The organism is Sphaerisporangium album (assembly GCF_003323745.1).
In the GTDB taxonomy this organism is placed as follows: Bacteria; Actinomycetota; Actinomycetes; order Streptosporangiales; family Streptosporangiaceae; genus Sphaerisporangium; species Sphaerisporangium album.
In genome coordinates this window covers 57,672-514,883 of sequence record NZ_QOIL01000001.1, presented here as the reverse complement: position 1 = coordinate 514,883, position 457,212 = coordinate 57,672, and the positions used below count along the sequence as shown (strand labels likewise).

The 457,212-nt window shown below is 71.9% G+C and carries 407 protein-coding genes, 2 tRNA genes, 2 pseudogenes and 2 riboswitches (2 of these 413 running past the window's edge); of the genes and pseudogenes, 195 read left to right on the top strand and 216 right to left on the bottom strand.

The window, feature by feature from the left end:
• Together DQ384_RS02210 and DQ384_RS02205 are read right to left on the bottom strand one after the other, a co-directional pair.
• A protein-coding gene (locus DQ384_RS02210; RefSeq protein ID WP_114026928.1) for a carbohydrate ABC transporter permease crosses the window boundary here: on the bottom strand, positions 1-455 show its 5' end (the start). It extends 541 nt beyond the left edge of the window; only the first 455 of its 996 coding nucleotides appear in the window; its start codon is at positions 453-455; its stop codon lies off the left edge, out of view.
• Positions 456-458: 3 nt separating this feature from the next.
• Positions 459-1,754 (bottom strand): extracellular solute-binding protein, encoded by a 1,296-nt coding sequence (locus DQ384_RS02205; protein WP_114027052.1) that lies wholly within the window; start codon positions 1,752-1,754, stop codon positions 459-461.
• 473 nt (positions 1,755-2,227) lie between these two features.
• On the opposite strand from DQ384_RS02205, the gene DQ384_RS02200 reads away from it, so the two are divergent.
• Positions 2,228-3,448: an ABC transporter ATP-binding protein gene (locus DQ384_RS02200; protein ID WP_245966190.1), complete on the top strand. Its 1,221-nt coding sequence runs from the start codon at positions 2,228-2,230 to the stop codon at positions 3,446-3,448.
• A 20-nt stretch (positions 3,449-3,468) separates the two neighbouring features.
• On the opposite strand, the gene DQ384_RS02195 is transcribed toward DQ384_RS02200, so the two are convergent.
• Positions 3,469-4,098, bottom strand: a complete 630-nt coding sequence (locus DQ384_RS02195; RefSeq protein WP_114027051.1) for an ACT domain-containing protein — start codon at positions 4,096-4,098, stop codon at positions 3,469-3,471.
• Positions 4,099-4,248: 150 nt separating this feature from the next.
• Positions 4,249-5,625: a right-handed parallel beta-helix repeat-containing protein gene (locus DQ384_RS02190; protein ID WP_114026926.1), complete on the bottom strand. Its 1,377-nt coding sequence runs from the start codon at positions 5,623-5,625 to the stop codon at positions 4,249-4,251.
• A 276-nt stretch (positions 5,626-5,901) separates the two neighbouring features.
• Here DQ384_RS02190 and DQ384_RS02185 point away from each other — a divergent pair, with 276 nt between their 5' ends.
• From DQ384_RS02185 to DQ384_RS02170, 4 genes are all read left to right on the top strand, one after another.
• On the top strand, positions 5,902-7,257 hold the full coding sequence (locus DQ384_RS02185) for a sensor histidine kinase (protein ID WP_114026925.1): 1,356 nt from the start codon (positions 5,902-5,904) through the stop codon (positions 7,255-7,257).
• A gap of 151 nt (positions 7,258-7,408) precedes the next feature.
• Positions 7,409-9,469, top strand: coding sequence for an N-acetylneuraminate synthase family protein (locus tag DQ384_RS02180; protein WP_114026924.1), 2,061 nt, complete (start codon positions 7,409-7,411; stop codon positions 9,467-9,469).
• A 77-nt stretch (positions 9,470-9,546) separates the two neighbouring features.
• A complete protein-coding gene (locus DQ384_RS02175) occupies positions 9,547-10,485 on the top strand; it encodes a glycosyltransferase family 2 protein (RefSeq protein WP_114026923.1) in 939 nt (312 codons plus the stop codon).
• Between the two features lie 17 nt (positions 10,486-10,502).
• The gene (locus tag DQ384_RS02170) at positions 10,503-11,774 is read left to right on the top strand and encodes a polysialyltransferase family glycosyltransferase (protein ID WP_114026922.1); all 1,272 of its coding nucleotides are present in this window, start codon (positions 10,503-10,505) and stop codon (positions 11,772-11,774) included.
• A gap of 106 nt (positions 11,775-11,880) precedes the next feature.
• On the opposite strand, the gene DQ384_RS02165 is transcribed toward DQ384_RS02170, so the two are convergent.
• Positions 11,881-13,116, bottom strand: coding sequence for a DUF6716 putative glycosyltransferase (locus DQ384_RS02165; RefSeq protein ID WP_245966189.1), 1,236 nt, complete (start codon positions 13,114-13,116; stop codon positions 11,881-11,883).
• 14 nt (positions 13,117-13,130) lie between these two features.
• Entirely contained in the window at positions 13,131-14,120 is a 990-nt protein-coding gene (locus DQ384_RS02160; protein WP_245966188.1) for a hypothetical protein, read from the bottom strand.
• Positions 14,121-14,644: 524 nt separating this feature from the next.
• Between DQ384_RS02160 and DQ384_RS42015 the strand changes: the two genes are divergently transcribed.
• From DQ384_RS42015 to DQ384_RS02120, 8 genes are all read left to right on the top strand, one after another.
• Entirely contained in the window at positions 14,645-14,905 is a 261-nt protein-coding gene (locus tag DQ384_RS42015; protein WP_220182727.1) for a hypothetical protein, read from the top strand.
• A gap of 126 nt (positions 14,906-15,031) precedes the next feature.
• Positions 15,032-18,541 carry a ThuA domain-containing protein gene (locus DQ384_RS02150; RefSeq protein ID WP_220182726.1) on the top strand — a complete coding sequence of 1,170 codons (3,510 nt, stop codon included), beginning with the start codon at positions 15,032-15,034 and terminating at the stop codon, positions 18,539-18,541.
• Between the two features lie 437 nt (positions 18,542-18,978).
• A riboswitch (cyclic di-AMP (ydaO/yuaA leader) is annotated at positions 18,979-19,130 on the top strand.
• A gap of 14 nt (positions 19,131-19,144) precedes the next feature.
• The gene (locus DQ384_RS02145; protein WP_114026918.1) at positions 19,145-19,846 is read left to right on the top strand and encodes a CHAP domain-containing protein; all 702 of its coding nucleotides are present in this window, start codon (positions 19,145-19,147) and stop codon (positions 19,844-19,846) included.
• Between the two features lie 532 nt (positions 19,847-20,378).
• Positions 20,379-21,728 carry an ABC transporter substrate-binding protein gene (locus tag DQ384_RS02140; RefSeq protein ID WP_114026917.1) on the top strand — a complete coding sequence of 450 codons (1,350 nt, stop codon included), beginning with the start codon at positions 20,379-20,381 and terminating at the stop codon, positions 21,726-21,728.
• Positions 21,729-21,869: 141 nt separating this feature from the next.
• Positions 21,870-22,850, top strand: a complete 981-nt coding sequence (locus DQ384_RS02135) for a carbohydrate ABC transporter permease (RefSeq protein WP_114026916.1) — start codon at positions 21,870-21,872, stop codon at positions 22,848-22,850.
• A gap of 32 nt (positions 22,851-22,882) precedes the next feature.
• Complete coding sequence (locus tag DQ384_RS02130) at positions 22,883-23,731, top strand: carbohydrate ABC transporter permease (protein ID WP_245966212.1); 849 nt, start codon at positions 22,883-22,885, stop codon at positions 23,729-23,731.
• Positions 23,728-25,161, top strand: coding sequence for a GH1 family beta-glucosidase (locus tag DQ384_RS02125; RefSeq protein ID WP_114026915.1), 1,434 nt, complete (start codon positions 23,728-23,730; stop codon positions 25,159-25,161). Before DQ384_RS02130 ends, DQ384_RS02125 begins: the two co-directional genes overlap by 4 nt.
• A gap of 28 nt (positions 25,162-25,189) precedes the next feature.
• A complete protein-coding gene (locus tag DQ384_RS02120) occupies positions 25,190-26,209 on the top strand; it encodes a LacI family DNA-binding transcriptional regulator (RefSeq protein ID WP_114026914.1) in 1,020 nt (339 codons plus the stop codon).
• Positions 26,210-26,265: 56 nt separating this feature from the next.
• On the opposite strand, the gene DQ384_RS02115 is transcribed toward DQ384_RS02120, so the two are convergent.
• Both DQ384_RS02115 and DQ384_RS02110 read right to left on the bottom strand, forming a co-directional pair.
• Entirely contained in the window at positions 26,266-32,151 is a 5,886-nt protein-coding gene (locus DQ384_RS02115; RefSeq protein ID WP_114026913.1) for a non-ribosomal peptide synthetase/MFS transporter, read from the bottom strand.
• A complete protein-coding gene (locus tag DQ384_RS02110; RefSeq protein WP_114026912.1) occupies positions 32,148-38,741 on the bottom strand; it encodes a non-ribosomal peptide synthetase in 6,594 nt (2,197 codons plus the stop codon). The genes DQ384_RS02115 and DQ384_RS02110 overlap by 4 nt, the downstream gene beginning before the upstream one ends.
• Before the next feature lie 385 nt (positions 38,742-39,126).
• On the opposite strand from DQ384_RS02110, the gene DQ384_RS02105 reads away from it, so the two are divergent.
• From DQ384_RS02105 to DQ384_RS02055, 10 genes are all read left to right on the top strand, one after another.
• Complete coding sequence (locus DQ384_RS02105; protein ID WP_147268605.1) at positions 39,127-39,450, top strand: phosphopantetheine-binding protein; 324 nt, start codon at positions 39,127-39,129, stop codon at positions 39,448-39,450.
• A gap of 6 nt (positions 39,451-39,456) precedes the next feature.
• The gene (locus DQ384_RS02100; RefSeq protein ID WP_114026910.1) at positions 39,457-40,749 is read left to right on the top strand and encodes a glycosyltransferase; all 1,293 of its coding nucleotides are present in this window, start codon (positions 39,457-39,459) and stop codon (positions 40,747-40,749) included.
• The gene (locus DQ384_RS02095; protein ID WP_147268604.1) at positions 40,749-42,056 is read left to right on the top strand and encodes a glycosyltransferase family 4 protein; all 1,308 of its coding nucleotides are present in this window, start codon (positions 40,749-40,751) and stop codon (positions 42,054-42,056) included. The genes DQ384_RS02100 and DQ384_RS02095 overlap by 1 nt, the downstream gene beginning before the upstream one ends.
• The gene (locus DQ384_RS02090) at positions 42,053-42,979 is read left to right on the top strand and encodes a thiamine pyrophosphate-dependent dehydrogenase E1 component subunit alpha (RefSeq protein WP_114026908.1); all 927 of its coding nucleotides are present in this window, start codon (positions 42,053-42,055) and stop codon (positions 42,977-42,979) included. Before DQ384_RS02095 ends, DQ384_RS02090 begins: the two co-directional genes overlap by 4 nt.
• On the top strand, positions 42,976-43,989 hold the full coding sequence (locus tag DQ384_RS02085) for an alpha-ketoacid dehydrogenase subunit beta (protein WP_114026907.1): 1,014 nt from the start codon (positions 42,976-42,978) through the stop codon (positions 43,987-43,989). The genes DQ384_RS02090 and DQ384_RS02085 overlap by 4 nt, the downstream gene beginning before the upstream one ends.
• A complete protein-coding gene (locus tag DQ384_RS02080; RefSeq protein ID WP_114026906.1) occupies positions 43,986-45,512 on the top strand; it encodes a 2-oxo acid dehydrogenase subunit E2 in 1,527 nt (508 codons plus the stop codon). Before DQ384_RS02085 ends, DQ384_RS02080 begins: the two co-directional genes overlap by 4 nt.
• Complete coding sequence (locus DQ384_RS02075) at positions 45,509-47,488, top strand: condensation domain-containing protein (protein ID WP_114026905.1); 1,980 nt, start codon at positions 45,509-45,511, stop codon at positions 47,486-47,488. The genes DQ384_RS02080 and DQ384_RS02075 overlap by 4 nt, the downstream gene beginning before the upstream one ends.
• 313 nt (positions 47,489-47,801) lie before the next feature.
• Positions 47,802-48,998, top strand: a complete 1,197-nt coding sequence (locus DQ384_RS02065; RefSeq protein WP_245966187.1) for a cytochrome P450 — start codon at positions 47,802-47,804, stop codon at positions 48,996-48,998.
• Between the two features lie 487 nt (positions 48,999-49,485).
• A complete protein-coding gene (locus DQ384_RS02060) occupies positions 49,486-50,385 on the top strand; it encodes an aldose 1-epimerase family protein (protein WP_245966186.1) in 900 nt (299 codons plus the stop codon).
• Between the two features lie 130 nt (positions 50,386-50,515).
• A complete protein-coding gene (locus DQ384_RS02055; protein ID WP_114026903.1) occupies positions 50,516-51,514 on the top strand; it encodes a phosphotransferase family protein in 999 nt (332 codons plus the stop codon).
• A gap of 144 nt (positions 51,515-51,658) precedes the next feature.
• Here the strand turns inward: DQ384_RS02055 and DQ384_RS02050 are convergent, their stop codons facing one another.
• Positions 51,659-52,201, bottom strand: coding sequence for a hypothetical protein (locus tag DQ384_RS02050; RefSeq protein WP_147268603.1), 543 nt, complete (start codon positions 52,199-52,201; stop codon positions 51,659-51,661).
• A 192-nt stretch (positions 52,202-52,393) separates the two neighbouring features.
• Here DQ384_RS02050 and DQ384_RS02045 point away from each other — a divergent pair, with 192 nt between their 5' ends.
• Together DQ384_RS02045 and DQ384_RS02040 are read left to right on the top strand one after the other, a co-directional pair.
• Positions 52,394-53,644: an FAD-dependent oxidoreductase gene (locus tag DQ384_RS02045; protein ID WP_425451411.1), complete on the top strand. Its 1,251-nt coding sequence runs from the start codon at positions 52,394-52,396 to the stop codon at positions 53,642-53,644.
• A 62-nt stretch (positions 53,645-53,706) separates the two neighbouring features.
• Complete coding sequence (locus DQ384_RS02040; RefSeq protein WP_114026900.1) at positions 53,707-55,047, top strand: class II 3-deoxy-7-phosphoheptulonate synthase; 1,341 nt, start codon at positions 53,707-53,709, stop codon at positions 55,045-55,047.
• A gap of 280 nt (positions 55,048-55,327) precedes the next feature.
• Here the strand turns inward: DQ384_RS02040 and DQ384_RS02035 are convergent, their stop codons facing one another.
• From DQ384_RS02035 to DQ384_RS02025, 3 genes are all read right to left on the bottom strand, one after another.
• Entirely contained in the window at positions 55,328-55,726 is a 399-nt protein-coding gene (locus DQ384_RS02035; protein ID WP_114026899.1) for a thioredoxin family protein, read from the bottom strand.
• A 244-nt stretch (positions 55,727-55,970) separates the two neighbouring features.
• Complete coding sequence (locus DQ384_RS02030; protein ID WP_114027048.1) at positions 55,971-56,774, bottom strand: SAM-dependent methyltransferase; 804 nt, start codon at positions 56,772-56,774, stop codon at positions 55,971-55,973.
• A 638-nt stretch (positions 56,775-57,412) separates the two neighbouring features.
• Positions 57,413-57,832, bottom strand: a complete 420-nt coding sequence (locus DQ384_RS02025) for a hypothetical protein (RefSeq protein ID WP_114026898.1) — start codon at positions 57,830-57,832, stop codon at positions 57,413-57,415.
• 1,036 nt (positions 57,833-58,868) lie between these two features.
• Between DQ384_RS02025 and DQ384_RS02020 the strand changes: the two genes are divergently transcribed.
• Positions 58,869-61,031, top strand: coding sequence for a vWA domain-containing protein (locus tag DQ384_RS02020; RefSeq protein ID WP_114026897.1), 2,163 nt, complete (start codon positions 58,869-58,871; stop codon positions 61,029-61,031).
• 266 nt (positions 61,032-61,297) lie between these two features.
• Here the strand turns inward: DQ384_RS02020 and DQ384_RS02015 are convergent, their stop codons facing one another.
• On the bottom strand, positions 61,298-63,727 hold the full coding sequence (locus DQ384_RS02015; protein WP_114026896.1) for an ExeM/NucH family extracellular endonuclease: 2,430 nt from the start codon (positions 63,725-63,727) through the stop codon (positions 61,298-61,300).
• A gap of 218 nt (positions 63,728-63,945) precedes the next feature.
• Here DQ384_RS02015 and DQ384_RS02010 point away from each other — a divergent pair, with 218 nt between their 5' ends.
• A complete protein-coding gene (locus tag DQ384_RS02010; protein ID WP_114026895.1) occupies positions 63,946-65,436 on the top strand; it encodes a pentapeptide repeat-containing protein in 1,491 nt (496 codons plus the stop codon).
• A 135-nt stretch (positions 65,437-65,571) separates the two neighbouring features.
• Positions 65,572-66,273 (top strand): permease prefix domain 1-containing protein, encoded by a 702-nt coding sequence (locus DQ384_RS40885; protein ID WP_181870971.1) that lies wholly within the window; start codon positions 65,572-65,574, stop codon positions 66,271-66,273.
• A 15-nt stretch (positions 66,274-66,288) separates the two neighbouring features.
• Here DQ384_RS40885 and DQ384_RS02000 read toward each other — a convergent pair whose 3' ends face one another.
• Positions 66,289-66,630, bottom strand: coding sequence for a PadR family transcriptional regulator (locus tag DQ384_RS02000; RefSeq protein WP_114026894.1), 342 nt, complete (start codon positions 66,628-66,630; stop codon positions 66,289-66,291).
• An 86-nt stretch (positions 66,631-66,716) separates the two neighbouring features.
• Here DQ384_RS02000 and DQ384_RS01995 point away from each other — a divergent pair, with 86 nt between their 5' ends.
• The 7 genes from DQ384_RS01995 (at position 66,717) to DQ384_RS01965 (ending at position 76,106) form a co-directional block, all read left to right on the top strand.
• The gene (locus tag DQ384_RS01995; RefSeq protein WP_114026893.1) at positions 66,717-67,901 is read left to right on the top strand and encodes a cytochrome ubiquinol oxidase subunit I; all 1,185 of its coding nucleotides are present in this window, start codon (positions 66,717-66,719) and stop codon (positions 67,899-67,901) included.
• Positions 67,902-67,940: 39 nt separating this feature from the next.
• Positions 67,941-68,744 carry a cytochrome d ubiquinol oxidase subunit II gene (locus DQ384_RS01990; protein WP_114026892.1) on the top strand — a complete coding sequence of 268 codons (804 nt, stop codon included), beginning with the start codon at positions 67,941-67,943 and terminating at the stop codon, positions 68,742-68,744.
• Between the two features lie 7 nt (positions 68,745-68,751).
• Positions 68,752-70,431 carry a thiol reductant ABC exporter subunit CydD gene (cydD, locus tag DQ384_RS01985; RefSeq protein WP_114026891.1) on the top strand — a complete coding sequence of 560 codons (1,680 nt, stop codon included), beginning with the start codon at positions 68,752-68,754 and terminating at the stop codon, positions 70,429-70,431.
• An 8-nt stretch (positions 70,432-70,439) separates the two neighbouring features.
• A complete protein-coding gene (cydC, locus tag DQ384_RS01980; RefSeq protein WP_114026890.1) occupies positions 70,440-72,170 on the top strand; it encodes a thiol reductant ABC exporter subunit CydC in 1,731 nt (576 codons plus the stop codon).
• Between the two features lie 300 nt (positions 72,171-72,470).
• Positions 72,471-73,013, top strand: a complete 543-nt coding sequence (locus DQ384_RS01975) for a (2Fe-2S)-binding protein (RefSeq protein WP_114026889.1) — start codon at positions 72,471-72,473, stop codon at positions 73,011-73,013.
• Positions 73,010-73,993 (top strand): FAD binding domain-containing protein, encoded by a 984-nt coding sequence (locus DQ384_RS01970; protein WP_114026888.1) that lies wholly within the window; start codon positions 73,010-73,012, stop codon positions 73,991-73,993. Before DQ384_RS01975 ends, DQ384_RS01970 begins: the two co-directional genes overlap by 4 nt.
• Positions 73,994-74,006: 13 nt before the next feature.
• The gene (locus DQ384_RS01965; protein WP_114026887.1) at positions 74,007-76,106 is read left to right on the top strand and encodes a xanthine dehydrogenase family protein molybdopterin-binding subunit; all 2,100 of its coding nucleotides are present in this window, start codon (positions 74,007-74,009) and stop codon (positions 76,104-76,106) included.
• Between the two features lie 281 nt (positions 76,107-76,387).
• On the opposite strand, the gene DQ384_RS01960 is transcribed toward DQ384_RS01965, so the two are convergent.
• The gene (locus tag DQ384_RS01960) at positions 76,388-77,647 is read right to left on the bottom strand and encodes a S1C family serine protease (RefSeq protein WP_245966185.1); all 1,260 of its coding nucleotides are present in this window, start codon (positions 77,645-77,647) and stop codon (positions 76,388-76,390) included.
• A 487-nt stretch (positions 77,648-78,134) separates the two neighbouring features.
• Between DQ384_RS01960 and DQ384_RS01955 the strand changes: the two genes are divergently transcribed.
• Positions 78,135-79,082 (top strand): M12 family metallopeptidase, encoded by a 948-nt coding sequence (locus DQ384_RS01955; protein WP_114026885.1) that lies wholly within the window; start codon positions 78,135-78,137, stop codon positions 79,080-79,082.
• Between the two features lie 104 nt (positions 79,083-79,186).
• On the opposite strand, the gene lon is transcribed toward DQ384_RS01955, so the two are convergent.
• Positions 79,187-81,565 carry an endopeptidase La gene (gene lon, locus DQ384_RS01950; protein ID WP_114026884.1) on the bottom strand — a complete coding sequence of 793 codons (2,379 nt, stop codon included), beginning with the start codon at positions 81,563-81,565 and terminating at the stop codon, positions 79,187-79,189.
• A gap of 458 nt (positions 81,566-82,023) precedes the next feature.
• Here lon and DQ384_RS01945 point away from each other — a divergent pair, with 458 nt between their 5' ends.
• The 3 genes from DQ384_RS01945 (at position 82,024) to DQ384_RS01935 (ending at position 87,237) form a co-directional block, all read left to right on the top strand.
• Positions 82,024-83,526: an MFS transporter gene (locus DQ384_RS01945; protein ID WP_245966184.1), complete on the top strand. Its 1,503-nt coding sequence runs from the start codon at positions 82,024-82,026 to the stop codon at positions 83,524-83,526.
• A gap of 144 nt (positions 83,527-83,670) precedes the next feature.
• A complete protein-coding gene (locus tag DQ384_RS01940; RefSeq protein WP_114026882.1) occupies positions 83,671-85,026 on the top strand; it encodes a transaminase in 1,356 nt (451 codons plus the stop codon).
• A gap of 228 nt (positions 85,027-85,254) precedes the next feature.
• Complete coding sequence (locus tag DQ384_RS01935; RefSeq protein ID WP_114026881.1) at positions 85,255-87,237, top strand: glycoside hydrolase family 44 protein; 1,983 nt, start codon at positions 85,255-85,257, stop codon at positions 87,235-87,237.
• 92 nt (positions 87,238-87,329) lie between these two features.
• On the opposite strand, the gene DQ384_RS01930 is transcribed toward DQ384_RS01935, so the two are convergent.
• The 5 genes from DQ384_RS01930 to DQ384_RS01910 all read right to left on the bottom strand — a co-directional run bounded on the left by DQ384_RS01930 (position 87,330) and on the right by DQ384_RS01910 (position 92,456).
• Positions 87,330-87,905: a MarR family winged helix-turn-helix transcriptional regulator gene (locus DQ384_RS01930; RefSeq protein WP_220182725.1), complete on the bottom strand. Its 576-nt coding sequence runs from the start codon at positions 87,903-87,905 to the stop codon at positions 87,330-87,332.
• Between the two features lie 276 nt (positions 87,906-88,181).
• Positions 88,182-89,501: an aminotransferase class V-fold PLP-dependent enzyme gene (locus DQ384_RS01925; RefSeq protein WP_245966183.1), complete on the bottom strand. Its 1,320-nt coding sequence runs from the start codon at positions 89,499-89,501 to the stop codon at positions 88,182-88,184.
• Positions 89,502-89,672: 171 nt separating this feature from the next.
• On the bottom strand, positions 89,673-90,938 hold the full coding sequence (locus tag DQ384_RS01920; protein ID WP_245966182.1) for an MDR family MFS transporter: 1,266 nt from the start codon (positions 90,936-90,938) through the stop codon (positions 89,673-89,675).
• Positions 90,914-91,969, bottom strand: a complete 1,056-nt coding sequence (locus tag DQ384_RS01915) for a PLP-dependent cysteine synthase family protein (RefSeq protein WP_114026879.1) — start codon at positions 91,967-91,969, stop codon at positions 90,914-90,916. The genes DQ384_RS01920 and DQ384_RS01915 overlap by 25 nt, the downstream gene beginning before the upstream one ends.
• A gap of 103 nt (positions 91,970-92,072) precedes the next feature.
• A complete protein-coding gene (locus DQ384_RS01910) occupies positions 92,073-92,456 on the bottom strand; it encodes a hypothetical protein (protein WP_114026878.1) in 384 nt (127 codons plus the stop codon).
• 316 nt (positions 92,457-92,772) lie between these two features.
• On the opposite strand from DQ384_RS01910, the gene DQ384_RS42010 reads away from it, so the two are divergent.
• The 3 genes from DQ384_RS42010 (at position 92,773) to DQ384_RS01900 (ending at position 94,206) form a co-directional block, all read left to right on the top strand.
• Entirely contained in the window at positions 92,773-93,177 is a 405-nt protein-coding gene (locus tag DQ384_RS42010; protein ID WP_220182724.1) for a maleylpyruvate isomerase N-terminal domain-containing protein, read from the top strand.
• A gap of 42 nt (positions 93,178-93,219) precedes the next feature.
• The gene (locus tag DQ384_RS42005) at positions 93,220-93,414 is read left to right on the top strand and encodes a hypothetical protein (protein WP_220182723.1); all 195 of its coding nucleotides are present in this window, start codon (positions 93,220-93,222) and stop codon (positions 93,412-93,414) included.
• A 90-nt stretch (positions 93,415-93,504) separates the two neighbouring features.
• Positions 93,505-94,206: an RraA family protein gene (locus DQ384_RS01900; protein ID WP_114026877.1), complete on the top strand. Its 702-nt coding sequence runs from the start codon at positions 93,505-93,507 to the stop codon at positions 94,204-94,206.
• Between the two features lie 81 nt (positions 94,207-94,287).
• Here the strand turns inward: DQ384_RS01900 and DQ384_RS01895 are convergent, their stop codons facing one another.
• From DQ384_RS01895 to DQ384_RS01880, 4 genes are all read right to left on the bottom strand, one after another.
• Positions 94,288-95,424 carry an aminotransferase class V-fold PLP-dependent enzyme gene (locus DQ384_RS01895; RefSeq protein ID WP_114026876.1) on the bottom strand — a complete coding sequence of 379 codons (1,137 nt, stop codon included), beginning with the start codon at positions 95,422-95,424 and terminating at the stop codon, positions 94,288-94,290.
• A gap of 73 nt (positions 95,425-95,497) precedes the next feature.
• Positions 95,498-96,733, bottom strand: coding sequence for a cytochrome P450 (locus tag DQ384_RS01890; protein ID WP_114026875.1), 1,236 nt, complete (start codon positions 96,731-96,733; stop codon positions 95,498-95,500).
• A gap of 94 nt (positions 96,734-96,827) precedes the next feature.
• Positions 96,828-97,739 (bottom strand): phosphotransferase, encoded by a 912-nt coding sequence (locus DQ384_RS01885; RefSeq protein WP_114026874.1) that lies wholly within the window; start codon positions 97,737-97,739, stop codon positions 96,828-96,830.
• Positions 97,736-99,103, bottom strand: a complete 1,368-nt coding sequence (locus DQ384_RS01880; RefSeq protein ID WP_114026873.1) for a helix-turn-helix domain-containing protein — start codon at positions 99,101-99,103, stop codon at positions 97,736-97,738. Before DQ384_RS01880 ends, DQ384_RS01885 begins: the two co-directional genes overlap by 4 nt.
• 256 nt (positions 99,104-99,359) lie before the next feature.
• On the opposite strand from DQ384_RS01880, the gene DQ384_RS01875 reads away from it, so the two are divergent.
• Together DQ384_RS01875 and DQ384_RS01870 are read left to right on the top strand one after the other, a co-directional pair.
• Entirely contained in the window at positions 99,360-99,905 is a 546-nt protein-coding gene (locus DQ384_RS01875) for an ATP-binding protein (protein WP_181870970.1), read from the top strand.
• Positions 99,906-100,063: 158 nt separating this feature from the next.
• Complete coding sequence (locus DQ384_RS01870; protein WP_245966181.1) at positions 100,064-101,584, top strand: FG-GAP repeat protein; 1,521 nt, start codon at positions 100,064-100,066, stop codon at positions 101,582-101,584.
• 69 nt (positions 101,585-101,653) lie between these two features.
• On the opposite strand, the gene DQ384_RS01865 is transcribed toward DQ384_RS01870, so the two are convergent.
• From DQ384_RS01865 to DQ384_RS01850, 4 genes are all read right to left on the bottom strand, one after another.
• Positions 101,654-103,210, bottom strand: a complete 1,557-nt coding sequence (locus DQ384_RS01865; RefSeq protein ID WP_114026870.1) for an alkaline phosphatase D family protein — start codon at positions 103,208-103,210, stop codon at positions 101,654-101,656.
• Between the two features lie 208 nt (positions 103,211-103,418).
• Positions 103,419-103,697, bottom strand: a complete 279-nt coding sequence (locus DQ384_RS01860; protein ID WP_114026869.1) for a GlsB/YeaQ/YmgE family stress response membrane protein — start codon at positions 103,695-103,697, stop codon at positions 103,419-103,421.
• Positions 103,698-103,812: 115 nt separating this feature from the next.
• Complete coding sequence (locus tag DQ384_RS01855; protein WP_114026868.1) at positions 103,813-104,418, bottom strand: HAD family hydrolase; 606 nt, start codon at positions 104,416-104,418, stop codon at positions 103,813-103,815.
• A 20-nt stretch (positions 104,419-104,438) separates the two neighbouring features.
• Positions 104,439-105,290 (bottom strand): hypothetical protein, encoded by an 852-nt coding sequence (locus DQ384_RS01850; RefSeq protein WP_114026867.1) that lies wholly within the window; start codon positions 105,288-105,290, stop codon positions 104,439-104,441.
• A gap of 246 nt (positions 105,291-105,536) precedes the next feature.
• Here DQ384_RS01850 and arfB point away from each other — a divergent pair, with 246 nt between their 5' ends.
• A complete protein-coding gene (gene arfB / locus DQ384_RS01845) occupies positions 105,537-105,962 on the top strand; it encodes an alternative ribosome rescue aminoacyl-tRNA hydrolase ArfB (RefSeq protein WP_114026866.1) in 426 nt (141 codons plus the stop codon).
• A 181-nt stretch (positions 105,963-106,143) separates the two neighbouring features.
• Here the strand turns inward: arfB and DQ384_RS01840 are convergent, their stop codons facing one another.
• Both DQ384_RS01840 and DQ384_RS01835 read right to left on the bottom strand, forming a co-directional pair.
• Positions 106,144-106,779 carry a DinB family protein gene (locus DQ384_RS01840; protein WP_114026865.1) on the bottom strand — a complete coding sequence of 212 codons (636 nt, stop codon included), beginning with the start codon at positions 106,777-106,779 and terminating at the stop codon, positions 106,144-106,146.
• 39 nt (positions 106,780-106,818) lie between these two features.
• Positions 106,819-107,601: an HAD-IIA family hydrolase gene (locus tag DQ384_RS01835; protein WP_114026864.1), complete on the bottom strand. Its 783-nt coding sequence runs from the start codon at positions 107,599-107,601 to the stop codon at positions 106,819-106,821.
• Between the two features lie 158 nt (positions 107,602-107,759).
• On the opposite strand from DQ384_RS01835, the gene DQ384_RS01830 reads away from it, so the two are divergent.
• Positions 107,760-108,545, top strand: a complete 786-nt coding sequence (locus tag DQ384_RS01830) for an aminotransferase class IV family protein (protein WP_220182722.1) — start codon at positions 107,760-107,762, stop codon at positions 108,543-108,545.
• A gap of 60 nt (positions 108,546-108,605) precedes the next feature.
• Here DQ384_RS01830 and DQ384_RS01825 read toward each other — a convergent pair whose 3' ends face one another.
• Positions 108,606-109,508 (bottom strand): TIGR03619 family F420-dependent LLM class oxidoreductase, encoded by a 903-nt coding sequence (locus tag DQ384_RS01825; RefSeq protein WP_114026862.1) that lies wholly within the window; start codon positions 109,506-109,508, stop codon positions 108,606-108,608.
• A 41-nt stretch (positions 109,509-109,549) separates the two neighbouring features.
• Here DQ384_RS01825 and DQ384_RS01820 point away from each other — a divergent pair, with 41 nt between their 5' ends.
• Positions 109,550-110,551: an aminoglycoside phosphotransferase family protein gene (locus DQ384_RS01820; RefSeq protein ID WP_220182721.1), complete on the top strand. Its 1,002-nt coding sequence runs from the start codon at positions 109,550-109,552 to the stop codon at positions 110,549-110,551.
• 64 nt (positions 110,552-110,615) lie between these two features.
• A complete protein-coding gene (locus DQ384_RS01815) occupies positions 110,616-110,849 on the top strand; it encodes a TFIIB-type zinc ribbon-containing protein (protein WP_245966180.1) in 234 nt (77 codons plus the stop codon).
• A gap of 193 nt (positions 110,850-111,042) precedes the next feature.
• Here DQ384_RS01815 and DQ384_RS01810 read toward each other — a convergent pair whose 3' ends face one another.
• From DQ384_RS01810 to DQ384_RS01770, 9 genes are all read right to left on the bottom strand, one after another.
• Positions 111,043-112,017: a DUF3597 domain-containing protein gene (locus tag DQ384_RS01810; protein ID WP_147268600.1), complete on the bottom strand. Its 975-nt coding sequence runs from the start codon at positions 112,015-112,017 to the stop codon at positions 111,043-111,045.
• Between the two features lie 75 nt (positions 112,018-112,092).
• Positions 112,093-113,805 carry a bifunctional phosphatase PAP2/diacylglycerol kinase family protein gene (locus tag DQ384_RS01805; protein ID WP_114026859.1) on the bottom strand — a complete coding sequence of 571 codons (1,713 nt, stop codon included), beginning with the start codon at positions 113,803-113,805 and terminating at the stop codon, positions 112,093-112,095.
• Between the two features lie 226 nt (positions 113,806-114,031).
• Positions 114,032-114,394, bottom strand: coding sequence for a DUF2203 domain-containing protein (locus tag DQ384_RS01800; RefSeq protein WP_114027044.1), 363 nt, complete (start codon positions 114,392-114,394; stop codon positions 114,032-114,034).
• Positions 114,391-114,846, bottom strand: coding sequence for a MarR family winged helix-turn-helix transcriptional regulator (locus DQ384_RS01795; RefSeq protein WP_220182720.1), 456 nt, complete (start codon positions 114,844-114,846; stop codon positions 114,391-114,393). The genes DQ384_RS01800 and DQ384_RS01795 overlap by 4 nt, the downstream gene beginning before the upstream one ends.
• A 144-nt stretch (positions 114,847-114,990) precedes the next feature.
• The gene (locus DQ384_RS01790) at positions 114,991-115,410 is read right to left on the bottom strand and encodes a hypothetical protein (protein WP_147268599.1); all 420 of its coding nucleotides are present in this window, start codon (positions 115,408-115,410) and stop codon (positions 114,991-114,993) included.
• Between the two features lie 227 nt (positions 115,411-115,637).
• A complete protein-coding gene (gene meaB / locus DQ384_RS01785) occupies positions 115,638-116,621 on the bottom strand; it encodes a methylmalonyl Co-A mutase-associated GTPase MeaB (protein WP_114026857.1) in 984 nt (327 codons plus the stop codon).
• Positions 116,608-118,791 carry a methylmalonyl-CoA mutase gene (gene scpA / locus DQ384_RS01780; RefSeq protein ID WP_114026856.1) on the bottom strand — a complete coding sequence of 728 codons (2,184 nt, stop codon included), beginning with the start codon at positions 118,789-118,791 and terminating at the stop codon, positions 116,608-116,610. The genes meaB and scpA overlap by 14 nt, the downstream gene beginning before the upstream one ends.
• Positions 118,788-120,632, bottom strand: coding sequence for a methylmalonyl-CoA mutase family protein (locus DQ384_RS01775; protein ID WP_114026855.1), 1,845 nt, complete (start codon positions 120,630-120,632; stop codon positions 118,788-118,790). The genes scpA and DQ384_RS01775 overlap by 4 nt, the downstream gene beginning before the upstream one ends.
• A 155-nt stretch (positions 120,633-120,787) precedes the next feature.
• The gene (locus tag DQ384_RS01770) at positions 120,788-121,567 is read right to left on the bottom strand and encodes a peptidoglycan recognition protein family protein (RefSeq protein WP_114027042.1); all 780 of its coding nucleotides are present in this window, start codon (positions 121,565-121,567) and stop codon (positions 120,788-120,790) included.
• Between the two features lie 240 nt (positions 121,568-121,807).
• On the opposite strand from DQ384_RS01770, the gene DQ384_RS01765 reads away from it, so the two are divergent.
• Positions 121,808-122,917: a DUF5925 domain-containing protein gene (locus DQ384_RS01765; RefSeq protein ID WP_220182719.1), complete on the top strand. Its 1,110-nt coding sequence runs from the start codon at positions 121,808-121,810 to the stop codon at positions 122,915-122,917.
• Between the two features lie 15 nt (positions 122,918-122,932).
• On the opposite strand, the gene merB is transcribed toward DQ384_RS01765, so the two are convergent.
• The gene (merB, locus tag DQ384_RS01760) at positions 122,933-123,718 is read right to left on the bottom strand and encodes an organomercurial lyase (RefSeq protein ID WP_114026854.1); all 786 of its coding nucleotides are present in this window, start codon (positions 123,716-123,718) and stop codon (positions 122,933-122,935) included.
• A 143-nt stretch (positions 123,719-123,861) separates the two neighbouring features.
• Here merB and DQ384_RS01755 point away from each other — a divergent pair, with 143 nt between their 5' ends.
• The 3 genes from DQ384_RS01755 to DQ384_RS01745 are packed head-to-tail and all read left to right on the top strand — an operon-like array spanning position 123,862 to position 128,143.
• On the top strand, positions 123,862-124,992 hold the full coding sequence (locus DQ384_RS01755; protein ID WP_245966179.1) for a C39 family peptidase: 1,131 nt from the start codon (positions 123,862-123,864) through the stop codon (positions 124,990-124,992).
• Entirely contained in the window at positions 124,989-126,860 is a 1,872-nt protein-coding gene (locus tag DQ384_RS01750) for a dipeptidyl-peptidase 5 (protein ID WP_245966178.1), read from the top strand. Before DQ384_RS01755 ends, DQ384_RS01750 begins: the two co-directional genes overlap by 4 nt.
• Positions 126,857-128,143 (top strand): M20/M25/M40 family metallo-hydrolase, encoded by a 1,287-nt coding sequence (locus tag DQ384_RS01745; RefSeq protein ID WP_114026852.1) that lies wholly within the window; start codon positions 126,857-126,859, stop codon positions 128,141-128,143. Before DQ384_RS01750 ends, DQ384_RS01745 begins: the two co-directional genes overlap by 4 nt.
• A 63-nt stretch (positions 128,144-128,206) precedes the next feature.
• Here DQ384_RS01745 and DQ384_RS01740 read toward each other — a convergent pair whose 3' ends face one another.
• Both DQ384_RS01740 and DQ384_RS01735 read right to left on the bottom strand, forming a co-directional pair.
• Positions 128,207-128,776 carry a fasciclin domain-containing protein gene (locus DQ384_RS01740; protein WP_114026851.1) on the bottom strand — a complete coding sequence of 190 codons (570 nt, stop codon included), beginning with the start codon at positions 128,774-128,776 and terminating at the stop codon, positions 128,207-128,209.
• A 154-nt stretch (positions 128,777-128,930) separates the two neighbouring features.
• Complete coding sequence (locus DQ384_RS01735; RefSeq protein WP_114026850.1) at positions 128,931-129,668, bottom strand: DUF899 domain-containing protein; 738 nt, start codon at positions 129,666-129,668, stop codon at positions 128,931-128,933.
• Between the two features lie 433 nt (positions 129,669-130,101).
• Between DQ384_RS01735 and DQ384_RS01730 the strand changes: the two genes are divergently transcribed.
• On the top strand, positions 130,102-131,718 hold the full coding sequence (locus DQ384_RS01730) for a hypothetical protein (protein ID WP_114026849.1): 1,617 nt from the start codon (positions 130,102-130,104) through the stop codon (positions 131,716-131,718).
• 88 nt (positions 131,719-131,806) lie between these two features.
• On the opposite strand, the gene DQ384_RS01725 is transcribed toward DQ384_RS01730, so the two are convergent.
• The gene (locus tag DQ384_RS01725) at positions 131,807-132,529 is read right to left on the bottom strand and encodes a fasciclin domain-containing protein (RefSeq protein WP_181870967.1); all 723 of its coding nucleotides are present in this window, start codon (positions 132,527-132,529) and stop codon (positions 131,807-131,809) included.
• Positions 132,530-132,994: 465 nt separating this feature from the next.
• Here DQ384_RS01725 and DQ384_RS01720 point away from each other — a divergent pair, with 465 nt between their 5' ends.
• Together DQ384_RS01720 and DQ384_RS01715 are read left to right on the top strand one after the other, a co-directional pair.
• Positions 132,995-133,552 (top strand): DUF4166 domain-containing protein, encoded by a 558-nt coding sequence (locus DQ384_RS01720; RefSeq protein ID WP_181870966.1) that lies wholly within the window; start codon positions 132,995-132,997, stop codon positions 133,550-133,552.
• A 204-nt stretch (positions 133,553-133,756) separates the two neighbouring features.
• Positions 133,757-134,311, top strand: coding sequence for a hypothetical protein (locus tag DQ384_RS01715; RefSeq protein WP_147268598.1), 555 nt, complete (start codon positions 133,757-133,759; stop codon positions 134,309-134,311).
• A gap of 220 nt (positions 134,312-134,531) precedes the next feature.
• On the opposite strand, the gene DQ384_RS01710 is transcribed toward DQ384_RS01715, so the two are convergent.
• On the bottom strand, positions 134,532-136,313 hold the full coding sequence (locus tag DQ384_RS01710; RefSeq protein ID WP_114026845.1) for a helix-turn-helix domain-containing protein: 1,782 nt from the start codon (positions 136,311-136,313) through the stop codon (positions 134,532-134,534).
• A gap of 306 nt (positions 136,314-136,619) precedes the next feature.
• On the opposite strand from DQ384_RS01710, the gene DQ384_RS01705 reads away from it, so the two are divergent.
• Complete coding sequence (locus DQ384_RS01705) at positions 136,620-138,083, top strand: acyltransferase family protein (protein ID WP_114026844.1); 1,464 nt, start codon at positions 136,620-136,622, stop codon at positions 138,081-138,083.
• Between the two features lie 118 nt (positions 138,084-138,201).
• Here the strand turns inward: DQ384_RS01705 and DQ384_RS01700 are convergent, their stop codons facing one another.
• The gene (locus DQ384_RS01700) at positions 138,202-139,119 is read right to left on the bottom strand and encodes a class I SAM-dependent methyltransferase (protein ID WP_114026843.1); all 918 of its coding nucleotides are present in this window, start codon (positions 139,117-139,119) and stop codon (positions 138,202-138,204) included.
• 47 nt (positions 139,120-139,166) lie between these two features.
• On the opposite strand from DQ384_RS01700, the gene DQ384_RS01695 reads away from it, so the two are divergent.
• Complete coding sequence (locus tag DQ384_RS01695) at positions 139,167-139,736, top strand: helix-turn-helix domain-containing protein (RefSeq protein ID WP_114026842.1); 570 nt, start codon at positions 139,167-139,169, stop codon at positions 139,734-139,736.
• Positions 139,737-139,788: 52 nt separating this feature from the next.
• On the opposite strand, the gene DQ384_RS01690 is transcribed toward DQ384_RS01695, so the two are convergent.
• The gene (locus tag DQ384_RS01690) at positions 139,789-140,136 is read right to left on the bottom strand and encodes a DUF397 domain-containing protein (protein ID WP_114027039.1); all 348 of its coding nucleotides are present in this window, start codon (positions 140,134-140,136) and stop codon (positions 139,789-139,791) included.
• Positions 140,133-141,032, bottom strand: coding sequence for a helix-turn-helix domain-containing protein (locus DQ384_RS01685; RefSeq protein ID WP_114026841.1), 900 nt, complete (start codon positions 141,030-141,032; stop codon positions 140,133-140,135). Before DQ384_RS01685 ends, DQ384_RS01690 begins: the two co-directional genes overlap by 4 nt.
• On the opposite strand from DQ384_RS01685, the gene istA reads away from it, so the two are divergent.
• From istA to DQ384_RS01665, 4 genes are all read left to right on the top strand, one after another.
• Positions 140,991-142,214, top strand: a complete 1,224-nt coding sequence (gene istA, locus DQ384_RS01680; RefSeq protein ID WP_114026840.1) for an IS21 family transposase — start codon at positions 140,991-140,993, stop codon at positions 142,212-142,214. The two genes, DQ384_RS01685 and istA, sit on opposite strands and share 42 nt — an antisense overlap.
• Entirely contained in the window at positions 142,214-143,020 is an 807-nt protein-coding gene (istB, locus tag DQ384_RS01675; protein ID WP_114026839.1) for an IS21-like element helper ATPase IstB, read from the top strand. Before istA ends, istB begins: the two co-directional genes overlap by 1 nt.
• Before the next feature lie 306 nt (positions 143,021-143,326).
• A complete protein-coding gene (locus DQ384_RS01670) occupies positions 143,327-143,659 on the top strand; it encodes a hypothetical protein (RefSeq protein ID WP_114026838.1) in 333 nt (110 codons plus the stop codon).
• Positions 143,656-144,114 carry a hypothetical protein gene (locus tag DQ384_RS01665; protein ID WP_114026837.1) on the top strand — a complete coding sequence of 153 codons (459 nt, stop codon included), beginning with the start codon at positions 143,656-143,658 and terminating at the stop codon, positions 144,112-144,114. The genes DQ384_RS01670 and DQ384_RS01665 overlap by 4 nt, the downstream gene beginning before the upstream one ends.
• On the opposite strand, the gene DQ384_RS01660 is transcribed toward DQ384_RS01665, so the two are convergent.
• Positions 144,115-144,930: a class I SAM-dependent methyltransferase gene (locus tag DQ384_RS01660; RefSeq protein ID WP_114026836.1), complete on the bottom strand. Its 816-nt coding sequence runs from the start codon at positions 144,928-144,930 to the stop codon at positions 144,115-144,117. It abuts the gene before it with no gap.
• Positions 144,931-145,041: 111 nt separating this feature from the next.
• Here DQ384_RS01660 and DQ384_RS01655 point away from each other — a divergent pair, with 111 nt between their 5' ends.
• Positions 145,042-145,377 (top strand): ArsR/SmtB family transcription factor, encoded by a 336-nt coding sequence (locus DQ384_RS01655; protein WP_114026835.1) that lies wholly within the window; start codon positions 145,042-145,044, stop codon positions 145,375-145,377.
• The gene (locus DQ384_RS01650; RefSeq protein ID WP_114026834.1) at positions 145,377-146,105 is read left to right on the top strand and encodes a cation efflux transmembrane domain-containing protein; all 729 of its coding nucleotides are present in this window, start codon (positions 145,377-145,379) and stop codon (positions 146,103-146,105) included. The genes DQ384_RS01655 and DQ384_RS01650 overlap by 1 nt, the downstream gene beginning before the upstream one ends.
• A gap of 54 nt (positions 146,106-146,159) precedes the next feature.
• Here DQ384_RS01650 and DQ384_RS01645 read toward each other — a convergent pair whose 3' ends face one another.
• On the bottom strand, positions 146,160-147,038 hold the full coding sequence (locus tag DQ384_RS01645; protein ID WP_181870964.1) for an SDR family NAD(P)-dependent oxidoreductase: 879 nt from the start codon (positions 147,036-147,038) through the stop codon (positions 146,160-146,162).
• A gap of 105 nt (positions 147,039-147,143) precedes the next feature.
• Here DQ384_RS01645 and DQ384_RS01640 point away from each other — a divergent pair, with 105 nt between their 5' ends.
• The gene (locus DQ384_RS01640) at positions 147,144-147,602 is read left to right on the top strand and encodes a MarR family winged helix-turn-helix transcriptional regulator (protein ID WP_114026833.1); all 459 of its coding nucleotides are present in this window, start codon (positions 147,144-147,146) and stop codon (positions 147,600-147,602) included.
• A 27-nt stretch (positions 147,603-147,629) separates the two neighbouring features.
• Here DQ384_RS01640 and DQ384_RS01635 read toward each other — a convergent pair whose 3' ends face one another.
• From DQ384_RS01635 to DQ384_RS01625, 3 genes are all read right to left on the bottom strand, one after another.
• Complete coding sequence (locus DQ384_RS01635) at positions 147,630-148,538, bottom strand: ABC transporter permease (protein WP_245966177.1); 909 nt, start codon at positions 148,536-148,538, stop codon at positions 147,630-147,632.
• Positions 148,531-149,457, bottom strand: a complete 927-nt coding sequence (locus DQ384_RS01630; RefSeq protein WP_114026832.1) for an ABC transporter permease — start codon at positions 149,455-149,457, stop codon at positions 148,531-148,533. Before DQ384_RS01630 ends, DQ384_RS01635 begins: the two co-directional genes overlap by 8 nt.
• A 196-nt stretch (positions 149,458-149,653) precedes the next feature.
• On the bottom strand, positions 149,654-151,270 hold the full coding sequence (locus DQ384_RS01625; protein ID WP_114026831.1) for a peptide ABC transporter substrate-binding protein: 1,617 nt from the start codon (positions 151,268-151,270) through the stop codon (positions 149,654-149,656).
• Between the two features lie 128 nt (positions 151,271-151,398).
• Here DQ384_RS01625 and DQ384_RS01620 point away from each other — a divergent pair, with 128 nt between their 5' ends.
• Positions 151,399-152,382 carry a helix-turn-helix transcriptional regulator gene (locus DQ384_RS01620; RefSeq protein WP_114026830.1) on the top strand — a complete coding sequence of 328 codons (984 nt, stop codon included), beginning with the start codon at positions 151,399-151,401 and terminating at the stop codon, positions 152,380-152,382.
• 26 nt (positions 152,383-152,408) lie between these two features.
• On the opposite strand, the gene DQ384_RS01615 is transcribed toward DQ384_RS01620, so the two are convergent.
• The 4 genes from DQ384_RS01615 to DQ384_RS01600 form a co-directional block, all read right to left on the bottom strand.
• Positions 152,409-152,885 carry an ATP-binding protein gene (locus DQ384_RS01615; protein ID WP_114026829.1) on the bottom strand — a complete coding sequence of 159 codons (477 nt, stop codon included), beginning with the start codon at positions 152,883-152,885 and terminating at the stop codon, positions 152,409-152,411.
• Positions 152,886-153,067: 182 nt separating this feature from the next.
• On the bottom strand, positions 153,068-154,015 hold the full coding sequence (ppk2, locus tag DQ384_RS01610; protein ID WP_220182718.1) for a polyphosphate kinase 2: 948 nt from the start codon (positions 154,013-154,015) through the stop codon (positions 153,068-153,070).
• 137 nt (positions 154,016-154,152) lie between these two features.
• Positions 154,153-155,394 carry a YncE family protein gene (locus DQ384_RS01605; protein WP_114026827.1) on the bottom strand — a complete coding sequence of 414 codons (1,242 nt, stop codon included), beginning with the start codon at positions 155,392-155,394 and terminating at the stop codon, positions 154,153-154,155.
• Between the two features lie 296 nt (positions 155,395-155,690).
• Positions 155,691-156,395: a YqjF family protein gene (locus tag DQ384_RS01600; protein ID WP_114026826.1), complete on the bottom strand. Its 705-nt coding sequence runs from the start codon at positions 156,393-156,395 to the stop codon at positions 155,691-155,693.
• Between the two features lie 445 nt (positions 156,396-156,840).
• Here DQ384_RS01600 and DQ384_RS01595 point away from each other — a divergent pair, with 445 nt between their 5' ends.
• Positions 156,841-157,908, top strand: a complete 1,068-nt coding sequence (locus DQ384_RS01595) for a lytic transglycosylase domain-containing protein (protein WP_114026825.1) — start codon at positions 156,841-156,843, stop codon at positions 157,906-157,908.
• Here the strand turns inward: DQ384_RS01595 and DQ384_RS01590 are convergent.
• From DQ384_RS01590 to DQ384_RS01560, 7 genes are all read right to left on the bottom strand, one after another.
• On the bottom strand, positions 157,889-159,190 hold the full coding sequence (locus DQ384_RS01590) for an MDR family MFS transporter (protein ID WP_114026824.1): 1,302 nt from the start codon (positions 159,188-159,190) through the stop codon (positions 157,889-157,891). The genes DQ384_RS01595 and DQ384_RS01590 overlap by 20 nt on opposite strands.
• Complete coding sequence (locus tag DQ384_RS01585; RefSeq protein ID WP_220182717.1) at positions 159,187-160,491, bottom strand: ATP-grasp domain-containing protein; 1,305 nt, start codon at positions 160,489-160,491, stop codon at positions 159,187-159,189. The genes DQ384_RS01590 and DQ384_RS01585 overlap by 4 nt, the downstream gene beginning before the upstream one ends.
• Positions 160,492-160,579: 88 nt before the next feature.
• Entirely contained in the window at positions 160,580-161,848 is a 1,269-nt protein-coding gene (locus tag DQ384_RS01580; RefSeq protein WP_114026823.1) for an ATP-grasp domain-containing protein, read from the bottom strand.
• Positions 161,841-162,791, bottom strand: coding sequence for an alpha/beta hydrolase (locus DQ384_RS01575; protein WP_114026822.1), 951 nt, complete (start codon positions 162,789-162,791; stop codon positions 161,841-161,843). Before DQ384_RS01575 ends, DQ384_RS01580 begins: the two co-directional genes overlap by 8 nt.
• Before the next feature lie 121 nt (positions 162,792-162,912).
• Positions 162,913-163,257 carry a Rieske (2Fe-2S) protein gene (locus DQ384_RS01570; protein WP_147268597.1) on the bottom strand — a complete coding sequence of 115 codons (345 nt, stop codon included), beginning with the start codon at positions 163,255-163,257 and terminating at the stop codon, positions 162,913-162,915.
• Positions 163,245-164,660, bottom strand: coding sequence for an iron-containing redox enzyme family protein (locus tag DQ384_RS01565; RefSeq protein ID WP_114026820.1), 1,416 nt, complete (start codon positions 164,658-164,660; stop codon positions 163,245-163,247). Before DQ384_RS01565 ends, DQ384_RS01570 begins: the two co-directional genes overlap by 13 nt.
• Positions 164,657-165,715 carry a class I SAM-dependent methyltransferase gene (locus DQ384_RS01560; RefSeq protein ID WP_114026819.1) on the bottom strand — a complete coding sequence of 353 codons (1,059 nt, stop codon included), beginning with the start codon at positions 165,713-165,715 and terminating at the stop codon, positions 164,657-164,659. The genes DQ384_RS01565 and DQ384_RS01560 overlap by 4 nt, the downstream gene beginning before the upstream one ends.
• 1,127 nt (positions 165,716-166,842) lie before the next feature.
• On the opposite strand from DQ384_RS01560, the gene DQ384_RS01555 reads away from it, so the two are divergent.
• The 8 genes from DQ384_RS01555 to ptsP are packed head-to-tail and all read left to right on the top strand — an operon-like array spanning position 166,843 to position 173,377.
• The gene (locus DQ384_RS01555; protein WP_114026818.1) at positions 166,843-167,604 is read left to right on the top strand and encodes a DeoR/GlpR family DNA-binding transcription regulator; all 762 of its coding nucleotides are present in this window, start codon (positions 166,843-166,845) and stop codon (positions 167,602-167,604) included.
• Positions 167,601-168,542, top strand: coding sequence for a 1-phosphofructokinase (pfkB, locus tag DQ384_RS01550; RefSeq protein ID WP_114026817.1), 942 nt, complete (start codon positions 167,601-167,603; stop codon positions 168,540-168,542). The genes DQ384_RS01555 and pfkB overlap by 4 nt, the downstream gene beginning before the upstream one ends.
• A 37-nt stretch (positions 168,543-168,579) precedes the next feature.
• Positions 168,580-169,749 carry a mannitol-specific PTS transporter subunit IIC gene (gene mtlA, locus DQ384_RS01545; protein ID WP_114026816.1) on the top strand — a complete coding sequence of 390 codons (1,170 nt, stop codon included), beginning with the start codon at positions 168,580-168,582 and terminating at the stop codon, positions 169,747-169,749.
• A gap of 2 nt (positions 169,750-169,751) precedes the next feature.
• On the top strand, positions 169,752-170,060 hold the full coding sequence (locus DQ384_RS01540; protein ID WP_114026815.1) for a PTS sugar transporter subunit IIBC family protein: 309 nt from the start codon (positions 169,752-169,754) through the stop codon (positions 170,058-170,060).
• The gene (locus DQ384_RS01535) at positions 170,053-170,487 is read left to right on the top strand and encodes a PTS mannitol transporter subunit IIA (protein WP_114026814.1); all 435 of its coding nucleotides are present in this window, start codon (positions 170,053-170,055) and stop codon (positions 170,485-170,487) included. The genes DQ384_RS01540 and DQ384_RS01535 overlap by 8 nt, the downstream gene beginning before the upstream one ends.
• Complete coding sequence (locus DQ384_RS01530; protein WP_114026813.1) at positions 170,484-171,488, top strand: zinc-dependent dehydrogenase; 1,005 nt, start codon at positions 170,484-170,486, stop codon at positions 171,486-171,488. Before DQ384_RS01535 ends, DQ384_RS01530 begins: the two co-directional genes overlap by 4 nt.
• A 16-nt stretch (positions 171,489-171,504) precedes the next feature.
• Positions 171,505-171,789, top strand: coding sequence for an HPr family phosphocarrier protein (locus tag DQ384_RS01525; RefSeq protein WP_114026812.1), 285 nt, complete (start codon positions 171,505-171,507; stop codon positions 171,787-171,789).
• Positions 171,782-173,377, top strand: coding sequence for a phosphoenolpyruvate--protein phosphotransferase (ptsP, locus tag DQ384_RS01520; RefSeq protein WP_114026811.1), 1,596 nt, complete (start codon positions 171,782-171,784; stop codon positions 173,375-173,377). Before DQ384_RS01525 ends, ptsP begins: the two co-directional genes overlap by 8 nt.
• 228 nt (positions 173,378-173,605) lie before the next feature.
• Here ptsP and DQ384_RS01515 read toward each other — a convergent pair whose 3' ends face one another.
• From DQ384_RS01515 to DQ384_RS01495, 5 genes are all read right to left on the bottom strand, one after another.
• Positions 173,606-174,331: a hypothetical protein gene (locus DQ384_RS01515; RefSeq protein ID WP_114026810.1), complete on the bottom strand. Its 726-nt coding sequence runs from the start codon at positions 174,329-174,331 to the stop codon at positions 173,606-173,608.
• 114 nt (positions 174,332-174,445) lie between these two features.
• Entirely contained in the window at positions 174,446-175,624 is a 1,179-nt protein-coding gene (locus DQ384_RS01510; protein WP_147268596.1) for a hypothetical protein, read from the bottom strand.
• Positions 175,625-175,633: 9 nt separating this feature from the next.
• Positions 175,634-177,613 carry a hypothetical protein gene (locus tag DQ384_RS01505; protein ID WP_114026808.1) on the bottom strand — a complete coding sequence of 660 codons (1,980 nt, stop codon included), beginning with the start codon at positions 177,611-177,613 and terminating at the stop codon, positions 175,634-175,636.
• A gap of 6 nt (positions 177,614-177,619) precedes the next feature.
• Positions 177,620-178,405, bottom strand: coding sequence for a toll/interleukin-1 receptor domain-containing protein (locus DQ384_RS01500; RefSeq protein WP_114026807.1), 786 nt, complete (start codon positions 178,403-178,405; stop codon positions 177,620-177,622).
• 43 nt (positions 178,406-178,448) lie between these two features.
• Positions 178,449-179,744 (bottom strand): helix-turn-helix domain-containing protein, encoded by a 1,296-nt coding sequence (locus DQ384_RS01495; RefSeq protein ID WP_114026806.1) that lies wholly within the window; start codon positions 179,742-179,744, stop codon positions 178,449-178,451.
• Positions 179,745-179,969: 225 nt separating this feature from the next.
• Here DQ384_RS01495 and DQ384_RS01490 point away from each other — a divergent pair, with 225 nt between their 5' ends.
• The 3 genes from DQ384_RS01490 (at position 179,970) to DQ384_RS01480 (ending at position 182,159) form a co-directional block, all read left to right on the top strand.
• The gene (locus DQ384_RS01490) at positions 179,970-180,470 is read left to right on the top strand and encodes a MarR family winged helix-turn-helix transcriptional regulator (RefSeq protein ID WP_114026805.1); all 501 of its coding nucleotides are present in this window, start codon (positions 179,970-179,972) and stop codon (positions 180,468-180,470) included.
• Entirely contained in the window at positions 180,449-180,883 is a 435-nt protein-coding gene (locus DQ384_RS01485) for a MarR family winged helix-turn-helix transcriptional regulator (RefSeq protein ID WP_147268595.1), read from the top strand. Before DQ384_RS01490 ends, DQ384_RS01485 begins: the two co-directional genes overlap by 22 nt.
• 265 nt (positions 180,884-181,148) lie before the next feature.
• A complete protein-coding gene (locus DQ384_RS01480; RefSeq protein ID WP_220182716.1) occupies positions 181,149-182,159 on the top strand; it encodes an endonuclease/exonuclease/phosphatase family protein in 1,011 nt (336 codons plus the stop codon).
• Between the two features lie 132 nt (positions 182,160-182,291).
• Here DQ384_RS01480 and DQ384_RS01475 read toward each other — a convergent pair whose 3' ends face one another.
• Positions 182,292-182,705 carry a DUF3147 family protein gene (locus DQ384_RS01475; protein WP_114026803.1) on the bottom strand — a complete coding sequence of 138 codons (414 nt, stop codon included), beginning with the start codon at positions 182,703-182,705 and terminating at the stop codon, positions 182,292-182,294.
• On the bottom strand, positions 182,702-183,043 hold the full coding sequence (locus tag DQ384_RS01470; RefSeq protein ID WP_114026802.1) for a DUF3147 family protein: 342 nt from the start codon (positions 183,041-183,043) through the stop codon (positions 182,702-182,704). Before DQ384_RS01470 ends, DQ384_RS01475 begins: the two co-directional genes overlap by 4 nt.
• A gap of 328 nt (positions 183,044-183,371) precedes the next feature.
• On the opposite strand from DQ384_RS01470, the gene DQ384_RS01465 reads away from it, so the two are divergent.
• The 3 genes from DQ384_RS01465 to DQ384_RS40880 all read left to right on the top strand — a co-directional run bounded on the left by DQ384_RS01465 (position 183,372) and on the right by DQ384_RS40880 (position 185,695).
• On the top strand, positions 183,372-184,592 hold the full coding sequence (locus DQ384_RS01465; RefSeq protein ID WP_114026801.1) for a cytochrome P450: 1,221 nt from the start codon (positions 183,372-183,374) through the stop codon (positions 184,590-184,592).
• A 277-nt stretch (positions 184,593-184,869) separates the two neighbouring features.
• Positions 184,870-185,541 (top strand): TetR/AcrR family transcriptional regulator, encoded by a 672-nt coding sequence (locus tag DQ384_RS01460; protein WP_114026800.1) that lies wholly within the window; start codon positions 184,870-184,872, stop codon positions 185,539-185,541.
• On the top strand, positions 185,531-185,695 hold the full coding sequence (locus DQ384_RS40880; protein WP_181870962.1) for a hypothetical protein: 165 nt from the start codon (positions 185,531-185,533) through the stop codon (positions 185,693-185,695). Before DQ384_RS01460 ends, DQ384_RS40880 begins: the two co-directional genes overlap by 11 nt.
• A gap of 18 nt (positions 185,696-185,713) precedes the next feature.
• Here DQ384_RS40880 and DQ384_RS01455 read toward each other — a convergent pair whose 3' ends face one another.
• From DQ384_RS01455 to DQ384_RS01430, 6 genes are all read right to left on the bottom strand, one after another.
• Positions 185,714-186,418 carry a class I SAM-dependent methyltransferase gene (locus tag DQ384_RS01455; RefSeq protein ID WP_114026799.1) on the bottom strand — a complete coding sequence of 235 codons (705 nt, stop codon included), beginning with the start codon at positions 186,416-186,418 and terminating at the stop codon, positions 185,714-185,716.
• Between the two features lie 121 nt (positions 186,419-186,539).
• Positions 186,540-186,908: a DUF4186 domain-containing protein gene (locus DQ384_RS01450; protein WP_114026798.1), complete on the bottom strand. Its 369-nt coding sequence runs from the start codon at positions 186,906-186,908 to the stop codon at positions 186,540-186,542.
• A 376-nt stretch (positions 186,909-187,284) separates the two neighbouring features.
• Positions 187,285-187,689, bottom strand: coding sequence for a hypothetical protein (locus tag DQ384_RS01445; RefSeq protein ID WP_114026797.1), 405 nt, complete (start codon positions 187,687-187,689; stop codon positions 187,285-187,287).
• Between the two features lie 282 nt (positions 187,690-187,971).
• On the bottom strand, positions 187,972-189,522 hold the full coding sequence (locus tag DQ384_RS01440) for a HEAT repeat domain-containing protein (RefSeq protein WP_114026796.1): 1,551 nt from the start codon (positions 189,520-189,522) through the stop codon (positions 187,972-187,974).
• A gap of 400 nt (positions 189,523-189,922) precedes the next feature.
• Positions 189,923-190,546 (bottom strand): NADPH-dependent F420 reductase, encoded by a 624-nt coding sequence (locus DQ384_RS01435; RefSeq protein WP_114026795.1) that lies wholly within the window; start codon positions 190,544-190,546, stop codon positions 189,923-189,925.
• Positions 190,547-190,730: 184 nt separating this feature from the next.
• Entirely contained in the window at positions 190,731-191,465 is a 735-nt protein-coding gene (locus DQ384_RS01430; protein ID WP_114026794.1) for an SDR family NAD(P)-dependent oxidoreductase, read from the bottom strand.
• Between the two features lie 144 nt (positions 191,466-191,609).
• On the opposite strand from DQ384_RS01430, the gene DQ384_RS01425 reads away from it, so the two are divergent.
• From DQ384_RS01425 to DQ384_RS01395, 7 genes and pseudogenes are all read left to right on the top strand, one after another.
• Positions 191,610-192,251 (top strand): TetR/AcrR family transcriptional regulator, encoded by a 642-nt coding sequence (locus tag DQ384_RS01425; protein ID WP_114026793.1) that lies wholly within the window; start codon positions 191,610-191,612, stop codon positions 192,249-192,251.
• A 374-nt stretch (positions 192,252-192,625) separates the two neighbouring features.
• Positions 192,626-192,793, top strand: a pseudogene (locus tag DQ384_RS01415) (IS5/IS1182 family transposase); the annotation flags it as partial.
• Positions 192,794-193,216: a TetR/AcrR family transcriptional regulator gene (locus DQ384_RS40875; protein ID WP_342769353.1), complete on the top strand. Its 423-nt coding sequence runs from the start codon at positions 192,794-192,796 to the stop codon at positions 193,214-193,216.
• Positions 193,217-193,762: 546 nt separating this feature from the next.
• Positions 193,763-195,532, top strand: a complete 1,770-nt coding sequence (locus DQ384_RS01410; RefSeq protein WP_114026791.1) for an ABC transporter ATP-binding protein — start codon at positions 193,763-193,765, stop codon at positions 195,530-195,532.
• 397 nt (positions 195,533-195,929) lie between these two features.
• A complete protein-coding gene (locus DQ384_RS01405) occupies positions 195,930-196,592 on the top strand; it encodes a class I SAM-dependent methyltransferase (RefSeq protein WP_181870960.1) in 663 nt (220 codons plus the stop codon).
• 226 nt (positions 196,593-196,818) lie between these two features.
• Entirely contained in the window at positions 196,819-197,001 is a 183-nt protein-coding gene (locus DQ384_RS40870; RefSeq protein ID WP_181870959.1) for a hypothetical protein, read from the top strand.
• Between the two features lie 3 nt (positions 197,002-197,004).
• A pseudogene (locus DQ384_RS01395) lies at positions 197,005-197,316 on the top strand (ATP-binding protein); the annotation flags it as partial.
• A gap of 152 nt (positions 197,317-197,468) precedes the next feature.
• Here DQ384_RS01395 and DQ384_RS01390 read toward each other — a convergent pair.
• A complete protein-coding gene (locus DQ384_RS01390) occupies positions 197,469-198,161 on the bottom strand; it encodes a hypothetical protein (protein WP_114026789.1) in 693 nt (230 codons plus the stop codon).
• A gap of 175 nt (positions 198,162-198,336) precedes the next feature.
• Positions 198,337-198,413, bottom strand: a tRNA-Pro gene (locus DQ384_RS01385).
• A 216-nt stretch (positions 198,414-198,629) separates the two neighbouring features.
• Between DQ384_RS01385 and DQ384_RS01380 the strand changes: the two genes are divergently transcribed.
• The 5 genes from DQ384_RS01380 (at position 198,630) to DQ384_RS01360 (ending at position 201,822) form a co-directional block, all read left to right on the top strand.
• Positions 198,630-199,055: a hypothetical protein gene (locus tag DQ384_RS01380; RefSeq protein ID WP_245966176.1), complete on the top strand. Its 426-nt coding sequence runs from the start codon at positions 198,630-198,632 to the stop codon at positions 199,053-199,055.
• 267 nt (positions 199,056-199,322) lie between these two features.
• Positions 199,323-200,141, top strand: a complete 819-nt coding sequence (locus tag DQ384_RS42620; protein ID WP_245966175.1) for a hypothetical protein — start codon at positions 199,323-199,325, stop codon at positions 200,139-200,141.
• A gap of 6 nt (positions 200,142-200,147) precedes the next feature.
• Positions 200,148-201,086, top strand: a complete 939-nt coding sequence (locus tag DQ384_RS01370) for a hypothetical protein (protein ID WP_114026787.1) — start codon at positions 200,148-200,150, stop codon at positions 201,084-201,086.
• 3 nt (positions 201,087-201,089) lie between these two features.
• Positions 201,090-201,278 carry a hypothetical protein gene (locus DQ384_RS01365; RefSeq protein ID WP_114026786.1) on the top strand — a complete coding sequence of 63 codons (189 nt, stop codon included), beginning with the start codon at positions 201,090-201,092 and terminating at the stop codon, positions 201,276-201,278.
• Between the two features lie 124 nt (positions 201,279-201,402).
• On the top strand, positions 201,403-201,822 hold the full coding sequence (locus DQ384_RS01360; RefSeq protein WP_114026785.1) for a CBS domain-containing protein: 420 nt from the start codon (positions 201,403-201,405) through the stop codon (positions 201,820-201,822).
• A gap of 218 nt (positions 201,823-202,040) precedes the next feature.
• Here DQ384_RS01360 and DQ384_RS01355 read toward each other — a convergent pair whose 3' ends face one another.
• The 3 genes from DQ384_RS01355 to DQ384_RS01345 all read right to left on the bottom strand — a co-directional run bounded on the left by DQ384_RS01355 (position 202,041) and on the right by DQ384_RS01345 (position 204,837).
• Positions 202,041-203,399 carry an NAD(P)/FAD-dependent oxidoreductase gene (locus DQ384_RS01355; RefSeq protein WP_114026784.1) on the bottom strand — a complete coding sequence of 453 codons (1,359 nt, stop codon included), beginning with the start codon at positions 203,397-203,399 and terminating at the stop codon, positions 202,041-202,043.
• Positions 203,400-203,442: 43 nt separating this feature from the next.
• On the bottom strand, positions 203,443-203,892 hold the full coding sequence (locus DQ384_RS01350) for an ATP-binding protein (RefSeq protein ID WP_114026783.1): 450 nt from the start codon (positions 203,890-203,892) through the stop codon (positions 203,443-203,445).
• A 162-nt stretch (positions 203,893-204,054) separates the two neighbouring features.
• A complete protein-coding gene (locus DQ384_RS01345; RefSeq protein ID WP_114026782.1) occupies positions 204,055-204,837 on the bottom strand; it encodes a SigB/SigF/SigG family RNA polymerase sigma factor in 783 nt (260 codons plus the stop codon).
• Positions 204,838-205,061: 224 nt separating this feature from the next.
• On the opposite strand from DQ384_RS01345, the gene DQ384_RS01340 reads away from it, so the two are divergent.
• Positions 205,062-205,430: an STAS domain-containing protein gene (locus tag DQ384_RS01340; protein ID WP_245966174.1), complete on the top strand. Its 369-nt coding sequence runs from the start codon at positions 205,062-205,064 to the stop codon at positions 205,428-205,430.
• Positions 205,431-205,451: 21 nt separating this feature from the next.
• Here DQ384_RS01340 and DQ384_RS01335 read toward each other — a convergent pair whose 3' ends face one another.
• Entirely contained in the window at positions 205,452-206,180 is a 729-nt protein-coding gene (locus DQ384_RS01335; RefSeq protein ID WP_245966173.1) for an ANTAR domain-containing response regulator, read from the bottom strand.
• A 128-nt stretch (positions 206,181-206,308) separates the two neighbouring features.
• Here DQ384_RS01335 and DQ384_RS01330 point away from each other — a divergent pair, with 128 nt between their 5' ends.
• On the top strand, positions 206,309-208,207 hold the full coding sequence (locus DQ384_RS01330) for a SpoIIE family protein phosphatase (protein WP_114026780.1): 1,899 nt from the start codon (positions 206,309-206,311) through the stop codon (positions 208,205-208,207).
• A gap of 234 nt (positions 208,208-208,441) precedes the next feature.
• A complete protein-coding gene (locus DQ384_RS01325; protein ID WP_114026779.1) occupies positions 208,442-209,611 on the top strand; it encodes a glycosyltransferase in 1,170 nt (389 codons plus the stop codon).
• 84 nt (positions 209,612-209,695) lie between these two features.
• On the opposite strand, the gene DQ384_RS01320 is transcribed toward DQ384_RS01325, so the two are convergent.
• Positions 209,696-210,196, bottom strand: coding sequence for an SRPBCC family protein (locus DQ384_RS01320; protein WP_114026778.1), 501 nt, complete (start codon positions 210,194-210,196; stop codon positions 209,696-209,698).
• Positions 210,193-210,555, bottom strand: coding sequence for a metalloregulator ArsR/SmtB family transcription factor (locus DQ384_RS01315; protein ID WP_114026777.1), 363 nt, complete (start codon positions 210,553-210,555; stop codon positions 210,193-210,195). Before DQ384_RS01315 ends, DQ384_RS01320 begins: the two co-directional genes overlap by 4 nt.
• 258 nt (positions 210,556-210,813) lie before the next feature.
• Here DQ384_RS01315 and DQ384_RS01310 point away from each other — a divergent pair, with 258 nt between their 5' ends.
• A complete protein-coding gene (locus tag DQ384_RS01310; protein WP_114026776.1) occupies positions 210,814-211,284 on the top strand; it encodes a hypothetical protein in 471 nt (156 codons plus the stop codon).
• 182 nt (positions 211,285-211,466) lie between these two features.
• Here DQ384_RS01310 and DQ384_RS01305 read toward each other — a convergent pair whose 3' ends face one another.
• Both DQ384_RS01305 and sthA read right to left on the bottom strand, forming a co-directional pair.
• Entirely contained in the window at positions 211,467-212,351 is an 885-nt protein-coding gene (locus DQ384_RS01305; RefSeq protein ID WP_114026775.1) for a neutral zinc metallopeptidase, read from the bottom strand.
• A 95-nt stretch (positions 212,352-212,446) separates the two neighbouring features.
• Positions 212,447-213,850 (bottom strand): Si-specific NAD(P)(+) transhydrogenase, encoded by a 1,404-nt coding sequence (sthA, locus tag DQ384_RS01300; protein WP_114026774.1) that lies wholly within the window; start codon positions 213,848-213,850, stop codon positions 212,447-212,449.
• A 110-nt stretch (positions 213,851-213,960) separates the two neighbouring features.
• Between sthA and DQ384_RS01295 the strand changes: the two genes are divergently transcribed.
• Positions 213,961-215,052, top strand: a complete 1,092-nt coding sequence (locus DQ384_RS01295) for a glycoside hydrolase family 16 protein (RefSeq protein WP_114026773.1) — start codon at positions 213,961-213,963, stop codon at positions 215,050-215,052.
• Here DQ384_RS01295 and DQ384_RS01290 read toward each other — a convergent pair.
• Entirely contained in the window at positions 215,030-216,115 is a 1,086-nt protein-coding gene (locus DQ384_RS01290; protein ID WP_245966172.1) for a PucR family transcriptional regulator, read from the bottom strand. The genes DQ384_RS01295 and DQ384_RS01290 overlap by 23 nt on opposite strands.
• 94 nt (positions 216,116-216,209) lie before the next feature.
• Here DQ384_RS01290 and DQ384_RS01285 point away from each other — a divergent pair, with 94 nt between their 5' ends.
• The 3 genes from DQ384_RS01285 (at position 216,210) to DQ384_RS01275 (ending at position 220,672) form a co-directional block, all read left to right on the top strand.
• Positions 216,210-217,127: a proline dehydrogenase family protein gene (locus DQ384_RS01285; RefSeq protein WP_114026771.1), complete on the top strand. Its 918-nt coding sequence runs from the start codon at positions 216,210-216,212 to the stop codon at positions 217,125-217,127.
• An 8-nt stretch (positions 217,128-217,135) separates the two neighbouring features.
• Positions 217,136-218,815, top strand: coding sequence for an L-glutamate gamma-semialdehyde dehydrogenase (pruA, locus tag DQ384_RS01280; protein WP_114026770.1), 1,680 nt, complete (start codon positions 217,136-217,138; stop codon positions 218,813-218,815).
• A 174-nt stretch (positions 218,816-218,989) separates the two neighbouring features.
• A complete protein-coding gene (locus DQ384_RS01275; RefSeq protein WP_114026769.1) occupies positions 218,990-220,672 on the top strand; it encodes an alkaline phosphatase D family protein in 1,683 nt (560 codons plus the stop codon).
• Positions 220,673-220,952: 280 nt separating this feature from the next.
• Here the strand turns inward: DQ384_RS01275 and DQ384_RS01270 are convergent, their stop codons facing one another.
• The 3 genes from DQ384_RS01270 to DQ384_RS01260 all read right to left on the bottom strand — a co-directional run bounded on the left by DQ384_RS01270 (position 220,953) and on the right by DQ384_RS01260 (position 223,950).
• Entirely contained in the window at positions 220,953-221,369 is a 417-nt protein-coding gene (locus DQ384_RS01270; protein WP_342769350.1) for a PPOX class F420-dependent oxidoreductase, read from the bottom strand.
• A 146-nt stretch (positions 221,370-221,515) separates the two neighbouring features.
• Entirely contained in the window at positions 221,516-223,180 is a 1,665-nt protein-coding gene (locus tag DQ384_RS01265) for a thiamine pyrophosphate-binding protein (RefSeq protein ID WP_114026767.1), read from the bottom strand.
• Positions 223,177-223,950 (bottom strand): cyclase family protein, encoded by a 774-nt coding sequence (locus DQ384_RS01260; protein WP_114026766.1) that lies wholly within the window; start codon positions 223,948-223,950, stop codon positions 223,177-223,179. Before DQ384_RS01260 ends, DQ384_RS01265 begins: the two co-directional genes overlap by 4 nt.
• Before the next feature lie 173 nt (positions 223,951-224,123).
• Between DQ384_RS01260 and dhaK the strand changes: the two genes are divergently transcribed.
• The 6 genes from dhaK to DQ384_RS01230 all read left to right on the top strand — a co-directional run bounded on the left by dhaK (position 224,124) and on the right by DQ384_RS01230 (position 230,002).
• Positions 224,124-225,116: a dihydroxyacetone kinase subunit DhaK gene (dhaK, locus tag DQ384_RS01255; RefSeq protein WP_114026765.1), complete on the top strand. Its 993-nt coding sequence runs from the start codon at positions 224,124-224,126 to the stop codon at positions 225,114-225,116.
• Between the two features lie 113 nt (positions 225,117-225,229).
• Complete coding sequence (gene dhaL / locus DQ384_RS01250) at positions 225,230-225,856, top strand: dihydroxyacetone kinase subunit DhaL (RefSeq protein ID WP_114026764.1); 627 nt, start codon at positions 225,230-225,232, stop codon at positions 225,854-225,856.
• Between the two features lie 273 nt (positions 225,857-226,129).
• Positions 226,130-226,525 carry a dihydroxyacetone kinase phosphoryl donor subunit DhaM gene (dhaM, locus tag DQ384_RS01245; RefSeq protein WP_114026763.1) on the top strand — a complete coding sequence of 132 codons (396 nt, stop codon included), beginning with the start codon at positions 226,130-226,132 and terminating at the stop codon, positions 226,523-226,525.
• A 154-nt stretch (positions 226,526-226,679) separates the two neighbouring features.
• A complete protein-coding gene (locus DQ384_RS01240) occupies positions 226,680-228,104 on the top strand; it encodes a dihydrolipoyl dehydrogenase family protein (RefSeq protein WP_114026762.1) in 1,425 nt (474 codons plus the stop codon).
• A gap of 267 nt (positions 228,105-228,371) precedes the next feature.
• Positions 228,372-228,932, top strand: coding sequence for an RNA polymerase sigma factor (locus tag DQ384_RS01235; protein ID WP_114026761.1), 561 nt, complete (start codon positions 228,372-228,374; stop codon positions 228,930-228,932).
• Entirely contained in the window at positions 228,929-230,002 is a 1,074-nt protein-coding gene (locus DQ384_RS01230; protein WP_114026760.1) for a hypothetical protein, read from the top strand. Before DQ384_RS01235 ends, DQ384_RS01230 begins: the two co-directional genes overlap by 4 nt.
• A gap of 19 nt (positions 230,003-230,021) precedes the next feature.
• Here DQ384_RS01230 and DQ384_RS01225 read toward each other — a convergent pair whose 3' ends face one another.
• Together DQ384_RS01225 and DQ384_RS01220 are read right to left on the bottom strand one after the other, a co-directional pair.
• A complete protein-coding gene (locus DQ384_RS01225) occupies positions 230,022-230,288 on the bottom strand; it encodes a DUF6343 family protein (protein ID WP_114027032.1) in 267 nt (88 codons plus the stop codon).
• A gap of 57 nt (positions 230,289-230,345) precedes the next feature.
• A complete protein-coding gene (locus tag DQ384_RS01220; RefSeq protein ID WP_114026759.1) occupies positions 230,346-231,548 on the bottom strand; it encodes an MFS transporter in 1,203 nt (400 codons plus the stop codon).
• 364 nt (positions 231,549-231,912) lie between these two features.
• Here DQ384_RS01220 and DQ384_RS01215 point away from each other — a divergent pair, with 364 nt between their 5' ends.
• Positions 231,913-232,278 (top strand): ArsR/SmtB family transcription factor, encoded by a 366-nt coding sequence (locus tag DQ384_RS01215; protein ID WP_114026758.1) that lies wholly within the window; start codon positions 231,913-231,915, stop codon positions 232,276-232,278.
• Between the two features lie 243 nt (positions 232,279-232,521).
• Here DQ384_RS01215 and DQ384_RS01210 read toward each other — a convergent pair whose 3' ends face one another.
• Complete coding sequence (locus DQ384_RS01210; RefSeq protein WP_114027031.1) at positions 232,522-233,157, bottom strand: pyridoxamine 5'-phosphate oxidase family protein; 636 nt, start codon at positions 233,155-233,157, stop codon at positions 232,522-232,524.
• A 142-nt stretch (positions 233,158-233,299) separates the two neighbouring features.
• Positions 233,300-233,554 (bottom strand): Smr/MutS family protein, encoded by a 255-nt coding sequence (locus tag DQ384_RS01205; RefSeq protein ID WP_114026757.1) that lies wholly within the window; start codon positions 233,552-233,554, stop codon positions 233,300-233,302.
• A 344-nt stretch (positions 233,555-233,898) separates the two neighbouring features.
• Between DQ384_RS01205 and DQ384_RS01200 the strand changes: the two genes are divergently transcribed.
• The 4 genes from DQ384_RS01200 to DQ384_RS01185 all read left to right on the top strand — a co-directional run bounded on the left by DQ384_RS01200 (position 233,899) and on the right by DQ384_RS01185 (position 240,497).
• Positions 233,899-237,216, top strand: a complete 3,318-nt coding sequence (locus DQ384_RS01200) for a S8 family serine peptidase (RefSeq protein ID WP_245966170.1) — start codon at positions 233,899-233,901, stop codon at positions 237,214-237,216.
• A gap of 176 nt (positions 237,217-237,392) precedes the next feature.
• Positions 237,393-238,886, top strand: coding sequence for an FAD-dependent oxidoreductase (locus tag DQ384_RS01195; protein ID WP_220182714.1), 1,494 nt, complete (start codon positions 237,393-237,395; stop codon positions 238,884-238,886).
• A 154-nt stretch (positions 238,887-239,040) separates the two neighbouring features.
• Positions 239,041-239,763, top strand: a complete 723-nt coding sequence (locus tag DQ384_RS01190) for an ABC transporter ATP-binding protein (RefSeq protein WP_114026755.1) — start codon at positions 239,041-239,043, stop codon at positions 239,761-239,763.
• A complete protein-coding gene (locus DQ384_RS01185; protein WP_114026754.1) occupies positions 239,760-240,497 on the top strand; it encodes an ABC transporter permease in 738 nt (245 codons plus the stop codon). Before DQ384_RS01190 ends, DQ384_RS01185 begins: the two co-directional genes overlap by 4 nt.
• A 124-nt stretch (positions 240,498-240,621) precedes the next feature.
• Here the strand turns inward: DQ384_RS01185 and sigJ are convergent, their stop codons facing one another.
• Positions 240,622-241,719, bottom strand: coding sequence for an RNA polymerase sigma factor SigJ (sigJ, locus tag DQ384_RS01180; RefSeq protein ID WP_245966169.1), 1,098 nt, complete (start codon positions 241,717-241,719; stop codon positions 240,622-240,624).
• Positions 241,720-241,840: 121 nt separating this feature from the next.
• Here sigJ and DQ384_RS01175 point away from each other — a divergent pair, with 121 nt between their 5' ends.
• On the top strand, positions 241,841-242,347 hold the full coding sequence (locus DQ384_RS01175; RefSeq protein WP_181870958.1) for a carboxymuconolactone decarboxylase family protein: 507 nt from the start codon (positions 241,841-241,843) through the stop codon (positions 242,345-242,347).
• An 84-nt stretch (positions 242,348-242,431) separates the two neighbouring features.
• Here DQ384_RS01175 and DQ384_RS01170 read toward each other — a convergent pair whose 3' ends face one another.
• Together DQ384_RS01170 and DQ384_RS01165 are read right to left on the bottom strand one after the other, a co-directional pair.
• A complete protein-coding gene (locus tag DQ384_RS01170; protein WP_114026752.1) occupies positions 242,432-242,662 on the bottom strand; it encodes a hypothetical protein in 231 nt (76 codons plus the stop codon).
• A 13-nt stretch (positions 242,663-242,675) separates the two neighbouring features.
• A complete protein-coding gene (locus DQ384_RS01165; RefSeq protein WP_114027030.1) occupies positions 242,676-243,104 on the bottom strand; it encodes a CBS domain-containing protein in 429 nt (142 codons plus the stop codon).
• Between the two features lie 169 nt (positions 243,105-243,273).
• On the opposite strand from DQ384_RS01165, the gene DQ384_RS01160 reads away from it, so the two are divergent.
• A complete protein-coding gene (locus DQ384_RS01160; RefSeq protein WP_114026751.1) occupies positions 243,274-244,674 on the top strand; it encodes an aminopeptidase P family protein in 1,401 nt (466 codons plus the stop codon).
• 17 nt (positions 244,675-244,691) lie between these two features.
• Here DQ384_RS01160 and DQ384_RS01155 read toward each other — a convergent pair whose 3' ends face one another.
• Positions 244,692-245,681, bottom strand: coding sequence for a cation diffusion facilitator family transporter (locus DQ384_RS01155; protein ID WP_114026750.1), 990 nt, complete (start codon positions 245,679-245,681; stop codon positions 244,692-244,694).
• A 140-nt stretch (positions 245,682-245,821) separates the two neighbouring features.
• Here DQ384_RS01155 and DQ384_RS01150 point away from each other — a divergent pair, with 140 nt between their 5' ends.
• The 3 genes from DQ384_RS01150 to DQ384_RS01140 all read left to right on the top strand — a co-directional run bounded on the left by DQ384_RS01150 (position 245,822) and on the right by DQ384_RS01140 (position 248,791).
• The gene (locus DQ384_RS01150) at positions 245,822-246,316 is read left to right on the top strand and encodes a MarR family winged helix-turn-helix transcriptional regulator (RefSeq protein ID WP_114026749.1); all 495 of its coding nucleotides are present in this window, start codon (positions 245,822-245,824) and stop codon (positions 246,314-246,316) included.
• 81 nt (positions 246,317-246,397) lie between these two features.
• Complete coding sequence (locus tag DQ384_RS01145; protein ID WP_245966168.1) at positions 246,398-247,144, top strand: LppX_LprAFG lipoprotein; 747 nt, start codon at positions 246,398-246,400, stop codon at positions 247,142-247,144.
• A 6-nt stretch (positions 247,145-247,150) separates the two neighbouring features.
• Positions 247,151-248,791, top strand: a complete 1,641-nt coding sequence (locus tag DQ384_RS01140; protein WP_114026747.1) for an MFS transporter — start codon at positions 247,151-247,153, stop codon at positions 248,789-248,791.
• Positions 248,792-248,904: 113 nt separating this feature from the next.
• Here the strand turns inward: DQ384_RS01140 and der are convergent, their stop codons facing one another.
• The 12 genes from der to DQ384_RS01085 all read right to left on the bottom strand — a co-directional run bounded on the left by der (position 248,905) and on the right by DQ384_RS01085 (position 260,959).
• Positions 248,905-250,329, bottom strand: a complete 1,425-nt coding sequence (gene der / locus DQ384_RS01135; RefSeq protein WP_114026746.1) for a ribosome biogenesis GTPase Der — start codon at positions 250,327-250,329, stop codon at positions 248,905-248,907.
• An 85-nt stretch (positions 250,330-250,414) separates the two neighbouring features.
• Complete coding sequence (gene cmk / locus DQ384_RS01130) at positions 250,415-251,050, bottom strand: (d)CMP kinase (RefSeq protein ID WP_245966210.1); 636 nt, start codon at positions 251,048-251,050, stop codon at positions 250,415-250,417.
• A gap of 100 nt (positions 251,051-251,150) precedes the next feature.
• Positions 251,151-252,272 (bottom strand): prephenate dehydrogenase, encoded by a 1,122-nt coding sequence (locus tag DQ384_RS01125; protein WP_245966167.1) that lies wholly within the window; start codon positions 252,270-252,272, stop codon positions 251,151-251,153.
• Entirely contained in the window at positions 252,269-252,628 is a 360-nt protein-coding gene (gene aroH / locus DQ384_RS01120; protein ID WP_114026744.1) for a chorismate mutase, read from the bottom strand. Before aroH ends, DQ384_RS01125 begins: the two co-directional genes overlap by 4 nt.
• A 166-nt stretch (positions 252,629-252,794) precedes the next feature.
• The gene (locus DQ384_RS01115) at positions 252,795-254,897 is read right to left on the bottom strand and encodes a pseudouridine synthase (RefSeq protein WP_114026743.1); all 2,103 of its coding nucleotides are present in this window, start codon (positions 254,895-254,897) and stop codon (positions 252,795-252,797) included.
• Positions 254,894-255,508: an SMC-Scp complex subunit ScpB gene (gene scpB / locus DQ384_RS01110; protein ID WP_245966166.1), complete on the bottom strand. Its 615-nt coding sequence runs from the start codon at positions 255,506-255,508 to the stop codon at positions 254,894-254,896. Before scpB ends, DQ384_RS01115 begins: the two co-directional genes overlap by 4 nt.
• Positions 255,498-256,400, bottom strand: a complete 903-nt coding sequence (locus DQ384_RS01105; protein ID WP_114026741.1) for a segregation and condensation protein A — start codon at positions 256,398-256,400, stop codon at positions 255,498-255,500. Before DQ384_RS01105 ends, scpB begins: the two co-directional genes overlap by 11 nt.
• 98 nt (positions 256,401-256,498) lie before the next feature.
• Positions 256,499-257,434 carry a ParA family protein gene (locus tag DQ384_RS01100; protein ID WP_114027028.1) on the bottom strand — a complete coding sequence of 312 codons (936 nt, stop codon included), beginning with the start codon at positions 257,432-257,434 and terminating at the stop codon, positions 256,499-256,501.
• 87 nt (positions 257,435-257,521) lie between these two features.
• Positions 257,522-258,427 carry a site-specific tyrosine recombinase XerD gene (locus tag DQ384_RS01095; RefSeq protein WP_342769349.1) on the bottom strand — a complete coding sequence of 302 codons (906 nt, stop codon included), beginning with the start codon at positions 258,425-258,427 and terminating at the stop codon, positions 257,522-257,524.
• Between the two features lie 41 nt (positions 258,428-258,468).
• A complete protein-coding gene (locus DQ384_RS01090) occupies positions 258,469-259,074 on the bottom strand; it encodes an NUDIX domain-containing protein (RefSeq protein WP_245966208.1) in 606 nt (201 codons plus the stop codon).
• Positions 259,075-259,145: 71 nt separating this feature from the next.
• Positions 259,146-259,292, bottom strand: coding sequence for a hypothetical protein (locus tag DQ384_RS40865; protein ID WP_181870957.1), 147 nt, complete (start codon positions 259,290-259,292; stop codon positions 259,146-259,148).
• The gene (locus tag DQ384_RS01085; protein WP_114027026.1) at positions 259,289-260,959 is read right to left on the bottom strand and encodes a CTP synthase; all 1,671 of its coding nucleotides are present in this window, start codon (positions 260,957-260,959) and stop codon (positions 259,289-259,291) included. Before DQ384_RS01085 ends, DQ384_RS40865 begins: the two co-directional genes overlap by 4 nt.
• A 155-nt stretch (positions 260,960-261,114) precedes the next feature.
• Between DQ384_RS01085 and DQ384_RS01080 the strand changes: the two genes are divergently transcribed.
• The 3 genes from DQ384_RS01080 (at position 261,115) to DQ384_RS43515 (ending at position 262,750) form a co-directional block, all read left to right on the top strand.
• Entirely contained in the window at positions 261,115-261,792 is a 678-nt protein-coding gene (locus DQ384_RS01080; RefSeq protein ID WP_114026739.1) for an acyltransferase, read from the top strand.
• 98 nt (positions 261,793-261,890) lie between these two features.
• Complete coding sequence (locus DQ384_RS01075; protein WP_114026738.1) at positions 261,891-262,502, top strand: DUF4126 domain-containing protein; 612 nt, start codon at positions 261,891-261,893, stop codon at positions 262,500-262,502.
• A 116-nt stretch (positions 262,503-262,618) separates the two neighbouring features.
• A complete protein-coding gene (locus tag DQ384_RS43515; RefSeq protein WP_281273985.1) occupies positions 262,619-262,750 on the top strand; it encodes a hypothetical protein in 132 nt (43 codons plus the stop codon).
• Positions 262,751-262,841: 91 nt separating this feature from the next.
• Here DQ384_RS43515 and uvrB read toward each other — a convergent pair whose 3' ends face one another.
• Positions 262,842-264,953 carry an excinuclease ABC subunit UvrB gene (gene uvrB / locus DQ384_RS01070; RefSeq protein WP_114026737.1) on the bottom strand — a complete coding sequence of 704 codons (2,112 nt, stop codon included), beginning with the start codon at positions 264,951-264,953 and terminating at the stop codon, positions 262,842-262,844.
• Positions 264,954-265,160: 207 nt separating this feature from the next.
• On the opposite strand from uvrB, the gene DQ384_RS01065 reads away from it, so the two are divergent.
• Genes DQ384_RS01065 through DQ384_RS01055 form a run of 3 tightly spaced genes read left to right on the top strand, consistent with a single transcriptional unit; the run spans position 265,161 to position 267,698 of the window.
• Positions 265,161-266,189 (top strand): hypothetical protein, encoded by a 1,029-nt coding sequence (locus DQ384_RS01065; protein WP_114026736.1) that lies wholly within the window; start codon positions 265,161-265,163, stop codon positions 266,187-266,189.
• On the top strand, positions 266,186-266,836 hold the full coding sequence (locus tag DQ384_RS01060) for a hypothetical protein (RefSeq protein ID WP_114026735.1): 651 nt from the start codon (positions 266,186-266,188) through the stop codon (positions 266,834-266,836). Before DQ384_RS01065 ends, DQ384_RS01060 begins: the two co-directional genes overlap by 4 nt.
• 52 nt (positions 266,837-266,888) lie before the next feature.
• Positions 266,889-267,698, top strand: a complete 810-nt coding sequence (locus DQ384_RS01055) for an inositol monophosphatase family protein (RefSeq protein WP_114026734.1) — start codon at positions 266,889-266,891, stop codon at positions 267,696-267,698.
• A gap of 21 nt (positions 267,699-267,719) precedes the next feature.
• Here DQ384_RS01055 and DQ384_RS01050 read toward each other — a convergent pair whose 3' ends face one another.
• The gene (locus DQ384_RS01050) at positions 267,720-268,910 is read right to left on the bottom strand and encodes an ArsB/NhaD family transporter (protein WP_114026733.1); all 1,191 of its coding nucleotides are present in this window, start codon (positions 268,908-268,910) and stop codon (positions 267,720-267,722) included.
• 358 nt (positions 268,911-269,268) lie between these two features.
• On the opposite strand from DQ384_RS01050, the gene DQ384_RS01045 reads away from it, so the two are divergent.
• Complete coding sequence (locus DQ384_RS01045; protein ID WP_245966165.1) at positions 269,269-275,016, top strand: WD40 domain-containing protein; 5,748 nt, start codon at positions 269,269-269,271, stop codon at positions 275,014-275,016.
• A 16-nt stretch (positions 275,017-275,032) separates the two neighbouring features.
• Here the strand turns inward: DQ384_RS01045 and coaE are convergent, their stop codons facing one another.
• From coaE to DQ384_RS01025, 4 genes are all read right to left on the bottom strand, one after another.
• Positions 275,033-275,638: a dephospho-CoA kinase gene (coaE, locus tag DQ384_RS01040; protein WP_114026731.1), complete on the bottom strand. Its 606-nt coding sequence runs from the start codon at positions 275,636-275,638 to the stop codon at positions 275,033-275,035.
• Positions 275,639-275,687: 49 nt separating this feature from the next.
• Entirely contained in the window at positions 275,688-276,146 is a 459-nt protein-coding gene (locus DQ384_RS01035) for a GNAT family N-acetyltransferase (protein WP_114026730.1), read from the bottom strand.
• Positions 276,147-276,220: 74 nt separating this feature from the next.
• Positions 276,221-277,699 (bottom strand): 30S ribosomal protein S1, encoded by a 1,479-nt coding sequence (gene rpsA / locus DQ384_RS01030; protein ID WP_114026729.1) that lies wholly within the window; start codon positions 277,697-277,699, stop codon positions 276,221-276,223.
• A 218-nt stretch (positions 277,700-277,917) separates the two neighbouring features.
• Positions 277,918-279,003: a polysaccharide deacetylase family protein gene (locus DQ384_RS01025; RefSeq protein ID WP_245966164.1), complete on the bottom strand. Its 1,086-nt coding sequence runs from the start codon at positions 279,001-279,003 to the stop codon at positions 277,918-277,920.
• Between the two features lie 100 nt (positions 279,004-279,103).
• Here DQ384_RS01025 and DQ384_RS01020 point away from each other — a divergent pair, with 100 nt between their 5' ends.
• Positions 279,104-279,904, top strand: coding sequence for a DUF2127 domain-containing protein (locus DQ384_RS01020; RefSeq protein WP_181870956.1), 801 nt, complete (start codon positions 279,104-279,106; stop codon positions 279,902-279,904).
• A 14-nt stretch (positions 279,905-279,918) separates the two neighbouring features.
• Here DQ384_RS01020 and polA read toward each other — a convergent pair whose 3' ends face one another.
• Complete coding sequence (polA, locus tag DQ384_RS01015) at positions 279,919-282,621, bottom strand: DNA polymerase I (RefSeq protein ID WP_114026728.1); 2,703 nt, start codon at positions 282,619-282,621, stop codon at positions 279,919-279,921.
• Positions 282,622-282,712: 91 nt separating this feature from the next.
• On the opposite strand from polA, the gene DQ384_RS01010 reads away from it, so the two are divergent.
• Positions 282,713-283,135, top strand: coding sequence for a PaaI family thioesterase (locus DQ384_RS01010; protein WP_114027023.1), 423 nt, complete (start codon positions 282,713-282,715; stop codon positions 283,133-283,135).
• 279 nt (positions 283,136-283,414) lie between these two features.
• Here the strand turns inward: DQ384_RS01010 and DQ384_RS01005 are convergent, their stop codons facing one another.
• From DQ384_RS01005 to DQ384_RS00995, 3 genes are read right to left on the bottom strand one after another with little or no spacing between them, the layout of a single operon-like run.
• Positions 283,415-284,233 carry an amino acid ABC transporter ATP-binding protein gene (locus DQ384_RS01005; protein WP_114026727.1) on the bottom strand — a complete coding sequence of 273 codons (819 nt, stop codon included), beginning with the start codon at positions 284,231-284,233 and terminating at the stop codon, positions 283,415-283,417.
• A 5-nt stretch (positions 284,234-284,238) separates the two neighbouring features.
• On the bottom strand, positions 284,239-285,090 hold the full coding sequence (locus tag DQ384_RS01000) for an amino acid ABC transporter permease (protein ID WP_114026726.1): 852 nt from the start codon (positions 285,088-285,090) through the stop codon (positions 284,239-284,241).
• A gap of 4 nt (positions 285,091-285,094) precedes the next feature.
• Positions 285,095-285,913 (bottom strand): ABC transporter substrate-binding protein, encoded by an 819-nt coding sequence (locus DQ384_RS00995; protein ID WP_245966163.1) that lies wholly within the window; start codon positions 285,911-285,913, stop codon positions 285,095-285,097.
• Positions 285,914-286,126: 213 nt separating this feature from the next.
• Here DQ384_RS00995 and DQ384_RS00990 point away from each other — a divergent pair, with 213 nt between their 5' ends.
• Complete coding sequence (locus tag DQ384_RS00990) at positions 286,127-286,675, top strand: DUF4352 domain-containing protein (RefSeq protein WP_147268594.1); 549 nt, start codon at positions 286,127-286,129, stop codon at positions 286,673-286,675.
• Between the two features lie 131 nt (positions 286,676-286,806).
• On the opposite strand, the gene DQ384_RS00985 is transcribed toward DQ384_RS00990, so the two are convergent.
• The 5 genes from DQ384_RS00985 to DQ384_RS00965 form a co-directional block, all read right to left on the bottom strand.
• A complete protein-coding gene (locus tag DQ384_RS00985; RefSeq protein WP_114026723.1) occupies positions 286,807-287,538 on the bottom strand; it encodes an ABC transporter ATP-binding protein in 732 nt (243 codons plus the stop codon).
• A complete protein-coding gene (locus DQ384_RS00980; protein WP_114026722.1) occupies positions 287,528-288,310 on the bottom strand; it encodes an ABC transporter ATP-binding protein in 783 nt (260 codons plus the stop codon). Before DQ384_RS00980 ends, DQ384_RS00985 begins: the two co-directional genes overlap by 11 nt.
• Positions 288,307-289,455 (bottom strand): branched-chain amino acid ABC transporter permease, encoded by a 1,149-nt coding sequence (locus tag DQ384_RS00975; RefSeq protein WP_114026721.1) that lies wholly within the window; start codon positions 289,453-289,455, stop codon positions 288,307-288,309. Before DQ384_RS00975 ends, DQ384_RS00980 begins: the two co-directional genes overlap by 4 nt.
• Positions 289,452-290,420 carry a branched-chain amino acid ABC transporter permease gene (locus DQ384_RS00970; protein ID WP_114026720.1) on the bottom strand — a complete coding sequence of 323 codons (969 nt, stop codon included), beginning with the start codon at positions 290,418-290,420 and terminating at the stop codon, positions 289,452-289,454. Before DQ384_RS00970 ends, DQ384_RS00975 begins: the two co-directional genes overlap by 4 nt.
• A 100-nt stretch (positions 290,421-290,520) precedes the next feature.
• A complete protein-coding gene (locus DQ384_RS00965) occupies positions 290,521-291,669 on the bottom strand; it encodes a branched-chain amino acid ABC transporter substrate-binding protein (RefSeq protein ID WP_281273990.1) in 1,149 nt (382 codons plus the stop codon).
• 424 nt (positions 291,670-292,093) lie between these two features.
• Between DQ384_RS00965 and DQ384_RS00960 the strand changes: the two genes are divergently transcribed.
• Positions 292,094-293,023, top strand: a complete 930-nt coding sequence (locus tag DQ384_RS00960; RefSeq protein WP_147268593.1) for a permease-like cell division protein FtsX — start codon at positions 292,094-292,096, stop codon at positions 293,021-293,023.
• Positions 293,024-293,073: 50 nt separating this feature from the next.
• Here DQ384_RS00960 and DQ384_RS00955 read toward each other — a convergent pair whose 3' ends face one another.
• A complete protein-coding gene (locus DQ384_RS00955) occupies positions 293,074-293,667 on the bottom strand; it encodes an ANTAR domain-containing response regulator (RefSeq protein ID WP_281273980.1) in 594 nt (197 codons plus the stop codon).
• Positions 293,668-293,717: 50 nt separating this feature from the next.
• On the opposite strand from DQ384_RS00955, the gene DQ384_RS00950 reads away from it, so the two are divergent.
• A tRNA-Leu gene (locus tag DQ384_RS00950) sits at positions 293,718-293,790 on the top strand.
• Between the two features lie 171 nt (positions 293,791-293,961).
• Here the strand turns inward: DQ384_RS00950 and pyk are convergent.
• From pyk to DQ384_RS00860, 18 genes are all read right to left on the bottom strand, one after another.
• The gene (pyk, locus tag DQ384_RS00945; RefSeq protein ID WP_114026716.1) at positions 293,962-295,395 is read right to left on the bottom strand and encodes a pyruvate kinase; all 1,434 of its coding nucleotides are present in this window, start codon (positions 295,393-295,395) and stop codon (positions 293,962-293,964) included.
• 360 nt (positions 295,396-295,755) lie between these two features.
• Entirely contained in the window at positions 295,756-297,459 is a 1,704-nt protein-coding gene (locus DQ384_RS00940; protein WP_114026715.1) for a S8 family peptidase, read from the bottom strand.
• Positions 297,460-297,651: 192 nt separating this feature from the next.
• On the bottom strand, positions 297,652-299,136 hold the full coding sequence (locus DQ384_RS00935; RefSeq protein WP_114026714.1) for a glutamate synthase subunit beta: 1,485 nt from the start codon (positions 299,134-299,136) through the stop codon (positions 297,652-297,654).
• Between the two features lie 16 nt (positions 299,137-299,152).
• Positions 299,153-303,667 (bottom strand): glutamate synthase large subunit, encoded by a 4,515-nt coding sequence (gltB, locus tag DQ384_RS00930; protein WP_114026713.1) that lies wholly within the window; start codon positions 303,665-303,667, stop codon positions 299,153-299,155.
• 297 nt (positions 303,668-303,964) lie between these two features.
• Positions 303,965-304,630, bottom strand: coding sequence for a hypothetical protein (locus tag DQ384_RS00925; protein WP_114026712.1), 666 nt, complete (start codon positions 304,628-304,630; stop codon positions 303,965-303,967).
• 11 nt (positions 304,631-304,641) lie between these two features.
• Positions 304,642-305,448 (bottom strand): hypothetical protein, encoded by an 807-nt coding sequence (locus tag DQ384_RS00920; RefSeq protein WP_114026711.1) that lies wholly within the window; start codon positions 305,446-305,448, stop codon positions 304,642-304,644.
• Between the two features lie 34 nt (positions 305,449-305,482).
• Complete coding sequence (gene lgt, locus DQ384_RS00915; protein WP_114026710.1) at positions 305,483-306,613, bottom strand: prolipoprotein diacylglyceryl transferase; 1,131 nt, start codon at positions 306,611-306,613, stop codon at positions 305,483-305,485.
• A 26-nt stretch (positions 306,614-306,639) separates the two neighbouring features.
• A complete protein-coding gene (locus DQ384_RS00910; protein ID WP_114026709.1) occupies positions 306,640-307,392 on the bottom strand; it encodes a DsbA family protein in 753 nt (250 codons plus the stop codon).
• A 24-nt stretch (positions 307,393-307,416) separates the two neighbouring features.
• The gene (locus DQ384_RS00905) at positions 307,417-307,914 is read right to left on the bottom strand and encodes a MauE/DoxX family redox-associated membrane protein (RefSeq protein ID WP_245966161.1); all 498 of its coding nucleotides are present in this window, start codon (positions 307,912-307,914) and stop codon (positions 307,417-307,419) included.
• 271 nt (positions 307,915-308,185) lie between these two features.
• Positions 308,186-308,980 (bottom strand): tryptophan synthase subunit alpha, encoded by a 795-nt coding sequence (trpA, locus tag DQ384_RS00900; RefSeq protein ID WP_114026707.1) that lies wholly within the window; start codon positions 308,978-308,980, stop codon positions 308,186-308,188.
• Positions 308,981-309,012: 32 nt separating this feature from the next.
• Entirely contained in the window at positions 309,013-310,203 is a 1,191-nt protein-coding gene (gene trpB / locus DQ384_RS00895) for a tryptophan synthase subunit beta (protein ID WP_245966206.1), read from the bottom strand.
• Between the two features lie 47 nt (positions 310,204-310,250).
• Positions 310,251-311,075 (bottom strand): indole-3-glycerol phosphate synthase TrpC, encoded by an 825-nt coding sequence (trpC, locus tag DQ384_RS00890; protein ID WP_114026705.1) that lies wholly within the window; start codon positions 311,073-311,075, stop codon positions 310,251-310,253.
• Between the two features lie 220 nt (positions 311,076-311,295).
• Positions 311,296-311,733, bottom strand: a complete 438-nt coding sequence (locus tag DQ384_RS00885; RefSeq protein ID WP_114026704.1) for a DUF2752 domain-containing protein — start codon at positions 311,731-311,733, stop codon at positions 311,296-311,298.
• Entirely contained in the window at positions 311,730-312,146 is a 417-nt protein-coding gene (locus DQ384_RS00880; protein WP_114026703.1) for a CD225/dispanin family protein, read from the bottom strand. The genes DQ384_RS00885 and DQ384_RS00880 overlap by 4 nt, the downstream gene beginning before the upstream one ends.
• 315 nt (positions 312,147-312,461) lie before the next feature.
• Positions 312,462-313,142, bottom strand: coding sequence for a TIGR02234 family membrane protein (locus tag DQ384_RS00875; RefSeq protein WP_114026702.1), 681 nt, complete (start codon positions 313,140-313,142; stop codon positions 312,462-312,464).
• A gap of 73 nt (positions 313,143-313,215) precedes the next feature.
• Positions 313,216-313,560, bottom strand: a complete 345-nt coding sequence (gene hisI / locus DQ384_RS00870) for a phosphoribosyl-AMP cyclohydrolase (RefSeq protein WP_114026701.1) — start codon at positions 313,558-313,560, stop codon at positions 313,216-313,218.
• Positions 313,550-314,323 carry a cache domain-containing protein gene (locus DQ384_RS00865; protein ID WP_114026700.1) on the bottom strand — a complete coding sequence of 258 codons (774 nt, stop codon included), beginning with the start codon at positions 314,321-314,323 and terminating at the stop codon, positions 313,550-313,552. Before DQ384_RS00865 ends, hisI begins: the two co-directional genes overlap by 11 nt.
• Positions 314,320-315,042 carry a FadR/GntR family transcriptional regulator gene (locus DQ384_RS00860; RefSeq protein ID WP_114026699.1) on the bottom strand — a complete coding sequence of 241 codons (723 nt, stop codon included), beginning with the start codon at positions 315,040-315,042 and terminating at the stop codon, positions 314,320-314,322. The genes DQ384_RS00865 and DQ384_RS00860 overlap by 4 nt, the downstream gene beginning before the upstream one ends.
• 108 nt (positions 315,043-315,150) lie before the next feature.
• Here DQ384_RS00860 and DQ384_RS00855 point away from each other — a divergent pair, with 108 nt between their 5' ends.
• The 11 genes from DQ384_RS00855 to DQ384_RS00805 all read left to right on the top strand — a co-directional run bounded on the left by DQ384_RS00855 (position 315,151) and on the right by DQ384_RS00805 (position 324,715).
• The gene (locus DQ384_RS00855) at positions 315,151-316,188 is read left to right on the top strand and encodes an ABC transporter ATP-binding protein (RefSeq protein WP_147268592.1); all 1,038 of its coding nucleotides are present in this window, start codon (positions 315,151-315,153) and stop codon (positions 316,186-316,188) included.
• A gap of 74 nt (positions 316,189-316,262) precedes the next feature.
• Complete coding sequence (locus DQ384_RS00850) at positions 316,263-317,474, top strand: ABC transporter substrate-binding protein (RefSeq protein ID WP_114027022.1); 1,212 nt, start codon at positions 316,263-316,265, stop codon at positions 317,472-317,474.
• Positions 317,471-318,352: an ABC transporter permease gene (locus DQ384_RS00845; protein WP_220182713.1), complete on the top strand. Its 882-nt coding sequence runs from the start codon at positions 317,471-317,473 to the stop codon at positions 318,350-318,352. The genes DQ384_RS00850 and DQ384_RS00845 overlap by 4 nt, the downstream gene beginning before the upstream one ends.
• 37 nt (positions 318,353-318,389) lie before the next feature.
• Complete coding sequence (locus DQ384_RS00840) at positions 318,390-319,196, top strand: ABC transporter permease (RefSeq protein ID WP_114026697.1); 807 nt, start codon at positions 318,390-318,392, stop codon at positions 319,194-319,196.
• Positions 319,197-319,302: 106 nt separating this feature from the next.
• Positions 319,303-320,151 (top strand): helix-turn-helix domain-containing protein, encoded by an 849-nt coding sequence (locus DQ384_RS00835; protein ID WP_114026696.1) that lies wholly within the window; start codon positions 319,303-319,305, stop codon positions 320,149-320,151.
• A 159-nt stretch (positions 320,152-320,310) separates the two neighbouring features.
• Positions 320,311-320,652, top strand: a complete 342-nt coding sequence (locus DQ384_RS00830) for a hypothetical protein (RefSeq protein WP_114026695.1) — start codon at positions 320,311-320,313, stop codon at positions 320,650-320,652.
• Positions 320,653-320,666: 14 nt separating this feature from the next.
• Positions 320,667-320,975, top strand: a complete 309-nt coding sequence (locus DQ384_RS00825) for a hypothetical protein (RefSeq protein WP_114026694.1) — start codon at positions 320,667-320,669, stop codon at positions 320,973-320,975.
• A 304-nt stretch (positions 320,976-321,279) separates the two neighbouring features.
• On the top strand, positions 321,280-322,338 hold the full coding sequence (locus DQ384_RS00820) for an amino acid ABC transporter permease (RefSeq protein WP_245966160.1): 1,059 nt from the start codon (positions 321,280-321,282) through the stop codon (positions 322,336-322,338).
• Complete coding sequence (locus DQ384_RS00815; RefSeq protein ID WP_114026692.1) at positions 322,335-323,099, top strand: amino acid ABC transporter ATP-binding protein; 765 nt, start codon at positions 322,335-322,337, stop codon at positions 323,097-323,099. Before DQ384_RS00820 ends, DQ384_RS00815 begins: the two co-directional genes overlap by 4 nt.
• A gap of 24 nt (positions 323,100-323,123) precedes the next feature.
• A complete protein-coding gene (locus tag DQ384_RS00810; protein WP_114026691.1) occupies positions 323,124-324,137 on the top strand; it encodes an ABC transporter substrate-binding protein in 1,014 nt (337 codons plus the stop codon).
• An 11-nt stretch (positions 324,138-324,148) separates the two neighbouring features.
• Positions 324,149-324,715, top strand: coding sequence for a GNAT family N-acetyltransferase (locus DQ384_RS00805; protein ID WP_114026690.1), 567 nt, complete (start codon positions 324,149-324,151; stop codon positions 324,713-324,715).
• Here DQ384_RS00805 and DQ384_RS00800 read toward each other — a convergent pair.
• Together DQ384_RS00800 and DQ384_RS00795 are read right to left on the bottom strand one after the other, a co-directional pair.
• Positions 324,679-326,451, bottom strand: a complete 1,773-nt coding sequence (locus DQ384_RS00800; protein WP_114026689.1) for an ABC transporter ATP-binding protein — start codon at positions 326,449-326,451, stop codon at positions 324,679-324,681. The two genes, DQ384_RS00805 and DQ384_RS00800, sit on opposite strands and share 37 nt — an antisense overlap.
• Complete coding sequence (locus tag DQ384_RS00795) at positions 326,448-328,238, bottom strand: ABC transporter ATP-binding protein (RefSeq protein ID WP_114027020.1); 1,791 nt, start codon at positions 328,236-328,238, stop codon at positions 326,448-326,450. Before DQ384_RS00795 ends, DQ384_RS00800 begins: the two co-directional genes overlap by 4 nt.
• A 197-nt stretch (positions 328,239-328,435) precedes the next feature.
• Here DQ384_RS00795 and DQ384_RS00790 point away from each other — a divergent pair, with 197 nt between their 5' ends.
• Positions 328,436-329,071 carry a TIGR03085 family metal-binding protein gene (locus DQ384_RS00790; RefSeq protein ID WP_220182712.1) on the top strand — a complete coding sequence of 212 codons (636 nt, stop codon included), beginning with the start codon at positions 328,436-328,438 and terminating at the stop codon, positions 329,069-329,071.
• Between the two features lie 229 nt (positions 329,072-329,300).
• Positions 329,301-329,462, top strand: coding sequence for a hypothetical protein (locus tag DQ384_RS40860; protein ID WP_181870955.1), 162 nt, complete (start codon positions 329,301-329,303; stop codon positions 329,460-329,462).
• Between the two features lie 86 nt (positions 329,463-329,548).
• Here DQ384_RS40860 and hisF read toward each other — a convergent pair whose 3' ends face one another.
• The 8 genes from hisF to hisD form a co-directional block, all read right to left on the bottom strand.
• Positions 329,549-330,319: an imidazole glycerol phosphate synthase subunit HisF gene (gene hisF / locus DQ384_RS00785; protein WP_114026687.1), complete on the bottom strand. Its 771-nt coding sequence runs from the start codon at positions 330,317-330,319 to the stop codon at positions 329,549-329,551.
• A gap of 37 nt (positions 330,320-330,356) precedes the next feature.
• On the bottom strand, positions 330,357-331,079 hold the full coding sequence (priA, locus tag DQ384_RS00780; protein WP_114026686.1) for a bifunctional 1-(5-phosphoribosyl)-5-((5-phosphoribosylamino)methylideneamino)imidazole-4-carboxamide isomerase/phosphoribosylanthranilate isomerase PriA: 723 nt from the start codon (positions 331,077-331,079) through the stop codon (positions 330,357-330,359).
• Between the two features lie 3 nt (positions 331,080-331,082).
• The gene (locus DQ384_RS00775; protein WP_114026685.1) at positions 331,083-331,421 is read right to left on the bottom strand and encodes a hypothetical protein; all 339 of its coding nucleotides are present in this window, start codon (positions 331,419-331,421) and stop codon (positions 331,083-331,085) included.
• A 73-nt stretch (positions 331,422-331,494) separates the two neighbouring features.
• Positions 331,495-332,127 (bottom strand): imidazole glycerol phosphate synthase subunit HisH, encoded by a 633-nt coding sequence (hisH, locus tag DQ384_RS00770; RefSeq protein ID WP_114026684.1) that lies wholly within the window; start codon positions 332,125-332,127, stop codon positions 331,495-331,497.
• Positions 332,118-332,273 carry a hypothetical protein gene (locus DQ384_RS40855; protein ID WP_181870988.1) on the bottom strand — a complete coding sequence of 52 codons (156 nt, stop codon included), beginning with the start codon at positions 332,271-332,273 and terminating at the stop codon, positions 332,118-332,120. Before DQ384_RS40855 ends, hisH begins: the two co-directional genes overlap by 10 nt.
• Positions 332,270-332,890: an imidazoleglycerol-phosphate dehydratase HisB gene (gene hisB / locus DQ384_RS00765; RefSeq protein WP_114026683.1), complete on the bottom strand. Its 621-nt coding sequence runs from the start codon at positions 332,888-332,890 to the stop codon at positions 332,270-332,272. Before hisB ends, DQ384_RS40855 begins: the two co-directional genes overlap by 4 nt.
• On the bottom strand, positions 332,887-334,107 hold the full coding sequence (locus DQ384_RS00760; RefSeq protein ID WP_114026682.1) for a histidinol-phosphate transaminase: 1,221 nt from the start codon (positions 334,105-334,107) through the stop codon (positions 332,887-332,889). Before DQ384_RS00760 ends, hisB begins: the two co-directional genes overlap by 4 nt.
• The gene (hisD, locus tag DQ384_RS00755; protein WP_114026681.1) at positions 334,104-335,408 is read right to left on the bottom strand and encodes a histidinol dehydrogenase; all 1,305 of its coding nucleotides are present in this window, start codon (positions 335,406-335,408) and stop codon (positions 334,104-334,106) included. The genes DQ384_RS00760 and hisD overlap by 4 nt, the downstream gene beginning before the upstream one ends.
• 101 nt (positions 335,409-335,509) lie before the next feature.
• On the opposite strand from hisD, the gene ybaK reads away from it, so the two are divergent.
• On the top strand, positions 335,510-336,010 hold the full coding sequence (ybaK, locus tag DQ384_RS00750) for a Cys-tRNA(Pro) deacylase (RefSeq protein ID WP_114026680.1): 501 nt from the start codon (positions 335,510-335,512) through the stop codon (positions 336,008-336,010).
• A 105-nt stretch (positions 336,011-336,115) separates the two neighbouring features.
• Positions 336,116-337,522 (top strand): amidase, encoded by a 1,407-nt coding sequence (locus tag DQ384_RS00745; RefSeq protein ID WP_114026679.1) that lies wholly within the window; start codon positions 336,116-336,118, stop codon positions 337,520-337,522.
• 58 nt (positions 337,523-337,580) lie between these two features.
• On the opposite strand, the gene DQ384_RS00740 is transcribed toward DQ384_RS00745, so the two are convergent.
• On the bottom strand, positions 337,581-338,141 hold the full coding sequence (locus DQ384_RS00740) for a Chromate resistance protein ChrB (RefSeq protein WP_114026678.1): 561 nt from the start codon (positions 338,139-338,141) through the stop codon (positions 337,581-337,583).
• A gap of 90 nt (positions 338,142-338,231) precedes the next feature.
• Here DQ384_RS00740 and DQ384_RS00735 point away from each other — a divergent pair, with 90 nt between their 5' ends.
• From DQ384_RS00735 to DQ384_RS00725, 3 genes are read left to right on the top strand one after another with little or no spacing between them, the layout of a single operon-like run.
• Positions 338,232-339,029, top strand: a complete 798-nt coding sequence (locus DQ384_RS00735) for a COG4280 domain-containing protein (protein WP_220182711.1) — start codon at positions 338,232-338,234, stop codon at positions 339,027-339,029.
• The gene (locus tag DQ384_RS00730; protein WP_114026676.1) at positions 339,026-339,235 is read left to right on the top strand and encodes a hypothetical protein; all 210 of its coding nucleotides are present in this window, start codon (positions 339,026-339,028) and stop codon (positions 339,233-339,235) included. Before DQ384_RS00735 ends, DQ384_RS00730 begins: the two co-directional genes overlap by 4 nt.
• A gap of 29 nt (positions 339,236-339,264) precedes the next feature.
• On the top strand, positions 339,265-340,356 hold the full coding sequence (locus DQ384_RS00725) for a pyridoxal-phosphate dependent enzyme (protein ID WP_114026675.1): 1,092 nt from the start codon (positions 339,265-339,267) through the stop codon (positions 340,354-340,356).
• A 25-nt stretch (positions 340,357-340,381) separates the two neighbouring features.
• Here DQ384_RS00725 and DQ384_RS00720 read toward each other — a convergent pair whose 3' ends face one another.
• The gene (locus DQ384_RS00720) at positions 340,382-340,900 is read right to left on the bottom strand and encodes a hypothetical protein (protein ID WP_245966159.1); all 519 of its coding nucleotides are present in this window, start codon (positions 340,898-340,900) and stop codon (positions 340,382-340,384) included.
• 125 nt (positions 340,901-341,025) lie between these two features.
• Here DQ384_RS00720 and murA point away from each other — a divergent pair, with 125 nt between their 5' ends.
• Positions 341,026-342,330, top strand: coding sequence for a UDP-N-acetylglucosamine 1-carboxyvinyltransferase (gene murA, locus DQ384_RS00715; protein ID WP_114026673.1), 1,305 nt, complete (start codon positions 341,026-341,028; stop codon positions 342,328-342,330).
• A 53-nt stretch (positions 342,331-342,383) separates the two neighbouring features.
• Positions 342,384-344,816: a transglycosylase domain-containing protein gene (locus DQ384_RS00710; RefSeq protein WP_245966158.1), complete on the top strand. Its 2,433-nt coding sequence runs from the start codon at positions 342,384-342,386 to the stop codon at positions 344,814-344,816.
• Between the two features lie 130 nt (positions 344,817-344,946).
• On the opposite strand, the gene DQ384_RS00705 is transcribed toward DQ384_RS00710, so the two are convergent.
• Both DQ384_RS00705 and DQ384_RS00700 read right to left on the bottom strand, forming a co-directional pair.
• Positions 344,947-345,162, bottom strand: coding sequence for a DUF397 domain-containing protein (locus DQ384_RS00705; protein ID WP_220182710.1), 216 nt, complete (start codon positions 345,160-345,162; stop codon positions 344,947-344,949).
• A complete protein-coding gene (locus DQ384_RS00700) occupies positions 345,144-345,983 on the bottom strand; it encodes a helix-turn-helix domain-containing protein (protein WP_114026671.1) in 840 nt (279 codons plus the stop codon). The genes DQ384_RS00705 and DQ384_RS00700 overlap by 19 nt, the downstream gene beginning before the upstream one ends.
• 367 nt (positions 345,984-346,350) lie before the next feature.
• On the opposite strand from DQ384_RS00700, the gene DQ384_RS40850 reads away from it, so the two are divergent.
• Together DQ384_RS40850 and DQ384_RS40845 are read left to right on the top strand one after the other, a co-directional pair.
• On the top strand, positions 346,351-346,602 hold the full coding sequence (locus DQ384_RS40850) for a hypothetical protein (protein ID WP_181870954.1): 252 nt from the start codon (positions 346,351-346,353) through the stop codon (positions 346,600-346,602).
• Positions 346,599-347,087 carry an ATP-binding protein gene (locus DQ384_RS40845; RefSeq protein WP_181870953.1) on the top strand — a complete coding sequence of 163 codons (489 nt, stop codon included), beginning with the start codon at positions 346,599-346,601 and terminating at the stop codon, positions 347,085-347,087. The genes DQ384_RS40850 and DQ384_RS40845 overlap by 4 nt, the downstream gene beginning before the upstream one ends.
• 61 nt (positions 347,088-347,148) lie before the next feature.
• Here the strand turns inward: DQ384_RS40845 and DQ384_RS00690 are convergent, their stop codons facing one another.
• Positions 347,149-347,475 (bottom strand): hypothetical protein, encoded by a 327-nt coding sequence (locus tag DQ384_RS00690; protein WP_181870952.1) that lies wholly within the window; start codon positions 347,473-347,475, stop codon positions 347,149-347,151.
• 12 nt (positions 347,476-347,487) lie between these two features.
• Here DQ384_RS00690 and DQ384_RS00685 point away from each other — a divergent pair, with 12 nt between their 5' ends.
• The gene (locus DQ384_RS00685) at positions 347,488-347,706 is read left to right on the top strand and encodes a hypothetical protein (RefSeq protein ID WP_181870951.1); all 219 of its coding nucleotides are present in this window, start codon (positions 347,488-347,490) and stop codon (positions 347,704-347,706) included.
• A gap of 74 nt (positions 347,707-347,780) precedes the next feature.
• Here the strand turns inward: DQ384_RS00685 and DQ384_RS00680 are convergent, their stop codons facing one another.
• The 3 genes from DQ384_RS00680 to DQ384_RS00670 all read right to left on the bottom strand — a co-directional run bounded on the left by DQ384_RS00680 (position 347,781) and on the right by DQ384_RS00670 (position 350,220).
• A complete protein-coding gene (locus DQ384_RS00680; protein ID WP_114026669.1) occupies positions 347,781-348,539 on the bottom strand; it encodes an SDR family NAD(P)-dependent oxidoreductase in 759 nt (252 codons plus the stop codon).
• Between the two features lie 320 nt (positions 348,540-348,859).
• Positions 348,860-349,882: an alpha/beta hydrolase gene (locus DQ384_RS00675; RefSeq protein WP_114026668.1), complete on the bottom strand. Its 1,023-nt coding sequence runs from the start codon at positions 349,880-349,882 to the stop codon at positions 348,860-348,862.
• Positions 349,883-349,914: 32 nt separating this feature from the next.
• On the bottom strand, positions 349,915-350,220 hold the full coding sequence (locus DQ384_RS00670; protein WP_114026667.1) for a putative quinol monooxygenase: 306 nt from the start codon (positions 350,218-350,220) through the stop codon (positions 349,915-349,917).
• 157 nt (positions 350,221-350,377) lie between these two features.
• On the opposite strand from DQ384_RS00670, the gene DQ384_RS00665 reads away from it, so the two are divergent.
• Complete coding sequence (locus DQ384_RS00665; protein ID WP_114026666.1) at positions 350,378-351,283, top strand: AraC family transcriptional regulator; 906 nt, start codon at positions 350,378-350,380, stop codon at positions 351,281-351,283.
• Positions 351,284-351,481: 198 nt separating this feature from the next.
• On the opposite strand, the gene DQ384_RS00660 is transcribed toward DQ384_RS00665, so the two are convergent.
• The gene (locus DQ384_RS00660; RefSeq protein ID WP_181870950.1) at positions 351,482-352,663 is read right to left on the bottom strand and encodes a glycosyltransferase 87 family protein; all 1,182 of its coding nucleotides are present in this window, start codon (positions 352,661-352,663) and stop codon (positions 351,482-351,484) included.
• 377 nt (positions 352,664-353,040) lie between these two features.
• Complete coding sequence (locus DQ384_RS00655; RefSeq protein ID WP_114026664.1) at positions 353,041-354,285, bottom strand: hypothetical protein; 1,245 nt, start codon at positions 354,283-354,285, stop codon at positions 353,041-353,043.
• A gap of 558 nt (positions 354,286-354,843) precedes the next feature.
• Here DQ384_RS00655 and DQ384_RS00650 point away from each other — a divergent pair.
• Positions 354,844-355,374: a hypothetical protein gene (locus DQ384_RS00650; protein ID WP_114026663.1), complete on the top strand. Its 531-nt coding sequence runs from the start codon at positions 354,844-354,846 to the stop codon at positions 355,372-355,374.
• Positions 355,375-355,607: 233 nt separating this feature from the next.
• The gene (locus DQ384_RS00645; RefSeq protein ID WP_114026662.1) at positions 355,608-356,357 is read left to right on the top strand and encodes a VOC family protein; all 750 of its coding nucleotides are present in this window, start codon (positions 355,608-355,610) and stop codon (positions 356,355-356,357) included.
• Between the two features lie 70 nt (positions 356,358-356,427).
• Here the strand turns inward: DQ384_RS00645 and DQ384_RS00640 are convergent, their stop codons facing one another.
• From DQ384_RS00640 to DQ384_RS44060, 3 genes are all read right to left on the bottom strand, one after another.
• The gene (locus tag DQ384_RS00640) at positions 356,428-356,988 is read right to left on the bottom strand and encodes an isochorismatase family protein (RefSeq protein ID WP_114026661.1); all 561 of its coding nucleotides are present in this window, start codon (positions 356,986-356,988) and stop codon (positions 356,428-356,430) included.
• A 90-nt stretch (positions 356,989-357,078) separates the two neighbouring features.
• Positions 357,079-360,600 carry a DNA polymerase III subunit alpha gene (gene dnaE, locus DQ384_RS00635; protein ID WP_114026660.1) on the bottom strand — a complete coding sequence of 1,174 codons (3,522 nt, stop codon included), beginning with the start codon at positions 360,598-360,600 and terminating at the stop codon, positions 357,079-357,081.
• A 90-nt stretch (positions 360,601-360,690) separates the two neighbouring features.
• Positions 360,691-361,755, bottom strand: coding sequence for a chorismate mutase (locus DQ384_RS44060; protein WP_114026659.1), 1,065 nt, complete (start codon positions 361,753-361,755; stop codon positions 360,691-360,693).
• 314 nt (positions 361,756-362,069) lie between these two features.
• On the opposite strand from DQ384_RS44060, the gene DQ384_RS00625 reads away from it, so the two are divergent.
• From DQ384_RS00625 to DQ384_RS00615, 3 genes are all read left to right on the top strand, one after another.
• The gene (locus DQ384_RS00625) at positions 362,070-364,454 is read left to right on the top strand and encodes a serine/threonine-protein kinase (RefSeq protein ID WP_114026658.1); all 2,385 of its coding nucleotides are present in this window, start codon (positions 362,070-362,072) and stop codon (positions 364,452-364,454) included.
• Between the two features lie 231 nt (positions 364,455-364,685).
• On the top strand, positions 364,686-366,305 hold the full coding sequence (locus DQ384_RS00620) for a serine/threonine-protein kinase (protein ID WP_114026657.1): 1,620 nt from the start codon (positions 364,686-364,688) through the stop codon (positions 366,303-366,305).
• A gap of 76 nt (positions 366,306-366,381) precedes the next feature.
• On the top strand, positions 366,382-367,893 hold the full coding sequence (locus tag DQ384_RS00615) for a serine/threonine-protein kinase (RefSeq protein WP_245966157.1): 1,512 nt from the start codon (positions 366,382-366,384) through the stop codon (positions 367,891-367,893).
• A gap of 36 nt (positions 367,894-367,929) precedes the next feature.
• Here DQ384_RS00615 and DQ384_RS00610 read toward each other — a convergent pair whose 3' ends face one another.
• Genes DQ384_RS00610 through DQ384_RS00600 form a run of 3 tightly spaced genes read right to left on the bottom strand, consistent with a single transcriptional unit; the run spans position 367,930 to position 369,873 of the window.
• The gene (locus tag DQ384_RS00610) at positions 367,930-368,859 is read right to left on the bottom strand and encodes an RluA family pseudouridine synthase (protein WP_114026655.1); all 930 of its coding nucleotides are present in this window, start codon (positions 368,857-368,859) and stop codon (positions 367,930-367,932) included.
• Positions 368,852-369,499, bottom strand: coding sequence for a signal peptidase II (lspA, locus tag DQ384_RS00605; protein WP_342769347.1), 648 nt, complete (start codon positions 369,497-369,499; stop codon positions 368,852-368,854). The genes DQ384_RS00610 and lspA overlap by 8 nt, the downstream gene beginning before the upstream one ends.
• Positions 369,472-369,873 (bottom strand): TraR/DksA family transcriptional regulator, encoded by a 402-nt coding sequence (locus DQ384_RS00600; protein ID WP_114027018.1) that lies wholly within the window; start codon positions 369,871-369,873, stop codon positions 369,472-369,474. Before DQ384_RS00600 ends, lspA begins: the two co-directional genes overlap by 28 nt.
• Positions 369,874-370,309: 436 nt before the next feature.
• Here DQ384_RS00600 and DQ384_RS00595 point away from each other — a divergent pair, with 436 nt between their 5' ends.
• Positions 370,310-370,537, top strand: a complete 228-nt coding sequence (locus DQ384_RS00595) for a winged helix-turn-helix domain-containing protein (protein WP_114026653.1) — start codon at positions 370,310-370,312, stop codon at positions 370,535-370,537.
• Complete coding sequence (locus DQ384_RS00590) at positions 370,534-371,553, top strand: NAD-dependent epimerase/dehydratase family protein (protein WP_114026652.1); 1,020 nt, start codon at positions 370,534-370,536, stop codon at positions 371,551-371,553. Before DQ384_RS00595 ends, DQ384_RS00590 begins: the two co-directional genes overlap by 4 nt.
• Here DQ384_RS00590 and DQ384_RS00585 read toward each other — a convergent pair.
• Positions 371,546-372,889, bottom strand: coding sequence for a helix-turn-helix domain-containing protein (locus DQ384_RS00585; RefSeq protein ID WP_484378253.1), 1,344 nt, complete (start codon positions 372,887-372,889; stop codon positions 371,546-371,548). The two genes, DQ384_RS00590 and DQ384_RS00585, sit on opposite strands and share 8 nt — an antisense overlap.
• Positions 372,890-373,162: 273 nt before the next feature.
• Here DQ384_RS00585 and DQ384_RS40840 point away from each other — a divergent pair, with 273 nt between their 5' ends.
• The 19 genes from DQ384_RS40840 (at position 373,163) to DQ384_RS00515 (ending at position 388,509) form a co-directional block, all read left to right on the top strand.
• Positions 373,163-373,327: a hypothetical protein gene (locus tag DQ384_RS40840; RefSeq protein ID WP_181870949.1), complete on the top strand. Its 165-nt coding sequence runs from the start codon at positions 373,163-373,165 to the stop codon at positions 373,325-373,327.
• Positions 373,324-373,482 carry a hypothetical protein gene (locus DQ384_RS40835; protein ID WP_181870948.1) on the top strand — a complete coding sequence of 53 codons (159 nt, stop codon included), beginning with the start codon at positions 373,324-373,326 and terminating at the stop codon, positions 373,480-373,482. Before DQ384_RS40840 ends, DQ384_RS40835 begins: the two co-directional genes overlap by 4 nt.
• Complete coding sequence (locus tag DQ384_RS40830) at positions 373,479-373,628, top strand: hypothetical protein (RefSeq protein ID WP_181870947.1); 150 nt, start codon at positions 373,479-373,481, stop codon at positions 373,626-373,628. The genes DQ384_RS40835 and DQ384_RS40830 overlap by 4 nt, the downstream gene beginning before the upstream one ends.
• Positions 373,629-373,774: 146 nt before the next feature.
• Positions 373,775-374,257: a hypothetical protein gene (locus DQ384_RS00580; RefSeq protein WP_147268591.1), complete on the top strand. Its 483-nt coding sequence runs from the start codon at positions 373,775-373,777 to the stop codon at positions 374,255-374,257.
• 1 nt (position 374,258) lies between these two features.
• Positions 374,259-374,429: a hypothetical protein gene (locus DQ384_RS40825; RefSeq protein ID WP_181870946.1), complete on the top strand. Its 171-nt coding sequence runs from the start codon at positions 374,259-374,261 to the stop codon at positions 374,427-374,429.
• A gap of 155 nt (positions 374,430-374,584) precedes the next feature.
• Positions 374,585-374,809 (top strand): helix-turn-helix domain-containing protein, encoded by a 225-nt coding sequence (locus DQ384_RS00575; RefSeq protein ID WP_114026650.1) that lies wholly within the window; start codon positions 374,585-374,587, stop codon positions 374,807-374,809.
• The gene (locus DQ384_RS00570; protein ID WP_114026649.1) at positions 374,809-375,066 is read left to right on the top strand and encodes a hypothetical protein; all 258 of its coding nucleotides are present in this window, start codon (positions 374,809-374,811) and stop codon (positions 375,064-375,066) included. The genes DQ384_RS00575 and DQ384_RS00570 overlap by 1 nt, the downstream gene beginning before the upstream one ends.
• 8 nt (positions 375,067-375,074) lie before the next feature.
• On the top strand, positions 375,075-376,184 hold the full coding sequence (locus DQ384_RS00565) for a DUF2637 domain-containing protein (RefSeq protein WP_181870945.1): 1,110 nt from the start codon (positions 375,075-375,077) through the stop codon (positions 376,182-376,184).
• Positions 376,181-376,462: a hypothetical protein gene (locus DQ384_RS00560; RefSeq protein WP_114026647.1), complete on the top strand. Its 282-nt coding sequence runs from the start codon at positions 376,181-376,183 to the stop codon at positions 376,460-376,462. Before DQ384_RS00565 ends, DQ384_RS00560 begins: the two co-directional genes overlap by 4 nt.
• Positions 376,459-378,213: a hypothetical protein gene (locus DQ384_RS40820; RefSeq protein WP_114026646.1), complete on the top strand. Its 1,755-nt coding sequence runs from the start codon at positions 376,459-376,461 to the stop codon at positions 378,211-378,213. The genes DQ384_RS00560 and DQ384_RS40820 overlap by 4 nt, the downstream gene beginning before the upstream one ends.
• Positions 378,214-378,268: 55 nt before the next feature.
• Entirely contained in the window at positions 378,269-380,599 is a 2,331-nt protein-coding gene (locus DQ384_RS00550) for a serine/threonine-protein kinase (protein ID WP_114026645.1), read from the top strand.
• A 269-nt stretch (positions 380,600-380,868) separates the two neighbouring features.
• On the top strand, positions 380,869-381,261 hold the full coding sequence (locus DQ384_RS00545; protein ID WP_114026644.1) for a hypothetical protein: 393 nt from the start codon (positions 380,869-380,871) through the stop codon (positions 381,259-381,261).
• Between the two features lie 125 nt (positions 381,262-381,386).
• On the top strand, positions 381,387-382,511 hold the full coding sequence (locus DQ384_RS00540; RefSeq protein WP_114026643.1) for a RapZ C-terminal domain-containing protein: 1,125 nt from the start codon (positions 381,387-381,389) through the stop codon (positions 382,509-382,511).
• Between the two features lie 112 nt (positions 382,512-382,623).
• A complete protein-coding gene (locus DQ384_RS00535; protein ID WP_114026642.1) occupies positions 382,624-383,571 on the top strand; it encodes a HEAT repeat domain-containing protein in 948 nt (315 codons plus the stop codon).
• Positions 383,572-383,739: 168 nt separating this feature from the next.
• On the top strand, positions 383,740-384,243 hold the full coding sequence (locus DQ384_RS00530; protein ID WP_114026641.1) for a Pycsar system effector family protein: 504 nt from the start codon (positions 383,740-383,742) through the stop codon (positions 384,241-384,243).
• A gap of 52 nt (positions 384,244-384,295) precedes the next feature.
• Positions 384,296-385,195, top strand: a complete 900-nt coding sequence (locus DQ384_RS00525; protein ID WP_114026640.1) for a bifunctional DNA primase/polymerase — start codon at positions 384,296-384,298, stop codon at positions 385,193-385,195.
• Positions 385,192-386,772, top strand: a complete 1,581-nt coding sequence (locus DQ384_RS00520) for a hypothetical protein (protein WP_114026639.1) — start codon at positions 385,192-385,194, stop codon at positions 386,770-386,772. Before DQ384_RS00525 ends, DQ384_RS00520 begins: the two co-directional genes overlap by 4 nt.
• 331 nt (positions 386,773-387,103) lie before the next feature.
• On the top strand, positions 387,104-387,256 hold the full coding sequence (locus DQ384_RS40815; RefSeq protein ID WP_181870944.1) for a hypothetical protein: 153 nt from the start codon (positions 387,104-387,106) through the stop codon (positions 387,254-387,256).
• A gap of 86 nt (positions 387,257-387,342) precedes the next feature.
• Entirely contained in the window at positions 387,343-388,509 is a 1,167-nt protein-coding gene (locus DQ384_RS00515) for a site-specific integrase (protein WP_114026638.1), read from the top strand.
• A 97-nt stretch (positions 388,510-388,606) separates the two neighbouring features.
• Here the strand turns inward: DQ384_RS00515 and DQ384_RS00510 are convergent, their stop codons facing one another.
• Entirely contained in the window at positions 388,607-388,876 is a 270-nt protein-coding gene (locus tag DQ384_RS00510) for a DUF167 domain-containing protein (RefSeq protein ID WP_114026637.1), read from the bottom strand.
• Between the two features lie 332 nt (positions 388,877-389,208).
• Here DQ384_RS00510 and ileS point away from each other — a divergent pair, with 332 nt between their 5' ends.
• The gene (gene ileS / locus DQ384_RS00505; RefSeq protein WP_114026636.1) at positions 389,209-392,376 is read left to right on the top strand and encodes an isoleucine--tRNA ligase; all 3,168 of its coding nucleotides are present in this window, start codon (positions 389,209-389,211) and stop codon (positions 392,374-392,376) included.
• A 211-nt stretch (positions 392,377-392,587) separates the two neighbouring features.
• On the opposite strand, the gene DQ384_RS00500 is transcribed toward ileS, so the two are convergent.
• The 20 genes from DQ384_RS00500 to mraZ all read right to left on the bottom strand — a co-directional run bounded on the left by DQ384_RS00500 (position 392,588) and on the right by mraZ (position 417,688).
• The gene (locus DQ384_RS00500; protein ID WP_114027016.1) at positions 392,588-394,627 is read right to left on the bottom strand and encodes a cellulose binding domain-containing protein; all 2,040 of its coding nucleotides are present in this window, start codon (positions 394,625-394,627) and stop codon (positions 392,588-392,590) included.
• Positions 394,628-394,770: 143 nt separating this feature from the next.
• Complete coding sequence (locus DQ384_RS00495; RefSeq protein WP_147268588.1) at positions 394,771-396,378, bottom strand: alpha/beta fold hydrolase; 1,608 nt, start codon at positions 396,376-396,378, stop codon at positions 394,771-394,773.
• A gap of 250 nt (positions 396,379-396,628) precedes the next feature.
• Positions 396,629-398,533: a hypothetical protein gene (locus DQ384_RS43510; protein ID WP_114026634.1), complete on the bottom strand. Its 1,905-nt coding sequence runs from the start codon at positions 398,531-398,533 to the stop codon at positions 396,629-396,631.
• A gap of 42 nt (positions 398,534-398,575) precedes the next feature.
• Complete coding sequence (locus tag DQ384_RS00485) at positions 398,576-399,448, bottom strand: DivIVA domain-containing protein (protein WP_114026633.1); 873 nt, start codon at positions 399,446-399,448, stop codon at positions 398,576-398,578.
• A gap of 48 nt (positions 399,449-399,496) precedes the next feature.
• Positions 399,497-399,781, bottom strand: coding sequence for a YggT family protein (locus DQ384_RS00480; protein ID WP_114026632.1), 285 nt, complete (start codon positions 399,779-399,781; stop codon positions 399,497-399,499).
• 109 nt (positions 399,782-399,890) lie between these two features.
• Complete coding sequence (locus DQ384_RS00475) at positions 399,891-400,400, bottom strand: cell division protein SepF (protein ID WP_114026631.1); 510 nt, start codon at positions 400,398-400,400, stop codon at positions 399,891-399,893.
• A gap of 104 nt (positions 400,401-400,504) precedes the next feature.
• Positions 400,505-401,215: a YggS family pyridoxal phosphate-dependent enzyme gene (locus DQ384_RS00470; RefSeq protein WP_220182708.1), complete on the bottom strand. Its 711-nt coding sequence runs from the start codon at positions 401,213-401,215 to the stop codon at positions 400,505-400,507.
• Positions 401,216-401,382: 167 nt separating this feature from the next.
• On the bottom strand, positions 401,383-402,834 hold the full coding sequence (ftsZ, locus tag DQ384_RS00465; protein ID WP_114026630.1) for a cell division protein FtsZ: 1,452 nt from the start codon (positions 402,832-402,834) through the stop codon (positions 401,383-401,385).
• A 235-nt stretch (positions 402,835-403,069) separates the two neighbouring features.
• The gene (locus DQ384_RS00460; protein WP_114026629.1) at positions 403,070-403,741 is read right to left on the bottom strand and encodes a cell division protein FtsQ/DivIB; all 672 of its coding nucleotides are present in this window, start codon (positions 403,739-403,741) and stop codon (positions 403,070-403,072) included.
• The gene (gene murC, locus DQ384_RS00455; protein WP_114026628.1) at positions 403,738-405,147 is read right to left on the bottom strand and encodes a UDP-N-acetylmuramate--L-alanine ligase; all 1,410 of its coding nucleotides are present in this window, start codon (positions 405,145-405,147) and stop codon (positions 403,738-403,740) included. Before murC ends, DQ384_RS00460 begins: the two co-directional genes overlap by 4 nt.
• Positions 405,144-406,235 carry an undecaprenyldiphospho-muramoylpentapeptide beta-N-acetylglucosaminyltransferase gene (murG, locus tag DQ384_RS00450; RefSeq protein ID WP_114026627.1) on the bottom strand — a complete coding sequence of 364 codons (1,092 nt, stop codon included), beginning with the start codon at positions 406,233-406,235 and terminating at the stop codon, positions 405,144-405,146. The genes murC and murG overlap by 4 nt, the downstream gene beginning before the upstream one ends.
• Before the next feature lie 10 nt (positions 406,236-406,245).
• Entirely contained in the window at positions 406,246-407,595 is a 1,350-nt protein-coding gene (ftsW, locus tag DQ384_RS00445; RefSeq protein ID WP_342769346.1) for a putative lipid II flippase FtsW, read from the bottom strand.
• Positions 407,592-408,947 carry a UDP-N-acetylmuramoyl-L-alanine--D-glutamate ligase gene (gene murD / locus DQ384_RS00440; RefSeq protein WP_114026626.1) on the bottom strand — a complete coding sequence of 452 codons (1,356 nt, stop codon included), beginning with the start codon at positions 408,945-408,947 and terminating at the stop codon, positions 407,592-407,594. Before murD ends, ftsW begins: the two co-directional genes overlap by 4 nt.
• Before the next feature lie 19 nt (positions 408,948-408,966).
• Entirely contained in the window at positions 408,967-410,025 is a 1,059-nt protein-coding gene (mraY, locus tag DQ384_RS00435) for a phospho-N-acetylmuramoyl-pentapeptide-transferase (RefSeq protein ID WP_114026625.1), read from the bottom strand.
• Positions 410,022-411,434, bottom strand: coding sequence for a UDP-N-acetylmuramoyl-tripeptide--D-alanyl-D-alanine ligase (locus DQ384_RS00430; protein ID WP_114026624.1), 1,413 nt, complete (start codon positions 411,432-411,434; stop codon positions 410,022-410,024). The genes mraY and DQ384_RS00430 overlap by 4 nt, the downstream gene beginning before the upstream one ends.
• Positions 411,435-411,548: 114 nt before the next feature.
• Entirely contained in the window at positions 411,549-413,066 is a 1,518-nt protein-coding gene (locus DQ384_RS00425) for a UDP-N-acetylmuramoyl-L-alanyl-D-glutamate--2,6-diaminopimelate ligase (protein ID WP_114026623.1), read from the bottom strand.
• 37 nt (positions 413,067-413,103) lie between these two features.
• On the bottom strand, positions 413,104-414,858 hold the full coding sequence (locus DQ384_RS00420; protein WP_114026622.1) for a peptidoglycan D,D-transpeptidase FtsI family protein: 1,755 nt from the start codon (positions 414,856-414,858) through the stop codon (positions 413,104-413,106).
• Between the two features lie 605 nt (positions 414,859-415,463).
• The gene (gene ftsL / locus DQ384_RS00410; protein WP_114026620.1) at positions 415,464-416,003 is read right to left on the bottom strand and encodes a cell division protein FtsL; all 540 of its coding nucleotides are present in this window, start codon (positions 416,001-416,003) and stop codon (positions 415,464-415,466) included.
• Positions 416,000-416,971, bottom strand: a complete 972-nt coding sequence (gene rsmH / locus DQ384_RS00405; RefSeq protein WP_114027013.1) for a 16S rRNA (cytosine(1402)-N(4))-methyltransferase RsmH — start codon at positions 416,969-416,971, stop codon at positions 416,000-416,002. Before rsmH ends, ftsL begins: the two co-directional genes overlap by 4 nt.
• Positions 416,972-417,256: 285 nt before the next feature.
• A complete protein-coding gene (gene mraZ, locus DQ384_RS00400) occupies positions 417,257-417,688 on the bottom strand; it encodes a division/cell wall cluster transcriptional repressor MraZ (protein WP_114027012.1) in 432 nt (143 codons plus the stop codon).
• Positions 417,689-418,132: 444 nt separating this feature from the next.
• Between mraZ and DQ384_RS00395 the strand changes: the two genes are divergently transcribed.
• The 3 genes from DQ384_RS00395 to DQ384_RS00385 are packed head-to-tail and all read left to right on the top strand — an operon-like array spanning position 418,133 to position 422,957.
• On the top strand, positions 418,133-419,206 hold the full coding sequence (locus DQ384_RS00395) for an AAA family ATPase (protein ID WP_425451408.1): 1,074 nt from the start codon (positions 418,133-418,135) through the stop codon (positions 419,204-419,206).
• A complete protein-coding gene (locus DQ384_RS00390) occupies positions 419,203-420,486 on the top strand; it encodes a DUF58 domain-containing protein (RefSeq protein ID WP_114026619.1) in 1,284 nt (427 codons plus the stop codon). Before DQ384_RS00395 ends, DQ384_RS00390 begins: the two co-directional genes overlap by 4 nt.
• Positions 420,483-422,957, top strand: coding sequence for a transglutaminase TgpA family protein (locus DQ384_RS00385; protein WP_114026618.1), 2,475 nt, complete (start codon positions 420,483-420,485; stop codon positions 422,955-422,957). The genes DQ384_RS00390 and DQ384_RS00385 overlap by 4 nt, the downstream gene beginning before the upstream one ends.
• Before the next feature lie 303 nt (positions 422,958-423,260).
• Here DQ384_RS00385 and DQ384_RS00380 read toward each other — a convergent pair whose 3' ends face one another.
• The 7 genes from DQ384_RS00380 to DQ384_RS00350 all read right to left on the bottom strand — a co-directional run bounded on the left by DQ384_RS00380 (position 423,261) and on the right by DQ384_RS00350 (position 429,236).
• Positions 423,261-423,653 carry a DUF3040 domain-containing protein gene (locus DQ384_RS00380; protein WP_114027010.1) on the bottom strand — a complete coding sequence of 131 codons (393 nt, stop codon included), beginning with the start codon at positions 423,651-423,653 and terminating at the stop codon, positions 423,261-423,263.
• 147 nt (positions 423,654-423,800) lie between these two features.
• Positions 423,801-425,069: a DNA polymerase IV gene (locus DQ384_RS00375; protein WP_114026617.1), complete on the bottom strand. Its 1,269-nt coding sequence runs from the start codon at positions 425,067-425,069 to the stop codon at positions 423,801-423,803.
• A 58-nt stretch (positions 425,070-425,127) separates the two neighbouring features.
• Positions 425,128-425,889 carry a methyltransferase domain-containing protein gene (locus DQ384_RS00370; RefSeq protein WP_114026616.1) on the bottom strand — a complete coding sequence of 254 codons (762 nt, stop codon included), beginning with the start codon at positions 425,887-425,889 and terminating at the stop codon, positions 425,128-425,130.
• Positions 425,890-426,042: 153 nt separating this feature from the next.
• Complete coding sequence (gene nusB / locus DQ384_RS00365; protein ID WP_114026615.1) at positions 426,043-426,453, bottom strand: transcription antitermination factor NusB; 411 nt, start codon at positions 426,451-426,453, stop codon at positions 426,043-426,045.
• Position 426,454: 1 nt separating this feature from the next.
• Complete coding sequence (gene efp / locus DQ384_RS00360; protein WP_114026614.1) at positions 426,455-427,015, bottom strand: elongation factor P; 561 nt, start codon at positions 427,013-427,015, stop codon at positions 426,455-426,457.
• Positions 427,016-427,070: 55 nt separating this feature from the next.
• Positions 427,071-428,120, bottom strand: coding sequence for a M24 family metallopeptidase (locus tag DQ384_RS00355; protein ID WP_114026613.1), 1,050 nt, complete (start codon positions 428,118-428,120; stop codon positions 427,071-427,073).
• Between the two features lie 72 nt (positions 428,121-428,192).
• A complete protein-coding gene (locus tag DQ384_RS00350) occupies positions 428,193-429,236 on the bottom strand; it encodes an LLM class F420-dependent oxidoreductase (RefSeq protein ID WP_114026612.1) in 1,044 nt (347 codons plus the stop codon).
• Between the two features lie 182 nt (positions 429,237-429,418).
• Here DQ384_RS00350 and DQ384_RS00345 point away from each other — a divergent pair, with 182 nt between their 5' ends.
• Positions 429,419-430,063: a TetR/AcrR family transcriptional regulator gene (locus DQ384_RS00345; protein ID WP_114026611.1), complete on the top strand. Its 645-nt coding sequence runs from the start codon at positions 429,419-429,421 to the stop codon at positions 430,061-430,063.
• A 42-nt stretch (positions 430,064-430,105) separates the two neighbouring features.
• Here DQ384_RS00345 and pcaF read toward each other — a convergent pair whose 3' ends face one another.
• The 4 genes from pcaF to DQ384_RS00325 all read right to left on the bottom strand — a co-directional run bounded on the left by pcaF (position 430,106) and on the right by DQ384_RS00325 (position 434,911).
• The gene (pcaF, locus tag DQ384_RS00340) at positions 430,106-431,308 is read right to left on the bottom strand and encodes a 3-oxoadipyl-CoA thiolase (protein WP_114026610.1); all 1,203 of its coding nucleotides are present in this window, start codon (positions 431,306-431,308) and stop codon (positions 430,106-430,108) included.
• Positions 431,309-431,455: 147 nt separating this feature from the next.
• The gene (locus DQ384_RS00335) at positions 431,456-432,817 is read right to left on the bottom strand and encodes a dihydrolipoamide acetyltransferase family protein (protein WP_114026609.1); all 1,362 of its coding nucleotides are present in this window, start codon (positions 432,815-432,817) and stop codon (positions 431,456-431,458) included.
• Positions 432,814-433,779, bottom strand: coding sequence for an alpha-ketoacid dehydrogenase subunit beta (locus DQ384_RS00330; protein WP_114027009.1), 966 nt, complete (start codon positions 433,777-433,779; stop codon positions 432,814-432,816). Before DQ384_RS00330 ends, DQ384_RS00335 begins: the two co-directional genes overlap by 4 nt.
• A 40-nt stretch (positions 433,780-433,819) precedes the next feature.
• Positions 433,820-434,911, bottom strand: a complete 1,092-nt coding sequence (locus tag DQ384_RS00325) for a thiamine pyrophosphate-dependent dehydrogenase E1 component subunit alpha (protein ID WP_114026608.1) — start codon at positions 434,909-434,911, stop codon at positions 433,820-433,822.
• A gap of 131 nt (positions 434,912-435,042) precedes the next feature.
• Between DQ384_RS00325 and DQ384_RS00320 the strand changes: the two genes are divergently transcribed.
• Positions 435,043-435,522: an Lrp/AsnC family transcriptional regulator gene (locus DQ384_RS00320; protein ID WP_114026607.1), complete on the top strand. Its 480-nt coding sequence runs from the start codon at positions 435,043-435,045 to the stop codon at positions 435,520-435,522.
• A 163-nt stretch (positions 435,523-435,685) separates the two neighbouring features.
• Here DQ384_RS00320 and DQ384_RS00315 read toward each other — a convergent pair whose 3' ends face one another.
• The 4 genes from DQ384_RS00315 to DQ384_RS00300 are packed head-to-tail and all read right to left on the bottom strand — an operon-like array spanning position 435,686 to position 439,502.
• Complete coding sequence (locus DQ384_RS00315; protein ID WP_114026606.1) at positions 435,686-436,318, bottom strand: nucleotidyltransferase family protein; 633 nt, start codon at positions 436,316-436,318, stop codon at positions 435,686-435,688.
• Positions 436,315-437,502 carry an XdhC family protein gene (locus DQ384_RS00310; RefSeq protein WP_114026605.1) on the bottom strand — a complete coding sequence of 396 codons (1,188 nt, stop codon included), beginning with the start codon at positions 437,500-437,502 and terminating at the stop codon, positions 436,315-436,317. The genes DQ384_RS00315 and DQ384_RS00310 overlap by 4 nt, the downstream gene beginning before the upstream one ends.
• Entirely contained in the window at positions 437,495-438,613 is a 1,119-nt protein-coding gene (locus DQ384_RS00305) for a vWA domain-containing protein (RefSeq protein WP_114026604.1), read from the bottom strand. Before DQ384_RS00305 ends, DQ384_RS00310 begins: the two co-directional genes overlap by 8 nt.
• On the bottom strand, positions 438,606-439,502 hold the full coding sequence (locus tag DQ384_RS00300; protein WP_425451407.1) for an AAA family ATPase: 897 nt from the start codon (positions 439,500-439,502) through the stop codon (positions 438,606-438,608). Before DQ384_RS00300 ends, DQ384_RS00305 begins: the two co-directional genes overlap by 8 nt.
• Before the next feature lie 151 nt (positions 439,503-439,653).
• Between DQ384_RS00300 and DQ384_RS40210 the strand changes: the two genes are divergently transcribed.
• The 3 genes from DQ384_RS40210 (at position 439,654) to DQ384_RS00290 (ending at position 441,624) form a co-directional block, all read left to right on the top strand.
• Positions 439,654-439,848 (top strand): hypothetical protein, encoded by a 195-nt coding sequence (locus DQ384_RS40210; protein WP_147268587.1) that lies wholly within the window; start codon positions 439,654-439,656, stop codon positions 439,846-439,848.
• The gene (locus tag DQ384_RS00295) at positions 439,845-440,999 is read left to right on the top strand and encodes an LLM class flavin-dependent oxidoreductase (protein WP_114026602.1); all 1,155 of its coding nucleotides are present in this window, start codon (positions 439,845-439,847) and stop codon (positions 440,997-440,999) included. Before DQ384_RS40210 ends, DQ384_RS00295 begins: the two co-directional genes overlap by 4 nt.
• Before the next feature lie 379 nt (positions 441,000-441,378).
• Positions 441,379-441,624: a hypothetical protein gene (locus tag DQ384_RS00290; protein ID WP_147268586.1), complete on the top strand. Its 246-nt coding sequence runs from the start codon at positions 441,379-441,381 to the stop codon at positions 441,622-441,624.
• 53 nt (positions 441,625-441,677) lie between these two features.
• Here DQ384_RS00290 and DQ384_RS00285 read toward each other — a convergent pair whose 3' ends face one another.
• Genes DQ384_RS00285 through DQ384_RS00265 form a run of 5 tightly spaced genes read right to left on the bottom strand, consistent with a single transcriptional unit; the run spans position 441,678 to position 445,120 of the window.
• Positions 441,678-442,139, bottom strand: a complete 462-nt coding sequence (locus DQ384_RS00285; protein ID WP_245966156.1) for a PH domain-containing protein — start codon at positions 442,137-442,139, stop codon at positions 441,678-441,680.
• A gap of 35 nt (positions 442,140-442,174) precedes the next feature.
• On the bottom strand, positions 442,175-442,645 hold the full coding sequence (gene ribH, locus DQ384_RS00280; RefSeq protein ID WP_114026599.1) for a 6,7-dimethyl-8-ribityllumazine synthase: 471 nt from the start codon (positions 442,643-442,645) through the stop codon (positions 442,175-442,177).
• A complete protein-coding gene (locus tag DQ384_RS00275) occupies positions 442,642-443,895 on the bottom strand; it encodes a bifunctional 3,4-dihydroxy-2-butanone-4-phosphate synthase/GTP cyclohydrolase II (protein ID WP_245966155.1) in 1,254 nt (417 codons plus the stop codon). Before DQ384_RS00275 ends, ribH begins: the two co-directional genes overlap by 4 nt.
• Positions 443,892-444,515, bottom strand: coding sequence for a nicotinamide mononucleotide transporter family protein (locus DQ384_RS00270; protein WP_114026598.1), 624 nt, complete (start codon positions 444,513-444,515; stop codon positions 443,892-443,894). Before DQ384_RS00270 ends, DQ384_RS00275 begins: the two co-directional genes overlap by 4 nt.
• Positions 444,512-445,120, bottom strand: a complete 609-nt coding sequence (locus DQ384_RS00265) for a riboflavin synthase (protein ID WP_114026597.1) — start codon at positions 445,118-445,120, stop codon at positions 444,512-444,514. Before DQ384_RS00265 ends, DQ384_RS00270 begins: the two co-directional genes overlap by 4 nt.
• A gap of 317 nt (positions 445,121-445,437) precedes the next feature.
• Positions 445,438-445,566, bottom strand: a riboswitch (FMN riboswitch).
• Positions 445,567-445,979: 413 nt separating this feature from the next.
• On the opposite strand from DQ384_RS00265, the gene DQ384_RS00260 reads away from it, so the two are divergent.
• From DQ384_RS00260 to DQ384_RS00235, 6 genes are all read left to right on the top strand, one after another.
• Positions 445,980-447,017 carry an ABC transporter permease gene (locus DQ384_RS00260; protein ID WP_114026596.1) on the top strand — a complete coding sequence of 346 codons (1,038 nt, stop codon included), beginning with the start codon at positions 445,980-445,982 and terminating at the stop codon, positions 447,015-447,017.
• A gap of 67 nt (positions 447,018-447,084) precedes the next feature.
• A complete protein-coding gene (locus tag DQ384_RS00255; protein WP_114026595.1) occupies positions 447,085-448,875 on the top strand; it encodes an ABC transporter substrate-binding protein in 1,791 nt (596 codons plus the stop codon).
• A gap of 90 nt (positions 448,876-448,965) precedes the next feature.
• Positions 448,966-449,946 carry an ABC transporter permease gene (locus DQ384_RS00250; RefSeq protein ID WP_114026594.1) on the top strand — a complete coding sequence of 327 codons (981 nt, stop codon included), beginning with the start codon at positions 448,966-448,968 and terminating at the stop codon, positions 449,944-449,946.
• Positions 449,947-449,986: 40 nt separating this feature from the next.
• On the top strand, positions 449,987-451,051 hold the full coding sequence (locus DQ384_RS00245; protein ID WP_114026593.1) for an ABC transporter ATP-binding protein: 1,065 nt from the start codon (positions 449,987-449,989) through the stop codon (positions 451,049-451,051).
• Positions 451,048-452,088 (top strand): ABC transporter ATP-binding protein, encoded by a 1,041-nt coding sequence (locus DQ384_RS00240; RefSeq protein ID WP_245966154.1) that lies wholly within the window; start codon positions 451,048-451,050, stop codon positions 452,086-452,088. The genes DQ384_RS00245 and DQ384_RS00240 overlap by 4 nt, the downstream gene beginning before the upstream one ends.
• 122 nt (positions 452,089-452,210) lie before the next feature.
• A complete protein-coding gene (locus DQ384_RS00235) occupies positions 452,211-452,960 on the top strand; it encodes a glucose 1-dehydrogenase (RefSeq protein WP_114026592.1) in 750 nt (249 codons plus the stop codon).
• A gap of 236 nt (positions 452,961-453,196) precedes the next feature.
• Here the strand turns inward: DQ384_RS00235 and DQ384_RS00230 are convergent, their stop codons facing one another.
• Positions 453,197-453,712 carry a DUF2247 family protein gene (locus DQ384_RS00230; protein ID WP_181870943.1) on the bottom strand — a complete coding sequence of 172 codons (516 nt, stop codon included), beginning with the start codon at positions 453,710-453,712 and terminating at the stop codon, positions 453,197-453,199.
• On the bottom strand, positions 453,709-453,933 hold the full coding sequence (locus DQ384_RS40205; protein ID WP_147268585.1) for a hypothetical protein: 225 nt from the start codon (positions 453,931-453,933) through the stop codon (positions 453,709-453,711). The genes DQ384_RS00230 and DQ384_RS40205 overlap by 4 nt, the downstream gene beginning before the upstream one ends.
• Before the next feature lie 893 nt (positions 453,934-454,826).
• On the opposite strand from DQ384_RS40205, the gene DQ384_RS00225 reads away from it, so the two are divergent.
• Entirely contained in the window at positions 454,827-455,966 is a 1,140-nt protein-coding gene (locus DQ384_RS00225; RefSeq protein WP_114026590.1) for a sugar phosphate isomerase/epimerase family protein, read from the top strand.
• Positions 455,967-456,062: 96 nt separating this feature from the next.
• Positions 456,063-457,212: the beginning of a PQQ-dependent sugar dehydrogenase gene (locus DQ384_RS00220; protein ID WP_114026589.1), read on the top strand. It continues 2,162 nt past the right edge of the window; only the first 1,150 of its 3,312 coding nucleotides appear in the window; it begins with the start codon at positions 456,063-456,065; its stop codon lies off the right edge, out of view.

The window sequence follows — 457,212 nt, the reverse complement described above, 5'->3', positions numbered from 1 at the left end:
ACGGCCCAGGGCAGCACGAGCAGCATGCGGTACAGCGAGCGCAGGCGCAGGGGCCGGTTGAGCAGCAGCGCGAGGCCGAGCCCGATGCCGTAGTGCAGCGCGACGCAGACGACGGTCCAGGTGATCGTCCAGGCGAGCCGGGACAGGAACTCGCCGCTGGTGACGATCGCGGTGTAGTTGGAGAGCCCGACGAACTCGTACGTCGAGGGGATGGTGTTCATCCCGATCGTCCGGCCCATGTTGGCCTCGGTCGCGTCGGTGAGCGACAGGTAGACGCCGCGCACCAGGGGGTAGCCGATCAGCACGAGCGTGACGATGACCACCGGCGCGCACATGGCCCACGCGTACCAGTGCCGGGAGAGGAACCCGCCGGCCCTTCCCCGGGACCTCGGGCCGCGGGCACGGCCGCGGGCGGTCGCGCCCGCGGCCGTTCCGTCAACGACCTGCGTCGTCATCGGTCACAGGCTCCAGCCCTTGAGCAGGCCCTGGTAGGCCTTGGCCACGTCCTGGGCCATGGCGTCGCTGGTGGTCCCCCCGGTGGCGAGCTTCTGGTAGCCCTCGACGAGCGGCTGGAACAGCTGGCCGGCCTCGGGGATCCAGGGACGCTCGACGGCGGCGGTCATGGGCTCCTTCCAACGGCCGATCATCGCGTTGCCCTGGGCCTCGGGCATGTCGTAGGCGGACTTGCGGGTGGGCAGCAGGCCGAGCTTGCCGGCGATCTTGGCCTGGCTCTCGGCGGAGTCCATGAACCGCACGAACAGGTACGAGGCGTCCAGGTTCTTGGAGCCGGCGTAGACGGTGTAGTCGTGGCCGCCGGTCGGGGCGCCCGCCTTGACCGAGCCGGCCGGCACGGGGGCGATGCCGAAGTTGTCGGGGTTGTCCTTGAAGACCTTGCCGCCGAGGTTGTCGGTGTTCGACCACGGGCCGTTGAAGATCATCGCGACCTTGCCTTCCTTGAAGGCGGTCTCCGCGTTGGTGTAGCTGTCCTGGATCGCGGGCTTGGCCGCGGCGCCCGACTTGATGAGGTCCTCGACGACCTTGAGGCCGGCCACCGACTGCGGCGAGGCGACGGTGATCTTCTTCGTGGTGACGTCGAGAAGGTCGCCGCCCTCGCCGTAGATGAACGGCAGCAGGAAGTAGGCGTCGACGTTGAGGGCGAGGCCATCGGCTCCGGCCTTGGACTTCACGTCCTGGGCGACCGTCTTGAGCTCCTCGAAGGTCTTCGGCGGGGCGTCGTGGCCGGCCTTCTTCAGCAGCTCCTTGTTGTACAGCAGGCCGAGGGTGTCGGTGACCTGCGGGACGCCGTACGTCTTGTCGTTGTACCTGCCGCTGCCGGCGGGGCTCGGCAGGAAGTCCTCGGGCTGGTCCAGAGCCGGGGTGCCGTCGAGGGGCGCGAGGTAGCCGAGGGAGGCGAACTCGGCCACCCAGCCGACGTCGGCGCGCAGCACGTCCGGTGCGCCCGACCCGCTCTGCGCGGCGGTCTTGAACTTGTTCTGCGCGTCGGCGAAGGGGACGTTGACGTGGTTGACCTTGATCTTCGGGTACTTGGCCTCGAAGTCGGCCTTGAGCTCTTTGAAGACGGGACCCTCGTTGGTCGCGTCGGAGGTGTCCCACCACGTCACCTCTCCGGAGACGGCGGCGGGGTCGGAGGGGGCGGGAGCGGCCGACTGTTGGGGGGTGTCCTCGCCACCGCAGGCGGATACCGCCAGCGCCAGCGCCGCGGCTGCCGCCGCGACCGAGATGCCTCGCCGCATGTTGTGCACTCCTTGCTCAGCTTCATTGCCAGAGGGACGGCGGACGCCGCCCGCGTCCCCGAAGGCGAGCGGCATCACCGGGTACGCGGAACGTAACAGCGATGTGAACCGAGATGAAAGACCTTTCGGAAACTTTCTGCAATTTGTGACATCGCCGTCACGGCGATGCCGTTAACTGCTTCGATCCCCCGCCCCGCGACCCGCTTCGCGCATGGCCGTCCTCATGCCGTGACACGCCGCGTTTGCGTCTGTCCTGACGTCAAAGAACAGCCAACGGTCAAGTAACCAGCAGATGAGCGATTTCTCACCCCACGTATGGACACGGTGGCCCGGGACGCGATGTACTACCTCATCAATCACATTGACGGCTGGATCCGGGTTTCGATGCCCGGGAGGAACGAGTGACGATGAGTACCGTCGTTCTCGACAGCGTGACAAAGGTGTACCCCGGGGGGCATCTCGCGGTCGATCGCATGAGTCTGCGAGCGGAAGAGGGAGAACTTCTCGTCCTGCTCGGGCCTTCCGGCTGTGGTAAGTCCACGCTGCTCCGCATGATCGCCGGCCTGGAGGAGATCACCTCCGGCGACCTCTACCTCGACGGGCGCATCGCCAACGACCTCGCCCCGCGCGACCGCGACGTCGCGATGGTGTTCCAGAACGGCGCTCTGTACCCCCACCGCACCGTCCGCGGCAACCTGTCCTTCCCGCTGGAGATCGCCAAGGCGGACCCGGCCATGGTCAGGGAGCGGGTCGTCGAGCTCTCCCGGGCCCTGCACATCGACGAGACGCTCGACCGCCGCCCTGGAACGCTCTCGGGCGGCCAGCGCCAGCGGGTCGCGATGGGACGGGCCATCGTCCGCCAGCCGTCCCTGTTCCTCATGGACGAGCCGCTGTCCAACCTGGACGCGGGCATGCGCACCGAGTTACGGATGGAGATCTCGTCCCTGGTGCGCGCCCTGGGCGTCACGACGATCTACGTGACGCACGACCAGGTGGAGGCCCTGACGCTGGCCGACCGCATCGCCATCATGAACCGCGGCGTCCTGCAGGACGTCGGCACCCCCGGACAGATCTACAACGACCCCGCGACCGCGTTCGTGGCGGCGTTCCTGAGCTCCCAGCAGCTCAACCTGCTGTCGGCGACCGTGCGGACCCCGCAGAACCAGTACATCCTGCTGGACTTCGGCCTCCACCAGATCACGATGCCGTGGACCGATCCGCGCGCCTACGCCGTCTCCCAGCACACCGGCAGCCAGATCATCGTCGGCATCCGCCCGGACGGGCTGACGCCGGTCGGCGAGGGCACCGACGGGCCCTTCTTCAGCGGCCGGGTCAGGACGCTGGAGTACCACGGCCACGAGTGGCTCGCCTATCTGGAGGTCGGCATCCCCGCGGTGCCCGCCCCCGAGCCCGACCTGATCAAGCCTCAGGGGACCGGCGACGGCAACGGCAACGGGGCCGGCGGCGGCCTGATCCGCTCGATGATGCGCCGCCTGATGTCGACCGGCGACGAGCCCGTCGAACGGCAGGACGCGCCGTCCGGCAGCGGTCACCACCGCAGGGCGGATCTGGTCGTGCGGCTCGGCTCGCGGCCGGTCTGGCGGGCCGGGGAGCACGGCCGGGTCGCCGTGGACCTCAGCCGGCTCATGCTGTTCACCCTGGAGGGCAACCGGATCGACCCGCCCCGCCGCTGACGCTCCCCGCGCACCGAAGCTCACGCGACGGTGCGGTCCGCCGTCGAGGCGGCGAGCCGGGTGACGATGTCCACCAGCCGTACGACCTTGTCCAGCTCCACCTGGTGGAACGCGGGGCCCTCCGAGCGCGCGACGACCAGGTGCAGGCCCGCGTCCTTCACGGGCAGGCTCAGCAGGTGCAGCGGCCCCTCGCTGAACGCCGCCGGCCGCAGCGGCGTGAGGTCGGGCATCTCGTCCACGCCGGGCGCCTGCCAGCTTCCGTGGACCACCGCGCCCGTCCGGGAGTCGACCGCGACCGCCCACTGGGCGCTCACCAGGTCGGGGACCGCGTCGACCAGGGTGACGTACGCCCGCTCGGCGTCGGAGGCGACGTGGCCCAGCAGGTCGTAGTCGGGGCTCACTCCGGGAACCTCGCGGGTCGGCCACACCCCTTCGATGCGCACCCCGGGCACGATCGCCAGGCGCTCGCGCAGTTCGGCGGCGGCGAACCCGCCCGGCCAGGAGAGGGTGAAGTCGTCCATCGCCCGGCCGCCCTCCCGTTCGAGCACCGTGACCTGGAGAATGTCCGCCCCGAGGACACCGAAGGCCCGGGCCACCTGCCCGAGGACACCCGGACGGTCGGGCAGCGAGACTCGAACCCGCAGCACCATCGTCACCACCTCTGTTCGCGCACGTGCATCCACGGCCGGTCCCCTATACGGGCCGACCTGGTATTTCTTTCATCTACGAGACCACGCCACACAGCGTGCTGGACGTAGGTTTCGCGGACGTTCCGAAGTTATGTCCGAAATAATTCCAAATCAGTATTGATACGCGCCTGCGTCCGGGTTCTTGGACCGTGGGATGGGCCGTCCCACCGCGTCCACGGCCAGCGCCGCGCCGCCGTACCACGAGGGCCCGAGCGGAACCCCCTGGCCGATCGCCGGGGAGCCGGCGCGCAGCCGCAGGTCGTGGCGCGTCCTGAACCTCGGGTCCGCCCGGACCGACCGATCGCCCGGCGAGAACCTCCCCCGCCGGCCGTCGTAGACGCCGCCCGCGTCGTCGACGCCCTTGCCGTCCTCGAAACCGACCGGCCCCCCGACCTTGATGACGTTGTTGCGCAGCGTCAGGATGCCGCCCGAGCAGCCGTCGGCGCAGGAGACGCCGATCGTGTGCCGGCCGCTGAGGTACACCGAGTTGCCGACGGCCACCGTCCCCTCGACCGGCCCCACCCCGTGCCCCGGGCCGCGGGTGATGAGGAACGACCCACGCCTGTGCGAGGAGGTCACCACGTTGGTCGCGAACAGGTTGTCCTCGGCGGTGCCGCCCGGCCCGTGGCCGAGCTCGGTGAAGGTCTCGTTGTCGCGCGCGACGTTGCGGGCGATGACGTTGCGATCCCCGTCGTACACCTCCACGGCCGCGCCGTCGTACACGTAGTCGTGACTCGGCGCGTAGCTGCCGGCGATCAGGTTGCCGATCACGTGGTTGTCGTCGCCGTTCAGCAGCACGCCGAACGCGCCGGAGTCGTTGTCGGCCACGTCGTCGTCCACGCTCATCCGGTCGTTGCCGACGATCCGGCTGTTGCGGATCACGTTGTGCGCGCCGCGCTCGGTCACCCACACGCCCGCCACGTTGCCGTCGGCGTACACGTCCCGCAGGTCGTTGCGACGGCCGTCGACGCGGAAGCCGGCCCAGCCGCAGTCGTGGGCCCGCAGGTCGGAGACGCGCAGCCGTGAGCCCTCGACGAGCACGCAGTCGCCCTTCCGCCCGCTGATCACCGGCCGCGCCCCCTCGCCGTAGCCGCCGACGATGATGGGCCGCGCCTCGGTGCCCGCGCCCCTGAGCGTCAGCGTGCCCTTCCACGCGCCGCCCCGCCTGAACAGCAGCGCGTCGCCCGGACGCAGGCGGGCGCGGCTCGCCTTGGCGAGCGAGCGCCAGGCCTTGCCCGGGGCGGCGCCGGACGCGTCGTCGTCGCCCTCGCGGGCGTCCACGTAGTACACCCTGCCCGCCCGCGTGACCGCCCCACCGGCCGGCTCCCGTCCGGCGCGCGGCCCGGCGTCCGGAGCCGCCTGGACGCGCGTGCGCGCCCGCCCGGCGGTCTCCGCGGCGGACGCGTCCAAGACGGCCACCGCGGGGACGGCGAACAGCACAAGGGCCAACGGCGACGACAGGCCCGCCCGCCAGGAGAACGGCGTCATGTATCCACACCCGGTAATCGAATGATCGCTGCCGCTCACCGTATAGGCCGGGACGCCCCGGCTGGGAGGCCCAGCGTGTGGCCGCGCCTCCCGCACGGCGGCCCGGGGGCGAACACCCCGCTGCGGCCGGCGGCCGGATCCGGTGATCCGGCACGCGGGACGGTAGGCCGCCCGGCACGCCCCGCACGCGCGCGGCCGCGGGAGTTTGCCATCACATGGCGACCTCTTTCCCTCCTCGGGGATCTTGACGGAGATCCACGCGGATAGCCTTTGCCAATGTCCCTCCGCCGGGCCGTCGTATGGCCTCGATCGATCCGGGGGCGGGTCACCCTCCTCGCCCTCGTGCTGGCGGCCGTGTTCCTGATCCCCCTCGCGGTCGCGGCCGACACCGTCATCAGGAACGCGGTCGCCGCGTCCCTGTCGCGGGAGACCAGGGAGGCCGCCTCCCACACCGCCGTCGCCTACCGGGAGGGCACGCTCCGCGACCCGATCCCTCCCTACTCCCCCGACGTCGACGTGATCCAGCTGGTCGGGCCGGGCGGCCACGTCCTGGCGTCCACCGAGGCCGCCCGCGGCATGCCGCCGGTCGGCGACGCGCTTCCCGCCTCGCCGCAGCGCATGACGGACTTCAGCACCTGCCGGGGCGTCTCCGCGCGCTGCCACCAGGTGACGGCCTTCTCGGCCGGGACGGGCCCCGGCGCCGTCGTGGTGTACGCCGCCGCGCGGATGCCGGTGCTGATCTCCACGCGCGTGCTGGAGGCGGCCATCGCCCTGCAGACGGCGGCCCTGGCCGCGCTGATCGGGTGGATCACCTGGAAGGGGGCCGACCGGGGGCTGCGCACGATCGAGAACATCCAGGCCGAGCTGGCCGACATCACCGTGAGCGACCTGTCGCGCCGGGTGCAGGAGCCGCCCGGGGAGGACGAGATCGCCGGCCTCGCCCGCACCGTCAACGCCACGCTGGCGCGCCTGGAGCACTCGGTGGAGCAGCAGCGGCGGTTCGCCGCGGACGCCTCCCACGAGCTGCGCACGCCCATCGCCGGCCTGCGCGCCCAGCTGGAGGAGGCGCGGCTGCACCCCGAGCACGCCGACCTCGGCGTGCTGGTGAACGGCGCCCTGCGCGACACCGACCGGCTGCAGACCATCATCACCGACCTGCTGTTCATGGCCCGGCTGGGCTCGGGCGGCCCGTCGGCGCAGGAGCGCGTCGACCTGGGCCGCCTGGCCGCCGAGGAGATCGAACGGCGCCGCGGGCGCGTGCCGGTGAACACCGGCATCCAGGACGACGTGGTCGTGCTCGGCGTGAGCACGCAGCTCTTCCGGGTGATCGGAAACCTGCTGGACAACGCCCAGCGGCACGCCTCCACCATGATCAGGCTGGAGGTCCGCGCGGCGCGCGGCGCCGCCGTGCTCACCGTCACCAACGACGGCGACCGCATCCCCGAGGCCGACCGCGAGCGCGTGTTCCAGCGGTTCGCCCGGGTCGACCAGTCCCGCAGCAGGGACAGGGGCGGCACGGGCCTCGGCCTGGCCATCGCCCGTGACGTCGCGATCGCCCACGGTGGGACACTGCACGTCGAGGACGTCCCCGAGGGGACACGGTTCGTGCTCAAGCTGCCCGCGGCCGAGTAGATCCGGTTTCCAAGAGTTAACACGAGCGACGCCACGCGTTCAGCTCAGGCACCCCTTTCGGGGCAGTGGTGGTGGCTAGCGTGCCTGAGCATCCCCCGTGTGCGCCCCGCCGGCCGGCGGGCGTCGTCTCGTCCTTCATCAGGGAGTCATCTTGCGAGTCCTGGCCGTCGTCCCCGCCCGTGGAGGTTCTGTGGGCGTCCCGCTCAAGAACCTGGCCAAGGTGGGCGGCACGCCCCTGGTCACCCGCGCGGTGGCCTCCTGCGCGGAAGCCGGGCTCATCGACGAGGTCATCGTCAGCACCGACCACGAGGGCATCGCCGCCGCGGCCGAGGCCGCCGGCGCCCGGGTCGTGCACCGCCCCGCCGAGCTGAGCGGCTCCACCGCCTCCAGCGAGTCGGCCCTGCTGCACACGCTCGACCAGCTCGACGCCGACCCCGAGGTCGTCCTCCTGGTCCAGTGCACCAGCGCGTTCATCGACCCGGCCGACCTGGACGCCGCGGTCGCCAAGGTGCTGGACGGCACCGCCGACGTGGTGTTCTCGGGCCTTCCGACCCACGAGTTCGTGTGGGCGGTCCGCGACGGCGGCGCGCAGGGCGTCAACCACGACCCGGCCCACCGCCCCCGCCGCCAGGACCGCGAGCCCGACTTCCGCGAGACCGGAGCGTTCTACGCGATCCGCACCGCCGGGCTGCGCGAGCACGGCCACCGCTTCTTCGGCACCGTCGCCGTCCAGCCCGTGCCCTCCCGCACCGCCGTCGAGATCGACACCCCCGAGGACCTGGAGATCGTGCGGGCGCTCGCGCCGATCGTCGACCGTCCCGGGCCGATCGACGTGGACGCCGTGGTGACCGACTTCGACGGCGTGCACACCGACGACAGCGTGTACGTCGACCAGGACGGCCGCGAGATGGTCACCGTCAGCCGCTCCGACGGCCTCGGCGTCTCCCTGCTCAAGCGGGCCGGGGTCAAGGTGCTGATCCTGTCCACCGAGCGCAACCCTGTGGTGGCCGCCCGCGCCCGCAAGCTCGGCGTCCCGGTCGTGCAGGGCCTGGCCTCCAAGCAGACCGCGCTCAGCGAGTGGCTGAGCGTCGAGGGCCTGGACGCCTCCCGCGTCGCCTACATCGGCAACGACCTCAACGACCTCGGCTGCATGGAGCTGGTCGGCTGGCCGGTGACCGTGGAGAACGTCGACCCGCGCGTACGGGCCGCCGCCCGCGTCGTGCTGGCCCGCAAGGGCGGCGCGGGCGCCGTCCGGGAGCTGTGCGACCGCGTGCTCGACGCCCGGCCCGCCCCCGAGGAGGCCCCCGTCTCCGGGCCGCGTGCCACCCTGCGCGTCAAGGGCACGCCGGTGCGCGTCGGCGAGTCGCTGGTGGGCCCCGGGCAGCCGGTGTACGTGATCGGCGAGATCGGCATCAACCACAACGGCGACCTGGACATCGCGCGCCGCCTCATCGACGTCGCCGCCGACGCCGGCTGCCAGGCCGTGAAGTTCCAGAAGCGCACCCCCGAGATCGCCGTGCCGGTCCACCAGCGCGACCAGATCCGCCAGACGCCGTGGGGCGAGATGACCTACCTGGAGTACAAGTACCGGGTGGAGTTCGGCCTCGACGAGTACACGCAGATCGCCAAGTACTGCGCCGAGCGCGGCATCGACTGGTTCGCCTCGCCGTGGGACGTCCCGTCGGTGGACTTCCTGGAGGAGATGAACGTCGTCACGCACAAGGTGGCGTCGGCGAGCGTCACCGACCACGAGCTGCTGCGCCGGCTCGCCGCCACCGGCAAGCCGATCTTCCTGTCGACCGGCATGTCGACGCTGGAGGAGATCGACGCGGCCGTGGAGATCCTCGGCACGTCCAAGCTCGTGATGATGCACGCCACCTCGACCTACCCGCTGCCGCCGGAGGAGGCCAACCTGCGCACGATCATCACCCTCCAGGACAGGTACGGCGTCCCGGTCGGATATTCCGGGCACGAGCGCGGACTGCAGATCTCGCTCGCGGCCGTTACACTCGGCGCGGTGACCGTGGAGCGGCACATCACGCTCGACCGCACGATGTGGGGGTCCGACCACGCCGCATCGCTGGAGCCGAGCGGCCTGGAGCACCTCGTCCGCGACATCCGCATCATCGAGTCCGCCCTCGGTGACGGTGTCAAGCGGGTGTTCCCCGGCGAGGAGGCCCCCAAGGCCCGTCTCCGCCGCGTCACCGCCTGACCGCACGTCCGTCCGGTCGCCCGCGCCCGCCTGAGGACCAGGAGAAGCCCAGCAGTGTCGCACGCCGAGGACCGCCCGTGATCACGCTGTCCGTCGTGGTGCCCGTACGGGACGCCGAACCGTTCATCGCCGACGCGCTGACCTCGCTGCGGCTCAACGCGCGGGCGGACTTCGAGTTCATCGTCGTCGACGACGGCTCGGTGGACGCGACCCCGCGGATCATCGACGACTTCCGCGCCGACCTGCCGGGGCTCACCGTCCTGCGCAACTCCACCGCCGTGGGGCTCGCCGACGCCCGCAACAACGGCCTGTCCCTCGCCTCCGGCCGGTACGTCACCTTCCTCGACGGTGACGACTGGCTGGGGCGGGGGTACCTCGCCGACCTGGTGGCCGCGATCGACGGCCTGGGCTGCGACTTCGTCCGGGTGGACCACATCCAGGTGGAGGGGCGCAAGCGGGTGATCCACCGGGCGCCCGAGGCGCGGCGCGGGGTGGTGCTCAAGCCCAGGGACCGCATCCTCCCGGCCGGGTCCAAGACCATGGTGGACTACCCGTACGCCTGGGCGGGCATCTACCGCCGCGAGCTCGGCGACCTGCTGGCCTTCCCCGGCAGCCTGCACACCGCCGAGGACCGCCCGTGGATCTGGCGGCTGCACCGCGAGGCGCGGTCCTTCGCGGTGGTCTCGCTCGCCGGGGTGTTCTACCGCAGGCTGGTGTCCAACTCGCTCACCCAGATCGGCGACGAGCGCCAGCTCCACTTCTTCAACGCCTTCGAGCTGGTCTTCGAGCAGGTCGAGAACGAGCCCGACCTGCTTCCGAAGGCCGTGCGCACCTTCTGCGCCCTGCTGGCGCACCACCTGGAGCTGAGCGAGCGCTTCTCGCCCCCGCTGCTGGCCCGCTTCCACGCCCGCGCCCGCGAGGTCCTCGCGTCGCTGCCGCCGGGCCTGGTGGACGAGGCGGGGCTCGAACCCGAGCGCGCCGCCCTCCTGCGCCCGCTGCTCCCCCACCGCGGATGACCCGAAGGAGCGCCTCCGTGACCCAGGTGTTCTACAGCTCCACGCTCTTCGGCGCGATGACGCTCGCCGCCGCGATGGACGCCGGGAGGTTCGGCGCCCACGACGGCCGCAGGATCCTTCTGGTGTCCAACAACGCCGCGATCCCCGAGATCACCCCGTCCCTGGACGAGACGCCGGGCTTCGCCGCGCTGCGGTCGCGCTTCGACGAGATCCGCTCCTGGAACGAGCTGATCGCGCCCCTGCACCCGTCGGACTGGAAGGCGCGCGTCATCGAGGTGCCGATGCTGTCGCGCATGATCGCCACGCGGCTCGGCCTCGAGGGCGGCGTCTCCGAGCTGGTCGTGGAGTCGGTCGCGGTCCCGCCCGCGCGCACGATCGCCGGGCTGATCCGCGACTGCCCGATCACGGTCTACTCCGACGGGCTGATGAGCTACGGGCCCACGCGGGACCCGCTGCCCCTGGAGATCTCCGGCCGCATCACCCGCCTGCTGCACCTGGCGCTGGTTCCCGAGCTCACGCCGCTGCTGCTCCGGGAGGTCGGCGTCGAGCCCGACCCGCTGCCGGACGCCGCGTTCACCGGCGTGCTCGACACGCTTCCCGCGCCGGAGGGCCTGTCCGGCCGGGCCGTCATCCTCGGCCAGTACCTCTCGGCCCTGGACATCGTCACCGCCGAGGAGGAGGCCGAGCTGCACGCCTCGATGCTGCGCGCCCTCGCCGCGCGCGGCTTCACCGACGTGCTGTTCAAGCCCCACCCGGCCGCGGGCCGCCGCCACGCCCAGCAGTTGCGCGACGTCGCCGACGGGCTCGGCGTGAACCTGAGCGTCGCCGGCGAGACCGTCCCCGCCGAGCTGTGCTTCCGCGCGCTGCGGCCGGAGCTCGTGGTGGGCTGCTTCTCGACCGCGCTGATGACCGCGCACCGGTACTTCGGCATCCCGGTGGCCAGCATGGGCTGCGAGCTGGTCCTGCAGCGGCTCGCGCCGTACGAGAACAGCAACCGGATCCCGCTCACCATCGTGGACGCGATCGTGCCCCGGCTGGCCGAGGATGGGTCGATCACCGACCCGCCGCCGGTGGACCTGCCCGCGCTGGTCCAGGCGGTCGGCTTCTGCATGCAGAGCGATCACTACCCCGCGCTGCGCGAGGCGGCCGCGAACTACATCGAGACGCACGGCGCCGAGGCGAGGTACTTCAAGAACCGCCGGCTCAGCTCGGTCGGCCTTCTGCCCGGCGGCGCCAAGTCCCAGAAGCCGAGCCCTCTCGGGCGTCTGCGCCGGGCTCTGTCCCGCTGATCTGTCTCGGGCGTCCGCGCCGAGGCCCCGTCCCGCTGATCTCGTCCCGCCCCGGCCCGAGCGGCCCCGGAAGAACCGGGGGCCGTTCGGGTCCGGTCGCGGGCGGCTAGCCGATGGCCTTCAGGTAGCGGCGGACGCGCCTGCTGGCGCGGTAGCCGGCGCGCAGCACGTTCGGGGGAAGCTCGACGCGCAGGCGGGCGCGGCGGCGGGCGGCGGCGTGGGCCGGGCCGTCCAGCAGGGGCCGCACCGGGGGCAGGCCGGTCGTCCGGGCCTGCTCGACCAGGGCGGTGAGCCGGACGATCCAGTCGCTGCTCGCCCGGTCGTGGAAGTAGTTGGCGTCGCACCAGGCCGCCGTCGGCCGCCGGAAGTCGCCCTGCGCGAGGTCGTCCAGGGTGCCCAGGCATCCGCTGTCCTCGAACACCAGGTTGATCATCTCGGCGCTCACCCCGAAGTCGGAGAGCACCAGCAGCGGCACCTCGCCCGCGATGGCCTCCAGCGCCGCCGTCGAGCTGACCGTGACGAACCCGGCCGCCTCGGCGAGGTGCTCGTGCATGGCGCCCACGGCGAACCGCACGCCGCCCGGCCGCACCGCTCCGGCCGTCTCCAGCGACGCCCAGAGGCTCTCGTAGTGGTAGCGCTCGTTGTGGGTCTGACGCTCGGTGGTGAGCGCCCGCAGCTTGACCACGACGTCCAGGTCCGGGCGCCGGGCGGCCAGCCTGTCCAGGGCCAGCAGGATGCTCTCGCGGTCCTCCCTGCGCTTGGGCACCTTGGCCTGCGTCGCGAACACGACCCGCCGGCCGGCGGGCTCGTGCGGCGGGACCTCGGTCGAGACGATGTGCGCGGGGGCCGCGGACTTCAGGAGGCCGTCGAGGTACGGCAGCCGGGCCAGGGCGGTCGAGCCGGCGGCCCCGAGCTCCTTGCCGATGCGGCCGAACTCCTCGACCTCCCTGCCGCTGTGCACGACGAACAGGTCGCAGCCGCCCCGGAACAGCCACGCCTTCTCGGTGGCCGGGATCGAGATGCCGGGCAGTCCCGACACGAGGACCGGGCGCGGCTTCAGCCCGTCCAGCACATCGCTGACCAGCACGTCCACGACAGGCCCCGTGCAGGCGACGAGCAGGACGTCCGGCCTGAGACGCTCGGCCAGGCGGCGCAGCGCCCGCGCGGAGATCACCTCCGGGGCCTCTGCCTGGGCCGCCCTGGTGCCGCTGACCGCCGCGGAGATCTGCGCCGGGGAGGGCGCGATGGGGGTGCGCACGACGGCGAGCGTCGAGGTCCATTCCGCCGGCAACTGGTCGAGCAGGCCCGCCGCCCACTTGAGGTAGGAGTCGGAATCGGCCACAGCGAGAACCCGGCTCAAGGAGAAGCCCTTTCGTGCGCGAACATCTGGAGGTGCGATCGGAGGGAGATCGAGGCGGAGGGCGTCCACCAGTCGTCGGGGACGTCCACCGTCTCCACGGGGACGCCACGCGCCGACAGCAGGACGCGCAGAGAGGTGACCGCCGTGGACGGCAGGCTGAGCACGCGCTGCCCGGGGCGCAGGTCCCGCAGGGTCATCTCGACCGGAACGCCGCCATCGTACACGGTTACGCCGGGATGATCGCGTACGGCGGCGAGGTCGCCCGGGTCCTCGCGGCGGTGCGGGAAGTAGGCCAGCGGCCCCTTCAGGGCGAACAGCCAGGACAGGTACCGGTCACGGTGGATCAGCCCGTTGCGCACCAGCGAGGTGCCCAGCACCACCGTGTTCTCTGCGGGCCGGGGGTGCCGGACGGCGGGCTGGGAGCGCAGCCAGGCGAAGTCGTGGGTCACCAGCTCGGCGCCGAGGCCGCGTACGGCCGCCGCGAGGTCGGCGGGTACGGGCAGAGCGGTGAACACCGTGAGGCGTCCGGCCCGGGCGGCGGCGCGCAGGCGTATGGCGGCGGCGGTGCCGAGGACGCGGCGCGAGGGCGTGGACCGGGCGCGGGCGCGCAGCAGCGCGGTGCCCGGGCGGGAGGTGAGCAGCTCCAGCAGGCGGATCGTGGCGAGGCCGTCGTCCACCAGCACCATGCGGGCGGGGGCGGCGGTCAGCGAGGTGAGCTGCATACGACCCGAGAAGGCGTCGCCGAGCACCCACGCGGTGCCGCGTCCCGGACGGGGCATGCGTCCGCCCTCGGCGGTCTCGATCCGCAGGCCGGGCGGCAGGTCGAGCGCGGCGAGCTCCCTGCGCGTGACCTTGAGCGCGGGTAGCTTCGCGCGGGTGACCACGCGCATCTCCGGCCCCGCGACCCCGGCGTACCGTGCCTCGACCGCACAGAGCAACTGGAGAGGCGACTCCACCCAGGCGACGGCCGACCCCTGCTCCCGCACGCGGCTTCGACCGTTCCTCTCCACGCCGGGGATTGACGCTTTCACGACGCAAGCACGGTAGCCGCATGACGCGACGCATGAGGTAACAAACGGTGAACAGAGCCTGACAAGCACCCGGCCATGCCCGTTCACCCGCCGCGCGAACGGTCTTCCGCCTCACACCGGCCTTCGGTGGCAGGAAACGCCTCGGCGCCCGGAGGGCGGGATCGGCGCTCAGCCGCCACCCGCCGGCCGGACGCATCGGACCTCCGAGCCCACAGAGATCAACAGATCACAACCGAGAGTGAGCGGGGCTGTCGGGACGGCCGCACACCCGCTCGTTTTGGATCGCCCGAAATATGCACAAAATACCGGTTGAATTCCACCACCCCCTATGGATCGACCGATGGGCAGTCCGCCCCTGGGAAACCAGGTCTCGCATTCCCGCAGATCAGCGCCACTATCGCCTACTCGGGACTTAGTTTTGCTAGAAATGCGCGACTTATGCTTGTGCTCGGCATAAGTGGCTTTTACGATCCCGCAATATGGAGGAAACCGAACACGAACGAACACAGGTCACCTCACTCCGCGTCGGCATCATCGGTACCAGCGGCCAGCCGTCCACCTCCGCGGATCCGGCCGCCTCCGCGAGCGCCACCGGCGCGGGCACCGGCGAGCACGCCGACGACGAGCTCGCGCGGCCGGCACCGCGGACCATCGCCACCGCCGCCTCGATCCGGCCTCCGCTCGCCCCGACCCAGGACGCCCTGGCCACCGAAGGGCTCGCCTTCCCGCGGACCCTGTGAACCCGTCCCTTCTCCTCCTGTCCCTCTGACCCCACCGGCCCACTCCCACCCCCGTCCGCCGGCCGGAAGCCCCGCACGGGACCCCCAGGCCTTCTCCGCATGCCTCCACCCCCCAAGGAGAGATACGTGCGACGTCTGATCACCCTCCTGCTCCCGATCCTTCTCCTGTTGTCCCTCCCCGTCACCACGACGGCCGCCGGCGCCCAGGCGGCCCCCGCGTTCCGCGCCCTGCTGTTCTCCAAGACCGCCGGCTACCGCCACGACTCGATCCCGGCGGGCGTCAGCATGATCCAGAGCCTGGCCGCCGCCAACAACTTCGAGGTCGTCGCGTCGGAGGACTCCGGCGTGTTCACCGACGCCAACCTCGCCACGTTCAACGTCGTGATCATGTTCCAGACCTCAGGCATGGTCTGGGACAACGACGCCCAGCGACAGGCGATGCAGAAGTACGTCAACAACGGTGGCGGCATCGTCGCCGTCCACAACGCCACCGACATGAACATCGACAGCACCTTCCCGTGGTGGGACCAGCTGATCATGGGCGGCGCGCACATGACCGCGCACTCCTCGATCCTGCAGGGCACCGCCAAGGTGGCCGACCGCGTGCACCCCTCGACCACCGGCCTTCCCGAGCGCTGGACCCGCACCGAGGAGTGGTACAACTTCGACCGGAACATGCGCGGCGACGTGCACGTCCTGGTCACCGCCGACGAGACCACCTACGACGCGGGCGGCAGCAAGATGGGCGCCGACCACCCGATCTCCTGGTGCCGCAACGCCGAAGGCGGCCGCGTCTGGGCGACCGCGATGGGCCACGAGAGCGCGGCCTACTCGGAGGCGGGGATCCGCTCGCACATACTCGGCGGCATCAAGTGGGCCGCGGGCAACGTCCAGGGCGACTGCGGCGGGACCGTGTGGAACCGCTTCCAGAAGGTGACCCTCGACAGCGCGCCCGACCAGCCGATGCAGCTGGACATCGCCGCCGACGGAACCGTGTACTACATCACCCGCTCCGGCAAGCTGATGTCCATCGCCAAGAGCGGCACGATCACCACGACCGGCTCGCTCAACGTCTACACCGGCGGTGAGGACGGTCTCATCGGCCTGGTCCTCGACCCCGGCTTCGCGACCAACCGGTGGGTCTACCTCAACTACTCCCCCGCCGGGTCCCAGGCGGTCAACCAGGTGTCCCGGTTCACCCTCAACGGCCAGACGCTCGACCTGGCCAGCGAGAAGAAGCTGCTGAGCATCCCGGCCACCCGGGTGGACGAGCCGGGGCACACCGGCGGCGCCCTGGCCTTCGGCCCCGGCGGCAACCTGTACATCGGGGTCGGCGACGACACCAACCCCTTCGCCTCCGACGGCTACACGCCGATCGACGAGCGGGCCGGGCGGGCGAACTTCGACGCCCAGAAGACCAGCGCCAACACCAACGACCTGCGCGGCAAGATCCTGCGGATCCACCCCGAGAGCAACGGCACCTACACCGTTCCCCCGGGCAACCTGTTCGCCCCGGGCACCGCGCAGACCCGGCCGGAGATCTACGCGATGGGCTTCCGCAACCCGTTCAGGTTCGCCGTCGACCCCGTGACCGGCTGGATCTCGATGGCCGACTACGGTCCCGACGCCGGCGGGCCCAACGCCGGTCGCGGGCCCGAGGGCACGGTCGAATGGAACCTCGTCAAGTCGCCGGGCAACTACGGGTGGCCCTACTGCGTCGGCAACAACACCCCGTTCAACGACTACGACTTCGCGACCTCCACCTCCGGCGCGAAGTTCAACTGCGCCGCCCCGGTGAACAACTCCCCCAACAACACCGGCCTCACCAACCTGCCCGCCGCCAGGGCCGCCACCGTCTGGTACACCTACCACGGCGCGCCCGAGTGGCCGGAGATGGGCAACAGCGGCGGCGCGGCTCCCATGGGCGGCCCGTTCTACCACTACGACCCGGCCAACCCGTCGGAGACCAAGTTCCCCGCCTACTTCGACAACACCCCGTTCTTCTTCGAGTGGGCCCGCAACTACCTGGCCGAGATGCGCCTGGACGCCGGCGGGAACGTGCTGAAGATCAACAGGTTCCTGTCCAGCGTCGGGTTCGTCTCGCCGATGCACATGAAGTTCGGCCCCGACGGCGCGATGTACCTGATCGAGTGGGGCAACGGGTACGGCGGCTCCAACCCCGACGACGGCGTCTACCGCATCGAGTACGTCAACGGCTCGCGGTCGCCCGTCGCCAAGGCCGCCGCCACGCCCACCTCGGGCCGGGCCCCGCTGGCCGTGCAGTTCTCCTCGGCCGGCTCCTTCGACCCCGACGGGGACCCGATCACCTACGCGTGGGACTTCACCTCGGACGGCACGACGGACTCCACCGCCGCCAACCCGTCCTTCACGTACACGGCCAACGGGAACTTCACCGCCAGGCTCACCGTGAGGGACGCGGGCGGCAAGACGGGCTCGGCGACCGTGCCGATCGTGGTCGGCAACACCGCCCCGGTGGTGCGGTTCGGCTCGCCGCCGAACGGCGGGGCGATCCAGTTCGGCGACGCCGTCGGCTACACCGTCCAGGTGACCGACCCCGAGGACGGCACCATCGACTGCTCGAAGGTGCAGGTGGTCTCGGCACTCGGGCACGACACCCACAGCCATGACACCGGGCAGTTCACCGGCTGCAGCGGCACGGTGACCACCACCGCGTCCGGCCACGACGCGGACGCCAACACCTACTACGTCCTCACCGCGACCTACACCGACAAGGGCGGGCTCACCGGCAGCGCCAACCTGGTCCTCCAGCCGAAGCAGAAGCAGGCGGAGTACTTCACCGGCTCCTCGGGGGTGCGCGTCATCGACCAGGCCGGAGCGCAGAACGGCAAGCGCATCGGCGACATCTCCAACAACGACTGGATCTCGTTCACGCCGGGCAGCCTCCAGGGGATCACCTCGATCTCCTACCGCCTCTCCTCCCCCTACGGCGGCGGGACGATCGAGTTGCACGCCGACTCCCCGACCGGGCAGCTGCTGGCCACCACCAGCGTGCCCAACACCGGAGGATGGGACAACTACCAGCAGACCGCCCCGACCACCATCACGGGCCTGTCCGGCAGCCATCCGCTGGTCCTGGTGTTCAAGCACCCGGCGGACAACCAGTTCGACGTCGACTCGTTCACGCTGAACGGCCAGGGCGTGGGCACTCCGGGTGGCGGCGTGCAGCCGAACGGCGTCTACACCCTCGCCGCGGTCCACAGCGGCAAGCTGGCGGACGTGTTCGGGCAGTCCACCGCCGACAACGCCTCCATCGTCCAGTGGGCCGCCAACAACGGCGCCAACCAGAAATGGAGGGCGGTCGACAAGGGCAACGGCGCCTTCGCCCTGGTGTCGGTGCTGAGCGGCAAGTGCCTGGACGTCCCGGGCGCCTCGACGGCAGACGGCGCGCTGCTCGTCCAGTGGACCTGCAACGAGGGCGCCAACCAGCAGTGGCGGTTCACCCAGGCCACGGGCGGGGCCTGGCGGATCACCGCCGCGCACAGCGGGCTGTGCCTGACGGTACCGGGCTCCTCGACCGCGGACGGGGCTCAGCTGGCCCAGTCCGCCTGCGGATCGGGCGCCAACCAGCAGTGGCGGCTCACTCTCGCGCCGTGACGCCCTGAGGGGCGTGTGAGCGGGGCCGGCCGCTCACACGCCCCGCCGCCGGGCCGGTCCGTGGACGTCTCCCCGGACCGGCCCGTGCAGGTGTGCGTCGTGCCGGCCGTCGGCGTGCGGCACCGCGCGGCGCAGCACCCCCCTCGGCGGCGAACGCGGCCCTGCCCGCCGCCCGGCAGGAGGCCGGCGGCCGGCGAATGCCGCAGTTCCAGCCGGTGCGGGCCCAGGCGCGTGTGCCCTCCGGCGGGGCGCCCGGTGCGGGCTTGCCGTTCACGACCCCCGATGCAGACCGGAGATTTGTCCTGTTTGCATCTGTTTGTCCGGTGTATTACTCTGTGTGCACTCCTGGCAGAGGAACGCGCTTTCCGGGCGACTTCCCAGTGCCATGGAGATTGCATAGCGCGGCCGGTCGTCTGGGAGATCCCTTCTCCCCCCGGGGCGCGCAACCGCCGAGTCCGCGTCCACGCGGAGCCGGGGACCCAATCTCTCCCCGGGGTGAATCGGGAGCGCCCGCCCACGGACGCGCCCGTAGGGCGACTTCCACGCCCGAACCCGTCAGCTAACCCGGTAGGCGGCCGTGGAAGAAGGAGTTTCCCCTTGTCCATGTTGATACATCGGCTTCTGGATGCCCCGAAGAACCACTTGAAGGCCTTCGCCTTCAGCGGCCTTGTGGCCGCGCAGCTCGTGACGGGCGCCACCATGGCCGCCCACGCCCACGCCGACACCGGCCGGGACGGCGGCGTCGTGAAGGTCGCCGGCGCCGAGGCCGCCGGCCTGTCGAAGGCGCTCGGCGTCCCGGAGGGCGCGCGGCACGTGTCCGCGCAGCAGCTTCTGAAGCTGGCGGAGAGCCAGGTCGGCGTCTCCGAGAACAGCTTGGGCGGTGGCACGAAGTTCCACCGCTGGTACATGGAGAGCCCGCGCGCGGAGGAGACCGTGGCCCGCGACGGCGGCAAGATCTCCGACTACGCCAACGCCGCCTGGTGCGACATGTTCGTCTCCTGGGTCGGCAGCCAGCTCGGCATGGAGCACGCCGTGGGCGTCGACGCCTGGACGGTCGCGCACGCCAAGTGGTTCGAGTCCCAGGGCCGCTGGGGCGACACGGCCAAGCCCGGCGCGGTCGTCTTCTTCGACTGGAACGGCGGCAAGGACGTGGACGCGATCGACCACGTGGGCTTCGTGATCCACGACAACGGCGACGGCACCATCAAGACCGTCGAGGGCAACACCAACAACGGCAAGGTCGAGATCCGCACCCGGCCGACCTACCAGGTCGCCGGCTACGGGTACCCCGCCTACGCCGCCTGACGCGGGGTCCTTCCCGGGGCGCCCCTCCCACGCGGGGCGCCCCTCTCCCGGGCCGCCGGCGGCCCCACAGCCGCCTCCCGGCCTCACGGGCGCCCTCGCCTCCCCGCGGGCGCCCTTCCCCGGCCGTACGGCCGGCGGTCCCGCTCCGCCGGCCGTACGGCCTCCTCCTCTCGGCACTTCCACGTCCCCGGGGCGGCCCCCGGAGGGCCTGCCGCGCGCCGCGCGCCGCGCCGATTTTCGCCGGACTGTGCCAGCTTGATGTGGGAGCGCTCCCAGAATGCCGAACGGCCCTTATCAGGCTTGAAGTCTGATTCCAAGCGTCCAGAGGCCCCAGGAGTAACAGTTAGGTTTCGGCATATTGACGTCGGCGTTGCCTATCGGAGACCCTTCGTGGGAGCGCTCCCAAATATCGCCCACGAAAACGCTCGTGGGATCACGACCGAGGGATCCAGCACATCGTGGGGCCCGACTGTCGGGGCCGGCCCTCGATGCACCTCCCGTATACGGGCAACCACCTGAGAGGGGTCCGGAAATGACGAACAAGGCGCGCCGCGGCAAGATGCTCGCGGTCGCATCGGTGATGACGGCCGCGCTCGGCGTCACCGCAGCGTGCTCGTCCGGCGACAGTGGGGACACCGCCGGGTCGGCCGGCACGTCCTCCGCCGCCGCGGAGAAGATCACGCTCACGCTGCAGACCTTCGGCGGCGGCACCAACTTCGGCTACAAGGCCGCCGTGGAGAAGTGGAACGCCGACCACCCGAACGTCCAGGTCAAGTACAACAACCTGACCGACAGCTTCGAGAACGTCTACTGGCCGCAGATGCTGCAGTGGCTGCAGTCGGGCACCGGCGCCGGCGACGTCGTGGGCATCGACGAGGGCGGCATGGGCCTCGCCAAGGCGCGCCCGCAGTTCTTCACCGACCTCGGCCAGTACGGCCTGCAGAGCCGCCAGGCCGACTTCCCGGCGTGGAAGTGGGAGAACGGCATCAACTCGGAGGGCAAGCTGTTCGCCCTCGGCACCGACGTCGGCGGCATGAGCATCTGCTACCGCACGGACCTGTTCAAGAAGGCCGGCCTGCCCACCGACCGCGACGAGGTCTCCAAGCTGTGGAGCGGCGGCTGGGACGACTTCATCAAGGCCGGGCAGGACTTCCAGGCCAAGGTCAAGGACGCCAAGTTCGTGGACAGCGTCAACACCATCTACAACGTGGTCCTGTCGCAGGAGTCCGCCAAGAACGGCAATGTGACCTACTTCGACAAGGACCAGCAGCTCATCGTGGACAAGAACCCGGCCGTCAAGACCGCGTTCGACTTCACCCAGAAGATCAGCCAGGCGGGGCTGACGGCCAAGCTGCAGAACTTCACCGACCCGTGGAACACCGGCTTCGTGAAGTCGCAGTTCGCGACCCTGGGCTGCCCGGGGTGGATGCTCGGCGTCGTGTCCGGCACGGCGGGCGACGAGTTCAAGGGCAAGTGGGACGTCGCGACCGTGCCCGGCGGCGGCGGCAACTGGGGCGGCTCCTGGCTCGCGGTGCCCAAGCAGTCCAAGCACCCGAAGGAGGCCGCCGAGCTGGCGAGCTACCTGACCAGCCCCGAGGCCCAGCTCATGGCCTTCAAGGAGGGCGGCAACCTGCCGAGCACGATCCCGGCGCAGGACAACCCCGAACTGCAGAGCGCGACCAACGAGTACTTCAACAACGCGCCGATCGGCAAGATCTTCGGGCCGTCCATCAAGTCGCTCCAGCCGACCTTCCTCGGTGAGAAGCACGCCCAGGTGAAGCGCGAGGTGGAGCAGGTCGTCACCGGCATGGACCAGGGCTCGGTGCCCTACGCCGACGCGTGGCAGAAGTTCGTCGAGGCGGGCCAGAAGGCGGCGGGCTGACCGCCCCCTGATCGTCACCGGCCCGCCGCACGATCCCCGGCGGGCCGGTGACCCTCCCATCGACCGCTATCGACGAACGAAGGAGCAGAGGGATTCCCTCCCCGCGGCCTCCCCCGGCCGCGGGGAGGCCCCGCACTATCGATGAGCGTCAACCTCCACACCCAGCGGGCGGATCCGGCGCCACCCCCCTCGCGGACGGGCCGCCGCCACACGCGCCCCCCCAATTCCTTCTGGTCCCGGCTGGACCTCAAGGCGATGCCGTACTTCCTGATCTCCCCGTACTTCCTGCTGTTCGCGATCTTCGGCCTGTTCCCCCTGGTGTTCACCCTGTGGGTGTCGATGCAGGACTACGGCCTGGCCGGCGGCGAGGCGTCCTTCACCGGGCTCGACAACTACACCAAGCTCCTGGCCGACACGGACTTCTGGAACGCCGTGGTCAACACGGTGGGCATCTTCGTCCTGGCCACGGTCCCGCAGCTCGTGCTGGCCCTGCTGCTGGCCAACGCGCTCAACAAGCGGCTGCGCGGGCGGCTGTTCATCCGCCTCGGCGTCCTGCTGCCGCTGGTCACCTCGGTGGTGGCCGTGGCCATCGTCTTCACCCAGCTCTACGGCCGCGACTTCGGCCTGTTCAACTGGCTGCTCGACGCGCTCGGCGTCGACAAGCACATCGACTGGCAGAGCGCGAAGTGGTCGTCCTGGACCGCCATCGCCACCATGGTGGACTGGCGGTGGACCGGCTACAACGCGATCATCTACCTCGCCGGCATGCAGACCATCCCCCGGGAGCTGTACGAGGCGGCGTCGATCGACGGGGCCACCCCCCGCAGGCAGTTCTGGAGCATCACGCTGCCGATGATCCGGCCCACGATCATGTTCACGGTCTTCGTGTCCACGATCGGCGGCCTCACCCTGTTCGCCGAGCCGGTCATGTTCGCCAGCAACCGCATGGACGGCGGCACCACCGGCCAGTTCCAGACCATCGCGATGTACATCGTCGAACAGGGCTTCAGGAACTTCGACTACGGCTACGCGGCGGCGGCCGCCTGGCTGCTGTTCGTCCTGATCCTCCTCGGCGTCGCGATCAACTACACGTTCGTCCGCCGGATCGGAGGCGCCAAGTGACCGCGCTCACGCAGGCCGGGCCTGCGCACGCGGTGAGGGGGCGCGACCGGCGCGACCCCTTCCGCGCCACGCCCCTCACCAAGGTCGCCCTCGGCTTCACGCTCATCCTGTCGATCTTCCCGATCTACTGGATGATCATCATCGCCTCACGGACCAACTCCGACGCCGTGGACGTGCCGCCGCCGCTGCTGCCGGGCGGCAATCTCGGCGAGAACATCCAGCGGGTGCTGGCCACCGAGGACGCGCACTTCCTCACCGGCCTGCTCAACTCGCTGATCGTCACCTCCACGGTGACCGTCTCCGTCGTGATCATCTCGACGTTCGCCGGCTTCGCCTTCGCGCGGCTGCACTTCCGCGGGCGCAACCTGTTGCTCGGGTCGATCCTGCTCACCATGATGGTGCCGCTCCAGCAGATGGGCATCGTGCCGCTCTACCAGCTGATGGTGAACCTCGGCTGGGTCGGCTCGCTCAAGGCGGTGATCCTGCCGTACCTGCTCAACGGCTTCGGCGTGTTCATGATGACGCAGTACACCCAGCAGGCCGTGCCCGAGGAGCTGGTCGAGGCGGCCCGGGTGGACGGCGCGTCCACGCTGCGGATCTGGTGGAACGTGATCCTGCCCGCCGTACGGCCGGGCATGGCGGTCCTGGCGCTGCAGACGTTCATGCTCAACTGGAACGAGTTCATGTGGCCCCTGATCGTCCTGACGCCGGAGAACCCCACCGTGCAGGTCTCGATCAGCTTCCTCACCGCGGCCCATACCACCGACTACGTGCTCATCTTCACCGGCACGGCCCTGTCAGTACTCCCGCTCATCGTCGTTTTCGTCGCGTTCGGCCGACAGATCGTCGGCGGACTCATGGAAGGTGCGGTCAAGGCGTGACCACGCAGGAGACTCAACCCGGCACCGAGGCCCCCACCCTGGCGTTCCCCCCCGGCTTCGTCTGGGGGGCGGCCACCTCCGCCTACCAGATCGAGGGGGCGACCACCACCGACGGGCGCGGCACCTCCATCTGGGACACGTTCGTCCGGCGCCCCGGGCGCGTGCTCAACGGCGAGAACGCCGACGTCGCCATCGACCACTACCACCGCTACCGCGACGACGTGGCGATGATGGCCGAGCTCGGCCTCACCGCCTACCGGTTCTCGGTGTCCTGGCCGAGGATCATGCCCGACGGCGCGGGCGAGGTGAACCAGGCCGGGCTCGACTTCTACCGGCGGCTGGCCGACGAGCTGCTCGCGCACGGCATCGACCCGTACCTGACCCTGTACCACTGGGACCTGCCGCAGGCCCTGGAGGACGCCGGCGGCTGGCCGGCCCGGGACACCGCCAAGCGCTTCGCCGACTTCGCCGCGTGCGTCCACCAGGCCCTCGGCGACCGCGTGCGCAACTGGAGCACGGTGAACGAGCCGTGGTGCGCCGCCTTCCTCGGCTACGCGTCCGGCGAGCACGCCCCCGGGCGGCGCGACCCGGCCGCGTCCATCAGGGCCGCCCACCACCTCAACCTGGCCCACGGCCTGGCGGTGCAGGCCCTGCGCGCCCAGGACGCGGGGGCGCGCATCGGCGGCTCGGTCAACCTGTACGCGGTGACCCCCGCCACCGACGACCCCGCCGACGTGGAGGCCGCCCGGCGCATCGACGGCCTGCAGAACCGCTTCTTCCTCGACGCGCTGCTGAAGGGCTCCTACCCCGAGGACGTCCTGGCCGACCTGTCCGCCGTCACCGAGATCGACTTCATCCGGGACGGCGACATGGAGACCATCTCCACCCCGTTCGACACGCTGATGGTGAACTACTACAGCAGGTTCACCGTGTCGGGCGCCCCGGGCGGCTCCTCGTCCGCCGCCGCCGCGCCGACCGGCGCCGGGTCGCCGTGGCCGGGCAGCGAGCACGTGTCCTTCGTCAACGGCGGCCGCCCGGTCACCTCGATGGGCTGGGAGATCGACGACCTCGGCCTGTACGAGGTGCTCCAGCGGGTCGCCACCGACTACCCGGGCATCCCGCTGATCATCTCGGAGAACGGCGCGGCGTTCGACGACGTCGTCGACGGCGGCGAGATCGACGACCAGGAGCGGCTGGCCTACATCGACGCCCACCTGCGCGCGTGCCACGCCGCGATCGAGGCCGGAGTGCCATTGAGGGGGTACTTCGCCTGGTCTCTGATGGACAACTTCGAGTGGGCCTGGGGGTACGGCAAGCGCTTCGGCCTCGTGTACGTCGACTACGCGACCCAGCGCAGGACACCGAAGGCGAGCGCGCACTGGTACGCCGGCACGATCCGCCGAGGCGGTCTTCGCGGTCCGGCAGAATAGGCCCTAACGTCAGGAGGGGGCACTTTCCATGAACGGGGACCGCCGCTCGGGAGCGCGACCGACCCTAGAGGCCGTCGCCGCTCGCGCCGGGGTCGGCCGCGGCACGGTCTCGCGCGTCATCAACGGCTCGCCGAAGGTCAGCGAGAAGGCGCGCGAAGCCGTGCAACAGGCCATCGACGAACTCGGCTACGTGCCCAACCGGGCGGCGCGCACCCTGGTCACCAGGCGCACCGACACGATCGCCCTGGTCGTGTCGGAGTCGGAGCACCGCATCTTCGACGAGCCCTTCTTCGCGGGCATCATCCGCGGCATCGGCTCGGCGCTGTCGGAGACCGGGCTCCAGCTCATCCTCACCATGGCCCAGTCGCGCAACCAGCACGACCGGCTGGAGCTGTATCTGACCGGCCAGCACGTCGACGGCGTGCTGCTGATCTCGCTGCACGGGGCGGACCCGCTGCCGGGCCGGCTGGAGGAGATGGGCGTGCCCACCGTCCTCGGCGGCCGGCCGGTCGGGTTCACCCCGTACAGCTACGTCGACGTGGACAACCGGGCGGGCGCCCGGCAGGCGGTCAAGTACCTGCTCGGCAAGGGACGGCGGCGCATCGCCACCATCGCCGGCACGCAGGACATGGGCGTGGGCGTCGACCGCCTCGCGGGCTACCGCGACGCGCTGCTGGCCACGGGCATGCCCGAGCTGGTCGCCTACGGTGACTTCCTGGAGCCCAGCGGCGTGAACGCGATGGAGCGGCTGCTGGAGCAGCACCCCACGCTGGACGCTGTGTTCGCCGCCTCCGACGCCATGGCGATCGGCGCGATGCGGGTGCTGAAGGAGCACGGCAGGGCGATCCCGGACGACGTCGCGGTGATCGGCTTCGACGACTCGGCCATCGCGGCGCAGACCGTCCCGCCGCTGACCAGCGTGCACCAGCCCACCGAGGACATGGGGCGGCAGATGGCGCAGTTGCTGGTCGCGCGCATCAACGGCGAGCGGCTGGAGCAGCCGGTCGTGATCCTCGACACGCATCTGGTCGAGCGCGGCTCGGCCTGAGAGCCGCGCCGCGGCCCGAACGCCCTGAGGCCCGTTCCCCGGCGAGGGGGCGGGCCTCACGTCATACCGGCGTGGCCTCCCGTGGCGGCGGCGGTAATGCCCGTTCCCGCGCGGTCGCGCAGGGCCTGCACGCCGACCAGGTCGTCCGGCAGCGCGTCCGGGACGGTGTCGTCGAAGCGGGCCAGGGTCTTCACGCGCATCGCCACCAGCGCCGTCACGGCCATGGCGAGGGCGAAGCAGACGTACATGAAGCCGATGCCGCGCCCCGGCCCCGTGCCGATCAGCGTGCCCACGGTGCCGGCGAGCGGGCCGTCGTGGGCCAGCAGCGGCTCGAACACCGCCGTGCCGTACGGGGCCACGAGGCCGAAGCCGATGGGCAGCGTGGACCAGGCGACCAGCGTGTTCAGGGCGATCACCCGCCCGTGGAAGCGCTGCGGCACCTTGACCTGGATGATCGTGGCGTAGACGCCGTTGAGGAGGGTCAGCCACAACGACATCCCGAACGCCCCGATCCCGATCACGACGAGATCGTCGCGCAGGCCCGTGACCAGGCAGAACACCGCCAGGGCGAGGGTCGCGAGCAGCACGCCGCGCAGGCGCCTCCCTCGCGGCCCGCCCCAGACGGTCATGGCCAGGCCCCCGAGGAACACCCCGAGCCCGCCCGCGAAGGCCACCCGCCCGACGTCGGCCAGCGTGCCGGACGACAGCACCAGCGGCGAGATCATCAGGAACAGCGGGGACAGGAAGATGTTCAGCACGGCGAAGAACAGCAGCATGGAGCGGAACGACCGGTCGCCCCACGAGTGGCGGAAGCCGTTCACCATCTCGGTCACCACGGACTCGCGCCGCTTCCACGCCATCGAGGACGGGAACCTGACCAGCGCCACGCTGAGGATCGCGGCCGCGTAGCTCGCCACGTCGATCACCAGGATGCCGGAGAGGCCGATCGTGGCCATCAGCCCGGCGGCGACCAGCGGGACGACGAGCTGGGCGGTGCCGACGGCCATCTGCACCACGCCGTTCGCGTGGCCGAGGTAGCGCTTGGGCACGAGCTGCGGGATCGCGGAGCCGAACGCCACCCGCTGGAAGGTGAGCGAGACGGACAGGAGCACCAGCAGCGGGTAGATGTGCCAGATCTGGAGGTTGCCGGTCCACAGGAGCGCGCCGAGGACCAGCTGGGTGCAGCCCGCGCCGACGTCTCCGGCCAGCATCACGCGGCGGCGGTCCGACCTGTCCACGATGGCGCCGGCCAGCGGGGAGACCAGCATGCCGGGGACCAGGCCGAGCACGGCGAACAGGGCGAAGCTGACCAGCGACCCGGTGGTGACGTAGATCCAGATCGGGATCGCGAACTCCGTCAGCGCCGACCCGGTGATCGACAGGAGCTGCCCGGCGGCCACGACCCCGAACCGCCGCATGCTGGGCCGGGGCCCGCCGCCGGTCTCCGGGGTGCCCCACACGGTGCCCGCCGCTTCGGTGGCGGCCGGATGGAGGGGGGCTTTGTCGGGAGTCGCCGTGTCGAGGCCGGCCTTGTCGGGGGTGGCTTCGTCGTGGACGGCCTCAGCGGAGGCGGCCGGGGAGGTGTCGTGGAGCCACCAGGTGGAGTCCTCGCGGCGGAGGTACGGCCCGGTACGGCCGGTCGCGACGGCCGGGTGGACCTCGGTGAGGATCCTCGCCAGCTCCCGCGCCCGATATTTCATGAAGAAGTGGCCCGCCTCGTCCAGCACCACCAGGGCCGCCGCGTCCGACACGCAGTGCCATTCGCGGAAGCGCTCCTGGTAGAACTCGGTGGCGGGATCCCGCTCGCCCACGACGGCGACCACGGGAGCCCGGAACGGCGGCGTGCGCTCCTCGAAGAGCCGGCCGAAGTACCTCTCCGCCTCGCGCGTCCCCTGCCGCCGGTTGCGGATGATGAGCCTCAGCTGCTCCGGGTCGACCCGCTCGACGTCCATGCCCGCCGCCGTGAGCGCGTTGGCCATGACCTGGTCGCTGCGCAGGCGCTCCAGCGCGTCCGACACGCGGGACATGAACCCCTTCGGGCGGGCGAACGGGAAGATGCCCCCGAGGTACACCGCGTCGACCGTGCGCCCCGCGGCCTCCAGGCGGCGCACGATCTCCACCGCCAGCATCACGCCGAGCCCGCAGTGCCCGTACACGACCAGCGGGCCGTCCGTCACCGTGGCGAGGACCTCCTCGACGCATCCGGCCGCCACCTCGTCGACCGGACGCGACGACTCCCCCAGCTCGTGCCCGGGGACCGCGATCGAGTACAGCGCCCACTCCTTCGGCAGGGCGTCCGCGAGGTCCTTGTAGATGACCGCGCTCCCCCCGCCGTACGGCGCACAGACCAGGCTCGCGGTCGTGCGCCGTACGGGGGTGAGCCGGTGCAGCAGCTTGCGGGGACCGTCGTCGCCGAGCTCCATGAGGCGGGCGAGCGCGCGCACCGTGGAATGCTTGAACAGGTCCATGATCGTGACGGGGTGGCCGTCCGTGCCGGTCATGGAGCGGAGCCGCGCGATCACCTGCATCGCGAGCAGCGAGTGTCCCCCGAGGTCGAAGAAGTCGTCCAGCGCGCCGACGCGGCCCAGCCCGAGCACCTTCGCCCAGACCTCCGCGACCGCCTCCTCCAAGGGGGTCTCCGGCGGGACGTACCCCGCCCCCTCGCCGGGCCGCTCGTCGTCCGGCTCGGGAAGGGCCGCGCGGTCGACCTTGCCGTGGGACTTGAGCGGCACCGCGTCCAGCCAGACGTAGCGGGCCGGGACCATGTAGTCGGGCAGCCGCTCGCGGATCCACGCCCGCAGCTCGCCCGCGCCCGGCCGGGCGTCCGCTGCCTGGTCCGTCTCCGCCTCCACGTCCTCGGCCGCGTCACGTCCCGCGTCCGGAGTCTCACCCGCTCGCGCGCCGGACGCGGGCTCGGCGGCGACCAGGTAGCCGACCAGGCCCCGGTCGCGCAGGTCGACAACGGCGTGGGCGACGGCCGGGTGCTCCTGGAGCAGGGTCTCGATCTCGCCCAGCTCGACCCGGTAGCCGCGCACCTTGACCTGGAGGTCGCGGCGGCCGAGGAACTGGAGGTCGCCGTCCGGCAGCCACCGGCCGAGGTCGCCGGTGCGGTACATGCGCGCGCCGGGTCCGCCGTAGGGGTCGGGCAGGAAGCGTTCGGCGGTCAGCGCGGGCCGGCCGAGGTACCCGCGGGCGAGCCGCTCGCCGCCGAGGTAGATCTCCCCCGGCACGCCCACCGGGGCCGGACGCAGGTTCTCGTCCAGCACGTACGCGCGGGCGCCGGGCAGCGGCCTGCCGATCGGCAGGGCGGGCGCCACGTCCGGGGCCGCCGGGTCCACGCGCAGGGTGGTGACGCCGACCGTGGCCTCGGTGGGGCCGTAGTGGTTGACCACGGCGCACCTGCCCAGGGCCGCCAGTTCCTTGGCCCACGCCCACGGGGAGGCCTCGCCGCCGAGCACCAGTAGCCGCCGGGGCAGCAGTTCCTCCGGGGTCGCCTCGGCCAGCAGCGCGGCGAGGTGGGACGGGGTGATCTTCAGGTAGTCGATGCCGGTCCGGGCGAAGTGGCGGGCGAGGTCCGGCGCGGCCGTGCGGGACGGGATGAGGTGCAGGGTGCCGCCCGTCATCAGCGACAGGTAGAAGACGGTCACGCCGAAGTCGAAGGCCAGCGACTGGAGGAGCGCGAACGACCCGCCGGGCTCGAACCCGGCGTCGGCCGGCCCGCCGTTCCGGGGGCCGGCGGACGCGGCGTGGCGCATGTCCGCGGCGAAGCGGTCGCGCACGCCGGACAGGTAGAGCAGCACCTCCCGGTGCTGGACGGCGACGCCCTTGGGCTTGCCGGTGGTGCCGGAGGTGTAGATGACGTAGGCCAGGTCGCGGCCCGTCACGGCGGTCTCCACGGGACCGGGGTCCACACCGTCGAGCACCCCCGTGTCCAGGCACACGGTGGTGAGCCGGCCCTCGGCCGGAGCGCTCGGCCCCGCAGCGGAACGGGTGAAGGGTCTGGGCAGGACGGGCACAGATCCGCTGGACGCCGCGGACGTCGTGGAGGCAGTGTCGGCGGAATCGAGGGAGGGTGGGGGCGCCGTGAGGGGGGTGGAGTGGATGGGTGGGTTCGCGGGGGTGGTTCTGGGGGAGGTGGGGATGGGTTGTAGGTGGTCGGTCAGGTTCGTGGTGGTGATGGCGACGCGTACGCCCGCGTCGGCCAGGGCGTACGCCAGGCGCTCCTCGGGGTGCTCCGGGTCGAGAGGGACGTAGGCGCCGCCCGCCTTGAGCACGCCGACGACGGCGACGGCCAGCTCGGTGGACTGCTCCAGGCAGAGGGCGACCCGCTCACCGGGGCCCACGCCGAGGCCCACCAGGTGCCGGGCCAGCCGGTTGGAGCGCGCGTCCAGCTCGGCGTAGGTGAGCGAGGTCTCGCCGTGCACGACGGCGGTGGCGGCGGGGGTGCGCCCCGCCTGGCCGGTGACGAGCTCGTGCAGGAGCTCGCACGGAGGAGGTGCGGGGGCCGGGGAGGCGGCGAACTCCAGGGCCTGGCCGTAGGGAAGCTCGACGCGCGAGACGCGGGCGCCGGGGTCGGCGACGACCGCGCGGAGCAGGCTCTCGAAGTGGCCGGCCATCCGGGCGACGGTCTCCGGCAGGAACAAGGCCGTATTAAAGGTGAAATTTCCCCACAAGCCGCCATCGGGGGTCTCGTTCACGTACAGCGCCAGGTCGAAGCGCGTCACGTTCGTCTCGAACGGGAAACCCGTCATCGTGAAGCCCGGCGGCTCCGGCGCCCTGCCGTCCTTCCCCCGGTAGTTCTGCAGCGCGAAGAGCACCTGGAAGACCGGCGAGCGGCTGACGTCCCGCTCGACCGCCAGCTCGTTCACGAGCTGGTCGAAGGGCAGTTCCTGGTGGGCGTAGGCGTCCAGTGCCGTCTCACGGCAGCGGCCCAGCAGCTCCGCGAACGTCGGGTCGCCCGAGAGGTCGGCGCGCAGCGGCAGCGTGTTCACGAACACGCCCACCACCGGCTCCAGCTCCGGCAGCCCGCGCCCGCTGATCGGCGACCCGACCGCGAAGTCCGTCGCTCCCGAGTAGCGCGCGAGCAGCACCTGGAAGGCGGCCATCAGGGTCATGTACGGCGTGGCCCCGTGCGCGTCCCCGAGCCGGACGATCGACGACGCCAGCCCGGCGTCCAGCGGGAAACCGTGCGCGGCGCCGTCGAACACCTGGGTCGCCGGTCGCGGCAGGTCCGCGGGCAGCTCCAGCGGGGACAGGCCGGCGAGCCGCCCCTTCCAGTAGGCGACGTCGCGCGCGTAGGCGGGGGTGCCCATGCGCGCGCGCTGCCAGATCGCGTAGTCGCCGTACTGGACCGCGAGCGGGGGCAGCGCGGGCGCGCGCCCGGACCTGTGGTCGTCGTGCAGCGTGAGGATCTCGCGGATCAGGATGTCGCAGGACGAGCCGTCGGTCACGGCGTGGTGCATGGTCAGCAGCAGCACGTGGTCGCGCGGGCCGAGCCGTACGACAAGCGCCCGCAGCAGGGGGCCTTCCGCGAGGTCGAACGGGCGGACGATCTCCTCGTGGACCAGCGCGCGGGCGCCGTCCTCGCCGTCGGCCTCCGTGACGCGAAGGGAGATCCGGGGCTCGGCGTCCACGACCACCTCCGGCCGCCCGTCGCCGGTGGTGACGAACCTGGTACGCAGGCTCTCGTGGCGGGCCGTGACGCCGGTGAGGGCAAGGCGCAGGCAGTCCTCGTCCAGCTCGCCGGTGAGCCGCACGGAGAAGGGCACGACGTACGCCGCCGTGCCGGGCACGTACTGCTCCAGGAACCAGAACCGCTCCTGGGCGTGCGAGAGCGGCGGGGCGGTGCCCTCGGGGCGCGCGGCGATCGTCGTCACCGCCGCACGCCTGCGAAGCCGCTGGGCCAGCAGAGCCTGCTTGGCCGACGACAGATCCGCGGTCACAGCCCCTCCATCGAGTCGGGCGCGGTTTCGAGCAGGCGGAGGGCCTCCTCGTCGGAGAGGCCCTCCAGTTCCTCCAGGAGGAGCTCCTCCAGCGCGGCGGCCAGCTCGGCCACCGTGCGGCGGGCGAAGATCGTGCGGATCGGCATGTCGACCTCGACGTCGGCCCGCAGGCGGGCCGTCACCCGCACGGCGAGCAGCGAGTGCCCGCCGAGGTGGAAGAAGTCGTCCAGCGCGCCGACCCGCTCCAGGTCGAGCACCTCGGCCCAGATGTCGGCGACCAGCCGCTCGGCGTCGGTCCTGGGCTCCACGAACCGCGTCTCGCGCTCGCGCTCGACGTCGGGCAGGGCCCTGCGGTCCACCTTGCCGCCGGTCGTCAGCGGCAGGCGGTCGAGGCGCGTCCAGAGGCCGGGCACCATGTGCGGCGGCAGGGTCTCGGCCGCGTGCCGCCGCAGGTCGTCGAACGACGCGGAGCCGGTGACGAAGGCCACGAGCGTGTCGTCGCGGACCACGACGGCGGCCTCGCCCACGCCGGGATGGGCCAGCAGCCGCGCCTCGACCTCGCCCGGCTCGACGCGGTAGCCGCGCACCTTGACCTGGGCGTCCAGGCGGCCGAGGAACTCCAGCCGCCCGTCGGCCCGTACGCGGGCGCGGTCGCCCGTGCGGTACAACCGCGATCCGGGCGGCCCGAACGGGTCCGGGACGAACCGCTCGGCGGTCAGGCCGGGCCGGGCCAGGTATCCCCGGGCGACGCCCGCGCCGCCGACGCACAGCTCGCCGGGCACGCCGGGCGGGACGATCGCGCCCCGTGGGTCCAGGACGTGGACGCTCGTCTCGGCGATCGGCCACCCGAGCGGAGGCCGCGCGCCGCCGTCGTCGTCCAGGTCCGTGGCGGTGGCGATGATCGTCGTCTCGGTCGGGCCGTAGGTGTTGACCAGCCGGACCCGGTCGCCGAACCGGGCGCGCCACCGCGCCACGGCGGCCCCGTGGACCTGCTCGCCGCCGAGGATCACCAGGCGGAGCGACTCGGGCCACCGGATCTCGTCGATCAGGTCCACGAGCCGGTGCCAGTAGGCGGTGGGCAGGTCGAGCACGGTGACACCGGACGACACGGGCGGCGCGGACGACCCGGACGACCCGGGCGGCGCGGGCGGCGCGGAGGACGCGGCCAGGTGGTCGGGCAGGGACGCGCCGCCGTCGGGCAGCATGACCACGGTCGCCCCGGCGGCCAGGGCCGGGAAGATCTCCTCGGCGTGGGTGTCGAAGCTGAGCGAGGCGAACTGGACGACCCGGTCGCCGGGGCCGAGCTCGTAGGCGTCCCGCATCCACCGGACCCGCGCCGCGAGCCCGCCGTGCTCCACCACCACGCCCTTCGGCGCCCCGGTCGACCCGGAGGTGTAGATGACGTACGCGGCCGAGCCCCCGAGGGTCCCGCCCGCGCCCGGCGCGCCGGTCAGGGCCGGATCGCCGTCGCGGACGGCCGCGCCGCCGTCGCCCGCCGCTCCGGTCCGTCCCGCGCCCGCCGGCTCCCCCGCCACGCCTCCAACGGCCGGCCCGCCGGTGCCGATGGCCCGTCCGGCGGCGTCCACCTCGACGGTCGCCACGGCGGGGAGCCGCGTCCGGTGCGCCTGGTCGGTGACGACCAGCGTGACGCCCGCGTCACGGACCAGGGCCGCGAGCCGCTCGGCGGGGTACTCGGGGTCGAGGGGAAGATAGGCCGCGCCCGCGTGCCAGGCCGCCAGCAGGGCGACCACGGTGCCGGGCGAGCGTCCGAGGCACACGCCGACGAGGTCGTGGCCGCGCAGCGGCGAAGCCAGGCGGCGGGCGCGTTCGACCAGTTCGGCGTAGGTGGTCCTCTCGCCGCCGCACTCCACCGCGACCGCGCCGGGGGTGCGGCGGGCCGCGTCGGCGATCAGCTCGGGAACGGCGGGGGACGCGCTCGCGAGGCCGGCCACCGGCGCGCCCGTGTGGCCGGCCACCGGCGCGTCCCCGAGGCCGGTCGCCCGTGCGTCCGCGCGGCCGGTCACCGGCGCGTCGCCGAGGCGGGGACCGCCGCCGAGCCGGGTCAGCAGGGCGTCGTCGGCGGCGGTGCGCATCGGAAGGGCCGAGACGGGCAGTCCCGGGCCGGTCACGACGCCCGCGAGCAGGACGGCCAGCCGCCCGGCGAGGTTCTCGATCGTCGCGGCGTCGAACAGGTCCGCGTCGTAGCCGAACAGCAGCGTCAGGTCGCCCTCGCCCCGCCAGGCCTCCAGCATGACGTCGTACTTGGCGTGGTCGCCGCCCGCGTCGAAGGGCTCGGACGGCAGGCCGTCGAACGGCCGGGAGGCGAGGGTCTCCTGGCTGTGCAGGATCAGCATGGTCTGGAAGAGCGGCGTCCTGCCGGTGTCGCGCTCCACGCCGAGGGCGGCCAGCAGCCGCTCGAACGGGATCTCCTGGTGGGTGTGGGCGTCCAGGACGGTCCGCCGCACCCGGCCGAGCAACTCGGCGAAGGTGACGTCCCCCGCGAGGTCGGCCCGCAGGACCAGCGTGTTGGTCAGGTAGCCGACGACCCGCTCCAGCTCGACGCGGTCGCGTCCCGCCGTGGGCGACCCGACGGCGAAGTCGTCCTGGCCGCTGTGGCGCGACAGCAGTACCTGGTAGGCGGCCAGCAGCACCATGAACAGCGTGGCGCCGTGTTCCCTGCCGGTCCGCTCCAGCGCGGCGGCGAGGTCGCCCGGCAGCACCAGGCGGTGGGAGCCGCTACGGCGCGCGCCGGTCGCGGGGCGCGGCCGGTCGGCGGGCAGGTCGAGCGCGGGCAGCGTGCGCAGCCGCTCGCGCCAGTACGCCAGGGCGGCGTCGTGCTCGTCGTGCCCGTCGCTGTGGTCGTCGCGCAGGCGCCGCCAGTAGGCCACGTCGCCCGGCTGGAGGGTCTGCGGGGGCAGGTCCGGGGGCAGCCCGCGCCGCGCCGCGCCGTACAGGGCCGCCAGGTCGTCGAGAAGGATGGTGAGCGACCAGCCGTCGGCGGCGATGTGGTGGGAGACGACGCAGACGACGTGGTCCACCGGCGACAGGCTCACGAGCGTGGCGCGGAACGGGGGCGCGGCGGCGAGGTCGAAGGGGGCGTTGACGCGGTCGGCCACCAGCCGCCGCGCCTCGTCCTCGTCGGCGGCGACGGCCCGCTCGAACCGCGTCGGCGAGGCGGGCTCGACGACGGCCAGCGGCGTGCCCTCGTCGTGCGGGTAGCGGGTCCGCAGTCCTTCGTGGCGCGCGGTGAGCCCCGCGAGGGCGTCGTCCAGCGCTCCGGCGTCGAGCGGGCCGTGGACGCGGCGGACCAGGTAGACGTTGAACGACGTGTCCGCCGGGTCGAAGCGGTGCAGGAACCACAGCCGTTCCTGGGCGGCCGACAGCGGGACCGCCGCCCCCTCGGGTCTCGGCCCGTACGGCGCGGCGCTCGCGTCGGCCCGTTCGGCGACGGCGGCGAGCCCGGCCACGGTCGGGTGCGTGAACAGCTCGCGCACGGGGACGCGCACGCCCAGCGTGCCGGCCAGGCGCGCGACGACCTTGGTGGCCAGCAGCGAGTGACCGCCGAGGGCGAAGAAGTCGTCGTCGGCCCCGATCCCCCGCTCATGCCCGAGCACCTCGGCGAAGACGGCCGCGACGCGGCGCTCGGCCGGGCTCTCGGGCGGGCGGCCCGCGGCGCGGGCGCGGGGCTCGGGGGCGGGCAGCGCCTTGCGGTCCAGCTTGCCGTTGGGGGTCAGCGGGAAGGCGTCCATGGGGACGTAGACCGAGGGCAGCATGTAGGCGGGGAGGCGGTCGGCCAGCGCGGCGGCGTCCGCCCGCCCGATCACGTAGGCGACGAGCGTCTCGCGGTGCACCGCCACCACGGCCTGGCGGACGCCGGGCTGGGCGGCCAGGGCCGTCTCGATCTCGCCGAGCTCGATGCGGTGCCCGCGCAGCTTGACCTGGTCGTCGGAGCGTCCGAGGAACTCCAGCGTGCCGTCGTGGCGCCGGCGCACGGTGTCGCCGGTGCGGTACAGGCGGCCGCCCGGCGGGCCGTACGGGTCGGGGACGAATTTCCTCGCGGTCAGCTCCGGCCGGCCCAGGTATCCCTCCGCCACCCCGATGCCGCCGATGGCCAGCTCGCCCGGCACGCCGGCGGGCAGGCGCCGCAGGCCGGCGTCCACCACATGGACCCGGGTGCCGGCGATCGGGCGGCCGATGGAGACGTGGCCGGGCCGTTCGGGCACCTCCCAGGCGGTGGACCAGATGGTGGTCTCGGTGGGGCCGTACATGTTCCACAGCCGCCGGACCCGGGACCGCAGCTCCTGTGCGAGCGGCAGGGGAAGTGCCTCCCCGCCCGCCAGGGCGGTCACGTCCGGGCCGGTGAAGCCGGCGTCCAGCAGGACGCGCCATCCCGACGGGGTGAGCTGCGCGTGGGTCACCCCGCTCGCCTCGATCATCCCGGCGAGGGCCGCGCCGTCCAGGGCGATGGCGGGGGGCGCGACGGCCACCCGGCCCCCGGTGGTCAGCGGCAGGTACATCTCCAGGCCGCTGATGTCGAAGGACGGCGAGGTCACGGCCAGCCAGACGTCCGAGGGGCCCGGGGCGAGCAGCTCGGACATCGCCGCCAGGAAACCGGACAGGGCCCGGTGCGACACCACCACGCCCTTGGGCCGGCCGGTCGAGCCGGAGGTGTAGAGCACGTACGCGGGGTCCTCCGGTCGCGCGGGCTCTGCCGGGGGCGCGTCCTCCGCCGCCTTGCGGGGTTCCTCCTGGACGGTGGCCCGGACCTCGGGCGGCGGGTCCCCGCGGTGCGGACCGCCGAGCGGGTCCGGCGAGCCGGCGCGGTCCAGCGGCTCCAGAGAGACGATCTTCGCCTGGACCGGCGGGAGGCGGTCCAGCAGGCCCGCCTGGGCCAGGACGATCGTGGCGCCGGAGTCCCGGAGCACCATGGCGATCCGCTCGGCGGGGTGGTCCGGGTCCAGGGGAACATAGGCGGCTCCGGCCGTCAGCGTGCCGAGGAAGCCGGCGATCGTCTCCACGGACCGCTCCGCGAACACCGCGACCAGCGTGCCGCGCCCCGCGCCCTCCGCGCGCAACCGCCCGGCCACGCGGGACGCGGCCGCCCGCAGCCCGGCGTAGGTCACCTCCACCGGCCCCTGCGTCACGGCGACCGCGTCCGGCGTGCGCGCGGCGGCGGTCGCGAACGTCTCGACCAGCGTCGGCAGGGCCCGTGCCCGCGTGCCGGCCGGGTCACCGTGGCCCGGCGGAAGGTCCCCGCCCACGTCGGCGGCCACGTCGTTCCCGACTGCGGCGAACAGCGCCGACAGCCTCGCGCCGGGGTCGGCGACGGCGCCGGCGAGGAGGGACAGCAGGGCGGAGGCGTAGCCGGCGACGGTGCCCCGCTCGAACAGGTCGGTGTTGTAGGTGAAGACCAGCCGCCGCTCGTCCCCCTCGCCGAAGACGTCCACCACCAGGTCGTGGTGGACCTGGTGGTATCCGGCGTCGAGGACCTCGGCCCGCACGCCGGGCAGGTCCAGACGCGTCTCCCCCATGTCGTGGAGGACGAGCATCGTCTGGAACAGCGGCGCGCGGCTGAGGTCGCGCTCGACGCCCAGCTCGGTCAGCAGCAGCTCGAACGGGACGTCCTGGTGCCGGTGGACGCCGACCGCGGCGGCCCGGGTGCGCTGGAGCAGCTCGCCGAACGCGGGGTCGCCGGACAGGTCACCGCGGAAGACCAGGGTTCCGGCGAAGTAGCCGACGAGGGTCTCGTACTCCAGCCGGTCGCGCCCGCCGATCGCCGAGCCCACGCACAGGTCGTCCTGCCCGCTGTACCGGGCGAGGAGCGCCTGGTAGGCGGCCATGAGCACCATGAAGCTCGTGCAGCGCTCGGACGCGGCGAGCCTCCGCACGCCGTCCATCAGGCCGGGCGGGAGCGGGACGACCAGGGTGGCGCCGTTGGTGGTGGCGACCGCCGGGCGGGGACGGTCGGTGGGCAGGTCGAGCGGCGGCGCGCCCGCGAGCCGGTCCCTCCAGTAGCCCGACGACGCGCCGCGCGTGCCGCCGTCGTCGCGCGCGCGCTGGGAGCGGGCGAAGTCGGCGAAGCGCGCGGGCAGGGGCGGCAGCGGCGACGGCTTCCCCTCCGTGAACGCCGCGTACAGCCGGGAGACCTCGGCGAGGAGCAGCTTCAGCGACCACCCGTCGCAGACGATGTGGTGGACGACCAGGCACAGGACGTGCTCGCCGGGGCCGAGCCGGGCGACGTGCGCGCGGATCAACGGCCCGGCCGCCAGGTCGAACGGGCGGTTCGTCCGCTCGGCGAGGTATCCGGGCACCTCCGCGGCGTCCAGCTCGCGGAACTCCAGCGCGAACGGCGCGGGAGCGGCGATTTCCTGGACGGGCCCGCCGTCGCGCGCGGGGAAGCGCGCGCGCAGCGGTTCGTGCCGCGCGACCACCTCCGTGAGGGCGCTTTCGAGCACGCGCGCGTCGAGCGGCCCGCTCAGGCGCACCGCCGTGAAGAGGTGATGTGAGGAGTCCCCCGGGCGGAGCTGGTCGAGGAACCACAGGCGTTCCTGGCCGAACGAGAGGGGGATGATTTCGGTCGGCTCACGCATGATTACCTCTGCCGGACTAGGCGGATAAAAGGGCTCTTGTCCGTCTTGTCCACTTTGACAAGCGTGCGTTCAAAGCGAGCAGCAGATAAGGCATGGCGGGAACGCTCCGACGGACCGTCAGGCTAGGGATTGCCGCCTCGCGGCGTCAAGATGTCCTGAATGTTTCACAAGACTCGGCGTTTCCGCCCACCATATTCCGTGGTCAACCATATGTCCGTTATATCTGTAAAGATAATAGTTCTTGACACTGTTTCGCTCACGTCCCTAAGGTTCGGGAGCGCTCCAGCAGCGCTCCCTCACGACCCCCTGTGCCGGACGCGCCGACGACGCATGCGCTCCTGCCGGGCAGGTCCGGAACAAGCCGAGGCATCATGTGGAGGGCCGGGTGACACTCACGGAGACCGCGGTCGCCGCGATGTGGGCCGAGCTGCTGGGCGTCACGCCCGGCTCGGTGGACGACGACTTCTTCGAGCTGGGCGGTCAGTCGCTGACGATGGTGAGGTTCCTCGCCCGCGTGCAGGAGACCTACGGGGTCGAGCTTCCGATCGACCGGCTGTTCGGGGGCGACTTCACCGTCGCCGAGGCCGCCAAGGCCATCGACCACGGACGCCTGGAGGCCGCCGACGACACCGAGATCGCCGCGCTCATGGCCGAGCTGGACGGCATGTCGGACGAGGACGTGCTCGCCCTCTTCGCCGAGGAAGACTGACGCCGCATGGCCACCGCCCCGGCTTCCACGATGCTGCTGGTGACCCACGGCACCGACGGCGACGTGCTGCCGTTCGTCCGGCTCGGACAAGAGCTGCGCGCCGGCGGCCACCCGGTGACGCTCCTCACGCACGCCCACTACCGCGAGCGGGCCGCGCGCGCCGGTCTGGACTTCGTCGCCATCGACTCCCAGGCGCAGTTCGAGCGGACGCTGAGCGACACCCCCGACCTGCTGGACGGCCTCGGCTGGCCGGAGTTCTACGAGCGCAACGGCCTGTACGAGCAGATGGTCCTGGAGTTCCGTGCCCTGGCCGAGCGGCACCGGCCGGGCGAGACGGTGCTCGTCGGGCGGCACACCTCGGCGCTGTCGGTGCTCTTCGCCGCCGAGGCGCTCGGCGCCCCCGCGGCGTGGGTCGCCGTGGCGCCGATCCAGGTCATGGCGACCCGGGCCGCGATGCACGCCTACCGGCACCTGCTCGCGGACGGCCTGACCCGCGTGCGGGCGGAGGTCGGCCTCGGCCCGGTCTCCGGCTGGGACGACCGGTCCGCCGCGCCCCGGCTCGAACTCGGCCTGTGGCCCGGGTGGTTCGACCGGGCGGGCGCGCGTTCCCCCGCGCACGTGCGGCTCACCGGCTTCCCCCTCCCCGACGACGAGGACCAGGCGCTCCCCCCGGAGGCGGCCGCCGTCCTGGACGGCCCGGTGCGGCCGGTGCTGGTCACGGGCGGGACCGGGCGGATGCTGCACCGCGAGTTCTACGACGCCGCCGTCGAGGGCGCCCGGCTGTCGGGGCGTCCCGTGCTGCTCGTCGTCCGCCACCACGACCTGGTACCCGACCCGCTGCCCCCGGGCGTGAGCTGGCACCCCCGCCTTTCCTTCCGTGCCGTCATGCCCCGGGTCGCGGCCATCGTGCACCACGGCGGCATCGGCACGCTGAGCCGCGCGCTGCTGGCCGGAACGCCGCAGGTCATCCTCGCCCACGGGGTCGACCGGCCGGACAACGCCGAACGTCTCGAACGCCACGGGCTGGCGTCCTGGCTGCCCGCGCGGCGCTGGACGCCCGAGGAGGTCCGCGCGCTGCTCGCCAGGGCGCTCGAACGGGGCACGGTCCTCCCGCCGCAGGACAGGACCCCGGCCGGCGGGCTCGGCGCGGCGGCCTCGCTGATCGCCGCGCTGCCGGACGAGCCCGCCGCCGAGTCCCCGGCCGACGGGATACGCCGCCGGCTCGACCACCTGTCCGCCGAACAGCGGCGGATGATCGCCGACCGGCTGCGCGGGCGGCTCGCGCGGCAGGGGCCGTGATGCGGATCCTGCTCGCCCAGAACATGTTCCACCTGCCGTCCCACGGCGGGGCCAACAAGTCCAACCGCATCCTGATGGAGCAGCTCGCCGCCCGGGGTCACGACTGCCACGTCGTCGCCCCGCTCTCCGGCGCGCTGCGCCGCACGTCGCCGGAGCGGCACCTGTCCTACCTGAGGGATCTCGGCGCGGAGGTCCGCTCGGCGACCGGCGACACGGTGGTCTACGAGTACCGGGGCGTGGTGGCGCACGCCGTCGTCGAGCCCTCGCGGCTGGCGAGGACGGTCGGCGAGGTGGCCGCGGCCCTCGGCCCCACCTGGACGCTCGTGCCGTCCGACGACCCGGGCCTGATCATGCTCGGGGCGGCCTCGCGGGCGACGCCCGGCCGGGTGGTCTACCTGGCGCACACCTTGCAGCAGCTTCCGTTCGGCCCCGGGGCCTTCTACCCGAGCGCCGCCGGGACCCGCCTGGTCGGGGCCGCGGCGGGGGTCGTCTCGGTCAGCCGCGCGGCCCAGGAGCACCTGCGCAGGTGGGGGCCGGTGGAGTCGGAGGTGATCCACCCTCAGGTCTACGGCGAGGGCCCGTTCACGCCCTCAGGCGGGGGCGCGGTCACCATGGTCAACCCGTGCGCGTACAAGGGCCTGCCCGTCTTCCTGGCGCTGGCCGACGCCCGTCCCGGCGTCCCGTTCCTCGCCGTGCCCACCTGGGGCGCCACCGAGGACGACCTGGCCGCGCTGCGCGCCCGGCCCAACGTCACGCTGGTCGAGCCCTCCGACGACATCGGCACGATCCTCGCCAGGACGGGCGTGCTCGTCATGCCGTCCCTGTGGGACGAGACGTTCGGGTACACGTGCGTGGAGGCGATGCTGCGCGGCATCCCCGTGCTGGCCTCGGACGTCGGCGGGCTGTCGGAGGCCAAGCTCGGGGTGCCGTACCTGCTGCCGGTGCGGCGCATCACGGCGTACGAGGCCGGGGCGCACGCGCGCCCGGTGCCGGTCGTCCCCCAGCAGGACGCAGGGCCGTGGCTGGCGGCGCTCGACCGCCTGCTCGCCGACCCCGCCCATCGTCACGAGCTCGGCGAACGGTCGCGGGACGCCGCCGCGTCCTTCGTCGCCTCGCTGGACGAGCGGGCGTTCGAGCGCTACCTGAGCGGCCTGGCGCCCGCCGGGCCGCCCCCCGTCACCGCCCGGCCCCAGGCCAAGGCGCTCACCCCCGAGCGGCGGGCGGCGGTGGCCGCCCTGCTCGCGGCCCGCGCCGCCGCCCGGCCGACGTCCGGAACCGTCCCCGACCAAGGAGCCCCCTCACCGTGATCGACACCGCGCGGGCACACCGGCCGCCTGTGGCCAAGATCGGCGACGAGGACCTCGAACGGCTGCTGCTCATCCGCCACTTCGAGCTGACGCTGCTGAAGCTGTTCGAGCAGGGCGCCCTCAACGGGACCACGCACACCTGCCTCGGCCAGGAGCACATCCCCGTGGCGCTGAGCGCGCTGCTGCGCGAGGAGGACTTCGTCTTCAGCAACCACCGGGGCCACGGGCACTTCCTGGCCCGGTACGCGGACCCGCACGGGCTGCTCGCGGAGATCATGGGCCGCGAGGGGGCGCTGTGCGGCGGCGTCGGCGGCAGCCAGCACATCTACCACGAGCGGTTCCTGTCCACCGGCGTGCAGGGAGAGAGCCTTCCCGTCGCGGTGGGGGTCGCCCTGCGGCTGAAACGGACCACTCCCGGCGCCCTGGCCTGCGCCTACATCGGAGACGGCACCTTCGGCGAGGGCGCCGTGTACGAGGCGCTGAACATGGCGCAGCTCTGGCGGGCGCCGCTGCTCGTCGTCGTGGAGAACAACGGCATCGCCCAGTCCACCCCGACATCGGCGCAGATGTCCGGCACGATCGCCGCGCGCGCGGAGGCGTTCGGCGTACGGCACCACCGGATCGCCACCGTCGACCTCGCGCACATCCGCGACGAGATGGGCCCGCTGGTCGCCGCCGTCCGGCAGACCTCCGCGCCGCTGGTCGCCGAGTTCGTCACCCGCAGGATCGGCCCGCACAGCAAGGGGGACGACGCCCGCCCCGAGCAGGAGCGACTCCAGGCCGAGCTCAACGGCTGGCACCGCGCGTACGGCGAGGCGTTCCCCGAGCGGTTCGCCCGGATCGACGCCCGCCAGCGCGAGCTGGTCGCGCGGGTCGCCGCCGAGGTCGCGGCCCGTCCCGCCGTCACCCGGGGGCGCGCGTGAGCCGGGCGGAGCGGATCTCCGACAACCTCAACCGGGCGCTGCACCAGGTGATGGAGGACGACCCGAGCGTCCACGTGCTCGGCGAGGACATCGTCGACCCGTACGGCGGGGCCTTCAAGATCACCAAGGGCCTCTCGACGCGGTACGGCTCGCGCGTGAGGTCCACGCCGCTGAGCGAGGGCGGCATCGTCGGCGTCGGCGCGGGCCTCGCCCTGGCCGGCGACAAGGCGATCGTCGAGATCATGTTCGGCGACTTCGCGGGGCTGGCGTTCGACCAGCTCCTCAACTTCGCGAGCAAGTCCACCATGATGTACGGCAGGCGCGTCGAGATCCCCCTGGTGGTGCGCTGCCCCACGGGCGGCGGCCGGGGGTACGGCCCGACGCACAGCCAGAGCCTGCAGAAGCACTTCATCGGCATCCCCGGGCTGTCGGTGTTCGAGATGAGCCCGTTCCACGACGCCCGCGAGCTGCTCCCCCACCTGCTGTCCCTCGGCGAGCCGTGCCTGCTGTTCGAGGACAAGGTCCTCTACACGCGGCGGACGTACCGCGGCGGAGAGGTGGACGACCTGTTCGTCTTCGACCTCGTCGGCCCGCCGCCGTACACCGCCCGCGTCCGGCTGGACGACGGGAGCCCGCCGGACTGCACCCTGATCGCGCCGGGCGGGGTGGCGCACCGCGCGCTGTCCGCGATGCGCGCCCTGCTGCTGGAGGACGAGATCACCTGCCAGCTTCTCGTGCCCGCCCGGCTGTACCCGTTCGACCCGGGGCCGCTGCTCCCGCTGCTCGGCGGGACGCGGCACGTCTGCGTCGCCGAGGAGAGCACCGCCGGGGGCACCTGGGGAGGCGAGGTGGCCCACCACCTGCACCGCCACCTATGGGACTCCCTTCCCCGGCCGGTGAGCGTGGTCTGCTCCGCGCCGGACGTGGTGCCGACGGCGCTCCACCTCGAACGCGACGTCCTGGTCCAGGACACCGCCATCCGCCAGGCCGTCCTGGAGGCCCTCGCATGATCGACGTACACGTCCCCAAGCTCAACAACAACGACGCCCGGTACGTGCTGGTGGAGTGGGTCGCCGAGGACGGCGCGCACGTGCGCGCCGGCGATCCGCTGGCCGTGCTGGAGACCTCCAAGGCCACCGAGGAGCTCGTCTCCGAGGGCGAGGGCCTGCTCAGCCACCAGCTCCTCGTGGGCGGCGAGTGCGAGCCCGGCCAGGTGATCGCCCGGCTGTTCGGCACCGAGCGGGAACGGAACCTGTTCGCCGGCGGCGGGCACGAGCCGTCCGGCCCGGGAGAGCCCGGCCCCGCGCGTGCCGGGGAGCCCGGCGGGGCCGGGACGGGCGCCTCCCCGCACGACGCGCGCCCCGGGTCCGGCGGGCACGACGAGCCGGTGATCACCGGACCCGCACGGGCGCTGATGGAACGGCTGGGCATCGGCCCCGAGCGGGTGCGCGGCCTCGGCAAGAAGATCATCCGGCAGTCCGACGTCGAGGCGCTCGCCGGCGCCCCGGCCCCCGCGGCGGAGTCCGACGCGTACCGGTCGTCCGAGTGGTCCGACGCGTACCGGCCGTCAGAGCCCTCCAAGGGGTACGGCTCGTCGGAGCCGTACGAGGCCGGCGAGGCGGGGGAGATCATCACGCTGTCCCGCGCGCAGCAGCGCGCCGCCGCCGTGGTCGAGCTGTCGCACCGGACCATCCCCCCCGCGTTCACCGTCATGAAGGTCGACGTCGGCGCGGCGCTGGCGGCCGGACGCGCGCTGACCAAGAGGCTGCGCACGCTCGTCGGCCTGCCCGAGCTGCTCGTCAAGGCGGTCGGGTCGGTCCACGCGCGCTTCCCCCTGTTCTTCGCCGCTCCCCTCGACGGCCGGGCCGTACGCGGGTCGCTGGCGCCGCACGTCGGGGTGACGTTCGACGTGGGCAGGGGCCTGGTCATCCCCGTCGTGAGGGACGCCGCGACGCGCTCGCTGGGGGACGTCTCCCGCGCGCTCATGGGCTTCCGGCTGAGCGCGATGCGCGGCGGCCTGCGCGAGCAGGATCTGCTCGGGGCGAACATCGTCGTGACCCTGCACAACGAGCCCGGCGTCGTGCTGGCGATCCCGATCGTCTTCCCCGGGCACGCCTGCGCGCTGTCGCTGGCCGCGCCGCAACGGGAGGTCGTGCCGGACGACGCGGGCGGCTTCACGGTCAAGGACGTGGTGTACCTGGGCGTGGCCTTCGACCACCGGGTCGTCAACGGCCGCGACGCCGTGATGTTCCTCGACGCCCTGCGCGCGGCCCTGGCCTCCCCCGAGACCCTGGCCACGCAAGAAACGGACATGTCCCCCAACGCCATCGCCCCGGAGGCGGCCCCCGATTCCCCCGAGGCCCTGTCCCCGCAGGAAGCCCTGCCCTCTCCCGGGATCCCCGCACCGCCTCAGGTCGCCGCCGTGTCGCAGGCCGTCGCCTCCCCCGGGGTGCCCGTCGACGCCGACGTCGCCGTCTCTCACGAGGCGTCCGCCTCCCGGGCGGCGCACGCCGAGGACGGCGGGACGGTGTGAGCGACGAGCCGCGCGGCGCCGCGAGCCTCCCGTCCCACCGCCAGGAGCTGGTCGCCCGGCTGCTCGCGGCCCGCAGGCGAGCGGGCGGCGACGCCATCCCCGCCGTCTCTCGCGAGGCGGGCCTGCTCGAATGCTCGCCCGAGCAGCGGCGGCTCTGGCTGGCCGCCCAGACCGACCGCCAGGTCGCCGCGCCGAACGTCACCCTCGGGCTCGGCCTGTCCGGGCCGCTCGACGTCGGCGCCCTGGCCAAGGCCCTGACCGGCCTGGCCGAGCGGCACGAGACGCTGCGCACGGTGTTCGTGAACTCCGGCGGCGAGCCCCGTCAGATGATCCTGGGCTCGCCGGACGCGCCGCTCACGCTGGTCGACCTCACCGGCGACCCGCGCGCCGAGCAGACGGCGCTGCGGCTCGCGACGGCCGCCGCGGGCGAGCGGTTCGACCTCGCGTCCGGCCCGATGCTGCGCCTGACCGTCTACCGGACGGCTCCTGACGAGCATCGGCTGCTGCTCGTGGTCAACCACCTCGTGTGCGACGGCGGTTCCCTCGGCGTCGTGGCCCGAGACCTCGCCGCCCTCTACAGCGGCCGGGAGCTGCCCCCGCCGCCGGCCGTGACGTACGCCGACTACGCGGCGTGGGCGCGGACGCGGGCCCGTGCCCACGCGGGCGAGCGGCTGGGCCACTGGCGTGAGCGCCTCGCCGACGCACCGCCCCTGCTCGGCGGCGAGGCGGGCCGCGCCTCCCGGGAGGCCGGGGCCGCCCCGGGCCCGCTCCGTGACGCGCCGTCCCGGGACTCGGGCGGCCGGATGAGTTCCACCTCGGCCTTCCCGGTCGAGGCGGGCACGATGGACGCGCTGCGCGGCGGGCCGGCGACACCGTTCGTGGCCGTGCTGGCGGCCTTCTCGGTCCTGCTGCACCGCGCCACGGGCGCGTCCGGCGTGACCGTCGGCACGGTGACCGGTACGCGGGCGCGCCGGGAGCTGGAGCCCCTGGTGGGGTGCTTCATCAACATGGTCCCGATCCCTCTGTGTCTCGACGGGACCGAGGGCTTCCGCGCGATCGTGGCGCGGACGCGGGCGGAGGTCGGGGCGGCGCTCGCGCACGAGGTCCCGTTCGACACGCTGACGTCCGCCGTCGGCGGGAGGCGGCGGCCGGGCGTGCATCCGATCTTCCAGGTGGCGCTCATCCAGCAGGACGCGCCCGAGCCGCCGGGCGGATGGGACGGGCTGCGCGCCTTCGCCTGGAGCCCCGAGGTCGACGAGACGGCCTACGACCTCACCTTGACCATGACCCCGACGGACACGGGTCACCGGCTGGCCCTCACCCACCGGCGCGACCGGGTGCCCGAGGAGGGGGCGGGCGCGCTCGCCACCGGTTTCGCGGAGCTGCTCGGCGGGCTCGCGGCCGCGCCCGACGCGCCCGTCGGCGGCCTGGCGCTGCCCTCCCTGGACGCGCTCGCGCGCCCACGGCCCGCGTCCGAGTCCCCGTCCCCGTCGCGCCGGCCCCACGCGGACGCCTCGCCGTCCGCCCGCCCGGTGGACGAGCTGCTCGGCGCGGGCCCCACTGCGGCGCCCGTCACGGGTTCCGTGGCCGCGCCCGTCGCGGGATCCACGGCCGCGCCCGTCGCGGGATCCACGGCCGCGTCCGTCGCGGGATCCACGGCCGCGTCCGTTACCGGATCCATGGCCGCGACCGTCACGGGACCCGCCGCCGCGCCGGGCGCCGGTCCCGTGGACGAGAAGGTCGCGGCGGAGGTCAGGCGCATCTGGTCCGAGGTGCTGGGCGTGCCCGAGATCGACGGCGACGCGGACCTGTTCGACCTCGGCGGCGACTCGCTGGCGATCACGCGCATCGCGGCCCGCGTCCAGGAGAGCCTCGGCGTCGAGGTCCCGGCGTGGATGTTCTTCGAGGCGCCGACGATCGGCGGATTCGTCGAGGCCCTGACGACGTTCGGGAAAACCCCTCCGGGCCGGGCCTGACGCCACGGACCGTCGGCCCGCACACCTGCGGCTCGCAGCCCGCAACAGGCGGTTCGCGGCTCGGGACGCGCGGCTCGCGGCTCATGGCTCATGGCTCATAGCCGCCGGCCGGCATCTCATGGCGGATGCGTCGTGACGGTGGCTCGTGGTCGGTGGCTCGCGGTCGGCGTGGCGCGGAAGTGACGGCCGGACGTCCGGCATTCGCGCGCGCCATGGCCGTGAAGTGCGCAAACTTTGCGAGTTCCGATAACTCCTTTCATTCAGCGATATTTCCTGGCTTGTACGGTCTTACCAGGAATGGAAGGAGCACCTCGTGACTCATGCCATGTCGAGCCCCGTCACCCTTCCCCTCACCCGTACGAACCCGTTCGACCCGCCCGGCGACCTGCGCCGGTGGCGCGAGGAAGGACCGATCCGCCCGATGCTCTACGCCGACGGGCACGTCGGCTGGCTGGTGACCGGATACTCCACCGCGCGGGCCGTGCTGGCCGACCCGCGCTTCACCACCGACCCCGCGCAGCTGCACCCGCCGATCGGCCAGCGCGCGACCCAGCGGCTCCTGGAGGACCTCCCGGGGTTCTTCCTGCAGGAGGACCCGCCCGAGCACACCCGCCTCCGGCGCCGGCTCACGGGCCACTTCACCGTCCACCGCATGCAGGCGCTGGAGCCCAGGATCGAGGCGATCACCTCCGGCCATCTGGACGCCATGGAGCGCACCGGCCCGCCCGCCGATCTCGTGCGGGAGTTCGCGCTGCCGATCCCCTCCCTGGTCATCTGCGAGCTCCTCGGCGTGCCGTACGCCGACCACGAGATGTTCCAGCGGCGCTCGGCGGTGATGCTGAACCTCGACTCCACGCCCGAGCAGGTGCGTGAGGCGCTGGACGACCTGATGGACTACCTGCGCGGGCTCGTGACGCGCAGGCGCGCCGACCCGGGCGACGGCCTGATCAGCGAGCTGGCCGCCGATCGGGGGCTCACGATCGACGAGGTCTCCGGCGTGGCCACGCTGCTGCTCGTGGCCGGGCACGAGACGACGGCGAACATGCTCGCGCTCGGCACCTTCACGCTGCTGCGCAACCCCGCCCAGCTCGCCGCGTTGCGCGAGGACCCGTCCCTGGCGGCGACCGCGGTGGAGGAGCTGCTGCGCTACCTGACGATCGTCCACCTGGGCCCGGTGCGCGCGGCCCGCGAGGACGTCGAGATCGAGGGCCACCGCATCAGGGCGGGCGACTCGGTGACGCTGTCGCTGCCCGCCGCCAACCGCGACCCGGCCCGGTTCGAGGAGCCCGACACGCTGGACATCACCCGGCACGCCGCCGGGCACCTGTCGTTCGGGCACGGCATCCACCAGTGCCTGGGCCAGCAGCTCGCCCGCATGGAGATGCGCGTCGCCTATCCGGCGCTGCTGCGGCGGTTCCCCGGCCTGCGCCTCGCCGCGCCGGACGAGCGGGTGCCGACGCGGACGCACATGGCGATCTACGGGGTGCACACGCTGCCCGTCGCCTGGTAGCCCCGGGCGCGGTGGCCGGGTGGCCACCGCGCCCGAACCCCCTGCGCGGGCCCCAGTCTATGGGAGCGCTCCCATTACATGGTGTGATTTCGCGCCCGACTTGACGACATCTGACAAGGATGCCCCCCGCCTGCGGAGGCTCCAAAACCCCTAGCGCGGCGTCCGAAACCCGCCGTCTCAGTCAGAATAGGATGAATCGATGGTCGGATGACCGGTTTGTCGCGACAGGTGGGAGACTCGTCCACCTGCGATTTCCCCCCCAGGGGCCTCGGACTCCGCAGACAGGGGCACACCCCCAGACAGGACCGGAATCGGTTGACCGTCTCCTGGATACCGTTTAGCTTGTGGCGTTATGGGAGCGCTCCCAATCACTCCGCTCACAGCATGGCAAAATTTTGATCACCGCCCGGCAACGGGGATGATGGGACCTACCCGCCTCGGTTTCGCCCGCTTCAGGGCCTTCGCCCGTCGACGAGAGGATTTCCCCGTGCCTCAGTACGTTCTTCAGGGTGGTGGATACCACGCCGAGATAACCCGCATGGGCGCTGCCCTGCGGGTGCTCAGGTACGGCGGCCGCGATCTCGTGGCGAGCTGGCCGATAGAAGGGCCGGTCCCCTTCTACAGCGGCACCCTGCTCGCGCCGTGGCCCAACCGCCTCGGTCACGGCCGCTACACCTTCGCCGGCGAGCGCCTCGAGGTGCCCGTCAACGAGCCCGAGCGGGGCCACGCGCTGCACGGCCTGGTCTCCTTCGCCGACTGGGAGCCCGCCGGGCCGCCGCACACCGAGGACGGCCACGCGTCGCTGCGGCTGACGCACACCATCGAGTCCTCCCCCGGCTATCCCTTCCTCCTGGCGTTGCAGGTGACCCACACCCTCGGCCACGACGGCCTGACGACGACGCTCACCGCCGAGAACGTCGGCGACCGCCCCGCCCCGTACGGCTGCGGCCCGCATCCCTGGCTGGTCGCCGGCGAGGGCCCCGAGACGGGCTGGGAGCTCGGCGTGCCCGCCGGGCACGTGCTGCTCACCGACGAGACCATGCTTCCCACCACGCTGGAGCGGGTCGAGGGCACGCCGCTCGACTTCCGCGTCCCCCGCCCGATCGGCGCCACCGTCGCCGATCACGCCTTCACCGGGCTGGACGCCGGCCCCGACGGCGTCACCCGGGTCCGGCTGCGCGGCGCGGACGGCGCCGGCGTGCAGATCGCCTGGGAGGCGGCGGCCATGCCATGGGTGCAGGTCTGCACCGGCACCGGGTTCGGCTACCAGGGCATCGCCGTCGAGCCGATGACCTGCCCGCCCGACGCCTTCAACTCGGGCACCGACCTGATCGTGCTCGATCCCGGGACCAAGCACGAAGCCGGTTGGACGATCTCCGCCCTCTGACTCGCCCTTCCCGGCTTCCACCGGCCGGGAATCGGCCGGCCGCCGGCCGTTCCGCCATGCCCGCGCGGGCCGTGGACCGGACGTCGCGGCCCTCCCCTCATCCTCCCGACGACCCTAAGTGAAGTGACCGATGGAGAGCAGGACCAAGCGCAGGCTGTCACCCGACGAACTCGACGCCCTCACCGCCAGGGCGCTGGGGACGGGGGTGCGGTCGGCCGAGGAGCTCCTGGACGGGTTCGCCAACGCCGTGTGGCGCCTCACCCTCGCGGACGGCCGCCAGGTGGTCCTGAAGGTCGGCCCGCCACCCGGGCTGGAGATGCTGCGCTACGAACGCGACCTGCTGCGCACCGAGGCGCTGGTGTACCACCTGGCCACGCCCACGGGCCTTCCGCTGCCCCGCCTGCTGCACTCGGGGTTCGACGACCCCGAGCTGGGCGGCGACTATCTGATCATGTCGGCGCTGGACGGGGTGCCGTGGAACCAGGCGACCTCGCTGGGCGACGCCGACCAGCGGGCCCTGCGCCAGGAGCTCGGACGCCACCTCGCCACGCTGCACACGATCCCCGGCGACGGCGTCTACGGCTATCCGTACGCCGGGCTGACCGGCGCCACCTGGCGTGACGCGTTCCTGATCATGCACGGCGCCCTGCTGGACGACGCCGTGCGGTACGGAACCCCGCTGCCCCGCACGCTGGTGGAGATCGCGGGCGCGGTCTACTCGAACGCCCACGCGCTGGACGAGGTCACGGCGCCCGCGCTGGTGCACTTCGACATGTGGCCCGGCAACGTGTTCCTGACGCCGCCCGCGGACGGGCCGCCGCGCATCCAGGCGCTCATCGACCACGAGAGGGCGTTCTGGGGCGACCCGCTGGCCGACTTCGTCACCCCGACGATCTTCGGCGAGCTGGCCGACGACGATCCGCTGCTGGCCGGTTACCGGGAGGCGGGCGGGAAGCTCCGGCTCACCCCGGCGGCGCGGACGCGCGAAGCGCTGTACCGCGTGTACCTGTACCTCATCCTGCTGGTCGAGGACGGCCCCCGGCAGTACCCCGAGGAGTCCTACGCGCGCATCCGCGACCTGGCCACCACGGGGCTGACCAGGAGCCTGGACTTCCTCAGGCAGCGCTGATACCCGTGCCCCGGGCGGCGCGGGCGCAGGTGCCGCCCGCAGCGGTGGCCCAGCGGCCGTGACAGGCGGCGGCGCGCCGGCAGGGCCGCCCAGGGACCTGGTCCCCGGACGGCCGGCCGGTTGGTGCTCGTCTCCACGACGACCTCAGCGGGCGTCACGCGGGCGATCGCCCGCGACGAGCCGGTCGGTCGGGTAGGGCTCGGACGCGTCTGTCGCGGCGCGCGCCGGCCGGGTGCTCGCGCCGACGCGGTCGGCTGCGCCGATCTCGTCGCGGTCGTCCACGCCGTCGTGGTCGCGGTCGACGTGCGCGTGCCGCCCGGCAGGGCTGGACTCGGGCGCGGGCGCCTGAGCCGGGACGGTGACGGGGGCGACGGGCGCCGGCGTGGCCGACTCCGCCTCCAGCTTCTGCTCGAGCCGCCGCTTCTCCTCCTCCAGGCGGGAGACCCGGGCGCTCTCGGCGCGGGCCTCGCGCAGCCGCCGGCGCCGGACGCCGGAGCGGCGCATGCCGCCGGTGAGGACCATCAGGCCGATGAGGAAGACTGCCGCGGCCGCCGCGCCGGCCAGGAAGAGCTCCAGCTTGCTCAGTTCGAGCGTCCGGTCGAACACGGTGACCGACATCGCGACACCGCCGGTCCCGTCGGTCGCCACCGCCACCAAGGCCGCGCCGGCGAGCACGATCAACAACATGCCCAGCACAATCATGTGACCTCAACTCCACGTCGCTCGGTGCCGGCCCCTGTGGGGGGCCGCCCTCCGACTGCCCCGCGAACGGCCCCTTATTCCTGCCACCCCATACCGCCGCGGCATTCCCGTGGCCCCTGCCGGACGGCCGGCCCCGCTTCACCGCGGCAGGGCCGTGTGGCATAATTTCAACGGGTGATGAAAATGTCGACGACATGTGCGATCGCCGGAGGCGGCCCCGCCGGGGCCGTGCTGGCGCTACTGCTCGCCCGCGCCGGAGTCGAGGTCACGCTGCTGGAGAAGCACGCCGACTTCCTGCGCGACTTCCGCGGGGACACGATCCACCCCTCCACCATGGAGGTCCTCGACGAGCTCGGGCTGTCGGAGCGGTTCCACGCGATGGTCCCCCGCAGGATGTCCGGCCTGGAGATGTGGCTGGACGACCGCGTGATCGAGCTGGTCTCCCTCAAGGGGCTCGACTCCCGCTATCCGTACATCGCCTTCGTGCCGCAGTGGGACTTCCTCACCATGATCACCGAGGCGGCCCGCCGCTACCCCACGTTCCGGCTGATCATGGAGGCCGAGGTGGTGGGGCTGATCCGCGAGGGCGGCTCCGTCCGGGGGCTGCGCTACCGCGACCGCGACGGCGAGCACGAGCTGCGCGCCGCCCTGACCGTCGGCGCCGACGGGCGGCACTCCGACGTGCGCAGGGCCGCCGGGCTCGTCCCGGTCGAGCACGGCGCCCCCATGGACGTGGTGTGGTTCCGGCTGCCCCGCGAGGAGACCGACCCGGTCACGACGTTCGGCCGCATCTCCTCGGGCCGCATGATGGTGGCGATCAACCGCTCGGCGTACTGGCAGCTCGCCTATCTCATCCCCAAGGGCGGCTTCGATCGCCTGCGGGCCCAGGGCATCGGGGCGCTGCGCTCCTCGATCGGCGAGCTGCTGCCCTTCCTCGCGGGCCGCACCGGCGAGCTGGCCTCGTTCGACCAGGTCAGCGAGCTGCGGGTCGCGATCAACCGCCTACGCCGGTGGCACCGCCCCGGGCTGCTCCTAATCGGCGACGCCGCCCACGCGATGTCGCCGGTGTTCGGCGTCGGCATCAACCTCGCCGTCCAGGACGCCGTGGCCGCCGCCAACCTGCTCGCCGGTCCCCTGCGCGCCGGGCACGTACCGGAGTCGCTGCTGCGCAGGCTCCAGCGCCGCCGCACGCCGCCGACGGCGATCACGCAGTTCGCCCAGCGGATCGTGCAGAACCGGCTGATCCGGCCGGCACTGAAGGGCGTGCCCAGACCGGTGACGCTCCCCCGCGACCTCCCGAGCGTGCCGATTGTGGGGCCTCTCATGCGCCGGTTCATCGGCCTCGGCGTCCTGCCCGAGCACGTGCGAACCCCAGACGCACCCCCTAATGCCGGGGCCCGCCCGGCGCCCGCCAGGCCGGGCGCTTGAGACTTTCTCACCCTGTGGACACCTCCTCGGTTCAACCCCGCACGGTGCAATAGCCTTCTAGGGTGAACGCCGATCCGATCAACCTCGACAGCTGGCGGGACCTCCCCGCCGCTCAGCAGCCCGACTGGCCCGACCCCTCCGCGCTGGAGGCCGTCGTCGCCGAGCTGCAGGGCTTGCCGCCTCTGGTGTTCGCCGGAGAGTGCGACGAGCTCAAGGACCGCCTGGCCGCCGTCGCGCGGGGTGAGGCATTCGTCCTGCAGGGCGGTGACTGCGCCGAGACCTTCGCCGGCGCCACCGCCGACAACGTCCGCAACAAGCTGAAGACGTTGTTGCAGATGGCGATCGTGCTCACCTACGCGGGCCGGGTACCCGTCGTCAAGATCGGCCGCGTGGCCGGGCAGTTCGCCAAGCCGCGCTCCAAGCCGACCGAGACGCGCGGCGGGGTGGAGCTCCCCGCCTACCGCGGCGACATGGTCAACGGCTTCGACTTCACCCCCGAGTCCCGCAGGCCCGATCCCGGCCGGCTGCTGCGCGCGTACCACTCCTCGGCGGTGACGCTCAACCTCGCCCGCGCCTTCACCAAGGGCGGGTACGCCGACCTGCGCCAGGTGCACGCCTGGAACCAGGACTTCGTCGCCGAGTCCCCCGCGGGCCGCCGCTACGAGCAGCTCGCGCGCGAGATCGACCAGGCCCTGGCGTTCATGCACGCCTGCCGCGCCGATCCCGAGGAGTTCCACACGGTCGAGTTCTACTCGTCCCACGAGGCGCTGATCCTGGACTACGACCGCGCCCTGACCCGCGTCGACTCGCGCACCGGCCTGCCGTACGACGTGTCGGCGCACATGGTCTGGATCGGCGAGCGCACGCGCCAGCTCGACGGCGCCCACGTCGAGTTCTTCAGCCGTATCCGCAACCCGATCGGCGTCAAGCTGGGCCCGTCCACGACCCCCGAGGACGCGCTGGCGCTCATCGAGCGGCTCAACCCGGCCAACGAGCCCGGCCGGCTCACCTTCATCGCGCGCATGGGCGCCTCCCGGGTGCGCGACGCGCTGCCGCCGCTGGTCGAGAAGGTCCAGGCCAACGGCGCCCAGATCGCGTGGATCTGCGACCCGATGCACGGCAACACCTTCGAGGCTCCGAGCGGCCACAAGACCCGCAGGCTCGACGACGTGCTGGACGAGGTGGCGGGGTTCTTCGAGGTGCACCACGCGCTCGGCACCCACCCGGGCGGCATCCACATCGAGTTCACCGGCGACGACGTCACCGAGTGCGTCGGCGGGGGGCACCCCATCGTCGAGGAGGACCTCGCGCTGCGGTACGAGACGGCGTGCGACCCGCGCCTCAACCGCGGCCAGTCGCTCGACCTCGCCTTCCGCGTGGCCGAGCTCTACCGCTCAAGCTGACACGCCCGGCCCTGCCGACCACACGGCCCTGCCGACCGCACAGCGCAGCCGACCGCACAGCGCAGCCGGACGCACGGCCCGGAAACCGGTTGGCGGGCCCTGCGGGTGAGCCCGGTCACCGGGCTCGTGACGCGCAAGAGCCGGCTCCCGCTCGCCACGGGGCCGGCTCTCCTTCTTCTCACCTGATGACCCGGCTGTCCGGGTCATCATCCGGTGGCCCGGACGCCCGGGCCCTCAGGTCCTCGCCGGGACTCCCCGGACGGCCCGGGGTCCCTCGGGGTCACGGACGACGGCCGTCTTCGGGGCCATCGGCCCGCCCGGAGTCGATGTCGTTGGCGATCTCCTTGCGGATGGCCTCCATGTCGAGCCCGCGCACCTGGCTGATCAGGTCTTCCAGGGCGGGCGCCGGCAACGCGCCCGGCTGGGCGAAGACCACGATGCCGTCGCGGATCGCCATCACGGTCGGGATCGAGCTGATCTCGAAACCCTCCGCGAGGCCGCGCTCGACGTCGGTGTCAATCTTGCCGAAGGTGATGTCCTCGTGCTTCTGGGATGCCTTTTCGAAGATCGGCCCGAAGGTCCGGCAGGGCCCGCACCAGGCGGCCCAGAAGTCGAGGAGGACGATCCCCTCGTCGGCGATCTCGTTGAAGTTGGCCTCGGTCACCGCGATGGTCGCCACAGATGCTTCCTCGTCTCGTCTCTCGTCGTGTCGATCGGCATAACCACCTACCCAGTCCGCTCATTCCTCACGCTCCGCCGCTACGGGTGCGCCCGGCGGTCCCTGGGGTGCGTTAAGGGGCCCGCGAGAAGAGGGCTTACCGGACGACGACCGCCGCCGGGCCCTGGACGCCGGCCGCGCCCGCCGAGAGGCCGGGGGCGGCGCTTCGGAGCGGGCTCGGTGACCGGACCGTGCCCGCCGGAGGTCAGCGGAGGATGCCGACGCCGCTGAAGCCGTCGACGCCGGGGAGCTTCGGGAGGGTGGGCTCGTCCGGCCCGGGGCGCCAGTCGTCCGTGGAGACCAGGCCGGGCTCGACGAGTTCGAAGTCGTCGAAGAAACGGCGGATCTGCGCGCGCGACCGCGGGGTCGCCGAGCCGGCGGAGGTGCGGGCGTAGAGCTCGCGGCCCTCCCGGACCTGGTCCTCGTCGAGGTCGCCGAAGGAAAGGTGGCTGATCGCCATCGCGCTGCCGGGGGCCAGCCGGTCGCGCAGCGTCCTGACGATCCGCTCGGCGACGTCGTCCTCGGGAACGAAGTGGAGCACGGCGAGCAGCAGCAGGCCGACCGGCCGGTCGAAGTCGATGTGCCCGGTGACCCGCGGGTCGCCGAGGATCGCCCCGGGGTCTCGCAGATCGCCGTCGAGCACGATGGTCTGCTTGTTGTCCGCCAGCAGGGCCCGTCCGTGGGTGAGCACGATGGGGTCGTTGTCGATGTAGACGACCCGGGATTCCGGGGCCAGGCTCAGCGCCACCTGGTGGACGTTCTCCTGGGTGGGCAGGCCCGCGCCGATGTCGAGGAACTGGCGGACCCCGGTCTCGGCCATGAAGCGGACGGCGCGGCGCAGGAAGCGCCGGTTGGCCCGGACGCCCTCCCGGGCGTTGGGCGTCAGCTCGAAGATCTTTTCGGCGGCCGCGCGGTCGGCGGCGAAGTTGTCCTTGCCGCCGAGAAGGTAGTCGTAGATCCGTGCAACGCTCGGAACCGTAGGGTCGATGCCCAGCGGCGCCTGCTCCATGTCCATCCCCGCTCGCGGTCAGGTGGTGCCCGTTTGTTGATCTTAACCTATCAGCCGTTACCGGCATAAATACCGCACATCGCCCCGCTGTCGCCCCCAAAAGAGAACCTGACGAGAAGGTGCGAGCGGGCAGCGCTCAGCGGGCGGCCGGGGTACGCCCCCAGGCGAGATCGCCCAGGTCCTCAGAGCACGCCGTGGTCGCCGTCGGCGACGCACGGCCGGCTGGAAACCAACAGGCCTTCCGCCCTCTCCGGTACTCGATCAAGAGCCGTCCGGATCGCTATGAAAGGGAGCTCCGGGGTGCGGGGGCCGCGCCGCCCGCATGTTGCTGCCGGTGACGTCGCCCGCCTCGTCGACGGCGATCTTCATGCCATTCCTCTCCGTATTGACAGGGATCGGCGACACCATAAGCGGCGAGGAACGGCCGGCCGCATTTCCATCGAACTCATGGCATTCTCGAAAAGAGCCACGACGCCGGGGAACCCGGCACGCCGACGCCTCGAAAGCGCGGAGACGCTCTCCGTGACAACGGCTTTCGAAAATGCCGGTCGAAATGATGGACGCCGCGCGGCCGGGGACGGCGAAGGCCCCGCCGGTCGACCGGCGGGGCCTTCGGGGGCCGACGTGCAAGAGAACCCTCAGTTGAACGGGTTGTCGTAGACAGCGGAATTGGTGTGGTACGTGCTGGAGGGGGGGTTGTAACGCACCCCGTCCACAGTGAGCGTCACGTTGCCGACGGTGCCGCCGGGCGTCACCTCGGCGGTGACGAGGGAGGCCGTGTACAGGCACTGGGGGATCGTCACCGGGGTGCCACTGGTGGACAACGTGGTTCGCGGGCCGCCGTTGACGGAGGCGTACAGATTGGGCCGGGTGTAGCTGGCCTGCCAGCACACCGCGATCGAGTAGCGGTACTTGGCGTTGCCGTCGTCGAACGCGATCGTCCCGTACGCCCCGGACAGCTTGACGCCTTGCCCCCAGACCTCGATGCTCACCGTCTTGTCGGACCCGTACGTGGCGTGCGCCGGGGCGCCCGGCACCACGAGCGCGGCGACCGCCATCACAGCGATCGTGAGGACCCGCGATAAACGTGCCACCAATTTCTCACCCTCTCTTCGACGGATGTCGCTTTGAGGCGATTATTTTGGCGGGCTTTCGAGCTGTCCAGTGGCCGGATATGGACAAAAGTGTAACTGTCATGAATTCAGGATGTTCAGGCAGAAACAGGTTTCGCCATCAACTCGGTGACGTCGTTCAGCTCTGCCGTGTGGTCTTCACCTGGAAGGTGTACCGAGGAACCGCTCACCCTCCCTCGCCGAGCGGTCCCCCGGGCGGCCAGGTCCCGGCAGACGGGGTTGGGGAAGTCACCCGCTTGCCGGGAGGTCTCTAAGAGCCTGCTGATAAAGGGTTTGGTCGCTGGAGCCGGGGCCGGGGATGCTCTGGTTGAGGTCGTCTTTGAGTGATCACCCACGGACGGGAGCGGGCTCCTGGTAGCTGAGGTGTTGTCTACGCAACTCGTCAGCCAGGAGCCCGTGGTGCCTGTTCACACGCCCGCGGCTTTGGAGGCCAGCGGTTGTGCCCGGTGCCGGTGCCATGGCCGGAAGCCGTCGTATTCGTCGGATCTGACCGATGCCGAATGGGCGTGGGAGGCCGTCGGTCGACTCTGCGGCGATGCTCATAACCGCAATTCAGACGGTCCGGAGGACTGGAAATGGCCACCCTTTTTGAAGCGGCAAACCGCGGATCACTCATTTCATCGGGCATACCTAAAGATCTCGGCAAGGATCGCTTGTCGCGGGCGCCTCTCATCGGCAAGGAGTGGCCGACTGCGGCCAGTCGGGAACTTGCAGTAAGTGTCCTATTTACATCTATTCGCCGACCAGTCACCATGTGACCGTGGCCACACCCCGCCTCGTTGGTCAGCGGCTGTCGCTGAAAAGGTCATCGAGGTTGTCAAGCAATGCGATTTGGTATCCACTCGCGCCAACACGTGAGGAGAGGGCGTCCTGGGTGGCGCAATCGTAGAAATTCTGCACGGCCAGCGATCTCGAATTCGTTGTGGCATAACGCCACACCAGAAGGAATGACACCGTGAGAATGACGCGAAGATTACGAGCCGCCGTGTGCGTGGTGGTGGCCGGTGCAATGCTGGTGGCCGGGGTAGGGACGGCTTCCGCCGCGCCCGGGGTCACCCCGGCGGACGTGACGCTGAACCTGGCCCCGGGCGGATCGACGACGATCGCCAAGACCGTGTCCACTCCGGCGATCCCGCCCAAGCCGGATATCACCTTCCTGATCGACACAACAGGGAGCATGGGCGGGGTCATCTCGAACGTGCGGACCAATGCGAACACCATCTTGTCCAACATCGCTTCGGCGCAGCCGGACGCGCAGTTCGCGGTTGCCGAGTACAGGGACGTGTCTGCGGACGCGACGTCGTTCCGGGTGGCGCAGAACCTCACCGCCAACCAGACCGACGTCACCAACGGTCTCAACTCGCTGGTCGCGACGGGCGGCGGCGACATCCCCGAGGACGGCATCAACGGTCTGTTCCAGGTCGCGTCCGGGGCGGTCAACTTTCGGCCGAACAGCTCTCGGATCGTGTTGCTGATCGGGGACGCCGTCAGCCATGACCCCAGCAACGGCCATACGCTGGCCGATGCGATCAGCGCCCTGCGGGCAGCCGACATCACCGTGCTCGCGTTCGACCTGGGCGGGCTGGACGTGACCGGGCAAGCGACCGCGATCACCAACGCCACGGGTGGACGGCTGTTCTCCGGCGTCAACCCCTCGGAGGTCAGCGACACCATCCTGGCGGCTCTGCACAACCTGCCGGTCACGGTCACCCCCCAGCTGCGCGACTGCGACCCGAACCTGTCGGTGTCCTTGACCCCGGGCAGCCGGACGGTGACCAGCGGCGATGCTGCCACCTTCACTGAGACCGTCTCCGTCGGTGCCGGGGCCGTACCGGCGAGCACCATTACCTGCAAGGTGGACTTCCTGCTCAACGGCGTCCTGTCACCAGGCTTCACTGAAACGATCACCGAACACGTCCCGAAGGCGACCCCATCGATCGCCACGACGCCATCGGGCACGGTGCCCGCGGGCGGGAACGTCTCTGATACAGCGACCCTGTCCGGCGGGTACCACCCGACGGGCACCGTCACGTTCCAGCTGTTCGGGCCCGGTGACACCGGCTGTGCGAACCCCATCGCGACTCGTACCGGGACGGTGTCGGGCAGCGGCACCGCCGCGTCCGGGAATATCGCCGCGGGCGGGGTGGGTACCTACCGGTGGGTGGCCTCCTACAGCGGCGATGACCGCAACAACCCGGTCACCTCCGCGTGCGGCGATGAAGAGGTCGTGGTCATCAAGGCCACCCCGGGCATCGCCACCACCCCATCGGGGTCCGAGCCGGCCGGCGGCGAAGTGTCCGACACCGCCACCATCTCCGGCGGGTTCCACCCCACCGGTACCGTCACATTCAAGCTGTACGGCCCCGGCGACACCACCTGCGCGACGCCGATCGCCACCCGCACCGACACGCTGTCCGGCAGCGGCACCGCCGCATCCGGCAACGTGACCATCGGCGCGGCCGGCACCTACCGGTGGGCCGCCACCTACAGCGGCGACGCCAACAACAACTCCGTCACCTCACCGTGCAGCGCCGAACAAGTCACCGTCACGCCGCAGCGGCTGACCGGACGGGCCTACGGCCTGACCGCCGACGCCCGCCTGGCCGGCATCCAACTGGTCAACATCGCACCCACCCCCGACACCGGCCACATCTCCACCACCTCGACCACTACCACCTCGGTGCCCTGCACCGCCACCCTCAGCGGACTGATCAGCGCGCACGCCCTGTGCGCCCAGGTCGCCACCACCGAATTCCCCGGCAAATCCGTGGCCACCGCCTCCATCGACGACACCACCATCGGGATCACCGGCATCCCGGTGATCAGCGTCAAGACCATCAACTCCAGCTCCACCACCACCTGCGCTGGATCCACCGGAACCACCACGATCGCCTTCCTCAAGGTCGGCAACACGGTGGTCATCGCAGAACCCACCAATATCCAACCCAACACCACGGTCAACGTCGGCGTCGTCAAGCTCGTCCTCAACGAGCAGACCCCATTCACCACCCCCGACAATGGCCTGACCGTCAACGCCGTTCATATCACCGTCGACGCCCTCGGCCTGGCCAAGACCAACGTCGTCCTGGCCTCCTCGGAAAGCGATATCGGCAACTGCCCATAGCCCGACCCAACTGAACCAATCAACCCCAAGGTCGGGCGGAACACCGTAGCTCCGCCCGGCCTCGGCCGGGCTTCAGGCGCCCCCCGGGGTCGCTTTGCTCCGCATAGCGGTCTCGCCACTGCCGGTCCCGCCGGCCGGGCCGAAGACCGTGTCCAGGACACTGCGTGGGCGCAGAGAGCCCGTAACGCAACGAGCCTCTGCGGGCCGGTCAGCCCGCAGAGGCTCGCATCAAGATCTCAGCGTCCATGAACAGGACGGCTTAGGTCCTACAGGCTGAGCCCGAACAGCAGCGGGTCGTGGTCGGAGGAGCGGAAGGCCTCGGGCGAGTAGAGGCCGGGCGGGTTGAACTCGGTGTTGTAGTCCATGAACCGGCCCTCGTCGGCGTTGATGTGCCAGATCGTGGCGCCGGTGACCATCTTGGCGAGCTGCCTGCCGACCATCACGTGGTCGAGCTCACCCGAAAGGCCGCTGAAGACGTAGCTGTAGCGGTCGTTCTTGGGGATGAACTTCTTGCTGACGCTGACCAGCTTGCCGGCCTCCAGAGTGTGGATCGGGTCCTCCTCGCCGTAGGCGTTGAGGTCTCCGAGCACGACCGGGTTGGGCAGGTTGTAGGTGTCGATGAGGCCGAGCGTGGCCTCCGCCTGGCGCACGCGCTCGGCGTTGAAGCAGCTCTGGCCGTCGCCCTGGTCCGCGTCCGGCCCGGTGGCGCCGTCACAGCCCTTGGACTTGTAGTGGTTGACGATCATCGTGAAGGACGTGGGGTCGTTGCCCTTGGCCCGCTTGAACTGCTGGATCAGCGGCGGACGGCGGAACACCGGGTCGTTGGAGGAGGCCGGGAAGCCCACCGGCTTGACGACCGCGGGCTTGTAGATCAGCGCGACCTGGATCTCGTCGGTGCCCGTGTAGGGGGCGATGATGCCCTTGTAGGTGCCGGCGCCGACCTCGGCGTTGAGGGCGTCGATCAGCGTGTTCAGCGCGGTGTAGCCGTTGTTCTCGACCTCCATGAGGCCGGCGACGTCCGGGTTCAGGCCCCTGAGCGTGGAGACCAGCTTGGCGAGCTGGCGGTCGCGCTCCTCGGTGGTGTTCGCGCCGCGCTTGTTCAGCGTGGTGAACCAGTTGAGGGTGTTCAGGCTCGCCACCTTGACGTTGCCCGTGATCTTCTCGGGCTTGGCCGGGCGGGGGTTGTCCGCCTGGAAGGCGACCGGCTGGGTCGGCTCGACGCGGTAGACGTTGAAGCCGTAGGTCAGGATGCCGGTGAGCGCCGTGGTCGTGTCACCCACGCGGACGGTGTTGGAGCCCGCGGTGTGGTACGGCAGCGCCGGCGGGTTCTGCACGTTGGAGCCGTCGTCCAGCAGGATCGAGCGGCGGGTGTTCAGGGCCGCGTCGACGCCGGGACGGTCGGTCGCCTGGAACAGGCGCCCCTCGGAGGACAGCGTGATCTCGCCGAAGCGGCCGAGGTTGTAGACCTCGGAGACGGTGAGCTTCTCGGGGATCGTGACGAGCACGCCCTCCAGCGGCTCGTAGGTGGCGCCCTCGGCGATCGGGAGCTTCACCTTCGCGGGCTTGATCGTGCCGGTGCCGCAGACGTCCACGGCCGAGACCGTGGTCAGCTCGGTGAGGCCGTTGAACTCGGCGACGGTGCCGCTGACCAGGACGCGGTCGCCGACCTTGGCCGGCTTGGTGGTGAGCACGAACACCGCGTCCGAGGTCGCGGGGTCGGCGTCGGGGGTCGGGTCTTGGATGTAGAGGCCGCCGAGCCTGCCGGTGCCCTGGAAACCGCCGGTGACGATGCCCTCGACGCGCACGGCGGTGCCCGTGATCGGGCTGGCGGCGCCGCTCCCCTGGACCTCGGCGATCTGGTGGGTCGCCGGGAGCTCGCACGGGTCACCCGTGGGAGTCGGCGTCGGGGTCGGGGTCGGCGTGGGCGTCGGGGTCGGGGTCGGGGTCGGGGTGACGGTGGGCGTCACGGTCGGGGTCGGCGTCGGGGACACCGTGGGGGTGGGGCTGTCGGAAGGCGTCGGCGTGGGGTCCCCGCCGCAGGGGGCCGGCGTGGTCGCCGAGTTGCGGGGCGCGGGCGCGCCGGTGGTGAAGTCGGCGGAGTTCACGTCGGTGTCGGCGCAGCCGTGGTCGCCGCGCAGGCCCGCGGTGGCGTTGGTCAGCGCCGGGGCGGGCGTGCCCTCGGAGAAGTTGGCGGTGCCGTATCCGACAAGGTCGGCGATGAGCGCGAGCTGGTCGGCGGTGCAGACCGCCGAGCCGCCGTTGCAGGCCAGGCCGTCGGGCGAGCGGACCAGCGCGACCTTGCCGGCCGTGCCGCTCAGGTTGAGGGTGCCCGTGGTGTCGGGCGTGGGCAGGGGGCCGGACGGCGTCGTGCCGGCGGCGAGCTGCACCAGGTGGTACTGGCCGGGCGCCAGCGAGCCCGCGAGGTTGAGCTTGTTGGACGCGAAGTTGCCGGTCCCGGTGGCACTGGCGTATTGCAGCGACCAGCCGTCGAGGGAGACGGCCGAGCCACTGCGGTTGAACAGTTCCACGAAGTCGTTGGTGAGCGGGGCGCCGGAGTTGCCGCCCCCTCCGTAGACCTGGCTGATCACAACGGTCCCCGGCTCCGCGGAGGCCGGGGACGAGGCGAGGGTGGCGACACCGGCGATGGCCACGCCGGCGGCGGCTAGGGCGGCGATCGCCCGGGATAGAGCACGCATAGTCCCGGAGCGTAAAGGTGCCAAGCCCCCTCATCTTGTACTAGAGCTATATAGAAGGTGAAAAGGGTGAATCTTGACACTAGATGTCGAGTGACCGGCAGTAGCCTTGGCGTGGTCTGACCTTGGCGGACCTGCCGTAACAATCACCGCCGCAACACTGTGTCACCTTTCCATCACGATTTAGCTACCCGTTGCCCGACATTGGGTATGACTTTGCCATGACATCCCCGCTGAAGATCGTCCCGCTCGACGTCGGCTGGCGGACGTGCGACACCTCGCCCGAATGCGTGGGAGTCGCCCGCGAGCCGTACGGGCGGTGCCTGGCCCACCTCGCCCCGGCCGAGGTGGAGGACGTCCTGCGCGGGCTCGTCCCCGGCCAGGGCCTCGACCTGCGCGGCACGACCCTCGACGAGGATCTGCTGACGCGCGTCCTCGACGGCGTCGACCGCCGCCTCGGCCGGGCGCGCTTCGACCGCGCCCTCTTCACCGGCCCCGCGCGCTTCGGCGAGGTCGTCTTCGCGGGCGACGCGACGTTCGACCACGCGCGCTTCGACCGGCTCGCCTCGTTCTTCGACACCCGCTTCACGCGCAACGTCTCCTTCCGCGAGGTCCGCTTCTCCCGGGAGTTCTCGATGCACGGCGCGCGGGTGCGCGGGCACGGCGCGTTCGACCAGGTCCGCGTCGGCAGCGACGCCCTGTTCGGCGACGCGCGGTTCGGCAGGGACGCCTCGTTCCGCGGCGCGGAGTTCCACGGCTTCGCCGCCTTCGACGGGGTCACCTTCGACGGGGACGCCATCTTCCGCGGGACGCGCTTCCGCCGGGCCCTGTCGTTCCGCGCCGCCACGTGCGCGGGCACCGCCGGGTTCGAGGGGGCGCGCTTCCACAGCACCGCCTACCTCGGGCCGATGCGGGTCGGGCGCCGGCTGTCCTTACCGGAGATCCGCGCCTCGGCGGCGCTCCACCTCGACGCCGGAGGCTGCCGCGTCGACATGCGCGCCGCCGGCCTCGCGGGGCGGTTCACCGCGCGCCTGTCCGACGCCGACGTCGACCTGCGGGACGCGACGCTGGCGGGCCCCTCGGCCCTGACCCGGCACGCCGGGCGGATGCGGGTGGTCTCCCTGGACCGCCTGGACGCGGGCGCGCTCACCCTGACCGGCGCGGACCTGCGCGCGTGCGCCCTCGGCCGGCTGCGCAACCCGGAGGGCCTGCACCTGTCGGACTGCCTGTTCGCCCGCACCCCGGCCGGCGTGCGCCTGGAGCTCCGCTGGCCGCCCGTCCGCTGGTGGACGCGCCGCCGCGTCCTCGCCGACGAGCAGGCGTGGCGCGGCTGGTCGCTGCGCGGCGAGCAGCCGCTGGACCCCGGCCGCCTCGCCACGCTCTACGAGCGGCTGCGCCCCGCCGTGGACGACGAGCGGACGTCGGCCGACTTCGCGTTCGGCGCCATGGAGATGCGCCGGCTGGCGAGCCCCCCGGGCCGCGTGAAGATGCTGCTGTCGCTGTACTGGCTGGCCTGCGGGTACGGGTTGCGCCTCGGCCGCACGCTCGGATGGATGGCGCTGGTGGCCGCGGTGACCGCCGTGGTCCTGTTCTGGACGGCGGCCGCGCACTCCTCGCGCCGCCCGGCCGGACACCCGCAGCCGACCCCCGCCGCCCACCGCTCCACCACCCCGCTGCCGGTCGTCCACCCCCTCACGAGGGGCGCCGGCTGACCGTCCCCGCGGACGGGCGTCCCCGGTACCACGAGCGGTCACCAGGGATGTGTCAGGGATTCCCCGGATTCCGGACCGGACCGGCTTCGGGCCACAATGGGGGCGCATTTCATCACGGCCGTCCCTGGGGAGCACATGGCGAGCGCGAGTGTCATCGACGACTACGTGACGACGCTCGCCCGCACGCTGCGCGGGCCGCTTCGAGTCCGGCGGGACATGGTCGCCGAGGCGCGCGACAGCCTGGCCGACACCGCCGACGCCTACCGCGCCGAGGGCATGGACCGGGGCGAGGCGGAGCGCCTGGCGGTCGCCGAGTTCGGCACGATCACCGAGATCGCCCCCGGCTACCAGGAGGAGCTGGCCGCCTGCCAGGGCCGCAGGACGGCCGCCGTGCTGTTCGTGAGCGTCCCGCTGTCCACGATCGTCTGGAGCGTGATCTGGCGGGTCTACCCGCAGAACCCGTGGACGCCGGTCAGGCCCGTGTGGTTCTCCCCGCTCGCCCACTTCCTCGACTGGTTCCAGTTCGGCATGGGCGTCCTCGGCGCGCTGGCGCTGCTGACGCTGGTGCGCGGCCCGCTCCGGCACCGCGACCCCAAGATCGTCACCAGGGCCCTGGGCGTCCTGCTGTGGATCCAGGTCCCGATGGTGATCGGCATGTCGGCCGCGCTGACGCTGGGACGCGGGACCATGCTGCTGGACGCGGACCTCTTCCCCGCGGGCCTGTTCGCCTGCCTCTTCAGCTACGCCGTCGCAGGCTCGCTGCTGTTCAGCGCGACGCGCTGCCTGATCGTCTCCCGCCGGACGACGCCGGCGAGGGGGCCGGAGACGGCGAACTGATCGCGGCGGGGCCCGTCAGCGGGCGGGCCCCTCTGTGGACCGCGGGGCGAGGACGCCGCCGATGGCGTCGGTGAACTGGCGCCAGGCCGAGCGCTCCCCCGCCAGCGCGGTGTGGCCGGCCCCCGTGAGGCGGTAGGTGCGGCGTTTGCGGCCGCCGACGGTCGCCCACTCGCTGGTGAGGTAGCCCAGGCGCTCCAGCCGGCGCAGCGCGGGATAGACGGTGCCGGTGGGCACGCTGAGCGCGCCCCCGCTGCGGACCTGCAACGCCTCGATGATCGCGTACCCGTGCAGCGGCTCGTGTTCCAGGACGGACAGGAGCAAGGCGTCCATGTGACCGCGCAGCGCGTCGGTGTTCATCCGGAAACCCTATCCACGTGCTTCATGTAGGCAGTCTACATGTAGGCTCTCTATATGTAGACAGGCACAACTAGAAGAGGGTGACCATGAACGTGCTCGACCTGGCACGGACGCAGTTCGCGGTGACGGGAAGCCTGCACTTCCTGTTCGTCGTGCTGACGCTCGGCCTGGCCCCCCTCGTGGCGATCATGCAGACGCGCCACGTCATCACCGGCAGGCCGGTGTTCGAGCGCATGACGCGGTTCTGGGGCCAGATCTACGTGATCAACTACGCGCTGGGCGTGTTCACCGGCCTGGTGATGGAGTTCCAGTTCGGCCTCACCTGGAGCGGGCTGTCCCACTACGCCGGGGACGTGTTCGGCGCCCCGCTGGCGATCGAGACGCTGGTGGCCTTCTTCCTGGAATCCACCTTCCTCGGGCTGTGGATCTTCGGCTGGAACCGCCTGCCGAAGAAGCTCCACCTGGCGTGCATCTGGCTGGTGACGCTCACCGCCTACGCGAGCGCCTTCTGGATCATGGTGGCCAACTCCTTCCTCCAGCACCCGGCCGGCACCGTCCAGCGGGGCGACCACCTGGCCCTGACCGACTTCGGCGCGCTGCTCACCAACCCCAGCCTCGTCATGGCGTTCCCGCACGTCATCGGCGCCGGGCTCTTCACGGGCAGCTTCGTGATCATCGGGGCCAGCGCCTACCACCTCTTCCGGCGCACCGCCGACCAGGAGTTCTTCCGCCGCTCACTGCGCACCGGCGTGGTGTGGGGGTTCGTCGGCGCCACGCTCGCGGTCGGGTTCGGGTACGCCCAGTTCGGCTTCGTCAACGACATCCAGCCGAACAAGTTCGAGACCCCCGTCACCGACACCGCCCTCGTCACCATGATGACCATCGGCCAGCTCGTCCACTTCGTCGTGATGTTCGGCATGCTGCCGCTGCTGATCCGGGACGTGCTCGCCCGCTCCCGCTGGCTGCACCCGCTGCTCATGCTCATGACGCCGCTGCCCTTCGTCGCCGCGATCATGGGCTGGCTCGCCCGCGAGATCGGCCGCCAGCCATGGGTGGTGTTCGGCCGCCTGCGCGTGGCCGACGCGATCTCCCCCGGCCTGACCACGGGCATGGTGACGTTCTCGTTCATCGCCTTCGCCGGCGTGCTCGGGCTGCTCGCCCTGGTCGACTACCTGCTGATCGCGCGGGCCGTGCGCCGCGGCCCGGAGCGGGTCGCCCTCGGCGCGGCCGAACCCGCCGACCCCGCCCCCGCGCCGGCGCTCGCCCTGTGACCGCCGCCTCCCCCTGACCCCCTTCGAGGAGCTCCCCCCATGGAGATCATCTGGCTCGCGGTCCTGGCCGTGCTGCTGGTCGGCTATTTCGCGCTGGAAGGCTTCGACATCGGCGTCGGCATGACGCTTCCCTGGCTGGCCCGCGCGGGCGAGCGCGCCGGCGAGCCGGGCACCCGGGCCCGGCACCGCGACCGCCTCGTGGCGGCGATCGCCCCGTACGTGCTCGCCAACGAGGTCTGGCTGGTGGCGCTGGCCGGGACGCTGTTCGGCGCCTTCCCCGCCCTGGAGGGCACGGTCCTCAGTGGCATGTACCCGGTCGTGGTCGCGCTGCTGGTGTCCTGGATCCTGCGGGACGCGGGCCTGTGGTTCCGCCGCAGGCTCGACGGCGACACCTGGCGGGGCTTCTGGGACGCGGTGCTCTGCGCGGGCTCCTGGGGCCTCGCGCTGTCGTGGGGCGTCGCCCTGGCCTCGCTGGTCAGGGGCCTGCCCGCTCAGCCGTTCGACCTGGTGGGCCTGCTGTACGGGGCCGTGGTCGCCGCCGCCTTCGCCTTCCACGCCCGCTCGTTCGTGGCCTGGCGCCTGTCCGGCAGGGCCGAGGCGGCCCGCACGGGACGGCGGCTGCTGCTCACGGCCGTCGTGGCCGCCCTGCCCGCCGCGGTCCCGATGGCCGCCCTCGCATCGTCACTGCTCGACCACACGGCGTCACCGGCGACGCTGAATGTGCTCAGTGTCATGGCCCTTCCGGTCACACCCATCCTCGTGGGAGCGCAAGTATGGGTATGGAGGACGTTCGGCCCCCTCGGGTCCACCGGCGTCGCCGCCCGTATCCCGTCGTTCTTCTAGGGAACCGATGCACCGAGACCTTCTGCGCCTGGCGCGGACCGAGCAGGCGGTCCGCGTCCACCTGTTCGCGTGCGTGGCGGCGGCCGTGCTCGCCGGGCTGCTGGTGCTGGCGCAGGCCGAGCTGCTGTCCGGCGTGCTGTCGGGGGCGCTCACGACCGCGGCGCTGATCCCGCTGGCCTTGGTCGTCGCGGCGCGGGCGCTGTTCGGCCTGGTCCAGGGCGCCGCCGCCGGGCGCACCGCCACGGCGCTGAAATCGGTGCTGCGGCACCGGCTGCTGGCACGGCTCGGCGGGCTCGGTCCCGCCCGGCTCACCGCGCGCCGCTCGGGTGAGCTCGTCACGCTCGCCGGGCGCGGCCTGGACGCCCTGGACCCGTACGTCACCGGCTACCTGCCCGCGGTCGCCGTCGCGGGCGTGGTGCCCGTCGCCGTGCTGGTCCGGCTGTTCGCCGCCGACCTCGGCACCGCGGTCATCGTCCTGCTGACGCTGCCGCTGATCCCCGTCTTCGGCGCGCTGGTCGGGTGGCGCACCAAGGAGGTCACCGACCGGCAGTGGAGGGCGCTGTCCCAGCTCGGGGGCCACTTCCTGGACGTGGTGCGCGGCCTTCCGACGCTGCGCGCCTTCGGGCGGGCGCGCTACCAGGCGACGGTGATCCGGCAGGTCGCCGACGCCCACCGGTCCGCCACGATGCGGACGCTGCGCGTCGCCTTCCTGTCCTCGCTGGTCCTGGAGCTGGTGGCGTCCCTGTCGCTCGCGCTGGTGGCCGTGCCCGTCGGGCTGCGGCTGCTGTCCGGCTCGCTGGACCTGCGCGTCGCCCTGCTGGTCCTGCTGCTCGCGCCAGAGGCGTACCTCCCGCTGCGCGCGATGGGCACGAAGTTCCATGCCGCCATGGAGGGGGTCGCCGCCGCCGACGACGCCTTCGCCGTCCTGTCCGGCACCGAGGCCGGGGCCGTGACCGCCGCCGCGCGGTCCGTCGTGCCGCCCGGGGTGCCGGAGATCCGGCTGGAAGGGGTCACCGTCCGGTACCCCGGCCGCGAGGACGCCGCGCTCGCGGACGTCTCGCTGGTGATCGCGCCGGGCGAGCGGGTGGCGCTGGCCGGGGAGAGCGGTGCGGGCAAGAGCACGCTCCTTCACCTGCTGCTCGGCTTCGTGACGCCGTCCGAGGGCCGGGTGCTCGTCGGAGGCGTCGACCTCGCCGGCGTCGACCCGGACCTGTGGCGCGCGCGGCTGGCGTTCGTGCCGCAGCGCCCCCACCTGTTCGCCGGCACCGTGGCCGCCAACATCGCGCTGGGCTCGGCGGCGTCCCCCGAGGAGGTCCGCGCGGCCGCCGTCGCGGCGCGGGCCGGGGAGTTCGTGGACGCCCTTCCGGAGGGGTACGCGACCGTGATCGGCGAGCGCGGGGCGGACCTGTCGGCGGGCCAGCGGCAGCGCCTGGCGCTCGCCCGCGCGTTCTGCCGCCCCGAGGCCGAGGTCCTGCTGCTGGACGAGCCCACCGCGCGCCTGGACGGCCGCAGCGAGGCCGCGATCGTCGAGGCCACCCGGACGCTCGCCGAGGGCCGCACCGCGATCATCGTCGCGCACCGCCCGGCGATGCTCGACCTGGCGGACCGCGTCGTCCGCGTCGAGGGCGGCCGGATCGTCTCCGACCGGGCCGTCACCCGCGTACCCGCCGCCCTGGCAGGAGAGTGACGAGGCAGATGTATTCGACTCCGACGGGCCCGGACGCCGCTCCCACCGCTCCTGCGGCGAGCAAGGGGCGCGGGCGGCTGGTGGCCGCCGCGGCGGCCGGGGCCGCGGCCGAGCTGGCGGCGCTCGGGCTCATCGCGTCGGCCGCGTGGCTGATCACGCGGGCCGCGCAGCAGCCGGAACTCGCGGCCCTGAGCGTGGCGATCGTCGCCGTGCGCGCGTTCGCGACCACCCGGGGCCTGTTCCGCTACGGCGAGCGTCTGGCCGGCCACGACGTCGCGCTGCGCGCCCAGGCGGCCACCCGCGAGCGCCTGTACGAGTCCCTGGCGCCCTCGGGGCCGCTCGGGCACCGGGGCGCCGACCTGCTGAGCCGCATGGTGGACGACACCGACGCCGTCCAGGACCTGCTCGTCCGCTGCCTGCTGCCCGCGATCGCGGGGGCGGTCACCGCGGCCGCCGCCGTGACGCTGGCCGCCTTCCTGCTGCCCGCCGCCGCGCTCCTGCTGCTGGCGGGCCTGGCCGTGGCGGGGGTGGCGCTGCCCGCCGGGACGAACGCCGCCGCGCGGCGCTGGTCGGCGCGGCTGGCGCCGGCGCGGGCCGAGCTCGCCGCCCGGGTGGCCGACCTGGTGCACGGCGCCGCCGACCTCGCCGCCTACGGCGCGGGCGAGCGCGCGCTGGCCGCCTCGGCGCGGGCCGACGAGCGGCTCGCGGCGCTCGAACGCCGCCGGTCGCTGGCGAACGCGGCGGCGCTCGCCGCCGGCACGCTGGTGCAGGGCCTGACCGTCGCGGCGATCGTCCTGACCGCCTCGCGCGCCGGCCTCGGCCAGGTGCCGACGGCCGTCCTCGCGCTCACCGCCCTGGTGTCGTTCGAGCCGGTCCTGCCGCTGGCCGCGGCGGGCGAGCGGCTGGCCGAGGTCACGGCGGCGCTGCGCCGGCTGCGGGAGATCCGCGCCACGCCGCCCGCCGTCACCGAGCCCGCCACCCCGGCCGCCCCGCCCGAGGGTCCGCTGACGGTCCAGGTCGAGGACCTGGTCGTCCGGCACACCGCGGACCGGGCTCCGGCGCTCGACGGCGTGTCGCTGACGCTGACGCCGGGCCGGCGGGTGGCCGTGGTGGGCCCGAGCGGCGCGGGCAAGAGCACGCTGCTGGCGGCGCTGATGCGGGTCACCGACTTCTCCTCGGGGAGCATCGCCCTGAACGGCGTGGACGTCCGCGACCTGTCCCCCGACGACGTCCGGGCGAGGATCACCGGCCTCACCCAGGACCCGTACGTCTTCCGCGCCTCGCTGCGCGACAACCTGCGCCTGGCCGGGCCGGAGGCGGGCGAGGAGGAGCTGGCGGCGGCCGTGCGCCGCGCCCGCCTGGACGCGTTCGTCGAGCGGACCGGCTGGGACGTGACGCTCGGCGAGGACGGCCGCACCGTTTCGGGCGGCCAGCTCCAGCGGCTGGCGCTCGCCCGGGCGCTGCTGCGCGACCCCGAGGTGCTGCTGCTGGACGAGCCCGCCGAGTCCCTGGACGAGACCACGGCCGACGCGCTGATGGCCGACCTGCTGGACGTGACCCACGGGCGCACGACGGTGCTGGTGACCCACCGCCTGCGCGGCCTGGAGGACGTGGACGAGATCGTCGTCCTGGCGGAGGGACGGGTGGCGCAGCGCGGGCGCCACGAGGAGCTGGTGTCCGTCCCCGGCTACTACCGCGACCTGTGGGAGTCGGAGGCCCTGACCTCCGGCCGCCACTGAGTCGCCACAGCGCCTCAGGCCTCCTTGGGTGGTCCGCTTGCGCGTCGTGGCGAAGGTACGCGTCTGCTCATGAGGATCATGTACATGGCAACCCTGGACCTTGGTTCCAGGTGGAGCGGGGGCGTGTCGTATCACATCTCTGTAATTCGCCGACGGGCCAAGATCATGACGACGACACCGCCCCGCACATCCGGGGTGAAGAGGATCGGGCAGTGATCCGCGACCTTTGTGCAAGCCCCGCCGGTGATCGAACTGGTTGCATGAACCTGCCCTCAGTCAGCTGGCGGGAAGGGGAAGGCGATGAACGACGACGGACGCTCTGACATTTCGTTGCGCGTCAATGACGTGACCCACGGGTTGAACGTCGACAATCGCACGACGTTGCTCGACGCACTACGGGACGCGCTCGACCTCACGGGGTCGAAGAAGGGGTGCGATCGCGGCCAGTGCGGGGCCTGCACCGTGCTGCTCGACGGCCGACGAGTGGTCTCCTGCCTGACGCTCGCCGTAGCCGCCGAGGGCACGGAGATCACCACCGTCGAAGGCCTCGCGCCCGACGGCGAACTGCGGCCGCTGCAACGGGCGTTCATCCAGCTCGACGGTTTCCAGTGCGGCTACTGCACTTCCGGGCAGCTCTGCTCGGCCGTCGGGATGCTGGCCGAACACGCGGCGGGCTGGCCGAGCGCCGCCACCGTCGACGTGTCGGCCGATGCCTCGGCGCAGGAGCTGGACGCCGTCGAGGTGCGCGAGCGGATGAGCGGCAACCTCTGCCGCTGCGGCGCGTATCCGTCGATCGTGCGCGCGGTGCTCGAAACGGCCGACCAACAGGCGGTGACACGATGAAGGAATTCGGCTATCGGCGCGTGAAACACGTCCAGGAGGCCCTGGCGCTCACCGCGAACGACACCGGAGCGCGGTACCTGGGCGGCGGCACCAACCTGGTCGACCTCATGAAGGACGAGATCGAGGCGCCCTCGCAACTGGTGGACGTGCGGTTCCTGCCGCTCTCCGGCGTGCGTGAGGCGCCGGACGGCGGGTTGGCCATCGGCGCGACGACGAGCAACAGCGACGCCGCAGCCCATCCCGAGGTGCGACGCCGGTATCCGGCGTTGAGCCAGGCGGTGCTGGCCGGTGCGTCCGGCCAGCTGCGGAACATGGCCACGGTCGGCGGAAACCTCTTGCAGCGCACCCGTTGCGCCTACTTCGCCGATCCGTCCGAGCCGTGCAACAAGCGCCTGCCCGGCAGCGGTTGTCCCGCGCTCCCGGGGGAACACCACAACCACGCCATTTTCGACTGGTCTCGGCACTGTGTGGCCACCCATCCCTCGGACATGGCCGTCGCGCTGGCGGCGTTCGACGCCGTCGTGCACTACGAAACCCTCGACGGCCCAGCGGAAATTCCGTTGTCGGAGTTCTACCTGCCGGTGGGCGACACACCCCACCGGGAGACCGCACTGCCGCCCGGCGCATTGATCACCGCGGTGAGCCTGCCGAAGTCGGCGGCCTGCCCGCGGTCGCGGTACCGCAAGGTCCGCGAGCGCGCGTCCTACGCCTTCGCCACCGTGTCCGTCGCGGCCGCCCTGGAGTTGCACGACGGTCTGGTCGGGCGCGTGGGGATCGCCCTGGGCGGTGTCGCCTCGAGGCCGTGGCGGGCGCGGGTCGCCGAGGCCGCCCTTCATGGCGAGCCGTTCACCGGCGCCGGGCTCCGGGACGCCGCGGAGGCAGAGTTGGCCGCCGCGAAACCGTTGCGTGACAACGGGTACAAGGTGACGCTGGCACGGAACCTCATCGTCGCCGTGCTGACCGAACTCGCCGAACGATGATGGAGAGCACCGCATGAACGCGCCGGCCGATGTGATCACGGACGCCGTCGGGACGTCGCGGCCACGGCTGGAGGGACCGGAAAAGGTCTCCGGTCGCGCCCGCTACGCCGCCGACCACCCGATGCACGACCTTGCCTTCGGCGTGGTCGTCACGTCCCCGGTGGCCCGTGGGCGCATCCGCGACATCGACGCCTCGGCGGTCCTGACCATGCCGGGCGTGCTGGGGGTGCTCGACCACCGGAACGCGCCCCGGCTCGATCCGCAGGCATCCGGGTTCTTCGGCCCGGACGGCAGCATGCAACTGTTGCAGTCCGACTCGATTCCGCACGCGGGTCGGGCCGTGGCGCTCGTGGTGGCGCAGACGCCGCACGAGGCGCAGGCGGCCGCCGACGCGCTGGCGGTCACCTGTGACGCGCACCCGCACGACACGACGTTCACCGCCGACCATCCGGCCGGCCGTGCGGCCCTCACGGTTCTGGGTGAGGACGCCAACGTCGGCGATGTGGACGCGGAACTCGCGTCGTCCCCAGTGGTCGTCGACGAACGCTACTTCACGCCCGAGGAGCACTGCAGCGCCATGGAACCGCACGCCGCCACCGCGTGGTGGGACGGCGGGCGCCTGCAGGCCTTCGACTCCAACCAGGGCGCGTTCGACGTGGCGCGCACGCTGGCGAGCCTGTTCTCCCTGGAACTGGACCAGGTCCGGGTCCGATCCGAGCACGTCGGCGGCGGGTTCGGCTCTAAGGGCCTCCTCGGTCCCCAGCTGATCCTTGCCACGATGGGCAGCATGGCCTTCGGCCGGCCAGTGCGCGTCACCTTGACCCGACGGCAGGTGTTCCTGATGATCGGCATGCGGCCGGCCACCGAGCAGCGGGTTCGGCTCGGCGCCGACACCGACGGGTCGCTGCGGGCGATCGACCATCAGGCGGCGTTCGAGATCTCGCCGCTGGCCGAATGGGTCGAGAACTGTCCCGAGGGAAGCAAGGTGCTCTACGCCACGCGCGCGATCCGCACCCGAATCACCGCGGTGCCCCTCGACCTCACGCCGCCCGGCCCCATGCGCGGCCCCGGCCTCACACCCGGCTCGTTCGCACTTGAATCCGCCATGGACGAACTGGCCGAGCGGCTCGGCATCGACCCACTGGAACTGCGACTACGCAACGAACCAGCCGTCGGCCCGGTGTCCGGACTGCCGTACGGCAGCCGCAACCTCGCCGCCTGCCTGCGTGAAGGCGCTCGCCGTTTCGGCTGGCACAGCCGTGATCCCCGACCGCGGAGGCGGCGGGAGGGCCACCTGCTCGTCGGCACGGGCCTTGCCGCCACGGCCTTCGGCTCCAGTGCCTTTCCCTCAACGGCCTCGATCACCGCGGAAACGGACGGGTCCTACACCGTGCGGATCGCCGCCTCCGACATCGGCACGGGCTCGCGAACCGCGCTGGTCGCGATCGCCGCCGAGGCGCTGCGTGTCGGCACCGAGAGGATCCGGATCCGGATCGCCGACAGCGACCTCGGTCCCGCGTGGTCGGCCAGCGGCTCGCGGGGAACCCCGTCCTGGGCCTGGGCGATCAACGAAGCCGCGACCCGACTGCGTGAGCAGCCGCATGACCCGACGCGACCCGTGACCGTCACCGTCGACACCGCGGAGCTCTTCACCGGCCGGTTCGTCAGGGAAGTGCACGCCTACAGCGCGATCTTCGCGGAGGTCACCGTGGATCCGGCCACTGGTGAGGTGCGGACCCGGCGGCTGCTCGGGATGTTCGCCATCGGCCGGGTCGTCAATCCGCTGCTGGCCCGCAGCCAGGTCATCGGCGGCATGATCATGGGGTTGGGCATGGCACTGCACGAGGAGGGTGTCCGGGACCCGGTCTCCGGCCGGCAGGTGAACGCGGACTTCGCCGGCTACCACATCCCCGCGCACGCCGACGTGCCCGACATCGAGGCGGACTTCGTGCCGGAGTACGAGCCGGACGAGCCGTCGGGCGTCAAGGGCGCCGGCGAGATCGGCACCGTCGGCACCGCGGCCGCGATTGCCAACGCCGTGTGGCACGCCACCGGACTTCGCCACCGGGTGCTGCCGATCCGCCTCGACCGGGTGGTGGAGGAGATGGCCTGAGGATCGTGCCCGGACGCGGGAGTTCTCGTTCACGGCAGTGGACGTCGTAGGCCGCGTCGAGCGGAACCGGACCAAGGCGGCGTTGCGGGCCGGGGAAAGGCGATGCGCCGGAACGCCCCGCGGATGCCGGCACCGTCCGATCGTCGCGGCCTCGGAGATGCGGCACCCAGAGCCGCCGCGTCGTTGTCGCGCGGTGGCCGCCCGGACGCGGCGGCGCCGCCGGAACCGTGGTGGTCCCGGCGGCGCGTTCCCCGCCCCTACCCCCTCCGAGGGGCCGGTGGTCAGCTCGCGACGGTCTTCTCGGTGAGCGTCACCGTCACGGTGCCGGTGGATCCGTTGCGCACGTAGGTCAGCGTCACCTTGGTGCCCGGCCGGTAGCCGCGGATGGCGCCGACCACGGTCTCGGCCCCGGCGACCGGCTTGCCGTCCAGCTTGGTGATCAGGTCGCCGGCCTTGAGGCCCGCCTGCTCGGCGGGGCTGCCGGGCTGCACCGAGCCGATGACCGCACCCTGGGCGTCGCCGGTCGCGTCGGCGAGGTTGACGCCGAGGAAGGCGTGGGTCGCCTTGCCGGTCTTGATGATCTGGTCGGCGACCTGGGAGGCGGTGTTGATCGGGATCGCGAAGCCGACGCCGATGTTGCCGTCGCCGCCGTTGGTCGCGATGGCGCTGTTGATGCCGACCACCTGGCCGGTGGCGTTGACCAGCGCGCCGCCGGAGTTGCCCGGGTTGATGGCCGCGTCGGTCTGGATGGCGCCGCCGATGGTCGTGCCGGTGTCCTGCGACTGCTGCTGCGTCCCGCCGCCGGGTCCCCAGCCGGGGGGAAGCTGCGGCCGCTGCTGGGACTGGCCGCCGACGGACAGCGTGCGGTCGAGCGCGCTGACGATGCCCGCCGTCACCGACCCCTCCAGTCCGAGGGGGCTGCCGATGGCGAGGACGGCGTCGCCGACGCGCAGCTTGTCGCTGTCCCCGAGGGTGGCCTTGGTCAGCCCGGAGACGCCCTGCGCCCGCACGACGGCGAGGTCGGTCGCCGGGTCGGTGCCCACGATGGTGGCGGCGGCGCTCTTGCCGTCGCTGAACTTCACCTGGACCTGGCTTCCCTGCCCGACGCCCGCCACCACGTGGTTGTTGGTGAGGATCAGGCCGTCCTCCGAGAGGATCACGCCCGAGCCCTCCGCCTGCCCGGCCTGGCCGCTCACCATGATGGACACGACCGACGGCTGCACGGCCTTGGCGACGTCGGCCACGGTGGTCACGGTGGAGTCGGAGGCGGGCCGGGTGATCGGGCTGGTGATCACGGACTGGCCGCCCGACGCGGACGCGGTGGCGACGAAGGCCCCCGCGGCCCCGCCCCCGACGGCCACGGCGGCCAGGGCGAGGCCGGCGATCGCCTTGCGCCCGGTGGTCCACCAGGCGGCGTCGCCGGTCCGAACGGGGGCGGCGGGCGTCACGGGCGGGGTCTCCCCGCCGATCCAGGTCCGCCGGTAGCCGCCCGCCTCGGGCGGCGTGCTGCCGAACTGGCTCCACCCCCGCGAACCCGGCATCTCAACCGGAGTGGTGTTTTCGGTTGTCTGCTCACGCGGGTCTTCGGTGCTCATCTCTCCCCCACAGTCATCCGCACTCGCCGCCATTCGGCGACGGCCGGCTTCGGACCGGTAAATCAAGGATGACAAACGGGCGATAAGAGCTGCCTAAGCCCTGACTGGACGTTCCCTGAAGGCCACCGGAGCGCGCGCCGAGGGGTGCGCGGGCCCCGGTGTATCGGCCGGGCGGGCCCGCGGCGCGGCGGCCCCGCACGCGTGCCCCCCGCCGGGCTCGTGAAATCCGGCCGGGGATTCACGGCCGGCTCCATGCCGGGGAAATGTCGAAAAATCGTATCGCGCCGGTCGCCCGTGCGAGGGAAACGAGACGACCGGCTCCCGTCACGGAGCGGTCATCGCGCAACGGGCTCGTGGAATTCGGGATGGCCGCCGGGTAGGTTCACGCGCGACCGCCCGTTAACCCTTACGGGCGCCTTTCGGGGGGAATTTCATGCGAATATTCGTGATATTGGCGATCGCGCTGTCCGGCCTGGCGACGGGCGTCCCCACCGCGTCCGCCGAGGACGACCCGTTCGACGCGGTGTGGCAGCAGCAGACCGAACATCCGCCACTTTCAATCACCATTCCCGATGTGTCCGGCCAGCCGTACACGGTCGGGTACGTCGACATCGACGGGTACGCCGTGACCGAGGGCGACATCGTCATCGGGACGCCCGGTGACGCCGCGTCCGGGAAGATCCGCCTCCCCGGGATGTTCCCCAAGGTCACGGACGTGCCCCCGCCCACGCCCGACGGAGTTCCCGTCCCCTTCGCCGAGGTCCCGGCGAGGTCGCGCGACTGCCGCGTGGCGGACGCCGGGACGGCCACCACGCAGGCGGGCGCGCTGTGGCCGGACCGCAAGGTGCCCTTCGTGCTGTCCCCGCAACTCCCGGCCGCGGCCCGTACCGCGGTCGAGGAGGCGATGAAGGACTTCCACACCCGGACCTGCGTGCGTTTCGTCCCGCGCACGACCGAGGAGAGCTATCTGAACATCGTCCAGGGCAACGGCTGCTATTCCTACGTGGGCCGGGCGGGAGCCGTCGGGCAGGAGCTTTCGATAGGCCCGGGATGCGAGCACAAGGGCATCGCCATTCACGAGCTCATGCACGCGCTGGGCTTCTATCACGAGCATTCGCGATCCGATCGCGACGGCGCGGTGACCGTTCACCTGGAGAACGTCATCTCCGGGTACGAGTCGCAGTTCCGGAAACTCGACCTTCCGCAGAACCGGCTCTTCGGAACGCTGGACTACGATTCCGTGATGCTCTACGGGAGGAAATTCTTCAGCAGGAACGGGCAGGACACGCTGGTGCCGGCGCTCCCCGTCGCGATCGGCCAGAGAAAGGGTTTCAGCCAGGCGGACCTGGCCGCCGTCCGCGGCCTTTACGGCTGCCCCTGACGCCCGCTCGCCGTCCCTGGGCCGGGAAAACGCGTGGGGGCGGACCCCCTTCCGGGTGGTCCGCCCCACGATGAGCCGTACCGGGCCGCCGGCCGGCGGCTGGATCAGACGCCGGCGCGCTCGGCCACCGTGGCCGGGGTCAGCGCGATCTCCAGCACCTCGCGCACGTCGCTGACCGCGTGGACGGTCAGCTCGTCGCGCACCGCCTCGGGCACGTCGTCGAGGTCGGGCTCGTTGCGGGCCGGGATGAGCACCGTGGTGATGCCCGCCCGGTGGGCGGCGAGCAGCTTCTGCTTGACCCCGCCGATCGGGAGCACCCGGCCGGTGAGCGAGACCTCGCCGGTCATCGCGACGTCGGACCGCACGGGGCGGCCGGACAGCAGCGAGGCCAGGGCGGTGGTCATCGTGACGCCCGCGGACGGCCCGTCCTTGGGGATCGCGCCCGCCGGGACGTGGATGTGCACGGAGCGGTCCTTCAGCGACCCGACCGGCAGCTCCAGCTCGGCGCCGCGCGAGCGCAGGTAGGACAGGGCGATCTGGGCCGACTCCTTCATCACGTCGCCGAGCTGGCCGGTGAGCGTGACGGCCGTGGAGCCGGTCTCCGGGTCGGCCAGCGACGCCTCGACGTACAGGACGTCGCCGCCCGCGCCGGTCACCGCGAGCCCGGTCGCGACGCCCGCGACGGCGGTGCGCTGCGAGGACTCCGGCAGCGACGACTCCGGCACGTGGCGCGGCCTGCCGAGGTAGCCCACGAGGTCGTCGGCACCGACGTTGACCGGCAGCGCGGACTCCTCCAGGGCGGCCTTCGCCGTGACCTTGCGCAGCACCCGGGCGATCGCCCGCTCCAGCGAGCGCACGCCGGCCTCGCGGGTGTACTCGCCGGCGAGCCTGCGCAGGGCGTCCTCGTCCACCGTGACCTCGGAGGAGGTCAGGCCGGCCTTGTCGAGCTGGCGCGGCAGCAGGTGGTCGCGGGCGATGGCGACCTTCTCGTCCTCGGTGTAGCCGTCGAGCGTCACGATCTCCATGCGGTCGAGCAGCGGGCCGGGGATCGCCTCCAGCACGTTGGCGGTCGCGAGGAAGAGCACGTCCGACAGGTCGAGCTCGACCTCCAGGTAGTGGTCGCGGAAGGTGTGGTTCTGCGCCGGGTCCAGGACCTCCAGCAGCGCGGCCGTCGGGTCGCCGCGGTAGTCGGCGCCGACCTTGTCGACCTCGTCCAGCAGGACGACCGGGTTCATGCTGCCGGCCTCGCGGATGGCCCGCACGACGCGGCCGGGCAGCGCGCCGACGTAGGTGCGCCGGTGGCCGCGGATCTCGGCCTCGTCGCGGACGCCGCCGAGGGCGACGCGGACGAACTTCCTGCCCATGGCGCGGGCCACGGACTCGCCGAGCGAGGTCTTGCCGACTCCGGGAGGACCGGCCAGCGCCAGGACGGCGCCGCTGCGGCGGCCCCCGACGACGCCGAGGCCCTGGTCGGCGCGGCGCTTGCGCACGGCGAGGTACTCGATGATGCGGTCCTTGACGTCGTCCAGCCCGGTGTGGTCGGCGTCGAGCACGGCGCGGGCGGCGGCGATGTCGTAGGAGTCCTCGGTGCGGGTGTTCCAGGGGATGTCGAGGACGGTGTCCAGCCAGGTGCGGATCCAGCCGCTCTCGGGCGACTGGTCGGAGGTCCGCTCCAGCTTGTCGACCTCCTTGAGGGCGGCCTCGCGGACCTTCTCGGGCAGGTCGGCGGCCTCGACGCGGGCGCGGTAGTCCTCCTCCTCGGAGGCGGCCTCGCCGTTGAGCTCCGACAGCTCCTTGCGGACGGCGGCGAGCTGCTGGCGCAGCAGGAACTCGCGCTGCTGCTTCTCCATGCCCTCCTGGACGTCCTTGCGGATCGTCTCGGCGACGTCCAGCTCGGCCAGGTGCTCGCGGGCCCAGCCGACGAGCTTGACCAGGCGCTCGGACGGGTCGGGGTTCTCCAGCAGCTCGACCTTCTGGGCGGTGGTCAGCCAGGGCGCGTAGCCGGAGCTGTCGGCGAGGACGGAGACGTCCTCGATCTGGTTCACGGCGTCCACGACCTGCCACGCCCCGCGCTTCTGCAGGATCGTGGTGGCCAGCGCCTTGTATTCCTTGGCGGACTCTTCGGTGCGTCCGTCCGCGGGGACCGTCTCCATGGGGGTGGACTCCACCCAGAGGGCGGCGCCCGGTCCGGTGGTGCCGGAGCCGACGCGCACGCGCTCCACACCACGGACAACGGCGGCGGGCTCGCCGCCGGGAAGCCTTCCGATCTGCTCGACGACCGCGGTGACGCCCACGGCGCCGTACTTGCCGTCGATCCGGGGCACGAGGAGCACCCGCGGCTTGCTCGGGGACGTGGAGGACGCCCGGGCGGCGTCGATGGCGGCCCGCACCTCGGTGTCGGACAGGTCGAGGGGGACGACCATGCCGGGGAGGACGACCTCGTCGTCGAGCGGCAGAACCGGGAGGATCAAGCTCTGACTCATGCGAACTCCAAGGGTTGAGTTACATCGACTCAATTAATGAGAGCCCTCGATTGTTCCCGAGCCTGCGCGTGTTCGCTGCCAGCGATCGTAATCCTGTAATCAGCTCGCATGGACACGCCTCGGCAGATCGCTCCTTCGTTCGGGTTCCCGCAGCTCGGCGGCCTGTATTGGCCGAGCCGCGGGCCGTTCCCGCGCGTGAGGCGGCTCTCTCCGGGGACCGGGACCGGCGGCGGTCCCACCGGCCGGACGTGGTGTCCGCGGCGGGCCGCTGGGGGCGATCCCGGGTGTTGCGTCCGCTCGTAACGCTCCGGGGGCCCGAGTTCATCCCGAGCCCCCGCGGGGCCTGGAAGGCCGGGCCGGCCGGTGCCCCGCGGGACGACGCCCGCCCTTGACGGAGAACGCCCCGCCAGGGTGACCGGACGACAAGAACACCCCATTTGTCCAGCATGATGGTCTGCATGGACAAAGGCGGCATCCGCATGAACTCCCCCCAGGGCCGGTGGGTCCTGCTCACCACCGTCCTCGGCTCCGGCATGGCCATGCTCGACAGCACCGTCGTCAACGTCGCCCTGCCCGCCCTGGGCAAGGATCTGGGCGCCTCGATGTCCGGGCTCCAGTGGACGGTGAACGCCTACACCCTCACACTGGCCGGGCTGATCCTCCTCGGAGGCTCCCTCGGCGACCGGTACGGGCGGCGGAAGATCTTCGTCATCGGAGTCGTCTGGTTCGCCCTGGCCTCGGCCCTGTGCGGCCTCGCGCCCAACATCGAGACGCTCGTCCTCGCCCGCGCCCTCCAGGGCATCGGCGGGGCGCTGCTGACCCCCGGCTCCCTGGCGATCATCCAGGCGTCGTTCGCCCGTGACGACCGGCCCCGCGCCGTGGGCGCCTGGTCCGGGCTCGGCGGGGTGGCGGGCGCGGTCGGCCCGCTGCTAGGAGGCTGGCTCGTGGAGACGGCGGGCTGGCGCTGGGTCTTCCTGATCAACCTGCCCCTCGCCGCGCTGGTCGTCCTGGTCGCCGCGCGCCACGTCCCCGAGACCCGGGACGAGATGGCCACCGGGCGCTTCGACGTGCTCGGCGCCGTCCTCGCCGCCCTGGCGCTGGCCGGGATCACCTACGGGCTCATCGAGCGCGACGGGGCCGTGCCGCCGCTCGCCGCCACGGCCGGCGTCGCGCTCGGGGTGGCGTTCGTGCTGGTGGAGACGCGCCGCTCGCACGGCGGCACGGTGTCCGCGCTGGTGCCGGTGCGGGTGTTCGCCAACCGCGAGTTCACCGCGGTCAACATCGTCACCCTGATCATGTACGCCGCGCTGGGCGTGGTCACCTTCCTGCTCATCGTGGAGCTCCAGGTGGCGGCCGGCTTCTCCCCCGTCGCCGCCGGGACCTCGATGCTCCCGGTGATGGTGCTGATGCTGCTGCTGTCGCCGAGGGCGGGCGAGCTGGCCAAGCGCGTCGGCCCCCGCCTGCCGATGACCGTCGGCATCCTGCTGTGCGCGGCGGGGCTGCTGCTGATGAGCAGGGTCGGCCCGGACGCGACGTACCTGCGGGACGTGCTGCCCGCCGTGACGCTGTTCGGCCTCGGCCTGGCGGCCGCGGTCGCGCCGCTCACCGCGACGGTGCTGGCCACGGCCGACGAGCGGTACGCCGGGGTGGCCAGCGGGGTCAACAACGCGGTCGCCCGCACCGGCAGCCTGCTAGCCGTCGCGGCGATCCCGCCGCTGGTCGGGCTCACCGGCGCCGCCTACACGTCCGCCACCGCGTTCACCACGGGATTCCACACGGCCATGCTGGTCAGCGCGGCGATGATGGTCCTGGCCGCGCTGCTGACGTATCTGACGATCCGGTCGAACGTCCTGCGCGCCCCGGAGCGGGAACCCGAGCGCAAGGCGGCCTGCGAGCTGGGCGCCCCGCCCCTGGAGGCGGGCCGTCCCGTGGACGGGACCCGGGAGCGGACCGGCGGGTGATCCGTCCCCAGCGCGGCGGGCGATCCGCCGCGGGACGGGCGGGCGATTGCCGCCACCTATCGTCATATCCGCCGCGATCCGGTACTTTGACGTCGGAATCCGTCATCACGACGGACCTACACGACGGTTTCTGAGGTGGCAGCCATGATCGACCGTGCCCGCCTGGCGGAACTGCTCGACCGCGAGCGGGGCGCGTTCCGGGCGCGCAACCCCCTCTCGGCGGCGGCCTACGAGCGCGCACGCGCCCACCTGTTCGGCGGCGTGCCGATGACCTGGATGAACAAGACCGCCGCCGGCTTCCCGCTCTACCTGGCCGAGGCGCGCGGCGCGCGGGTCACCGACCTGGACGGCCACGAGTACGTCGACCTGTGCCTCGGCGACACCGGCGCGATGGCCGGCCACTCGCCGAAGGCCACGGTGGACGCGGTGGCCGAGCGCTTCTCACGGCTCGGCGGCGCCACCGTCATGATGCCCACCGAGGACGCCGCGTGGGTCGGCGCCGAGCTCGGGCGGCGCTTCGGCGTCCCGTTCTGGAGCTTCTCGCTCACCGCCACCGACGCCAACCGCTGGGCGATCCGCCTGGCCCGGGCGGTCACCGGGCGGCCGAAGATCCTCGTCAACAGCTACTGCTACCACGGCAGCGTCGATGAGGTGCTGCTCGTGGTGGGCGCGGACGGCGCGGCGGTTTCCCGTGAGGGCAACGTCGGCGCCCCCGTCGACCCCACCGTGACCGGCCGCGTGGTGGAGTTCAACGACCTTCCCTCCCTGGAGCGCGAGCTGGCCTTCGGCGACGTCGCCGCCGTCCTGATGGAGCCCGCGCTGACCAACATCGGCATCGTGCTGCCCGAGCCCGGCTACCTCGACGGCGTGCGGGAGCTGACCCGGCGGCACGGCACCCTGCTGATCAACGACGAGACGCACACGTTCTCGGCCGGGCCCGGCGGCTGCACCGGCGCCTGGGGGCTCGACCCCGACATCGTGACGATCGGCAAGGCGATCGGCGGCGGCGTCCCGAGCGGCGGGTACGGGCTGTCGGCCGAGGTCGCGGCGCGCGTGGAGGGCATGAGCGGGCTCGACCTGGTCGACATGGGCGGCGTCGGGGGCACGCTCGCCGGCAACGCGCTGTCGGTCGCGGCCATGCGGGCCACCCTTGAGCACGTCCTCACCGACGACGCCTTCGCCGCGATGAGCGCGCTGGCCGCCCGCTTCGCCGACGGCGTCCAGGAGGTCATCGACCGGCACGCGCTGCCGTGGTCGGTCACGCGGCTCGGGGCCCGCGCGGAGTACCGCTTCACCAGCCCGGCGCCGAGGAACGGCGGGGAGTCGAACGCGGCCGGCGACCCGGATCTGGACGACTACCTGCACGTCTACCTGGCCAACCGCGGCGTGCTGCTCACTCCCTTCCACAACATGGCGCTGATGTGCCCCGCCACGACCGAGGCCGACGTCGCGCGGCACCACGAGGTGTTCGCGGCGGCCGTGGCCGAGCTGACGGGCTGACCGCGCGGCGGGTGTGGCCCTCCGGGGTCTCCATGGGCGAAGGTTTCCTGTAAAACGACCCTGGCTCCATGAGTACGGCTACCCCGGACCGGCCCCCGAGGTGAAACTTTCAGCTCCGCGTGCCCTCTGACCTGCTGATACCCGCCACACGGCGGCCTCGCGCTGGACCCCTGCCACCCCGCACCGGATCATCCTCGGCGGAAACGCGTCCTGAGGAGGCCACCCGCCATGCCCCGAATCCGATCGCGCCCCGCCCCCCTCGTCCTGCTCGCCGCACTCGTGCTGGCCACCGGCACGACGGGCGCCGGCGGGATGAGCGGGGCCGCCCTCGCCTCCGCCGCCGAGGCGCCGGGCCTGTCGGTCGACCTGACCGCGCCCACGCACCCCATCAGCCCGCTGGTGTACGGGATGAACTTCGCCGGCGAGTCACTGGCGAAGGAACTGCGCCTGCCCGTGCGCAGATGGGGCGGCAACGCGACCACCCGGTACAACTACCTGCTCGACACCACCAACCGGGCGAGCGACTGGTACTTCGAGAACATCCCCGGCGACAACCCCGACCCCGGCGCGCTGCCGGACGGCTCGGAGACCGACCGGTTCGTCGACCAGGACCGGCGCACGGGCACCGCCACGATCCTGACCCTCCCGCTGATCGGCTGGGCGCCGAAGGAGCGGGCCAAGGCGTGCGGCTTCAGCGTGGCCAGGTACGGTCCCCAGCAGTCCACCGACCCGTGGAACCCCGACTGCGGCAACGGCGTCCGTCCCGACGGCACCCAGATCACCGGCAACGACCCGCACGAGACCAGCGTCGAGGCCGGGCCCGCCTACGTGACCGGCTGGCTCGGCCACCTGCGCGAGAAGTACGGCGACGCGGCGCGCGGCGGCGTCCGGTTCTACAACCTCGACAACGAGCCGGACATCTGGTTCTCCACCCACCGCGACGTGCACCCCGCCGGACCCGGCTACGACGAGATGCGCGACAGGACGTACGCCATCGCGGGCGCGGTCAAGGCGGCCGACCCCGGCGCCGCCACCCTTGGGCCGGTCGGCTGGGGCTGGAACTCGCTCACCCTGTCGGGCTCCGACCAGCAGCGGTGCTCGATCGAGGGCTGCTGGGGCGACCCGCCGGACCGGGCCGCGCACGGCGGCGTCCCGTTCGGGGAGTGGTACCTGGCGCAGATGCGCGCCTACGAGCAGGAGCACGGCACGCGCATCCTCGACTATTACGACAACCACTGGTATCCGCAGGCCCCCGGGGTGTTCTCCGGCGATCCGGGCGACGCCGCGACGCAGGCGCTGCGGCTGCGCCAGACCCGCACGCTGTGGGACCGCACGTACACCGACGAGAGCTGGATCGGGCAGCCGGTGTACCTCATCCCCCGCATGAAGGACATGGTCGCCCGGAACTATCCGGGCACCAAGGTGGCGGTCACGGAGTACAGCTTCGGCGCCATGGGCTCGCTCAACGGGGCCCTGGCGCAGGCGGACGCCCTCGGCATCTTCGGCCGCGAGGGCGCCGACCTCGCCACCCTGTGGAGCCCGCCCGCCGCCACCGACCCCGGCGCGTACGCCTTCCGCATGTACCTGAACTACGACGGGCAGGGCGGCAGGTTCGGCGACACCTCGGTGCTCTCGTCCAGCACGGACCAGTCCCGGCTCGCGGTGTACGGCGCGACGCGGAGCGCCGACGGCGCGCTGACGCTGATGGTGATCAACAAGACCGGCGAGGACCTGGCGGCCCCGGTCGCGATCACGGGCCGGGTCCCCGGCGGCACCGCCCAGGTCCACCGCTACGACGGCGCCGACCTGACGAAGATCGTCCGCGCCCCCGACCTGCCCGTCCGGCCCGCCCCCACGGGTAGGAGCGCGAGCACGATCTCGACGACTTTCCCGGCCAACTCGATCACCGAGCTCGTCGTCCTCGACACCGTGCCGCCCACCGCCCCCGGCACCCCGTCGGCCGGCCGTCCCGGCCCCCGGAGCGTCACGCTCAGCTGGAAGCCCGCCACCGACAACGTCGCGGTCACCGGCTACGAGCTGACCCGCACGGGGGCCGACGGCACGGTGGTCACCACCACCACGGCCACCAGGACCACCGTCACCGGCCTCTCCCCCGGCCGCCGCTACGCCTTCACCGTGCGCGGCCGCGACGCCGCCGGCAATCGGGGCCCGGCATCCCGCCCCGCGACGATCACCACCCCGCGCGGGTAGCCGTCCCCGGGCGTCCGCGCCCGGCGGCCACGCCCGTGTACCTCACGGCGCGGGCCGCCGGGCTCGTGCGGTGGGCCGGGCCGCACGCCGGCTCAGGTCGTCGTACGGCGGCGGCCGCCCCTGCGCGGGGGCAGCGGGGTCTTGGCGCGCAGGTGGGCGCGGCGGTCCTCGCCGTGTTCCTCCAGGTGCGTGACGATCCGGCGGAGGGTGTCGGCCAGGCGCGCCGACTCCTCCCCGTCCAGCGCCTCGACGACGAACGCTTCCTCCTCGTTGAACGCGGGGAACAGCCGCTCCATCAGCGCCAGTCCCTCGGGGGTCAGGCGCAGCAGCGCCAGCCTGCCGTCGTCGGGGTGCTGACGCCGCCGCACCAGGCCGCGCGACTCCAGGGTCTTGATGATGCCGGTCAGCGTGCCCTTGGAGATGCCCGCCTCGGCCGCGACGTGCCGTGTCTCGATCTCCTCCCAGATCCACACCACCCAGAGCACGACGAACGCGCTCCACGTCAGGGCGGCGACCCGCAGCGCGGAGTTCTCCAGGTGCTGGCGAACCGCCGCGGCGGCGCGATGCAGGTTGGACACGGCGACCAGTGCCTCGCGGCTGATCGGCATAGACCCGAGGCGGCGGTTCACCGCGTCCTCGGTCTCCGTCAACGAGAAGTGCGCGGGCACTGGTGCTCCTTCGGGTGTCGGGCGCCGCGAAGCGCCCTGCGGGGGTGAGAGCCCCGGACCCCTGGGCGGAAGACCGTCCGGGCGCCCGGCCGTGTGGACTCCCGTCCCCTTTCTACACGCATCGTCCCGCTCGCACGGCCCCCCGGCCGCCCGTGATACGGCCGGCGCGGACGCCGCCCGCCACCGCGCCGGAGTCAGGACGACCTTCGCTTCACGGTGTGGTCGACGCGGCTGAGCGGATTCCGGTTCAGCGCGTCCGGGAACGGTCCGGCGGTGTCAGGCGCGCCGGCGCAGGGCCGGAGGGAGGTCGTGCAGCGCGGCGGCGAGGCGGTCGACGTGGTCGGCCGTGGTGAACAGAGCGGGGGTGACGCGCACGCAGCCACCCGCCGTCACGCCGCCGCGCTGCACGGTGAAGATGCGGTGCTTGTCCATCAGATGGTCGGCGATGGCGAGGTTGTCGGCCGCGCTGGTCCGCCCGGCCAGGCGGAAGGACGTGATCGCGCCGTACATGCCCGGCTCGTCGGGGGTGAGGATCTGCATGCCCTTGATGTCGCGCACCTGGCGGACCCAGCGGTCGCGCAGGTATCGCAGGCGGGCCTGTTTGGCTGCGGCCCCCAGCGCGCCGTGGAAGTCCAGGGCGGCCCCGACGGTGAGGATCGGCGCGACGTCCATGGTGCCCGAATGCACCCGGGAGCGGATGTCACCGGCCGGATAGGTCTCGTCGGCGAAGGCCGCGTCGACGTCGGCCAGGCGGTGCTTCCGGATGTAGGCGAAGCCCGACCCCAGGGGCGCGCCCATCCACTTGTGCAGGGAGAACACCGCGAAGTCGGCGTCGAGGTCGTCGACCGTGAAGTGGAGCTGGCCCCAGGAGTGGGCGGCGTCGACGATCACGTCCACGCCCCGGTGGCGGGCCATGGCGACGATCTCGCGGACCGGCACGACCAGGCCGGTGCGGTTGTTCATGTGGCTGAGCAGCAGCAACCGCACCTTGGGGTGCTCGTCCAGCGCGCGCTCGTAGGTGTCGAGCACCGCCTGGCGGGTCGCCGGTTCGGGGATGACGACACGCTCGACGCGCACGCCCCGCCGGTCGCTCAGCCAGTTCATGGCGTACTGGGCGCTGTGGTAGTCCAGGTCGGCGTACATGACGGCGTCACCCGGACGCAGGCGGTTGTAGCCGCCGATCAGCGTCTGCAGGGCCTCGGTGCCGCCGCGGGTCAGGGCGATCTCGTCGGCGGAGGCGCCCACGACCTCGGCGACGCGCCGCCGGATCCCGTCGGCCCGGGCCTTGTAGGTGGTGCGCAGCAGGCGGGAGCTGTTCTCGTTCAGCAGGTCGACGTTGCGGTGGTAGGCCCGCCGCACCGGCTCGGGCATGATCCCGTAATAACCGTTCTCCAGATTGACGAACTCGGCGCTCACCCGGAAGCGGGCGGCGACCCCCGCCCAGAAGCGCTCGTCCTCGGCGAGCCGTCCGGGCGCCACACCGGCGGGGACGACCGGCGCCTCCGGGACGGCCGGGCGCCCCGCCGGCGGGCCCTCCCGCACGGTCATCGCGCTCATGGGCGGGCCCGACGCCAGCGCGCCCAGTCGCGCGATCATCTCTCGTCGGGACAGGACCATCGAACTCTCCACGCGCGTCAGCGGCCATCCGGCTGATCTCGCACCCCGGGTGCGGACCCGCTTCCAGTCTGGGTGGAATCCCCGGTCGGCGGCGGCATTCGACGCGGCGTCGGCGTGGCGTTCGCCGTGCCCCGTGCGGTCCGGACACGCCTAACCAGCCCGGGGCGCCCCCTTCAGTACGGGACGTCGTGCCGGGAACCGCGTCGGGCCGGCCGGTCCGCGGCGGTTCAGCGTTTCCACGGCGACCGCGCACGCCAGCCCGAGTGCCGACAGCACCAGCCACGGCAGCGCGCGAGGCGCGGCGCCGAGCAGGGCGCCGGTGAGCAGGTTGCCCAGGGTGATACCGATTCCGGCGACGGTGTTGTAGAGGCCGTAGTGGGTGGCGACCAGCCGGTCGCCCGACAAGGCGACCACCGTATCCATCTCGAAGGGGTAGGTCAGCGTGGTCGCCACGGTGAGCACCACGGTGCAGGTCAGTACGGCGCCCAGCCGGAGCGGAGCCGATTGGGGCCATGCCGCGGCGTGCAGGACCATGGGGACGAAGGCCGCCGCCATGAGCGCCAGGCCGCGGGTCATCGCCTGCGGCGCGGTCCACCGCCGCCGGGCCCAGTCGGTGACGCGCAGTTGCCCGGCGACGGCCACGACCCCGGAGACCACGAACACGAGCCCGACCGCGCCGGTGCTTCCCAGTGCCAGCGGCAGGGCGAGGTAGATCTGGAACGACAGCACGTAGGATCCGGCCATGGCCAGCGCGAACAGCACGAACGGCCGGTTGCCCGCGACCGTGCGCCAGTCGCGCAGCACGCCGCGCGTGGACGGGGTGGCCGTGCGGCACACGGGCAGGGCGAAGAGCTGCAGCACGGTCAGCAGGGCGAAGACGGCCGCGGCGACCAGGCACACCAGCCGGAAGTCCACGCCGACCAGTGCCAGCCCGATGAGCGGGCCGGCGAGGATGCCCGCCTGGTAGAAGACGTTGAACAGGGCGAACGCCTCCAGACGGCGCTCGCCCGCGTCGTGGGCGAGGTAGGCGCGGACCGCCGGGTTGAACAACGCTCCGGCGAACCCGGTCATCGCCGAGGCCGCCAGCAGCGCGGGCAGGGTGTCGACGAAGGCGAGCAGCGCGAACCCGGCGGTGCGCAGCAGGCAGCCGGCGACGATGACGGGTTTGTAGCCGAGCCGGTCGGCCAGCGTGCCTCCGAGCAGGAACAGGCCCTGCTGGGACAGATTGCGCACGCCCAGCACGAGCCCGACGGTCCAGGCGGCCATGCCGAGGCCGGTGGACAGATGCCCGGCCAGGTACGGCATCAGCATGTAGAAGCCGACGTTGATGGCGAGCTGGTTCAGCATGAGCAGCCGGACGCTGCGGTCGAAGGAGCGCAGGCGCCGCCACATCAGGCGCTCACCGCCATCGCGCATCGGGTCCAGCGGGTGACCTCGGCCTCGGCGGGATGCTTGATCTCGTCGGGCTCGGCGGCGGGCGGACGGCCGAGAAGACCGTGCCCGCGGCAGTACGCGTCGTCGTAGATGGTGGTGTGGTAGCGAGCCGGGCCGTCGGGGAACACCGCGACGATCCGCGCCTCGGGCGGCAGGGTGCGGGCGTACCAGGAGGCCACGACGGTGACGGCCCCGACGCTCCAGCCGCCGGTGGTGTAGTGGGTGGCGGCCAGGGTGCGGCAGGCCCACACCGCCTCGTGCGGCGCGACCCAGTGCACCTCGTCGAACAGGTCGTGGGCGACGTTCGCCGGGCGGATGCTGCTGCCCAGGCCGCGCATCAGCCGGGGCCGCGCGGGCTGCCCGAAGATGGTGGAGCCGACCGAGTCGACGCCGGCCACCGTCATGTCGGGGTAGAGGCGGCGCAGCACCCGGGTGACACCGGCCGAGTGCCCGCCCGTGCCGACGCTGCACACCAGCACGTCCACGCGGCCGATCTGGTTGATCAGCTCGCCGGCCAGGGGGGCGTAGGCGTCGACGTTGTCGGGGTTGTCGTACTGGCGGGGACAGTAGGCGCCGGGGTGGGCGGCGAGCAGCCGCCGCACCCGCTCCAGCCGGGCGCGCTGCCATCCGCCGGTCGGATGCGGGACGGTGACGGTGTCCACGCGGGCGCCGTAGGCGGCCAGCAGCCCGTGGACGATGGGTTCCATGCCGGGGTCGGACACCACGGTGAGCGGGTGGCCGTGGGCGATGGCGGCCAGCGCGAGCCCCAGCCCGAACGTCCCGGAGGTGGATTCGACGATCATCGCTCCGGGGGCCAGCTCGCCGCCCATCCGGGCGCGTTCGACGATGTGCAGGGCGGCACGGTCTTTGAGGCCGCCGGGGTTGGCGCCTTCCAGCTTGGCCCAGAACCCCCGCCCACCGGTGGCGAACGGTTCGGAGATCCGGCAGACCGGGGTGTTGCCCACCAGATGGGACAGGCTGGGAGCCGAGATGGCGGATGACAGGATCGACATGATTGACGCACGCTCTCTCCGGCACGGCGTCGTGCCGGCGTCGCTGATGGATCGGCACGGCGAACGAGCCCGCTGCCGGGAAGGACAGCGGCTCGCCGGGCCATCAGCGGCGGCAGATCTCGAGCGTGTGGGTCGACACGGCCCGCCCGCGGTGGTCGCGGGGCGGGGCGCGGCTGGAGGTCCCCGGCGGGGTGACGCGGACGGGTTCCCCGGCCGCGCTGGGCGGGACGAGCGCGAGCGGCGTCTGGACGCTGACCGCGCAGTCCCAGCCGGGCAGCATGAACGCCTCGGGATGGGCCGACCGGTCACGGTGGTCGTGCGCCGGGTGATCCGCGCACGAGTCCACCACCAGCACGCCCGGCGGGGCGGGACGGTGGTGCGGGGCGGTGGCGTGCGCCCACAGGTGCGCCAGGGTGACGATCCCGACCAGCACGGCCAGCCACGCCGCCCAGCGTGGCCTTCCCGCGCACCGCCCCGTGACATCCATGACTGATCACTACAAGTAGCAGAATGATCGCATAGCGCTGGTGATGGGGATGTCAGCCGCGTGTATGCGAACCGCGTGGGACGGCCGGCCCGTCCCGGGGGGCCGTGGGGGCGCCGCGCCGCCGGGCAGGCCGAAGATCGGGCGTAGCATGAGCCTTCTCGGGGCCGGGGGATGTCAGGGGTCCGGAAACCAGGGTCACGGCACGGGCATCGCCGGCCCGGTTCGGTTCGTCCGGGCCGGTCGACGTGGCCCGGCGCCGCCGACGTCCCCGGCGTCGCGACCGGGTCAGGGACGAGGCACACGAGGAGAGTGCGGGATGACCGGTATCAGAGACGACTTCCTGGCCACGGCCCGCTCGGCGGCGGGGCTGCTCCGCGAGCCGGCCGTGGCCGCGGCCTGGGACGCGCCGAGCGCACTGCCGGAGTTCCGTGTGAGCGGGCTCGCCGGGCACCTCGCCTATCAGGTGCTCGCCCTGCCGCCGATCCTCGCCGGGCCGGAGGCGCGGGAGCGGACCATCTCCCTGCTGGACCACTACGACCGCGCCAAGTGGAACGGCGCCCCCGTTGACGACGAGTTCAACGTGCGGATCCGCGACGGCGGCGAGGAGGTCGCGGCGCAGGGCCCCGCGGCGCTGACGGCGCGGGTGGACGCCGTCGTCAAGGAGCTGGCCGGCACCCTGCCGGGGGTGGCGCCGGACCGGCCGGTGCGCCTCCCGCTGTGAGGGCCGTGGTCGCTGACGCTCGACGACCTGCTGGTCACCCGCATGATGGAGCTGGCGGTGCACTCCGACGACCTGGCGGTCAGCGTCGGCGTCCCGACGCCCCCGCTGGACCCGGGCGCCGTCGACACCGTGATCGGCCTGCTGTCGCGCCTGGCGGTCCGCCGCCACGGGCCGGTGAACGTGCTGCGGGCGCTCAGCCGCGCCGAGCGCGCCCCGGCCCTCATCAACGCCATCTGAGACGCCGCCCCTCCGGGGCGGGTTCCACGCGGCACGGCCTCCCGGGGCGCCGCGCTTCCAGAGACACCGCATGAGACGACGGGAGATGGCATGGACCACGAGGAGCTTCAGCGGCGGTTCGCGACGCTGACCACCGCCCATCTGGCCGACGCGTGCATCCGCGCCCGCGTGCCGGTGCGCTGCGCGTCGCTGACCGCCGTGGCGCCGGGCGGGCGCCTGGCCGGCCGCGTGGCGCCCGCGGTGCACGCCGGCAGCGTCGACGTCTTCCTGGAGGCGTTCGAGCGGGCCGCGCCCGGCGACGTGCTGGTGGTCGACAACGGCGGGCGGACAGACGAGGCCTGCGTCGGCGACCTGGTGGTCCTGGAGGCGCGGGCCGCCGGGCTGGCGGGCATCGTCGTCTGGGGCCTGCACCGCGACACCGCCGACATCCGGGCGATCGGGCTGCCGGTGTTCAGCCTGGGCGCGATCCCGACCGGCCCGCTGCGGCTGGACGAACGGCCGCCGGGCGCGCTGGAGGCGGCCATGGTGGGCGAGTGGACGGTGAGCCGTGAGGACGTGGCCCTGGCCGACGACGACGGCGTGCTGCTCATCCCGGCCGCCGCGGCCGGGGACCTGTTCCCGCTCGCCGAGACGATCCGCGACGCCGAGCGGCGGCAGGCCGACCGGATCCGCCTGGGCGTGTCCCTGCGCGAGCAGGTCGGGTTCGGCGCCTACCTCCAGGCGCGCTCGGGGCAGCCGTCCCTGACCTTCCGCGACCACCTGCGCGCGGTCGGCGGGGCCATCGAGGAGTGACCCGGGGCTCGGCGGCCCGTCCGCCCGATCACCGGGCGGCCCAGTCCTTGCGGCCCAGTCCCTGCGGGCCGGTCGAGGTCGTCAGGTGAGGATCCGCCGCAGACCATCCGCGAGGCGCTCGAAGTCCCGCTCGGTGTTGTAGACCTGCGCGGACAGGCGCACCAGGCCCGCGCCGGGCCACGGTTTCACCCCGGCCCTGACCTGGAACCGCCGGAAGATCTCGGCCGACAGCGCCTCCGCCCGGGGGTGGGTGACGGCGACGCCCTCGGGCAGGCGCAGGACGCGCATGGACAGCTCCGGGTCCGCCCGCCACGGCCGCAGGCCCGTGCCCGCCGCGACGATCTCCTGCCCGCGCGCGGCCAGCGCGGCGTTGCGGGAGCGCACGGCGTTCGCGCCGAGCCCGTCCAGCAGCCGGATGCCGTACGGCGCGGCGAGCCAGGCCGTGTAGTCGCGGGTGCCCTGGAACTCGAGGCTCCTCGGGAAGCCGTCGCCCAGGTAGAAGGAGGGGATGAGCGGCTCCACCCGCTCGCGCCACGCCGGGTCCACCGCGAGCACGCCCGACGAGCGGGGGGCGAACGCCCATTTGTGCAGGTTGCCGGTCCAGAAGTCGGCGCCGATCTCGCTGACGTCCACATCGAGCATGCCGGGCGCGTGCGCGGCGTCCACGATCGTGACGACGCCGCGGGCGCGCAGCGCCTCCACCAGGTCGCGCGCCGGCAGCAGCCGCGCGGTGTTGGAGGTGATCTGGTCGAAGACGGCGACCTTCGTCCGGGGGGTGACGGCGCCGAGGAACGCCGCGGCCGCGTCGGCACCCGTCCAGTCGCCGTCGGAGCCGCCGGGGAGCGTCACCTTGACCACCTCGGCGCCCGTGCGCTCCGCCCTGCGGCGCGCGGCGATCTCGACCGCGCCGTAGACGTGGTCGCCGATGAGGATCTCGTCGCCCGGCGCGAGCGGCACGCTGTTCAGCGCGATCGCCACGCCCTCGGTGACGTTGTGCACGAACGAGAGGCCCTCGGGGGCGGCGCCCAGGAACGCGGCGACCTCGTCCCTGGCCTTGGCGATGCGGTCCAGGACGGTGGCGAAGAACACGTCGGGGTCGCGCTCGGCCTCGCGGCGCAGCTCGTCCTGCCGGTCGTGCACGGCGGTGGGCGCCGCGCCGAAGGAGCCGTGGTTGAGGTGCGCGACGGCCGGGTCCAGGCTGAAGTCTTCGATGTCCACGAACCGGACATTAACCTGCGGAGCCGGACCGCCCGGCGAGCGGCCCGGCCGTTCGCGCCCGCCGTCCGTCGCGCTAGAAGGCGAAGCCCTGCGCGCGGACGCTGTTGTCGAAGTTGGACAGCAGCAGCTCGGGCTCGCCGACGGACCTGATGCCGGGCAGCCGGGTGAACAGCTCCCGGTACATGATCTTGATCTCCTGGCGCGCGAGGTTGGCGCCGAGGCAGAAGTGCGGCCCGGGGCCGCCGAACCCGACGTGCGGGTTGGGCCTGCGGGTGATGTCGAAGCGGCCGGCGTCCGGGAAGACCTCCTCGTCGCGGTTGGCCGAGCCGTAGAACAGCACCACCTTGTCGCCGGGCGCGAACCGCACCCCGCGCATCTCGTACGGCTCGGTGACCGTGCGCCGGAACTGCATGATGGGCGAGACGTACCGGACGGTCTCCTCGATGGCCCCGCCGATGTGGGCCTCGAAGTCGCCCGCCAGGCGCTCGCGCTCGCCGGGGTTGTCGGTGAGCAGCTTGAGCCCGTGCGCCATCGTGTTGCGCGCGGTCTCGTTGCCCGCGACCAGCAGCAGCGTGAAGAAAGAGCCGAGTTCCTTCGGCGTCAGCCGCTCGCCGTCGACGTTGGCGTTCACCAGGGCCGAGACCAGGTCGTCGGCGGGCTCGCGCGCGCGCTCGCGTCCCAGCCGCATCACCAGCCGCTGGAGGGCGAAGAGCGCCGCCATGTTGCGGCCCGCCATCGCCACCGTGCGCGGCAGGCTCATGCGCACCCCCGTGTAGGCGGTGGAGACGTCCACGTGCGCGTGCACCCGGGCGCGGATGCCGTCGGGGACGCCCATCATGTCGCAGATGACGTTGATGGGCAGCCGGGCGGCGACCTGCGCGACGAAGTCCCGGGGCCCCTGCTCCACGACGTCGTCCACGATGCGCTCGGCGGCCTTCTGGATGCCCGAGTCCAGCCGGGCGAGCATCTTGGGCGAGAACGCGCGCGAGACGATGCGGCGCAGGCGCGCGTGCCGGGGGTCGTCCAGGTTGACCATCGAGTCGCCGAAGACGTGCTTCACCCAGCCCGGCGGCTCGGGGTTGGTCACGGCCGGCTCGCTGGAGAAGACCTTGGCGTTGCGGCTGGCCTCGACCACGTCGGCGTGGCGCACCAGCGCGTGGAAGCCCGCGCCCGAGCGCAGCAGCGGCACCCGGCGCTCGGCGAAGAACACCGGACGGTCCAGCGCGCGCAGCCGCGCGAAGTCGCGCTCGCGCTCGTGCGGCGGCCTGCGCCAGAACGCGAGGTCCGCGAGGTCGATGCCCGTCTCCATCGCCGTTGTCACGGTCTCATCCTGGCACGCCCGCGAGGGCGGGGGCCGCGCGTCGGCGCGAGACGCACGGCCGGGACGGGCCTCTCGGGGGCGGTCAGCTGTACGGCTGCCACCGGGCGGTCAGGTCGCGGGCCTTGTACGTGCGCATGCGGTGCTCCCACTGCGCGCGCACGGCCGGGTTGCTGCGCAGGATGGGCAGCACGCTGGTGACCAGCTTCAGCTCCCGCAGGCGGCGCAGCACGGGAAAGCCGTCCCACTCCATGACGTCCATGCCGTAGTGCTTGGCCAGGAGGGCGTGGTCGTCGCCGGGGTAGTCCAGGCGCAGGCGGCCCACCGCCACGGGCGTCAGGTCCCACTCGCGCGGGCCGATGGTCGTGCCGTCGAAGTCGCACAGCACCGGGCCGCGGCGCCCGGCGATGAGGTTGCCGAGGAACGCGTCGCCGTGGATGGCCCCCGGCGGCAGCACGAACCGCAGCCCGGCCAGCGCCTCCTCGATCTCGTCGCACTCGGCGACGAGGAAGGCGTGGTCGGCGGCGCCGAGGTCCTCGGGCTCGGCGAGCCGCTGGCGGACCTCCTCCATCGGCGACCACGCCGGCAGCCCTCCGGGCGGGCGGGGCAGCCGGTGCAGGCGGCGCAGCAGCGCGGCGAGGTGGGCGCCGTCCGGGCGGGGGCCGACGTCGGGGACCTGCGCCCACAGGGTCACCACCTGGCCGTTCAGGCGGATGGGCTGCGCGATGTCGGGCAGCAGCCGCACCGCCGGGAAGCTGTGGCTCTCCAGCCATCGGGCGACCCGCACGACGGTGTCCACGCGCTCACGGGCGGCGGTGGACCCGGCGACGCGGACGACCACCGGGTCCTCGCGCAGCCGGAACACGGCGTTGTTGGTGAACTTGATCAGCTCGGCGCCGGTGGGGTCCAGCCCCACGCCGCCGCACACGGCCTTCAGCAGCGACCGCAGGTTCTCCCGGGTGAGACCCTCCGACGGGTCGATCGTCGCGACGCTCATAGGGCCCGCACGTCCAGGATGCGCTGGCACAGGTCGCGGACCCCGGAGTCGCGCGACAGTCCCTGCGAGGCGTGCTGCAGGGGCTCCAGGCGGTCGACGGTCCTGATCGACCTGATCTGCGTGACCAGCGTGACGGCCTTGTTGCCGTTGTCCACGCCGTTCTCGACGTCGCCGAGGAGCAACTGGACCGTGGCCAGGGCGATCAGCTCGAAGACCTTACTTCGCGCGTAGGTCTCGCTGCGTTCGCGCACGCTGCCGGACAGCAGCTCGGCCGCCTTGGCCAGATGCCCGGCGTGCCGGTCGGCGAGCGCCGAGTGCATCATGCCGGCCGCGGCCTTCAGATCGGCCTCGCCGAAGAACTGGACCCAGCACGGCGCGGTTGTGCGGTCGGCGCGGTTGAACTCGTCATGGGCCCGGTCGAGCGACTTCAGCGCGAGCTTGCGGTCCCCGAGCAGGCCGTACGCCCACGCCTCGTTCGCGCACAGCATGGCGACGGTCAGCTCGCAGCTGGCGTCCTGGGCGCAGATCTGGCCGAGCTGGAAGAACCGCAGCGCGTCCTCGATGCGCCACAGGTGCAGGTGGACCCGGCCCATGCGGTACAGGATGTTCGCCGCGAGCGAGGGGTCGCCCGCGTGCTTGGCCTGTTCCAGCGCCCGGGACAGGTGGCGGCGCGCGTGGCCGTGCAGGCCGATGTCGAAGGACGTCCATCCCGCCAGGTTGTGCTGGTCGGCCAGGGCCCGGTGCAGCCGCCGGCCGACCTCCTCCGAGCAGGAGGCGCGGAGCAGGCGCTGCGACCAGGCGAGCTGCGCGACCACCGCGTCCCGGCAGACGCCGCCGCCGTAGCGGTAGTCGAGCGTGCGCAGGGCGCTGGTGACGGACTCGACCTGGGCGACCTCGGTCTCGCCGATCCGCCCGGGGACGGGGGTGTCGATGCGGGCCAGCGGCAGCGCCCAGTCGTCCGTGCGCGCGACCGCCGCGCCGATGGTGACCTGGGCGGCGTGCGCGAGCAGGCGGCGCACCTGCTCGTCCTCGTCGGCGTCGTCCTCCTCTCCGGCCGAGGCGACCGCGACCACGCCGCGCGAGGAGTCGTCGTAGGCGAGCCCCATGTAGCCGCGCGGGATGGCGAGGCCGTCCGCGATGCGCACCAGGACGTCGTAGGCCATCACCTGCCGCCCGTTGAGGATCTCGCTGATCTCGGACTGTGACTGCCCCGTCAGCGCGGCGATACGGCGCTGGGAGACTCCGACGCGCTGCAGTAAGAGGTATACGGTGGCGATGTCCCGCATTGCGAGGGCTTGCCGCATTTGGGGCCGCTCCCAGACGGTGAAGCTGATCGCCTGGTCGCTCGCATGAGTGACGTTCATGCCGACCTTTCGACAGTCAAGTGAGCTGACCTCCCAATTAACCAGCTCGCGGGGGGTGCGGGAGGGGCGAATGAGAGGACCGATCGTGCGGGCTGATCGGTTCGGCCGATCGCGGTCAGATACGGGATGGGTATCGGTGGGACGGCTTACCACCGCGTGCAAGGTTCGCCCACCATCGAATCCATACCCCGGGGGGATCACCGCGCGCTTCCTCCGCCCATCTCACACGTCGAGATCACAGGGAGTGATTCAGCTCATGCGCGCCGAGCAGTCCGTGCACAAGGAGGCTCTCCATCGCACCGGGGTCCTGGAGGAGGAGCGGCGGGCCGGCGACGGCCCGCGGAATTCCTGCCGCGACGCCTTCCGGGTCCTCGTCACGGCCCTGCGGCCGGGATCGGCGTCCCGTGCCGCACGCCGGGCCGTCCGCGACACGCTGGCGCGTGCGGGCGTGCCCGAGGAGGGGATCGGCGACGCCGAGATCATCGTCGCCGAGCTCGCGGCCAACTCCGAGAAGCACGCGCGGGGGCCCTACGAGCTGCGCATCCACTGCCTGAGCGGCATCCCCGTGTGGTGCGAGATGGTCGACGGCGAGCGGGAGCTGGGCGAGATCCCGGACCTCCTGGCCCGCCTGCACACCACGCCGGCCGGGCCGGAGACGGGCCTCTCGTTCGCCGAGAGCGGGCGCGGGCTGCTGCTGGCGCACAAGCTGTCGGACGGGCACTGCTACGCGTACCCCACCACGATGTCGTCGGGCGCGGGGGCCGGGAAGGCGGTCGCCTTCGCCCTGCCGGCGCCCGTGTGAGCCCGGCACCTCCCGGCCGGTCGCATATGCCGGGATAGACCCAGGTGGAGCGGGTGCCGCCGGGTAGGTCCGGGTGGTAGGACGCGTTCAGGTGCCCGACGCGGGAACTTCATACTGCGGTGGGACGGATGTCCGGATCGAAGGAGACGATCCGGAGTATGAGAGCCTCGCGCGCCTCCTGCCTTCTCGCCACGGCCGCCCTCGCCGCCGCGGGCCTCCACGCCCCCGTCCCGGCCTCCGCCGCGTCCGCCGTGACCCGCGGGTCCGTGTCCGGCACGCGCATGGGGCCCGCCGTGCCCATCCTGCCCGTCGTGGCCACGGCGCCGGCCACGTCCGCCCGCGCCGGGGCGGCGTGCGGCGCCCCCGACCTCGCCGTCGCCGCGCCGTACGACACGGTGGACGGCCAGGCGCGGGCCGGGACCGTGACGCTCTACCGGAACGGGAAGAAGACCGCCGTCCTCGCCCAGGGCTCCGGCGGCGTGGGCGACACCCCCGAGCGCGGCGACTCCTTCGGCTCGGCGGTCGTCACCGGGGACTTCGACGGCGACGGCTGCGCCGACCTCGCGATCGGCGCGTCCGAGGAGTTCGCGGGCACCCCGGTCCCCGACGGGGCCGACGGCAACGGCATCGTGCACCTGCTGCGCGGCACGGCGCGCGGCCTCGTCCCCGCCGGGACGCTGGAGGTGACCCGCCTCGGCCGCACCCGCGACACCGACCGCTTCGGCGCGGCGCTGGCCGCCGCGGACCTCGACGGCGACGGCGACGACGAGCTGGCCGTCGGCATCCCCGGCCTCGAGGAGGGTGGCGGCGTCGGCGTGTTCGGCCTGAACGGGCGCGCGATGCCCGGCAAGGGCACGCTGATCACCCAGGCGACGCCCTGGGTCGCCCAGGAGCACACGGAGACCGACCAGTTCGGCGCCGCCCTCGCCGCCGGGGACTTCGACGGCGACGGCCGGGCCGAGCTGGCGATCGGCGCACCCGGGGAGAACATCGGCACCACCTCCGGCGCGGGCGCGGTGACGATCGCCGATCTGCGGGCCCGGCAGGCGGGCGTCTACACCCAGAACAGCCCCGGCATGGCCGGCGAGGCCGAGAAGTGGGACAACCTGGGAGCGGCGCTGGCGTCCGGCGACTTCGACCACGACGGCCGCGACGACCTCGCCGTCGGGGTCCCCGGCGAGGGGCTGGACTCCCTGCAGGACGGGCCGATGTACGGCAACGGCGCCGTCCACGTGCTGTACGGCACGCGGCGGGGGCTGACCGCGATCGGCAGCGAGTTCTGGTCGCGCAAGACCAAGGGCATCAAGGGCAGGAGCCTGAACACCGACCGCCTCGGCTCCGCGCTCGCGGCGGGCGACCTCAACGGCGACGGCGACGCCGAGCTCGCCATCGGCCTGCCCGGCGCGGGCCAGGTGCTCGTCCTGGCCGGCACCCGCAGCGGCGGCCTCACGGCCAACCACCACGTCTTCGTCAGCGGCCGGGCGGGCCACCCGGGCGACCTGTTCGGCTCCTCGCTCGCGATCACCGGCTCCCGCCTGGTCGTCGGCTCCCCCGGCGCCGCCCGCGTCACCGTGATCCCCTCCTCGGTCCGCATCGGCTCCTACGCGGGCCTGCGCACGGGAGGCGCCCGCACGCTCACCGGCGGCGCGAAGGGCCTCTTCGGCTTCGCCGTCTCCTAGCCCCCGCGATATGGAACGGGCCGCCCACCGGATCTCCGGTGGGCGGCCCGTCGGCGTGGAGCCGGGCCCTCAGGTGAGGGTGCGCTCGCCCGCGGGGACGGTGAAGGTGGCGGCCGTCCTGGCGGGGGCGCCCTTGCGGCTGATGTAGTCGAGGGTCCTGAAGTCCGCGGTGAGCTGCTCGGGGGTCGCGGTGCACATGATGTAGCCGCGGCGCTCGTTGAGGAACTTCAGGGACGGGTTCTCGTCCAGCAGGGCGGCGTCGCGGGCCGGGTCGTGGTAGCCGTCGCCGTCGCTGGAGATCGAGGTGCTGACCAGCTCGACGCCGACCCGCTCGGCGCCGGGGTCGTCGAAGTCGGCCGTGAGGTCGGAGGCCGAGGCCACGTGGGCGTCCCCGGTGAGCACGACCGGGTCGCCGGACGCCGCGGTGGCCAGGGTGCGCAGCAGGCGGTCGCGGTCGGCCGGGTAGCCGTCCCAGGCGTCCACGTTGAGCTCCCGGCCGGGGCCGAGGTGGTAGTCGCGCTGCCCGACCACGACCTGCTGGGCGATCAGGTTCCACGTCGCCGGGGAGGCGCCGAGCCCCGAGGCGAGCCACTTCATCTGGTCGTCGCCCATCATGACCCGCTCCTGGCCGAGCCGCTCGTCGCAGCCGGACCGCATGCCGTCGCCGCACGGCTGGTCGTCGCGGAACTGGCGCGTGTCGAGCAGGTGGAAGGTGGCCAGCGAGCCCCACGCGACCCGCCGGTTGATCTTCACCTGCCTGCCGCGCGCGACGGACGAGGCGCGCAGCGGCATGTGCTCGTAGTACGCCTGGAACCCCGCCGCCTTGCGCGCCTCGAAGCCGGGCACGAGCGTGCCGGGGACGTCGCCGGCCCAGTTGTTCTCGACCTCGTGGTCGTCGAAGATGACCAGCCACGGGCTGCCCTGGTGGGCCAGTTGCAGGTCGCCGTCGGTCTTGTACTGGGCGTGCCGCACGCGGTAGTCGGCCAGGGTCTGCAGCTTGCCGCCCGCGTGACGGCGCACGTTGCCCTGCGCGGCCGTGTAGACGCCGCCGGAGTACTCGTAGATGTAGTCGCCGAGGTGGACCACCAGGTCGGGGTGCTGCTCGGCCATCCGGCGGTAGGCGGTGTAGTAGCCGTGCTCGTACTGGGCGCAGGACACCGCCGCGAAGGTGAAGGACCCGGACGTGGTGGCCCGGTCCGGCGTGGTGCGCGTCCGCCCCGCGGGCGAGAGGTGGCCGTTCGCCCGGAAGCGGTAGAAGTACTCGCGGCCGGGCCGGAGACCCTCGACCTCGACGTGCACGGCGTGCGCCGAGCCGGGGCGCGCGGTCGCCGTGCCACCGCGCACGACCCGGCGGAAGCGCTCGTCCTCGGAGACCTGCCAGGCGACCTCCACGTCCCGGGACGGCATGCCGCCGTGGCCGTCGGGGGCCAGCGGGTCGGGGGCCAGGCGCGTCCAGAGCACGAAGCCGTCCGGGGCCGGGTCCCCGGAGGCGATGCCGAGCGTGAACGGGTCCGGCGCGAGGCGGCCGGCCCGTGTGGAGGCGGTCCACGAGGCGGCCTCAGGCGGTCCGGACGCGGCGGCGGACGCGGGCACCAGTAGGCCACCGGCCCCCGCCGCCGCGGCCATCAGGAATACTCTTCGTGACGGGTTCTGCTCCACACCCTAAGTGCAGACCGCACGCCTGACCTGCGGGCAAGTGTCCGATGTCGGCCGCATGAACAACTGCCGCACAGGCGGGCGAGTTACCCACCGTGATTGAACACCCGCCGACGCCGAGGCGACGACTTCCGGGATCCCGGGCGAAGTTTCGCCGCGCGGACCGGGCGGGCGCCGGTCAGGTCACCTTGCTGCGGCCCCTGCCGTACAGGCTGGTCGCGATGAGGACTCCGACGATGGCGAGGACGATCTGCAGGATCAGCTCCAGCCAGTCGATGCCCCGGGTCGCGGCGACGCCGAGCGCGCCGGCGATGGCGGTGCCGATGAGGGCCGCCACGATACCGATGACGATCGTCAGCCAGAGCGGGATGTTCTGCCGCCCTGGGATGAGAAGCCGCGCGATCACGCCGATCACCAGACCGACGATGACCGCGCTGAAGATACCGGTGACTGCCATGACCCGCCTCCGTTGTTTCGGTCGTCATCCATATGCCCAAAAAAGGAACGACCGATACTCGTGCCCATCACCGAGCCTCCGGCACGGCGGGGTCGGGGCGCTTTGGAGGCGGGGTTCACGGTGCGTCGGGGGCGCCCGTCGCCGCTCTGAGGGCGTCGCGGAGGGAGGCGGCGCCGCGGAAGTGGATGGCGGACATGCCCGCCGACTCGGCGCCGGCGACGTTCACCAGGCGGTCGTCGACGAACACGAACTCCGACGGGCGGGCGCCCAGCTGCGCCGCCACGCGCAGGTAGATCTCGGCGTCGGGCTTCACCAGGCCCAGGTGGCCGCTGTAGAAACGGGCGTTCATGGTCGTGACCCAGGGCATCAGCTCGATGCGGTCGGCCAGGCACACGGGCGCGTTGGACAGCAGCGCGACCCGCGTCCCCGACGCGCGCAGCTCCTCGATGATCGCCACGGTGTCCTCGTTGATGTGGCTCCAGCTCTCGACGTCGAGCCGCACCAGGCGCTCGACCTCGGGGTCGCGCATGCGGCGGCCGAGGACCTCCGACCAGTACGCGCCGGGCGAGAGCACTCCTCGGTCGAACTCCAGCCGGTGCTCCCAGTACCCCTGCCAGAAACGGTCGAAGTCGACGCCCGCCGCCTCGGCCAGCCGCACGCGGTCGTCCTCGGGCTGAGCGTGGCTCAGCACTTCCCCGTAGTCGAAGAGCACCCATTTCATGATCGCGATATTACCGAACGTCAGCCTTTGAGGAACGGTTCCAGGTGCTCGTTCACCGCGCCGCAGCCGAGGTAGTTGCGCACGGTGTGGAAGTCGGCCCAGTCGATGTTCACCCTCTCGTCCAGGGTGACGCCGTCGAACGTGCCCTTCAGCGCGCCCGGAATGGCGGCGATGTCGTCCTTGTCGGCGATGTTGATCCAACGGCGCACTCCTCGGGGGCACCGGCCCCGCCCGCCCTGCGGCAGGGGCTGGAGCCGCTCGAAGATCACCCCGCGCATGCCGAGCGGGCTGCCGAGGGTGATCAGCAGCTCGACGGACAGGTCCTGGTAAGCCCACAGCGCCTCGTACGTCACGACGCTGCCCAGCGAGTGGGCGATGACGACCTGGGGGCGGTTGCGGCGGATCGTCTCGGCCACGGCGTCGCGCGCCCGCACCCGGGCGGCGGCGTCCGCGCTCGCGAGGTAGGCGGCGACCTCGGGGCAGAAGTCCTCGGCGAAGTCCTTGGCGTGCGGCCCGAGCCGCGTCAGCAGCCATTCGGCGAAGCGGTGGATCAGCCCCGTGAGCCTCTCGCCCGCGAAGTCGCCGACCTGGCCCATCTGCTTCATCCACGCGGCGAGGACGAGCTGGGACTCGGCGTCCATCTTCCGCAGGTCGCTCTTGGTGGCGGCCGGGGTCTCCTTGCGCAGCAGGTGCGCGTAGTAGGCGACCTCGCTGACGTAGGACTGCCCGGTGTAGGGGGCGCCGCCGGTCAGCCCGGCGTGCAGGTAGCGGTCCCATTTCGCGCGCATGGTGTCGGCCGCGCCCTTGGCCGTGCCCGCCGCCTGGAAGTACTTGTACTTGCCGATGCCGTGAACCCCCACGATCGCCGCCACCGCACGGTCCTCCCACGGTTGGTCGCCCGCCCTCGCCGGGTACGGCTGACGCCTGCTCAGGAACATGCACACTGTGCCCGACCGTCGTGATCACCACAAGCCGATGCGCGACTTCGGCAGGACACACTCGCCTGTGGGAAAGGACCAGGCGCGCCCGGCCTCCGTCCGGCCTCCGTCACCGGCCGTCGCGCCGCGCACGGACAAATGGGTTGATCAGTGACGGGAGTGTCCGGTTACGCTGGTGCAATGCCTGGTCCGCTCCTCGTCGGCGGCTCTGTCTCCATCCCGGAGGCCGAGCTCGGCTGGCGTTTCTCGCGTTCGTCCGGGCCGGGCGGCCAGGGCGTCAACACCACCGACAGCCGCGTCGAGCTGAGCTTCGACGTGGCGGCCACCACGGCCCTTCCCCCACCGCTGAAGGCCCGCGCCCTGGAACGGCTCGCCCCCCGGCTCGTCGACGGCGTCCTCACGATCAGCGCCTCGGAGTACCGCTCGCAGCTGCGCAACCGCGAGGCCGCCAAGGCCCGCCTGGCGCACGCGCTCGCCCAGGCCATCGCTCCCCCGCCGAAGAACCGGCGTGCGACCAAACCATCCCGAGGCGCCGTCGAACGCCGCCTGACCGCCAAACGCCACCGCTCCGCCCTCAAACGCCTCCGCCGCACCGACGACGCCTGACGACAGCCCCCTTCCCGAACCGCCGCGCCGGAGGCGCGGCCATAGGCACGTTCGGGGCGCGGCGGTGTTCTGGAGCGGTCGCGGGGGAGGGTGAGGGACGATCCCTTGCCCGCGACCGTGGAAGAACACCGACTCTCAGGCGTCCCGAACCGCCGTGCCGGAGGCGCGGCCATAGGCACAGTCAAGCGCGATCTTGCATCTCCCAGATGTGGTCGATCACGTGCCAGGCGATGCGGCGGGCCGCGTAGCGGGCCGGCCAGCCGCTGGGGACGACCGGGGAGCCGTCGGACGGCTTGCTCAGGACCTCGGCGATCTCGTCGCGCATCGCGGCCCGCGCGGCGCGGTCGAGCAGGCCGAACGGGCGGTGCCGGACGCCGATCTTGCGCGCGTACGCCCGCTCGGCCTCCACCACGTGGGACGCCATCTTGTCGCGGTCCCTGCCACCGCCCCGGGGCCCTTTGCGCAGTTCCTCGGGGGAATTCGCGGTGACCTCGTCGAAGAGCTCCCAGGAGGCCCGGATCAGCGCCACGTCGCGCTCGGCCACCGCCGCGTCGACCGGCCGCAGGTCGATGTCCGGAATGGCCGCCGGGGCCCCGAAGTCGGTGGTCCTGTCCCCGGGCGTCCGCTCGACCACGGTGAAGGCGTCCGGTTCGAACGGCATGCGGGCCCGCGCGGCGATCTCCCGGTAGCGCGGCACGTACCGCGTCAGCGTCTCCAGCGCGTCCTCCTCGTTCCTGCCGACGCGGCACCATCCCGGCCAGTCGTAGGCGCAGGCGAAGACCTTCTTGGGGCCGATCTCCAGATATACATCGGTCATCTCGCCATACTCCCCCCTGTACCTGCCAGGTCAGGTCAGCTATTCGACCAGGTCGATGAGATCCGCCACCGAGTCCACCACCCGCGAGGGCCGGAACGGGTAACGGTCGATCTGGTCCTTGGACGTCACCCCGGTCAGGACCAGGATCGTGTGCAGGCCGGCCTCCATGCCCGCGACGACGTCGGTGTCCATGCGGTCGCCGATCATCGCCGTCGTCTCGCTGTGCCCGTCGATCGCGTTCAGCGCGCTGCGCATCATCATCGGGTTCGGCTTGCCCACGAAATACGGCTCGACACCCGTGGCCTTGGTGATCATCGCCGCGACCGCGCCGCAGGCCGGCAGCGACCCCTCGGCGGACGGCCCGATCGGGTCGGGGTTGGTCGCGATGAAGCGACTGCCCGCGTCGATGAGCCGGATCGCCCGGGTGATCGCCGTGAAGCTGTAGGTGCGGGTCTCACCGAGCACCACGTAGTCGGGGGCGGTGTCGGTGAGGACGTACCCCACCTCGTGCAACGCCGTGGTCAGCCCCGCCTCGCCGATCACGTACGCCGAACCCCCCGGCCGCTGGTCGCCGAGGAACTTCGCGGTGGCCAGCGCCGACGTCCAGATCGACTCGGGGGGCACCTCCAGGCCGGCGCCGCGCAGGCGCACCGAAAGGTCGCGAGGGGTGTAGATCGAGTTGTTCGTCAGGACGAGGAACCGCTTCCCCACGTCGCGCAGCTTCCGGATGAACTCATCCGCACCCGGCACCGGGCTTCCCTCATGGACGAGCACACCGTCCATATCGGACAACCAGCTCTCTATCGGCTTGCGCTCGTTCACCGTTCTCCTGAGTTTCGGGGGTCACTTTCACCACTTTCCATACGAATCCAGGATGACAGGTGCCTCACCACGGTCGTCACCCACTCCGCATCCGTCCGCGCCCATCACGACCAGGGCGCCCTGCCGGATTCGGGTCCCTCCGGCTAGAGTCCGTGAAGGTGGAGCGAATCGAGATCAACGGGGCCCCCGCCACCGTCGAGGATCTTCGGCATCCGGCCCTGCGCAACTACGGGCACTTCACCGCCATGCAGGTGCGCGACCGCAGGGTCAGGGGGCTCGGCCTGCACCTGGACCGGCTGGACACCGCCACCCAGGAGCTGTTCGGCCGCGAGCTGGACGGCGAGCTGGTGCGCGCCCGCGTCCGGCACGCCCTGAGGGGCGACGTCCGCGACGCCTCCGTCCGCGTATACATCTTCGGCCGCGACCTGCCCACCTGGGGCGAGGTCGAGCCGTGCGTCATGGTCACCGTCCGGCCGCCGCAGGACCCGCCGAACCCGCCGCGCAACGTCTGGCCCGCCCCCTACCAGCGCCCGGTGCCGCACATCAAGCACGTGGGCGGCTTCGGCCAGACGTACTACCTGCGCATGGCCGAGCGGGCCGGCTACGACGAGGCCCTGCTGGTGGCGCCCGACGGCACCATAGCCGAGGGCGCGATCACCAACATCGGCTTCTCGGACGGCGAGTCGATCGTCTGGCCCGACGCGCCCATGCTGCGCGGGATCACGATGACGCTCGTCGAGCGGGGGCTGGCCCAGATGGGCGTCCCGGCCCGCCGCCAGGTCGTGCGCCTGGGGGACCTGCCCGCGCTGCGGTCGGCGTTCCTCACCAACTCCTGGGGCGTCATGTCGGTCGAGCGGGTGGGCCGGCGGCGCTTCACCGTCGACTACCCGCTGATGAAGACGCTCCAGGACGCCTACGAGAGGAACCCCTGGGACCTGATCTGAACGTGAGGCGCCCCGGCGGGGCCCGGCCGCCGAGACGTCCCCGGACGCCGGGCCGGGCGGCTAGGGCGCCAGGGCCGTCAGGGCCTCCTCGGCGCGGCGCATCGATTCGTCCGGGTCGGCGTCGGGGGCGGAGATCTCGGGGTCGAAGTTCAGGTCGTGGAACAGCTCGGTGAGGCCCGTGGACGCCAGCGCCTCGACGTCCGCGCGGATCTCCTCGAGCGAGCCGGTCAGCCGCGGCCGGTCGGGCAGGCCCGCCTCCCTGACCTTGGTGACGCCCCGGCAGACGAACCTCAGCGCCTCCGGGTCGCGCCCGGCGTTACGAGCGGCGTCCTTTACAATGTAGATCTGCTCGTGGATGGTCGACAGGTCCGCTCGGCTGGAGCTGATCCAGCCGTCGGCCAGCTCCCCCGCGCGGCGCAGCGCGACCTCGGCCGTCCCGCCGAGCAGCACCGGCGGGGGCGCCGGGCGCGGCTTCGGGTCCTGATGGGACGGCGGGATCTCGTAGAACTCGCCCTTGTGCGAGATGACCTCGTCGGTCCAGAGCCGCCGCAGCACCTGCAGGTACTCCACCGCCCTGCGCCCCCGGCCCTCCATGGGGACGCCCGAGGCGATGAACTCCTCCGGCAGCCACCCCAGCCCGAACCCGGCGTCCAGCCGCCCTTCCGAGAGGTCCTGCAACGTCGCGAGCTGCTTGGCGAGCAGGGCCGGCGAGTAGAACGGCAGGTTCACCACCGCGAGCCCGAGCCGGATGCCCTCGGTGATCCCCGCCAGGTACGACAGCGTGACGATCGGATCCTGCACGGCGCGGTAGACCGGGCCCATCGGATGGCCCACCGGGTAGAGGAGCCGCTGGAACGTCCACAGCGACGCGTAGCCGAGCTCCTGCGCCCGGCGGGCGACCCGGGCCATGTTCGCCGGCGTCGCCCACGGGCCCGACACAGGTACCCCGAAGCCAATCTCCATGAGATCACCTTAGGACCTGGACGCCGCCGTAGATTGGACCGGTGACGGTGCGGGACGAGGACGCGTCGGCCCCCGTTCTGGCGCGGCGCCTCGCGCGCGTCGCCGGCGAGGGGTCCTGGACATTGCTGAAGAACACGCGGGTGACGGTCGTCCGCGCCGGCGACGTCGTGGTCAAGGCGCACCCGCCCGAGACCGACGAGACGGCGCTGGCCGCGCGCCTGCGCCTGGCCGCCGGGCTGCCGGGAGTGCTGCTGCCCCCGGCGTCGGCCGAGGTCGGGCACGTCGACGGCCGCCCGGTCACCGTGTGGCCCGCGGGCGAGCCCGTGGACCCGCGCGACCCCGGCGCCGCGCCGTGGGAGCCCGCCGCCGAGCTGCTCGCCCGCCTGCACGCCGCCCCCGTGGACGGCCTGGCCCTGCCCCCGGCGGGCGGCCCCGCGCGGGTGGTCCGCGCCGTCGCGCTCCTGGACGGCCTGGACGCCGCGTACGCGGCTCCGGTCGCGGTGATCCGCGAGGCCTTCGGGACGCTGCCCCGGGAGGTGCGGACGGCGCGGGAGGGCACGGTCGCGAGGACGGAGCGCATGGACGCGGGGACCGCCCGCGAGGGCGCGGCCCCGCCCGTGACCGTCCCGAGCCCCCGGTCCCCGGACGGCGGCGGGCCGCCGCGGGCGTGGCTCACGCACGGCGACTGGCATCTCGGGCAGATCATCCGCTACCAGGGCGAATGGCTGCTGATCGACGTGGACGACCTCGGCGCGGGCGTCGCCGCGTGGGATCTGGCCCGGCCCGCCGCCTGGTACGCAACGGGCCTGCTGGACCCGGCCGCCTGGGAACGCTTCCTCGGCGCCTACCTCGCCGCGGGCGGATCGGCCGTCCCCACCGGGGATCCGTGGCGGGAACTGGACGTGCCCGCCCGCGCGTTGACGGTGCAATTGGCGGCCACCGCTGTGGCGGCGGCGGGCACGGAGGGCCGTCCCCTCGACGAGGTCGAGCGGGCCCTGGTCTCCTCCTGCGGAAGGATCACGCGCACCGCCGCCGCGCAGTAGGGTCGTCTCAGGGCCAGTTCTGAAGGAGATCGTCTCGATGCGTTGCCCGAAGTGCAGCGGTACCATGCGGACCTTTGACCGCAACGGCGTCCACATCGAGCAGTGTGACAACTGCCGCGGCATTTTCCTGGACTACGGAGAGCTGGAGACCCTCTCCCGGGTCGAGAGCCAGTGGGCGCAGCAGCAGTACGCCCCGCCGCCCCCGGCGCACGGCGCCCCGGCCTGGGGAGCCCCCCACCACGGCGGGCACCGGGGCCACCACCAGCGCAGCTGGGTGGGCATGCTCTTCTCGAGCTGACGGCTGTGCCCATGGCCTCGCTCCGCTCGGCGGTTCGGGGCGCCTGAGAGTGGGCGTTCTTCCACGGTTGCGGGCAAGGGATCGTCCCTCACCCTTGCCCGCAACCGCTCCAAAGCACCGCCGCGCCCCGAACTCCGCTCATGGCCGCGCCTGCGGCACGGCGGTTCGGGGGGCGGCGCCGGCGGGGCGGGCGTCAGCGGGGGAACTCGTCCGGGTCCACCTCGGAGCTCGTCGCGTTCCCCCCGAGCACGGACTGAAGGCTGATCGTCCAGATCGTGCGCCTGATCATGGTCGTGCCGCGCACCGTCCGGAACGACAGTGGCTTGTCGAACCGCTTGAACACGCAGTCGCGCGTGAAGAGGCGCGAGCCGTTCTCCCAGTCCGCGCCGCTGGTGTAGTAGACCTTGTAGGTGCCGTCGGGCACGCCCGTGACCGTGACGCTCTTGTTCTTGCGAATGTAGAAGCGGGTCACCGCGCTCTTGCCGCGCACCACGCTGAGCACGGTGTCGAACCGCCCGCCGTTCTTCACGGTCAGGCGTCCGAGGCCGCCCTGCGGGCCCCTGCGGACGAACGCGCCGTTGGCCAGCCGCCGCGACCGCTCCTTGGGCGTCCTGAGCTTCGCGACGTCGGCCGGGTAGTCGCCCTTGGCGGCGAGGTCCCCGCCCGCCGACCTGACCTCGCCGAACCCGCCCGCCTTCCCGAGCCGGGCGAGGACGGCCGAGGGCGCGCACAGATCGTGCCCGGCGACGCCGTCGCGCAGGGTGCCGAGGTCGCCTTCCAGCCCGCGCAGCGCCGCCAGGTAGTCGGTGTGCTCGGCGGTGACGTCGGGGGGCGGCGTGGCCGCCGAGAGCCCTTCCACCGCGTCGCTCGCGGCGTTCTGGGCGCGTTCGAGCCGCTGGTCCAGCGACTTCATCGAGCGCGACTTGGCGAGCCCGTCCAGGGCGGTCCTCAGCGGCCCGGCCGCGGTCGCCAGGGTCGTGCGGTAGGTCGCGGAGACGTCCACCGTGGGGCTCGCCGAGCCGCCGCCCGCCGGAGCCGTGGCCTCGGAGGAGCCTGACGAGCCCGCCGGGGCCGTCGCCGGTCCCGGCGTGCAGGCGGCCAGGACGGCCACGGAGCTCAGGGAGAAGGTCATGGCAAGCGCGGCGGGGGTCCGCCGGGAGGCGCTCATCCCAAGATGATCGAGGACGCCCGGATCACGCGTCAAGGCGATATGTCAGCTCCGCACTACGGCAAAACGGGCAGGTCATTCGATAGGGCGGAAAACCAGGAGGGAACGCGGCCGCTTGCTGAAGACGAGCGGCCCGGTCGCGGTGAACGTCTCCCCGTCCCGCGCCAGCCGCACCGCGTCCTTGGGGCCCTTGGACTCCTCGGCGGCCCCGGCGGGTCCCGCCGCCAGGTCGCGCAGGACCCCGGCGGGCCGGACGCCCTCCCTCGCCTTCGCGCGGCCGCCCGCGCCGCGCTCCGGCCGGCCCGTGGCCGCGCCTCCGAGTGCCCGGCGCGCCCGGTGCGCAAGGCCCGCGCGCCTCTCGTTGGCCTCCCGCGTCGCCTGGTCCGGCGATGAGACGTGGACGGTGTCGGCCCGCCACTGGAAGTAGTGGCGCGACAGCCCGACGCCGCCGAGGATCGTGCTCGCCATGGCGCGCAGCCGCGGCAGCCGCGAGGCCGCGGTGAGCAGCCGGACGTCCAGCACGCCGTCCTCCAGCCGGTTCCTGCGCGTGGGCGCGACGCCGCGCGACTCGTAGGCGCAGTTGCCCGCGAACAGGAGCCAGACCCGGCGCCGCACTCCGTCCACGACCAGCTCTTCCGGACGGCGGTCGTGCATCAGGACGTCCGCCATGGCCAGCACCAGCGCGGGCCACTTGCCGATCCTCTTCTCCCAGTCCTCGCGGCGGTCGACGACGAGCGGGTAGATGCCGAGGCTGGCCGTGTTCAGGAAGACCTTCCCCGCGACCTCGCCGACGTCCACCGACACGACGTGCCCGGCGCGGTAGGCGGCCACCGCCTCCTGGATCGTCTCCAGGCCGAGCGTGCGGGCGAAGTGGTCGAAGGTGCCCGCCGGGATGGGCAGCAGCGGCAGGCCGTGCTCGATCGCGACCTGCGCGCCGCAGTTCATGGTCCCGTCGCCGCCCGCGACGGCCAGCACGCGGGCCCGCCCGGCGGCCTCGCGCAGCCGCCTCATGAGGTCCTCGCCCGGCTGGACCTCGACGACCTCGGCCTTGGGCAGCACCTTGGCGACGGCGGCGGCCGTGCCGGGGTCGCGTCCGGCCGCCTCGTTGACCACGGCGACCACTCCCTCGCCGTCGGGGTCGAGGTCGATCAGCGGGGCGGTGGCGGCGACGCGGGCCTCGCCGATCACGGTCTGGCCGGGCCACAGGCGCTTGGTCACCACGGCGGCGGTCAGCCCGAGCGCCATGCCGGCGAGCACGTCGCCGGGGTAGTGGACGCCGGTGTACACGCGGGAGAAGCAGACGGCCCCGGCCGTCACCGCGACCGGCACGGCGACCCGGGCGGGCGCCTCCATCGCCACGGCGGTGGCGAACGCGACGGCGGAGGCCGAATGGCCGGAGGGGAACGAGTGCGAGCTCGGGATCTTGCCGAGCCTGGCCAGCGGGAAGTCGACGATGGACGGCCGCGTCCGCGCGAACGCCTGCTTGCCGAGCAGGTTGACCACGGGGCTCGCCAGGCTGATCGCGAGCAGGCCGCGCGTGGCCGCCCTGCGCATCCGCCTGCGCCCGGTGAGCGCCAGCCCGCCCGCGACGACCGCCCACAGCAGCGAGTTGTCCGCCGCGCGCGAAAGCCGGGGCAGCACGTGGTCGAAGCCGGGCAGGTGCGCGTCCGCCACCGCCTTGAACAGGCGTTTGTCCAGGGTGCCGAGCCGCTTCCTGATCGACGTGCGCTCGGTGATGGCGTTCCACATGCAGTGGTTAGTGCCCACTGGAACCTCGTGCAGTCCCATGACCGGCCTCGATTCACGCACGTGAGCCCACGCCTCTCCGGACGCCGTCCGGCGGTGGGGGAACCCGGTCCCGGGACGCGCCTCCGGGAGGGCCGAGGAAGAGTGCGGGGAGGGGCGCGCCGCGCGTGGCGAGCCCACCGCGCGTGACCGGCCCCGGCGAGCCGGTCCCCGGGAGACGATGCGGCGGGTCGGCGCGGCGCCGCCGGCCGAGAACCGCCGGGACGGTCTAGGGAAGGGGGCGGCGGCCGGGGAAGCCGAGCTCGCTGCGGTGGTACCAGCCGAGAGCGGTCTCGCCCTCGATCCAGCACAGGCGCACCGACACGCCGGACAGGACGGCGGGGAAGTCGACCAGCAGCGGCGCGACGCCCTTGACCTCGATGCCCTGCTCGCCGAACCAGCCGAGGATCTCGGCGACGCGCGCCTCCAGGGCCTTGGCCTCGGGGATGCCCCCGAGCCGCGAGCGCCCCGTGCTCCCCAGGTCGTGGCCGATCTCGGCCAGGTCGGCGCGGATCGCGATCAGGTCGCTCGCGTGCCCGAGGAGGGCCGGCATGAGCGCCCGTGCCTCCTCGACGGTGAAGATCCGGTTCACCACGGCGCCGCCGCGGACCCGCCCCGCGCCTTGATCGCCTTGGAGCAGCGTGCCAGCAGGGCGCGCAGCGTCTCGCGCTCCTCGGGGGTGAACTCCTCGAAGATGCGCCGCTCGATCGCCACCGCCCGCTCGTCGGCGGCCCGCAGCGCGGCCCGGCCGGCGTCGGTGAGGTGGGTCTCCAGGACGTTGCGGTGCCAGCGGTGCCGGGTGCGCCGCACGAGGCCGCGTTCCTCCAGGTTCCTGATCACGACGGTCATCGCCTGGGGCGTGACCATGCAGGCCCGGCCGAGTGCGGCCGAGGATATGCCTGGGCTGTCGGACAGGGCGAACAGCGCGGCGTACTGCGGGACCGTCAGGCGGGCCGTCCTGACCGCCTCGTTCTTGGCCGCCATGAGCTCCTGCTCGACCCGCTTGATGTCGAACCCCAGCCGCTCTCCGGCGGGCATGCTCATGGCCGCAATCCTATATGACCTTGGACGACAGCTCACGAACCACCGCTCCCCCGGCCGCGGGCGACGCCGGCCGTCCCGCCACACCCGCCGGCCCGCTCACGCCAAGAGGAGCACGCAACCCCCGAGGAGCACAGAACTTCCAGGTCAGACACGCGGGGCCACGGGCGCGCGGGAGACGGGCGCGTCGTCGTCGAGGGCGTCGCGGATCACCTCGTCCACGTCCAGTTCCAGCACCCAGACGCACCGCTCGTCGCCCTCACAGCACCCCCCGGCGTCCCCGTCCCCCGGAGGAGGACCGCCGTTCACGGTGCCCCCGGCCGTGCCGCTCACCGTGCCACTCGCCGTACCACTCACCGTGCCGCCGGCCGCGTCGTCCACGGGGGACCGCGAGCGGCTGAAGGCCGCGCGGAAGACGCGCTCCTCCCCCACCAGGCGGCACAGACCGATCACCCTGGTGTACACGAGAGGAGCCTCTCCGTGCCCGGGACGGCACCCCGCCTGCGCCGCCCGGCCGCCGCCGAGCGCCCTGGCGACGGCCTCAGACAGCATCGGATCACTGCTCATGCGCACCTCCGGTAACCGAGTGTGTCGCCATGGTGACACCTTCGCATCGTCCCGGTGGCCGGAAGGCCGGAGCCGGAGGAGTTTTCTCCACCTCGGGTGGCCGTCTGTCCCCAGGCGAATAAGTCATGACGAGGCGGGCATCGCCTCGCCCGCCGGCCGCCACGGGGCCCGCCACCGCGCCGGGGCCACCGCGGACCGGCCGGGGCGCCAGGCCGCCCCGGGCTCGGCTAGGACGGCGGCCGTGAGAAGGCGGCCAGCAGGCGGTCCGCGGCCAGGGACGGCGTGAGGGTGCCCTCCAGCACCTCGCGCTCGACCTCCGCGCCGAGCGCCGCGACCTCGGGGTGGTCGAGCAGGCGGGCGAGCAGGCGCTCGCGCACCAGCGTCCACGTCCAGCCGACCTGCTGGCGGCGGCGCTTGGCCGCGAGGCCCCCGGAGGACTCGAGCTGGTCCTGGTGGCGCACGATCGTGGCCCACAGCTCGGGCAGCCCGGCCCCCTCCAGGCCGCTGCAGGTCAGCACCGGGGTGTCCCACGTGCCGCCGCCCCCGCGCAGCAGCCGCAGCGCGCCCGCGAGCTCCCTGGCGGCCTTGCGCGCGTCCATCTCGTGCGGGCCGTCGGCCTTGTTGACCGCGATCACGTCGGCCAGCTCCAGCACGCCCTTCTTGATGCCCTGGAGCTGGTCGCCCGTCCGCGCGAGCGTGAGCAGCAGGAACGTGTCGACCATGTCGGCGACGGCGGTCTCGGACTGCCCGACGCCGACGGTCTCGACCAGGACGACGTCGAAACCCGCCGCCTCGACGACGACCATCGCCTCGCGGGTGGCCTTGGTGACGCCGCCGAGCGTGCCGGAGGTGGGCGAGGGCCGGATGAAGGCGTTCGGGTCGGCCGACAGGCGTGCCATGCGGGTCTTGTCGCCGAGGATGCTGCCGCCGGTGCGCGTCGAGGAGGGGTCCACGGCGAGCACGGCGACCCGCAGGCCCTGCCCGGTCAGGTGGACGCCGAGCGCGTCGATGAAGGTCGACTTGCCGACGCCGGGCACGCCGGTGACGCCGACCCGCCTGGCCTTGCCGGACAGGGGGGTCAGCTCGACGAGCAGCCGCTGGGCCAGGTCCCTGTGGTCGGCCCGGGTGGACTCGACCAGGGTGATCGCCCGCGCGATCCAGCCGATGGAGCCCTCGCGCACCCCCTGGACGTACGACTCAAGCGCGGGCATGGCCCAGCCGGGCGGACAGGTCGCGCAGCAGGCCGAGGGCCGCGTCGGCGATCACCGTGCCGGGCGGGAAGATCGCGGACGCCCCGGCCTCGCGCAGCGCCGCGAAGTCGCCCGGCGGGATGACCCCGCCCACGACGATCATGATGTCGTCGCGCCCCTGCTCGGCCAGCCGGTCGCGCAGCTCGGGCACCAGCGCCAGGTGCCCGGCGGCCAGGGACGACACGCCGACGATGTGCGCGTCGGCCTCGACGGCCTGGCGGGCGACCTCGGCGGGCGTCTGGAACAGCGGGCCGACGTCGACGTCGAACCCGAGGTCGGCGAAGGCGGTGGCGATCACCTTCTGGCCGCGGTCGTGGCCGTCCTGGCCGATCTTGGCGACGAGGATGCGCGGCCTGCGGCCCTCGTCGCGCGCGAAGGCGGCGCTGGCCGCCCTGACCTTCTCGACCCCGGCGGCGTCGCCGGCCTCCTCGCGGTACACCCCCGAGATGGTACGGACCTGCCCGGCGTGCCGCCCGAAGACCTCCTCCAGGGCGTCGGAGATCTCGCCGACGGTCGCCTTGGCGCGGGCGGCCTCCACGGCCAGGGCGAGCAGGTTGCCGTCGCCGGCGGCCCCCCGGGTGAGGGCGGCGAGCGCGTCCCGGCAGGCCCGCTCGTCGCGCTCCTCGCGCAGCCGGCGCAGCTTCTCGATCTGCTCGGCGCGCACGGCCGTGTTGTCGACCTTGAGCACCTCGATGTCCTCGTCGGACCCGGTGCGGTACTTGTTGACGCCGATCACCGGCTGCCGGCCGGAGTCGATGCGCGCCTGGGTGCGGGCGGCGGCCTCCTCGATGCGCAGCTTGGGCAGGCCCGCGTCGATGGCCTTGGCCATGCCGCCCGCCGCCTCGACCTCCTGGATGTGCCCGTGGGCGCGGCGCGCGAGCTCGTGGGTCAGCCGCTCGACGTAGGCGCTGCCGCCCCAGGGGTCGATCACCCGGCAGGTGCCCGACTCCTGCTGGAGCAGTAGCTGGGTGTTGCGGGCGATGCGCGCGGAGAAGTCGGTGGGCAGGGCGAGCGCCTCGTCCAGGGCGTTGGTGTGCAGCGACTGGGTGTGCCCCTGGGTGGCCGCCATCGCCTCCACGCAGGTGCGCACGACGTTGTTGAACACGTCCTGGGCGGTGAGCGACCAGCCGGAGGTCTGGCAGTGGGTGCGCAGCGACAGCGACTTGGGGTTCTCGGCGCCGAACCCCTTCACGAGCCCGGCCCACAGCAGGCGGGCGGCGCGCAGCTTGGCGACCTCCATGAAGAAGTTCATGCCGACGCACCAGAAGAACGACAGGCGCGGCGCGAACGCGTCGATGTCGAGGCCGGCGGCCACCCCGGCGCGCAGGTATTCGACGCCGTCGGCGAGCGTGTACGCCAGCTCCAGGTCGCACGTCGCCCCGGCCTCCTGGATGTGGTAGCCGGAGATCGAGATGGAGTTGAACTTCGGCATCCGCTGGGAGGTGTAGGCGAAGATGTCCGAGATGATCCGCATGGACGGGCCGGGCGGGTAGATGTAGGTGTTGCGGACCATGAACTCTTTGAGGATGTCGTTCTGGATGGTCCCGGTGAGCCGCTCGGGCGCCACCCCCTGCTCCTCGGCCGCCACGATGTACAGCGCCAGCACGGGCAGCACGGCGCCGTTCATGGTCATGGACACGCTCATGCGGTCGAGCGGGATGCCGTCGAAGAGCCGCCGCATGTCGTAGATCGAGTCGATCGCCACGCCCGCCATGCCGACGTCGCCGGCCACGCGCGGGTGGTCGGAGTCGTAGCCGCGGTGGGTGGCGAGGTCGAACGCCACCGAGAGACCCTTCTGCCCGGCGGCGAGGTTGCGCCGGTAGAAGGCGTTGGACTGCTCGGCGGTGGAGAACCCGGCGTACTGGCGGACCGTCCACGGCTGGGTGACGTACATCGTCGGGTACGGGCCGCGCAGGTAGGGGGCGACGCCGGGGTAGGTGGACAGGAAGTCGAGCCCGTCGAGGTCCTCGGCGGTGTAGAGCGGCTTGACGCCGATGCCCTCGGGCGTGTCCCACACCAGGTCGCCCGGGTCCTTGCCGGTCTGCTCCTCGACGGCGCGCGCCCACGCGGCCGGGCCGGCGTGCCCCGGTTCGCCGCCGGTCAGCGGAACTCCCGTGAAGTCGGGGATCATGGGGCCACTCCCAGGTCGTCGAAGGTGGCGTGCAGCACGTCCAGGGCGTCGCACCCGGCGTGCAGGACGGCGTCCACGCCGTCGTAGCGTCCCTTGCCCGCCAGCCAGACGCTCTTCGCGCCCGCCTCCCTCAGCGCGGCGGCGACGGGGACGGCGTGCTCGGCGTACAGCTTGTCACTGGAACACAAGCAGGCGACGGACGTGCCGCTGCGGCGGAACGCCTCGGCGATGGCGGCGGGGTCGGTGCCGGGGCCGCTCGCGACGGTGGCGAGGCCGCCCGCCTGGAAGAGGTTGGCGGCGAAGGAGGCCCGCGCGGTGTGGGCCGCGACCGGGCCGATGGTCGCCAGGAACACCGCGGGCCGGGCCTCGGCGCCGGCGGCGCGGTCGGCGCGGTCGCGCAGGTCCTCGTACGCGCCCGCGTAGCGCACGCGGGGCAGGCCTCCCCCGGCGGGCTCGGGCGCGGGGGGCCTCACCAGGCGCCGCTCCCGCGGGTCGGGGAACTCGCTGACGCCGGTGATCGGGTAGGTGCGATGGGCGATGTCGCGGGACCGGCGCGCCCAGGTGGCGGCGAGGCGCTCGGGGACGAGCCGGTCCAGGGCCGCCGCGGCTCCCCCGGCGCGCTCGATGTCCTGGAACCACTGCCAGGCCGCCTCGGCGAGGTCGGCGGTGAGCCGCTCGACGTACCAGGAGCCGCCCGCCGGGTCCAGGACGTGCGCCACGCCGGCCTCCTCGACCAGCAGGGCGTGGGTGTTGCGGGCGACGCGCCGGGCGAAGGCGTCGGGCAGCCCGAGCCGGGCGTCGAACGGCTGGACGGTGACGGCCTGCGCTCCGCCGGTGCCCGCGCCGAAGCAGGCGAGCGTCGTGCGCAGCATGTTCACCCAGGGGTCCCGGGCGGTCATCATCGCCGAGGAGGTGACCGCGTGCTGGACCTGCCCGCCGTGCCCGGGAACGCCGCACGCCTCGGCGACCCGCGCCCACAGCCGCCGGGCCGCGCGGAACTTCGCCATCGTGAGGAACTGGTCGGCGGTGGCGGCGTAGCGGAACTCGATCTGGCCGAACGCCTCCTCGATCGTGAGGCCGGCGTCGGTGAGCGCCCGCAGGTAGGCGACCCCGGTGGCGATCGAGCAGCCGAGTTCCTCGGCGTCGCCGCCGCCCGCGTCGTGGTACGGGGTGGCGTCGACGGTGAGCGCCCGGAGCCCGGGGAACTCGGCGGCGCGGCGGGCGAGGGCGGCCAGCGCGGCCGGTTCGGTGAGGGGAGCCCGGACGCCGGTGCGGGCGCGCAGGCCGAGGGGGTCGGCGCCGAGGTTGCCGCCCGCGGGGGCGACGCCGAGCCCGGCGGCCAGCCGCAGGTAGGCGTCGGCGGCCTCCTGCGTGCGGGCTCCGGCGTCGAGCACGACGGGGGCGAGGTCGAGGTGGACACCGTCCAGGGCCTGGGGCAGGGCGGCCGGGTCCAGGCCGTCCTCGCCGAGCACCAGCCACAGCGAGGTGACGCCGTTCTCCAGGTCCGCCAGCGCGGCCTCGCGGGTGGCGGCCGGGTCGGGGTGGGCGTGGCGCTGGCGTACGTCCCAGCCCCCCGGCGCGGCGCCGGCGGCCCGGGAGCCCCTGACGTACGGGGCGAATCCGGGGAGCCCGGCGTCCCCGGGCAGGTCGGCGGCGTCGTACAGCGGCGCGATCGTCACGCCGTCGTAGGTGGTGAACGACAGGGAGGCCAGGGCCTCCTCGGGCGAGCCCGCCTCCACGCCCGATCCGCGCAGCACGCCCACGGCGAGCCGCCGCCAGTCGTCCCGCGTGGCGGGAGGGAACCCGGCGGCCGGACGGAACTCCTCAGGCTGCACCCTCATGTCCCGGATCGTAAGCGATTCGCCGTCCGGGACGGGACGCCGGGGACCCCTCCGCGCGATCGGGGTCGCTCTGCGTGACCCGGGTGGCGGCGGCCGGGAGGGTCTCTGGTGAGCGGGGCCTGTCAGCCGTCCGGGCGCAGCACCGCCCGCGCCGGTCAGGAGAGCGGGGCCTCCCAGGCGGCGTCCCAGGTGAGCTTGCCGACGACGCCGTCGGCGTCCAGGCCCTGCTGCCGCTGGAAGGCGAGACAAGCGGCCTTCGAGGCGGGGCCGTAGGCGCCGTCCGCGTCGATGTTCGCGCCGCGCTTCTTCATCTGCGCCTGCCACGTGCGGACATCGTCGCCGCGCATGACCGGCGGGTACTTCAGCAGGCGGCCGGGGAACCTCGGGTGGTCTCCCGGCTCGGGGTCGGGGGGCGTCTGCCCGCCGCCGGGCCGGGGCGCGCCCTTCTTCACCCACGCGTACAGGCGGTCGCCGGGGCAGTCGGTGGAGTAGCCGTCGCGGTGGCCCTTGATCTCCCGGCCCGCGCCGCCGGTCTCGCGGAGGTAGGCGATCGCGTCCAGGACGCCGTGGAGCATCTCGTCGTTGGGCTGGACCAGGCCCGCGTTGCCGACGAGGGCGAGGACGGCGTAGTGGCCGCTGTTGAGGTCGGGCCCGTTGGCGGCGGGCAGGTGCTTGGGGCCCCGCCCGACGAAGACCTTGCGGTGACCACAGGCGATCATGCTGTAGCCGATGTCGATCCAGCCGTTGCCGTCCATGTGGAAGTTCTGGATGGACTTCACCATGGCGACGCAGCGGTCGTGGTCCTCCAAGATCGCCGGTTCCACCCTGCCACCCGTGTAGTGGACTTTGACGCCTTTTGTGGAGGTCAGAGTGGAATAGGAACCTCGGGGGGCACGGGCGCCCCAGTCTCTGCGCGTCACGATGTCGATGGCCACGAACAACTCCAGGGGGAACGAGCGCTTTCCGGACCGGCGCGCGGACCCGTCTTCCCACCCTGCGCCCGAACCTCGGCTTCGCGGCGCGCGGTGAGCGGAATCCGCATCTTGCCAACCCTATCCGCATGCTGATGCCCACATGGGGGGTTCGGCGATCCGGGGTTTCTCGATACCGACTCGTTTTGTAACTCTGCGCGAAAATGCTTGGACTTCCCGCACAATCGGCTGAATTATGAATATATGTCCATTGTGGAGGAGGTCCGTTTCCCCGCCGCGGAAGCCCTGCCCATGCGGGTGTGGCTTGACGACGGCGACTCGCCGATCGATGTCATCGACGCGCTGGCACTGTCCCCGTTCGCCAACGGGAACCAGCCCTACGCGCGTTCCGCCAGCCTGGAACGGGTGCGCCCCGACGCGGCGCTCATGCCGGCCCAGGCCCGACTGACCCGCTCCGCGCGCGAGCAGGACGGCCGCGACTCGCGCCTGGCGTGCGGGGACGGGTGGACGCTCCGGGCGGTCCGGTTCAGCAACCGCGCCGCCATCATCACCGTGACGGCCGTCAGCGACGAGCTCGCCCGCTCGGTGCTGGAGGAGGCCACCAAGGACGCGGTCGAGCCGATGCCGCAGGACAGCGGCCACGTCGACATGGGGTTCTGGTGGACGGGCGCCCGCGGGCCCCGCCGCACCGAGCGCCCCATCAGCGCGCCGCTGTGGCCGGCGATCCAGGCCAACTATTCCAAGGCGGCGCGCAAGGGACTGGAGGGCCTGATGCGCGTGACGCCGTCCGAGGTCGACGGGCGGCTGCTCCTGTTGCACGGGCCCCCGGGCACGGGCAAGACCACCGCGCTGCGGGCCCTGGCCCGCGAATGGGCCGAATGGTGCCAGGTCGACTGCGTGCTCGACCCCGAGCGGCTGTTCGCCGACCCCGGCTACCTGATGGAGGTCGCCGTCGGGTACGACTCCGACGACGACGGCCACCGCTGGCGTCTGCTGGTGCTGGAGGACTGCGACGAGCTCATCCGCGCCGAGGCGAAGGAGGCCACAGGGCAGGGGCTGTCGCGCCTGCTGAACCTCACCGACGGGCTGCTCGGGCAGGGAAGGGACGTGCTGGTGGCCGTGACCACCAACGAGGAGCTGTCCCGGCTGCACCCGGCGGTGGTCCGCCCGGGCCGCTGCCTGGCCCAGGTCGAGGCGGGCCGCCTGCCGTACGCCGAGGCGGTCGAGTGGCTGGGCTCCTCGGAGGGGGTCGGCCCGGCGGGGGCGACGCTGGCGGAGCTGTTCGCGCTGCGCTCCGGACGGGCGGGCGCGGTCCCGGCCTCGCCCGCGGAGACGACCGGCCTCTACCTCTGACGCGCTCCCGGACCGCTATACGTCCGACGCCGGCCCGGCCCCGGCCGCCTTCCACGCGGACGCCGCCGGGCCGGACCGGGTCAGCAGGGCCGGCTCGGTGCGCGCCAGCCCCCGCTCGACGGCCGGCTCGGGCTCCGGCGCCTCGCCGCCCCAGAAGGGGCCGGAAAGGCCGAGCTCCCCGAACAGCGCCCGCGCCTCGTCCGGGCTGCGGCGGCGGTACTCGCGGGTGAGGCGGCCGGCGTACCACCGGGTGGCGAGCAGCCACAGAGTGCGCAGGTCGAGGATCACGCCCCGGGGATTGCGGGTCTCGCGCAGCCACCGCCCGACGTGCTCCTCGGAGCAGAACAGCGCCTGGTGCCCGCAGGCGAACATCACGTCGTCCCACATGCGCGGGATCGGCACCAGGAAGTGGGCCACCAGGTCCGCCGTCGGCGGCTCGTCGGGGCAGACGTCCAGCGCCAGGGCGCGGCCGCAACCGGGGCAGTGGGTGGCGACCAGGCACGGCTCGCCGACCAGCGCGGGGATCGCGAACGAGTCCCAGGCGCAGCCGCCCCACCACTTGACCCGCGTGCCGGCCACGACGAATCCGAGCGGCACCGCCGACCAGGGGTGGGCCATGACGATCCGCCGCCGGTCGTCGTCCAGCACGAGCAGGTGGGCGTCGTGCAGCGCGCGGAGCGCCTCGAGCGCCTCGGGCGTCCCGATGCCGAGCTCGGCGGCGACCTCCTCGGGCCGCGGCGGCTCTCCCCGCTCGGCGAAACGCCGGTAGACGAGGACCCGCACGTCTGCGAGATCGTGCATGAGACTGACGATACCCATCCTGACCTGGGTCGATACCGGCAGGTCCACGCGGGCGCGGCGGCCCCGCCCGGCCGCGGGGGCGGGCCGGACGATACGTAAACCATCCGATGTGCCGGGTGAACCCCGAAACCACAATCGGCAAGGTGGTCACCCCATCGCCCGCCGGACTCAGCCGTGTCGCCCTCCACCGATGGACCGCAGTGATCCCCTCGGAGAGCGGCGTGACCGGCTACCTCGACCCGTTCGGCGGCGACACCACCGCCTGGCCGTACACGCGATGGACCTCCGAGGAGCACGAGATCGGCTTCCCGGCCACCGAGCTGGTGCCCTCCTGGACGGCGGCGGCGCCCAAGGGCTCGTGGCTGCGCGTGGAGCTGCGGGCGCGCACGGTGACCGGCGGGCTGACCAAGTGGTACGACATGGGCCGCTGGGCCGAGGGCGGGGACGACATCCACCGCACCTCGCTGCCCGGCCAGGGCGACGAGGACGGCGACGTCGCGGTCGACACCTTCGTCGCTGCCCGTCCCGTGCGGTCCTACCGGCTGCGGATCACCCTGTACGGGGCGGGCGCGCGGGTGCGCGCGGCCGGGGTGATGGCCTCGGCGCCGCCCGCGCGGGCCGGGGTGCCGGTCAGCGCGCCCGGGGAGGCCCGCGGCGCCGAGCTGGACGTGCCGCCGCGCTCGCAGTGGCTGCACGCCGGCCACTACCCCGAGTGGGGCGGCGGCGGGGACTCCTGGTGCAGCCCCGCCTCGGTGGCGATGGTGCTCCAGTACTGGGGCGCGGGGCCGGCCCCGGAGGAGCTGGCCTTCGTGGACCCCGCCGACCCGTGCCCGGCCGTGGACCACGCGGCCCGCGACATGTACGACCACAGCTACCAGGGGACGGGGAACTGGCCGTTCGCGGTGGCGTACGCCGGTCGGTACGGGATGGACGGGTTCGTCACCCGGCTGCGCTCGCTGGCCGAGCTGGAACGCTTCATCCGCGCCGGCGTCCCGGTGATCACCTCGCAGTCGTTCAAGGAACGCGAGCTCCCCGGGGCGGGGTACTCCACGGGCGGCCACCTCATGGTGGTGACCGGCTTCACCCCCGAGGGCGACGTGATCGCCAACGATCCGGCGGCGCCCTCCGACGACACGGTCAAGAGAACCTATCCGCGGGCCGCATTCGAGCACGTCTGGTTACGCGCGGCCGGCAGCGGGGGAATCGTCCATGTCATCCACCCGTTCGATGTCCCGCTTCCGTTTCCGCTCCCATCCTCAGAGGGCACCTGGTGATCGAGTCTCCCATCACTGCAGCCGACGTCGCACGCGTGGACGACCGCCCGTCCTGGGCCGACATCGTGCCCGCCCCGGGCGGTGAGGAGGTCTGGTGGGACGAGCCGCGCCCGGCCGAGGGCGGGCGGCGGTGCGTGGTGCGGCGCACCCCGGACGGCCGGGTGGGCGACGTGCTGCCGCCGGGCTGGAACGCGCGCAACCGGGTGATCGAGTACGGCGGCCGCTCCTGGCGGGCGCTGCCCGGCGGCGGGCTGGTGTTCACGAACTGGGACGACCAGCGGCTGTACCGCCTCGACCCCGGCGGCGAGCCCGTGCCGCTCACCCCGGAGGGGCCGTCGCGGTACGCGGACCTGATCGTCCACGGCGACGAGGTGTGGTGCGTCCGGGAGACCGAGGACCGGCGCGACCTGGTGGCGGTGCCGCTCGGCGGCGGCCCGGTCCGGGTGGTCGCGACGGCGCAGCACTTCCTGTTCAACCCCCGCGTGTCCCCCGGCGGGCGGCAGATCGCCTGGATCGGCTACGACCACCCCAACATGCCCTGGGACGGCACCTTCCTGTGCGTGGCCCCCCTGCGCGACGACGGTACCGCCGGGACGTACCGCGTCGTCGCGGGCGGGCACGAGGAGGCCGTGGCGCAGTTCGAGTGGCGCGACGACGACGCGCTCTACGCGGTCACCGACCCGACCGGCTGGTGGAACATCCACCTGGTCCCGCTGGACGGCGGCGAGCCCCGCAACCTCACCCCCATGCCGCAGGAGTTCGGCGACGCGGCCTGGAAGCTCGGCTACCGCTGGTTCACCCTCGCCGGGGACAAGATCGTCGCCACGTACGGCACGGCCGACGGCAAGCGGCTCGGGGTGCTCGACCCGCAGACCGGGGAGATGACCGACGTCGCCGAGGAGTACACCTACTGGGCGCCCACCATCTCGGCCTCGCCGGACGGCGCGCGCGTGGTCGGCGTGGCGGCGACCCCGTACAAGCCGTTCGAGGTCGTCCGGGTGGACCTGGAGAGCGGGGCGTGCGAGGTGCTGTCCCCCGCCAAGGAGCTTCCCGACCCCGAGGTGCTGCCCGCGCCGCTGCCCATGGTGTTCGACGGCGTGCACGCGCACGTCTACCCTCCCCGGGGCGCGCGGGACGGCGTCCCGTCCCCGTACGTGATGTTCGTGCACGGCGGGCCGACCGGCGTCAGCCCGCTGGTGTTCGACCTGGAGATCGCCTACTTCACCAGCAGGGGCATCGGCGTCGCCGAGGTGAACTACGGCGGCTCGACCGGGTACGGCCGGGAGTACCGTGAGCGCCTGCGGCACAACTGGGGCGTCGTGGACGTGCGCGACAGCGAGACCGTCGCCCGGGGGCTGATCGGGGCCGGGCTCGCCGATCCCGGGCGCGTCGCCATCCGCGGGGGCAGCGCGGGCGGCTGGACGTCGGTCGCCGCGCTCGTGCACAGCGACGTCTTCCGCGGCTGCGTCGCCCACTACGCGATCACCGACCCGGAAGGCTGGGCCCGGGAGACGCACGACTTCGAGTCCCGGTACCTGGACGGCCTGATCGGCCCGCTGCCCGAGACCCGGCAGCGCTACCTGGACCGCTCGCCCACCCTGCACGCCGCCCAGGCGTCCGGACCCGCGCTTATGATGCATGGCCTGGAAGACGCCATCGTCGACCCCGGCCAGGCCGAACGATTCGTCGCCGCGCTTCAGGAGCACGGCGGCCGGTGGGCGTACCTGACGTTTCCGGGGGAACAGCACGGCTGGAGACGAGAGGAAACCATCGTCGCGGCGCTTGAGGCCGAGCTCGCGTTCTACGGGCTCATCTTCGGCTTCCCCACCCCCGAGGTGCCGCCGCTGACGCTGAAAGGACCAAAGTGACAGAGGTAGCGGGCATCTGCTCGGACCTGCTCAGGATCGACACGACCAACGACGGCACGCCGGACGGCTCGGGAGAGCGCGTGGCCGCCGAGTACGTCGCGGGGCTGCTCTCGGAGGCGGGCATCGAGCCCGTCGTCTTCGAGTCGGCGCCCCGCCGCACGAGCGTGGTGGCGCGGATCCCGGGGGACGACCCCGAGGCGCTGCTCATCCACGGCCACCTGGACGTGGTCCCCGCCGACCCGTCCGAGTGGAGGCTGCACCCCTTCTCGGGTGAGATCGACGGCGGGTGCGTCAACGGGCGCGGCGCGGTGGACATGAAAGGCACGCTGTCCATGACGCTGACGCTGGTGCGCGAATGGGCCCGCACCGGGCGAAAACCCCGGCGCGACATCGTCCTGGCGTTCCTCGCCGACGAGGAGGCCACCGGCGAGTACGGCGCGGGCTACGCCGTGACCCGCCACCGCGACCTGTTCGAGGGCTGCACCGAGGCCATCAGCGAGTCGGGCGGCTTCAGCGTCCAGGTCGGCTCCGGCGACGCCCGCGTCTACCCCGTGGCGGTGGGCGAGCGGGGCACGGCGTGGATGAAGGTGACGGCGCACGGCGTGGCCGGGCACGGGTCCAAGCCGCCGGTGGACAACCCGGTCGCCGAGCTGTGCCGGGCCCTGGCGCGGCTGGCCGACCACCGCTGGCCCGTGCGGCTGACGCCCGCCGTGGCCTCGCTCATCGACAACCTCGGCCGGGCGCTCGGGACGACGATCGACCTGGACCGGCTGGACGAGGAGGTCGAGCGACTCGGCAGGGCGGGCACGCTGTTCAAGGGCGTGATCCGCAACTCGGCCAACCCGACCATGCTGGACGCCGGGTACAAGGTCAACGTCATCCCCGGCACGGCCGAGGGCCACGTGGACGGGCGGTTCCTGCCCGGCTTCCGGGACGAGTTCCTGGAGACGGTCGACAAGCTGCTCGGACCGAAGATCACCCGCGAGTTCGTCAGCTTCGGGGACGGCGTGGCCTCCCCCACCTCGGGGCTGTTCGACGAGCTGTGCGCGGCCCTGGTCGCCGAGGATCCGGCGGGCCGCCCGGTTCCGTACGTCATGACCGGGGGCACCGACGCCAAGTCCTTCGCCACGCTGGGCATCCGGGGGTACGGCTTCGCGCCGCTGCTGCTGGACCCCTCGCTGGACTACTTCGGGATGTTCCACGGCGTGGACGAGCGCGTCCCGGTCGCCGGCCTGGAGTTCGGCGTCCGCGTCCTGGACCGGCTGCTGACCGCGCCGGCCTGACGCCGCTCGCTCTGCGGGGGTAGGCATAGTGGCACACCTACCCCCCTCGGGGTCACCCGCCCGCTACCCGCGCGGCTTGAGCACCGAGTCGATGATGTAGAGCGTCGCGTTCCGCGTCTGGATGTTGCCGCAGACGACCTTGGCGTCGCCCACCTTGTAGGTGTCGTCGGAGACGCTCGTGGTGACCCTGCTGCCCTCAAGGGTGGTGAAGCCGCCGTTCTTGAAGTCGGCGGGCGACTTGCGTCCCTCGACGATGTGGTGGCCGAGCAGCCTGGCCAGGGCCCGCTTGTCGGCGGCGATCTTGTCGAACTGGTCCTTGGGGATCTTGGCGAAGGCGTCGTTCGTCGGCGCGAACACCGTGATGTCCTTGGCCGAGTTCGCGGCGTCCTCCAGCCCGGCCTTCTTCACGGCGGAGACCAGGGTGGACAACTGCGGGATGTGCGAGGCGGCGGTGACCAGCGGCTCGTTCGCGATCTCGGAGAGGCTGCCGGGGCCGGACTTCGGCAGCGCCCCGCAGCCGGACCCCACCGGCGACGGTGACGGCGACGGGGCCGCGTGCGCGGCGGCGCCGTAGGTGAGAGCCGTGAACGACAGGGCGGCCACTACCGGAAGGACGGAAAGACGGGTTCGCATGCCGGTCCCCTTTGCGTCGGCGACCCTCTCAATTATCGCCGAGCCCGCGTCCCCGGTCCCCATGCCAGGGAAGACATGCGACAAACGTCCCCCATCGCCGCCTGCCCGGACGGCATGCGCGGGCAGGCGGGGGGAGATTCGCCCAAAATCAGCGTCAGTGGCAGTGCTCGGCCGGGGCGCCGGCCTCGTAGGTGTCGTGGTGCGGGAACTCGTTGACGTACCGCTGCCGGCCGAGCGGCGTCAGGTCCAGGTAGTTGTAGGTCGTCAGCAGCAGGTCCGGCCCGCGCCCGTACGTCGAGTACGTGTGGAAGACGCGGTTGCCGTCGCGCAGGAAGACGCTCAGCCCGTGCGCGTCCTGGCCCTTGCCGACGAAGAAGCCGATGCCCTTGGCCTCCAGCGTCGCCTTGTCCATGTAGTTGTACTGGGACGGTGCGACGATGTCCTCGTCCGCGGTGACGTGGAAGTCGTAGTTGAAGTCGTTGTCGCGGGAGGAGTAGAACGGCAGCGTCCACCCCATGCGCTGCCGGAACCGCTCGATGCTGGCGATCGGGGCGCGCGAGACCAGCGCCAGCGTGGTGTCGGCGCTGTTCAGGTGCCGGACGTCACCCACGTTGTCGACCAGGAACGAGCAGCTCGTGCAGCCCACGTCGCTGTCGTGCATCCACATGAAGTGGTAGGTCATGAGCTGGCGGCGGCCCTCGAAAAGGTCGATGAGGCGGGCCTTGCCGTCCGGGCCCTCGAAGACGTAGTCCTTGTCGACCTCGACCATGGGCAGCGCGCGCCGCTGGGCGGCGACCGCGTCACGGGCGCGGGTCGCCTCCTTCTCCTTCGCCAGCAGCTCCTTACGAGCGGTCAGCCACTCGTCGCGTGACACGATCGGCGGTGTTTCCACCGGCCCTCCTAGTGATCCGAAGCGAACGGCCCCCGGCGTCATACCGACGTACGCCATGCTCGTCCACCTGTGCGCGTGGTGCCAAACGACCCCAGAAATCGCGCGGGGCGCTCTGGGGTTGACGAATACGCGGCCGGTGCGCTATCTGGCCCACGCGGTTGTCAATCGCTTTATCCGCCCCGGCGGAAATGGTTCCCGGCCCCGTCATCCGGCACACGCCTATACCGCGACGGAATCGTTCGCGCGGATTCCCAACCCGCCTGGTAGCGTCGAGATCATCGGCGGACGAACGGGGTTGCTTCGCTGATTGTCGGAGACCGGCTTCGTGACACGTCGAAGGCCGGGACCTCCGGATTCGACCACAGCGATCGACCATTGGGGATGGTTCGTGAAGCCGCACGTTCGGCGCCTTCGAGGCGCGCGCCTGATTTCGTTGTTCACCGCACTGGCCGTCACGGCGGCCCTAATCGCGACGCCGGGCACGGCCCAGGCGGCGACCCCCACCGGCGGCGAGAAGACCGCGTGGACGTACGTGTCGTCCAAGAATCCCAGAACGTCGTACTGGAACAGTTCGGAGGACGCGCCGGTCGGGAAGGGGCCGCGGGGCGCGGGGCGCTACCGGTCCTTCTTCCGCATGGACACCTCCAAGGTGGCCGGCAAGCATATCCTGGCGGGCTTTTTCCAGACCTATCTGAACAGCGGCCCCTGTGACACGGGTGTCGAGCTGTGGGTCACCGGTGAGATCACCCCCGAGACGACCTGGCGGCACCAGCCGAAATGGCTGGGCAAAATCGACGGCGCCATCACCTCCGACCAGTACGGCGGCTGTTTCATCGCCTGGCGGACGACGGACCTGGTCACCGAGGCCGCCGCACGAGGAGACCGGTACCTCACCTTCGGCCTGCGTTCCGCCGACGAGAGACATCCGGGCGAACTCCGCGTGTTCGAGAGCGACATGACGAACCACCCGTACTTCGGGCGCCTTCGCGTCCCATGGCTGCAGATGGACTACAACACGGCCCCCGACGTGCCGTCCGAGCCGAATGCCTGGAACGCCTCCGGACCCGATGAGTGCTACGGCGATCTCGGAGCCCCCGTCGGCGACGGTGGATACGTCAGGACGACGACCCCCGGGTTCAGCGCCAGACTTACCGACGACGACAATGGCTGGCAGCAGATTCGCGGGCGATTCCAGTGGGCGGCGACGCCTGGCGGGGACACCCTCGGCGAAGCCGTCACCGCTTTCACCTACCTCGGCGACGCCCCGCGCGTCTGCGTCCCGGCCGGGCAGCTCACCGACGGAAACACCTACGTCTGGCGCGTACGGGCCGAGGACCAGTACCAGCCGGCGGGTGATATCGACCTCCTCACCGACATAGGCGAGTGGAGCCCGTGGCAGACTTTCACGGTCGACACCACCCCTCCGGGACAACCGACGGTATCCTCGGCCGTCTACCCGCAGAACGCGACCGGCGCCCCGATCGGAACACCCGGCGAGTTCACACTCACTCCCGGTGACCCCTCCGACGTCGTCCGCTACGAATACCGTTTCTCCTTGGGGTCTGTTTACGGCTCCGTCCCGGCGGGGGCCGACGGGACGGCCACCGTGACGTTCACCCCGACCATCCCCGTGCCGATGACGCTGACGGTCACCGCCTTCGACCGCGGAGGCAACCGGAGCCCGAACACGGTCTACAGATTCAGGCCGTCCAGCTACCCCGCACCCGCCGTCTCCTCGACGGCCTACCCCCCGGGCCTGCCCGCCGGCGGCGTCGGCGTGCCTGGGGAGTTCACCTTCGCCCCCAACGGCGCCAAGGACATCGCCGGCTACCGGTACCGACTGAACTCCGGGAGCGTGGTGACAGTGCCGACCGGCCAGGACGGCACGGCGACGGCCACCGTGACACCGGACACGGCCGACACGAACACCCTGACCGTGCAAAGCGTGGACGCCCGAGGCATTGCGAGCCCCTCCCGCGCCTACATCTTCGTGGTCGCCGACACGCCGCCTTCCACACCCCCGGCCTCGCCCCCACCCTCACAACCCTGAGGGCCCGGCCATCGCCGCGGCGGGGCGTTCAACCCGAACGCCCCGCCGAGGTGCGGCAAGCGCGCCCGGATGACGTTCGACGAGAGGGTCAGCCCTTGGGCGTGAGGACCGAGTCGACGAGGTAGAGGTTGGCGTTGCGGGTCTGGATGTCCCCGCACAGGACCTTGGCGCCGTCGACCTTGATCTTGTCGCCTGAGCCCTTGGTGGTGAGCTTGCCGCCCTCCAGCGTGGTGAAATCACCCTTCTTGAGGTCCGCCGGGGTCTTGCGCCCCTGCACGACGTGATAGGTGAGGATCTTGGTGAGGGCGGCCTTGTCCTTCTGGAGCTTGCCGAGCTTCCTCTTGCCGAGCTTGTCGAACGCCTCGTTGGTGGGCGCGAACACGGTGATGTCCTTGGCCGAGTTCAGCTTGCCGGTCAGCCCGGCGGCCTCGATCGCCGAGTAGAACGTCGACAGGTCCGGCTCGTGCGCGGCCGCCGTGTCGACCCGGAGCCTCCCGAGGTCGGCGAGACTCCCCCGCCCCGACGAGGGCAGCGACTTACACGCCGGCCCCACCGGCGCGGCCGTCGTCCGTCGGACGGACGACAGCGGCGACGCCTGCACGGAGGCGGGCGTCACCGAGTCCCGCACGGACACCGGCGCGACGAAGCCGGTGGCGGGCACCGATGCGACCACCCCCCGCACGGACGCCGACGCGACCGAGCCCCGGACGGACCCGGGCGAGAGGTCCTGGACGGAGCCACGCGCCGCCGTGGTGACGGTCGCGAGCGACAGAGCCGCCACGACCGGAAGGGCGAGAAGACGAGTGCGCATATGCCTGTCCCCCTGTTCCATGCGTTCGCCGCGCCTGAGGGCGGCCGTCAGGCAGGGGCCGGCACACGGCCGACCGGCCGCAGGAAGATGCCGCCGAACGACCCGGCGGCGGCACGACGTCACGTCGCCGACCAGGCGGTGCCGGACACTCTCTCGCGAACAGAGCCCCGGCCCGCGGGCGACCCTTCAATTATCGCCGCACAGCCGCCCCCGCCCCCCCCATACGATGCACCGCAACCACCCAAACCTCCGCCATCACCACCCCCCTTCCCCTGGCCAAACCTTCGCCCGAGCATGGACACCCCCAAAAATCACCACGGACCACCTGGTGGACGGCGGGCTGCGCCGGAAGACGCCCGGGTAGGCGGACTCTCGACGGGTCGGGGTGGCAGGGGTAGGCGGCCGGATATCGGGGGAACGACCTCCGGCGGGGGTGTGGTGGCACGAGACGAGGCGTACGGGTGGATGTATCGGTTTCACCTGGGCGACGAGACGGTCGGCGGGACCGGCGTGCTCGCGGTACGGCGCGGGCCCGGCCTGCTCGGGAGGATCGCCTGCGCGCTGCTCCGCCTTCCCGCCACGTGTACGGCGGTGCCGGCGCGCGTGCGCGTCGTCCGGACCGCGGGGCCCGCCGACCGTCCCATCCGGGAGCGGTGGGTGCGGCACGTGGGCGCGCGCGAGCTGGTCACCGTGCAGACCAGGGCGGGGGAACGGGGCTGGGAGCGGCACGGCCCGCTGGAGATCCGCACCCGCACGATCGCCTCAGCCGGGACCGTCGAGGTGATCCAGGAGGATGCCGTGCTGCGGGCGGGACACCGGGAGGTCAGGCTGCCCGCCCCACTGGCCCCGCGGGTGGCCGCGTACGCCTGGATCGCCCCGGAAGACCGCCCCCGGCGCCCACCCAGATTCCACGTCAGGGTACAGGTCACCCTGCCGTTCATCGGCCGCCTGCTGGCCTACGAAGGCCACCTGACCGAAGAACCTCGGCCCCGCGTGGGCCAGCGCTCCGCTGTGCGGAGCTGAAAGCCGGACGTACCACCGAAACGCGGCCGGCGTCGCCATGGACCGGCCGCCTTCCCCGTCCCACTTTCCCGGATCATCGCAGGCTGTACGGGACGAGATTTCCCAGCGTCCCAGATGGCCGTTTCCCCCTTTGACGCTCGGTTTCCTGGTGAGACGCTGGCGCCGCTCGCCCGTCCCAGGCCACCCGCAACGAAGGGAAGCCCGATGAGAACAAGACGGATCCTGACGGTCCTGACACTGATGCTCGGCCTGTCGTCAGCGCTACCGGGAGTCGCGACCGCGGAACCCGGCGCCGATCCGGCCACCACCGCCACCGTGCCCCTGGGCGACAAGCCGCAGCCGCCGCAGGGCGGCAAGGACGCCCCGGCGGCCACCGACCCGCCCGTCACCGTCCTCGGCCAGTGTTTCCTGGGCTGTTCCGAGACATGGAACCGGTCGCAGACCAGCGTGCGGATCGGACGCAACTGGTGCTGGGGCGACAACACGCCCAAGGACGACAGCCTCATGTGGAACTGCACCTCCGACGGCGTCAGCCAAGAGTTCAAGTGGATCTTCGCGGGCGAGAACAGCCCGGCCAACCAGGACTGGGACACCTTCCGCGTCGACGGCGGCTGGTGCTACGCCGTGTCGATGTTCACCTTCCCAGGCCCGAGCCAGGGCGACCGCATCTACGATCGCCGTGGACTGAGCGGAATCTGGATAAAGGTGGCCAACAACCAGCGAGCCGTGGTGACACACCAGAGCACCTCGAGCTGCTGACCGGTTCTGCCGCCATGAACGGGTGACCGGCACGACCGGTGAGGTACACGGGGTCTACCTGGAACCGGTGCCGGATCCCCGAATCGGCACGCGTGAGGCTCTCACCGCGAGGCGCGGTCGATGGAACCGGGCGCTGACACGACCGGTCAAGCGGTACCGGCACGGCGTCGCCGTCCGCCGGTACCGCGCCGAGTCCCGCCGTCCGGTTGACCGGCGTCGGCTACGGGCGGTCCTCGATGAGGATGGGCTCCTCCGTCACTGTCACGGTGTCGCCGGGCCGCACGGCGGTGGCGCCGCCGTCGAGCCGACGCACCGTCTGGGCTTTCGGACCGGCGGTGGTGTCGGCCGTCCCGGTGATGGCCCACCGGATCACGGCGGTGCGCGCGCCGCCGGGTTCGGTGATGGTGAACTCGCACTGCCAGACGTTCTCCGGAAGGGAGATCGCCAGGCCGTGGCCGCACGACCGGCTCTTGGCGTGGGCGAGCCACCGTTCCAGCCGCTCCACCGCGAGCGCGGCACGGGTGGGCGCGCCTCCGTCGGCCTGCAGCACGATGGGGATCTTGGTTCCGCCCCAGTTGTAGAAGTACATGCGCTCCACGTTGTACTGCCGCGCGTACAGCCCGGTGAGGAAGAAGCGCACGGCGTAGTCGCGGGCCCTGGTGGCATCGAGCGGGCGCTCCAGCGGGATCGTGTAGGTGGTACCCGTGTTCCACACGGGCGGCTGGACGCCCGCCTCGTGCAGCACCCGATCGATGGTGGTCACCAGTTGGAGCACGCTTTCCGGCGGATCGGAGGCCGTGCGCTGGTACAGCTTGACGCTCGCGACATCGCAGTGCCCGTACCCTCCGAGCTCCGCGAACCGCCGCAGCACGCGTTGCCCCTCGGGCGTCCACAACTGCCCCATCCCGGGGCAGACCACCGTCGCCCTGGGGTCGGCCGCCCGGATGATCCCGCTCGCCCGCCGGGTCATCTCGACCAGCCTCTCGACGCTGCCGGCGTAGAACCGCCGATCGTTCGCGAGCACCCACAGCTCGTAGGCCTCGATGCGCCCGCGGTACCGCTTCACCAGAGCGCGCACGAAGGCGTCCCAGTCGGCCAGGTCGTCGGGCGGCGCGGCCCGGGATCCGTCGGGGTAGGGCGCCGCGGGGCCCGTGGGACTGGCCCACGCGGGCGTCCCTCCCAGCACGAACAGGACGGGCAGCCCGGCGCTCTCGCCCCCCGCGACGAGACGGTCGAGCACAGGCCAGTCGAACTCGCCTCGTGCCGGCTGGAGTTGCGCCCAGCGGGTCTCGCTGTCCCAGAGCCGCACCGCGCCGACCCGGAAGCCCGGCATGGTGCCGGTGGAGCTGTTCATGGTGACGCCGAACAGGGTGCGTGGCACGGGAGCGGGAAAGCTGCTCCAGGCGGGGCCGCTGATCCACTGGGCGGGCGGGCTCGGAGTCCAGGACGCCGCCGGGGTACCGGCCTTCAGGAGCGCGAGGCACAGCACCGTCAACACGCTCGCCATGACGGCCGGCCTCCGGCGTACCCACGCGTGCCCGGAAGGCGGGGACGCCACGTCGCGCCGCGCGGCATCGGGAGCGCTTTCCCGGTCGGCGTGCACCCGGTTCTCGTCCGGCCCCACGACCCCCTTCCCGAGGTCGTCGAACGCCGGCGCGTTCCCCAGACTCGCCGTGCTCACCGCACTCACCGCGCCGGCCACGCCCGGCACGCCCGGCATGTCCGCTGCGCCCGCCGTGTCCCTGCCGGTGGTCGCGCCCGTGGCCCCGGCCGCCACGGCCTGGGTCCAGCGCCGGTACAACTCGTCCACTTCCCCTTGGCCGGCGCCGCTCGCTCTCGCGATCCGCTCCAGCGGCCCGAAGGTGTCGGGAACGATTTCGCCGCGGCAGTAACGGTGCACCGTGGACCGGCTCATGCCCGTGCGACGGCTCAACGCCTCGTAGGTGCGGCCGCTACGCGCCTTGACCTCCAAAAGCAGCTCGGCCAGCCGCTCCCCGGACACCCCATCACCTCATCGCACGCGCCCAGAATGCCGGAAGTATCCCAGCGCAAGGTGAACAGCACAGGTCTCATAAAACGGCCAAACCTGGTCCAGTGTCGGCCGTGATCGTTCACGCCGGCCGGACCCGATCGAGACGCGCCGGCGTCGGACGACCGAGCCGGCCGCTGATGGCGGCCCGGCCGGGCCAAGTACGTGTACGCCCTGCCACTAGGTGGCAGACACCAGGTGCCATTGAGTATCCGCGCGGTTCAACCGCCCGGAGCTCTCTTGATAGGACGTTAAGGGAGCGGAAAGGAATGTCCGGCCATGGCGGAGGGCGACACCAGGGAACCCGGCGCGACCCCGGGTGCACGACGGACGGCGTGGCGGGCGCGCAGACCGGGCGGGTCACCGGTCGCGCGGATACGGCAGGCGGCGCAGCGGACGCCCGCGCGGCGGGACCGCTACGTCGACCTCGTCCGGGCGTTCGCCATCACGGCGGTCGTCACCGGCCACTGGCTCGTCGTCTCGATCACCCACGGCCCCGGAGGGTTCGCCGGGCGCACCGTGCTGGAGACCGTGCCCTGGACGCGCCCGCTGACGTGGGTCTTCCAGGTCATGCCCCTGTTCTTCCTGGTCGGCGGGTACGCCAACGCCGCGTCCCTCACCTCGCACCTGCGGCGCGGCGGCGTCGCCACCGCCTGGGTGCTCGGCAGGACCGCCCGCCTCGTCCGCCCGACCACCGTCCTGCTGTGCACGCTCGCGGCGGTCGCGCTGGCCGCGCGGCTCGCGGGCGTCGGCCCGTCCCTGATCGGCCTCGGGGTCTGGCTGGCGTTGATCCCGCTGTGGTTCCTGGTCGTCTACATCGCCGTGGTCGTGCTCGCCCCGGCCATGTACGCGCTGCACCGCCGCGCGGGTCTGGCCGTGCCGGTCGTCCTCGCGGCCCTGGTCGGCGCGGGTGATCTGACGCGGCTCGCGCTCGACGTCCCGTACGTGGGCCAGGCGAACTACCTGCTGGCATGGCTGGCCGTCCACCAGCTCGGCTTCGCCTGGCAGGACGGCCGCCTTCCCGCCAGACCTCTGGTCGCCGCGCCGATGGCGGTGCTCGGAGCGGGCGCCCTCGTGGCGCTGACGGTGGCCGGCCCCTACCCGGTCAGCATGGTCGGGTTCCCGGGAGAAGCGATACAGAACACCGCGCCGCCCACCCTGGCCCTGCTCGCCCTCGCGACCGCACAGACGGGCGTCGCGTTGTGCCTACGGGACCTGGGGAACCGGTGGCTGCGGCGGCCCGGCCCGTGGACGACGGTGGTCGCGGTCAACTCCGTGATCATGACGCTGTTCCTCTGGCACATGACCGCCCTCATCATCGGCGCCCTGGCCCTGTACGGGACGGGCGTGATGCCCCAGCCCGAGCCGGGGTCGCTCCCCTGGGTGCTGCTGCGGATCCCCTGGCTGCTGTGCCTGGCCGTGATCCTCGCGGCGCTGGTCGCGGTGTTCGGCCGCGCCGAGCGACGCGGGGAACCACTCGGCGCCTCACCGGGCGCGCGAGCGCCGGTGGCCGCCGCCTCGCCCGCCGCGCGAGCGCCGGTGGCCGCCGTGCTCACCGTCCTCGGCGCCGCCGCCGTCGTCGCCGCCCTCCTCGCCGTCGCCCTGGCCGGACCGGCCTATCACGGTCCGACCGGCCTGCCCCCGGCCGCGCTCGCCGTGTACCTGGCGGGCGCGTCCCTGCTGGCCCTGCTCCGCCGGCGGCACCGGGACCACCGGCCCGAGACGGCCGGTTCGCCCGCGTGAGTCCCGGGCGACCTGGAGACGGCCGGTGCGCCCGCGTGAGCCTGGACGAGGCAGGGAAGGCCGTCCACGTCAGGAGGTGCCCACGGGCGCCTCGTGGCGCCCAGACCGTAGGAGGTGCTCACGGCCTCCGGGCCGCCCAGACCGTCCTCGTGGTGCGGACGGTGAGGTCGTCGCGCCGCAGGAGGCTCGCGGGTCCGTCGCCGTCGAGGAGGACGTCGAGCGTGGCGAGGTCGTCGGCGCTCAGCACGCCGTCCAGGCCGGACCGCAGGCGCCGCAGGCTCGCCTGGGCGTAACGGCCGGTCGCCGGGGGAAGGGGCGGCGTCAACTCGATGGCGGAGGTCCGCTCGTCCTCGATGGCGAAGCCCGCCTTGGTCAGGCGCGAGCCCCAGTCGGAGCCGAAGTGCGGGTGCACGGCGATCCGCCGTTCGTCCAGGACGGCCTTGCAGCGCGCTTCGAGTCCGGGCCGGCCGATGCCGAGGTCGTCGGGGAGGAAACGCGGGAACGACTCCATCTCGGCCACGACCAGGAGCCCTCCGGGACGGAGCGTCGCGAAGACGTCGGCGAGGACGCGATCGGGATCGGCCATGTGGTGCAGGGACGAGGACGCCCAGACCAGGTCGACGGGGTCGAGGGCGGGCCACTCCGCGTCCAGGTCCGCCTGAACGGTACGAATCCGGTCGGCCAGGCCCAGCTCCCGGGCCCTTTCGGCGAGGTGGCGCAGCATGTCGGAGGAGACGTCCAGGGCGACCGCGTCTGCCCGCCCGAACCGCCGGAGCAGGGCGAACGTGCCGGTGCCGGTTCCGCTCCCCAGGTCGAGGATCCGGCGCGGGGGCGCGTCGGCGGTGAGCTCGCCGATCCAGGCGGTCACCTCGGACATGTACGCGTGCATGACCTCGGCGTCGAGGTCGAGGATCTCGGCCATGGCCGCCTCGCCGTTCCCGGCCGCGGCGTGGTGCCCGTGCTGATGCCCGTGCCCGTGCCCGTGCTCGCGGCCGTGCTCGTGCTGGTCGTCATGATCGTGGTGATGGCTTCGCATGCCTCAACGCTACGTGCACCTTGCGCCATTGACATAGCATCTTGCGTATGACGCAAGACGGTGATCTGGACGGTCTGGTCCGCATGCGCATCAGAGGGCTCCGTTTGGCCCGGGGCTGGTCGCTCGACGATCTGGCCGGGCGCTGCTACCTGAGTCCCTCCACCCTGAGCCGTATCGAGACGGGCCACCGGCGGATCAGCCTCGACCAGCTCACCACGCTCGCCCGCGCCCTCGGAACCACCCTCGACCAGTTGGTGGAGTCCGTCTCCGACGACGACGTGGTGATCAGGCCGCAGCGGGACGAGGCGCGTGGGATGATCGCCTGGGTGTTGAGCCGGGAGCCCGGTCTGACCGTGGCCAAGATGCGCGTCACGAGGCCCGAGCCTCGGCGCAGCGCCGATGAGATGAAGGTCCATCCCGGAAAGGACTGGTTCGTGGTCCTGTCGGGAACGATCGTCCTGCTGCTGGGAGAGCGGACCATCCTCGTCGAGGCCGGCCAGGCGGCGGAGTTCTCGACCATGATCCCCCACGCCTTCGGAGCTCGCGGCGGCCCCGCCGAGGTCCTGGCCATCCTCGACCACGACGGAGAGCGCATCCACCTCCGTCAACTTTCATGACGCCGGACCCGCCCCTCTCAGGGCCTGCGCCGAGACCTGATGGGTTCCAGCTTCATCGACGGCTGTCGAGCTGCCCGGCCCGTAAGCCAAGGCGGAACGCATCCCATGCGGCAGGAGGGACATAGAGCCAGGGCCCATCGGGGTTCTTACTGTCGCGCATCACGATGAACCGACCGGGCTCTGTCTTGTGGGGTGCCGTCGCTTGGTCCGACCCCATCACGGCTGCTTCGACACAGTTGCCTCCACTACCGCTGTAGCTGGACTTGTCCCAGCCAGCCATGACTTCGACGCACTCGTTTTCACCGCCGCTATGGCTGGACTTCCGCCATATCAACGCCACCTCGACACAGTTTCCTTCAGTGCCGCTGTGGCTGGACTTACGCCAGAGAGGAAGTGTCACGCCCACTTTTCCAACACCCTTCTGATCAGGTCGATCGATGACTTCTGGGACAGCGCCTCGGCTCGCACCGTATCGAAGGTATAGGCGAGCTTCGCTACATCATCAGGAACGTCGATGATCTGCCCACCGAGCACGTTCTCAATGTAACCAACCTCTGAAAGACCCGGGAGGGACAGCAAAGCAACGGGGCCGTTCACCCCTGGGTACGCACCCACGGTGGCCGGAACTACCTGAATAATGATTCGTGGCCGTGCGGCCATCTTGATCAGATGCTCCAACTGCTCTCGCATGACCGCCTTGCCACCAACTGGTCGCTGCAGTACAGCCTCATCGACGACCGCGAAGAACCCTGGCGAAGTCTTCCCCTGAAGTATCGTCTGCCGATCCAATCGCTCCGAAATCTTTGCTTCAACACGATCGTCGAAGTCCTCCAGCCCTGCCACCTGCATCAGCGCCTGGACATATCCGGGAGTTTGCAGCAGGCCGGGCACATTGAAGGGCTCAAAGTTCTTGATGGACGTCGCCACGCGTTCCGCCTCAAAGTACGAGCGAACAGCAGGGCGGTGAACAGCGCGGCGGACCAGAGGCCACAGGCGTCCGAAGTAGCCGTCCGTCTGGAGAGCCTGGTCACAGCCCTCGGCGAAGTCCTTCTTTGGGTTGCGTCTGATGTTCTCTACGGCGCTGACCTGCGCCGACGAGTAGTTGATCAGAGTGCCGAGTTGTTCCTGGGTCAGACCGGCTTCTTCTCGGAGGCGGCGTAGCTCTGCGGCGAAGAACGCGAGAGTGTCGACGACGTGTGAATGTTGACCCCCTGACGACGGCCGAAAACGGACCCCCTTCAGTAACTCTGGAGGGTGATCAAGGTGGAGGACTGGGCGGAGATCCGCCGGCTGCATCGTGCTGAGCGGATGCCGATCAAGGCGATCGCGCGGCGGATGGGCATCTCGAAGAACACCGTCAAGCGAGCGTTGGTAGCCGAGACGCCACCGAAGTACCAGCGGCCGGGCAAGGGATCGATCGTGGATGCGGTCGACCCGCAGATCCGGGCGTTGCTGGCCGAGTTTCCGGACATGCCGGCGACGGTGATCGCTGAGCGGATCGGTTGGAACCGGTCGCTTACGGTGCTCAAGGACCGGGTGCGGATGCTGCGGCCGGCGTTCAAGCCGGTCGATCCGGCGTCCAGGACGACCTATCAGGCGGGCGAGCTGGTCCAGTGCGATCTGTGGTTCCCGGCGGTGAAGGTGCCACTGGGTGTCGGGCAACAGGCGACCAGCCCGCCGGTTTTGGTGATGGTCAGCGGTTACTCCCGCTGGCTCATGGCCCGGATGCTGCCCTCACGCACCGCCGGGGACCTGTTCGCCGGGCACTGGGCGTTGCTGTCGGCGCTTGGCCGGGTGCCCAAGACGCTGGTGTGGGACAACGAATCGGCGGTCGGCCAGTGGAAGGCCGGACGGCCGCAGCTCACCAGTCAGGCCACCGCCTTCCGCGGAACACTCGGGGTGCGCATCCTGCAGTGCAAGCCCGGAGATCCTGAGGCCAAAGGACTGGTCGAGCGGGCCAACGGCTATTTGGAGACCTCGTTTCTGCCGGGACGGTCGTTCACCTCGCCGCAGGACTTCAACGCTCAGCTGGCCGACTGGCTGGGCCTGGCGAACCGGCGCCATCATCGGCGGATCGCCTGCCGGCCCATCGACCGGCTCACGGCCGACCTGGAGGCGATGCTGGCGTTGCCGCCGGTCGCTCCGATCGTCGGCTGGCGTAGTGCGACTCGGCTGGGACGCGACCACTATGTGCGCATCGCCTCGTGTGACTACTCGGTGCATCCCTCGGCGATCGGCCGGTTGGTGGAGGTGGTCGCCGACCTGGACCATGTCACCGTGACCTGCGGCGGGCAGCAGGTGGCCTGCCATCAGCGGTGCTGGGCGCCGCACCAGACCATCACCGACCCGGCCCACCAGCATGCCGCCGCGATGATGCGAGCCACTTGCGCCCAGCGCGCGCACCCGGCAGAGGCCGCCGTGGAACTGCGACGGCTGAGCGACTACGACGTGCTGTGCGATATCGAGGGGGTCGCGTGATGGTCGACACCACCACTATCAGCGGCGGCGGCCGTGCCATCGGCTCTGAACTGGCCTACCTGACCCGGGTGCTCAAAGCACCCTCCCTGGCCGCGGCCATCGACCGGCTGGCCGAGCGCGCCCGCACCCAGGGGTGGAGCCATGAGGAGTTCCTGGCCGCCTGCCTGCAACGCGAGGTCGCCGCCCGTGAATCCCACGGCGGCGAGGCCCGCATCCGAATGGCGCGTTTCCCCGCCCGCAAAGCCCTGGAGGACTTCGACTTCGACCACCAGCGCTCTCTCAAACGCGAGGTCATCGCCCACCTGGGCACCCTGGACTTCGTCACCGCACGCGAGAACGTGGTCTTCCTCGGCCCGCCCGGCACCGGCAAGACCCACCTGTCGGTCGGCCTGGGCATCCGCGCCTGCCAAGCCGGACACCGTGTCGCCTTCGCCACCGCCGCCGGCTGGGTCGCCCGCCTGGCCGACGCCCACGCCGCCGGCACCCTGCAAACCGAACTGACCAAGTTGTCACGCATCCCGGTGCTGATCGTGGACGAGGTCGGCTACATCCCCTTCGAACCCCAAGCCGCCAACCTGTTCTTCCAGCTCGTCTCCAGCCGCTACGAACGGGCCAGCCTGGTCGTCACCAGCAACAAACCCTTCGGACGCTGGGGCGAGGTGTTCGGCGACGACGTGGTCGCCGCCGCCATGATCGACCGACTCGTCCACCATGCCGAAGTCATCAGCATGAAGGGAGACAGCTACCGACTGAAGAACCGAGACCTGGGCCGTGTCCCAGCAGCAGACACCAGCAACGACCAGTAACAATAGACACGGAGGGGTCAGATTTCAGCCGCCGCTACGGGGTCAGGATTCAGCCGTCGTCGAGAGAGAGGGCTGCCGTTCGGGTCCGAGCTGTGAACCAACGTCATCTAGCCGTCCTCCGGTTCTCTACAGGTCTACAAAACCCTTCGGGGACACCTGAGTGTCTACGGAGGGCTTCAGGGTTGGTCGAAGCTCGACAAGAGCACCCGTCGTGACCGTTCCCTTACTTTCGGCAACCATCTTCAGCCATCGTGGAGGTCCGCGCAACGGTTTCTTGAAGCCCAGTTCGAAAGGTTGGGACTCCTGGTGAGCTACCCCTTGCCCGATGACGTCGAGCACCTCGACACCCTCGCCCGCGCGATCGACCCGCAGCGGTACTCCGCCCGCGTGGTGCGCGGCTACGCCCTTCCGTTCCTGCGGGTGATCTCGCTCGCGGCTCCGGCCCTGACCGAGCGGATCACCGTCCGGCGGGACGCGACGGGATCGCTCTCGTTCTGGTGGAGCTGGAACGAGCGCCTCGGCCCCGCGCACGACGTCGGCCGCGCCGTCCAGAAGATCATCACCGTGCTGGGCCCGGTGACGGCGGACGAGCGGGCGGGCGGCACCCCCGAGGAGGACGCTACGGGGAGCCCGGCATGACGAGCCGCCTGCCAATCAATCCGTACGTCCACGTCCCCCTCCAGGACGGCGACGAGCGCGACCGTACAGCGGGCGGACTTCAGCGGCTGCCGCTGGCCGCGACCGCCGAGGAGAGGTTCGCGGGCATGCTGAGCCTGCTCGGCCGACACCTGCGCGCCCACGGGATGCGCACGCTCGTCGTCCGCAGGATCGGCCTCACGCTGCGCTTCCCGAAGGAGATGGGCGTGACGACCTTCCAGAGCCCGGAGATGCGCGTCAGCGCGCCGGGCGATCCGCGAAGCGCGGTCGTCACCGTCGAGCGCGGGCGCTGCGGGCCGACGATTCTGGTCGCGTTCCCCTCCGGCGGGGTGCCGAGCCTCCGGTTGCGGCCGGTGGACGTCGACCTCACGGTCAGCCTGCTCCTGCAGATGTTCGAGATGGACGGACGCACCGTGGCCGGCACGAACCATTGGTGATCAGAACCGGTACCGGATGATGCTGCCGATGCGGCGCAGGAAGTAGATGCGGTTCATGATGGCCAGCGCCGCGCGGTAACCGGCGGGGAGCTTGGACACCTCCGGGACGTCCGAGTAGAAGAGCTGGTCCTCCAGCCGCAGCCGGGGCACGGACGCGGCCAGCTCGGCGGGGTCGTCGATTCCCCAGCGCAGGGTGGCTCCGGTCGCGCGGATCGCCGGTTCCAGGCAGCCGAGCTTGACGGCGAGGCGGCTCAGCGCGTCGAACATGATCTCGCCGGAGGGGAACCTGGCGGTGATGCCGCTCAGCAGGTCGTGCACCTCGCTCGCGGTGAGGTACATCGTCAGGCCCTCGGCGACGACGAGCACGGGGGCGTCCGCCGGGACCCGGTCGAGCCAGGCCGGGTCGGTGGCGGGCAGGCCGATCATCGTGTAGCCGGGCCGGGGCGGGAAGAGGTGCTCGCGCAGCTCGATGACGTCGGGGAAGTCGATGTCGAACCAGCGGACGGTGGGGGGCGGGTCGAGACGGTAGACGCGGGTGTCCAGGCCGCAGGCCAGGTGGATCACGGTCGCGTCCGGCGTCTCGGCGAGGTGGGCGGCGGTGAGGCGGTCGATGGTCTTGACGCGGATCGCCACGCTGAGCGCGTCGACGGAACGCATCCTGAGCTTGCCGAAGTCGTAGTCGAGGCGGTCGACGGCCTGCTCGGCGAGCGGGTCGCGCAGCACGGGGTCGGCGGACCGGCTGTGCGCGGCGCGCCCGTAGAGCGTGGCGAGCAGCGTCTCCTTGTCCCCGGTGAGATCGACCTTCTCCCGCGTCACGATTTCAATCTATGGCCACATACGCGGCGCTCGACTGCCCCTCCCCCGCATGACGGCCGACCAACATAGTTCAGGATTTCCTGAATTCAGGACTCCATGTACTTTGGGGACATGTTGACGATCGCTTCGGAGATCGAGGTCCTCGCCCGGTTCGGCCGCGCGCTGGCCGATCCGATCCGCTGCCGGATCCTGGTGATGCTCCGCCAGGCTCCGGCGCATCCCGCCGAGCTTGCGGAGTCACTCGGCATATCGCGCACCCGGCTGTCCAACCACCTGGCCTGCCTGCGCGACTGCGGCCTGGTGGTGGCCGTCCCGGTCGGCCGCCGCGCCCGGTACGAACTCGCCGACGAGCGGCTCGGTCACGCGCTGGACGACCTGCGCTCCGCGGTGGTCGCGGTGGCCTCCGACCGCACCTGTGCCGACGCCGACGAGAAGGACTGCTGCTGATGGCCACGGTCCCTCTGGCCAGCGTCCACGACTCGTCGGCGGAGCGGCGTGCGATCCTCCGCCGACGGATCCGGCTGCTCGTGGCCGCCACCATCACCTACAACGTGGCCGAGTCCATCGTCGCCATCACCGCCGGCGCCCTGGCCTCCTCCGCGGCGCTGATCGGATTCGGGCTGGACTCGGTGGTGGAGGTGGCCTCGGCGGCCGCCGTGGCCTGGCAGTTCTCCGCCACCGACCACGAGCGCCGCGAGAAGTCCGCGCTGCGCCTCATCGCGCTCTCCTTCTTCGCCCTGGCCGCCTACGTCACCGTCGACGCCGTCCGTGCCCTGGCCAGCGCGGTCGAGGCCGGGCACTCCACCCCGGGCCTGACCCTGGCCGCCCTCAGCCTGATCATCATGCCGCTGTTGTCGGCCGCCCAGCGCCGCGCCGGCCGCGAACTCGGCTCCGCCTCGGCGGTGGCCGACTCCAAGCAGACCCTGCTGTGCACCTACCTGTCGGCGGTCCTGCTGGCCGGGCTGGCGGTCAACAGCCTCTTCGGCTGGTCCTGGGCCGACCCGGTGGCCGCACTGGTCATCGCCGCGGTGGCGGTCAAGGAAGGCCGCGAAGCCTGGCGCGGGAACGCCTGCTGCGCCGTCCCCACCACCACGCGGGCCGGCGACGCCACCGGCTCCGACACCGACGGCTGCGCGGACGGCTGCTGCTCGCCCGCCGGCGAGGGCGCTCCATGATCGTGCCGGCGGCGCACCCGATACCGGCCCCGGATGACCTGCCCTGAGGGAGTGTCAGGTCTTGGCGGTGAGGATGTCGTCGAGCAGGGTGGCCGTGGTCTCCCACAGGTCGCGCTGGACGGCCGCGTCGCGGCCTGGCGGCGGGCATTCCAGGGGTTCGGCGTTCTTGGCGGAGAAGTAGCCGCCTGTGGTGCCGGCGAAGGCCGGGTCGGTCGCCAGGCGGGTGATGATCCGGGCGCCTCGGCGTGGATCCCCGATCCGGAGGGTTGTGAGGATCTTCTCCAGCGCCCCCGCGAAGGGCAATTCGCGTCCGAGCCCGGTGGTGTTGAAGCCGGGGTCGCAGCAGTTCGCGGTCACGCCGGTGCCCTCCAGCCGCCGCGCGAGCTCCTGGCTGAACATGATGTCCATCAGCTTCGACCGGCCGTAGAGCGTGGACGACTCCCGGCGCGTGTAGTCGTCGGTGAGGATGAGGTCGCGCGCCGGGGTGATGCCGCCGGAGTGTCGCGCGGCCTCGGAGGCGACGGTGACGACACGCGCGGGCCGCGAGGCCACGAGCGTGTCGCGCAGCGTGTCGGTGAGCACCCAGGGCGCGAGGTAGTTCACCGCGACCATCTCCGCGAAGCCCTCGGGCGTGACCCGCTGGGAGAACGCGTGCACGCCGGCGTTGTTGACCAGCACGGAGATGCGCTCGTGCCGTGCGCTGATCTCGCGTCCGATCCGGCGCACGTCTCGGAGTGAGGACAGATCGACCAGGTACGCGTCTACCGGCGTGCCGGGGGCGATGGCGTCGATCTCCCCGCGCAACCGGTCGATCTTGGCTTGGCTGCGGGCGACGATCCCCAGGTGGACTCCCTGTCGCGCGAGGTCGAGCGCGACGAGCCGCCCGAGGCCGTGGGTGGCGCCGGTGATGATCACTACGGGTCGGCTGTCCACAGTGTGCTTCCTCTCGGCTTTTCATGAGGTACCTCATTAACGTAGCATCGCTGAGGTACCTCACAAAATGACGCCGACCGGGGGGACGAAGCCGTGGGTGATCGGATGGCGCCCGAAGATGCCGGGATGCGCTACCTGTCCGTGGCCTATGCGGTGCGCAAGGCGGTCGACGATCACATGACCGCCGGTGGCCTGTCCCTGGCGCGCACGAAGGTGCTCCAGGTGCTGGATCGCGCGGGGCCGCTCAGCCAGGCGGCCCTGGCGTCCGAGCTGGGGTTCGCCGCGCGCTCGGTGTCCCAGGCCGTCGAGGCTCTGGAGCACGAGGGACTCGTGAAGCGGGAGCCCCATCCCGACGACCGCAGGGCCAGGCTCGTCCTGCTCACCGCCGAAGGATCGGCGGCCCTCGCCGCGGGCACCGCCGCCGGAGAGCGCGTGCTCCGGCAGATCTTCGGCGGCCTCGACCAGAAGGACCTGGCGAACCTGCACGGCCTCCTCGACAGCGTCGAGAAAAGCGTGGCGCAGGCGGCTCGGACGCCCCCGGGCTCGCGACCGCGCGGACGGTGACGCGCTACCGCGTCGAGGTGACGGGGGTCAGCGGAGTTTGGGGTCCAGGGCGTCGCGGACGACGTCGCCGAGCATGAGGAAGCTCAGGACGGTGGCGGTGAGGAACAGGGCCGGGAAGACCAGCAGGTGGGGGTACTCGGAGAAGAAGGTCTGGGCGACGTTGAGTTGCAGGCCCCAGGACACGTCGGGGTACTGGAGGCCGACGCCCAGGTAGTCCAGGGTGGCCTCGCCGGAGATGACGTTGCCGATGTTGAGCATCGCGACCACGAACACCGGGGCGACGGAGTTCGGCAGGATGTGCTTGAGCATGATGCGCCGGTCGCTCGCGCCCAGCGCTCGGGCCGCCTGGACGTAGTCGGAGTCGCGCACGGCGATCACCTGGCCGCGCATCAGCCGGGTCATGGTCGTCCAGCCGAGCAGGACCAGCACGATCGTCATGGCCCAGATGCCGTGCCCCGGGAAGGCGACCAGCACCACCGTCGAACCGAGGACGAAGGGGATGCCGAAGAACACGTCGGTCACCCGGGAGATGATCGCGTCCAGGACGCCGCCGTAGTAGCCGCCGACGAGGCCGAGGACGACGGCGATGAACAGGGCGAAGACCGTGACGGCCACGCCGATGAGCACGGACGCGCGGGTGCCGTGGACGATCTGCGACCAGTAGTCGCACCCCTGCAGGTCGTACCCGAACAGGGCGGTCGCGTCCGGGCCCTTCTTGGACATGCGCAGCCGGCAGCCCTCGTTCGGGCCGAGGCGAGCGAACAGCGAGGGGAAGGCGGCCATGGCGCAGGCGAGCAGGAGGATGACCGCCGAGATCCAGAACAGGACGCGGCGCCGCAGGTCGAGCCAGGCGTCGTACCAGAGCGAACCGCGCACCTCGCGCGCGGGCCTCGGGCCGGGGGCGGCCGTCTCGGCGGAGGCCTTCAGGTCAACCACGGCGGATCCTCGGGTCGAGCACGCCGTACAGCAGGTCGACGAGCAGGTTGGCCAGGATGAAGATCATCACCAGCAGGGTGGTGACGCCCACCACGACGGGCCCCTCCTGCAGCTGGATGGACTGGAAGACCTGCTGGCCGATGCCGGGCAGGTTGAAGATGCCCTCGGTGACGACCGCGCCCGCCATGAGGTTGCCGAAGTCGACGCCGAGGTAGGTGACGACCGGGATGAGTGAGTTGCGCAGCGTGTGCCTGCCGATGATCCGCGTCCGGCGCATGCCCTTGGCGGCGGCCGTGCGCACGTAGTCGGCGCGCAGGTTCTCGACCACGCTGGTCCTGGTCAGCCGGGCGACGTAGGCGAGGCCGAAGGAGCCGAGGACCATGCCGGGCAGGAGGTAGCTCAGCGGCCAGCCCTGGTCGGTGCCGGCGGTCGGGAACAGGCCGAGGTTCAGGCCGAGGACGATCTGGGCGGTGTAGCCGACGACGAAGACCGGCACGGCGATGACGAACGTCGTCCCGGCCAGCACGGCGGTGTCGGCGAGCCTGCCGCGGCGCAGCCCGGCGAGCACGCCGAGGCCGATGCCGACGACCAGCTCGAAGACCCACGCGGTGAGGGCGAGCTGCGCGGTCACCCCCCAGCGATCCTGGAGCAGCTCGCTGACCGGCTGCCCGGTGAACGTCTCTCCGAGGTCGCCGCGCAGGAAGACGCCGGCCATGTAGAGGCCGTACTGGACGATCAGCGGGTCGTTGAGGTGGTAGTGCTCGCGCAGCGCCTGGAGGACGTTCTCGGGCAGCGGCTTGTCCCCGGCGAGGGCGAGGATCGGGTCGCCGGGCAGGGACCACACCATCGTGTAGATGAGGAAGGTGGTGGCCACGAAGACGGGGACGGCCTGGAGCAGGCGGACGACGGCATACCTCACGGACGCGCTCCCCCGCCGCACGGCCCGGCCTGGCCGCACGATCCGGCTCCCCCGCCGTGCCCGGCCACTTCGTCATGCGCCCCGGCGAGCCCGCCGTGCGACCCGGTATCGCGGTACGGCCCGGCCGTCCCGGTGCGGGCATGGGAGGGCCCCGGCCGGCGCGGGGCCGGGCGCGGGGTCCTCGTGGTGCGCATTCCTACTTGACCGTGATCGCGTCGAGGTTGGGGCTGTAGGCGTCGATCTTCACGTCACCGATCTTGCCGGAGTAGCCCGCCTGGTCCTGCCAGTTCCACAGCGGGATCATCGGCATCTCGCGCAGCGCGATGTCCTCGGCCTGCTGGTAGAGCGGGACGCTCGCCTCCATGCTCGCCGCCGCGTTGGCCTTGGCGATCAGGTCGTTGAACTCCTTGTTCTCCCAGCCCATCCGGTTGCCCTCGCCCCACATGCTCTGCAGGTAGTTCTGCGGGCTCGGGTAGTCCATGACCCAGTTGTTGCGGTACGGCCCGTCCTCCTTCTTCTCCCTCAGCGTGGAGAGGTAGTCGGCGGCCGGGATCTTGCGGAACTGGATGTCGGCGATGCCGAGGTTCTCCTTGAGCTGGTTGGCCACGGCCTGCATCCACTGCTCGTAGCTGGGGTCGGCGTTGGAGAAGTAGAGGTTCAGCGTGCCGGTGAACCCGCCCGCCTGGTCGTACAGCGCCTTGGCCTTCGCCGGGTCGTACACGCACGCCTCGCCGCAGGCCGTCTCGCGGTACCCGGGGACGAGCGGCGCGACCAGCGAGGACATCGGCTTGAACGCGCCGCTGTAGACGGCGTCCACGATCGCCTGCCGGTCGATGGCCATCGAGATCGCCCTGCGCAGCTCCGGCTTCTGGAACCGCTTGTCGAACACCGGGAAGCCGAGGTAGTCCATCGTGCCGCTGGCCGTCGGGACGAACCGGTCGCCGAGCAGCTTCTTGGCCTCGCTCGCGCTGGCGGGCGGGATGGTCTGGAGCAGGTCCACGTTTCCGGCCCGCAGGTCGGTGTACGCGGTGTCGCGGCTGGCGTAGATCTTGAACAGGACGGCGTCCGCCTTGGCGGCGCGCGCGCCCGCGTACCCGGCGAACTTCTTCACCTTGATCTGCCGGTTGTGCGCCCAGGCCCCGTCGAGGGCGAACGGGCCGTTGCCGATCGGCGCCTGGTCGTATGCCTTGAGGTCGGTGAACGCGGCCTTGGGCATCGGCGCGAAGCCGGTGTAGGCGAGCGTGATCGGGAACTGGCTGAACGGCTCGGTCAGGTGCACTTCGAGCGTGTTCGGGTCGACGACCTTCAGGCCGCTCATCTTGTCGGTGGCGGGCTTGGCGCCCTCGGCCTCGGGGTTGAGGTCGGCGTACCCCTCGATGTTGGTGAAGTAGTAGTTGTTGGTCCAGGCGTTCGGGCCGTACGCGGTGGCGTTCCACGCGTCGGCGAAGCTCTCGGCCGTGACCGGCTCGCCGTTGTGGAACTTCTGCCCCGGCTTGATCTTGATCGTCCAGGTCTGCTGGTCCTGGCTGGTGACCGACTCGGCGGCCCGCATCTGGGGCTGCCCGCTCGGATCCAGCACGACCAGCGTGTCGAACAGCGCCTGCAGGACCGTGATCGAGTAGCTGCTGGAGGTGTTGCCGGGCATGAGGTGGTCGGGCTCGTTGAGGGCGACGGAGAACTGCTTCGGACCGCCCTGACCTCCCTGTCCTGCCTGGTCACCGCTGGAACTCCCGCTGGAACCGCCGCAGGCGCCGAGCGCGAGCGCCGCCGCGAGCATGACGGCGGCACCCCGCGCCTTGTTCAGGACCGTCACTGTTCCTCTGCCTCTCCGTCGCTCCGGCGTGATGCCGGAGAGGCTAAATAGGCGGGCAAGGCTCTACATCGGAAGGTTTACGTATTCCCCCAACGATCTCTGTCCGGCAAGCTGATCGCGGAGGGTCAATGGATAGCATCACCCTGAGCGCGCGCCACCTCCATGCGTTCGCCGAGGTGGGGTTCCAGGTTGCCGGCGGATCGGGGGCGCACGGCGCCATGACGGCGCTGCGCAAGATCATTCCGGTGGAGGCGTACGAGTTCGTCGCCTACGACCCCGCCACCGGGCGCCATCGCAGCCTGGTGTCCTCCGGGTACGCCCGCGTGGACGAGGACGCCGCCGAGGAGTACGCCCGCCTGGACCCCTACCGCCGCGCCATGGCCTCCCGCGTCCCGCTGCCCATGGGCTCGCCCGGGACGGAGCTCTACTACCGCAGGCACCTGGAGCCGTACGGCTGGCGCTCGGGCCTGACCGCGCCGCTGTTCGTCGGCGACGTGGGCGAGGCCCGCTACACCGGGCTGCTGCACGTGAACGCGCGCCGCGCGCTACCGCCGGAGACCGGGACGGTGCTCGGCGCGGTGGCGAGCACGCTCGCGCACGTCACGGACGTCACCCGCTGCGTGATCGACCCGTTCGGCCTGCCGCCGGGCTTCCACGCCGTCGCCTTCGAGCGCGGCGGGCGGCGCCGGGCGGTGGCCGGGTGGCCGGGGTCGGAGGCCATCGAGCGCGAGCCGGCGATGGCGGACCTGGCCAGGGACTTCATCGACTCGCGCGAGCTGTCGCGGCGCGGGCTGTGGCCGGACTCGACGGGCCAGTGGCGGGAGGTGCGGGTGCACAGGGCCGGGGTGGGCTTCCACGGCGCGATCCAGGGCGCGGTGATCGCCGAGCGGCCGTGTTCCCTGCCCTACGACCTGACCGCCCGGGAGGTCGAGGTGCTGACCAGGGTGGCCTTCGGCGACTCCAACCCGCAGATCGCCGCGGCGCTGGTGCTCAGCGTCCGTACGGTGACCACGCACCTGGAGCACATCTTCGCCAAGCTGGGCTGCGACAGCCGCACCCGCCTGACGACCAAGGTGCTGGCCGAGGGCCTGTGCCGCCTCGACGTGCCGTGACCGGGGGAGGCCCCCGAGGGCCGCGGTCAGCGGGCGACCCTCAGGGACTTGGTGGAGTTGCCGGGAGTGACGGGAGCGGAGCTCAGCAGGTCGACGTGCATCTCGAACCACACGTTGTTCGTCCCCGCCTCCCGGATGAAGCCCCAGCGGTGCGCCAGGGCCTCCAGCAGCAGCAGTCCGCGGCCCCCGGTGTCGAGGGGCGAGGACGGGCGCCAGCCGAAGGGCGGGTCGAGCGAGCCCGCGTCCTGGACGGCGATCCGCACCCACTCGGCGGAGTAGGACACGCTCAGCGTGAACGTCCCGCCGTCCCCCGAGTCGGAGTGCACCACGGCGTTGGTGGCGATCTCGCTGGTCAGCAGCACACAGTCGTCGTGGAGCGGATGTTGCGCGCCGAGCGCGGAGGACACCAGCCGCCGGGCGCGCGCCACGGCGTCCGGATCCCCCGCGAGGTGGAGCACACGGTCACTGTCCGCTCCCGCCCTGCCGTACGGTGATGAAGTCATGCGACCCCCGATGAGTGATCTGCTCGCACCCTCGTGTTAAGGACGCCGCGATCATCGTCGGAGATGTCGCCAAAAGGTAGGAACCCGGTCGCCACGGGGTGGTCCTGCCTCACCGCGCGGGGAGCTCACGTACTCAGAGGGGATATTTTCCTCACCTCTGGACGAACGGGTCTGTGCGCACCTCAGGACCGCGACGGAGGCGGCAGGCTGATGTGCCCGTCGTCGTCGGCGTCGGAGACGTCCTCCTCCACGATGTCCGACGCCGACCGCACGATCAGCGGGTCAGGGGTGCCCACCACGTCGTGGTCCTTGTTGTCGTAGTCGAACAGGCTGAGGACATGGCGCATGGCCTCGATGCGGCCGCGCTTCTTGTCGTTGCTCTTGATGACCGTCCAGGGCGCGTCCTCGGTGTCGGTGTTGAGGAACATGTCCTCCTTCGCCCGGGTGTAGTCGTTCCACTTGTCGAGCGACTGCAGGTCCATCGGGGAGAGCTTCCACTGCCGCACCGGGTCCACCTGGCGGATGATGAACCGCGTGCGCTGCTCGCGCCGGGTGACCGAGAACCACAGCTTGACCAGGCGGATGCCGTCGCGGACGAGCATGCGCTCGAACAGCGGCGCCTGGAGCATGAACTCCTGGTAGTCCTCGGGCGAGCAGAAACCCATCACCCGCTCGACCCCGGCGCGGTTGTACCACGACCGGTCGAACAGGGCGATCTCCCCGGCGGCGGGCAGGTGGGCGATGTACCGCTGGAAGTACCACTGCGTGCGCTCGCGCTCGCTCGGCTTCTCCAGCGCCACGACGCTCGCGCCGCGGGGGTTGAGGTGCTCCATGAACCGCTTGATCGTCCCGCCCTTGCCGGCGGCGTCGCGGCCCTCGAAAAGGATCACCAGGCGCCCGCCGGTGTCCTTGAGCCAGTACTGGAGCTTCAGCAGCTCGATCTGGAGCAGCCGCTTGGTCTGGTCGTACTCGGGGCGCGACATGCGCTCGGTGTAGGGGTAGTGCTCGCGCCAGGTGTCGACCGGCCGCCCGTCGGCGTAGAACAGGACGGGATCGTCGTCGTCGCCCGCGTCGACCCAGAGGCCGGGGGTCCGGTCGAGCAGTTCGCTGGTCGGCAGGTGCGCATGCATGAAGTCAGACTGCCCCGAATCCATACTTTTAGCATTTCACACCTTTCGGATGCCTTTCCTACGTCGTGATGAACAGTGCAGATCATCGGGGACGGATCATCGGGGACGGCCGCCACCGCGCCCGTCCCGGCGACGGGTCAGCGGAACACTCCGGTGTGGCCGAGCGAGTGGAGCCCCGGCTGCGGGTAGACCGCCAGCCCGTGCGGCCCGGCGCCGACCTTGATCTTGCGCACGACGCGCCCGTCGCCGGTGTCGAAGACGTAGACCTCGCCGTTGTAGCGCCCGGCCAGCCACAGCTGGCGGCCGTCCGCCGAGACCCCGCCCATGTCCGGGGAGCCCCCGCCCGGGATGCGCCAGATGTCGACGGGCCTGCGCTTGGCGAACGACACCACCGACACCGACCCCGCGCCGCGGTTGGAGACGTAGAGGCTGCGGGAGTCGCGGCTGACGTAGAGCCCGTGCGCGCCCGCGCCCGTTCTGACGAACCGGTCGACGCGGAACTTCTCGGCGTCGACCAGCCAGATGCCGCCCATCGCCATGTCGGCGACGTAGAACGTCCGCCCGTCGGGTGACAGCTTGACGTCCTGCGGCATGCTGTGGGCCGCCCCGTCGTGGTGGGCCGGGAGGTGCACCACCTTGCGCACCTTGCGCGCCACCCAGTCGACGGCCACGAGATGGCCGGAGAACTCGCAGCTCGCCAGGAAGATGGAGCCGTCCACGGTGAAGTCGGCGTGGTTGATGCCCCGGCACGGCATGTCCATCGAGCCGCGCAGTTTGAAGGTGCGCGGGTCGCGGAAGTCCAGGCGGTTCAGCCGCTCGGCCATCACCAGCGCCGACGTGCCGTCCGGGGTGAAGTAAAGGTTGTAGGGGTCCTCGACGGGGATCGGCTTGCCCGGCCTGCCGCTCACCGGGTCGATCGGGGTGAGGGTGTTGCCGTCGTTGTTGTTCACCCAGAGGGTCTTCAGGTCCCAGGACGGGACGACGTGCTGCGGGCGCCGGCCCACCGGGAACTCCCGGATCACCTTGTAGGTCTTCGGGTCGATCACGCTGACGGTGCCGCTCTCGCTGTTCGGCACGTACACCCGCGAGGGGAACTTCGCGACCTCAGGGCTGAGCATGCCGGGCCGGTCGTTGGCGTAGACGTCCGTGACGGTTTTCCCGGCTCCGCCCGCCTTGGTCTCGGCCTTACCGGCCTCGTTACCGGCCGCTTTCCCGGCCCCGCCGTTCGGCTCGGCCTGGGCGCCCGGAGGCTTGGCCGCCGTCACCGCCTCCCCGCCGCGGGCGTCACCGTCCGAGCAGCCGGAGGCCGCGACGGTGAGGGTGGCGGCGAGTATGAGCACGGCGGCGGGCGGCCCGCCTCGCCGCGTCGTCGCCGTCATCCGCGTTCCGCCGTTCGCCCCCGCATGACCTGCCCTCTCTGTCGTCCGCTCCGGCTCCGACCGGCTACGGAAACGCTAGGAGCGGGAGGGACGGCGGGCGCTCACCCCGTGGTTAGCGGCGTGTTCGCCGTGAAGGGGACACCTGCGGCGCGCGGCGCGCCACTGCGCACTCCACAGCGTTTCTGCGCAATCAGCGACAGAGCGGGCACCGACCGGTCAGCTCGGCGCGTCCCTGTGGAGCCACCGTGAACGGCTCCGACCCCGGCGGCCGGCGGGCGAGGGGCCGGTGGGAGGGATCATCTCCGGCTCCACATGCCGATCCGGACACGCACCCCCGCCGAGGCGTGCACGAGCGGCTCCTGCGCGGGGGCGGGGAGGCCCGCGGCGCGCACGACGTCCTCGTCGAGGTGGGTGAGGCGGGCGTGGCGCAGGGGCCAGGGGCGGTGCTCCACCCGCGCGGAGGCGAGGCCGCCCGCGACGACGGTGAACAGGCGGTACCGCTCGGTGAGGAACTCCGCGAGCCCGTCGCGCCCGGCCAGCGGAGGGCCGAGCTCCACGTCGGCGTCGCACCGCGCCCCCGCCGGCCCCGGCACGCGGCGGCGGGACCGGTAGACGTAGCGGTCGCCGTCCGCGCGCACGGACATGTCCGACCAGAAGTACGGCAGCCGGTAGCCGGCCCGGCCGCCGACCACGGCGGGCAGGTAGCCGGCGTCCAGCGACAGGAACCACAGGCCGGAGCGGCCGCGCGCGTCCCGCACGTAGGTGCGCACGTTCGTCTCGGGAAACCAGGACGACCCGGGCGGCGGCGGCACCCCGGGCACACGCAGGCCCTCCATCGCGAACGGCACGAGGCCGACCCAGGCGTCGCCGTCGAACTCCTCGGCCGTGAGACCGCGGGGCAGCAGGCGCTGGACGGCCGCGGCGGGGTACCGCCAGTGGATGAACGTCAGATCCGACCACGCCTGGTACATGATCGGGCGCGGCACGCGTGTCGTCCCCATGCCGGTGCCCTACCCCGGACGGGCGCCGGCGACCACGCGATTGGGGAGGGAACGGCCGGGTAGGTCACCGCGCGAGCACGGAGCGGAGCGCGGGGCCGTATGGAGCGTAATTTCAAGATCCGCCCGCTGGGCGGGGCGGCGGGATGCCTGACGATGATCATCATCTCGGTCGTCCTGTCGGTGCTGCTCACGGTGCTGGTCAACGCGTTCCTGCGCTGACCGCCACAGGGCGGGACGGCTACGAACGAGGGCCGGGCGGCCAGGCGCCGCTGGTCGACGCCGGTCCTGCGCTGACCGCCACACGCCGGGAGTCCTCCGCCGGGTGCGACTCCCCCCGCGCCGGCCGGGCCTTTCCTCCCCCGGCGGCGAGGTGGCGGGGGGTAGGGTCGGGCGCGTGGCGCTTCCCGGAGGTATCGACGTGGCATCGCGGGGAAACGGCTCCGGCGTGAACGCGCGAACGGATCCTCTCGGCGCGGCCCCGCCGCAAGGCCGTCAGGCGGACCCGGGCGCCCGGTGGGCCGGGCCGCGGCTGGCGGGTCTGCTGATGACCGGCGTGCTGATGACCGGCTGCGCGAGCCCGGCCACCGAGCCGGTGACGCCCGCGACACGACCGGCCGCGTCCCCCGCCCCGCCGTCCACGTCCTCGGAGCCCGGAGCGTCCGAGACCGGAGCGTCCGAGACCGTGGGCCCCGATGACGGTTCCCCTCCCCCGGGGACGCCGCGGCCGTCCGCGCACGGAGACGCCCTGCCCGCGCCGGACGCCGCCGTCCCCACCGACCCGGAGCGCCTGGCGGAGGCGCTCGTGCGGACCGACGCCGCGCTCGGGCGGGCCGTGGACGCCTGGCTCGGCGAGGACCGGAAGGCCGACGGCGAGCCGCCCGAGCCGGTCGTGCTGCTGTCGCTGTACCAGCAGCGCGTGTACCGCCTCATGGGGCACCGACCCGAGCTGGCCCGCCGGGTCGTCGAGCGCCTGCCCTCCCGCCTGGCCGCCCGCGCCCGGGACGACGCGGAGGCGGCCCGCAGCCTGTTCTCGCTGACCCGGCCGACCTCCACGCCCGGCAGGTTCCGCACCCAGGAGCCGCCGGACGCCGAGAAGCTGCGCGGCCACCTGCGGGAGGGCGAGCGCAGGTTCGGGGTCGGCTGGGAGGTGCTCGCGGCGGTCATGTTCGTGGAGACCAAGTTCGGCCGCCTCAGGTCGCCGAGCTCGGCGGGCGCGCAGGGCCCGATGCAGTTCATGCCCGCGACCTGGAGGGCGTACGGCCTGGGCGGCGACGTGCACGACCCGCGCGACGCCGTCCTCGGGGCCGCCAACTATCTGCGCGCGTCCGGCGCGCCCCGGGACTACCGGCGCGCGCTGTACGCCTACAACCACGACCGGCGGTACGTGGACGCCGTACAGCGCTACGCCCGGATGATGCGGCGCGACCCGCGCGCCTATTACACGTACTACAACTGGCAGGTCTTCGTGCTCACGACGCGCGGTGACCTGCGCATCACCGGCCCCCGGGGCTAGCCGCCAGGTCCTCCTCGGCCCGGGGCGCGCCCGCGTCCAGCGGCGCCTCCGCGATCGGCGACTCGGTGACCGCCGGTTCCCCGTCCGTCACGGCCGGGGCCGTCGCGGGGCGGGTCATCCCGGCGAGGGCGGCCACCACGGCGAAGACCGTGATGACGCCGGACCCCCACCAGACGCCGTCCGGCCACAGCGTCCACAGCGTGACGCCGATCACCGGCCCGGCCGCGTAGCCGATCTGCATGGGCATCGCCGCCGCGGCGATGTACCGCCCGCGCATCCCCGGAGGGGCGACCTGCCCGGGGTAGGCGGACACGGTGGGGGTGCCGACGATCTCGCCGAGCGTCCACACGAGCGTCGCCACCACGAACATCGCGACCGCGGGCCCGGCGACGTAGAGGTTCATCCCGACGCCGACCAGCCCGACGCCGACCGCCACGGCCAGCTTCGCGGGCATCCGCTGCACGAACTTGGTCAGCGGCAGCTCCAGCGCGATGACGACGACGGCGTTCAGCGACAGCAGCGCCGCGTACAGCTCGGGCGTGTTCCCGTCCGCGGTGACCTGCAACGGCAGCACGGAGACGTGCTGGATGTAGACAACGGCGTTCAGGAACAGCGCCAGCATGAACAGCGTGAACCGGCGGTCCGCCAGCACGCCGAGGTACGACCCGCGGCCCGCGCCGTCCGCCGCGGCGTCCTTGCCCGCCACCGTGTGCGGCAGGGTGAGCGCGAAGACGGCGAACAGGACGGACGTCACCGCGTCGACGTAGAACATCAGGTCGTAGGAGTAGGTGATCAGCAGCGCGCCGAGCAGTGGCCCGGCCGTGGTGCCGAGGTTGAACGCCAGCCGGTACACGGCGAAGACCATGACGTGCTGCCGCTCCGGGGTCAGCTCGACCAGCATCGCCGAGGACGCCGGGCGGTAGGCCTGCCCGAGCGCGCCGACGACGGCCGCCACCACAACGATCAGCGGCAGGCTGGGCAGGACGACGATGAGCGTCGTCAGCGCCCCCGCGCCCGCCATGGACGCCACGATCGTCCACCGGTAGCCGAACCGGTCCGAGACGGTGCCGCCGGCGAGCACGCCGGCCACCGAGCCGACGCCGTAGGCGCCGAGGGCGAGGCCCGCGCCGTACGCCGCGAACCCCTTGTCGGTCAGGTAGAGGACCAGGTAGATCTGCAGGAAGTTGCCCAGCCGGTTGACCAGCATGCCGGTGAGCAGCAGCCACACCGGCCGCGACATCTCGCGAACCGTCTGGACGACGGACGGGTGCTCTGCGCTCATCGGGCCGCGACCTCCGCGGGCGTGGCCTCCAGGGGGCGGCCGGTGATCTCGATGATGCCCGCAGTGTCCACCTGGGCCTCCTCGGGGGTGTCGGCCAGGGTGATGATCCGGCCGTATCGGGCGATGTAGCCGCGCGGGGGCAGGCGCAGCACCGCGCCCGGGTCGGCGAGGACCTCGGCGCTGTGCACCGGCGGGGTGAGCCGGTCCTCGTGGACGGTCACGGTCTCGACCGTCAGGTCCCGCTCGGGGTAGAGGAACGCGACCGTGGCGACCTTGCGGTGCGTGAACGCGGTGTCGGGCTCGCGGCCCGCGGCCACGTCCGCGGCGGCCAACGCGAGGTCGACGCCGGTGGCGAGGTGGCCGAGGTAGGGGATCATGTCGCCGCCGAGGCGGGCGTTGACCTCCAGCAGGCGCGGGCCGCGCGGGCCGAGCCGGAACTCGGTGTGCGTCACGCCGGTGTGGAAGCCCAGCGCCTCGTGGGCGCGGCGCAGCGCGTCCACCAGCTCGGGGTCGGTCAGCAGCGGGTCGGCGGCGTCGACGAGGTGGCCGACCTCCTCGAAGAACGGCGCGAAGCCGACCCGCTTGCGCGCGAGGGCCAGCGGCACGCAGTTGCCGCCGTAGAACACGGCGTCGACGCTGATCTCCGGGCCGTCCACGTACTCCTCGACCAGGACGGACACCTCGTACACCGGGACCCCGGGGTAGGACACGGCGGTGGCGGCGGCGTAGGCGGCGGTGACCTCGCCGGGGCCGGCGGCCAGCTTGACGCCCATGCTGCCCGCGAGGCCGCGCGGCTTGAGCACCACCGGGTAGCCGATCTTGTCGGCGGCGGCCAGCGCCTCGTCCAGCGACGCGACGCCGATGGAGATCGGCTGCGGCACGCCGGCCTCGTCCAGGGCGACGCGGGTGGCGTTCTTGTCACGGCAGGCCGCGATGACCTCCGGCGGGTTGCCGGGCAGGCCGAGCGCCTGGCTCACGAAGGCGGCGGGCCACACCAGGCCCTCGTCGTAGCAGAACACGCCCGCGACGTCGTGACGGGCGGCGACCTCGCGGGCCGCCTCGACGAGCTTGACCGCGTCGGTGTTGTCCACGACGGTGTTGCCGGCGACGTACGGCGCCTCCCAGGACACCTCCGCCGGTTGCAGCAGCCACAGCCGGTAGCGCGGGGCGACCGACCGCAGGATGAACTCCCTGTTGCGCTTGGAGCTGCTGCCTATCAGTAAGAGCAACGGCTTGCCGGACTCGGCGTCCAGTCCCATCTCCCGCTCCCTCGCCGGACGGACCTCGTCCGTGCCGGTCATCGCAGTGGTCGTCTTCGGGTCTTTCCGGTCTTGCGGTTCGTGCGTCAAGAGGAACACCGGTCCCTTCGGGGGGCGAAGGTGATCGCCGTCAGGCGGCCGCCGGGTCGATCACCAGTCCGCGCTCCAGCTCGCGGATCACCTTGTAGTCCCGTTCGACCTGCTCGGGGTCGGGGTGGGACAGGATGGCGAACCCGAAGTCCAGGCTGTCCACCAGGCTCCTGGTCGCCTCGACGTGGTCGCCCTCGGCCAGGTTCATCACCGAGAAGTGGTGGCTCGGCAGGTCCTTGACCGCCTCCAGCGCGGACACGTCGCGCACGGTCCCGGAGGCCCGCGCGATGTGGAAGACGCACATCTGGTGGCGCTCCAGCCGGTACCCGAGCGGGACCTCGCCGCCCACCAGGGCGCGCACCGTGCGGTCGATCTGGCTGTCGCCGGTCGCGACCCGGTTGAACCGCGGCTGCCCGCCGCCGTGCGCCCGCGCGCCGAGCTCGATCAGCACCGGGCCGTCGCCGGTGTTCATGATCTCGATGTGCGCGGAGCCGAACCGCATGCCGACCGCGTCCAGCACGCCGCGCGCGTACTCGGCGAGCGCGGGGACGGCCGGGTCGTCCTCGGGCACCCAGCGCATGGTGTCGTAGACGGCCATGTGCGGCCCGTTGTCCACCTTCTGGTAGCGGCACACGTCCACCAGGCCGTGCCGTCCGCCGTCGGTGAAGGTGTCCACGACGTACTCGGTGCCGGTGAGGAACTTCTGTACCAGCAGCCGGTCGTCCACGTTTCCGAACTGGTTGACCCGGCCGAGGCCCCGGGCGAACACCTCGGCCCAGCCCACGCCGCCGGCGACCTTCACGACGCCGTCGGTGCTGGCGCTCATCGGCGGCTTGACGACCAGGTCCCGCCCCTCCAGGCCCTCGCGGGCGAGCCACCGCTCGACCTCGGCGGGGTCGTCGGTGCAGATCTGCGGGATCACCGCGAGCCCCGCCGCCGCCACCGCCTCGGCCATCCTCCACTTGTCCCGCCGCGCGGCGGCGAGCTCGGGCACGTTGGCGCGGCCGGGGGTGACCAGCGGCGCCAGGCGCTCGGCGAGCTCGACGCCGGACTCGCCGCCCGCGATCACGCAGCGCGGGTCCAGCGCCCGCAGCTCGCTCGCGAGCGCGTCCAGGTCCCCGCCGAAGACGATCTTGCGACGGTGGTCCTGCGGCCGGTACGAGGCGGCGTACGCGTCGGGCGGGCGCTCGGCGGTGAGCACGGCGACCACCTCGACGCCGCGCTGGGCGAACGCGGCGGCGAACAGCGCGCCCGAGGAGTACGGGTCGACGACGACCACGGGGCCGGTCGGGTGGGCCTGCTCAGCCACGGGACTCCCCCTCCCCACCGGCCAGGGCGGCGGCGGCCGCGCAGAACCGGCGCACCATGTCCGCCGCGGGCTCGCTCATCCCCCGGGCGCGCACCGGGGCGTGCACCATGCCGGCCTCCATGACGTACTTGGCCGGGGTGCCCTCCGCGCGCAGCAGCTCGACGTACTTCTCGGCGTCGACGCGCAGCGAGTCCAGCTCGCACCCGACGACGTACGCCGGGGGCAGCTCGTGGAACTTGCCCTCCAGCAGCGGGGAGACGTACGGGTCGGCGGCCCGCTCCGGCTCGGGGCAGTAGCAGGCGGTGTAGAACTCCATCTCGCCGCCGGAGAGCAGCGGCGCGTCCTCGCCGCCGTGCCGCCACCGGGTGAAGTCCAGCACCGGGCTGATCAGCGCCTGGCCGGCGAGCGCCGGGGTGCCGCGGTCGCGCGCCATCATCGACAGGATCACGGCCATGTTCGCCCCGGAGCTCTCGCCCGCGACGACGGCCTTGGCCGGGTCGACGGACAGGCCGAACCGGGACGGGTCGGCGAGCACCGCGCTCAGCCCGGCGTAGCAGTCCTCGACCGGGCCCGGGAAGGGGTTCTCGGGGGCCATGCCGAAGTCCAGCGCGATCGTCACCAGCCCGGTCCTGTGGGCGATCTCGGCGACCAGGCTGTGGTGGCTGGTCAGCGAGCCGATGACGAAGCCCCCGCCGCGGACGTAGAAGACGACGCCGTCGCCCTCGCGGCGGGCCGGCTCGTAGATCCGCAGCCGCACCTCACGGCCGTCGTGCTCGGCCGTGGCGTCCCGCCAGGTGACGCCGTCCGGCACCGGGATGGGCAGGGCCGCGGCCAGCGAGTCGTACAGGGCGCGCTGGCGCTCAACGGGATAGGTGTAGAAGTCGGGGGGCAGGGTGGCGTTCACCTTGTCGACGAATGCCTCGATGCCGGACGCGTAGGCCATGTCAGGTCTCCTCGGAGTCTGGGTGTCTCGGGTTGCTCGGTTGTCTCGGGTCGCTCGGGTGGGGGCCCGCCCGGAGGGTCAGGTGGGGCACCGGACCCTCCGGCGGGCCGCGCGGTGGGGCTCAGGCCGCCCTGCCGCCGCAGAACGCGGGCGACATCGGCCGGTGGGTGGTCGTCACCTCGGAGTCCGCGGGCACCGGGAGCACGGCGGTGACCGTGTTCCCGCGGCGCACGGCCGGGATGCCCTTCCTGCGCAGCCGGGTGATCGAGGTCGCCCGCTCGTGCCAGGGGCACACGGCCCGGCCGCCCGTCGCGTCCACCTCGGCCAGGTTGAGCGGGCCGCCCCGGTGGGGACACAGCGCCGGCATCACGAACGATCCCTTGGCCGTGCGCGCGTAGACGTAGGGCACCCCGTCGACCTCGACGCAGTTGTGGGCGCCTTCGACGGCGAAGTTCACGACAAGCATGCGCGGTAGTCCCCGACCGAGTGGATCTCGTACACGCACTCCTCGGAGTCGATGATCGCTCCGTGCAGGCGGTTCCTCCAGATCACGGTGCCCTCGCCGGCCTCCAGGATCTGGTGGGAGTCGTAGCCGCTGACGAACCTCATCGTGCCGGACACGATGTGGCACAGCTCGTCGCCGTCGTGCTGGTGGGTGTTGGACAGCTCGCCGCGCGGCTCGACGATGTGCGCCACCGGCGCCTCGACCTCGCCGCTCTCGATCTTCGCCCAGACCGGCGCGTGCAGCACCTTGTTCCGCGGGCCGGCGTCCATCCAGCGCACCTGCTCGGCGAAGTCGTCGTCGGCGATCTGGGCGATGGCCTGGAACTCCTCGAAGCCGCGCACGATCTCGGGGATGACCGACTCGCCGCACTGGTCGACGATCGGCATGATCAGCTTCTCCAGGGCCATCCGCCCGTGGTGGACGTCGATGTGCACGTGCTCGGTGAAGTACTTGACGTCCGCGTCGTCGCCGAAGACGTCGGTGAGCAGGTCCGCGGCGCGCCGGCAGAAGTCCACCAGCGTCGTCTCGGTGTAGTACAGGGCGCCGAGGTAGCGGAAGAACAGCTCGTGGTTCTTGCCGAGGTAGTGGAAGTAGTTGCTCATCATGAGGCTGCTGGTCAGGTAGTACTGCCAGTAGCGGTGCAGGTCCGCGCTGAGCCCGACCGAGGCCAGCGTGTTCTCGAACAGCGTGCTGTGCTTGGTGCCGTGGACGCCGTAGCCGTACTCGTCGATCACGATCTTGAACCACTCCGACTGCACGGGCCCGTAGTAGCCCATGACGTTGCGGATCATCGGCGAGGCCTCGGACAGGAAGTCCGGCGCGAACTGGATGAGCCAGTTGCGGGCGGCGCGCTTGGGGTCGCTGGACTCGCGGATCGCCTTCTCGCTCGCCGAGGGCTCGGTCGCCTGGCCCTGGATGCGGCCGAGGTAGGCGGCCAGGCTCTCCTTGGTCCAGTCGCCGCTGACCTCGATGTCGTCGAGGAAGCCGAACACGTGCTTCTCCAGGTACGGGCGGATCATCTCGCCGCGCGCCCGGTTGGTGGAGCTGTAGAAGTTCTTGAAGCCGGCCCACGTCGAGTCGGTCATGCCCTTCTTGGGCAGGAACATCAGGTCGGCCTCGTAGATGGTCGCGAGCAGGCGGTTGGCGGCCAGCGCGGAGTAGTCGAGGATCTCGCCGGCGGGCAGCGGCTTGCTGAAGTCCAGGTACTTGATGATCTGCGGCCGCAGCTGCCGGTGGTAGGGGTTGTCCTCGTTCTCCCACTCCTTGTTGTCGAGGTAGATGGGGTTGCTGGCGAAGTCCAGGGCGAGCTCACGAAGCTGCGCCGGGTCCAGCTCGAACGGCGTGTGGTGCGGGGTGAAGCTCATTTCTGTCCCTTCATGGTGGTCGAGATGCTGATCTTGGAGGCCGAGAGCCGGCAGTCCTGCCAGGCGAGGCGAAGGTGCGCGCGGTCGCCCTTGGTGAGCGCGACGGGCTCGGCGAACGGCACGAACGCCTGCATCCAGTGCGAGGCGAGGTTGTCCGGGGAGTTGCGGAGCCTGACGCCGCCGCCGAGCGAGAGGTCGAACCAGACCGCGAGGCCGTGCGCCTCGCCCGTCTCGGTCACGGGGATGTCGACCTCGGCCGACCCGTCGGCCATCGGGCCCGCCGCGAAGTCGAAGGAGTACAACTCGACCTCGGGCGAGAGCAGCGTGTGCGGCCAGGTGGGCAGGCGGACGGGGAAGTGGCCGCGGGTGGAGAGGCCGTTGAGCAGGCTGACGTCGAAGCCGGCCGCGTAGTCCACGCGGTTGAGCCGGTCGACGGCGACGCTGTCCAGCAGCGCCCCGTACAGGCGCGCCGACTCGGGCAGCAGCAGGCCTCCGGGGGCCAGCAGATGCTCGCGGGCGTGCTCGACGGTCGGCAGCACGCCCTCGCCGATCAGGCCGCAGTCGACGATCTCGGAGACGATGAGGTCGGCCCGCCGGGGCAGGTCCACGCCCACCACCAGGTCCGTGGACCGCTTGGACACGACGTTGATCACATCCGACAGGCCGTGCTGGGCGACGATCTGGCGGGTGATCTCGGCGAGCATCGGGTTCTGCTCGCACGTGGTGACCGAGGCGGCCCCGGCCCGCGCGACCATCATCGACAGCAGGCCGGTGCCGGCGCCGATGTCCAGCACGTGGGCGCCCGGGGGAAGCACGCGCTCGATCGCCACCTCGAAGGCGTCGTTGCGCTCCAGGTCGTTCAGCATGGCGAAGTGCCAGCGCGGCACCGTCCGGATCGCGGCGCTGAGGGCCGCCTCCTCGGAGCCGACGATTCCACGTCCGGGCGAGAGCATCGCGCGGACCGCGTCCATGGATTCCTGCGCCGAATCCAGAGTGGCCTGCACCGAGGCCAGTAATAAAGAGGTGCTGACGTCGTCTTGCGTTGTGCTCGGCATCTTTGTGTCTCCCGTTCATGGGCACGGCGGAATTCGCCGCCGCCCATGGCGTAAGTCGAAACCGGTGACGGGTCTGGTAATGGTCGGCGCGGGTGGGCGGCCGCGTGCGGCCTTTCCATGGCGCCGGTCGGGGGTCGTTCTGGTACGCCCCCGGAACGCTTTCTTCTCGCCCGGCCCGTTTTCGCGGGGGCGGCGCGAGCGGCCGGATTCGTCCGGCCGTCGATCGATGGCGGCGGGCTGGTCGGGGACGGCTCCGCGGCCGCGTGCTCCTTTCTCGGCTTCGGTGGTCAGGGGGGACGCGGGGCGGGTCCGCGTACGGCGGGCATCCGGCCCGGCCCGGGTCAGGCGGGCGGGGACGGCGTTTCCGCAGGCGTCGACGAGGCTTTCACGAGCCCTGTGGGAGCTCGGCCGTCTCGCCTGCTCCCGGTATCGCGCCGGGCGTCACGCGAGATCGGGCGGACAATTCGAATGCCATTCGGCGATCCTCTTGCCGGGCCTCGGAGCCTTGCGTCTTGATGTGGCCTGAAACCCTGGGAGTCCTTCTCGTATTCCCGGCCGATTTCGCGGCCACATCTTTGTTCTTGGCGCCCTCCCCGTCTTATCGGGCGGGGCGGCGATATCCCAGAACCATACGGCCCGCGATCCTATTCCACCCCTGGGGACGGCGCGTTCCGGCGCCCTTTTCCATGCGTTCACGCAGGTAGAGGGGGCCGCGCCGGCGAAGACCGGCCGAATTGTGCGATCGGGCCGGTCGTTACGGCCATTACGCCCTTACGCGCCCGGCGATTGAGGCGCCGTAATCGCCGGGGAAAGCCCGCGACCTGCGCGGACTCGCGGCCCGCGCGCGACGGGAGCGGAAGTACCCCGTGACCATAAATCTTTTTTGTCACTCACGGGCGGGATATAGGCGACATAGCGGGCATTTCCCCTACCCCGGCGGCACCAGGCGAGAGCCCGTCGTCCCGCACCCCCGCGCCCGTCCACGAGGCCCCCGGAGAGGTACGGCCCCGGCGCGTAACACGCAATGGTCACAGCATGTGCGCCCACCCTGTGAGACTCTTGCCATCCCATAGAAACGGGTGTAAACACAGGACAACCAACACACAAAACGGCGGTGAAGCAACATCATGTATGCCGAGGAGCGGCAGCAGGAGGTCCTCCGCAGGGCGAGGACGGCCGGCAGGGTGGACGTGGTGTCCCTCGCCGAGGAGTTCGACGTCACCACAGAGACGATCCGCCGCGACCTCACCGCACTGGAGCGCGCGGGCGTGCTGCGGCGGGTGCACGGCGGCGCGATCCCGGTGGAGCGGCTCGGGTTCGAGCCCCCGCTCGCCACCCGGGACGAGGTGCTGACCGCCGAGAAGGAGCGCATCGCCAAGGCCGCGCTCGCCGAGCTGCCCGAGGACGGCTCGGTGATCATCGACGCGGGCTCCACCACCGGCCGCCTGGTCCAGATCCTGCCCGCCGACCGCGAGCTCACCGTGGTCGTGAACTCTCCCCCGCTCGCCACGGTGCTGGCCTCGCGGCCGAACCTGCACGTCGTCATGCTGGGCGGCCGGGTGCGCGGCCGCACGCTCGCCACGGTGGACGACTGGGCCCTGCAACCGCTGGCCCACCTGCACGTGGACGTGGCCTTCATGGCGGCGAACGGGTGCTCGGCGGCCAAGGGGCTCACCACCCCCGACCCGGCCGAGGCGGCGATCAAGCGCGCGATGGTGAAGGCGTCCGAGCGCGTCGTGCTGCTGGCCGACCACACCAAGTTCGGCAACACCTACCTGGCCGGCTTCGCGTCCCTGTCGGAGGTCGACCTGATCATCACCGACAGCGGCCTGGATCCGATGGCCGCCGCCGAGCTGTCCGCCGCCGGCCCCGAGGTGGTGCGCGCGTGATCCTCACCCTGACCCTCAACCCGAGCCTGGACCGCACGATCGAGGTCGGCGCGCTCGCCAGGGGCACCGTCATCAGGGCCGCCGCGGCCAGGCTCGACCCCGGCGGCAAGGGCGTCAACGTCTCGCGCGCCCTGCTGGCCAACGCGGTGACCTCGTGCGCGGTCGTCCCCTACGGCGGGGACGAGGGCAGGCAGCTCGTCCGCCTGCTCGCCCTGGAGGGCCTGGACATGGTGACCGTGGCCGTGAAGGGCCCGACGCGGTCGAACGTCACGCTGGCCGAGCCCGACGGCACCATCACCAAGATCAACGAACCGGGCGCCACGCTGTCGGCCGCCGAGCTGGACACGATCGCGGACGCGGTGCTCGGCGCGGCGCGCTCGGCCGACTGGGTGGTCGCCTCCGGCAGCCTGCCGCCCGAGGTCCCCGCCGACGTGTACGCCGGGCTGTGCCGCAGGTTCACGGCGGCGGGCATCAACGTCGCGGTCGACACCAGCGGCCCCGCGCTGGTCGAGTCCCTGAGCGCGGCCCCCGCCCTGATCAAGCCGAACCTGGAGGAGCTCGCCGAGGCCACGGGCATGGCCATCGCCTGCGTCGGCGACGCCATCAAGGCGGCCGGGAAGCTCCGCGCCGCCGGGGCGCGCACGGTGCTGGCGAGCCTCGGCGCCGACGGCGCGCTGCTGGTCGACGACGACGGCGTCCGGTACGGCGAGGCCGAGGTCGCCGAGCCGCGCAGCGCGGTCGGCGCCGGCGACTCCCTGCTGGCCGGCTTCCTCGCCGCCGGCGCGCGCGGGGAACAAGCGCTTGTTGAGGGCCTGGCCTGGGCCGCCGCCGCGGTGGCGCTCCCGGGCAGCCGGATGCCCCGCCCCTCCGACATCACCCGCGACGGCATCCGCCTCGTGCCTCCCGACCCCACCCGTCGCCTCCACCCCCACTCCTGACGTACGATCCACCATCCTTCAAGAGGGAGCACGACCCATGGCCGACACCTATACCCCTCCGGTCTACGGCACCGGGGTCAAGGCCACCATCCAGCGACTCGGCGGCCACTTGGCCGGCATGATCATGCCCAACATCGGCGCGTTCATCGCCTGGGGACTGATCACCGCGCTGTTCATCCCCACGGGCTGGCTGCCCAACAAGGCGCTGGCCGAGCTGGTCGGGCCCATCATCTCGACCCTCCTGCCGATCCTGATCGGCTACACCGGCGGCCGCATGGTCCACGGCCAGCGCGGCGCGGTCGTCGGCGCGGTGGCCACCATGGGCGTTGTCGTCGGGGCCGACATCCCGATGTTCCTCGGCGCGATGATCGTCGGCCCGCTCGCCGCGTTCATCCTCAAGCACGTCGACCGCTTCACCGAGGACCGCACGAAGTCCGGCTTCGAGATGCTGGTCGACAACTTCACCGCGGGCATCGTGGGCGGTGCGATGGCCATCGTGGGCGTGTGGGGCATCGGGCCGATCGTCCAGGCCTTCACCACCGCCGCGGGCGACGGCGTGGAATGGCTGATCAACCACAGCCTGCTCCCCCTGGCCTCGGTCCTGATCGAGCCCGCCAAGGTGCTGTTCCTGAACAACGCCATCAACCACGGCGTCCTCGGCCCGCTCGGCGTGGCGGAGGCGGTCAAGCAGGGCCAGTCCATCCTGTTCATGCTGGAGTCCAACCCCGGCCCGGGCCTCGGCCTGCTGCTCGCCTACTTCTTCTTCGGGCCGCGCGCGCTGCGCCCGAGCACCCCGGCCGCGATCATCATCCACTTCTTCGGCGGCATCCACGAGATCTACTTCCCGTACGTCCTGATGAAGCCGCGGCTGATCCTCGCCGTCATGGCGGGCGGCGCGGCGGGCGTGTTCACCTTCATGATCACCGGGGCCGGGCTGGTCGCCACGCCGTCGCCGGGCAGCATCTTCGCCTACCTCGCGGTCACCCCCAAGGGCGGCTGGTTCGGCGTCCTCGCCGGCATCATCATCGCCTCCGCCGTCTCCTTCGCGGTCGCCTCGGCCCTGCTGGGCTTCGGCCGCGGCGAGAAGGAACCCGCCGAGGACGCCGGCGCGGCGCCCGCCGGGACGGTCCCCGAGGGCGAGACGCGGCCCGTCGCCGAGACCCAGACCCGCACCTCCAGCGTCCCCACGGTTCCCAAGGAGGCATAGAGATGGCCGCCATCGAAAGCAAGGACATCCACAAGCTCGTCGTGGCCTGCGACGCGGGAATGGGTAGCAGCGTCATGCTGGCCACCCAGCTCCGCAAGCAGCTCAAGAGCACCGGGGTCGCGGTCGAGCACACGCCCGTGAACGAGATCCCCAAGGACGCCGACCTGGTGGTCTGCCACACCGGGCTGGCCGCGCGGGCCAGGGCCGTGGCGCCGGGCGTCCCTCTGGTCACCTTCCAGATCTTCATCGGCGACCCCGCCGTGACCAAGCTCGTGTCCACGATCAAGAACGGCGGCACGGTCGATGCCTGACGCCGCGCCGCTCCCCCTGGAACCGCGCGCCGTGGTGCTCGACGCCCGCGCCGCCGGCCGCGACGACGCGATCCGCCAGTGCGGGGAGCTGCTGCTGGCCGTGGGCGCGATCACCGAGCCGTACATCGCGTCGATGCTCGAACGCGAGCGCTCGATCTCCACGTATGTCGGGGAGGGCGTCGCGATCCCGCACGGGACCGCGAAGGCCAAGCAGGACGTGCTGCGCGACGCCGTGTGCGTGGTGCGCTTCCCCGAGGGCGTCGACTGGGACGGCGAGCGGGTCGGCCTGTGCGTCGGCATCGCCGCCAAAGGGAACGGCCACGTGGCGCTGCTCGCCGCGCTGGCCGACGTCCTGCTCGACCCCGACCGCGCCAGAAACCTCCGCGAAGCGACGGAGGTAGAAACCGTGATGAAGGAGCTTCTGTGAAGGTCGCCCGTTTCCACGCCCCCGGCGACATCCGCGTCGAGGACGCCCCCGAGCCCGAGGCCGGGCCCGGGGAGCTGAAGATCCGGGTGCGGAACTGCTCGACCTGCGGCACCGACGCCAAGATCTACAAGTTCGGCCACCACCACATCCGGCCGCCCCGGGTGATGGGCCACGAGATCGCCGGCGAGGTCGTGGGAACGGGCGAGCGCGTCCAGGTGATCGCCGCCATCCCGTGCGGGACCTGCGAGGAGTGCCGCAGGGGGCGCATGACCGTCTGCCCCAATCAGGAGTCGATGGGCTACCACTACGACGGCGGCTTCGCCGAGTACATGATCATCCCCGCCAAGGTGATCGCCGTGGACGGCGTCAACCGGATCCCCGACGGCGTGGGCTTCGCCGAGGCGTCGGTGGCCGAGCCGCTCGCCTGCGTGCTCAACGGCCAGGAGCTGGCCCGGGTCGGTGCGGGCGACGACGTCGTCGTCATGGGCGCGGGCCCGATCGGCTGCCTGCACGTCCGGCTGGCGCGGGCGCGCGGCGCGTCCCGGGTGTTCCTGGTCGACGTGAACCCCGAGCGGCTGGAGATGGCCGCCGGCCTCGTCCACCCCGACGAGGTGATCAGCGGCGACGCCGTCGACCAGGTCGTCAAGCTCACCGGCGGCCGGGGCGCCGACGTCGTCATCACCGCCGCCGCCTCGGGCGCCGCCCAGCAGCAGGCCGTCGAGATGGCGGCCCGGCAGGGGCGGATCAGCTTCTTCGGCGGCCTGCCCAAGGACAATCCGATCATCCAGCTCGACTCCAACCTCGTGCACTACCGCGAGCTGACCATCGTCGGCGCCAACGGCTCCAGCCCCGCGCACAACGCCCGCGCCCTGAGCCTCATCGCCGAGAACGCCGTGCCCGTCGCCGACCTGATCACCCACCGCCTCCCGCTGCCCGGCGTCCTGGACGCCATCGGCCTCGTCAGCCGCGGCGAGGCGATCAAGGTCACCATCGAACCCTGAGCAGGAAGGACGAACCATGCCCGAAAGGACAGTGGCCGTCGCCTCGTCGAGCGGGCTGCACGCCAGGCCCGCCAAGATCTTCGTCCAGGAGGCCGCGCGCCAGGGGGTGCGGGTGCGGATCCGCGTCGGCGAGGGCAAGCCGGTCCCCGCCTCCAGCATGCTCGGCGTGCTCAGCCTCGGCGCCGTGCACGGCACCCAGGTCACCCTGGACGCCGACGGCCCCGGCGCCGAGGAGGCCCTCGACACGCTGGTCAAGCTGCTGTCCCGCGACCTGGACGCCGGGGAAGCCGTCGATGGGTGAGGCGCTGCGCGGCCTCGGGGTGAGCCCGGGGCGCACCGCGGGACCGGTGATCCGGATGGCCGGCCCGCCCGCCCTGCCCCAGCCGCGCCCGGCGACCGACCCGGGCGCCGAGGCCGCGGCCGCCGCCCACGCGCTTGAGGCGGTCGCCGAGGATCTCGAACGGCGCGCCGCCTCGGCGGGCGACCCGGAGGCGGCCGACATCCTGGAGGCCCAGGCGATGATGGCGCGCGATCCGATGCTCGGGGACGGCGTCGAGGACAACTGCCGCGCGGGCATGGACGCCGCGCACGCGCTCGACGCCGCCTTCGCCGTACACCGCCGGGCGCTGGTGGAGGCGGGCGGGTACTTCGCGGAGCGGGCCGCCGACCTCGACGACCTGCGCAACCGCGCGGTCGCGGCGGCGCTCGGCCTGCCCCCGCCCGGCGTCCCCGCGCCCGGGCACCCGTTCGTGCTCGTCGCCGAGGACCTCTCCCCCGCCGACACCGCCGGGCTGGACGCCTCCGTCCTGGCCCTGGTCACCGAGAAGGGCGGCCCGACCAGCCACACCGCGATCCTCGCGCGCGGACGCGGGCTGCCCGCCGTCGTCGGCTGCGCGGGCGCGCTGTCGCTGGACGACGGCACGCTCGTCAGCGTCGACGGCGCCACCGGAGAGATCGCCATCGGCCTGAGCGGCGCCGACGCCGAGCGGGTACGGGCGGCGGACGCGCGGGAGCGGGCCGAGCTGGCGCGAGGCGAGGGACCCGGCCGCACCTCCGACGGCCACCCGGTCAAGCTGCTGCTCAACATCGGTTCCGCGCGCGACCTCGCCGACGGCGCCGAGGGGGTCGGCCTGTTCCGCACCGAGTTCCTGTTCCTCGGCCGCAGGACCGAGCCCTCACTGGAGGAGCAGGTCACCGCCTACAGCGAGGTCTTCTCCCGGGCGCCGCTGGTGGTGGTCAGGACGCTGGACGCCGGCACCGACAAGCCGCTGCCCTTCCTCGGCCTGCCGCAGGAGCCCAACCCCGCGCTCGGCGTACGGGGGCTGCGGGTCTCCCGGCTGCTGCCCGGAGTGCTCGACACCCAGTTGGAGGCGATCGCGCGGGCCGCCGACGCGACCGGCGCCGAGCCCTGGGTCATGGCGCCCATGGTCACCACGGCCGGCGAGGCCGCCGAGTTCGCGGCCCGCGCCCGGGCCAGGGGCATCGCGCGCGTCGGCGTCATGGTCGAAGTGCCCGCCGCCGCGCTGCACGCCGACCGGCTACTGCGCGAGGTGGACTTCCTCAGCATCGGCACAAACGACCTGAGCCAGTACACCCTGGCCGCCGACCGCCAGCACCCGGGCCTGGCCGACCTGCTGGACCCCTGGCAGCCCGCGCTGCTGGAGCTCATCGGCCGCTGCGCGGAGGCCGGGCGTGCGGCGGGCAAGCCGGTGGGCGTCTGCGGCGAGGCGGCGGGCGATCCCAGGCTCGCCCCCGTCCTCGCGGGCCTCGGCGTGACGAGCCTGTCGATGGCGGCGGTGTGCGTCCCGGCCGTCCGCGCCGCCCTCGCCACCCGGACGCTGACCGAGTGCCGCGAACTCGCCGCCAAGGCCCTCGCGGACGGCCTGTGAGCAGTTCGCGGCCCACCGGTCCAGGTCGCGCGGTCGCCTGCGTGAGGTGATGCCGAGTTCGCTGAAGGTGTCGGGCAGATGGGCGCCGGCCGTGCGCGAGCTGAGGACGAGCCGGGCGGCGATCTCCTTGGAGGTGACCGCCGGTCCGGCCGGCTTCCACGGGCCAGATCGTCTCGCTGCGCGTCAACACCCGCTGACCCCCGCGGTCCCGGCCCGTCTCCCGCCCGGCTAGCGGCGTACCGGGACGGCGACGAGGCGCGCGCCCTGACGTATCCCGAGGTCGTCGAGCGCGCGCGTGTCGTCCGAGGTCCCGAGGTTCGCCTGCGCCCAGTCCCGTCCCGCGTCGACGTACGGCTTCTCGCCGGCGGAGTCCTGGAGCACCCATTCCTCACCGTAGGAGTAGACGCCCACGCGATCCGACAGGGCGAAGTAGACCTGGCCGAGAAGGTCCTCGACGGTCGGGACCGACTCGTAGGGCACCCGGAACGGATAATCCTTGAGAAAGGGGTTGATCCTTCCCAGGTCGACCTCGATCCAGCGCTCCCGCATCTCGTGCCTGGCGACGTCGACCGCGCGGTCGGCGACGCTCAGCCTGTCCACGTTGGAGGAGATGGGCAACGCCGCGCTCACCGCCGAGCGCACCAGGTGCTCGACGTCCTTCATGTTGCGGTCGGCGCGGGACGACAACGCCGCGACGAAGTCGGTCACGCTCGACCGCCCCCCGAAGTCCTCCGGCGAGTACAGGACGTACGGCTTCTTCCACAGGATGGCGAAGAACGCCCCCGCCACCCCCATCGGGAACACGATGGAGAAGGCGGCGAACAATCCCTGGACCCACCCCTGCGCCTGCGTGGCGGCGATGCCCATGGTGACCTCGGCGATCCCGAGGAAGAGCGAGATGATCCACAGAGGATTGAGCTGCCTGGACGGCCTCCCCACGTTCCGGCTCGCCATCGCCCTTCCTCATATCGCCCGGGACCTGAACCCCGCCATGCTCCCACAACGAAGAGGTACGAAACCGCCGCTTTCCGATCTCCGACAGGCCCGCCCGTACCCCGGCGGCGACGCTCAGAGACCTGGCTCGTCCTGCGGGCCGTGCCCCGGATCGTCCTCGGGACCGTCGGGCGGCGGATAGAGATCGTCCGGCGGCGGCGGGAACGGGGGCTCGCCAGGACGCGGGAAGCGGGGGTCGCCGGGAGCCGGGGACGGAACGTCGAACCGGCGGGCCAGGTCGTCCGCCACTTCACCTTTGCCCTGCTTGGAGAGGAACAAGACGTTCCGCTGGACGTACAGGACACGCTTCGGATCCTCCTCCGTGAAGCCGGCCGCGCGCAGGAACGCCGCGAAATGGTCCGCTGCCGACGACGGGCGGCCGTTCGCCTCGCCATCCCCCGCGTGCGCCGCCGACCCGGCCGGGACGGGAACGGGGAACGGCACGAGATGCTGGAAACGCTCGGGCACGTCCGCGTTGTTCGCCGCGGAGGAGAGCTGGGCGAGAAGGCCGATGTCCTTGACCGCCCTCTCGACCTGATCGTCGTTCCTGGCGAGATACCAGACGACGGCGCTCCCGGGGTCCTTCAGCACATCCTCGCCGAGGTAGTCGCGTTTGCTCTGCTCGTGCTTTCTCTCGTGCTCCCAGACCGCCTTCTCCTTGCGTATCCCGGCGAGCCGGTCGAGGCGTTCCTGGTCGGAGTCGGAAAGGGCGAGCGTGACCGAATCAGCCATCGCGTTCAGGTACCGCTCGCGGTCCGGCTGCATCCTGCCGAGAATTCCGTTCAACTCGTGCTGCACGAGTGACGCCCTGGCCGGATCCCGCTTCTCGGTGACGCTGCGGGCACGGTCCAGAATCGCCTCGACGGCGAGACCGGCCAGGCCGACCATCGACGGATTGTCCACCACCCCGATCGGGGTCCAGCGCACCGTCGCGGAGAACAGGAAGTCGTAATCGTCCTCCGCGCTCGGGAGCCGGATCCGCATGACCTGCCGCTCCTGCGGCTCCGGACGGGGCACCGGCACGTACGGTTCCGGAAGCGGAAGAGGCGGCGCGTACGATCGGCGTCCGCCGCCGGCCCGCGCGAACAGGATCCCCACGGCCGCGAGCGACAGGCCGACGGCCACCCTCGTCCAGACGGGCAGGGGCGCGAACAGCAGCAGGCCCGCGACGATCAGGCCGCAGAAGAGGAGGAAGTAGACGGCCACCGTCCTGCGGCCGTGATTCGCAGCGCGTTCTTCTCGATTCATCGTCATGGCGACACCTCACGCGGCCGGGATGCCCTGAGCGGCATCGATCTTGTGGAGGACGTACTCGGTGAAGGCGCGGTGATCCCGCTCGCCGGGCGTGGTGATCTCGCCGGACTCGGTGGAGGGCAGGTCGCGGGCGATCACGAAGAGACGAGACAGAACCTCGTCCGGCCGCTCCGGGGTGATCAGCACGTCGAGGAGCCGGTCGCGATGCCGCACCTCGTCGGACGCCGCACTGAGCCAGGATCGCGCGAAGGGGGCCCACTCCTCGTGCGAGCGCCGCTCGAAGACGACACCCCACCCGATGGCCAGCAGGTCCTGGACGGCGGCGTCGGCGATGAGCGGAAGGGCCGGCCTCTGCGACTCGCTCACCATCACCGGGTTGCCGACCTCCAGGAACAGCTCCACGTCGGCGGCCCGGATCTGCCCGTCGGCAGCAGGAGTGGCCAGCCGCTCCAGCAACAGGCGCCGGAGCCGGGTGTCCCCCTCGCGCCCCAGCCGGACGAGCGCCTCCCGCGCATCCGTGGTCCGGCGCTCCCGCCTCGCCAGGTGATGGAGCCGGACGAGCGCCTGCGCCGGATGCCGGACCGACATGACCTCCGCGCACATCGCCACCAGCACCTTGGTGAACCCAGGCGACAGGTTCGGCTGTTGTGACCAGTCGTAGATCGTCCTGCGGAAGAACCGCCCTTGTTCCGGATGTTCGAGGCCGTGCTTCAACGCCTGGGAGGCCGCCCGCAGGCGGACGTTGGTCGCGGGCTGGGAGGTCAACCCCTTCACCAGCGTGACCAGGCTGTCTCTGTATCCGAGTGGCAGGCACTGGTCGGCGAACCGCTTGATGAGAAGGTCTCGGTCCCTGTCTCCGAGGCCGGCGGACTCAACGGTCCTTCCGACCCAGGCCCGCAGATGCTCGCGCAACTCCGGCATGTGAGTCCAGAAATGGGTGCGGACCGCGGCGTCGAATCCGAGCACCTTGAAGCGCACGTTTCTGTCGGCATCGGTCACAGCGCGGATCTCTCTGAACCGCGTGGCCAGATCCGCACGTTCCAGAGGGGAATCGTCCCGCGAGTACTCGACCAGGTCCAGGAGGGTGGTGGCGGCCTCGGCCACCTGATCGGCGTGGGCACCCGACAACAGCGCCGTGGCGAGAAGCAACGCCCGCTGCGGTCCCTTGCCGAGGTTCCCGAAGAGCATGGCGACGTCTTTGCTCTGATCGCTCATGGCGCCGCGGGCCAGCGCGCACCAGGCCGGAAACCCTCCTTGCCGGTTCTCGGCCCGCGCGCGACTCACGAATCCGGCGAATTCCTCGATCTCCCGCATCGAGCGGCTCGCAGCGAGGAATCCGTCCAGTTCCGGGGTCGGCCGCCGGAACTCCTCCGCCGAGAGACCGGCGTGCCTCAGGTGAAGCCGAACCACGTCCAGAGCGGACGGCCGTGCGATGTCAGCGCGGAATTCGCCCAGTTCCCCCCGGAGCCGCTCGGCCCTGTGGTGCAGGAGCACGACCACCAGCCGCGCTCCCCGCCGCAGAACGGTGTGACGCAACGAGGAGAGTTCGCCATGCACCTCGACCCAAAGCTGCTCGGTAATGTCCGAGAGGTCGAGCCACAGCAGATCTCCGTCGCCGACGTCCTGCTGGGGATTCAGGCGGGGCGCGCCGTCCTGCAACGGCAGCTCGTGCAGCGCCTCGGTGCCCGACCGCAGCCCGTCCAGGAGCATCTTCGCGGCGGCGCTCCGGCCACTGCCGGGCGGCCCGTCCAGCAGGACGGTTCCGGTGGAACGCAGGATGGCATCCGCCTTGGCGAATCCCGAGGGGGGGACGAAGCGTCGCTTCAGCCACAGCAGTTCGTCGACGGCGACATCACGAGGTCTCCTGCCCCTGAAGTCCGCGGCCAGTGTGTACATAGTAATGTTCTGGTCGATGTACTGGTCGCCCTCCCCGGCATGCACGTTTGTGCCCCGGGGGTTGAACATCTGCGTGTTGAACCGGTCGTTCATCGCGCGTCAGTCCTCGTCATCGCCCGAGAAGTCGAAGCGCTGGTGTATTCCGCCCTGGTTCTCGCCGGAGACGTTGTTCGTCCCGTAGTGCCGGGAGTTGTCGGTGCGGTGGTCGTAGGTGCGGTTGTCGTGGTTGTTAGTGGTCTCGTGGCGGGTGGTGTTCTGATTGATGTCGCCCTTTCCGGTGTGAACCGGCCCTTGAGTGCCGGTGATGACGTTCTTCTCGCCCGACACGTCGCCGGTGATGTCCCTGGACTGCATCGCCGGGCCGTGCACGTCGCCGGCCGTGTTGTTCACCGTCCCGGGCTCAGCGGCTTCCCGGCGACGGCGATCGGCCTTCTTCAGAGCGGGAACGTAATCGGTGAGCTCGTCTCCGATGTGCACCAGATCGACGGAGCCCTTCTGCAGGTCGAGCCGCAACGACTGGACCTCCGCGATCCGCGCCAACTCGGCAGGCAGGTCCGCGACGCACAGACGGTCGTTCTTCCTGCCTTCGATGATCGGAATGACACGCGTCCCACTCGCGTACGCCTCGAGGATCTCCCTGCGTACCCAGTCGTTCTCGTCGTGCAGGGCGGGATGCGCGGACCAACCCTGCCCGATGACCACCAGCACGACGGCGCTGGACCGCACACCGTTGATCAATTCTTCGGCGTACGCCCGACCGGCTCTTATGGATTTCGACGCACGGAAGACGTGCTCCTCCCCGAAGCGATGCGACAGTTCCCGATCCAGCACTGCGGCCGTCTTGTCCCCGTCGCCGGTGCGATAGTTGATGAAGATTTCGTGCATGCCGAAAGCTCCCTTCGTCCGAGGAATGTGAGCGAGATGATCTTTACGGGGCGATGACGTGCAGGGCTGTGGCGAGCCGGGGGGCCAGGGAGCGGACCGCGGGGTTGCGCGGGTGGCGGGCCAGGGTGCGGGCGAGGCTGCGGAGGTCAGCGCCGACGGTCGCCGAGCTCACGATGATCGCGTCGCCGAGCAGCCGTTCGGCCAGCTCGCACGCGTGGTCGATCTCCCCGGCCGCGGCGTAGGCGAGCGCCCGCCGCACGCCGTACCGGACCTGGGTGCGCGTCGCGTGGGACGGCACCTGCGCGAGCTGGGCGTCCAGGATCTCCGCGGCCTCCCGGCAGCGCCCGAGGTCGTGCAGGCACCAACCGGTCACCATCGCGACCGAGTCCGGCAGATTGGTGCTGCCGATGACGGGGGAGCCGGCGTCGGGCGTGTGCCGCGCGAGCAGCGTCCGGGCCCGGTCCAGGCCCCGCATGGAGGCGTCGTAGTCCCCCGCTAGGGCGTGCCCCTGGGCCTCGCGCTGGGCGGCCAGCCCATGGATGCGCGGCGGCACCGTACCGCTCTGCGCCCGCCGGGCCAGCTCCACGGTCTGCTCGGCCTCTCCCCGGTAGAGCGTGACCAGCGCGCGCCGTACCAGCCCGTAAGCGGCCAGGTCGCCGTCACCACCGGCCGCCGCGAGTTCGACGGCGCGTCGCGTCCACCACAAAGCGGCCCTCTCGTCGCCCGCCTCCTGCGCCAGCCAGCCGACGTACTCGGCGTACCGGGAGCCCATCTTCAGCAGGTCGCGGCGGACGCGCGAGCCGGCGTGCGCGGAGAGTTCGCGCAGCACATGCGTCTGCGCGATGAGGGCGGGCATCAGGAAGCCGGGACTTCCGGTCTGGCCGAGCCGCCGGTACTCGTCGAAGAGCGATCGGGACGCCTCCAGGAACCTTTCGCCGTCGGCGGTGGACGACGCACCCGGTCTGCCGATGCTCATAGCGGCCATCGAGGCGGCGCCCGCGACGACCACCTGCCGCCGGCCCACGGTCCGGAACCAGCTCTGCCCGTCGGGGGACAACTGCATGAGCCACACCTCCTCATCACCGGTGCTCGTCTCCGCGGCTTCGGCTTCGGTTCCGGGCAGGCTCGCGCGTGCCAGGGCCGTGAGAGCACCTTTGGCGTCGAGCTTCGCGTCGCAGTGAGTGGCCAGTTCGCGGCTGGGCGGCTTGAGGCCCCGCTCGACCTTGCTCAACTGGCCCTTGCTGTAATGCACCAGGCCGGCCAGTTGTGTAAGCGTGAGTCCGGCGGCGAGACGGCGTCTCCGGAGCTCTTCCCCGAACCGATTCGGCTGCTCGACCACGCGGACCTCCGTCACCGTCCGCCCGAACAGCCGTGAGTCACTCTTGAGAGAAGAGTGCGTCAGCCCACGTCGAGCGGACAAGGCGATCCGGGCGTTTCCCGTTTCCTGCTTTCAGGCAACAGGAAACGGCCGTTGCCGTCGAGAAGGAACCGGCGTGCTCCGTGGGAGAGGCTTCCACCTCAGAGGATGGTTGCCATGGAAATAGTAGCCATGTACATTATAGGCGTGACGCGATCTTCCGACGACGTGCTGACCGGGTATCTGCTCTGGCGGGTCACCACCAAGTGGCGGGCCGCGGTCGATCGCGCCGTCGCGCCCGTCGGGCTGACGCACGCGCAGTATTCGCTGCTCGCCTCGCTGTACGGCCTGTCGCTCAAAGGCGCGCAGCCGAGCCAGCGCGAGCTGGCCGACTTCGCGGGCCTGGAGGCGATCTACGTCTCCAAGCTCGTGCGCGCGCTCGAAAAGGCCGGCCTCGTCGGCAGGGGCGTCCACCCCGCCGACCCTCGCGCCGTGCAGCTCACGCTGACCGAGCAGGGGGCCGAGGTCGTCCGCCAGGCCATGGAGATCGTCCACACGTTGCACGACGACCTCACCGCGCCGATCGGAGGGACCGCGGGCACGGAGAACCGCGAGCTCGTCCGCACGCTGCGCGCCCTCCTCGGCAGGGGACCCAGGCCAGACCACACGAAAGCAGGAGTGAACCCATGCCCCCAGCCCCCACCTTGACCGGTCAGGACATCGGCGAGGCGCAAGGAGCGGTCCGAGCGCTGCTCGACGCCGTCCTCGCCAGGACCGGCAACACCAGCGAGCAGTGGATCGCCCTGCGCGTGCTCGCCTCGCGCGGGCCCATGGAGTCGGCGCAGGCGTTCGCCGACTTCATGGCCGGCCAGCCGCAACTGGCCCTGGACGTGGCCGACGCCGCCGAACTGCTGAAGGGCCTGCAGGCGCGAGGCCTGGTCACCGAGGACTCCCCCCGTCTGACTCCCGCGGGCGAGGCCCTCAACGCCGAGCTCGCCGAGGCGGTCGGACCGACCACGACGACCCTCTACTCGGCGATCGACCCCGCCGACCTCGCCACCGCCCGCAACGTCCTCATGCAGGTCATCGAACGCGCCAACCACCTGCGCGAGGAGCTCTGACCGTCCACGACGCGGACCACGGCGAGCGCCGGAACGCCGGCCATCCCGGCCCCGGCCCGCTCGCCACCGTGTCCCCCTTCATCGCCTGTTCTCCAGGGGGCCCGCGCGGGTCCGGGTGCGGACGTAGGATCTGGCGCGGGGATCCTGATCTACAGGGCGGATGTTTCGGCATTCCGCCTGATCCCATCTGAGATCTGTCCGTTCAGGGCTTGAGATGCTCGACGCTGTCGGCCCGGCGGGTCGGCCACGATGAGGGGATCGAAAGGTGACGGTCGACACGCGCCCGGATTCACGGGTCGTCCCCGCGGGGCGCCGCAGGCGGCGGTGGGTGGACGTGCTGGTCTGGGTCGTCGTGACGCCGTTCGCGGTCTGGGCCGTACTGCGTCCGGTTCCGGCGGACGTGCACTTTCGCTGGGTGCAACTCGTCGCGTTCACGCCGTACGCCGCCCTGGCCTCGGCCGTCGCCCCGCTCGTCGCGCTGGCGTCGCGCCGATGGACGGCGCTGGCCGTGAGTCTGGCGGCCACCGCGTCACTCGCCGCCTGGGTCCTGCCCCGGGCGCTGCCGGCCGGGGAGACGGCGGCGGACGGGCCGCCGCTTCGGGTCCTGTCGTCGAACCTGCTGATGGGCTCTGTCCCCGCGACCGCCCTGGTCGACCTCGTACGGAAGCTTCAGCCCGATGTCCTGACCGTTCAGGAACTGACGCCCGGCGCCGCGTCCGCCCTGGAGAAAGCCGGGCTGGCGCGGTTGCTCCCGTACAAGACGGAGCGCCCGCGGCCCGGGGTCGGCGGGTCCGCGATCTACGCCCGGCACCCCGTCACCCCGGGGCAGGCCATCGAGGTCGGCGGCTTCGGCCAGGCGGCGGCGACCGTGGACGTGCCGGGCGCGGGGCCGGTCGGGGTCGTGTCCGTGCACCCGTGCGCGCCGAGCCGCGCGGACAGGTTCCGGTGCTGGGCGGACGGCCTGGCGGCGCTCCCGCCTCCGGGCCGGACCCCGCGCATCCTGGCCGGCGACTTCAACGCCACCCTGGATCACACGGCGGTGCGCGAGCTGCTCGGCGAGGGGTACGCGGACGCCGCCGACGCGACGGGCGACGGGTTCGTGACCACCTGGCCGTACCGGCCGTGGCACTTCAACGGCTTCGGCATCCCGCCCGTGACGATCGACCACGTCCTCGCCGGTCCCGGGGTGGGCGTCCGCACCTTCGCCGTGCACACGCTGCCGGCCACCGATCACCGGGCGGTGTTCGCGGAGCTGGTGCTCCCCCGCGCCGCCTGACCTCCTCGATTTCGATGCCGGCCCCGAGTACCGACACTGATGGAATCGAGTCGATCCCGCTCGATTCCCAGCGGCGCGGTTCCATCGTGTCCGGGGCGGGGAACCCGGTCTCGGCGAGGCGCGGCCGTACGGTCACGGAAGTCGGCGGCCCTGGCGGCTGCCCCAGGTGAGCCGATACAGGGCAGTGGCGACGACCGCCCACACCACGGTCGCGACGCCCAGCGCGGCGATCGCGGAGACCCGCGGGGCGAGCGCCCACACGCACAGGGCGAAAGCGATCATGCCGATCGCGCCCAGCACGGCGCCACGGGCGTCCTGGGCGGCCAGGATCCGGTCGCGCTCCTCGGTCTCGATCAGCGTCAGCGTGGCCGCGAGGACGGCCGGGAAGGCGAGGAAGATTCCGCCCGCGACCGGCCCCCAGCGGCCGCCGACCAGGCCGGCGACCACCGAGACGGCCGCGCCGAAGGCGAAGCGCAGTGCCAGGGCGCGGAGCGCGATATGGCGCAGCTTGGAAGGGTCGACGCGGATCGGGGCCGAGGCGCTCATCTGATCAGCAACCAGCCGATCGCGGCGACGGCCGCCCATACCGCCATCGCGACCACCGACCCGGCGATGGCGCCCAGGCGTTCCACGAGGGGCGCCGCCGTCGCGCAGAACGCGACCAGCGCGACCGCCCCGACGATCATCCCCAGCGCGGACTCCGCGACCGCCCGGCTCCCCAGGAACGCCCAGGTCACGGTCATCCCCGCCAGGGCGACGGCCGGGCCCGCGGCGAAGATGCCGGCGAACCGCTTCGGGCTCACCATCTCGCCGATCAGGGCGAAGACCGTGACGAGCAGGCCGCCGCACAGCGCGCGCAGGATGATCACCCACTCCTGGCTCATATGTGCTCGCCCCCTCGGCCCGGGTCGCCGCCGGGGCGGGTTCCTCCGTCATCGCGCCGCATGAGCGTCACCGGCGTGACCTGCCCGGCAGCTCCAATCGCGCTTCTGATATCCCTTCCCGTCCGTGTCCACCGCATCACGGTGCCGGGCGGAATCTGGCCATTCCTTGATCTTCCCGCGCCTGAACACCGCCGCCACCGATGAATCCATCCGGCGTCCCCGTCCAGGACGTTCTCGTCCGGCCCTCCCGCCTCTGACTGCGGACATTGCGCCAGTAAGGCGACCGCCTTACAGTGAGAGCGCCCGGTCTTCGAGCTGGAGGGACACGATGACTGCCGACGCGATCCCCGACTTCCCCTTCGACCGCGCAACGGCGTTGGAACCGCCGCCGGAGCTGGCGGAACTACGCGAGAGGTGCCCGGTCGCGCACGTACGGCTACCCAGCGGCGACGTCGCCACGGTGGTCACGCGGTACGACGACGCCCGCACGGTGATCTCGGACCCGCGGTTCACCCGCGACCTCGCCAGGGAGGGCGCCGCGCGGATAGCCACGACCGAGGACGGCGGCCTGTTCAACCGCCGCAGGACGGGCACCCAGAACATGACCGAGGGGTCCGGCCACCAGCGGTGGCGGCGGCTGCTCAGCCGCTCCTTCACGATCCGGAAGATGGAGACGTGGCGCCCCCGGGTCCAGCAGATGACCGACGACCTGCTGGACGCCATGATCGCCAAGGGCTCCCCCGCGAACCTCTCGTCCCAGCTCGGGCTTCCGCTGCCGGTGCGCGTCATCTGCGCGCTGGTCGGCGCGCCGAGCGAGGACCAGGACAGGTTCGCGCACTGGTCCAGCGTCATGCTCACGCTGACGCGCTACAGCCAGGAGGACGTGGACCAGGCATACCGCGATTTCAACGGGTACGTTTCAGACCTGGTCGACCGGAAACGCGCCGATCCCGGAGACGACCTGCTCAGCGAGCTGATCACGATCACCGACACCGACGACGGCCGACTCAGCCAGGACGAGCTCATCGCCACCGTGCGGGGGATCCTGCTCGCTGGCCACGAGACGACGTCCAACATGATCGCGATCATGGCGGCGATGCTCCTGGCGGAGCGGGAGCGCTTCGAAGCCGTGATCGACGATCCGATGCTGATCCCCGGCACCGTGGAAGAGGTCCTGCGCCTGGACACCACGCTCGCCGTGATCGGCGGTATACCGAGGTTCGCCACCGAGGACGTCGAACTCGCGGACACCCATGTGCCCGCGGGGACGACGTTGATCCCCAACCTGCCCAGCGCCAACCGGGACCCGCGCAAGTTCCCCGACCCGGACCGGTTCGACCCGCGCAGGGAGTACAACCAGCACCTCACGTTCGGCGCGGGGCCGCACTTCTGCCTCGGGCAGCCGCTGGCCCGGCTAGAGCTCCAGGTCGTGCTGGGCAGCCTGGCGCGACGGCTGCCGACCCTGAACCTGCGGGACTCTCCCCAGGAGCTTCGGCTGCGCACCGGCGGGATGTCCGGCGGGCTGCAGGACGTGTGGGTCACGTGGTGACCACCTGGTGAGCTTCTGGGTGGCTCGCGCGTGAAGGAGGTGACGGCGCGGTACGCGTGCCGTCACCTCGCGCGTACGGGGCCCGGGAATCGTTCCCCGCAGCCGTTTCCGCGCGCCGGTCCCGGGCCGGTCGCTGACTAGGATGGAGATTGAGGTCGTTCTGGGTACCCTGGCCCGGCGACCGTCCACGTGACAATCGTGGACTTCTCCGGACGACCTTCGTGAACCGGAGCGAACGAGGACGAGACCAGGGAGCGGTCATGAAGGTCGGTGCGGAATGACTCTCTCCGCGGCGGCGACCACGCCGCCTTCCCGATCGTCGCCCGCCAGGGACAAGATCATGGCCACCGCCGAGCGGCTGTACGCCGAGCACGGGTTCGCGAACGTCTCGGTCAGGAAGATCGGCGAGGCGGCGGGACAACGCAACAAGTCCGCGGTGCAGTACCACTTCACCTCCCGGGACGAGCTCATCCAGGCGATCCTGGCGCGGCACGCGGCCGCGATCGAGAAGCATCGAATCGCGATGGTGGCCGCCCTGGATCCGCCGGGCAGGGTCACCCGCCGGGAATGGATCGCGTGCGTCATCGCGCCGACCATCGAGCACCACATCGAACTGGGCACACCCTCCTGGTACGGGCGCTTCCTCGCCCAGACGGTCGTGGAACCCTCCCTGCGCGAGTACGCCATCCAGGCGCACCTGAACACGCCCTCGTTCCGGCGTCTGGAGGAGATCCGCCTCCTGCAGGGCCGGTACCACGATCCTGAGCTGTCCGAGCGGCACGGGGCCATGATCCGGCAGCTCATCGTGCACATGAGCGCCGAGCTCGAAGCCGATCTGGCGCATGGGCGCGTGGACCCGGCCGCCGCCGAGCGGTCCTGGCGCCGGCTGGGCGAGAATCTGATCACCGCTGTGTGCGGCCTCAGCTCGGCCTTGGTGGGTGATCGCTGAAGCGCGGCATGAGGACGACCCGCACGCCACGGCCCCCACCACTCCGCCCGCCTCCCACGAGGCCCTGCGCTTCCTCCTCCGGTGGTCCTCCCACCCCACCGACCGGCGGGACGACCACATCCAGGACCGCCGGAGCCGCCGGCGGGCCCCGTGACCGCCCCGCCTCAGCCCGCTAAACGTGAGCGATCAGCGCATAGCGCTCGTCGTCCACCGGGCCGCCCCACAGATCGGCATCGCCACCGAGTGGTTCGACGCGCAGGCCGGCGACGAGCGGCCTCACTGCGGACGCCAGATCGCCGGCGCGGACGCCGCCGCTCCAGGGCAGCGATTCGGCTCCCGCCACGTAGGCCGGCCCGTCCTGCCCGGGCTCACGCCAGCGTCCCTCGATCAGCACCAGCCGCCCGGCCGGGCGGAGCCGGTCCACCCACGCGCGCAGCGCCGCCTGGGGATCAGGCAGCGTCCACACCAGGTGGCGGCACAGCAGCAGGTCGAACCGTTCCCCGCCGGTGGGCGGAGCGGCGGCGTCGCCGACCAGGAAACGGCCGGTCAGTTCGGCGACCGCCAGCTTCGCCCTGGCCTGCTCGATCATCCGCGGTGCCAGGTCCACCCCGGTCACCCGGTGGCCGGCCGTGGCCAGCAGCACGGACAGCGAGCCGGTTCCGCAGCCGACATCGAGGACGTCGGCCGGAGCAGGCGGCGCCCAGGCACGCAGGAGGCGATCCCACGCCGCGCGCGTGCGCTGCCCCCGCAGGCCGTGGTCGGGCTCTTCGTCGAACGCCGCCGCGGCGGCGTCCCAGTAGCCGGTGATCGCGGAAGTGAGCGCGAGGGTGGGCGCGAGGGTGGGCGCGGATGTCGGCTCGGAGGTGGGCTCGGTCATGGCGACGATCCTCGCAGCGGCCACCGACAATCCGGCCCCCGGCCGCGCGGCTCCCGCGCCTGCGGCCGCCTCGCCCTGCGCCGTGGCGTCCACCCCGCACGGATCCACCCCGCGACCGCGGTCACCGGGCGGGTGACTCGATCTCGCGCTCGATCCAGCGGCAGATGACGTCCACGACGTACGCCCGCTCCTCGGGCGTCAGCTCCCGGCCCTGCGGGATGTCGTGCCAGCGTCGCAGGCAGGTGCGGCAGCAGGTGGCGGTCGCGTGCTGGGCGACGAACACCGGGTGGCCCCGGTAGGGCGTCTGCCTGCCGTCCTTGTACGGCTCGGCCGGCGCCAGGCGCCTGGCGATCAGGTCGCGCGCGTGCCAGCGGATCGTCGCCGGTCCTTTGAGCTCGGCCGTCACCCGGTCGCGGCCACGAAGGTGGAACTTCGCACGGAACGGGTGACGCGCGATGGCGTCCAGTCGCCGGTCCAGCGAGTCGGACATCTCCCTCCCCCGGAGCGACACCGGGAGCCCCACGCGGGTCCCCGGTGAGCCGGCCGCCGCGATGGACGGCCTCTCTCCCAAGCGTAAGCGGGCAGGGCCCCGGCCTAGCCATGGTCAGGCGCCACGGGCGAAGGGCGCCCTGTGCTCGCCGGCGTCGCCGGAGATTCCGCGCGTCCGGTCAGCCTGGGGCGGGCCCCGGGGAGTGTCACGGGTGGCCTTCACCGACGAGAGCGGACCGGGTGGATGCGGAATTCGCTTGGCTGTGGGGCCGTCACGACGTGAAGTCCCGATCGCAGGGGGGTGACCCTCCTCAAGCGGCCCGCCGACACGCCCGCCGCCGACCGATGTACTTCATCCTGATCTCAGGCACGCGCCCTCACGTCCGCTCTCCTGGCCTTCGGGCTCGGACCTTCGCGGTCGCCCAGGCGACCAGGCCGACCCCGAGGAACAGCGCGGGCAGCATGAGCAGCGCGCCCACCGCCCACAGGCCGCTGTCGTCGGAGGTGGCGGCGTCGGCCGTCCATGCCAGCCAGGTGACGCCCGCGACGACGACGGTGGAGAGCACGGGACGCCTGGACAGGCCGGCGGCCACGCCCAACGCGGCCAGCACGATGACCAGGCCCGCGATCTGCCAGGGCTCGTACGGCCCCGTCTGGCCACCGTCCGGCTGAAGGATCTTCGGCCGGTGCCAGCCCAGCCACAGCAGGTGATTCAGCAGGGACGCGAACGCCAGCGCCGCCGGCGCCGCGAAGGTCGTCGCACGGCTCGGCCGCGTCGTCATGAACCCTCTCCTCGGGTCTTCGGCGTCATCAAGGATCCCCAATCGTTCGGGCCCGGCATACGGGGCTCTCGCCGGGTGCCCGGCCCCGCTTCGGCGGTGTGGTCACGGCGTCAGCGCAGGAAGGCGGCCTCACTCCAGTCGACCGGAATGTGCGTGCCCGGCCTCCAGCTTGTGTTCGAGGCAGTGCGCGGCGCGCGCCGATGTCCCACTCCACCGGATGCAGGCGATAGCAGCCGTTGGTGGCCACGGTCAGATGCATGTCCAAGACTCCCGCGGACCGCGTCATCCGCCGGCCCTGATCACCCAGCGCAGCAGGCGAGCGTTCCGCGCGCCCACCGCCCGCTCCGCCGCGGACAACAGGTCCTCCAGCTCGCCCAGGAGCCCGGCCGGGCAGGCCGGATAGGCGCCCGGCAGTTCACGTGAGCACCACAGGTCCAGATCGGTGCGGGCACTCAGGCTCAGAGCGTCGTCGGGGTCCACGGCGAGGAGCAGGTCCGCCCTGACCCGGGTCCAGCCACCGTGGTCGGCGAGCAGCCGATGAGCGGCCTGCCGTACATGACGGGGATGGGCTTCACCGAGCAGCGCCCACAGCCGCTCGACCGGCACGCCCGGTCCCGAGGCCCGCAGGGTCTTGACCACGTCGCGGACCACCACGGGGGCGGGATCCTCCAGCATCTCGGCGACGTCGACCCGCGCGCCCAGACGGCGAAGCGTGCGCACCGCCTCCGCCCGGACGCGCGGTCTCGGGTCACGAACGAAGGGAAGAACCAGGTCGGCGTGGGCGCGCGTGCCGCAGTCACCGAGTCCGGCCAGGAGCCCACGCGAATCCCGGCCGGCAGGGGCCGCCAGGTACCGCCGGTAGAGCTCGGCCGGGTCACCGCCCGCCCGGCGGACCGCCCACTGCGCGGTCAGGCGCATCATGGAGGCGTCGTCTCCCAGGAACCGCGGCCCGAAGTCGGTGCGGCCCAGCCGTACCAGGGCGGTGAGCGCTTCGACGCGGACCCGCGCCGAAGTGACGTCCAGGAGTTCCTCCATGAGCTCGGGCCGGTTGCCGGCGATCGCCCGCGCGGCCAGCGCCTCGGCGCATCGGGTACGGGAGACGATGTCGGGCTCCCGACGCGCCGCCGCGGCGAGCCGCCGCTCGTCCATCCGTCCGCCCTGCAGCGAAACCTCGAAGGCGAATCGCCGCCCGCGCAGGTCCTCGCATCGCCGTGCGGCGCTCAGCGTGTCGTCGTCGGCGCGGAGCAGGGCCTGGCGTACCAGTTCGATGGCGGGACGCCCGCGTCGCCGATCTCCCAGCCTCACCGCCACCGGGACGACCGTCCGCAGGGCCGCCCCTCCGGGCCGGGCGACCACCTCCGACAGGAGCCGCAGGGCCTGGCTCCGCACGGCGTCGGCCCAGTCCGCGGTTCGGACCGCCAGCAGCGGAAACAGCCGTTCGTCCGTGGTCATGAGCGGATGCCCGACCGCTTCCTCGCGCTCGCGACCATCGCGGCTGCAGGCGGCCAGCGCGACCGCGAGCGGGGTTCTCATGCGGCGCACGGCGGGCGCCGGCATGATGCGCGGGTCGCGGGAGCCGTACATCGGGGGACGCATCGCCGAATCGAGCGGGATCCAGAGTCCCGGCCCCGCTTCGGTCAGGACGTCGAGAACGCGCTCGGCGAGGTGTGCGTCGGAAACGACACCGAACAAGGCTCCGGCGAGGTCGTCGAGGGCTGCACGGCCACCTCGGGCGCTCGCGCGCACGAGCCCCTGGATGAAGTCCACCGTCGCGTCATCGGAGACGTCCTCACCTCCGACGAGCCGCCGAAGCCATCTCGTGCCGCTCTTCATGCGCACATGGTTCCATGCGACGAACGGAGCTTTCGACTGATATCCGCGCCGGACAATGGTTGGCTCCTACCCCACTCCGCGTCGCCATGGCCATGGCCGTGGGTGTTCAGAGGTGCGCGAAGCTCGGCCGTGCTGCCGAGGCTGCGGTACTACAGCGGGGAGCTACTGAACCGGTGGCGAGTCGCGGTGCCCGCGCTTGACCGGCCATGGCCACCAGCACGGACGGCGAGCCGACCTGTCCCTTGTCTCCGATCTCGGCCGGGCCGTAGGTGATACGCCGAGAACCCGATCTACTGAGGATGAAAAGGCTCATTGATATCCGACATCAGCGAGTCGGTGCTCCATCAACCATTGTCAGGGCGCACGGCTCCCTGTTCGCCGACTGCTCGGCCCCGGGGGCTCAGCCGGTAAATTCGTCGACGCCGAGGGCGAAGTCCCAGTGGCCGACCCCGTTGCCGGCAAGGCCCACCGTGACCACGCCCACTCCTTCCAGCCAGTGCGCCATTTTCAGGCCGCCCACGTCGAGCGAGCGCAGCCCGAGGCTCTGGATGAATGCCGCCACGCCCGCCTTGGCCTGCGCATTGTCGCCAGCGATGAAGACGTTGGGCCGGCCCTTCTCCAGGACATTACGAAAGATGGTGTTGAATGCCTTCACCACGCTGGCGCTGGCCGGGGCCACCTTGGTGACTTCCTGCGCGATCGAGGTCTCCTCGCTGTGGGCCAGTCCGTCGAACGTGGCGTTGAAGGGGTTGCTGATGTCGACGATGACCTTGCCCGCGAGGGCGTCTCCGTACTCGGCGACGACCGGAACGACACCGTCGTACAACAGGGCCGTGATGACGAAGTCCCCGGCCGGGACGGCGCCCCACTTGCCCGTCGTCGTGCCGCCGCCCAGAGCCTTCGCCAGGTCATCAGCCTTGGACTGATCGCGTCCCATGACCTCGACGGTGTTGCCGCCCGCCACCGCGAGCGTGCCGATGGTACGGGCCATGTTGCCCGTACCGATGAGGGTGATGCTGCTCATGAGGTGTCCTCTTTTCCTGTTCTCAAGGTGTCGCTCTGTCTCGTTCGTGCTGGGTCAGGCGCAGGGCGTCGGCCGTGACGTTTCTGGGCCAACTGCCGCGCCTTTCCCGGCACCTCCGGCTCGTCGTCTTCCGCCGGTAGATTGGGTTGTTGTGGGCGTGCCCGCGGCATTCCTGGTGTGTGGTTCAGATGGCGGTGGTGCCGCCGTCGGTGACCAGTTCCAGGCCGTTGACGTAGCTGGAGTCGTCGGAGGCGAGGAATAGGGCGACGGTGGCGATTTCTTCGGGGCGGCCCATCTTTCCGCGGGGGATGAGGGACTCGAATGCGGCCTTGGTGGCCTCGTCGAACAGTTCTTCCTGTTTGGCGGTGGCGACCTGGCCGGGGGTCAGGACGTTGACCCGGATCTTGCGGTCGCGCAGTTCGTTGAGCCAGACGCGGGCCCAGGCCTGCTGGACGACCTTGCTGCCGGCGTAGAGGCTCCAGCCGGGGAAGGCGCCGAGGGAGGCGTTGGAGCCGGTCATGAGGATGGAGCCGCCGTCGTTGAAGAGCGGGAGGGCCTTCTGGACGGTGAACAGGGTGCCCCGGGCGTTGAGCCCGAACCAGGTGTCGAACTGGGCCTCGGTGATCTCACCGAGCGGGGCGGGCTCGCCGCCGCCGGCGCTGGCCCACAGTACGTCGAGGCTGCCCTTCTCCCGCTTGACGGTGTCGTACAGGCGGTCCAGGTCGTCCAGGTCGGCGGCGTCGCCCTGGACGCCGGTGACGTTGCGGCCGATCTGCTTCACGGCCTCGTCCAGGGCGTCCTGGCGGCGGCCGGTGATGAAGACGCGCGCTCCTTCGTCGACGAACAGCTTCGCGCCGGCCAGCGCCATGCCGGTAGTGCCGCCAGTGATGACCGCTACCTTGCCGTCAAGCTTTCCCATGGTCGCTCCTTTGGGTCGGTGGTGCCGTACGCACCTGGGACGACGATGTTATGTACACCGCTCTGTGTGCTTACGGTACGGCGCGGGCCGCCGGGGCGCAAACTATGTACACCGGTCGTTACCCAGTTGGGGTAACATGGGCCCATGACGGAGCTCGAGAAGGGCCCCCAGGGCCGCCGCCGCGGCCGGGGCGCCCGCGAGCGCATCCTCAGCGCGTCCCAGCAGCTGTTCCGCGAGCAGGGCATCAACCGCACCGGCATGGACCAGCTTTGCGCGGCGGCCCAGGTGTCCAAGCGCACGGCCTACCAGCACTTCACCGGCAAGGACGAACTCGTCGCCGAGTACCTGCGCCGGTTCGACCCCTCCGTTCTGTCCGGCGTGTTCGACCGCACCGACCTCACGCCCCGCGAACGGCTCCTCGCCGCCTTCGACATCCCTCCCGCCACCCCCCTGTGCCCCTACATCGGCGCCGCCGTCGAACTCCACGACCCCCAGCACCCCGCATCCCAGTACGCGCGCGACTACAAGAAAGCCGTCGCCGCGCGGCTCGCCGACACCGCCCGGGAAGCCGGCGCCGCCGAGCCTGAACAGCTCGGCGAGCAGCTCGCGCTCCTCATCGACGGCGCCGCGGCCCGGACCCGGGTTCTCAACGCCGACGCCTTCCCCACCGCCGCCGCCATCGCCGCCGTCCTCATCGACAACGCCATCCCCGCGTCATCTCCTCGGCAGCCCAGCGATGACCGCGGAACTACCGGGTCTGCTCCCGTTCCGGTGGGAGGCGAATGACGGCCCGATCACGCCTCGTCGGCCGGAAGACGACGTCGAGTTCGGCGCGGCCGGAGCGGTAGATCACGCCGTACAAGGGCGACCCCTGCTGGTTACGGTGCGGGACCTGAACCGGGTGGAGCTGGCTGGAATGTGTGCGGGCCGCTTTGGAAGCCCTCGCGACTGCAGCGCCCGGCTGGGTGGAACAGGTTCTGGAGGCGCCGGACCGGGCGGATCGGTATCGGCGGACTCCGCAAGGTCCAACTCGAACACGTCATCTCAGCTACTGCTCTCAACCTCACCCGACTAGATGCCTGGTGGAACGGACACCCCCTTAACCGCACCGGTACCTCGACCAGACCCTCGCTGTCTGAACCCAGTTAGCCGGCAGGGTCAAGGGCAAGAACAAACCCGACTCGCAGAAGGACGCCAACCGGGCTCATGCCCGGCTTCGCGGGCCCGGCGAACGCGCCGACGCCCAGCTCAAGTACCGGCGCGTCCTGCACAAAGTCCGCGTCAGCCCACGCGGGGTCGGTCGACTCGCCAAAGCCATCCACGTGCTGTTGTACCGACACTTCCCGACACGTGAGGCATTGCTGGAGGCCGCGCTCCGCGACGGCCTGGAGAGCCTGCGGGCGGCCGCGGACGAGTCGCTCGACGCGGAGTCGCCGATAGACGCGCTGACCGCGTGGCTCGAGCGGTTCTCGGCACGCTCGGCCACCTGGTGCGGGCTGCCCCGATCGGTGCTGACGGCGCTGCACTCGGAGGAGTCGGAGCTGCACGCCACCTCCACGGCGATGATCAGTGCCGCCACACGCCTGCTCGTCAGAGCCCAGGAGGCCCGCCAGGTGCGCGCCGACGTGGACCCCGAGGACCTGTTCACGGCGGCCGCCGCGATCGGCTGGGTGACGGAGAACGCCGACCCCAAGCGGGCGGCCCGCATGCTCATGCAGTTCCGCGACGGGCTGCGGCGGACGGACAGCTGAGCGGCCGCGGGCGGCCGGGCCCGCTCATGGCGGTGTACCGCCGGCGGGCTGCGGCACGTGCCCGCCCGGACCGGCCTTGAGGGGCTCCCACCACCGCCGGTTGTCCCGATAGCCGATGGTTCCCGGGCCGAGTTCGCGTCCGCCGAGTCGAACCTCCTAACGGCGTGGCCTGGCGCAGCCCGCCGAGCGGCCCGCTCCCACCGAGTCCGCCCAGGACCGCCCGGAGGACGGGGTCCTCCTGACCCCGCACAGCCTGGTCGACATCGCGGCGCTGGGCGCCGACTTCTTCGCGTGCTCGCCGTACAAGTTCCTCGGCCTCGTCTCGGCGTGCTCGCCGCCGACTCCGGCCTGGTGGAGCACCGGACACCACTGCCCTTGGTGTTGCGGGCCCCAACGGGTATCCCGGTCGCCGGGCCGGAAAATCGTTGGCTCCTACCGCCCACTCTGCGTCACCATGGCCATGGCCGTGGGTATTCAGAGGGGCGGGTGGCTGTGCTCGGATTACTCGGTTCCCCCGGAGACGAACCCTCCGCGCGAAGGTCGGCCGTGCTGCTGACGCTGCGGTACTACAGCGGGGAGTTACTGAATCAGTGGCGGGTCGCGGTGCCCGCGCTGACCTTGCCGGCGTTGGGGAACATCTGCCTGTTCTACCTGGCGCCGCTGGCGGTCGGCGGGCTCGTCGGGCGTCTCTCCGATGGCGGGGACGACACCGTCACCGCGCTCATGCCGTACGTGCTCGGCTTCGGTGCGCTGCTGCTCACGGGCGAGGTGCTGTGGCGGTTGGCTCTGCACTTCGTGAACCGTACGGAGGCCCGGGGCATGGAGCGGCTCGCCGCGACGGGCATGGGCGAGTTGCTGGCCAAGGACGCCGCGTTCTTCCACGACAACTTCGCCGGTTCGCTCACCAAGCGGGTGCTGAGCTTCTCCGGCGGGTTCGAGGGTTTCACGGACACGCTCACGTTCTCGATCCTCGCCAAGGTGGTGCCGCTGGGGTTCGCCTCGGTGGTGCTGTGGCGGTATCACCCGCTGCTGGTGTTCGTGCTGGTGGGCCTCATCGTCGTCACCGGCTTCCTCGCCGTCCCGCTCATCCGCCGTCGCCAGAGGCTCGTGGACCAGCGTGAGGCCGCCAAGGTACGGGTGTCCGGGCACGTCGCCGACGTGCTGGCCAACATGGATACGGTCCGCGCGTTCGCCGCGGAGGGTCGCGAGGAGGCCGAGCACCGGGTCCGGCTCGCCGAGCAGCGCAGGCTGACGCTGCGTTCCTGGGACTACAGCAACCTCCGGGTGGACACCATCGTCGCACCGCTGTCGGTCCTCACCAGCACCGTCGGCCTGCTCCTCGCCGTCGCGCTCCGCGGTGGCCTGGGTTTGGAGGCGATCGTGGTGACGTTCACCTACTACTCGAACGCCATCAACATCATGTTCGAGTTCAACCAGATCTACCGCCGCATGGAGAGCGTGCTCACCGAGTCCGCCCAGTTCACCGAGCTTCTCCTCACGCCGCCGGGCGTGGCAGACCCGGACGACCCGCTACCTCTGCGCCCCGTCGACGCCGGCGTCCGGTTCGAGCGGGTGGCGTTCGCGCACGCCGGCAATCCGCTCCTGTTCGACGGCCTGGACCTGTACATCTCCGCCGGTACCAAGATCGGCCTGGTCGGCCGGTCCGGGAGCGGCAAGACCACCCTCACCCGGCTGCTGCTCCGCCTCATGGACATCCAGGGCGGCCGGATCCTGATCGGCGGACAGGACATCGCCTCGCTCCGCCAGGCCGACCTGCGCAGCCTGATCGCGTACGTCCCCCAGGAGCCCGCGATGTTCCACCGGTCGTTGCGCGACAACATCGCCTTCGCCCGGCCGGGCGCCACCGACGCCGAGATCCGCCAGGCCGCGCGGGCGGCGCACGTCACGGAGTTCGCCGAGGCTCTGCCGCACGGCTTCGACACGCTGGTCGGGGAGCGCGGCGTCAAACTCTCCGGCGGCCAGCGGCAGCGCGTCGCCCTCGCCCGCGCCATCTTGCGCGACGCGCCGATCCTCCTGCTGGACGAGGCCACGAGCGCGCTGGACTCCGAAAGCGAGATCCTCGTCCAGGAAGCCCTGTGGGCCCTGATGCGCGACCGTACCGCGCTCGTGGTCGCGCACCGGCTGAGCACGGTCGTCCGTATGGACCGCCTGGTCGTCCTCGACCAGGGGCGCATCGTGGAACAGGGCGACCACCGCGAACTCCTTCAGGCCCAAGGGGCGTACGCCCGCCTGTGGCACCACCAGTCCGGCGGCTTCCTGCACGAAGAGGACACCTCGGACGCCGTCCACCGCTGACGCCGATCGGCGTACCGTGCCAGGCAGCTCCTGCTTATCGATTACCCGTTCGAGCGACCCGTGCCACGACACGAGACGTCCAGCGGCTGATTTCCAGGCGACCCCGTACATCGAGCCGGCCCGCACCGCGGCGTGGCCCCTTCTGACCACTCGGACCACACCGGCCACTGTGTGGTCCGCCGCGCGGACGGGCGGCATATGGGACGTGTCAAGACGCGTCGTTTTCCCGTATGGATGTCGTATCGACGCTGATTTTCCCCCGCTAACGCGCAGTTTGATGGGCTTGAAGCCGCCTTTCCTGAAGGAATCCGAGCGGTTCCCGTCCGGCCGCGTATGGATTCCACCTGCCCCCCGACCGGCCGTGCCCGACAGTAGGAGACGAACCCCGGGAGGGGACATGGCAGTGCGGAACATCGAGCGCGGCGCGGCCACCCGCGGCGGGGCGGGGGTCGGACTGGGGATGGAGCAGTTCCACCATCCCCGTCCGGTCGGCAGACGGGGCGACGGCTCCGTGCGCCCCACTCCGCAACGAGCCCAGCTGATGACCGGCCTGGCCGGGCGCGTACTGGAGATCGGCGCGGGCGACGGTGTCAAGATCACTTGCTACCCGGACACCGTGGACGAGATCATCCTGGTCGACACGGACCCTTTCCTGCGCGCGGCCGCCGAGGCGGTCGCGGCGCGAGCGCCCGTAGCGGTAAGGGTCCTCGACGGCGTCCCGGAAAGGCTTCCGATGGCGGACTCGTCCTGTGACGCCGTGGTCTGCTCGCTGGTGCTCTGCCAGGTGCCCAGCCCGGCGGCCACGCTCGCGGAGATACGCCGGATCCTGCGCCCCGGAGGCTCCCTGCGGTTCTGTGAGCACCAGCGGTCGGCCAGCCCTCTCGTCGCCGCGGCCGAGCAGGTGGTCACGCCCCTTTGGTCTCGTCTGTCCGGCGGCTGCCACCTCGCCCGCGACGTCATCGCCTCCATCGAACGGGCGGGGTTCGCCATCGGCGACATCCGGCACTTCGGCTTCCGCCGTTTCGGCCACGTGCTGGGCACGGCACGGCCACACCCCTGACCCGGCCGCGGTCAGCGAAGACCGGAGGAGGTCACGAACTCACCGGACGCCGGAACTACCCCCCGGTCTCCGCCCCGGACGACTCCAATACCCGCAGCGCGCGTCTTCCTCCAAAGGCGGCCATGCTGGCGTGACCGCCCGAACGTGCTCGTCAGGGATGGCCGGCAACCCTCTCCTGGACAGTCAGGCGAGAATCTTGAAGATCACTCGATGGCTCGCGGCCGCTATGACCTTAGCCACGGCGGCCGCCCTCACGTTGGTGTCCGCCGGTCCCGCGCAGGCCCTACCCCAGGGCTCCTGCGGACATTCGTACCCCAAGGTGGCCACCTATCCCCTGACGAAGGGCGCGAAGGCCGGCCAGGCGTACGGCACCGTCACGCTGTACTACAGCGGCACCGCGCACCGGTGAGCAGAGCAGCTCAACAAGACCATCGCCCGCTACGGCCGCGTCGACCTCCTCCGCATCGACGAGCTCGGCTACATGGAACTGGACCGACGCGGCGCCGAACTGCTGTTTCAGGTGCTGACCGAGCGCGAGGAGAAGAACAGCCTGGCCATCGCCTCCAACGAAGCCTTCAGCGGCTGGGCCAAGACCTTCACCGACCCACGCCTTTGCGCCGCTATCGTCGACCGCCTCACTTTCGGCGGGACCATCCTCGAGACCGGCACCGACTCCTACCGGCTCGCCCAGACCCGCGCCCGAACCGATCACGCCGCCGGCTGACCACTCCCGCCACCCATACCCCCACGAAGGGCGGAACCGCACCGCGGGCCGCCGTGCGGACCATTTTCTCTATGTCATCAGGGCGGCCCGTCCCTTCGGGGTGGGCCGCTTCGTCGTCTGGGGCGAAGAGTTGCGGACGCGCTCCACTCCTTTTACGGCGACTCCGCAGCTGCCAGAGAGCGCCGACGTCGCTCCACGAGGAGGAAGCGAACGACGATGAAGCCGATACTCGCGGCAGCCGCCGTCCATACGATCGTCTTCCCTATGGTCTCGATCACCTCGTTCCTGCCGGGCGGGAGCACGACCATCTGTACGGCGGCGCCGACCGGCACGGTCAATCTCGCGAGCAAACCGATCGCTCCGGATCGCTTGACGCATGCACCAACGGCACCCAAGGGCGCTCCGAAGACGACACCGGCGACCCACCACAGGGGCGGTTCGGACTCGTACCAGGGGAACTGCCCGCCGCTTCGGATGGTGTCCACGATGCTGTAGGCGGCTGTGGCCGCAAGCAGGGCCAGTGCACCAGCGGCAGCACCGCCTTGCGCCAGTGCTGTGGGACGGCTCTCCCCGGCGTGTGTGACCAGCCACCCCACTGCGACGGCCAAACCCGCCCAAGCCCAGCCGGAGTCGAGCAGCACGCTCATGATTTCCGCGATTGACCACCCGCTGGTGGTATAGGCACGGCTTTCAAGGTCGGCGTAGCTGTTGGAGAGAGCGTTCACGAGGGACGTTGCCGCGCCGAATCCCGCTCCGACCGCCAGGGCGCGCACAAGGATCTCTACTGGACGGGTCATACGCGAGCGGCCCTGCCATCGACTGCCATGCCGTTGATCGTTAGTCACGACGCCTTCCTATCGGAAAGATCATGATTTGTACGGCGGATGTTCCATGCGATCCAGGGATCAGCCGCATTTGACTGGAGCCGGGCCGCCGCGCGGACGTCGGAGGTCGGTCACCCCGGGGAACGAGAAAGGGTGCCACGTGATCTCGTGACACCCTTGCCGACCAGGCACTACCTGGTCGGGACGACAGGATTTGAACCTGCGACCCCTTGACCCCCAGTCAAGTGCGCTACCAAGCTGCGCTACGTCCCGTTGCTCGCCTTGGCGAGCGAGAACAACCTTAGCGCAGATCTAGGGGTCGTGCGTACGCGAGGCGGTGGGGGCGGGGCTTCGGATGGCTTGTGGGGCTGGGGGTGCGGGATGGTGGAGGCCTGGCTTGAGCGGGATCATGGGGGCGGGGGAACGTCGCGGGCGTGGAGAGGGCGGGATGGGCGTATGGGGCGGAAGGCTCACATAGATCGTGAGGAGTTGCGGCGGCTCGTCGCCACGGGGCGGTCGAACGCCGAGTTGGCCGCGCACTTCGGGGTGACGGAGTCGGGCATCCTGCAGGCGAAGCGGACGGCCGGACTGGCCAAGCCGATGCTCGATCACGGGCGGGCGCTTCCGTGGAAGCTGAACCGGGTGCACAACCAGACCGGGCCGGCGACCAACCTCCGGAACCTGTCGGCCATCGCGCAGGGCGCCCACGTTCCGCAGGCGAAGGTCAATACGGCGCTCAGGTGGGCGCGGAGGCTCGCTGAGAGCGGCCTGGACGTGGGCTACAGCTATGAAGACGGGTTTTACGAGCGGCCTGTGGAGGGGACGTCCCATATCGAGGCCGTGCTCAACGAGGCGTTGCGAGCCCTGGGAGAGTCCGGCAGCGGGACGACCACCAAGCCTTCCGATGCTCAGTGAGTTCGTAAGCTCTGGGCCTTCGTAGATAGGGCGGTCCGGGTGGCCCGGGTCCCCTCCCGGGACGAGGGGCGTGGTGCCCGCGTGCGTGGCGGCCTCCATGCCCTGAAGGTGGTCGCGGGGCGAGGTGTGCAGATCTCATCCGTTGTCGGGTGCGGCCAGGTAGGGGTTTTCGGAGGTGACGGCGCGGGGGTGAGGGTTGGAGCTGTTTTGGGGGGCTTGTCGTGGGCAGTCGGGGGGTTACAAACGCAGACAAACCCGGAGGCAGACATGACCATCACCTGGGTGGCCGTCGTTGTAGCCGTGGTGGTGGCGATCCTGGCCGTCGGCTACCTCGTGGCGCAGCAGCAGCGCAGGCGCCGGCTCCAAGAACGCTTCGGCCCAGAATACGAGCGCACGCTGCGCGAGCGCGAGAGCCGTCGTGAGGCGGAGCAGGAACTGCGCGAAAGGGAGCAGCGCCACGCCGAGCTGGACATCAGGCCGCTTGCCCCGGAGACCCGCTCCACCTACGCCAAGAAGTGGACGGAGGTCCAGGAGCGCTTCGTGGACGCTCCCGGCTTCGCCGTCACCGAGGCGGACCACCTGGTGACCGCCGTCATGGCGGACCGCGGGTACCCGACCGAGGGGTTCGAGCAGCAGGTGTCCGACCTGTCCGTCGCCCACGGGCCGACGCTGGACCACTACCGCAAGGCCCACGAGATCAGCAGCCGCGCGGCGCGGCAGGAGGCCTCGACCGAGGAGCTGCGCCAGGCCATGGTGCACTACCGCGCCCTGTTCGAGGAGCTGCTGGAGGACACGACCGGCGGCCGGGCCGGAGACCGTAGGGACGCCGCCCGCCGCGACGACCGGCTGGACGGCACCACCGATGGCCGGCTCGACGCCGATGACCGCGTGGACGCCGCCGCGCGGGAAGGACGAATCGACGGCACCGCCCGGGGGGACGGGCTGGACGTCGCCGCGCGTGAGGAGCGCGAGCGCCGGGAGCACGCGGACACTCGCGTCGCCCCCGCGCGTGATCAGGAGACCGTGGACGCCGCGGCTCGACGGGCCGAAGGCCGTACCGCCAACCGTAACGCCCAGGGAGGCTGACCAGCGATGGAACCCTATCGCCGAGACACCACCGCCGCAGACGAGCCGCTCCGCGACCCGGAGACCGGGCGCCCGCTGGACGACCGGGCCTCTGCCGCGGACGCCGGAGACGACCCGCGCGGTGGATATGACCACACCGACCTGAACGAGCGGACGGGAGACGATCTCGCCGCCCACGATCGCGCCGGGCAGGGTTCGATGGACGATCGGGACGACGACGGGCGTCAGCTGGACACCGCCGTTTACGACCGTCCGGGAAAGGCGCTGGACGAGCCTCGCGCGGGCGGTGTGGCGGGGGCGCCCGACCCCGCGCACGCGGCCGCCCCCGGGACCGAGCTCGCCGACCCGGCCGAGTCGCGGGACGCCGCCGACCGGCGGCCCGCGGACCAGGACGACGCGCTGCGGGACCCCGATTCCCTGCCCGTCCACGAGCCGCCGCTGGAGGCGGAGCCCCGGCATACGCCGGACCCCGTCCTGGACTTCGTGCCGACCGGGCAGTACGCCCAGCCGCCGGAGTCGTCGGACCTGATCGTCTACCCCGTCGAGGGGGAGGGGGCGGGCGCCGACGGCCTGACGACCGGCGGCCCCGAGGTCGAGCCCGGCCCCGTCCTGACGAGGAACGACCACGATGCCGACCATGCCTCCGAGGACACCGGCGCGGGGAGCGAGGACTTCCAGCAGCGGTGGCGCGAGGTGCAGGCCGGATTCGTGGACGACCCGCGGGACGCCGTCCAGCGCGCCGACGAGCTGGTCGAGGAGGCCGTGGCCACGCTCACCGCGCGCAGGCAGGGCCTGGTCGACCGCTGGAAGAACAGCGACCAGGGCGACACCGAGCAGCTGCGGCTCGCCCTGCGCGAGTACCGCTCCCTGCTGGACGAGCTCGTGGGGCTCTCCTACACCACCGCAGGGCACGGGGGTTCCCCGGCCCGTCACGAAGCGAGGTAACCCATGCTTGCCATCGTCGCGGCGATCGTCTTCGGGCTCGCCTTCCTGCTGGCCCTCATCGGTTCGAGCATCGGGATCTCGACCACCGCGCTGATCGCGCTCGGGCTGTGCCTGCTGGCGCTGCACCAGGCCGGGATCGGGACGTCCAGCGTCGGCTCCTGGCGCGGGGGCTACCGCCGCACCCGCCGCTGAAGCACCGAACCGCTGAGACGTGGACCGGACCGGCCGTGCGGACCGCCTGGCGGATCCGCACGGCCCCGGAGGTCCGCCGGGCCACGGCCCTGATGGAGCACCTGGGAGCAAGGGGGTGTCGAGGATGAACCTGAAGGTACGGGACGTCATGACGCACCGGCCGGTCTGCCTGCCCGCCGACGCGGCGGTGTCCAAGGCCGCCCGCCTGATGCGCGACCAGGCCATCGGGGACGTGCTGGTCCTCAAGGACGACCGGCTCTTCGGGGTGGTGACCGACCGCGACATCGTGATCCGCGCCGTCGCGGAGGCCCGGGACGCCGACTCGACGCCCCTCGGCACTCTGTGCACCTCGGAGCCGGTCACGGTCCGTCCGGAGGAGGACGCCGACGAGGTCGTCCGGCTCATGCGGGAGAAGGCGATCCGCAGGGTGCCGGTCGTCGAGGACGGCCGGCCCGTGGGGATCGTCTCCCTCGGGGACGTGGCGCTGGAACGCGAGCCCGCCTCGACGCTCTCGATGATCAGCGGGGCTCCCCCGAACGGCTGAGCCACCGCCGGGCACGCCGGGCCTCCCGAGACGGAGGCCCCCGCACGTGCCCCGGCGGTGCAAGGCGCCGCGTACGCCCCTCCGGGCCTGGGGTGGCGCGGCCTTGGAGAAAGGGCGCCGTCTATGTTCCTGGGCGGCGCCCTTTCGTATGCGCCGGTTTCATCTGCGTCCCGCCCATATGCGACCGCCTCCGCCGTCCGGGGTCCGGGAGGCGTTCCTCAGCTGGTCCTGGTTCCCGGCTGGGCCAGGACGCGCTCGGCGGCCTCCTGGCGGGCCGTGCGGGCGGCGTACTCGAACTCCTGCCGCGGGTCCTGCATGGCGCCCAGCGGGACGATCTCCCGCCGGAAGAAGAAGCCCATGGTCCAGTCGGCCAGGATGCGCGACTTCTTGTCGAGGGTCGGCACCTTCGACAGGTGGTAGACCCGGTGCAGCAGCCAGGCGGGGAACCCGCGCAGGCGGTGCCCGTAGACGTTGGCGACCCCCCGGTACCGCCCGAGGCTCGCCACCGACCCGACGCTGCGGTGCGCGTACGGCCGGCGCGGCTCGTGGCGCAGGGTGGCGACGAGGTTGTCGGCGAGCCGGGCGGCCTGCCGCACGGCGTGCTGGGCGTTTGGCGGGGTGGTCTGCCCGGGCCGGGTGAGGTCGGGGACGGCGGCGCAGTCGCCCGCGGCGAAGGCGAACCGGGTGCCCTCGACGGTGAGGCACGCGTCGACCTTGACCCGGCCCTTGTCGTCCAGCGGCAGGTCGCCGCTCGCGCACAACGGGTGGGGTTTGACGCCGGCGGTCCACACGAGGGTGCCGGCGTCGAACTCCTCGCCGTCGCTGAGGATGACGTGGTGGTCGACGGTGGACCTGAGCATGGTGCGGAGGCGTACCTCGATGCCCTGCCCGCGCAGCTGCTGGGCGGTCCACTCCCCCATCTCGGGGCCCACCTCGGGCAGGATGCGGTCGGTGGCCTCGACCAGCGTCCAGCGCATGTCCCGCCGCGCGATGCCGGGGAAGTAGCGGCAGGCGTCGGCCGCCATGTCCTCCAGCTCGGCCAGGGCCTCGACGCCCGCGTAGCCGCCGCCCACGAAGACGAAGGTGAGCGCCCGCCGCCGTACCCGCTCGTCGGTGGTGGAGACGGCGAGGTCGAGCTGGGCGATGACGTGATTGCGCAGGTGGATGGCCTCTTCCAGGGTCTTGAAGCCGATGCCGCACCGGGCGAGGCCCGGGATGGGCAGGGTGCGGGAGATCGAGCCGGGCGCGAACACGAGGTAGTCGTACTCCAGCGCCCGCGCGGGCCCGGCGGCCGGCTGGAACAGGGCGGTTCGCGAGGCGAGGTAGACGTGCTCAACGCGGCCGCTGAGGACCTCGCAGCTCGGCAGTACGCGGCGCAGGAAGACGACGACGTGCCGGGGTTCGATGTTCCCCGCAGCCGCTTCCGGCAGGAAGGGCTGGTAGGTCATGTAGGAGTCGAGGTCGGCGACGGTGACGCGGGCCTCGCCGCGGCGCAGGCGGCGCTGGAGGCGCAGGGCGGCGAACATGCCGACGTGGCCGCCGCCCACGATGAGAATGCGTGGAGTTCGCTGCCACATGCTCCTGGACGTACCCCGTCCGAGCACAACGTAGAGGGATTTGTCAGATTTGGAAGCGCATTGTCAGGCTTGTCCCACTCAAGCCCGTGCGGAGGATCAGCTCCTTGGTGAGCCTCCGCGCCACCCACAGGCCCATGCCGCTCGTGGAGTAGTCGTGCGGCGCGACCATGCCGGGCTGGTCCTCGATGATCCAGTGCCCGGTGTCGTGGACGTCGATGAACAGGTCGCCACCTTCGCACCACACGCGCAGCCGTGCCTTGGCCGAGCCGTGTGTGACGGCGTTGGTGGCGACCTCGTTGACGGCGACGAGGTAGTCGCCGATATCCTCCTCCGCCATGCCCGCCCTGCGGGCCTGGAGCGCCGCGAAGTCCCGTACCTCGGGAAGGTCCGCGACGCAGAAGGTCAGCTCCCGGACGGTCACGCCCCCCGGGAGCAACGACCCCCCGCTTCCGTCCGCGAGGAAGCGGGGAGGAGGAATATCGTCCTCGTTCACCCGATAACCGCCTCCAAGAGCGATCAGCCTAGGTCACCCGACGCCCGGGGCATCCGCGCCGTACTCCGACGAAGATACCCCGGGATACCGCTTCGCGAAGGTGGTGCCCCCTCGCGTAAGCCCTGTTCCGCGGGTTTGTGTGCCCTCGGAAGGGCCGCCTAATCAGCTTGCGCCGACGAGTTGCGAACGGAGCTGGTCCAGCACCTTACGGAGGATGCGCGAGACGTGCATCTGGGAGATGCCGAACTCGGCGGCGATCTCGGCCTGCGTCATGTTGCCGTAGTAACGCAGGAGCAGGATGTTGCGCTCGCGGTCGGGCAGCCGGTCGATCAGCGGCTTCATCGCCTCGCGGTCGACCAGCGTGGCCAGCTCGTCGTCATCGTCGGGGATCACGTCCCCGAGCGCGGCGGCGTCGTCGTCGGCGCCCATCGGGGCGTCCAGCGACAGGGTGCTGTACGCGGCCGAGGCGTCCATCGTGAGGAGCATGTCCTCCTCGGAGATGCCCATCTTCTCGGCCAGCTCGGCGACAGTGGGGAAGCGTCCGAGCTCCTGGGTGAAGTCGGCGACGAGCCGGTTGAGCTCGGAGCGGCGCTCCTGGTAGAGGCGCGGAACCCGTACGGCCCAGGTGCGGTCGCGGAAGTGCCGCTTGACTTCGCCGGTCATCGTGACCATGGCATAGCCTCTGAAGCTGTGCCCGAGCTCGGCGTCGAACCCGTTGATCGCCTTCATCAGGCCGACGTACGCGGCCTGGAGCAGGTCTTCCATGGGCTCGCCACGGTGGCGGTAGCGGCGGGCGATCTCCCGCGCCATGGGAAGATGCATCTCGACTATCAACTCGCGCAGCCGCGCTCCGCGCTCCTCGGTGGTGCCGGGCTCGGCGAGCTCACGCAGGAGGTCTTCGGCGGTGACGTCGGTCTGGGGGAAGATGCGGTCTTCGGCAGCCATTGCTGCTCCCTCGTATGCCTTGCAAGCGAGGCGAGAACCGGCTGAACCCATGCAGAGCCGACTCGCCTCGCGTACCACGGTCGAGACGAGGCCCTCTGCTGGACCTCGGCTCCAGTATTCCCCAGAAATCAAGAGTATTGCTACCCCCTGGGCAACAGTAATGTTGCGAATGACCCCGCGATGGGGTTGGCGCCATGCGCCAGGAAGCGGCGAGGAGGCGCGTGGTGACCGTTCCAGATAGGGCCGAATCGGCCCTGACCCTTACTTCGGCTGTTGCCGAGGGCGTGCCGGTGGTGCGGGTGGGCGGCATCCTCGACGCGACCACCCGCCAGCAGTTCACCGACCGCCTGGCCGAGATCGCCGACGAGCACGGGCCCGACCTGGTGCTCGATCTCGCGGGCGTCACGTTCATGGACTCGCGGGCGCTCGGCCTGATCGTGCACCACTGGCAGCGCACGATGGCGGCGCAGGGCCACTTCGCCCTGGTCGGGGTGCAGTACTCCAACTCCAAGGTGATGTGGGTCACGGGGCTGGCGCAGCGGCTGCCGCTGTACGACACGCTGGAGGAGGCGCTGACCGCCTTCCAGAGCTGAGGCCGGTCGCCGGCGGCGCCGTCAGGACGGGGCCGCGCCGCCGTGCTTGCTCTGGTGCTCGCTGACCAGCAGCCGCGCCAGGTCCGCGACCTTGACCTGGTGGTGCTGCGACAGGCGGCGCAGCTCGTCGAAGGCCGCCTCGGCCGAGCATCCGCTGGCATGCATGATGATGCCCTTGGCCTGGTCGATCACCGACCGCCCCGCGAGCGCCTCCTGCAGCTGCGCGGCGTCGGTCAGCACCTCGTCGTACTCGGAGATGTTGGCCAGGGCCACGGTGAGGTGCTCGGTGAGCAGGGCGGCCAGCGGGTCGGCCGAGCCGCCCGTGAACGCCCCCGGGCGCACCGCGTACAGGCCGAGCACCAGCGTGGCGTCCTCGATCGCGATCGGCAGCACGAGCGTCGCCCGCACGCCGTGCCGGACGGCGGTGGCGGCGTACCTCGGCCAGCGCGTGTCGAGCAGCACGTCGGGCACCAGGACACTCCTGCGGGTCGCCAGCGCCTCCAGCGACGGACCCTCGCCCAGGGCCTGCTCACGGTCGACCAGGGCGATCAGGTCGCTGTGGGAGGCCGAGAACATGAGCCGCTCGTCGCGCCGCAACTCGGCCGCGCCGCCGGCGCATCCCGGCACCCCGACCGCCACGGCTCCGGTGATGCCCCGCAGGACGCTCTCGATCGAGGTGCCCTCGTTGACGCGGCCGAGCGCCGCGAGGTCCCGGGCGAGGGCGGGGCTGAACATGCGCATCGTCTCCATCGAGATCCTCCGCTTCCCTGAACGCCCAGGTTAATTCCCCGCGTGAGATGCTCTTGGTCGCACGGCGCCTTCTTGACGTACCGTCTAGCAGGGAACGCCCGCGCCCCTTGGCACACGAAGGACCTCACTTGACCGACGCCACCGACCTGCCCGCGCTCGAACAGGCGCTCAGCGGCCTGACGGCCCGCATATCGTCGCTGCGCCAGGCCCGTTCGGCCTACCCCGCCGACCCGGGGCCGACGCTGGACGCGGCGCTCGTCGAGCTGGACACCGCCCGTGACCTGCTGCGGGGGGCGCTCGGCGAGCTGGGCAAGTCCCGCCGCAGGCCGGGCGGCGGCGGCAAGGACGGCGCCAACCGCGAGCTCAAGCTGCTGCGCACGCTCTACCGGGCGATGCCGGTGCCCGTGATCGTCCTGGACTCGGCGGGAACGGTGCGGCGGGTGAACGCCGAGGCCTCCCGCCTGCTCGGCAGCCCCGACGGCTATCTGACCGGCCGCGCGTTCCCGCTGCTGGTGGACGTGTCCCGGCGGGCGGCGTTCCGCTCGCACCTGACGTCCGTGCTCCACACCGGCGAGACGGCGGCGTTCCCCACGCGGCTGGCCCACCAGGGACGCGCGCACAACGTGCAGCTCGTGCTGACCCAGCTCCGCATGGCCGGCGAGCCGCAGGAGATGATCGCCGCGGTGGCGCTGCCCGTGGAGGCGCGCACGCCGGAGCCGGGCCGCGACCAGGAGCCGGAGGCCGCGCCCGACGAGCCGATGATCATGGCGTCGGCCCGCCGTCAGGAGCTGTTGTCGCAGCTCACCCGCCTCCTGCTGGACGAGGAGAGCCTCAGCCAGCCGGTGGCGCTCATCCGCTCCGGCCGTCTGCTGGCGACGCACACCGCCGACTGGGTGTTCGCCGACGTCGTGCGCGACGGCGTGGCCCGGCGGGCGCTGGTGCTCGGGCCCACCAACCAGCCGGTGGCGCGCCTGGTGCGCACCCTGGAGCGTCTCGTGCCCACCGCGGCGCCGCTGATCTCCCACGTGCTGGAGACGGGCGGCGGCGTGGTGCACGAGATGGTCGAGGACGACTCGCTGCTCGGCGCCCTCCCGGACGGCGCGCCGGTCCTGCAGGCGACGCGGGCGGGCTCGGTGCTCAGCGTGCCGATCAGCGCGGGCGAGGAGGTCCAGGGCGTCCTGACGCTGCTGAGGCTGCGCGAGCGGCCCACGTTCGGCCTGGCCGACCTCGCGCTGATGGAGGACGCCGGAGCCCACATCGGGCTGGCCCTGCGCGCGCAGCGCACGTTCCAGGACAGGTCGCAGGCGGCCGACACGCTGCAGACCGGCGTGCTGCCGCGCACGCTGCCCGAGATCCCCGGGTACGACACGTCGGCGGCCTACCACACCGGCGCCGGGCCGCGCGCGATCGGCGGCGAGTTCTACGACGTCTTCCGGGTGAAGGACGGCTGGGGCTTCGCCGTCGGCGGCGTCGTGGGCCAGGGCGAGGAGGCCGCGTCGGTCACCGCGATGGTGCGCGGCGGCCTGCGCACGCTCAGCGTCTGGGAGGACGACCCGGCGGCGGTGCTCGCGCGGCTGAACGACGCCGTCGTCGTGCAGGACACGGGCATGTTCGTCATGGTGGCGGTGGGTTTCGTCACGCCGGGACGGCGGGGCGGGCGCGTCAGGCTGGCGTCGGCGGGCAACCATCCGCCCGCCGTGCTGAAGGGCGACGGCGAGGTGACCTACACCTCCGGCGGTGGCATGCCGCTCGGCATCGACACCGGCGCCGAGATCCCGGCCGAAGAGGTCGGCCTGGCGCTCGGCGACACGCTGGTGCTGTACTCCGACGGGCTGGCGGGCTCGCGCGGCAGGTCGGGGCAGGCCGAGCTGGCGTACGGGGAGGGCCGGCTGACGGAGGTGCTGGCCCGGTGCACGGGGCAGCCGGCGTCGGCGGTGGTCAAGGCCGTGGAGGAGGACCACCAGGCGTTCTCCGGCGGGCAGGTCCTGGACGAGACGACGGTCCTGGTGCTGCGGCGCGCCCGCTGAGTTGTTCAGGTGACAGTCCGGTTTACGGACTACCTGCGCCCTGACCTGCGGGTTCGGCGTCCGCAGGCCAAGCTTTGCAAGATCGATGGGCGGGCTTTCCAGGAATTTTTTGCCCGAAGGGGTTTGCGTCTTTACGGACATCGGTACACTGAGACACAGATTTGGTGCCTAAGACGCAGGCACAACTCAGTACGTTCGCGGGCCCGTCGAGGTCCGGCTTCCCTGAGGTGTGCCGTGAAAATCGCCATCGTCTCTGTGCACGAACTTTCCTCCGACCTTCTGGCCATCGCCCGTGAGCTCAGCTCTTCCCACCGGGTAACCGTCTACACGCGCCGCGACTCCGCCGACCGCAAGCCGCGCGCGAAGGTCGCGACCGGCGTGACGATCGAATACCTGGAGGCGGGCCCCGCGCTGCGGCTCGCAGAGAACGCCGTGATGCCGCACATCTCCGACTTCAGCGCCCGCCTGCGGGAGCGCTGGGGCAAGGACCGCCCCGACGTGATCCACGCCCACTCCCTGTCGGGCGGCCTCGCGGCCGTGGCGGCGGTCGACGGCCTCAACGTGCCGATCGTCCAGACCTTCCACGGAAAGAGCTCGATCAGGACCCGCTCCGGCGAGCGCGACCAGGCGGCGCGGGCCCGGCTGGAGCGCGCGATCGGACGGCGGGCCAACGCGGTCGTGGCCGTCTGCGCGGGCGAGGCCGGCGACCTGATCCGGCTGGGCGTGCCGCGAAGGAACATCGCGGTCGTCCCCCACGGCGTGGACGTCGAGCGCTTCCGCCGCCAGGGACCGTCGGCGGCGCGCGGCGACCGGGCCCGCCTGCTGCATGTCGGCCACATCAGGCCGGGCGGCGGCGCGGACATCGCGATCCGGGCTCTGGACGGCATCCCGGGCGCTGACCTGCTGATCGCCGGAGGTCCCCGGCCGGACGCCCCCGAGGCCGAGCGCGACCTGGAGCGGCTGACGCTGCTGGCCAAGGAGCTCGGCGTCGAGGACCGCGTCACCCTGCTCGGCCACGTCCCGCACACCGGCATGGCCAAGCTGATGCGCGGCGCCGACATCGTGCTCACGCTGCCCGCCGCCGCCCCCAACGGCAAGGTGGCCCTGGAGGCGATGGCCTGCGGCGTCCCGGTGATCGCCTCGGGCGTCGGCGCGCACCTCGACTCGGTGGTCGACGGCGTCACCGGCCTGCTGGTCCGCCCGCAGGACCCGGCGGCGCTGGCCCGCCGCACCCGCGCCCTGCTCGGCGACCTCACCCGCCGGACGGCCCTGGGCTTCGCCGGCGCCGACCGCGCCGGGTCGCGCTACTCGATGGAGCGCATCGGCCGCGAGCTGGTCCGCGTGTACGAGAACGTGACCGGCCGTGCCCGTCCCGTCGAGCTGGAAGAGGCCGAGGCCGCCTGACCTCCGGGGCTCCGCTCCCCCGGACCCGCCGAAAGCCCGTGCCCCCGAAAGGGCACGGGCTTCGCCGTTTCCGGACGGTCGCGCCTACGCCCGCGCGGGCAGGCCGTCGAAGTAGGGCTTCAGCGCGGGGTAGTAGTCGCCGAAGTCGGGCGCGGGCGAGCCGTCGCGGGCGGCGGTGAGCATGTCGAGGTAGTACTCCCAGCCGGGGCCGACCTCGCCGATGCCGTCCTCGGTGGCGAGGTGGTGGACGAGCCGCAGCTCCGTCACACCGCCGGCCTCCGACAACAGCAGCTCCATACGCCAGGCCCCGTGCCCGTCGGTCATCGACACGGCCAGCCGCCGCGGCGGGTCGCAGGCGTCGACGCGGACCTCGATCCACGGCTCCTGGTCCTCGTGGACCATCCGGACCTTGATCGTCGCGCCGGGCGCGGCGTCGCCTTCCCAGGGGCCGAACCAGCGGGCCGTGCGCTCGGGCTCGGTGACGCTGGCCCAGACGTCCTCGACCGGCGCGCGGAACGTCCGGCTGAGGACGAGATCGCTGCCGCCGTCGGTGCGGAACAGTCGGCCGGTGGGCGGACGGCTCATGCCGAGTTCTCCTTCGCCTGGTCCGCCGTGTCGCGCACGCGGCGTTCGCGGCGGGTTCTGTAGACCTCTGTCTCAAGCGCGTCGAGGCGGTGCTCCCAGCCGGAGGCCGGGACGAACTGCCCGAGCCACTCGGCGAGTTCGGCGAACCTCCCGGTGTCGAGCCGGTAGAGCCGGCGTCTGCCGGCCAGGTCATCGCGGACCAGTCCGCTTTCCCTGAGCACACGCAGGTGACGACTCACGGCGGGCCTGCTGATCTCGAAGCGCTCGGCGATCTCTCCGGCTGAGAGCCGCCCGTCGCGCAGCATCACGAGGATCCGCCGCCGCACCGGATCCGCGATGGCTCCGGCCACCTCGTCCACCCGGGAAGCGTAACCGATGCGTTACGCGTTCATCAAGGCCGGGCACCGCGGACCGAGGCCGACGCCGACATCCGGCACGAGCCGCCCCTGGATCACGCCTCGGCACCTGTCCTGGCATCTCCCCCGGCGGTCCACCGGCCTCACGACCAGCCGGGGGCAAGCCGCTTCCAAGTCCGGCTCGCCAGCATGGGCTCCATGACACATTCGAGCGCGTCCGGCTGGGCGATGGGGAGGGGCCGTACTCCCGGGGCGGTAGGCATGTACATCCTTCTGGTCTGCTGGGTGGTCCTGGGCCTGACGCCCGTGCTCTTCTCCACCCACGACCTGATGCTCGCCACCGGCAGGGCGGGGGCCCCGGGCCGCCTGACCGTCATCTCCTGCCAGGCGCTCGGCGAGGGACGGTACGACTGCAAGGGCCGGTTCGTCCCCGACGACGACGCGCTGAAGACCAAGATCGTCCAGGCGTCGCCGGACTCACGGGCCGGCCAGAGCTTCCGCGGACGGCTGGACGTCGGCTCCGGCCGCGTGGTGCGCACCGGGACCGCCGGGGTCCTGGCGCAGTTCGCGGTCATCGGCCTCACGCCCCTGGTGTACGCGGGGCTGCCGTACACGGCGATGTTCGCGCTCGGCGTCAGGCGGGGACGCCGCGTCGCGGGCAGGCTCGGCGTGGTCGTCGCGGCCGCGTCGCTCGTGCTGGTCGTCATCGGCGTGGCCGCCGCGTACGCCTGACCCGTCCGCGTCTCGATCCGGCCCCAGGCGAGCGTGCGCCCGGCGGCGTGCCACAGCATGGTCGGCCATTCGGGCTCGCGGCCATGAACGGAGTCCGCCGCAGGAGCCCGGCAGGACGCCCCTCGATATCGGCGACGGCCCGCGCGGCACCCGGCCGTGTCCCCATGGCGTCCGGTCCCGGGTCAGGTGACGTCCCGGGCGGGGGCTTTCCAGGTGTCGCACGCCTTGGGGCCGCCCGCGCGGTAGCCTCGCTCGAACCAGCGCAGTTGCGTGGACAGGGTCCCGTGGTCGCGCACCCACTGGGCGTCGAGCGTGCCTTGGTAGAGGGTCCGGAACTCCCAGAGCGGCGGGACGGCCCGGCCCATGGCCTTGAGCGCCACGCCCGCCAGGCACTCGGCCTGGAGCTCCAGCCGCCTGCTCAGGGCGTTCTTGGCCTCCGTGGTACGGGCGTCGTACTCGGCCTGGCCGTCGTAGTCGAGGATGTTCAGCATTTCCTGGATGTGGTGGGCGTACTCGTGGGCGGTGACCTCGGCCACCCAGGCCGCCTCCGAGGGGGACAGATCCGACGGTTTCAGGAGGACGTAGTACGTCAGGGCGCCGCCGCAATAGGTACCGGCGGCGCCCTTGCGCGGCATCTTCCCGCACTCCGGATCCTTCACCCGGTGCGGTACGAACCGCCGCAGGGGCGGTTTGAAGTACAGCCCGGACTTCTCGAACCCGCGCGCCCAGATGCCGTCCAGACACGCGGAGACGGCCGCCCCGTAGCGCTTTCCCGAGGCCAGGCTGCCCGCCCTGATCGCCGGAAGCGGGCATTTCGCCTTCGCCAGCCGCGGCGCGGTGTAGAGCGGGCTCTTGACGGCGGCGTCGCGGCCCCGTGGCGGGATGACCCGGTCCGGCAGCACCACCCTCGGGGCCGGCGTCGGCGAGGGCGGTGGCGGGGAGGGGGACGGTGAGAGGGCCGGCGGCGTCGTCCACCCGCCCACACCCATGGGGACCTCGGGGGGCGGCTCCGTGGCGCAGGCGGTGAGGAGGATGTACGCGCTGAGGAGGGAGAGGATGCGGCGCATGATCGCGGAGCATATGGGGCCTTTATTACGAAGCTGGTAACGGCCGACATTTCACGAAATGTCGGCCGCGCCTTTGGGGCCCGCCGAAACGAACGTCAGTCGGCGAACCGCGCCATCCTGCGGATCTTGTTCATCGCGTCCAGCGCCGCCACCTTGTAGGACTCGGCCAGCGTCGGATAGTTGAACACCGCGTCCACCAGATAGTCGACCGTCCCCCCGCAGCCCATCACCGCCTGCCCGATGTGCAGCAGCTCGGTGGCGCCCGTGCCGAAGACGTGCACTCCGAGCAGCGCGCGGTCCTCCGGGGAGACCAGGAGCTTCAGCATGCCGTAGGTGTCGCCGATGATCTGCCCGCGCGCCAGCTCCCGGTACCGGGACACCCCCACCTCGAAGGGGATCAGCGACTTGGTCAGCTCGTCCTCGGTCTTGCCGATGAAGCTGATCTCCGGGACGGTGTAGATGCCGATCGGCTGGAGGTGGGACATGCCGCCCAGCGGCTCGTCGCAGGCGTGGTGGCCCGCGATGCGCCCCTGCTCCATCGAGGTGGCGGCCAGCGCGGGGAAGCCGATGACGTCCCCGACCGCGTAGATGTGCGGCACGGACGTGCGGTAGTGCTCGTCGACCGCGATGCGGCCCCGCCCGTCGGCGGACAGGCCGGCGGCTGCGAGGTCGAGCCCCTCGGTGACCCCGTTGCGCCCCGCCGAGTACAGGACCGTCTCCGCCGGGATCTTCTTGCCGCTCTCCAGCACGGTGACGCAGCCGCGCGCCCGGCGCTCGACGGCGGCGACGGTCTCGCCGAAGCGGAAGGTCACCGCGAGGTCGCGCAGATGGTACTTCAGCGCCTCCACGACCTCCAGGTCGCAGAACTCCAGCATGCGCTCGCGCCGCTCGACCACGGTGACCTTGGTGCCGAGCGCGGCGAACATGGAGGCGTACTCGATGCCGATGACCCCGGCGCCGACGACCACCATCGAGTCGGGCACGCGCTCCAGCCGGATCATCCCGTCGGAGTCGATGATCGTGCGGTCGTCGAAGTCGACGCTGTCGGGGCGGGCGGGCCGGGTGCCGGTGGCGATGATGATCTTGTCGGCGGTGACCTTGGTGGTCTTGCCGTTCTCGTCGGCGACCTCGATGGTGTGCGGGTCGAGGAAGCGGCCGCAGCCGAGCAGCATGTGGACGTGGTTGCGGGAGAGCTGGCTCCTGATCACGTCGATCTCGCGTCCCACCACGTGCGCGGTGCGCATGGTGAGGTCGGCGACGGTGACGTCCTCCTTCAGCCGGTAGCTCTGCCCGTACATCTCCCGCTGGTTGAGGCCCGTGAGGTAGAGGACGGCCTCGCGCATCGTCTTGGAGGGGATCGTGCCGGTGTTGATGCACACCCCGCCGATCATGTCCCGCCGCTCGACGATGGCCACCTTGCGTTCGAGCTTGGCCGCCGCGATGGCCGCCTTCTGGCCGCCGGGGCCGGAGCCCAGAACAAGTACCTCGAAATCCGACACAAGGCCAAGTGTGCGGCCTGCCTGTTACAAGGTGAATACCCCGGATCCTACGGAGACGCGAATTCGCTATAACGCTGGGATCACAGGGAGATGCTTGGTTTCATGGGCGCATGTCGATTCGTAGCGCATACATGATCGTAGCGGCGACGACGTTGGCGCTCTGCCCGGTCCCGGGAGAGCAGGGCCCGAAGCATTCCCGGGAATCGCGGCCGCCCGTCGCCCGCACCACCTCCCCCACGCCCACGGCGTCGCTCCCCCGCTACCCGCCCCACGCCCCGCCGGTGACCGGCCCCACCGCCGCGGGCGGTGGCTCGGCGGGCCGCCCGGGCGGGAACGCCCTGGACGGGCCCCCGCCTCCCGTGTACGACCGCAGGTACGGCGGCACGCCCACCGGCTCCGCGCCTCCCCGCGGGGTCGAGACGCCGGCCCCGCCGCCCGGCGGCCCCTGGTCCGGAGACCGGACGGCTCCGCCCAGCGCGAGCGTCTCCCCCCGGGACGACCCACCGGCCGCGCCGAGCGCCGTCCCCACGGCGGGGGGCCGCGTGTCCGCCCAGCCCGACCCCGAGTGGGGCGCGCCGGTCTTCGTGGAGAACTTCGACGGCACGCAGGTCGACCGGGGCAAGTGGGACGTCTACCACTCCCCCGACGCCGCGGTGAACCCGCGCACCTCCCAGGCGACGACCGTCCACGACGGCATGCTGCACATGACCGGCGGCTTCTACGGCGGCAAGGACCTCTCCGGCGGCGTCGCCGGCCACCTGGCGCAGACCTACGGCCGCTGGGAGGTCAGGTTCCGCGGCGAGCCGGGGCGCGGGTACTCGCTGGTCACGCTGCTGTGGCCGGACAGCCAGAGCCCCGAGTACACCGAGGTCGACTTCGCCGAGGTGATCGACGCGACGCGGCAGACCGGCGGCATCTTCATCCACCGCGGCGAGTCCCGGCAGGCGCAGAGCCTCATGCGCGCGGACTTCACCCAGTGGCACACGGTGGCCGTCGACTGGCTGCCGGGGCGGCTGACGTTCTGGCTGGACGGCAGGAAGACGTGGGACTACACCGGGCCGAACGTCCCGCCGGGGCGGCCGATGCACCTCACCCTGCAGAACGACGTGGTCTGCAACCAGTGGTCGCCGTGCCGGGACTCGACCACCCCGGCGACGGTGTCGATGTTCGTCGACTGGGTCAAGATCTACCGGGCGCCCTGAGCCCGCGCGGGGCGGGTCCCGCGAGCAGTTCGGCCGCCTTGAGCCCGAGATGCAGGACGAGCCGGTCCTCGCCGTCGGCGAGGTCGAGGCCCGTGACCCGCTCGGCCTTGGCCAGCCGGTAGTACAGAGTCTGGCGGTGCACGCCGAGCCGGGCGGCGGTCTCGCCGACGTGCCCGCCGCGGTCGAGGTAGGTCTCCACGGTGCGCGCCAGCTCGCCGTCCAGCGCCGCCGCCTCCGCCGCGAGGTCGGCGAGCTCCGTGCCGGGCAGCCGGGCCAGCAGGCGATGGACGCCGAGGCCGTCCCAGCGGGCGACGGGCGCGAACCTCGGCACCCGCTGGGCGACGCGCAGGGCGAGGGTGGCCTCGCGCCAGCTCCGCCACGCCTCGCCGGGGTCGTCCCTGACGCCTCCTATGCCGGCGGCCGTGCCGTACATGCCGAGCACCCGGGACGCGACGGCCTCGGCCTGGGCGGCGGGGGCCAGGACGGCGGTGAGCGGGTCGCCGGGGTCGGCGAGGACGCCACGGGGCAACGTCCACAGCGGCGCCACCTGGCCGGGCGCGCTCTGGACGGCGATCGCGGCGACCGGGCCCGCGGGGTCGAGCCGTGCGGAGGCGCGCAGCTCGGGGTCGGCCGACAGCAGGTCGCGCAGGCGCTCCCCGAGGTCCTGGCGGCTGCGGGCCTCGCGGGCCAGGGCGGCGGCGGCGCGGTCCACCATGGGCGTGACCTGCGCCAGGCGTTCGTCGCCGAGCACGCCGGAGTCGAGCAGCCACAGGTAGCCGTAGGTGACGCCGCGGTGGCGCAAGGGGACGCAGACGCGGGCGAGGACGCCGAGGCCCTCGTCGGCGGGGATGCGGACCGGGCCGGCGGCCGAGGCGATGCCGTAGCCCTCGAAGTACGCGCGGACCTCGTCGGTGGCGCGGCGGCGCAGGATCGACTCGCGGCGCACGGCGTCGATGTCGCCGCTCTGCGCCGCGTAGGCGAGCATCTGGAGCGAGCGGTCCTCCAGCGTCGCGGAGGCGTCCAGGACGCGCGCGATCTCGTCGACGATTTCCTGCAGGTCCACCTGAACATTGTCATACATGTGTATGAACGGGGTAGACGCCGGGCGTGGCGGATGTCCATGGAAGCCGCTGAACTGCGGAATTAGGGTGGTTTACATGCTCGGTTCCCTGCTTCTGGCGATCTCACGGAGTCCTCTCGCGCGCCGCACCGTCTCGGGTTTCCCGGTCACCCGGCACGTGGTGGACCGGTTCGTCGCGGGCGAGGACGCCGGGGACGCGCTGTCCGCCGTGCGGCGCCTCACCGACGCCCGCCTCTCGGTCACCCTCGACCACCTGGGCGAGGAGACCACGGACGCGCGCGCCGCGTCCGGCACCGTCAAGGCGTACGTCGCGATGCTCGACGCGCTGCGCCCGCTCGGGCTCGGCGAGCGCGCCGAGGTGTCGGTCAAGCTGTCGGCGGTGGGTCAGCGTCTGGACCACGCCATGGCCCTGGACCACGCGCGGGAGATCTGCGCCGCCGCCCGCGACGCCGGCACGACCGTGACCCTGGACATGGAGGACCACACCACGGTCGACTCCACGCTGTCGATCCTGCGCGCCCTGCGTGAGGACTTCCCCGCCACCGGCGTCGCCGTCCAGGCGTACCTGCTGCGCAGCGAGGGCGACCTGCGCGACCTCGCGTACGAGGGCTCGCGCGTCCGCCTGGTCAAGGGCGCGTACGCCGAGCCGGCCTCGGTGGCCCACCAGAAGAAGTCCGAGGTGGACAAGGCGTTCGTGCGGTGCCTGCGCATCCTCATGGAGGGGAAGGGTTACCCCATGGTCGCCACGCACGACGACCGGCTCATCTCGATCACCGAGCTGCTCGCCGACCGCCACGGCCGTGACCGCGACTCCTTCGAGTACCAGATGCTCTACGGGATCAGGACCGACAAGCAGGAGGCGCTGGCCGTCGCCGGCTCCGCGGTCCGCGTCTACGTGCCCTACGGCGACGACTGGTACGGGTACTTCATGCGCCGCCTCGCCGAGCGCCCGGCCAACGTCGCCTTCTTCCTGCGTTCACTCCGCTCCAAGTGAGGTCTTCCATGGATGCCGTCACCAACGTCCCCGTCCCGGCCAACGAGCCGGTCCGCGGCTATGCCCCCGGCAGCGCCGATCGGGCGGCCCTGGAGAGCCGTGTGAAGGAGCTCTCGGGCCCGGCGATCGATCTGACGATGACGATCGGGGGCGAGCGGCGCATGGCCTCCGGCGCCCTGATCGACGTGGTGCAGCCGCACAACCACGCGCACGTGCTCGGGCGCACGGCCGACGCCTCGGCCGCCGACGTGCGGGCCGCCGTGGACGCGGCGCTGAAGGCGGCCCCGGCGTGGCGGGCGCTGCCGTTCGAGGAGCGCGCGGCGATCTTCCTGAAGGCGGCCGACCTGCTGGCGGGGCCGTGGCGGGCGACGCTCAACGCCGCGACGATCCTCGGGCAGTCGAAGACGGCGCAGCAGGCCGAGATCGACGCCGCGTGCGAGCTGATCGACTTCCTGCGCTTCAACGTCGCGTTCGCGCGTCAGTTGCTCACCGAGCAGCCGAGCTCGTCGCCGGGCGTGTGGAACCGCATGGAGTACCGGCCGCTGGAAGGCTTCGTGCTGGCGATCACGCCGTTCAACTTCACCGCAATCGCCGGGAATCTGCCGACTTCTGCGGCTTTGATGGGAAATGTCGTCGTATGGAAGCCGTCGCCGACGCAGCAGCTCGCCGCGCACTTCACGATGCGCCTGCTCGAGGAGGCCGGGCTGCCGCCGGGCGTCATCAACATGGTCACCGGCAACGGCGCGGCCGTCTCCGAGGCGGCGCTGACCGACCCGCACCTGGCCGGCATCCACTTCACCGGCTCGACCGCGACCTTCCAGCACCTGTGGGGGACCGTCGGCGCCAACATCGCCGGCTACCGGAGCTACCCCCGCCTCGTCGGTGAGACCGGCGGCAAGGACTTCGTGCTCGCCCACCCCTCCGCCGACCCGGCCGTCCTGACCACAGCGCTGATCCGCGGCGCGTTCGAGTACCAGGGCCAGAAGTGCTCGGCCGCCTCGCGCGCCTACGTCCCGCGCTCGATCTGGTCGGCGATCCGCGACGACTTCGTGGCGACCGCCGAGTCGCTCACGGTGGGCGACGTCGCCGCCGACCTGTCGACGTTCATGGGCGCCGTCATCGACGCGCGCTCGTTCGCCAAGAACAGGGACGCCATCGACCGCGCCCGGGTCACCGGCTCGGTCGAGGTGCTCACCGGCTCCTACGACGACTCCACCGGCTACTTCGTGCGGCCGACCGTCCTGGTCGGCTCCGACCCCGAGGACGAGATCTTCGTCAAGGAGTACTTCGGGCCGATCCTCGCGGTGCACGTGTACGACGACGGGCACTACGACACCGTGCTGGACCAGCTGGAGGGCGTGTCGCCGTACGCGCTGACCGGCTCGATCATCGCCCAGGACCGGTACGCGATCACGTCGGCGACCGAGCGGCTGCGCTTCGCGGCGGGCAACTTCTACGTCAACGACAAGCCCACGGGCGCGGTCGTCGGCCAGCAGCCGTTCGGCGGGGCCAGGTCGTCGGGCACCAACGACAAGGCGGGCTCGATCTTCAACCTGGTCCGCTGGGTCAACGCCCGCGCGATCAAGGAGACGTTCGTGCCGCCGGTCGTCACGCCGCCGTTCCGGGGCGACATCCCGCAGAGCGGCTGGCAGCAGCCGAGCCTCACGAAGCTGGGCTACTCCGAGTAGAGCCTTTGCCGTCACTTTCGGCCAGGAGGAAGAAAACGGGGAACGTCCCCTCTGTCGCATGGGACGGACAATGGGGAACTATGCCCCTTTGATGACGGTCTGCGTTAACTGACCGGTCATGATCGTCGGTAAGGCTACGGATGTCGCTGCCCTTGATCACCATGGGAGTCCTCCGTGCCGCACCTCGATCGACGATCCTTCCTGGTCACCGGACTGGCCGCAGGGGCGGTCGCCGCCGTCCCCGCCACCACGGCGCTCGCCGAGCCCACCCCCGCGGCCGAGACGGCGCAGAGCCTCGCCTCCCGCGGCCTGCGCGCCGACCCGTTCACGCTCGGGGTGGCCTCGGGCGACCCCGCCCCCGGCGGCTTCGTCATCTGGACGCGCCTGGCCCCGCAGCCGCTGGCCGAGGACGGCATGGGCGGCATGCCGTCCCACCGGTTCGCCGTGCTGTGGCAGGTGTACGCCGACGAGCACTGCCGCCACGTCGTGCGCGCGGGCGTCGAGATCGCGGGCCCGGAGTGGGGGCACAGCGTCCACGTCGAGGTCGAGGGACTGCAGCCCGGCAGGGAGTACTGGTACCGCTTCCGGCTCGGCTCCTACCTCTCGCCGACCGGACGGGCCAGGACCGCGCCGCATCCGCTGACGCTCGGCGGGCCGCTGACCATGGCGTTCGTCTCCTGCGCGCAGTACGAGCACGGCTACTTCACCTCCTACCGGCGCCTGGCCGAGGACCACCCCGACCTCGTTCTGCACCTCGGCGACTACCAGTACGAGTACACCAAGGACACCTACACGATCCCCGGCGGCAACGTCCGCGACCACGAGGGGCCGGAGACCGAGACGCTGGCCGGGTACCGGCAGCGGCACGCCCAGTACAAGGCCGACCTCGACCTGCAGGCCGCGCACGCCGCCGCGCCGTGGCTGGTCGTCTGGGACGACCACGAGGTGGACAACAACTGGGCCGACGAGGTCCCCGAGCGGCCCGACATCCCGCAGCCGAACTTCCTCGCCCGCCGCGAGGCCGCCTTCCGCGCGTACTACGAGAACATGCCGCTGCGCCGGACCTCCGTCCCGCGCGGCATCGACATGCAGCTCTACCGGCGGATCCGGTGGGGCCGCCTGGCGACGTTCCACATGCTGGACACCCGTCAGTTCCGCGACGACCAAGGCTGCGGCGACGGCTACCGTGACTGCCCGGCGGCCTCCGACCCGGCCCGCTCGATCACCGGGGACGAGCAGGAGCGGTGGCTGCTCGACGGGTTCCGCCAGTCCCGCGCCCAGTGGGACATCATCGGCCAGCAGGTCTTCTTCGGCCAGCGCGACAACAACCCCGGCCCGGCCAAGGTGACCAGCATGGACGCCTGGGACGGCTACGTCGCCTCCCGGCAGCGGATCACGCAGGGCTGGGTGGACGCCGAGGTGCGCAACGCCGTCGTCCTCACCGGGGACGTGCACGCGCACTGGGCGGGCGACCTGAAGCTCGACTACGACGACCCCGGCAGCCGGACGGTCGGGTCCGAGCTGGTCGCCACCTCGATCAGCACGGGCGGCGACGGCGCCGACTCCGACCCCGCCACCCACCCGTTCCTGCAGATCAACCCGCACCTGAAGTTCTACAACAACCAGCGCGGCTATGTGCTCACCAAGATCGACCATGAGCTGCTCACGGCCGACTTCCGCGTGGTGCCCCAGGTTCAGGTCCCCGGCTCGCCGGTGCGCACCAAGGCGACCTTCGTCGTCGAGGACCGGGTGCCCGGTGTGAAGCAGACCTACCTGCGCCCGGTCGACCCGGCGCTCAGGACGAGCCGCCAGATGACCGTCGAGGACACCGTCCAGCTGGAGACCGAACGCCCGTGACCTGGCTCGTGCGCGCCGGTTCACGGATGCGGCCACTCCTCCACCGGCGCGGCGCTCTCGTAGCGGTCGAAACCAGCGGTCGTGGGTCACGGCGACCACCGTGCCGGAGAAGGCGGCGAGGCCGGCACACGTACCCGGCCGTCGCCTCGCCCGCTAAGGAACCCCGTCGGCCGACGCCCCCGCTCACACGGCGACACCCATGGCCGTCGTCGGCGTTCCCCGCCTGTGTCCGTAACCGTCCTCGGCGTTCACACGGCGATGCCCGCGGCAACCCCCGCGATCAGACGGCGATGTCCCTGAACGCGATCACCTTGCCGATCCGGACCCGTACCACGACCTCCCCCGGCACGCCGTTGCGTGCGCCGTACTCCTCGGCGCGGTCGGGGCCCATGTAGCGGCCGCCGACGACGGTGGCCCACTTCAGTAACTCGCCGAGGTCGTCAGAGAGGGTCGCCGTGCCTTCGATCATGACGAAGGCGTACGGCGGCCGCTCGTCGTCCACGCACACGGCCACCCGGGGATCGCGGCGGATGCTCTTGGCCTTCTGCCCGGTGGCGCTGGTGGTGAAGATCAGATCGTCACCGTCCAGCGTGATCCATACGGGTGTGACGTGCGGGCGGCCGTCGGCCCGGGTGACCCCGACCTTCCCCGTCCGCGTGCCCTCCAGCACGAACCGCCGCCATTCACTGTCACTCATTCGTTCCATGAGGTAACGCTACGTCACGCCCGACCGGGCGCCGCCCTCCGGACCCGGTTATCCACAGCCCCGCCGGTAATCCACAGCCCGCCAAGGCCGGCAACGTGGTGAACCATCCCGGACCAGTGCGAACGGGCCGACAACGGTCAGTGTCCCCGGAAAGCCTCCTCAAGCCACCAGGCCCCCTGGCCGACCGTGACCTTGGCGTGGAGGAGCAGCGGACGGTCGCGCGGCCCGTCCAGCCACTCCGTCACCGGCCCGAGGTCGCCGGGATCGCGCACGGTGACCGCCTCGCAGCCGAACCCGCGCCCGATCGCGGCGAAGTCGGCCGGCGGGAAGCGCACCTGATCGAGCGGATGCCCGTCCGGCCCGAAATGATGCACCTCGGCGCCGTACGCCTCGTCGTCGTAGATCACGATGACCATGGGCAGGCCCAGGCGCACGACGGTCTCCAGTTCCGAGACGCCCATGAGCGCGCCGCCGTCCCCGAGGGCCGCGACGGGCAGCCGGTCCGGCCGCGCGAGGGCCGCGCCGATCGCCGTGGCCAGGCCGAGCCCGACCGACTGGAACGCCTGGGTGAAGCAGAGGCCGTTCTCGTCGGGCACCGACATGAACATGGCGGGATATCCCATGAAGTTTCCGGAATCGACGCCGACGATCCGCTCCCTCGGCAGCAAGTCGTCCAGGGCGATCGACAACGTCCTCGGGTCGACACGCCCGCCGCCGGACTCGTCGGTGTAAGGCACGTCCCGCCACGAGATCTCGCGGGCGATCCTCTGCGCCAGGGCCTCACTGCGCCGTTCGTGTCCCGCCAGGGGCGGTTCGTGCCCCCCGATGAGCTCGGTCACCGCGCGCGCCGTGGCGGCGACGTCGCCCACCACCCCGATGTCGACGCGCAGGTGCGCGCCGAGGGCTCCGGTGTCGAGGTCGACCTGGGCGACGGTGGCGGACGGGCCGACGAGCGTGCCGTGGCGCGTGGTCCACATGTTCAGCGCGCACCCCCACCCGACGAGCAGGTCCGCCTCGCGGATGAGCTCGGCGGCGAGCGGCGAGGCGAACCCTCCGCTGACGTCGAGGTTCCAGGGGTTGCCGGCGAACAACCCGCGCGCGACCGCCGAGGTGGCGAGCAGCGCGCCCGTGCGGTCAGCCAGGGACTCCAGCTCGCGCCGCGCGTGCCTGGCCCCGCGACCGGCCACGAAGACGGGACGGCGGGCTCCCGCCAGCGCCTTGGCCAGTTCGGCGGCCCGCTCAGGAGAGGGCGAGGACTCCAGGTCCGCCTCCCGCGCCGGGGACGCCGGGATGGCGAGCGTCTCACCGCCGAGCGGCCCAATCGGCCGCCCCTGCACCCCCAGGGGAAGGTTCAGCAGGACGGTGCGCCGCTCGCCCGCGGCCGTGCGGAAGGCCCGGACCGTCTCGGCGACGGCGTCCTCGGCCGACGTCACGCGCATGGGCACCGCGCCCACCGCCTCGGCCAGCGCGAACTGGTCGATGTGGAAGTTTGAGCGCGGCTCCAGCGACTCGGCGGCCAGCACCAGAAGCGGCGTCCGGCTCTTGGCCGCCTCGGTGATCCCGGTCATCGCGTTGGTCAGGCCGGGGCCCTGGTGGACGGTGAGCACGCCGACCGTGCCGCTGACCCGGGCGTACGCGTCCGCCATGGTGGCCGCGCCGCCCTCGTGACGCGCGGCGACGTAACGCACGCCGTTCTCCACCAGTGCGTTCGTGACGTGGAAGTTGCCGCTGCCGACCACGCCGAACGCCGTCGTCACGCCGAGCCGGGCCAGGACGGCGCCGACGGCCTGCGCGACGATCATCGCTCGACGAGGGCCAGCACGCGGACCGGGCTGCCGGAGCCGCCGACGATGGGCAGCGGGGGCGCCAGCACGACCGCGCCGGTCACGGGAAGCCTGTCCAGGTTGCGGAGCTGTGTGAGGCCGTACTTCCCGGAGCCGAGCAGGAAGGAGTGGCAGGGGAAGGCCGGGTCGAAGGAGTGCGCGGCCCCGGCGTCGGTGCCGACCGTCTCGACGCCGAGCCCGGCGATCGGGGTCTCCTCGGCCAGCCACTGGGCGCATTCCACGGAGATGCCCGGGGTATGCGGCCCGGTCTCGTCGGCGTTGAGGAAGCTCGCCTGGTCGCCGGACCGCGCGTCCCACCCGGTGCGGTACAGCAGCCATCCGCCCTCCGGCAGCGGGCCGTTGGCCTTCTCCCACTCCTTGACGTGCTGGATCTGAAGCAGGAAGTCGGGATCGGCGGCCGCGTGACCCGCGAAGTCGAGGACGACGGCGGGGCCGATCAGCCGGGAGGGCGGAACCTGGGAGACGTCCTCGCCGTCGCGCCCGGTCACCCAGTGGACCGGCGCGTCGAAGTGGGTGCCGGTGTGCTCGCCGGTGGTGATGTCGTTCCAGTACCAGGCGGGGCCGCGGTCGTCGTACCGGCTGATCTCGGTGAGCCGGAACGGGACGGTGTTCCCGAACGGCTCGGGCAGCATGAGTATCGGCGTCTCGGAACTCAGCGGCGCCGTCAGGTCGATCACCTCGATCGCGCCGCTCCGGATGCTCTCGACGAGACTGCTCAACACCGACATCTGTGCCCCTCATGTTCTCGGGTCGTTCGTGATAGATCCTCCCTCCCCGCCGGGCGCGCCGCCACCACCTCGCGTGACGAATCGGACGCGGGGGACGCCGGGCCCACTTGCCAACGCTCCCCGCGGAGGGAGAGATTGGCCGAGGGACCGCCGACCGCAGTTAGGACGGGCCGATGAAAAAGCTCATCAACGATCCGGAGCACGTGGTGACCGAGGCGCTCGCCGGAATGGCGGAGGCGCATCCGGGCCTCCGGGTGGACCTGGAGAACAAGGTGATCTTCCGCCGCTCGGCGCCGTCCCCGGGCAAGGTGGGCCTGGTGTCCGGCGGGGGTTCCGGTCACGAGCCTCTTCACGGCGGGTTCGTCGGGTACGGCATGCTCGACGCGGCCTGCCCCGGCGAGGTCTTCACCTCCCCCGTGCCCGACCAGATCATCGAGGCCACCAAGGGCGTCGACGGCGGTGCCGGGGTGCTGCACATCGTCAAGAACTACACCGGCGACGTGCTGAACTTCGAGATGGCCGCCGAGCTGTGCGCCGAGGAGGGCGTCGAGGTGGCGTCCGTGCTCGTCAACGACGACGTCGCCGTCAAGGACTCCCTGTACACGGCCGGCCGCCGCGGCACGGGCGCGACCGTCTTCGTCGAAAAGATCGCCGGAGCGCTGGCCGAGACCGGGGCGTCCCTGGCCGAGGTCGCGAAGACCGGCGAGGAGGTCAACGCGCGCAGCCGGTCGTTCGGCGTGGCGCTCAGCCCCTGCACGGTCCCCGCCGCGGGCAGGCCGACGTTCGAGCTGGGCCCCTCCGAGGTCGAGCTCGGCATCGGCATCCACGGCGAGCCAGGCCGTACGCGCGCCCCCATCGCGCCCGCCCGCGAGCTGGCCCGCGTCGCCATGGACGCGGTGCACACCGACATGCCGCTGTCCGGGGACTGCCTGGTGATGGTCAACGGCATGGGCGGCACGCCGCTCGCCGAGCTTTACATCGTGTTCGCCGAGGTCGCGGCCTATCTGCGCGAGAAGGGTGCCACGCCGGCGCGCTCCCTGGTCGGTAACTACGTCACGAGCCTGGAGATGCGGGGCTTCTCGGTCACCGTGTGCCGCCTGACCGACGACCTGACCCGCCTCTGGGACGCCCCCGTGGAGACGCCCGCCCTCCGCTGGGGCCGCTGACGCCAGGCCGCCTCCCCTCCCCGAGGCCGAACGCCCGCCGCCTCGCGGGCGGGGACCGCCCACCGCCTCGCCGACGCCGACCGCCTCCGCTTCCATGAGCCACGAGGAGCCACATGGACACCCGTTTCTTCACCACATGGATCGAGGGGATCGCGAAGGCCGTCGCCGAGAACCGCGAGCACCTGACCGCGCTCGACGCCGCGATCGGCGACGCCGACCACGGCGCCAACCTCGACCGCGGCTTCACCGCCGTCCGCGAAGCCCTCGCCGCCGCCCCTCCCGACAGCCCCGGAAAGGCGCTCACGCTCACGGGCACCACGCTCATCCGCAAGGTCGGCGGCGCGTCCGGCCCGCTGTACGGGACCGCCTTCCGCCAGATGGGGTCCGTCCTCGGTTCCGCCCCCGACGTCACCCCGTCCGACCTCGCCACCGCCCTGGAAGCCGCCGTGGCGGGGGTACGCAAGCTCGGTGGTGCGACCGAAGGCGACAAGACCCTGCTCGACGCCCTCGCCCCGGCGGCCGGCGCGCTCAGGCGGGCCGTACAGAACGGGACGAAGACCGAGGATGCCCTGGACGCCGCCCTCACCGCCGCCCGCGAGGGCGCGCGGGCGACGATCCCGCTCCAGGCCCGCAAGGGCCGAGCCAGCTACCTGGGCGAACGCAGCATCGGCCACGAGGACCCGGGGGCCGCGTCGACCGTCCTCATCCTCGCCGCCCTCCGGGACGCCGCCGGCGGATGACCGGAAAGCCCCGGCGGCGAGGCCGTAGGATGATTCCACCGCGGGCTGTGCAGCGGTCCCGCACGGTCCTCCGAGCTCAGGCCCGCGCAAGGGTTCGACATGGGATCACGGGGTATCTCCGGCGCGAATCCACACACGAGCCCGCACATCCGGCGCGCGGCCCCCGTCCAGCGCAGGATCGCTGGACCAGCGCAGACACAACGTCCAGTGCAAGAACGAAACGTCCAGCGCAGAACCGACCGTCCAGCGCAGAACCATGGGAGACCTCCGGCGATGACCACCATTCCGCAGCCCCTGGTCGGCGTCGTCCTCATCTCGCACAGCGACGCGCTGGCGACCTCCGCCGCGGCCCTGGCCGTGCAGATCGCCGGGCCGGACGTCCAGGTGGTCCCCGCGGGCGGCACGGACGACGGTGGCCTCGGTACCAGCCCCGACAAGGTGACCGCCGCGATCCAGAAGGTCGACCGGGGCGTGGGCGTGGTGCTCATCCCCGACATGGGCGGCTCGGTCCTGACCGCCCGCCTCCTCGAGGTCCCGGGCCAGGTGGCCATCGCCGACGTCCCCTTCGTCGAGGGCGCCATCGCCGCCGCCGTCCAGGCCGGCATCGGCGGCACCCTCCAGGACGTCCTGGACGCCGCCGAGGACGCGAGAATCTACCGCAAACTCTGACCAAAGCCTGGAAGTCGCATCTCCCCCCGCACGGCATGAAGCATCGCCGAATGGCGCGCTCCCCCGCCCCCGCCTGGTCCCCTGATCGAGGACCGATGCGAGCATCCGCCTCGTACGGGGCATGACTGACCTGGGACGACGGGGGGCGAGTTCCATGATTGACGGCGAGGGCGTCTTCGACGTGATCGTGATAGGGGCGGGACCGGTCGGGGAGACCGCCGCCAAACGCGCCGTACGAGGCGGCCTGACGGCGGCCGTGGTCGAGGAACGCCTGGCCGGCGGCGAGTGCGCCTATTACGCGTGCATCCCGAGCAAGGCGCTGCTGCGGCCGATGGAGCTGGCGCACGAGGTGGAGCGCCTGCCGGGGCTGGAGCTGCGCGGCCCGATCGACACCGCCGCGGTGCTGGCCCGCCGCGACCAGGCCGTGTCCGGGCTCGACGACGCCGGCCAGGTGAGCTGGATCGAGAACCTCCCGGCGACGTTCGTCCGGGGGCGGGGACGCCTGGCGGGGCCGCTGAGTGTCGAGGTGACGACGCCGGACGGCGGCACCCGTACGCTGCGGGCGCGGCACGCCGTCGTGCTCGCGACCGGGAGCGACCCGTTGATCCCCGCCGTGCCCGGCCTGCGCGAGGCGGAACCGTGGACGAACCGGGAGGCGACCGCCGTCCAGCAGGTGCCGAAGCGGCTGGTCGTGATCGGCGGCGGCGCCGTCGCCTGTGAGATGTCCCAGGCGCTGCACTCCCTCGGCGCCCAGGAGACGACGATGCTCGTGCGGGACCGGCGGCTACTGTCCCGGATGGAGCCGTTCGCCGGCGACCTTCTGGCCGAGTCGCTGCGGCGGTCGGGCATCGACGTGCGCTTCGGCGCCTCCCCCGCCCGCGTCGAGCGCCCGCTGCCGGACGGCCCGGTGACCGTCCACCTCGAGGACGGCTCGCGCGTGGAGGCGGACGAGATCCTCGTCGCCACCGGCCGCCGGGTGGGCGTTGGCGACATAGGCCTGGACACGATCGGCCTGGAGGGGGAGGGCCCGATCGATGTGGACGCGAGCATGCGGGCGACGGCCGTCCCCGAGGGCTGGCTGTACGCGGTCGGGGACGTCAACGGGCTCGACCTGCTCACACACATGGGCAAGTACCAGGCCCGGATCTGCGGCGACGTGATCGCCGCCCGAGCCCAGGGCCTCCCCGACGACCTGCCGGCGCTGCGCGACGTCGCCGACCACCTGGGCGCGCCCCAGGTCATCTTCACCGACCCGCAGGTCTGCGCGGTCGGCCGCACCGAGTCCCAGGCGCGCGCCGAGGGGTTCCCGGTACGCGTCGTCGAGGTCGACCTGGCAGGGGTCCCCGGCGCCTACCTCCAGGCCGACGACTACACCGGCCGCGTCAAGATGATCGTCGACGAGGACCGCCGCGTGCTCCTCGGCGTCACGTTGGCCGGTCCCGCGGTCCTCGACCACCTCCACGCGGCCACCATCGCGGTGACCTCGCAGATCCCGCTAGACCGGCTCTGGCACGCCGTCCCGGTGTTCCCGTCCGTGAGCGAGTTCTGGCTCCACCTCCTGGAGGAGTACGGCCTGTGACACCCGTGCCTCACGGACGCAGGACGACCTTGCCGGACGTCCGGCGCCGCATCCGGACCCGCGCGTCCTGCCGGTGATCGACCAGCACGAGAACCGCTCGGCCGAGATGCCATGCCGCGCGCGTCCCTGACCTGAACGGTGAAGGCGGGGCCGCCTGTCACGCGCGCCCGGCATCGGGGGAGATCCGGTGAAATGATCCGGGGGCCTTCGACATGAAGGGGTGTCCGTCGACCCCTTCAGCTAGGAGGCTCGCCATGGGGATCGCCTGTGGGTGATGACCGGAAGATGCTGTTCGAGAAGGTCTATCTCGATACCTATGAACCGATCCTCGGCTACGCGACGCGCCGCTGTGACTCCCCCGAGGACGCGGCGGACGTGGTGGCCGAGACATTCGAGATCGCGTGGCGGAAGCTGGACGACCTGCCTCCGGGTGAGCAGGCCAGGCTCTGGCTGTACGGCGTGGCGCGCAACGTGCTGGCCAACCATCGGCGCGGGACGATTCGGCGCCACGTCCACCAGGCGGCGCTGCGCGAGGACGTCGCCGACCTCTACGCCAGGACGGCTCCGTCCGAGGAGCGGATGGAGTTCGCGGCGATAGCCCGCGTCTTCCGGCATCTGTCCGACGAGGACCGCGAGCTGCTGTCGCTCGTCGCGTGGGAGGGCCTGGACGCCGGGCAGATCGCGCGCGTCCTCGGCTGCTCGCGCAACGCCGTACGCATCCGGCTGCACCGCGCCCGCAAGCGGTTCTCACGCGGGCTCGCCGACGCCGGGGTCGAGCACATGCCGATGAGCCGGGCCGCGCGGGTCCCGCTGGGGAGGTCGATATGAGGAACACCGACGAGTTGCTGAGCGGGCTGGCCCGCGTCCGCGACCGTGAGCTGGCGGGCCGGGCGTCCACCGCGGGGGCGCGGACGCTGCTCGCGTCGATCACATCCGCGCCGGTCAGCGCGTCACCCGGCCGGGGCGAGGTGCTCGCGGCGGCCACCGGTACGGAGGGGGCGGTCATCGCGCCGGCCCGCCGCGGCCAGGCGCCGGCGCTCCCGGCGGCGACCGGTACGGAGACCGCCGCCGCACCGGCCTCACGCCGGCCGTGGCGGATCCGGCTGGCCGCGGGCGCGGCCGCCGCCGGGCTGCTCACCGCCGGTGTCGTCGCCGGTCCCGGTCTGCTGGGCGGGGGAAGCGCGGCCGGCTACGCCAACTCGGCCGTCGACATCGCGCGGGACGGCGACCAGTACGTCGCCCGGATCAAGGACCCGTTCGCCGAGTACAGGATGTACACCGAGGCGTTCCGGGCCGTCGGCCTGGACATCGACCTGCGCCCGGTGCCCGTCTCCCCGACGGCCGTGGGGAAGATCCTCGGGATGGTGATCGCGGACCACAGCCCCCCGGGCACCGGTCCCAAGGTGGAGGCCGGTCCGTCCGGCCCGCTGGTGGACGGCGTCGCCCTCACCATGGAAACGCTCCCCAAGAACTGCCGCCCGGGGCGGGACGCCGGCTGCGTCATGGTGCTGCGGATCCCCGTGGGCTTCCCCGGCGACGTCCTGGTCCGGCTGGGACGCGAGGCCAGACCGGGCGAGGAGTACGCGAACTTCGAGGCCGCGACGGCCCCCGGTGAGATGCTCGCCGGGGTGAAGCTGAGGAAGGGCCGCCCGGTGGACGACGTCCTGGCGCAGGTCCGCGGGCGGAACCTGACCGCCGTGTTCAGCCTCGTCAAGGTGGACGGGAAGACGGGCGGCCTCTCGTTCGAACCGCTGCCCGCGCGGACGGTCGGCGGAGACTGGACGGTGTGGAACGCCTGGCAGGTGAAGGCCGGAGTGGTCCGCCTGCTCGTCACCCCCGAGCGGCTCCCCGAGAATCCCTTCTTCAACGGCAGCGCCCCGCCTCCCGCCCTGTCGTGACGGCGGCGCCCGTCGGAGCTCAGCGTGAGCGGGTCGCCCGTTCACCCGAGGGGCTCCGGCGGGCTCTGCGCCTGATCACCACCAGGTCGACGGCCGCGATCACCACGACGACGCCGGTCACGACCGCTTCGACGAACCAGATCCCCAGCCCGGTGCTCACCCCGAGGAAGACGAAGAGCGCGGTCGCGGCGAGTGCGACCGGCAACGCCACCCCCGAGAGCACGGCCCGCATGCCGAGCGCGCTCCGCGCCGTCCGGGGCTCACTCCCCGACCGATTCCCCCACATGACCTCCACCCGCCTCCCTTGGGACGGCGAACGCCCTCCCTCTACGCCCTACCCGCTTCATCCCTCCGCGACCGGCGAAGGGGTCACGGGGGACGGGCGGCGGCGGGTGATGACGGTCGCCGTGGAGACGAGGGCGAGGGCGATGATCAGGAAGCCGTACGTGAGGGCGGTGGCCTCCAGGCCGAAGAGCGGGACGGCCTCGCCCGCCAGGACGGCGGGGACGCTGAAGGCCAGGTAGCTGACGACGTACACGGCGGCGAACAGTTCCGCGCGCTCGGACGGGGCCGCGAGCGTCGCCAGCGAGCGGAAGGCGCCGAGGAAGGCCGCGCCGAAGCCGGACCCGGCGATGAGCGTGCCGGCGAAGAAGATGGGCACCGAGGACACGGCGAGCGCGGTCAGGGACACGGCGATGCCGGTCGCGAGGGTCGCCGAGCCGATGATCATCACGCGGCGCGGGGGCAGATCGCGGACGACGACCGAGGCCACCGCGCCCGCGCCCGTGAGGGCGGTCACGACCAGGCCGCCGACGAAGTGGTCGGTGACGTGCAGGACGCCCGCCATGAGCGACGGTCCGAGCGAGAGGTACAGGCCGCCGAGCGCCCAGGTCGCGACCAGGCACGGCAGCGCCGCGAGGAAGGCTCCGCGTGCGCCGGTGGGCACCGACACCTTCGGGCGCAGCGAGGCGAACGCGCCCGGCCGGGGCGCGACCGTGTCGGGGAGGAAGGCGACGGCGCAGGCCAGGAGCAGGAAGACCACGGTGAGCAGGGCGAACACCAGAGCGGTCGGGGCGGGCGCGTACTGCACGAGAAGCCCGGTGCCGAGGGCCCCCGCGGCGAGGCCTGCGGTCGGGGCCACGCTGTTGAGCAGGGATCCGAGGCGGGATCCGGGAGCGGGCTGGAGGTCCACGAGCCCGGCGCTGATGGCTCCGGCCGCGGCGCCGGTGGCGAGTCCCTGCAACACCCGGGCGAGGAGCAGATGCGCGGCCCCGTCGGCCGTCAGGAAGACCGCCATGGCGACGGCCTCGGCCAGCAGCGCGCCGACGAGGACGGGCCTGCGTCCGACGAAGTCGGAGAGCCCTCCGACGGTCAGCAGCGCGCACAGCAGGGCGAGCGCGTAAACGGCGAAGACGGCGGTGAGCGTGGCGGCGGAGAAGCCCCATCGCGCCTGGTAGACGACGTAGAGCGGCGAGGGGGCGCTGGCGGCGGCCATGAAGGCCAGCAGCGCGCCTGCGAAGAGCCAGAATCCCGCCCTGCGCGACATGCGCCACGGCGGACGTCCTCCCTCGCGGGCGGGGAGGGTCGCCGCCGCGTCACCCGGCCCGGTCCGCGCGGGATCCGGCGGCCTGCCTCCGGTTTCAGGTGAGGCACAGGCGGTTCGGGGTCTGGCGCGCGGATCGTCCCCATCGCCCCCCGAATCGCCCGTGGCGTGCGACGAACCGTGTGTCGTGTGCCGCGAATCGCCCATGGTGCGCCGCGAACCGGCTGTCGTGTGCGGCGAAGCGGTCTCGGCCACTGTGGCCCCGTCTTCTGTGATTCGCATCGCGATCCCCTGACTGTTCCAAAAGTTTCGAACAGTTGGAGACTACGCCGACCCGGGCGTACTGTTCAACTATTATCGAACCGTGATGTCTTCCTCGCGCGAGCTGGCACATCCCGAACCCGCCGAAATGGTGGTGACCGACGTGCTGTTCGCCCTGAGCGACCCCGCGCGGCTAGCGCTGGTACGACGGCTGGCCGAGGGTCCACTGGAGGTCGCCAACTGCCAGCCCGCCGGCGGCGAGATCCCCAAGTCCACCCTGTCCCACCAGCTCAAGACGCTGCGAGAGGCGGGCGTGATCCGCAACGTCCCCTCCGGCCGGCAGCGGTACGTGAGCCTGCGCAGGGAAGACCTGGAGAGCCGCTTCCCCGGCCTGCTCGCCGCGATCCTCGCGGAGCCCGGCGAAACGGGCGGCGACCGTCACGGGCGGCCCTCGGCGGCGAGCCCGGGGTGATGACCAGGGGTTATGCTCGTGATGAGGAAGCGATCGAACGCATGAACGCCTTTGGCCTCGCCGCACTCCTCCTCGCCGAGCAGTGCACGGACCCGGCCCTGCGCATGATCGACCGCTTCCTCGCCCAATGAGCCGTGATCGATCGCGGCCGAGTTCACGACCGGCCGTCCGCGCGCGGGCCGATGACCGGCCCCGGCCCAGGCCGTTGACAGGGCTCTCGACGGCGCCGCGACGGCGCGGCCCTCAGGCGCGGTAGAGCTTGGCCGCGTACTCCGGGCCGTAGTACTTCTCCAGTTCTTCCAGCGTCTCCTCGGTCTGCTGGACGCTCTTCACGATGCGCGCGTGCGACGGCAGCGCGTCCGGCTCCCATGTTTCCGGCCTCCACAGCGCCGAGCGCAGGAACGCCTTGCCGCAGTGGAAGAAGATCTGCTCGATGTCGACGACGAGGGCGAGCCTGGGCCGGTGCCCCTTGACGATCATCTCGTCGAAGAACGGCGCCTCGCGGACGAGCCTCGCCCGGCCGTTGACGCGCAGCGTCTCGGTGCGCCCGGGAACGAGGTACAGCAGCCCGACGTGGGGGTTGGCGAGGATGTTGGCGAAGCCGTCCACCCGGCGGTTCCCCGGGCGGTCCGGGATCGCGATCGTGGCGTCGTCGATGACGTGGGTGAACCCGGGAGGGTCGCCCTTGGGCGAGACGTCGCAGGCGCCGTCGGCGCCGGACGTCGCCATGAGGCAGAACGGGGAGGCCGCGAGCCACTCCTTGTCCCGCTCGTGCAGCAGGACGCGCTCCTTGGTGAGGGCTCTCGGCAGGGGCTCGCCGAGCAGCGCGCGCAGCTCCGCCTCGGATGTGATCTCCAGGACGTCCGGGCTCTCCGCCATCACCACTCCTCAGGGGCAGGCGATCATGCGTACGCCCCAGCATACTTTGCGCGCTATTTACCGCCGAGGGGGGGCATCGGCCACACCTGTCACCCGTGTCCGGTATCAGAAACCCGCCGCGACCGGCGAACCCGACAGGAGCTCACTTCCAGCGGAAGTAGACGAACAGGCGGCCGTGGTTCTTGGCGTCCTTGTCGATGCGGTGGTAAAGGGCCTTGATCTCCTTCTGGTCCAGGAAGCGCAGGACCTTCTTCTTGAGCTGGCCCGACCCCTTGCCCGGGATGATCTCGACCTCGGTGGCCTTCTTCCGGATCGCCTCCTGGATGATCCCGTGCAGGGCCCGGTCGATCTCGGCGCCCCGGTTGTAGATGTCGTGGAGATCCAGCTTCAGCTTCACGCGCCGATTGTACGTCCCGGGGAATGGAACGTTCTTCCAACTGCGCCGACCACACCTTCTAACCGGAATGTGTCCACTTTTGGTCATATATTGCTGCAGATCAGTCTGTATATCGATCTAGGCGGATATCAGGCAGGCATTTAGACTCCCCCTGTGTTTGGTTCGCCCGAGCTCGGGCGTCCAGGCACATGTCGCCCAACGGGGAGGGTGAAGTCCCTCGCCATGTCCTCATGCGGGCGGCGCGGCTTCTCCATGCCCTTTGGACGGCAGGTCCCAGTGGTCCTCATGGAGGTGCCGTGCCAAGCAATCCCCTGCCTCTCCTCTTATCGCGAACACGCCGTGCCGTGGCGGTCGGAGCGGGTCTCGTCCTCATCGGCGCGATCAGCCCCGCGGTCCCGGCGTCCGCGACCCCCACCCCGGGTCCGGCGACGGCGTCCACCGCTAAGTGGAAGGCAACCCCCCTCACCGTCGTCGACCGGGTCCAGGGGGCCAAGTCCCCCAGCGGCAAGCTGGCCAAGAGCGACACCGCGCTGTTCAAGGCGACCGGCAGCGCGCCGGTCAACGTGGTCGTCAAGCTCGACTACGACTCGCTGGCCGCCTACAAGGGCGGCGTCGACGGCCTCAAGGGCACCAGCCCGCAGGTCACCGGCAAGAGCCTGGACATCAAGAGCGACGCCGCCAAGAAGTACGAGAAGCACATCGAGGACGTCGAGAACGCCTTCGTCAGCGCCCTCGGCAAGAGCGTCCCAGGCGCCAAGGCCGGGCAGAGGCTGCGGACCGTCTACGGCGGCATCGCCGTGAAGGTGCCCGCCAACAAGGCCGTCGAGCTGCTGAAGCTCCCCGGCGTCGCGGCGGTGCAGGAGGACAAGCTCCAGCAGCCGCTGACCGACTCCAGCCCCGAGTTCATCGGCGCTCCCACGATCTACAACCAGCTCGGCGGCAGCCCGTCCTCCGGCAAGGGCGTGATCTACGGAAACCTGGACTCCGGCGTCTGGCCCGAGCACCCGTCATTCAAGGACCCGGGCACCCTGCCCGCTCCCCCGCCGACCAAGGACGGCACCCCGCGCGTCTGCAACTTCGGCGACAACCCGCTGACGCCGGCCACCGACGTCTTCGTCTGCAACAACAAGCTGATCGGCGGCAGGCCGTTCCTGGACACCTACAACGCCGTCTTCGGCGGCGAGGTGTACCCGGACAGCGCCCGTGACTCCAACGGCCACGGCACGCACACCGCGACGACGTCCGCGGGCGGCCCGGTCGCCGACGCCAACCCGCTCGGCATCAGCCGGGGACCGATCCACGGCATCGCGCCCGCCGCGGCCGTGTCGGTCTACAAGATCTGCGGCGCCGAGGGCTGCTTCCCGTCGGACTCGGCCGCGGCCGTGGGACGGGCCATCCTCGACGGCGTCCGGGTGATCAACTTCTCGATCTCCGGTGGTAGCGACCCGTACAGCGACCCGGTGGAGCTGGCGTTCCTCGACGCGTACGCGGCCGGCGTGTTCGTCTCGGCCTCCGCGGGCAACTCCGGCCCCGGCGCGGCGACCACCGACCACCACAGCCCCTGGGTGACCACCGTCGCCGCCTCCACGCAGACCCGGACCTACCGGTCGACCGTGACGCTGACCGGCGCGGGCGGCGCGACCGCCACGGTCTCGGGCGCCTCGATCACGGCGGGCATCAGCTCGCCGCTTCCCGTCGTGTCGGCCGCGGCCCCGCCGTACTCCGACCCGCTGTGCGTGAAAACGCCTCCGGCGGGCCTGTTCGCCGGGAAGATCGTCGTCTGCCAGCGCGGCCCCAACCGTGTCATGAAGGGCTTCACCGTCAAGCAGGGCGGCGCGGCCGGCATGATCATGTACAACGCGACGCCGCTCGACGTGATGACAGACAACCACTGGCTGCCGGCCGTCCACGTCGATCAGCCGGACAGCACGACCCTGCTGAACTTCCTGGCCGCCAACCCCGGGGCCACCGCGAAGTTCACCCAGGGCACCAAGACCACCTGGCAGGGCGACGCCATGACCTCGTTCTCCTCACGGGGACCGGGCGGCGACTTCCTCAAGCCGGACGTGACCGCGCCCGGCCTGCACATCCTCGCCGGTGGCACGCCCACGCCCGAGTCACCCGCCGAAGGCCCTGCCGGCAACCTGTTCCAGGCCATCGCGGGCACCTCGATGTCCTCGCCGCACGTGGCCGGGGCCGGCGCGCTGCTGTTCGCGCTGCACCCCGACTGGACGCCGGGCCAGGTCAAGTCCGCCCTGGAGACCACCGCCAAGACGTCGGTCACCAAGGAGGACCGGGTCACCCCGGCCGACCCGTTCGACTACGGCGGCGGCCGCATCGACCTCACCAAGGCCGGCGACCCGGGCCTGACGCTGGACGAGACCGCCGCCAACTACGCGGCCTCCGCCGCCGACCCGCTCAACCGGATCGACCTGAACGTGCCGTCGGTGAACGCGCCGATCATGCCGGGCGCGATCACGGCCAAGCGGACGGTCAAGAACGTCACCGGCAAGACGCTCACCTACACGGCCACCGGCACCGCCCCGAGCGGCGCCTCCGTGACGGTGCTGCCCCCGCTGTTCAGCGTCAAGCCCGGCAAGTCGCAGGACCTCACCGTCCTGATCGCCGCTCCCGACCTTCCCGACGGTCAGTACTTCGGCCAGGTCAACCTGAAGCAGGTCGGCGGCAGCCGTAACCTGCACCTGCCGGTGGCCTTCTACCGTCAGGAGGGCGCGGTCCCGGTCGACCAGACCTGCACGCCGGCCACCATCGCCAAGAACACCGGCGAGTCCACCTGCACGGTCACCGTCGAGAACACCACGCTGAAGGACACCGAGGTCAGCGCGCTGACCACGCTGGACTCCAAGCTGCGGATCAACAGCGTGACCGGCGCGACCAAGGTCGGCAGCCAGATCGCCACGGCCAAGGCCGCGCTCGCCGGACGCCAGCCCGACAAGCCCGGCATCGCCCCCGGCACCGGCCCCGCGGGCTACCTGCCGCTCGACCTGTTCGGCATCACCCCGACCCCGATCGGCGACGAGGAAGCGATCAACTTCAACGTCCCGGGCTTCGTCTACGCGGGCAGGACCTACAACCGCATCGGCGTCGTCTCCAACGGCTACAGCATCCCCGGCGGCAGCTCCGGCTCGGCCGATGTGGACTACGTGCCGCAGACGCTGCCGGACCCCGCCGCGCCGAACAACGAGCTGGCGTCCTACTGGACCGACCTGGACGGCACGGGCGCGCCGGGCATCTTCGCCGGCACCCTGACCGACGGCGTCGACACCTGGCTCGTCCTGGAGTGGCGCGTCCACCTGTTCGGCCAGACCGGGCTGAAGGTCTTCCAGCAGTGGATCGGCGTCAACGGCTCGGAGGACATCACCTACTCCTACGACCCGTCCAACCTCCCCGGCGACCCCGGGCCGTCCTACGGGCTGACCGTGGGCGCCGAGAACGCCGAGGGCACGGCCGGCGGCCAGATCTCCGGGCCTCCGGTCGAGGACTACCGCGTCAGCAGCACCCCGGGCGCGCCCGGCGGCAAGCTGACGTACACGCTGAAGGTGAAGGGCGTGACGTCCGGCGTCGGCTCGGTGACGACGGCGACGTCCACACCTGAGGTGAAGGGCGTCACGGTCGAGGTCGACAAGATCACCGTCCAGTAAGGACACGACCGCGTAAACCCGCTGTCCACAACGACGGGGCCGGCATCCCACCGGCCCCGTCCGCGTGTCCGGGCGCCTCCGGCCGCACAGCACGCTCGGAGATGTCCGGGGCCCGTCCGCGGCGGATGCTGAAGCCACGGCGGGCGTCGGACGATGGGGGCCGGACAGTGGCGCGGATGGCGGGGACGCGGGCGGTCGTGCTCGGGGGCAGCATGGCCGGGTTGCTGGCCGCGCGGGTGCTGGCCGAGTTCTACGACAAGGTGACGATCGTGGAACGGGACGTGCTGCCGCGCGGGGCCGCGCAGCGGCGGGGCGTGCCGCAGGGGCACCACGTGCACGCGCTGCTCGCCCGGGGCGGGCAGGTGCTGGACGAGCTGTTCCCGGGGCTGACCGCCGAGGTGGTCGCCGCGGGCGCGCCCGCCGGGGACCTGCTGGGCGGGATCCGCTGGCTGCTGTCGGGCCACCGGATCAGCCGCGTCGACATCGGCCAGCCGGTGCTGTTCCCGAGCCGTCCTCTGCTCGAAGCCCATGTGCGGGCGCGCGTGCTGGCGCTGCCGGGCCTGCGGCTGTGCGACGGTCACGACATCGCGGGGCTGACCACCACCGCCGACCGCCGGACCGTCAACGGGGTGACCATGCGCGGGCCGGGCGGCGAGCTGCGCGGCATCCCCGCCGATCTGGTGGTCGACGCCTCCGGGCGGGGCTCGCGCACGCCGGTGTGGCTGGAGAAGCTGGGGTATCGGCCGCCGAGGGTCGACAAGATCCACATCGGGGTGGGGTACTCGTCGCGCGCGTACCGCCTCCCGCCGGACGCGCTGCGCGGCGACCGGCTCATCCTGGCCAACTGGACCCCCGAGCACCCCCGCGCCGCCGCCGTGGCCGCGCAGGAGGACGGGCGGTTCCTGGTCACACTGGCCGGGCTGCTCGGCGACCACCCGCCGACCGACCACGACGGCTTCCTCGCGTTCGCCGGGAGCCTCCCCTTCGACGACGTCCACCGGCTGATCGTGGACGGCGAGCCGCTCACCGACCCGGTGGCCATCCAGTACCCGGCCAACGTGCGGCGGCGCTACGAACGGCTGTCGCGCTTCCCGGACGGGCTGCTGGTCCTCGGCGACGCGGTCTGCGGGTTCAACCCGATCTACGGCCAGGGGATGACGGTCGCCGCCCTGGAGGCCGCCACGCTGCGCCGGCTGCTGTCCGGGGGGCGCGCGCCGGCCTGGAAGGCGTACTTCAAGGCCGTCGCCAAGGTGGTGGACGTCCCGTGGGGCATCGCCACGGGCACCGACCTCGCCTTCCCCGGCGTGCGCGGCCGCCGTTCGCCGAAGGTCCGCCTGGTGAACACCTACCTTCCCCGGCTGCACGCGGCGGCGGCCGTCGACCCGTCCCTCTCGTCGGCGTTCGTCCGCGTCACCGGCCTGCTCGACCGTCCCGAGGGCCTGCTCCGGCCGGACCGCCTGCTCAAGGTGCTGCGCAAGCACCGCAAAGCACCCCGGATCGCCGTGTCGGCGGCGGCTGTCGCGTCCGGGCAGCCGGCGTCCTTCGCGACCACGTCCGGGCGGCCGGTGGCCGGGCAGTCCGCGTCCGGGCGGCCGGCCACCGTGGCGTCCGGGGAGCCGGTGTCCGTCGCGGCCGCCGAGCCGGTGGCCGGAGCCGAGTCTCCGCGCTGACCGGCCCCGATCACGGGCTAGCCCCGAACGCCCCGCCCGGCTCCCGGCGGGGCGTTCTTCCGTTCTCGCTCACCCCCCTTGTCGGCCCTCGTGATCTCAACTACCTTGATTTCATCACTCGTTGAGTTTGTCGGCCAGGGAGTCCGTGGTACCTATGGAACCCGCGATCGAGGTTCGTGATCTCGTGGTCGAACGTGGCAGGCGCCGCGTTCTGCACAGTTTGAGCTGTTCCATCCCGCGCGGCAGCGTCACCGGGCTGCTCGGCCCGAGCGGCAGCGGGAAGACCACCCTCATGCGCGCCATCGTGGGCGTCCAGGTGGTGAAGTCGGGCACGGTCACCGTGCTCGGCATGCTGGCCGGGTCCGCCCCGCTGCGCGGCATGATCGGGTATCTGACCCAGGCGCCCAGCGTCTACGCCGACCTGACGGTCCGCGAGAACGCCCGGTACTTCGCCTCGCTCTACAAGGACGTCACATCGGCGGACGCGGACGCCGCCGTGGCCGACGTGGGTCTCGCCGACGCCGCCGGGCAGCTCGTCGGCGACCTGTCGGGTGGGCAGCGCGCCCGCGCGTCGCTGGCCTGCGCCCTGGTCGCCCGGCCGACGGTGCTGATCCTCGACGAGCCGACCGTCGGACAGGATCCCGTCCTGCGCGACGACCTGTGGCGGCGCTTCCGGGCGATGGCCGCCCAGGGCACCACCGTCCTGGTCTCCAGCCACGTGATGGACGAGGCCAGCCGCTGCGACCGGCTGCTGCTCATCCGCGAGGGACGGCTCATCGCCGACGACGCGCCGGACGCGATCCTGGCCGGGACCGGCACCGCGGACCTGGAGGCTGCCTTCCTCCACCTGATCCGCGCCGAGCAGGTGGTGTCATGAACCTTCGCATCCTGGGCGCCACCACGGCGCGCATCCTGCGTCAGCTACGCCACGACAGGCGGACCGTGGCGCTCCTGGTCGTCGTGCCCGTCCTGCTGCTCGCCCTGATCTACTACATGTTCGAGGACGTGCCCGGCATCTTCGACCACATCGGCCTGGTCATGCTCGGCGTCTTCCCGTTCACGATCATGTTCCTCATCACCAGCATCGCGATGCTGCGCGAGCGCACCACGGGCACGCTGGAGCGGCTGCTCACCACGCCGATGGGCAAACTGGACCTGCTGTTCGCCTACGGGCTCGCGTTCGGCGTCGCCGCCGCCGTCCAGGCCTCGATCGCCTCCTCCGTCGCCTACTGGCTGCTCGGCCTGGACACCCGGGGCGGGGTCGGCCTGGTGATCCTCATCGCGATCGCCAACGCGGTGCTCGGCGTCGCGCTGGGCCTGCTGTGCAGCGCGTTCTCCCGCACCGAGTTCCAGGCCGTGCAGTTCATGCCGATCGTGGTGGTCCCTCAGATCCTCCTGTGCGGCCTGTTCGTCCCCCGGGGTCAGATGGCGGGCTGGCTGGAGGCGATCAGCAACGTGCTGCCGATGACGTACGCCGTCGAGGCCCTCCAGGAGGTCGGCACGCGGGCCTCGGCCACCGGCACCCTCTGGCGCGACCTCGCGATCATCATCGGCTGCGTCATCGTGACCCTCACCCTCGCCGCCGCCACCCTCCGCCGCCGCACCGCGTAGGGCGCGCGATCGCCCGCGGCCGTCCCGCGCATCGTTCACACGATGCCGGGGCGGCTGTTCATTTCCCACTCCGTTGACGAGCGGTCGTGATTCAACCGCCCACGCGACCGGCGGAACGGTGCTGTTACCCAACCGTCCACGGCCGGAGCTTCTCGGGGTTGCGTACCGCCCAGATGCGCTTGATCCGGTCGCCTGCGATGTCGAAGGCGATCACCATCACGGTGACGCCGTCCTGCTGGGCCACCAGACCGGGCTGACCGTTGACCGTACGCTCCAGCATCGTCAGGTAGGGCGCCCTGCCGGCGATCTCGACGGTGTAGCGCGCGATCTGCTCGGCGCCTTCGATCGGGTGGAGCACGGCGCTGACCAGGCCGCCGCCGTCGGCGGTCGCCGTGGCGTCGGGGGCGAGGAGGCCGATGAGGGCGTCGATGTCCTTGGCCTCCCACGCCTTCTTGAAGTCCCGGACGATGCCCGCCCGCTGGACCGCCGGGGTCGCGGGAGCCTGCGAGGCGTGGATGCGGCGGCGGGCCGAGGAGGCCAGTCGGCGGCATGCCGCCGGGGTACGGCCGACGATCTCGGCCACCTCGGCGAACGAATAACGGAAGACATCGTGCAGGACGAACGCGACACGCTCGGCCGGGGTCATCGATTCCAGGACGACCAGGAATGCCATGCTCACCGACTCGTCGAGGGTCACCCGCTCGGCCGGGTCCACCGCCATGCCGCCCGGCCGCCCCTCCACCCACTCCGCACGCTCCGGCACCGGCTCGGGGATCCACTCCCCCACGTAGCGCTCCCGCCGCGCCCGCGCCGAACCGAGCACATCGAGGCAGATACGACCGGCGACCCTCGTCAGCCACGCCCCCGGCGATTCAATGCCTTCCTGCTGCTCAGGGGACATCGCATACCAGCGGGCATAGGTTTCCTGCACCACATCCTCCGCATCGGCCACAGAACCGAGAAGCCGGTACGCGAGATTCATCAGCTGACGCCGCTCCCTCATGATCACGCTCAGGCCCGGATCGGACCGGCCGTCTCCTGGCACGGATGGGGTGGTCATGGTCTCGTCGGCTCCCTTGGGCGCGTCTACCCTCACCAGACCGACGAGACGACACCTCGAAATGTGACGTCGGCGCGTCGCCTCACATTTCCAGCGGTCGCGTCGTCGGACTACCGAGACACCATCCAGCACGCAGGAAAGCTCAGCGACCCCGGCCGACATGCGGATCACCGTCGAGACACGCGTCCGAACGCGTGCTCGTCCCCGCGGCCGGCCACGTGGTGGTGGAAGGCCGCCCCGCCAGGTCGCCGAGCTCGCAACGATCAGAAGGGAAGACCTCGCGATGTCCACACCCACAACGACCGAGCAGGACCACCTCCAGTCGCGTCTGCCCGACCCCCTCCAGTTCTTCCCCGAGATGGCGGAAGTCGCCGGAGCCATGTCCAAGGCCACGCTGAACGGTTCGATTCCGCACACCACCATCGGCCTGGTGCAGCTCCGCGCCGGGCAGATCGTCGGCAGCACCTACCACACCGTCCGGCAGACCGGCGGCCTCCGTAAGGCCGGGGAGACAGAGGAGCGCATCACCGCCGTAGCGTCCTGGCAGGACGCCCCCTACTTCACCGGCGCCGAACGGGTCGCACTGGAGCTCGTGGAGGCCGTCCTCACCCCGAACCCGTTCGGGGAGCGCGTCCCCGACGAGCTCTACGCCAAGGCATCCGCCCACTACGACGACAAGGCGCTGTGGACGCTCATCCTGGCGATCAGCCAGATCTGCTTCTTCATCCCCGTCGCTCTCGTCGCCAGGCCGATCCCTGGTAAGGCCCCCGGGAAGAACTACAGCAGGTAACGCCCGACGGGCTCAGGGTGAGGCACGCGACCGTGCCTCACCCTGAGCACGGCCGGCTCTGAGCGGGTGCCGGAGGACGGCGGGTCAGGGCCGATCGCGGGCGTCCGGGCGCGAAAGCCGCTCCGGGCGGTCCTCCCTGAGGGAGGTCACGCCGGGGAGGGAGGCGAGCGTCTTGGCGGGCGTGCCGCCGGGAAGGACGACGACGACGCGCGAAGAAGGGAGTTCCCGGACCAGGACGGCGCCCGGGATCTCGGCCAGACGTGCGCGGAACTCGGCGGCGGGGACCGAGATTCCGACGATGTAGGCGGTCTTCACCGGCCCGGCACGCTCACCCGTGCAGGTAGTCGACCAGGTAGGCCTTCTCGGCCTCCAGATCTTCGATGGCGCTCTTGACGACGTCGCCGATGCTGACGATGCCGGCGAGGCGGCCGTCGGTGACCACGGGGACGTGGCGGATGCGGTGGTCGGTCATGATCTGGCGCAGGTCGCCGGCGTCGGCGTCCGGCTCGCAGGTGCGGACGGGGGTGGTCATGATCGAGGAGACCGGCTCGGTGAGGACGACGGGGCCCCGCTGGTGGAGGCGCCGGACGACGTCGCGCTCGGAGGCGATGCCGAGGATCGCCATGCCGTCCTCGGACACGACGGCGGCGCCGATGTTGTGGTCGGAGAGGATGGAGAGCAGTTCCGTTACCGTGGCCTGCGGGCGGACGGTCGCCACCGTGCTTCCCTTTCGCCGCAGGATCGCGCTGATGAGCATCGACACCACCTCGTGATGCGGGGAACCCGGAGAGTACCTCTGACTTCCCCACCTGACGTCATCGTTAAGCGCTCCGCGCGGTAAAGCCGGGGGGCCTATTTCCGGACGGGCCGAAGCCCCGGGGCGGTGAGTACCATGCCACACACCACTGTCTCCCGCGAGGACCGCAATGAGCGAGCAGCTGAACACCGGCAGCCACGACCTGCCCGTCTCCGACGCCCTGGCCGCGTTCATGACCACCGGCTGGGAGGACACCGGCCGCGCCGGCCTCACGCCGCTGCCGCAGGCGGCGTACACGGCCAAGCGGCGCGCCGCGCTCGTCCAGCGGTTCCCCGGCGAACGGCTCGTCGTCCCCTCGGGGACGCTCAAGGTACGCAGCAACGACTGCGACCACCGCTTCCGCCCGCACAGCGCGTACGCCTACCTCACCGGCGGGCAGGAGCCGGACGACGTGCTCGTCATCGCGCCGTCGGGCCAGGCCACGCTGTTCACCCGCCCCCGCTCCCCCCGCTCCGCCGAGGGCACGGCCGGGCAGGAGTTCTACCGCGACCGCAGGTACGGGGAGTTCTGGGTCGGCGCGCGTCCCACCCTCGACGAGGCCGAGGCGCTCCACCAGATCGAGTGCGCGCACCTCGACCGGCTGCCCGAGGCGCTGACCGGCCCCGCCCGGGTGCTGCGCGGCGTGGACGCGTCCGTGGACGCGCGCGTGGCCGAGCACGAGGGCGACGCCGAGCTGGCCGCGTTCCTGTCGGAGATGCGCCTGCTCAAGGACGAATGGGAGATCGCCGAGCTCCAGCGCGCCGTCGACGCCTCCGTCCGCGGCTTCGAGGACGTCGTGCGCGCGCTTCCCCAGGCCCTGACGCACCCGCGCGGCGAGCGCTACGTGGAGGGAGTCTTCGGGCTGCGCGCCCGGCTGGAGGGCAACGCGACCGGCTACGAGACGATCGCGGCGTCGGGCGCGCACGCCTGCGTGCTGCACTGGATCCGCAACGACGGCCGCCTGAACCCCTCCGACCTGCTGCTGCTCGACGCGGGCGTGGAGACCGACGCCCTCTACACCGCCGACCTCACCCGCACGCTGCCGCTGTCGGGGCGGTTCGGCCCCGTCCAGCGGCAGGTGTACGAGCTGGTGTACGAGGCGCAGAGCGCGGGCATCGCCGCCCTGCGGCCGGGGGCACGCTTCCGCGACTTCCACCGGGCCGCGATGGCCGTGATCGCCGAGGGGCTGCGGGACTGGGGCGTGCTGTCCTCCGCGGAGGGCGACCTGCACCGGCGCTACACGCTGTGCAGCAGCGGGCACATGCTCGGCCTGGACGTGCACGACTGCGCCAGGGCCCGCGCCTCGCAGTACCTGGACGGCGTGCTGGAGGCGGGCCAGGTGCTCACGGTGGAGCCGGGCCTGTACCTGCAGCCCGACGACCTGACGCTGCCGCCGGAGCTGCGCGGCATCGGCGTGCGCGTCGAGGACGACCTGCTGATCACCGAGGACGGCGCCCGCCTGATGTCCTCGGCGCTGCCCCGCCGTCCGGACGAGATCGAGTCCTGGATGGCCTCGCTCGCCGAAGGCTGAGGTCACCGCGCGGGGGGTCAGCAAGGGCCGGGTGACCCGCCCTCCGGCCCCGGGCGGGAGGGGGCCGCGGCGCGGTGTCCGGGGGTGGGGTCGAGGAACACGTGGCTGATCTGGGGGAACCGCTCGACCAGGCTGTTCTCTATCTGGTCGGACACCTCTTCCAGCCGCCCTCCCGTGCACTCGTCCACGAAGTCGATCTTCGCGGCGACCAGCACGTCGTTGGGGCCGAGCATCATGGTCAGCAACTCCACCACGTCGCTGACCTCCGGACGCGAGATCAGCTCCTCGTAGATCGCGCTCTGCAGCCGCGGCGAGGCGGCCTGGCCGATCAGCAGCGAGGCGTTGGCGCGGATCAGATGCAGCGCGACGCCGAGCAGCAGCAGGCCGATCGCCACCGAGGCCAGGCCGTCCCACAGCGGCGAGCCGGTGATCTGCGCCCCGACGAGCCCGAGCGCGGCGATCATGATGCCCACCAGCGCGGCGGCGTCCTCGAACACGACGGCCTTCACGGCCGTGTCGGCGGTCTGGGAGACGTACCGCTGCGGGGTCACGCTGATGCGGCGCGCCTCCCGGCGCACCTGGTGCAGGGCCCGGAAGAAGGAGATGCCCTCCAGGACGAAGGAGATCGCGAGGACGATGAACGAGACGCCCAGATCGCCCAGTTCCTCGCCGTGCCTGACGGTCTGCACGCCGTGCGTGATCGAGAACCCGGCCCCGATGACCAGCGTCGCGCCGGCGGCCATCAGGGCCCAGAAGAACCCCGCCTTGCCGTACCCGAACGGGTGCAGGCGGTCCGCGGGGTGCTCCGAGCGCCGTACAGAGATCAGCAGGAGGATCTCGGTGACGGTGTCGGCGGCCGAGTGCGCCGCCTCCGAGAGCATCGCCGAGGACCCGCTGAGGAGACCGGCCACCAGCTTCGCCACCGCGATCGCCAGGTTGACCCCGGCGGCCACGAGGACGGTGAGGAAGCTCTCCCTGGTCTCACTCCGCTCCGGCTTGTCACTCATCTCGCCGCTCCTTCCCGGCACCGGCCACGGCTATCGGTCCGGCACGGGAAACTTTGTTTCATTACGCGGACTCGCGTGAGCACCGCATTTCACCACCGCACCTGGTCGCGGGGAGTCCGAAGAGAGATAGATTCACCTCCATGAGCACGGCGGAATCCGATGAACTCGACCCCCACTGGCTGAGCAGCGGGGAGCAACGTGCCTGGCGTGCCCACCTGTCCGCGCACAAGCTCCTCGAGCACCGGCTCGACCGCGAGCTCCAGGAGTTCGGGCTGTCGATCAACGACTACGAGATCCTGGTCAACCTCTCCGAGAGCCCTGGTCATCGTATGCGCATGAGCGACCTCGCCGAGGCGACGATCCAGTCCCGCAGCCGCCTGTCCCACCAGATCGCCCGCATGGAGGCGTCGCTGCTGGTGAGCAGAGAGAGCTGCGCGGACGACCGGCGCGGCACGTTCGCGGTGCTGACCGAGCACGGGTGGGACACGATCCAGCGCGTGGCGCCCACGCACGTGGCCAACGTCCGCTACCACTTCATCGATCGCCTCGCCCCCGAGCTGATCGGAGCCCTGGAAGCAGCCTACGCCCCGGTCGTCGAGCACCTGCTGAAGCTGCGCGCCGAGGAGCGCGCCTAGCGGGGCCGGCCGGGGAGCGATCCCGAACCGATACCCGCGAACGGCGCTGCCACCCGGGCAATGGTGGCTAGCATCCGGGCTGTGTCGATACGGTCGCTCTTCTCTCAGATCCCTCGCCTGGGCCCCGGGCCGTACGCGCCGCGCGGGCGCACCCTCGGGCGGAAGCTCGCCCCGGCGCTCGTGGCGCTGTGCCTGGCCGCCGCGTGCTCCTCGTCGCCGGGCGGTGGCGCCCTGCCCGGCGGGTCCGACCTGATGAAGAAGTCGGCCGAGACGATGCGGGCGGTCAAGACCGTGGCCTTCACGATCGCGACCGAGGGCAGGCCGCCCGTGCCGGTCCGGCACGCCGAGGGCTCCCTGACCCGGGAGGGCGACGCCCAGGGCACGGTCCGGGTCGAGGTGCTCGGCACACTGCAGGAGCTGGCCTTCGTGCTGGCGGGCGACACCGTCTACTTCAAGGGCCCCACCGGCGGGTACCAGACCATGACGCGCGAGCAGCTCGCGGCGATCTACGACCCGTCGGCGATCCTGGACCCGGCCAAGGGCGTCCCCGGGCTGCTGTCCGGCGCGACCGGGGCGAAGACCGAGGCCGAGGAGAAGGTCGGCGGCGCGGACGCCTACCGGGTGGCGGTCCACCTGCCCAGGCAGATGGTCACGACGCTGGTCCCGGGCGTGAACCAGGAGGTGGACGGGCGGGTGTGGGTCGACAAGGCCACCGGCCGACTGGTGAAGGCGAGCCTTCCCCTCGGGAGCGGGGCGAACGCCGGGACGGTCCTGGTCACGCTGGACGACTACGACGCGCCGGTCACGATCACCACCCCGGCGAAGTAGCCACCCATGACCGGTTCCTCCCGTCAGACCCCGGACGCCGCGCCGTCCCCGGGCGAGGCCCCGCACCCGGCCTCACGTCCGGCGGCCCCGCATTCGAAGCCGCCCGACGAGGGCCCGGACCCGACCCCGGACGCGCCGGGCTCCTCCGCCGCCCGCCGCCGCGTGGCCCTCGGCGTCGGGGGGACCGCGGTGCTGCTGGCCGCCCTGGACGCCTACGTCGTGGTGACCGTCCTGGTCGACATCGCCACGGACGCCGGGGTGCCGCTCAACCGGCTGGAGCGCGCCACCCCGATCGTCACCGGCTTCCTGCTCGGCTACGTCGCCGCCATGCCCCTGCTCGGCCGGCTCTCCGACCGGTACGGGCGCAGGCCGCTCGTCCACGCGTGCCTGGCGGGCTTCGCGGCCGGGTCCGCGGTGACGGCACTCGCCGGGTCGATCCCGCTGCTCACGGCGGGCCGCACGCTCCAGGGCATCGCCGGGGGCGCGCTGCTGCCCATCACGATGGCCCTGGTCGGCGACCTGTGGGACGAGCGCGGCCGCCCGATCGCCCTCGGGGCCGTCGGCGCGGCGCAGGAGCTCGGCAGCGTCCTCGGCCCGCTGTACGGCGCCGGGGTCGCGGCGCTGGTGGGGTGGCGCGGCATCTTCTGGGTCAACATCCCGCTGGCCGCGCTCGCAGCGGTGGCCGTTCAGCGCACCGTGCCGCCGCCCGCCCCCCGCACCGGCCCCCGCGTGCGGATCGACGTCGTGGGCGGGCTGCTGCTGGGCCTGGCCCTCGGCCTGCTGGTGGCCGGCCTCTACAACCCCGAGCCGGACAAGGCCGTGCTGCCCCCGTGGGGGCCGCCCGCCATCGGCGCGGGCCTGGTGGCGGCCGTGGCGTTCGTCCTGTGGGAGGCGCGCTCCCCCGCCCGGCTGCTGGACCTGACCGGCGTGCGCCGCGCGCCCTTCGCGGGCACGCTCGCGACCAGCTTCCTGGCCGGCGCGGCGCTCCTGGTGACGCTCGTGGACGTGCAGCTCACCGCGCAGACCCTGCTCGGGAAGGACGCGGTGGGCGGGGCGCTGGTGCTGTCGCGGTTCCTGGTCGCCCTCGCCGTCACGGCGTTCGCGGGCGGCCTGCTGGTGCGCCGGTTCGGCGAGCGGGCCGTCGCCGTGGCGGGGATGGTCCTGGCCGCCGCCGGGTACGCGCTGATCTCGCGGTGGCCGGTCGCGCTCGCCGGCGCCCAATACCCGCTCGGGCTCGCGCGGGTGGACGTGGACCTCGTGGTCGCGGGCCTGGGCCTCGGGCTGGTGATCGCGCCGGCGTCCTCGGCCGTCCTGCGGGTCACCCCGGCCGACCGGCACGGGCTGGCCTCGGCCTCGGTGGTCGTCGCCCGCATGATGGGCATGCTGCTCGGCGTGGCGGCCCTCTCGGCCTGGGGTTTCCACCGCTTCCAGTCGTTGACCGCCCACCTGGACACGCCGCTGCCGTTCGGGGTGGAACCCGCCGAGTACGCCCGCCGCCTGGCCGAGTACACGGCGAAGGTGACCGCCGCCCTGCACCAGGAGTACACCGAGATCTTCCTGCTGACGGCGATCGTCTGCGCCGCCGGCGCCCTCACGGCCCTGGCCCTGCCCGGACGCGCCGGACGAGCCCCGCAGGACCACGCCTGACCGCCCCGGCCGACCACGCGTGACCGCCCTGGCGGACCGCACCCGACCGCCCCGGCGGACGCGCCGGACCGTGCCGGACCGCCGCCCCGGGCATCACCAGGGGCGGCGGGGGGTCACTTCTTCTTGGGCGCGCCGCGCTTCTCGCGGATCTTCATGGTGATCTCGACCGGGGAGCCGGCGAAGCCGAACTCCTCGCGGATGCGGCGCTCCAGGAAGCGGCGGTAGGTCTCCTCCAGGAAGCCCGAGGTGAACAGCACGAACTTCGGCGGCTCCGTGGACGCCTGCGTGGCGAAGAGGATCTTCGGCTGCTTGCCGCTGCGCACCGGCGGCGGAGTCGCCGCCAGCAGCTCCGACAGGAAGGTGTTGAGCTGCGCGGTGGGGACGCGGGTCGTCCACGAATCTATGGCGCGCTCGATCGCGGGGACCAGCCGGTCCATGTGCCGCCCGGTCTTGGCCGAGATGTTCACCCGCAGCGCCCACGGCACCCGGACGAGCTGGCGGTCGATCTCCTTCTCCAGGTAGTAGCGGCGGTCCTCGTCGACGAGGTCCCACTTGTTGAACGCCACCACCATGGCCCGGCCGGACTCGATCACCATGCTGATGATGCGCAGGTCCTGCTCGGTGAGGACGTCGGAGGCGTCGATCAGGACGATCGCGACCTCCGAGCGCTCCAGCGCGGCCTTGGTGCGCATGCCCGCGTAGAAGTCGGCGCCCTGGAGCTGGCGCTCGCGGCGGCGGATGCCCGCCGTGTCCACGAACCGCCAGGTCTTGCCGCCCAGCTCGATCAGCTCGTCGACCGGGTCGCGGGTGGTGCCCGCCATCGGGTCGACCAGCACGCGCTCCTCACCGGCGAGCTTGTTGAGCAGCGAGGACTTGCCGACGTTGGGCTTGCCGACCAGCGCCACCCGGCGCGGGCCGCGCTCGGCGCCGAACCGCTGCGGCGGCGCCTCGGGCATCACGTCGAGCAGGACGTCGAGCAGGTCGCCGCTGGAGCGGCCGTGCAGCGCCGAGACCGGCTGCGGCTCGCCGAGGCCCAGCGACCACAGCGCCGACGCCTCCAGCTCCTGCCGCTGGTCGTCGACCTTGTTCGCGGCCAGCACGATCGGCTTGCCGGAGCGCCGCAGCACCCCCGAGACGGCCTCGTCGGCGTCGGTCACCCCGACCGTCGCGTCCACGACGAAGAGGATCACGTCGGCCAGCTCCACCGCGACCTGCGCCTGCTCGGCGATGCGCAGCGCCATGCCGGTCGCGTCCGGATCCCAGCCGCCGGTGTCGACCAGCGTGAACCGCCGGCCACGCCACACGCCCTCGTAGGTCACGCGGTCACGGGTAACGCCGGGCACGTCCTCGACCACCGCCTCGCGGCGGCCGATGATGCGGTTGACCAGCGTGGACTTGCCCACGTTGGGGCGGCCCACCACGGCGACCACCGGCAGCGGGCCGGAATCCGGCTCGGTCTCCGGGGACACGCCGTCTTCCTCGAATTCGGCGAGGTGCGCCTCGATCCAGCCGCCCTCGTCGCCGTATTCCCCCGTCACGTCACGTCCGTTTCCTATCAATGCGCACCCACCGGCGGCTCGGCGCGGACGGCGGCACTCGCCGGGCCCGCGCGGCGTCACCGCGTCAGGTGCGCTCCTTCACAAGTCTCAGCACCTCGGCGATGACCTCTTCGAGGTTCAGCTCCGTGGTGTCCAGTTCGATCGCGTCGGCCGCCATCACGAGCGGGTCGGCCTTGCGGGTGGAGTCCAGGGTGTCGCGGCGGGCCATGGCCACGCGCTGGGCCTCCAGCGTGGTGCCGGTGAGCTCGGCCGTGCGGCGCCGCGCGCGGGCCTCGGGACTCGCGGTCAGGTAGACCTTGACCGCCGCGCCGGGGGCCACGACCGAGCCGATGTCACGGCCCTCCACGACGATGTCGCCGTCGCCGATGATCGCCCGCTGCTCGGCGACGAGCCGGGCGCGGACCTGCGGTACGGCGCTCACGGCGGAGACGGCGGAGGTGACCTCCTGGGTGCGGATCTCGGCGGACACGTCCCGCCCGTCCACCGTGACGCCCGGGGCCTCCGGGTCGGTGGTGATGGCGAGCCTCGCGGCGTCCGCGCGTGCGGCCACGGCCTGCGGGTCGCCGACGTCGACGCCGTGCTCCAGCATCCACCAGGTGATCGCGCGGTACATCGCCCCGGTGTCGAGATAGCGAAGCCCCAGCGCGCGCGCCACCCCGCGCGACGCACTCGACTTGCCCGACCCCGAAGGACCGTCCATGGCGACGACCAGTGCGGTCACGGCATCTCCCTCCGCCCTCCCGATTGAGTTGTCCGCAAAGAGGGTACCGGGAATCTGCCCCGACCCTGGCATCAACGGCTCAGGGCACGTGCCAGCCGTGCGCGCGCAGGGCGTCGGCGAGAACCCCGGCCGCCTCGGGCTGCACGGACAGCTCGGCGGCTCCCAGCGGCAGCCCTGGAGCGTGCTCCAGGCGGACGTCCTCGATGTTGACCCCGGCGTCCTTGGCCGCCTGGAACAGGCGGGCCAGCTCGCCGGGACGGTCTCCGACCAGCACCTGGACCACCGCGTACGAGCGCGGGGGGCCGCCGTGCTTGCCCGGGATCCTGCTCTGGCCGGTGTTGCCGCGCTCCAGCAGCTCGGTGACCCGGCCGATCGCCGCGCCGTCCGGGTCGCCTGTGCTCTCCGGGGCTTCCTGCGCCGAGACGGCGCGCAGGGCCGCCGCCGCCGTGTTCAGGTCGGCCGCCACGGCCTCCAGCACCTCGGCCACCGGGCGGGCGTTTCCCGACAGGATGACCGTCCACAACCGCGGATCGCCCCCGGCCACGCGGGTCACGTCGCGTACCCCCGGCCCGGCGAGGCCGAGCGCCGTCTCCGACGCCTCGGCCAGGCGCGCCGCCACCGCCGAGGCGGCGACGTGCGGAGCGTGGGACACCAGGGCGACCGCCTCGTCGTGCGCGGCCGGGTCGACCCGCACGGGGTTGGCCCCGCACAGCTCGATCAGCTCCAGCACGGCCCGAACGGCCTCGTCCGACGCCTCGGGCCCCGGGCAGTACGCCCACGGGCGGCCGAGGAAGATGTCGGCCCGCGCCGCGGCCGGGCCCGAGCGCTCACGACCGGCCAGCGGGTGGCCGGCCACGAAGGTGGTCAGGTCGCAGCCGCGCTGGGCGGCCTGCGCGATCGGCAGGGCCTTGACGCTCGCCACGTCGGTGTAGAAGCGCGCGGCGCCGGTCTTCTGCAGGTCCAGCAGCCACTCGGCCACGAACTGCGGCGGCACCGCGATCACCGCGAGGTCGGCCGGAGGCCCGCCGGGGGTCCACTCGACCCCCGCGCCGAGCTCGCTCGCCAGCCGCACGAACCCCGGGTTCTGGTCGGCGAGCAGGACGGTGAGCCCGTGTTCCCTCAGCGCGAGGGCGACGGACGTGCCGATCAGGCCCGTACCGACGATCAGCACGGTCTCGACGGCCCTGGGCTGGTGGCTCACTGGGCGATGTCCATCCTCAACGCGGTCGCGCCCTTGAGATAGACGTGCTGGATCTCCTGGCGGGGCCTGTCCGTCTCCACGTGGGCCATCAGGCGCACCACGCGGGGCAGCGCCCCCGGCACGTCGATCTCACTGGCGCAGATCAGCGGGACGTCGTGGAAGCCGAGCTTGCGCGCCGCGAGGGCGGGGAACTCGGAGGTGAGGTCGGGGGTCGAGGTGAAGATCACGCTGATCACGTCGTCGGTGGTCAGCCGGTTGCGCTCCATGACCTCGGTGACCAGCTCGGTCACCCCGGCCAGAACCGCCTCCCGGGTGTCGGCGTCGATCTGGACGGCGCCCCGGACCGCACGCACCATGTCATTCCCCTTCACGAACCACCGCCCGGCGGCCCGGGCGAGCCCCGGCCAGGCCCCGGCACAGGACACACCCCTGGCATGCCATGGTGTCCACATATGCCTGAGCCCGGCCGAGCACGCCGGGCGTACCGCGGCGTGTCCGGACCGGCTTCGTCTTTCCGACAGGTTACAGTCCCACGACCGCGTAAAGGTCGCCGACCTCCTTGAGCGTGAGCGCGCGCATCGTGCCCGGCTTGAGCCGCCCGAGCTTGACCGGCCCGAACTCGATGCGGGCCAGGTCGATCACGGGGTGCCCCTCGGCCTCCAGCATGCGCCGCACGACGTGCTTGCGGCCCTCGTGCAGGACGACCTCCACCAGCGCCTGCTGGCCGTGCTCCTGGACGATCTTGAACTCGTCCGCCTTGACGAGGCCGTCCTCCAGCTCGACGCCGTTCTTCAGCCGTTTGCCGAGATCGCGCGCGATCGGGCCGGGCACCTTCGCCCAGTACTTCTTCTGCACTCCGAAGCTCGGGTGCGTCAGCCGGTGGGCCAGCTCGCCGTCGTTGGTGAGGATGATCAGGCCCTCCGTCTCGGTGTCCAGCCGGCCGACGTGGAAGAGCCGCTCGGTGCGGTCGGCCACGTAGTCGGCCAGGGACGGGCGGCCCTCGGGGTCGGACATCGTGCTGATGACGCCGATGGGCTTGTTGATCGCGAAGTAGACCTGGTCGGGGGCGGTCGGGATGCGCTTGCCATCGACGTGGATCACCTGCTTGGCCGGATCCACGCGGGCGCCGAAGCGGCGCACGACCTGGCCGTCCACGGTGACGCGACCCTCGCCGATCATCTCCTCGCAGGTGCGCCGGGCCGCGACGCCCGCGGCGGCGAGGACCTTCTGCAGCCGCACGCCGTCCGGCACCTCGGTGGTGTCGCGCTCGTCGGTGTAGTCGGACGGGAAGAAGTCGGGGTCGCGCAGCGGCTGGCGCGCGGTCTTGAACACGCCGCCGCGCCCGGCCCGGGGCGCCTGCGGACGGCCGCCGCGGCCCTGGCCCCCGCGCGCCGGGCCGTCGCCGCCCGCGCCGGGGCGCCGCGCTCCGGCACCCGTCCTGCCCGCTCCCGCGCCCGTCCTCGCCGAGCCCGTACGCCCGGCGGCCGCGCCGCCGCGGCCCTGCTCCGAGCGGCCGTACCGCCCGCGTGAGCCGCCGGGGGGGCTTCCGATGGTCTGCACCTCGTCGCGCCGGTCGCCGCGCTCGTAACGCCCGCCGGAGCCGCCGCGGGGCGCGTCCTCGTGACGCGACCCTGAGCGGGACTCTGAGCGGAACTCTGAGCGGTCGCGGACGGGCCCGCCGCGGCCGGTCTCGTCGCGGCCGTACCGCTCGCCCGAGACTGCCCGGTCCGCGCGGAAGGGCGCGCGCTGGTCGTCCCGGCCGCGGAACGCCGGGCGCCCGCCGTAGGACGATTCCCGCGCCCCGCCGAACCTCCGGCTCTCGCCGCGGTCGCCGCCATACCCGCCACGGCTTTCACCGCGGTCGCCGCCATAGCCGCCACGGCTTTCACCGCGGTCGCCGCCGTAGCCGCCGCGTCCCTCGCGGGACGAGCCCTCGCGAGCGCCGCGGAACCCGCCGCGGCGGTCACCGGACGCGCCCTCGCGACCACCGCGGTACCCGCCGGAGGAACCCTCGCGGTCCGCGCGGAACCCGCCCCTGCGGTCGTCGCCGTAGGAGCCCGGACGGCGGTCGTCGGACGAGCCGCCCCGGCCCGCGCGGATGGAGGGGCCGCGCCCCTCGTCCGGCCTGCCGTACCGGCTGCGGGACGCGCCCGGGGAACCTCCCCGTGCGCCGCCGTAGGAGGACGAACCACCACGGGACCCGCCGAACCCCGACGACCCGCCACGCGAGCCCCCGTAGGACGACCCGCCCCGCGAGCCCCCGTACCCCGAAGAACCGCCACGCGACCCGCCGAACCCGGACGACCCGCCGCGCGGGCCGCCCTCGGAGGACCGGGAGTCGTCGCGCGAGCGGAAGTCGCGGTCGTCGTCACGGGAGGACCCGGCCGCGCCGCGTCCCCCTCTGGGAGCACCCCGGTCGCCGGTGCCGCGCCGCTCGTCCGAGCGGAAGGCGTCTCGGCGGTCGCCCGCGCCCCGGAACCCGCCCCGGGCGCCTCCCCGGGAAGATCCTCCGCGAGGGGCGCCGGAGCCGCCACGCGAGCCGGCACCTCCCCGGGCCCCGGGGGCGGCGTCGCCGCGTCCTCGACCGCGTCCATCACCGGACGGGGTACCACGCCTGTTGTTCACTTCTGTTGCTCCTCTAAGGTTTCCACGTCGTCGGGGAGGAACGGGGCGATCGCGGGGAGCTCGTCGAGACTCCGCAACCCCAGCCTCTCCAGGAAGTACGAGCTCGTGCGGTACAGGACCGCCTGGCTCTCGGGATCGGTGCCGGCCTCTTCCACGAGGCCGCGCGCCACCAGCGTGCGCATGACACCGTCGCTGTTGACGCCTCTGATGGCGGCGACGCGGGCGCGGTTCACCGGCTGGCGGTAGGCCACGACCGCGAGGGTCTCCAGAGCGGCCTGCGTCAGCCGCGTCTGCTGGCCGTCACGGACGAAACGCTCCACGTGGGCGGCGCAGTCGGCGCGCGTGTAGAAACGCCAGCCTCCGGCCACCTCTCGAAGATCGAAACCACGGCCGTCGCGGGTGTATTCCGCCGCCAGCTCCCGCAGGGTCTCGGCGACCTCACGCGAGGGGCGTTCCAGCACCTGCGCGAGCGTCACCTCGGCCACCGGCTCGTCGACGACGAGCAGGATCGCCTCCAGGGCCGCGCGCAGGCCCGGCCCGGACTTCGCGTCGTGCGCGGGGTCCTGGTCGTCCTCGTGGTCCTGGACGCGCTCGGCGCCCTCAGGATTCATCGGCTGCATCTTCGCTCTCCCGGCCGGCGCGCTGGTCGCGCGGCCCGCCGTCATGGCCTTCCGTGCCCTCCGCAGGCGGAGCGCCCTCGTCGTAGTCGTCGGCCACCGCGATGTCCCCGTCGTCGGTGCCCGTCCACATCACGTGCAGATCTCCGAGCGGTTCGATCTGCTCGAAGGAGACCGCGGCCTCCCGGAACAGCTCCAGGATGGCGAGGAAGCGCGCGATGACCTCGAACGTGCCCGCGCAGTCGGCGGTCAGAGCCCGGAACGTCGCCCTGCGCACGCGCCGGAGCCGTGCGACCAGGATAGCCGCTTGCTCGCGGACGTTGGCGACCGGTTGATAGATGTGCGCCGTCGAGACCGAGGGCGGCAGCTTGGGCGTGAAGGCCCGCATGGCGATCTTGGCGAGCCGCTCCGGGCCGACGCCGAGCACCAGCTCGGGCAGCAGGCCGGCGAAGCGGGCCTCCATCGGGACCACCCGGGGGAAGCGCAGGGCCTCCTCGGCCATGTAGCCGGCGAAGACCTTCGCGACCTCCTTGTAAGCCCGGTACTGCAGAAGGCGGGCGAACAGCAGGTCGCGGGCCTCCAGCAGCGCCAGGTCCTCCTCGTCCTCGACCTCGCCGGTGGGCAGGAGCCTCGCGGCCTTCAGGTCGAGCAGGGTGGCGGCCACCAGCAGGAAGTGGCTGGCCTGGTCCAGATCCCACTCGGGGCCGCGCGAGCGGATGTGGGCGATGAACTCGTCGGTCACCTGGTGCAGGGACACCTCGGTGATGTCCAGCTTGTGCTTGGCGATCAGCCCGAGCAGCAGGTCGAACGGACCCTCGAAGACATCCAGGTGCACCTGGAAGGCGTCGGGCCTGTCGGCCTGGCCGGTCGCGGGCTGTTCGGTCACCGTTCCATTGTCCCGCACCCGGGCCGCCGCGCACGTCACGCGATCGGACGGTCACGCATGTCGCCGCGAAGGCCTCTCGGGGCCTCTACGCGCAGCGCTCAGGCGTCCTGGGACCAGCGGGAGAGGACCTCGCGGGCCAGCTCGCGGTAGGCGGTCGCGCCCATGGAGGCGGGGTCGAACTGGGTGATCGGCTCGCCGGCGAGGGTGGCGTCAGGGAACCGGACGGTCCGGTTGATCACCGTGTGGAAGACCTTGTCCCCGAAACCCTGCATGATCGTCGACAGGACCTCCCGCGCGTGCAACGTGCGCGGGTCGTACATCGTGGCGAGGATGCCGTCGATCTCCAGGTCCTTGTTGAGCCGCTCCTGGACCTTGGTGATCGACTCCATCAGCAGGGCGACGCCGCGCAGCGCGAAGAACTCGCACTCCAGCGGCACCATCACGCTGTGGGCGCAGGTCAGCGCGTTGACGGCGAGCAGGCCGAGCGACGGCTGGCAGTCGATGAGGCAGATGTCGTAGTGCGGGAGCAGCGGCTCCAGGGCCCGGCCCAGCGCGTACTCGCGGGCGACCTCGTTGACGAGCCGGATCTCGGCGCCGGACAGGAAGATGTTGCTGGGCAGCAGGTCCATGCCCTCGACGCTGGTGGCCAGGAGGACGTCCTCGGCGGTGACGTCGGGCTCTTCCATGATCAGGTCGTAGACCGTGGCCTCCAGCGGGCGCGGGTCGATGCCCAGCCCGACCGACAGGGCGCCCTGGGGGTCGAAGTCGACGAGCAGCACACGCTGGCCGCACTCGGCGAGCGAGGCGCCGAGGTTGATCGTCGTGGTGGTCTTGCCGACCCCGCCCTTCTGGTTGACCATCGCCACGACCCGCGCGGGACCGTGCGTGGTCGGCGGGACAGGGTCCGGGAAGACGGGACGCGGACGCCCGGTGGGTCCCAGGAGCCCCTCGTTCCTGGTGTCGCCCCAGGAACCTTCGACTGCGCCGGGGGCGCCGGCGATCTCCCGGATTGAAGCGTCTGTGGTCGTCACCAGTTGAACCTCCCTGACGGCCCCGAACCGGACCGTCCGGACGGACACTATGGGGTCGGCACGTATGCGGCAAGGCGACGCGCCCTGGAGCTATGAAGTTGGCTGCCGAGCCCCCGGACGGGCCGCCGCGTACGCCTCTCTCAGCCTGTCGACCCCGACCAAGGTGTAGACCTGGGTGGTCGTCACCGAGGCGTGGCCGAGCAGTTCCTGGACAACCCTAACGTCCGCTCCTCCGTCAAGGAGGTGAGTTGCGAACGAATGACGCAACATGTGCGGGGACACGCCGTCCAGTCCGGCCCGCTCCGCCGCCGACCGCAGGACCTCCCAGGCCCCCTGGCGGGTGAGGCGGCCACCCCGGGCGTTCAGGAACAGCGCCGGCGTGTCGCGTCCCGGCGGGCAGATCAGAGGACGGGCCCGGTGCAGATAGGCGCGCAGGGCCTCCCCCGCGAACCTGCCGAGCGGGACGACCCGCGCCCGGCCGCCCTTGCCGCGCAGCAGCACGTGCCCGGCCTCGACGTCCTCCACGGCCAGCCCGACGGCCTCGGAGATCCGCGCGCCCGTGCCGTACAGGACCTCCAGCAGGGCGCGGTTGCGCTGGGCCAGCGGCCCGTCGTCCGGCCCGGCGGCCGCGATCAGCCGCTCGACCTCGGCCACGCCGATCGCCTTCGGCAGGTGGCGCAGCCTGCTCGGCGGGTGCACGCCGCGCGCGGGGTCGTGGGCCGCGAACCCCTCGCGCACCGCGAACCGGTGCAGGCCGCGCACCGCCGAGACGGCCCTGGCGGCCGAGCCGGCCCCCAGGGCGGGGTGGTCCCCGTCGCCCTCCCGCAGCGCGGTGAGGAAGGCCAGCACGTCCGCCTCGTCCACCTCGGAGACGGACGCGCGGCCGCGCGAGCGCAGGTGGTCCAGATAGCGCCGTAGGTCACGCCGGTAGGAGGCGAGGGTGTTGGCCGCGAGCCCGCGCTCCGCCGCCAGGTGGGCGAGGTAACCGGCGATCACGGCCTCGGGGTCGGCGTAAGGGCGCAGGACGGAACCTCCTGTCAGGCCTCCTCAGCGTCGGCGGGACGCAGGGCGGCGAAGCCGTCCGGCAAAGCGGCGTACGCGGCGAGAATACCCGCGACGGCCGGTGCGTTGTGGATCATTCCGGTCAGTGCCCGGTTGACCGCATCGGCCAGCGGCACCCAGACGACCGGCATGTCGACCTCCTCGTGCATGCGGACGAACCCGTTCTCCTCCTCGGGGATCGCCTCCAGGTCACGGGCGAGGAAGATGCGGATGCGCTCGTCGCTGCAGCCGGGCGAGGTGTAGATGTCGATCAGGGTGTGCCACGTCTTGGCGCGGTAGCCGGCCTCCTCGGCCAGCTCCCGGGCGGCGCAGTCGACCAGCGGCTCGCCCTGGACGTCGCGGATGCCCGCCGGCAGCTCCCACAGCAGCCGCCGCACGGGGTGGCGGTACTGCCGCAGCAGCAGCACCCGGTCCTGCTCGTCGAGGGCGACCACGGCCACCGACCCGGGGTGCACGATGTAGTCGCGGTCGGCGACCTGGTCTCCGGGCATGCGCACCCGGTCGGTGCGCACGGAGATCACCCGGGCCCTGAAGTGCTCCGTCGACTCCACGACCTCCCAGGACGCCGGGACGTCCCGCACGTCCTCGGCGGTCGGCCCCGCCGAGGACCCTGCCGCCTCGCGGTCTCCTGCGCCGTCCGCAGCCGCTGCGCTCACGTTCCCATCCCCCATGATCGAGTTCCGCCCGTGTCGATGTCCCGCGTGGCGACCCACGTGCTGCGCCACGCGATGCCCTGCTCGATGCCCGGCTTGATGTCCCGCGCCCGTGTGCCGCCGGGCCGGGGGTCGCCGCCGCTCATGCGGTGCGGCCGACCTTGGTGACCCTCTCGCGCACGTCGGCGTACGTCAAAGCCGCCTCGATCAGGCCGCGGAACAGCGGATGCGGGCGCGTCGGGCGCGAGCGGAACTCCGGGTGCGCCTGGGTGCCCACGAAGAACGGGTGCGTCTCGGCGTCCAGCTCGGCGTACTCGACCAGACGGCCGTCGGGCGACAGCCCCGAGAACACCATGCCGACCCGCTCCAGCGGCTCACGGTAGGCGTTGCCGACCTCGTAGCGGTGGCGGTGGCGCTCGTCGGCGACGGCCGTGCCGTACAGGCCGCGGACGATGGACCCCTCGGCGAGCTTGGCCGGGTACAGGCCCAGCCGCATGGTGCCGCCCATGTCGCGCTCGCCGGCCACGACGTCCTGCTGGTCGGCCATCGTGGAGATCACCGGGTGCGGGGTCTCCTGGTCGAACTCGGCGCTGTTGGCGTCCTCGATGCCCGCGAGGTTGCGGGCCGCCTCGATGACCATGCACTGCATGCCGAGGCACAGCCCGAGCAGCGGGATCAGCCGCTCGCGGGCGTGCCGGATCGCCCCGACCTTGCCCTCGATGCCCCGCACGCCGAACCCTCCGGGGATCAGCACGCCGTCCACGCCGTCCAGCTCGCGCTCGGCGCCCTCGGGGGTCTCGCAGTCGTCGCTCTTGACCCAGCGGATGTTGACCCGCGCGTCGCACGCGAAGCCGCCCGCGCGCAGCGCCTCGGTGACCGACAGGTAGGCGTCGGGCAGGTCGATGTACTTGCCGACCAGCGCGACCGTGACCTCCTTGGCGGGGCGGTGCACCCGGCGCAGGAGCTGGTCCCATTCGTGCCAGTCGACGTCACGGAACGGCAGGCCGAGGCGGCGGATGACGTAGGCGTCCAGGCCCTCGGAGTGGAGCACCTTGGGGATGTCGTAGATGCTCGGCGCGTCCACGGCCGACACGACCGCGTCCTCGTCCACGTCGCACATCAGGCTGATCTTGCGCTTGAGCGAGGTGGTGATGGGCCGGTCGGAGCGGCAGACGATCGCGTCCGGCTGGATGCCGATGCTGCGCAGTGCCGCGACGGAGTGCTGGGTGGGCTTGGTCTTCAGCTCGCCGCTCGGCCCGATGTACGGCAGGAGCGAGACGTGCAGGAAGAAGACGTTGTCCCGGCCGACCTCGTGGCGGACCTGGCGCACGGCCTCCAGGAACGGAAGCGACTCGATGTCGCCCACGGTGCCGCCGACTTCGGTGATCACCACGTCGACGTCCGGGCCGGCCATGCCGCGGATGCGGTCCTTGATCTCGTTGGTGATGTGGGGGATCACCTGGACGGTGTCGCCGAGGTACTCGCCGCGGCGCTCCTTGGCGATCACGTTCGAGTACACCTGGCCGGTGGTGACGTTGGCCGAGCCGTGCAGCTCGGTGTCGAGGAATCGCTCGTAGTGGCCTACGTCGAGGTCGGTCTCGGCGCCGTCGTCTGTGACGAACACCTCACCGTGCTGGAACGGGTTCATCGTTCCGGGGTCGACGTTGAGGTAGGGGTCCAGCTTCTGCATGGTGACCCGCAGGCCGCGAAGCTTCAGCAGACGCCCCAGACTCGAGGCGGTTAGCCCTTTACCGAGACTGGAGGCGACGCCTCCCGTGACGAACAGATGCTTGGTGTTTGCGGCGCTGCGCAAGGAGGTTCTCCCGTGGTCGGTCGTGAGCGTGGCCGTCCCGACGGGCGACCGCGTGTCCACGGGCTCTCAGAATATCAAAGCACGCTTGCGAAGTGCCCGAACATCACCCGGGCGTCCGTTCCCTGCATGCTAACCAAGCGGTAACTTTTCCGGATATGTCACCCCGTAGTGCTGTACGTCGGATCTTCGGCGGCCTCATCCACCGCGCGTGGGCCGCCGTACGGGATTCCGGCACCATCACCCCCGGCACCCCCGCCGGGTATCGGTTCCGCCGGCTCGGCGAGGGCGCGTGTCTCTCGTTTCCTCCCGGGGCGATCTTCGGCGAGGCGTGGATCGAGATCGGCGACCACACGCTGATCGGCGAGCGCGTCTCCATCTCCGCGGGCATGGGGCCGGGGGTCGACCTCGGCCCGCACTCGATCGTCCGCATCGGCGGCGGCTGCTCGATCGGGCGGGGCAGCCACATCGTGGGCCACCAGTCCATCGACATCGGCGACGACGTCTTCGCCGGGCCGTACGTCTACATCACCGACCAGAACCACGTGTACGACGACCCGGAGACGCCCATCGGGCGGCAGTGGCCGCGCAACAAGCCTGTGGTCATCGGGTCCGGCTCCTGGCTCGGCACGGGCGCCATCATCCTGCCCGGCACGCGCATCGGCCGGCAGTCCGTGGTCGCGGCCGGCTCCGTCGTGAACGGCGACTTCCCCGACCACTGCGTCATCGCCGGGGTCCCCGCCAAGATCGTCCGTCGCCACACCCCCGACATGGGCTGGCACCCCCCGCTCAAAGCCGACCCCGGCCCGCTGAGAGCCCTCCGCCCCGGCGCCTGACACGCCCTCCGCCCCGGCGCGGTTGACCGCGGGAACGTGGGGCATCTGATCCTTCGTTCTCTCTCTTGTCGGAAGATCACATCTGGTGGAGGGTGCGAATGCTGGCGGCGCTGACCGGGCTCGGCCTGTCGACGGCGGCGGGGCTCAACGCGTACATCCCGCTGCTCGTGGTCGGCCTCCTGGCCAACTTCACCGACGCGGTGCGACTGCCGCAGGACTACGCCTGGCTGACCAACGGCTGGGTCCTCGCCGTGATCGCCGTCCTGCTGCTGGCCGAGGTCGTGCTCGACAAGGTCCCCGTCGTGGACCACGTCAACGACATGATCCAGACGGCCGTGCGCCCCGCGGCGGGCGGCGTCGTCTTCAGCGCCACACAGGCGGCCTCCCAGTTCGACCACTCGGCCTGGATGACGCAGAACCCCTGGGTGAGCTGGGTCATCGGCATCGCCGTGGCCCTCGCGGTCCACATCATGAAGGCCTCGGCCCGCCCTGTGGTGAACGTCTCGACGGCGGGCGTCGGCGCCCCCGTCGTCAGCACCGTCGAGGACGCCGGCTCCCTGGGCATGAGCCTGGTGGCGATCTTCTTCCCCGCTCTGGTGATCGTCGGCCTGATCATCCTCGCCATCCCCGCCTTCTTCGCCATCCGAACGATCCGCCGCCGCAAGGCACGCAAAGCCCAACGCCTCTCCCAGGCGTCCCAGCCTTCCTAGAACGCCCGGCCGTCACGGCGAGACTACGCAGCGTGGCAGGATGGGAGTGTCGCGCGAGGTCTGATCGTCGGCAGGAAGGAGATCACCGGCGCATCGAACTCGAGGAGCGCGCCGCCTTGGCCTACACCTATGAGCTGGACCCTGCCGTCAAAGCGTACGTCCCCACCGGCATCCACCGCGGCCACCTGCGCACCGACATCGGCTTCAAGGTGGACATCGACCTCAACCTGCACAAGCTGATCGGCTAGGTCCCTCGCTACGCAGATTGGTGTGAGGCTTGTGCGTGCCGGGCTGGTGGTCCCCTCGCTTGGGAGGCGAGGGGACCGCCAGCCCGTGGGGTCAGTGGACGCCGGCTTCGCGCATGTCTCTCAGTTCGCGTTTGAGTTCCTTGATCTCGTCTCTGAGGCGGGCGGCCACCTCGAACTGGAGGTCGGCGGCGGCCGTGTGCATTTGTTCGGTCAGGGACTGGACCAGGGACTCCAGCTGGGCGCGGGGCATCTCGCCCGCGATGGTCTTGGCGTGCTGGCCGGCCTGGCGGGCGGCGGCCATGCCGGGGACCGGGGCCTTGCCGCGGCTCTGCTGGCGGCCCGCGCCGAGCAGGCGGTCGGTGTCGGCGTCCTCGCGGGCCAGGGAGTCCAGGATGTCGGCGATCTTCTTGCGCAGCGGCTTCGGATCGATGCCGTTGGCCTTGTTGTAGGCGACCTGCTTGGCCCGGCGCCGGTTGGTCTCGTCGATCGCGCGCTCCATGGACGGGGTGACGCGGTCGGCGTACATGTGGACCTGGCCCGAGACGTTACGGGCCGCCCGGCCGATCGTCTGGATCAGCGAGGTCTCGCTGCGCAGGAAGCCCTCCTTGTCGGCGTCGAGGATGGCCACCAGGGAGACCTCGGGCAGGTCGAGGCCCTCGCGGAGCAGGTTGATGCCGACCAGGACGTCGTACTCGCCCATGCGCAGCTCGCGCAGCAGCTCGATGCGGCGCAGCGTGTCGACCTCGCTGTGGAGGTAGCGGACGCGGATGCCGAGCTCCAGCAGGTAGTCGGTGAGGTCCTCGGCCATCTTCTTGGTCAGGGTGGTGACCAGGACGCGCTCGTCCCTGTCGGCGCGCTCGCGGATCTCGTGGACGAGATCGTCGATCTGGCCCTTGGTCTGCTTGACGATGACCTCGGGGTCGACCAGGCCGGTCGGGCGGATCACCTGCTCGACCACGTCGCCCTTGCTGCGGCCGAGCTCGTACGGCCCCGGCGTCGCCGACAGGTAGACGGTCTGGCCGATGCGGTCGAGGAACTCCTCCCACTTGAGCGGCCGGTTGTCCATCGCCGAGGGCAGGCGGAAGCCGTGGTCGACGAGGGTGCGCTTGCGCGAGGCGTCGCCTTCGTACATCGCGCCGATCTGCGGGACGGTCTGGTGGGACTCGTCGAGGACGAGCAGGAAGTCCTCGGGGAAGTAGTCGAGCAGGGTGTTGGGCGCGGTGCCGGGCCCGCGGCCGTCGATGTGCCGCGAGTAGTTCTCGATGCCGGAGCAGGTGCCGACCTGGCGCATCATCTCGATGTCGTAGGTGGTGCGCATGCGCAGCCGCTGCGCCTCCAGCAGCTTGCCCTGCTTCTCCATGGTGGCGAGCGTGGTGGCGAGCTCCGCCTCGATGTCGCCGATCGCGCGCTCCATGCGCTCGGGGCCGGCGACGTAGTGGGAGGCCGGGAAGATGTACAGCTCCTGGTCTTCGGTGATGACCTCGCCGGTGAGCGGGTGGAGCGTGGAGAGCTTCTCGATCTCGTCGCCGAACATCTCGATGCGGACGGCGAGCTCTTCGTACTGCGGGATGACCTCGATCGTGTCGCCGCGCACGCGGAAGGTGCCGCGGGTGAACGACAGGTCGTTGCGCGCGTACTGCATGTCGACCAGGCGGCGCAGGAGCCGGTCGCGCTCGACCTCCTGCCCGACCTTGAGCCGGACCATGCGGTCGACGTACTCCTGCGGCGTGCCGAGGCCGTAGATGCAGGACACCGAGGCGACCACGACGGTGTCGCGGCGCGTCAGCAGCGAGTTGGTCGCCGAGTGGCGCAGCCGGTCGACCTCGTCGTTGATCGAGGAGTCTTTCTCGATGTAGGTGTCGGTCTGCGGGACGTACGCCTCGGGCTGGTAGTAGTCGTAGTAGGAGACGAAGTATTCGACGGCGTTGTTGGGCAGCATCTCGCGCAGCTCGTTGGCGAACTGGGCCGCGAGCGTCTTGTTGGGCTGCATCACCAGAGCCGGCCGCTGCAGCCGCTCGATGAGCCACGCCACCGTCGCCGTCTTGCCGGTGCCCGTGGCGCCGAGCAGGACGTTGTCCTTCTCCCCGCCCTTGACCCGGCGCTCCAGCTCGGCGATCGCCGTCGGCTGGTCACCGGAGGGGGACATGTCGGTGACGACCTCGAAGGGCGCCACCCTGCGCTGCAAATCTGTTACCGGCCTCACACCTCCATAACCTACGCCGGGCCACCGACATTTCCGGTGGCGCTCACCCAGGGCTCCCGGCCTGCCCCGCGGCCGGGCACGGCCAGTGCGGCGGAACGCCCGCCAACACCGGCTATCCCGCGCGATACTGGCCCACTCTTTGACCATGTCGTTACCATGGCGGCGGGGCTGACTGATCGTCGAGGCGGGGCGGGCGCTGTGGGGCGCATGGGGAAATTCGTAGGGTGGCTGGGCAAGAACGCCGACGGCGTCATCGCTCTGCTGCTGGCCGTCTTCATCGCCTTCCTCGGCCTGGCCTCGGGTGACCGCGTCCTGGGGCAGGACAAGAGCGACCTGATCAACGGCGTGACGCTGCTGGTGCTCGGCCTGCTGACCGCCGCGATCCTGCGCGACCGCTGGCGCCAGGAGCCCATGGAAGAGACGATCAAGGAGAACTTCCGCACCACCTCGGGCGCGCTCGCCGACCTCCCCGCGCGCCTGGACCGCCTGGACCGGCTGGAGGCCGTCGTCGAGAGCGCCCGCCGCGTCCTGGACGACCTGCAGGCCGTCCAGGTGCTCAACGGGGCCGACGAGATCGCCGAGGCCCACGCCGAGGCCCGCCGCGCCACCGACCGCTGGAGCTTCAAGGGCGGCACGGGCACGTACGTGCGCGCGGTGACGCTGCCCGACCTGGTCGTCGCCGCCCGCAGGGAGCGAAGGGCGCTGCTCATGCGGCTGGAGATCATCGACCCGACCCACCTCGGCGTGTGCGAGGCGTACGTGCGCTTCCGCCGGTCGGTGTCGGAGGCCCCCGACGGCACCGGCGAGTACTGGACGGTGGACCGCACCCGCAAGGAGTCGTACGCGACGATCCTGGCGTCGTGCTGGCACCGCCAGCGGTTCAGCCTGCTGGACATCGATCTCGGGCTGTCGTCCACGATGACGACGTTCCGCTGGGACCTGTCGGCGGGCTTCGTCATCATCACGGTCGAGGACCCGAACCGCGCGCTGATGAGCAGGCGGGGCAGCTTCTACTACGACCACTGCGCCACCGAGCTGATGTCCAGCCTCGACCAGACGCGGCGCGTCCCCATCGAGGCGGCGAAGGCCGCCGTCCTCAGCGACGAGCCCACCGTCGACGAGACGCGCAAGCTGTTCGAGGTGCTCGGCCTCGGCCTGCCGAAGTCGTACGGGGACCGCGACGTCGTCGAGATCATCCGCAAGGCCATCCGCGCGAAGAATCCGTATTCGATATGAGGTACCGGGAGCTGCACGACGAGCTGACCTCGGGTGTCGTCTCCAAGGAGACCCCGCGCCGGGCGCTGCGCCTGCTGGAGGACGTCGCCGCGGGACGTTCCCCGATCAGGGCGGTACGCCATCCGCTCGGCTTCGTCTGCCTGCCCGTGGAGCGCGGCGGCGCGCGCGGCGTCTGCGTCCACCTGTGGTCGGGAGACCTGCCGAGCGCGGACAACACCACCTCCGAGGTCCACTGCCACAGCTGGGATCTGGTGAGCTACGTGCTGTACGGCCAGGTGCGCAACGTGCTGGTCGGCGTGACCGACCGCGAGGCGGGGGCGACCCACCGGGTGCTGGAGGTGGTCAGCTCAGGCGGCGTGGACGACATCCACCCCACCCGCCGCACGGTCACCTATACCGAGGGCGCCGCGGGGGTGTACCGCACGGGGGAGGTCTACACGCTGCCCGCGGGCGTCTTCCACCGCAGCGTGATCCCCGAGGGCATCGACACCGCGACGATCGCGCTGGGCGACGGGCGCCCCGGCGCGGCGGACCTGTCCCTGGGCCCGCTCGGCACGCGGCGGCACCGCGTGACGCGGGAACGCTGCGACGATGAGGAGACCGCCCGGGCCGCCCGGCTGGCGGCGGACCACCTGGCGCGAACCTAGCGCCGAACCAGCCCAGGCCGGCGCCGGCCGGCCCGGACCCTAGGAGGCTCCGATGGATCTCGATCACGCCCGCCGGGTGGCGGTGGCGGCCGTGGAGGCGGCGGGAGACCTGCTCAGGGAGCGGGTCTCGGGCGTGCTGGAGGTCCGCGCCAAGGCCGGGGGGGACATCGTCACCGACCTGGACATGGCGGCCGAGAAGCTGCTGCTCGAACGCCTCCAGGGCGCCTTCCCCGGTCACCGGGTGATCGCCGAGGAGTCGGGCGTGTCGGGCGATCCTGACGGCGAGTGGACGTGGCTGGTGGACCCGCTGGACGGCACCAGCAACGTCGCGCTCGGGCTGCCCCTGTACGTCGTCGGGGTCGCCCTGTGCCACGAGGGCCTGCCGCTGCTCGGCGTCGTCCACGACCCGGTGGGGCGGCGCACCTGGTCGGCGATCAGGGGGGCGGGCGCGTCGGGGCCGAAGGGACCGCTGGCCTGCCCGCGCTACGACGACGACCCGCGCGGGCCGGTGCTCGCCTGGACGCAGGGGCACGGCGTGGCGCGCGACGACCCCGCGCTGCGCGCGCTGAAGGCGGCGCTGGACGTCCACGCGCGGCGGGTGCTCCAGCTCTGGGCGCCGATGCTGGGCTGGGTGATGCTGGCGCGGGGGGACATCGACGCGGTGGTCGGCTACCGCGCCGAGGCGGTCGACCTGCCGGGCGGCCTGCTGATCGCGCAGGAGGCGGGGCTGACCGTGCGCGGCTTCGACGGGGCGCGCTTCGACGGGCGCACCGGCCTGCCGGCGGAGCGGCGCAGCTTCGTCGCCGCGCATCCCGCGCTGGTGGACGACCTGCTCGGCCTGGTCGCCGCCGCCACCCGCTGAGCGGTACGGGCCCCGAGACGGTCAGGACGTCAGGAGCAGTGCGCCGATCGTGGCGGCGAGCCCGGTGACGGCCAGGCAGACCCCCGTCAGGACGAACTTGAGTATCGGCACCCTGACCCCGCGGCGGCGGCACCACTCGAACCACAAAAGCGTGGCCAGCGACGCCCACGGGGTGATGACGGGCCCGACGTTGGTGCCGATGAGCAGGGACAGCAGCTGGCGGTGGTCGCCGGCGGGGACGACCGCCTCGCCCGCGGCGTAGGCGGGCAGGTTGTTGACGACGTTGGACAGCCCGGCCCCGGCGGCGGCGGCCCGGTAGTCGCCGAGGGCGTCGCCGCCGTCGCCGATGAGCCCGCGCATCAGGTCGCCCAGGCCGTAGCGGCTGAGCGTGGGGACCACCAGGAACAGGCCGGTCACGAAGACCAGGAGCTGCCACGGGAACAGCGCCCAGGTCAGCTTGGACCGGTCGCGCCAGGCGAAGGCGGCGATGACGATCACCGCGGCCACGGCTGCGGCGGCGCCGATCTGGACGCCGGCGAGGATGGCCGCGATGAACAGCAGGCAGGCCCCGGCGGCGACCCCGAACAGCACCGGGTCCCCCACGGCCGCGGGTGGCGGCGGGACGTACCTGTCCTCGCCGCGTTCGCCGCGCCGCCAGTAGAAGACCCAGAGCAGGAGCATGGTCACCGCGATGGAGGCCACCTGCGGGGCCCACATGCGCCCGGCGAAGTCCCGGGTGGACAGCCCGACCCGGCCCATGGCGAGCAGGTTGGTGAGGTTCGAGACCGGCAGCAGCAGGCTCGCGGTGTTGGCCAGCCAGATGGTGGTCATGGCGAGCGGCAGCGGGGTGATGCGGGCGCGGGGCGCCAGGGCGAGCATGACGGGGGTCAGCAGCACCGCCGTCGTATCGAGATTCAGAAATATCGTGACAAATGACGCGAATGCCGTACAAAGCACGAACAGTGCGGCGTAGTTGCCGCGGCCGATGATCGCCAGCCGCCCGGCGAGCACGTCGAAGACGTTCGCCTCCTTGGTCAGCTCGGCCAGGACGATCACCGCGGCCAGGAACAGCAGCAACGGCCCGATGCGCCGGACGTTGTCGGACGCCTCGCCGGCGGGCAGCAGGCCGGTGGCCACGCACAGCAGGCCCGCGGCGAGCACGCCGATCCTGACCCCGTCGAGGACACTCGGCCGCCACTTCACGCGCGCCATGATCCCACACCGATCCAACATCGCCCGAATGATCCAAGTCCTCGAAAGCCCCGGCCGCAAAGGAGATAATGACGCCGGTGAACCCGCGCGCCGGCGTGGTCGTCACACGAGGGAGGGCGTCACCACAGCCTCACCGGCCGGGCACACGGGCCGGTCGGCGGGCGCCGGGCCGTGACCGGCACCTCGGCGGAGGGCCGTACGCGGAGCCGGTCAGGGTAGGACGGCCGTACGCGGAGCCCCCCAGGGTGGAGGACCGGCTGCGGCGATGGCGGAGGAGCCGTGCGCGGAGCCGGTGCGGGCGGATGACCGGGTGCGCGGCCGAAGGCGGCGCGGCGACGGATCAGGCGAGGGGTGCGACGTGGACGACCGGGACGGCACGCGGATCGACATCTTCGTGAGCTACTCGCCCGCCGACGAGCGCTGGGCGTCCTGGATCGCCTGGCAGCTGGAGGCCGCGGGCTACCGCACCATGCTCCAGGCCTGGGACTTCGTGCCGGGCACGAACTTCGTGGACTTCATGGACCGCGGGGTCAGCGAGGCCGGGCTGATCGTCGCCGTCCTGTCGCGCAACTACCTGGGCTCGCGGTTCGGGCGGCAGGAATGGCTGACCGCGTTCCGCGCCGACCCGGACAACCCCGGCAATCGACTGGTGACGATCCGCATCGAGGACTGCCCGCTGGAGGGCCTGCTGTCCACGATCACCTGGGTCGACATGGTGGGGGTCTCCGACGCCGCCGAGGCCAGGTCGCTGCTGCTCAGCCGCATCCGCCACACGCTGGCGGGACGGGCCAAGCCCGCCGAGCAGCCCGGCTTCCCCGCCGTCCCCGCCAGGACGATCCCGGGCACCGTCGTGCGCGACGGCACCAGGGGGGGCGTGGCCCGGACGGAGGCGCGGACGGAGGCGCCGCCGCGCGCCGACCCGGGAGGCGTCCCCGCGGCGCGCAGGACCCCCGTGACGCCGCCCGCGTTCCCCTCCGGCGGCCCCGGGCGGGGCGAGCGCGAGGCGATCACGCTGCTGCACGTCGCGGGACCCCGCTTCGGCCGCGGCCTGGCCGAGGCGGACGAGCCGCTCGGCGCAGGGGAGTTGCAGTCGAGCATCTGGGCCGATCTGACCCGGCTGGCGGACGCGGGCGTGCCCCGTCCCGACCTGCTGCTGGTCACCGGCGACATCACCGAGTCCGGCAGCATCCGAGAGTACGGCGAGGCGCTGGCGTTCCTCACCGGCCTGCGCGTGCTGCTCGGGCTCGAACCCCGCCGCGTGGTGATCGTCCCGGGGCCGCGCGACGTCACCAAGGCCGCCAGCCGCGCCTACTTCGCCACCTGCGAGGCCGACGACGTGGCGCCCCAGCCGCCGTACTGGCCGAAGTGGCGCCACTTCTCCGGCTTGTTCAAGGACGTCTACCAGGGGCTCACCGACCTCGACTTCGACAGCGCCCAGCCGTGGAGCCTGTTCGCCGAGCCGGAGCTGCGGGTCGTCGCGGCAGGGCTGAACTCCACGATGGCGATGAGCCACCGCGAGGAGGACTCCCACGGCTGGCTCGGCCAGGCCCAGGCCGCGTGGTTCGCCGAGCGCCTGCGTCCCTTCGAGGAGACCGGCTGGCTGCGCGTGGGCGTCCTCGGCCATGCCCCGGCCGCGCTGCGCGACGCCGAGACGCTCGCCGAGCTGCTCGGGCCGCGGCTCAACCTGCTGGTGCACGGCGGCGGCCCCGACGAGGTGGGCTGGATCGGCGAGGTTCCGTGCGTGCCGTCCCTGGCGCCGGGACGCCACCAGATCATCGAGGTGGGCCCGGCGGGGCTGCGCCGCTGGGCACGCGACCGGTCCGCCCTCTCCCCGCCCCAGGAGCTCTCGTACGACCGGCGCGCGGTGCGGGGGACGTTTCCCCCGTCCGCCACCCCGCAGGCCGCGCTGAACCCGCTGGAGGCCCCGCCGGACACCGGCGGCGAGCCGGCCCGCGAGGCCGGCCCGGCCGGCCTGCTGCTCGACAGGATCGCCGAGGTGTGCGAGACGCGCAGCGAGCGGGCGCGCATCCGCAAGGTGGCGGGCGACCCGCCCCACCTGCTCGTCACGCTCGCCGAGGACGGCTTCGTCCGCCAGCAGCTCATCGGGGCCCACGCCGGGACGCCGACCGGCGAGGACGTCACGTCCTTCCTGCGGCACGTCCACGCGGCCGGGCTGGAGCACGGCTCCGAGCTGGTGTACCAGGGACCGGCCCCGTCCCGGCAGGTCCGCGACGACGCGCTGCGCCTGGGCGTGCGCCTGCGCAGCTTCACCGAGTTCCAGGGGCTGCTCGACCTGTCCGAGCACGTCGCCGAGCAGAGCGCCCGGCTGCGGGACGACCGCCGCTACCCGCCGGCGCTGTACGTCCCGCAGCGGTTCCGTGACGTCGACCGCGCGGTCGCGGGGGTGCGCGACGACCTGGTCGGCGAGCTGATGCGGCTGCTGGCGGCCGACCACGGCAGGTTCGTGCTGCTGCTCGGCGACTTCGGGCGCGGTAAGACGTTCGCGCTGCGCGAGGTGGCGCGCAGGATCCCCGCCGAGCTCCCCCACCTGACCCCGATCTTCATCGAGCTGCGCGCCCTGGACAAGGCGCACTCGGTGGACGGCCTGGTGGCGGCCCACCTCGCCAACCACGGCGAGGAGCTGATCGACCTCAAGGCGTTCCACTACATGCTGCGCCAGGGCCGCATCGTCCTGCTGTTCGACGGCTTCGACGAGCTGGTCACCCGGGTCACGTACGAACGCGCCGCCGACCACCTCGACACGCTGCTCCAGGCGGCCGAGGACAAGGCCAAGATCGTGGTGGCGAGCCGCACGCAGCACTTCAAGTCGCACGCCCAGGTGCTGACGGCGCTCGGCGAGCGGGTCGGCACCCTACCGCAGCGGCGGGTGCTCAGCGTGGAGGAGTTCACCCCCGCCCAGGTCAGGGCGTACCTGCTCAACCGGTACGGCGGGGACGCGGACGAGGCCGACGAGCGCATGAGCATGATCACCGGGATCTCCGACCTGCTCGGGCTGGCCCAGAACCCGCGCATGCTCGGCTTCATCGCCGACCTGCCCGACGACCGCCTGCGCGCGGCGGCCCAGGCGGGCGACACGCTCAGCGCGGCCGGGCTGTACGCCGAGATCCTCGACCACTGGCTGCGGTTCGAGGAGCTGCGCACCCACGTTCCCGGGGCACCGGGCGGCCTGACCGCCGAGGAGCTGTGGCGGGCGGCGACGACCCTGGCGTTGCGCCTGTGGGAGAGCGGCGAGGCTTACCTTCAGCCCGACGACCTGGCCGAGGTCGCCGAGACGCTGGCCGATCTGGCCGGCAGCCGCCTGTCGGCCGGCCAGACCGCCCACGCCATGGGCACCGGCGGCCTGCTCGTCCGCACCGACGAGGGGCTGTTCGGCTTCATCCACGCCTCGGTGATGGAGTGGCTGGTCGCCCGCCACCTGGCCGGCACCCTGGACGAGAACCTGTCGCGGCGGCCCCTGTCGGCGCTGATCGTCGACTTCCTGTGCGACCTCGCCGACACCGCCCCGCTTCAGGCGTGGGCGGGCGCCACCCTCAGCGACCCCGACGCGGACGACACCGCGCGGGCCAACGCCATCAAGATCACCACCCGTCTGCGCACCCCCGCGCGGACGGACCTGCGCGGCGCGCGCCTGAGCGGCGAGGACCTGTCCTACCGTCACTTCGCCGGCGTCGACCTCACCGGGGCGGACCTGACCGACGCCCGGCTCGTCGGCACCAACCTGTCCCGGGCGGTCCTGCGCGACGCGCGCCTCACCGGCGCCCGGCTCGACGAGGCCGTCCTGGCCGGGGCCGACCTGCGCGGCGCCGACCTCAGCCGCGCCCGCCTCTCGCGCGCCGACCTGCGCGACGCCGCCGTCGAGGGCGGCCGGTGGAGCCGCGCGGCCCTCATCGACGTCACCGCCTCCCCCGCCCTGGCCTCCGACCCCGCGCTGCACGGCGCGGCGATCGTCCCCGGCCACCCGGTGACCCCCGAGCTCGCGCCGCCGCAGATCGGCGTGCCCTACGGGTACCACTACCAGAGCAGCCGCCTTCCCAGTCCCGTCGCCTACAGCCCCGACGGCGGCCTGCTCGCCCTCGGCAGCGAGGACGGCGGCGTGCTCATCTGCGACACCGTCACCGGCGCGCCGCTGCGCACCCTGCACGGCCACCGCGGGCGGGTGTACTCGGTGGCGTACGCCCCTGGCGTGCTGGTGACCGGCGCGGCCGACGGCGCCGTGCGCGTCTGGGATCCCCTCACCGGGGAGATGCGCCATGTGCGCGCCGGACACTCCGAGGGGGTCTGGCCGGTCGTGGCCGACCCGGCCGGGGACCTGATCGCGGCGGGCGGGGCCGACGGGGTGATGAACGTGTGGTCCGCCCTCACCGGCGCGCACGTCGCCGCGCTCCCCGGCCACACCGCGCCGATCTACACCGTGGTCTTCCTGCCCGGCAGGCTCGTCACCGGCGACGCCGGGGGCGCGATCCGCGTCTGGGACCTCGCCACCGGCTCCCTCGTCCACGCGCTGACCGGCCACCGCGGCACGGTGTACCGGCTGGTGCTCAGCCCGGACGGCCGCATGCTGGCCGCCGGGGACCACACCGGGGTCGTGCGCGTCTGGGACCCGCTCACCGGCGAGCCGCTGCACGACCTGCGCGGCCACACGGGCCGGGTGTACGCCCTGGACTTCCACCCGTCGGGCGACCTGCTGGCCTCCGGCGACACCTCGGGCGGGGTACGGCTGTGGGACCCCCGCCGCGGGCAGGCCGTCAACGTGCTCCAGGGGCACTCCGGCGCGGTCTACCAGGTGCTCTTCTCCCCGGACGGCGGCGTGCTGGCCACCGGCGACAGCGACGGCGTCGTGCGCGTGTGGGACCCGGAGACCGGCCGCCGGCGTGCCGAGCTGGCCGGGCACCGGGGGTCGGTGTGGCCGTTCGCGTTCCGCCCCGACGGCCGCCAGCTGGCCACGGCGAGCAACGACGGCACCGCCCGGCTGTGGGACCCCGACAGCGGCCAGTGCCGGCACACGCTGCGCGGCCACGGCCGCCGCATCACGGCCGTGCGGTTCAGCGCCGACGGCACCATGCTCGCCACCTGCGGCAACGACGGCTACGTCCGGCTGTGGGATCCGCGCACCGGGCGACGCCTGCGCGAGCTCACCGGCTCGGCCGACCGCCTCATCTCGGCGATCTTCAGCCCGGCCGGTCCCCTGCTGGCCACCGCCAGCAACGACGGCGGGGTCTACCTGTGGAACCTCTCCTCCTCCGCCTTCGAGCGCGAGCTGGACGTCGAGACCGACCACGTCTGGGCAGAGGCGTTCAGCCCCGACGGCGAGATCCTGGCCACGGCCAACGACGACGACAGCGTCCGCCTCTGGTACCGCACCTCCGGCCGGGAGGTCGGCAGCCTCGCCGAGCACCGGGGTCGCGTGCGCTCGATCGACTTCAGCCCCGGCGGCGCCACCATCGCCACCGGCTGCGACGACCGCATGGTGCGGCTGTGGGACGCCGGGACGGGCATGCGCCTGGCCACCCTGGACGGGCACTCCGACCGTGTGTACGCCGTGCGGTTCGACCCGACGGGCAGGCTGCTCGCGAGCGCGAGCAACGACGGGACGGCCCGCGTCTGGCGGCTCGGCCCCGAGGGCGGGCCCTGGTCGGCCGATCTGCTGCACACGTTGCGGCGGCACACCGGGCGCCTGTGGACGCTGGACTTCAGCCCCGACGGCCGCCGGCTCGCCACCGGCGGGGACGATCTGGTCGTCCGGCTGTGGGACACCGAGTCCGGCGCCCACCTGCACACGCTCGTGGGCCACACCCGCCGGATCGGCTCGCTCGCCTTCAGCCCCTCGGGCGACCGGCTGGCCAGCGCGGGGGACGACGGCGTGGTCATCCTCTGGGACCTCACCGGCGAGACGCCCGTCCGGCGGGCCACGCTGCTCGGCCTGCCCGAGGGCTGGGCGGCGTTCAGCCCCGACGGCCGGTACAAGACCGAGGGGGACGTCGCCGGCCAGTTCTGGTTCGTGATCGGCATGTGCAGGTTCGACCCCGGCGAACTGGACCCCTACCTTCCGGGCGTGCGGCAGATCCCGCTCGACGCCGAGTTCTGAGCCCGCCCCCCGAGCGTCAGGCGGGGCGGTCGCGGCGGGCCTGGAGCTGGTGCCACACCTCGGCGACGCGGGCGTCCAGATCGTCCAGGCCGCCCTCGTTGGTCACGACGATGTCGGCGATCTTCAGCCGGTCCTCCCGGGACGCCTGGGCCCGGACGCGCGCCAGGGCGTCCTCCCGCGACATGCCGCGCAGGGTGACCAGGCGCTCCAGGCGCACCTCGTCGGAGGCGTCCACCACGATCACCAGGTCGTACATCGGCGCCAGGCCGTTCTCGGCCAGCAGCGGCACGTCGTAGACCACGACGGCGTCCGACGGGGCCCGCCGTTGCAGCTCGGCCATGCGCTCCCCCACCCTCGGGTGGACGATCGCGTTGAGCCGCTTGAGCTTCTCGGGGTCGGGAAACACGATCTGGCCGAGTTTCTCCCGGTTGAGCGTGCCGTCCTCGCGGAGCACGCCCGGGCCGAAGGTCTCGACGACGAGGGCCAGGCCGCTCGTCCCCGGCTCGACGACCTCCCGCGCGATCTTGTCGGCGTCGATGACCACCGCGCCATGGTCCGCCAGGCGCCGGGACACCTCGCTCTTCCCGGATCCGATCCCACCCGTCAGCCCGATCTTCAGCATGCACGGAAGGGTAGCCAACGCGGGCGGCCGGGGCCTGCCGAGGGGGCCGCTAGGCGGGCTTCCTCATGTGGACCAGGGTGAGGTGCTCGTGGACGCGCTCGCGCCGCGTCTCGCGGTAGCCGAGCCGGCGGCACAGGCGCAGGTTGCCCTCCGAGAGGTGGCCGGTGAACAGGCCGAACGCCTCCGCCTGGTCGCCGAGCCCGCGCTCGATCTCGCCCATCAGGGCCGTACCCAGGCCCCGGCGCTGGTGGTCGGGGGCCACCACCAGCCGCCCGATGACGCCGGTGCGGCCGGCGAGCCGCCCGCGCACCGCGCCCACGATGCGGTCGCCGCCGAGGGCCTTCAGGACGGTCGAGGCGACGATCGTCGCGCGCATCTGGTCCAGCGACTCCACCAGCGGGGCGATGAACGGGTCTCCGTAGAGCTGTGCCTCGGTCACGTAGGCGGCGCGCTGGAGGGTGAGGATCTCTCCGGCGTCCTCGGGCAGGGCCCGCTCGATCCGCGTCACCCGCCCACCTTAGGGCGGAAACGGGGAAGGGCCCCACCGGATCGGCAGGGCCCTTCCTCGTGGTGCTCGGAGCGTCAGCTCTGGCCGCCCGCGAGCTTCTCGCGGAGCGCCGCCAGGGCCTCGTCGGACGCCAGGGCGCCCGCGGCCGGGGCCGCGCCGCCACCGCTCGACGCCGGAGCCGTCTCACCGGTGTAGGTGGACGCGCCCGCCGCCTGAGCCTCTTCCTGACGAGCCTTCTCGACCTGCGACTTGTGGGCCTCGAAGCGGGTCTGGGCCTCGGCGTACTGCCGCTCCCACTCCTCGCGCTGCTTCTCGAAGCCTTCCAGCCACTCGCCGGTCTCGGGGTCGAAACCGTCGGGGTAGATGTAGTTGCCCTGGTCGTCGTAGGTGGCCGCCATGCCGTACAGCGTGGGGTCGAACTCGACGTCGGCGCCGATCGCGCCCTCGTTCGCCTGCTTCAGCGACAGCGAGATGCGACGGCGGTCGAGGTCGATGTCGATGATCTTGACGAAGATCTCGTCGCCGACCTGGACGACCTGCTCCGGGATCTCGACGTGGCGCTCGGCCAGCTCGGAGATGTGGACCAGGCCCTCGATGCCCTCCTCGACGCGGACGAACGCACCGAACGGCACCAGCTTGGTGACCCGGCCGGGGACGACCTGGCCGATCTGGTGCGTGCGGGCGAACTGCTGCCAGGGGTCCTCCTGCGTCGCCTTGAGCGACAGGGAGACCCGCTCGCGCTCCATGTCGACGTCCAGCACCTCGACCGTGACCTCCTGGCCGACCTCGACGACCTCGGAGGGATGGTCGATGTGCTTCCAGGAGAGCTCGGAGACGTGGACCAGACCGTCCACACCGCCGAGGTCGACGAAGGCGCCGAAGTTGACGATCGAAGAGACGACGCCCTTGCGGACCTGCCCCTTCTGGAGGGTGTTGAGGAAGGTCTGGCGGACCTCGGACTGGGTCTGCTCGAGCCAGGCGCGGCGGGACAGGACCACGTTGTTGCGGTTCTTGTCCAGCTCTATGATCTTCGCCTCGAGCTCGCGCCCGACGTACGGCTGCAGGTCGCGGACCCGCCGCATCTCGACCAGAGACGCAGGGAGGAAGCCGCGCAGGCCGATGTCGAGGATGAGACCACCCTTGACGACCTCGATGACCGTGCCGGTGACGATGCCGTCCTCGTCCTTGATCTTCTCGATCGTGCCCCAGGCGCGCTCGTACTGCGCGCGCTTCTTGGACAGGATGAGACGGCCTTCCTTGTCCTCCTTCTGGAGAACAAGCGCCTCGACGTGCTCCCCGACCTCGACGACCTCGGCCGGGTCGACATCGTGCTTGATCGAGAGCTCACGCGAGGGGATGACGCCCTCGGTCTTGTAGCCGATGTCGAGCAAGACCTCGTCTCGATCGACCTTGACGACGGTGCCTTCGACGATGTCGCCGTCGTTGAAGTACTTGATGGTCTCGTCGATCGCGGCGAGGAAGGCCTCCTCGGAACCGATGTCGTTGACCGCTACCTGCGGGGTGTTCGAGGTGGCCTCGGTGCTGCTCGTCATGTGTGGAATTGCTCCGAACGCGGACAGGTGTCGATGTGGCGGACGCGCGGCAGGCCCTTTATCGTTCAAGCCGAGGATGGTCGGATGACCCGTGGTCGACATGACCGAGCAGCGAGCCCGCTCCGTCCGAGGCACGCGAGCCCACAGCGCAGCGATCAGCATATGAGAGTACGCGGGCGTGGTCAATCCGGCGCCCACCCGCACAACCCCGCCAACCCCTAGTAAGGGATCGCCACCCCGCGAAGCTTTGCCTGGATCTTACCCTGAAATCGACGGGGCATGGAGACGCGTGTGAGATCACCGTCAGAGGTGTACCGCCTGTCCGGGTGCCTGTCGAGCCATCCCAGCCAGTACTCGGAGCACCACTTGCGGCACTCCCCCTTTTTACCGTTCGACTGGATCCTTGGGATGTTATAGCGGTCGAAGTCCTTCGCGTACGGCGAAATCGACGGTTGGGCCCCGGCCAGGAAGACCGCGTCGAAGTCGTACGCGGTGCCGTCCCACTTCCCCTCGCGCGCGCCCGAGCGCTTCTTCGGCCGGCTGCCGTACGGCAGGGCGAACGTGGGCGTGCGGGGGGCTCCCAGGGAGTCCAGCAGCCGCTGCTGGCGGACGATCGACTCGCTCACCTTCTTGGCGGTCAGCCGGTGAAGGTCGGGGTGGGCGAAGGTGTGGTTGGCGACCTCGAAGCCGTGCCCCACCAGCCACCGGACCGCCGCCGCCTGCCGCCCGTGGTCGCGCAGGCCGAAGGGGTTCTTGTTGATCCAGAAGGTGGCCACCGGCCGGAACCCCGGGAACCTCGCCGCGACCTCCAGGATGATCCGCACGGCGGTGTCCGGCTCGGGCAGGCCGTCGGAGCCGAGGGCGAAGTGCGAGGGATGGCCATCGTCGAAGGTGAGCACCACCGGGTGCGCGCCCGCCGGGACGTCGACGGCGCCCTTGGCGTACTCCGCCGCGGTGATCGGCACGTAGCCGCTGCCGGCGAGTCTCTCCAGCTCACGCCGCAACTGGCCGGGCGTGCGGTCGATCGCGGCGAGGCGCTTGTCGAGGATGCGGTGGTACATCAGCACCGGGATCATGCCGAGCTCGTTGGCCCCGGCCTGGCGCGCCGACTCCGGGGTCGCCCGGGGACGGGCGGGGGACGGAGGCGCGGCGGGCGAGGCGGCGGGCCCGGCGAGGTGCTCGGGGGCCGGGACGTCGCCGTCGTCGCCTCCGAAGGGGCGCACCAGCAGCACCACGGCCGCGACGATCATCACACCGACGTTCACGATGGCGATGACGGACGTCAGGCCGGGCGTGGGGCGCACTAGTTATCTCCTGGATCGGCGGCAGGTCGTTTTTCTGCCAGGACAGCACGTTCGGCCTCGTCCGGAGCCAGCGTACACGTCTCGCATGTGCTGAAATCTGATGGTGAACTGGAGCCTGCGCGCCTGTGGCCGACACGGCCATGTCACCTACGCCCCCGCCGAGGAGGCGCTTCGCGAGCGTCTGAGGGCCGAGACGGCGCTCGGGGAGGCCTGGCGCTGCCTGCGGTGCGGCGACTTCACCCTGGGCGCGCCGCACGGCTCCGGGCCGGCCGAGGACGCCCCCATCGTCCTGCGCGGCAAGGCGCTGCGGGACGCGACCATCCTGCGCCTGCTGGCGGTGTTCCGCTGGGGCAAGGGGCTGCTCGTGCTCGCCGCGGCGTTCGGCATCTGGCGGTTCCGCGCCCACCAGGACGCCATCAGCCTCGCCTTCGACGAGGACCTGCCGCTGCTGCAGCCGCTCGCCGACAAGCTCGGGTGGAACCTGGAGGAGTCGGGCGTGGTGCACACGCTGCGCACGGTGCTGGCCGCCGAGACCCGGACGCTGACGTGGATCGTTGCCGGACTGCTGGTGTTCGGAGCGCTGCTGATGGCCGAGGGCTTCGGCCTGTGGCTGCTGAAGCGCTGGGGCGAGTACTTCGCCGTGGTGGCGACGTCGCTGTTCGTCCCGATCGAGATCTACGAGATCGTCGAGAAGGTCACGTGGCTCAGGATCGTCGTCCTGCTGATCAACCTGACGGCGGTGGCGTACATTCTGCTGACCAAACGCCTGTTCGGCCTGCGGGGCGGGCACGCGGCGCACGAGGCCGAACGCCACGAGACGAGCCTGCTGGAGGTGGAGGCCGCCGCCCTGGACCAGACGATCACCGGCCGCCACTCCCCCGCCCTGTCCCCGGCGGACTGACCCGCCGGGGCCCGTCAGTGGCCGGCGTCCTGCCAGGTGCGGCCGACGCCCACCGAGACGTCCAGCGGGACGCGCAGCTCGTACGCCGCGCACATCTGGGAGACGACCAGCTCGCGCAGCGTCTCCAGCTCGCCCGGCGCGACCTCGAAGACGAGCTCGTCGTGGACCTGCAGCAGCATGCGCGAGCGCAGCTCGCCGTCCTCAAGGGCACGCTGGACGTGCAGCATCGCGACCTTGATGATGTCGGCGGCCGACCCCTGGATGGGGGCGTTGAGCGCCATGCGCTCGGCCATCTCGCGGCGCTGCCGGTTGTCGCTGGTGAGGTCGGGCAGGTAGCGGCGGCGGCCGAGGATGGTCTCGGTGTACCCGTCGTGGCGGGCCTGGGCGACGAGCGACTCCAGGTAGTCGCGGACGCCGCCGAACTCCTCGAAGTACTCGTTCTTCAGCGCGCGCGCCTCGGCGACCGGGATGTTGAGCTGGCCGGAGAGCCCGAAGTCGGACAGGCCGTACGCCAGGCCGTAGTTCATCGCCTTGATGCGGGCGCGCAGCTCGCCACCGACCTGCTCCGGCGGGATGCCGAACACGCGCGAGGCGGTGGCCTGGTGGAAGTCGTGCCCCGACTCGAACGCGGCGATCAGCGCCTCGTCGCCTGAGAGGTGGGCCATGATGCGCAGCTCGATCTGGCTGTAGTCGGCGGTGAGCAGGCTCTCGTACCCCTGCCCCACGACGAAGCCCTGGCGGATGCGCCGCCCCTCGGCCGTGCGGATCGGGATGTTCTGCAGGTTGGGCTTCTCCGACGACAGCCGCCCGGTGGCCGCGATGATCTGGTTGTAGGTGGTGTGGATGCGCCCGTCGTCGGCGACCTCCTTGATCAGGCCCTCGACGGTGACGCGCAGCTTGGTCTGGTCGCGGTGGCGCAGCAGGATGGTGGGCAGCTCGTTGTCGGTCTGGGTCGCGAGCGTCGCCAGCGCGTCCGCGTCGGTCGTGTAGCCGGTCTTGATCTTCTTCGTCTTCGGCAGGCCGAGCTTGACGAAGAGGATCTCCTGGAGCTGCTTGGGCGAGCCGAGGTTGAACTGCTCGCCGACGACCCGGTGGGCCTCCTCGACCGCCTGCTTGACCGCGGCGCCGAACTCGGCCTCCAGCCCGGTGAAGTAGGCGTGGTCGGCGGCGATGCCGGCCCGCTCCAGCTCGGCGAGCACGCGCACCAGCGGCAGCTCGACCTCGCGCATCAGCCGGGCGCCACCCCGGGGCTCCAGGTGGGCCTCCAACGCGTCGGCGAGCTCCTGGACGGCCTGGGCGCGGACGGCGAGCTCCTGGCCGGCGTTCTCCTCGGGGTCGTCGAACAGGGCGGCCTGGCCACCGGTGTCGGCCTCGGCGCGCAGCTCGCGGTGCAGGTAGCGCAACACCAGGTCGTCGAGCGGGAAGGACCGCTGGCCGGGCATGGCGAGGTAGGCGGCCAGGGCGGTGTCGCACGTCAGGCCGCGCATGTCGAACCCCTGGGCCCACAGGGCGAGCAGCGGGCCCTTGGCGTCGTGCAACGCCTTCGGGGCGGACTCGTCGGCGAGCCACCTGCCGAGCGCGCCCTCGTCGGCGGGGGTCAGCCCGGTGAGGTCGATGTAGGCCGCGCGGGGGTGCCCCTCGGCGTCGGCGGGGGCGGCGACCGCCAGGCCGTCCAGCCTGCCGGTGCCGCCGCCGTAGGAGCCCTTGACGGCGAGCCCGGCCCGGCCCTGCGGCATCGCGGCCAGCCAGGCCTCGACCTGGCCGGGGCCGAGCGTCACGACCTCGACGTCGAAGCCCTCCTCGGCCTCGGGCTCGGCGGTGCCGATGCTCTGGTAGAGCCGGTCGCGCAGGACCCGGAACTGCAGGGTGTCGAAGAGCTTGTGGATCTCGTCGCGGTCCCACTGGCCCATCTTCAGGGCCTCGACGTCGGCCTCCAGCGGGACGTCGCGCCGCAGCTCGGTGAGCTGGCGGTTGTGGATGACCTGGCCGAGGTGCTCGCGCAGCTTGTCGCCGACCTTGCCCTTGACCTCGTCGACGCGGTCGACCAGCTCGGTGAGCGAGCCGAACTCCTGGATCCACTTGGTGGCGGTCTTCTCGCCCACGCTGGGGATGCTCGGCAGGTTGTCGCTCGGGTCGCCGCGCAGCGCCGCGAAGTCGGGGTACTGCCGCGGGGTCAGGCCGTACTTCTCGACGACGGCGGCGGGGTCGAAGCGGGTCATGTCGCTGATGCCGCGGCGGGTCATCAGCAGCGTGACGCGGTCGTCGACGAGCTGCAGCGCGTCGCGGTCACCGGTGACGATCAGCACGTTCATGCCCTGCCCGGAGGCGCGGTGGGCGAGCGTGGCGATCAGGTCGTCGGCCTCGTAGCCGGCGAGCGAGAGGTAGGGGATGCGCAGCGCGTCGAGCACCTCGAAGATCAGGCTCACCTGGCCGCGGAAGTCCTCCGGGGTCTCCTGGCGGTTGGCCTTGTAGTGCTCGTACGCCTCGTGCCGGAAGGTGGGCTCCGACCGGTCGAAGCACACGACGACGTGGGTCGGCTTCTCGTCGCGCAGGACGTTGATGAGCATCGAGGTGAAGCCGTACACCGCCTCGGTGTGCTGGCCCTCGGTCGTCATGAGGTTGGCTTCCTTGAGCGCGTAGAACGCCCGGTACGCCAGTGAATGCCCGTCGAGCAGGAGCAGGCAGGGACGTGTGGGGGTCGGTTCCTTCTTCGGCACACCCGCAGCCTAGTCTCCATGTACGACAGAACATCCCCCGATGGCGACTGGAGGGCTTGCCTTGACCATGCCGAATCCCATGCCGGACCCCATGCCGGATCCCGAGGACCTGACCCGGCTCGCCGCCCTTCACGGAGGCGACTACAGCGGGACGCTGGCCGAGAGCATGGGCATCGAGTTCCTCGAGGCCACGGCGGAGCGGGTCGTGGCGCGCATGCCGGTCAAGGGCAACACCCAGCCGTACGGACTGCTGCACGGGGGCGCCTCGTGCGCCCTGGCCGAGACGATCGGCTCCACCGGCGCGATGCTGCACGCCGGGCCCGGCCGGGTGGCCGTGGGAATCGAGATCAACGCGACCCACCACCGCTCCGCGCGGTCCGGGCATGTGACGGGGGTGGCCACGCGGCTGCACGGCGGGCGCAGCCTGGCGACGTACGACATCTCGATCACCGACGACGAGGGACGGCTCGTGTGCACGTCCCGGCTTACGTGCATGCTCAGTGACACGCCGTGAAATCTGCCCCGTATCGGGGCACGATTTGCCACTCTCTTTGCACGCGGGCGTCCGGGCTCGCTAGCGTTGTGACACCAGAGCCCGTGGGTGATCGAGTAGACAACGTGTGCGGCCGGGGAAGCCCTACATGGCCCCAAAGATCACCCGCGGGCTCCTCGCGCCGACCGGCCGGGAGCGCGCCCATGCGCCGGGCGGTTCTCGCGAGACGACCCCCGCGGCGGCGATGCCGGCGGGGGTCGTGTCGGTAGATGTCGTTCCTGGGGCCCGCCGGCGCGCGGCTCAGCCTCCGGCGCTCCCGGGCGTCGCCGCCCTCCCGCCGTCCGCGTCCGCCGTCTCGCTGGTGTCGTCATCGCCGGAGTACGTCGGGTCGAGCACGCGCCGCAGGAACGTGCGGGTGCGCGCGTGCTGCGGGTCGCCGATCACCTGACCGGGCGGGCCCTCCTCGACGATCACCCCGCCGTCCATGAACACCACGCGGTCGGCCACCTCCCGCGCGAAGCTCATCTCGTGGGTGACCACCAGCATCGTCATGCCGTCCTGCGCGAGCTTGCGCATCACCGACAGGACGTCGCCGACCAGTTCGGGGTCCAGCGCGGACGTCGGCTCGTCGAAGAGCATCAGCGCGGGGTCCATGGCGAGGGCGCGGGCGATGGCCACGCGCTGCTGCTGGCCGCCGGACAGTTGCGGCGGGTAGGCGTCGCACTTCGCGCCGACGCCCACCTTGTCCAGGTTCTCCCGGGCGATCCGCTCCGCCTCCTGCTTGCCGCGCTTGAGCACGCGGCGCTGGGCGATCATGACGTTCTGCAGCACCGTCATGTGCGGGAACAGGTTGAACGACTGGAACACCATGCCGAGCCTGCGCCGGGCGGCGTCGATGTCGACGTCGGGGTCGGTGAGCTCGACGCCGCCGACCGTGACCTTGCCCTTGGTGGGCTGTTCCAGCAGGTTCACGCAGCGCAGCAAGGTCGACTTGCCCGAGCCCGAGGGGCCGATGACGCAGACCACCTGGCCCTCGTCCACGGTGAAGTCGACGCCCTTGAGCACCTCCAGGGAACCGAACGACTTGTGCAGGTCCTTGATCTCGACCGCGTGCGTCATCGGGCTCACCGTCCCTTCGCCTGACGCTTTTCGAGGCGGCCCGCCAGGTACCCCAGCGGGATCGTGACGAGCAGGTACGTCAGGCCGACCACCATGATCGGAGTGGCGTTCGCCGTCGTCGACGCGAGGTCGTTGCCGAACTTGGTCAGCTCGACGTACTCACCGCTCACGCCGAGGAACAGCACGAGCGAGGAGTCCTTGAGCAGCGCGACGAACTGGTTGGTCGTCGGCGGGATCACGATGCGCAGGGCCTGCGGGATGACCACCGAGACCATGGACCGCGTGTGGGACATGCCGAGCGAGCGCGCCGCCTCGGCCTGGCCCTTCGGGACGGCCTGCAGGCCCGCCCGCAGCGTCTCGGCCATGTAGGCGGCGCTGACGATCGTGAGGCCGAGGATGCCCTGGCCGTAGGTGCCGCCGGGCACCTCGAAGCCGGGCAGCGCGAGCGGCAGGAACAGGATGAGAAGGAAGATCAACAGAGCGGGCAGGCCGCGGAAGACCTCGATGTACACCGTCGCGATCCAGCGGTAGGGCCGGACGGAGGACATGCGCATCAGGGCGAGCAGCAGGCCGCCCAGCGAACCGAAGACGAAGCCGCCGACGGAGTAGATGATCGTGTTCTTGAGCGCGACCGTGAACACGTCGGGGAACGCCTGCTTCGCCACGTCCATCTTGGCGAAGTTCTGGGCGAGCCCCTCCCAGTTGGTGACGAAGGCGATGGCGACCACCGCGGCGACCAGTACGACGTACTGGACGCCGCGGCTGATGCGCTGCCGCTTGCGGGGGCTCATCCGGGCCCTGCCGGGCACGGGCCCGGCAGGACCGGCGGGACCGGCCGCCATGGACTGATCGGTCATGGACTCAGGAGGCTCCAAGCTCGCCGGGCTTCTTGCCGAACCACTTGACGTAGATCTGCTCGTAGGTGCCGTCCGACTTCGCCTTGGCGATCTCCTCGTTGATCACCTTGGCGAGCGCGTCGTTGCCGAGCTTCATGCCGATGCCGTACTGCTCGCCGGTGTCGAGGCTGGCGACCAGCTCGAACTTGTCGGCGATCTCCGGCTTCTTCAGCCAGGTCAGCACGACCGGCAGGTCCTGGACGATCACGTCGGCCTGGCCCGACTGCAGGCCGAGCAGCTCCTTCGGGGAGTCGGCGAACTCGGTCGGGTTGAGCCCCTTGCCCTTGACGTAGTCGAGGCCGGTGGTGGAGGCCTGCGCGCCCAGCTTGAGGTTCTTGGCCTTCACGTCGTCGAGCGACTTGACGCCCGTGCCCTTCTTGGCGAGCAGCGCCTGCGTCGCGTCGAAGTACGGGTCGGAGAACAGGATGTTCTTCTTGCGCTCGTCGGTGATCGTCATGCCGGCCGCGGCGACGTCGCACTTGCCGGCGTTCATCGCGGCGCCGCTCTTGATCACCGCGAAGTCGATGTCCACGATCTCCTGCGTCACACCGAGCTTCTTGGCCGCGAGGTCCACGATGTCGACGTCGAAGCCCACCACCTTGGCGCCATCCTTGAACTGGAAGGGCTCGTACGGCAGGTTCGTGCAGGTGGTGAGCTTGCCCGGGGTGATCAGCTTGATCGCCGAGGCCGAGGTGCCACCGGCGGGCGCGCTCGCGCCGCTGCTCGCGCTCGTGTCCGAGCCGGACCCGCCACCACAGGCCGAGAGAAGACATGCGGCGCCCACGGCGACCGCCCCGATTGAGGTAATACGGCGACGCCTGGACCAAAAGACCACAACGTCCTCCTCTTTAGCTGTTTGTCGGAGTTAAGTTAACTTACCGTAACCCTGGCCATGGTCCCGCACCTGGTCACCAGGGGTATTACCGGAATGAAACGATCGCACAACACCTGTCACATCCTGGCGCTCCCACCTCCGTGGCGGGCCTACAGTGCGAACGTGCGGGCATCCTCCGCCGTGCTGATCCCCACGGCCCTTGTCGCCTTCCTGGTCACGAGCTGCTCCGACACGCCCGCCAAGCCGGTCGCGACCCCCTCTCCCACGTACGTGATCCCTCCGCAGACGGCGCGCCCGGACGAGAAGGTCGTCAACGCGGCACCGGTCGTCGACGGCCAGATGCGGTTCCGTGTCCTGTCCTTCCAGGACGGCATGCCGAGCATGTTCGGCAGCCACGCCGAGTGGAACGCCAAAGGGCAGTACGCCCGGGTGCGCGTCCTCATCGAGAGCACCGACCGGACGAACCAGAAGTTCGACGCCAAACAGCAATTGCTGGTCGCGGCGGACGGACGCACCTTCCACATCGACAACTTCGCGCAGGCGATCAAGCGGCAGCCCGACGAGCTGCCCGTGGGCAGCTTCGTCCGCATGGAGTTCGACCTCTGGTACGACGTCCCCAAGGACGCGAGGATCACCAAGATCCGCTTCTTCGCCGACCCGCCGCTGGGCGCCATCGGCCCGTCCAAGGGCGTCGACGTGACACTGCGCTGACGCCTCCGGCACGCCGCTCCGGGCCGAGTGCCCTCAGGTCCCGCGTGAGCGCGCGGCGGTGGCCGCGGCGGGTCCCCGCACGGCACGCCTGCGATGCGTGCCGGGGTCAGGTACCGCCGCGGCCGCCCCGCTCAGCTCCTGCCCGACTCGGCCTGGCCGAACTCACCCCCGAGGTACGCCGCGCGCACCTGCGGGTCGTCGAGAAGCTCGGCCGCCGGCGCGGACTTGACGACCTTGCCGGTCTCCAGGACATACGCCCGATGGGCGAGCTGAAGCGCCTGCTGGGCGTTCTGCTCCACCAGGAGGACGGTCGTGCCCCGGTCGTTGATCTCCTTGATGATCGAGAAGATCTGGGCGACCAGCATCGGGGCCAGGCCCATCGAGGGCTCGTCCAGCAGCAGCACCTTGGGCTTGCTCATCAGCGCCCGCCCGATGGCGACCATCTGCTGCTCACCGCCCGACATCGTGCCGCCGGCCTGCGTCCTGCGCTCGGCCAGGCGCGGGAACAGCTCGAAGACCTCGTCGAGGTCCTTCGTGAGGTCACCGCTGCGGGTGTAGGCGCCCATGAGGAGGTTCTCGGTGACCGTCATCCCGGGGAACACCCCCCGGCCCTCCGGGGACTGGCCGATGCCGGCGAGCACCCGCTTGTGCCCGGGCATCTTGGTGATGTCCTTGCCGTCGAAGGTGACGGTGCCCGATGTCAGCGCCCGCAGGCCCGAGATCGTCTTCAGCGTCGTGGTCTTGCCGGCCCCGTTGGCACCGATCAGCGTGACGATCTCGCCCTCGGCCACCTCCAGCGAGATGCCCTTGATGGCCTCGATCTTGCCGTAGTGGACGCGCATGTCCTTGACTTCAAGAAGCATCTGCGGGAGCCCCCAAGTACGCCTCGATGACCCGCGGGTCGTTCTGCACCTCGGCCGGAAGACCGTCGGCGATCTTCTGCCCGAAGTCGAGCACCGCGATGCGGTCGCTGATGCCCATCACCAGGGCCATGTCGTGCTCGATGAGCAGGACCGTGCGCCCGGCGTCGCGGATCCTGCGGATCAGGACCTGGAGCGACTCCTTCTCCGACGGGTTCATGCCCGCCGCGGGCTCGTCCAGAAGCAGCAGCTTGGGCTTGGTGGCGAGCGCGCGGGCGATCTCCAGCCTCCGCTGGTCGCCGTAGGGGAGGTTCTTGGCGGTCTCCTCGGCGCGGTGCGGGATGCCCACGAACTCCAGCAGCTCCATGGCGAGGGCCTTGCCGTCGCGCTCCTCGTTGCGGTGCCACGGGAGACCGAGCGCCGCGCTGAACATTCCCGCCCGGTGGTGGGCGTCGGCCCCGACCATCACGTTCTCCAGCGCCGACATGTTGTGGAACAGGCGGATGTTCTGGAACGTGCGGGCGATGCCGCGCTTGGTGACCTTGAACCGCTTCATGCCGTCGATGCGGTCGCCGTCGAACACCACCATGCCGGACGTCGGCCGGTAGACGCCGGTGACGACGTTGAAGACCGTCGTCTTCCCGGCTCCGTTCGGGCCGATGAGCGCGAAGATCTCGCCCTCGTCGATCGTCAGGTCCACCTCGCGCAGCGCGACGACGCCGCCGAACTGCATCTTGACGCTCTGCAACTGCAGAAGCGGGCGCGGTTCGCTCATTTGGCTGCTCCCTCGGCCGCGGCCTGGGTCTCAGGACCCGGGACCTCGGCCCCCATGCTTCCCATTCCTCCCGTGCCCTCGGCCAGCTCCGCCTTGCGTCTGCGCGAGGGCAGCAGCCCCTCCGGACGGAAGATCATCAACGCGACCAGCGCGGCGCCGAAGACCAGGATGCGGTACTCGGACAGGCCGCGGAACCGCTCGGGCAGCCACGCGACGAGGAACGCGCCCAGGATGACGCCGGGGATGTTGCCCGAGCCGCCGAGCACGACCGCCGCGAGAATGGTCGCGGACAGCATGAACAGGAAGTCGTTCGGGTTGATCGAGATGGTCTTGCCGGCCCAGACCACGCCCATGGCACCGCCGATCGAGGCGCCGATCGCGAAGGCCAGCAGCTTGAACTTGAAGGTCGGCACGCCCATGACCTCGGCGGCGTCCTCGTCCTCGCGGATCGCGGCCCACGCGCGGCCGACGCGGCTCTTCTCCCAGCGCTTCACGAAGATGATGATCGCGGTGGCGACGACGACCAGCAGGTAATAGTACGGCCGCGGATCGAGCACGCCGTAGTGGAAGATGTCCACCCCGAAGATCTGGACACCGTCGATGCTCGGCGGGTGCGGGATGCCGGCGATGCCGCGGGGACCACCGATCGAGTCGGTGTTCTCGGCGGTCTGCCGGACGATCTCGCCGAATCCGAGCGTGACGATCGCGAGGTAGTCACCCCGCAGGCGCAGCGTCGGCCCTCCGAGCACGACCCCGGACACCGCCGACAGCAGGACGCCGACGATCAGGATCTCCCAGAAGTTCAGGCCGAGCTTGGTCCCGAACATCGCCATCGTGTACCCGCCGATGGCGAAGAACGCGACGTACCCGAGGTCCAGCAGGCCGGCCTGGCCGACGACCACGTTGAGGCCGATCGCGAGCACCACGTAGGTGCCGATGGGGAAGAACAGGACGCTGGCCCAGTCGCTGTAGGGCGACATGAACTGCCCGATGGAGTCCGACGGGAGCAGCAGCGCGATGACGAACAGCAGGATGTACACGGTCCAGCGCTGCCAGCCAGGAGCGGTGGCCCACCGGTCGCGGACGTTCTCGATGAACGCCCCGACGGCGTTCCTGCGGTGGGAGATCGTGGTGTTCGTGCTCATGCGCGCGCCTGCTGGAGAGATTCGCCGAGGATGCCGGTGGGCCGGAACATCAGGACCAGGACGAGAACCGTGAACGCGATGACATCCTTCCATCCCGAGCCGAAGACGGCGGCGCCGTAGTTCTCGATGAGACCGAGGAACAGGCCGCCGAGCAGCGCTCCACGTAGGTTGCCGATGCCCCCGAGCACCGCGGCCGTGAACGCCTTGATGCCGAGGAGGAAGCCGATGGAGAACTTGGTGACCTCGAACTGCAGGATGAACAACGCCCCCGCGACGCCGGCCATCAGGCCGCCGATCAGGAACGTCACCCGCACGATCTTGTCGATGTCGACGCCCATCAGGACCGCGGTCTGGGGGTCCTGGGAGGTCGCCCGGATGCCACGGCCGATCTTCGTGCGGTTCACCAGCAGGTCGAGCAGGACCATCATGCCGATCGCCGCCACGAAGATCAGGACCTGGTCGACCCGGACCTGGGCGCCGCCGAGCGTGAACAGGGTCTCCTTGTCCATGATGCGAGCCACACCCATCTGGTTGCGGCCCTGCTGAGGACGGTTGAACACGTGCGGGATGATCAACAGGGCGAAGAGCTCCTGCAGGAAGAGCGAGGCGCCGATCGCCGAGATGAGCGCGGCCAGGCGGGACGCGCCACGCTTGCGCAGCGGGCGGTAGGCGATGCGCTCCAGCAGCATGGCGGAGCCGGCGGAGGCGGCCCCACCCGCGAGCACCATCAGCAGCAGACCGCCGATCAGCGCGAAGCCCGTCAGCGGCTGCGTGATGCCGAGGGTCATGACGACGAACGCCGACGCCATGGTGCCGATCATGAAGATCTCGGAGTGCGCGAAGTTGATGAGGCGCAGGACGCCGTAGACCATCGTGTAGCCGAGGGCGACGAGGCCGTAGATCGCGCCCAGGATGAGGCCGTCGATCGTGTACGGCCAGAACGAGCCGAGGAGGTTATCGAACACGGATTATCGCTTTCAGGGGAGCCTTCACGTGGGAAGGGACGGGGGCGGGTCCGCCGTGGCGTTCCCGCCCCCTCACTACCTGGCCGGTAACTTGAATCCGTCAGCCGAGCGTGGCCGTCGTCGTGTCGCCGAGCAGGCCGATCTGGCCACCCTTGACCTGGTACATGTAGATCGACTTCGCGGAGGGCTCACCGGTCGGGTCGAACTTGATGTGCTTGGAGATGCCATCGAAGTCCGACTTGCCGACCGCCTCGTTGATCGCGTCGGCGGTGGTCGCGCCGCCCCCGATCGCCTTGAGGAAGGCCGTCATCGCGTCGTAGCCCTCGGTGGCGTAGATCAGCGGGTCGGCGCCGAACTTCGCCTTGTAGTCGGCGGCGAACTTCTTGACCTTCTCGTCGGTCTCGGCCGAGGTCGGGATGCGGCAGGGGCAGCCGATGAGCGCGCCCTCGGCCTGCGGGGCACCCGCGCTCTCGATGATGCCCTTGTCCAGCGACCCGTCGCCGGAGAAGAACTTCGCCGTCACGCCCTTGTCACGCAGCTGCTTGAGCAGCTTGCCGGCGCCGGCGTAGTAGCCGCCGAAGAAGATGGCGTCCGGCTTGGCGGAGGCGATCTTGTTGACGGTCGAGGAGTAGTCGGTGGCGGCGGGGTCGAGCGCGTCGTCCGTCACCGTGGCGCCCTTGGTCTTGAGCTGACCGCGGACCGCGTCGCCGATGCCCTTGCCGTACTCGGACTTGTCGTCGACCACGAAGACGTTCTTGGCGGCCGCGGCCCCGGCGATGAAGTCGGCGATGGCCGGGCCCTGCACGCCGTCGTTCGGGACGACGCGGTGCCAGTACTTCCACCCGTTCTTGGCCAGGTCGACGTTGGTGGCCGAGGCGGAGATGTTCGGGATCTTCGCCTCCTCCAGCACGGGGACGGCCTGCTTGGACTCACCGGAGAAAGCCGGACCGACCAAGGCGACGATCTTGTCGGTCTTGATCGCCGTCTGCGCAAGAGAGACAGCCGTCGTCGCGTCCGCGCGGCTGTCGTACTTGATCATCTCCACCTTGACCTTGGGGTTGGTGGCGTTGTACTCGTCGACGGCAAGCTGGGCGCCGTTGCTCGGCGGAATGACGATGCCGGAGTTCTCACCCGACAGGTCGCCCATAAAGCCGATCTTGAGGGTGGACGGCGCGGCGGCGGAGCTGTCACCCCCCGAACCCGACCCCGAATCGCCGCCACACGCGGCGAGACCAACGGTAAGTGCCACACCGACGGCGAGCACGCCCCCGAGGCGAGCAATCTTGGGCCGCAAGGTTGCCTTCCTTTCGCCTGATCCCGTGTCGGGATCGGGTTCACAGAGCCACCCTGGCGATCTGGCCAGGGCTCGTTGACGGCATTACACCCAGCTCAAGTCACAGGTCGGTACAGAGACACATCACGTTACCGCTTCGTTATCACACCGGTCCTCTTCGGCGATCGACTCGAAAAGTAAAGGTCACATGGGCGATGAGGCAATGGCGCGCTCCTCGCGGAACCGGCTCCGGAGATCACCTACAGTACAGGCGCGCCGATCTTGACACGGCGGGCGCGGCCATTCTGACACAGCCTGTACGCGACCACGTGCGAGCCGGACGCACGCGGCCTTCCGGAAGCGGTTGCCGGAGGGACGGAAGATCGCGAAGGTGGGCGGTATGGACACGTCCGCCGAACCGATGACCGAGGAACTGTCGCACGGGTACGACCCGCCTTCCCGGCTGAGCCTGTGGGCCCGGGCGCATCGCCGCCCGCTGGCCGTGTGCCTGGCCGCCGTCGTGCTGCTGTGCGCGTCCGGTGCGGGTGGCCTGTACCTGCGCGAGCTGTCCCTCAGGCCGCTCCCTCCCCCTGACGGCCCGTGGCCCGAGCCCACAGGGTTTGTCGTGACCCTCTGCCAAGTCCCGTTTCACGACTGCTCACCGACGGTCAACGAGGCGGCGAAGGACCTGCCCGCCGTGACCGCCGCGCTGCGGGCCATACCAGGGGTCGCCACCATCCGGTTGGACGTGCCGTCCGTTAGGCGGGACACGGGCGTCCAGTCCCTTGAGCGGGACACGGGTATCTGGACATCGCGCGTTCTCAAGGAGACTCCGTACTTGGTCTACTACCCGGTGAGCCTCCACGGGACGTTGGGACGCCTGGAGGACTACGCCCGCGTGGCTGAACGGGCGCGATCCATCCCCGGCGTGAACCATGTCAGCCTGAAAGCTCCCGGCTTCTGGGAGGACAAGGCCGATGTCGAGATCGAACTCTGCGCGCATGGCCCGGGGCTGCTCTGCACCGGCGTCAACGACCCGTCGGCGACGGAGGCACAGAAACAGGACATCGTCGACCGGCTCTGGGGCATCGACGGTGTCGAGAAGATCTACTTCGAGGACCGCGCCCACACGGAGAAGGTCCGCCGGCACTACGCCGCGCCCGGTCCGGACGGATCCGAGGCCCCTGCGGACGACGGCGTTCTCACCCTGGACGAGATGACCGAGTCGTTCTACGTCAGGCTGTCGGACCGCCGGGCCATCGAGATCATCGGCAGGTCGATCACGGACATGCCGGGGGTTCACTTCGTGAAGCGGATCGGCGCGGCGTAGGGCACCGAAGCCCTGGAAGGCCCCGCGTCGCGCAGGGCCCTCGGCAGGACTCAGGACTCCTTGGGCTCGGCCTCGGCGTCGGTGACCACGGCCTGGGCGACCTGGCGCATGCTCAGGCGGCGGTCCATGGACGCCTTCTGGATCCAGCGGAAGGCCTGCGGCTCGGTCCAGCCGTGCTGGGCCATCAGCAGGCCCTTGGCGCGCTCGACGAGCTTGCGGGTCTCCAGTCGCTCGCCGAGGGTGGTGACCTCCTTCTCGAGCGCCGTGATCTCGACGTGGCGGCTCACGGCCATCTCGATGGCCGGCACCAGGTCGGACTTGGTGAACGGCTTGACCAGGTAGGCCATGGCCCCGGCGTCCCTGGCCCGCTCGACCAGGTCGCGCTGGGAGAACGCCGTCAGGATCAGGCACGGGGCCACGCGCTCGGACACGATGCGCTCGGCGGCCGAGATGCCGTCCAGGATCGGCATCTTCACGTCCAGGATCACCAGATCGGGGCGTTGCTCCAAGGCGAACTTGATGGCCGACTCACCGTCTCCGGCCTCGCCGACGACGGCATAGCCCTCCTCTTCCAGCATCTCCTTGAGGTCGAGGCGGATCAGTGCCTCGTCTTCCGCGATCACCACTCGCCGCTGCGTACTCACGACCAAGAGAGTACCTACGTCCGCTAGATTAGGGGCACGAGCCTCACGGCGCCCCGATAGACCAACGGCAGAGTCAATGGCCTCAAAATCCATCAAGTGTGGGTTCGAATCCCACTCGGGGCACTGAAACGGGCACCCGAGCACGACGGGAGCGACCCGTCGAGTCGCTCCCGTCCATAGCGAGATCGTTTCTGTCGCGAGATCGTCCGCGTACGGCCCGCCGGAACCTTCCGGCGGGCCGTACGCGCGCTCGGGCCCCTACGCGACCGTCACGCGCGCTCGCGCCGTACGCGCTCAGGTGCCGGCGCTGGAGACCGCCGAGCCGATGGTGTGCACCCGCAGGGCGTTGGTCGAGCCGTGGTTGCCGGGAGGCGAGCCGGCGACGATGACGACCTTGTCGCCCTTCTCGCAGCGGCCGAGCGAGAGCAGGGCCGACTCGACCTGGCGCACCATGTCGTCGGTGTGGTGGACGAAGGGCACCTCGAAGGTCTCGACGCCCCAGGTCAGCGCGAGCTGGCCGCGAACCTCCGGCGCGGAGGTGAAGGCCAGCAGCGGGATCGGCGAGCGGTAGCGGGCCAGGCGGCGCGCGGTCTCGCCCGACATCGTGAACGCGCACAGGGCCTTGGCGCCGACGATCGCGCCGACCTCGGCCGCGGCGCGGGCGATGGCCCCGCCGGTGGTCTCGGGAAGGCGGTCGAAGGTGTGGGTGGACTGCAGCGTCTCGGCCTCGGCGGCGGAGGCGATGCGGTCCATGGTGGCGACGGCCTCGATCGGGTGGCTGCCGACCGACGTCTCGCCCGAGAGCATGACCGCGTCGGCGCCGTCCATGACGGCGTAGGCGACGTCGGAGGCCTCGGCGCGGGTGGGCCGGGGCGCGGTCATCATCGAGTCGAGCATCTGGGTGGCGACGATGACCGGGTGGGCCTTCTCGCGCGCCAGGGCGATGGCGCGGCGCTGGACGATCGGGACCTGCTCCAGCGGCAGCTCGACGCCGAGGTCGCCGCGGGCGACCATGATGCCGTCGAAGGCGTCGACGATCTCCTCCAGGAGGTCGACGGCCTGCGGCTTCTCGATCTTGGCGAGCAGCGGCAGGTGCACGCCCTCCTCGTCCATGATCTGCCGGACCAGGGCGGCGTCGTCCGGGCTGCGGACGAAGGAGAGGGCGATCATGTCGAAGCCCGTGCGCAGCGCCCAGCGCAGGTCTTCCTCGTCCTTCTCGGTGAGGGCGGGGGCGGACACGGCGACGCCGGGCAGGTTGAGGCCCTTGTTGTCGGAGATCATGCCGCCGACGACGACCTTGGTGACGACGCGCGGGCCCTCGACGGCCGTGGCCTCCAGGACCAGGCGCCCGTCGTCGACCAGGATCTTGTCACCCGGATTGACGTCGGCGGGCAGCCCCTCGTAGGTGGTGGAGACCAGCGCGCGGTCGCCGGGGACGTCCTCGGTCGTGATCGTGAAGACGTCGCCGAAGCCCAGGCGGACCGGACCCTCGGCGAAGCGGCCGACCCGGATCTTCGGCCCCTGCAGGTCGGCCAGGACTCCTACGGCCTTGCCGAGCTCGGCGGCGGCCTCCCTCACCCGCCCGTGAATCTCTTTGTGGAGCTCATGGCTCCCATGACTGAGGTTGAACCGGGCGACGTTCATTCCCGCCGCGATCAGTTCGCGCAGGCGCTCCGGAGAGGAGGTGGCCGGCCCCAGTGTGCACACGATCTTTGCTCGACGACTCACAAGTCCTACCCTAATTGGTACAGACCACTTGGCGATGACGAAGTCCACAGCCCCTGGCGAAATCCAGGTGACATGGGATCGCCATAAGGGCCCCGGTGTTCCGCGTCGCGGGAGGGAGCCCCTGTCACGAGGGGCTCCGGGATGGAGGCCGCGACGGCGGCGGCCGGGCCCGGGTGGTCCGTCAATGGTGTCCGTGCGCATCACAGGATAGTTGCCGCCGGGCGGCGAGGGGGGCCGCCCGGCGATCCGGCGCGCTGGTCCCGGACGGCCGTGAGCCGTGCCGCCCGGGAGGGAGGTGTCATGCCTGTGGCCGAGCCTTCGGCCCGGCGGTTCGGGGCGCTCGTGAGGCGCCCGAACAGGTCAGCCCTTGGTGGTCGCGGCGCGCGAGGCGCTGACGACGCCGCGCCCGTAGAAGCCGTTCTTGTCGCGGGGGCCGGCGCAGACGTGCGTGTCCTCGCTGACGGAGTACTTCGTGGAGCCGGACGCGGGGCACGCCTTCGGAGTGGCCGTGGCGTACAGCAGCTTCTCCACCGTGGCGGGGCTGAGGGCCAGGCCGCCCTTGCCCGGCTTGCCGAAGCGGCTGATCAGGATCGCGGCGACGCCCGCGGCGTGCGGCGAGGCCATCGAGGTGCCCGACAGGTACTGGTAGTAGGCGCACTTCCCGTTGTGGCAGTCGCGTACCACCTGCGAGCTCTTGGGCCTGCCCGAGGCGTCGATCAGGTTCTGCCTGCGCAGCACCTTCTCCGGGGCCGCGGCGAGGATCTCGCGGGCCGTACCCTTCAGGGACGTACCCTCGTCGGAGGGGTCGCCGCCGGGGGCGGACAGGTCGGTCTGCTCCACGCCGTAGTCGGAGTACCAGGCCTTGCCCCCGCTCGGGCCGAGCGCGGAGATGGACACGACGCCGCGGGACTCGGCCGGGACGTTGAGGCAGGAGTTGTCGATCTTGCGGTCGCGCTCGCTGTTGAGCGGGTAGCCGGGGCTGTCCTTGTCCACGGTCGGGCGGCCGAGGTCGGTGGCGCCGTTGCCGAGGGCGCTGATGAGCGTGACGCCGTGGCCGCGGGCGTAGTCGAGCGCGCGCTGGACGCCGGTGATGATGCCCTGCTGCTGGAGCTGCTCGGCCCGGGAGTCCGACGGGTTGTGGGCGCAGTTGAACGTCCACGGGTCGACGTAGAAGCTCATGTTGACCACGTCGATGCCCGCGTCGCCCGCGTAGGTGAGCGCGTCCAGGACCGGCTTGAGGAAGAAGAAGCCCGAGTCCGTGCCGGCGCGGATGTTGACCAGCGACACGCCGGGCGCGACCCCCGCGACCCCGATGCCGTTGAGCGGCGAGCCGATCGTGCTGGCGACGTGGGTGCCGTGGCCGTCGTCGTCCGCGTCGACCGGGTCCTTGCAGCTCTTGACCTCGCACGGCCCGTCGAGCTTCTTGCCATTGGAGTCGTTCGGGCGGTCGGTGACGAAGTTGCGGCTGAGCGCGCGGTTGAAGTTCGGGGCGATGTCCGGGTGGTTGCCGTCCACGCCGGTGTCGATGATGCCGACCAGGACCTTCTTGCTGCCGCGGGCCTTGGCGTAGGAGCCGGAGGCGGTCGCGCCGATCATCTTCATGTCCCACTGCCGGGACGACAGCGGGTCCGCGCCGCCCTTGGACGCGGTGCTCGCCAGCGCGGTGCTCGCCGACGTGGTCTCGGTGACGCCTTCGGCCGTGGCGGCCGCGGCGCGCGTGGACGCGGAGGTCAGAGCGGTGGCCGCGCCGATCCGGCGGTCGCTCGTCACGCCGACGACCGACCGGGAGGAGCCGAGCCGCTCGGCGAACGCGGTTCCCGCGCCCCGGGCGACGACGTAGCCGAGCTTGGCGTCGACGGCGCCCGCCGTGCCTCCCGCGGCCCTGATCGCGCCGAGCGCGTCGTCCCTGGCGCCGGGCGCGTAGAAGACCAGGAAGTCCGACGTCGCCTCGCGGACGGACGCGGCGCCGGCGGGACCGGCGCCCGTCAGGAGAGAGCCGACGGCGAGCGCGCCCACCGTGGCCGAAACGACAGCGCCTTTCAGGCGTCCGTACCCCCGCGTCATCTGACCCTCTCCTCATGCCTCGCGTATGACGAGGCAGCATCTTTCAGGGGATCGAGGACCAAAGCAACTTGTCGACAGATTCCTCCGGCGTACGACCCGATCTATACACATGTAACAACAAGCTATATGAGGCAAGCATAAAAACGTACAAAAAGGACGGCGCTTCGATGAGCGAAGCGCCGTCCTCGCAGGTCAGACCAGCGGCCGGGCCGTCGGCGGGATCGCCTCGGGAAGGGCCGTCTGCCCGGTCAGGTAGCGGTCGACGGACGCGGCCGCCGAGCGGCCCTCCGCGATCGCCCAGACGATGAGCGACTGCCCCCGGCCCATGTCTCCGGCGACGAAGACGCCGTCGACGCCGGACATGTACCCCTTGTCCCGCGCCACGTTGCCACGGGCGTCGAAGAACGCCTCCGGCTCGCCGGCGAGCGCGGCGAGGTCGTCGAGCAGAGGGCCCTTCTCCGGCCCCACGAAGCCCATCGCCAGCGTGACCAGCTCGGCGGGGATCTCGCGCTCCGAGCCCGGGATGGGCTTGAAGCCTCCCGCCGGGCCCTCGACGTCCACCAGGCGCAGGGCCTTCACCCGGCCCTGCTCGTCGCCGACGAACTCGGTCGTGGACACCGCGTACACCCGCGCGCCGGTCCCGGCCTCGAGCTCCTCGTGGGCGCTCTCCATCTTGAACAACATCGGGTAGGTCGGCCACGGCTGGGCGTCCGGCCGCTGGGCCGGCGGCCTCGGCATGATCTCCAGCTGGGTGATCGAGGCCGCGCCCTGGCGCACCGCCGTGCCGATGCAGTCGGCGCCGGTGTCGCCGCCGCCGATCACCACGACGTGCTTGCCCTCGGCGGAGATCGGGGACCGCGGGTAGTCGCCCTCCTGCGCCTTGTTGGCCGGCGGCAGGTACTCCATCGCCTGGTACACGCCCGCGAGCTCCCGCCCCGCCACCGGCAGGTCGCGCCACGCCGTGGCACCGCCCGCCAGCACGATCGCGTCGAACTCCTCGCGCAGCCGCGCGACCGTGACGTCCACGCCGACGTTGACCCCGGCGCGGAACTCGGTGCCCTCGGCGCGCATCTGCGCCAGGCGCCGGTCGACGTGGCGCTTCTCCATCTTGAACTCGGGGATGCCGTAGCGCAGCAGCCCGCCGACGCGGTCGGCCCGCTCGAACACCACGACGTCGTGCCCGGCGCGGGTGAGCTGCTGGGCGGCGGCCAGGCCCGCGGGGCCGGAGCCGACCACGGCCACCCTCTTGCCGGTCTTGGACGCCGGCGGCCGCGGGGTCACCCAGCCCTCGGCGAAGGCGCGGTCGATGATCTCGACCTCGACGCGCTTGATCGCCACCGGGTCGGAGTTGATGCCGAGCACGCACGCCGCCTCGCACGGCGCGGGGCACAACCGCCCGGTGAACTCCGGGAAGTTGTTGGTGGCGTGCAGCCGCTCGATCGCCTCACGCCAGTCGTCGCGGTACACCAGGTCGTTCCACTCGGGGATGAGGTTCCCGAGCGGGCAGCCGTTGTGACAGAACGGGATGCCGCAGTCCATGCACCGCGCGGCCTGCGCGGTCAGCGCGGGCTTGGGGAAGTCCTCGTAGACCTCGCGCCAGTCGCGGATGCGCACGTCGACCGGGCGGCGCGCCGGCAGCTCACGGGCGTGCGTCAGGAAACCCTTCGGGTCGGCCATTCGGTGGAACCCCCCTCTAACCGTGCACGGCGGCCATGACCGCCTCGTCGATGTCCCGGCCCTCGGCCCGCGCGGTCTCGGCGGCCTTGAGCACCCTCTTGTAGTCGATCGGCATGATCTTGCCGAAGCGGGTCAGCGTGCCGTCCCAGTCGTCCAGCAGCGCCTTGGCGACGGTGGAGCCCGTCTCGGCGAGGTGGCGCTCGACGATCTCGCGCAGGAACTCCGAGTCGGCCTCGGTGAGCTGCTCGATCTCGACCATCTCGCGGTTGACCCGCGCCTGGTTCAGGTCCAGCACGTAGGCGATGCCGCCCGACATGCCCGCGGCGAAGTTGCGGCCGGTCGGGCCGAGCACGATCGCGCGGCCGCCCGTCATGTACTCGCAGCCGTGGTCGCCCACGCCCTCGACGACCGCGGTCGCACCGGAGTTGCGGACGCAGAACCGCTCGCCCACCACGCCCCGGATGAACACCTCACCGGAGGTCGCGCCGTACAGGCCGACGTTCCCGGCGATGACCTGCGTCTCGGCGCTGAACGGCGCGTCCGGGTGCGGCCGCACGGTGACACGGCCGCCCGACAGGCCCTTGGCCAGGTAGTCGTTGGCGTCGCCGGTCAGCCGCAGCGTGACGCCCCTCGGCACGAAGGCGCCGAAGGAGTTGCCCGCCGAGCCGGTGAAGCTCACATCGATCGTGTTGTCCGGCAGGCCCTCGCCGCCGTACCGCTTGGTCACCTGGTTGCCGAGCATGGTGCCGACCGTGCGGTTGACGTTGCGGATCGGCAGCTCCAGCGTCACCCGGTCGCCGAACTTCAGCGCGCCCTCGGCGAGCTGGATCAGCGTGTTGTCCAGCGCCTTGTCCAGGCCGTGGTCCTGTGCGACGGTGTGCCGCAGCGGCGTGCCCTCGGGAAGCGAGGGCACGTGCAGGATCGGCGACAGGTCCAGGCCCGCCGCCTTCCAGTGGTCCTCGGCGGCCGTGGTGTCCAGGTACTCGGCGTGGCCGACGGCCTCGTCGATCGAGCGGAAACCGAGCGCGGCGAGGTACTCGCGCACCTCCTGGGCCACGAACTCGAAGAAGTTGACCACGAACTCCGGCTTGCCGCTGAACCGCCTGCGCAGCTCGGGGTTCTGCGTCGCGACGCCGACCGGGCAGGTGTCCAGGTGGCAGACGCGCATCATGACGCAGCCGGACACCACCAGCGGCGCGGTCGCGAAGCCGAACTCCTCGGCCCCGAGCAGCGCGGCGACGATGACGTCCCTGCCGGTCTTGAGCTGGCCGTCCGCCTGGACGACGATGCGGTCGCGCAGGCCGTTGAGCAGCAGGGTCTGCTGGGTCTCGGCCAGGCCGAGCTCCCAGGGCGCCCCCGCGTGCTTGATCGAGGTCAGCGGCGAGGCGCCGGTGCCGCCGTCGTGGCCCGAGATGAGCACGACGTCGGCGTGGGCCTTGCTGACGCCCGCCGCGACCGTGCCGACCCCGACCTCGGCGACCAGCTTGACGTGGACGCGCGCCTCGGGGTTGGAGTTCTTCAGGTCGTGGATGAGCTGGGCGAGGTCCTCGATCGAGTAGATGTCGTGGTGCGGCGGCGGCGAGATGAGGCCGACGCCGGGCGTGGAGTGCCGGGTCTTGGCGATCCACGGGTACACCTTGTGGCCGGGAAGCTGGCCGCCCTCGCCGGGCTTGGCGCCCTGCGCCATCTTGATCTGCAGGTCCGTGGCGTTGACCAGGTACTCGCTGGTGACGCCGAAGCGGCCGGAGGCCACCTGCTTGATCGCGCTGCGGCGCGCGGGGTCGTGCAGCCGCTCCGGGTCCTCGCCGCCCTCGCCGGTGTTGGACTTGGCGCCCAGCCGGTTCATGGCGATCGCGATGGTCTCGTGCGCCTCCCGCGAGATCGACCCGTAGGACATCGCGCCGGTGGAGAAGCGCCGCACGATGCTCTCGACCGGCTCGACCTCCTCGATCGGCACGGCCGGGCGCAGGCCCTCGCGCAGCTTGAACAGGCCGCGCAGCGTCATGAGCTTCTCGGCCTGGCCGTCCACCAGATCGGTGTACTGCTTGAAGATCTCGTAGCGGCGGGTGCGCGTCGCGTGCTGGAGGCGGAAGACCGTCTCCGGGCTGAACAGGTGAGGCTCGCCCTCGCGGCGCCACTGGTACTCGCCGCCGACCTCCAGCCGGCGGTGGGCGTTCTCGGCGCGCGGGTAGGCGCGCCGGTGGCGCAGCGCCGCCTCGCGGGCCAGCACGTCGAAGCCGACGCCGCCGAGCCGGGAGGTGGTGCCGGCGAAGCAGGCGTCCACGACGTCCTGGCCGAGGCCCAGCGCCTCGAAGATCTGCGCGCCGGTGTAGGACGCGACCGTGGACACGCCCATCTTGGACATGATCTTCAGGACGCCCTTGCCGTACGCCTTGATCAGGTTGCGGACGGCCACGCGCGGGTCGAGCGCGAGCGTCCCGGAGGCGATCATGTCCTCGACGGTCTCGATCGCGAGGTACGGGTTGACCGCGGAGGCGCCGTACCCGATCAGCAGCGCCATGTGGTGGCACTCGCGGGCCTCTCCGGTCTCGACGACCAGGCCGACGCGCGTCCGCGACCTCTCGTGGATCAGGTGGTGGTGCACCGCGCCGGTCAGCATCAGCGACGGGATCGGCGCCATGCGCGCGTCGGAGCCGCGGTCGGACAGCACGATGATGCGGGCGCCGCCGGCGATGGCCGCGGAGACCTCGGCGCAGATCTCCTCCAGGCGGTGCAGCAGCCCCTCGCCGCCGCCGGAGACCTCGAACAGGCCGGAGACGACGTGCGGCTGGAAGCCCGGCAGCGCGCCCTCGTCGTTGATGTGGATGATCTTCGCGAGCTCGTCGTTGTCGATCACCGGATAGGGCAGCACGAGCCTGCGGCAGGACGCGGGTCCCGGCGCGAGCAGGTTGGCCTCGGGGCCGATCGTCGTCTGCAGCGAGGTGACCAGCTCTTCGCGGATCGCGTCGAGCGGCGGGTTGGTGACCTGGGCGAAGAGCTGGCTGAAGTAGTCGAACAGCAGCCTCGGCTTCTCGCTCAGCACCGCCACCGGCGAGTCGGTGCCCATCGAGCCGATCGGCTCGGCGCCCGCCTTCGCCATCGGCGCCAGGATGATCCGCAGCTCCTCCTCGGTGTACCCGAAGGTCTGCTGGCGCTTCACCAGGGCCTCGTGGGTGACGATCGGGCGCTGGCGCTCGGGCAGCTCCTCGAACCGGACGAGACCGGCGTGCAGCCAGTCGGCGTACGGCTCGGCGGCGGCCAGCTCGGCCTTGATCTCGTCGTCCTCGATGATCTTGCCGAGGGAGGTGTCGACGAGGAACATCTTGCCGGGCTGCAGGCGGCCCTTGCGGACCACCCGCGACGGCTCGATGTCGAGCACGCCGGCCTCGGAGGCGAGCACCACCAGGCCGTCCTCGGTCACCCAGTAGCGTCCCGGGCGCAGGCCGTTGCGGTCCAGCACCGCGCCGACCAGCGTGCCATCGCTGAAGGTGATCGACGCCGGGCCGTCCCACGCCTCCATCGAGGTGGAGTGGTACTCGTAGAACGCGCGCCGCGCCGGGTCCATCTCGGCGTGGTTCTCCCACGCCTCGGGGATCATCATCAGCACGGCGTGCGGCAGGCTCCTGCCGCCGAGGTGCAGCAGTTCCAGGCACTCGTCGAAGGACGCGGTGTCCGAGCCGTCCGGGTCGCAGATCGGGAAGAGCCGCGCGAGGTCGCCGGGGATCAGCTCGCTGTTCAGCATCGCCTCGCGGGCCCGCATCCAGTTGCGGTTGCCCTTGACGGTGTTGATCTCACCGTTGTGGGCGACGTACCGGTAAGGGTGCGCCAGCGGCCACGACGGGAAGGTGTTGGTGGAGAACCGCGAGTGCACCAGCGCGATCGCGCTCTCGAAGCGCTCGTCGGTCAGGTCCGGGAAGAACTCGCCGAGCTGCGGGGTCGTCAGCATGCCCTTGTAGACGATCGTCCGCGACGACAGCGAGGGGAAGTAGACGTCCACCTCGTGCTCGGCCCGCTTGCGCAGGCAGAAGGCCAGCCGGTCGAGCTCCAGGCCGGTCTCGCCGCCCGGCGAGGAGACGAAGAGCTGCAGGAACGCGGGCATGACGGCGCGGGCGCTCGGGCCCGGGTGGGAGGCGTCGACGGGGAGCTCGCGCCACCCGAGAACCGTGAGGCCCTCCTCGGCGGCGATCTCCTCGATCATCCCGGTGGCGATCGCGCGGGCCTGCGCGTCCACCGGCAGGAAGGCGATGCCGGCGGCGTAGGAGCCGGCCGGGGGAAGGGGGAAGTCCACCGAGACGCGGAGGAACGCGTCGGGCAACTGCGTCAGGATGCCGGCACCGTCCCCGGTGTCCGGTTCACTACCCTTGGCTCCTCGGTGATCGAGATTGCACAGTGCCGTCAGCGCCTTCGCGACGATGTCGTGCGTGCGGCGGCCGTTCACGTCGGCCACCATGGCGACACCACAGGCGTCATGCTCGTGCGAAGGGTGGTACAGGCCCTGGGGCTCGGGGAGACCGAGGCGGGCAGCAGGCATTGAATCCCTCCCGTCGTCTTCGTCTGCTTCGTCTGGATTGGCGAGTGCAGGCAAGAGGGACGACGTTGGCCCTGCTGCTGTTAGGTGTGTAGAGACTACCTCACCCTGCCGGAATAGTGCCCGCCAGGTTGGGATCGCGAACATTCACCATCGGAGTGCCCACCTCTGGGTGTACACAGCCGTACGTCCCAGGCCGCGAACACAGAACGGTTCACGCCTCGTCGTTTATTCCAGATCGCCACGTCCTCAAACACCCCGGAGCCGGTCAGGATCGGGTCAAGGACGCCGGGAGCCCGCTCAGCCCGCAGCCAGGACCCGTGCCTGCGCGAACGCGCCCAGCCCGTCCAGCGCGAGCTGCGGGAAGGTCAGGTCGGCGCCGCCTACGTCCCCGACAGGGCCGACCCGGTTCCCGACAGGGCCGACCCAGTTGACGACGACGAAGTGGCCGAGGGCGCGCACCTCGGCGCGGCTGCGGGCGGCGTCGAACGCCTGCCGGCCGGGCGCGGGCCGCAGGAAACCGCCGCCGCGCCGGGGGTCGAGCGCCGCCACGAGGCGGTCGGCGGAGGCGCCGTCGGCCATGTCGAACACGGCGTACTCGCCGGCCACCCCGCCGCCCGCGCCGGCGAAGCCGCCGCGCACCACCCGGGCGCACCCCGAGGCCGCGGCCTTCACCTCGCTCCCCCATAGCGCCTCGGCGCAGTCGTCCGAGACCGTGACCTGGCCGCGTTCCATGGTCACGCCCTGCGCGGTCACGCGGGGCGAGGTCCCGAAGACCTCCTGCCCGGTCAGCGGGCGCGGGTCCAGCCGGCGGGTCGCGATGGGCGCGTACAGGGCGGACGTCGGCTCGCCTCGGAAGAACGCGGGGGTCGGGCCGGCCTCCGGCCGGGTGGTCACGTACAGGCCCGCGCCGGCGGCGGCGAGCACGCCGGCGACCGCGACGACGATCAGCGTACGGCTTGGCACGGCAGCCGACCCTACCCGGCCGGGAGGGGTGGCGGCCCGCCGACGGAGACGACGCGGTGGTAGATCGCCTTCTCTGCGCCCCGGGCGGCGAGGGTCAGGGACACGAAGTCGTCCTTCGGCTGCGGATCGCGGCCGTCGACCCGGCCGACCCAGACGAACCCGGCGTAGTGGCCCATGGCGTGCCCGCTGCCCTCGGTGTACCCGTCACCCGAGAACACCGCCGTCTTGGACTCCAGCGGACGCACCCACCCGCCACCTCGATACAGCGTCGACATGGCCTGCACCAACCCGTCGGCGGCCTCCGAGCTCGCCAGGTTGAACAGGGTGTACTGCGCGATGTACCGGCGGTCGGCGCTGAGGTAGACGCCGCGGACGGCCTGGGTGCAGCCGGTCTTGCCGAGCTCGGCCAGCACGCTGCCGCCCCAGACGACCGGCGCGCAGACGTCGTCGAGGCGCCGGTCCAGGAGCCTCAGCGTGAGGGGGCCGCTCTTCAGCGTCTTGGCCCCGAAGACCTCCTCGGCCTTCAGCGGGCCGACGTCGGCCTGGCGGCTCCCGATGGGGGCGAACAGCTTGGGCGACGTCCACGCCTGGTAATCGTCGGGGTGCGGCAGGCCGATCAGGTCACCCGAGCTCGGCTCGGGCGCCTGATCGCGGATGCCGACCGTGCTGACGACGAGCGTCAGCCCGAAACCGCCCGCCAGCACGGCCAGCACCGTGCCGATGACGATCAGCACGCGCTGCTGCCGCTGCGTCAGCCCGCGCTCGGTCAGGGCGGGGACCTCGAACGAGGAGCGACGTCTCTTACTGCGGGCGCTCACAGGCCGCCGGCTCCCCCCGAGGAGCGGCCTAGAGTCATCGCGAATTCGCCTCCGAGTCCGACGCCGCCGGCGCCTGGCCGGCCTCGGTCTTGGCGGCGGGCGCCGCCTCCTGGGCCTTGGCGGCCTCCACCTTGTCCGGCTCCGTCTTGCCGGGCTCGGTCTTGGCGGGCCGGGCCTCGTCGGCGGTCTCCCCGGCGTCGCCGTCCGCGCCGGACGGAACCGGATCGCGGGCGATCTCGTCCCCGTCCGCCTGGCCGGCCTCGTGTGCCGGGTCGGCCGCGGCCGTCTCGTGCGGGTCGGCCTGGTCGGCGCCGTGCGCGGGGTCGGCGGAGAGACCGGCGGCGGAATGCGGGACCACGATCTCTTCGGTGGTCTTGTCCCTGGTCAGCCAGAAGTAGAGCAGCGCGCCGGCGAACAGCACCAGGGCGGTCCACTGGTTGAGCCGCATGCCGAGGACGTGGTGCGCGGGGTCGACCCGCAGGCTCTCGACCCAGAACCGGCCGAAGGTGTAGCCCGCGACGTACAGCGCGAACAACCGGCCGTGCCGTAGCGTGAACCGCCGGCCCAGCAGGATCAGCGCGCCCGCGAGGAGCAGGTTCCACAGCGACTCGTACAGGAACGTCGGGTGGTAGGTGGACACACCCGCGACCGTGCCGTCGCGGCCCGGGTCGATCTCCAGGCCCCACGGCAGGTCGGTGGGACCGCCGAACAGCTCCTGGTTGAAGTAGTTGCCCCAGCGGCCGATGGCCTGCGCCACCGCGATGCCGGGGGCGACGGCGTCGGCGACCGCCGACAGCGAGATGCCGCGCCTGCGGCAGGCGATCCACACGCCGAGGGCGCCGAGCGCGATGGCGCCCCAGATGCCGAGGCCGCCGTGCCAGATGTACAGGGCGTCGATGGGCCGGTTGGGCGCGTCCGCACCGAAGTAGAGCTGCCAGTCGGTGATGACGTGGTACAACCGGCCGCCGACCAGGCCGAACGGGACGGCCCAGACGGCGAGGTCGGTGATCGTGCCCGGCTCGCCGCCGCGGGCACGCCAGCGGCGCTCGCCGATCCAGACGGCGGCGATGACGCCGAGCACGATGCAGAAAGCGTAGGCCCGCAGAGGGATCGGTCCGAGGTACCAGACCCCTTCGGGCGGGCTGGGAATGGAGGCCAGGGGCATGTCAGGTGACGTTACCGGTTCCGTGCCTACTTCGCGGCATCAAGGATGGTCTGGCGCAGTGAAGCCGGGCTGAACGCGACCTTGTTGTCGACCACCTTGCCGTCGAGCCGCACCGTCGGCGTGCCCTCCGGGACGAGCTTCGCGTCCAGGATCCGCTTGCTGTAGGTGGCCTGGGCCTCGGCGTTCTTCTGACCGCGCACGCAGGACTCGAAGCCCGGGTCGGTGACCCCGGCCTCCTTGCCCCACTTGACCAGGTCGTCGAGCGAGAAGCCGGCCTTCGTCTCCGGCGGCTGCTCCTTGAACAGCCGGTCGTGGAAGGCGATCCACTGCTCGCCGTTGGTGACGCAGCGCGCGGCCGAGGAGGCGCGCATGGTGTTCCCCAGCGCGGGCTCCTGCCCGAAGATGTTGATCGGGTGGTAGACGACCTTGACCTGGCCCGCGGCGGCCATGTTCTTCACCGTGGCCGAGCTGAACTGCTCGAACGCCTGGCACGCCGGGCACTGGAAGTCCTCGTAGATGTCCAGGACCGGCTTGGTGACGCCGGGCTTGGCCATGACGACCGAACCGTCCTGCTGGATGGTGATCGGCGCCAGCGCGCCGGTCAGGGTCTCCGACTTGCCGGACTGGACGTACCACCACCCGCCGCCGACGATCGTGAGCACCACGACGACCACGGCGACGACGGTGGCGAGGCGGCGGCGCTGCTGCTGCCTCGCCTCCTGCTCGCGCTGCGTCTTGATCCGCTCGCGGGCGGAGACTTCCCGCGCGGCCTTACCCATCAGAAGTCCTCCCTCAATCCGGCCTCAGGCCGGGCTCATTCCGGGCTCTCCGCCCTCGGGCTCCCCGCCGCCCGCGGCCGGGACGAGCCCGAGAGCCGAGTCGAGCGAGAAGCGGCCCGGGGGCAGCCAGGCGATCCAGGCGCCGAGCAGGAACAGCCCGGCGTCGCGAAGGATCTCCCACAGGTAGTTCGGATCCTGCCCGGCGCCGAGCCGGCCGCCGCCGCCGAAGCAGCCGCAGTCGATGCGCAGGCCCCGCGCCCACGCCGACGCGATGCCGACCACGAAGGCCAGCATGAGCAGCGCGGAGACGACGCCCGCCCAGCGCGTGAGCAGACCGACGACCAGCAACACCCCGACGACGATCTCGATGATCGGCAGGCCGTAGCCCACCGCGGTCGCGACCGACTCCGGCAGCAGCTCGTACGCCTTCACCGCCTGGATGGACAGGCCGGGCGTGCCGATCTTGAGCCATCCGGCGGCGATGAGCACGCCGGCGACCACGAGCCGGGCGACGGTCGTCACCCAGGGTACCGCTGGATGTACGTAAAGCCACCTCATCGGCGCGACCTCTCTGAGCTCGGCAAGTCATCGTCTTCTCTGCCCCTGGTGAAGCCGGTCGGGGAACGGCGGGCATGGCACGCCGGGGACCGGCCCGGTACCGGCTTCACGCCGAAGGGTACCGGCCACCAAGCCCATCATGACGCCGATAAGCGCCCGGTAAGCATCGCCCGGCGCGCCGGAGAAGAGGTCGCTGACCTCGGAAAACGGGTGAAATAGGAGCGAAGCGCGAAGATCAGGCGCGCACGCCCGCGGCGAGCTCGGCGGCGAGCTCGCGCACCGACGCCAGCCCCGTGGCCTCGTCGGGGGCGTCGAGGAGGCGGCGGATGAACGCCGACCCGACGATCACGCCGTCGGCGTACCCGGCGACCTCGGCGGCCTGCGCCCCGGTGCCGACGCCGAGGCCCACGCACACGGGCAGGTCGGTGTGGGCGCGGGTGCGCTTGACCAGGCCCTCGGCGGCCACGCCCACGCTCTCACGCGCGCCGGTGACGCCCATCAGCGAGGCGGCGTAGACGAAGCCGGTGCAGCACTCGGCCACGGCCTGGATGCGCTCGCCCGTGGAGCTGGGGGCGACCAGGAAGACGGTGTCGATGCCGGCCTCGGCGCTGAAGCGGCGCCAGGGCGCGGCCTCCTCGGGCGTGAGGTCGGGGGTGATGGTGCCGGCGCCGCCGGCGCCGGCGAGGTCGCGGGCGAAGCGCTCGGCGCCGTAGCGGTCGATCGGGTTCCAGTAGGTCATGACCAGCACGGCGGCGCCGGTCTTGGCCACGCCCTCGACGGTGCGCATGACGTCGGCGATGCGGGTCCCGCCGGTGAGCGCCTGGTGGACCGCGGCCTGGATCGTGGGACCGTCCATGAGCGGATCGGAGTAGGGCAGGCCGATCTCGATGACGTCGCAACCGGCCTCCACCATCGCGGTCGCGGCGGCGACGGCGCCGTCCTTGGTGGGGAAGCCGGCCGGCAGGTACCCGATCAGGGCGGCCCGCTTGTCGGCCCGCGCCTTCTCGAACACCGTCTGAAGAGTCGTCATGTCAGGGAGTCCCGCTCACAGGTTCTTGGGGCCTACAGGTTGAAATACTTCATGGCGGTGCCCATGTCCTTGTCGCCGCGGCCCGAGAGGTTGACCAGGATGGTGGCCTCGGGGCCGAGCTCGCGGCCGAGCTTGATCGTGCCGGCGAGCGCGTGCGCCGACTCGATCGCCGGGATGATGCCCTCGGTGCGGGCGAGCAGGGAGAAGGCCTCCATGGCCTCGTCGTCGGTGACGCCGTGGTAGGTGGCGCGGCCGGTGTCCTTCAGCCAGGCGTGCTCCGGGCCGACGCCGGGGTAGTCCAGGCCCGCGGAGATCGAGTGGGACTCGATGGTCTGGCCCTCGTCGTCCTGCAGGACGTACGTGCGGGCACCGTGCAGGACGCCGATCGAGCCCTCGGTGAGGGTGAGGGCGTGCTCGCCGGACGCCAGGCCGTGCCCGCCCGCCTCGTAGCCGTGCAGGGCGACGCCCGGGTCGCCGATGAAGGCGTGGAAGATGCCGATGGCGTTGGAGCCGCCGCCCACGGCCGCCGCGACCGCGTCGGGAAGCCGGCCGGTGAGCTCCAGGACCTGGCGGCGGGCCTCGACGCCGATGATGCGGGCGAAGTCGCGGACGATCTCGGGGAAGGGGTGCGGCCCGGCGACCGTGCCGAACAGGTAGTGCGTGGTGTCGACGTTGGTGACCCAGTCGCGGAAGGCCTCGTTGATGGCGTCCTTGAGCGTGCGGCTGCCGTTGGCGACGGGGACGACCCGGGCGCCGAGCAGCTTCATGCGGGCGACGTTGAGCGCCTGGCGCTCGCAGTCGACCTCGCCCATGTAGATGACGCATTCGAGGCCGAGCAGCGCGCAGGCGGTCGCGGTGGCGACGCCGTGCTGCCCGGCGCCGGTCTCGGCGATCACGCGGGTCTTGCCGAGGCGCCGGGTGAGCAGGGCCTGCCCGAGCACATTGTTGATCTTGTGGGCGCCGGTGTGCGTGAGGTCCTCGCGCTTGAGCAGGACGCGGGCGCCGCCGGCGACCTCGCCGAACCTGCGGACCTCGGTGACGGCGGTGGGCCGCCCGGCGTAGGTGCGCAGCAGGTGGTCGAACTCGCGCAGGAAGGCGACGTCGGCCTTGGCGTCCTGGTAGGCCTTGGCGACCTCGTCCAGGGCCGGGATCAGCGCCTCGGGCACGAACCGGCCACCGAACACCCCGAACCGGCCGTGGACGTCGGGATCGTTACCGGCCACGCCGCCGCCGGCGAGGTCGGCGGCGGTGATCAGGGTGCCCTCTGTGCTCACTGCTGCCTCTCGGGTGGGTTGTCGAATCGCGATGCGGGGTGCGCCCCCGCGGTGACCAGGTCGACCACGGCGGCGCGCGGGTCCTTGCCGGTGACGAGGCTCTCGCCCACGAGGACGGCGTCGGCGCCGGCGCGGGCGTACGCCAGCAGGTCGTGCGGGCCGCGGACGCCGGACTCGGCGATCTTGATCACGCCGTCCGGGATCTTGGGAGCCAGCCTGGCGAAGACGTCGCGGTCGACCTCCAGGGTCTTGAGGTCCCGCGCGTTGACGCCGATGATGCGCGCACCGGCGTCCAGAGCCCGGTCGAGCTCCTCCTCAGTATGCACCTCGACGAGGGGCGCGAGGCCGATCGACTCGGCGCGTTCGATCAATGAGACCAAAGCGTTCTGATCGAGGGCGGCCACGATCAGCAGGGCGAGGTCGGCGCCGTGGGCGCGCGCCTCCCACAGCTGGTAGGAGGTGACCACGAAGTCCTTGCGGAGGATGGGGATGTCGACCGCGGCGCGGACCGCCGCGAGGTCCTCCAGGCTGCCGCCGAAGCGCCGGCGCTCGGTGAGGACGCTGATGACGTGGGCGCCGCCCGCCTCGTAGTCGCCGGCGAGGGCGGCGGGGTCGGCGATGGCGGCCAGGGCGCCCTTGGAGGGGCTGGACCGCTTGACCTCCGCGATCACCGACACCTTGTCGCCGCCGAGCGCGGCGTAGGCGTCCTTACTGGCCGGGGCGCGCTGCGCGCGCTCCTGCAGGTCGGCCAGTGGCACTTCCCGCTGGCGATCGGCGAGGTCGGCCCGTACGCCGTCCAGGATCTCGTCGAGCACGCTCACTTGATCTCCTCGCTTGGCTCGCTCACCCGATCAGGGTCCCCTCCGGTCGACTGCGCCGCGGGCAGAGGAGGCCCGGCCCCCCTGACCGGCCGATCGCGGCCGATCACCCCGGAGGCCGCCTTCCTCTCCCGACCTTGCCCTGCCGATGGTATCGGGCTTACCGCCGTCGGCTCGCCACAGGGTGGCGACTCTGGGGGCGTCGTGGCGCGGAGTCCGGGGCTCACGGCGCGAGGAAGGCGCCGAACGGCAGGTTCCTCACGATCCAGTAGACGATGACGATCGCGAGGAACGCCCAGATGTACGCCGGCCGGGCGACCCGGGTGCGCGCCGGCCGTCCCCGCCAGGCGCGGAGGGCCCACCGTCCCCACCAGAAGAGCAGGAACGGGACGGTGACCACGGCGAGCGGGTTGAGGCCGAGCGCCGCCGGCAGGTCGCCGTGCGCCATGGCGTGGATGGCGCGCAGCGAGCCGCACCCCGGGCAGTACAGCCCGGTGACGAACAGGAACGGGCACGTCGGATAGTGGCCCGGCCGGTTGGGGTCCACCGTTCCGACGTAGGCGACGACGGCCCCCGTGAGCGCCGCGGCGCCGAGGGGCGCGAGCAGGGCCCGCGCTCCCCCGGCGCCGCGCCGCCCGGCGTGCGCCTCGCGCGCGTTCATCCGTACTGGGCGCCGTTCTGGATGGCCTGGAAGAAGCTCAGCCCGATCGTGAACGAGAGGATCAGGTAGAGCACCCACACGCCGAGCCCGACGAACAGCGAGATCATCCACCATTTCTTGGCCTGCGCGGAGGCCTCCAGCGCGCCCTGGTAGTCACCGGCCTCGTACTTGCCGTTGACCTTGCCCGCGAAGAAGATCGCGGGGAGGCTGAACGGGCCACAGCAGAACAAGGTGGTGAGGATCGCGGGGAGCAGCTGGTTGTTCGGCGGCTCGGGGGCGTAGGGCTGCTGGCCGTACCCGCCGGGACCGTACCCGCCCGGAGGCTGGCCGCCGTACCCGCCGCCCGGGGGCTGGCCGCCGTACCCCCCCGGAGGCGGAGCGTCGTAGCCGCCGCCCTGCTGGCCGTAACTCATCGATGATCTCCTTGCTGACGCGGGCCTGGCCTGGTAGCCGGCCGTACTGGCCGATCCGGTGCCGATGAACGCGAGCGGCCCCGCCCGAGACGGGGCGGCCCACCCGAGCAAGGTCGGACGACCGGGCGCCGAGCCCTCCCGTCCTCCCCCGTGCGCCTGGTTCCGGCGCGGGCCGTGTCCCCCGGGATCACCCGGCGGGCCCCGTGGCCCATGCCCTTACCCCCTGTGAGCCTTTCGGCGCGCATCGTGCGGCGGCAGCATAGCGACGTGGAGGGCGCCGCAGGAGCGAACTTCGACATTGTGGGCAGATCTTCACTAAACCCGTCGATCGCGCCCATCGGCGTCGCCGTCGGTCGGGTCGACGCCGCGGTCGAGCGCGTCCCACAGCGACCGCTCGGCGGACCGCCCGGCGCGGCCCTCCCGCCCGGCCGCGGGACGGCCATCCTCCCCGGAGGCGCCGCCCGGCCTGTCGTAGCGCTCGGACATGCCCGGCCACCGCGCCCCCCGCGCGACGGCGAGGACGCCCGCCGCCAGCAGCATGACTCCCCCGGCCGCCGCGGCCACGGGCCACGCCCAGGCGTGCGCGACGGCGGCGACGTCCGCGCCGGTCACCGTGGTGCGCTCCTCGGCCAGCGACACCAGCCGCGAGGAGGACGCCGCCCCGCCCGCCACCGCCCCGGCCAGCGCGAGGCCGATCAGGCCGAGGACGGCGCCCACCAGCCCGCGCCACGGCCCCCGGGTCGCGAGCACGGCGACCACGGCGGCGAGCGCGGCGAGGGCCAGCGGGCTCAGGACGGGCGCGATCTCGCCGCCGGTGAGCGGCACGGGCGGCGTACGGGCCGCCCCGGCACCTCCGCCGAGGGTGATCGTGGCCCAGGTGCGTCCGGAGGAGGCCAGCGCGAGGACGGCCCCCGCCACGCCGAGGACCAGCCAGGCGAGCAGCCCCCGCCGGGCCCTGCCCTCCGGGGACGCCTCGGGGGCGCGGGTGGCGGTCATCGCGCCGCGCCCGCGGGCACCGGGACGGCGTTCGCGCGGCCCGCGCTCACAGGGCTCACAGGGCTGACGGGGCTCATGGCGAGACCGGCAGGACGTCGGCGTCGAAGCAGGTGCGGTCGCCGGTGTGGCAGGCCGCCCCGACCTGGTCGACCTTGAGCAGGATCGTGTCGCCGTCGCAGTCGAGGGCGACGTGCCTGACCCACTGGACGTGGCCGGAGGTCTCGCCCTTCACCCAGTACGAGCGGCGGCTGCGCGACCAGTAGGTGGCGCGGCCGGTGGTCAGCGTGCGGTGCAGCGCCTCGTCGTCCATCCAGGCCAGCATGAGCACCTCGCCGGTGTCGTGCTGCTGGACGACCGCGGGCACCAGGCCGCCGGGATCGCGCTTGAGACGGTCCGCGATCTTCGGATCAAGAGGCATGGTGCAATTCTGCCGCAACCAGCCGCAGGGGCAGGTCACCGCACGGGTATGCGCGAAACCCCGCCTCGCCCCGGTACACCGAACCGGCCGGCCACCGGGCCGTGGTGGACGCCACGACACGCCCGGAGGCGTTGACCAGCAGCGCGGGCGCGCCGATCCCCCTCAGCACGGGGGCCAGCGTCCCCTCCAGCGACCGCACCAGGACGTCGGCCGCCGCCACCCCGACGAAGGCGCCGTTCACCAGGACGGGGACCGCCAGCGTGAGGCCGTACTCGTCGGTGCACAGGTAGTCGACGTAGGGGCCGCAGACGGTGCGCTCCGCTCCCGAGCGCGGACCGGCGAACCAGTCCCAGTGGGTGTAGTCGTAGAACGCGCTGCTGGCGGGGTCGAGGTCGCGCAGCAGCTGGACGGGGGCGCCGCCGGGCCTGTCCTGCCACCATTCGAGGTACCAGGGCGCGTCGGCGAGCAGGGCGGGGGCGGCGATGAAGCCGATGCCCGCGATGAGCGCGCCGAGATGCCCGGACAGCAGGGGCCGCAGCGCCGCCAGGTCGGCCCTCACCGGGTCGCGTCCACGGAGCCGCGCCCGCGCGACGCACTCGGCGGCGGCCGCGCGGACCTCGTCCAGCGCGCGGAAGACGCCGTCGGCGGCGTCACTGACGGCGAGGCGCGCCCGGTCGACGGCCGCCCCCGCCTCGTCCCCGGCCGCGTCGGCCCGGGGGGCTCTGGTGTCGTTGCCGGCGTCGATCTCGTGGAACCCGTTCACGTCTCTAGGAGCCGCAGCTCGATGAGGTGCTCGACGGCGTCGAGCACGTGCCGCTCGGCCAGCTCGCGCGCCTGGTCCGCGTCGCCCCGCTGGACGGCCTCGGCGATGGCGCGGTGCTCTGCCACCACCTCATCGTGCCTGGTGACGCCCGAGCGCGGAAGCCACAGCAGCGGTCCGATGTCGGCCTGTAACCGGATCTCCTCCTGGGTGAGGCGCGCCGACTGCGAGGCGGCGGCCACCTCGATGTGGAAGCGGCCCTCGACCCGTCCGCGCCGGGAGCCGGGCGCGGCGGCCATCTCGCCGATCGACCGCCACAGCGGCGCGAGGTCCTCGGGCAGGGAGCGCCGCGCCGCGAGGCGGGCGGCCGCGCCGGCGATGGCGGCGTAGTGGTCGCCGAGGTCGCGCAGCTCGCCGGCGGAGAACGCGCGCAGCCGGGCCTCGAACTCGCCGTCGTAAGGGTCGGGGGGCACGCGGACGAAGCTGCCGCCTCCCCTGCCGCGGCGGGTCTCGACGAGCCGGCGCCGCCGCAGGGCCGTCAGCGCCTCGCGCAGGGTGACGGTGGAGACGCCGAGCCGCCCGGCGAGCTCGGCCTCGCTGGGGAGTTGCTCGCCGTCGGCCAGCAGCCCGAGGGCGATGGCGCCTTCGAGGCGGCGCACGACGGCGTCCACCCGGGCCGTGCTGTCGACCGGGGAGAACACGGCCCGCAGAGCGGTGTTCATGCCCGCCCGCTCTCCCTTCGAAGTGATTCGTGCGGTTCGCGGTGGTTTATCACAGTGATATCTGTTCGTGCATCGGCGTGAAACATTTAACCCCATATGTTTTGCGTCATGCCAGATCAGAACGTGGCGGTACGGCTGCGCGGCCTGCGCAAGAGCTTCGGCCCCGTCGAAGCCGTCGCCGGCGTCGACCTCGACATCGCCGACGGCGAGTTCTTCGCCATGCTCGGCCCGTCGGGGTCGGGCAAGACCACCGTCCTGCGCATGATCGCGGGCTTCGAGACCCCCACCGCGGGCACGGTCGAGCTCGGCGGGCGCGACGTGACCCGCCTGGCGCCGTTCGAGCGCGACGTCAACACCGTCTTCCAGGACTACGCGCTGTTCCCGCACATGAGCGTGCGGGAGAACGTGGAGTACGGCCTGCGGGTGAAGAAGGTCCCGAGGGCCGAGCGGCGCGAGCGCGCGGCCGAGGCCCTGCGGTCGGTGCGGCTCGCGGGGTTCGAGCAGCGCAGGCCCGCCCAGCTGTCGGGAGGGCAGCGTCAGCGCGTCGCCCTGGCCCGCGCCCTGGTCAACCGGCCGCGGGTGCTGCTGCTGGACGAGCCGCTCGGCGCCCTGGACCTCAAGCTGCGCGAGGAGATGCAGGTCGAGCTGAAGGAGCTCCAGCGCCGGGTCGGCATCACCTTCCTGTTCGTCACCCACGACCAGGAGGAGGCGCTGACGATGAGCGACCGCGTCGCCGTCTTCGACCAGGGCCGGATCGAGCAGGTGGGCACGCCCGCCGAGGTCTACGAGCGCCCCTCGACCGTGTTCGTCGCCGGCTTCGTCGGCACGTCCAACCTGATCTCCGGCGAGGCGGCCGAGGCCGTGCTCGGCAGGCCGGGCACCTTCAGCGTGCGCCCGGAGAAGCTGCGTCTGGTGCTCGACCTGGACGCGCCCGTGGGGGACGGCGACCACAGCGCCACCGGCCGGATCGCCGAGGTGGTGTACGCGGGCGCGGCGACCCGCTTTGTCGTCGACCTCGACGCCGGGCCCCGGATCGTCGTCCTGCAGCAGAACCTCCAGGTCTCGTCCATGGACGTGACCGGCCTGCGCGAGACCCGCGTCCGCCTCGTCTGGGACCGGCGCCACGAGTTCTCCGTCGCCTCATGAGAGGCCGTTCCGTGCGACTCGAGGGCACCCAGAACCGCCGCGCCGAAGGCGCGGCCATGAACAAAGGAGTACTCATGCGGAGCACGCGACTCGTGATCGTCACGGCCGCGCTGGCGCTGGCGGCCGCCGCCTGCGGTGGCGGCTCGACCGGCGGCTCGACCGGCGCCACCGCCGCCCCCGGCCAGAGCGGATTCACCCCGCCCAGGCTCTCGGCCCCGGCGAGCCTCGGGGCGGCCGAGGGCCAGGTCAACCTGGTCGCCTGGGCCGGGTACGCCGAGGACGGCTCCAACGACCCCAAGGTCGACTGGGTGCACCCGTTCGAGCAGGCCTCCGGCTGCAAGGTCAACACCAAGACCGCCGGCACCTCCGACGAGATGTTCAACCTGATGAAGACCGGCGAGTACGACGCCGTGTCCGCCTCGGGCGACGCCTCGCTGCGCCTGATCGCCTCGGGCACGGTGGCGCCGGTCAACACCGATCTGGTGCCGAACTACGCGAACGTCTTCGACGGCCTGAAGATGAAGCCGTGGAACTCCGTCAACGGAGTCGCCTACGGCGTGCCGCACGGCCGGGGCGCCAACCTGCTCATGTGGCGCACCGACAAGGTCACCCCGGCGCCGGACTCCTGGGGAGTGGTGTTCGACCCGGCGTCGCCGTACAAGGGAAAGCTGACGGCGTACGACTCCCCCATCTACATCGCGGACGCGGCGCTGTACCTCATGGCGACCAAGCCCGACCTCGGCATCAAGGACCCCTACGCGCTCGACGACACGCAGTTCCAGGCGGCGGTCGACCTGCTGAAGCAGCAGAAGCAGAACATCGGCGAGTACTGGTCGGACTACACCAAGGCGGTGCAGGCGTTCAAGAGCGGCGACACCGTGGCGGGCACGACCTGGCAGGTCATCGCCAACCTGGTGCAGGCCGACAAGGCGCCCGTCGAGGCGGTCCTGCCCAAGGAGGGCGCCACCGGCTGGTCGGACACCTGGATGGTCGCCGCCGAGGCCAAGCACCCGAACTGCGCCTACAAGTGGCTGGACTGGATCATCTCGCCGAAGGCGAACGCCCAGGTCGCCGAATGGTTCGGCGAGGCGCCCTCCAACAAGGAGGCGTGCGCGCAGACGTCCGACAAGAAGTTCTGTGACACCTTCCACGCCACCGACGAGGCCTACTTCGAGAAGGTCCACTTCTGGACCACGCCGATCGCCCAGTGCCTGGACGGCCGCACGGACGTCAAGTGCAAGGACTACGCGGAGTGGACCCGGGCCTGGACGGAGATCAAGGGTTGAGCACCGCCGCCGCGTCCCCGCCGGGGACTCCCCGGCGGGCGGGCCTGCGCCGCGGGCTCGCCGCCGGGCTGCACCGGCACGCGGGGGCGCGGCTGGCGCTCCTGCTGTCGGCGCCGCTCGCCTGGCTGGGCGTCGCCTATCTGGGCGCGCTGGCCGCGCTGCTGGTGACCGCGTTCTGGTCCACCGACTCCTTCACCGGCGAGTTGGTGAGGACGTTCACGTGGGCCAACTTCCAGGACGTGCTCACCGTCGACGTCTACCGGACGGTCGCGCTGCGCTCGCTCGGCGTGGCCGTGGCCGTGACGCTGATCGACGTGGTCATCGCCTTCCCGATGGCGTTCGCGATGGCCAAGCTGGCCTCGCCGCGCGCCCAGCGGTGGCTGGTCATCGCGGTGCTGACCCCGCTGTGGGCGTCCTACCTGGTCAAGGCGTACGCCTGGCGGGTGATGCTGTCGTCCGACGGCCTGCTCGGCTGGGGGTACGGGCTGCCGGCGACGATCGCGACCCTGGCGTACCTGTGGCTGCCGTACATGATCCTGCCGATCTACGCGGGGCTGGAGCGCCTGCCGAACTCGCTGCTGGACGCGGCGGGCGACCTCGGCGCGCGGGGTCCGCGGACGTTCCGCACGGTGGTGTGGCCGCTGACGTTCCCCGCCGTGGTCGCGGGCTCGGTGTTCACGTTCTCGCTGTCGCTCGGCGACTACATCGCGGTCAAGATCGTCGGCGGTAGGAGCCAGCTCATCGGCAACGTCGTGTACGACAACATCGGCGCCGCGGGCAACCTGCCGTTCGCGGCGGCCGTGGCGGCGATCCCCGTCCTGATCATGCTCGTGTACCTGGCGGCGGTGCGCCGCACCGGAGCCCTGGACAACCTTTGACCCCGGCGATCGTTCCCGCCCGCCCTGGGAGGCCCTCGTGAACCTGTCCCGCCCGGCGCGGCTGGCGCTGCGCCTCGCCCTGGTGCTCGGCCTCGGCGTGATCTACGTGCCGCTCGGCGTCGTGCTGCTGAACAGCTTCAACTCCGACCGCACCTTCGCCTGGCCGCCCGCCGGGTTCACCACCCGCTGGTGGGGCGCCGCCTGGAACTCGGCGGGCGTGCGCGACGCGCTGTGGACGTCGGTGCAGGCGGGCCTCGGCGCGACCGCGATCGCGCTGGTGCTCGGCACGATGGCGGCGTTCGCGGTGCAGCGCTACCGGTTCTTCGGGCGCGACACGGTCTCGCTGCTCATCGTGCTGCCGATCGCGCTGCCGGGCATCGTCACCGGCATCGCGCTCAACAACGCGTTCCGCACGATCCTTGAGCCGTTCGGCGTCGGCCTCGGACTGTTCACGGTGATCGTCGGCCATGCGACGTTCTGCGTGGTGACCGTGCACAACAACGTGCTGGCGCGGCTGCGGCGCATGGGCGCCGGCGCCGAGGAGGCCTCCGCCGACCTCGGGGCGGACACCTTCACGACCTTCCGCCTGGTGACGTTCCCGATGATGCGCTCGGCGCTGCTGGCGGGCGGGCTGCTGGCGTTCGCGCTGTCGTTCGACGAGATCATCGTGACCACGTTCACGGCCGGGGCGGGGGTGAGGACGCTGCCGATCTGGATCTTCGAGAACCTGTTCCGGCCCAACCAGGCGCCGGTGGTCAACGTCGTGGCGGCGGCGCTGATCGTGCTGTCCGTGGTCCCGATCTATCTGGCGCAGCGCCTCTCGGGCACCGCGAGCACGCACTGACCCCAGCCGCTCCAAGCAACATCGCGCAACATATGGGGATAAGCGGAAAACCTCACGCTACGGTCTGGGTTGTCAGCCAACACACGCATCCCAAGAGGTGCCCCATATGCCCTCATCGCGCATAACGGAGGCGAAGGGAATACTCGCCGCACGGCTCCGGGAAATACGCAACGAAGCCAGCCTGACCGGGCGGACGCTGGCGTCCCAGGCGGGCTGGCACTACTCCAAGGTGTCGAAGATCGAGCACGCGGCGCAGATGCCCAACGAGAACGACATCCGGGTGTGGTGCCGGGTCTGCGACGCCGAGGAGTACGTCGTCGACCTGATCGCGGCCGTGCGCAACATCGACTCCATGTACACCGAGTGGCGCCGGCTCGAGGCCACCGGACTGCGGCACGTCCAGGAGTCCTTCCAGCCGCTCTACCGCGAGACCCAGCAGTTCCGGGTGTTCCAGCACTCCGCGGTGCCGGGCCTGCTGCAGACCGCCGGGTACGCCCGCGCCCACCTGCGCACCGTCATCGAGTTCCGCGGCATTCCCGACGACCTCGAGGCGGCGGTCGGCGTCCGCCTGCGGCACCAGGAGGTGCTCGGCGCGGGCGGCAAGCGGTTCATGTTCATCGTCGGGGAGCAGGCGCTGCGCACGCCGGTGTGCGGCCCCGAGGAGATGGCCGCGCAGCTCGCGCGCCTGGTGGACCTGACGATCAACATGCCGCAACTCAGCTTCGGCGTGATTCCTGCGCGCGGGCGCCCGTCGTTGATGCCGCCCGAAAATTTCTGGATATATGACGATAATCAGGTGCGCGTCGATACCATCCCGGGCCAGTACCGCATCAAGACCCCCACCGATGTGGCGTTGTACGAAAGGGCCTTCGCCACCCTCGCCGACGCCGCCGTCTATGGTCAGGCGGCCCGCGACCTCATCAACGCGGCAGCCGGCGAATTAGGAGGAACATGAAGCAACATCGTTGATCTCCGGAGCGCCCGCAGCCTAGCCTCGCATCGAACTCTGTTCCGAACTCCGGACGACCTCAGTCGCGGCGCGGGCCCCGGCCCGCATCGCAGCCCCCCAAGGACGAGCCAGGCGCGGGCCGCCGCGCCGGTGAGGAGTCACCTCGTGCCCGCCCTCCATGTCGAAGCGGCCGCGCTGGTCTGCAGGCGTCCCTCGGCGGAGGTCCGGCGGATCGCCGAGGAGCTCCAGGCGACGCTCGCCCGCCGCGGGATCCCCGCCTACATCTACTACCTGGAGGACGGCCAGGCCGCCGTCTCTCTGTGGCAGGGGCTGCTCGCCCGGGTCGACGGCCGCATCATCTGGTGGACGAGCCCGCATCCGAGCCGCAGGGGCGGCGCCCTGCGGACCTTCGCGGTCTCCCCCGCCACGGCGGCCGTCCGGCTGGCGGACCACTACGCGACGCTGCGCGAGAAGTACGTGCCCCGGCTCTACGCCCATCCCGAGTGACAGAGGGAGGCTCCATGTCGAGCATCGGACAGGTCGCGAGCGCCGCGACGGCCGTCACGGCCGTCGCGCACCTGCAGGCGCTCGGTGATTCGCTCCAAGCCCGCGGCCTGCACGCGCGGGTCGGCGAGACCAGCGGAGGCATCCCGCAGCTCATCGTGGTCAGCACGGTCGTCCCGACGCTGTCGGAGGTCGTGTTCGCCGCCCAGGGCGAGGGCGCCTGGTGGTTCTGGTGGCCGTGGGCCGAGCGCATCGCCCCGGTCGAGGAGCTGACCACCGCCGTCACGCGCATCTGCGGGGTGCTCACCCCCTCACGGCGGTCCTGAAGGGACGGACGTCGGCGCGGCGCCCGTTTTCGCCCGAATAAAACCTACTAAACAAGTAGGTCTTGACGGGAATCGTGGTCTGTGTTGGAGTGGACACATGCAGGCCGAGCTCCGACTGGTGATTCGCGGGCACATCGATCTGTGCCGCGTGTGGTCCTCCTCCTGTCACCGCTGAGGTGACACACGACGGCGTGCCGCCGTCTCCGCGCCCGGGGCTCCTCCCGCCCTCCCGTCGCGAGGCCCTCATGCCCGCCCACGGCCCGCCGCCGACTACCGCACTCTGACACCGGAGCCGAACCAGATCATGGCCATACCCCCCGAAACCGTGCCACCCGCGGCGGCACGCCCCGAGACCATGTCGCCGGCGACGCGACCCGCTCCGCCCGCGCCTCCGCCGGAACCGCCGTCCGCCACCGTCCCGACCGCGGCGGCGCCGGCCGGGACGGACGGCGAAGCGCTCAAGGTCGTCACCGCGCGTCACCCCTGGCGCCTGGTGTCGGCGGTCGCCGTGCTCGTCCTGCTGGCGATGGCCGCCAGCGCCCTGATCACCAACCCCGCGTGGGAGTGGCCGGTCGTGGGCGAGTACCTGTTCGCGCCCTCGATCCTGCGGGCGGTGGCGTTCACGCTGCAGTTGACGGCGCTCGGCATCGTGCTCGGCTTCGTGATCGGCACGGTGGTCGCCCTCATGCGGCTGTCGCGCAACCCGCTGCTCAGCTCGGTCGCCTGGGGCTACACCTGGCTGTTCCGCTCGGTGCCGCTGATCCTGCAGCTGCTGTTCTGGTACAACCTCGCCCTGCTGTACAAGCAGATCTCGTTCGGCGTGCCGTTCGGCCCGTCGTTCTTCTCGATCGGCACGATGGACCTGATCGGGCCGGTCACCGCCGCCGCGATCGGCCTCGCCCTGCACCAGGGCGCCTACGCCGCAGAGATCGTGCGGGCCGGGTTCCTGTCGGTGGACCCTGGCCAGCTGGAGGCCGCCGCCGCGCTCGGGATACCCCGGACCCGCCAGACCTTCAGGATCGTGCTGCCGCAGGCCATGCGGGCGATCGTCCCGACGGCGGGCAACGAGATCATCGGCCTGGTCAAGGGCACCTCGGTCGTCTACATCATGGCGCTGCCCGAGCTGTTCTACCAGGCGCAGGTCATCTACAACCGCAGCGGGCGGGTGATCGCGCTGCTGCTGGTCGCGGCGATCTGGTATCTCATCCTGACCACGGTGCTGTCGATCGGGCAGTACTACCTGGAGCGCCACTACGCCAAGGGGGCCAGCAGGCGGCTGCCCGATACCCCGCTCGCGCGCCTGCGCCGGATCCTCGCCGCGCGCGCCGCGTCGGGTACGCCGGGGATCGGCGGGACGCGATGACCCGGCCGATGGTGGAGCTGCGCGGCGTGCACAAGCGGTTCGGCGCGCTGGAGGTCCTGAACGACGTGAACCTCCGGGTCGGCCCCGGCGAGGTCACCGTGATCATCGGCCCCTCGGGGTCGGGCAAGTCCACCCTGCTGCGCAGCGTCAACCACCTGGAGAAGGTGGACCGCGGCTCCGTCCTCATCGACGGCGAGCTGGTCGGGTACCGCCGCGCCGGGAACCGCCTGCACGAGCTGCCCGAGCGGGAGATCCTGCGCAGGCGCGCCCGGATCGGGTTCGTGTTCCAGAACTTCAACCTCTTCCCGCACCTCACCGTCCGCCAGAACGTCACCGAGGCGCCGCTGTCGGCGCAGCGCCGTCCGCGGGCCGATGTGGAGGAGCTGGCCGCGCGGCTGCTCGACCGCGTGGGACTCGCCGACAAGATCGACGAATACCCCCGGCGCCTGTCCGGGGGCCAGCAGCAGCGCGTCGCCATCGCGCGCGCGCTCGCCCTGGAGCCCAAGGTCGTGCTGTTCGACGAGCCGACCTCCGCGCTGGACCCCGAGCTGGTCGGCGAGGTGCTGGACGTCATGAAGGACCTGGCGCGCAGCGGCACCACGATGATCGTCGTCACCCACGAAGTCGGGTTCGCCCGCGAGGTCGCCGACACCGTGGTCTTCATGGACGCGGGCCGCGTCGTCGAGCAGGGGACGCCCGGCCAGGTGCTGGACGCCCCCCGGCACGAGCGCACCCGCGCATTCCTCAGCAAAGTGCTCTGACAACCCCCGAAAAGGACCAGTGAAATGCCCTCCCTGGCTCTGCGCCCGCTCCCTCGCGCCCTGCGGCCCGCCGCCCTCGGCCTGCTCCCGCTGCTCCTGCTGACCGCCTGCGGATCCGGAGCGGCCACCGGCGACGGCACCCGCGCCGAGGCCGCGGCCCCGGCGGCGGCCGCTACCACCCTCACGATCGACACCAGCCCCGAGCAGAACCGCGTGCGCGCCGAGAAGGCGGCGGACATCGCCGCGAAGGTGCCCGAGGCCGTCCGGACCCGCGGCGAGCTGGTCGTGGGGATCACCGGGGACGGCATCCCGCCGCTGTCCTTCCTCGCCGACGACGACAGCACCGTGATCGGCGTGGAGGCCGACGTCGCCCAGCTCGTCGCCGACGTGCTCGGCCTGAAGCTGCGGCTGGACCGCACCTCGTGGGAGAACCTCTTCCTGTCGGTGAAGTCGGGCAAGGACGACGTCGGGTTCTCCAACATCACCGTCACCGAGGAGCGCAAGGACATCTACGACTTCGCGACCTACCGCGTCGACCAGCTCGCCTGGGAGGTCGCCGCGGACGGGAAGATCACGAAGATCGCGCAGCCGCCGGACATCGCGGGGCTGAAGGTCGCGGTCGGCGCGGGCACCAACCAGGAGAAGATCCTGCTGGACTGGGACGAGCGCAACAAGAAGGCCGGCCTCGCCCCGATCGAGGTGCAGTACTACCAGCGGCCCGCCGACTACTACCTGGCCCTGAAATCCGGCCGCATCGACGCCTACTTCGGCCCGAACCCCACCTCGGCGTACCATGCGGCCGTGAGCGGGGACACCAGGATCGTCGGGACGTTGTCCGGCGCCGGTGAGTCGCTCCAGGGTCTCATCGCCGCCATGACCCAGAAGGGCAACGGGCTCGCGCAGCCGGTCTCCGACGCGCTGAACACCGTCATCCGCAACGGGAAGTACGCCGAGGTGCTCAAGCGCTGGGGGCTGTCGAACGAGGCCATCCCGTCCTCGCAGGTCAACCCTCCGGGCCTGCCGCGCCAGAAGAAATGAGCGTCCATCGCATGACCGCCGAACCGACCGCGCCCACCCGGCCGACCGTGCCGTCCGCGTATCCGGAAACGATCGAGATCCGCCAGGTCAGGGTGAGCGACCCCGCCGCCGCGCCGCTGCTGGCCGGGCTCGACCTGGAGTACCGCACCCGGTACGGGCCGAACGACGAGCTCGGCCGCTACCCGGACGCCGAGTTCGCCCCGCCGGGAGGCGCGTTCCTGATCCTGGTGGAGCGCGGCCGGACGGTGGCCGGGGGCGCGTTCCGCCGCCTCGACGCCGTCACGGCCGAGCTCAAGCGGATCTGGACCGACTCCGGCCAGCGCAGGCGGGGACTCGGACGGCTGGTCGTGCGGGCCCTTGAGGAGGAGGCGGCCCGCCAGGGCTACCGGCGCGTGTACCTCACCACCGGACCCCGCCAGCCGGAGGCCGCCGGGCTGTACCTGCGCGCCGGGTACCGGCCGCTGCACGACCTGTCCGTCCCCGTCGAGACGCTGCACCACCTCGTCTTCGAGAAGGACCTCCCGGCCCGAGGGGGACGGGGTCAGGACGTGCGGGCGCCGGAGGTCCAGGACGCGTAGAGGTCGGCGTACACGCCGTCGTGGCGCAGCAGCTCCTCGTGCGAGCCGTGCTGCACGACGCGGCCGTGCTCGAACACCAGCACCTCGTCGGCCGCCTCGGCGGTGGACAGGCGGTGGGCGATCGACACGGCCGTGCGGCCGCGCGTGACCCCGTCCAGCGCGCGGGCGATCCGGACCTCGGTGGCCGGGTCGACGGCGGAGGTCGCCTCGTCGAGCAGCAGCAGGTCGGGGTCGGCGAGGTAGGCCCGCGCCAGGGCGACGAGCTGGCGCTCCCCCGCCGACAGCGACTCGCCGCGCTGGCCCACCGGCGTCCCCAGGCCCGCGGGCAGGCCCTCCAGCCAGTCGGTGAGGCCCAGCTCGGTAAGGGCGAGCGTGATCTCGGCGTCCGTGGCCGAGGGACGTCCGTAGCGGATGTTGTCGGCCAGCGAGCCATCGAACAGGAACCCGTCCTGCGGCACCATGACGATGCGCTCGCGCAGCGACGAGAAGCGCACCTTGCGCAGGTCCACGCCGTCGACCAGGACGCGCCCGCCGGTCGGGTCCATGAGGCGGGTGAGCAGCTTGGCGAACGTGGTCTTGCCCGACCCGGTCTCGCCGACCACAGCGACGCGCGTGCGGGGCGTGATCTCGACGCTCACGTCGTGCAGCACGGGCGGGCCGCCGGGGTAGGCGAAGCCGACGTTCTGGAAGGTGACGGTGATCGCGCCGCGCGGCAGGACGACGCCCGCCTCGCCCGGGTCGGCCACGTCCGCCGGCGTGTCGAGGACGCCGAGGACGCGGCGCCAGCCGGCGATGGCGTTCTGCGCGTCGTTGAGCACTTCGGTGGCGGTCTGCAGCGGGCTGATGAACAGCGTGATCAGGAACAGGAAGGCGATGAGCTTGCCCGCCGAGATCGTGCCGCCGACGCCGAGGTGGACGCCGAGCACGACCACGCCGGCGATGGCGACCGCGCCCGCCAGCTCGGTGATCGGGAACGTGGTCGCGACGATCTTCTGCGCCCGGGTCTGGGCCTTCCGGTGGGCGTCGACCGCCGCGTCGATCCGCCGGGCGGTGCGCTCCTCCGAGCCGTACGCGCGGATCACCGCGCTGCCGACCACCGTCTCGCTGACCGCGGCCAGCATGTCCCCGGTGCGTTCGCGGACGCCGGTGTAGGCGCGGGCCACCCAGCGCTGGAACCGCGGCAGCACGATCAGCAGCGGCACGAAGCAGGCCCAGACGAGCAGGGCCAGCTGCCAGGAGTAGACGGCCATCAGCACGCTGGCGATGAGCAGCTGACCCAGCGAGACGATGACCATGAGGCCGCCCCACTGCATGAACGTGCTGATCTGGTCGACGTCGCTGGTGACCCGGGACACCAGCGCACCGCGCCGCTCCGTGTTCTGCGTGAGCACCGACAGGTCGTGGACGTGCCGAAAGCCCTTGCCCCTGAGCGAGGCAAGGCCGGACTCGGTCGACCGGTAGAGCCGGACGTTCATCAGGTAGCCGCACACCGCGGTCAGCACCACGGCGACGGCGCACAGCGCGACGGCGTTCCTGATGAACGGCAGGTCAGGCGTCGCGCCCCTCAGACCGCGGTCGATGACCTGCTGAATCGCGATGGGCACGATGATCTTGCCGAGCGTGGCGAACACGGCCAGCGTCAGCGTCACCGGCAGCCCGACCTTGAACTCCGGCGACAGCGCGAACCCGCGCCGGAACGTCGACAGCGCCGAGCGCTCGTTCACCGACAGCGTCATGCGACGATCTCCTCACCGGCGTCCAGCGCCGTGCGCTCGGCTTCCTCGCGTTCGTAGGCCGTCACCAGGTTGCGGTATCCCTGGCAGCGGCCGAGGAGCTCGTGGTGGGTGCCGCGGTCGGCGACCCGGCCGTGTTCGAGGTAGACCACCTCGTCCGCCAGCGCGATCGTCGCCATCCGGTAGGCGACCACGATCACCGTCGACTCCGGCGAGCCCTCACGCAGGCCGAACAGGATCCTGCCCTCGACCTGCGCGTCCACGCTGGAGGTGGCGTCGTCCAGGATCAGCAGCCGCGGGTCGCGCACCAGTGCCCTGGCCAGCGCGAGCCGCTGCCGCTGGCCGCCCGACAGGGTCGCGCCGCGCTCGCCGACCCGCGTGTCGATGCCCTTGGGCAGCGCGCTGACGAACCCCTCGGCCTGGGCCAGGCGCAGCGCCGCCCAGATCTTCTCGTCCGGCACGGCGTGCACGCCGTCCTCGCCGAGCGTCAGGTTGCCGCGGACGGTGTCGTCGAACAGGAACGTCTGCTGCGGCACCAGCGAGACGGCGGAGCTCAGCCGCCCCGCCGCGAGGTCGCGCAGGTCGACGCCGTCGATGCGGACCGCGCCCTCGTCGGGGTCGACCAGCCGGACCAGGAGCTGGGTGAGCGTGGACTTGCCCGACCCTGTGGGCCCGACGATCGCGACCGTGCGGCCGGGCCGCACGTCGAAGCCGATCCCGGACAGCACCGGCGCGCCGGGGGTGTAGCCGTAGGTCAGGTCGCGCACCTCCACCCGGGCCGGGCCGGTCTCGGGCAGACGCTCGCGGCCGTACTCCATCGAGCCGGTGGCGTCCAGCACGGCGCGCACCCGCGTCCAGCCCGAGACGCTGCGGGGCAGCTCTGCCAGCACCCAGCCGAGCGCGCGGACCGGGAAGGCCAGCAGCGTGAACAGGTAGGACACCTGGATCAGCTCGCCCGGGGACACCCCGCCCGCCTGGAGCCGGACCGACCCGAACAGCAGCACGGCCAGCACGCCCAGCGTGGGCAGCGCCTCCAGCAGGGGGTCGAACAGGCCGCGCACCCGTCCCACGGCGATGTTGGCGTCCCTGAGCCGGTCGGCCCTGGCCTGGAAGCGGGCGGCCTCGGTGTCCTCCCTGCCCAGCGTCTTGACGACCAGCGCGCCGTCGAAGCTCTCGTGCGCGATCTCGCTGACCTCGGCGCGAAGCTGCTGTGAGCGCATCATCAGCGGCGACAGCCGGCGCTGGTACACGAAGTTCAGCACGGCGATGGCCGGGAAGATCAGGAAGCCGACCACGGCGAGCAGCGGGTCCACCAGCAGGATCGCGACCGCGGCGGTGACCAGCATGACCACCACGCCGACGGCCATGGGCAGCGGCGCGAGCGGGGCCCACGCGGCCTCGACGTCGGAGCTGGCGTTCGACAGCAGCTGGCCGGTGGGGTGGCGATGGTGCCAGGCGAGGGGAAGCCGCAGGTACTGGCGGGTGACGGCGCGCCGCGAATAAGCCTGCATGCGGTACTGCATGATGCCCGCGAGCAGCCTGCGCCCGATCACGCCCGCCGCCTTCAGGACGGCCACGCCGACGATCAGCAGGGCGGCGGTGAGCAGCGCCCCGGTGCTCGCCTTGCCGTCGCGGAAGGCGGGGAGCACGGCGTTCTCCGTGGCCAGGCCGAGCGCCCACGACGAGCCGACCGTCATGATCCCGTAGACGCAGCTGGCGAGCACAGCGCCCGCGAACACGCGCGGCTCCGTCCTGATGGCGTGGCCGAGGACACGGAAGCCCTGGCGCATGACGGTCGGGGTGGAGTCGCGCTCGCTCGGCACGCCGGGGGTCCTCTCGAACGGGGGCCCGCCTTGGGGAAGACGGGGGGCTTTCACGGGGAGGCGTTGGGAGATGCCTGACTAAATCCCTATCATCCGCGGCAACCTGTTTATTCCCCCCTCCCGCGCCCGACCGGCCGCACACGCCGATGAGTAGGGTGACCAGGGTGACGCACGCACGCGCCGAGCGCGCCGCCCTCTGTGACCTCCTCGACGACCTGGGTCCCGACGCGCCCACCCTGTGCGAGGGCTGGACCACCGCCGACCTCGCCGCCCACCTCGTGCTCCGCGAGCGGCGGCTCGACGCGGCGGGCGGCATCGCCATCCCCGCCCTGGCCGGGTACACCGCGTCCGTTCAGGACCGCATCAAGTCCGGCAGGAGCTATCGGGAGGTGGTGGACGCCGTGCGCCAGGGCCCGCCCAAGTGGACGCCGTACGGCTTCATCCCCGGGCTGGACAACACGGTCAACACGCTGGAGTTCCTGGTCCACCACGAGGACGTGCGACGGGCCCAGCCGGGCTGGGAGCCGCGCGAGCTGCCGGACGATCTGTCCGAGACCGTGTGGAAGCGGCTCGCGAGCGGCGGCCGGTTCATGTTCCGCCGCGCACCGGTCGGTGTGGTGCTGCGCCACACCGACGGCCGCCGGGCCGGGGCCAAGATGGCCGAGCCCCACGTGGTCGTCACCGGCGACCCGGCCGAACTGCTGATGTACGCCTTCGGCCGCCAGGCCCACGCCCGCGTCACCTGCGAGGGCGACCCCATGTCCATCGCCCGCCTGAACGCCGCCCAACTCGGCGCCTGACCCGTTCGGGGCTCCGACTCCAAGGCGCCCCGAACCGCCGAGCGGAGCGCGGCCATAGGCACCGCCACGCCTGAGGCGCGGCAATAGGCACCCGCGAATAACCGGTTTTAGGCCACAGCGGACATGCCGCAGTTATGATCACTGTGGGGTCGTTCCATGACCGATTGCGGAGATCAGGCCTTTCGGCCCCCGGGTAGGACCTCGTCACCGGACCCGCGGGAGGCAACCGATGAAGACCAAAAAGGTGCTCTTGTACCTTGCCGTTGCCTTCGTGGTCTTCTACATGTACTCCCGGCCCGCCGAGGCCGCGACCGCCGTGAAGGGCATCTTCAACGGCGTCAGCTCCGGCGCCTCCCAGCTCGCGCTGTTCTTCACGCGCCTGCTCGGCTGACTCTGCTCGGCTGCCCCCGCTCAATGCCTGCCGGGCCGGGCGGGGATCAAGGCCGGGAGCGGACTTCTTCCCGGCCACCCGGATCCCTAGCGGACGGGGTGCCCCGCCTCGCGCAGCGTCCCCTTGACGTCGCCGATCGTGAGCTGGCCGAAGTGGAAGACGCTGGCGGCCAGCACCGCGTCCGCGCCCGCCTCCACCGCCGGCGGGAAGTCCTCCAGCGCCCCCGCGCCCCCGCTCGCGATGACCGGGACGGTGACGGCCGCGCGCACGGCCCGGATCATCTCCAGGTCGTAGCCGTCCTTGGTGCCGTCGCCGTCCATGGAGTTCAACAGGATCTCGCCGACGCCCAGGTCCTGGCCGCGGCGTGCCCACTCGACCGCGTCGATGCCCGTGCCGCGGCGCCCGCCGTGCGTCGTCACCTCGAACCCCGAGGGCGTCGGCGGGCCGTCCACCACGCGCCGCGCGTCGACCGACAGCACGACGCACTGCGCGCCGAACCGGCGCGACGCCTCGGTGAGCAGCTCGGGCCGGGCGATGGCGGCGGTGTTCAGCGACACCTTGTCCGCGCCCGCGCGCAGCAGGCGGTCGACGTCGTCCACCGAGCGCACCCCCCCGCCGACGGTCAGCGGGATGAAGACCTGCTCGGCTGTGCGGCGGACCACGTCGAACATGGTCTGCCGGTCGCCCGAGGAGGCGGTGATGTCCAGGAACGTGAGCTCGTCGGCGCCCTCGGCGTCGTAGCGCCGGGCCAGCTCGACGGGGTCGCCCGCGTCCCGCAGGTTCTCGAAGTTGACGCCCTTGACCACCCGCCCCGCGTCCACGTCCAGGCAGGGGATCACGCGCACGGCGACGCTCACGACGACGGCCCCTCCCCCGGGCCGTTCAGGCGGGGGGTCACGACCGCACCGCCGCGAGGGCCTCTTCCAGCGTGAACGCCTGCGCGTACAGCGCCTTGCCGACGATGGCGCCCTCGACCCCGTCGGGGACCAGCGTGGACAGCGCGCGCAGGTCGTCCAGGGACGAGACGCCGCCGCTGGCGATCACCGGCTTGTCGGTGCGGGCGCACACCTCGCGCAGCAGGTCCAGGTTCGGCCCGCGCAGCGTGCCGTCCTTGGTCACGTCGGTGACCACGTAGCGGGGGCAGCCGTCGGACTCCAGCCGGTCCAGCACCTCCCACAGGTCGCCGCCCTCCTGCGTCCAGCCCCGGGCGGCGAGCGTGGTGCCGCGCACGTCCAGGCCGACGGCCACGCGGTCGCCGTGCTCGGCGATCACCTTGGAACACCAGGCGGGGTTCTCCAGGGCGGCGGTCCCGATGTTGACCCGGCGGCACCCCGTGGCGAGCGCGGCCTCAAGCGAGGCGTCGTCGCGGATGCCGCCCGACAGCTCCACCCGCACGTCCAGCGCGCCCACGACCGAGGCCAGCAGCTCGCGGTTGGAGCCCCGGCCGAAGGCGGCGTCGAGGTCGACCAGATGGATCCACTCGGCGCCCGCGCTCTGCCAGGCGAGCGCGGCGGCGAGCGGATCGCCATAGGAGGTCTCCGTACCCGCCTCTCCCTGGACCAGGCGGACGGCCTGGCCGTCGGCGACGTCCACGGCGGGCAGCAGAACCAGCGACATTGTTCACGACCTCCGGTCGAATACGACGGTGACGAGCACAGGGACGAGCAGAAGGGACAACACCAGGACGCCCACCCGGGCGGCCCACCCGTCGAGCAGGATCCAGGCCAGGGCCTGCACGAGCACGAACAGCACGGCCACGACGGCGTTCTGCGCGCGGTGGCGCCGGGCGATCAGGCCGCCCTGGCGGGCCACCCGGATCGGACGGGGGACGACCCCCGTCAGGCGGTTCCAGCGCTCACGCCGCCGGGCGAGCCTGGCCTCGCGCTCGGCGCGGGCTGCGGCCTGCCGGGCCTGCTCGGCCTCCCGCTCGGCGCGGCGGCGGGCACGCTCCTTGCTCACGCGGCCCCCTAACCGAGGGTACGGGCCACGGCGCGCGGGCCGTACCCGCCCGGTAAGGCCGTGCCGAGCGGGCTCACAGCGTGCCCAGCCAGTTCTTCAGCAGCGCGGCCCCGGCGTCCCCGGACTTCTCCGGGTGGAACTGCGTGGCCGACAGCGGGCCGTTCTCGACGGCCGCGACGAACGGCACGCCGTGCTCGGCCCAGGTGACCAGCGGCGGGGCGAACCCGGGGCCGGCCTCCAGCTCCCACTTGCGCACGCCGTAGGAGTGCACGAAGTAGAAGCGCGTCGCGGGGTCCAGCCCGGCGAACAGCACCGAGCCCTCGGGCGCCTGCACGGTGTTCCAGCCCATATGGGGCAGGACGGGCGCGTCCAGCCGCTCGACGACGCCGGGCCACTCGCCGCAGCCCTCGGCGCGCTCGCCGTGCTCGACGCCCTCGGCGAAAAGGATCTGCATGCCGACGCAGATGCCCAGCACGGGACGCCCCCCGGCCAGGCGGCGGCCGATGATCTGGTCGCCGCGCACCGCCTTGAGGCCGTCCATGCAGGCGGAGAACGCGCCGACGCCCGGCACGACCAGCCCGTCGGCCGCGAGCGCGGCGTCGGCGTCGGCCGTCACGGTCACGTCCGCTCCGGCGCGGGCCAGCGCGCGCTCGGCCGAGCGCAGGTTGCCCGAGCCGTAGTCCAGGACGACGACGTTCACCACCACAACACCCCCGCGACGAGAGCCAGAACGGCGCCGGCGCCGACCAGGACGGCGCCCACCTTGATGCCCTGCCGGGCGAAGGAGTACGCCCCGCCGATCAGGAAGAGACCGACGAAGATCATGGCGATGGCGGTCCAGTTGGAGGTCACAACACGCCCTTGGTGCTGGGCACCCCCGTCGCGCGGGGGTCGCGCTCGGTGGCCTCGCGCAGCGCGCGGGCCAGCGCCTTGAACTGCGCCTCGACGATGTGGTGGGCGTTGCGCCCGTACGGCACGCGGACGTGCAGGCACACCGCGGCCTGGGCGACGAACGACTCCAGGATGTGCCGGGTGAGGGTGGTGTCGTACTCAGGGCCGATCATCGGGGCCATGCCCTCGGGCTCGGAGTGCACGAGGTAGGGACGGCCGGACAGGTCGACGGTGACCTCGGCCAGCGCCTCGTCCAGCGGGCAGGACGCGCTGCCGAACCGCCGGATGCCGGACTTGTCGCCAAGCGCCTCGCGGAAGGCGGCGCCCAGCGCGAGCGCGGTGTCCTCGATGGTGTGGTGGGAGTCGATGTGCAAGTCGCCGTCGGTCTTGACGGTCAGGTCGAACAGGCCGTGCTTGCCGAGCTGGGCGAGCATGTGGTCGAAGAAGCCGACGCCGGTGGCCACCTCGACCCGGCCGGTGCCGTCGAGGTCGACCTCCACCAGCACCGAGGTCTCCTTGGTCGTACGCTCCACGCGGCCGGTGCGCGGCCTCGGCTCGCGTACGGCGGGACTGGTCACAGGATCGCCTCCAGGTCGTCACGTCCGGACGTTCCGGCCGCGGGGGTTGATCGGGAAGAGCCGGCGGGCGAACCGGGCCCGGAGGAGGCCGCGGACGCCGGGAGCTCCGCCAGCACGGCCGCCATCGCCTCGCGGAACGCCGCCATCTCGCCGGAGGTGCCGACCGAGACGCGCAGCCACTGCGGCGGCCCGACCTCGCGGATCAGCACGCCCCGCTCCAGCAGCCCCTGCCACACCGCCCGCCGGTCGGGGAAACGCCCGAACAGCACGAAGTTGGCGTCGGAGTCGGCCACCGACAGGCCCTGCCCGCGCAGCCACCGCACGCACGCGTCGCGCTCGGCGCGCAGCCGGTCGACCGTGCCGAGCAGCTCGCCGCGGTGCGCGAGCGCGACCCGCGCCGCCGCCTGCGTCAGCGTGGACAGGTGGTAGGGCAGGCGCACCAGCAGCAGCGCCTCGATCACGGCAGGGTCGGCGGCGAGGTAGCCGAGCCGGGTGCCGGCCATGGCGAACGCCTTGGACATCGTGCGGGTGACGATCAGCCGGGGGTTGCCCGGCAGCAGGCCGAGCGCGCTCGGCGTGCCGGTGCGGGCGAACTCGAAGTACGCCTCGTCCACGATGACCATGCCGGGCGCGGCCTCGGCCACCCGCCGGATGACCTCCAGCGGCAGCGCCGTGCCGGTGGGGTTGTTCGGGCTGGTCAGGAACACGATGTCGGGACGGTGCTCCTCGACGGCGGCCACGGCCTTGCCGGGGTCGATGCCGAAGTCGTCCTCCCGCGCGCCGGAGATCCACCGGGTGGCGGCGCCGGTCGTGATGATCGGGTGCATGGAGTAGGACGGCTCGAACCCCATGGCGGAGCGGCCCGGCCCGCCGAACGCCTGCAGGATCTGCTGGAGCACCTCGTTGGACCCGTTGGCGGCCCACACCCGCTCGACGCCCAGCCCGTGGCCGAGGTAGGCCGCGAGGTCCTCGCGCAGCGCGACGGCGTCGCGGTCGGGGTAGCGGTTGAGCTCGGCGGCGTCGCGCCGCACGGCCTCGGCGAGGTCGGCGACCAGGCCGGGCGACGGCGGGTAGGGGTTCTCGTTGGTGTTCAGCCGCACCGGCACGTCGATCTGCGGCGCGCCGTACGCCGAGCGCCCGCGCAGGTCGTCGCGGATCGGCAGGTCGGCCAGCGTGACCCTTCGGGCCGCTCCGTCCGACGCCCTTTCCGCGGTCATCGCGTGCCCCCGCCGAACCTGGCCCGGACGGCGGCGCCGTGGGCGGGGAGGTCCTCGGCCTCCGACAGCGCGTACACGTGCGCGGCGGCCTCGGCCAGCGCCTCGCGGGTGTAGTCCACGACGTGGACGCCGCGCAGGAACGTCTGCACCGACAGCCCCGAGGAGTGGCAGGCGCAGCCGCCGGTCGGCAGCACGTGGTTGGACCCGGCGAGGTAGTCGCCGAGCGACACCGGGGAGTAGGGGCCGACGAAGACCGCGCCCGCATTGCGCACCCGGGCGGCGACCTCGCGCGCGCCGGCGGTCTGGATCTCCAGGTGCTCGGCGGCGTAGGCGTCGACGACCCTCAGCCCGTCCTCCAGGCCGGAGACGAGCACGATGCCCGACTGGCGGCCCGCCAGGGCCTCGGCGATGCGCTCGGAGTGGCGCGTGGCGGCGACCTGGCCGGGCAGTTCCTTCTCGACGGCCTCGGCGAGCTTCTCGCTGGTGGTCACGAGCACCGCGGCGGCGATCACGTCGTGCTCGGCCTGGCTGATCAGGTCGGCCGCGACGTGGGCCGGGTCGGCGGTGTCGTCGGCCAGGACGGCGATCTCGGTCGGGCCGGCCTCGGAGTCGATGCCGATGCGGCCCTTGAGCAGGCGCTTGGCGGCGGCGACCCAGATGTTGCCGGGACCGGTGACCATGTTGACCGGCGCGCATTCCTCGGTGCCGTAGGCGAACATCGCCACGGCCTGGGCGCCGCCCACGGCGTAGACCTCGTCGACGCCGAGCAGCGCGCACGCCGCGAGGATGGTCGGGTGGGGCAGGCCGCCGAACTCGGCCTGCGGCGGGGACGTCACCGCCAGGGACGGCACCCCGGCCTCCTGGGCGGGCACGACGTTCATGACGACGCTGGAGGGGTACACCGCGCGCCCCCCGGGCACGTACAGGCCCACCCTGTCGACGGGTACCCAGCGCTCGGTGACCGTCCCGCCCGGCACGACCTGCGTGGTCACGTCCGTGCGGCGCTGGTCGCGGTGGACCAGCCGGGCGCGGCGGATCGACTCCTCCAGGGCGGCGCGCACGGCGGGGCCGAGCCCGGCGGCCGCCCCGGCGATCGCCTCGGCCGGCACGCGGGTGGACTCCAGCTCGACGCCGTCGAAGCGGGCCGTCAGCTCCCGCACGGCCGCGAGGCCCCTATGGCGCACGTCCTCGCACAGGGGCCGCACCTTCTCCAGGGCGGCCTCGACGTCGAGCTCGGCGCGGGGCAGCACGTCGCGCAGGTTCTCCGGAAGGGACCCGCGCAGGTCGATACGGGATATCACCGGTCCAGTCTACGGAGGGCGACGCCCCGATCCGGTCTTGGTCCGCCATTCGGACGGCGCCTTTACATTGTAGATTTTAACTTCGCGTTAAGCTGAGGGCCGTGAGCAAGACGAAGAGCAAGGGAGGCCAGGGCACTCCCGCGACCGTCGCCCTGACCCAGGCGGGCGCCGCCTTCAGCCTCCACCCCTACGACCACGACCCGAACGCCCAGGCGTACGGCGAGGAGGCCGCCGACGCGCTCGGCGTGTCCTACGACCGCATCTTCAAGACCCTCGTGGCCGAGGTCGAGTCCGGGCTCGCCGTCGCCGTCGTCCCGGTCTCGGGCAAGCTGGACCTGAAGGCGTTCGCCGCCGCCCTGGGCGGCAAGCGCGCGGCGATGGCCGACGCCGCCAAGGTCGAGCGGGTCACCGGCTACGTCGTGGGCGGCATCAGCCCGCTCGGGCAGCGCAAGGCCCTGCCCACCGTGGTCGACTCCTCGGCGCTGGAGTTCGAGACGATCTACTTCTCGGCCGGCCGCCGTGGCCTGCAGATCGAGACCGCGCCCGCCGAGCTGGTCCGCCTCACCCGGGCGGCGACCGCCCCCATCGCCAAGCCGTCCTGAACCACCGGTTGATCAGGTCTTGCCATCGCCCGCGCGGCCGCCCCGCCGACAGACTGGCGTGGGCAGGGCGATCAGAATGAGGCGAGGACGAGCTGAGGGGCCAAGATGGGCGAATCGACCGAGTTGTTCTACCTCTCCGCGCTCGAAATGCGCGAGCTGCTGCGATCCAGGCAGATCAGCGCCACCGAGCTGGCCGAGGCGCACCTACGGCGGATCGACGAGGTGGGCCGCGAGGTCAACGCGATCGTCACGCTGACCGCCGACCTGGCGCTCGCCCAGGCCCGCCAGCTGGACGAGGACGCCGCCCGCGGCCACTGGCACGGCCCGCTGCACGGCCTGCCCATCGCCTACAAGGACCTGACCGACACCGCCGGCGTCCGCACGACGTACGGCTCGCGGCTGTTCGCCGACCACGTGCCCGCCGCGGACGCCCTGGTGGTGCGGCGCGCGCGGGCGGCGGGCGCGGTGATGGTCGGCAAGACCAACACGCCCGAGTTCGGCACCGGCTCGCACACCGTCAACGAGGTGTTCGGCGCGACGCGCAACCCCTACGACCTGTCCCGCAGCGCGGGAGGCAGCAGCGGAGGGGCCGCCGCCGCCCTGGCCTCGGGCCTGGTGCCGCTGGCCGACGGCTCGGACATGGGCGGGTCGCTGCGCAACCCCGCGTCCTTCTGCAACGTGGTCGGCCTGCGCCCCACCCCCGGCCGGGTGCCGGACGCCTCCCCCACCTCGGCGTGGTTCACGCTCGGCGTCGCGGGACCCATGGCGCGCACGGTGGGCGACGCCGCGCTGCTCATGAGCGTCATCTCCGGCTTCGCGCCCACCTCGCCGTTCGCCATCCGCGAGGACGGCTCGGCGTTCGCCGCCCCCCTGGACCCCGACGTGTCCGGGCTGCGGGTCGCCTTCAGCCCCGACCTCGGCGGCCTCCCCGTGGACCCGCGGACGGCGGCCGTCACGGCGCGCGCCCCCGAGGTGCTGGCCGGGCTCGGCGCCAAGGTCGAGCAGGTCGACCTGGACCTGTCCTCCGCCGAGGAGGCCTTCCGCACCCTGCGCGCCTGGCACTACCTGAACGCCTTCGGCGGCCTGCCCGCCGACATGGTCGGCCCCAACGTCGCCTGGAACGTCGAGCAGGGCCGCGCGGTCACGGCCGCCGGCCTCGCCCGCGCCGAACAGCTGCGCAGCGCCCTGTTCCAGCGCGTGAACGCGTTCTTCGACGGCTATGACGTGCTGGTCGCCCCCGTGAGCCAGGTGCCGCCGTTCCCCGTCGACCAGCCGTACGTCACCGAGGTGGCGGGCACGCGGATGCCGGACTACCTGGCGTGGATGCGCTCGGCGTACTGGATCAGCGTCCTGCACGCCCCCGCGGCGTCGGTGCCCTGCGGGTTCACCCCGGAGGGGCTGCCGGTGGGCGTGCAGATCATCGGACGGCCGTGGGCGGACCTCACGGTGCTGCGCGTCGCCCACGCCTTCGAGCGGGCCACCGGCCACGGCGGCGTCCGCCCGCCTCTCTGACGCCGGGGGCCAGGCCCGGCTTCCCGGCCGGGCCTCAGCCCACGGCCGGAGCCGGGCCTCAGCCCGCCTCGCCGACGCGCTCCGCGACGTCGGCCTCGAACTCCTCCAGGAGCCGCTCGCACTCGGCGACCCGCTCCCGGGCCTTGTCGCGGCTGGGCACGCCGATCCAGTCGCGGCCCTCGACCTTGCGCAGCCAGCGGCGCAGCTTCTCGAGATCCTGCCGGATCTCCTCGGCCTCCTCGAACGTGTAGTTCTCGCGGAAGCGCTCGAACTCGATCTCCTTGAAGAACTTCGTCTCGCACTCCTCGACGATCTCCTCGTACTCCTTGGCGGAGTTGGCGCGGAAGCCGTCGACGATCCGCTCCTGCTCGCGGTCGTCCACGTTGTCGAGGACGAAGAAGTGGCTGGAACCTTCCAACTCGGCGATGCGCTCGCACACCCGCTCCAGGGCCGCCCGCAGATCGTCACGGTCGGGCAGCACGCAGACGGCCTGCTGGAGGTAGAGCGCGCCGAGCCGCTTGAGATCACGCCAGACGGCGACGCGCGCCTTCGAGGACTGGGACGGCACACGGTAGATCAGCAGGAGCCAGCGCCGCCCGATCTCGGGTTCCTTCGCCACCGGCCCAGATTATCAGCCGTTGACATCCCGAGAACAAAATAACTATCGTTTCAATGAAACAATTGCTACATGCGCAAGGGAGGTCATCCGGTGCAAGGGACGACCCTGGGTCTGGTCGGCTCCACCTTCCTCGCCTCGTTCGTCGAGTTCGTCGAGGCACTGACCATCGTGCTGGCCATGGGATTCACCCGTAGCTGGCGATCCGCCCTCGCGGGCACCGCCGCCGCGCTGGTGGCCCTGGCCGCCTTCACCATGGCGGCCGGCTACGCGCTGAGCACCTGGCTCCCGCAGGCCGCGCTCCAGCTCACCGTCGGCACCCTGCTGCTGATCTTCGGCCTGCAGTGGCTGCGCAAGGCCACCCTCCGCTCCAGCGGCCTCAAGGCGATGCACGACGAGACCGAGGAGTACGCAGGCCAGACCGCCGCCGCCAAGGCCGCGCACTCCCGCCGGCGCTTCGGCATCGACTCCTTCGCCTTCGTCGTCTCGTTCAAGGGCGTCTTCCTGGAGGGCGTCGAGGTGGTCTTCATCGTCATCACCTTCGGCCTCAGCGCCGGCGACGTGCCCGCCGCGGTGTGGGGGGCGGTCGCGGCCGGAGCCATCGTGCTCCTGCTCGGCGCGGCGCTGCACCGCCCGCTGTCGATGATCCCGGAGAACACCCTCAAGTACGGCGTGGGCCTGCTCCTGGCCTCGTTCGGCACCTACTGGGCCGTCGAGGGCCTGGGCGTGTTCGGCATCGGCCACGAGAGCCTGGAGTGGCCCGGCGGCGACCTGGCGATCCTGGTCCTGCTGGCCGGCTGGCTCCTGCTCTCCCGCGTCCTCGTCATCGTGTTGCCCAGGCTGAAGCGCCCCACCCCGGTCCGGGCGCTCGGAGAGGAGATGGCCCGATGAAGTTCCTCAAGGGCTTCGCAATGTTCTGGTACGACTTCATCATCGGGGACGACTGGAAGATCGCCGCGGCGGTCGTCGCCGCGCTGGCGCTCACCGTGCCGGCGATGACGGCGGGCGTCCTGTCCGGCACGGCCCTGGTGATCGTGAGCGCCGTCGCGCTGTTCGTGTTCTTCACCGTGAGCATGATCGTGGACGTGCGCAGGTGAAGTAGTGACCATTGTTCTAGCGAGGTCTCATGCTGACTCCCTACGAATGCCGCTGCGGACGGTCGCACCTTCCGACGGCCGGCCGCTGGCGGTGCGACTGCGGCGGGCTGCTGGACCTGCCGCTCACCCCGGTCCGGTGGCCGGCGCCCGCCGAGGTGCCGTCCCTGTGGCGCTACCTGGACGGCGGCGACGTGCCCTGGCGGGAGGTCTCCCTCGGCGAGGGCGGCACCCCGCTGGTCGAGGAGGACGGGGCGCTGTACCTCAAGGTGGAGTACGCCTCCCCCACCGGCTCCTTCAAGGACCGGGGCGCCGTCGTGCTCGTGGCGCTCGCCCGGGCGCTCGGCGCGACCCGGCTGGTGGCCGACAGCAGCGGCAACGCCGGGACCGCCGTGGCCGCCTACGCGGCGCGCGCGGGCGTCCCCGCGGAGATCTTCGTCCCCGCCGGGACCAGCGAGAAGAAGCTGCGCCAGATCAGGGGACACGGCGCCGAGGTCGTCGTGGTCGAGGGCTCGCGCGAGGACACGGCCGCCGCCGCCATCGCCCGCGTGGAGGAGACCGGCGCGTTCTACGCCAGCCATGTGTACAACCCCTACTTCCACGAGGGCACCAAGACCTACTCGCTGGAGATCTTCGAGCAGCTCGGCGGCGTCGTGCCCGAGACGCTCGTGCTGCCCGCGGGCAACGGCACCCTCGTGCTCGGCGCGCACCGCGGCTTCGCCGGGCTGCGCGCCGCCGGCGTGATCGACCGCGTGCCGCGCATCGTCGCCGTCCAAGCGGAGCGGTGCGCGCCGCTGGCCGCCGCCTGGGCTGCGGGCGCCAAGGAGCCGGAGGCGGTGCGGCCGGGCGGCACCATCGCCGAGGGCATCGCCATCGCCGACCCGGCCAGGGGTTCGCGCATCCTGGAGGCCGTCGCGGACACCGGCGGCGCGTTCGTGACCGTCGGCGAGGAAGAGATCGCCGAGGCGCACGCCGCGCTCGCCGCCCGGGGCCTGTGGGTTGAGCCCACCGGCGCGGTGTCCTACGCGGCCGTGCGGCGGCTCCGCGCCGAAGGCTCCCCTCTGGTCGCCGAGGGGCCGGTCGTGGCGCCGCTCTGCGGCTCGGGTCTCAAGGCGTCCCTCTGAGGGGCGTGACCACGGTCAACCCGCGCTAGGCCCCGGCGTCGTGCGGCTCGCCGGCGTACGGCTTGCGCAGGGGCGACTCGCGGTAGCCGTCGACGGACTCCATGATGCCGAAGACCGCCACGGCCACCAGCGGCCAGCTCAGTAACACGCCGGAGGCGGTGACGGTGAGGACGTCCACCGTCGATCCGACGGCCGCCGCCGCGGCCGAGGCCGCGCGGATCGTCGGGCCGCCGAGCGACATGCCGACGCTGAGCGTCAGGAACCCGGCCAGCAGGCCGCCCGCCGCCAGCCCCGCGAGCAGCGCCACCGGACGGCCCTCGCGCGACGCCAGGTAGGCGACGATGCCGCAGACCAGCCCGGCCGACGCCGTGATCACGGCGAACCAGCCGTCGGCCGCGATCAGCGACTGGGTGGTCGGGTCGGTGAGCACCGGACCCGTCCTGGTGATCACGTACGGCGTGCGCGGCGACAGGGCCGACCAGGCGAACCCGGCGGCGACGCCCATCGCGGCGAGGACGACGACGGTCAGTCCGAAATCGCGCACGTGCCGCACCCGATCACCTCGTCCCGTCTCGCGCCCCTGGACCACCGGCGGATCCGCATATGTTACCCACGCGGGTCGCCCCCGCACCTTCGGCCACGCGGGCCCGCATGGTTAGGCTGTCCCCCGTGAGCGAAGAGGTATGGCTGATCGAACCGAGCGGACCTCTGCGGGGGGACGTCGAAGTACGGGGATCGAAGAACGCGGTGTCCAAGCACATGGTCGCGGCCATGCTGGGCATCGGGCCGAGCACGCTGCACAACGCCCCCGAGGTGGGCGAGGTCGGCATCACCGCGGCGATGCTGTCGGCCCTCGGCATCGAGGTCGACATCGACCAGCGTGAGATAACCCTGGAGCGCGGCCCCGAGATCCGCCCCCGGGTGCCCGAGGCGTTCACCGGCCTCAACCGCATCCCGATCCTGATGCTCGGCCCGCTGCTTCATCTGGCGGGCGAGGCGTACGTGCCGCTGGTCGGCGGCGACCCCATCGGGCGGCGTCCGGTCAACTTCCACGTCGAGGCGCTGCGCGCGCTCGGCGCGGAGGTCGAGGTGCGCGACACGGGCATCTTCGCCAAGGCGAGCCGGCTGCGCGGCGCGCGCATCGAGCTGCCCTACCCCAGCGTGGGCGCGACCGAGACGATCCTGCTGTCCGCGGTGCTCGCCGAGGGCAAGACGGTCATCAAGGGAGCGGCCACCGAGCCCGAGGTGGTCGAGCTGGCGCTGTTCCTGCAGCGCATGGGCGCGCGCATCGAGCTCAGCCCGGACCGCCGCATCGTCATCGAGGGCGTCGAGAGGCTGCGCGGCGCCTCGACGTGGCTGGCGGGCGACCGTATAGAGGCGTTCTCGTACCTGGTGGCCGGTCTGATCACCGGGGGCGAGGTGCGCGTGCACGGCTGCCCGCAGGACCGGCTGGTGACCGCGATCACCACCCTGGCCCGCATGGGCGCGCAGTTCGACATCACCGACGACTGGCTGACCGCCTCCGCGCCCGGCGGCCTGCGCGCCGCCGCCGTCCAGACCGACACCCACCCCGGGTTCATGACCGACTGGCAGACCCCGCTGATGGTGCTGTTCACGCAGGCCGAGGGCATGTCGGTGCTGCACGAGACCGTCTTCGAGAACCGGCTGGTGTACGTGCCGGCGCTGCAGAAGATGGGCTGCGAGATCGAGATCTTCGACGTGTGCCTGGGCGGGCCCGCGTGCCGCTACCACGACACCAACGCCAAGCACTCGGCGGTCGTCCGGGGCGTGTCCAAGCTGCGCGGCGCGGACGTCACCCTGCCCGACATCCGGGCCGGGTTCTCGGCGGTGCTCGCCGCCGCGGTGGCCGAGGGCACCTCGACGCTGCGCGGTGTCAACCACATCGAGCGCGGTTATCATCGCGTTTTCGACCAGTTCACCTCACTTGGACTGAAGATCAGCCGGGAAGCGTAAAGCTTTCCGGCGAGGGCGTTTGCGGACGTTCCCGCGGTCGTACTTCTATCCCCGTGACCTCGGGATCCGACGGCAGCCGCCCACCGGGCGGCGAGCCCGTACGGCACCGCCGGCGTGAGTCGGCGGTGCCCGTCGCCGTCGCCACCCTGGGCCTCGCGGGCGTGGTCGGCGGGCTGCTGGTCGCGGCGATCGCGCTCCCGGCCGTCGGCGGCGCGGGCGTCCTCACGCGGGACGCCGCGCACGACTTCTTCGAGGTCCCGGCGATGCTGCGCGAGATCCCGCTGCCCGAGCGCACCCGCCTGCTGGACAAGGACGGCAAGCAGTTCGCCCAGTTCTACGTGCAGAACCGGCAGTCGGTGGACCTGGCCAGGATCGCGCCGATGATGCAGAAGGCGATCGTCGCCATCGAGGACGCGCGGTTCTACGAGCACGCCGGGCTGGATCTGAAGGGCACGGTGCGCGCGCTGATCGCCAACGCGCGGGCGGGCAGCATCCGCCAGGGCGGGTCCTCGCTGACCCAGCAGCTCGTCAAGAACATCCTGCTGCAGAACGCCCGCTCCGAGGGCGAGCGCGACCTGGCCCGCGCGCCGAGCGTCCGCAGGAAGCTCCAGGAGCTGCGGTACGCCATGGGGCTGGAGCGCAAGTACACCAAGGACCAGATCCTGCTGCGCTACCTCAACATCGCCTACTTCGGCGGCGGCGCGTTCGGCGTGGAGGCCGCGGCGCAGCGGTTCTTCGGCACCTCGGCGTCCGCGCTGACGCTGGCGCAGGCCGCGACCCTGGCGGGGGCCGTGCGCACGCCGTACCGCACCGACCCCACCCTCGGGCCCGAGCACCAGGAGGCGCTGCTGGAGCGGCGCGGGCTCGTCCTCGACCGCATGACGCAGCTCGGCGTGGTGCCGCGCGCCCAGGCCGAGGCCGCCAAGGCCGAGCCGCTCGCGCTGAGCATGCGGCCCGAGCCCGGGGGCTGCTCGGAGAGCGACTTCCCGTACTTCTGCCTGTACGTCCAGCGGGACGTCACCGCCAACCCGGCCTTCGGCCAGACCAGGGCCGAGCGCGAGCGCCGCCTGTACCGCGACGGGCTCGTCATCAAGACGACGCTTGACCGCACGGCGCAGCGGGCCGCCGAGCAGGCCATCGCCGCCTACGTGAACCCCAAGGACCACGAGGTCGCCGCCGAGGCCATGGTGGAGCCCGGGACCGGGCGCATCCGCGCGCTGGCGGCGAGCAAGAAGTACGGCGTCAACCCCGGCGACGTCGCCGACGGCCCGAAGACGACCTTCAACCTGCCCGCCGACACCGCGCACGGCGGCGGGCAGGGGTTCCAGGCCGGGTCGACGTTCAAGGTGTTCACGCTGGCCACCGCGCTGGCCAAGGGCTGGCGGTTCGACCAGGGCTTCGACACGCCCGGCAGCTTCGTCCCGTCCTCCGGGTACCGCGACTGCTCGGGCAAGCGGGTCAACGCGCCGGGCACCGTCATCCACAACGCCGGCGGCGAGGGCCGCGGCGGCCCGCACAGCCTGGCCACCGGCACCTGGCAGTCGGTGAACATCTTCTACATGATGCTGGAGCGCGAGGTCGGCCTGTGCGACGTGGTGCGCACCGCGCGGTCGCTCGGCATCGTGCGCGCGGACGGCAAGCCGCTCAAGGAGGTGCCCACCTTCACCCTAGGGGTCAACGAGATGGACCCGGTGACCGTCGCGAGCGCGTTCGCCGCCTTCGGGGCGCGCGGGCGCTACTGCCGGCCGATGGCCATCCTGGAGATCACCGAGCGGCGCGGCCGGCGCACGTCCGTCGCGCCGAGCTGCTCGCCCGCCGTCGAGGAGGAGGTCGCCGACGCGGTCAACCACATCCTGTCCGGGGTCTTCACCCGGGGCACGATGAAGGGCCAGGGCATCGGCCGCCCGGCGGCGGGCAAGACCGGGACGAACAACGGGTACACCTCGGCCTGGTTCGCCGGGTACACCCCCGACCTCGCCGCCGCCGTCAGCCTCGGCGACATCCGAGGCGCCTACAAGCATCCGCTGGACGGCGTGGAGATCGGCGGCCGATCGTACGGCGGCGTCCAGGGCGCGACGCTGCCCGGCCCGATCTGGGTCCAGTCCATGGGCGAGGCCCTGCGCGACGTCCCCGCGACCTCGTTCACCCCGCCGAACACGAGCCGATTCGGCGGCGGCACCACCCCCGGCCTGAAACCCGAGGACCTGGCCGCCGCCGACCCCCGCAAACGCCGCGACGACGGCCGCGGCGAGTACTACGACGACGGCGCCCCATACCCCGAGGACGGCGAAGACCGCCGCGGCCGCGGCCCCCGCCCACGCTGGCGCCACATGCACGACACCCCCCGCTGGTACCGCTGGGACCCGTACGACGACCGCGACCTGTACGACGACCGCACTCCGCGCCACCGCCCGTGGTACCAGGACTACCTGGACGACCAGCCTCGCCATCCCTGGCATCGCCCCCGCCACCGCGACGGCTGGTGACCCCACGCCCGGCGCGGCTCGGGGCTCGCCGATCTCGCATCCTTACGATCGCCGCCGGGCGGAGCCGTCCAGGCGCCGATGAAAAGGATTTCCACGTCGCGCCGAGGAAGACGCGAGCGCGGACCCAGGCTCAGATGCCGTAGCTCTTCACGCTGCTGAGGAACTCATTCCATTCATCGGCCGCGAAGACCAGAACAGGCCCACTTGGGACCTTGCTGTCCCGCACCGCCACCAGGCCCGGGAGGTTACGCGCAGTCTCGACGCAGTTCCCGCCCTCTGCACCCGATCTACGCGACTTACGCCATTCGGCCTTGGACATGTCGATTTTCAGCTTGATGGATTCCATCGATCTCGTGCGTCCTTAATCATCTTGAGGGATATGCCGGTCGGATACGCTTCGGCCCGAATTTTCTCATACGCGCCCCATACATGGGCCACTAGCTCGCGATCCACACTTACCTCGCCCCTGCCTGCGGACTCCACGGACACGACCACAGCTCCATCGGGAAGCTGCGCGAGCACGAAGCCCGATGTCAGTCCCGCCGTGCAACATGCTTCTCCGGGCACGAGCTGGACGCTGATGTTATGTCGTCCGGACATCTCCAGCAGGTAGTCCAGTTGCTCTCGCATAACCGCTTCGCCGCCTATGGGCCTGCGTAGCACCCAGTCGTCTACGAGAGCCCAGATCGTCGGCGGTCTCTCGCGGTCCAGGATGCCCTTCCTCTGCATACGGGTCTCGACTCGGCTGACGACGTCGTCAGGGGTCGTACACGCCGCCCCCGACATGATGACCCGGGCGTACGCCTCGGTCTGCAGCAAGCCCGGAATGAGGAGCGGATCCCAGCTCCGCAGAACCGTGGCCTCCGGCTCTATCTCCTCGACCCAGCGCAGATACCAGCCAGGCCCGCTCGGACGTGCGGTTATCCGCTGGCGCAGCCCTACGAAATACTCCTTGTCGGTCAGCCCGAAGAGCCGATCCAGAATCTCGGCCTGACCCGGTTGCGGCGTCCGCTTCCCCTTCTCCAAGCGGGACACGTGAGTTTGGGTGACCTGCAACCGCGTCGCCACCGCCTCCTGGGACAGCCCGGCCTCCTCGCGCAGCCGACGCAGTTCGGCCCCGAACCGCGCTCCCGGCGACTCGGGCTCGGGCATCTCCCCATCTCTCATGCTTCCTCCCCGACAGCGGGCAGGACATTTCGGCGAGCGGGCGCTACATGCCCTACTCAGCCCTCAATAGTCCAAGCGCCGGACATTCTTTGACCTTCCACGGACTGGAGATCTGTCCGCAAAACACCGTGCCACGCAGGCAGTCTAATCACGTATCGCTCCGCGTTGCGGTGCAATTTCCGGCACGTACGCCCAACCTGGGCTTATGCCTGGAACTCCAGGCATAAAAATTGGACCGAGATCCGCAATTCGGACAATCGGCTTCGCCACAGCGAATGGAGTTCGAATGAAAGGCGAGAACCCATCCCGCCGCCGCTCCAGCACGAATGGGGGCTCATCCGCGAGCACCGCACAGGCTTCTCGGACGGTGAGGGAGGAGCAGTACCGCCATCTGGTCCGGCTCGCGTGGAGCCTCAACAAGCGGGGGCTGCGCGCGGTGGTGGACCTGCCGCTGAAGTCGGACCCGGTTCTGCTGCTCCCCCGGACCGGGAGCCCGCTGAGGGTCATGGCCCTCGCACGCAGGGGAACGTGGACCTTCACCTGGGGGCGAGGCCGGGACCAGAGAGTGGCGGCACCGGCGGACGAGGCGGCCGACCGCATCTGGGAGGTCGCGCAGTGAGGCCCACGGACCCTCTCGGCTCCGTCGAACTTCTCGGAAGGAGCAGTTCGGTCACCCTCGCACGGGCCTATGTACGCGGCCTGCTCCTGACCGCCGGGCGCCGGGAAACGGACGACATCGAACTGCTGGTCGGCGAACTCGTCGCCAACGCCGTGAAGCACTCGAACTCCGGCCGCGTCACCGGCGGAACGGTCAAGTTGAAGGTGTACGACGACGGCGAGAAGGTACGCGTCGACGTGACCGACGACGGCTCGCCCGGCACCATTCCCCAGATCCCGGCTCAGGTGGACCCCCTCAGCGAAAGCGGGCGCGGCCTGTGGCTGGTCCGCGAGCTGTCCTCAACGTGGGGCTGGACCCAGGACCCGGCCGGCCGAACGGTCTGGTTCGAGGTCGAGATGACGGCCGGCAAGCACGACGACGGCGACGATGGTTTCCGGAATGATTCCGGAAACCATCTCGACGCCGCCCGACGCCCTGGGGCATGACCCCATCACCGCAGCCCAGGCCGTGGGGCCGTCGCCCGGACCGGGACAGGGAACCGTGGTGTCAGGCCGTGGCGCGGTGTTCGTTCAGGGCCGCGGTGAGCAGCGCACGCGCCGACCAGCGCATGGTCTCGACCGCCTGGCGGCGGGTGAGGCCGGCGATGTCGGTGAGCCAGATCAGTGACTCGATGCCGGTGGCCGACCGTATGGCCACGGCGAGAGCGCGGATGTCCAGGCCCGGGTGGGTGCGGGAGAGCGGGGCGAGGGCCTCCTCGATCCAGCCGATGGCCCGCCCGCCGCGCAGCATCGGTTGATCGGCGTCCGGTTCCAGCGACAGCCGTAGCGAGGCGCGCAGTTGCGGCCCGGGAACAGGACCACACCCCACCGGCATCCCGACAGCGTCATGGTCACGCTGGCGTCCTTCACCCGCCGCCTCACCTCCGGTGACCGGCAGGTCGACGTCGAACTGGCGGCAGGGCAGGCACGCTGGCTCGACGCGCAGGAGCACGCCGGCGAGAACATCGGCGACACCGAAACCCTTTTCATCGAACTCAAGGAACCGGTTCCGTCAGCCCGCCCGGCCGCCGAAACCCCCCTCGGCCCCGGCCTTCCCTACCCCTGAGGGAAGATCAGCGGTCCCCGAGGCACGGCTCGCGGGACCGGGCACGGTCTGACCTGCGGATCGAAGTCGGCCGGCTAAAGGTTGTAGCCGCCGGAGACTTCGATGTCCTGCGCGGTGATCCAGCGGCATTCCTCGGCCAGCAGTGCCGCGATCACCATGCCGATGTCGTCGGGTTCGCCGAGTCGGCCGAGGGCGGTCCTGGCCGCCATCGCGGGGATCACTTCGGGAAAGCGTTCGAACGCGTTGTCGGCGATGCGGGTGCGGGTGGACCCGGGAGAGATGGAGTTGACGCGGATACCACGTACGCTGAATTCCTTGGCCATGTAGCGGGTCAGCACGACCAGGCCGCCTTTCATGGCGCCATAGGCCGAGTAGCCGGGTTCCAAGCCGGAGGGCAGGGCCGCGTTGCTCGTGGTGTTGACGATCGCGCCGCCGTCGGCCAGCAACGGCAGCAGGGTCTGGGTCAGGAAATACGGCCCTTTGAGCAGCACCCGCATGAGCGTGTCGAACATTTCCTCGGTCGTGTCGTCGAACATCGCCATCTGGCCGAATCCGGCATTGTTGACCAGGAAGTCGAACGTGTCCCGCTGCCAGATGTCGCGCAGCACCGCGACGACGGACTCGCGGAAGGCCGGAAACGTCTCCGAGCGGCCAACGGCCAGCGGCAGCGCGACGGCCGTGCCGCCGTCCTTCTCGATCATCGCGACCGTGTCCAGCGCTCCGGCCTCGTTGTTCTGGTAGGTCAGGATCACTCCCGTCCCGCGCCTGGCGATCTGGATGGCGGCGCTCTGGCCGATACCGGAGCTGGCACCGGTGACAATGGCGACCTGCATTATCTTCCTGCCTGTTCGTTCGTGGAGCCGATCTGTGCTCCGTGGGATTTCAGTTCTTCCATCCCGCCATTCCGACGTGCGCGAATGACAGAACGATGCTCTCCGGCCCTTAAACGATTCTCTTATCGCCGGTAACTTTGATTGAATGGAGCAATCGAGGCCGGGCCTCTTGACGAGTCGCGGCCCTGCCCGGCCCGACCTGAGCACACACCGCCACGCCGTGACCGTGCCCCTTCCGGACACGGGGTGTGCCGGACTCCGACGTCCGGCACACCCGTCCCGCGGCTGACCGTCGCTGGGGCGGCCGGCCGCTCGCGCGCTCAACGCGGCGAGTTGATCGCCTGCTCCGGTACGACCGCGGACGGCGGCGGCGCCTGCGTGCCGGAGGCGGGGTTCAGGACGCGGGCGAGCCAGTCCTTACGGGTCCGGCGCGCCGCGGCCGAGATCCTCACCTCCGGATACAGCGCGTCGAATCCGTGGAAGCCCCCCGCCCAGACATGCAGTTCCGCCTGCCCGCCGGCCGCCCAGATCCTGGTGGCGTAGTCGACGTCCTCGTCGCGGAAGACCTCGGCCGAGCCCGCGTCGATGTAGGTGGTCGGCAGGCCCGACAGGTCACCGGCCGCCGCCGGTGAGACGTAGACGGGCACGTCCTCGCCGGCGAGATCGCCGAGCACCGACCGCCATCCGTACTCGTTCATCTCGCGGGTCCAGACACCCGGGCCGCCGGAGTACTGCCGGCTGGAGGTGGTGACGTTGCGATGGTCGAGCATGGGGCAGATCAGCATCTGGGCGGCGATCACCGGGGTGCCGCGGTCGCGTGCCATCAGGGTCACTCCGGCGGCGAGGCCACCGCCGGCGCTGGCGCCCGCGACCACGATGCGGGCGGGGTCGACGCCCAGTTCGCCGGCGTGCCCGGCGACCCAGAGAAGGCCCTGGTAGCAGTCGTCGACGAGGGTCGTCCCGGTGACCTCAGGCGCCAGCCGGTAGTCCACCGAGACGACGACGGCGCCGAGAAGGTCGAGCCACTCCAGCGGGATGTCGATCTGCGAGAAGCGATCACCCATGACCATGCCGCCACCGTGGATCCAGTAGACGCACGGCGCCGCCGTGGAGCGATCGGCCCCGCCGGGGCTGAAGATCGACATCGGGAGCCGTGCACCGTCCGGGGTGGGGATCGTGAGCTCCCTGCGGTCGACCGCGCGGCCGACGAGCAAGGCGTCGAGCGGTGCCGACGGGAGCCGGCGCATCTGCTCGACCGCCTCGGGGCTGAGCTCGGACATGAGAGGGAGGTCGTCGAGCAGTGCGCGCAGCTCGGGGTCGATTTCGGGGCGTGCCGGTGCCATGGCGTTGTCCTTTCGCTGGGTCGGCCGGGGTTTCAGAAGGCGGCCTTGCCGCCGACGGGCACCTCGTCGGTGTACTGGGAGTCGCCGGCGAGCAGCGGCTGCAGCTTCGCGACCAGTGCCTGCGCCTGCTCGGAGGCGAAGAACCTGGCGTGGGCCTCCTGGCTGGTCCAGCCCTCGGTGACGTGGACGGTGTCCGGGTCGCCGGCCGAGCGGCCGACCAGGAAGACGACACAGTCCTCGCTCGACAGGGACGGCGCGTCGAGCAGGAACTCGACCAGTTCGTCACCCTTGCCGGGCTGCGCGGTCATGGTGGCGTGGAAACCGTGGTTGACGGCCATGGGGGCTATCTCCTCATTCGTGGAGCGGTCGTGCGCTCCTGAGATATCGACAAACCCATGAAAACACCACTACCAGCGGAAACGTTAGACCGATGCTACTGGCCACTTGCCTGATCCTATCGTTGCAGCGAGTATCGGTTCGTGCTTCACTCGGTTCATGAACCTTGACGAGCTGCGCTCCTTACTCGCGCGCCACGCCCGGCCCGACACGACCACCGCCATCGACGGTGTCCTGATCTCGAAGGTCGAGCGGCGGGCTCCGCCGTCGCCGTCGATGTCCGGCACGCTGCTGGCGCTCATCGCCCAGGGCGCGAAACGGATCGCGTTGGGCGACCGCGTGTACGAGTACCACGCCGGGCAGTACCTCATCGCCTCCGTGGACCTGCCGATCACCGGCCATTTCACCGAGGCCGACCCTGAGCGGCCGGCACTCGGCGTCGGCCTGACCCTGCACCCGGCCGCGGTCGCCGAGGTGCTGCTGGAGGCGGCCCCCGGAGACCTCTCCCCCGCCGCCGGAGGCGCACCTTCGGGCCTCGCGGTCAGCACCGCCTCCGCCGAGCTCCTCGACGCGGTGATCAGACTGGTACGCCTGCTCGACCGGCCACGCGACATCAACGTGCTCGCGCCCCTGATCAAACGCGAGATCCTCTGGCGGCTCATCACCGGAGAACAAGGCGCCGTCGTCCGCCAGCTCGGCCTGGCCGACAGCGGCCTCAGCCACATCGCCCGCGGGGTCCGGTGGATCCGCGACCACTACATGCGGTCTTTCCGCGTGGAGGAGGTGGCGCGACTGTCCGGTATGAGCGTGTCCGCCTTCTACCGCAACTTCCAGGCGGTCACCGCGATGAGCCCGATCCAGTTCCAGAAACAGATCCGGCTACAGCAGGCCCGGCTCCTGCTCGCCACCGCCCCCAACGACGTCACCGGAATCAGCCGCCGCGTCGGCTACGACAGCCCCTCCCAATTCAGCCGCGAATACCGCCGCCAGTTCGGCGCACCACCCAGCCAGGACGCCGCCCGCCTCCGCGACGCGACACCCGGCACCGCGGCGGCCCTGGTATGACGGCCGCGCCACGATCGAGGGTCGGCGCGGAGGCGACCCTCACCGTCTCCAGCCTCACCACACTGAGATCGTTTCATCCTGAAGTCGCAGGTCAGATGTCTGGTGTGATCAGTTGAAGGCGTCTCCTCGCCGGTTGCGGGCGAGGATCACCGCCTCGATCGCCCGCCACGGACAAAAGCGGAGCGCCATGCCCAGCAGCTATCCCGCGACGACAGAAAACGGAAGATCGTCGCCTGACCCGCGCCTTCTTTGCCGCCAATCGCTCCGGCCAAAATAGATCGCAAGCGCCAGCAACGTCGACAATCCGCTGAGCACATAACTACCCATCAGCAACATCAGCCACGTTCCGGCGTGGGATGGATATATTTGAACCGTCGCCAGGGTGATATATCCAGGCAGTAGAAAGATTAACCACAAGAACCCCACGCCCGCCTTCTCAAGCGTAGCGTCTACGCGCTGAGCGCGCTGTGCCCAGAGCACCAGGAGCGGTATGCACCAGACCCAATGGTGCGGCCAAGAAACGGGTGAGACAAGCAGCCCCACGATGGCGCAGACGGTGATTCCGGCGAGCTCGCCCACCTTCTTCGCGGTCCATGCGGCGACCAGTAGTCCACCCGTGCCGACCACCGCGCACAGGGCGAGCCAGAGAGGCACGGTGGGCCAAGAGCCGGGCATGATCATAAGCACGCCGCGAAGCGATTGATTGAAAGAATCCGCGCCCTGCCCGGTGACCACCCGTTGCGTGTCGAAAAACGCACCACCCCAGTAGTCACGCGAATCGGCCGGCAGCACCAGAAATCCAAGGATCACTGTGCCGAGAAAACCAAGGCCGGCCATCAGGGCGGCCCGGAAACGACGCGTGACGAGAAGATAGGGGATGAATATCAGCGGGGTGAGTTTGATACCGGCGGCAATGCCTGTTCCCAGGCCACGCCACTTTTCTTTGCCGTGCGTCAGATCTACAATTATCACCAGTAGCAGAATAATACCTACTTGCCCGTTCCACAGCGTTAGCGCCACCGGGTACAAGGGAAGTATCGCGATAACACCCACCAACGTGTGAGTTGCCCGGCGACCACGGCGCTTCACTGCGGTACGGCCGACGAGAATCCATATTACGACCTCAAGGGCGAGTATGGAGATCAGCACCCAGAGGGCGACGGCAGTCTCCATTCCAACCAAGGCGAAAGGCGTGAACAGCATCGCCGCGAACGGCGAATAGGTGAACTTCAGCCAATTTTCACCTACGATCAAGTTATAGACAGAGGTATGCCGCAGTACCGCCGCTCCACCTTCCCGGTAAACCTCCAGATCAATCCAGCCCTCCGCATAGATCGCGTTGAAGACGAAGGCTGTCAGCGCGCCACTCAACGCGATCAATACTCCGCATGCTATTTGGAAAGAGCCGCCGTCTCTCCTGCCCGAACGAATTCGCGGACCGGCTGACACTGAAGAGGGCATGGCGACTCCCGACTTGGCTACGGTGCACGCTAGCCACGCCGGCTTGTCCAAAGCTTGTCGTGCCTAGCTTGTGCCGACCGTTCCGGATTGAGACCTCGGGCCACACGCGTCGGCCCGGTTCGTCGGGAGTGTCAAGGGCTCCGCCATCTGACCGTGGACCCTGGCCAGGCCGTCCCGCACCCCTGGCAGATCTGCTCGGCCGCCGGCATGCTCGCCGCACACGCGGCGGGCCGCCCGTCCCCGCCACGACGCCCAACGGCGGCCCTGCCGGCGAGGCGCGGGCCCTCGTCATGAGGTCAGCGGTTTCCGAATGGGTTGACGGGCGGGAATGGGATGATCGGGGCCTGGGGTTTGCGCGCGGGTGTTCGGCGGATCGCCGGAAGTGCCGGGTTGGGGGTCTGGCGGCCGAGCGCGGGCGTGCCGGGGGCGGCCTGCCGGGGTGGGCGCGGGAGGACGAAACCCACCCGGGGCTTCGCCGGGATGGCCTGGCCCGGCGTCGCGAGGCTCGGGCGCGTCAGCGCGAACGTACCGGTCTTGCCGGGGCCCACCCGGTTCTCGCCGGGCAAGGTGTTGTTCACGGGAAGCTCGACGATCACCGCGGCCTGCGTCAGTGACACGGAGATCCACCCGGCGCTGTTGTTGCGGACGTGGAACTTCACCGTCCCGCCGGACGCCGTCCCCCAGAGCGGACGCCGACCGGGCGTCCGGGGCAGCAACCGCTCGGGCGGTAGAGCCGGGCGACGCGTACGTGGGAACATGGTCGCCGGCAGGCCGAACTCTTCGCCGGGGCGCCGGGCGGGCGGGGTGGCGGCGGGCGGGCTCGGGGACGTCACGGCCTCCACGTTCACCTCGACGTCCACGCAGCCGATCCAGTGCCCCTGGACCGCCGGGACGGCGAGACGCGCCCCGGGGGTCGGCGCCTGCCCGCTTCTGGGAATGATGGGAACGCCCGTCGAGGCCGGCCGTTCCCCCAGCGCCTTGCACAGGGAAAGCACGTCCTTGTACGAGGCCGCGAGGGGGGCCGTGCCGAAAAGGATCTCCTTTTCCAGGATCCGGCGGGCCGCCCCCACGGTCTTGGTCACGTCGTTCAGCGAGGGCACCCATAACCAGCAGCCGGCGATCGCGACGTCGGCCACCGCCTGCCGGTGGGCGTCCTTCATTCGCTCGGCGACGCCGAAGGCGCGGACGAATTCGTGGCGGGCGTCGCGGATCAGCTCGCGGCGGTCCTGCGGGGTGCGCCACAAGTCGGGGAAATCGCGCACATATCTGCGGCCCGCTGCCATGTGATTGTCGAACTCCCGGGCGGGAAGGGCGTCGATCCGCCGCCCGAGCTGGTCGATCTGGTGCCCGAACTGGTCCAGTCTCTGGCCCATCTGCTGGAATCCGGACTGCTGCCCGGTCGCGGTGGTGACGAGCGCGTCCACCACCTGGCCCGCCACACCCGCCCAGTCGTCATTGCTCATGTGAACGCCGCGGATCAGCTCGGCGACGGCCGTCCGCGCCACGATGACCCCCAGAGCGATCGCCAGCTCGATGGCCATGTGAATCCCCCCTCGGATATCCCTTGGGTATCGGCCCCGGCCTCGTCAACGTTTCTTCCGCCGCCACCCGGCCCGGTGGTGAGAAATCGAGCGCGCGCGATCGACAATGGCGAAAGTGATCGTCTCGAACCCTCCGGGCCGAGTGCACCCTTCGCCCGGCACGTACGGAAAGGATGACTGAACATTCGTTCCTGAAGAATGACGCGCATGCCCCTGCTTTTGGTTTACGCTTCCGGCCCGCGAAGGTCGTGAATCGCCGGCCGGGGTTCGGGTCCGCGTCCGGCCGACCGGCCGGGAGCAACGTGCCCGGCCGCAGCCACGCGGCCGGCTCGCCTGCCGGGAGCCGATGCTCGATGACCGTATCCGCGCAGGTGACGGGCCATAAAGCGCAACCCCTACGTCCGGGCGTCGCATGGCCCCAGAGGAATGCGCGTTGGGTCCGGGACGGCCGTTCTCGCGTGCCGCGGGCACTGCCATCATTCAGGCGATCGCGATCGGTCAGGTTCCCAGGCCCGGAAACCTGACCTCTCTGCTGCCCGATTCCACGAGGAGTGGCACATGAGACTGCCGACCACATTCGTCCTGGGGGTGGCCGCCTTCCTGGCCGTCTCGGCGACGGCGGCGACCGCCGCCCAAGCGTCTCCGGCGCGTCTGCTCGGCGTGAGCCAGACCGTCTGCCAGAGCGCCACGACACCCACCGGCTGGGTGCAGACCGCGTACTTCGACTGGTACACCTGCGGCACGCCGGGCTCCGTCTACTACAACGCCAAGACCATCAAGGACGTCACCGACACTCCCTCGGGCGGTACGGTGACCGCCTGCATCACCCCGCCCCCCGCCGGCTTCTACGCCACCTCGTTCTCGTACTCGTTCTCCTGTGAGATGACGAAGACGCCCAACGGCATCTTCAACGACCAGCACACGCTGACCAACCTCAACGGGCGCCCCTCGGGATCCACCGCGATCATCTGCGGCCTCCAGTCGTCCCCGCCGGGCTGGACCACCGTCGCCGTCGTCCAGTCCTACCTGTGCATCTACCCGCGGTCGGGCGGCCTCGGCAACAACGCCATCTCGATCCGCAAGTTGTAGAAGAGGCGCCACCATTCGCGTACGCCCACCCTGCCACCGGCGAGATCTTTCTCGCCGGTGGCGTTCGCCGACAGGTCTCGGCCGGTGACACGCACACGATCGCGCGTGCGAATGTCGCCTCTGACTAATTCCTTTGCGTGACGGGTCCCCGACCGCCTAGCGTTCTTTGTCCATGGGCGCGAAGGGTGCCCTGTCCGCGGCTTTGAGCCGGAAGATCGGAGGTGCGGAGCGGAATGACCAGTCACCTCCACGCGCTCTGCTTCGATGCGAACGACCCGCTCCGTCTCGCGCGTTTCTGGGCCGGCGTCCTGGGCTGGGAGATGGCCGACAATTCCCAAGACGGCATCGCGCTCCTGCCGAGCGATGACACCGGGTTTCGGATCCGGTTTCTTCAGACTCATGAGCAGAAGGTCGGCCAGAACCAGATGCACTTCGATCTGACGAGCACGTCCCTCGAAGACCAGCGGCGAACGGTGGCGAGGTCGCTCGAACTCGGCGCCCGGCACATCGACATCGGTCAACGCCCGGAGGAGCGTCATGTCGTGCTCGCAGATCCCGAAGACAACGAGTTCTGCGTCATCGAGCCGGGCAACAACTTCCTGGCCGACTGCGGATTCATCGGAGCGCTCGCGGGCGACGGTTCACAGGAGGCCGGGTACTTCTGGAGCGAAGCGCTGGGCTGGCCGCTGGTCTGGGATCAGGACCAGGAGACCGCGATCCGCTCGCCGCACGGCGGTCCGAAGATCACCTGGGGTGGTCCGCCGCTGAGGCCGAAGACCGGCAAGTACCGGCTGCATTTCGACCTCGCTCCCCCCGCCCATGGTGATCAGCAGGCGGAGGTCGACCGTCTGGTCTCCCTCGGGGCGACACGCATCGACATCGGCCAGGGCGAGGCCGACTGGGTGGTCATGGCCGATCCCGATGGTCATGAGTTCTGTGTGTTGCCGCCGAAACAGCGCGACCGGATCCCGGGTAGCCGGTGATACGCACAATCGCTCCGGGCAGCGACTCCGTCTCGTTCGGGCTCGGGGGCGCGGTCGATGACCGCTCGCTTCAGGACGTGACGCGGAAGTCGACGTTCTTGGTCTCGACCGTGCCGGCCGTGCGGCCGGGAGCCGTCTGGTAGGTCCAGTACAGGTTCGTGTGGGCGATGACCTGGTCCGGCGGGGGCGCGCCCCATTCCGTCTGGTCGTTCGTTGTGTGGGCGTCGCTGACCAGGGTCGCGTCGTACCCCCGGACGAGCGCGCCGTGGAGCGTGGAGCGGACGCACGCGTCCGTCTCCGCGCCGACCACGATGAGCCGCCCGACGCCGAGGCCCGACAGCACGGTCTCCAGGGTCGTGTCCTCGAAGGAGTCGCCGTAGTTCTTCTCGACCAGTGGCTCGGCGTCGCCCGGCCTCAGCTCGGGGGTGATCCGCCACTCGTCGCCGCCCCGCACCAGGTGCTCGTCCGAGTGCTGCACCCAGACGACGGGGACCCCTTCCGCCCGAGCCTTCTCGACGAGGGCACCGATGTTCGCGACGACCACGTCACGCTCGTACGCCTGCGCGACGACGCCCTTCTGCACGTCGACGACGAGCAGGGCCGTGTTCGGCCGACTCTCCAGTGTGGTCATGATCTCCCCTTGGCTCGCGCCGGGCTCCTGTGTCCCGAACACGCTAGCCGCCGCCACCGACAGAATCGCCCGCCGGCCGGACCGCACCCGTCAGGCGCCCACGCAGGCGGGGCCGAGGAGTTGTTTCAGGTCGCCCATCAGGGCCGGGGACGGGGTGACCCGGAGGCGGTCGTCCAGGCGCATGATGGTGGTCTTGGGGCCGTTGTGCAGCTGGAGGTGCACCTCGGTGGTGCCTCGGTGGGTGGTGAGGACCTCCTTCAGGCCGGCGATCACGGGGGGCGTGCAGCGGGTGAGGGCGAGGCTGACCACGAGCGGGCCGCCGGCCTCCTGGGTGAGGTCGGGCTGGGTGACCTCCATCGCGACGATCTTCGCGACGTCCTCGCGCTTGTCGAGCCTGCCCTTGACGAAGACGATCGCGTCCTCGGCGAGGACGGTCGCGCAGAGCTGGTAGGCCGACGGGAAGATCATGACCTCGATGGCGCCTTCCAGGTCCTCCAGGGTGGTGAGGACCCAGGTGTCGCCCTTCTTGGTGACCTTGCGCTGGAGGCCGGTGAGGATGCCGCCGACCGTGACCACCTGGCCGTCCGGGCGCTGTTCGTCCTGGAGGGCCGCGATCGAGCAGTCGGCCCCGGCGGACAGGATGTGCTCGACGCCGAACAGCGGGTGGTCGGAGACGTACAGGCCGAGCATCTCGCGCTCGAACACCAGCAGGGTGGACTTGTCCCACTCCCCCGCCGGGATCTGCACGTCGAACGTCTGGTCCTCGGCGCCCTCGATCGCGCCGAACAGCGAGTCCTGGCCGATGGCCTCGTTCTTCTTGATGTCGATGATCGCGTCGACGGCCTGCTCGTGCACCATTACCAGGCCCTTGCGGACGTGGCCGAGCGAGTCGAACGCGCCCGCCTTGATCAGCGACTCGATGACCCGCTTGTTGCAGACCAGCGCGGGCACCTTGCGCAGGAAGTCCTTGAAGTCGGCGAAGCGGCCCTTCTCGCGGCGCGCGGAGATGATGCCGTCGACGACGTTGCCGCCGACGTTGCGGATCGCCGACAGGCCGAAGCGGATGTCGGTGCCGCGCGGCGTGAAGTCGAAGTCGGAGTCGTTGACGTCCGGCAGGAGCACCTTGATGCCCATGCGGCGGCACTCGTTGAGGTAGAGGGCCGACTTGTCCTTGTCGTCCTTGACCGAGGTGAGCAGGGCGGCCATGTACTCGGCCGGGTAGTTGGCCTTGAGGTAGGCGGTCCAGTAGGAGACCAGGCCGTACGCGGCGCTGTGCGCCTTGTTGAAGGCGTAGTCGGAGAAGGGGAGCAGGATGTCCCACAGCGTCTTGACCGCCGCGGCCGAGTAGCCGTTGTCCTTCATGCCCTTCTCGAAGGACTCGAACTGTTTGTCCAGCTCGGCCTTCTTCTTCTTGCCCATCGCGCGGCGCAGAAGGTCCGCTTTGCCGAGCGAGAACCCGGCGACCTTCTGCGCGATGGCCATGACCTGCTCCTGGTAGACGATCAGGCCGTAGGTGGTGCCCAGGATCTCGGCCAGGGACTCGCGGAACTCCTCGTGGATGGGCGCGATCTCCTGCTGGCCGTTCTTGCGCAGCGCGTAGTTGGTGTGGGAGTTCGCGCCCATGGGGCCGGGCCGGTACAGCGCGCCGACGGCGGAGATGTCCTCGAAGTTGTCGGGCTTCATCAGCCGCAGCAGCGAGCGCATGCCGCCGCCATCGAGCTGGAACACTCCCAGGGTGTCGCCCCGCCCGAGCAGCTCGTACGTCTTCGGGTCGTCCAGCGGAAGCCGGAGCAGGTCGATCATGGACCCGGTGTTGGACTCGATCATCTTCAGGCAGTCGTCGATGATCGTGAGGTTGCGCAGGCCCAGGAAGTCCATCTTCAGCAGGCCGAGCGTCTCGCAGGTCGGGTAGTCGAACTGCGTGATGATCGCGCCGTCGGAGTCGCGGCGCATGATCGGGATGTAGTCGGTCAGCACCTCCGACGACATGATGACGCCGGCGGCGTGGACGCCGGTCTGCCGGATCAGCCCCTCGAGGCCCCTGCCGAGGTCGATCGCCGCCTTGACGTCGACGTCCTCCTCGTACAGCTTGCGCAGCTCGCCGGCCTCGTTGTAGCGCGGGTGGTCGCTCTCGAAGATGCCGGACAGCGGGATGTCCTTGCCCATCACCGCGGGCGGGAACGCCTTGGACACCTTGTCGCCGAGGGCGTACGGATAGCCGAGGACGCGGGCGGCGTCCTTGATGGCCGCTTTCGCCTTGATGGTGCCGAAGGTGGCGATCATGGCGACCTTGTCGGCGCCGTACTTCTCGGTGACGTAGCGGATCACGTCGGCCCGCCGGCGTTCGTCGAAGTCGATGTCGACGTCCGGCATGGAGACGCGGTCGGGGTTCAGGAACCGCTCGAAGATCAGGCCGTGCGGGAGCGGGTCGAGGTCGGTGATGCCGAGCGCGTACGCCGCCAGCGAGCCCGCGGCCGATCCACGGCCGGGGCCGACGCGGATGCCGTTGTTCTTCGCCCACATGATGAAGTCGGCGACGACGAGGAAGTACGAGGGGAAGCCCATCTGGAGGATGACGGACATCTCATACTCGATCTGGCGCTGGTGCTCCTCGTCGACGCCGTCGGGGAAGCGGCGCGCCATGCCCCGGGCGATCTCCTCGCGGAACCAGCTCTCTTCGGTGTGGCCGTCGGGCACCGGGTAGGTCGGCATCAGGTTCTTGAAGCCGAACATGCCCTCCGGGTCGACCCGCTCGGCGACCAGCAGCGTGTTGCGGCAGCCCTCGGCCCACAGCTCGGAGGAGTCGACCGCGCGCATCTCGTCGGCCGTTTTGATGTAGTAGCCGCTGCCGTCGAACCGGAACCGGTCGGGGTCGGAGAGCTGCTTGCCCGTCTGGATGCACAGGAGCGCGTCGTGGGACTTGGAGTCGGACTCGTAGGTGTAGTGCGAGTCGTTGGTGACCAGCGGCGGGATGCCGAGCTCCTTGGAGATGCGGGTGAGCCCGTCGCGGACGCGGCGCTCGATGTCGAGCCCGTGGTCCATGATCTCCAGGAAGTAGTTCTCCTTGCCGAAGAGCTCCTGATAGCGGGCCGCCGCCGCGACCGCCTGGTCGTACTGGCCGAGGCGCAGGCGCGTCTGCACCTCGCCCGACGGGCAGCCCGTGGTGGCCATGAGGCCCTCGGAGTGCTCGGCGAGCAGCTCCGCGTCCATGCGCGCCCACTTGCGCACGAAGCCCTCGGTGTAGGCGCGCGAGGAGAGCTTCATCAGGTTGCCGAGGCCCCTGGCGTTGCGCGCCCAGATGGTCATGTGGGTGTAGTAGCCACCCGCCGAGACGTCGTCGCTCTTCTGGTGCGGCTCGCCCCACAGGACGGGCTTCTTGTGCAGCCGCGACTCGGGCGCGACGTAGGCCTCGATGCCGAGGATCGGCTTGATGCCGGCGCCGGTCGCCTGCTTGTAGAAGTCGTAGGCGCCGTGCATGTTGCCGTGGTCGGTGATCGCGATGGCGGGCATGCCCAGATCGCCGACCTGTTTGAACATCTGCTTCAGGCGCGCCGCTCCGTCGAGCATGGAGTACTCGGTGTGAACGTGCAGATGCACAAACGAATCAGCCATGCGGGCCGTCCCTCTCCCCTCGATCCGGTGCGGCGGATCAGAGCCTACGCCGTCGCCGCCGCCTCCCGGAGCACACCGGGCCCCGCGGTCTCAATCGTGATCCTGGCGCCCGCCGGCGAGCGCCTGCGCGCCGGCCGTGCCCGCCGGGCGGTCCTCCGGCGAGTGCTCCCGGCCATTCTCCCCCGAAGCGGACCTCGCCTCCTCGGCCAGGTGGAGACCGCTTTCGATCACCGCCTTCATGATCGGCGCCAGCCGTGCCTCGCCCAGGCGGGGCGCACGGCGGGCCATCGCGGCGACGATCCGCCGCTCGCGTTCGAGATCGCGCCCGGCGAACCCGCCGACGGGCTTCAGACGTTGCACGACCCCGGCCAGGGCGGCCCGGCGTTCGAGGATCACGGCGAGCGCCGCGTCGGCCCGGTCGATCGCCCCACGGGCCGCGGGAATGCCGGCGGGGCGCTCCTCGCGGACGAGCGCGCCGACCACTACGACGGCCTCGCGCGCCGCCTCGGCGTGCCCGGCGGGGGCGTCCTCGTCCAGCCACAGGCCGTCCGCGCCCGCCGCCACCACGGCCGCCGCGAGCCCGGCGTCGTCCCCGGGCGAGACGAGGACGGGATGCCCTCCGCGCTCGCGGGCCGCGCGGGCCAGTCCCAGATCGACGGACAGGTGGCCGTCCGCCGCCCGCACGCCGTCCTCGCAGAGCACCACCCCGGCCGCGCCCGCGTCCAGGCACGCCGCCGCGGCGGCCAGCCACTCATCGACGGACGCCGGGCCGCGCCGCACGACCAGGGGCAGGCCCAGGCGCGCGGCCGTCCGTACGAGAGCCTTGTCTCCGGCGTCTCCGGCGTCTCCGGCGTCTCCGGCCGAAACGATCACGCCGTCGGCGTGCGCCGCGACGGCGGGCAGATCGTCCGCGGACCCGGGCTCGACGAGCAGCGGGCCGTCCCACACGGCCCGGGCGGCGGCCACCGCGTCGTGGCGGTCCTCGGGGCGCAGGCGGGCGAGGCTCACGCGGCACCCGTCCGGCGGCGCGTCCACGCGCCCGTCCGCCTGCGGCGCGGGACTCGGACGCCCCGCGAACACCACGGCGGGACCTTCCCCCACGATGAGGCTTCCGATGCGCACGGCGCGCGTACCCGGCTGCCCGGTCGATGACATGTCGGCTCCCTGGCTGGGCGCCGGCCGCGTCGATGTCCGCGAGCCGGCGGGGGTCTGAAACGACGGAAGGCGAAGACGCCGCCGTCTCCGCCTGTGCCGGCTCCGGTTGGTCGCTAGATCATGTCGACGGCGACCGGCTCTCCCGAAACCGGCCTCGTAAACACGAAACGGCAAGTCACGGCATCGAGGTTAGCAGCGACGGCCACCAGGCGGACACGATATCTCAGATACCGGACGCTTTCGCTGGATCCGCGTTTGCACGTGCGCACCGCTATGGGACGATTCAGTCGCCTGAAAGGGGGTAGCGGCGGGTGATGTCGGAAGCACGGCCGGGTGGACGGCAGCAGGGACGCCGCGTAGCCGACCGCTACCAGCTCTTGGAACCGATCGGCCGCGGTGGCATGGGCGTCGTCTGGCGCGCCCACGACGAGCTGCTCGACCGGGTCGTGGCGGTGAAGGAAGTCCGCTACCCCGGCGACCCCGATGACGACGAGGTCGCCGAGCTCAACCGCCGCACGCTGCGCGAGGCCCGCGCGGCCGGCAGGCTCAGCCATCCGAACGTCGTCGTGGTGCACGACGTCATCGAGGAGAACGGCCGCCCCTGGATCGTCATGCAACTCGTCGACAGCCGGTCCCTCGGCCAGGTGCTGCGCGAGGAGGGGCCGCTGCCGGCCCGCATGGTGGCCGAGATCGGGCTGCGCCTGCTGGAGGCCCTGCGCACCGCGCACGCCGCCGGGGTGCTCCACCGCGACGTCAAGCCCGAGAACGTCCTGCTCACCGACGACGGCCGCGTCGTGCTGACGGACTTCGGCATCGCCCGCATGGAGACCGACACCACGATGACCCGCACGGGTCTCGTCGGCACGCCCGCCTTCATCGCGCCCGAACGGCTGCGCGGGTACCCGGCCCAGCGCGAGTCGGACCTGTGGTCGCTCGGCGCCACGCTGTACGCCGCCGTCGAGGGACGCCCACCGCACGACAAGGGCATGGCGATGGCCACGATGCACGCCGTGCTGAACGACGAGCCCGAGCCCGCGCCGCGCGCCGGGCGGCTCGGCGCCGTGCTGATGGGCCTGCTGGAAAAGAACCCGCAGCGCCGCCTGACCTTCGACCAGGCCGAGCGCATGCTGCGTGCCATCGCCGAGGACCGCTCCGCCACGCCGCGGTCCAGCATGCAGACGCTGCCCGCCGCCCCGCATCCGATCCCCGCGACGAGCCCCCCGCGCAAGCGGCCCCGGCCCGAGGGCGCGGTCCCCCTTCCGGCCGAGGAGGCATCCCCGGCGGCGGTCCCGCCTCCGGCCTCCACTTCGGCCGAGGAGGCCGCGTCCTTCATCCCTGCCACCGGGGTCTCCACGCCCCCGCAGTCCCTCAAGGCCCCCGTGCCGGCCCCGAACGCACCCGGCGGCGACGTGCCCGCGGACGGCTCGTCCGAGGCGGCCGGCGTGCCTCAGGAGGCGGAGGACGGCTCGGAGGTCGCCCCCGTAGAGGAGGACGCGAAGGCCTACGAGGAGGCGGCGCACGCCGAGGTGCCCGCCCCGGCGCAGGAGACGCCGGACGAGGACGACGAGTCCGGCGAGGGACCGCCGGAGAGCACGACCCCGGCGTCGTCCCAGGCGACCGAGGCGGGTTCCGGGAACGCCTCCGCGAGGATCGCGCCCGTCCAGCCGGTCAAGCCCACCGTTCCCGCGCAGGCGCGGGCGGGCGACGCCGAGGACGTGCGGCACCCGGCGCGGACGCTCCGGCAGGAGGGCCACGTCGAGCCCGAGACGCGACAGGAGACGCGGCGGCGTCCGTACGGGGACACCCGGCAGGAGGCCCCCGCGGCGCCGGGCCCCCTCGCCGCCGAGCGCCCCGTGGCCGTCTCCGCGGAGGCTCCCGAGTCCTCGGCCTTCTCCGGCTTCTGGGAGACCTCGCGCGTCTCGCCGACGACCGTCGGGCCTCCGCCCGGCGAGGCGGGGAGCCACCCCCGGCGGTCACTGCCGATACCGCGCCTCGCCCTGGTGATCATCCCCATCGTGCTGGTCGTCGCCGGGGTCGCGCTGTGGCTGGGCGCGCGCGACGCCTCCGACCCCCGGTCGCCCGGAGCGGGCGCGTCGGCGTCCGGAGGCGACGCCACTTCCCCGGCCACCGGCCCGCCCTCCAGCGCGACATCCTCGCCGTCCGGAGAGCCCTCGACGCCGGCGTCCTCCCCGGCGGCGACGCCCAGCAAGTCGCCGAAGCCGTCCTCGAGCCCCAAGCCGACCGAGATCGGCCCGGGTGACGTCCCGGAAGGCTGGCGTAAGTACAAGCATTCCAGCGGGTTCTCCGTCGCGCTGCCGAAGGGGTGGAGCGAGGACGGCAGGGGCAACGGCCTGGTCCGCTTCCGCGGGGACTCGCACACCTACCTGGAGGTCCACCACACCTCCAGCCCGGAGAAGGACGCGCTGAAGGTCTGGCACCGCGACGTGCCGGGCATGAGCCGGAACTTCCCCGGCTACAGGCTCGTCGCGATCCGGGAGGTCAAGGGGTACTGGCAGACCGCGGCCGACTGGGAGTTCACCTTCGGCGACAGCCGGTTCCGGTCCCATGTGATCGACCGCGGCTTCGTCACCGACAAGAACAACGGCTACGCGCTGCTGTACAAGACCGACGACAAGGACTGGAAGCAGAAGAAGAAGCTCTTCGAGACCCTCGCGGCCACCTTCAAGCCCGCCAAGTGACGGACGCCGCCGCGCCGTTCCCCGGACGTCCGGCGGCTCGGGGAGTGCCGGGGGTCAGGCCCGTGACGCCCGGCCCCCGGTGACGATCGCGCCGGCGTCCCTCACACGCTCAGCCCTTCGCGCCTGATCCGCTCGAACCGCACGCCCTCCGAGTACGACCGGCGCGCCCTCGCCGGGTGTCCCGGCCCCGCACACTGTGGGACGATCGGAAACCGAAGCGAAGGGGGCGAGGTGACGGCGGAGACGCGGCGGCGGGTGGCGGGACGGTACCGGCTCCTGGAGCCCATCGGCCAGGGCGGCATGGGGGTGGTCTGGCGCGCCCACGACGAGCTGCTGGACCGGCCGGTGGCGGTCAAGGAGGTCCTGCACCACGCGGTGAGCGAGCAGGAGCGCGCGGCGTTCAACATGCGCACCATCCGCGAGGCGCGGGCGGCGGGGCGGCTCGACCATCCGTCGGTGGTCGTGGTGCACGACGTCATCGAGGAGGACGGCCGGCCCTGGATCGTCATGCAGCTCGTGCGGTCCCGCTCGCTCGGCCAGGTGCTGCGCGAGGAGGGGCCGCAGCCTCCGCGCCGGGTCGCCGAGATCGGCGTCCAGGTGCTCGGGGCCCTGCGCGCCGCGCACGCCGCCGGGGTGCTCCACCGTGACGTGAAGCCGGAGAACGTCCTGCTCACCGACGCCGGCCGGGTCGTGCTGACCGACTTCGGCATCGCCACGATGCCCATGGAGACCGCGCTGACCACCACCGGCGGCCTGACGGGCACCCCCGCCTTCCTGCCGCCGGAGCGCCTGCGGGGCCTTCCCGCGGTGCCGGAGTCGGACCTGTGGTCCCTCGGCGCGACGCTGTACGCCGCCGTGGAGGGCAGGCCGCCGTTCGACCGGGGCGCGCCCGTGCCGACGATGGCCGCCGTCCTCCACGACGAGCCGGAGCCCGCCCGCCACGCCGGGCCGCTCGCGCCGGTGCTCGACGGCCTGCTGCGCAAGGACCCGGCCCGGCGCATGTCCGCCGCGGACACCGCCGAGGCCCTGGGCCGGGTGGCGGCGGGCGAGGCGCCGCGCGGGGGCAGGCAGGCGCGCCGGCGCGCCGAGCCCGCGGGCGCGCCGGCGGCCACCTCGCCCGAGATGCCGATCCCGTGGTCCACGAGCCCGTCCGCTCCCGTGCCGAAGCCGCGGCGCCGGCCGGGCCTGGCCGGGGTGCTCGTCGCCGTCCCTTTGACGCTCGTGGTGGTCGCCGCCGGGTGGTACGGCTTCGCCAGGCTCGTGGACGGCGCCACGCCGGACCCGCCCAACGCGCCGACCCTGACGGCCTCGGCGGGCGTGCCCACGGGCCCGGAGCCGCCGACCGCCGAGCCGTCGGCCACCTCCGCCGAGCCGTCGGCCGCGTCGCCGTCGCCCACCCGGACGGGCGTGCCGCGCGGGTGGCGCACCCAGCCCGACCGCCTGGGGTTCACCATCGCGCTCCCGCCCGGCTGGAAGGAGGTCGACCGCGAGCCGGCCCGCGTCTGGTACCGGCCTCCCGGCTCGGGGAGCTACCTGCTGGTCGACCTGACCCGCTGGGCCGACGGCGATCCGCTGACGGCGCTGCGCACGGTCGAGAGGCAGTCGCTGGCCGAGGGCCGGCTGCCCGGCTACCGGCTGGTCTGGTTACGGTCGCTCACGTACAAGGGGCGGCCGGCGGCCGACTGGGAGTTCACCTGGCAGATGGACTCGGGCCGGGCCCACGTCCGGGATCGCGCGTTCACCTCGGCCGACGGGCGGCACTTCGCGATCTACCTGCACACCCCGGACGGGCAATGGGCAGCACAATCTGCCTATTTTGATACGTTTGCGAGGAGTTTCCGACCTACTTGACTCCGAGGGCATGTGCCCGGCTTTTTCGGGTAGCTCGGCGATTATGCCGGAATCCTCCCAGGTCACAGACCGAGTCGTGGCAGGCAGGTACCGTCTGCTGGAGCCGATCGGACGCGGCGGAATGGGCACCGTCTGGCGGGCCCGCGACGAGATACTCGGCCGCGACATCGCCGTCAAGGAACTGATCGCGCCGCCGGAGCTGACCGGCCCCGAGCGCGAGATCTTCACCGCGCGGACCTTCAGGGAGGCGCGGGCCGCGGGACGGGTCAGCCACGCGGGCGTCGCCACCGTCTACGACGTCTTCGAGGAGAACGGCCACCCGTGGATCGTCCTCCAGTTGGTCCCCTCCGACACCCTCGGCGCGGTCGTCCGCGACCAGGGGCCGCTCCCCCCGGCCCGCGCGGCGACGATCGGCCTGGAGGTGCTGGCCGCGCTGCGCGCCGCGCACGACGCCGGGGTGCTGCACCGCGACGTCAAGCCCGACAACGTCCTGCTGGACAAGCGCGACGGGCGCGCGGTGCTGACGGACTTCGGCATCGCCATGCTCGACGACGACTCCCCCGTGACCCGCACCGGCACGCTGATCGGCACGCCCGCGTTCATCGCCCCGGAACGGGCGGCGGGCGGGCAGGCCACCCGCGCCTCCGACCTGTGGTCGCTCGGCGTGACACTGTACGTCGCGGTGGAGGGCCGCTCGCCCTTCCAGCGCGGCAACCCCCTGGCGACGCTGGGCGCCGTGATGCACGACCCGCCCGCGGCGATGCGGCTGGCGGGCCCGATGGCCCCCGTCCTCGCCGGCCTGCTCCAGAAGGACCCGGCGCGGCGGCTCACCGCCGAGGCGGCGGAGCGGAGCCTGCGCATGGTCGCGGCGGGCATCCACCCCGAGCCGACGGCGCCCGCCGCCGTGCCCGTCCCGGCGCCCAGGCCCGCGTCCGACACCCATCCCGCCACCCCCGTCCCTCCGATGACGGCCCCTGTGCCTCGGAAAGGGCGGCAGCCGGGTTCGGGCGGGCGCGGCATCGCGGTCGCGGGGGTCACCTCGCTGGTCCTGGCGGTGGGCCTGGTCGCGGGGGGGCTGGCCTGGGTGACGGCCAGGTCGGAGGGGACGAACCTGACCCCGATGGTCTCCCCCACGGTGCGGGTGACCGTCTCCGTCACGCCGACGGCCGAGCCGACCACGGCCGAGCCGGTGACCCGCCGGACCCCGGAGAACACCTCGCCCCGGCAGGTGAACCCGGTGCCCCAGCCGCGGCGCTCGTCCCCCGAGCCCAGCCAGGACGGGACCGGCAAGCCGGACGAGAACAAGGACAAGGACAGGAACAAGAAGAAGGACAAGAACAAGGACCGCCCCACCGGCGACCCCACGCCGAAGCCGAAGCCCACCAAGACCAAGGAGTCGGGCACCTCCGACGACCAGGGCGACGGCAACGACGCGGGCGACCAGCGCGACACCGACCAGGGCGGCCAGAACACCGTGCCGCCCGGTGACGGCATCGGCGCGCCGCACGACGGTTCCGGCGATCAGAACGACCAGGGCGCGCTGAGCGACCGCCACGATGGCGGGAACGTCCCGCTGCCCGGGGTGTGAGGCCGGGTGTGAGACGGCCCTCGGGGCCGCCGCCGGTCAGGACTCCGCGCGGACCACGTCGAGGGCGCGGGCCAGCTCGGCGGGGTAGTCGCTGGTGAAGGTCACCCACTCGCCGGTGACCGGGTGGTCGAAGGCGAGCGAGACCGCGTGCAGCCACTGGCGGGTCACGCCGAGGCGGGCCGCGAGCGTCGGATCGGCGCCGTAGGCGAGGTCGCCCACACAGGGGTGGCGGGTGGCCGCCATGTGGACGCGGATCTGGTGGGTGCGACCGGTCTCCAGCCTGATGTCCAGCAGCGACGCCGCCCGGAACGCCTCGATCGTGTCGTAGTGGGTGATCGACGGCTTGCCGCCGGCGACCACGGCGAACCTGCCGTCCCCCGCCGGATGCCGGTCGATGGGCGCGTCGATGGTGCCGCGCAGCGGGTCAGGGTGCCCCTGGACCAGCGCGTGGTAGCGCTTCTCGACCGTGCGCTCCTTGAAGGCCCGCTTCAGCCGCGAGTAGGCGACCTCGCTCTTGGCCACGACCATGACGCCGGTCGTGTTGGCGTCCAGGCGGTGGACGATGCCCTGCCGCTCGGCCGCGCCGCTGGTGGCGACCCTGTGCCCGGCGCCCAGCAGGCCGCCGATGACGGTCGGGCCGGTCCAGCCCACCGTAGGGTGCGCCGCCACGCCGATCGGCTTGTTCACCACGACGATGTCGTCGTCCTCGTACAGGACGCGCATGCCGGGGACGGGCTCGGCGACGGGCATCGGCGTGGTGGGCGGCGGGGGGATCACGACGTCCAGCCACGCGCCGGCGTGCACGCGGTCGGACTTGGCGGCGGGAGCGCCGTCGACCTGGACGTCCCCCGCGGAGATCAGCTCGGCGGCCAGGGTGCGCGAGAAGCCGAAGAGGCGGGCCAGCGCGGCGTCGAGGCGCTCGCCCTCCAGCCCGTCGGGCACCGGGAGACTGCGCTGCTCACCCATGCCGCTCGCCTCCCCGCTCCGGGGATTCCTGGGAGGGCTCGGTGGCGGCGTCCTCGGCGGGGGCCGCGGGCCCGTCGCCCGCGCGGGACCCGTCGAGCTGGTGCCCTCGCCAGGCGAGCAGCACGGCGAGGATGCCGCCGCAGACGATCGCGGAGTCGGCGACGTTGAAGACGGGGAAGCGCCCGGGGAACGCCTCGATCCAGTCGACGACGTGTCCCTGCAGGGGGGCGGGAGCGCGGAAGAGGCGGTCGGTGAGGTTGCCGAGGGCGCCGCCGAGCAGCAGGCCGAGGGTGATCGCCCACGGGACGCTGCGCAGCCGCCGCGCCGTGCGGAGGATCGCGATCACCACGCCGAGGGCGATGACGGTGAAGACGACCGTCATGCCGGTGCCGATGCTGAACGCCGCCCCCGAGTTGCGGATGACGCGGAGCTGGAGCAGGTCGCCGACCAGGCGGAGCGGGTCCTTGCCCTCCAGCTCCCGTACCACGATGGTCTTGCTGATCAGGTCGAGCACGTAGACGAGGACCGCGACGACGACGAGGCCGCCGATCCGCCGGGCGCGCGCGGGCCCGGGGCCACCGGGAGGGCGGCCCGAGGCGTCCGGCGGGGTGTTCAGCGGCGCTCCTCCCGCTGCTTGCACGACACGCACAGCGTCGCCCTCGGGAACGCCTGCAGGCGCTCCTTGCCGATCGGCTTGTGGCACGATTCGCACACTCCGTATGTTCCCGCGTCGATGCGGGCGATCGCCCGCTCGTTCTGCGCGATGAGGTCGCGCGCATTCAGGGTAAGGGCGATCTCACGTTCGCGCTCATAGGTCTTGGCGCCCGCGTCCGCCTGGTCGTCCCCGGCGCTGTCGCTGATGTCGCCGGAGGCGATCTGTGACTCGGCCCTGGCGACCTCGGCGCCGAGCTCCTCGGTCTCCCCGTGCAGGCGGGCGCGCACCTCCGACAGTTCCCGATCGGTCCATACGGCGTCGCCGCTCGTCTCGGTGGCGGTCTTGGCCGCCCGCGTCATACCCGCCATGAAGGTCTCCTCGCCGATCGACCAGATGAACAGTGCGGGAAGCATAGGTCGGCCATTTCGGAAGAACAAACGACGCGCCGACCGTTTACGCCATCCGTAATCCTGGATCTACCTGGTCAGCGTGGCCTTTCCCGCGCGACCTGGTGCGCTGTACGCCAAAGTTCGCCAGCGTGCGGCTAGGTCCGGGGTCGTTGTCACCCAGGTAGTCACTCCAGAGATCTCCGCAAACCGGAAGTGCTCCATACCTGAGACGTACGTCACGCTTGCCGATCCACCACATATGTGTCCCCTGTCGACGCTCCTTCCATGCCCGGGGCAGCCCTCACGGCCAGAGCGCCTCCCCAGGAGGGCATCGCGTCACCCGGCACTGCGGCCGCACTACAGTGGTGCGCACCACCACGCACTCAGTCGAGGAGTCCCGTCGAGCATGGGGGAAGTGACAGAGCGCGTCGAGCGCTCGATACGAGAGCTGATCACGTCAGGAGACCTGGGCCCGGGCGGTCGGCTCCCCTCCGAACGCACCCTTGCAGCAGAGCTTGAGGCCGGCCGCACGACCGTGCGGCTAGTCCTGATGAAGCTGGCCGCTGAGGGGATCGTTCGCAGCGAACATGGCCGCGGATACTTCGCCAACGCTGCGAACGACGAGACGAAATGACGCGGCTGCTCATTCTCGGCGGTACTGCCTTCATCGGCCGTGCTATAGCTGCCGAGGCAATCGCCCAAGGTTTCGAGGTTACAACTTTCAATCGCGGCCATACTGGTGAAGACGTAAGCGGAGTAACCGCGATTCGCGGCGACCGCTACGCGCCGAAAGACGTCGTGAGACTGACGCAATCCGGGTCATGGGACGCGGTGATTGACACCTCCGGCTACGTGCCCCGAAACGTGTTGAGCGTTACCCGTACCCTTGCCCCCCTCACCAGTCGCTACCTGTTCATGTCCTCGGTGAGCGTTTACGCTGACTGGCCGATTAAGCCGCTCACAACGGAATCGTCTCTGCTGGAATGCCCTCCGGACGCGGACGAGAATTACGGCGTAGACGTCGAGGACGGTCCAACCAGATACGGCTATCAGAAGTCCGGCTGTGAAATGGCCGTGCGTATCAGCCTTGGCGACGAGCGCACTACCGTGCTCCGGCCCGGCGTCGTACTAGGACCACACGAGTACGTCGGCAGGCTTCCATGGTGGTTGCGACGTATCGCCCAGGGAGGCCGCACGCTAGCGCCGGGGAAGCCGGAGCGAACGATTCAGCCGGTTGATGTCAGAGACGTCGCACTGTTCGCTCTCCGTTGTATTACCGAGGGCACCTCTGGAGCCTTCAATGTCACAGCTCCCGTCGACGGCGAGACGTTCGGCGGATTTCTAAACTTTTGCGCCAAGGCCACAGAGGCCGAGCCGGAATTCGTATGGGTGCCAGATGACATTCTGCTCAGGAGTGGAGTGCGCCAATGGTCCGAGCTACCACTTTGGCGCACATTCCCCGGCGTGTGGCAAGTGGACTCCAGTAGCGCTCTCGCGCACGGCCTGACATGCCGACCGTTGAGCAGGACCATTCAGGACACCTGGGAATGGCTGCTCAACTCCCCCATGGCTCAAATAAACGTTCGCTCTAGCGAGATTGGCCTGGATCTCAGCCGAGAGCAGGCGATTCTCGCAGCTTTGACTAGATGACCCCTTCAACTGATTCTGGCCTGGATGCCGTATCCCCTAGCCAATCAGTGATTCGATCAGCCAATTCCTTGGCACCGGGGTCCGTTCTCCATCGTGGGGCATCCAGCAGAGACTTAACTCTCCCGATTCGGCCAGTCAGGGAGGCATTGCGTAGCACGGATGGAAGGGCAAAAACCGTGCTCAGCTCATCCTCGGCCGCGTCTCGGTCCCTCAACAGCAGTTGAGCTGCCGCCAAGTCAATCCGGGCTCCCGTAACCGGAGAGAAGGGACGCTGCGCTTCTGGGACCACAGCGTAGGCGTCAAGCGCCAGCTGGGCGTGACGAGCCGCTTGCTTCCCATCCCCGAGATGAAGCCACGCGGCGGCCGCGCACGCGGCCGCACGAGCATCATCAAACGTGAACTCTCCACGAATCTCATCGTGCAGTTCATCGGGGTATTTTTGAGCTGCCTCTCGATCCCGTTCCGCCGCCGCTAGCACCTCAGCCGCCGCTCCGGCGTCGCCGTTGACTGCATGAGCACGGCTAGCGATGTACCGCAATCGATACCGCGAGGCCCCCTCAGGAGCGACTGCGAGTCCACGGGCGATGAAGTTAAGCGAGCGTGTTGGCTCTTCACGCCAGAACGCCAGAGTGCCCTGCAAACCGAGAGCCCATGCCTGCAATGACCTATGTCCGGCGAGATCAGCGTACGTGGTGGCGGAGTTCGCCAGCGTTCCCGCAGCCTGCCAGTTACCTAGATCAAAGGCGATAGACGCCATCAAGGCATTGGTCTTGCCCATTACAAAGTAGAGGTCAATCAACTCGGAGGGCCGGCGCGTCTGCTCCACCAGGGAGCGAGTGAGATCGCGCGTTGCTCGCGCATCAGCGAACACGGTCATGGGCGGCCGAGACGAGTAGGCACGGGCCACACTGACGACTCGGTCGTGAAGGTCATTGATGGAATCGACGTCGCACCGTACAGCCCTCAATGCCGCATCTTCCGCCGACTCTTGCGCAGCAGCCATCATCACCTCTCGCGGTTCGGGACGCTGCACGTCGCTTGACTGCTTTGCCCCTGCCTCCATTAGCAGTCCGAATCGAGCCTTCACCGTCTCCGGCGCTTTTTCAAGTGCGACGTCTAATAGTTGCTGCATGGACGGTTGCGGAATGATTTCGGGCTCCGCATCCCACTTTGCCACCGTCCGAACCGCGATACCCAGATGATGCGCAAACGCCTCAACGCTCAGCCGTAGGGCCGCTCTAAGAACGCCCGCCTTTCGCCCCGTCCAAAGATCGATAACCACTACGGATCTCCCCGGGTTCGGTCCTCCACCTGCATGCCTACATGGCAAGTGCATCACAAATGCAGGGTCGATGCACTGCTTGTGCATGGCCTGGAGTGGGTCCATAGACGTTCACTTGAGTACGCAAGGAAACGCCAACATCCAGAAGCGCTTGACACTGGTGCGCACCAGTTGCTCTACTACTGGTGCGCACCAGTTGAGGAGGCGCAAAGAAGGCCCCGGCGGGTGGCTGCCCGCCAGGGCCTGATCAATCGATCCCTGTCCCTTGACCTGGGGCGCCCATCGACCAAGACGTCGCCCCAGGTCTTCAAACAAGGAGTTCCCAGGATGGCACGACAGACGACGGTTGACCACATCCCCCTCCACGCGGGTTGGCCCGACGGTGAGCGTCCCTCGGGGTGGCCCGGCACCAACCCGGGCCGCAACGTCCGCGACGAGTACGACAAGCAGCAGGCCAAGAAGGGCCAGCAGGCGGGGCAGGCGACCCGATGAGCGACGCCAAGCAGACCCAGCAGACCGCCCGCGGTCAGCAGTGGCCGGCGGGCGCGAACTCCGGCCCGACGCGCCCGCTGCACACCTGTTCGTGCGGTGCGGTCAGCTCCGACCCGATCAACCACGACCACGACCGCAAGGGCGGCCGCCGGTGACACGCCGGGATGTGCAGGGCTACGCCCTCGACCTGGTCGCGCTGTCGGAGTCCCAGCAGTCCGGCAAGTCCGGCAAGGACAGGCCGCCGGCGCTTCCGGGGCCGGTGCGGATTCCCCCTGCGGCGTCCCGGCCGCCGCGCCGGTAGCGCCGCTGTTGCGGGTGCTCGCCCGGTCCTCGGTTCTCTCGGGGTTCGGGCGGGTGCCCGGAGCAGCCGCTCCGCCCACCTCCCTCTCTGCAAAGGAGCCCAACCATGCCCTTCACCTATCGCATTGCCGCGGCTGGTGGTGGCCGATGAGCGCCGCCGTCATGGACGCGACCGGGCAGCTTGCCGCGGCGCGGCTGCTGGTGGACCTGCTGGAGCGGGGCGATCTGCCGCCGGTCCAATGGAACGTGTACGCGATCAGCCCCGGCGACCTAGCGGGGCAGATCAGCCACTACTCCGGCGATCTGGCCGCCCGGCTGAAGGCGTTGAGCGTCTACGCCGCGCTGCTGGGCGTCCCGGTGATCCTGCGCCGCTGGATCCCGCGCGAGAAGGGCGGATCCCTGCACGCGCGGGGCGCCTTGCACGGCGTCGCGGTGGACGTGTGGACCGCCGTGGACGCCGACGAACTGGCCGCCCTGGACGGCCCCGAGCTCGCCGGGACGCTCGGTGAGCGGGTGGCGTGCTCCGGTTGCCAGGTCGAGATGTTCGCCCTGCCGGGCGTGCCGCTGACCGCGATGCCGCACGTGTGCCCGCGCTGCGCGCCCTACACCCCGAGTGCCGGGGGGATCTGAGATGGGCGGCGAGAGCGATCTGGAGATCTACCGCGAGCGTCAGGCCGAGCTACGCGCGCAGGGCGTGGGGCCGGTGGAGGCGCTGTGCACGGCGATGAACGAGGCGCGCGAGCGCATCCACCAGCGCGAAGAGGCGTGGCTGGACGAGCAAGAGCGCCTTGGCCGGATCTGACCGCGAGCTGTTGTTGCGGGTGCCCATCCGGTCTGCCCCGGCCGGACGGGTGCCCGGAGCGCCTGCTCCAGCACCACCGGAAGTTCAAGCGGCCCCGACCTCACCGACCAAAGCAGCGTCGGGGCCGCGCCCCCACCAACGGAGGTACATCCATCATGGCGACCGCGTTCGTCGTCACCAAAATCGCCGACGACATCCAGCTCTACCGCATCCCGGACGCGATGAAGGTTCTCGGGCTGGGCCGCAGCGTCATCTACGAGCTGCTGCGCTCGGGGCGGCTGCGCTCGGTCCGCGAGGGCCGCGCCCGGCTCATCCCCGCCACCGCCATCCGCGACTACGTCGCGCTGCTGGAGCGCGAGGCCGGGGAGGGCGGTGCCTGATGAGCAGGGAATACGGCTACGAGGCCAGCCAGGCGCTCCGGACGCTGGCCGAGATTCGCGACCAGATGGAGCGGGCGGCCGAGCCCCGTCAGGAGCTGACCGAGGTGCGCGACGAGCTGGCCGGCATCGGTATCACCCTCGCCGGGGTCCGTACCTGGCTGGTTGACGTCGCCGCCGCCGTGCGGGAGCTGGCCGCCGCGGTGCGCGAGCAGCCCCGCCGTCGCTGGTTCTCGCGCAGGACTGAGGCCGGCCGATGAAGGCGCCCTTGTCGCAGAAGCAGATCGTGGCGGCCGAGAGGACGCTGAACGTCGGCACGTGGGCCATCACCGCGGGCGCCATCTTGTTCAGCGTCTTGACGGTGACGCCGCTTGTCGTGCGGGTCACCCCGGATGGGTGGGACTGGACGGCGCCGATCCTGCCGGTCGTCGTCGACGCGGCCGTGGTGATCGTGATCCGGCTGGACTCGACGGTGTCCCGGCTCGGGGGCAGCGGCGGGGCCTGGCCGGTGGTGCTGCGCTGGCTCACCGGCCTGTTCACGGTGGCGCTGAACGTCGGCGAGTCGGCGTGGAAGAAGGATCTTGCCGGGGTCGCTGTCCACGCGGTCGCCCCGTTGCTGTTGATCGTGACCGCTGAGGCCGGTTTGGCCTATCGGCGGGCCATCGCCAGGGCGCTGGATCGGATCGAGCGTGAACAGCAGGCGGAGGCCGAGCGGCAGCGTGTTCACGAGCGGGCCGAGCGTGAGGCCCGTGAACGGGCCGAGCGTGAGCGTGAACAGCGCGAGCGTGCCGAGCGTGAACGCGAGCAGGAGCGGGCCGAGCGGCGTGAGCGTGAAGCCCGTGAACACGCCGCCACCTTGGAGCAGCAGCGGCGCGAGCACGAGGCACGCACGGCCCGTGAGCAGCGCGAGGCCGAGGCCGCCCTGCGCCGCGAGGAGGCCGAACGGGAGGAGCGCAGGCAGGAGCGGGAGCGCCAGCAGCGGGCCGAGCGCCAGCAGGCCGAACAGGCTGAGCGGGAGCGCCGTGAACGCGAGCAGCGCGAGCACGCCGAGCGTGAACGTCAGGCGCGTGAACAACAGGAGCGGCAGGCCCGTGAACGGGCTGAGGCGCTCGCCCGTGAACGCCGCGAACGTCAGGCCCTGAACGCTGCGCGCGGCGGCGTGAACGCTTTGGCGAACACCCGCAAGACGCCCGCGGTGAACGCCCCGCGGCTACTGGAGGCCGAGGCGCGCAGCCTCGTTGTGAACACCCCCGGTGCGAGCGTGCGCGACCTGGCGGACAAGACCGGCTGGTCGATCGGCTGGGTCTCCAAGGTCCGCAACGAGGCGACCGGGGACCAGGGCGCGACTGAGGACCGGGGCCGGGAGGTGGCGGTATGACGCCCGCCGTCGTCCGGCACCTCCCGGCCATCGAGCGCCACAGGGACGAGACCGGCCACCGGTTCTACCGCCTGGCCTGCACGTGCGGGGCGACCGGCCAGGAACACCCGGCGCGGCGTCTGGCCGAGTGGGACCTGAACGAGCACGTGGCGGGCCTGCCGAAGGTCCCGGCAGCGAAGCAGTGCAACGACCCCGGGCGCCACGACCGCCGCGTGTGGGAGCCGTGCGAGGTGTGCGAGCTACAGGAGCCGCTGTTCGACTGCGGAGCGATGCCATGACCACCGAGACCGACACCACGACCGGCACCCGGACCGATACCGCGACCGCTGGCCCCGGCGATGCCGCCACCCCGGCCGTTCCGGTCGACGTGCCCGAGGGCGAGGACGCCGAGCTGCTCCAGGAGGCGCCCGACCCCCGCCTGCCTGCCGAGGAGGACGGCGAAGAGGACGAGGGCGACCAGGACGAGGAGCAGGAGCGGCCGGGGATCGCGGCCGGGCAGTTGCTGGCCGCCGGGGTGCTGGCCACCGGGCTGGGCGGTTACGGGTTGTTCGAGGTGGCGGGGCCGTGGGGCCTGGCCGCCGGTGCCGCCGCTGCCGGTGGGGCGGCCTATACCCGGTTCCGCCGGGGCCGCGAGGGGCGTGAAGGCCGGTCCGGAGGCGGGAGCGCGTCCGGGCTGGGCGGTTCGTCGTCGTGGCCGCGGTTGGGCTCGCTGATGGGCGGCGGCCGTGGCGGCCACGCGGGTGGCGGCGGGTCGGCCGGTGGCCGCCGGCCGGGCACTGGCGGGGGCGGCCGGGCCGGGCGTACCGGGTCGCGTCTGGGCACGCCGGGCGGCGGCCGTGGCGGCGGCGGTGCTGGTGGCGGGGCGCGGCGGGCGTTCGGCCGTCTGGCCTCGGCCCTGGGCGGCGGTGGTGGTTCCCGCGGTCGTGGTTCGTCCGGCCGCTCATCAGGCTCTGGGGGCGGCGGTGGAGGCCGGTCCCGTACTCGTGGAGGTGGGGGCGTGCCGCGTGCGACCAGCGGCGGGAGACGGCGCGCGGGCGGTCCGGCGGTGCGGGCCGCGCACGCTGTGGGCCGGGCCGGGGCCCGTACCGGGCGGGCGGCCAAGTGGGCGGCCGGGAAAGGCGCGAGCTGGACCGGCAAGGCCGCCCGCGCCACCGGGCGGCGCGCGGCCGCGCTAGCCGACCGGGTGACCGGCGGCCGGGCGTCGGCGAGCTGGCGGGCGGCCGCCGGCGCCAAGGGCTGGAAGGCGTCCCGCGCGGCGTCCCGCAAGGCGTGGGGGCGGGGCCGGGTGCGGCTGGTCGCCGAGCTGGTGGCGCTGGTGGCGTGGCTGAGCGGCCCGATCCGGCGCCGTCTGGCCGAGCGCAAGGCCCGCCGCGAGGCCGAGACGCAGACCGGCCAGGAGACCAGCTCGCAGACGGCCGCCCCGGACGCCGCTCCCGAGGCCACCCCTTCCGGTACCACGGTGAGCGCCACGTGCGCCCGGTGCGGCGCCACGCACACGGTCACGCTCGCCGCCGGGGAAACCGCCCGCGCCCTGACCTGCGAGTGCGGCCAGGAACTGCTGTTCATCCGCAAGAGCGCCGAGCCGGAGCAGACCGGCACGGCCGATGCATCCACCCCCGCCGGCCGCCCGGGACAGCCCCGGCCCCGGTCGTCGGACCAACCAAGGAGATCACGTATGTCCGAGTCCAGCAGCTCTGGGTTTCCGCTGGTGACGCTGTCGGCCGAGATGCACGCGGCCGCCGCGTCCTACGGCACCGACGAGATGACCGAGGTGGCCATGCACATGGACATGCTCGGCGAGGTCCCGGCCAACGTCGCGCTGGCCATCCGCACGATCACCACCCGGTGGGAGAGCGAGTACCCGATCGACCCCAGCGTGATCGAGCTGCTGGGCCAGCTCTACACGGGGCTGATCTCGCTGGTCGAGATCGCTGAGCAGGTAGGCCCGCACTTCCGCACCGTGCACGAGGCCGACATGGCCCGCCACGAGGCGCCGCGTACCGGCGAGGAGAAGTGGAACGTCGGCTGACCCGGCCCGGCGCGCGCTCCTGATCCACCCGCACATCCAGAAGGGACATCCCACGGTGACCACCGCCAAGCACAGCAAGAAGACCTCGACATCGGGGGCCGGGCGGCTGGACTGGTCGCTCGCCCCGCGCGGCCCGGTCAGCGCCGCCGGTATGGGCACGCTGGCCCTGGCCGCGGCGGCCGCGTTCGGCGATGTGGCCGACGTCGCGCCGTTCTGGCCGGTCGCGGCGGCCACCGTGGGATGCGCCGGAGCGATCGTGCAGGCCCACAAGCGCAACCTCGCCCCCTCGGCGCTGTTCTACCGGCTGGGCTGCTGGGCCGGGGCGGGCGGCTGGCTGACCTGGGGCCTGACCGCTTCGACCCCGTGGACCCGGGAGAGCATGCTCACGCTCGGGGTCGGGGCGCTGGGGTCGGTGGTGTTCCACTCCCTGGCCCACCGCACCCGGCCCCGGCCCTCGGTGGCCGGCGGCCAGACGCGCACGGGTGTGCTGCTGCGCCGGGACGCGGTCATCGCCGAGCAGTGGCAGGCCCGGTTCTTCCGGGTCTGCAAGGCCCGGATCGAGGTCACCGACGTCAAGCACTGGCCCGGCGGCGGCGGACTCACTCTGACCTGCCTGCTGCCCCTGCAGGGGGCGGGCGGGCAGACCCCGACCCGAAGCCTTGTCGCCATGCGCGCCGACGCGCTGGCCACCGACGCCCAGCTCCCGGCCGGGTGCGGCGTCGAAGTGCTCCCCGGTGCCCATCGCGGGGAGTTCCTGCTCAAGGTCGCGACCAAGAACCGGCTGCACGAGTCCATCCCGTACTCCGGGGAGCTGTCGCCCCGGTCGGTCAACGAGCCGATGACCTACGGGTTCCACAAGGACGGCGCCCCCGCCCAAGCTGAGCTGCGCCAGCATTCGGGGCTCATCGTCGGGCAGAAGGGCTCGGGTAAGACGAACCTGCTGCACGTGGTGACCGGCGAGAACGGCCGGGCGGTGGACACCCTGGTCTGGCACATCGACCTCAACGGCGGCGGCATGTCCCAGCCGTGGCTGCACGCCTGGCTGGAGGGCCAGACCGGCCGCCCGGCGATCGACTGGGCCGCCTGCACCATCGAGGACGCGCAGGTCATGGTGGACGCCGCGATCCGCATCGCCAAGGACCGCAAGCGCTCCTACCGCAAGCTGAAGATCCAGGCCAACAGCAACCTGCTGCCGGTGTCCTCCGCCCTGCCCGAGATCCTGATCATGCTGGACGAGGGCGCCGAGGTGATGAACCCCCGCCACCAGCCAAAGAGTCCCAAGGGCAAGCTGCGCGACGGCCTGGAGGAGGTCATCCGGATCGCCCGCAACGAGGGCGTCAACGTCGTGCTGTCCAGCCTGCGGGCGACCCAGGGGCTGATCTCCCGGGACGTGATCACCCAGTGCGCGTGGGCGGTCGGCATGCTGGTCTCCGACCCCGCCGAGCTGACCTACCTGTTCGGCATGACCGCGCAGATGTACCGGGCGATCGACCCCGAGGAGCTGGCCGGCCCCGGGTGCGCGTTCGGCCGCGACGGCACCACCACCCCGCGGGCGCTGAAGGTCGCCGAGATCAACCCCGCCCAGATCGTCGCCGCCTCACTGGAGATCAGCCGCCGCCGCCCCGAGCTGGACGAGGCCAGCGCCCGTGTCGCCGGCCACGCCTACGCCACCCGCTACCAGCGGATGCGCGCCGCGTTCGCCGACCTCGGCGACCAAGACGAGGACTTCGACGGCTACCAGCATGGCCAGGAGCACGGCGGCCAGGGCGCCGAGATCGCCCCCGTGGTGCCGATGCGCCGTCAGCCCTACAGCCAGCCTCGCGCCGCGCACCCGGTGCCCCGGCCTGCTGCGCCGGTCGCCCAGGTCACCGGGTCGGCCTCGGCCTGGCCCGCCCCGCACGAGCTGCTCCGCAACCGCGCCGCGGCCGCCAGCGGGGAGCGCGTCTCGCGGGCGGCGGCCTGGCCCGACCCGCCCCGTCCCCGCCGCCTGCACGCCGAGCAGACCACCGCGCCCGGCGACGGGCACGGCGCCGCGCAGCGTCCCCAGCTCGACCAGCTCCCCGCCGCCCCAGCCCGTCCCGTCCCCCAGATCCTGCGCCGCGCCCTGGAGGTGTTCGACGCCGCGCGCACGACCCGGCTGCACAGCGAGGAGCTGGCCGCCGCGCTCGGCATCCTCGCCGTCGACCACGACGGCGAGCGCGGCGACGTCCTGGCCCTGGCCGCGCTGCTGCGCCCCCTGGGCGTCGCTCCGCTGCCCAACCCGTTCTCCCGGGGCGGCCAGCGCGGCCGCGGCTACGAGCGCGGCGACCTCGTCGCGGTTGCGCAGCGTATCGCCCGAGGCGAGATCGACGTGCCGCGCGAGGTCGCCAACTGGGCCACCGCCTGACCGTGGGGGGTACACGTGTACCCCCCACACCATGCACGACCCCCCACGTGTACCCCACACACCCGCCTGACCAGCTCAAACGGCGGGGTGTGCGGGGTGTGCGGGGCGAACCAGCCCCCCTCCCGAGAGCCTCGGAACGCCCCGGACCCCCCCTCCCCGGAGCACCCGCACACCCCCACGACCCCCACGCCTTCGCCCTCCCCGGCACCGCCCACCGCCTGCCGCCATCACCATTCGCCATCACTCACCGCAACCAAGGGAGAACCGCAATGACCACACCGACCACGCCGACCACGCCGACCACGCCGACCACGCCCATCTCGGGCCGGGCGGCCTACGCCTGCGACCAGCTACGCCGCGCGGTGCTGAGCACCGCCGCCGTCCTCCTGGTCCCAGCCGACCTCGCCGACGCCGGCAAGGTCCTGCGGGCCGTCGACCCGCTGGCCCGGTGGGCCGAGGCCGCCGATGGCCTGCGCGACATCGAGGCACGCACCGAGGCCATCCAGCGCCACCACAGGAACGTGACGGCCGCCCACCTCACCCACCGCCACACCCTGCCCCCGACCGCGGAGGAGTTCCTGGCCGGGGTCGAAAGGCTCCACCACTACCTCAGCACCGGCCGGGCCGGCGACGCCCCGGCCACGCACGAGTGGAACGTCTGACCCCGGCCCCTCGGCCCGTCGCTGTTGCGGGTGCCCGCCCGGCCCTGCCCTTTCTCCAAGGGGCCGGGCGGGTGCCCGGAGGAGCGGACCGGCTCCCCCGCCCCCACCGTCAGGAGAGGAACCTCATGGCCCTCAACTCCACCGCCCCCAGCTCCACCGCCACGGCCACGGCGACGACGGCGGCCGCCAAGGCGGTCACGGTCACCTCGTTCGGCTACGGCCACGCCCCGGCCCCCGAGGCCGAACTGACCATCGACGCGCGCCGGTACCTGCGCAACCCGCACCACGACGCGGCCATGCGCGACAAGACCGGCCTGGCCGCGGACGTGTACCTGCACGTGATGATCACTCCGGGCGCGCGTGGTCTGGTGCGCAACCTGACCACGATGACCGCCGACATGCTGCACGACGCCACGGGCCGCCCCCAACACCTGGTGCGCGTGGCCATCGGATGCGCCGGCGGCCGCCACCGCTCGGTAGCCCTGACCGAAGCGTTGGCCAACGAGCTGGCCCTGCTCGGCATCGACGTCACCGTCGAACACCGCGACGTCGACAAGCCTCTCCTCACGCTGGCCCACCACGCAGACGACCAGCCCGTGACCCACACCGACCCCGACGTGCTGAGCCGGGGCGTCACCGAGGGATGGGCCGACCCGATCACCGACCCCTCGCAGATCGACTGGGAGGCCCGGCAGGCCGCCGCCCTGGTGCCGTTCCAGGTCGTGGCCGGCCGCCCGCTCAACCCCTGCGCGCCGACCGGCATCCGCTACGGACGTAACGAGCTCGGGCACTGGGGAGAGCAGGTCTGCGCCGACGCCATCGCCACCCTCCACGACCAGGACGGCCACCGGTACATCGCCATGATCTGGCGCGGAGACGGCCACGGATGCGCCCTGCCCGGCGGCAAGGTCGACACCGGCGAGGAGCCCACCCACGCCGCGATCCGCGAGCTCGCCGAGGAGACCGGGCTCGCCCTGGGGGAGAACGACGCCATTCTGATCGCGCTCCCGGCCCGCGTCGTCCCCGACCCGCGCGCCTCGGACGAGGCATGGATGGTCACCGTGCCCGTCCGCGCCCACATGGGCACCCGGCCCCGCGACCAGTTCCCCACGCTGACCGGCGCCGACGACGCCGACCGCGCCGAATGGATCCCCTCCGACACCTACGAGCAGCTCGTCGACCACCTCGCCGCCCTCGGCGGCACCGTGTTCGCCGCGCACCAGGCGATGCTCGCCGAGCTACTCGCCTGACCGTCCCCCGAGCACGACGGGCGCGTACCGGCGTCGCCACTCCGCCAAGAACGTCCACGCCGGACGCGCCCGCACCATCCCCGATCCACCAGATCAGGAGGTAACCCCCATCATGACCCTTCGACGGTTCCTTCCGCATTTCGACTGGCCCGGCCCGTACACCATCGACAACCTCGACTACCTCACGGTGCTGCTGGTGGCCTCCCCCGTGGCCGAAAAGCTGGCCAGCTTCGCCCGCGGGGCCGAGGAGCAGACCGCGCGCGACCGCGACCCGCAGGAACTGCTCGGGGATGGCGAGCAGACGTTCGCCGAGCACCTGCGGTCGCTGGCCGAGGCGCTTTTGGCCACGGCCGGCACCGACGAGCACACCCTGCGCGTCCTGGCCGAAAGCCGGTTCATCACCGTGCGCACCTACGTCGCCAAGAACCGGGCCACGCCCGCGGACGTGCTGCTCGATCTGGCCTACAGCCCGTACGCCATCATCAGCAAGGCCGCCACCGGCAACCCCGCGCTGCCGCAGGAGCACCTGGAGACCCTCGCGGTACTGGGCAGCGACTGGCAGCGCATGGGCGCCATGTTCAACCCGAACCTCACCCAGCAGATGGTCCAGGCAGCCGCCCGCGACCAGGCGCCCGGGGTACGCTGCCGCGCCGCCCAGTCGGCGATGGCCGGCCCCGGCGTCCTGACCGTCCTGGCGGCCGACCCCGAGCCGCTGGTCCGCGCCTGCGTCGCGCAAAACCCGGCCGCTCCCGAACCGGCCTTGACGGCGCTGATGCGCGACGACTGCCTCGACGTCCGGCTCGGCGCCGCCGGCAACCCCGCGCTCCCGCCGGTCGTGGCCGCGTGGCTGGCCACCGACCCCGAACCGCGAGTGCGCGCGCGCCTGGCGGTCAACCCGGCCTGCCCGCCCGCCACGCTCACCGCGCTCACCCACTACCGGCAGCCGGTGCAGATCCGCCAGAACGCGGCCATGAACCCCCGCTGCCCCGAGGACACCCGCATCCGGCTGCGCACCACGGACCGCTCGCCCTACGTGCGCCAGGCGGCACGAGCGCGATAACCGGCCTTCCGCGCCCCCGCGGCGATGCTCGCCGAGCTACTCGCCTGACCGTCCCCCCGAGCACGACGGGCGCGTACCGGCGTGGCCTTCCGCCAAGAACGTCCACGCCGGACGCGCCCGCACCATCCCCGATCCAACAAACAGCGAGACCAGGAGGTACCTCCCATCATGACGACTCTCCCCGACCTCGCGGCGGCCGCTGTCGTGGCCACGCTCGACGTCGAGGCCGCCGCCGTGCGCGCCGAGCTGGCCCGCTGCGACGGCAAGGCGGGCACGCTGCTCGCCTTCGCCGGCACCGCGTTCTCGCTGCTGGCCGCCCTGGCCGTCGGCACCACCGCCGCCGCGCACCTGCCCCTGCCGGTCCAGGCCGGGCTGTGGGCCACGGTGGTGCTGCTGGCCGCCTCCGTCGCGGTCCTGCTCGGCGTCATCCTGCCCGCGCTACCACGCCCCAGGCAGGGAACCGGATTCACCGCCCACGCCGGATGCGACGTCGGCCAGTTCCTGGCCGTGCTCGCCGACGACGCCGACGCCCCACGCCGACGCGCCTCCGACGTTATCCGCCTGTCGACCATCGCCATGGCCAAGTACCGGCGGCTGCGCACCGCAGCCTGCCTCATGTACGCAGCCCTGGCCGTCCTGATCGCCACCCTGCCCATCGGGGCCCTCATCTGACCAGCGCTCACACCGTTCCACGGCCTGCGACGTCCCAAGGAGAACACCACCGATGCCGAGGACTGACCTCACCAGCTACGCGCTAGCCGCCGCCGCGCGCGGCTGGCACGTCTTCCCGCTCGCCCCCAGGGACAAGGTCCCATTGGAGGGGTGGAGCTGGACCCGCAAGGCCACCACCGACCCCGACGTGATCCACCGCTGGTGGAGGCGCCACCCCTTCAACATCGGCATCGCCTGCGGTCCGTCCGAGCTGGTCGTGGTCGACCTGGACGTTGCCAAGTCCGGCGACCAGCCCCCGCCCGAATGGGACCTGCCCGGCGTGACCGGCGGCGCCGACGTGTTCGCCCTGGTCTGCCAGCGTGCCGGGCACCTGGTGCCGCTGGAGACCTTCCAGGTCCGGACCCGGCTCGGCGGCTGCCACCTGTACTACGCGGCCCCGGCCGGGGTGGAGTTGGGCAACACCCGCGGCGAGGACGGCAACGGCCTGGGCTGGAAGGTCGACACCCGCGCCCGCGGCGGGTACGTCGTCGGCCCCGGCAGCCACGTCGACCTCCCTGACGGCACCGGCACCTACCAGGTGCTGCACCGCGCCGTCCCGGCCCCGCTGCCGGGATGGCTCGCCGAGCGGCTACGCCCGGCCCCCCGTCCGCCACAGAAGCCGGTGGCGGTGCCGGTGGCCACCGACCGGCACGGCGCCTACCTGCGCGCGGCCGTGGTCGCCGAGCTGGCGCGCGTCACCGGTTCGCCCCCGGACGGCCACAACAACGCCCTGTACCACGCGTCGATCGCGCTCGGCCAGCTGGTGGCCGGCGGCGCGCTGGCCGAGGCCGAGGTGACCGCCTGGCTCGCCGACGCCGCCGCGCAGGTCGGGCAGGGCGCCGGGGAGGCGCACCGTACCATCGCATCCGGCCTGCGCGCCGGAGCCAAGCGACCCCGCCAGGTGGCCGCGTGACCAGCACCAAGCACGTGCACGTGGGCTCCGGGCCCGAAACGATCCGGGTGCTCAAGGCCGCCCTGGCCGACCAGTTGCTGCCCGACACCTACGTGTCGGGCGGCGCACTGGTGCACATGGAGACCATCTCAGGCGGGCAGGCCAGCCCGGCCGCCGACGAGGACTCGCCCCTGCCGGTCACCGCGAGCACGATCACTCCGGCCACCCTGGCCGGGCTGCTGGCCGAGCACGCCTACGTCTACCGGCTGCGCTCCCGCAAGGAAGGCAAGGGCAAGGAGGTTGATCTCTACGAGGAGGAGGTCACCCCGCCCCGGGACATCCTGGCCTCGGTGCTGGCCGGCAAGACCTGGCCCACCGTGCCCGCGCTGCGCGGGGTGATCGGCGCGCCGGTACTGCGCCGGGACGGCACCCTGCTCCAGGCCCCCGGGTACGACGCCGCCACAGGCCTGTACCTCGCGGCCAAGGTCGCGCTGCCGCCGGTCCCCGACCGGCCCACGGCCGAGCAGGTGCACGCCGCGCGGGACTTCCTGCTCAACCGGTTCCTGCGGGACTTCCCCTGGGCCACACCGGCCGACCGTGCCAACTACATCGCCCTGCTCGCGACACCGATCCTGCGGCACTACACCCGCAGCCTCACCCCGTTCGCGCTGATCGACGCCACCATGCCCGCCTCGGGCAAGTCGATCCTGACCGGCGGGCCGGGCATGCTCTACGGCCAGCGGGTCATGCCCTGGGCCTACACCGAAGAGGAACTGCGCAAGAGCATCACCGCGGTCATGGCCGAACAGGTCGGCGTGGTGGTGTGGGACAACCTGGCCGAAGGAACCGTCATCGACTCCGCAAACCTCGCCCTGCTGGTCACGGCCGGGGTGTGGTCGGACCGCCAGCTCGGCGCCTCGCGCAACATCGCCACCGTCAACGACCGGCTGTGGATGGCCACCGGCAACAACCTCCAGGTCGGCGGAGACATGGCCTCCCGCACCGTCCGCGTCCACCTTGACCCCGACATGCCCCGGCCCGAACAGCGCGACCAGAGCCGGTTCGGCATCCCGCACCTTGACCAGTGGATCACCGTCCCGGCCAACCAGCACACCGTGCTGTGGCACCTGCTGGTCCTGGTCCTGGACTGGACCGCTGCGGGCGCGCCCCGCGCGGCCGGGCTGTCCATGCGCCAGTTCACCCCCTGGGCCCAATCCCTGGGCGGGTTCCTCGCCCACCACCACATCGACGGGTTCCTGGCCAACGCCGCCGGCATCCGCGACATCGACGAGGACGAAACCCGCTGGCGCGGCTTCCTGGCCTGCTGGCACGACCTGCACGGCCAAGACCGCATGACCGCCGCCGAGCTACGCCGCTCGGGTGAACCGGTCTGGGTCGGCCAAGGGTCCGCCGGTGAGGAACACGACCGGTGGGACGGCCAGTTCATCACCACCCCGTCCGGGCGCCTGCCCAACGCGCTGGCCCTGGGCCGCCTGCTGACCGGGCAGACCGGACGGTGGCGCGGCGACTACGTGATCCGCGCGGCCAAGAACGACCGGGGAGACCGAAACGTCTTCTGGGTCGAGCACCATGCCTGACCCGGTCGGAGAACCGCTGAAACATCTCCGCATCTCCGCAACGCCGCAACACCCCGTCTTACCAGCGCAAACATCTGCGGAGATGAACTTCCCTCCCCAGAGTTCATCTCCGCATCTCCGCACTTTCTGCGGAGATGAACCCCCGGTTGCGGAGATGGACACCGGAACCCCGCAGCTATCTCCGCAACCGTCTTCCCAGCTCAAAGGCACTTTTGCGGAGATGCGGAGATGCGGAGATGTTTCAGCCCTCAACGCCAGAGCCGCACCGCACCAAGCCCCCCACCCCAGCCCCAAACCCTTCCATCCCGCGACCGAAAACCATGGAGGACCCATGAAGATCCGCATCACTGGCCTGCCCGACGAAGTCACCCAGGCCGCCGACATCATCGCCACCACCTTCGACGTCATCGAGATCTCCGCGCCCTACCCCTGCCGCGGCACCACCCGCAACGTTCGGATCTACGCCGAAGTACGGCTTCCCTGACCCACCTTCAAAGCGGCCCCGGCCTCACCGACCAAAGCGGCGTCGGAGCCGCACCCCACCGAGAATCTCAATCGGAGAACCACCAAATGATCAAGCGCAGGAGCCGCGGAGACGGCGGCCTTCACTGGGACGAGTCCCGCAATCGCTGGATCGCGTCCATAACGGTGGGCTACACGCCTGCCGGAAAGCGAATCGTCAGAAAGGCCAGCGACAAGGACAAGACCAAGGCGCGAGCCAAGCTCAAGAAGCTCGTACGCGACCACGAAGACGGCCTCATCGTCGCGTCGAAGGGCTACACCGTGGCCGATGCCGTGAGGTACTGGCTCACATACGGCCTGAGCGACAAGTCCCCGAGTAGCCTCAGGACCTATACGTCTCTGGCCGATAATCACATCATCCCATCCCTCGGAGCGCGAAAGCTGAAAGAGCTTTCCGCCGAAGATGTGGACAAGTGGCTGAAAGAGAAATCCACCGCGCTCAGCACGGAGGCACTTCGTAGGTGCCATTCCATCCTGAATCGAGCGGTGCGGATGGCGCAGGCGCGCGACAAAGTGAAACGGAACGTCGTCGCACTCTGCGATGTGCCCACCGGTCTCGCGGGGCGCCCGTCGAAAGCCTTCACCCTGATGCAGGCTGAGGCCGTCCTGAAGTCAGCGGAAGGCACGCCCCTGGAGGCGTACATCGTGCTCTCGCTGCTGATCGGCGCCCGCACCGAAGAGCTCCGCGCGCTCGTCTGGCCCCTCGTGGACCTGGTAGGCAAGCCCGACGATGACCCGCCGGTCCCTCCATCCATCATGGTCTGGCGCTCTGTACGAGCGGGAGGCGATACCAAGACGCGGAAGTCCCGCCGGACGCTGGCCCTTCCGCAGCGCTGCGTTCGCGCGCTCTCGGCCCACCAGGAGCGGCAAGCCGCCGCCCGCAAAGCCGCCGGCGAAGCCTGGCCGGACAGCAAGCTGGTGTTCACGAGCAGCGCCGGCACCCCGCTCGACGCGGCCAACGTCCGGCGGGACTTCCGGCGGATCCTCTCGGCGGCCGGGCTCGACCCCAAGAAGTGGACACCGCGGGAGATGCGCCACAGCTTCGTCTCTCTGCTCTCCGACTCGGGTGTCCCCTTGGAGAACATCTCTCGCCTGGTCGGGCACAATGGGTCCGCGATCACGGAGAAGGTCTACCGGAAGCAGATCCGGCCAATGCTGCTCGAAGGTGCTGAGGCAATGGATCGGATCTTCCCGCAGGACTCTGCGGGAGCGTAGTCACCCAGTTAGTCACTCGCGAGGTTGGTGAAGCCCTTCCGGTCGTCGGAAGTGGCTCCCGACCTCGCGTTATGCGCCGAGACGGCTCAGGCTTGGCTTACGCCATCCGTAACGCCGTGGCCCTTTCGGTCAATTCCTGGTCGTTGCCGAGGATCTCCACGACCTTATCCCTGCTTGTCGCTCCGGTTACCAGACGCACATCGGAGCGGCGCACGCCGAAGGCCTCGGCGACCGCCCGCAGCGCCGCCTCGGTGGCCCGGCCGTCGACCGCGCGGGCGTTCACCTTCACCACGACCGCGCCCTCGCCGTAGGCGCCGCCGACGGATTCGCGGGCGGCGCCCGGCCGTACCCTGATCGCCAGCCTCATAAATGGGTCCGTCCTCTGCCTGGGGTGGGATATCGTTTTAGTTTGCAAGGCGTCGATGGGACGAGTACCTCCGTGCCCACCTCGCAGGAGCGACCCGGGGACGGTGCGAGCCCGGGGCGAGAGCCGGAGGGAAGATCACCCCGGAGCCGCCGGAAGAACGGCCCGGACCGGCCCAGCGCCGGGCGGAGCCCAGTAGAACCGGCAGCGCAGACAAGAGTGGGCCTCTTTTCGGGAGATTCTCGGAAGGGGTCAAGGAGGGTGGTACCGCGGGGCTCCCGGCCTCGTCCCTCCACGCCATGGAGAAATCACTCGCGTGGAGGTCCACCCCTACGATGTCAGCTTCGTCCTCACCGTACTTCCGGTCCCTCCCGCCGCAGGCCGACCTGCCCGCCTTCGAGGCCGAGGTGCTCGACCGCTGGCGTGACGGCAAGGTGTTCGAGCGCTCGCTGGAGCAGAACGCCGGCGGCCCGTCCTGGGTGTTCTTCGAGGGTCCGCCCACCGCCAACGGCATGCCCGGCGTCCACCACGTCGAGGCCCGCGTCTTCAAGGACGTCTTCCCGCGCTACAAGTCGATGCGCGGCTACCACGTCGCCCGCAAGGCCGGCTGGGACTGCCACGGCCTGCCCGTCGAGGTCGCCGTCGAGCGCGAGCTCGGCCTGTCCGGCAAGCCCGAGATCGAGGCGTACGGCATCGCCGAGTTCAACCAGCGCTGCCGCGAGTCGGTGGAGCGCCACGTCGACGCGTTCGAGGCGATGACCGAGCGCATGGGCTACTGGGTCGACATGTCCCAGGCGTACCGGACGATGGACCCCTCGTACGTCGAGGCCGTCTGGTGGTCGCTGAAGGTCATCTGGGACAAGGGCCTGCTGTTCCGCGACTTCCGCATCACGCCGTACTGCCCGCGCTGCGGCACCGGCCTGTCCGACCACGAGCTCGGGCAGCCCGGCGGGTACGAGACCGTCTCCAGCCCGTCGGTGTACGTGCGGATGCCGGTGACCTCCGGCCGCTTCGAGGGCTCCGACCTGCTCATCTGGACCACCACGCCCTGGACGCTGGTGTCCAACACCGCCGTCGCCGTCCACCCCGACGTGACCTACGTCGTGGCGTCCCGTGAGGGCGAGAAGCCGGTGATCGTCGCCGAGCCGCTGGTGGACGCCGCCCTCGGCGAGGGCTGGACGGTCACCGAGCGCGTCCCGGGCGCCGAGCTGGAGCACACGCCGTACTCCCGGCCGTTCGACCTGGTCGACATCCCCGGCGCCCACTACGTCGTGCTCGCCGACTACGTCACGGTCGAGGACGGCACCGGCCTCGTCCACCAGGCCCCCGCGTTCGGCGCGGACGACATGACGACCTGCAAGCGGTACGGCCTGCCGGTGGTCAACCCGATCGGCCCCGACGGGCGCTTCCTGCCGGGCGTCCCGCAGGTCGGCGGGAAGTTCTTCAAGGACGCCGACGAGGGCCTGACCGAGGACCTGCGCGCCCGGGGCCTGCTGTTCCGTGGCACCCACTTCGACCACAGCTACCCGCACTGCTGGCGCTGCCACACCGCGCTGCTCTACTACGCGCTCCCCTCGTGGTACATCCGCACCACCGCGATCAAGGACCGGCTGCTCGCCGAGAACGAGCGGACGAACTGGTTCCCGGCCACGATCAAGGAGGGCCGCTACGGCGAGTGGCTGCGCAACAACGTCGACTGGGCGCTGTCGCGGTCAAGGTACTGGGGCACGCCGCTGCCGCTGTGGGTCTGCACGGCCGACGAGTCGCACGTCACCTGCGTCGGCTCGCTGAAGGAGCTCGGCGAGCACGCCGGGCGCGACCTGTCGGCCCTCGACCCGCACCGGCCGTTCGTGGACGACGTCGCCTTCCCCTGCCCCGACTGCGGCGCCGAGGCCCGCCGCGTGCCGGACGTGATCGACGCCTGGTACGACTCCGGGTCCATGCCGTTCGCGCAGTGGGGCGCGCCGCACGTCAACAAGGACGTCTTCGAGCAGTCCTACCCCGGCCAGTTCATCTGCGAGGCCCTGGACCAGACCCGCGGCTGGTTCTACTCGCTGATGGCCGTCGGCACGCTGGTGTTCGACCGGTCCTCGTACGAGAACGTGCTCTGCCTCGGCCTGATCCTCGCCGAGGACGGCCGCAAGATGAGCAAGCACCTCGGCAACGTGCTGGAGCCGATCCCGCTGATGGAGCAGCACGGCGCCGACGCGCTGCGCTGGTTCATGGCCGCCTCCGGCTCGCCGTGGGCGCCGCGCCGGGTCGGGCACGCCGCGCTGGAGGAGATCGTCAGGAAGGTCCTGCTGACCTACTGGAACACGACGTCCTTCTTCACCCTGTACGCCAACGCCGAGTCCTGGTCGCCGTCCCGGCTGGCCGAGGCCCCGGCGCCCGCCGACCGCCCGCTGATCGACCGGTGGGCGCTGTCGGAGCTCAACCGCGCCGTCGCCGACGTCACCGAGGCGCTGGAGGCCTTCGACACCGCGCGCGCCGGGCGGCTGCTCACCGACTACCTCGACGACCTGTCCAACTGGTACGTCCGCCGCTCGCGCCGCCGGTTCTGGTCCGGCGACGTCTCGGCGTTCGCCACGCTGTACGAGTCGCTGGAGACGGTGACCCGGCTGCTCGCGCCGATGGTGCCGTTCCTCACCGACTACCTCTGGGACGTGCTGCGCGCCCCCGAGGCGCCCTCCTCGGTGCACCTGGCCACCTGGCCGGAGGTGAACCAGGCCCTGCTGGACCCGGCGCTGTCGGAACAGATGGCGCTGGTACGGCGGCTGGTCGAGCTGGGCAGGGCCGCGCGCGCGGGCAGCGGCGTCAAGACCCGCCAGCCCCTCGGGCGGGCGCTGGTGGGCAGCGCGCGGTGGGCGTCCCTGCCGGAGTCGCTGCGCGAGCTGATCGCCGACGAGCTCAACGTCCAGGCGCTGGAGGACCTGTCGGCGTTCTCCGCCGACCTGGTGTCCTTCACGGTCAAGCCCAACTTCCGGGCCCTCGGCAAGCGCTTCGGCAGCGGCACCAAGGACGTCGCGGCGGCCATCACCGCCGCCGACCCCGCGGCGCTGGCCGCGCTGATCCGGGCCGGGCGGACGGCCACCGTAAGCGTGAACGGCGCGGAGGTCGAGCTCGGGGCGGACGACGTGATCGTCACCGAGCAGCCCAGGGCCGGGTGGGCCGTCGAGACCGGCGCCGCCGGGTCGGGCAGCGGCGAGACCGTCGCCCTGGACCTGACGGTCACCCCCGAGCTGTCGCGGGCCGGGCTCGTCCGGGACGTGATCCGGCTGGTCCAGGACGCCCGCAAGTCCAGCGGCCTGTCCATCACCGACCGCATCGACCTGTGGTGGACGGCCTCCGGCGACCTGGCCGAGGCCCTGCGCGCCGACGGCGCCAAGGTCGCCGACGAGGTGCTCGCGGTCACCATGACCGAGGGCTCCCCGTCCCACGACCTGCCCGCCCATCATGACCAGGATCTCGGCCTGCGGTTCCAGCTCGCCCGCGCCACCACCTGACACGGCGGGCGGGAACCTGACGTTCTAGGCCGCCGGGCGAACGAAAGGCCCTGGAGTAACTCTGGGGCCATCCGGTCCTACAAGCGCACAACGTCATATGACGGGACGGGCCCTGTAAGCATGGCTACAGGGCCCGTCCTTTACGAAGTAGATTCGTGCGCTCGCGGAGCACTGCGCCGGGCCCTGGCGGGCCCGGCCGTTGAGGTGCCGGCTACTCGGTTCTGCAGACGGTGCCGTTGAGGGTGAAGACGGCCGGGAGGACGTTCGGGCCGGTGTAGTTGCCGACGTAGCCGACCGTGGCGGTCGCGCCGGTGGGCAGGGACGGGTTGGCGGGGTCGTTGACGATCTTGATGTCGGAGCCGGTCTGCGTCCAGACGGCGCCCCAGCCGCCGCTCAGGCTCTGCCAGGTCCGCGGCCAGCTGAAGTTCAGGGTCCAGCCGTTGATCGGCGCGCCGTTGTTGGTGATGTCGATGGCGCCGACGTAGCCGTTGCCCCAGTCGTTCTGGTCGGTCAGCCGTACGGTGCAGGAGCTGGACGCGGGCGTGCCGGTGGTGAAGGTCAGCGGCGGGGAGGCCCACGAGACGCCGCCGCCGGCGTCCCGGGCGATCACGTTCACCGTGTAGCGGGTGCCCGGCCTGAGGTTGCCGACGGTGAGGGAGGTGCCGGCGGTCTCGCCGAGCTGCTCGCTCACGGCCCCCACCTGCCGGTGGACCTCGTACTTCGCGATCGCGCGACGACCGGGCGCGGCGGCGGGCCACGAGATCGTCGCCGCCTTGTCCGTGACGTTCGCCGCCACCGGCTGCCCGGGCGCGCCCGGCAGGCCCGTCTGGGCGGTGGCCGGGTGCAGGACGACCGTGGTGAGCGACAGCGGCGGCAGCGTCTGGCTGGTGGCGGTTCCGCCGGTCGAGGAGGTGATGCTCGTGGCGCCGTTGGTGTGGGTCAGCAGGGCGGGCGCGCCGGAGGCCGGGCTGAAGCCGGCGTAGCCGATCGTGACCGGATACGACGTGCCGGACGAGGTGTTGATCAGCAGGACCGCCAGGTCTCCGTCCGGGCGGCGGACGGCGTGCGCCACCACCTTCGGCTGGTCGGTGCCGGCCCGGACGAACTGGTCGCCGGGGCGGGCGAACCTGCTCATCATCTGGAGCGCGTAGTAGGGCGCGAAGGGCGTGTTCAGCGGCGGCTCGCAGACGCTGCCGTCGGAGGTGCAGCCGGCGGACGACAGCAGGCCGAAGTCGCCGTAGTCGGTGTGCCCCTCGACCTGCGTGACGGCGCCGATGCCGTTGTGGACGTTCCACCAGTCGACCGTGAACACCCCGCCCGCCAGCAGGGTCGCGTAGGCGTCGGCGGCGGCGAGCGCGCCGGGCTGGGTGTTGGTGCCGTTGCTGCTGGAGCCGGTGTTGAACTCGGTCATCGCGATCCCGATGCGCTCGGACCCGGGCCCGGCGTACGTGGCGATCTGCCGGCGGGCGAGGTGGATCATGTCCTCCACGTGCCCCGTCCGGTCCAGGGCGCCGGGGTACCAGTGCAGGATCACGAAGTCGATCTTCGATCCGGCGTTCGACAGGACGACCTTGTTCCAGGTGCCGTCGTCGCCGGCGGTGACCAGCCCGTCCGGCCAGTTGGCCGGGGTGGTGAGCACCGCGCCGATCTTGATGGTCGGGTCGACCGCCTTCATCGCGTCGGCGTAGGCGACGACCTCGCGCGCGTACTGGGCCGGGCTCTTGTCGGCGTGGTCGTCCGCCTCCCATCCGTTGCCGTAGTGGCCGTTGCCGTAGTTCTCGTTGCCGATCTCCCAGAGCTTGACCCCGTAGCCCTTCACGACGTTGGCCTGGCGAACCCAGGCCGCGGCCTCGTCGGCGGAGCCGGTGCCGTAGTTCGCGGTCACCATCGGCTGGGCCCCGGTGCGCCGCACCCCGCGCATGAAGGTGTCGAAGTCGGTGCCGGGGGCCACGTAGCCGCCGGGAGCGGTGTGGTCGGCCCAGTGGTAGATGTCGGAGTAGGAGCCGCCGGGATAGCGCAGCAGCTTCACGCCCGCGTCCTTGAGCAGGTCGGCGGTCTGGTCGGTGCCCAGGTTGGCGTCCCAGATGGCATGGTTGGCGCCGATGCCGGTCGCGGGGACGGTGGCGAGCGCCGCACGGGCGTTGACGGTCACCGCGACCGGGGTGACGTCGTCGGCGTGCGCGGGCGGCGCGCTCAGGGCGGCGAGCGCCAGCAGGACGGCGGACGCGACTCGGGACAGGGATTCGGGCATCGGCACACCTCGGCATGGACGGTGACAGCGGCAACGCCCTCCCGACCAGGGCCCCATGATCGTGCGGGGTAGCGCCCGCACCCGTCAACCCGCCGTGAAAGTTTCACTGCGCACGGTCAGCCCTCGTCGTCAGGGATGGGCCGTCACGTCAGGGGATGGGCCGCCGCCTCCACGGGCACCGGCGGGATGCGGCGCAGGCAGTCCGTCCCGGAGAGACGCCCCCGGCGGATGAACCGGGTCTCCAGGGAGATCACGCAGGTCGCGGCCCTGCCGTCCTGCTCGGCGACGTGACCGGCGCTCGGCACCTCGACCAGCCGGGCGTGCCGGTACGGCCGGGCCGCCAGCAGTCCCTCCTCGGTCGGCGTGCCGGTGTCGAGTTCGCCGGACAGGACGAGGACGGGCACGTCCGGCAGGCGGCCGAGGCGCGGCCGGGGCTCCGCGCGGCGGCCCGGCCAGGCGATGCACAGGTCGCCCAGGTCGGCGATGCCGTCGATCCAGGCGGACGGCCGGAACGGCCTGTAGTCCCGGGGATCCAGACGCGCGAGCGCGGCCGCGTACTGCCGGGCCCGCAGGTCCAGGGACGCGCGCCGGTCCCACAGCACCGGGTTGTCGTTGCAGGAGACGGTGACGAACATCGGCATGCTGAACGCGCCGCCGCCGGAGAACCCGCTGATCGGGCGGACCCGCTCGGCAAGCTCCCTCAGTGGGCCGATGTCCCCGTGCACCACCGCGCGCAGGGCCGCCGGTAGCCGGCCGAACAGCTCGGCGTGGCCGGAGGCGAGCTTGTAGACGGTGCTGGCGAGGGCGGTCTCGTCCAGGACGCCGTCGCGGCCGTACCGCAGGGGCCGTCCGTCCAGGCGCGCGGCCATCACCGCCAGGTCGTCCAGCACCTGTCCCCCGTCGCACGCGCCGCCCGAGCGGTGACAGAGCAGGCGGACCGCCCTGCGCATCGCCCGCGCCGACGGGCGGCCGAGCAGGTCGAAGCCGGGCGGGTAGGCGGCGGACAGGACGATCGAGCGGACGTGCCGCGGGTGCCGCGCCGCGTAGACGGTCATGAGGTGGGTGCCGTAGGACTGGCCGAGCAGGTCGAGACGGTCGATCCCGAGGCGGGCGCGGACGTCGTCGATGTCGTCGGCGATGGCGGCCGTGGTGTAGTACCGGCGCCGCGGGCCGATCTCCCGGCCGCAGGCGGCGGCCGCCGCGACCGCCCGCGCGCGTGAGGCGTGCAGGTCGGGCCAGCCGGCGGCCCGGCAGGTCAGCCGATCCGACTCGCCGACGCCCCTGGGGTCGACCAGCAGCAGGTCGTGCGTCTCCAGCAGGTCGCGGTACTTGCCGGCGTAGTCACGGCGGCCGATCACCGCGATGCCCGGGCCGCCGGGGTTGGGGAGGACCGTCCCCTCCGCCGGACGCGACCGGTCCCGCCGGTACACCAGCCGGAACGCCACGCTCGTCGTCCCCGCCGCCGGGTACTCCCGATCCAGCGGCACCCGCACCCGCCCGCACACCGCCTCCGCCGGACACTCCTGACCCTCCTCTCCCACCTCGGCGGCACCTCGCCCGGCGACGGTCCGAACGAGCCCCGCGGCCGCCCGCACGGGAGCGGCAACGGCGGGGGCGGGAACGGTGGATGCCCGGGGATGGGCGGCAACGGCCCGAGCGGGAGCGGTGGCGGCCCGGGCAGGGGCGTACCACGACGGCAGGATCACGGCGCCGGCCACCAGCCCGGCGAGGACGGGTCTCACTTCGCGCATGTTGCGATCCTCCGCCGCCGGCGGCCACTCCCCCGCCCCGACGCCCGGACCCGTACGGCAAGAACGGACAATCAACGGCCGCCCGTTACGCAGACGCCTGGACCAGACCTCCGGCCGTGACTCTCACCGCGGACGCCTCCCCGGGCGTCAGGGGCGTCCTGCCCCGATGAATCCCGCCAGGGCAGTCAACGGCGGGTGACCGTCGCCGGGAGGGCGACGAAGCCGTGCACGTTGGGGCCGTAGGTCGGGTTCAGCTGTTCTCGCAGACCGCGCAGTGGGTGAGGCCCTTCGCTTCGGCTTCGGACTGGGACAGCGTGTCCAGGGTGTCCGGGTCGGAGCCCTTGATCAGGGGGCACGCGGAGCTGTGGTAGCGGCGGGTGCCGGGGATGACCTTGACGGTGCGGGAGCGGGCCTCACCCCCGGAGGGTCCGGCCTTCTCCTCACCGGAATCACCGGAATCCTCGGCGTCGCCGGCGTGAGCGGTGGTCTCCTTGCCGGCGGTCTTCCCCGCGGCCTCCTTGGACTCGTCGGCGGCGGGGCGGGGAGCGGGCCTTGCTCCGGACTTGGTCTCGCCGCCGACGGCGCCCGGGGCGGTGGGCTTGGCGTCGGAGCCGGTCTCCGCGCCGGTGCCGGGAGTGGCGGGCTTGCGGGGAGCGGGGGTCGAGGTGGCGGCGACCACGACCACCGGGTCGTCGTCCTCGTCGTCCCGCGTGGGCTTCTTGGGTGCTTCGTCGCCTACGGGAGCCTTGGGGGCGTCGGACGGACGCCTGGAGTCACCCGTGGGGCGGGGTGACGTGGGGGTGGACCCCTCCGGGCGCTTGAACGCCTGGAACGGCGTGGACGCCTCCGGTACCTCCGGCGCCTTGAAGGAGATCAGGGGCTGGGCGGCCTTGGGCGCGGCCGAGGAGGCGGGGCTCTTGGGTTCGGACGCGGAGGCGGCGCTCCTCGGCTCGGACGCGGAGGCGGCGCTCTTGGGTTCGGACGCGGAGGCGGCGCTCTTGGGGTCGGACGCGAGGCTCTTCGGCTCCGGGGTGGAGGCGGGGCGCTCCCCGGACTTTCGCGCGGGCCCGTCGGTGGGCTTGCGCGCGGGCCCGTCGGTCTTCTCTTCGTCGGCCGGTGCCGGGTCGCCGGGGCCGCCGGACGTGGCGGCGTCCTTGCCGGTGCCCGGGCGCAGGGCGGAGGCGGGCAGGGATGGCACGGGCCGGGTCTCGTCGGAGCGGTAGCCACCGGGCTCGGGCTTCGGCGCGGTGCCCGGCCTGTCCTCGCGCGACGGGCCACCCGCGGCCTGCGGCCTGTCCGGGCGCGACGTGGAGCGCGGCTCGGCCGGGGATCTGGACTGGGTGGTGGCGGCCGGCGTGGCGCCGGGGGCCCGCCGTGCGGCGAGGCCGGGGAGGGCCGCCTGGTCCGAAGGTGAGCCGAGGGATTGCCCGGGCAGAGGGTCCGCGGCCTGTTCGAGGGCCGGTTGAGAGGTCTGGCCGGGCGTGGCGCGCGGGATCTGGCCGGTGGTGCGGGGGGCCTGGCCGAGCGCCGGGTGGGCGCCGGTTTCGGCGGAGGAGGCTTTGGCGCCTTCGGGGAAGCAGGTGGTGCAGGCGGAGAAGCCCTCTTCGCGGGCCTCCTCGTAGGTGAGTTCCTCGGTCTCACGCCCGGCGAGCTGGCGGCAGCCGGACAGGTGGAACCGCTTGCGTCCGGGGACGACCAGGACGATCGCGTCGGGAGCGAGCCCGCCTCCCGCGCCCGCGACTGCCGGGACGCCCACCGGCACGGTCGCGGGGAACGTCCGCGGCGAGGGCGACGCTGACCCCGGGTGGGCCACGTGCGTGGCCGCCGGGTGCGTCAGGTGCGGCGCCGCCATCGGGCGGACGACAGGCGAAGAGGCCCCTCGCGGCGGGGCCATGGGGGAGGCCACCGCCCCGGGATGGGCCATCAGGCCACCGGCGACACCGGCTCCGGCCGGGGACATCGGCGGCGTCGCCGCCGGCACGCCACCGGAGGGGAAGAGCTCATGGCGTCGCAGCAGGGCCCCGATCATCAGGAAGACCGCGGACAGCACGCTGACCACGATCGACCACATGACCAGGACCGCTGTTCCGGTCACAACGCCCGCGACCAGGAGGCCGAAGGCGAGGACGACCAGAATGGCGCTGAGGTAGATCACAGGTGCTCCCAGTCACGGGCCGGCGAAGGCTGACCCGTTACTTTAACGGCGATCGTTGTGAGGGCCGTCCACGCCCTGGAAGGCGCCGGAGTGCTGTGCGGACTCGGGACCGAACGGGTTGTTCTGGCCGCCGGGGATCTGCGGCTGACCACCCTGGGGGACGGCGTGGGACATGGCGGGGGCGCCGCCCACCTGTGCGCCCACGATGGGGAACGCGCCGCTGCCCTCGGCCGAGACGTTGAGCTCGGCGAGCTGGTTCTCCAGGTACAGCTTGAGCCTGCTGCGGTACTCACGCTCGAAGCTGCGCAGCTCGTCGACCTTGCGCTCCAGCTCGTCGCGGGTCTGCACCAGCGAGCCCATGGCCTGGCGGTGGCGCTCCTGGGCGTCGCGCTCCAGCGTCTCGGCGCGGGCGCGCGCGTCGCCGATGATCTGCTCGGCCTGGCGGCGGGCCTTGCCGAGGATCTCGTCGGCCTCGCGGCGGGCGCGGGTGACGGTCTCGTCCGCCTCGCGGCGGGCGTCGGCGATGGCCTGGTCGGCGGTCTGCTGCGCGAGGGCGAGCACGCGGGCCGCGGTGTCCATGTTGTCCTCGGCGGGGGGCATCCCCATGCCGACGGGCACCGGCTCGGGCCTGATCGGCTCCGGCGGCTTCATGGGCTCCGGCTGCGGCGGCATCATCATCTCGGGCTTGGGCTCCGCCACGGGGGCCGGCGCCATGCTCATGCCCATGCCACCCGGCACCTTGCCCCGCAGGCACTCGGTCAGCTTCGCGCGAAGCTCCTCGTTCTCCCCGATGAGGCGGTCGAGCTCGGCCTCGACCTCGTCGAGGAAGGCGTCGACTTCCTCCTCGTCGTACCCGGGCCTGAGCCGGGTCGTACTGAACTGCTTGTTCCGCACATCAGCGGGCGTCAGCGGCATTTCGGTCTCCTTGGCGCGCTCGGAGTCTGTCCGGAGGACGGTACCCGATCAAAGCGCGGACACGATTTGGATCATGACCAAGACCACAATGAACAGCACTGTGAAGCTTAGGTCAAAGGCCACCGTACCCAACCGGAGGGGCGGAATGAAACGGCGGAGGAACTTGAGAGGCGGATCGGTGGCCGTGTACGTGGCCTCCGCGAGCACCAGGACCACACCGCGAGGGTGCCAGGAACGGGCGAACGCCTGAACCGTCTCAAAGATCATTCTGCCGATCAGCAGCACGAGATAGATCGACAGGACCGCGACCACGATCTCCTTAACAACTCCCACGGTCGCGACCTGCCTCCGTTCCGCACTGCCTGCCTCGGTCGGGGCGGCCCCGATGGGCCAAGCCTGTCGTGCTGGCCGCGTACGGCCGTGAACTGTTCATGGTGGAACTCTAGCTCTGGTTGAAGAACCCGCGTTCCGCGATTCGGGCCTTGTCCTCGGCGGTCACCTCGACATTGGCTGGGGACAACAGGAACACCTTGTTGGTAACACGTTCAATGCTTCCATGTAGGCCAAAGACCAGACCTGCCGCGAAATCAACAAGCCGCTTCGCGTCGCTGTCGACCATTTCGGTCAAGTTCATGATGACGGGAGTGCCCTCGCGGAAGTGCTCGCCGATCGTGCGCGCCTCGTTGTACGTGCGCGGATGAAGAGTGGTGATCCGCGCCAGATCGGTCGTACGCCGCTCGGCGACCGCGGCCCCCGCCCTGGGTGCCGGGACGGCCGCCTCGACTTCCTCCGGGCCGTCTTGGGGCGTTCCAAGCCCACGCTCGTCGCCCCGCCGCCGGTCGACGTAATCGTCAGGGTAATCATCGTCGTCGGCGTAAGTACCATAATCCGGGTAGCGGTCGTCCTCCACGAGACCGAGGTAGACCGCCATCTTGCGCATCGCGCCGGCCATCGCTACGTCGTCCTCCTGCTCATGGTCGCCGTACCCAGCAACCTAAGGCACCGCTGTCGACCTCTGCTCGGATAGATGGACATCAAGGTCCACTCGGGGGGACATTACCTGACGAAGGGCTTCCGGCGGCCGAGCAACGCCGTACCGACACGCACGTGTGTCGCTCCGTGTGCGATCGCGTCCGCCAGATCGGCGCTCATCCCCGCCGAAATGACCGTGGCGCCCGGATGGTCGCCTCTCAGCGCGGACGAGAGCTCCCGCAGCCGCGCGAACGCGGGGCCGGGATCGGCGCCGAGCGGGGCGACGGCCATGACCCCGCCGAGGACGAGTCCCGGCGCCTCCGCGATCGCGTCCGCCAGCGGCGGTATGCCCGCCGGGGCGACCCCGCCCCTGGCCGGGTCGTCGTCGAGCGCGACCTGGACCAGGCAGACCACCTCACGCCCGGCCTTGACCGCCTCCCGGGAGAGCGCCTCGGCCAGGCGGAGCCGGTCCACCGAGTGGATCACGTGGGCGTAGGAGACCACGGACCTGGCCTTGTTGGTCTGGAGCTGGCCGACGAAGTGCCAGGTCAGCGGCAGCCCGGAGCATTCGGCCGCCTTGGGCGCGGCCTCCTGGTCACGGTTCTCGGCGACGTCGCGGACGCCGAGCTCGGTGAGAATGCCCACATCGGAGGCGGGATAGGTCTTGGTGACCGCCACGAGCGTGACCTCGCGGCGCGCGCGACCGGCGGCCTCGCAGGCCTCGGAGATCCGGCGCTCGACCTCGGCGAGGCCCGCCGCGATCTCGTCGCGTCGCGTCTTCAGGGTGTCGTTCACGTGGGGGTCCGCGTCACTTCGGTCTTCGGGAGCATGCGAGTGGCCGGGACCAGCGTACGGGCTCCGCGCGCGCGGCGCTCCCCGGCGCCCTCGGACGGCCCGCGGCCCGCCGCCCGCGCGGCCGGCACGCGCCGGCGCCCCCGTACGGGGCGGGCGCGTGCCGCCGCTCACTTCAGGAAGTCGGGAACGTCCAGTTCTTCTTCCTGCTCCTCGAAGACCACCGGACGGCGCCGGGCGGGCTCGGAGACGCGGGAGGTGATGGGGGTGGGCGGCTCGGGCGCCGGCCTCGGGATGGACACCGGGCCCTGGTGCTCGGCCTGCGGCGCGGGATCCGCCGCGGCGTCCCGCGCGAACGGGGTCACCGGGGAGGGCGCGGGGTCGGAGGCCGGAGCGGGCTCGGGCACGGGCGTGACCGGCGCCGGGGCGGCCTGGTGCTGCTGGTGCGACGAGTGCGTGGCCGCCGAGGGCTGACCGTGCGACGCGGGCGCGGGGTGCGCGGCCGGCAGGGGACGGACCGGCGCGGGACGCTCGACCCGCGGCTGCTCGGCCCGCTGCGCCGGCGCAGGCGGCGTGGCGGCGCGTCCGGCCGGTGCCGGGGCGGGCTGCGCGGGCGCGGGCGGGCGCGAGGGCGCCTGAGTGCGCGCCATGGGCTGTGCCGCCGGCTTCTCGGGGGCGGGCTCGTCGAACCCGGCCGCGATCACCGTGACGCGGACCTCGTCACCGAGCGCGTCGTCGATCACCGTGCCGAAGATGATGTTGGCGTCGATCGCCGCGGCGTTGGACACGAGCTGGGCCGCCTCGTTGATCTCGAACAGGCCGAGGTCCGACCCGCCGGCGATGGAGAGCAGCACGCCGTGCGCGCCGTCGATGCTGGCCTCCAGCAGGGGGCTGGAGACGGCCATCTCGGCCGCGGCCACCGATCGGTCGTCGCCGCGGGCGTGGCCGATGCCCATGAGCGCCGAACCGGCCCCGGACATGACGGACTTCACGTCCGCGAAGTCGAGGTTGATCAGGCCCGGGGTGGTGATCAGGTCGGTGATGCCCTGGACACCGGACAGCAGGACCTGGTCGGCCGCCTTGAACGCGTCCAGCACGCTGACCTGGCGATCGGAGATCGACAGCAGGCGGTCGTTCGGGATGACGATCAGCGTGTCGACCTCGTCGCGCAGGGTCTCGATGCCGGCCTCGGCCTGCATCGCCCTGCGCCGCCCCTCGAAGCTGAAGGGACGGGTGACCACGCCGATGGTGAGCGCCCCGAGCGAGCGGGCGATGTTCGCCACCACGGGCGCGCCGCCGGTGCCGGTGCCGCCGCCCTCGCCCGCCGTGACGAAGACCATGTCGGCCCCCTTGAGGACCTCCTCGATCTCCTCGCGGTGGTCCTCGGCGGCCTTGCGGCCGACCTCGGGATTGGCTCCCGCGCCGAGACCGCGGGTGAGCTCGCGCCCCACGTCCAGCTTGACGTCGGCGTCACTCATCAGCAGCGCCTGGGCGTCGGTGTTGATGGCGATGAACTCGACGCCCTTGAGTCCCTCCTCGATCATCCGGTTCACGGCGTTCACTCCGCCGCCGCCGATGCCGACGACCTTGATGACCGCGAGGTAGTTCTGCGGTGCTGCCACGACGAGGGGCCTTTCCGCTCGTTTACTTGCATTACGTGAGGCCCGAATCGGTGCCGGACCTTCTTGTTTAACTCTCACCCTCAAGTTGAGATTTAGAGTTATGTCAACCTGAGGAATGATACGGACAGTAGGGTTGCCCATCCCCCAGGGTCAACTCACCGCGCCGCAAGCTCGCCCGGCGTGTTGCCGCCTGTCCCTTTCGCTCCCGCCGGTTCCCGCCCGGCGGCGGGACCTCTCACTTCACCGTCACGACGTCCGGAGAACTCACGTCATAACGGTCGGCGGGGCGTTGCAGCAGCGTGAGCGCGACGCGTGCCTTGTCCCGGGTGCGTTCGGCCCCACCCCACATGATCGTACGGCCGTCGGACAACCGGAGCGAGACATCGTCGGCGGATGTCGCGCGGACGGTGCCCACCAGGCGCGCCAGATCGCCCGGAAGCCCGGCGACCACCTTGAGCGCCGCCATCGTGGCCGGGTCCCCCACGGCGAAGCGGTCGACGTGCAGCGAGGGCAGCCCGAACGGGGCGGAGGCCGTGGTCTCGACCACCACGCCGTGCCGGTCGACCACCGCGGACGCGCCGCCCGAGGGGACGACCGCCACGGGCCTGCGCTCGACCACCCGGACCTTCAGCGTGTCCGGCCAGTTGCGCTCGACGCTCACCGACTCGACGCGGCGCAGCGCGGCGATCCTGCCCCGGACCGCGTCCAGGTCGACCGTGGCCATCGGCAGGCGGTCGGGCACCGCGGCGGCCCGGCGGACCTCCTCGTCGGGGACCACGGCGTTGCCGGAGACCGCGATGTGGCGAACGCCGAGGACGGGCGAGAAGAACACCAGCCACGCCGCCGCCCCCACCACCCCGCACGAGAGCAGTACGGCGAAGGCCGTGCGCCAGGCCCGGCGGCTCACCGCGCGGCGAGCTCTGCGACGATGTGGGGGCCGAGCTCGGTGACGTCACCGGCGCCCATGGTGAGCACGACGTCGCCCGGGCGCGCCCGGTCCGCGACCAGCCCGGGCACCGCGGCGCGGTCCGGCGCGTAGACCACCCGCTCGGCCGGCAGCGGCACCTTGCCCGCCACCAGCGCGCCGGAGACCCCGGGCTCCGGATCCTCGCGGGCGCCGTAGACGTCCAGGACGACGGCCTCGTCGGCCAGCGCGAGCGCCGCGCCGAACTCGTCGGCGAAGAAGCGCGTGCGCGAGTAGAGGTGCGGCTGGAACACCGCGATGACCCGCCCGGAGGGGCCGGAGAACGACGCGACGACGTCGCGCGCGGCGCGCAGGTCGGCGGCGAGCTCGGTCGGGTGGTGGGCGTAGCTGTCGAAGACCGCGACCCCGGCCGCCTCGCCCTTGGCCTCGAAGCGGCGCTTGGCCCCGGTGAACGCGGCGAGACCCTCGCGGAACTCGTCGAACGGAACGCCGAGCTCCTCGGCCACGGCCAGCGCGGCCGTGGCGTTCAGGGCGTTGTGGCGGCCGGGCACCGACAGCCTGACCTCGCGCTCGCCCTGGACGCGGAACGCGACGCCGAAGCCGTCGGGCACGATGCCCTCGACGCGCAGGTCGGCGCCCTCGGACTCGCCGTAAGTGCGCACCCGCAGGCCCCGGGCACGGGCCGGCGACACCAGCGCCGCCGCCCCCGGGTCGTCGGCGCAGAGCACCAGCGTGGAGCCGATGCGCTCGACGAAGCGGGCGAAGCCGTCGTACACGGCCTGCGGGTCGCCGTAGTTGTCCAGGTGGTCGGGCTCGACGTTGGTCACGACGGCGACCTCCGGAGCCAGCATCAGGAACGAGCCGTCGCTCTCGTCGGCCTCGGCCACGAACACGTCGCCCGCGCCCTCGTCGGCGCCGAGGCCGGTCGTGACGAGCTGGCCACCCACGCAGTACGACGGGTCGCGGCCGCACTTCTGCAGGGCGACCGTGAGCATCGAGGTGGTGGTGGTCTTGCCGTGGGTGCCCGCGACGGCGATGCCGGTGCGCCCGACCATCACCGCCGCCAGCGCGGCCGCCCTCGGGATCACGCGCAGCCCCTGGCGCAGCGCCTCGCCGAGCTCGGGATTGGAGTCGCGGATCGCGGTGGACACCACGACGGTGTCGATGTTCTTGATGTGGGACGCGGCGTGGCCGACGTGGACGATGGCGCCGAGGTCGCGCAGCTCGGTGACCATCGCGGAGCTGCGCGCGTCGCTGCCGGAGACCTTCACGCCCCGCTTGAGCAGGATGCGGGCGATGCCCGACATGCCCGCCCCGCCGATGCCGATGAAGTGGACGCGGCCGAGCTCCTCGGCGGCGACCGGGGCGACCAGCTTGACCAGGCTCATCGGCGGCCTCCCGCGGCGACGACGGCGAGGACCTTCTGGGCGAGCACCATGTCGGCGTCCTTGCGGCCCATGCGCGACGCGGCGGCCGACATGGCGACGACCAGCTCGGGGTCGCGCAGGATGGGCAGCACGTTGCGGATGATCCACTCGGTGGTCAGGTCGGCGTTGTCGACCATGATGCCGCCCCCGGCCTCGACGATCGGCGCGGCGTTGAGCCTCTGCTCGCCGTTGCCGTGCGGCAGCGGCACGTACGCGGCGGGCAGGCCCACGGCCGTCAGCTCGGCGCAGGTCATGGCGCCGCTGCGGCACAGCACGAAATCGGCGGCGGCGTAGGCCAGGTCCATGCGGTCGATGTAGGGCAGCACGACGTACTGCGGGTCGCCGGGCGGGGGCTCCTCGATGATCTCGTTCTTGGGGCCCACCACGTGGACGACCTGGACGCCCGCCTGGCGCAGGGCCGGGGCGGCGGCGAGGGCGGCCTCGTTGAGCGCGCGGGCGCCCTGCGAGCCTCCGAACACCAGCAGCGTCGGCCGGTCGCTCTCGAGCCCGAAGTAGGACCGCGCCTTGTCGCCCATGGACAGCCGGTCCAGGGCCACGATGTCGCGCCGCAGCGGGATGCCGACGTACTCGGCGTGCGGCAGCGACGCGTCCGGGTGACCCGTGAAGACGTGTTCGGTGAGCCGGGCGCCGAGCCGGTTGGCGAGCCCGGGCCTCGGGTTGGCCTCGTGCACGACGATCGGCACGCCCCGGCGCCGGGCGCCGAGATAGGCGGGCGTGGCGACGTACCCTCCGAAACCCACCAGCACGTCGGCCTGGACGCGGTCCAGGATGCCGGCGGCGGCGTTGATCGCCCCGGCCAGCCTTCCCGGCACGGTCAGCAGCTGCGGCGTGATCGCGCGCGGCAGCGGGACCGCGGGCACCAGCGCCAGCTCGTACCCCCGCGCGGGGACCAGCCTCGTCTCCAGCCCGCGCTCGGTGCCGAGGCAGGTGACCCCGATGGAGGGGTCGTGCCTGCGCAACGCGTCGGCGAGCGCCAGGGCCGGTTCGATATGGCCGGCGGTACCGCCGCCCGCGAGGACCACCCTCATGTCGGTCCTTTCACTCCACATGCCTCGATGTCGGCCGGAGACGCCCCGGACGGCGTCCCCTCGCCGCCGGACGACCCAGGCCAAGCCAGCTTAGAGCCCGCGCCACCGGGCCGGGGCCACGCGCCGCCAGGGCGGCGGCCGCGCCCGGTTCTCGTTTGGCGAACGACAACAACATGCCAAGCGCGGCCAGCGTGGGCAACAGTGCCGAACCACCGTACGACACCAAAGGCAGCGGAATGCCCGTGATGGGCAACGCGCCGATGACCGCGCCGATGTTGACGATCGCCTGCCCGCCGATCCAGGCGACGGCGGCGGAGGCCGAAAGGCGGATGAACGGGTCCTTCACCCGGGTGGCCACGCGCAGGCCCGCGTACCCGAGCAGCCCGAACAGGGCCACCACGACCAGCGTGCCCATCAGGCCGAGCTCCTCGCCGATGATGGAGAAGATGAAGTCGCTCTCGGCGTGCGGCACCCAGTTCCACTTCTGGCGGCTGCTGCCGAGGCCGAGGCCGAACCAGCCGCCGGACCCCAGGGCGATCTGCCCCTGGGCGGCCTGGTACCCCGAGGTCTCGGCATTGCCCCAGACGTCCAGCCAGCCGGTGATGCGGGCGGAGCGGTAGCCCTCGACGCTGATCATGATGACGGTGGCCACGGCGGCGACGGCCATGATGCCGCCGAACAGCCGCAGCGGCGCGCCGACCACCCACAGCAGGGCCAGGAAGACCAGCATGAGCACCAGCGTGGTGCCGAGGTCGCTTCCCAGCAGGACCAGCACGGCGAGGATCGCGGTGCCGGGCATGAGCGGGATCAGCAGCTGGCGCCACTCGATCAGCCCGCCCTTGGCCTTGCGGGCGAGCAGGTCGGCGCCCCACAGCACCAGGCCGAGCTTGGCGGGCTCGGACGGCTGGATGGTGAGCCCGCCGATGTAGATCCACCGCTGGGCGCCAAGCTCGGACTCGCCGATGAAGATCACCATGATGAGCCCGATGATCGAGATCGCCATGAGAGGGTAGCCGGCGAGGCGGAAGAACCGCTGGGGCAGCCGTGAGCACGCCCACATCACCGGCAGGCCGATGCCGACCGACAGCGACTGCTTGATGAACCAGTAGAACGGGTTGCCGGTCTTCTGCAACGCCTCGACGCTGGAGGCCGACAGCACCATCATCAGCCCGAGCGCCAGCAGCAGCCCGCTGCAGGCGAGCACCAGGTAGTACGACGTCAGGGGGCGGTTCAGCAGCTCGCCGAGGGCCGACAGCCGGTCGCGGCGCCGGCCGTGCGCGCGCGCGGCCCCGGCCCGCGGGTCCGTCGCCACGGTGGTCTCGGTGCCGGTGCCGGCGGTCCCCGTCGTCTCGGTGGTCACGAGCCGGCCATACGGCGCACGGCGCGCGCGAACGCGTCCCCGCGGGCGCCGTAGTCGGCGAACATGTCCAGGGAGGCCCCGGCGGGCGCCAGCAGCACGGTGTCCCCGGGGGAGGCCAGCCGGGCGGCTTCGGTGACGACACGGTCCATGACCCCAGTGTCTTGCCCCTCGACCTCGGTAACGGGAACATTCCCCGCGTGTCGCGTCAGAGCCTCGCGAATTCGCCCCCGGTCGGCGCCGAGGAGCACGGCCCCGCGCAGACGCCCCGCCGCGCGCCGCACGAGGTCGTCGACGTCGGCGCCCTTCAGCAGGCCCCCCGCGACCCACACGATCGAGGGGTAGGCGGCCAGGGACGCGGCGGCGGCGTGCGGGTTGGTGGCCTTGGAGTCGTCCACGTAGTCGACCTCGGCCACGCGCGCGACGTGCGCGACGCGGTGCGGGTCCGGCACGTACCCGAGCAGGCCCTGGCGGACGGCCTCGGCCGGCACCCCGTAGGCGCGGGCCAGCGCCGCCGCGGCCAGGGCGTTGGCGACGTTGTGCGGCGCGAACGGGCGGACGTCGGCCAGCGTCGCGAGCTCCTCGGCGGTCCCGGCGGGGTCGCCGACGAAGGCGCGGTCCACGAGCAGGTCCTCCACGACGCCGAGGCGGCCGCGCGCGGGCACCTCCAGGGTGAACCCCACCGCCCCCGCGTACGGCGCCGCCAGGCGGGCCGTCAGCGGGTCGTCGGCGTTGTAGACGACCACCCCGGCGCGCTCGAAGACGCGGCCCTTGGCGCGGGCGTACTCCTCCATCGACCCGTGCCAGTCGAGGTGGTCCTCGGCGACGTTCAGCACGGCCGCGGCGGCGGGGGCCAGGGTCGAGGACCAGTGGAGCTGGAAGCTGGACAGCTCGACGGCCAGCACGTCGTAGGGCTTCTCGACGGCCTCGACGATGGGCGTGCCGACGTTGCCCACGGCCACGGCGTCGTACCCGGCCGCCACCAGCATCGAGGTCAGCATGCGCACGGCGGTGGTCTTGCCGTTGGTGCCGGTCAGGGCCAGCCAGGGGGCGGCGCCCGGGGGCCGCCGCCGCCAGGCCAGCTCGACCTCGCCGATGACCTCGACGCCCCTGGCCGCGGCCTCCACCAGCAGCGGGTGGCCGGGCCGCCAGCCCGGCGAGGTGACGACCAGCGAGGTCTCCGGCGGCAGCCCGCCGCCGAACCGCACCTCCACGCCGAGGGTGGCCAGCTCGGCCGCCGCGGCGCGCTGCCGCTCGCCGTCCCGTCCCTCGACCACGACGACCTGGTGCCCCGCCCGCGCGAGACTCCGCGCGGCCGCGACCCCCGAGACTCCGAGCCCCGCAATTACGTGCATCGCACTCTCTCCGCCCGGCTCAGGCCTTCGGCATCCATTCGACGTAGAAGAGACCGAGGCCCGCGGCGGCGCACAGGACGGCGATCAGCCAGAAGCGGACGACGATGGTGGTCTCGGCCCAGCCCGCCAGCTCGAAGTGGTGCTGGAGGGGGGCCATGCGGAAGACGCGTTTGCCGGTCATCTTGAAGAAGCCCACCTGGATGATCACCGAGGCGGTGATGATGCAGCACAGGCCCGCGAGGATGAACAGCAGGATCTGCGTGCGGGTGGTGATCGCCAGCCCGGCGAGCACGCCGCCGAGCGCCAGCGAGCCGGTGTCGCCCATGAAGATCTTCGCCGGGGGGGCGTTCCACCACAGGAAGCCGACCAGCGCCCCGAGGACGGCCGCCGCGACCACCGCCAGGTCCAGCGGGTCGCGCACCCAGTAGCAGTTGGGGCCGAGCTGGTTGAGGCAGCTGTTGCGCAGCTGCCAGTTGCCGATGAGCACATAGGCGGCCAGCACCACGCCGGTCGCGCCGCTGGCGAGACCGTCAAGGCCGTCGGTGAGGTTCACCGCGTTCGAGAAGCCCACGATCATGATGAGGACCCAGATCGTGAACACCACGATGCCGATCGACGGCCCGAAGTCGCGCAGGAAGGACACGCGCGTCTCGGCGGGGGTGATCGAGTAGGCGTTGGGGAACCGGACGACCAGCACGGCGAAGACCGCGCCGACGACGAGCTGGCCGAGGGCCTTGGCGCCGCTGCGCAGGCCGAGGCTGCGCTGCTTGTAGATCTTGATGAAGTCGTCGAGGAAGCCGACCGTCGCCAGGCCCGTCATGAGGAAGAGCACGAGCATCGCCGACGCGGTCGGCGGGGTGAAGGTGGCGAGGTGGGAGCAGGCGAAGCCGATCAGCGCGGCGATCACGAAGACGGTGCCGCCCATGGTGGGGGTGCCGCGCTTCTCGTGGTGGCCGGACGGCCCCTCCTCGCGGATGTTCTGGCCGTAGCCCCTGCGGCTGAAGAGCCTGATCGCCAGCGGGGTGCCGAGCATGGACAGGATCAGCGCCACGCCCGCGGCGACGAGGATGTCCCTCATCGGGCCTCACCCCCCGCGCCTTCCTGAGCGCCCTGGGAAGCCTCGGAGGCCCGCAGGAGCGTCTCGGCGACCCGTTCCAGGCCGGCGGCGCGCGGGCCCTTGACCAGGACGACGTCCCCGGGCCGGAGCAGTCCTGCCAGCTCGGCGGCGGCCTCGGCGGGGCCGGGGACGTGGACGGCGGGCGCCCCCTTGGCGCCCGCGAGGACCGGCCAGGGATGCTCCCCCACCACCCACAGCCCGGTCAGCCCGGCCTCGGCGGCGATACGGCCGACCTCCTCGTTGAGCGCGTCGGCGTCGTCGCCGAGCTCGCGCAGGGAGGCGACCACGGCGAACCGGCGGCGGTTCTCGCCGAGCCTGCCGAGGGCCCCGAAGGCGGCGCGCATGGACTCGGGGTTGGCGTTGTAGGCGTCGTTGATCACGGTCACGCCGTCGGGCCGCTCGGTGACCTCCATGCGCCAGCGGCTGCGCGGCTCGGCGCGCGAGAGCTGCTCGGCGATGGTCGCCACGGGCAGGCCCAGCTCGTAGGCGGCCGCGGCGGCGCCCAGGGCGTTCTCGACCGCGTGGGCGCCGTACAGGCGCAGGCGGACGTCGGCGCTGCCGGAGGGGGTGAGGAGCGTGAAGCCCGCCCTGCCGCGCTCGTCCAGCGCCTCGTCCACGGCACGGACCTCCGCCTCGGCCGAGCGGCCGAACCAGCGGACCCGCGCCTGCGTGCGCCCGGCCATGGCGGCGACGTTGGGGTCGTCGGCGTTGAGCACGGCGACGCCGCCCGCGGGCAGCGCCTCGACCAGCTCGCCCTTGGCCCTGGCGATCTGCTCACGCCCGCCGAACACGCCCAGGTGCGCGCTGCCGACGTTCAGCACGACGCCGATCTTCGGCGGGGCGATGCCGGCCAGGTAGGCGATGTGGCCCATCTCGCGGGCGCTCAGCTCCAGCACGAGGAAGCGGGTGTCCTCGTCGGCGCGCAGGACGGTGAGAGGGTGGCCGATCTCGTTGTTGTAGGAGCCGATCGGGGCGACGGTGGGGCCGATCAGCGCGGTGAGGCCGCCCAGAAGGTCCTTGGTGGTGGTCTTGCCCGCCGACCCGGTGATCCCGATGACGGTCGCGCGCGGCAGCTCGGCGACCACCCCGGCCGCGAGCCGCGCCAGCGCGGCGACGACGTCGGCGACGATCACCGACGGCGCGTCCACGGGCCTGCTCGCCAGGACGGCGACCGCGCCGGCCTCGCAGGCCTGGGCGGCGAAGTCGTGCCCGTCCGCCCGCTCTCCTTTGATCGCGGCGAACAGCGAGCCGGGCCCGGCGGCGCGCGAGTCGATCAGAACCGGCCCGCGGACCACGGCGCGGGGATCGGCCATGCCCGTGAGGGCACCCGAGGTCATCTCGGCGATCCTTGCCAGCGGCAACGGGATCATTCGTTATCCCTACTCTCCATACAAGCTTGTTCGTGCCTACGCGGGGGGCCGGCGTCGCGCCCGGGCCGGCGGGCCCGGGACGCCTCGCGCCTCAGCCTCGCACAACGCCCCCGGTCACGTTCGCTCACGTCTGCCGATCGCCTCCGCGACCACCTGCCTGTCGTCGAACGGCAGCACCTCACCGGCGACGTACTGACCCTGCTCGTGGCCCTTGCCCGCCACGACCACCACGTCACCCGGCCGCGCGCGGCCGATCGCGAGGTCGATCGCGCAGGCGCGGTCCGGCTCCATGATCACATGGGCGCGGTCCCGCTCGGGCACGCTCAGGACGCCCTGCAGCATCTCGCCGAGGATGCGCAGCGGGTCCTCCGAGCGGGGGTTGTCGCTCGTGAGGATCGCCACGTCGGCGAGCCGCGCCGCGGCCTCGCCCATCAGCGCGCGCTTGCCCCGGTCGCGGTCGCCGCCGCAGCCGAGGACGATGATCAGGCTGCCCGAGGTCACCTCGCGCAGCGCCCCCAGCACCGACTCGACGGCGCCCGGCTTGTGCGAGTAGTCGACGATCGCCTGGAAGCCGGGAGCGCCCGGCACGCGCTCCATGCGGCCGGGGACGCCGGTGACGGTCCCGACGCCGTGCACGGCCACCTGGAGCGGCACGCCGGCCTCCACGAGGGTGACCAGCGCGCCGAGGGTGTTGGCGACGTTGAACGGGCCGGGCAGCGCCACCGACACGTCGGCCTCGACGCCGCCGGGGCCGATCACGCGGAAGGTGCTGCCGTCGGCGCCCAAGCGGACGTCCCGGGCCACCCAGTCGGCCTCGGCGGCGCCCGCGGCGGAGAACGTCGTGACCGGGATCTTGGACAGCCCCACGAGCTCGCGGCCGTGCGGGTCGTCGATGTTGACGACACCGGCGCGCGCCAGCTCGGGCGTGAACAGCCGGACCTTGGTCATGAAGTAGTCGTCGAGGTCGCGGTGGAAGTCCAGGTGGTCCTGGGACAGGTTCGTGAACAGCGCGACGTCGTAGTGCGCGCCGTCCACCCGCCCGAGGGCCAGGGCGTGGCTGGACACCTCCATGGCCGCCGCCGTGACGCCCTGCTCGCGCATGAGCGCGAACAGGGCCTGCAGGTCGCTCGCCTCGGGGGTCGTCAGCGTGGGCGTGAAGCGCAGGTCGCCGACCTGGATCTCGACGCCGCCGACCAGGCCGGTGCGGTGCCCGGCGGCCCGCAGCCCGCCCTCCAGCAGGTAGGTGGTGGTCGACTTGCCGCTGGTGCCGGTGACGCCGAGCAGCAGCAGCCCCTCGGCGGGGCGCTCGTACACCCACGCGGCGACCCGGCCGAGCACCGCCCGGGGGTCGGGGACGACGAGCACGGGCAGGCCGGAGGCGACGGCGTCGCGCTCGCCCGCGCGGTCGGTCAGGACCGCGGCGGCCCCGGCCTCGGCGGCGGCGCGGGCGAAGGCGGCGCCGTGGACGCTGGCGCCGGGCAGCGCGACGTACAGGTCGCCCTGCCGCACCTGGCGGGAGTCGATGGTGATGCCGGTGACGGCGGCGAGCGGCGCTCGCGGGCCGGCCGAGGGCGCGCCGAGCATGGCCGCCAGCCCTGAGAGGGGGCGGACCTGACCGGCCGCGGGACGCATGGACGGGGGACGCACGGGCGTGAGCGTACCTTCCCCGTCACCCGTCGGTGCTCAAGCGCACCGACGGGGCGGTCGTGCCGGTAGGCGGGATCTTGCGGGTCTTCAACGCGAACGTCATGACTTCCTTGAACACGGGCGCGGCGATTTCCCCGCCGAAATGGCCCTTCTCGGGCGCCTGTACGACGGCCAGGGCCACCAGACGCGGCGCGTCGGCGGGAGTGAACCCCACAAAGGTAGCGGTATAACCGCAATACCCTCGGCAGTTCTCGTCGTATCGCATCGCGGTCCCGGTTTTACCCGCCACCCGGTATCCCTTGATGGCCGCCAGCGACCCGGTGCTGCCGTCGGCGTTCACCGCGGCCTCCAGCATCCGCGAGATGTCGCCGGCCGTGCGCCGGCTGATCACGCGGGTCCGCTTGCCGGGGCTCGCCGGGACCAGCCTGTCGTGCTGGTCGACGGTGCCCGCGACGATCTGCGGGGTGATCCGCACCCCGCCGTTGGCGATCGTCTGGTAGACGCTGGCCATCTGCAGGGCCGTCACCGACACGCCCTGCCCGAAGGCGATCGTGCAGCGCTGGCTGCCCGACCAGGTCTCGCGCCTGGGCAGCAGCCCGGCCTCCTCGCCGTAGAAGCCGCCGCCGGTCTTGGCGCCGAAGCCGAAGTTCCTCAGCATGTTGTACAACGCCTGGTCGCCGACCCTCTCGGCGGCCATCAAGGTCCCGACGTTGCTGGACTCGGCGATGATGCCGGTGAAGGTCAGGTGCTCGGGGCCGTGCGGGTGGGCGTCGCTGAGCAGCCGGTCGGCGCACTGGTACTTGTCCTTGACCTCGAACACCGTCTCGGGCCGCACCGCCCCGGCCTCCAGGGCGGCGGCGGCCGTGATGACCTTGTTGGTGCTGCCGGGCTCGAAGATCTCCGACACCGACCGGTTGCCCAGGTCGGCGGGCGGCAGGGACTCCCACTTGTTCAGGTTCACCTCGGGCGCGTTGGCCATGGCGAGCACCTGGCCGGTGCGCACGTCCATGACGATGACGCTGCCGCTGCGGGCCCCGGACTCCTTGACCTGCCGGGCGATCGCCTGCTGCGCGGCCCACTGGACGTCGCGGTCGATGGTCAGCCGCACGCCGCGCCCGGCGATCGGCTCCACCCGCGTGCTGCGGGTCATGGGGATGCGCTGGCCGGCGGCGCCCATCTCGATCGTCTGGCGGCCGTCCTTGCCGCCGAGGAGCTTGTCGTAGGTCTGCTCGATGCCGGTCAGCCCGCCGCCCTCGTCGCCGACGAAGCCCACCACGCCGCCGGCCAGGTCGTCCCCGGGGTAGAGCCGCTGGTACTGCGGGACCGCGGACAGGCCGGGGATCTTCTTGCCGCCGATCTTCAGTTCCAGGACGGCCTTGGCGACGCCGATCGGGACGTCGCGGGCGAGCAGCGTGTAACGGATCCTGGCGAGGGCCAGCTTGGCGGCGATGTCCTCCTTGGGGACGCCGAGGTAGGGCGCGAGGAGGGCGGCGACCTGCTCGCGCTGCTCGGCCGGCACCTTGGACGGGTCCGCGACGATATTGCGGGCCTCGACGGTGACGGCGAGCTCGTGGCCGTTGACGTCGGTGATGGACCCGCGGCGGGCGGGCAGCGGCTCCGGCCGCACTCTGTTCGAGGCGGCCTTGGCCTGGAACACCTTGGAGTCGAGCCCCTGGAGCTGGACGAGCCGCCCGGCGTACAGCGACAGCACGACGGCCATGCCCATCAGGGCGAAGTTGATGCGCCGTGCCGGGTTGCCGAGGCGCAGCGGCGCCATGGGACGCGGCGCCCACGAACGCCAGGGCGCCTGGCTCCACGGCCCCTGCGGGCCGCCGGGCGGGACGCGCCTCGGCCCCTCGCCACCCGGACCCCTGCGACGCGGATCGCCGTCCGGCCCCCGGCGGCGAGGCTCGCCGCCGGGGCCGCCGCGCGGAGGCTCGCCCGGGGGGCGGCGCGGGCCCTGGCCGAGCACGCGGCGCGGCGACGGAACCGTGGCCTCGGCGTTCCCGGAGCCCGTCGTGCCGGGCCGCGCGGGACGCCTGCCCTCACCGGGTCCCTGACGGCCGTCGTCCTCGGGACGGCCGGATCCACCGGAGCGTCCCTGCCCGCCCTGGCCGCCGGAACGCCCCTGGCCCCCCTGACGTGCCGGGCCGCCGGGGCCACCCTGCGCGCCCGGGCGGCCGCCGCCGTCCTGGCGGCCGGACCGCCCTGGGCGGCCGTCGCCCTCGAGCCGCCCCGTGTCGTCGGGACGCCCGGGACCGCCCGGCGAGCCGCGCCCGGGACCGCCCCGGCTCCCCCCGGAGCCACCGCGGCCACCGCGCCCGGCCCCGGACCCGCCGGGACCGCCGCGCCCCGGTCCCGGGGGGCGGCCGCCGCCTTCTCTCACGGAACCGCGACCCCCGCCCGCGACGGCTGCGCGCCGGGGACGGTCAAGATCTCGGGCGCGCTGGTGTCCGGCTTGACGCCGCCTTTCCGGGCGTTGTCGGCGATCGTCCCGGGCTGAGAGCCGGTCAGGAACTTCTTGTACAGGTCCTGCTTCTGGTCGTGCAGCTCACGGGTGCTCTCGCGCAGGTCCTGCACGCGGAAGGAGTCCTGCGTGAGCACGGTGTTGAGCAGCAGCAGCGACACCAGGCCGCCGCAGAGCAGCCCGACGACGAGCAGCACGAACGGAGCGCGCGGCGCGTGACGCGCGGCGGACGGACGGCGCGCGGCGGGCGCGGCGCCGACGGCCGGCACGGGACCGGTGGCGGGCGCGGGACGGGTGGCACGTCCCGGGCGCGCCGGAGCGGGCCTACGCGGGACGCGGCCCGGCCGCGGCGGCGCGGCCACGCCCCCGGCGGCGCGCGGCCCGCGCACGGGCCTCTCGCCGACCGCGGTCGCCGTGGTGCCGCCGGTAGTGGTGTACTCCTCGTCAATGCTCATTCCGGCTCCCGGATTCTCTCTGCGGCCCGCAATCTGGCCGAGGCCGCGCGCGGGTTGCGCGCGAGCTCGTCCTCGTCTGGAACCTCCGCCCCTCTGGTCACCGAGCGGAATCTCGGCTGGTGGGCCGGCAGGGGGACGGGCAGCCCCGGAGGGCTGGTGTCCTTGACCCGCTCGGCGATGATGTGCTTGCTCAGGCGGTCCTCCAGCGAGTGGTACGACAGCACGACCACCCGCCCTCCGACCACCAGCGCGTCGAGCGCCTGCGGGAGCGCCCGCTCGAAGGCGGTCAGCTCCCCGTTCACCTCGATGCGCAGTGCCTGGAACGTTCTCTTCGCGGGGTTGCCCCCGGTGCGACGGGTCGCGGCGGGGATCGCCTCTCGGACGATCTCGGCCAGCCGCTTGGTCGACGCGATGGGCTCGGCCGCCCGCTCCCTGGCGATGAGACGCGCGACGCGGGACGCGAAGCGCTCCTCGCCGTAGTCGCGCAGGATGCGGGTCAGCTCCCCCTCGGAGTAGGTGTTGACCACGACGTGGGCGGTGAGCTCCTGCTCGGTGTCCATGCGCATGTCGAGCGGGGCGTCGTAGGAGTACGCGAACCCGCGCCCGGCCTCGTCGAGCTGCGGGGAGGAGACGCCGAGGTCGAACAGCACCCCGTTCACCCGCGTACGGCCCTCGCGCGCCAGCACCTCGGCGAGCTCGTCGGAGACGGCCCGCACCAGCGTGGTGCGGGCGGCGTAGGGCGCGAGGCGCTCGGTGGACCGCTCGACGGCGACGGGGTCCCGGTCGATGCCGATGAGGTGAAGGTCCGGGTGCGCGGCGAGGAGGGCCTCGGCGTGCCCGCCCAGGCCCAGGTTGGCGTCGACCAGCACGGCGCCGGGCGCGTCCAGCGCCGGAGCCAGCAGTTCGAGCACACGGCGGAGCATCACCGGCACGTGACCGCCCGGCTCGCCGTGATTCCCGACATGCATGATCAAACCCCCTCTGCCGCCATGGGTGTGTCCAAGAACCCCGTGGACGCGCCCCTGCTCGCGGATGTGCGGCCTTGCCGTCTTCTCGCCGGAGGATTCACCCACCCCGGTAACGGCTCGCCCGGCCAGGTCCCCATCCGCGTCCCCAGTCGACGCGCCGCCATCTGACACCGGGGAAGGTGCATCAGCTGACGGCCGCGCCGTGGTGCCCGGGACCTGCCCTGCACCTCGGGAGCGGGTGGAGACCTCGCCGAACGACGTCTTTCACCGACGAGTCGACCGTTGTCATAGGACCCCTGGCAGCACCTCCTCCGACAGCTCGGAGAACGCCTGCTCTTGGGCGGCCAGGTAGGTCTCCCAGGCCGCGGCGTCCCAGATCTCCAGCCGGGTGTTGGCGCCGATGACGGCGCAGTCCCGGCGAAGGCCCGCGTACTCGCGCAGGCTCTGGGGAATGGTGATCCGCCCCTGCTTGTCGGGCGTCTCGTCGGAAGCACTGGCGAAGAAGACACGACTGTAATCGCGGACGGCCTTGGCTGTCACAGGCGCGGTACGCAGCGCCTCGGTGATGCGCTGGAACTCCTCCACGGGAAACACGTAGAGGCACCGCTCCTGGCCCTTGGTGATCACAAGACCCTCCGCCAGCTCCTCACGGTACTTCGCCGGCAGGAACAGTCGTCCTTTCTCGTCCAGACGCGGGTGATGAGTGCCGAGGAACACCGGCCTCACCTCCCGTGCCACATGGAACGACCGGCGCCATGGCCCCAGCCCCTCCACTGCGCACCACCATACTCCACTTCTCCCCACCGTCAACTGATCCAAACAAGTCCTGGACGCCGATCGGTCGACGTTTCCGCAGCTCAGAAGGGGTGGAGCGCAGTGGAGGGCACTGAGCCCGCGCACGCGCGCACGGCGTGTCGGAATCGTCCCCTTGACACCCCTCCGGCGCGGCCGGCGCCGTCACCGCCGGGGATCGGGGAGCGGGACGGCCCGAGGTGGGGGAATGTGGGGGGCGGGCGTGCTCCGGCCCGCGCGATTGTCACGGGATTCGGACACCGGCGGGACGGCAACGCGACCCCCGGTCAGAACACTTGGGGCAGTTCACCCGGGAATATGGCGGAAAGTCGCCCGGGAACCCGCAGCATCATAGTGTCGGTACGCAGAATGAAGAAGGAATCGCAAAGCCCCCGCAATACCATCCCGCGTGGGCTGCCGCACCCTCATGGAGGCCCGGTGGGAATAACCCACGATGTCGGACAGGAGCTGGGAGGTCTGGTCGCGACCGCGCACCGGATCGGCGAGGCGATCGAGTCGGTGATCGAGGGCAAGCGCGACGTCGTCCGCCTCACCCTAACCGTGCTGCTGGCGGAGGGGCACCTGCTGATCGAGGACGTGCCCGGCGTCGGCAAGACGATGCTGGCCAAGGCCCTCGCCCGGTCGATCGACTGCCCGGTGCGCCGCGTCCAGTTCACCCCCGACCTGCTTCCCAGCGACATCACGGGCGTGAGCGCCTTCAACCAGCAGACCCGGGAGTTCGAGTTCAAGCCCGGTCCCGTCTTCGCCAACATCGTCGTGGGTGACGAGATCAACCGCGCGTCCCCCAAGACCCAGTCGGCCCTGCTGGAGTGCATGGAGGAGCACCAGGTCACCGTGGACGGCACGACCTACCGCCTCGACACCCCCTTCATGGTCATCGCGACCCAGAACCCCATCGAGATGGAGGGCACCTACCCCCTCCCCGAGGCGCAGCGCGACCGCTTCACGGCGCGGATCGCCATGGGCTACCCCGAGCCCGCCGCCGAGCTGGAGATGCTGGACGTCCACGGCGCGTCCTCCCCGCTCGACAAGCTGGAGCCCGTCGCCACGACCGCCGAGGTGCGGGCGCTGATCGACGCGGTCCGGGCCGTGTACGTCTCCCAGCCCATCAAGAAGTACGCCATCGACATGGTGACCGCCACCCGCCGGTCCCCCGACCTGCGGCTCGGCGCGTCCCCGCGCGCCACCCTCCACCTGGTGCGGGCGGCCCGCGCGCACGCCGCCCTGGCGGGCCGCGACTACGTCATCCCCGACGACCTGCAGGACCTCGCCGTCCCCGTGCTCGCCCACCGCCTCCTGCCGAGCCTGGAGGCGCAGGGCCAGCGCCGGCGTCCCGAGCAGGTCATTGCCGACCTCGTCCGCCGCGTCCCCGTGCCCGAGAGCCGGGAAGGGGGGGCCGACGGCGCGGGACCGGCGCGGTGATCGCCGGTCTCAGGGCGCTCACCTCGCGCGGCCGCTCGTTCCTCGCCTCCGGCGTGGCGGCGCTGCTGTGCGCCGTCGCGCTCGGGGAGCACGACCTGCTGCGGGTGAGCATCCTCATCATCGCCCTGCCCCTGCTCGCGGCGATGGTGGTGGCGCGCACCCGCTACCGGCTGAGCTGCGCAAGAAGGCTGTACCCCGGCAGGGTCGCGGTCGGCACCGACAGCACCGTGACGCTGCGGCTGGAGAACGTCACCCGGCTGCCCACCGGCCTGCTGCTGGTGGAGGACACCGTCCCCTACGCCGTCGGCACCCGCCCCCGGTTCGTGCTGGACCGGGTGGAGTCGCGCGGCGTCCGGGAGATCGACTACAAGGTGCGCTCGGACCTGCGCGGCCGGTTCCCGATCGGCCCGCTGTCGGTGCGCATCGCCGACCCGTTCGGGCTGGTCGAGCTGACCCGCGCGTTCGCGGCCACCGACACGCTGATGGTGGTGCCGGAGGTCGTGCCGCTCCCCCAGGTGCGCCTGTCGGGCGAGTGGACCGGCGGCGGCGACAGCCGTACCGCCAGCGTGGCCGCGGCCGGGGACGACGACGTCGGCCCGCGCGAGTACCGCCAGGGCGACGACCTGCGGCGGGTCCACTGGCGCTCCACCGCCCGCTACGGCGAGCTGATGGTGCGCCGCGAGGAGCAGCAGTGGCAGAGCAGGGGCGCCCTGCTGCTGGACACCCGCAGGCACGCCCACCGCGGCGAGGGCCCGAGGTCGTCGTTCGAGGTGGCGGTCTCGGCCGCCGCGTCGATCGGGGTGCACCTGGCCCGGGACGGGCTCGGCCTGCGGCTGGTCACCGACCAGGGCGCCCAGCCCCTCGCCGACGCCGGAGCCGGCCAGGGCCTGCTGGACGCGCTGGCGGTCGTGCGCCAGAGCACCGCGCGCTCGCTGGAGTCGGGCGTATCGGCGCTGCGCCAGGGCGGCGGGGACGGGCTCATCGTCGCCGTCCTCGGTGACCTGGACGCCGAGGAGGCGCGCGCGCTGGCCCGCCTGCGCCACGGCGGCGTCACCGGCGTGGCCGTGATGCTGGACGTGCGGAGCTGGCAGCAGACCCCGGCGCACCACACGGAGGAGAACGAGGCGTACGAGCTGGCGCGGGCCGTGCTCGCCGGCTCGGGGTGGCGGGTCGTGCGGCTGCCCGCGGGCACCTCGCCGGCCGCCGTCTGGCAGGAGGCCGCCCAGAACAGCCGGTTCGCCGGGGCGGACGGCACGATCACGTCAGGAGACGCGGCATGAGACTCCCGATCATGGCGGGGCTGGCCACGGCCGCGGTGGCGCTGACCCTGTACCCGCTGTTCCGCGAGGGCGCGTGGTTCTGGACGGGGATGGGGGCGGTCCTCGTGGTCGCCGTCGTCTCCGTCCTGACGACGCGCCCCGGGGTGCCGCGCTGGCTCGGCCCGCCGCTCGAACTCGTCGGGCTGGGCCTCTACCTCGCCGTGGTCTTCGCCCCCGAGGCCGCCTGGGGGTGGCTGGTCCCGACCACCGACACCCTGGTCGCGCTGGCGGGCCTGCTCGGCGAGGGGTTCGCCGACATCCAGCGGTACGCCGCGCCCGTGCCGTCCAACCCGGGCATCACCCTGCTCACCGCGGGCGGCGTCGGCCTCATCGCCGTGCTGGTGGACCTGCTGGCCGTCCGCCTGCGCCGCGCCGCGCTCGCGGGCCTGCCGCTGCTGGCCCTGTTCACCGTGCCGGCGGCGGTGATGACCGACCCGCTGGGGTGGCCGGCGTTCATCCTGGGCGCGCTCGGGTTCGTGGGGCTGCTCGCGGCCGACGGGCGCGAGCGTCTCAGCACCTGGGGACGCGCCGTCCTCGTGCGCCGGACGCGCGGCGCGGGCACGGCGGGCGCCTCCGGGCGTGGCGAGAACACGCCGATCTCGCTGTCGGGCAAGCGCATCGGCGTCGCGGCCATCGCCCTGGCCGTCGGGCTGCCCGCCCTCGTGCCCACCCTCGCGCCGAACCCGCTGTTCGGGTTCGGGGTGGGCTCGGGCAACGGCGAGGGCGGCAACACGATCACGATCCCCGACCCGATCGCGAGCCTGCGCGGCCAGCTCACGCGCAACGGCAACGACACCGTCCTGACCTACGGCAACAGCGACAACGTCCCCCGCTACCTGCGGATGTACTCGCTGGACACCTTCGACGGCGACCGGTGGACGATGTCGCAGCCGAAGGGCCGCCCGCAGAACAGCGTGGCGGAGGGCCCGCTGCCGCCGCCGCCCGGCCTGTCCCCCGACGTCCCGGTGAAGGAGGTCACCACCCGGCTCCAGGTGAGCGACGCGGTGGAGAACCTCAGCTTCCTGCCGCTGCCCTACCCGGCGAACACGGTGCGGGTGGACGGCGACTGGCGCGCCGACGAGACGACGCTCATGGTCTTCTCCACGCACGACACCGCCGGCGGGCAGGACTACGAGGTCGGCCAGCGCGAGCCCACGCCGACCCCCGAGCTGCTGGGCGAGCTCAGGGGCGACCCCGTGGAGGACGTGGCGGCGCGCTACCTCGACCTGCCCGCCGACCTGCCCCCGCAGATCCGGTTCCTGAGCGAGCGGCTCGTCTCCGGCACCGACACCCCGTACCAGGCGGCGGTCAAGCTCCAGAACTGGTTCACCTCGTCGGGCGGGTTCACCTACAGCCTGCAGACGCAGGGCAACGGCAGCCAGGCGCTGCTGGAGTTCCTGAGCAACAAGACCGGCTACTGCGAGCAGTTCGCCGCCGCCATGGCGGTGATGGCCCGCACGCTGCGGATCCCCGCCCGGGTGGCGATCGGCTACACCGGCGGCACGTTCCTGGACGGGGTCTGGCGAGTGCGCACGCACGACCTGCACGCCTGGCCAGAGCTGTACTTCCAGGGCGTGGGGTGGCTGCGCTTCGAGCCGACCCCGTCGGGCGGTCTCGGCCAGGCCACGGCCCAGGTCCCGGACTACTCGCGCCCGCCCGTGGAGGTCACCGGCACGCAGGGCCCGAGCGCGGGGCCGACGCCCGGGCCGGACTCGACCGGCCTGTCCGACCCCCTCAACCCCTCGCGAGCCCCCCGCGACCCCGACGCGAACCTGCCGAGCACCCCGGTCGTCGTCGACACCGGGACGCCCGTGGCCGCCAAGATCGGCATCGGCCTGCTGGTCCTGCTGCTCATCGGGCTGGTCCCCGCCCTCGGGCGCGTGGTGGCGCGCCACCGGCGCGGCCGGGTCTGGGCGCACGCGGTCCCGGCCGAGGTCACGGACGCGCGGGCGGGCTCGGCCGAGGTCACCGCGGTCCGCCTTGGGCGGGCGGTGCACGGCACGTGGCGCGAGCTGATCGACACGCTGCACGACCTGGGGCTGGGCCACGAGCTCAGCGAGACGCCCCGCGCGCTGGCGCGGCGCCTGGTCGAACGGCACGAGCTGGACGCCGAGGCCGCGGCGGCGGTCACCCGGATCGCCTGGGCCGAAGAGCGGCTGCGGTACGCGCGCACGCCGGGCGAGATCCCCTCGCTGAAGGGCGACCTGCGGGTCGCGCGCCGGGCGCTGCGGGCCGTGGTGTCCCGGGGACGGCGGCTGCGGGCCACGCTGCTGCCCGCCTCGACGCTGCTGAGGCTGCGGCGGGCGGGCGAGAGCATGCTGGACGGGTTCGACCGGCTGGAGAACATCCGGCTGTGGCCGCGCCGCGACCGGGCGGAGGGGCCCGCGGAGCCCGCAGAGGAGCCCCGCGTGCTCACGGGGTCGCGCCGCTGAGGCCGGCCCCGCGCCGGGCGTGACGAGGCCCGGGCCGTGATCTCTGGAGTTCCTCCAGGGGTCACGGTCCGGGCCTTTTCGCGTCCTGTCCCGTTCACACGCGAATGCGCGCACGGGGTGTCCCCGTCCACGCACCGGAGTTCAACGGCATGACGAGCCGCACACGTGAGGTCCTGCCGAGAGGTCGAGCCGCCGGGTCCGTTCGTTGTCCCGGGACGTGCGTCGGGGGGCGTGCCGAAGGCGGAGGTGAGGGCGTGGTCCCCGGTGAGGCCGCCGTCTCGCCCGCCGCGTGGAGCCGGCGCCTCAGCGCTCGTCGCTCCTGCGGCGCCAGCGTTCCTCCATGCGCTCCATGAACCCGGGGCGGGCGGCACGGCGCCGCTCGGGCTGGCCGGGGGCTCCCTGCTGCCGGGCGTCACCGCCGAACCCGTTCATGCGTTTCCAGCTCGACAGACCCCAAAGACACGCGGCGAGCATCACCACGAAGCCGCCCACACCGAGGGGGATGAGCGGTGCCACGACGCCGACCATCAACAGCACGACACCCAGGACGAAGCCGATGGAGGCTTTCACGAGGCGGCGTTTGTAGTGGTTGCGTGGATCACTGATCCGAACGGTGTTGGCCCACTTCGGGTCCTCGCTGTAGAGGGCCTGCTCGATCTGGTCGAGCAGGCGCTGCTCGTGCTCAGACAGCGGCACGGCGCCTCCCAAGGACGGCCCCTTGACGGGGAAGACGGCAACGGGCACCACAGGGTGTCCGGACCTCGCGGTCGGTTATCCCCAGAATACGAGGCTGTAGACGTAGGCGAAAGAAAACGTCCAACGTAGACCAAACCGGAGGTGACGTCATAGATCCATTCCATCGAACGGAGGGCGTACGAGCGAGGCCGGGCGGACGGCCTCCGGGCCGAACCTTCTGGCCGCCTTGTCCATGGCCATTTCGGCCTCCCGCCAGCCGGTTTCGCGTTCTCCCAGGCCCAGCTGACGCGTCGCCGCGGCCGCCGGACGGAGGTTCTCGACCCGGACGCCGACCAATCGGAGCCGCACGCGCTCCAGCCCGGCCGCCGCGAACAGCTCGCAAGCAGTGGCATATATCTCTTTCGCCACATCTGTCGGTTCACGGAGCGTGCGCGATCGGGTGATCGTCGTGAAGTCGGCGCGGCGCAGCTTGACACTCACCGTGCGCCCGATGTGACCGCCCGCGCGCAGCCGCGCGGCGACGCGCTCCGACAGCCGGAGCAACTCGCGGCGGATCGCCTCCGGGTCGTCCACGTCGTGGGAGAAGGTCTCTTCGGCGCCGATGCTCTTGTCGGGGGCGTGCGGGGTGACGCGGCGGTCGTCGCGGCCCCAGGCGAGGGCGGCGAGGTGCTCGCCCACGGCCCCGAACTCCCGCCGCAGCGTCGCCGGCGGCACGTGCGCCAGGTCGCCGACCGTCCGGATGCCGAGCCGCACCAGAGCCTGCTCCGTACGCTCCCCCACGCCCCACAGGGCCGCGACGGGCAGCGGGTGGAGGAACTCCACCACCCCGTCGGCCGGGACCACCAGAAGGCCGTCGGGCTTGCAGTGGCGGGAGGCGAGCTTGGCCACGAACTTGCTGCTCGCCACGCCGACCGAGCAGGTGATGCCGTGGCGCTCTGCGACCTGCGCGCGGATCATCGCGGCGATCGCGGCGGGCGGCCCCAGCCTGCGCAGCGCCCCGCCCACGTCCAGGAACGCCTCGTCGGAGGAGATCGGCTCGACCTCGGGCGTGATCGCGTGGAAGATCTCCATCACGCTCTTGGAGACCTCGGAGTACTTGCCGTGGCTCGGCGGGATGACCACGGCCCGCGGGCAGAGGCGGCGGGCGCGCGTCATGGGCATCGCCGAATGGACGCCGAACCGCCTGGCCTCGTAGGTGGCGCTGAGCACGACCCCGCGGGCGCCCGTCGCGCCGATGATCACCGGGGTGCCCTTGAGCTCGGGACGCTCCAGCAGCTCGACGCTGGCGAAGAACGCGTCCATGTCGACGTGCAGGATCGGGCATCCGGTGTCGTCGGCCGGCGGCGCCGTCGCCCGGTCGTGGGCCGGGTCGTGCCCCCGCCCCGGCTCGGGCCGCAGAACCTGCTTGCGCGACACAGGGCAATCCTAACCGAACGCGCGTTCTACCAGCGAGCCCGGCAGGCCGCGCGGCGGGTCACCGGTGGCCGAACAGGTGGAGCTGGGTGGCGATGTCGCGCAGGACGGGATGCGCCGCGGCGGCCTGTTCCAGCGCGACCAGCGCCCGCGCGGCCCCCGGCTCGCCGTCCAGCAGGCGGCCCGGCACCAGGTCGGCGAAGACGCGCACGCCCCTGGCCTCGCCCGGCGCGAACCCGGCCGCCGACAGCAGCCCGGCGAGCGCCTCGCCGCTGAACCGGCGCGGCGTCGGGTCGTGGTCGCCCCAGCGGCCCGAGGGGTCCGACAGTGCCTGGCGGGCCTCGTCGAAGTGGCCGGTGAGCGAGCGGTGGATCGCCGTCGCCACCGGGTTGGCCGCCAGCACGCTGATCACCCCGCCCGGCCGCAGCAGGCCCGCGACGGCCGCCAGCGCGCCCGCGGGGTCCTCGACGTACTCCAGCACGCTGTGGCACAGCACCAGGTCGGCGCTTCCCGCCGGCAGCAGCTCGCGCAGGTCGGCGGCGTCGCCCTGGATGCCCGTGACGGTCACGCCCGCCTCGGCGGCCCGCCGCTCCAGGGCCGCCAGCGAGTCGGGGCTCGGGTCGACCACCGTGACGGCGTGGCCGAGACCGGCCAGCGGGACGGCGAACCCTCCGGTGCCGCCCCCCGCGTCGACGATGTCGAGCCGCTCGCGCCCGGTCGCGCCCGCCCGCTCGGCCAGGGCGGCCCGCAGCGCGTCCCAGACCACGGCGGTGCGCACCGCCGGAGTGGTGGCCGCCTGGCGTGTGGCGCCTTCGGTGCGCACGTTCAGCTCGCCTCCTAGCGAGGACGGTCGGGACGCCCGAGGACGTCGGTCGGGCCCAGCCTACGCGGTACCGCGGCCGCGGCCGCGCGCCACCCGTCCCGGCCGCCCTCACCGGGCGCGGCACCGCCAGGGCCGCCGGGAACCCCGGCGCCCCTACAGGGCGAGGGAGGGCTTGAGCTGCTTGAACCGCGCCAGCAGGCCGTTGACGAACTGGGGAGACTCGTCGGTCGACAGCTCGGAGGCGAGGTGCACCCACTCGCTGATGACCACGGCCTCCGGGACGTCCGGCACCCACAGCAGCTCGTAGGTGCCGGCGCGCAGCAGGTTGCGGTCCACTGCGGGCATGCGGTCGAGGGTCCAGCCCTCGGAGTAGGTGGAGATCAGCTCGTCGATGCGGGGCCGGTGCCGGTCGACGCCCTCGACCAGCGCCGAGGTGTACTCGTTGACCGGCGGTTCCGCCCGCTCGACCCGTTCGGCGAGGACCTTGGCCGCGGGCTCGTCCCGCAGCTCGGCCTCGAACAGGATGTCCAGTGCGCGTCTGCGCGCCTTTCCCCGAGCGGACACCTCAGGCCCGGCCGAGGTACTCGCCGGTGCGCGTGTCGACCTTGACCTTCTCGCCCGTGGTGATGAAGAGCGGGACCTTGATCTCGGCGCCGGTCTCCAGCGTGGCGGGCTTGGTGCCGCCGGTGGAGCGGTCGCCCTGCAGACCCGGCTCGGTCTGGGCGATCGTCAGCTCGACGGCCGCGGGAAGGTCGATGTAGAGGACGTTGCCCTCGTTGATCGCCACGGTGGCGAGGGTGTTCTCCAGGAGGTAGTTGGCGGCGTCGCCGACCGTCGCCCGCGGCACGTTGAGCATGTCGTAGGTCTCGGTGTCCATGAAGACGAACTCCTCGCCGTCAAGGTAGGAGAACTGCATCTCGCGCTTGTCGACGTTGGCCACCTCGACCTTCACGCCGGCGTTGAAGGTCTTGTCGACGACCTTGCCAGAGAGCACGTTCTTCAGCTTGGTGCGGACGAAGGCGCCGCCCTTGCCGGGCTTGACGTGCTGGAATTCCACCACGCTCCACAGCTCGCCACCGTCGAGCTTGAGCACCAGTCCGGTCTTGAGGTCGTTGGTCGTCGCCACTCGTAATCTCCTGCGTCGTCATGGTCACGCCGAGCTCGGCCACGATCCTGCCCGTTCACAGGACCAGCAGCTCCTTGGTCGTGCGGGTGAGGAGTTCCGGGCCGCCGGCACGCGTGACGAGAGTGTCCTCGATCCGGACGCCGCCCCTGCCCGGCAGATAGACGCCGGGCTCGACGGTGATCGGAACTCGATCCTCAAGTCTACCGGCACCCGCGGAACGCAGGAACGGGTCCTCGTGGATCTCCAGGCCGACTCCGTGCCCCAGGCCGTGCCCGAAGTGCTCGCCGTGCCCGGCCTCCTCGATCAGCGTGCGCGCGGCCGCGTCGACCTCGTCGGTGCCGGCCCCGGGGGCGAGCGCGTGCCGCCCGGCCCGCTGGGCGGCCAGGACCAGGTCGTACAGCTCGCGCTGCCAGCCGCTCGGGGCGCCCACGGCGACGGTGCGGGTCATGTCGGCGTGGTACCCGTCGTACAGGGCGCCGAAGTCCATCGTCACCAGGTCGCCGCGCTCGATGGGACGCCCGCCCGGCGAGTGGTGCGGGACCGCGCCGTTGGGCCCGCTCGCCACGATGGTGTCGAACGCGGGGCCGTCCGCCCCGAGCTCCGCCATGCGCGCCTCCAGGGCGCGGGCGACCTGCCGTTCGGTCATGCCGGGCGCGATCGTGGCCACGACGCCGGCGAACGCCCGGTCGGTCAGCTCGCAGGCCGTGCGCAGCGCCGCGATCTCCGACTCGTCCTTGACCACCCGCAGCCGCTCGACGAGCCGTCCGAGGAGCGGCAGGTCGCCGCCGAGGCGCCGGTACTCGGCGACGGACATGTCGTGGGCCTCGACGCCGGGCCGGTCGGCGAGCCGGACCAGCGCGGAGGTGACGTCGCGGCGCTCGATGACCTCGACGCCGTCGCACACGCCGCGCGCCTTCTCGGTGTAGCGGGAGTCGGTGGCGAGCACCGGGGGCCCGTCGTCCCGCACCAGCACGGCGGCGTTCGAGCTGACCAGGCCGGTGAGGTAGCGCACGTTGACCGCGCGGGTGACCAGCATCGCGCGGGCGTCGTGCTCGGCGAGCAGGGCGGCGAGCGCCGCGCGCCGCGATTCGTGAACGGTGGTCATGTTTCCGACTGTACGGCCTGCCCCGCCCGGGCCCGGAATCCCTTACGCCAGGCCGTGCCCAAGCCCGGGGCGTCAGCCGTCCGCCAGCTCCTTGACCTTCTCGACGAGCTTGAGGCGCTCGGCGTGGCTCGGGGCGACCGGGGCCACGTTGATCGTGGTGACGCCCGACTCCTTCAGCGCCGCGATGCGGTCCCGGACGAATCCCTCGGGACCGACCAGGGACATCTTCTCCAGCAGCTCCCTCGGGACGTGCGCGGCCGCCTCGTCCTTCCTGCCCTCCAGGTACAGGTCCTGGATGAGCTCGGCCTCCTTCTCGTACCCGTAGCGCCGGGCCAGGTCGTTGTAGAAGTTCCTGCCCTTGGCGCCCATGCCGCCGATGTAGAGCGCGGCCATCGGACGGCCGAGGTCCAGCAGGTCGCCGGCATCGTCGCCGATGGCGAGCGTGGCCTGGGCGATGACGTCCAGCTCGCCGAGCTCCGCGTCCCGCCTGGCCTTGCCCGCCGCCAGCGAGGAGCCCCAGACGTCGGCGGCCTTCTCGGGCACGTAGAAGATCGGCTCCCAGCCCTCGGCCAGCTCGGCGGTCAGCTCGACGTTCTTCGGGCCGATCGCGGCGATCACGATGGGGATGCGCGGGCGGACAGGGTGGTTGATCAGCTTGAGGGGCTTGCCGAGGCCGGTGCCGCTGCCGGGGGGAAGCGGCAGGGTGTAGTGGGCGCCCTCGTAGGTGAGCCGCTCGCGCCGCCACACCTTGCGGCAGATCTCGATCACCTCGCGGGTGCGGCCGAGCGGCGCGGTGTACGGCACGCCGTGGAAGCCCTCGATGACCTGCGGCCCCGAGGCACCGAGGCCGAGCACGAAACGGCCGTCGGAGACGTAGTCCATGCCGGCGGCGGTCATGGCGAGCAGGGAGGGGGTGCGGGAGTAGATCGGCAGGATGCCCGAGGCGATCTGCAGGCGCTCGGTGCGGGCGGCGATGTAGCCCATCTGGCTCACGGCGTCGAAGGTGTAGGCCTCGGCGACGAAGACGATGTCCAGCCCGGCGCTCTCGTAGTCGCCCAGCTCGGCCACGGTCTCCTTGAAGCCTCCGGCGTAGTTGAGTGCCATGCCGACGCGCATCCGCAGTCCTCCCGTTAGGCGGCGAACCGAATGATGTTCCACCGGCTCGCAGCCAAGGCTATCGAGTCTCCCCGCGCCCACCAAGCTCTCCCCCGCCGCCGGCGGGCACTCCGTCGGACGCTTCCATGTGATCGAGCGGCGCCGGCACACCCCCGCCGGGTGACGGGCCGTCGGGTGGGAGGATGAACCCCGTGACGACGAAGCCCGCCGCTCGCCGCGGTCACCTCCTTCCCTCCGGCGAGCCCCGCCCGCGCTACGACCTCGACAGGCTGCTCGCGGTCGCGGTCTCGGTCTTCACCGAGCGCGGGTACGACGGCACGAGCATCGAGCACCTGGCCAAGGCGTCCGGCCTGTCGAAGTCCTCGATCTACCACCACATCGAGAGCAAGGAGCAGTTGCTCCGCATCGCACTCGGGCGGGCGCTGGACCCCCTTCTGGCCACCACGCGGGAGGACGGCGCGCTCACCGGCCGGGCCGTCGACCGGCTGCGGTACCTCATCCGGCGCGACGTTCAGGTGCTCGCCGACCGGCTCCCCTACGTCACCCTGCTGCTGCGGGTGCACGGCAACACCGAGACGGAACGCTGGGCGATGGAGCAACGGCGCGGCTTCGACAAGGTGGTGGCCGGGCTGGTGCAGAAGGCCATCGACGAGGGCGACATCCGCCCCGACGTCGACGCGGCCACCACCGCCCGGCTCATGTTCGGGCTGATCAACTCGCTCATCGAGTGGTACCGCCCGAGCAGGGACCTCACGGCCGACGTCCTGTCCGACCGCATCACCGCGATGATCTTCGACGGCATCGGCACCGGCGCCGGTCGGGGGTGAACCCCCGGGCGGGCCCGGGGGCGGACGTGCCGGGCCGCTCCCTCAGGCGCGCTCCAGCAGGAGGGCGATGCCCTGGCCCACACCGATGCACATGGTCACCAGGGCACGCCGCGCATCCCGTTCCCCCAGTTCGACAGCGGCGCTCAGCGCGAGGCGCGCGCCGCTCATGCCCAGCGGGTGCCCCAGGGCGATCGCGCCGCCGTTCGGGTTCACCAGGTCGCCGCCGGCGGGCAGCCCGAGCTCGCGCAGCACGGCCAGCGCCTGGGCCGCGAAGGCCTCGTTGAGCTCGACCAGGTCCAGGTCGCCCACCCCGAGGCCGAGGCGCCCGAGCAGGCGGCGCGTCGCGGGCACCGGGCCGATCCCCATGTAGCGAGGCTCGACACCCGCCACGGCGGCCCCGGCCACGCGCGCGAGCGGCCGCAGGCCGTGGCGCTCGACAGCGGCCTCGGAGGCGATGAGAAGGGCGGCCGCCCCGTCGTTGATGCCCGAGGAGTTGCCCGCGGTCACCGAGCCGCCCTCGCGGAACACCGGCCGCAGGCTCGCGAGCTTCTCCAGCGTGATCTCGCGGGGATGCTCGTCGGCCTCGACGACCACCGCCTCGGCGCGTGGCCGGGGAACGCTCAGCGGGACCGTCTCCAGGCCGAGGCGTCCGCGCCGCCGCGCCCCGGCCGCGCGCCGCTGGGAGCGGAACGCGAAGGCGTCCTGGTCCTCACGGCTGACGCCGAACCTCTCCGCGACGTTCTCCGCCGTCTCTCCCATGGTGTCCACGCCGTAGGCGGACTCGAGCGCCGGGTTGACGAAACGCCAGCCCAGGGTGGTGTCGGCCATCTGCGCGTCCCGGCCGAACGGCTTGGCCGACTTCGACATCACGTACGGCGCCCGGCTCATGCTCTCCACGCCGCCGGCCACCACGAGGTCCGCCTGGCCGCTGGACACGGCACGGGCGGCCATCGCGACCGCGTCCGCACCGGAGCCGCACAGCCGGTTCACGGTGGTGCCGGGGACCTCGACGGGCAGGCCCGCGAGCAGCACCGCCATGCGCGCGACGTTGCGGTTGTCCTCCCCTGCCTGGTTCGCGCAACCAAGGATCACGTCGTCGAGCTCCGACCAGTCGATGCCCTGGTGGCGTGCGGCGATGACGCGCAGCACATGCGCGGCGAGGTCATCCGGACGGACGGCGCTCAGCGCGCCTCCATAGGAGCCGATCGGCGTCCGGCAGCCGTCGACGAGGTAGGCAGGAGTCATATCGCATCCTTCAAACCGAATGTTCGGTCCGCATGGTGGCCAGGCCCGCGGCACGATGTCAAGCCCCCGCGAGACCGCCGGTCGGCCGGTGGTCGTCGTGCGGCTCACGACCGCTCCTGTCGAGAGGGGGTGGGGCGGACGGGGAGCTCACAGCCTCTCGATCGCGGAGGCGGGGTTCTCGACGGCATCCGCCACGGCACGCATGAACCCCGCCGCGGTGCCGCCGTCACAGACCCGGTGGTCGAACACGAAGGACATCTGGGTGATCTTGCGGATCCGGATCTCGCCGTCGACCACCCACGGCCGGTCGATGATGCGCCCGAACCCGAGGATGGCCACCTGCGGGTGGTTGATGATCGCGGCGCTGCCGTCGACGTTGAACCCGCCGTAGTTGTTCAGGGTGAAGGTGCCCGCGGTCAGCTCCTCGCGCGAGGCCCGGCCTTCCCGGGCCCGGCGTGTGAGGCCGCGGATCTCGGCGTCGAGCCGCGCGGTCGACAAGCGCTCGGCACCGAGCACCGCGGGCACGACAAGGCCTCGCTCGGTCTGGACCGCCAGCCCCAGGTCGATGCGGTCGTACTCGACGATCTCCTGGCGCTCGGTGTCGAGGCGCGCGTTGAACACGGGGTACAGCTTCAGGGCCGCGACGACGAAACGGGCCAGGTAGGCCAGCAGCCCGGGCCCCGGATGGTCCGCGGTGCGCGCCCTCTCCCGCAGCTCCACCAGCGCCGTCGCGTCGACGTCGACCCAGACGGTGGCTTCGGGGATCTCCGACCGGCTTCGGGAAAGAGACGCCGAGACGGCCTTGCGGAAACCGTTCAGCGGGGTCCGGCGCTCCGAGGCCGGGGCCGGTCCCGCCGAGGGCGTCGTGACCGCCGCGACCGGCATGTGGCCGACGGCGCCCTCCCCGTGGCGGACGGCGCCCTGCACGTCGCCGCGCGTGATCAGGCCGCCGCCTCCCGTGCCCCGTACCTCCCGCAGGTCGATGCCGTTGCTCCGCGCGAGCTGCCGTACCAGGGGGGACAGGACCAGCGGGGCGAGGTGAGCCGGCGCGGACGCGGCGGCCACAGGGGGTGCGGCCGGGGCCGGTGCGCCGCTCCTGGAGGCGGGCGCCGAGGCCCGCGGCCGGCGACGTCGCGCGGACGAGCCCGGCGCGGGCGTGCCGTATCCGATGAGCACGTTGCCCGACCCGGCCTTCTCCTCCTCGCGGTAGGTCTCCGCCGCGGGGAGGGCCGTGGACTCCGCGGCGGCGGACCCGGCCCGCGGCCCCGCCTGTGCGGTGACGGAGATGAGGGGCTTGCCCACCTCGCGGGTCTCGCCCTCGGCCCCGTGCAGCCGCGAGACCGTTCCGGCGAACGGGCTCGGCACCTCGACGATGGACTTGGCGGTCTCGACCTCGACGACCGCCTGGTCGATCGCGACCTCGTCACCCTCGGCCACGAGCCAGCGCACGATCTCGGCCTCTGTCAGGCCCTCGCCGAGGTCGGGAAGCAGGAAGGTCCGCTCGCTCACGCGTCCTCCCACTGCAGGTCGTCGACGGCGTCCAGCACCCGGTCCACGCCGGGAAGGTGGTAGTGCTCCAGCTTCGGTGGCGGGTAGGGGATGTCGAAACCGGCCACGCGGCGGATGGGCGCGGCCAGGGAGTGGAAGCAGCGCTCGGTCACCCGCGCGACGATCTCGGAGGAGACGCTGGCGAAGCCGCTCGCCTCCGCCACGACGACGGCCCGTCCGGTCGACCGCACCGCCCGGCACACGGTCTCGTCGTCGAACGGGACGATCGAGCGGACGTCGACCACCTGGAGCCCGCGCCCCTCTTGTGCCGCGATCTCCGCCGCCGCCATCGCCACCGGCACCGAGGGGCCGTAGGCGATGAGCGTCGCGTCGGCGCCCTCGCGACGGACGACGGCCCGGCCGATCCCGGGGCCGCCGGCCGGGATCTCGACCTCCTCCTTGCTCCAGTAGAGCTTCTTCGGCTCCAGGAACACGACGGGGTCGGGCGAGGCGATGGCCTCGCGCAGGAGCGTGTAGGCGTCCGCGACGGTGGCCGGGGCCACCACGTGCAGACCGGGCGTGTGCGCGTAGTAGGACTCCGAGGAGTCGCAGTGGTGCTCGACGCCGCCGATGCCGCCGGCGTACGGGATGCGGATGACCATCGGCAGGGTGACGCGCCCCCGGGTGCGATTGCGCATCTTCGCGACGTGGCTCACCACCTGCTCGAACGCGGGATAGGCGAAGGCGTCGAACTGCATCTCGACCACGGGGCGCATGCCGTTCATGGCCAGGCCCACCGCCATGCCCATGATCCCGGACTCGGCGAGGGGCGTGTCGAAGCAGCGATTCGCGCCGAAGGTCTCGGTGAGACCGTCGGTGATGCGGAAGACACCCCCGAGCGGCCCGACGTCCTCACCGAAGACGAGGACCGACTCGTCCTCGGCCATCGCGTCGCGCAGGGCACGGTTCAGCGCCTGCGCCATCGAGAGCTTCCCGTGCGGGGTCGTCGCGATCCGGGTCACCTCAGTGTCCTTCCTCTCTGCTCAGCTCATCGGCGACGAGAGCGGCCTGCTCCAGGAGCTGGGGCGTCGGCGCGGAGTAGACGTGGGCGAAGAGCTCGGACGGGTCCGGGCGTACGTCCTTGGCCAGGCCGGCCCGCATGGCCGCCGCGATTCGCTCGGCCTTCCCGGCGCAGCTCTCCCGCATCTGATCCGTGAGGAGGCCGCGTCCGCCGAGGAACGCGTCCAGGCGGGTGAGGGGGTCCCGCCCCACCCATGCCTGGACCTCCTCGTCCTGCCGGTACCGCGTCGCGTCGTCGGCGTTGGTGTGGGCGTGCATGCGGTATGTGTGCGCCTCGACGAGCTGAGGTCCCTCCCCCGCCCGCGCACGCGCCACCGCCCCGCCGAGCACGGCGAGCAGCGCGGCCACGTCGTTGCCGTCGACCCGCTCGCCCGGGACGCCGTAGCCGATCCCCTTGTGCGCCAGCGACGGCGCGACGCTCTGCCTGGCGAGCGGTACCGAGATGGCGTACTCGTTGTTCTGCACGAAGAAGACAACAGGTGTCCGGAACACCGCCGCGAAGTTCAGCGCCTCGTGGAAGTCGCCTTCGCTCGTCGCGCCGTCCCCGCACAGCGCCATCACCACCGTCGGCTCACCTCGCAGCCGGGCGGCGTGCGCGACGCCGACGGCATGCGGCAGTTGCGTCGCCAGCGGCGTCGCCTGAGGGGCGACGTGGTGCGCGTGCGGGTCGTAGCCGGAGTGCCAGTCGCCCTTGAGCAGCACGAGCGCCTCGACGGGGTCCACGCCGCGTGCCACGGCCGCCACGGTGTCGCGGTAGGTGGGGAACAGCCAGTCGCCGTCCTGGAGGACATGGGCCGCCGCGACCTGGCAGGCCTCCTGCCCGTGTGACGAGGGGTACACCGCGAGCCTGCCCTGGCGGACCAGGGCGTAGGCCTGGTCGTTGACGCGGCGCCCCACGACGAGGGCTTCGTACGCCTTGACCAGATGATCGTCCGGGGGCAGGGCGTACCCCGCGGACTCGACGGGGCGGCCGCCGGAGTCGATCAGCACGACCGGCCGAGCCGAGGGGAGCAGATGGTCGTGGTCAGGTGTCATGCAGCGATTGTGGGCGAGGGGCCGAACGTTTTCCATATTGGGCAGGTATTTGAGAAGATGTCCACGCTGCGGCACATTTCCAGAGCCAAACGTCCATATTTGATGACTCGCAGAGGGGGACGAGGAGACAGGTGGCAGACGCCCTGGACAGCACCGACCACCGCATCATCGAAGAGCTGGTGCGCGACGGCCGGATCGCCGTGCGCACGCTGGCCGAGACCCTGCACATCTCCCGGGCGAACGCCTACGCGAGGCTGTCGCGCCTGCGGGAGACCGGGGTGGTCCGGGGCTTCACCGCACGGGTCGACCCGGTCGCGCGTGGCCTCTCGACCTCGGCGTACATCACGCTGAACCTCACGCAGCCGGACTGGCGGGAGATCCGCGAACGCCTGCGCACGTTGCCGGGGGTCGTGCACATGGCCCTGGTGGGCGGCGAGTTCGACGTGATCCTGCTCGTGCGGGCCGCGGACAACGCCGCCCTGAGGCGGCTGGTGCTCGACAACATCCAGGGCATCCCCGGGGTGCTCTCCACGCGCACACTGCTGGTGTTCGAGGAGCCGGAGCCGATCGGCGGCGCCGAGCCCGGTCTCGCCGGGCCCGAGGGGTACTGACCGGACGCCGGGTCTGGATCAGTGTCCACTCCCTTGTCGCGCCGCGGCCGCCGACACCGCCATGGATGTGGACGGCGGCATCGGCAGCGGTTCGGCGGCGTCGTATCCGGATCAACGACCCGCGCCACCCCACCCGCGGCCCGCCGCAGGGCCCGGTCGTCCCCTAGGACGGACTCGACGACGCCCCGCCGGGGCGGGGCCGGTCGGTGTCCGCCGCGCCGGAGAGGCGGGCGAGATCACCGGGCGTGTCGATGTCGGCCGGATCGCCCACGTCGTCGCAGGGCACGAGCGTGACCAGATCGGGATGCGCCCGGAGGAACGGGCGGGCCCCGGCGTCCCCGGCCGCGAGCCTGCCGACCTCGCCGAAGTGCTCCCTGCCGATCAGCACCGGGTTGCGCGGCGCGCCGCCGTAGGTGGCGACCGCGACCGCCGCGCCGCGCGCCCACGCCTCGATCAGCCGGCGCACGGCTCCGGGACGGATGAGCGGCTGGTCGGCCAGGGCCACCACGACCGCCTCGGCCGTGAGCGGCAGCGCGTCCAGCCCCGTACGCAGGGACGAGCCCATGCCGGTCGCCCAGGAGGGGTTGCGCACGGTCACCGCGCCGCGGACCCGCACGGTCACCGCGCCGATGACCACGACCACCGGATGGCAGCCGCCGTCGCGGAGCAGGCGCACGCCCCGGTCGGCCAGCCGCTCGCCCTGGAACTCCAGCGCCGCCTTGGGCGTGCCGAGCCGCGCGCCCGCGCCGGCCGCGAGCAGCAGCCCGGCGCACCGCGTGGCGGCGGGCTCGTTCACGTTCCCTCGCCCGCGACGCCTTCGGCCCCCTCGCCCGCGCCGGCGTCGTCTCCCGCGACCGCCCGGGCGCGGCGCACGCCTTCGGGGCCGGACGCTCCGTGGATGCGCCCGCTGGTCTCGGTCAGCGCGCGGCCCGAGCCGCCCCAGCGGAGCTGGATCAGCTCGGCGGCGATCGAGACGGCCGTCTCCTCGGGCGTGCGCGCGCCGAGGTCCAGGCCGATCGGGGAGCGCAGCCGGGCCAGCTCCTCCTCGGTCAGGCCCGCCTCGCGCAGCCGTGCCAGCCGGTCGTCGTGGGTGCGCCGCGACCCCATCGCGCCGACGTATCCGGCGGGCGTGCGCAGGGCGACCTCCAGCAGCGGCACGTCGAACTTCGGGTCGTGGGTGAGCACGCAGACGACCGTGCGCTCGTCCACGTGGGCGGCCGACAGGTAGTCGTGCGGCCACTTGACGATCACCTCGTCGGCCTCGGGGAAGCGCTTGACGGTGGCGAACACCGGCCGGGCGTCGCACACGACGACGTGGTAGCCGAGGAACTTGCCGATCCTGGCGACGGCGGCGGCGAAGTCGATGGCCCCGAAGACCAGCATGCGCGGCGGCGGGGCGAAGGAGTGGACGAACACCTCCAGGTCGTCCAGCCGCCGCTCGCCCTCGGGCCCGTACCTGCGCACGCCCGTCAGGCCCTGGGCGAGCATGCCGCGCGCGTCGTCGTCCGCCGCGGCGTCGAGCCTGGCCGAGCCGAGCGACCCGGACGCGCGGTCCGGCCACACCACCCGCCGCGCCCCGGCGCGCCCCGGTCCGGACAGGATGGTCGCGACGGCCACCGGCTCCTGGCGGCGGACGGACGCGGCGATCTCGCCGAGCTCGGGGAAGTCCTCGGCGGACACCGGCTCCACGAGCACGTCGATGATGCCGCCGCAGGTGAGGCCGACGGAGAAGGCGTCGTCGTCGCTCACCCCGTACCGTCGCAGCACGGGCCGTCCGCCGGCGACGACCTCGTGGGCGAGCTCGTACACCGCTCCCTCCACGCACCCGCCGGACACGCTGCCGACGGCCTCCTCGCCGAGCACGGCCATGGACGCGCCGGGCGGCCTCGGCGCGCTGCGGAAGGTGTTCACCACGGTGGCCAGCCCGAACCGCTCGCCGGCCTCCCACCACCGCACGATCTGCGACAGCACGTCACGCATGGGACAGCCTTTCCGCGAGCTCCTCGAAGGCGGCCAGGCTGTGCCCGGCGACGAACGCGCCGACGTGCGGCAGGGCGGCGCGCATGCCGCCGGTCAGCGGCTGGTAGCCCTCCCGCCCCTTGTGCGGGTTCACCCACACCACGCGGTAGGCCAGCCGCGACAGCCGGGCCATCTGCCGTCCGAGCAGGGAGGGGTCGCCGCGCTCCCAGCCGTCCGAGGCGATCACGACGATCGCGCCCCTCGCGCCCGACCCCCGGTCCAGGAACCGCTTGAGCTCGTCGCCGAGCCGGGTGCCGCCGCTCCAGTCGGGGACGGCGGCCGACACCTCGCGCATGGCCGTCCCCGGGTCGCGGTGGCGCAGCTCGGCGGTGATCCGGGTGAGCCGGGTGCCGACGCTGAAGACCTCGGTGGCGCGCGGCTCGCAGCGCACCAGGGCGTGGGCCAGGCGCAGCAGCGTGTCGGCGTACGGGGCCATGGACCCGCTGACGTCGACCAGCAGCACGACGCGGCGGGGCCGCACCCGGCGGGACCTGCGGCGCAGGCGGGAGACCTCGCCGCCCCTGCGCAGGGCCTCGCGCATGGTGCGGCGGGGATCGAGCCTGCCCCGGTGGGACGGCGCGAACCGGCGTGAGCGGCGCGGCTCCCTGCGCGCGCGCAGGAGCGCGAGCATGCGGTGGATCTCGGCGAGCTCGGCGGCGCTCAGGCGGGCGACGTCACGGTGCCGGAGCACCTCGACCGCGCTGGCGGTGGCGGCGAGCGCCTCGTGCCCGGCGGCGTCGCCGTCGCCGGTGGCGTCCGGGGCGAGGGTGTGGCGCACGACGGTGACCATGGGCGGGGTGGCGCGGCCGGGGCGGGGCCGTTCGCCGCCGAAGTAGGCGGCGAAGCAGCGGTCGTAGCGGGGCAGGTCGCCCGGGCCCGCGCACATGGTGAGGCGGCCGGCCCAGTAGACGGCCGAGCGGTCGGTGACGTCCAGGTGCGCGGCGGCGCGCAGCATGTTCTGGGTGCGCTCGTGGTCGGCCGCGACCCCGGCGGCCCGCAGCGTGCGCGCGAAGCCGGTCAGCGTGGTCAGCGTGGCGACCAGGCCGTCAGGTCGCGCCGGCGGGTCAGCCATGGCGCAGCAGCCCGTTCGCCAGCACCGCCTGCTGGTCCTCGCGGTACTTCAGCAGGGCGCCGAGGGTGGCGGCGGCCAGGCCCGGGTCCAGGTCGCGGGCGCCGAGCGTGAGCAGGGCCTCGGCCCAGTCGAGGGTCTCGGCGATGCCGGGCGGCTTGACCAGGCCGGCGGCGCGCAGGCGCCCGGCGGCGGCCGCGACCTGGGAGGCGAGCGCCTCGGTGCAGGCGGGCAGCCGCCGCCTCAGGATCGCGACCTCCCGCTCGAACGACGGGTGCTCCAGCCAGTGGTAGAGGCAGCGCCGCTTGAGCGCGTCGTGCACGTCCCGGGTGCGGTTCGAGGTGACGACGACCACGGGCGGCGTGGCCGCGCGCACGGTGCCGAGCTCGGGGATGGAGATGGTGAAGTCGGACAGGACCTCCAGCAGGAACGCCTCGAACTCGTCGTCGGCGCGGTCGATCTCGTCCACGAGGAGCACGCTGGGCTGGGTCTCCAGCGCCCGGAGCAGGGGCCGGGCGATGAGGAACCGGCGATCGTACAGCTCGCCCTCCAGACGGCCGGCCTCGGCGGCGCCGGTGGCCCCCGTGGCCTCGGCGGCCTTGAGGTGGAGGAGCTGCCGGGCGAAGTCCCAGTCGTAGAGGGCCTGCGCGGCGTCCAGGCCCTCGTAGCACTGCAGGCGGATCAGCGGGGCGCCGAGGACGGCGGCGAGGGTCTTGGCCAGCTCGGTCTTGCCGACCCCGGCCTCGCCTTCGAGGAACAGCGGCCTGCCCATCTTCAGCGCGAGGAAGCACGCCGTCGCGAGCCCCTCGCCGGCCAGGTAGGCGTGCGCGTCGAGAAGCTCGGCGAGCGCGCCCGGGGTGGGGATGTCGGCCGCCCGGAGTGCCCTGTTCACCACCCCATCAGATTACGCGTCATCGGCGGCCGCGGACGCGGGTCTTGATCCGCGCGGCTTGAGGCATCCGTATACATATTGACTTGGTAGGTATTGGCGACAATCATGTGACGCGACGCCGCACGTCACACCCTCCCCGCGAGGTCCCGCCATGCCCTCACCCGCACTGGACGTTCAGGCGGCACGCGCCCCTGCCACGACCGCCGGTCCGCCCGGCGCCGTCGCGGGGATCCGCAGGGTGGACGGCGAGCTCGCCGAGCCGGGCCGCACCCTGAACCCCGGCCGCGCCGCCGACCACACCGACCGCCGGTTGAACGACATCGCCGAGAAGGGCGCCCGACCATGAGCCTGAGGTTCCACTGGTTCCTGCCCACCTCCGGGGACAGCCGGTCGATCGTCGGCGGTGGTCACGGCCTCCAGCGCGGCCACGGCAAGGCCGCCGCCGCCCCCTTCCGCCCGCCGTCCATCGACTACCTCGGCCAGATCGCCCGGTCGGCGGAGCAGCTCGGCTTCGAGGCCGTGCTGACCCCGACCGGCACCTGGTGCGAGGACGCCTGGCTGGTCACCGCCGCGCTCACCCAGCAGACCAGGACGCTGAAGTTCCTCGTCGCGTTCCGCCCCGGCTTCGTCTCCCCCACGCTGGCCGCGCAGATGGCCGCGACCTACCAGCGGATCTCCGGCGGCCGGCTGCTGCTCAACGTCGTTACCGGCGGGGAGGGCGCCGAGCAACGCCGCTTCGGCGACCACCTGTCCAAGGACGAGCGGTACGCCCGCACCGACGAGTTCCTGTCCGTCGTGCGCGGCGCGTGGAGCGGCACGCCGTACGACTTCACCGGCGCCCACTACCAGGTGGAGGGCGCGACCGTGGCCGAGGCGCCGTCGCCGGCGCCCGAACTGTACTTCGGGGGCTCGTCGGCGGCGGCGGGCCGGGTCGCGGCCAGGCACGTCCAGACGTACCTGACCTGGGGTGAGCCGCCCGCGCAGGTGGCCGAGAAGATCGCCTGGGTGCGGGGCCTGGCCGCCGAGGAGGGGCGGACGCTCAGGTTCGGCATCCGGCTGCATGTCATCACCCGGGACACCTCCGAGGAGGCGTGGGCCGAGGCCGGACGCCTGCTGTCGGCGCTCGACCCCGAGGACGTCCGCACCGCGCAGCGGACGCTGGCGCGCAGCGACTCCGTCGGCCAGAAGCGCATGCTGGCCCTGCACGAGGGCTTCCGGCGCGACGGCGGCGGCGTCCACGACCTGGAGATCCACCCGGGGCTGTGGGCGGGTGTCGGGCTGGTGCGCGGTGGCGCGGGCACGGCGCTGGTCGGCAGCCACTCCGAGGTGGCCGACCTGATCGAGGAGTACGCCGCCCACGGCCTGACCGAGTTCGTCCTGTCCGGCTACCCCCACCTGGAGGAGGCCTACTGGTTCGGCGAGGGCGTGCTGCCCGAACTACGCCGCCGAGGCGTGCTGGACAGCGCCCATGGAGCCCCCTCCGGTCGCGCGGCCTGAGGGCTGTCCTCGCGCGCTGCCTGTGCGCGGACATTCGTCGCGATGAGTGCCGGCGCCCTCTTGCCCTGACGCGGGCGTCCTTCGCCGTCCCCGGGCAGCCGGTCCCCGGAGGCGGCGGCATGCCGACCCCTGGACACCTCCGGAGGCGGGGGCCCGTCCCGGGGGCCCAATCCTTCGTGTTGCCGGTACTGGACAGCCGTTCCCGCACGGGGACCCGACGGAATGTGCCTGAATCGCTTCGTTGAGTCATCCACGGGCCCTCGGGCGCCGAATGACACTTGAACGCGACCCTCACGTTCTGTAAGCACGATGTTGACTAGGGTTACCGGCGAAGGGAAGCTGTCATCGTGACTGTCACCCGCGAAGCCTCATGGCGACCGTGAAGCGCCTGACGTTCGCCGAGGTGCGGCAGCGCCACGGCAGAACGTGGGAGATCCTTGACTTTTACGGCGGATGGGTCGCCTACCGGCGAAATCCCTGGTCCACCACCGCCGCCCGGTTCGGCGTGTCCAACCTGCTCGGCGCCGACGATCTGGACGACCTGGCTCGCCAGCTCGACGAGCAGGCGACCGCCGAGTCCCGCCGCAAGAGCCGCTACCCTCCCCTCCCCCCCGACGACGCCTGACCGTGTTGATGGCCGCGCCTCCGGCACGGCGGTTCGGGCGCGTTCGGGACGTGTCAGGGGCTGTGGTCGGGTGCCTCGCCGTACTTGTGGATCAGCGCTCGCAGCTCCGCCACCGCGCGGCGTGAGCGGCCCTTCTCCGTTCCCTGGATGCCCATGGCGCCCACGCTGGACCCGTCGGCCAGGTCCAGCCTGGGCCAGGGCTCGCCCTCCGCCAGCGTGACGCCCAGCACCTCCGGCCACTCGTAGCGGTGGACGCGGACGGCGTTCACGACCGTGATGCCGTGCTCGTCGGCCTCGACCCGCAGGCGTCCGAGCAGGTGCAGGATGAACCCGACCAGGCACCCGAACAGCACCAGGCCGATCTTGTCGGGCAGCTTGAACGGCGGCGGCAGCACCACCGCGAGCACGACCGAGCCCACGACCATGACCGTGGCGGCGGCGTACGCCATGACGCGGGCGCGGCGGGGCCGCCAGATCATCGGCAGTGACGGCGGCGGCAGGTCGGGCTCAGGCACGGCGGGCACCGCGGGCGGATCGGCGGGGCAACGTCTCATCCTTTCAGGTCACGCAGGACCAGCGCGGTCTCGATCGCCGCGACCGTGGCCTCGTACCCCTTGTCCTCATGACTGCCGGGCAGACCGGCCCGGTCTATGGCTTGATCAAGGTTGTCACATGTCAGGACGCCGTTGCCCACCGGAGTCGACTCGTCCAGCGACACCCTGGTCAGTCCTGATGTGACCGAATCGCATACGTACTGGAAGTGCGCCGTCTCGCCCCGGATGACCACACCGAGCGCCACCACGGCGTCGTGCCGCCGGGCCATGGCCTGGGCCACGACGGGCACCTCCAGGGAGCCCGCGACCCGGACCGTCACGCGGGCCGCGCCGCAGTCGTCGGCCGCCCGCTCGGCGCGGGCCACGAGCTGGTCGGTGATCCGCTCGTGCCACCGGGCGGCGACGATGCCCACGGTGAGGCCCTCGGCGCGCACGGCCTCGGCGGCGGGCCGCCCTTCCCCGCTCATCGGACTCCTTCGATCTGGTGGCCGAGCCGGTCGCGCTTGGCCGTGAGGTATTTGACGTTGTACTCGTTGACGGACACCGGCATGGGCTCGCGCCCGACGACCTTGATGCCGTATCCGTCCAGGCCGCGCACCTTGGCGGGGTTGTTGGTGAGCACCCGCACCGACTTGACCCCGAGGTCGGCGAGCATCTGGCCGGCGTTGGAGAACTCCCGGGCGTCCACCGGCAGGCCCAGCTCCAGGTTGGCGTCCACGGTGTCGCTGCCGTTGTCCTGGAGGCTGTAGGCCTTCAGCTTGGCCAGCAGCCCGATGCCGCGCCCCTCGTGCCCGCGCAGGTAGACGATGACGCCCCTGCCCTCGGCGGCGACCGCCCGCATGGCGTGGTCGAGCTGCACGCCGCAGTCGCAGCGCAGCGAGCCGAGCACGTCTCCGGTCAGGCATTCGGAGTGCGCGCGGACCAGCACGTTCTCGCCGTCGCCGAGGTCGCCGTAGACGAGGGCGACGTGCTCGCCGCCGTCGATGCCGCTGGCGTAGCCGTACGCGCGCCAGATGCCGTACTTGTTGGGGATGTCGGTGGCGGCCACCCGGGAGACGACCTTCTCGGTGCGCCGCCGGTGCTCCACGAGCTGCTCGATCGAGACGAGCGCCAGGTCGTGCTCGTCGGCGAACCGGCGCAGCTCGGGCAGGCGCGCCATCGTGCCGTCGTCGTTCACGACCTCGGCGAGCACGCCCGCCGGGGTGAGCCCGGCCAGCCGCGCCAGGTCGACCGACGCCTCGGTGTGGCCCCTGCGGGCCAGCACCCCGCCCGCGCGGTAGCGCAGGGGGAAGATGTGGCCGGGCCGCACCAGCTCGAACGGCTCGGTCGCCGAGTCGGCGAGCGTGCGGATCGTCCTCGCCCGGTCGGCGGCCGAGATGCCCGTGGTGACGCCGTCGCGGGCGTCCACGCTGATCGTGTAGGCCGTGCGCAGCCGCTCGCGGTTCTGCTGGACCATCAGGGGCAGGCCCAGCCGGTCCAGGTGCTCGCCCAGCATGGGGACGCAGATCACGCCGCTGGTGTAGCGGATCGTGAAGGCCAGCAGCTCGGGGGTCGCCTTGGAGGCGGCGAAGATGATGTCGCCCTCGTTCTCGCGGTTCTCGTCGTCCACCACGACGACCGGCCTGCCGGCGCGGATGTCCTCGATCGCCCGCTCGATCGGGTCGAGCTTGATGTCGCTCGTGCCGGTGTTCATACCGGTGTTCATACCGGAGCTCATGCTGTGGCCACCTCCAGGCGGCGGTTGTCGTACTGCTGCCGCCACGCGCGGACCCCGAGCAGAACCATGACGAAGAAGATCCCGTAGACCACGGCGGACACGTACAGCCCGGACGTGAAGGCCAGGGGCACGCCGACCAGGTCGACGGCCACCCAGATCCACCAGAAGTCGATCAGCGCCCTGCCCTGGGCGTAGGTCGCGATGGCGCTGCCGACGAAGATGTAGGCGTCCGGCCACGGCGCCCAGGACCAGCCGGTGGCCGTGAAGAACCAGGCGACCAGGCCGGTGGCCGCGACCATGACGGCGATCAGCACGAGGCGCTCGCGCAGGGTGCCGGGCCGCACGGGCAGCGTCTCGCCGTTCCGGGTGCCGCGCACCCACCTGACCCAGCCGTAGACGGCGAGCGCGCCGAACATCGCCTGCTTCAGCGCGTTGCCGGTGATGTGAGCCTGCAGCGACGCGACCAGCAGCAGGACGGAAGAGGCGAACTGCACCGGCCAGGTCCAGATGGTGCGCCGGATCGCCAGCCACACGGTCGCGAGCGCGCCGGCGTTGCCGGCCAGGTCGATCCACAGGACGTGCTGGCCCAGCACCTCGAAACCCGCCTGGGTCCAGTTCACGAGGCCCGCCCCGCGGTGTGCGCGCCGACGAGCTTCTCGACGTACTTGGCGATCACGTCCACCTCGAGGTTGACCGGGTCTCCCGGCCGTTTGAAACCGAGGGTGGTGAGCTCCAGCGTGGTCGGGATGAGGCTGACCGAGAACTCGGCCTCCCCGACGTCCACGACGGTGAGGCTGACGCCGTCGACCGCGATGGAGCCCTTCTCGACCACGTAGCGGGCCAGCTCCGGCGGCAGCGAGACCCGCACGACCTCCCAGTGCTCGGCGGGCTCGCGCGCGAGCACCGTGCCGGTGCCGTCGACGTGGCCCTGGACGATGTGGCCGCCGAGCCGCTGGTCCGCGCGCACGGCGCGCTCCAGGTTCACGCGCGTCCCCGGGGTGAGGGAACCGAGCGAGCTGCGGTCGAGCGTCTCCTTCATCACGTCGGCGGTGAAGGCGTCCTCGCCGGCGTCCACGACGGTCAGGCAGACGCCGTTGACGGCGATGGACTCGCCGTGCCGGGCGCCGTCGGCGACGACCTCGCCCCGGATCGTGAGACGCGCCGCGTCGGGCAGCGTCTCCACGCCGGTGAGCTCGCCGAGCTCCTCAACGATTCCAGTGAACATCAACGCTCCTTGTGCGTGCGGCCGGGAGCAGCCGGAGCTCGGGCCGATCAGATCCTGCGAGAGGAAGCAACCCGGAAGGGGCGCGGCGTCTTCCGCCGCGTCGCGCGCGAGGGGCGCGCGGACACGGGGGGATCAGGTGAGGAAAGGAGGCACGGAGCCCGTGAACGGCGCGCGGGCCCACGCGCGTGGTGACGTCCTGTCGGCGCACCCCGTCCCCCTCCTCGCCAGCGGCTACGACTGCCACTGCGGGCCCCGGGGTGAACGGGTGCGGCGCGCGAGCACACCACACAGATGCCCGGCGACGGGTCGCCGGACGCGCGCGCTTCCTCCCATCCGGACTTTCACCGTCGGTCCCGGAATTCCACCGGGTCCACCGGCCGATGGACTCGGCCGGGTCGCGGACTGTCACCGCCGGTTCGGAATTTCACCGACCCCGGAGCACGCTGCTCTGCCTCTCAGTGTGCCATGCCACGCAAAGAGGGCGTAACCCTCGGCACCCCTACATCACCAAGCGATTGCTTGCTGGGGTTGCCCCTGACGGGAGCGCCAGGCGGGCCGAGCCGATCACCGCGACTTGGACTGATTTGACGGGGGACGGGGGCTAATCCGCTGATATCGTCATGTCCACGTCTTGCTTGTGTCACGAAATCGTGACACTTGAAATTGCGTGTAATGCGCAGTGTGTCCTAGCTCATCGGCGCAGGTCAAGACGTGAGCGGACACAACCTGATTGACATTGCACAACGAACGGCGAAATCGTGTAAAGGATGCGTCCCGGACATTGACCGGCAGGTAATAAATTGCCAAGGTTCCTTCAAGTCACGATTTACCGCGATCGATCTCTGGTGGCACCCGCACAATGACACTCCCCTCACAGGCCACGACCGGGACCGGGGCGGGCGACGGCGACAGCGTCGGCCGCGCCCCGTCCCCGGCCGCCGAGGCGGGCGGCTCCGCCCTGGTGGGACGCTCCCCGGCCCAGCTCATGTGGCGGCGATTCCGCCGTGACCGCACCGGCGTCGTGTCCGCCTGCATCGTGGCGTTCTACTTCCTGGTGGCGCTCCTGGCGCCGGTCATCTCGTGGTTGTACGGCAAGGACCCGTACACGACCTACGGGCAGAACGTCCCCGGCCTGCTCAACCCGTACGGCTACCCCATCGCCCCCAACGGCGGCGTGAGCGGGGACTTCTGGTTCGGCCTGGAGCCGGGGCTGGGCCGCGACGTGTTCATGCAGCTCGTGTACGGCATCCGCACCTCGCTGTCCATCGCGATCATCGTCACGATCGTCACGACGTTCATCGGCGTCGTCATGGGCATCTGGTCGGGGTACGCCGGCGGCAAGACCGACTACGTCATCGGCCGGATCATCGACACGCTGCTGGCGTTCCCGTCACAGCTGTTCCTCATCGTGTTCCTGCCGGTGGTCGAGGCCGCGTTCGTCTCCCCCGACGAGGAGACGCCGGTGTGGCTGCGCTACGTCTCGATCTGCGTGGTGCTCACCGTCCTCGGCTGGGCGACGATCTCGCGCCTGCTGCGCTCCCAGGTGCTCTCGCTGCGCGAGCGCGAGTTCATCGAGGCGGCCAAGGTCACCGGCGCCTCCCCCCGGCGGATCATCTTCAAGGAACTGCTGCCCAACCTCTGGACGCCCATCATCATCCAGTCCACCCTCGCGCTGCCGTTGTACGTCGGCGCGGAGGCGGGCCTGGGCTTCCTCGGCGTCGGCATGACCGAGCCGACCCCGGACTGGGGCCGCATGTTCCTGGTGGGCTCCAACGTCTACCACCAGGACATCACCTACCTCGTGTTCCCCGGCGTCTCCATGGTGATCTTCGTCGTCGCGTTCAACCTGCTCGGGGACTCCCTCAGGGACGCCTTCGACCCCAAGACCCGGCGATGAGCCGCACCACTCTCCTCTCCGCCGACCTGCCTCCCAGGGGCGGCTTGTAATGATCAGGAAGGGCGATATGAAAGTCTCACGCAGGCGGGCCACCGCGGCGGCGGCGATCCTCACGGCCGGGGCCCTCGCGCTGGCCGGGTGCGCCAAGGGCGGAGGCGGCGGACCGGCCGCGACGGGAAGCGGCGGCGCGGCCACGCCGACCAAGCCCCTGGAGAACAAGGCCGTCAGCTCGATCACCGTGGGCACCGCGGCGGACTCCACCGGTCCCGCGACCCCCGTCGAGGGCGCCAAGCCCGGCGGCACGGTGAACATGATCGACCGTGACGACTTCTCCCACCTCGACCCGGGCCGCGTGTACCTCAACTACAACCAGACCGCGTCCTTGCTGTTCACCCGGCAGCTCACCGGCTACCGCAAGGGCGCCGACGGCATCAAGCTGGTCGGCGACCTCGCCACCGACACCGGCACCACCACCGACGGCGGCAAGACGTGGACGTTCACGCTGAAGGACGGCCTGAAGTGGCAGGACGGCACCCCGATCACCTCGGGCGACATCAAGTACAGCGTCGAGCGCCTCTACGCCCCCTTCATCACCGAGGGGCCGACCTACCTGCAGCAGTGGCTCGTCAAGGGTGACTACCGCAAGGCGTACGAGGGCCCGTACAACGGCAAGTCGCTGGACGCGGTCGAGACGCCCGACGACAAGACCGTGGTCTTCCACCTGCAGGACCCGCACCCGGACCTGAACTTCACCCTGGCCATGACCGGCTACGGAGCCGTGCCGAAGGCGCAGGACACCAAGGAGAAGTACGACAAGAAGCCCTTCTCCTCCGGGCCGTACCAGATCGTCAGCCATGTGACCGACAAGTCCATGGACCTGGAGCGCAACCCGCACTGGGACCCGAAGACGGACCCGATCCGCAACGCCTACCCCGACAAGTGGCACATGGAGTTCGGCGTCCAGTCGCAGAACTCCACCGAGCGCTTCCTCGCCGACACGGGCGCGGACAAGACGGCGATGACGTTCCACAACGCCGTCGCGGCCGAGCGCGTGCAGGAGGTGCTGGGCAACGCCGAGGTGATGAAGCGGTCCATCCAGGGGCTGACGCCGTTCACCACGTTCTACAACCTCAACAACAAGCGGCTGACGAACGTGAAGGTCCGCCAGGCGATCATCAAGGCGTGGCCGTCCAAGCAGCTCCAGCTCATCTCCGGCGGCGAGGTCAACACCGGCAAGATCGCCACCACCGTCATGAGCCCGACCGTCCTCGGGTACGAGGCATTCGACCTGTACGGCATGCTGGCCAAGCCGAACGGCGACCCCGAGGCCGCCAAGGCGCTGCTGAAGGAGGCCGGGCAGCCGAACCCGACGGTCGTCTACGCCTACAACCAGACGCCGACGCAGGAGAAGATCACCGTCGCGGTCAAGGACGCGCTGACCAAGGCCGGCTTCAACGTGGTGGCCAAGCCGCTCAACCCGGCGACCTTCTACGACGCGATCGGCCCGGTGGACAACAAGTACGACATCTACTGGGGCGGCTGGGCGGCCGACTGGCCCACCGGCTCGACCGCGATCCAGCCGCTGTTCGACGGCCGGCTGATCGCCGACAACGCCTCCAACTACAGCCACTTCAGCGACCCGGCGATCGACGCCGCGATCGACGCCGCGAACAAGGTCACCGACGCGGCCGAGGCGGGCAAGGCGTGGGCGGCCATCGACAAGAAGATCATGGAGCAGGCGCCCATCGTCCCCGAGTACTACCAGACCTACTTCGGTCTGTACGGCTCGGGCCTGGGCGGGGTGGAGTTCGACCCCATCCAGGGTGAGCAGTCCCCGCTCAACGTCTACGTCAAGTAGCCGTCGGCGCCGCCGCCCGGGCACGCGTCCGGGCGGCGGCGCCTCCCGCAGGCCCTCAATTTCCGCCGGCAAGAAAAGAAGCCCGAGGTCATGTTCCGGTTCTTCGTACGCCGACTCATCGGCGCCGCCGTGATCATGCTGATCATCAGTGCCGTCACGTTCTTCCTCTTCTACGCGATCCCCCGCGACCCCGCGCGCGCGTTCTGCGGGAAGATCTGCTCCCCCACGAACCTGGAACTGATCCGGCACAACCTCGGCATGGACGACCCGCTGTTCGTGCAGTACTGGCACTGGCTGACGGGCATCTTCACCGGCCGCGACCTCGTCCAGTTCGGCGCGTGCGCCGCCCCCTGCCTCGGGTACTCCTTCGCCACCCAGGAGCCCGTCTTCGCCGCGATCCTCGACCGCTTCCCGGTGACCGTCTCGGTCACCCTGGGCGCGGCGGTGGTGATCCTGTCGTTCGGCATCGTCACCGGCATGATCGCCGCCTGGCAGCAGGGAAAGCCGCTCGACAAGATCGCGAGCACGTCGTCGGTGATCGGCGCGTCTTTGCAGATCTACTTCGTCGGGCCGCTGGTGGTCTTCTTCGTCGTGGACAGCATGGGGCTGCTGCCCCGCCCGTCCTACATCCCGTTCACCGAGGACCCGCTCGGGTGGTTCGTCCACCTGCTGATCCCCTGGTTCGTGCTGTCGATCATCTTCACCGCGAACTACACGCGCATGACGCGTTCGGTGATGGTCGAGCAGCTCGCCGAGGACTACGTGCGCACGGCCCGGGCCAAGGGCATGTCGAGCCGCACGGTCTTCCTCAGGTTCGCCTGGCGCGGCGCCATGATCCCCATCGTGACCATCTTCGGCGTCGACCTCGCCACCCTCCTCGGCGGGGCGATCATCACCGAGCAGACGTTCACCCTGCACGGCATCGGCGAGCTCGCCGTGCGGGCCGTGCAGAACACCGACCTGCCGATGCTGCTCGGCGTCACCCTGGTGGGGGCCTTCGCGATCGTCATCCTCAACATCGTCGTCGACATGCTCTACGCCGTGATCGACCCCCGTGTCAGGCTCGGCTGACCGGCATGCGCGCACACCGTACGACCCGAAGGAGCAGCGAGTGACCACCGTGACCTGGGACCGCGAGCCGGCGACACCGCGTGGTCCCGGGACGTTCCTGTCGGTCCGCGACCTGTCGGTCGAGTTCTCCACCGAGGACGGCGTCGTCCACGCGGTCGACGCGCTCTCGTTCGACCTCCAGAAGGGCACCACGCTCGGCATCGTCGGCGAGTCCGGTTCGGGCAAGTCGGTGTCGAACCTGGCGATCCTGGGCCTGCACGACCCCACGCAGACCAAGCTGGGCGGGGAGATCTGGCTGGAGGACCAGGACCTGCTGCGCGCGTCCCGCTCCACGATGGAGAAGCTGCGTGGCAACCGCATCGCGATGATCTTCCAGGACCCGCTGACCTCCCTGTCGCCGTACCACACCGTCGGACGCCAGATCTCCGAGGTGTACCGCAAGCACAAGGGCGCGAGCCGGGCCGAGGCGCGGGCGCGGGCCGTCGAGATGCTGGAACGCGTGGGCATCCCGCACGCCAGGACCCGGGTGGACGACTACCCGCACCAGTTCTCCGGCGGCATGCGCCAGCGCGTCATGATCGCCATGGCGCTGGTCTGCGACCCCGACCTGATCATCGCCGACGAGCCGACGACGGCGCTGGACGTCACCGTTCAGGCGCAGATCCTGGACCTGCTGAAGGATCTGCAGCAGCAGTTCGGCACGTCCATCATCCTCATCACCCACGACCTCGGCGTCGTGGCCAACACCGCGCACAACGTGCTCGTGATGTACGCGGGCCGGGCCGTCGAGCAGGGCACCACGCACGAGGTGCTGCGCGAGCCCCGCCACCCGTACACCTGGGGGCTGCTCGGCTCGATGCCGAAGCTCTCCTCCAACGTGGACCTCCCGCTGCTGCCCGTGCGCGGCACCCCCCCGAGCCTGCTGAGCCCTCCGCCCGGCTGCCCCTTCCACCCCCGGTGCGACCACCGTCAGCTCGTGGGGTCCGACGTGTGCGCCACCGAGCGGCCCGAGCTGTCCCCCGCCGAGGGGCACCGCGACGCCTGCTATCTGACGCTCGCCCAGAAGCGGGAAATCTTCGACGGCAAGATCAAGGAACTCCTGTGACCGAGACCCTGCTGGAGCTGTCCGGCCTGACCAAGCACTTCCCCGTCCTCGGCGGGCTGGTCTTCAAGCGCCAGATCGGGCGTGTGCACGCCGTGGACGGCATCGACCTCACCGTCGGCGCGGGAGAGACCCTCGGCCTGGTGGGCGAGTCCGGCTGCGGCAAGTCCACCACCGGGCGCCTGGTGGCGCGGCTGCTGGAGCCGACGTCCGGAAGCATCGTGTACAACGGCAAGGACATCGCGCACGCGAGCCGCCGCGACCTCAGGCCCATCCGGTCCGAGATCCAGATGATCTTCCAGGACCCGTACTCGTCGCTGAACCCCCGGCACACTGTGGGCACGATCATCAGCGGCCCCATGGAGGTCAACGACATCGAGCCGCCGGGCGGGCGGCAGAAGCGCGTCCGCGAGCTGCTGGAGATCGTCGGGCTCAACCCCGAGCACTACAACCGGTTCCCGCACGAGTTCTCCGGCGGCCAGCGCCAGCGGATCGGCGTCGCCCGCGCGCTCGCCCTGGAGCCCAAGCTCATCGTCGCCGACGAGCCGGTGTCCGCGCTGGACGTGTCGATCCAGGCGCAGGTGATCAACCTGCTGCAGCAGCTCCAGCGGGACCTCGGCATCGCGTTCCTGTTCATCGCGCACGACCTCGCGGTGGTGCGGCACTTCTCGCAGCGTGTCGCGGTGATGTACCTCGGCAAGATCGTCGAGGTGGGCGACCGGACGTCGATCTACGAACGCCCGCGCCACCCGTACACGCACGCCCTGCTGTCCGCCGTCCCCGAGGTCGCGCTCCCCGAGGACGGCACCGAGCCGGTCGAGCGCATCCGCCTCGCCGGCGACGTCCCCTCCCCCATCGACCCGCCGTCCGGCTGCCGGTTCCGCACCCGCTGCTGGAAGGCCCAGGACAGGTGCACCACCGAGGAACCCCCGCTGGTCCGCCTGGAGGGCAACCACGAGGGCCACCTGACCGCCTGCCACTTCCCCGAGGCCCCCACCACCCACGGCCAGGACATCGTCCTCGACCCCGCCCTCGCCTGAGTCCCGGGCCGTCCTCGCCCGAGTCCGGGACCCGCCCTCGCCTGATCCACCGCGCGCGGATGATCGCGACGGCATAGGTTCGACCCAGAAGGTCCAGCCCGATCGACGGCAGGGAGGCCGCGATGACAGCACCCCGGCTCCAGGGGAAGAAGGCCGTGGTCACCGGAGGGTCCCGGGGCATCGGCAGGGCGATCGTCGAGCGGCTCGCCCGCGACGGCGCGGAGGTCGTGTTCAGCTACGCGAGCGACGCCGAGGCCGCGGCCGAGGTGGAGGAGACGGTGAAGGCGGCGGGCGGCGCCGCGCACGCCGTCCAGACCGACCTGGCCGACCCGGGCGCCGCCGAGCGCCTGATGGAACTCGCCGAGGAACGCCTGGGCCCCGTGGACATCATCGTCAACAACGCCGCGATGAGCTTCACCCCGACGCCGATCGCCGACCTGGACGAGGACCTCTACGACCGCGCCATGACGGTCAACGCCAAATCCGTCTTCCTCACCACCCGCCACGCGGCCCGGCACATGCCCGACGGCGGGAGAATCATCAACATCTCGACGCTGAACACCGTCCGCCCCGCCCCCGGCATCGCCCCGTACGCCGCGAGCAAGGGCGCCCTCGAGCAACTCACCGCCGTGGCCGCCGTCGAACTCGGCTCCCGCGGCATCACCGTGAACACCGTCTCCCCCGGCGCCACCGACACCGACCTCCTGCGCCGCACCAACCCCGAGGAGGCCCTGACGACCGTCGCGGCCATCACCCCCCTACGCCGCCTGGGTCAGCCGTCCGACGTGGCCGACGTGGTCGCCTTCCTCGCCGGCCCCGACGCCCGCTGGATAACCGGCCAAAACCTCCACGCCACCGGCGGCCTCGCCTGATCCGCCGCTCTCCTCATGCCGTCAGCGTCGGTGTGCCGGCGCCCGGCCCAGCAGTCCACCCCTCCGACGTGGCCGACGTGGCCGCCTTCCTGGCGGGCCCCGGCGCCCGCTGGATAACCGGCCAGAACCTCCACGCCACCGGCGGCCTCGGCTGCCCCACCCAGACCTGCGTTAAGCGGCGCGCCGGCCAGGTCGCGTCATCGGCGGCCTGGCCGGTTCTGCTCATCGAGCCGACGTCATTCGGGCGAAGAACCCCCGCGTGCCCTGTACCACCTCGTCCGGTCCGCCAGGTAGGACTCCAGTCGCCGCAGCATGGCCGGCTCGCCGAACTCCTCACCCGGAGGCGGGGGCATGTGGTAGATGAACGGTTCCATTTCGTCTGGATAACCGAGATCTGACCAGATCATCGCGATGACGTCCCAGAAGCCTGAGATCGTGTCCCGGCGCTCGTTGAGCCGCGCGAGCGCCAGGTACCCCCAGACCTTGCCGATCTCCGGATCGGCACAGTCCACGTCGTCGCGCGCTAAGACGGCCGTCCTCACCTTCTCCTCGATTTCGCTCGGCAGGAGATACAGCAGCTCCTCCTCGGCCGGCAGGTCAGGCAGGTCTGCCGACAAGTCCCCGGCGAGTTCGGCGAGCGCCGCCGGCGAAAGCCAGCCCTTTCTGTATCCGCACACCAGCTCCTCGGTGGTGAGGGCGATTCTCGAGGATATGAAGTCGGCCGGAATCGTAAATCTCACGACATCGTTCATGGTTTGATTGGTTTCCCGTTGATGGTGCCGTGCTTCACGAACATCTGGTGAGTGACAAGCCATTTTCCGTTTCGGAATTCCAGAATCCATTCAAAGCGCCCCGAGACGCCGCCGCGGTCGGCGAAGGGAAGGTCGTCGGCACCTCGGCGTTTTCCGTAGGGAAGGTAGCGCTCGCGGCTCACCTGGCCGGTCGGGTCGTCAACGTCGAGCTGCAAACGCATACATGGTGATGAGGGTCAGCATGGTTGTCAATGCGCTTTTCGACAGCAGGCCCGTACAGATCGTTACAGAGCGCACGTAGCCGCAGGCCCGCTCTCCGCCGACGTCAACGAATATGCCGGGCGTGAACCGATATGCCGGGAGGCGCTCACCTACATCCTCACTGTCGGTCGTCCAGGAACCAGGCCGAGTTTCGGGCGGGACTTTCGCTGAAAATGCAGAGGTTCCGGATAGGTTCTCGCTCAACGGGGGTCAGAGCCGCGTCGCTTTCAACGCCACTTCGAGGAGTCCGTCCTCGTCGAAGTGCACGAGCACGCCCGAAGCGCCACCTGCCACCATGTTCGGCCCGGCACGTAGGGCTGGGTCTCCACGAGCGACTCCCCTCTGCGGCGGCGGGCCAGCGCCTCGGCGTGGGGAGGGCGAGGGACGGCCGCCCGCAGGCAGGGGGATGGCCGACGCGGGTGCAGGGGTGGGCGATGCGGGTGCCGAGAGACGTGGGCCGCGCCCACTTCACCGCTACAGCCGGCCAGGGGATGGCCGCGGGCGGAAACCCTTCTCGCGCCAACCACAGAATCTTCCCATTGCAGCACAAATACAGACAAAACGGACATGAGGCACGAAAGCACGCCTTTGTTCTTTGCTGATAGAAAGTTCAAATTGTTAGGGCGAAAGTGCTTCCAAATCCGGCAAAAGCCGCGTAACTTCCTCGCCAAGTTCTCCGCACAGTACCAAGGGTTCGGAGTGAGCCGAGGGACGGCTCGTCCGGGGCCGGGCGCCGCGGAGTGGTGAGCACCGCGGGACCCCCGGTTCCGCGGCGGAAAGGAGTCCGGCACCACACACGCACTCGGGGGACGAGCGAGATCACTACCCACGCGTAAGGCGGGAGTACAACGCAATGAGTGCATACGAAGAAGAGATCGAGATCGGCGGCGCGCTGCGCCGGAGGCTCGGCCTGAACCGGCGCCAGTTCCTCGCGGCCACGACCGGCATCACCGCGGCGGCGGCAGTGACGGCCGTGGGCGGGCCCGCGTCGGCCGTCCGTGCGGCGACCGGCCCGAACGGCGTCCTGATTCCGCCGCCGAGGCGCGGCATCATCCTCTACACCGTCCGGGACGCGATCTCACGCGACCCGAACTCCACCCCCCTGCCCTCCGGGTTCCGGCGGGTGTTCGAAGAGCTCGGCCGCATCGGCTACCAGCAGGTCGAGTTCGCCGGGTACGGCCAGCACGCGAACTCCGAGGGCGGCGCCAGCCTCGAGAGCGTCGCGGGAGCCCGGGTGCTGCGCGGCTGGCTGGACGACAACGGCCTGCGGGCGCAGGGCAACCACGGCTTCATCCCCGGCTCCTGGCCCTTCACCCAGCCGGACCTGGACCGGTTCAAGCAGCACCTGGAGATCGCCAACATCCTGGGCATGGACCACATGGGGACCGGCAACGACCCCACGGGCAGCGCCTACAAGGCCGACTGGGACAAGGCCGCAGAGAAGTGGAACGCCCTGGGCGCGATCGCCAGCGACGCCGGGATCAAGCTGTACACGCACAACCACGACGTCGCGTACAGCTTCCTGCTCGACAGCGGCCCGCTGGACGCGCTGGGCCGCCCCACCCGCTCCTCGGGCATCCGCCGTCTGGAGTACTTCCTCACGATCAGCGACCCCAAGGTCGTCTATCTGGAGATGGACATCTTCTGGGCGCACGTCGCCCAGTACAAGCACCGTACGTACACCGCGCCCGACGGCTCGGTCCAGACCGACGTCTTCGACCCGCTGTCGGTCGTCCGGCCGAACACCAAGCGCTTCCCGCTGTTCCACGCCAAGGACGGGAAGTCCAACACCGCGACCGGCAACGGCTACGACATGGTGCCGTTCGGGACCGGTGACATCGACTACGCGGCGTTCTTCCGCGGCGTGGGCGCCAAGGGCTCCCACAACCCGATGTACGAGCAGGACAACGCGCCCGGCGGCACGGCCGACCCGGCCCGGTCCCTGCAGTACGCCGCCCTGAGCTACACCAACATGGCGGCCCTACGGGGCTGAGAGCCCCGCCATTCGGACGGACCGCCACGTGATCCTCGCAGCGGCGCACGTGGCGGCCCGCCTTTGCCTGAGCCCCCCGAAGAAGAGGCGCAGACGTTGAAGTTTAGCCAAACCCTGCTCGGCGGCGTCCTGGCCGCCCTGGTGCTCCCGCTCGTGGCACCCGCGGTGCCCGCCTCGGCCCATCCGGGTCACGACCCCGCGACCGAGTGGTCGAGCTACGAGAAGATCACCCTCACCAAGAGCGTCGGCGAGCCGATCGACCTCGCCGTGCTGCCCGACAGGCGCGTGCTGCACACCGCGCGCACCGGCGACGTCCGGCTGACCGATCCCGCGACCGGCATCACCAAGATCGTCAACACCATCCCGGTCTACAACAACTCCGAGGACGGCCTGCAGACGATCGGCATCGACCCCGGCTTCGCCCAGAACAAGTGGGTCTACGTCTACTACGCGCCGAGGACCATGACGGCGCCCTATCCCCCGTCCACCCCCATCGGCTCCGCGCCGAACTCGCTGCCCGCAGGGGCCGACGAGTCGTACTGGAACCAGTGGAAGGGCTATAACCAGCTCTCCCGGTTCAAGTGGACCGGCGACTCCCTGGACCTGTCGACCGAGCAGGTCATCATCAAGGTCGAGACGCAGCGCGGGCAGTGCTGCCACGTCGCGGGCGACTTCGACTGGGACGACCAGGGCAACCTCTACCTCGCGACCGGTGACAACACCCCGGCCAGCACGCCGGGCGCGAACGGCATGGCCCCCAACAACGACGCGCCCGGCATGAACCCCGGCTTCGACTCGCGGCGCGGCGCGGGCAACACCAACGACCTGCGCGGCAAGATCCTGCGCATCAAGGTCGCTGAGAACGGCTCGTACACCGTCCCCGACGGTAACCTCTTCCCGCCGGGAACCGCCAAGACCCGTCCCGAGATCTTCGCGATGGGCGTGCGCAACCCGTTCCGCATGGACGTGGACTCCGTCAACGGCACGGTCTCGTGGGGCGACTACGGGCCGGACGCCGGCGCCCCGGACCCGGCCCGCGGCCCGATGGGGTACGTCGAGTGGAACGCCGTCCCGATCGGCAAGCCGGTCAACGCCGGCTGGCCGTACTGCACCGGGCACAACTTCAACTACAACGAGTGGGACTACGCCACGTCCAAGCCGCGTGAGTGGTTCGACTGCGCGGCGGGGGCGAAGAACACCTCCCGGTGGAACACCGGTCTCGCCACGGTGCCGCCCGCGTTCCCCG

Excerpts from the sequence above, each read along its gene's own strand:
- DQ384_RS00610 (WP_114026655.1), bottom strand. The coding sequence starts at position 368,859 with ATGGGTGAGCAGCGCAGTCTCCCGGTGCCCGACGGGCTGGAGGGCGAG.
- DQ384_RS02120 (WP_114026914.1), top strand. The coding sequence starts at position 25,190 with ATGAACGGGGACCGCCGCTCGGGAGCGCGACCGACCCTAGAGGCCGTC.
- DQ384_RS01890 (WP_114026875.1), bottom strand. The coding sequence starts at position 96,733 with ATGGAGACGGGCATCGACCTCGCGGACCTCGCGTTCTGGCGCAGGCCG.
- DQ384_RS01955 (WP_114026885.1), top strand. The coding sequence starts at position 78,135 with ATGCGAATATTCGTGATATTGGCGATCGCGCTGTCCGGCCTGGCGACG.
- DQ384_RS00680 (WP_114026669.1), bottom strand. The coding sequence starts at position 348,539 with ATGCAGGTCGCCATTGTCACCGGTGCCAGCTCCGGTATCGGCCAGAGC.
- DQ384_RS01940 (WP_114026882.1), top strand. The coding sequence starts at position 83,671 with ATGATCGACCGTGCCCGCCTGGCGGAACTGCTCGACCGCGAGCGGGGC.
- DQ384_RS01305 (WP_114026775.1), bottom strand. The coding sequence starts at position 212,351 with ATGCGCCGCATCCTCTCCCTCCTCAGCGCGTACATCCTCCTCACCGCC.
- DQ384_RS01790 (WP_147268599.1), bottom strand. The coding sequence starts at position 115,410 with ATGAGCAGTGATCCGATGCTGTCTGAGGCCGTCGCCAGGGCGCTCGGC.
- DQ384_RS01990 (WP_114026892.1), top strand. The coding sequence starts at position 67,941 with ATGGAGATCATCTGGCTCGCGGTCCTGGCCGTGCTGCTGGTCGGCTAT.
- DQ384_RS02050 (WP_147268603.1), bottom strand. The coding sequence starts at position 52,201 with ATGTTGTTGATCGTGCTCGCCGGCGCGGCCTTGGTGGCGGTGGCGACC.
- DQ384_RS00810 (WP_114026691.1), top strand. The coding sequence starts at position 323,124 with ATGCCCTCCCTGGCTCTGCGCCCGCTCCCTCGCGCCCTGCGGCCCGCC.
- DQ384_RS00665 (WP_114026666.1), top strand. The coding sequence starts at position 350,378 with ATGAACCTTGACGAGCTGCGCTCCTTACTCGCGCGCCACGCCCGGCCC.
- DQ384_RS00705 (WP_220182710.1), bottom strand. The coding sequence starts at position 345,162 with ATGGAATCCATCAAGCTGAAAATCGACATGTCCAAGGCCGAATGGCGT.
- DQ384_RS00535 (WP_114026642.1), top strand. The coding sequence starts at position 382,624 with ATGACCCTTCGACGGTTCCTTCCGCATTTCGACTGGCCCGGCCCGTAC.
- DQ384_RS01185 (WP_114026754.1), top strand. The coding sequence starts at position 239,760 with ATGAACCTTCGCATCCTGGGCGCCACCACGGCGCGCATCCTGCGTCAG.
- DQ384_RS00860 (WP_114026699.1), bottom strand. The coding sequence starts at position 315,042 with ATGAACACCGCTCTGCGGGCCGTGTTCTCCCCGGTCGACAGCACGGCC.
- DQ384_RS00745 (WP_114026679.1), top strand. The coding sequence starts at position 336,116 with ATGGGCGAATCGACCGAGTTGTTCTACCTCTCCGCGCTCGAAATGCGC.
- DQ384_RS01860 (WP_114026869.1), bottom strand. The coding sequence starts at position 103,697 with ATGGCAGTCACCGGTATCTTCAGCGCGGTCATCGTCGGTCTGGTGATC.
- ftsL (WP_114026620.1), bottom strand. The coding sequence starts at position 416,003 with ATGAGCATTGACGAGGAGTACACCACTACCGGCGGCACCACGGCGACC.
- DQ384_RS01450 (WP_114026798.1), bottom strand. The coding sequence starts at position 186,908 with ATGTCCGACTCGCTGGACCGGCGACTGGACGCCATCGCGCGTCACCCG.
- ppk2 (WP_220182718.1), bottom strand. The coding sequence starts at position 154,015 with ATGCATGCGCACCTGCCGACCAGCGAACTGCTCGACCGGACCCCCGGC.
- DQ384_RS00590 (WP_114026652.1), top strand. The coding sequence starts at position 370,534 with ATGACGCGGCTGCTCATTCTCGGCGGTACTGCCTTCATCGGCCGTGCT.
- sigJ (WP_245966169.1), bottom strand. The coding sequence starts at position 241,719 with ATGTCGGCCGGGGTCGCTGAGCTTTCCTGCGTGCTGGATGGTGTCTCG.
- DQ384_RS00395 (WP_425451408.1), top strand. The coding sequence starts at position 418,133 with ATGAAGAAGGAATCGCAAAGCCCCCGCAATACCATCCCGCGTGGGCTG.
- DQ384_RS01365 (WP_114026786.1), top strand. The coding sequence starts at position 201,090 with ATGCTTGCCATCGTCGCGGCGATCGTCTTCGGGCTCGCCTTCCTGCTG.
- DQ384_RS01575 (WP_114026822.1), bottom strand. The coding sequence starts at position 162,791 with ATGGCCTACGCGTCCGGCATCGAGGCATTCGTCGACAAGGTGAACGCC.
- DQ384_RS02080 (WP_114026906.1), top strand. The coding sequence starts at position 43,986 with ATGATCGACGTACACGTCCCCAAGCTCAACAACAACGACGCCCGGTAC.
- DQ384_RS01935 (WP_114026881.1), top strand. The coding sequence starts at position 85,255 with ATGCCCCGAATCCGATCGCGCCCCGCCCCCCTCGTCCTGCTCGCCGCA.
- cydD (WP_114026891.1), top strand. The coding sequence starts at position 68,752 with ATGCACCGAGACCTTCTGCGCCTGGCGCGGACCGAGCAGGCGGTCCGC.
- DQ384_RS01345 (WP_114026782.1), bottom strand. The coding sequence starts at position 204,837 with ATGGCTGCCGAAGACCGCATCTTCCCCCAGACCGACGTCACCGCCGAA.
- gltB (WP_114026713.1), bottom strand. The coding sequence starts at position 303,667 with ATGCCTGCTGCCCGCCTCGGTCTCCCCGAGCCCCAGGGCCTGTACCAC.
- DQ384_RS01880 (WP_114026873.1), bottom strand. The coding sequence starts at position 99,103 with ATGAACGTCACTCATGCGAGCGACCAGGCGATCAGCTTCACCGTCTGG.
- DQ384_RS01700 (WP_114026843.1), bottom strand. The coding sequence starts at position 139,119 with ATGCGAAGCCATCACCACGATCATGACGACCAGCACGAGCACGGCCGC.
- DQ384_RS01080 (WP_114026739.1), top strand. The coding sequence starts at position 261,115 with ATGTCACCCCGTAGTGCTGTACGTCGGATCTTCGGCGGCCTCATCCAC.
- DQ384_RS02020 (WP_114026897.1), top strand. The coding sequence starts at position 58,869 with ATGACGCGAAGATTACGAGCCGCCGTGTGCGTGGTGGTGGCCGGTGCA.
- DQ384_RS02185 (WP_114026925.1), top strand. The coding sequence starts at position 5,902 with ATGTCCCTCCGCCGGGCCGTCGTATGGCCTCGATCGATCCGGGGGCGG.
- DQ384_RS00255 (WP_114026595.1), top strand. The coding sequence starts at position 447,085 with ATGAAAGTCTCACGCAGGCGGGCCACCGCGGCGGCGGCGATCCTCACG.
- DQ384_RS42015 (WP_220182727.1), top strand. The coding sequence starts at position 14,645 with ATGGAGGAAACCGAACACGAACGAACACAGGTCACCTCACTCCGCGTC.
- DQ384_RS42620 (WP_245966175.1), top strand. The coding sequence starts at position 199,323 with ATGACCATCACCTGGGTGGCCGTCGTTGTAGCCGTGGTGGTGGCGATC.
- DQ384_RS01285 (WP_114026771.1), top strand. The coding sequence starts at position 216,210 with ATGCTCGGTTCCCTGCTTCTGGCGATCTCACGGAGTCCTCTCGCGCGC.
- DQ384_RS01650 (WP_114026834.1), top strand. The coding sequence starts at position 145,377 with ATGGCCACGGTCCCTCTGGCCAGCGTCCACGACTCGTCGGCGGAGCGG.
- DQ384_RS01425 (WP_114026793.1), top strand. The coding sequence starts at position 191,610 with ATGACGGAGCTCGAGAAGGGCCCCCAGGGCCGCCGCCGCGGCCGGGGC.
- DQ384_RS01540 (WP_114026815.1), top strand. The coding sequence starts at position 169,752 with ATGGCCGCCATCGAAAGCAAGGACATCCACAAGCTCGTCGTGGCCTGC.
- DQ384_RS01525 (WP_114026812.1), top strand. The coding sequence starts at position 171,505 with ATGCCCGAAAGGACAGTGGCCGTCGCCTCGTCGAGCGGGCTGCACGCC.
- DQ384_RS01210 (WP_114027031.1), bottom strand. The coding sequence starts at position 233,157 with ATGGCGGAGAGCCCGGACGTCCTGGAGATCACATCCGAGGCGGAGCTG.
- DQ384_RS02010 (WP_114026895.1), top strand. The coding sequence starts at position 63,946 with ATGACATCCCCGCTGAAGATCGTCCCGCTCGACGTCGGCTGGCGGACG.
- DQ384_RS40825 (WP_181870946.1), top strand. The coding sequence starts at position 374,259 with ATGGGCGGCGAGAGCGATCTGGAGATCTACCGCGAGCGTCAGGCCGAG.
- DQ384_RS01075 (WP_114026738.1), top strand. The coding sequence starts at position 261,891 with ATGCTGGCGGCGCTGACCGGGCTCGGCCTGTCGACGGCGGCGGGGCTC.
- DQ384_RS00685 (WP_181870951.1), top strand. The coding sequence starts at position 347,488 with ATGGTCACGCTGGCGTCCTTCACCCGCCGCCTCACCTCCGGTGACCGG.
- DQ384_RS01005 (WP_114026727.1), bottom strand. The coding sequence starts at position 284,233 with ATGACGCACGCGGTCGAGATCAAGGACCTGCACAAGTCGTTCGGTTCC.
- DQ384_RS00935 (WP_114026714.1), bottom strand. The coding sequence starts at position 299,136 with ATGGCCGACCCGAAGGGTTTCCTGACGCACGCCCGTGAGCTGCCGGCG.
- DQ384_RS01965 (WP_114026887.1), top strand. The coding sequence starts at position 74,007 with ATGAACGCGCCGGCCGATGTGATCACGGACGCCGTCGGGACGTCGCGG.
- DQ384_RS00600 (WP_114027018.1), bottom strand. The coding sequence starts at position 369,873 with ATGACGCGGGCGGCCAAGACCGCCACCGAGACGAGCGGCGACGCCGTA.
- DQ384_RS00560 (WP_114026647.1), top strand. The coding sequence starts at position 376,181 with ATGACGCCCGCCGTCGTCCGGCACCTCCCGGCCATCGAGCGCCACAGG.
- aroH (WP_114026744.1), bottom strand. The coding sequence starts at position 252,628 with ATGGTGCGTGCGGTCCGGGGCGCCGTCCAGATCGACGCCGACACCCGG.
- DQ384_RS01215 (WP_114026758.1), top strand. The coding sequence starts at position 231,913 with ATGTCTTCCTCGCGCGAGCTGGCACATCCCGAACCCGCCGAAATGGTG.
- DQ384_RS01570 (WP_147268597.1), bottom strand. The coding sequence starts at position 163,257 with ATGCTTGTCGTGAACTTCGCCGTCGAAGGCGCCCACAACTGCGTCGAG.
- DQ384_RS01515 (WP_114026810.1), bottom strand. The coding sequence starts at position 174,331 with ATGGCGAGCCGGAACGTGGGGAGGCCGTCCAGGCAGCTCAATCCTCTG.
- coaE (WP_114026731.1), bottom strand. The coding sequence starts at position 275,638 with ATGCTGAAGATCGGGCTGACGGGTGGGATCGGATCCGGGAAGAGCGAG.
- DQ384_RS01875 (WP_181870970.1), top strand. The coding sequence starts at position 99,360 with ATGCGCGCCGAGCAGTCCGTGCACAAGGAGGCTCTCCATCGCACCGGG.
- DQ384_RS02015 (WP_114026896.1), bottom strand. The coding sequence starts at position 63,727 with ATGCGTGCTCTATCCCGGGCGATCGCCGCCCTAGCCGCCGCCGGCGTG.
- DQ384_RS40210 (WP_147268587.1), top strand. The coding sequence starts at position 439,654 with ATGCCCTCACCCGCACTGGACGTTCAGGCGGCACGCGCCCCTGCCACG.
- DQ384_RS01360 (WP_114026785.1), top strand. The coding sequence starts at position 201,403 with ATGAACCTGAAGGTACGGGACGTCATGACGCACCGGCCGGTCTGCCTG.
- DQ384_RS00350 (WP_114026612.1), bottom strand. The coding sequence starts at position 429,236 with ATGCGCGTCGGCATGGCACTCAACTACGCCGGAGGCTTCAAGGAGACC.
- DQ384_RS01970 (WP_114026888.1), top strand. The coding sequence starts at position 73,010 with ATGAAGGAATTCGGCTATCGGCGCGTGAAACACGTCCAGGAGGCCCTG.
- DQ384_RS00985 (WP_114026723.1), bottom strand. The coding sequence starts at position 287,538 with ATGCTTCTTGAAGTCAAGGACATGCGCGTCCACTACGGCAAGATCGAG.
- DQ384_RS02055 (WP_114026903.1), top strand. The coding sequence starts at position 50,516 with ATGGAGAGCAGGACCAAGCGCAGGCTGTCACCCGACGAACTCGACGCC.
- istB (WP_114026839.1), top strand. The coding sequence starts at position 142,214 with ATGGTCGACACCACCACTATCAGCGGCGGCGGCCGTGCCATCGGCTCT.
- DQ384_RS01555 (WP_114026818.1), top strand. The coding sequence starts at position 166,843 with ATGTATGCCGAGGAGCGGCAGCAGGAGGTCCTCCGCAGGGCGAGGACG.
- DQ384_RS01020 (WP_181870956.1), top strand. The coding sequence starts at position 279,104 with ATGGTGAACTGGAGCCTGCGCGCCTGTGGCCGACACGGCCATGTCACC.
- DQ384_RS01165 (WP_114027030.1), bottom strand. The coding sequence starts at position 243,104 with ATGCTCATCAGCGCGATCCTGCGGCGAAAGGGAAGCACGGTGGCGACC.
- DQ384_RS40815 (WP_181870944.1), top strand. The coding sequence starts at position 387,104 with ATGAAGATCCGCATCACTGGCCTGCCCGACGAAGTCACCCAGGCCGCC.
- DQ384_RS00525 (WP_114026640.1), top strand. The coding sequence starts at position 384,296 with ATGCCGAGGACTGACCTCACCAGCTACGCGCTAGCCGCCGCCGCGCGC.
- DQ384_RS00540 (WP_114026643.1), top strand. The coding sequence starts at position 381,387 with ATGGCCCTCAACTCCACCGCCCCCAGCTCCACCGCCACGGCCACGGCG.
- hisI (WP_114026701.1), bottom strand. The coding sequence starts at position 313,560 with ATGCCTCTTGATCCGAAGATCGCGGACCGTCTCAAGCGCGATCCCGGC.
- DQ384_RS01620 (WP_114026830.1), top strand. The coding sequence starts at position 151,399 with ATGGATAGCATCACCCTGAGCGCGCGCCACCTCCATGCGTTCGCCGAG.
- DQ384_RS00305 (WP_114026604.1), bottom strand. The coding sequence starts at position 438,613 with ATGGCTGACCCGCCGGCGCGACCTGACGGCCTGGTCGCCACGCTGACC.
- DQ384_RS01695 (WP_114026842.1), top strand. The coding sequence starts at position 139,167 with ATGACGCAAGACGGTGATCTGGACGGTCTGGTCCGCATGCGCATCAGA.
- DQ384_RS00760 (WP_114026682.1), bottom strand. The coding sequence starts at position 334,107 with ATGACCGCGGAAAGGGCGTCGGACGGAGCGGCCCGAAGGGTCACGCTG.
- DQ384_RS01465 (WP_114026801.1), top strand. The coding sequence starts at position 183,372 with ATGACTGCCGACGCGATCCCCGACTTCCCCTTCGACCGCGCAACGGCG.
- DQ384_RS01920 (WP_245966182.1), bottom strand. The coding sequence starts at position 90,938 with ATGCGCGATGGCGGTGAGCGCCTGATGTGGCGGCGCCTGCGCTCCTTC.
- DQ384_RS00515 (WP_114026638.1), top strand. The coding sequence starts at position 387,343 with ATGATCAAGCGCAGGAGCCGCGGAGACGGCGGCCTTCACTGGGACGAG.
- DQ384_RS01960 (WP_245966185.1), bottom strand. The coding sequence starts at position 77,647 with ATGCCGGGTTCGCGGGGGTGGAGCCAGTTCGGCAGCACGCCGCCCGAG.
- DQ384_RS00530 (WP_114026641.1), top strand. The coding sequence starts at position 383,740 with ATGACGACTCTCCCCGACCTCGCGGCGGCCGCTGTCGTGGCCACGCTC.
- rpsA (WP_114026729.1), bottom strand. The coding sequence starts at position 277,699 with ATGACGAGCAGCACCGAGGCCACCTCGAACACCCCGCAGGTAGCGGTC.
- DQ384_RS00670 (WP_114026667.1), bottom strand. The coding sequence starts at position 350,220 with ATGGCCGTCAACCACGGTTTCCACGCCACCATGACCGCGCAGCCCGGC.
- DQ384_RS01640 (WP_114026833.1), top strand. The coding sequence starts at position 147,144 with ATGGCGCCCGAAGATGCCGGGATGCGCTACCTGTCCGTGGCCTATGCG.
- DQ384_RS02135 (WP_114026916.1), top strand. The coding sequence starts at position 21,870 with ATGAGCGTCAACCTCCACACCCAGCGGGCGGATCCGGCGCCACCCCCC.
- DQ384_RS00725 (WP_114026675.1), top strand. The coding sequence starts at position 339,265 with ATGCTGACTCCCTACGAATGCCGCTGCGGACGGTCGCACCTTCCGACG.
- DQ384_RS00880 (WP_114026703.1), bottom strand. The coding sequence starts at position 312,146 with ATGAGTTACGGCCAGCAGGGCGGCGGCTACGACGCTCCGCCTCCGGGG.
- DQ384_RS00640 (WP_114026661.1), bottom strand. The coding sequence starts at position 356,988 with ATGACCACACTGGAGAGTCGGCCGAACACGGCCCTGCTCGTCGTCGAC.
- DQ384_RS00960 (WP_147268593.1), top strand. The coding sequence starts at position 292,094 with ATGGACACGTCCGCCGAACCGATGACCGAGGAACTGTCGCACGGGTAC.
- DQ384_RS01900 (WP_114026877.1), top strand. The coding sequence starts at position 93,505 with ATGGACCACGAGGAGCTTCAGCGGCGGTTCGCGACGCTGACCACCGCC.
- pruA (WP_114026770.1), top strand. The coding sequence starts at position 217,136 with ATGGATGCCGTCACCAACGTCCCCGTCCCGGCCAACGAGCCGGTCCGC.
- DQ384_RS01140 (WP_114026747.1), top strand. The coding sequence starts at position 247,151 with ATGACCGGTTCCTCCCGTCAGACCCCGGACGCCGCGCCGTCCCCGGGC.
- DQ384_RS00500 (WP_114027016.1), bottom strand. The coding sequence starts at position 394,627 with ATGCCCGAATCCCTGTCCCGAGTCGCGTCCGCCGTCCTGCTGGCGCTC.
- DQ384_RS01590 (WP_114026824.1), bottom strand. The coding sequence starts at position 159,190 with ATGAGCGCAGAGCACCCGTCCGTCGTCCAGACGGTTCGCGAGATGTCG.
- DQ384_RS02190 (WP_114026926.1), bottom strand. The coding sequence starts at position 5,625 with ATGACGCCGTTCTCCTGGCGGGCGGGCCTGTCGTCGCCGTTGGCCCTT.
- DQ384_RS01805 (WP_114026859.1), bottom strand. The coding sequence starts at position 113,805 with ATGGGACTGCACGAGGTTCCAGTGGGCACTAACCACTGCATGTGGAAC.
- DQ384_RS00355 (WP_114026613.1), bottom strand. The coding sequence starts at position 428,120 with ATGACCACCGTTCACGAATCGCGGCGCGCGGCGCTCGCCGCCCTGCTC.
- DQ384_RS00675 (WP_114026668.1), bottom strand. The coding sequence starts at position 349,882 with ATGGCACCGGCACGCCCCGAAATCGACCCCGAGCTGCGCGCACTGCTC.
- ribH (WP_114026599.1), bottom strand. The coding sequence starts at position 442,645 with ATGAGCGGGGAAGGGCGGCCCGCCGCCGAGGCCGTGCGCGCCGAGGGC.
- DQ384_RS00980 (WP_114026722.1), bottom strand. The coding sequence starts at position 288,310 with ATGAGCGAACCGCGCCCGCTTCTGCAGTTGCAGAGCGTCAAGATGCAG.
- DQ384_RS01355 (WP_114026784.1), bottom strand. The coding sequence starts at position 203,399 with ATGTGGCAGCGAACTCCACGCATTCTCATCGTGGGCGGCGGCCACGTC.
- meaB (WP_114026857.1), bottom strand. The coding sequence starts at position 116,621 with ATGCCCGCGCTTGAGTCGTACGTCCAGGGGGTGCGCGAGGGCTCCATC.
- arfB (WP_114026866.1), top strand. The coding sequence starts at position 105,537 with ATGCCTGGTCCGCTCCTCGTCGGCGGCTCTGTCTCCATCCCGGAGGCC.
- trpA (WP_114026707.1), bottom strand. The coding sequence starts at position 308,980 with ATGACGACTCTTCAGACGGTGTTCGAGAAGGCGCGGGCCGACAAGCGG.
- DQ384_RS00235 (WP_114026592.1), top strand. The coding sequence starts at position 452,211 with ATGACAGCACCCCGGCTCCAGGGGAAGAAGGCCGTGGTCACCGGAGGG.
- DQ384_RS00570 (WP_114026649.1), top strand. The coding sequence starts at position 374,809 with ATGAGCAGGGAATACGGCTACGAGGCCAGCCAGGCGCTCCGGACGCTG.
- DQ384_RS01060 (WP_114026735.1), top strand. The coding sequence starts at position 266,186 with ATGAGGTACCGGGAGCTGCACGACGAGCTGACCTCGGGTGTCGTCTCC.
- DQ384_RS02030 (WP_114027048.1), bottom strand. The coding sequence starts at position 56,774 with ATGGAGCAGGCGCCGCTGGGCATCGACCCTACGGTTCCGAGCGTTGCA.
- DQ384_RS01825 (WP_114026862.1), bottom strand. The coding sequence starts at position 109,508 with ATGGAGATTGGCTTCGGGGTACCTGTGTCGGGCCCGTGGGCGACGCCG.
- DQ384_RS01175 (WP_181870958.1), top strand. The coding sequence starts at position 241,841 with ATGTCCACACCCACAACGACCGAGCAGGACCACCTCCAGTCGCGTCTG.
- DQ384_RS00295 (WP_114026602.1), top strand. The coding sequence starts at position 439,845 with ATGAGCCTGAGGTTCCACTGGTTCCTGCCCACCTCCGGGGACAGCCGG.
- DQ384_RS00385 (WP_114026618.1), top strand. The coding sequence starts at position 420,483 with ATGAGACTCCCGATCATGGCGGGGCTGGCCACGGCCGCGGTGGCGCTG.
- DQ384_RS00910 (WP_114026709.1), bottom strand. The coding sequence starts at position 307,392 with ATGGGTAAGGCCGCGCGGGAAGTCTCCGCCCGCGAGCGGATCAAGACG.
- rsmH (WP_114027013.1), bottom strand. The coding sequence starts at position 416,971 with ATGCATGTCGGGAATCACGGCGAGCCGGGCGGTCACGTGCCGGTGATG.
- lgt (WP_114026710.1), bottom strand. The coding sequence starts at position 306,613 with ATGCCCCTGGCCTCCATTCCCAGCCCGCCCGAAGGGGTCTGGTACCTC.
- DQ384_RS00805 (WP_114026690.1), top strand. The coding sequence starts at position 324,149 with ATGACCGCCGAACCGACCGCGCCCACCCGGCCGACCGTGCCGTCCGCG.
- DQ384_RS01915 (WP_114026879.1), bottom strand. The coding sequence starts at position 91,969 with ATGTCGATCCTGTCATCCGCCATCTCGGCTCCCAGCCTGTCCCATCTG.
- DQ384_RS00580 (WP_147268591.1), top strand. The coding sequence starts at position 373,775 with ATGAGCGCCGCCGTCATGGACGCGACCGGGCAGCTTGCCGCGGCGCGG.
- dhaK (WP_114026765.1), top strand. The coding sequence starts at position 224,124 with ATGAAAAAGCTCATCAACGATCCGGAGCACGTGGTGACCGAGGCGCTC.
- DQ384_RS00265 (WP_114026597.1), bottom strand. The coding sequence starts at position 445,120 with ATGTTCACTGGAATCGTTGAGGAGCTCGGCGAGCTCACCGGCGTGGAG.
- DQ384_RS02100 (WP_114026910.1), top strand. The coding sequence starts at position 39,457 with ATGGCCACCGCCCCGGCTTCCACGATGCTGCTGGTGACCCACGGCACC.
- DQ384_RS01445 (WP_114026797.1), bottom strand. The coding sequence starts at position 187,689 with ATGACGACGCGGCCGAGCCGTGCGACGACCTTCGCGGCGCCGGCGGCG.
- DQ384_RS01685 (WP_114026841.1), bottom strand. The coding sequence starts at position 141,032 with ATGCAGCCGGCGGATCTCCGCCCAGTCCTCCACCTTGATCACCCTCCA.
- DQ384_RS00230 (WP_181870943.1), bottom strand. The coding sequence starts at position 453,712 with ATGAACGATGTCGTGAGATTTACGATTCCGGCCGACTTCATATCCTCG.
- ptsP (WP_114026811.1), top strand. The coding sequence starts at position 171,782 with ATGGGTGAGGCGCTGCGCGGCCTCGGGGTGAGCCCGGGGCGCACCGCG.
- DQ384_RS01565 (WP_114026820.1), bottom strand. The coding sequence starts at position 164,660 with ATGAGCTTCACCCCGCACCACACGCCGTTCGAGCTGGACCCGGCGCAG.
- DQ384_RS00825 (WP_114026694.1), top strand. The coding sequence starts at position 320,667 with ATGTCGAGCATCGGACAGGTCGCGAGCGCCGCGACGGCCGTCACGGCC.
- DQ384_RS01510 (WP_147268596.1), bottom strand. The coding sequence starts at position 175,624 with ATGACGATGAATCGAGAAGAACGCGCTGCGAATCACGGCCGCAGGACG.
- DQ384_RS01765 (WP_220182719.1), top strand. The coding sequence starts at position 121,808 with ATGTCCATTGTGGAGGAGGTCCGTTTCCCCGCCGCGGAAGCCCTGCCC.
- DQ384_RS02195 (WP_114027051.1), bottom strand. The coding sequence starts at position 4,098 with ATGGTGCTGCGGGTTCGAGTCTCGCTGCCCGACCGTCCGGGTGTCCTC.
- ileS (WP_114026636.1), top strand. The coding sequence starts at position 389,209 with ATGTCAGCTTCGTCCTCACCGTACTTCCGGTCCCTCCCGCCGCAGGCC.
- DQ384_RS00325 (WP_114026608.1), bottom strand. The coding sequence starts at position 434,911 with ATGACACCTGACCACGACCATCTGCTCCCCTCGGCTCGGCCGGTCGTG.
- DQ384_RS01225 (WP_114027032.1), bottom strand. The coding sequence starts at position 230,288 with ATGTGGGGGAATCGGTCGGGGAGTGAGCCCCGGACGGCGCGGAGCGCG.
- DQ384_RS00250 (WP_114026594.1), top strand. The coding sequence starts at position 448,966 with ATGTTCCGGTTCTTCGTACGCCGACTCATCGGCGCCGCCGTGATCATG.
- DQ384_RS02045 (WP_425451411.1), top strand. The coding sequence starts at position 52,394 with ATGAAAATGTCGACGACATGTGCGATCGCCGGAGGCGGCCCCGCCGGG.
- DQ384_RS01535 (WP_114026814.1), top strand. The coding sequence starts at position 170,053 with ATGCCTGACGCCGCGCCGCTCCCCCTGGAACCGCGCGCCGTGGTGCTC.
- DQ384_RS01320 (WP_114026778.1), bottom strand. The coding sequence starts at position 210,196 with ATGAGCCGTCCGCCCACCGGCCGACTGTTCCGCACCGACGGCGGCAGC.
- DQ384_RS01270 (WP_342769350.1), bottom strand. The coding sequence starts at position 221,369 with ATGAGTGACAGTGAATGGCGGCGGTTCGTGCTGGAGGGCACGCGGACG.
- DQ384_RS01000 (WP_114026726.1), bottom strand. The coding sequence starts at position 285,090 with ATGACCGATCAGTCCATGGCGGCCGGTCCCGCCGGTCCTGCCGGGCCC.
- DQ384_RS01795 (WP_220182720.1), bottom strand. The coding sequence starts at position 114,846 with ATGAGCATGCCCGCCGGAGAGCGGCTGGGGTTCGACATCAAGCGGGTC.
- DQ384_RS01190 (WP_114026755.1), top strand. The coding sequence starts at position 239,041 with ATGGAACCCGCGATCGAGGTTCGTGATCTCGTGGTCGAACGTGGCAGG.
- DQ384_RS01010 (WP_114027023.1), top strand. The coding sequence starts at position 282,713 with ATGCCGGATCCCGAGGACCTGACCCGGCTCGCCGCCCTTCACGGAGGC.
- DQ384_RS40835 (WP_181870948.1), top strand. The coding sequence starts at position 373,324 with ATGAGCGACGCCAAGCAGACCCAGCAGACCGCCCGCGGTCAGCAGTGG.
- DQ384_RS00655 (WP_114026664.1), bottom strand. The coding sequence starts at position 354,285 with ATGGCCATCGAGCTGGCGATCGCTCTGGGGGTCATCGTGGCGCGGACG.
- DQ384_RS02145 (WP_114026918.1), top strand. The coding sequence starts at position 19,145 with ATGTTGATACATCGGCTTCTGGATGCCCCGAAGAACCACTTGAAGGCC.
- DQ384_RS01600 (WP_114026826.1), bottom strand. The coding sequence starts at position 156,395 with ATGGGGACGACACGCGTGCCGCGCCCGATCATGTACCAGGCGTGGTCG.
- DQ384_RS01870 (WP_245966181.1), top strand. The coding sequence starts at position 100,064 with ATGAGAGCCTCGCGCGCCTCCTGCCTTCTCGCCACGGCCGCCCTCGCC.
- pcaF (WP_114026610.1), bottom strand. The coding sequence starts at position 431,308 with ATGACTCCTGCCTACCTCGTCGACGGCTGCCGGACGCCGATCGGCTCC.
- DQ384_RS01295 (WP_114026773.1), top strand. The coding sequence starts at position 213,961 with ATGTCGATTCGTAGCGCATACATGATCGTAGCGGCGACGACGTTGGCG.
- DQ384_RS01475 (WP_114026803.1), bottom strand. The coding sequence starts at position 182,705 with ATGAGCGCCTCGGCCCCGATCCGCGTCGACCCTTCCAAGCTGCGCCAT.
- DQ384_RS01605 (WP_114026827.1), bottom strand. The coding sequence starts at position 155,394 with ATGACGGCGACGACGCGGCGAGGCGGGCCGCCCGCCGCCGTGCTCATA.
- murD (WP_114026626.1), bottom strand. The coding sequence starts at position 408,947 with ATGCACGTAATTGCGGGGCTCGGAGTCTCGGGGGTCGCGGCCGCGCGG.
- murG (WP_114026627.1), bottom strand. The coding sequence starts at position 406,235 with ATGAGGGTGGTCCTCGCGGGCGGCGGTACCGCCGGCCATATCGAACCG.
- DQ384_RS01885 (WP_114026874.1), bottom strand. The coding sequence starts at position 97,739 with ATGAGCGTCGCGACGATCGACCCGTCGGAGGGTCTCACCCGGGAGAAC.
- DQ384_RS01945 (WP_245966184.1), top strand. The coding sequence starts at position 82,024 with ATGGACAAAGGCGGCATCCGCATGAACTCCCCCCAGGGCCGGTGGGTC.
- mraY (WP_114026625.1), bottom strand. The coding sequence starts at position 410,025 with ATGAGGGACATCCTCGTCGCCGCGGGCGTGGCGCTGATCCTGTCCATG.
- DQ384_RS00800 (WP_114026689.1), bottom strand. The coding sequence starts at position 326,451 with ATGACGCTGTCGGTGAACGAGCGCTCGGCGCTGTCGACGTTCCGGCGC.
- DQ384_RS00595 (WP_114026653.1), top strand. The coding sequence starts at position 370,310 with ATGGGGGAAGTGACAGAGCGCGTCGAGCGCTCGATACGAGAGCTGATC.
- dhaL (WP_114026764.1), top strand. The coding sequence starts at position 225,230 with ATGGACACCCGTTTCTTCACCACATGGATCGAGGGGATCGCGAAGGCC.
- DQ384_RS00425 (WP_114026623.1), bottom strand. The coding sequence starts at position 413,066 with ATGCGTCCCGCGGCCGGTCAGGTCCGCCCCCTCTCAGGGCTGGCGGCC.
- DQ384_RS02025 (WP_114026898.1), bottom strand. The coding sequence starts at position 57,832 with ATGGCGGTCGCCGCGCTCGTGGTGCCGGGCGCCCCGGCGCACGCCACG.
- DQ384_RS00795 (WP_114027020.1), bottom strand. The coding sequence starts at position 328,238 with ATGCGCCAGGGCTTCCGTGTCCTCGGCCACGCCATCAGGACGGAGCCG.
- DQ384_RS00475 (WP_114026631.1), bottom strand. The coding sequence starts at position 400,400 with ATGGCCGGCGCGATGCGCAAGATGGCGGTCTACCTCGGTCTCGTGGAG.
- DQ384_RS02110 (WP_114026912.1), bottom strand. The coding sequence starts at position 38,741 with ATGCGTGAGCCGACCGAAATCATCCCCCTCTCGTTCGGCCAGGAACGC.
- priA (WP_114026686.1), bottom strand. The coding sequence starts at position 331,079 with ATGTCGCTGGTTCTGCTGCCCGCCGTGGACGTCGCCGACGGCCAGGCC.
- DQ384_RS00420 (WP_114026622.1), bottom strand. The coding sequence starts at position 414,858 with ATGGCGCCGCTGCGCCTCGGCAACCCGGCACGGCGCATCAACTTCGCC.
- cydC (WP_114026890.1), top strand. The coding sequence starts at position 70,440 with ATGTATTCGACTCCGACGGGCCCGGACGCCGCTCCCACCGCTCCTGCG.
- DQ384_RS01840 (WP_114026865.1), bottom strand. The coding sequence starts at position 106,779 with ATGACCGATGTATATCTGGAGATCGGCCCCAAGAAGGTCTTCGCCTGC.
- DQ384_RS01815 (WP_245966180.1), top strand. The coding sequence starts at position 110,616 with ATGCGGACCTTTGACCGCAACGGCGTCCACATCGAGCAGTGTGACAAC.
- dhaM (WP_114026763.1), top strand. The coding sequence starts at position 226,130 with ATGACCACCATTCCGCAGCCCCTGGTCGGCGTCGTCCTCATCTCGCAC.
- DQ384_RS01975 (WP_114026889.1), top strand. The coding sequence starts at position 72,471 with ATGAACGACGACGGACGCTCTGACATTTCGTTGCGCGTCAATGACGTG.
- merB (WP_114026854.1), bottom strand. The coding sequence starts at position 123,718 with ATGCACGATCTCGCAGACGTGCGGGTCCTCGTCTACCGGCGTTTCGCC.
- DQ384_RS01715 (WP_147268598.1), top strand. The coding sequence starts at position 133,757 with ATGAGAACAAGACGGATCCTGACGGTCCTGACACTGATGCTCGGCCTG.
- DQ384_RS00885 (WP_114026704.1), bottom strand. The coding sequence starts at position 311,733 with ATGAACGCGCGCGAGGCGCACGCCGGGCGGCGCGGCGCCGGGGGAGCG.
- dnaE (WP_114026660.1), bottom strand. The coding sequence starts at position 360,600 with ATGGCTGATTCGTTTGTGCATCTGCACGTTCACACCGAGTACTCCATG.
- DQ384_RS02205 (WP_114027052.1), bottom strand. The coding sequence starts at position 1,754 with ATGCGGCGAGGCATCTCGGTCGCGGCGGCAGCCGCGGCGCTGGCGCTG.
- DQ384_RS00690 (WP_181870952.1), bottom strand. The coding sequence starts at position 347,475 with ATGCCGGTGGGGTGTGGTCCTGTTCCCGGGCCGCAACTGCGCGCCTCG.
- DQ384_RS00625 (WP_114026658.1), top strand. The coding sequence starts at position 362,070 with ATGTCGGAAGCACGGCCGGGTGGACGGCAGCAGGGACGCCGCGTAGCC.
- scpA (WP_114026856.1), bottom strand. The coding sequence starts at position 118,791 with ATGATCCCCGACTTCACGGGAGTTCCGCTGACCGGCGGCGAACCGGGG.
- DQ384_RS01775 (WP_114026855.1), bottom strand. The coding sequence starts at position 120,632 with ATGAGGGTGCAGCCTGAGGAGTTCCGTCCGGCCGCCGGGTTCCCTCCC.
- DQ384_RS01260 (WP_114026766.1), bottom strand. The coding sequence starts at position 223,950 with ATGTCGGTGTTGAGCAGTCTCGTCGAGAGCATCCGGAGCGGCGCGATC.
- DQ384_RS00975 (WP_114026721.1), bottom strand. The coding sequence starts at position 289,455 with ATGAGCACGAACACCACGATCTCCCACCGCAGGAACGCCGTCGGGGCG.
- DQ384_RS01910 (WP_114026878.1), bottom strand. The coding sequence starts at position 92,456 with ATGGATGTCACGGGGCGGTGCGCGGGAAGGCCACGCTGGGCGGCGTGG.
- DQ384_RS00940 (WP_114026715.1), bottom strand. The coding sequence starts at position 297,459 with ATGACGCGGGGGTACGGACGCCTGAAAGGCGCTGTCGTTTCGGCCACG.
- murC (WP_114026628.1), bottom strand. The coding sequence starts at position 405,147 with ATGAGCCTGGTCAAGCTGGTCGCCCCGGTCGCCGCCGAGGAGCTCGGC.
- DQ384_RS01665 (WP_114026837.1), top strand. The coding sequence starts at position 143,656 with ATGACGAGCCGCCTGCCAATCAATCCGTACGTCCACGTCCCCCTCCAG.
- DQ384_RS01150 (WP_114026749.1), top strand. The coding sequence starts at position 245,822 with ATGAGCACGGCGGAATCCGATGAACTCGACCCCCACTGGCTGAGCAGC.
- DQ384_RS40820 (WP_114026646.1), top strand. The coding sequence starts at position 376,459 with ATGACCACCGAGACCGACACCACGACCGGCACCCGGACCGATACCGCG.
- DQ384_RS00875 (WP_114026702.1), bottom strand. The coding sequence starts at position 313,142 with ATGACCGCCACCCGCGCCCCCGAGGCGTCCCCGGAGGGCAGGGCCCGG.
- DQ384_RS42005 (WP_220182723.1), top strand. The coding sequence starts at position 93,220 with ATGATGGAGCTGGCGGTGCACTCCGACGACCTGGCGGTCAGCGTCGGC.
- DQ384_RS00225 (WP_114026590.1), top strand. The coding sequence starts at position 454,827 with ATGAGTGCATACGAAGAAGAGATCGAGATCGGCGGCGCGCTGCGCCGG.
- DQ384_RS40865 (WP_181870957.1), bottom strand. The coding sequence starts at position 259,292 with ATGAGCGGCGGCGACCCCCGGCCCGGCGGCACACGGGCGCGGGACATC.
- DQ384_RS00835 (WP_114026696.1), top strand. The coding sequence starts at position 319,303 with ATGCCCTCATCGCGCATAACGGAGGCGAAGGGAATACTCGCCGCACGG.
- DQ384_RS01995 (WP_114026893.1), top strand. The coding sequence starts at position 66,717 with ATGAACGTGCTCGACCTGGCACGGACGCAGTTCGCGGTGACGGGAAGC.
- DQ384_RS40870 (WP_181870959.1), top strand. The coding sequence starts at position 196,819 with ATGACCTTAGCCACGGCGGCCGCCCTCACGTTGGTGTCCGCCGGTCCC.
- DQ384_RS01240 (WP_114026762.1), top strand. The coding sequence starts at position 226,680 with ATGATTGACGGCGAGGGCGTCTTCGACGTGATCGTGATAGGGGCGGGA.
- DQ384_RS01585 (WP_220182717.1), bottom strand. The coding sequence starts at position 160,491 with ATGACCGGCACGGACGAGGTCCGTCCGGCGAGGGAGCGGGAGATGGGA.
- DQ384_RS02200 (WP_245966190.1), top strand. The coding sequence starts at position 2,228 with ATGAGTCTGCGAGCGGAAGAGGGAGAACTTCTCGTCCTGCTCGGGCCT.
- DQ384_RS00260 (WP_114026596.1), top strand. The coding sequence starts at position 445,980 with ATGACACTCCCCTCACAGGCCACGACCGGGACCGGGGCGGGCGACGGC.
- DQ384_RS01810 (WP_147268600.1), bottom strand. The coding sequence starts at position 112,017 with ATGAGCGCCTCCCGGCGGACCCCCGCCGCGCTTGCCATGACCTTCTCC.
- DQ384_RS02140 (WP_114026917.1), top strand. The coding sequence starts at position 20,379 with ATGACGAACAAGGCGCGCCGCGGCAAGATGCTCGCGGTCGCATCGGTG.
- DQ384_RS01455 (WP_114026799.1), bottom strand. The coding sequence starts at position 186,418 with ATGACCGAGCCCACCTCCGAGCCGACATCCGCGCCCACCCTCGCGCCC.
- DQ384_RS01370 (WP_114026787.1), top strand. The coding sequence starts at position 200,148 with ATGGAACCCTATCGCCGAGACACCACCGCCGCAGACGAGCCGCTCCGC.
- DQ384_RS01560 (WP_114026819.1), bottom strand. The coding sequence starts at position 165,715 with ATGCCGAGCACAACGCAAGACGACGTCAGCACCTCTTTATTACTGGCC.
- DQ384_RS01470 (WP_114026802.1), bottom strand. The coding sequence starts at position 183,043 with ATGAGCCAGGAGTGGGTGATCATCCTGCGCGCGCTGTGCGGCGGCCTG.
- DQ384_RS00730 (WP_114026676.1), top strand. The coding sequence starts at position 339,026 with ATGAAGTTCCTCAAGGGCTTCGCAATGTTCTGGTACGACTTCATCATC.
- DQ384_RS00345 (WP_114026611.1), top strand. The coding sequence starts at position 429,419 with ATGAACCCCGTGACGACGAAGCCCGCCGCTCGCCGCGGTCACCTCCTT.
- DQ384_RS01460 (WP_114026800.1), top strand. The coding sequence starts at position 184,870 with ATGACTCTCTCCGCGGCGGCGACCACGCCGCCTTCCCGATCGTCGCCC.
- DQ384_RS00430 (WP_114026624.1), bottom strand. The coding sequence starts at position 411,434 with ATGATCCCGTTGCCGCTGGCAAGGATCGCCGAGATGACCTCGGGTGCC.
- DQ384_RS01435 (WP_114026795.1), bottom strand. The coding sequence starts at position 190,546 with ATGAGCAGCATCACCCTCATCGGTACGGGCAACATGGCCCGTACCATC.
- DQ384_RS01335 (WP_245966173.1), bottom strand. The coding sequence starts at position 206,180 with ATGGAGACGATGCGCATGTTCAGCCCCGCCCTCGCCCGGGACCTCGCG.
- DQ384_RS01310 (WP_114026776.1), top strand. The coding sequence starts at position 210,814 with ATGTACATCCTTCTGGTCTGCTGGGTGGTCCTGGGCCTGACGCCCGTG.
- DQ384_RS40205 (WP_147268585.1), bottom strand. The coding sequence starts at position 453,933 with ATGCGTTTGCAGCTCGACGTTGACGACCCGACCGGCCAGGTGAGCCGC.
- DQ384_RS00275 (WP_245966155.1), bottom strand. The coding sequence starts at position 443,895 with ATGAGCTCCGGTATGAACACCGGTATGAACACCGGCACGAGCGACATC.
- DQ384_RS00485 (WP_114026633.1), bottom strand. The coding sequence starts at position 399,448 with ATGCCGCTGACGCCCGCTGATGTGCGGAACAAGCAGTTCAGTACGACC.
- DQ384_RS01220 (WP_114026759.1), bottom strand. The coding sequence starts at position 231,548 with ATGTCGCGCAGGGCGGGATTCTGGCTCTTCGCAGGCGCGCTGCTGGCC.
- DQ384_RS01195 (WP_220182714.1), top strand. The coding sequence starts at position 237,393 with ATGGCGGGGACGCGGGCGGTCGTGCTCGGGGGCAGCATGGCCGGGTTG.
- DQ384_RS00575 (WP_114026650.1), top strand. The coding sequence starts at position 374,585 with ATGGCGACCGCGTTCGTCGTCACCAAAATCGCCGACGACATCCAGCTC.
- DQ384_RS00585 (WP_484378253.1), bottom strand. The coding sequence starts at position 372,889 with ATGCACTTGCCATGTAGGCATGCAGGTGGAGGACCGAACCCGGGGAGA.
- DQ384_RS01055 (WP_114026734.1), top strand. The coding sequence starts at position 266,889 with ATGGATCTCGATCACGCCCGCCGGGTGGCGGTGGCGGCCGTGGAGGCG.
- DQ384_RS01705 (WP_114026844.1), top strand. The coding sequence starts at position 136,620 with ATGGCGGAGGGCGACACCAGGGAACCCGGCGCGACCCCGGGTGCACGA.
- DQ384_RS01440 (WP_114026796.1), bottom strand. The coding sequence starts at position 189,522 with ATGAAGAGCGGCACGAGATGGCTTCGGCGGCTCGTCGGAGGTGAGGAC.
- DQ384_RS01405 (WP_181870960.1), top strand. The coding sequence starts at position 195,930 with ATGGCAGTGCGGAACATCGAGCGCGGCGCGGCCACCCGCGGCGGGGCG.
- DQ384_RS01925 (WP_245966183.1), bottom strand. The coding sequence starts at position 89,501 with ATGATCGCGCGACTGGGCGCGCTGGCGTCGGGCCCGCCCATGAGCGCG.
- DQ384_RS00310 (WP_114026605.1), bottom strand. The coding sequence starts at position 437,502 with ATGCGTGACGTGCTGTCGCAGATCGTGCGGTGGTGGGAGGCCGGCGAG.
- DQ384_RS01050 (WP_114026733.1), bottom strand. The coding sequence starts at position 268,910 with ATGGCGCGCGTGAAGTGGCGGCCGAGTGTCCTCGACGGGGTCAGGATC.
- DQ384_RS01855 (WP_114026868.1), bottom strand. The coding sequence starts at position 104,418 with ATGAAATGGGTGCTCTTCGACTACGGGGAAGTGCTGAGCCACGCTCAG.
- DQ384_RS00650 (WP_114026663.1), top strand. The coding sequence starts at position 354,844 with ATGAGACTGCCGACCACATTCGTCCTGGGGGTGGCCGCCTTCCTGGCC.
- DQ384_RS01725 (WP_181870967.1), bottom strand. The coding sequence starts at position 132,529 with ATGCGCACTCGTCTTCTCGCCCTTCCGGTCGTGGCGGCTCTGTCGCTC.
- DQ384_RS00850 (WP_114027022.1), top strand. The coding sequence starts at position 316,263 with ATGCGGAGCACGCGACTCGTGATCGTCACGGCCGCGCTGGCGCTGGCG.
- DQ384_RS02000 (WP_114026894.1), bottom strand. The coding sequence starts at position 66,630 with ATGAACACCGACGCGCTGCGCGGTCACATGGACGCCTTGCTCCTGTCC.
- DQ384_RS01485 (WP_147268595.1), top strand. The coding sequence starts at position 180,449 with ATGCCCCCAGCCCCCACCTTGACCGGTCAGGACATCGGCGAGGCGCAA.
- DQ384_RS01230 (WP_114026760.1), top strand. The coding sequence starts at position 228,929 with ATGAGGAACACCGACGAGTTGCTGAGCGGGCTGGCCCGCGTCCGCGAC.
- DQ384_RS40840 (WP_181870949.1), top strand. The coding sequence starts at position 373,163 with ATGGCACGACAGACGACGGTTGACCACATCCCCCTCCACGCGGGTTGG.
- DQ384_RS44060 (WP_114026659.1), bottom strand. The coding sequence starts at position 361,755 with ATGTCATCGACCGGGCAGCCGGGTACGCGCGCCGTGCGCATCGGAAGC.
- DQ384_RS01740 (WP_114026851.1), bottom strand. The coding sequence starts at position 128,776 with ATGCGAACCCGTCTTTCCGTCCTTCCGGTAGTGGCCGCCCTGTCGTTC.
- DQ384_RS01065 (WP_114026736.1), top strand. The coding sequence starts at position 265,161 with ATGGGGAAATTCGTAGGGTGGCTGGGCAAGAACGCCGACGGCGTCATC.
- DQ384_RS01655 (WP_114026835.1), top strand. The coding sequence starts at position 145,042 with ATGTTGACGATCGCTTCGGAGATCGAGGTCCTCGCCCGGTTCGGCCGC.
- DQ384_RS01430 (WP_114026794.1), bottom strand. The coding sequence starts at position 191,465 with ATGGGAAAGCTTGACGGCAAGGTAGCGGTCATCACTGGCGGCACTACC.
- DQ384_RS00495 (WP_147268588.1), bottom strand. The coding sequence starts at position 396,378 with ATGCGCGAAGTGAGACCCGTCCTCGCCGGGCTGGTGGCCGGCGCCGTG.
- DQ384_RS00815 (WP_114026692.1), top strand. The coding sequence starts at position 322,335 with ATGACCCGGCCGATGGTGGAGCTGCGCGGCGTGCACAAGCGGTTCGGC.
- DQ384_RS00855 (WP_147268592.1), top strand. The coding sequence starts at position 315,151 with ATGCCAGATCAGAACGTGGCGGTACGGCTGCGCGGCCTGCGCAAGAGC.
- lon (WP_114026884.1), bottom strand. The coding sequence starts at position 81,565 with ATGAGTCAGAGCTTGATCCTCCCGGTTCTGCCGCTCGACGACGAGGTC.
- DQ384_RS01155 (WP_114026750.1), bottom strand. The coding sequence starts at position 245,681 with ATGAGTGACAAGCCGGAGCGGAGTGAGACCAGGGAGAGCTTCCTCACC.
- DQ384_RS02095 (WP_147268604.1), top strand. The coding sequence starts at position 40,749 with ATGCGGATCCTGCTCGCCCAGAACATGTTCCACCTGCCGTCCCACGGC.
- DQ384_RS01500 (WP_114026807.1), bottom strand. The coding sequence starts at position 178,405 with ATGCACGAAATCTTCATCAACTATCGCACCGGCGACGGGGACAAGACG.
- DQ384_RS01160 (WP_114026751.1), top strand. The coding sequence starts at position 243,274 with ATGAGCGAGCAGCTGAACACCGGCAGCCACGACCTGCCCGTCTCCGAC.
- DQ384_RS01720 (WP_181870966.1), top strand. The coding sequence starts at position 132,995 with ATGTATCGGTTTCACCTGGGCGACGAGACGGTCGGCGGGACCGGCGTG.
- DQ384_RS40860 (WP_181870955.1), top strand. The coding sequence starts at position 329,301 with ATGAAGACCAAAAAGGTGCTCTTGTACCTTGCCGTTGCCTTCGTGGTC.
- DQ384_RS01265 (WP_114026767.1), bottom strand. The coding sequence starts at position 223,180 with ATGATCGTCGCGCAGGCCGTCGGCGCCGTCCTGGCCCGGCTCGGCGTG.
- DQ384_RS42010 (WP_220182724.1), top strand. The coding sequence starts at position 92,773 with ATGACCGGTATCAGAGACGACTTCCTGGCCACGGCCCGCTCGGCGGCG.
- DQ384_RS40885 (WP_181870971.1), top strand. The coding sequence starts at position 65,572 with ATGGCGAGCGCGAGTGTCATCGACGACTACGTGACGACGCTCGCCCGC.
- DQ384_RS00645 (WP_114026662.1), top strand. The coding sequence starts at position 355,608 with ATGACCAGTCACCTCCACGCGCTCTGCTTCGATGCGAACGACCCGCTC.
- DQ384_RS01505 (WP_114026808.1), bottom strand. The coding sequence starts at position 177,613 with ATGAACGACCGGTTCAACACGCAGATGTTCAACCCCCGGGGCACAAAC.
- DQ384_RS00330 (WP_114027009.1), bottom strand. The coding sequence starts at position 433,779 with ATGGCGCAGGCGCTGAACCGTGCCCTGCGCGACGCGATGGCCGAGGAC.
- DQ384_RS00510 (WP_114026637.1), bottom strand. The coding sequence starts at position 388,876 with ATGAGGCTGGCGATCAGGGTACGGCCGGGCGCCGCCCGCGAATCCGTC.
- DQ384_RS01615 (WP_114026829.1), bottom strand. The coding sequence starts at position 152,885 with ATGACTTCATCACCGTACGGCAGGGCGGGAGCGGACAGTGACCGTGTG.
- DQ384_RS00545 (WP_114026644.1), top strand. The coding sequence starts at position 380,869 with ATGACCACACCGACCACGCCGACCACGCCGACCACGCCGACCACGCCC.
- scpB (WP_245966166.1), bottom strand. The coding sequence starts at position 255,508 with ATGAATCCTGAGGGCGCCGAGCGCGTCCAGGACCACGAGGACGACCAG.
- cmk (WP_245966210.1), bottom strand. The coding sequence starts at position 251,050 with ATGGACGGTCCTTCGGGGTCGGGCAAGTCGAGTGCGTCGCGCGGGGTG.
- DQ384_RS00820 (WP_245966160.1), top strand. The coding sequence starts at position 321,280 with ATGGCCATACCCCCCGAAACCGTGCCACCCGCGGCGGCACGCCCCGAG.
- DQ384_RS01865 (WP_114026870.1), bottom strand. The coding sequence starts at position 103,210 with ATGGCCGCGGCGGCGGGGGCCGGTGGCCTACTGGTGCCCGCGTCCGCC.
- mtlA (WP_114026816.1), top strand. The coding sequence starts at position 168,580 with ATGGCCGACACCTATACCCCTCCGGTCTACGGCACCGGGGTCAAGGCC.
- DQ384_RS00700 (WP_114026671.1), bottom strand. The coding sequence starts at position 345,983 with ATGAGAGATGGGGAGATGCCCGAGCCCGAGTCGCCGGGAGCGCGGTTC.